The following is a 461373-nucleotide window of genomic DNA, read 5'->3' as shown; positions in this document are numbered from 1 at the left end:
AATGTGAATTTTGGGAGTGAACCATATCTTATAGAGCTTGGGAACGACGTTCGAATTACTTCTGGAGTAACCTTTGTAACTCATGATGGAGGTATGTGGGTGCTTAGAAACAACGGAATGTTAACAGATGCAGATCTTTTTGGAAAAATTAAAATTGGAAATAATGTCCATGTAGGTATAAATTCAATCATTATGCCTAATGTAAACATTGGACATAATGTTGTAATAGGTGCTGGATCTATAGTAACAAAAAATATTCCATCAAACTCTATAGCGGCTGGTGTTCCAGCTAGAGTACTTAGCTCAATTGACGAATATTATTCAAAATATAAAAGTAAAGTTGATGTGACTAAACAACTAAATTCACAAGATAAAAAAGAATATTTACTTAACAAATTTGATGGAGAGGAAAAAAAACATAGTGAAATTTAGTGTCTTAATACCAGTATATAATGCGGGGAAATATCTTGAGCATTGCATAGAATCGGTGTTGAATCAATCTTATAAAAACTTTGAAATAATATTAGTTGATGATGGATCAACAGACAATAGCTTGAATATCTGTAAAAGGTATACTGATGATTTGAAAATTAAAACTATCACTCAAAAAAATAAGGGGCAATTTTTTGCTCGCCAAAGAGCTTTAAGCGAAGCAAAAGGAGAGTACTGTATTTTTTTAGACTCGGATGACTACTGGCATAGCAATTTACTATTAAGAGTACATGAAACTATAAAGACATATGATAGTGATCTTGTGATTTTTCGATATACAAAAGTTTCAGATAATGGAGAGGTATTATTTACTTCTCCATCTACTTTTGAAAATCATACTTTATTTGATGTAAGTAATAAAGAAGAATTGTTCAAGGTGATGTCAAATAGCTTTGATTTAAATAACCTGGTTTGCAAAGCATTTAGAAGAAATATTGTTAATAAAGATTTCTTTAAATACTACAATAATATTAGGATTCGAAACGGTGAAGATTTACTACAATCGTTATCTTTGATTTCTAATGCAAATACCATTTGTTATGTAAATCAAACCCTGTATTTTTACAGATACAATACATCGAGTGTAAGTAATACTTTGAACATTAACATATTAAATGACATTACTACTGTAAGAAAGTCACTTTTAAAATATATGACAGTTCACCACTGTGATTCGGAAGAAAATAAAAGAGAATTATATACTTTTTATCTGAAAATATTGCTCAAAAATCTACACGTTGTGTATCTTTCGAATCATAAATTTTATGAAAAAAAACAAGCTTTAGAAGCAATTAAAAAAGAAGATTTTTATATTCAAGCTATCAAATATGTAAAACTAAGAAATCTGAACTCAAAAGAAATTCTACGTTTTTTATTATACAGAAGTAATTTGACTGCATTGTTTTTGCTAGAAAGTATTATGGAATCAGGTCGGAAATTCAAATGATATAAAAATAAACTTTCAGTTTAGGCATGTTAAATTTTGGAGGGGAAGAATAGTAATGCGCAGTAAAAAAGCAATAATTAATGTAGGAGTTACATTATCGCTTCGGCTTGTAGCTATTGTTGCAGGACTTATAGTTCCCCAACTAATAATAAATAATTATGGGTCTAGTACAAACGGATTAATAGTCTCGATTACTCAGTTTATGGGTTATATTGTGTTATTGGAGGCCGGAGTAGGTGGAGTTGTAAGAGCGGCTCTTTATAAACCACTGGCACAAAGAGAAATGAGAGAAGTCACTTCCATACTCAAAGAATCAGAAATCTTTTTCAGAAAAATTGCTTACATTTTTTTAGTTTACATATTAGCCTTGGGATTGATCTATCCAAGACTTGTTTCAGATGAATTTGAAGTAATTTACACAATAAGTTTACTTCTGATAATAGGAATAAGTGTTTTTTTTCAGTATTATTTTGGTATTACATATCAAATTTTACTTTATGCGGATCAGCGCCAATATGTTATCTCTTTTTTACAAATTGTAACTCTTATTATTAATACACTTATGACCATAATACTAATAAAATTAGATTTCACAATACATTTGGTACTTTTAATATCTTCGATTGGTCATGTGATACGTCCGCTTGTTTTATATTATTACGTAAAGAAAAGCTATGAATTGTCTAACTTTAAAGAGGTCTCTCCACAAAAAATCACTCAGAAATGGGATGGTATAGGCCATCATTTAGCTTTTTTGATTCATAATAATACAGATGTAGCGATACTAACGATTTTTACTGATATTAAAGAAGTCTCCGTGTACTCTATTTATTTTTTAATTATTTCTAGTGTACAGTCTATCACAATCACTTTTGCCTCTGGAGTAGAAGCTTCGTTTGGAAATATGATTGCTAAACGAGAAATTGAAGCATTAAGGAAAAATTTTAAAGTATATGAGTTTATAACTTTCACAATCACCACAATACTGTTCACTAGCTTATTTATACTTATCCTGCCGTTTGTTAATCTATATACGGAAGGAGTAGATGACGTAAATTACTATAGACCATTATTTGCGTATACTTTAATTTTTGCGGGTTTATTCTATTGTATCCGGTTACCCTATAACTCAGTTACTTTAGCTGCAGGACATTATAAAGAGACGAAGAGAGGCGCTCTTTTAGAAGCGATTATTAATGTTTCGATATCAGTAATTTTAGTAAACTATTATGGGATTGTTGGTGTAGCTGTTGGAACACTTATTGCTATGTTGTTTAGGACTTTGCAGTATGTTCATTATTCTTCAAAATTCATTTTAATTAGTAGTCCAGTCCAGTTCTATAAAAACTTATTTCTTTACTTTTTGACCGGATTAATAACAATTCTTACTATTAATATTTTTGACTATGAGGTTAACGATTATGGTGATTGGATTTTATACGCAATATTAACAGGATTAATTTCATCTATATTTACCTCTTTTACAGGGTTGTTATTTTACTTTAGTGAATTAAAGTATGTTATTTACACGTTAAAACGAGTGTTTAAAAAATAAAATTAATAATTAGAGGAAGAGGTTTTTAAAATGATGAATATTGCTGTGGCTGGAACGGGCTACGTAGGTCTTGTAGCAGGTGTTTGTTTTTCGGAAATGGGTTACCATGTAACTTGTGTTGATATTGATGAAGAAAAAGTAGCATTGATGAAATCTGGATTTTCTCCGATTTATGAAGAAGGACTTGAAGAACTAATGCAAAAAAATCATGCTAACGGAATGCTTGATTACACAACAGACTATAAAACAGCTTATAAAAAAGCTGATGCAATTTTTATCGGTGTTGGTACGCCCGAACAACCAGATGGGTCTGCAGATCTTTCTCATATTGCGACTGTTGCACGCCAAATTGCTGAAACCGTTGAAAAAGATTGTCTCGTTGTTGTTAAATCAACAGTTCCAGTGGGTACAAATGACAAGGTTGAACAGTTTATCCAAGATTTCCTTGTTCATGATGTTAAAATCGAGGTTGCTTCGAACCCTGAGTTTTTAGCACAAGGTTCAGCAGTTCATGACACATTATACGCTGATCGAATCGTTATCGGCACCGAGAGTGAATGGGCTAAAAATCTATTATTAAAAATTTATGAACCATTTAACTTGCCGATTGTTTCAGTAAATCGTCGTTCCGCTGAAATGATTAAATATGCATCAAACGATTTCTTAGCACTAAAAATCTCGTATATGAACGATATCGCGAACTTATGCGAATTAGTTGGAGCTGACGTTCAAGACGTAGCTAAAGGCATGAGCTTCGATGATCGGATTGGTAGTAAGTTCTTGAATGCAGGTATTGGGTATGGAGGGTCTTGTTTCCCTAAAGATACGAAGGCGCTTGAATACATTGCCAAACAGAATAACTATGAACTTAAAACCGTGAAAGCTGCAATTGATGTGAATACAGACCAGAAAACCTTACTTTACAAAAAAGCTAGCAAGCGTCTAATCACTTTTAATGGTCTTAAGGTTGCAGTGTTAGGATTAACATTCAAGCCCGGTACAGATGACTTGCGTGAAGCGGCTTCTTTAGAGAATGTACCGTTACTCTTAGAGCAAGGGGCTCAGGTTTTTGCCTTCGATCCTGTTGGAGCAGATAACTTTGCTCAAGTTCATCCTGAGGGTAAGCATGATAGAGGCAGCATCACGTATGTAAATAGCGTTGAAGAAGCTTTAGAAAATGCTAATGTCTGCTTCATCTTCACTGAATGGGGAGAAGTAAAAGCAATTGAACCTACTGTTTATAAAGCTTTGATGAGAACACCTTTAGTGTACGATGGTCGAAACATTTATGCTATTGAAGAGATGGAGTCGACAGATGTTGAGTACCATTCAGTAGGTAGACGTCCCGTCCTTCGCGATAATAATAAGGAGTTGAAAAACGTTGGACTCCACAACTCTTGATACAACAAAAACGTATTTAGTGACTGGGGCAGCTGGATTCGTTGGGTATTTTTTATCCAAGCACTTACTTGATAATGGCTGTACTGTCCTTGGATTAGACAACCTCAATGACTACTACGATGTCGATTTGAAGCATGAACGATTGAACCAACTGAAACCTTATTCGAAGTTCACATTCATTAAAGGTGATATCTCGGATAAAGACTTCATCCTTGAATTGTTTGAGGAGTATCGTCCCGCTTTTGTGGCGAACTTAGCGGCTCAAGCTGGAGTACGTTATTCGATTGAAAATCCGGACGCGTATATGCAGAGTAATGTCATTGGCTTTTATAACGTATTAGAAGCATGTCGTCAGTATCCGGTGGAGCACTTAGTCTATGCTTCTTCGAGTTCGGTTTATGGTTCAAATAAGAAAGTGCCGTTCGAAGAGACTGATTTCGTGGACCACCCAGTATCTCTATACGCTGCCACTAAAAAGTCTAACGAGCTAATGGCTCACACGTATAGCCACCTCTACAAAATTCCGGCAACCGGCTTACGTTTCTTCACCGTCTACGGTCCACTAGGACGTCCAGACATGGCTTACTTTGGCTTTGCGGATCGGTACTTCAACAATCAGGTGATAAAAATTTTTAATAACGGTGATTTCGAGAATGACTTGTATCGCGATTTCACTTATATCGATGACATCGTAGAGGGAATCAAGCTTTTACTTCAAACTCCTCCATCTGGAGCAGTTCAGCACGAAGTATTCAACATCGGAAACAATAATCCTGAAAAGTTGATGACGTTTATTGCTTCGCTTGAAATCGCATTAGGGAATGCTCTTGACCGTCCTGTTGAGTTTATTAAAGAATATGAACCGATTAAGCCAGGCGATGTCCCTGCTACTTACGCTTCAACAAGTGCACTTCAACAAGCTGTAGGATTTAAACCTAAAACGACAATCCAAGATGGTTTACAACAATTTGCTGATTGGTATGTGTCTTATTATGACAAGAAGTAATTTATAATCGAGAGCTATCAAGTACAACTATGACAACGAGGTAGTGCAAGGTAAATACACTTGTGCTACCTCGTTGTCTTATACATTGTTTTAGTTTGAATTACTAAGATCTAATCAATCATCTAGACCGTCAACCACATTTCGGACTTCTTTGTCCGTCACATGCAAATAGCGCTCAGTCGTCTGGATATGCTTATGACCGAGCAATTGACGGATCACCATTAGGCTGGCTCCGTTCCGGTAACATGAGGTGGCAAAACTATGACGCAACATATGAGTCGTCAAATGTACGTCGAGGTACTTCTCCGAAATGCTTTTTAAATCCTCGTTGACATAGTTGGCACGTACTTGTCGGCCACTCTTCATGAGAAACACGTAAGGTGAATTCGGGAACTTAGGCCGGTCTCTTTCGATATAGTCTTTGAGCTCTTTTGCTAGACGCGGTCTCATCGGAATGATGCGTTGCTTCTCACCTTTGCCTTTGTTGACGTACAAGACGTTGTTCTCAAAGTCGAGGTGAGAAATTTCTAAATCGAGGATTTCGCTAATCCGCAGACCAGCGTCACCCCCGGCTAAATAGATGGCATATAACGTCGCATTTTTAGCCTGATACAATACTAGATTTAACTGCTGTCGGGTGATGACGTTCGGTTTCTTTTGCACTCCGTCTTTCGTGATGATTTGTGCGAACGGATTATCCATGACCCATTTTTGTTGCACGGCAAACGTGAAGAGGGAACGTACTGACATAATATAGGCGCGCACCGTACAATTCGATAGACTTTTCTCTTGGAGCGACAGTTTGTAAGGTAACGCATGCTCGAGGTAGGTCACGTCCTGCAAAAAGAAGACGTGGCGTTCGGTAACAAAATTCTCAAATCGGCGCAACGTGTTTCGATACGTTTTAATAGTCGTCTTTGGCAATTCTCGACGAACAATCAGGTCTTGCATATACAGTTCGATCGCGTCTTGCAACAAAATGGTTTCCATGTTGATCACTCCTTCATTTGGATGGCCTCTCGAAGTTCTCGTTGGACATCTGCCTTATAGGCCCGAAGCCGGCTTGGAGAATAAGGCAGTGTCGATTCGGTCCCGTCGATGAGGTGGCAAAGGAGCTCGAAGTGGCGAGGCGATAGCAACTTCTTTTGCTCATCGAGCCAGTCGTGGAATCGACGTTCTGACTCGATGCATGTTTCTGGGATTCGTTCAGCTGCGACTTCATGCTTCAAATGACGCGCGTTCTTTTGTTGGTGGTTGAGTATGGCTCCCCGGATGCGTTGGAAGCAGTACGTCTTCGATAAGGTACAGCCGCGGTTCAAGGCTTCCCATAATGCGATCCGGGCGATTTGGGCACAGTCCTCCTGTTCATTAGGGTGGATGGATAGGTGGCGAACGACATAATGGATCATCGGCTCCCACTCCCGAATCTGTTCGTCAATCGTGTTCATCAAGTTGCTCTTTCCTGAGCGCTCGGTGTAATTCCTAGGTAAGACCGAGTATAATCGTTGTTCTTCCCGATACACCAATGGCCTTGTGCGATCGAAATAGAGGAGATTATCTCCTCGAAGACGCAATGATAAAGAGAGGAGCCTTAGAGGCAAGGGATATCAACACCGAAAAAGGTAAAGAACAACGATTATTCCCCGTTCAAGGTGAGTAAATTAGTTATAAATCATAGGAAATACATAGTTAATTTTTTATGGAGGAGGGCTATACATGAAAAAAGTATTAATCACGGGAGCGAATAGCTACGTCGGTAATGCATTCAAACAATGGGTGGAGGCACATCATACGAACTCTGTTCAAGTCGATACAGTGGGTATGCGAAACGGAGAATGGAAGAACATCACGTTCGATGGATATGATGCGATTTTACATGCTGCGGGAATTGCTCACGTCTCGACGGACAAGAGCATGGAGGACTTATACTATAAAGTGAACACAGATTTGACGGCCGAGGTTGCTGAGAAGGCGAAGCTTGAAGGTGTGAAACAGTTCATCTTCCTCAGCAGCATGATCGTGTACGGGGATGCTTCGAATGCTCAAATGATTACTCGAGATACAGTACCGAAGCCGACGAATTTCTACGGAAACAGTAAGCTTCAAGCCGAGAAGAAACTTGAAGTGCTAGCGGATCGAGATTTCCTCGTCGCGAATATCCGTCCGCCGATGATTTATGGGAAGGGGTCGAAAGGAAACTATATCAAGCTGGCTGGTCTGTCGAAGAAAATCCCGTTCTTCCCGAACTATCAAAATCAACGTAGTATGATTCACATCGACAACCTCTCCGAGTTTTTGGTTCAGGTTATTCTCCACGAAGATAGTGGCACTTTCCATCCTCAAAACAAGGAGTACGTCTGTACGTCAGAGCTCGTCTCTGTGATTGGTTCTGTACACGGTAATAAGGTCAGAGAATTAAGTTTGTTCAACGGTGTCATTCGTCAGCTGGTAGACCGTAACGTGACCATCAATAAACTATTTGGTGATTTCGCATATGACAAAAAATTGTCGACTTACGAACACGAGTACCATGTTCATGGTTTTAGAGATAGTATCGTTGCAACTGAAGTTTGTTAAAGATGGTCGTTGGGAACAATAAAATTTTCTGTTGCGTCCCGAAGTCAATTTGAATAACATCTTGGAAAATAGCTAGAATATCGAAAATCATTAATCGTATGAGAGTTACAGAAGAGATTGTAGTTGTAAAGGAGGACCCAAAAATTTCTTATTACAACGACAAAATAGTGTTCATTTAAAGGTTTTCTAATCACTACCCTTGAAACGCTCTCCGTAATGTCTCAAATCCTTCTCATTACATAGTGAGTGGAATTCAATTTTTCTGAAAAAACATATAGGAATCTATAGAAATACCCCCATAAAAATCCGGACATGAAAGTTCGAATTTTTATGGGGGTATTTCAAATTGAATTATTTTATAAATATTTAAAATATACATCTTGAAGATATCATTATTTTTACGTTTAACTATATTTAAGATATCATTTTTGAATTTTCATTTTCTGAAATCTGTCGACTAGTTGAAAAATATTTACCCATTTTAATTGAATTTACTTCAATAAACTTATAAGAAATAGTGGATATAATTAAACTGAAAATTAAACTAATTAATAATATTGTAATAAATGATAATGTTTCATTAAAGTAATAAAAACTCGCCAACATAACTGGTAAATGATAGAGATATAAACTATAGGATATATTGCCTAAAAACTCGATTGGTTTTAAAGACAGAATTTTTGATGTACCAGATGAAGTGAGAGCAAAAATAATAAATATACATGCCCCGAAGGCAACAAACCACTCTCGAACGAACAAAGAACTATTGTTGTTCAAAAAATATCCTAAACCGATTTGAAGAGTGTATGACATGAATCCAATAGTTAAAATCATTAATCGAATATTAAATGATATATTTTTGAATACTGTAGTTAATTTATTTAAATGAATAGCTAGTAATGCTCCAATAATAAACATGGCGGTGTAATGAATTGAATGAGCGTAAGAATTAAGGTATCCAGAAGATAAGCTAATTTCGTAAGTATTTAGTGCCCATCCTATAAAAGAAAGAAAGAAAGAAAGAAGTAAAGATTTTTTCCAATCAATTTTTAATATAATGTACATAATAATTGGAAATATTAAAGAGATTCTCATTTCATGAATTAATGACCAAATGACCGGGTTTAATTGATCAGAATTAAAATTGGTCACTAACAAAAAATGATTAAATATTGAGAAAGTGTCTCGAGATAATGTCCAAAAATTATTTAACCATCTAATATCTTCAATTGGCTCTTTATAAGTGATATTTATTAAAATCAAAGTAATTATTATAGCGCAAATATAAGGTATATAGATACGGAAAAATCTTTTTATTAAGAAAGTTTTGTAATTTATATTCTTTCCTTTTATAAAAGGAAGAGATAATACAAATCCACTTAAAATAAAAAACAAAATTACAGATTCGTGACCCGCCCATATGATTCTTAAAGGTGAATAAAGTAAGAAATTAGGGAGTGGTGGTATTATGTTAATTATATGAGCTAAAACCACAATTAATGCCGCGATTCCTCTTAAAGAATCTAATTCATGAATTCTTCTAGTCAATTTTTTTCCTCCTAATTTAAAAATCCTTACTAATATATCACAATAAAAACCATTTATGTTAAAGTTAATTAGTTATTCTGTTGTGATACATGGATTTTTAAGTGTCGAAGGATGTAATGAATCATCAGGATGAGTTCGACTAACTATCCTATATTTCATTTTCAGCGCAGCCGCTAAAGAATTGATTTTTCATATTTTTTCAGCCAACCCATGACCGGTTTCCCCGACATGCTATACTAAGAAAAAAGCAAAGAAATGGGTGGAACAGTTATGGGGAAGACGACACCACGGAACTCGAAATGGATGCGGACGTATAACCGCTCGCTCATCCTCCGGCTCATCCGGCTCCATCAGCCGGTGTCCCGGGTCGAGCTCGCCAAGGCGACGAGTTTGACGAAGCCGACAATCTCGAACATCGTCAATGAACTGAAAGAAGAAGGGCTGATCAACGAGCGTGAGCTCGGCGTCTCGAGCGGGGGACGACGCCCGATCATGCTCGAACTTGCGGCCAGTGACCGCTTCGTCATCGGAATCGACGCGACGCAACGGCGGCTGCACGGAGTCGTCACGAACATCCATGGGGAGATGTTAGGCGAGGCGTGGCATGACGAGCGGTTCGATACGAACGAGGAGTTCATCGAGGCCATCGTGACGCTGTACATAGAACTGGCTGGCAAAGCCCAAGGCGACGTCATCGGGCTCGGTGTGTCCGTCCACGGGATGGTCGAGGCGGGGAATGGGATCGTCTTGTTCGCGCCGCGTTTCCACTTGCATGACATCCCGCTCAAACAAGAGCTCGAACAACGCTTGAACCAGAACGTCTTCGTCGAGAACGACGTGCGGACGCTCGCCTTGGGCGAGCTCTATTTCGGCGAGGCGATCGGCATCGACGAGTTCTTCTACGTCTACGCCGGTTACGGGATCGGGGGAGCCTACGTCCATGGCGGTGAACTGATTGACGGGGAGCACCATATCGCTGGCGAGATCGGCCATATGCGGATCATGCTCGACGGGCCGATCTGCTCGTGCGGCAACCGTGGCTGCTTAGAGGCCGTCGCGGGGGAACGGGCCATCTTGAATGAGGCCCGGCAGCTCAATCACGAGCTCAATCTGAACGACCTGCGTGACGCCGTCGGCACGAACGCCGACATCCAGCAGCTGTATGAGCGGGCCGGGGAGTATATCGGCATCGCGACACTCAACATGATTCACTTGCTCAATCCGAACCGGATCCTGCTCGGGGGGCCGCTGTTCAACTACGCGCCGAACGTCGTCGCGAACATTCAGGAGCGGGTCGCCCAGACGGCGCTGACGATGGACGCGCGTCAGACGGACATCCGCGTCGTCCCATGGAACGCCAACCATGGCGCGCTCGGTGCGGCCGCCTTGATCACGAACCAACTGTTCGGCGAGATCCAATGATTCAATCGCTCTCACAACGAGGGCGATTTTTTTGTGTCGAAAAATAATTTATATGAAACCGTTTACAAGCCTAAAAAGGATATGCTATAGTCTGTTTGTAGTTAGATAATAAATTTAATTTACTAAGTAAGGGGTGACACTCTCAAACGGGAAAGTGGAGGGGTAGACATGGACATAGAGACACCATTGCTGAAAGACAAGTTTCACGATATATTCGGTCGCTACGGGGCGACCCGGCTGTTCACGCGGGACGGTTCAACGTTTCATGAATTGGAAGCGTTCTCAAAAGCGGACGGTGTCGTCGTTACCCGCTCACGGCGGGACGGCATCTTCCGGCTCTACGATGAGGAGGCCCGTGACATTCGCCTGTTCCGCGTCTCGGACTTGAACGAGGCCCGCACGAACGACTTCGACGGACTGTTCGAGATGCTTCTATGGCGGTTGAAGCAACAGGACGCGCTGCCGTTCGGGGCCGACCTATACGTCGTCGGATCGTACATAGACGACCATTGGCAGTTTGATTTGGAACTGATCGCGTACACGCTCACCCGGCTCGGGGATCAACCGATGCCAGACCACTTGATTCGGGAGCTTTGCCTCAAGCTGGTCGCATAACATCTAAAGGAGAATGAACATGAAGAAAACGACAATCGCACTCGCATCATCGGTACTCGTCTTGTCATCACTGCTCGCTGCTTGCGGCGGCAAGGAAGAGGCGGCCGCGACGACGGAAGACGGCAAGCCGGTCATCAATTGGTGGGGCTGGGCGCCACAACCAGAAGTCGGGGAAGCCATGGCCAAGGCGTTCAACGAGTCGCAAGACGACTACGTCGTCAAGTTCAAACGTCTCGAGGACTATGAACAGCAGCTCCAAGTCGCCATGCTCGGTGGAGATGGCCCAGATGTCATCGGCCTCAAGGAACCGATGATCCCGCAATACAAGGACCGCCTCGTCCCGGCGAAAGACTATATGGACAAAGCGGCCGGCGCGGGCTGGAAAGAGAAGTTGATCGAGCTCGGCGTCGAACAGACGACAGTCGACGGCGAACAGATGGCGGTACCGGTCGGATTCACGGGCCAGGCGTATCTCATGTACAACAAGACGATGCTCGACAAATACGGCGTGACGCCGCCGAAGACGTATGACGAGACGATCGCGGCAATCGACAAAATCAACGCCTCGGGCGACAAGGTCATCCCGATGCAGCTCGGCGCGAAAGACGCCTGGGTCGGCACCGACGTCTTCAACGTCTTGAGCCACCAGGTCGCACCAGGGTACATCCAAAAAGTACTCGAGGGTGAGGCGAAGTGGACGGACAAAGAGATGGTCGAGACGGCAGAATTGTGGCAGCAACTGTTCGAAGACAACGTGTTCCAAGAAGGTGCACTCGGTCTCGCGACATACATGGACGGCATGAACAACTTCTTCGACAAGAAAGCGGCGATGTGGGTCATCGGCTCATGGGAAGCCCACTCGATGACGACGGTCGAGAAGCGTGACAAGTGGAACAACTTCGAAGACGAGATCGGTTTCGTCCCGCTCCCGAACCTCGCGGGCGGCACAGAACAACCGGTCATCGCCTCGATCGACATGGCGCTCGGCGTCAACAAGGAGTCGAAACAACAAGACGGAGCGGCCGCCTTCATCGCCTACATGACGCAAGGCGAAGGCCAAGCGCTCTACATGGAGAAGTTCGAGATGGCACCAGCCGTCAAGGACATCGAAGTGGCGTACGAAGACAAGTTCACGTCTGACGTAGAACGCGAGTCGTACAAAATCTTGAACGAGACGGTGAAGAACGCCGTCGCGGGCCGCGGCATCCGTGACCCGAAAGTATACGACACGCTCGGCAAAGAACTTCAAAACATCGCCGGCGGTCAAGACGCGAAAGAAGCGCTCGCGCGCATCCAAGCCATCGCCGATCAAGGTAAATAATCGAACGAGCGCCAGTGGCCAGCCTGACTGGCGCTCGATTTTTTGATAGGAAAGTGAGGGAACCTTATGCAACACGCAACCGAGTTACCGGAAGAACAGCCGAAGCTGTCGGCGGTCCCGCCGCAACGACCGGATTCGACGAAGAAGAAAGCGCAGCTGAAGAAGAACTTGATCGGCTGGGCGTTCGTCGCCCCGACCGTCCTGTTCGTCATCGCCTTCATCTATTACGGCATCTTCTATAACGCCTATCACTCGCTGTTCTCATGGGACGGCATCTCGTTCGAGAAGACGTACATCGGCTTCGAGAACTTCGGCCGCATGTTCAGCGACCCGGAATTTTATAACGCGCTCAAGAACACGGGCATCTTCACCGTCTTGACCGTGACGATCCAAGCCGGGCTCGGGCTCGTCTTGGCGTATCTGCTCCACACGAAAGGCGTTGGCCGCACGTTCTTCAAGTCGGTGTTCTTCTTCCCGGTCGTGTTGAGCCCGGTCGTATTGGGCGCCGCGTTCTCGCAAATCTTCGACTTCCAGTTCGGCTACATCAACGAATTCCTCCGGATGGTCGGTCTCGGTGCGTTCGAACAGAACTGGCTCGGCGACCAGGACGTCGCCTTGTACGCCATCATCTTGATCAACATCTTCCAATGGACGGGCTCGTCGATGATCATGTACTACATGGCGATGCTCGCCATCGAACGTGAAGTGTTCGAGGCGGCCAACATCGACGGCGCCGGCTTCTGGCGCACGCTCTGGAGCGTCGTGTTCCCAAACTTGAAAGGGACGACGTTCACGCTGACGATCCTCGGGGTCATCGGGGGACTGAAGACGTTCGATATCGTCTGGATCTCGACGCAAGGCGGACCGGGTAACTCGACCGAGGTCATCTCGACGTACCTGTTCCGAAAATCGATGTTGCACCAAGAAGTCGGCTACGCCAGTGCCGTCGCCATCATCTTGCTCATCATCGCGCTCAGCATCACGTACTTCCAGACACGCGTACAGAAGAAAATGGACTGAGGAGGGATACCCATGGAAATCCAAACGAAAAAAGGAAGATGGCTCACCAATCTCGGCTTGTCGCTCATGGCGGTCATTTGGTTGTTCCCGATCTTCGTCATGTTCAAAGAGAGTTTACGGGTCAACGGCTTCAGTAACTATATCGCGACGTTACAGAACCCGAACTTCCCTCAGTTCGTCTTCAACAGTTTCATCGTCGCGTTCTTTATGATTCTCATCTCAATCTCGTTTCTCGCCTTCGCGGCGTTCGGCTTCTCGAAGCTCGAGTTCGCGGGGAAACGGTTACTCTTCAACCTCGTCTTGGCCGGGCTCATGTTGCCGGTCGCATCGCTCATCGTGCCGCTCTTCTTCACGTTGCGCAACCTTGACGGCTTGAACAGCTACTGGGGTTTGATCGGTGCCGAGGTGGCGTTCTTCCTCCCGTTCGGTCTGATGCTCATCAAGAGTTATTTCGACGAGCTGCCGAACGAGCTGATGGAAGCGGCCCACATCGACGGGGCTACGACGTTCCAAATCTTCTATAAGATCATGATGCCGCTCGCCAAGCCGGCACTTGCGACGGCGACGATTTATGCGTTCCTCAACTCGTGGAACGAGTATTTGATGGTCCTCACGTTCATGACGGACCCGGCCTATCAGACGGTGACGATGGCCCCGACGTTCTTCACGGAAGCGCTCGGTGGTGACCCAGGTAAACTGTACGCCTCGCTCGTGTTGATCAGCTTGCCGACGATGGTGTTCTATATCTTCTTCCAACGCTTCTTACAGAAAGGCATGACTTCGGGAGCGGTCAAATAATCGATTGAGGTGAATCAAATGTATGTAGGTGTAGATTATTACCCAGAACAGACGGACCGCGCCCTATGGGATGAGGACGTCCGCTTGATGAAAGAGCTCGGTGTCAACGTTGTCCGCATGGCGGAGTTCGCGTGGACGATGATGGAGCCGGCCGACGGCGAGTTCGACTTCTCGTTTTGGGACGAGGTCGTCGACACGTTCGGCAAGGACTTCGACGTCATCCTCGGTACGCCGACGGCGACGCCACCGGCCTGGTTGATCGAGAAGTATCCGGACATCTTGCCGGTGACGGCGGACGGGGTCCGCATCAGTTTCGGCGCCCGCCGCCACTATACGGTCAACAGCCCGGTATACCGCGAGTATTGTGAACGAATCACGCGGAAGATGGCGGAACGTTACGGGAAGCATCCGGCCGTCATCGGTTGGCAGACCGACAACGAGTACGGCCACGAGAAATCGGACCGCTCGTACGGCGACGTCGACCAAGTCGCGTTCCAAGCCTGGCTACAAGACCGCTATGAGACGCTCGACGCGTTGAACGCGGCCTGGGGGACCGTCTTCTGGAGCCATACATACTCGGCATGGAGTCAGATTCCGGTCCCTCGCACCGTGTTCCAAGAGCACAATCCGTCGCTCCTCGTCGACTTCGACCGTTTCTGCTCGGACGCGTACCGTTCGTTCAACAAGCTCCAAGTCGACACGCTCCGTCCGCTCATCCATGACGACGCGTTCATCACGCATAACCTCGTCTATAGCGACATGGCGATCAACCAGCAACAGATGGCCCAAGACCTTGATTACGTCTCGTTCGACAACTATCCGGTCTGGGGCGGGTTGCCGGAGCCGAACCGATTCGAGAAGACGGCACACGACCATGACTTGTGTCGCTCGTCGAAACAAGGCAAAGGCTTCTGGGTGATGGAGCAGCTCAGCGGCGCGCAAGGCTGGAGCCGGATCGGCTACTTGCCGCGACCGGGCCATATCCGCCTGTGGACGCATCAGGCCGTCGCTCGCGGCGCCGAAGCGATCGTCTATTTCCGTTTCCGGGCCGCCCATTTCGGGACCGAGGAATTCTGCCACGGCATCATCGACCACGATGGCAAGCCGAAACGAAAATTTGATGAAGTGCAGAGCGTCATGAAAGAGCTGACGACGCACGGCGACATGATCAATGCGGCCGAATATAAGGCCGACGTCGCCGTCTACTTCGACCAAGAGAACCTGTGGGCGTGGACGCACCAACCGCACTCGGACGCGTTCAACTTCAAACAGGAGTTCGTCCGCTTCTACGGGGCGGCCGTCCGCCAAGGTGTCAACACGGACATCGTCTTCCCGGGGGATGCGCTCGACAAGTACAAACTCGTCGTCGTGCCGCTCTATTTCCTCGGAAATGACACGTTCGATGCCTCGCTCATCGACTATATCGAGAACGGGGGCCACGTCATCTTCACGTACCGGACGGGCGTCAAAGACCCGATCAACCGCTGTCACTTTGATACGCTCCCGGGCAAGTTCGCGAAATACGCCGGCATCGAGATTGACGAGTATGAGAGCTTGCAGGCGGTCCAGTCGAACCAGGTCAGACTCGGTGACTATGTGTCCGAGGCGAACATCTGGTGCGATTTGATCACGCCGAAGGGTGCCGATGTGCTCGCGACGTATGAGCAGGCGTTCTATAGAGGGACGGCCGCCGTCACACGCCACACGTACAAGGGCGACGTGACGTATATCGGCTCATCGGTCGACGATGCGATGCTCGATGTGATTTACAACGAGGCGCTCACGCGCGCCGGCATCGAGGCGAACCGTCTCCCGGACGACGTCGAGAAAGTCGACCGCCATGGCGATGGGTACGTCATCCGCTTCTACATGAACCATTCGACGGACGTGACGTCTACGGTCGACGTGTTAGGCGACTGGAAGACACTCGGTGGGGATGCAGTGTCGGGCACGCTCGAGCTCAAGCCGCTCGATGTCGTCATCTTGAAGCAGGAGGTGGGGGCATGATTTACCGCTTCGAAAACCGCTTCGTGATTGAAGGAACGAACCTCGCCTACGTGTTCGATGTCGATGCACGCGGACGACTCGTCCATCAATACCTCGGTGGCCGGCTCCTTGAGTCGGATTATGCCGAGTTGCCGGACGCACACATTTTGCATTCGTCATTCGAGACACCAGAAGGCGTCGCCGCGTACGAATTCGCCTCGTTCGGTGACCTCGTCTATACGGAACCGACGTTGAAGAGCCATACGGAGCGTGAACGGCTGCACGCCTTCACGTTCCAGGATGCCCGCATCGATGGCGACACGCTCGAGATCGACTTGGTCGATTCGATTCAACAGTTGACGGTGACGCTCCACTTCACGGTATATGCGGCGTATGACATGATCGAACGCAAGATGACGATTCAGACAGGTGAGACGGTGACGCTCGAGAGCGCTCAGTCGTTCAGCCTCGGCTTGACGGAACGCAAGCTTCGCCTCAGTCATTTCTCAGGGGCGTGGACGAGCGAGTTTCAGCTCCAGCAAGGCGAGTTGCTCCCAGGCAAGAAGACGATCGAGAGCCGCCGCGGTTTGACGAGCCACCAAAGCAATCCGTGGTTCGCCCTCGACCAGTCGGCGACGGAAGAAAACGGTGAGGTCATTTACGGCTTCCTCGGTCACTCCGGTAACTGGGCGCTCCACTTCGAGCGCGACCAGTTCGGTTTCACGCAAGTGACGGGAGGGCTCAACTCGTTCGACTTCGCGAAGAGACTTGAAGCGGGTGAATCGTTCACGACACCGACTGGCTATATCGGTTACACGCAACAGGGTTTTGGCGGCATGAGCCGGAACGCGCACGATTTCGAGCGCGACGTCATCATGCCGGAACGGACGCGCGAGACGCTCCGCCCTGTCTTGTATAACTCGTGGGAGGCGACGTATTTCGACGTCAGCGAGGACGGGCAGAAACGGCTCGTCGATGAGGCAGCCGCGATTGGCTGCGAGCTATTCGTCGTGGACGACGGCTGGTTCGGCGAACGGAACTCGGACGCGGCCGGTCTCGGGGATTGGCACGTCAACACGACGAAGTTCCCGAACGGGCTCGAGCCGCTCATCCGTTACGTCGAGGACAATGGCCTCCAGTTCGGCCTCTGGGTCGAACCGGAGATGGTTAACCCGGATTCGGATTTGTACCGGGCGCATCCCGATTGGATTTACCAGACGGGCGGACGCCCATCGACGACGTCGCGCAACCAGTTCGTGTTGAACTTGGCGCTCTCGGAAGTCGAGGCGCACGTGACCGGTCTATTGGACGAGCTGCTGTCGAAGCATGCGATTCGCTATATCAAGTGGGACATGAACCGCGCCTTCTCAGAGCCGGACAGCCCGCAATTACGCGACGCGAAAGAGCTGTGGCTCCGCCACACGGAAGCCGTCTATCGCATTCTCGATACGCTCCGGGCAAAACATCCGGACGTCGCCTTCGAGTCATGTGCCGGCGGCGGGGGACGGATCGACCTCGGTGTGCTCACACGCGTCGAACAAGTCTGGACGAGCGACAATACCGATGCGCTCGACCGGCTCGAGATTCAGGAAGGTTTCTCGTACGCCTATAACGCCAAGATGATGAGCTGCTGGGTGACGGACGCGCCGAACTGGTTGAACGGACGCTCGCTCCCGCTCAGGTTTAGGTTCGTCAGCGCGATGCAGGGTACGCTCGGCATCGGCGGTAACTTGCTCGAATGGAGCCAGGACGACCTTGCTGAGTCAGCACAATGGATCAAGACCTACAAGTCGATCCGCCCGCTCGTCCAGCACGGCACGAGCTATCGCCTCGCCTCGCTCAAGACGGACGGGGTACATGCGATGGGTTATACGGACGGGGAGGATTACGTCGTCCTCGTCAACGCCGACCGCCGTCATTACGGCAAGAACCGATTGCGCGTCAAACTCGCCGGGCTCGACCCGGAGCGTGTCTACGTTTACGACGACCGACGCGTGAGCGGACGCTATTTGATGGAACAAGGCCTCACACTCACACAACAACAGGACTATGACGCGTATTGCCTGGTCATCCGCCCGGCATGAGCAAAGAAAGGGATGGAGTCGTATGCTTTCAATTGATTCAGCACACCTGAACGAACAGTTCGAGACCGTGTTCTCGGCAAGCCCCGAGCGAAGTTTCTTCGCACCGGGCCGCATCAACTTGATCGGCGAACACACCGATTACAATGGAGGCCACGTTTTCCCATGTGCCATCACGTTCGGCACGTACGGGCTCGTCCGGAAGCGTGAGGATGAATTAATCCGTGTCTATTCGCTCAACTTCGAGGACGTCGGCATTGTCTCGTTCCCGGTGACGGACGGAACGTATGACGCGAACCACGACTGGGCGAACTACGTCAAAGGCGTCGTCGCGCTCCTGCGCGCGGACGGGCACGCGGTCGGAGGATTCGATTTCCTTCTCGCCGGCAATATTCCGAACGGCGCCGGCTTGTCGTCATCGGCCTCGCTCGAACTCGTGACGGCGCTTATGATCAATGAGGTGTACGGACTCGGTCTCGAACGGATTGACCTCGTCCATCTCGGACAGCGCGTCGAGAACGACTTCATCGGCGTCAACAGTGGCATCATGGACCAGTTCGCCATCGGGATGGGAAAAGCGGATCACGCCATCCTGCTCGACTGCGACACGCTCCATCACGACTACGCACCGATCAAGCTCGACGGCTATGACATTTTGATCATGAACACGAACAAGCGTCGTGAACTGGCCGACTCGAAATATAACGAGCGCCGCACCGAGTGCGATACGGCACTCGGCCTCCTGCAACAGCATTTCGACGTCGCCTCGCTCGGCCAACTGTCGGTCGAGACGTTCGAGACGGTGGCGGACGAGCTCCCGGAGACACTCCGCAAGCGGGCACGTCACGCCATCTCGGAGAACGAGCGGACGAAGCTCGCCTTCACCGCGCTAGAGGCGGGTCAGCTTGACGCGTTCGGTCAACTGATGAACGAGTCGCACGCGTCACTGAAAGATGACTACGAAGTGACGGGCCACGAACTCGACACGCTCGTCGCCGCGACGCAAAGTTGCGACGGTGTCATCGGCAGCCGGATGACCGGTGCCGGCTTTGGCGGCTGCGCCATCGCCATCGTCGACAAGACGGCGACGGAGGCGGTCATGCAGACCGTGTCGACCGTGTATGAAGTAGAGATCGGCTACGCGCCGACATTTTATATCGCGTCCGTCGGGGACGGCGCGCGTGAACTCGTAGAGGAGGAAGTGAAATGAGTGTACTCGTCGTCGGAGGGGCCGGTTACATCGGCTCCCATGCAGTCCGCGCCTTGCTCGCGCGCGGGGAAGACGTCATCGTGATCGACAACCTTCAGACCGGCCATATCGAGTCGGTGCCGAAACAAGTCCGTTTCTATGACGGGGATATCCGCGACCGTGCTTTCATGGATCGGACGTTCGCGAACGAATCGATCACCGAGGTGCTCCATTTCGCCGCCAACTCGCTCGTCGGTGAGTCGATGGATGAGCCTTTGAAGTATTACGACAACAACGTCTTCGGGACACAAGTGTTACTCGAGACGATGCGCAAACACGGCGTGACGCGAATCGTTTTCTCCTCGACGGCCGCAACATATGGCGACCAAGACGAGATGCCAATCCGCGAGACGGCCGCGACGAACCCGACGAACACGTACGGGGCGACGAAGCTCGCGATGGAGACGATGATGAAATGGTGCGACCGCGCCTTCGGTATCCGTTTCGTCGCGCTCCGTTACTTCAACGTCGCCGGTGCCGACCCGACCGGTGAAATCGGTGAGGACCATATGCCGGAGACGCACCTGATCCCGCTCGTGCTCGAAGTGGCAAACGGGAAACGGGACGCGATCACCGTGTTCGGCGACGATTACCAGACGCCGGACGGGACATGTATCCGCGATTACATTCACGTGCAAGACCTCGTCGACGCCCACGTACGCGCGCTCGATTATTTGAAACAAGGCGGCGCGAGCGACGTGTTCAATCTCGGAACGGAGACAGGACTGTCAGTGCTCGAAATCATCGAGGCGGCCCGTCGCGTGACGGGACATGCCATCCCGGTGCAGATGGGCTTGCGCCGTGCCGGTGATCCGGCGATGCTGATCGCGTCACCGGACAAGGCGAAACAAGTGCTCGGCTGGGCGCCGGAACGGTCGACGGTCGATGTCATTCTCGCCGACGCCTGGAACTGGCACAAGCATCATCCGGAAGGCTATAAACATGTCGAAGGGGTGAGACGATGATCGAATCTACGATTGAAGCGCTCGTCGAGGCGGCGATTCTGGAGGAACTGATTACGGAACAGGATCGCGTCTATGCGCGGAACCGTATCCTCGCCCGAATCAATCAGCTCGACTTCACGAAACCGACGTTCGTCCCGCACGACTCGATTCCGAACTTGCTCGAGACGTTGACGGAGTATGCGGTCGAACGCGGGCTCGTCGACGACTTGCTCGAAGAGAAGGACCGGTTCATGGCCGAGGTCATGGACGTGTTCGTCTCGAAACCGTCCGAGGTGACGCGCACGTTCAACGCGCTTCGGGCGACAAATGTCGAGGCGGCGACGGATTTCTTCTATAAGATGAGTCAGGCGTCGAACTATATCCAGACGAAAAGGATTGCCAACAACATCACGTACAAGTCACCGACGCGCTACGGCACGCTCGATATCACGATCAACTTGTCGAAGCCGGAGAAGGACCCGCGCGAAATCGCGCGGGCCCGCCTACAACCGACGCCGGAGACGAACTATCCGAAAGGGTTGCTCGCGATTGAGAACGAAGGCTACGGCGGTCACTTGAAACATCCGGCCCGGGCCAATCACCGCATCATCCCGCTCACACTCGGCGGACAGGCATGGTCGTTCCAATACTCGCCGTACTTGTATTACAACGAGCACTCGATTTTGTTGTCGAACGACGTGCGCGACATGGTCATCGACCGGGGCGCGTTCGAGCGTCTGCTCGATTTCGTGTCGCAGTTCCCGCATTACTTCGCCGGGTCGAACGCGGACTTGCCGATCGTCGGTGGATCGATTTTGACGCACGACCATTATCAGGCCGGCCGCTACCGGTTTGCGATGGACGATGCCAAGGTCGTCTCGACGTATCGCTCGGACCGTTACGATCAAGTCGAAATCGAGACGCTTTATTGGCCACTCTCGGTCGTCCGGCTCCGCTCACGTCAGAAAGAGCAGCTCGTCATGTTGGCGAATCAACTGCTCGGTCACTGGCGCGAGTATGCCGAAGGTGACATCGTCCCGTATTCGGGTGAGACCCGTCACAACACGGTGACACCAATCGCGCGCCGCCGCGACGGACGCTATGAATTAGACCTCGTCCTTCGCAATAACCGGACGAGCGACGAGCATCCGGACGGCATCTTCCATCCGCACGCCGACGTCCACCACATCAAGCGCGAGAATATCGGCTTGATCGAAGTGATGGGACTCGCCGTATTGCCGGCCCGATTAAAGACCGAACTCGAACAAGTCGTCCGCTATGTGGCCGGAGAAGACGTCGAAGTGGCGTACATGCACCGCGCGTGGGCGGATGAGTTGAAGACGAAAGAAGGCGACGCGAAGACGATCGTCGACCAGGCCGTCGTCGACAAGTTCGTCAAAGGGCTCGAGGACGCGGGCGTGTTCAAACAGACGGTGGAAGGACAGGAACGTTTCACCGCATTCATGAACGCGTTTTTGAGTCACGTCGATAAAGTGGAGTACGGGGCGACGACTACGGGAATGAACAGGTAAACGAATCAAAGTAGGTGAGCCAGTTGAGAGAAGCAACGATTGAAAACAAGAACGGCATGCGCTTGTCTGCCATTTCATACGGATGTGCCATGACCGAGTTGACGGCACCGGACCGTAACGGGAATATGGACTCCGTCATTTTGAAATATGACAGTCCCGAGCAATACCTCGAGAACCCGGTTTATCTCGGTTCTGTCGTCGGACGAATCGCCGGACGGATCCGCAACGCGGAGATTGATGGCGTGGCCTTGACCCCAAGCGAGGCCCCGCATCATATCCACGGTGGAGACGACGGCATCACGGCCCGGCATTGGGACATGGACGTCGAGGGACAGGTGATTACGTTTACTTATCTAAGTCCGGACGGGGAAGAAGGGTACCCCGGCAATGTCACGTTCAAGATCGTCTATGAGTTGACGGACGACAATGAGCTCGTCGTCACGATGACGGCCCAGACGGACGAACGGACGTGGGTCAACTTGAACCATCACAACTATTTCAATCTCGGCGGACGTCCGACGATTCACGATCACGTGTTGACGCTACCGGCCAATCACGTCGCGAAGCTCGATGACGAATCGCTACCGACGGGCGAGTTGCTTGAAGTGGAGGCGACACCGTTCGATTTCCGTGATGGGAAGCGAGTCGGTGAGGCGATTTCGTCGGAGGACGAAGCGATTGTAAAAGCTGGAGGACTGGATCACCCGTTCCTCTTGAAGGACGGGGTGACCCGGCTGCATGATCCAGTGAGCGGTCGCGTCATGGACGTCGAAACGAACCAACCGGTTATGGTCGTCTATACGGCGAACTTCCTCAGTGAAGAGACGCCGGTCACGCTCGAGGGACGGCAGAAGCATAGTGCGATTTGTTTAGAAGCCCAAGCGTTCCCGGACGCACCAAACCATCCAGACATCGCCACATCGATTGAATTGAACCCCGAGGAGTTGTATCACTCAAGGACGGTTTATCGGTTTGGGGTGGAATAAAATCAAGGCCATCGAAATTGTCCTAGACAAGTTCGATGGCCTTTTGCGTTACGCTTTGACAGTATACAAGTCAGCCAATACGTCGGTCACTGTCGCGCTGAACGAGCGGAACGACGAATCGTCGATGAGTGACATCATCGCCTCTTTCACAGTCGTTGCGTTTGTCCAATCGGAGACATCGGTCGTCTCAGTATAAATGCGAGTGAACTTTTTGCCTTCTTGTTTCCCAGACTTCCAAAACGAGATATTCTTCGCTTCGAGTGCTTCTAGCAGCGGGAGACGTTCGGTATAGTCAATCGGTCCAACTTCCACATAAAGCTTGAGACGTTTGCTGCCTTTTCGTTCGAACCAGATGATCAGTCCATAGTTGAGCCAATAGCGATTCAACCGCTCCATCTGTTCTAAGTATGGTAACCAGTCGTCCATGACGAAGTTAGGCACCCGAGTATGTGCAGAGTAGGTCGTAATCGCCTGCTCGTTCACAAATTCGAAGAACGCTTGGTGAACGATGTTGCCACCAGTCTTGAAAATGTAGTCGATGGTTTGTCGCTTCCGGTTATAGATGAGCAGTAGATGCCGTCTCGTCTCCGCGTCGAACGTCTCAAGCGTTTTGACCGCTTGCCGTAGCTCGATTTGTTTATGCTTTGCTGGATTGGCGTTCGCGTAAAGTAAATGAATCGCGGAGGCATAATCTTGATAAAGCTCGAGCGCCGTGTTCATCGTGTCCTCGTCATCGACGAGGCGCTCCTCTAGTAGCGCAATGTAATACGTTAGAAAATCGTAAATATTGTCGGCGATTGTCGCACGGTTCAACTCAAGTTCTTGCGTGATCATCAGACGGACATCCTCATAGTCGAGGAACCAATAGTCGTCGTGGGACGGGGCATCACTCGAGAGCGTCAAATAGACAGGCAAGATGGTGCGGTTTGGGAATGTCTTGTGGACGTGGTCAAAGTAATGACTGAGTTGGCCGGCCGACTCGCTCGAATGAAACTTGTTTTCGATGAGTAGCATCAAGTTCAGCGATGGAATATCGATCAATAAGTCGATGGCGCCATTCCCGGTCCACCATTCGCGATGGACCGTCACGTCCGAGAGTGGGGCGTGAAGGAATGGGAGATAGTCGATGCCGACAATCTTTTCTTCATTTTCCGGCTTAGTGATTAAGTTCATCAACACTTTTCGTAAAAAAAAGCTACCAAGCCGATGGTTTTCGTTCGGATCGAACAGCCAGGCGAGGACGTTTGAGTGACGTATCTCGTACTGATCGACACGGAGGACCTTGAGCGGATTGAATTGATGGAACTGTTGGTGGAGACGATTGAATTCGGTCGAATTTTCGAGTTGTAAGATGGTGTCGAGTGAGTAGTGCATATAGGCCTCCTAAGAAGTGTTGATAAGATAAGTAAACTACAAATAAATGAAGAGGGCTGTATGAAAAATAAACGTGGTCAAAAAACATATCGGGATAGCAGAGGTGAAAACGGTAATATCGAATCGGGAGGTGTTTTGATTTACGAATGAGTATTTGTCGAAAAGATGTCGAACGATTCAAGGGCAAAAGCACATACATCCTCTACCTCTTTTATAGAAACTGACAGTATGTAAGCTATTTCTTATGTAAAATCGACCGAGAGGCATGTAAAAAGTTGTGAACATCATTTCGAACAACTATATAAAATGGAGGGTCTAGAATGGATACAACATTTGACTTTAATGGAATGGATAAAGAGGAATTTGAACAAGAGTTTGATCAAAATTATGAAGAGCAACTCAAACAAACAAATGATCAATTAGAGAATGATATCTTGATTGCGCTTGTCGGGGATGTGAACTGTGGAAAGTCATCTACGATTAACAAATTAATGGATGGTGAATTCGTATCAACCGGTGCGAAACCAGGTGAAACGGTAGAAATTAAAGAAATCCAATACACTGATAAAATTGTATTCGTCGATACTCCTGGTCTTGATGACATCAATAAAGAAAATTCACAAGTAACACTAGATTATTATAAAAAATCAGATGTCATCTTGTTCTTCACGAATGCTGCTGGTACTGTTTTATCTGAGAACGAATTGAAAAATTTAAAAGAAATCGAGAAAACGAACAAAAATATTATCATCGTCTTAAACAAAATTGATGCAGCTGAAGACATCGGCGGCCTTGTACAATACATTCAACAAGCGACAAACTATACCTATCCAGTCACTCCTATCTCATCGCGTACAGGTGAAAACATTGGTATGTTGCAAAAAGAGCTCTTAAAAATTTTAGAGGAGAAGCAAAAAGATATTTTGATGGCTCGTGAATTGAAGGATAAATCAACTACTGCCAATCGTTGGATTAATAGTGCGGGCCTCGCTTCAGCAGCAATCGGTGCCTCTCCAATTCCTGGATCGGATATTATTCCATTGACCGGGATTCAAGTAGGATTGATCATCAAATTATCCATGCTTTATAACAAGCCTGTATCGAAAGAAAGTGCGAAAGAATTGTTGCTTGCGACAATTATCGGAAATGCAGGCAAAACAGCATTTCGTCAATTAGTCAAACTAATTCCTGGTGCAGGTTGGGCAGTTGGTGCTGGTGTAGCAAGTGCTACGACCATCGCCTTAGGCTACGCTGTGAAATACTTACACGAACACAATATTGAATTGTCGGCTGAACAGTTGAAATTTGTATACAATATGTTTTTGGAGAAAGAAAAAAGCAAGTGATGATTATGCAAGAAAATGGCCACTCCGATTCATTCGGAGTGGCCATTTTATATAATCGATGAAGCAAAACGAATTAGTTAGCAGTCTTATTCGTCGCTGACATTGCCTCTTCGAACCGCGCCGTAATCTGTTGTGGCCGCGTGATGGCCCCACCGACGACGACGGCGTGGGTGCCGAGGTCCATGCATCGTTTCGCCATCTCAGGCGTCAAGATATTGCCTTCGGCGACGACCGGTTGGGTGACGTGGTCGAGCACGTCCTTCAAGAACTTGAAGTCGTCGTGGAAGAGGAGCGAGCCGTTCGTCTCGGCCGTATAGCCGTGGAGCGTCGTCGAGATGTAGTCGAAGCCGAGTCGATCCGCTTCGATACAGTCCTCAAGCGTCGCACAGTCGGCCATCAACAGTTGATTCGGATAAATCGAACGGATGGCGTGGACGAGTTCTTGGAGTGTCATGTTGCCGGGACGTAAGCGGTGCGTCGCATCAAGGGCGATGACGTCGACGCCGACTTCAATCAACTCCTCAACTTCTTTCATCGTCGCCGTGATGAACACGTCACTGCCCGCATAGTCGCGTTTGACGATCCCGATGATCGGGACGTTCACTTGCTGTTTGATTTCACGGATGTCTTTCGCCGAGTTGGCACGGATGCCTTTGGCGCCGCCTTGGACGGCCGCGATGGCCATCCGGCCCATGATGTAGTCGCTATGGAGCGGTTCATCCTCGAGTGCCTGACACGAGACGATCAATCCGGTTGGTAAATCGGTCATCATTAATCACTTCTTTCCTTTAATCGGTCGAGCGCTTTCAGTGTTTTTAGATAATGCGCTTTTAAGTCTTCATTCGTTTCCATCAACGTCTTCGTCACCGCGTCCGCAGTGAAGAGGAGCGGGAGTTGTGTGTTGATTAAGAACGCCTCGCCCGACGCACCGGCCGTCAACAGTCGATGGTCGACGATCTCGGCGAGCGGGGAGTGCTGGTAGCCGACGAAGGCGATGGTCGTGCAGCCCGATTCTTTGGCGAGCTGGACGGCTTGGACGACCTCACGGCTCTCGCCGCTGTTCGAGAAGGCGATAATCAAGTCGTCTTTCGTCGCAATCGAGGCGTCCATGACCATGCTGTGGCTATCGAACGCCGTCGTGGCGAGCAGTCCCATCCGCCGCAAGCGATATTCCATCTCTTGGGCGACGAGTCCTGCGTTCCCGAGCCCATATAGATGGACCGAACGGCAGCGTCGGATATGATCGCAGATGGCGAGTAGTTCCTCTTGGTCAATCAAGTGGGCGGTCGTCTGAATCAATTCAATATACGACCGCTGCATCGGTTCGAGGGACGTCGCCGTCTGGGGCAAGTTCGTTTCCGTCAATGTCTTTTGCATCATGAGCTTCAGTGCCGAATAGCTCCCGACCCCAATCGTTTTACAGAACCGGGTCACGGTCCCAGGTGACGTCTGGATGGCTTGCGCCAACTCGGTGATCGTCAACTCGATGGCGTCGTTCATATTCGTCATGAGGTAATCGGCAATCTTTTTCTCACTGTCCGTCATCTCTGGATAGACGTCTTTCATTTGTTCCCACACGGCTGTTCCCTCCAACACAATTCGTTATTCGCCCCGGCCTAACGCCTCTTGGACTTCATTCTTAATAATTGTAACAGAAGGACCGTAAATTACTTGAATCCCATTTCCTTTTTGCACGACCCCGTGGGCGCCCGTCGCCTTCAACAAATCCTCACGGACGTGTTGGTGGTCGTTGACGGTAACGCGGAGACGTGTCGCACAGCAGTCGACCGTGTCGATGTTGGCACCGCCACCGAGTGCGGCGATGATGGCTGTCGTGCGGTCTGATGCGTCGACGTCGGCTGCTTTCACAGCTGTCTCGTCTGAACGTCCCGGCGTCATGAAGTTGAACTTCGTGATGAGGAAGCGGAACGTCACGTAGTAGAGCAAGAACCAGAAGGCACCGATGACCGGTACGAGCATCCAGTTCGTCTTGTCATTTCCCTGTAAAACCCCGAATAAGATAAAGTCGATGAACCCACCCGAGAACGTTTGACCAATCGTAATCTCGAAGATGTGGGCCATCATGAAGGCGAGCCCGTCAAAGATGGCGTGGACCAAGTAGAGGACCGGTGCCACGAACAAGAAGGCGAACTCGAGCGGTTCCGTGATCCCCGTCAAGAACGACGTGAGCGCCGCCGAGAACAAGAGACCGAAGACAACTTTCTTTTGTTCCGGTTTCGCGCAGTGATACATGGCGAGCGCGGCACCTAGCAGACCGAACATCATCGTGATGAAGCGACCTGACATGAAGCGGGCCGTACCTTCATAGAACTGCGCCGTGCTCGGGTCGGCGAGCTGGGCGAAGAAGATTTTCTGCGTCCCTTCGATCAACGTCCCGTCGATGACCATTGAGCCCCCGAGGCCGGTCGTCCAAAACGGGATGTAGAAGATGTGGTGCAACCCGAACGGTCCGAGCATCCGGAGCACGAAGCCGTAGATGAACGTCCCGATATAGCCCGTCTTGTCGACAAGTCCACCGAGCGAGAAGATCCCGCTTTGAACTGTCGGCCAGATGAAGTAGAGCGCAATCCCGACACCGATGGCGACGAACGACGTGATGATCGGCACGAAGCGCGATCCACTGAAGAAGCCGAGGAACTGCGGAAGCACTTGCTTGTTGTAACGGTTATGCAAGAGCGCCGTCACAATCCCGATTAGAATCCCGCCGAAGACGCCTGTCTCGAGCGTTTGAATCCCGAGCGCCATTCCTTGGCCGGCACTGGCGAGATCGGTCTCCATCAACTCACCCGTGATTTGAAGCATGGCGTTGATGGTGGCGTTCATAATCAGATAGCCGAGCATGGCGGCGAGTCCGGCCGTCCCTTTGTCCGACTTGGCGAGCCCGACCGCGACCCCGATCGCGAAGAGGACAGCCAAGTTGGCGAAGACGATCGACCCGGCGGCGGCCATGATGGTGAACAGATGCTGGAGCCAGGTGATGTCAAGGAATGGATACGCCTGAACCGTGTTCGGGTTCGAGAGCGCACCTCCGATCCCGAGTAATAGTCCCGCTGCCGGTAAGACGGCGATGGGCAACATGAATGATTTCCCGAATTGTTGTGCCCGTTCGAATAGACGTGACATGAGATAAATCCTCCTTAAAATTATTTTCACCTGAATCATAATATGAAAAATATTTTTATGCAAGCGGTTACTATAAAAATCTTTTTAATAAAAAATCGAACCAGTCAACGGGACCGGTTCGATTCGCATGCTTATGTGGTTTTGACGGGAGGTGTCACTTTTTCGCCGTTCGTTGTGATAACTTGCTTGTACCAATCAAAGCTCTTCTTCTTCGAGCGGGTGAGGGACCCGTTACCTTCATTGTCTTTGTCGACGTAGATGAAGCCGTAACGTTTCTTCATCTCGCCGGTCGAGGCGCTGACCAAGTCGATCGGGCCCCAGCTCGTGTATCCGAGAATCTCGACACCATCCTTGATGGCCTCATGCATCTGTTCGATATGTTTCGCCATATAGTCGATGCGGTAATCGTCCTCGACGTAGCCGTTCGCGTCCGGCGTATCGACCGCACCGAGTCCGTTCTCGACGACGAACAGCGGTTTCTGGTAGCGGTCGTACAGTTGGTTCGCCGTGATGCGGAAGCCGGTCGGGTCGATCGTCCAACCCCATTCCGACTTCTCGAGGAACGGGTTCTCGAGCGAGCTGAAGATGTTGCCTTCGGTCGATGCGTTGATTTCCGGGTCCGTGCTCGTCGTCCGGCTCGCGTAATAGCTGAAACCGATATAGTCGACCGTGTGCTGTTTCAACAGCTCGAGGTCGCCGTCTTCCATCTCGAGCGTGATTCCGTGTTCATCGAGATAGCGTTTCGCATAACCTGGGTACTCGCCACGCGACTGCACGTCGATGAAGAAGAACGATTCACGGTCCTTGTCCATCGCGTCCAGGACGTCGTCCGGGTTGCACGAGTAGGCGTACGTCTGACCGGCTGCGAGCATGCAGCCGACTTGCATGTCGGGATTGATGGCGTGCGCCGCCTTGACCGCTTTCGCGCTCGCGACGAGCTGATGATGCGCCGCCTGGTATTTCACTTGCTGCTTGTCCTCTCCGTCCTCGAAGACGAGACCGGCGCCGATGAACGGCAAGTGCAACAACATATTGATCTCATTGAACGTCATCCAATATTTCACTTTGCCGTTATAGCGGGTGAACAGCGTCGTCGCGTACGTCTCGAAGAAGTCGACGACGCGACGGTCGCGCCAACTGCCGTAGTTTTTGATGAGGCTGACCGGCACATCGAAGTGGGCGATCGTGACGACCGGCTCGATGCCGTGCTTCAACAGTTCGTCGAAGACGTCATCATAAAACTGAAGACCGGCCTCGTTCGGCTCCGCGTCGTCACCGTTCGGGAAGATACGGGCCCATGAGATGGACAGGCGGAGCGCCTTGAAGCCCATCTCGGCGAACAGCGCGATATCTTCTTTATAACGGTGATAGAAGTCGATCGCTTCGTGTGACGGATAAAACTCACCCGGCACCGGCTCGAGAGACGGCAAGTCGCCGAACATGACGTCGAACCGCTTCTTCCCGGTCGGCAACAAGTCGACCGTCGTCAAGCCTTTCCCACCTTCTAAGTACGCACCTTCAGCTTGGTTCGCGGCGATGGCGCCGCCCCATAAAAATCCGTTTGGAAAACTCATCAAATCCATCCTTTCTAAAGTAGGGGAGGGACGGGCCCTCCCACAGTTATTCGTTGATGACGAAAATCGGTTCGCCCGTACGGACGTGTGACGCTTTGTTCGGAGAGATCACTTTCCGGTTCGTGACGATGACCGGTGTCGTAAGAGCACGGCCAGAGCGTTTGATCGCGTCGAGGTCGAACTCGATCAACAGCTGTCCTTTCTCGACAAACTCGCCTTGCGTGACGTGTGCTTTAAAGTGTTTGCCTTCCAACTGAACCGTGTCCATGCCGATATGGATGAGCACCTCGGCACCCGTCTCGGTCGTGATGCCGATGGCGTGATGCGTCGGGAAGAGGGCGGACACCGTACCAGATACCGGGGCGACAAGTTTGCCTTCCGTCGGTTCGATGGCGACGCCTTGGCCGAGTGAACCGGATGAGAAGGCGACGTCCGAGATGTCTTTCAAGTTGACGACGTTCCCGGCGAGCGGGCTGAGGATCTGTTCTTGGCCGACTTTTGTGGCCGATACTTCTTCTGCGACCGGTGTGACTTCTGGTTGTGGCGTTGCGGCGACCGCTTTATTGACGCCACCGAACAAGTACGTCAAGACGAAACCGACGACGAAGGCGACGGCCGTCCCGATGAGTGATCCGTAGAAGCCGGTCGTGAGTCCTTCCGGTGAGATGTTCGACGGGTAACCGAAGACGCCGAGTCCGCCGATCATATACACTTGTGTACCCATGATGCCCATGATTCCACCACCGACGGCACCACCGATACAGCTCATGATGAACGGTTTCTTAAGTGGAAGCGTGACCCCGTAGATGGCCGGCTCGGTGACACCGAAGATGCCTGAGATGAAGGCCGGGATACTGAGCGTTTTGATCTTTTGATTTTTAATGCGGAGGAAGACTGCGAGTACGGCACCGATTTGCGCGAATGAAGCCGCGAAGACGAGTGCGAGTACAGGGTCCGAGCCGAGTGACGTCAAGTTGTTGATGGCAACCGGGACGAGTCCCCAGTGCAAACCGAAGATGACGAACACTTGCCATAAGCCACCGAGGAAGAGACCGGCGACGAGCGGGCTCAAGTTGTAGACGGCGACCGTGGCGCTACCGAGCAACATACCGGCCCATGTCGCGATTGGTCCAATCAAGATGAACGTGAGCGGGACGATGATAAGTAATGTAAGAAGCGGGACGATGAACATTTTGACGACGTCCGGAATGACCGTCTTCAAGAAGTTCTCGAGCTTCGCTGCGAAGAACGCCGCGATGATGATCGGGATGACCGATGTCGAATACGTCATCAAGATGACCGGCACACCGAGGAACGTGATGTGGATCGGTGACTCGAACATGGTGCCGGCGAAGACGGTGTAGAGCGGGTCACCGGCCGTGAGCGTCGACAGCGTCGGATAGACGAGCGCCGCCCCAATGGCCATCCCGATAAACGGACTGCCGCCGAACTTCTTAATGGCCGTATAGCCGAGGAAGATCGGGAAGAAGTAGAACAACGAGTCGCCGATGGCGTTCAACAGCTGATACGTGCCGGATGTGGCGTCGAGCCAACCGAGGGCGACGAAGAGGGCGTTGAACCCTTTGATCATCCCGGTCGCGGCCAAGACGCCGAGGACAGGGGTGAAAATGCTAGAGATGATATCGATGAACCGACTGAACAATGATCCTTTCGGGCCGTCCTCTTCTTCAACAGGTGACTGGTTTTGGAAGCCGCCGACTTCAACGACCGCTTTATACACGTCCGGGACGTGGTTGCCGATGACGACCTGGTATTGGCCGCCACTCTTCATGACGGTGACGACACCGTCCATGTTTTTGATGGCTTCCGTGTTGGCCTTGCGTTCGTCTTTTAATTTGAAGCGCAAACGGGTGATACAGTGGACGACGCTGTTGACGTTCTCTTTGCCGCCGACGTGTTGGATAATGTCGCGTGCGAGCTGTTCATATTTCATGTCCATACCTTCCTTTTCCATTGGATTTTGGCATTTGCGTCAAATAAAAAACCTGACCCGTGTCAGATGAGATACGTGAAATCACGTCTACCATCTGACTCGAGTCAGGTTATGCCCACTAAAGGTAACATTCCTGCGCAGGAGACCATTCAGTTGTTATTTGATACTTGAAATGTAGCATGTGTCAAAACAAAATGTCAACGCTTACATTTAGGAATTTTCAGATTTCTTATTTTAGACAAAAATCTTAAAAAGATGAGATATAAGGATAGGATTAGGCGTATAGTTGCACATTGGAATAGAGCTATACACCTAAATATTGACCAAACATTGAAAAATCACATCCTCTTTATGAAACATTTTTTTATGATGGACGTATTGTACTTGAAATCATCATTACAGAAATGAAAGGAACATCATATGAAATTCTATTCATTCATATCCTCAATATTAGTCAGTATGGTTCTCCTCGCGGCCTGCCAAGATGAGAAAGTAATTGAAACAGTGAAACCATCGCTTGAGATTCCAAAAGCATCACTTCCGGCTCTACCTCCCCTAACTACAGTACAAACGACAAATCCTTCTATTGCACTCACATTTAATGGCTTAGCAGACGATCAGACGATGATGGAATTATTGGACGCGTTGAAACGTTCAAATATCACAGCGACTTTTTTCGTGCCGGGCATGCAGGCAGCAGAAAATCCGGAATTGATTGAGACGATTATTGATGCTGGTCATTCCGTTCAAAACAATACACTCAATTTAGTAGCACCCGACAAGCTATCTTACGAAGAAGCATATCGTGAAATATTTCTAGCTGACCAAGTGTTACGGGATCGGTTTTCACTTGATCCTGAATACGTCCGTTCTAAATCAGGCGATAGCACAGAATACTTTGAACTGGCCGCCTCTCAATTGAACCAACGGGTCGTTACGTCGACTATTAATCCGAAAGATCGAATGATGCAGTCTGCGGAAGAGATGCTTGCCTACATTGACCGGTTTGTTTCTCGAGGAGCAATCATTGAGTTAAATACATATTTGAATCCTGAAATTATCCCATTGATTGATTTGTTAGCAGAAAGAATGAATGACCGAAAATATGTGTTCTCCACGTTAGAAGAGCTAGAGAATATGAGCTATGTCACTGGACGTACGATTCCTTCGAATGGGCTTAAAGAACAATCGTTTGATGAAGCTACACAGCCAAAAGTGATTCGCCAATTTCAAACAGACGAACGAAAAGTTGCGTTGACATTTGATGATTGGGCGAGTGAAACGAGAACATTAGAATTGCTTGATGTATTAGACCGATATAACGTAAAAGCAACATTTTTCTTAATTACGCGGGGCGTGGAGCAGAATCCGCAACTTGCCCGGCTGATTTTAGAGCGAGGTCATGAAATCGCAAGTCACTCTTATCACCACCAAGTGGTCACAGAGATGACGACCGATGAACTACAACAAGATGTGGTGCGTTCTGATGAAATTTTGACGGAAGCGCTCCAAGAGAAACCACTGAATTATTTCCGCCCAGCTCAAGGCATCATGACGGATGAAGCGGCTCGGGTGATTACAGCTACGGGCGTCGATTATATTATGCTCTATGACATTGCCTCGTGGGATTGGAATATGGAGATTGAGCCTGAAGAAGTATATGACCGGATTATGACAGCTGTCGAACCAGGTAGCATCATCACGATGCACCTGCTTGACGAGTCACACACCTTAGACGTTTTACCGGATGTGATTGAAACCTTACATCGAGACGGTTATTCTATTCAACCGATATCAAAGATGTTAGAAAAGGAGGGAGCTGTCAACGACAGCGAATGAGATGAACGAACAAAAAGAGACTATTCTTCAGCCGCTTCAAGACAGACGAATCCTATCGAATATCCCAGACCCAGAAGGTGTACGACGGTCAATCGATCGCAGAGGATTTCTCGAGCATGGAGTCAGCGAGAATCCGAATGAGATGTATAAGAAAAAATTAGAAGGACAGCGGTACGTGGTTGACTTTCCTGTGACAATTAAATACAACAAAAAATCAGCGACGCTACGGTGTCATAATATCTCAACGACGGGAATTTTACTCGAGTTGCCGGCAGGGGAGCAAGAAACATCTTTCGATGCGGCAGTGCATTTAAAATTCACAATTCCTGATGGCGCGATGCCAGAGGGGTATGAAGCGAAAGTTAGTATATCCGCGAAGAAAGTTCGAACATTTGTTGAACTTATAGAAGGCGAAGAAATCACATTCATGGCGTTCATATTTGAAAAACCGCTCGACCTTTATTTCAAGCGACGCCGTTGGGGTTTATCGATTTTCATGGCGAGTGCTTTTCTCCTGTTCATCACGTTGCTCGTTATTTTGATGAGGGCAGAAAGTGTCATTTATTTTCGATTTAACAAGTTTTTATATTTTTACAGTTTGTTAGCGGCTACTTTCTTGCTTAGTCGTTATCTATTTGGACTCTTGTATCGGAATGTGCCGATTAACTTGGACTATGAACCGGGTGTGTCGATTATCATTCCGGTATTTAACGAGGAGGAGTGGATTGAACGAACAATCATTAGCTGCATCGACCAAGCTTATCCAATTGACAAGATTGAAGTGATTGTCGTCGATGATTGTTCAACTGATCAAACTGCTGAACGCGTAAGACGTGCTTTTGAAAAAATTGATGCCAATGGAGAGCGCTTCGATACAAAAGCAAGGATGCGTTTTCACGTTCTGAGTGAAAACGCCGGAAAACGAGAAGCACTCGTCGTTGGTGTCAAGATGGCCAAACATGACTTAGTAGTCTTCGTTGATTCTGATAGTTTCTTAGAACCGACAGCAATTCGTAACTTGGTTCAACCGTTTCAAGATCCAGAAATGGGCGGCGTAGCCGGACGCACTGAAGTGGAGAATAAATTCACGAACGCACTCACAAAACTACAGACTGTCCGATATTACGTAGCTTTCCGAATTATGAAAGCGGCCGAATCGTGGTTTGACTGTGTGACATGTCTATCAGGCCCCCTCTCATGCTACCGAAAAGATCTCGTCCTCAAAAACTCGGAAGATTGGTTAAATCAACGCTTCTTAGGTCATCCGGCAACATTTGGTGATGATCGCAGTATGACGAATTTCATCTTGAAAACCCACCGAACAAGTTATCAAGATCTTGCTGTTTGCTCGACAATTGTTCCATCTAAAACAGGCGTATTTTTACGTCAACAAATGCGTTGGAAACGTTCATGGTTGCGTGAATCACTCCGCGCTCTAGGATTTGTTTGGCGTAAGGAGCCTTTTATGGCGGCATTCTTTATCGTCGGTCTAATTGTCCCGATTGCCGCTCCAATCGTCGTTACTTACAATTTAATTTATGTGCCGGCGCGATATGGCATTTTCCCGACGACTTTCTTACTCGGGTTGTTATTGATGGCATTGATGATGAGCTTCGCGCATCTCTTCTTCCGCAAAAGTAAACTTTGGTCTTTCGGCATTGTCTTTGTTCTTTTTTATGAATTTGTCCTCCTCTGGCAGATGCCAGTTGCGTGGGTCACATTCTGGAAGTCGACATGGGGAACTCGAGACACGCCTCAAGATGTACTGGAACAGAATAAAAAGCAAGAACGACGAACGAAACGACGGCCATTTCCGTTTTTCGCAATGAAAGGGGATAGTCGAGACGATGAGCAGTAAGTCATTTAATGTCGCATCGAAAAATCGACGAAAGCGTATCAGTACGGTGATACAAGCAGTTATTCTATTATTGCTTGTCGTCACCTTAATACGCATCGTATGGATTACGGATCGGTACGATCCTTCCGATGCAAGCAAATATACGAATACGAAAGGGTTTGTGGCGCTCTCTTACTTCGGAGTGGCTAGGAATGAGTCTTCTAAATATGTTGGTCGTGACACCCTTCGACAACAGTTAACCCTTTTAAGAGAGCAAGGGTTTGAAACAATCTCTCAAGATCAAGTGACGAACTTTCTAGAAAACGGAGATGCACTTCCCGAAAAAGCATTATTTTTATCATTTGAAGATGGTCGAAATGACTCCAGTATTTTTGCGCAGCCTGTGCTTGAAGCCTTAAATTACCGAGCTACGATGTTCACATATGCGGACAAGATGGAGAGCTCTGATACTAAATTCTTGAAACCGCGTGATTTGAAGCCGATGATACGCAGTGGTTATTGGGAGCTCGGTTCAAACGGGTATCAACTGACTTACATCAATACATTCAATGATCAGGGTGAACTTTTAGGGGTGATTCCGGAGAATGATGTGCCTGATAAAACTGATATTGAATACTACAATCATTACTTAATGGACTATTTACGTGACGAGTATTTGATTTCTACAGAGTCGAAACAAGAGATGGAGAACCGGATTACAAAGGACTATGCCAATATGAAGACGATTTATGAATCGTCGTTTGGATTTGTCCCCAAAAGTTATGCGATTATGCATGCGAATTCTTTGTACAATAATATGAATGAATACGTAGAAGAAGTGAACGACAAGAACATTCGAGACACTTTCGGGATTCATTTCAACCGTGATCAGACAGCTTATAATGACAACGAGTCAGACATCTATAATTTGACGAGAGTTCAAGCAATTCCAGCATGGTCGGTCAATCATTTGTTGATGAAGCTCCAACAAGATTCTCCATATGACATTTCTTTCTTTGAAGGAGATGCTACACTGTCTGCTCGTTTCAAAACAACAAATGCTGTGTTAGAAGCTGGGAAAGAGTCCCTGATTGTCACGACCTATCCCGGAAAAGAGGGGATTGTGACGCTACAGGATGAGATTCCTACAGACTCCACACTGACAACGCGAATGACTGGGGCAGTGATGGGTGAACAGAGCATTTCACTCCAAGATTCGAGCACTGGAAAGACATACGTTCTCGCGTTAGCTAAGAATATATTGTCTCTTTATGAAGACGAATTAGGAGAGAAGAAAAAAATTAAACAAGTCATGCTTTCTCCTATTGACTGGGAGGGTAAAGACTTTTCGTTCAATAAGGCAACCCAATATACGTATGAAGATACACAAGCTGGCTCCCGTATCGTAGAGGGAGAGTATCCACGCACGTTACCGAATGATCGACAATTGAAGTTGCATCTAGATGCTGAGGAGTTGTCCGTTTGGATCGATGGAAAACAAATGTTGAGCGTGCCATCTGACATTAAAGACACGTTCTATGTGAAACTGGGTGGGCAATCGCTCCAATCAAATACCGGTTTTCAGAAAGATGAAGGAACGATTTATGATTCCACGTTTGAAGGATTGAGAATTGAGCAAAGCGATCAAGTGATTTATGATACAGCTCCGACACGGTCTGAACGAATCATCGGGCAGTTGAAAACACGTTGGGACCGGACCGTTGATTACTTTATCGAGACGTTTTAAAAGGGAGTACGCTTTATGAAAAGAGTTATTTATCCACTGGTATTCATGACGTTGTTAGGGCTGTATGGATGTGACGAGCCTGAATTCACTGAACCGACTAAGGAAGTTTCAACTGATTTATCTTGGTGGCTTGTAGATTGGGCTAGTGAAGCGAGTGTGGCTGACACAATAGCGATTGACGCTGAATTAGATCGACTATTTTTATTTACAAGTTATGTGGATGAGGCGGGTCACCTTTACCAAACGGAACAAAGTAAGGAGCTTATCGATACGGTATTCTCTAGCAAATCGATTAATGATAAACCGATTTATTTAACTCTAGTCAATGATCGGTTCGTAGGAGACACAGTCACCCAAAAAGATCCGAATGTCATCACGAGTATGCTTCAAAATCCTAATCTCGAAGAAGTATATTGGGATCAAGTGTTTGACGTGCTTGATCAGCATCCCTTTGCAGGAGTCGAGCTTGATTTCGAAAAAATTCCTGTAACAAGTTTTAACGAATATACGGCGTTTTTAGAGCGCGCTCGCGAACGACTAAAAGAAAAAGGGATGGCTTTACGGGTTGTCTTGGAACCGAGCCTATCGTTTCAAGACATCCATCTTCCTTCCGGAATCGAGTACGTGGTCATGGCGTACAATGTCCATGGTTTTCACACGCCAGACGAGCCAGGTCCAAAAGCGACCTATGCATTCTTTGATCAGTTACATGAACAACTGGGGCAACGTCACGATTGGACGATTGCTCTTGCAACGGGAGGCTTTCGTTTTAAGGAAGGAACGGTTACGTCTCTAACCGAGATGGACGCTCAATCTATGATTCCAAAAGGGACCACGGTAGTGCGTGACCCAAGTAGCAGCGTACTTCATGCCACTTTCATAGAAGATGGGGTCTCAACTTCTATTTGGTGGGCCGATGGGCAGACAATCAAGGATTGGATGGACTACTGGGAACAAACTTACGATTATCATAAGTTTTCGCTTTGGCGAGCTGGGGAGTGGTCCGCTGATTCACTCAAAGCGATATCAAGATGATGAAGGGAAAGTAGGCGCGATTATATGGAATTAAAAGAAACGATAGGCGTCATTGGATTGGGATATGTCGGATTACCGCTAGCGATTGAATTCGCTAAATTTTTTGATGTTGTCGGATATGATACGAACCACGAGAAAGTGGCTTCTTATCTAAAACAAGTTGATGTCACTCAAGAGGTAGGGGAACAGGCCTTGCTAGAGACAGCGGCTACACTTACAACTGAAGAGGAAATGCTAGCGGCGTGCACTACCTATATTGTCACAGTCCCAACACCGATTAACGCAGATAAAACCCCAAATCTTGATCCCATCATTCAAGCGACTCGAAAGATTGCCCAAGTCTTGGAGCCAGGGAATTTAGTTATTTTTGAATCTACCGTTTATCCCGGTACGACAGAGGAGATTTGTGTTCCCATTCTTGAGGCCGGAAGTGGACTTGTATTTCAAAGTGATTTTAAGGTAGGCTACTCGCCAGAACGTATTAATCCAGGTGATAAGGTTCATAAACTGACAACGATTCAAAAAATTGTATCTGGCTCTGACGAACAAGCGCTTGAACGTATAGACGCTTTATATCGGACTATCATTCAAGCAGGAACTTACCGCGCCCCGTCCATCAAAGTGGCGGAAGCAGCAAAAGTAATTGAAAATGCTCAACGTGACATCAATATAGCGTTCATGAATGAGCTCTCGATGGTATTTGATCGCATGGAAATCGACACGCAAGAAGTCTTGGCGGCTGCTCGTACAAAGTGGAACTTCTTGCCGTTCCAGCCTGGTTTAGTTGGTGGACATTGCATTGGAGTAGATCCTTACTATTTTATTTACAAAGCAGAGCAACTTGGGTATCATTCACAAATTATTTCAGGGGGACGAGCTGTCAATGATTCGATGGGAGAATTCGTTACCCAACGAGTGATCAAAAACTTGATTCGTCAAAAGCGTTTATCAGGTGCGATTCGAGTAGGTGTCTTAGGTGCCACGTTCAAAGAAAATTGCAGCGACGTACGGAATTCGAAGGTGTTTGATATTGTGTCGTCTTTGAACGATTATGGTATAGAAGTAATTATTCATGATCCGGAAGCGAACGCGTCAGATGTAGAATTGTATTATTCACAACCTTTAGTATCGCGGGAGAAACTAAGAGAACTAGACGCAATCATTATTGCAGTCGGACATGATGTATTTCGCGCTAATTACCCCCTTATCGAGTTGAGGACGATGTTAAAACCGCAGGCGAATTCCATCTACGACTTGAAAGCAATCTATTCAAAAGAAGACGGAGTAGGTTTAGGGTTGGAAATATGGAGTCTATAAATAGACTAAACAAAAAGGAATACGACTGCTTCTGATCCAATAAGTGTTGAAACCAGACAGGTTTGGTTTTCGTAATATAAAAAAAGCGAGAATCAGGGAGGTATATCATGAGACGTGAACAACATATCCGCCGCCTCGTCGACTACGCAAAACAAAGTCAGCGCTGGGCCATCATTTTAGCAGTCGCATCGTTCATCATCACCGGGACACTGATCGATAAGGTCGACCAATCTGAATATCTCTTGCTTGGTTTCGGTTTTCTTGGCGTCATTCCGCTCCTCGTCCGTGAGTGGCGGTTCGGCACGATTCGAGCCTCGTTCAACGATAATGCGACGTATCAACGGCTCGTCCGGTTGCCGTTCTGGATGACGTTGTCCGGTTTAGCGATTCTTTACTTAATCTTGGGATGGTACGATTTTGGTTTACCGGGACCATCCATTTTCCTAACACTCGCCGTTCTCGTCGTCGGGATGTACCTGCTCCAACGCTATTTCGAGCGGATTATTTTGAAACTTGAACCGGACTATATCACCGACCGTGAGCTGCATCGCGAGCTGAAATGAAAAAAACGAGGTCACCCGACGCGGGGAGACCTCGTTTTTGTGTTCACAAGTATCGTTCGTTCATGATCCGACCCCTAATCGGTTTGGCCGGGGAGCCGTAGGCGACGACGTGGTTCGGGATGTCTTTCACGACCGTGGCACCGGCACCGATGACCGTGTCGTGGCCGATATGGACGTTGTGGATGACCGTCGCACTCATGCCGATGAACGTGCGGGCGCCGACATGGACGTTGCCGCCGAGATGGGCACCCGGGGCGATTGAGGCGAACGGTTCGAGCACACAGTCGTGATCGACCGATGCCATCGTGTTGATGATGCTGTGCGGACCGATGACGGCGTTCGGATTGATGACGCTGCCGGCCATGACGGCCGTCCCTTCACCGAGCGTCACGTTCTTGCCGATGACGGCGCTCGGGTGGATGGCGCTGACGAATTCAAAGTTTGGTGTCCGTTCGCGGATGGCACGCGCGAGTGACTCGCGCTGGACGTTGTCGCCGATTCCGATGATGCCTTTCTGGGCGACGACGTTGGAATGGACGAGACCGAGCACGGGGTACCCGGCGATGAACTTCCCGATTAAGGCTGGGTTGTCGTCATAAATTCCTGCGATCCGGTAGAGTCCCATCAATTCAAGAATATCGATGATGACTTGTGCGTGACCGCCTGCACCAAATATCACAATCCATTCCATGATTGGTCACCCCTTTTTTGCCGAAAACTGTCGAAAATATGGTTCTGTACGTTACTTATTTCCGATTCCCCGCATTTGAAACAAAACAAAAAGGAAGTTGCGAACATGATTTGATGTCAAAGCATATTCGAAGGGAAGAGGTGTGACTTTCTATAAAGGGATTTGTTCAAAAATCTGTAAACTTCCCATTTACAATCCAAAAGCATTATCCGCATTTCCGTTTTGTTGTTTTTCGGACGGGCTATTTTCCTAAGGTAATCTACTGATGGGAGGAGTGCTCGCCATGCCTTTGAAACTGATGTATATCACGAACCAGCCGGATATCGCGCTGCTCGCGGAACAAAACGGGGTCGACTGGGTGTTCGTCGATTTGGAATTGAACGGGAAAGAGGAACGGCAAGGCCATCTCGATACGGTCATCTCACGCCATGCGATTCGCGACGTGAGCCGGTTGCGCGCGGTCTTGAAGCATGCGGAGCTGCTCGTCCGCGTCAATCCGATCTTCCAAGGCTCGCGCTATGAGATCAATGAAGTCATCAATCGCGGGGCCGACGTCGTCATGTTGCCATACTATAAGACGGTCGACGAAGTCGCGACGTTCATCGAGCTCGTCGATAAGCGGGCCGATGTCTGTCTGTTGTGTGAGACGAAAGAGGCCGTCGCCTGTATGCCGGACGTGCTCAAATTACCGGGTATCGACTACGTCCATATCGGATTGAACGACCTGCATCTCAGTTACGGGCAGAGTTTTCTGTTCGAGCCGCTCGCCGACGGGACGGTCGAGACGGTCACGCGTCAAATGCAGGCGGTCGGCATCCCGTATGGCTTCGGGGGCATCGCCCGCATCGGGGAAGGGAAACTTCCGGCCGAGAAGGTGCTCGGGGAGCACGTCCGACTCGGCTCGGCGCTCGCCATCTTGTCGCGCAGCTTTTGCAACATCGGGTCGACCGGAAAATTTGACGCCAGACAGGCACAAATGTTCCAAGAAGGGGTATGGAAAATTAGAGCGTACGAGCAACAGCTCGAACACGCGACACCGGAGTGGTTGGAATTGAACCGGTTGAGCCTCGTCTCGACCGTCGATGCCATCGCGACGGAAATCCAGAACCGGAAGGGGATCTTATCTTGAATTTGCTGTCGACAGGAGTGCGGTTGACTCCTGAACAACTCGCAAAACTCGAACAACTTGGCTATACAGTGACGACGCTCCGTGAAGAGGCGGATGTCACAGACATCGACGTCTCAGAAGTCGAGGGCTTGATTTGTAACAACGTGTTCCAATATTGTCACGTCGACGATTTTAAACAGCTACAGTTCGTCCAAGCCGTCAGTGCCGGACTCGACCGTCTCCCGCTCGACGAGCTCGAAGATCGAGGCATCCGTGTCTACAATGCCGGTGACACATATGCCGTGCCGATGGCCGAATGGGTCGTCTGGCAGCTGCTCGACTTTATGAAACAGGGGGCGGCGTTCCGAGAGAAACAGGCGAACCGGTATTGGGAGAAGGAACGTCGTTTACGTGAACTGACTGGGAAGACCGTCGCCTTGCTCGGCCTCGGTCACGTCGGGGAGGCGATCGCGACTCGGCTCCGTGCGTTCGATATGACAATCATCGGTGTCGGTCATCGTGAGAAACGGGTGCCGTTCGTCGACCGTTACGTGTTGATGGATGAGTTGCCCGACGTGTTGGCAGAGAGCGACGTCGTCGTCATCGCCTTACCGCTCACCGACGACACGTATCATGTGATCGATGCCGAGGCGATTGCGGCGATGAAAGAAGATGCCGTCCTATTGAATGTGGCGCGCGGGTCGATCATCGATGAAGAGGCGCTCATCGCGGCGCTCGAGGACGGCAAGTTCTTCGGGGTCGCCTTGGATGTGTTTGAGACCGAACCACTCCCGTCGGATCATGCGCTCTATAACTTCGAGTGGGTGACGCTCACCCCGCACAATTCGTACGTGTCGGACCGAGTGAAGGAGCGTTTGTTCGAGAACATCTTCCGCAACTTGCGGCAAGAACAACTTCAGTGACATGCGAAGCTGACCGAAGGGTCGGCTTTTTTCGTTTTTTATAATTCACGAAAAGATTATCCACGGCTCATTCCGTTTGTGAGTTACCAGAAAGAGCTTACGGGAACAACGAGGATAGAATCATCCCCATTTCTCACTCACATCATGAAACGACAACCTAGAAGGAGTGACCCACATGCCAAGCCTCACCCCGCTCGTCAGTCTCGTCGTCCCGGTCTACAACGCGAGCGCCTACGTCCGTCAGTGTCTCGACAGCTTGACGCAACAGACGTATCCGCACGTCGAGATCATCTGTATCAACGACGGCAGTACCGACGACAGCCACGACATCTTGATGGAATATATTCATGACCCGCGTGTCCAAGTGCTGGACCAAACGAACCGGGGCTGCGCCTTTAGCCGCACCCGGGGGCTTGGCATGGCCACGGGGGAGTACATCATGTTCATCGATAGCGATGATTGGCTCGACCTCGATGCGGTTCGTGTCCTCGTCGAGCATGCCGAACGGGAACGGGCCGATGCGGTCATGGGCACATACGTCCGGGAGTACAAGGGCCGATCGCTACCGAAGAAAATCTTTGATGCGGACTTTTTGTCGTTCGATACGGACGAGACGAAGCGCCACGTCCATCGTCGCTTGTTCGGATTGGTCGGGGAAGAGCTCGCCCACCCGGAAAACGTCGACGCCCTCAATTCGAACTGTTTCACGCTCTATCACCGTGATCTCGTCAAACACCTCACGTTCGGGTCCGGTCCGTACGGTACGTTCAACGACCTCTACTTCCAAATCGAGGCGCTCGAGAACTGTCAGCGTTTCGTCTATGTCGACTACCCGGTCTACCATTACCGGAAGACGGACGCGGGTTCGATGTCGAGTGCGTATAAACGGGATCTCGTCACATCGCGGCTACAATTCTTCCACATCTTGATGCGCTACATCGAGACGCACCACCTCGGCGAGGAGTATATGCAGGCCCTCCACAACCGCATCGCCCTAAGCATGATCGGCATCGGCTTGAATGAACTCGCGGCACCGAAGTCGCTGTTCGCTCAGGCCGAGTCGCTCAAACAAGTGCTCCGCCAGGACGAATATAAACAGGCCTATTCGCAGATGGAGCTCGAGCATTTCGATGTGAAGTGGCGGACGTTCTTCCAGCTCTGTAAGCACGAACGGACCGTCCCGCTCGTCTTGATGTTGCATGGGGTCGATTATCTTCGGAAACGTGTGTGAGGAGGAGAAAACGATGAAACGAGTGCTCATGGTCGCCTCGGTCGTCTCGATGATCGAGAGCTTCAACCGCGATAATATCCGTATGCTCCAAGAGATGGGGTATCAAGTCGATGTCGCCACGAACTTTGAATGGGGCAGCATGTATTCGCCGGAGAAGATCGCCCGCATCAAACAGGACTTAGAAGCGAACGGCGTCACACTGTTCCAAATCGATTTTGAGCGCGACATCAAGAAGATGAACGGCCACGTCCGCGCCTATCAACAGTTGAAAGCCGTCATGACGGCGAACCGCTATCACTTCATCCACTGCCACTCGCCGATCGGCGGGGTCGTCGGCCGGCTCGTCGCGCGCCAGACGCACACCCCATGCATGTACACGGCGCACGGCTTCCACTTTTTCAAAGGCAGCCCGTCGCTCAACTGGATGCTGTATTATCCGGTCGAACGGACGCTCGCCCGCATGACCGACACGATCGTCACCATCAACGAAGAGGACTTCTCGCGGGCGCAGACGTTCAAGACGTCGCACACGTTCCGCATCCCGGGAATCGGCGTCGACACGAAACGGATCGAGGCGGTCATCATCGACCGTCCCGCCAAACGTCGAACGCTCGGCATCGACAGCGACACCGACTTCGTCTTGTTGTCGGTCGGCGAGTTGAACGAGAACAAGAACCACGAGACGATCATCCGCGCCATCGCCTCGCTCAAAGAACCGACGCTCCGCTATTTGATCGCCGGGACGGGTGACAATAAGGACCATCTCGAGCGGCTCATCCGGGAACTCGGACTCGAGCGGCAAGTGACCTTGCTCGGTTTCCGGGACGACGTCATCGAAGTGATGAAGGCGTCGGACTGCTTCGTCTTTCCGTCGAAACGGGAAGGGCTCGGCATGGCCGCGCTCGAGGCGATGGCTGCCGGACTCCCGCTCATCACGTCGAACGTGCACGGCATCAATGACTATTCGATTGACGGGGTGACCGGTTATAAATGTTCGCCGGAAGACGTGGCCGGATTCGCCCGGGCCATCCGGACGATGCAACTCGATTTCGATTTGTCCCATCAGATGGGGCTCCATAACAGCGAGTCGGTCAAAGCGTTCGACGTCGACCGCTCGAAGACGGAGATGCGACGCATCTATGAGAGCTTTGATCGACCGATCGCCTGAAGAGAGGAGGGAGACGCATGAAACTCGATACCGAGGTCGGCGTCGTCAAGTACTTGGTGTTGTTCTATTATCTGCTCGCGACGACCGTCTTTTACGCGCTCGCGATTTACGCGACCGGGAACGGCGTGTCGTACCATTTGTTCGGGGAAGGGGATGACGGCGTCTTCTACTGGGAACAGGCGATGAACGTGTTTTACGACTTGTCGTGGATCCGGACGTCAATCTATCCATGGGTCATCGGTAAGCTGATGCAGTTGATTGGCACCGAGAGTGTGTTCGCTATCCGGCTGTTCAACTTCGTCGGCATGGCGCTCCTTATCCACTTCGCCTTGAAACTCGTCGCTATCCAGCTCGCGACGGCAGAGCTCGGGGAAAAGGAAGAACGCATCCGCCACTACGCCTATCTATACGCGCTGTTCAGTTTCATCGCCTATATCAGCCTGTTCATCAACATCACGACATCGATTTACCGGGACGTCTGGATTTACATGCTCTATATCGCCGCTACGTATCTCGCGATCCGTTGGCTGTTCGAGAAGAATTGGACATACTTCTTGCTCTTGATTCCGACCGTCTGGCTGCTCGGTGAGTTCCGGACATATGCGCTTCTGTCGTTCGTCATGGCGACCGTCCTTTGGCTGTCACTTCAAGCGGTGCGTAAAATCGCCGGACCGTTTGTCATCCTGACGCTCGCCCTCGTCATCTTCGGCATCATCTATACGTTCTTCATGGACGTACAAGTGCCGATCGTCGACAAGACGCTCCGCTCGGCGCTCCAGTATCGCTCCGACGGGATCGGCTTCCTCGCCGGGGGCAGTCAGATGGGCATCCGGCTCGACGCATCAAACTACTTCGGTTTCTTAGTCAATTATGTGCACAGTTACCTCGGCAACCTCGTCGGCCCGCTCCCATGGGACGTACGCGGCCTCACCATCTTGCTCGTCTTCTTCATCGAGGCGTTGCCGATGACGCTCATCCTGTTGTTCCTTTGGTCACGACGCGCCTACGTCACGAAAGTGCAACAGTTCATCTTGATGCAGGCGTTCGTCTGGAACGGCTTGATCGCCATCACGAACGATAATATCGGGACCGCGCTGCGGCTCCGCGCCATCGCCTATCTGTTGATTTTGCTCGTCTTTGTCGTCGCCTATAGCCGACACCGGGCCGAACAAGCGAAACAGCCCGTTCCGCCTGTCGTTACGACGTAGACAAATCTTTCAAAAAAATGATAGGCATCTCCTTCCTGTTTGTATTTGACGGGAAGCGGGACGGGGAAATGGTCATTATCCAACAACGCATACAACTTTGAGTCGCACCAATGAAGGAGGTTAGGTTGCCGTGAAAGACATCAACGCATCGATTCGCGATATTTGGTTCATCCTGAAAACGAAGAAATGGGTCATCCTGTTCACCATGGTCCTAGTCGGGGGCATCGCCTATTCGCTCAGCCGTTACGTCATCCCACCGACGTACGAGGCATCGACCCAGATCCTCGTCGTGCCGAAACAAACGGGGACGGAGACGCTCGACAGTACGCAGATTCAATCGTCCCAAGGGCTCGTCAATACGTATCGAATCATCATGAAGAGTCCGATCATCTTGAACGAGGTGCGCGAGAATATCGCCAGCGCCCCGGAGAAACTCGAGGACCAAATCGTCATCGAGAGCGAGGAAAACTCGCAAGTCATCACCATCCGAGCAACGGCTGACTCGGCAGCGCTCGCGTCCACGATTGCGAACGAGCTCGGACGCGTCTTCTCGAACGAGGTACCGAAATTAATGAATATCGACAATACGCAAATCTTATCGCCGGCGTTCATCCCGGCCGAACCGGTCGAACCGAATATCCCACGAAACACGGCACTCGGTGTCTTGGTCGGTTTCATCTTGAGCAGCGGCATCGTGCTCATGCGTTACTTGTTCAACAAACAGATTCGTTCCGAGGCCGAGGCCGAAGCCATCCTTGGTATCCCGGTCATCGCGTCAATCCCGTTGTTTGATCGCCAAGTCGCGAAACCTGAGAAACGGAAGCCGCAGGAACCAAAAGTCGTAAAGGAGGGTGAACCGTATGTTCCGAAAACGCAACGAAAACTATCATAACCGGATGACAAAAAACTTGATCACCATTTACGAGCCGAAGTCACCGATCTCGGAGCAATATCGGACGCTCCGGACGAACCTCGAGTTCACGTCGCTCGGCTCGAAGCTGCAGACGCTGCTCATCACCTCGACGTCGATGGGGGAAGGCAAGTCGACGACCGCGAGCAACTTGGCCGTCGTCTACTCACAACTCGGCAAGCGCGTCCTACTCGTCGACTGTGACATGCGTCGCCCGACGATCCATCAAATCTTCCATATCGACTCACGGATCGGGCTCTCGAACGTGCTTGCCAAGCGCTCGACGGCCGAGGCGGCCATCCAACCGACCCAGCTCGACAACTTATACGTCATGGTCGCGGGCGTCGTCCCGCCGAACCCGTCGGAGTTACTGGCGGCCCCGGCGTTCCGGGAAATGCTCGATCATGTGAAGGACGACTTTGATATCATCCTGCTCGACGCACCGCCAATCATGCAGGTGGCAGACAGCCGGATTATTGCCCAGGAAGTCGACGGGGCGATCCTCGTCCTCAGCTGTGAATCGGCCGACCGGGACGAGGTCGTCAAAGCACGCGACCAGCTGCTCATGACCGGGGCGAAGATTCTCGGCATCGTCTTGAACCGCCGCGAGTCGCGTCAAGGCAAGGACGCCTACTACTATACGTATCAATGAGGAGGCTCTACCATGGCGACCAAATATGCCATCGAACCGGAACAGGCGAGTTCGAATCAAATCAAATACGGCGCCTTGGTCTCGTACGGATCGATCGGGTTCAACATCATCTCGGGGCTCCTCTACACGCCGTGGATGATCAGCAAGATTGGGCAAGGGGACTATGGGTTATACGTCCTGTCGTTCTCGATTATCGCCATCTTCGCGTTCAACCTCGGGCTCGAGGTCGTCGTCGCCCGTTTCCTCAGCAACTATCGGACGCACGGTGACCGTGCTGGAGAGATTCGCTTTCTCGGCATCGCCTATAAACTGTTCTTCTTCTTGACGCTCTTATTGACGGTCGTCCTCGTTGTCCTCTACTTCCTGCTCGACGTCATTTACGGCAATTTGAGCGCGAGTGACATGGAGAAGTTGAAAGTCATGTATCCGATTGTCGGTTTCTATATTTTGATCACGCTGCTCGCCAAACCGATCGACGCTGTCTTTATCGTCAACGAGCGTTTCATCCAGCTGAACACGTTGCTCTTCCTCGAGAAAATCCTAATCGTCAGCTTCACGATCGGGGCGCTCGTTATGGGTTATGGGGTTTATGCCCTCGTTGTAGTCAACGCGGCGATGATTTTGCTGATCAACTTGTGTAAGTTGCTGTACGTCTGGAAAGGAACGGACACGGAAATCGACTTCACCGCGTCGGGAAAAGGGATGTATCGTGAGATTTTCGTCTTCGCCTCATGGCAGACGACCGTGTCGGCGACGCAAAATTTCTTGATGCACATCATGCCGACCGTGCTCGTCATCTTCGCGAGTGGTGTCGCCGTCGCTATCTTCTCGATCGGGATGGTCATTGAAGGATACGTCCTGTTGATCGCCACGGCCGTCAACTCGCTGTTTTTGCCAAAAGTGACCCGGCTCAACCACTCGGGCGGTTTGAAAGATATCGAGAACTTGATGATTCGGGTCGGTCGCATCCAACTGTACGTCATCGGGCTCATCACGATGGTGTTCATCGCGATGGGCGCGGAGTTCATCCACTTCTGGGTCGGGGACGACTTCAAAGAGTCGTATGTCGTCGCGGCCTTGTTGATCGCGATGGGGATCATTACGCTACCGCAAGAGATTGCCAACATCCATCTCGTCGCGACGAACCAGGTCCGTTACCGGGCGTACGGGATGGTGATGTCGGCGGTGATCGCCTTGATCTTCTCGGCATTCCTGAGCGGTCCGTTCGGGGCGACGGGAGCGGCGCTGTCGGTCATGATTGGATACTTGAGCGGCAATACGCTGTTCATGAACATCATCTACGCGAAAGTGTTGAAGCTCGACGTGTTCCGATTTTTCCGAGAGTGTCATGTGAAGCTCGCCCCGGGATTACTGTTCGTTCTCGGACTCGGCTTCATCGTCCAATATCTGTTTCCAGCTGACACGTTGCTCGGCTTCGTCTTCAAAGGAATGGGACTCGTCCTCGCCTACGCCATCTTTATGTGGGTGTTCACGGTCGATGCATTCGAGAAAGACTTGGTCCGGTCGATGATCCCAAGCAAGCGATTCGGAAAGGGGGAAGTGTGATGGGGGTGTATGAGACGTACGTCAAACGGCCACAAGACGTGGTGCTCGCGTCGGCCGCGCTCGTCGTATTGAGTCCCGTCCTCGTGACGGTCGCGGGTCTCATCAAGTGGAAGCTCGGGGGACCGGTGCTGTTCAAACAGAAACGTCCCGGGAAGGACGGCGTCATCTTCGAGATGGTGAAGTTTCGGACGATGACCGATGAGCGGGATGAGCACGGCGAGCTGTTGCCGGACGAGGTGCGCTTGACCCCGTTCGGTCAGACGCTCCGGTCGCTCAGTCTCGATGAACTGCCCAGTTTGCTCAACATCGTCAAGGGCGACATCGCCATCGTCGGACCGCGTCCGTTGCTCGTTGAGTATTTACCGCGTTATAACAAGGAGCAGCGTCGACGACATGACGTCCGTCCTGGACTGACGGGCCTCGCGCAAGTGAACGGACGGAACCGGTTGTCGTGGCCCGATCGCTTCGCGCTCGACGTAAAGTACGTCGACAACGTCACGTTCTTCAATGACTGGAAGATCATCTTGCAGACGGTCGGGAAAGTCGTGAAGAAGGACGGCATCTCGTCTGATACAGCGGCGACGATGGAGGCGTTTATGGGGAATGAAACTAGGAGAGAACCTCAAAAAGAATTGCACTTGAGTTAGAAAAACTCGGGTTCAATTCTTTTTGTCGTTTTTTGTCATGCTGAATTCACCTGTTCTATAAAAGTGAAAAGATAAACATTTGAAGGAGGTGATATATTTTATAAGGATTTAATTCGAATAGAAAAAGGCGGCAAGAAAATGAGAATCATGAAATCGAAAATCGCTATGCTTACATTCATTATGTGTCTAGTGATTGGAACATTTTCGTTCTATCCAATGGGCGAAAGTGTACACGGAGCAACAACGTATAACATTGATCCTTTTAGCAAGGACAGTAAAGTAATCACCGGGAAAGCAGAGCCAAACACTCAAGTTCAGTTAAACGTGGACGGTCAATTAGTGAACCTCCAAACGAATACGACGGGGCAGTTTACGTATACCCTTACTAACAAAATGACGAGTTCGGAAATCCATTTGTATCAAATCACAAAAGAAGGTTATGCAGAATGGAAGTGGACGGCTTATGCTTCACAAGATGCATCCATTGTCGTTTACCCGGCGCAATATCTTGGGATTAACACAAGTAGCAACGAAATGAAATTTTCATCACGAGAAGATCATACGATTGTCGCTGTATATGATGGACGTTCTTACAGTGGTGTTGGTACCTTATCAATTCCAGTAAAAGCAGCAAAAGAAGTTAAATTTTATACACAGTTTAATAGCAATCGTAGCACTACGATGACTGTTCCAGACGTCAATGTAAAACCAAATTATCTTTATCAATCAAATCAATTTGGATTTGAGTCAGGTTATCTTTCTGGAAAAACTGTCCCTTATCTAAAGATGAATTTAGTAATCAATCAAGAAAAAGAAGTTGAATTTTCAGCTGATGAAAACGGAGAATTTAATCACTATATTTCGTTAACAGAACATGACGTGATTTCAGGATTCGAATATAAAATTTTAGAGCCTTTGACGGGTCGTGTATTAGTAGCTTCGACCAGTGTAAAACCATTTCAAGCCTCAGGAGATCATCCATTCTATTCTTTTGAAGAATTCGGTAGCAATACTTTAGACGGATATACGTTCCCGAATGCGGATCTCACAGTTGATGGACAACTGATTACTACATCAGATGAGCAAGGTAGATTTCTAACTTACGTGGAAGGTAATGAATCGCCGCTACGTACAATTGAAGTATCTAGAGATGAGAAAACGCTTGCTACATTCACGCGTGAAATGGCATTTGATTCAAGTCGATTTAAGTTTGAACTCACGAAGAAAATCACTTCTGAGCAAAATGAATTATCAGCGAAGACATATCCAAATCAAGCATTTGTATTACAGTATCAAAATCAGAATCATGGAGAATTGAAATCAACTTCAGACAATCAAGGGGATCTAAAGTTGATGTTGCCGAAATTTAATTCGGGTTCATATAACGTATATGTAATTCAGAAGAATGGGAATTGGCAACTCGTTAAAACGATTGAAGTAGAAGATGAACGTCCGTTACCGAATCCAATTATCAAAATGATTGATAATAGTCTTTCAATTTCAAGTGATTTTTCTACAACGGAGCAACTTAATGCAGAAGTCCAAATTGAGAAAAAAAATGGAGAGATCGAAGTTTATGTTGATTCGGTATCTTTCTCAGCGTTGCAAATTAATAATCTTGAGTTAGGCGATAAATATAAAGCAAGAGTATATATAAACGACAAACGTACTTCAGATTTTGTAGAGGGAACTTTTAAGCCTATTATAAAACCGGAATTTGAGAATTTTAATGAAGGGGAAAAGATAATCAAAGGTAAGACAGAACCAAACGCAACTATCGAAATAATAGAATATCAGTCTGTTATAAATAACTATCATTTTCCGATTCAACGGATTAAGGCAGATGGGGAAGGGAACTTTACTTTCACTAGAAAGTCTGGGGATAAGTTAACAGTTGCGTTTATTGTTAAAAGAGTGAATCAACTTGATTATGCCAAATTTGAAATTATTCCGAACGACATCACACCACCGAAATTCAGTTCGGGGTATACAAACAAGATTTCAGAAGATAGTCGCGTCATTGGATTGTATACAGATGACTTGTTGGAAAGTCTTAGTGTTTCGTATTTTTCAAATGGAAAATTGATTAAGAAAAAAGATATTGATGTAACTAAGCATGAACATTACAACGAGAAGCAATATATTATCACGTTTGAAAATATAGAAGATAAAACATTTAAAGAACTAGGAATCGATAAAATTATGGTAGAAGGTGAGAATGTTGCTGGATTAGTGGCTGAACCGACCACTTTCATCGTTAAAGACATCACGCTTCCTAATTTTAATGAAACGTATCCAATTCTATATGGAGATCAAACGGTAGAGGGTAAAACTGAACCATTTGCTAAAATTCAAATAGGAAGCGGCGGATTGGCAAAAAATACTACAGCGAATTCAGAAGGATATTTTAAAGTGAAGTTGGATTATCCATTATCTATATTCTTCAGTTACGTGAAAGTAATGATAACTGATTTAGCAGGAAATAAGAGTATGGCAAACTTGTATGCAATGGACCATCGTGTCGAAGATATACGAGTTAATAAAGATGGGTCTAAAATTTGGTTCGCTAACGACAATCGGAAGTTGTCTTATAGATATTATGATATCTATATAAATGGTCAAAAATGGACAGAAAATGAATTGAAATATGGCCAATATAGTAGTCTTATCCAAATGAATAAAAAGCTTTCATTCCCATTGGACATAAAACTCGTAATGAAAAATCCAGATGGCACGACTAAGTATGAGTTCTCAAAACGTTTGACTGGCCCATCTAAAGTAATCGCTCCAAATAAACTTGAATCTTCTAATAACAGAAAGAGTCTTACAGGATATGCAGACAAGTTCATTACAATCGATGTGTATGATACAGCTGGTAAAAAAGTTGGTACAAACCGTGCGAACAAAGATGGGAAGTTTGCGGTCGTCTTGTATCGCTATCCGGTAGCAAACGAAACACTTAAGGTTGTAGCCAAAGACGCATTCGGTGGAACTAAAACTTCGACGTTGAAAGTTAAGGATCGTGTAGCGCCGACGAAACCGACTGTCTCGACGCTCACAAACAAATCGACGTATGTGTCGGGGAAAGCCGAGAAAGGCGCGACCGTTTATATTACGTATAACGGTCGCACATACACGACGAAAGCATCGAGTGGCGGTTCATATCGCTATAACGTGAAGACGACGAAGCCAGGAGCGACCGTCTCGGCGCGCGCGAAAGACGCGGCCGGGAACATGTCGAGCACAGCATCGAGAAAAGTCCTCAACACGTTCCGGACGTTCAGCGTCAACTCGGTGAAGTCGACGTCTAACGTCATCACCGGGAAAGGGAACAAAGGGGCGACCGTCAAGGCGTATGTCGGGACGAAGCTCATCAGCAAGACCGCGAAAGTCGATTCGAAAGGAAACTACAGGCTGACGTTTTCACGCCAGAAACCAGGCGTGACCGTCACCGTGAAGATGACACAGAGCGGGTACCAAGAATTGAAAAAGACGACACGCGTCGTCAAATGAAGCGAGCGGGCCATAGGGTCCGCTCGTTTTCTTATGTGTCGTTTCTTATGATGAACTTCACGATAACGTCACTCGAGTCTGCCGGGCAGACATGGTATAACTAAATATGTGAATTGATGAGCAAATGGAGGTTTATACATGAAACGATTTTATCTACTATTCGTCGGACTCATCCTGATCCTCTCTGCCTGCAGTCAAAGTGAGGCCGTCGAATCGACGAAGCTGCATACATACACGAAGTACGAGCTCCCGCTCGAGGACAAGGTCGCGCTCGGGGAAGGCAAGCACGAGATTGTATTCGTCTTCGACTACAGCTGCCCGTGGTGCAAGAAGTGGATGGAAGAAGTACTGCCGGAGATTGAGGAGCGCTGGATTGAAACGGGCGAGGCGACGTTCAAAGGACAGCCGCTCGTCCTGTTGAACGAACAGTCGCAATTGCTCGCGAACGTGGACTATAACGTGGAACGGCTCATCCCGGACCGCTACTATGAGGTGCAGCGCGCCATCGGACTCGACTCCGGGTCTGACGGGTTCGGGACGGAAGACTACGCCCGAAAACTCGCGTCCGAGTTTAATCTCAATGCGGACGAATTGCTTGAGAACCATGTCGACATTGGCATCCAAAACTCGCGCCTGTTCACGCGTGACTTCGGCGTCGCCTATGTGCCGACGGTGTATGTCGACGGCATCCAGCTCGTGGACGCGTTCAGCTTAGACGAGATGAAACACGTCATGGATGGAACCATCGAGGCCGGTGATCAAGTCGAACTCCCCGAGAACTAAAACAACCCCTCGTCCGGCGACGAGGGGTTGCATCATCAATTCTCGAAATACGGTTTGACGAAGAACTCGAACAGTTCGGTGTCGAGCAAATACCGATTCATGTAAAACGGGTCGTTGTCCGGCGTGATCGGGTTTGGGCTCAAGATGAACGCCTGCTCAAAACCGAGGTCTTGTACCGTTTCGGTGACCGCATCGTTCGTGTTGCCGAACGGATAGGCGATCGTCGTGACGCGCGTCCCGAGCTCTGACTCGATGGCGGCGACACTCGTCTCCAAATCTTGCCGCAGCTCGTCTTGCCTGTCTTCCGGCAAGAACACGGCGCCTCCGTCTTCGACGTAATGCATGTCGTGCGTATGCGTCCCGAAGTCGGCGAGTCCACTGTCCTGCATATCCTTCAGCTCGGTCCACGGGGCGAGGTCCAAGTTTTGGAACGCCTCGCCGACGTGACCGGTGATGATGAACAGCGTGAACGGGATTTGTTTGTCTCGTAAAATCGGGAACGCGTTCTCGTAGACGGTATGATCGACGTCATCGAACGAGAGCCAGACACATTTGTCTGGAATCGGTTCACCGGCAAGGTAACGTGATAGGTCAGTTTGCGTCGCGAAATGGACGCCTTCGTCTTGGAGCCACGTCATCTGCTGCTCGAACTCGTCGGCGTAGACGTTATAGCGAACCAGTTCGGAGGCACCGGTCACGGACTCGACGAGCTTGTTCCATGCGTTCGGCTGTTTGACGCGGTGGTAATTGAGACCGAGACAGACGTTGTCTTTGGGGAGGAGCGCCGCGTCGGGCACTTCTTCATGTGTCGTCGAGGACACATCATATACTTTCCAGGCGATGCCCCCAATCAATAGGAGCGCGAATATCCATTTGAAGTAGCGCATCATTTCAACTCTTTCACCGGGTTTTTCTCGAAGACGATGACTTTATCGGACTGGAGGCGATGGATGTCCTCGGGCTCCATCAAGTCGAGGGCGAGCCAATCGTCGAGCGTTGTGTCTTTCGGCATCTGACGCCGGTTGAGCGGTCCATATTTCCGTTTGTTGTACGTCCGCCAAATGAACAAAAGGAGAGCGGCGACGAACGAGGAGACGAGCCCGAAGAAGAGCAGCTCGCGGATGTCGGCGTTCGTGACGTTCAAGGCGGTCTTGAGGATGGCTATATAGCGGTCGTTCACGTTCAGGACGGCGCTCAAGAAGAACCACGTGACGATGAACGTGTACAACCAGAACACGGCCGTGAGCAACAGCTCGATCCCTTTGCGGAACACGTTCTGTTTCGTCTTGACGAGAATCTCTTGCTCATAATCGTATAACTCACTTACAGGCTGCTTCTCCGTGTCCCCCGGTCTGGTGAAGTCCATGTCGCATAACCTCCTTTCACACGGGCCTTGATTGCTTTCGGCGTCGCCGCGATGACGACGAACGTGTTGAGCATCCAGTAAATGACCGGATACCAAGCGGCCCAGACGTAATATTTGAACACTTTATCGTAACGGGCGTCGTTCCAGAGCGAGATGATCAACTGGACGTGGCTGACGAGAACGAGCGCGAACGAGTTATAGGTAAACCAAATCAATAGATCTTGCATCGTGTCGGCCGTCACGAACAGGTACACTGTGACGATGAGCCAGGCGTATGCCCAGAGGACGCTGACGACCTGCTCGATATAGACGGGCCAAATCCGGCGCTGGCGCCAGTCTTTGAAGATGTCGAAGTGACGCAAGACGACTTCCTGTCCGCCTTGCGACCAGCGTACGCGCTGTTTCCAAATGCCGGAGATCGACTCGGGGACGAGCATCCAACAGAGGGCGCGCGGCTCATAGCGGATGTCCCAGAAGTTCTTTTGGAGCTTCCACGAGACGGCGATGTCTTCCGTGATCATGTCGCGGTCCCAGAGCCCGACCGACAGCAGTGCTTTCTTGCGGAACATGACGATGACGCCGGAGACGGTCATGATTTTCCCCATGACGCGCTGTGTGCGTTTAATCGAACCGATGATCGACGAGTATTCGACGAGCTGCATCCGGCTGAGGAGCGTGTCGCGGTTACGGATGCGCGGGTTTCCGGTGACGGCCCCGACGCGTTCGCCGCGGTTCAAGAAGTGACGGACGAGGTAGTACGGGGCCTCTTCGCTCAGGAACGCGTCCGAGTCGACGCAGAGCAAATACTCGGAGCGGGCGGCGTGGGCGGCCATATGTAACGCGTTCGCCTTGCCCCGGTTCTCGTGACAGTCGATGACGCGCAAGCGCTCGTACTCATCGGCGAGCCCGACGAGGATGTCACCGGTCTTGTCACGGCTGCCATCGTTGACGGCGATGATTTCAAAATTCGGATAGGTGAGGCGGTCCAAGTACTCGATCGTCTCGGCGATCGTCTCTTCTTCGTTATAACAAGGAATCAAGATGCTGATGAGCGGCCATTCCCGCTCGTTCAAGTTGAGTTCTTCCTCTTTCTCTCGCGTCAAGCTGAACAAGAGGGCGCCCGAGATCCAAAACAGCGCCATGAAGAACGGATACCAAAACACGAACTGGGCCAGTGGTTCGATCCAAGGTGCGATGTCGAGCCCGTAAAAAGTCATAATAGTCTCCCCTTATTTTCAAAAAAACAGTGCGATGCAAGTATGATAGCATCAAAAAAATACTTTCCCATCATTCTTAAAAAAGTTATGTGGCAACTGAAAAAAGCACTCGACGTCGCTGTCAAATGCTTTGTTGCTTGTTTTGTTTCTTTTGTCTGTCTTTGCGCCACTTCCAAACGAACAAACCGATGAGCGCGAGGACCGGGGCAGCGACCCATGGACGGGCTTCGATGATCGCGACGAGCTCGAAAATCGACAGCCAACCGCTGATCATGATCAAGATAAGCAGGAAAGTCTTGAGTCCACCTCGAATAGGAAACCAGTAGAACACGAACAGCGAAATCAAAAAGAAAGCGAGCAATCCCATGCGGTTATTCCTTTCTAGCCTCATTTTGACTCATTATAGCAGAGAATATTCACAGAGTGTTAGAGCCTTCCCTTGCTCGCCGCTTTTCGTTACTGTTAGGAGAAGACTATTGAAGGAGGAACTATCGTGAAATTTGGAATCATCGGCCTTGGCTATGTCGGACTGGCCACCCTGTGCGGACTGGCGAAAGCGGGGCATGAGGTCATCGGTGTCGAGAAAGATCAACCGAGACTGCTTCGTCTCATGAGCGGGGACGTCCCGTTCCACGAGCCGGGCATGGCAGACGTGTTACGTGACTATCCCGGCTCGATCACGTTCACAGACTCGATCGCCGACACAGAAACGGTCGACTACCTCATCCTTGCGGTCGGTACGCCGAGCAAGAGCGACGGCAGCTGTGACTTGACGTTCGTCGACGCGGCCTTGTCCGAGGTGAAGTCGAAACAAAAGATCATCATCCGCAGCACCGTGCCACCGGGGACGACCGACATGCTGTCGATCATGTACCCGGCTCACACGTTCGCCGTCGTCCCCGAGTTTCTCCAAGAAGGGCGCGCGCTCGCCGACGTGTTGAAACCGCACCGTGTCGTCATCGGCAGTGACAACCTTGAGATGTGCGAGGAACTCGCGGGCATCTATGGACGCCTCGGTGTCCCGCTCGTCTGCACGTCGCCGATTGACGCGGAGTTCATCAAATACGCCTCGAACGCGTTTCTCGCCACGAAAATCAGTTTCATCAACGACTTGGCGCGTCTCGCCGATAAGGCGGGAGCGGACATCACGACAATCGCCGATGGGATGGGTCTCGACCCGCGCATCGGACGTTCGTTCTTGAACGCCGGCCTCGGCTACGGGGGCTCGTGCTTCCCGAAAGACATGCACGCGCTCTTGAACGTCGCCCACGAGAACGAGCTCGACTTGCCGGTCATCAGTGCCGCCATGCACTCGAACGACGCCCAGATGGGTTACGTCGCCTCGAAAGTCGAGCACAAGAGCGGCCTCAAGGTCGCCTTCCTCGGTCTCGCCTTCAAACCGGGTACGGACGATATGCGTGACGCACCGTCGGTCACGCTCGCTCGCCACTTGGCACTGCGTGAAATCGACATCATCGGCTATGACCCACTCGCCAAGTGGGACTATCCACAAGCGATGACGGTCGAGGCGGCGCTCAAAGGAGCGGACGTCGCCATCCTCGTCACGGAATGGGACGAGCTCGTCAACTTGAAGCCGGAAGCGTTCGACGGGATGCGGGCAAAACGGTTGATCGACGCTCGTAACGCGTGGAAATATGCACGCGACCCGGGTACTGTCCAATACGAAGGGATTGGTCGGATGCAAAACAAGGCGAATACGCCGTCATCGATGTGACGAAAGGCGAGACCCCGCGGGGCCTCGCCTTTTTTCAGGCCTTCATCTGTTCTTTCGTCGGGCCCATGACGCCAGGGACCGTGAGTCCGGCTTGACGGAGGAGTACCGTCATCTGGCCGCGGTGGTGCGTCTGATGGTCGATCATCATGCGCAAGACGGCACCGCGCGGTTGCTTCGCGCCGTGGACGTCGACTTCTTCGAGCAGGTACTCGTCCGAGAACTGTTCGGCCGCCTTCGCGATCTCATCGGCGTAACGCGCATATTGATCGGCGATCAGTGCCGCGTCGGTCGGTTGTGTCAAACTCTTCAGGGCCGACAGCCGGAAGCCGAGCAAGTTCGTGAAATAACCGAGCGCGGTCGTCACGTGCCAACCGATCCAGCCGAGTGAGTTATGACCGGGAACGATCTCCTGGCCGAGCGCCTCGTCGGTGACGGCGCGAAGCACGTCGAGCGTGCCGGTCGAGGACTTGGTCCAATCTTGTAGAAAGTCTGCTTTTGTCCGATACATCGAATTCCTCCTTGAGCGTTCTGATTCCAGTATAAGATATCGTCCAAGTCATTGGCACGCCTTATGATTTTGAAACATTTGGTCCATTTTTCTCGTACACTATAGAAGAAAGGGGGACACCTCTATGTGGGGACTCGTCATTGCAGCACTCATTTTATTCTTGCTCGGATTTGCCGTCCATCGCTTGGGCTGGCATTTCCTCATCTCGGGATATAACACGATGAAGCGTGAGGACAAGGCGCGTGTGGACATCAAGGCGGTGGCACGATTGCTCGGCTTCATGTGTTACGGCATCGCAAGCATCTTTCTCGTCATCGCCGCCATCGACATGTCTGGTCTCGACATCCCGCTCGAGCCGTTCTTCCTGCTCATCGTCTTGCTCGTCGTCGTCACGCTTTGGCGCAGCCAAAAGTATGACGGGAATATTTTTGATGAGCGCGGGAAACTTCGTCCCGGCGGCAAAAAACGGCTCATCCCGCTCGTCCTCGTCTTGACGCTCATCTTGGGCTTTGTCGGAGGTCTCTTGTTCTGGTTCAACCAACCGACCGAGGTGACGTTCACCGACTCGGCGCTCGTCATCGAAGGCAGTTACGGGGAGACGGTGCCGTACGATGAAATCGAAACCGTCACGTTGACGTATCGGCCGAGTCTCGACCGCCGGACGAACGGTGCCGCCGTCGGCTCACGCTTGACCGGTCACTTCCGGACGACAGGCGGGGAAGATGTGCTCGTCTTTCTCGACCGAGATATCGAGGCCGCCGTTCGCATCGACTGGAGCGGCAAGCCGATCTACGTGAACGTGGAGTCGAACGAAGCGACGGAGGCGTTGTATGAGGAGGTACGATTGAAATGACCCAACCCTGGTACACACGGCATATGCCGTTCTTCTTCTTGACGTTTTTGTTCGCGCCGCTGACGTTACTGCTTCTCGTCTGGCGCTGGGAGAAGTTCGAGGGCCACGAGCGGGGCGTCAAGCTGTTCTTCGCCATCGGGATGACGGTGTTCATCGTGTTCGGGCTGTTGCCGCGCGGTTCGCTGCCCGTCATCTTGCCTGTCATCGGACTGTTGATCGCGTTGAAGCTCGTCTTTAATCTCCTCAAACGAAAAACCGGCTGACATGTGTCAGCCGGTCGAACGGGGCCCTCGCTTAGGCGAGACGGCCTCTTTTTTGATTCACCCACGCCTCGAACGCAATCGTGTCGAGGGCCGGGGCGTAGTAGTAACCTTGGCCAAGCTCGACGCCTTCGGCGAGGATGCGGTCCAAGTCTTGCTTCGTCTCGATCCCTTCGGCGAGCGAGGTCAGTTCTTGTTCGCTCGCGAATCGGGAGACGGCGCGGAGGAACGACGTGCTGTCCTTCGCTTTTCCGCTGACGTACATGCGGTCGATCTTCACTTCTTGGATCGGCAAGTGCCAGATCGCTTCGAACGAGGCGTAGCCGGTACCGAAATCGTCGATCGACAGGCAATAGCCGAGGTCGGCGATATCTTCGAGCCGCTCGAGCTCGTTCGTGTGTGACATGATGTCGGCCGACTCGGTCAGCTCGATTTTCAACCGGTCCGGGAGCCATGGATACGTCTCGACCAAGTCACGCAGCTTCGTGACGATCGACGGGTCGACGGAATGGGCCGACAAGTTGTACGACAACGAGATGTCGGCGAACGGGGTATCGCGCCAGGAAACGAGCTGTTGCACGACCAAGTCAAGGATCGAGTGCGATAACCAAAGGATTTGGTCGGACCGTTCGGCGATGCGGACGAACTCGTTCGGCGGCACATAGCCGATGTCCGGGTGCTGCCAGCGCGCGAGCGCCTCGGCCCCGACGACACGGCCCGTCTTCAACTCGACTTGCGGCTGATAGGAGACCGTGATATGGCCTTGTTCGATCGCCTCCGGGAGCGCCTGTTCGATCAAGGCGGCCCATTGGAGCTGGGCGAGGATGCTCGAGTCGTACCAGACGAACGGCGTGCGCGTCTCTTTGGCGTGTTGGAGCGCCTTCGTCGCCTCGAACAGGCAGTCGTTATAGTTCGACGTCGTATGCGTCGCCCCGATTTGAAGATGCACGGTCTGGCGTTTCTGGTTGATCAACAGCTCGGTCGGGAAGAGCTCCAGCAACTCGGTCTCGTCGACGTTACGGAGCCCTTTCACATACAGCATGAGCGTATCGTCACGGTAGCGGCCGAACAAGTGGTGTGCGTACTTCTCGAGCCGATCCTCGACGTGCCGGGCGAACTCGGTCATGAGCAGGTCGGCATACGTCGGGTCGTACCAGTCGACGAGGTGATGGAAGTCGTTCAGTTTGATCAACAGGAACGTACCGTCGATGTCTTGTTTCTCCCAAGCCCGCAGGAAGCCGTACTCGTTGTAGAGCTCGGTGGCGAGGTCGAAGCGGACGAGGCGGTCGACTTTGCGCTCACGCTCGACGCGCTCGGTCTCATCTTCGAGGATGAGGTAATACGTGAGCGTCTCGCCGCGCTTGAGCGGGATGATTTTGACGTTCAAGAAGCGGACGTGCTCACCTTTCAAGTGCAAGATGAACTGCGCGCTCGTCCCGTTCTCCGTCACCCCGGCGAGCGCCTCGCGCAACAGGCGGCGTCCCGTGTCGGTGAACAGTTGGTTGATCTCATACAAGTTGCGTTCCCCAAAGAACTGGCGGAACACATCGTTTCGTTCGATGAAGTCGTACGTGTCATCGATCAAGGCGATGGCGAGTCCCGTCTCGGAGAAGAGCGACGACCAGCGCTCGTGATACCGGAGCAGGTCGTCCGATTGTGTCTCGAGCGTGTGCACCGTCGAGTGGACGCTGACGGCGATCTCGCGGAGTTCGTCCTCGATGCCGCGGAAGTCATGATTCGGCGGGAACGATTCCGCGACCGGTTCCGTGCTCGGGTCGATGGCGAGGGCACGGGCCTTCAAGTGCGCCAAGTCGTGGGCATACATCTTGCGTGTGTAGCATAGGGCGAGCAGGAGCCCGGCCGACAACAGCATCGTGATGAGAAGGGCGGCGATGGCGAGCGTCCCGTAACGGTCACGCTCGGCCATGAGCGTGTCATCTGCCGTCGACCGCACGGTTTGAAGGGCGGCGTGTGAATCCTCATAAAAGCTCGTCCCGTTGACGTAACGGGCCTCGAGCGTCGAATTGGCGGCCGTCACCCGTCCGAGTGCGAGCGCACTCTCGATCAAGTCTTCGACCGATTTGGTTTTCAGCGACGGGTCGGTCGTGACGATGTCTTCGATCAACCGTGCCTCGTTCGCGATCGTCGAGACCTCGAAGTCGAGCTGGTCTCGGTCCGGCGTCTCGGCGAGCAGATTCGTCACACCTTCGACGAACGCCATCTGCATCCGCATGACGGCGTCGGTCAATTCATAGGCGGTGTTCGCCTGGGCGGTCCGCTCGAGACCTTGGTAGAGCCAGCGCCGATTGATCGACTCGATGACGTCGAACGGTACGGCCTCGAATCGGCTCGATCCGTCTTCGTTCAACGTGTCCTCGAGCTGTTCGGAGAAACGGAGCAGGGCGTCCCGTTCACGTTCATCGACCCCGGTCTCGAAGTCGTCGAGCAATTGAAGATTGTATTGGAGCGCCCGTTCACGGTACGGGGCCGACAACAAGGAGGTCGGTTGCTCGGAGTTCGTCTCGTACAGTTTGGCCGCGTGATGCAAGACGAGGTACGACTCGACCCCGGCCAAGTCAGAGGCATGATTCAAGTCGCGCACCGTTTCATCGACGGCGACGTGTTTTTCTTTCCAGTAATAGCTCAGTCCGAGCCCGAATAACAATACGCCGATGAGACAAGCGACGGCGAGGGCCATCGTGTAAGTTCGGTACGGAATTTTAGCGAATCGATTATTTCCCATCGGACACCTCCTTCTTTCTCTTCCCATTCTATCTTTCGTGTTCGAGTCTTTCGAGGGAAATCCTGCCCCACGAAAAAAAACCCGACAAAGGTCGGGTCTTCCAATGCGCCGAAGGTCACGGTCGTTTGTAGCCGATGACGCGTGATTTCCAATATGGCTCTTTGCTGATCGTGTTGTAGCCGAGTCCGTACGTCCCGGCATGGATGAACGTGTCCGAATCGATCATGATGCCCATGTGTGACGGGCCGGCCGTGTACGTGTTCTCGAAGAAGACGAGGTCGCCTGCTTTCGGGACGAACGTCTTGCTGAGCTGTGTTCCGAAATAAGACCCGGACCAATACGTGGCGACGTTCGTGCGGGGCACGCTGTAGCCTGCCTGATTGTAGGCGTAATAGATGAGTCCAGAGCAGTCGAACCCACCGTTGGCCGGGTTCGAGGACGCCCAGATGTAAGGCGTGCCGACATATTTCTTGGCGACCGCGATGGCGGCAAGACTCTTCGCTAGTCCGTCAGACGAGCCTGACGGTGCCGTCGTAGAACCTTTCGGCACCGCTTTGACGTATGACGCCGCGACGAAACCGGTCGTGTTGCCGATATAGATTTGATGCCAGCCGTTCGACGTTTGGACGACGCGGAGCGTCTGTCCGGCCGTGACACTGCCGATGACGGCAGAGCTCGTCGAGGCCGAGGCGCGGACGTTGAGCGATGGCGTATTGACGACATAGTCGAACGATTCGTTGCCCGCACCGCCATCTCCGGCGTTCGGAGTGACCGGCGCGCTCGGTGCCGTCGTCGTCTGTTTCAAGTAACCGGTGCTAACATAACCGCTCTTGCCGTTATACGTGACGTACACCCACGTACCGCTCTGTTTCGTCGCTTTGACGGTCGTACCGTTCGGGATGTTCGTGACGAGGGCGTAACCGATCCCTGGGCCTTTACGGACGTTCAAATTCGCCGTCGTGACGTAAGACTGGTTGATGCTCTCTTCTTTGATGGCCGGTTTCGACGGTGCGACCGGTTGGCTCGGCGTCGTTGGAGTAGTCGGTTTGACGGATGAATTCGTCAAGTAACCGTTATGTACCCACCCAGTCTTCCCGGCATAGCTGACTTTCGTCCAGGCACCGCTCGTTTTGATCGGTGTGAGCGCTTGACCTTTCGGGATAGTGACGAGTACGTCGTGCCACGTCCCTGCGGCGCGGCGCAGGTTCAAGTCGGCTGTCGTCACGGTAGTGTCGCTTGATGTGACCGGTGTAGAAGGTGTGGCCGGTTTGACGGATGCGGTCGTCAAGTAGCCGTTATGTACCCACCCGGTCTTTCCGCCATAGCTGACTTTCGTCCAGGCACCGCTCGTTTTGATCGGCTTGAGCGCCTGGCCTTTCGGGATCGTGACGAGCACTTTATGCCATGTGCCTGCGGCGAGGCGCATGTTCAAGGCGTCTGTCGTCACTTGCGTCGAACTTGACGTCGCCGTTGTAGCGGCGGGTTTTAATGTGCTCGGGGCGCTCCCGCTCAATTTGAGCGTTTGGCCGATGGCGAGACGGTCAGAGCTTAAGTTGTTGCTTGCTTTCAACTGGGCGACCGACACGTTATGTGTTTGGCTGATCGACCAAAGTGTGTCACCGGCACGGACGACGTGTGTGCTGGCTGCTGCGACTTCGTCGGCCTGGGCGATGATGCTTACGGCGGCGATGGCTGCGAATGAGTACATGAGGCCGGACTTAGGGGACATGGGGTCACTTCCTTCTCTTCAATTTCAATTGACAATTATCGACAGGTAAAACGATACAAGTTTATTGTAGGGTTTACACATACGGCAAGCAATGGTGGAAATGGCTCAATCAGTGGATTCCGTTGAAAATAAGGTCAATAATTTTGGGCGTGGACGAAGAAGAAGTACTAAAGAAACAGGGTAATCGAAAATTGACTTTCTGTTGAATTTTGGAAACCTATTTATATATCTTTTCGTGCTATCATGAATGCAAAACGTTTGAACGAGAGTAGGGGACTTATGAACGAGGGGAACAATTCATCACAAACATACCGACAACATCAAGAGAAACTGTTCGAACTCGTCCGGATGCCCGACGTGACGGAGGAAGCGGTGCGACAGACCCTTCATTACATGTGCGAAGTCGTCTCCGATATGCTCAACGTCGATACGGTCTCGATTTGGCATTTTGACGAGACGTACGCATCGATCAGTTGCCAAGTCGCCTATTCGAAAGAGAGTGGCCCGAGTGAACCGGCATTGACGGTCATGCGTGGGGACGCACCGGTCTACTTCGACGCCCTGCGGACGAACCGGGTGTTGCCGTTTGAGAACGTCCGGACCCATGAGTGGGTGAAGGACTTGTACCAGCAACATTTCGTGGAAGGGCAGCGGGTCTACTCGATGCTCGACGCGCCGATCTATGCGAACAATCGGGCCAAAGGGGTCATCTGTTGCGAGACGTTTGAGCCGCGGCAATGGACGTTCATCGAGGAATTGATTGTCAGCACGCTGTCCGATTTTATCGCCATCCTTTATCTCCGGCTCGACCGTCAAGAGATTGACGACCATCTCGCCAAGCTCGCCTATACGGATGAACAGACCGGACTCATGAACTTGAACGGCTTCATCGAACGGGTGGACGCGCTCCGGGAACAGACGCCGCATCAGCTCGGGTCATTGATTTATTTGCGGGCGGACGAGTTCCGCTCCGTCGAGACGGCGATCGGTATCCAACGGGCAGACGAGATCGTCATCGAACTGTCAGAACGAATCCAGCAAGTCGTCGACGTCTCGCTCTTGGCGCGGATTTCTCAATCCGGTTTCTTGCTATGGACGCCTTACGGGGACCGAATCAAAGTCAAAGGATACGCCGATTTGATTTGCGAGACGGTGACGAACGAGCCGTTCGCGGTCGGGGAACTCGATGTCGTCTTGACGATGAGCGCCTTCATCTCGATCGAGGACAAGTCACGTTCGACGCTCGAGATGATGGATACGACTCGGATCACGGCCAATGAGCGTCACGTGCAGCGTGGAGGGATCGCTTTTTACGAAGAAGAGATGAGCGAGAAAGCGACGGCACGCCTGACGCTTGAGATGAACCTCCGTAAAGGGCTCGCCTTGAACGAGTTCACACTCTACTATCAGCCGAAGATTGAAGCGGCGACCGAAAAACTGAATGGATTTGAAGGATTGATGCGTTGGATTCATCCGAAACACGGGTTGATCCCACCGCTCGACTTCATCCCGATCGCCGAGTCGACGGGCGTCATCATCGCCCTCGAGGAATGGGCACTCGCCGAGGCTTGCCGTCAGTTGAAAACGTGGCACGCCTCGGGACGGATGTATCAACTCGCACTGAACTTGTCGGCTCGTCATTTTCTATCGGACGGGGTCGTCGAGAAGTTGGGCCAAATCGTCAAAGAGATGGACGTCTGTCCGAACTATTTGACGTTCGAGATCACCGAGAGCGTCGGGATGGAGAATCAACAGCACGTCATCGAACGCTTCATCGCCTTCCGGGAACAAGGGTTCTCGATCTCGATTGACGACTTCGGGACCGGATTCTCGGCGTTCGTCTATTTGAAGCACTATCCGATCCACGAGATCAAAATTGATCGTCAGTTCATCCAAGTGACGGATAACGACCCGACCGGCAACGTCATCGTCCAGTCAATCATCGAGCTCGCTCGCGGGCTCGAATTGAAGACGGTATGCGAAGGTATCGAGACGCCGGAACAGCTCGACACGCTCCGTTCGCTCGGCTGTGACGAGATGCAAGGGTATTACTTCTCGCGTCCGCTCCCGATCGACGAACTCGAGATGTGGATCGAGGACTATGAAACGACAAAGAAGGATTCGCTCCGTTGAGCGAATCCTTCTGAATGGACCGTAGACATATCAAATGTCTGCGGTTTTTGTTTGTCCGCCCAGACACGACTCGCTTTTCTGGGGCAATCAGGGGGCCGCACCGCGACTTTGTCGCTGCTGGGTCTCCCTTTGCTTGCTAATCCCCTAGAAGTCGATCCGTTTCCTTGGTCGGGCTAGCTGTCTGTAATTGATTGTGTCATGCTGGCAACTCGATGCGAATCGTCGTCCCAGACCCGCGTTCACTCGTCACCGTGACGGTGCCGCCGTGCGCTTTGATGATGTCCCGGGAAATGGCCATCCCGAGCCCGCTCCCGAGCGCATCGGTCGTGTTCGTGCCCCGATAGTAGCGCTCAAAGATGTACGGGAGGTCCTTCGCATCGATGCCGGTGCCATCGTCTTGAATCGTGATCGTGTCGTGCGCGACGGTGACACGGACCGCGACCGTGTCGTCGTTATGGAGCAGGGCGTTATACAAAAAGTTGAGCAGCGCCCGCTTCATGAAGTGCCGGTCGATGGCGCGCGTGGCCGCATCCGTGCTCGCGAATGAGATGTCACGCTCAGAAAACCGGGCATCGTTCAACACGTCGATGACGAGCTCACGGACGAACGGCTCGAGTCCGGTCTCAATCGTTTCGAGCGGGAAGTCGCCGTGCTGGAGCCGCATCGTCAAATTGAAGTCGTCAATCAGTTCTTTCATATACAAGGCTTGGCGTTCGATGACCTCGGCGTATTGGATTCGTTCCGCTTCCTCGAGGTCACGATCGTCGAGCAGCTCGGCGTAGCCTTGGATCGAGGCGAGCGGCGTCTTCAAGTCGTGCGAGACGTTGCTCATCCATTCTTTCCGGCGCAGCTCGAGTTCTTCCCGTTCCGACTCGTACGTCGTCAGCGTCTCGGACACGTCGTTCAAGTTGGCGAAGACGGGCCGATATATACCGGGACGTTTCGGTTCGACGGTCGAGAAATCACGCGCCTTCAACTGGGCGATCCGTTCGGTCAATCGATAGACGGGTTTCGTCAAAATCGAGCTGAAGGCGAGTCCGATCAGCGCGGCGACGGCGAGATCGACGATGAGCAAGATGAGTCCGGCCTTCGACAAGTAGGCGAGCACGGACTGGGGATCGATCATCGTGACGATGCGGCCCTCGGTCGCCTCGGGAAAGCCGACGAGATAGCTGTAGTCCTCGAACTCGCCGATGAAATAGAGGACGAGGTCGTCGTCCTTATATTTATAGATGTGAATCAATTCGATTGGCGAGTACGCGTCCGGTGCCGTCGTCGGCGCATCGATGTCACTGACGACACGGCCCGACTCGTCGAGCACTTGCAGGAAGGCGTTGTTTGCCTCGAGCGCCCGGACCCCGTCCGGACTGACGACCGGTTCGCCGTCCTCGAGCGTCATATATTGGTTGAACGTGCGTGTGAACGTCTCGCCGGAGTTGCTCTCGACGTCATCGATGCCGGTCCGTTGATTGACGAGGAGTGTCACGAGGATGACGACGTTCAAGATGACGACGATGGCGACGATGGCCAGGATCGACACCAAATAGTTGCCGGTCAGTTTCCATTTCACGTGTGAGCGCCTCCTATGCCTCGAACTTGTAGCCGAGCCCTTTGACCGTCTTGATGTAGGTCGGTTGGGACGGGTTCGGTTCGATTTTTTCTCGGAGTCGGCGCATGTGTACCATGACCGTGTTGTCGGCACCATAGAAATCTTCGCCCCACACTTGCGTGAACAGCGTCTCTTTACTGAGGATTCGGTTCGGATTGCGCATGTAGCAGGCGAGCAAGCCGACTTCTTTGGCCGTCAGCTCGAGCCGGATCCCGTCGCGATCCACTTCGGTGCCGTCCGCGTTCAAGCGGAACGGGCCGACGACCGTATCATTAGGGAGCTCGGGTGCGTCATAGAGCGAGACGCGACGGAGCTGCGCCTTGACACGGAAGGCGACTTCTTTCGGGCTGAACGGCTTCGTGATATAGTCGTCGCCGCCGATGGCGAGGCCGAGAATCTTGTCGACCTCGTCGGATTTGGCCGACAAAAATAAGATCGGGATGTTCGACGTGTTCCGGATTTGTTGGCATAGCTCGTAACCTTCGCCGTCCGGCAACATGACGTCGAGGATGGCGAGATGGGGTGCGAACGCCGTGAACGTTGCGAGTCCGTCTCGAATCGTGTGGGCCGTCCGAATCTCGCGGAAGCCTTCTTTCTCTAACGCTTTTTGGATGAGCGTACATAAGTCTCTCTCGTCATCGACGATTAAGATACGTGGTTGTTCCATGATCATCACCTCTCGTTCAAGCATAACATTTAAGCTTTTTGTAAGGTACGCGTGATTTTCAGTTAAGGTATGGCTTGTATCGTTGTATTCAGAAAGAGGTGCTGAACAATGAATCCATTACTACAAGTTGATGCCATTAAAAAAACATACGTGACCGGGGGCAACGCCTTCCATGCACTCAATGGGGTGTCGTTCACGATTGACCACGGCGAATTCGTCGGGATCATGGGGCCGTCGGGCGCCGGGAAGTCGACGCTGTTGAACGTGCTCGCGACGATCGATACGCCGACGGACGGGGACATCCTCGTCGACGGCGAGAATATCGCCAAGCTCGAAGAAGAGGCGCTCTCCGACTTCCGCCGCGACCATCTCGGTTTTATTTTCCAAGACTATAACCTGCTCGACTCGCTCACGGTCCGGGAGAACATCTTGCTCCCGCTCGCCGTCACGAAGACACCGGTCGAAGAGACGCGGTCGCGCGTCGACGCGCTCGCAAAACGATTCGGGATCCAAGCGATCCTTGATCAATACCCGTACCAAATCTCGGGCGGTCAGAAACAGCGGACGGCGGTGTGCCGCGCGCTCATCTCCAATCCGAAGTTGATCTTTGCCGACGAGCCGACGGGTGCGCTCGACTCGAAGTCGGCGACGGATCTGCTCCAGACGCTCGCCGGGCTGAACGAGGCCGAGACGACGATCATGATGGTGACGCACGATGCCTACGCCGCGAGTTTCTGTCGCCGGGTCCTCTACATCCAGGACGGACGGTTGTCGAAAGAACTGATCCGCGGCACGACGTCGCGCGACGCCTTCTATCAGACGATTCTCGACGAGCTGAAGGGCGGTGCGTCCGATGACGCTGTTTGATTTGGCGAAGAAGAACGTCGCCCGGAACTTGTCGCGCTATGCACTCTACGTCGGGACGACCATCTTTTCGATCATCATCTATTTCACGTTCGCGACGCTCAAACATAGCGACGAGATCAGCGGCATGGCCGAGACGTCGGGACAGATCCGCAGCCTGATGAGCGCCTCGACGTTCATCTTGCTCGTCTTCGTCGCCTTGTTCATCGCCTACTCGAACGCCTTCTTTTTAAAAGGACGGAAACGCGAGGTCGGGCTCTATTCGCTGCTCGGGGTGCGCAAGAAACAAATCGGGACGCTTCTTTTGTTCGAGAACCTCGTCATCGGAGCGGTGTCGCTCCTCATCGGGATCGGACTCGGTCTGCTCGGTTCGAACGCGCTGTTACAGCTGTTGCTCCGCTTGATGAACAGCGATTTGTCGATTGGCTTCACCGTCTCGACGTCGGCGCTCATCGAGACGACGCTCGTGTTCGTGGCCATTTTCTTGTTCACGTCGTTCCAAGGCTATCGGGTCATCTATCGCTTCAAATTGATCGAGCTGTTCCATGCCGACCAGAAAGGGGAGGACGTCCCGGAAGCGAGCCCGTTCATGGCGCTCCTCGGGGTGCTCGTCCTCGGTGCGGCCTATTGGCTCGCCTTGCAAGACTTGGCGACGTCACCGCTTTGGGGATACCTCACAGCAGCGATGCCGCTCCTCATCATCGGTCTCACAATCGTCGGGTCGGGCCTATTGTTCCATAGCGTCCTCATCTTCATCCTCGGCCGCTTGAAAGCGAATGAGCGTTGGGCGTGGCGTCGGCTCAACTTGTTGACGACGTCACAGCTGTTATACCGGATCCGTGGCAACGCGAAGACGCTGACGCTCATCAGCATCATCAGTGCGACGGCGATCACGGCCGGCGGTGCCATCTTCAGCGTCTATTATTACGCCGAGCAACAAGTCACGTCGTACGCCCCGTACACGTTCGCCTGGCAAGGGGAGACACGTGACATCGACGCCGACGTGCTCCATCAGACGACGGTCCTCGAGAAGACGGTTCGTGTCGCTGGAGAGATGGGAGAACGCGAATATGGCGTCATCGACGAGTCGACGTTCCGTGACGTCGCGTCCAATCTGGGCTGGGATACACCTGAAACGCTAGCCTCCGACCAGGTCTACTTGATCGATCCGTTCTATGACGAGCGGTTCTCAGAAAACGTGACCGAGATCGAGCTTGATGGCGTGACGCATGAAGTCGCCTCCCGCTATGAGGAGACACCGCTCAACGTCATGACGTTCGGTGGCTTGCTGCTCGTCACGCCGGACGACGTGTTCACGGCACTGCCGGGAGAGGCGTTGGCGTATCAGGCCGTCTCGGTTGCCGATTATAAAGAGCAGACCGCCTTATCCGAGTCGTTGTCGATTGAGGCGAACTTCTCGAGCGCGACAGCGTTGTATAGCGAGGCGATGGCCGTGCACGGCGCGCTGTTGTTCGTCGGCAGCTTCCTCGGACTCGTCTTCCTCGTCGCCACCGGCAGCATCATTTATTTCAAGACGATGACCGAGGCCGAAGAGGACCGGGCCAAATACGCGGTGTTGCGGAAAGTCGGCATCTCGAAGCGGGATGTGAAACGGACGATCCGTCAACAGATTGCCGTTGTGTTCCTGGCGCCGTTCTCACTCGGGATCGTGCACGCCTCGGTCGCCCTCGTCGCATTCTCACGATTGCTGGCGATGGATTTCACGTTGCCGGTGCTCGTCTGGATGGGTGTGTACAGTGCGATTTATGCGCTCTACTACGTGTTGACCGTACGTCGGTTCACGAAACAAGTGATATGAAGGAGAGAACATCATGAAAAAAGGAATCATCGCGAGCCTCGCGCTCATCGTCGTCATCATTGGGCTCGTCAATATCGATTGGCAACGGATTGGGAAGGATCATGTCTATGTGCAAGTCGGGGAGGTCACGGAAGTGGAAGAGACGACACTCGACTCGGGTGACGTCGTCCGCCGCTACGTCTACTCGACGGAAGCGTTGACGAAGGACGGGGACTCGCAAGCGGTCACGTTCACGGCGGCGAAAGAACTTCGGAACGGGGCGTACTTGAAGCTGTACGTCAAAAATAAAGATGAGGTTACGTCATACGACGAAGTGTCTGTCGCGGACGTCCCCGAAGCGGCACGAGAGAAGTTATAAAAAATAAAGCACGATGCATAACCCGTCTGTGGGAATTGAGGTGTCGTGCTTTTTCGCATGTGTCATGAATTGGGGCGTCCCATCGAAATCGACTTGCTCTGGGTAACAAGCGTATAATAGAATCACTAACACTTTAAGAAAGGAAGCGGGCTATATGTTTGAGCAACTGACGAATAAAAAAGAGCAACTAGATCAAAGCCGACCGCTGCCGACGTATACGCTTCAAAGTTTGAGAGCAAAACTCTTTTTAGAATGGACATACAACTCGAATGCCATTGAAGGAAATACGTTGACAATCAACGAGACCAAAGTGGTGTTGGAAGGTATAACGGTTGGCGGGAAGACGATGCGAGAACATCTAGAAGTGATCAACCACCAAGATGCCATTTCCTACGTAGAAGAAATTGTTCGACGTGAAGAGCCGCTGACGGAGTGGCAAATTAAAAATTTGCACCGTCTCGTCTTGAAAGGCATTGATGATGCGTATGCAGGCGTCTATCGGGATCAGCAAGTGTTTATTGCCGGAGCCGCTCATGTGCCGCCGCCTCCTTATCTCATTCAAGAACAGATGGAGCAGCTGATAAATTGGTATGAAACAGAGACGAATACGATGCATCCAATTGAACGGGGTGCTTTATTGCATGCTAAGTTCGTGGGGATTCATCCGTTCATTGATGGAAATGGTCGTACGTCTCGGTTATTGCTCAATTTGGAGTTGATGAAGTCCGGTTATCCGCCTGTCGTCATCAAAGTCGAAAATCGCCTGAGTTATTACAATGCGCTAAATCGGGCGCATACGACAGAAATGTACAACGACTTTATCAATCTGGTCGCTACAGAGGTCGAAACATCGCTTGATTTGTATTTGAGCGCCATCGCCCCTCGTCCATCCAAAAACAGCCCTTCCTGAATCGTCAGGAAGGGCTGTCTCATGTCCGCTCATTCATGCGGCAGTTTGGTTTTTAATTCTAACTGGAGTATGTACGCCAATTCTTTATGGGCCAACTCGGAGAAGTTCGTCTTTTTGACGTGTGTCCGGGGCCGTAGTCCGCATTCCAATGCGATGTCGACGATAGTCCGAATCTGATTTTCCGTATAGAAGCGCTTGCGTCCCATCGTGAACGGGGTCGGTGGCAAGACGCCGTCGGTTTCCCATTTGATCAGCTGTTGCTGGCTACGGGGAATCCCGGCGACGTGAAACGCACGGCTCAGTTCTTTTAGTGGATAGACGGTCAATGGGCGTTCGTTGTACAGGAACGGCTTCGCGTTTTCAGGGCGATAATCATCCCAGTCGGTCGCGTAAAACGTCAGGTCGGTATGGTCGAAGTCGAGTTGAGCGGAAGGAATAGAAGTGTTGAGTGCGAAGTCTAAGCTGTTCATCTAGAGTATCTCCTTCTTCAAGTCAAACTGGTCATTTCGAAAATGCCCTCCTCCGTATAGTACCCCATTTTCAAGTAATTAACTGTCAGTTTTTTCAAAGTGGGGAAATGAATTCGTGGGACTTTAGGCGTGTTTTCAAAATTCGGTTGACGCCTATTAAGATACCCTAATTGGTATGTAAATTCAAGGAATAAAGCCGATTCGAGACGATGAATGCGCCTTCATTCAGAATGGGTCTATAGTCGTTACAAAAAGGTAACAAGGAAATATGAGCAAACATTCACCAACTTCGGTTAATAGGGGCGAAGGAGGTGAGACATATGGCAGTGTATCGAGAATACGCAAGCGTCTTTTATCTTGACACGAAGCGGCTCGTTGACGGCAAAGAAAAGCGTCAGCTCGTCCGGTTCGGTCCACTCGGTGCGCGGATGGAGACCGAGGAGATCAAGCAGTTCGGTGATCTGTTGATCCCGCTTCTTGCGGTCGAATCCGCCGCATACGTCGTGTCGCGTGAGTTCCACGTGACGTTCTAATTGGAGGAACCCCTGATGCGTGTATTAAAGCGTTCCGCCGGAGCCTGTTCCGATGAGCAGGTGGCCGCATGAGCTGGCCCGAACTCATCTCGAATCTCGGCTTCCCGATCGTCGTCTCGCTCTATCTGCTCCACCGGATTGAGACGCGCCTTGAGCGCATGATTCAATTGCTCGAGCGTCTCGACTCGACCTATCCATCCGAATCGTAATCCATCCCTGAAAGGAGCCATCCCCCCATGGCCGTATTGACTGAAAAGAAAGCGACGCTCGTCTTGACGACGCACCATGATTTGAACAGCTTGAAACCGACGAAGAAAACGCAGCGCTTCGGTCCGATCCGGGCGGCGCTCACGGCTGATAACGCCGAGGCGTTCGGCCACCTCATGCTCGACTTGACCGAGCAAGAAGATTTCACCGTGTCGGTCGTTCGCGAATACGATCTCGTCTAATCACACCCACATCCAAGGAGGACTAACCCATGACTGAGACTAAAGTAGAAATCGCATTTTTGGATATGTTCAATAAAGTATCACGCTTCCGTTTGAATAACGTGAAACAACCGGTCGATCCGTTAAAAGTTCAAGCACTCGCCGACTTCATGGTCGCCAACGACCCGCTCGGCAAGAGCGTCGTCAAATGGACAGAAATCAAGATGATTGAAGGCACGCAAACCGTGTTGAACGTCCAATAACGAATCAAGAGATGACTGAGTTTTCAGTCATCTTTTTTTATTTTGGTCAATTTCCTTTAGATTCCTCGACGTCAAGACGATATAGGAAGAAACGTTGCACGCGAGAGGGGAAAATACATATGTCAGTGAAACAGAAGTGGAAGGCGTTGCGGAACCGTTTGAACGTCCGGCGCTTTCAATGGAAACCGAAGTGGCGAAAGTCGAGCACGCGTGAAGGGAAGCGGGTGACCGGCAAGAACCTGACCATCCGTCAAAAGCTGTGGGGACTCGTCATCCTCGCGCTCCTCATGGTCGCAGGGGTCGGCGGCTATTCGCTCTTGTCGCTCGCCGATGCGAACCGGCAAGGCGATGATATCGTCAACAACTGGAGCAAAGGGCTCGACTACGCCCATGAACTGAACACGCTCGCGGCGAACTATCGCGCGCTCGAACTCGAACACATTGTGACCGACGACGCGGCCGCGAAAGAAGAATTGATGACCGAGATGAAAGACATTCGGACGCGCATCAATGAGATCGCCCCGAAATACGAACAGACGGCGACGGGCGAGACAGACAAAGAGCTGTTCGCCAACTTCAGTCGGCAGTGGGAGATGTATCAGCGTGTATCGGACAACATGCTCATCTTCAGCACGTCCGGCAATAACGGCATGGCCCGTTCGTATTATGACGCCCAGTCACAATCGACATACGATAACTTCACGCAACGCCTGAACGAACTCGTTGCTTATAACTCGGAAGGATCAGAACGCGTCGGCGCCGACATGGAACGCGAGTTCGGGCAGTCGCTCATCGCACTACTTGCGGTAACGATCGGAGCGTTCGTCCTTCTCTTGTTCCTCGGACTGAGCTTATTGCGCTCGATCATCAAACCGATGCGGGTGCTCCAAGAGAAGTTTGACGAATTGGCCTCGCAAGGCGGCGATTTGACGATGGCCATCCCGGTCACGTCGAACGATGAGATCGCTCAAGTGAGCCGCTCGTTCAACACGTTCCTCGCCACGCTACGTGACATCATGGTCGATGTCGACAAGACGGCGAAAGTCGTCCTCGTGTCGTCGAAAGAAGTGGCGACGGAAGTGACACAATTGAGCCGTTATATGGAAGAGACGTCAGGCACGGTCGAAGAATTGACGGCCGGTATGGAAGAGACGGCCGCGTCGTCGCAAGAGATGAGCGCGTCGACGACCGAGATGGGCAGTTCCATCGATACGATCGTCGACTTGTCGAACGAGAGCGCCAAGACAGCGAGCGATGTCGAGCGTCGGGCCCATGCGCTCCGTGAGCAAGCCGTCGCCTCGAAGACGGAAGCGAACGCCATCATCGACAAGAAGCGCATCGAGCTCGACGACGCCATCAAAGGGGCGCAGTCGGTCGAACAGATCCGTGTCTTGACGAGTGCCATCTTGACCATCGCCGACCAGACGAACTTGCTCGCCTTGAACGCATCGATCGAGGCGGCCCGGGCCGGGGATGCCGGTCGCGGCTTCGCCGTCGTCGCCTCGGAGATTCGTAAGCTCGCCGAGAACTCGCGCCAGACGGTGAACGAGATTCAAGCGGTATCGCATACGGTCATCGACTCGGTCGCCCGGCTCAACACGAGCTCGGCTGATATGTTGACGTTCCTCGATACGAAAGTGCTCGCCGATTACGACCGGCTCGAGGAGTCGGCCACGCAATATGAAGCGGATGCGACCGTATTTGGGGAGACGGCACAGACGTTCGAGACGAACGCGCTCCAACTCCGCCATATGACCGACAGCATCCTCCACGTCATCCAAGAAGTCGCGACGACCGTGACGGAAGGGGCGGACGGGACGCAATCGATTTCGGAGAAAGTCCAACTGTCCGTCGAGCGGTTCAACGACGTCCAAACTCGGATGCAGGAAACCGAACAACAAGCGATCGAACTTTCGAATCGCGTGTCACAGTTTAAACTATGATGCTAGACCGTAGCCCACAGCTACGGTCTTTCTTGTGGCAAAAATGTGGAATGAAAACTAGGAAATGAGGTCAATGTTCAAATAAATGTGCGAGAAGATTGGAAAACCGGTTCCGACATCCGATAAAACCCATGTAGTTCCAAAAAAAGAGAAATAGAGGTGGGGGAGGACACGGTCCTCGAAGGATTATGAAACGATTCAATCAACTGTCATTGACTCAAAAATTATTTAGCGGCATCGGATTGATTTTGCTGTTTGTCACTGTCGGCATGGGTTATAACCTATGGACGTTGCAAAATATGACGACCCAGTATGAAGACATGATTCGTCATGACGTCATGAAGATGAAAGCTGCCGACGACTTGTCGCTCGGCATGACGCGCCAAGCCTACGGTGTACGAGGATATATTCTCGTTCAAGATGAAGAGCGGCGCGAACAAATCGAACGAGGTGGCAAAGAGAAGAAAGAGGCGCTCGAACAATTGCTCGCACTCGCGAAGACAGAAGCTGAAAAGAAAGAGTTCGAGAGCATGCTCTCCTACGCCACTGGCTATGACGATTTGGCGCAAGAAGTCATCGTCGCGGCTGATAATCAAGACCAGGACAACATCGACCGATTGACGCTCCGCCTCATGCCGGACGTGACGGCATCGATTACAGAGACAGGCGAACGGCTACAAGCAGAGACGGAAGCGACAATCGTCGAGAAACAACGAGAGCTCGAGCGGCTCGGCGGACAGGCGTTCCTTTACTCGACAGGGATTGCCCTCCTCATCTTGCTGCTCACGCTCGGGGCCGGCTATATGCTCCAGCGCATGGTGACGGTCCCGCTCCGTCAATTATCGGACGAGGTCGGCATCGTCGCCGACGGTGATTTGACACGCGCTGACCTTCAAGCGCTCACGCGCGATGAAATCGGCGAGCTCATGCTCGGTTTCAACCAGATGAAAGGCAATCTCCGCGAACTCATCGACGAAGTGAGCCGGAACGCCCAAGAAATCACGGCGCAGTCGGAAGAACTGTACGCGAGCACGGAAGAGATGTCGTCGCAGACAGAGGAGACGACGCGGATGATTGAACAAGTCGTCGGTGAGACGGTCAACCAGGCGGCGGCTGCCTCGAAGAGCGGACAGGCGGTCGCGGCGGCCGACGAAGGCGTCGAGCGGATCGCCACGTCGATCGGGACGATCAGTCAAGACGTCCAGACGAGTCTGAAGCTCGCCGAACGCGGGGAACAGACGATTCAACAAGCGAAGCAAGAAGTGCTCGCGCTCGAATCGGAGACGGTCGTGACCGGCCAGTCGATCACGGCGTTGAAACAACAGTCAGACGAGATCGCCCTCATCACCGAGGTCATCCAGTCGATCACCGACCAGACGAACCTGCTCGCCTTGAACGCGGCCATCGAAGCGGCCCGGGCCGGGGAACAAGGGAAAGGCTTCGCCGTCGTCGCCGAAGAAGTGCGGAAACTCGCGGAACAGTCGAAACAATCGGCGTCCCAAATCGCCGGCTTGATCGAATCGATTCAAACGCAATCGAATGCGGTGCTCGAACGTCACGCCATCAGTGCCCGCCGCGTCGAGACGAACACGGCGTTGCTTGAAGAAGCGACGGCGTCGTTCCAACAAATCGTCGGACAATTGCACGCCTCGGTCGAGAACACGGAACAGATTCGGGTCGCCTCGAGCGAGATCGCGACGACGACGAAACAAGTCGCGACAGCGGCAATCCATATGGCGAGTGATAGTGAAGGCACGGCCGAGACGATGCGTAGCGTCGGTGAGACGGCCGACGCCCAGCTCGCGATGATTCAAGAGTTGAACGGTGTCGCCGAGTCGCTCGGCAATATGACCGGAGACTTGCAGACGCTCATCGGGCGTTTCCAAACATAAGACGGACCGTCCTTTCCCGTTCAGGGGAGGACGGTTTTTGCGTGTTCCAAGGATTGAGTGGGCAGGGTTAGGGGAATTGCGGAAAAGAGACAACATCTCGATCACAGTGAAAAGGGGACAGGATTATGAAATATACCGTCATCACCGGGGCAAGTTCAGGCATTGGCTATGAAGCGGCGAAACAATTCGCCAAACAAGGGAAGTCGCTCGTGCTCGTGGCGCGTCGTCACGATGAACTCGAGAAGCTGCGGAGTGAGATCAAATCGATTTCACCGAAGAGTGACGTCATCATCAAAGCGAAAGACTTGTCTTATAGCGAGAACGTGTACGGATTGTATGAGTCACTCGCCGATCTCGATATCGAGACGTGGGTCAATAACGCCGGGTTCGGGGACTCGAATCTCGTGAAAGACGTCGAGGTCGGAAAAATCGAGAACATGATCCGCTTGAACGTGGAGGCGTTGACGGTGCTCTCGAGCCTATACGTCCGCGACTATCACAACGTCGAAGGGGCGACGCTTGTGAACGTCGCGTCTGTCGTCGGCTATCACATCGCCAAAAAAGGCGTCACGTACAGCGCGTCGAAATTCTTCGTCAGTGCGTACACGGAAGGGCTCGCCCGAGAGCTCATGAACGACGGGGATAAGCTGCGGGCGAAAGTGCTCGCACCGGCCGCGACGGAGACCGGCTTTGCGAACCGTGCCCGTGAAGAAGAGGACTTTGATTATAGCCAAAACGTCGAGAAGTATCATACGGCCGAAGAGATGGCCGAGTTTTTGCTGCAGTTGCTCGAAAGCGACCAGGTCGTCGGCATCGTCAACCACGAGGACTACTCGTTCGAGTTGCGCGGACCGATTCATCCGTATATGGGATAAAAACAAGGGGTCCAGTCACCGACATGCGGTGGCAGGACCCCTTGTTTGTTTACGACGAACGCATCGAGTCCCCGTAACCCCCGGTCAAGCGGTGCGTGAGCCGGTGGTACCAGTAGCGAAGACGTAAGCGATATACATACAGTCTGGACGTGTTCGGCAAGACCACGTTGTCGATATAATCGGCGAACATGGCGCGGAACATATGGTCCTCACTGTCGTCATATGTCGCACTCCACATGCCGTGCTCTTCGACCTCGAGCAGCATCGCGATCGTCTCGTCATCGAGCTGATGATTGTCTTCCGGCAACCGCTTGACGAGCATCTCGACCCGATGGCTACAGATGGACGCATAGAGCGAGTGGGCGCGCGGGTTGCGCGGGTTCGCGTTCAAGTACCCGATGGCCACCTTGAGGAGCTCATCGTTCATCTCGAGCGGAATCTCATCGAACGCTTGGAAGAATTCGAGAAGCATCGGCACGGTCTCTTCGTTGAACCCGGCGAGCCGGACGTAATGCATCAAGTGGAGACCGGCCTCCCCGTAAAACTTGCGGTTGAAGTAATGGACGGCAATCGCGCGTTGGACCATCGGCACGTCCGGATAGCGTTCGACGGCGCGAAGGAAATGCTGCTCGGCCTCGAACGTGAAATTCGTATCATCGCTCAAGAGGCCATGGAGGCAGTGGATCATGTAATGGTCGCCTTTTTCGCCCGCGGCTTCGAGCACGGCGCGGGCCCGGCCGAATTCGCCTTCGCGGATGAGCGGATACGCCCGCATCGCCGGGAAGAACGGGTCCTCGGGAAAGTGCGTCTCGCCGCGGACGATGAGCGACTCGATGGACTCGGCGTTATAATCGTCAATCAGTTCTTCAAGGAGCATCATCTCGAGGAAGGTGCGTTGAAAGTCTGGATGGTGTAAATCGATGGTGTGTTTCATGAGGGTCCCTCCCAAGTTCATGAGTGTGGCTTCATTATACCGAGCAATTGGACGGACGAGTAGATTAATTTCAAAAAATGGGAAAAGAAAAGGGAAGGATTTCCGAGGAAATGGAGGAATGGAGATGGTCACATTCACAGGGTATATCGTCGAGCTCGAGCCAACGCGGATTCGAGTCGCACCGAACTTGGATGCCGAGCCGTTCGATGGGATCGTATTTCACTGGGAAGAGCCGCTTCGAGAGGACGAGACACCGCTCGCCGTCGGGCAGCGGGTGCGCGTCGAGCACGATGAGAAGATGACCCGCTCGCTGCCGCCACAGGCGACGGCGCATCGAATTGATGTGCTATGATGAGGCTGAGGTGAAACAAATGGGACAGTCGAATTTTTTGTGGATGGGCGTCGTCATCGCCATCAGTGCGCTGATTGTCTGGTTGTTGCAGGACGTGATGCCGTTTTGGATGTTGTCGATCATCCTGCTGTTGTTCGGGGCCGCGGTCGGCAACGTGCAGCGACGCTCTCGAAAAGACACATGAAAAAGCACGTCATCATTCAGATGGCGTGCTTTCTTCGTCTTCTGCCGGCTCGTCCGGGACATCCTCGGTCGCGTCAGTTGCGTCCGGTTTCTCCTCGGTGACGGGCGGTGGTACCGGTTTATCGGTCTTGTCTTGTTTCGGCTTTGTGTCGGGCTGATCTGTCTTTGGTTTTGTGTTCGGTTTGTCTTGCTTTTTGACCGGTGCCGGTGCTTCCGCTTCTTTCTCCTGAGCGGCTGGCTTCTCTGGCTCGACCGGTTCCGCCGGTTCGGTCACAGGGACGTCAGGTTCGGTCGGTTGTTCTGTGACGGGAGGCGTCTCAGGTTCTTCGGCCGGTTGTTCCGGCTCGGCTGGTGCTTCCTCTTCGACCGGAGCCGGTTCTTCTGCTGGCTCCTCGGTTTCAGTTGGAGCTTCGGGAGCAGCTTCTGGTTCCGGTGTCGGTTCGGGTTCTGGAGCCGGAGCGGGTTCTGCCGGGTCCTCTCGTTTTGGGACCGGTGTGATCGGTGCGACCGGTGCCAGTTCAGCGGCCGGCGTACTGCGTTTTTTCGTCGGGGGCGGGGCCGGCGTGTCCGACTCGAGGAACGACAACACGTCTTGTTCGAACAAGGCGACCGGGAGCGTCTTCGTCACCAAATGGATGCCGAGCACCCGGCCATTGGCCGTGACGATCGGACTGCCGACGGCGCGGTTCGGTAAATCGAATTCCCGCTTATAGCTGTCTTCTTCGAACGTGAGCGTTCCTTCGATCTGCTCGTCCGGCGCGAGCGTTAACACCGGCTCGTCCGGTCCGACAATCGCGTGGCTGAACGAGAACGGTGTCGCCTTCACTTTCTCGATGCGGATGACGGCGATGGCGTCGGTCCGCCCGACGACGGTACCGTTCACGGTCGCGTCACCTTGTTTCAATGTGACGCGAGTGATGCCGGCGACGTTATGGGCCGCCGTCAATACGTCTTGCGGGCTAATCAAAAAGCCGGAGCCCGTTCCAATCGTATATAAGCTATCTTGCAACGTCTTAAGGTCGACGGTGGTGGCCCCGTCGGCCGAGACCGTATCTTCGGTGATGTTTAAATCGACTTTGTCGGCGAGCGATTCACTCGAGCGCGGAGTGTCGGTGAGATAGGCGTTCGTTAAAAACGAGACGAACGCGATGAGTGCGATGACGATAGGGACAGCAATCCATTTTAAGCGACGCGGGCGATGGCCACACGTCGGACAAACAGTAGTTTTCGAGCGGGTCTTCGCTCCGCAGCGTGGACAAGTCACGGGATGACACCTTCCTTTATAAACATAGATGATATGCCTATTCCTCATATGAAGCGGGGGTAAACAAATATTTGTCGGGGGCACATACAAAACAGGTAGGTGGACTGAACTTGTTCAAAACGGGAAAGAACTAATGTAACGTTTCAGAAAGGGGAAACCGACATGCAGCCCTTTTGGACGACCCGTGCGTTTCGTAATGGGATTTGGGTGTTGCTCATCTTGACGATCGTGTTCATGGCCAAGCAAGTCGAGTTCTTGTTTTATCCGATTGGAATCTTTTTCGCCACTGTCCTGACCCCGTTTTTATTCGCCGGCATCTTGTTTTATTTGACGGTCGGTCTCGTCGATTGGTTGGAACTGAAGTTCAAGCGCCGGTCGCTCGCGATTTTGGCGATTCTACTCTTGTTGCTTCTATTGACCGTCGTATTCGTTCTGACGCTCGGTCCGCTCATCACGCGGCAACTGCTCGCCTTGCTCGATACGTTCCCGCGCTTCGCCGAAGAGAGTTATCGTCAATTCCTGTTATTGTACGCTCGCCTCGAAGAGTACAGTTGGTTCCGTGAGTACGCCGAACAGAACGCGACGTCCGTCGAGACGTGGGTGCGCCAATTGGCCGATGCGCTCGGAGTCGTCATCGGTTCGGTCGCCGGGTCGCTCGGCCGTCTGCTCGCCCTCATCGTCTCCGGACTGTTCACGTTGTTCATCGCCTTGTTCTTGTACGTCTTTATGTTGATTGACGGCGGTAAGCTCTCGAGCGCAATCGTCCGCTGGATTCCACCGACATATGAACAGGACGCCCGTCACATCCTGCACGACATGCACGAGACGATTAAACGCTACGTCCGGGCCCAGCTCATCGTCTGTACGTTCGTCGGTTTTTTCGCGACAATCGCTTTGTGGTTGCTCGACGTCCCATTCTTCCTGCCGCTCGGTCTGTTCATCTTCGCAACGAACATCATCCCGTATTTCGGCCCGTTCCTCGGGGCCGCACCCGCCGTCCTGATCGCGTTCATCGATGAACCGGTCAAAGCCATCTACGTCATCATCGCCATCACCATCGTCCAACAACTTGACGCCAACGTCATCTCACCGCTCGTCCAAGGCAAGTCACTTCGTGTCCATCCCATCACCATCACGCTCGTCCTGCTCGTGGCGGGGCGTCTCGCCGGTATCGTCGGTATGTTGCTCGCCGTCCCGCTCTACGCCGTCCTCAAAGTCACGTTCCTCAACATTCAAAAACTATATGCGCTCCGTAAACAGTCGAAGTACTCCGGTGATTCAACTCGTTGATGTAGGACTCAATCCTGAAAGGGGATTCCGGCATGAACTCCTTACTCGCCTTCACGATCGTCATGCTGATTTGGACGATTAGCGACTATGTCTCAAAGAAGACGAAAGCGCTCCTGTCGTCTCTGTTCGTCGCCTCGGTCATCTTTCTCATCGGGTTCAAATCGGGATTATTCCCGGAAGATTTGTTGCCTTCCTCTTCGTTACTGACGCTCGGTCAGACGGTCGTCGGTCTCGTGATTGTCCATCTTGGGACGCTCATCAGCCTCGATGAGTTCAAACGACAATGGAAGACGTTCGTCATCGGGGTGTCCGCTGTCCTCGGGATTGCTGCTTTCCTATATGGCATCGGTCAGTTTTTCCTCGACACGAACTACGTGCTCAGTGCGATCGCAGCCATCAGCGGCGGAACGATCTCCATCATCCTCGTCCAAGACGCGGCCGTCAATGCCGGGCTCGTCTCGGTCGCCGTCTTCCCAGTGTTGATTGCGGCGACGCAAGGGTTGATCGGGTTCCCGCTCACATCGATCATCCTACGGAAAGAAGCACGTCGCATCCGGACGGCGCATCGCGACGGCACGCTCGTCACACCGGAAGAGCACGCGGTCGTCCATGACGAGACAGACGATTCGATTTTACCGGCCGCGTTTCATACGACGGCGGGGACGCTGTTCGTCATGGGGGTTGTCGTCCTCCTCTCGACCGTCTTGAGTGGCTGGACGAACGGCTACTTGAACACGTTCGTCATCGCCTTGATTCTCGGGATTGTGTTGCGCCGCTTCAAGATTTTGAAAGCGAACGCGTTGAACGGGATTGATGCCTATGGTCTCATCATGATTGCGATTCTTCTCATCATCTTCGGTCCGCTCGCGACGCTGTCACCGAGTGCTTTGTTCGAGTTGATTGTCCCGATTACCATCTCGTTCGTCCTCGGGGTATCTGGATTGCTGTTGTTCGCACTCATCGTCGGACGCTTCCTTGGCTATTCGAAAGAGATGTCGATGGCAATCGGGTTGACGGCGCTGTACGGATTCCCGGGCACGCTCATCTTGAGTGAAGAGGCCGCGAAGAGTATCGGGGAGACGGAAGAGGAGGTGCATATCATCGAGGATGAGATTTTACCGAAAATGATTGTCGCCGGGTTCTCGACGGTGACCATCACATCCGTGTTCATCACGGGGATACTTGCTGCTTTCATTTATTAAGAAGGAGGAGACAACATGGCATTATCAACTGAACTAGGCAAAATCAAGCAACTTCACAATACGGAGGCGGGGGTGCTCAGTCTGTACTTGAGCACGAAACCGAGTGAGCTTGGCAAATGGGAGATCAACTTGAAAAACGAGTTGCGCCGGCTCGAGCAAGAAGTCGAGGCGAGCGGAGATGAGGCGAAACGGAAGGCGTTCAAACAGCTTCGCGAACGGGCCGAGCGAGAAATTTTAGGGAACGAACATAAGCTGTTGCGCAGCATCGTCTTATTCGCGGAAGGGAATGACGGCTTGTTCGAACTGCACTTCCTACAGCTCGATGTCGATAACGAGTTTCATTACGGGGACAAACCGAACTTGGATCAAATCGAGAAGCTCGACGCCGAGTTCCCAAACACGGGTATCTTGCTCGCCCAGCTTGACAGCATTACGGCATATGACACCAGACTCGGTGAAGTCGAGGACGTCGTCGTGTTCGATCTTGATTTAGACACTGACCAATGGAGACGCTATCAAGGGCGCGGTGCGGGCGGTAAGGCTTCATCGAGCAGCCAAGTGGATCAATTCGATAGCCGGAAAGAGAACCAAATCCATCAATTCTATCGGGACATCGCCGAAGAGATTCGTAAACTGCATAAGCATTACAAGTGGAGTGAGGTCGTCATCATCGGCCAAGATCGGAGCGCGAACTTGTTGAAAGATGAACTCGGACTCGACGTCGAGCGGGTTGTGAACCGGAACTTAGGACATGCCGAGGAAGAGGAGGTATTGCGGAGGGCGTTTGAAGCGTGAAGAAAGTGAGCGACAGGACATTGGTACTTCTGAAGTAGGCGCCCATCGTGTCACCAAAAAAACGCCTGACCTCATAGGAGGACAGGCGTTTTTGAATTAAAGTGATTTGTAGCCGAGGAAATGAGGGCGCCACTGCGGATCATGAATCGAGTTGATTTGGAGCATCTCACCACCCGCATGAATGAACGTCTCTTTGTCGAGCATGATGCCGATATGAGATGGTCCGTTGCGATACGTCCCGTGGAAAAAGATGATGTCGCCTCGTTTTCCGCTCGAAATATTCGTCCGGCGGTTCTTGAAATGGTTGCTTTGCCAATAACCGCTCACGTTCGTCCGTCCGCCGACTTTACCGGCTTGGTTGGTCGCGTAATGAATGAGTCCGGAACAGTCAAACCCGCCATTGAGCGGAGACTGCGAACCCCATGTGTACGGCGTCCCGAGATGTTTCGCAGCCGCCGCAATCATGCGCTCGGCTTGTGTGTTGCCACGTGACGCGAGTAACGGGTCCGATTTCATACGGATGTCCTGCTTCTTCACGTAAACCGGTCGCCAACTGTCTTGAATCAAATACGAATCGCCGTGAAGGGACCGCGGATAGACCCGTCGGTTCGAGTCGAGGTACCCGATCGGTTTCGTATCGTACGGATTCGCATAGAACGGTGTGCGTTTGAACGTGTGATAATGCGCTTTGACGTTCACGCTTTTCGCCGCGACCGCCTTCGGTTTCGTCTTGGCAATATACGGGTTCAAGACATATACTTTTTTACCGGATGCGAGCCGGACTTGCCAAAAGTCGTCATCGATCGAGCGAAGCCCGACGAGCTTGGCGCCGCGTGCTAACTGTCCGGCTGGACGAGTATAGGCGATATCGTTCGAGAAGTACGGTGTCCCGCTGAGTTGGGTGTAGAAGACGGTCCCGACTTTCGGTTTCGGAAGCGGCTTGTTTAGACTCAAGTACGCAGTGGCGACGAAACGATAGCTCGTCCCAATTTTGACGCGTGTGTAATGTCCGCTCGTACCGTATGTCTCAATCAACCGTCCGCGATTGAACTCGGTCACTTGTTTAGAAGACGTGGACGCGGCCTGATATACCTCGACCTCATCGAACTTGACGTAACGTTTACCTGTCGTGTCATAGAGCGGCGGCTTCTTCGTGCTCGTCAGGCTGGTTGCGACAAAGCGATATTGTCCGCCCGTGAACACGCGCGTGTACTTCCCGTATGTCCCATAAATGTTCACGAGTGCTCCGCGCTTCAACGTCCCGATTTGTTTGAACGATTCGCTGTAAAGAGTGGCGTTTTTTGTGATGTAGCGTTGACCGGTCTTCAATGGGGCAGGTTTGGTCGTGCTCGTATGACTCGTTTGAACGAATCGATACTGCCCGCCTGTGAAGACGCGCGACCGACTCCCGACTTGTCCGTAAATACTGATGCGTTGACCTCGCTTGACCGTCCCGACACGAGTGGATTGGGTCGCATCGGCGTACAAGGACGTATCTTTTGAGATGTACCGTTCCGTCGTTTTGACGGGGCGACTTGAAAGGGCACGCGCCGGTACATAGCGATAGCGGTCACCCGATTGGATGCGGAAATATCCGTTCGTTTGTCCGAACACGGTGATGGTTTGTCCGAGTGGCAATTGCCCCACGACGGGACCCGTGCGCGGCGATGCATACAAGTCAGTCTTCGATTTCACATAACGTGTTTCCCCAAGAAGTGGAGGCGCCGTATCGGCAAGCGCAGCACGTTGGACGAATCGAGCCGTCTCGCCGACGACGCGCAGGAGTGTGGTCTCGTCCCCTAAATCGTAGACGCTCACGGTCGCACCGTATGATAAAGACTCGACCGCATTCCCTGCTTCATCCAGCAGGTTCGTTTCAGCGATGACGGTTTTCGTGACCGGTTCGGCGAGGACTTCGTTCGGGACGTACCCGGTTTGTTCACCTACTGATACGAGGGCGTGGGTATCGGACCTATCGAAAACAGTGACGGCTGTGCCTTTCGGTAACACGGTCAAGCTATCACTGTCTTCCATCGATACGAGGAGTGGTGTGTCGACCTTGATTAATAGGACGGTCGCTTCTGCGGAGACGGAAGCCACCAAGAAAAAGCTGAATAAGACAAGCAAACTGAATACGCGTTTGTACATTATGTAGCACCTCAAGTCTATAGTTTCATCTGTTATTATATCGACTTAGAAAAGGAAAATGTTAGAAAATGAGGTGGGATATTGTATCTTGTCTCCGATATGGCATGCTAGAATAACAAAAAGCATCCGGAAAGGAGGGCAATCATGAAATTTGTAGTCTTATTTGGTCCACAAGCCGTCGGCAAGATGACGGTCGGGCAAGAGCTCGCACGAATCACCGACTTAAAACTGTTCCATAACCATATGACGATTGATCTCGTCAGTCCGTTCTTCAGTTACGGGACACCGGAAGGGCGTCGGCTCGTCCAGCTGTTCCGCCATGAGCTGTTCGACGCGGTCGCGAAAAGTGATTTGGACGGGATGATCTTCACGTTCGTCTGGGCGTTCGATTTAGAAGAGGACTGGGCGTATATCAAACAAGTGACCGACCTGTTCGAGTCGAACGGGGCCGACATCTATTACGTCGAGCTCGAAGCGGACATCGAAGAGCGCCTCATTCGCAACCAAACGGAGAACCGGTTGACCCATAAGCCGACGAAGCGGGACATCGCCTGGTCGGAAGGTGAGTTGAAGCAGACGGCGACGCTATACCGATTGAACTCACAAGACGGGGAACTCGACGTCGACAACTACTTGCGCATCAACAACACACAGCTCGATGCGGCGACGGTCGCCGAACGAATCAAACAACATTTCCAGCTATGACGAAAACGAGCCCCGTGAAGGAGCTCGTTTTTGTTATGCCCACCACTCGGGGCGTTGATACGATGTGAGCAGGTCTTTCTCGATGAGACGTTCTGCGAGGTACGAGGTGACACCTCGTAACGTGTCGTCCATGTCGGCCGGGTGGACCATCACCTCGATCGAGTCGCCTGGTCGAAGCGCGTCGAGCGTCTCATGTGTCACACCGTCACCGTAGAATTGGTCGCTGAACCGTTCGGTCACCCACAAATCCCGGCGTGCATCGAGTGTCGTTAAGGCCCGAAACGTCGTGCCATATTCTTCGGCGAGACGGACGATGACGTCTTGAAGCGCCGGCCAGCCGTGGACGTGGTGATGACTGTCGAGATGATGGAGCGGAAGCCCTGTCGCACGAAACGCTTCGATTTGTGCTTTCCATTCGAGGTAGACGAGTTCCGGGTCCGGCGCCGCTTCCGTCAGAAAACGGTTCGTGTAGCGGAACGTCCCGTCTTCTTTCGTGAGCGGTTGACTCGTCTCGGCAATCGGCCGGCCCCACGTCAAGGCGAGATGCACCCCGACGTGAAGACTCGGATATTGCTTCGCGAGCAACACGCCCTCTTCGACGGCGTGACCGTTCATGATCATCGTCGCCGAGTTGACGATACCGTGGACGTGGCTGTCGATGATGCCACGATTCACCCCGGTCGTCAGCCCGAAGTCATCGGCGTTGATTAAGACGAACGTCTTATGCATTTTGAACGAGACCGAGCGCTTGGTCGAGCACTTGATCGCCTTTCATGAGACCGTACGCCATGTTATCGATGACGGCGACCGGTACCGACACCGACGACTTAATTTTGCTTTCAAGATAGCGGACTTGCGGTCCGATCAAGATGACGTCGACGTTCGTTTGTTCTTTGAGACGTGACTCAGGAATCGCATCGATGGTCGCTTCTAACCCGCGGGCTGCGGCCTCAGTACGCATTTTTTCAACTAGGATTGATGTCGACATGCCTGCCGAGCAGACGAGTAAGATGTTCATTTCGTTTCCTCCAATCGATTGAGTCGAGTGATCATGTCGATCATCTCGATGGCGAGTTCTTTGACGGTCATCGCCGTCATGAGGTGGTCTTGGGCGTGGACGAGCAGAACACTCATCTCACTTGATGCGCCGCGAGCTTCTTCTTGCAACAGCTCGGTCTGCATCTTGTGTGCTTCGAGAAATGCTTCGTCCGCTTCCTTCATTTTTGCTTCGGCCGTATCGACCTCACCGCGCTTGGCGGCAGCGATCGCCTCGAACGCCGACGAACGGGCGTTGCCGGCGTGCAAGATGATCATGAATGATAGTTGTTGCATCGTTTCAGTTTTCACGAAATTTTCTCTCCTTCGTTGGTAGCAGATTGGTTCTTATTGATTTCGGCCGTCATCGCCTTGGCTCCTGCCATGACGAACGGGATGTACATCGCCGTCGCAATCGTCAAGTTGACGAGTTGGAGCAAGACGCCGCGGACGCTACCGCCGGTGACGAGGTAACCGCTGATGATCGGTGGTGTCGTCCATGGCACGATGGCAACCGTTTTCGGTACCATACCAGTCGTCAAGGCGACGTACGATACAATCGTGAGCGTGACCGGGACCAAGATGAACGGGATTAACATGACCGGGTTCAACACGATTGGAAGACCGAAGATGACCGGTTCGTTAATGTTGAACAGTCCAGCCGGGGCCGACAGTTTCGCGACTTGATGGTATGGGTGATTGCGCTGCTTGCGGACGACGATGAAGATGGCGAGCAGAAGTGCGAACGTCGTACCCGATCCGCCCATGAAGACGAACGTATCGAGGAACGGCTTCGTGACCGTGAACGGGACGTCATATGCCGACGCACCTGCTTGGAACGCGGCCAAGTTTTGTTCGATGAGCGGCAGATAGATCGGTTCGATGACCGAGCCGATGATGTTCGTGCCGTGCAACCCGAAGAACCAAAGGATATGGTTCAAGAACGCGATGACGAGACCGGCCGCGAGCGAATCGCCGAACCCTTGGAGCGGTTGTTGGATGACTTTGAAGATGACTTCGAAAATGCTGAGCTCGATTTGGAGCGTCATGAACAACTGCACCGCAGCGACGAGCGTCAAGATGAGCATCGATGGGATGAGCGCTTGGAACGAACGCGTGACCCCGCCCGGTACTCCATCCGGCATCTTGATTGTCAATTTCGTGTTGATGAGGTAACGGAATAGCTCGGTGACGACGATGGAGACGATGATGGCGACGAACAACCCTTGCGCGCCGAGCCAAGCGAAGTTGAGTCCCCAGTCCTCGGTGACCGGGACGAGCATGATATACGACGCGACCGAGAGAATCCCGGCAGCGAGTCCGTCGACCCCATACGACCGGGCCAAGTTATAGCCGATCGAGAAGGCGACTAACAGCCCTAATATGGCGAACGAGGCCGTCCAAATGTTGCCGCCGAGCCCTTGCCAATTTCCTTCACCGAACGCACCGTTCATCATACCGACGAAGTCGAGCGAGAGGCCACCTAAGTTGATGGCTGGGAAGTTGTTGATGAGGACAGCGAGCGAGCCGACGATGATGAGCGGCATGACCGATACGAAGCCGTCGCGGATGGCGACCAAGTGACGCTGGGAGCCGATGCGCCCAGCGATTTCGATAAATTTGTTCACGAATAAACCTCCTTCTTGAATTGTGGTAAGTACGCTTCATGTGCATCGAACAGCTCACGGAGGAGCGGATCGATTTTTTTCTCATCTTGGATGAGCGGGTTCATCAAGCAGGCGAGATAGGCATCGTGATACGAGCCCGAGATTGCCGCTTGAATCGCGAGTTGTTCAAATGTCTTCAAATTGGTGATGAGTCCTTTGATCGGGAGCGGAAGCGAACCGATTGCGATCGGACGCGGTCCCGACTTCGTGATGACGGCGTTCACTTCGATGACGGCGTCGTCCGGTAAATCGCGGATCGTGCCTCGGTTCAGCGTATTCACCGTCTGGATATCGCCGCGGTCGTTGTAAATTGAGTCCATCAAGTTGCAGGCGGCGTCCGAATAATAGGCGCCTCCGCGTTGTTCGAGCTCCTCGGGCTTCACGTCGAGCTCGATGTCCTTGTACTTCTCGAACAGTTGCGCCTCGACTTGTTGCACGACCTCGGCCCGCGTCCCGTTCTGTTCGTAGGCGGCGAGATCTTTCTCGAGCACATCTTTCGTCTGGAAGTAGTACTGGTGGTACGGGTTCGGCAACATGCGGAGTGACTTCAAGAACGATTCGCTCCAACCGAGCCCAACGATGTTCGCCGGCGAGTAATCGGTGCCGTCGTTCAAGGCGGCGAGCACGTCATCGGTACGGTCAATGCCATCGACCCAGACGTGGCGGCCGAAGACGAAGTGGTTGAGTCCGATGAATTCGATGCCGACGCGCTCGACCGGTGTCTGTAAAATCTCGGCGACCGAGTTGCGCATGTTGAACGGGATGTTGCAGACGCCGATGACCTTGTTGTGGGCCGAATGCTTCAACACGGCCTCGGTGACGATACCGGCTGGGTTCGTGAAGTTGACGAGCCAAGCGTCCGGGCAAATCTCGGCCATCTCGTTGGCGAGTTCGATCAAGACCGGAATCGTACGGAACGCCTTGAACAAGCCGCCGGCACCGTTCGTCTCTTGGCCGATGAAACCGTGCTTGAGCGGGATGCGCTCATCTAACGCACGTGCCGCGAGACCACCGACCCGAATCTGTGTCGAGACGAAGTCCGCCCCGTGCAGGGCCTCTTTTCGATCGAGTGTCCAACTGAGCGAGATGTCCGCTCCTGCCTTTTGAATCATCCGTTCGGCGAGACGGCCGACGATGTCTAATTTGTCTCTCCCTTCCTCGATGTCGACGAGGACGATCTCCCGGACCGGGAACGTCGCTTGCCGCTGAATGAATCCTTCAATGATTTCGGGGGTATAACTTGAACCTCCACCGATGATGACAACCTTGACTGCCATAGTGACAACTCCTCCTTTTGTGAAAGCGATTTCTTTTTGTTGTAACAAATATAACAAATGATACAACTTGCCGCAATATAAAAAGTACAAATAATACAAATTGTTTTTTGTATTTGCATTTGTATGTTTCCTGTATCAGAATAAAGGAAAGAAGGACGACAGAAGGGGTGACAGCATGTCGCAATCGACGCTTCAAACCGCAATTAAAGAAGAACTACTATCCCGCATCAAGAGCGGCCATTATACAGAAGGGGAGAAATTCCCGACCGAATATGCCTTGTGTGAGGAGTTCGACGTCAGTCGGACGACCGTACGCGGTGCGCTCAACCAATTGACGACGGAAGGATATCTCGTCCGCCAACAAGGGCGCGGCACGTTCGTCGCCGGCAAGAAGGTACGTCAGACGTTATCGCACACGCCGAACAACTACGCGGCCCAGCTCGCCGTCCAAGGCAAGCGCGGGCAAGTTTCGCTCATCGACTTGTCCGTCGTCTCGGCGACGAAACAACTCGCAGACGTGTTCACCGTCGACGAACAGGCGCCGATTCAAAAAATTGAGCGGATCCGTCATGCCGACGGGGAGCCGACGCAGTACGAGGTATCGTTCATCCCGTGGCAGATCGCACCGGGCATCACGAAAGACCAGGCCGAGCATTCGCTCTTCCAGACGCTGTCGCAAGTCCATGACGTCCATGTCGCCAAAACGACGGAGTCGCTCGAAATCGCGCTAGCCGATGAGAAAGTGAGTGGGTTGCTCGACTGTCCGCTCGGCACACCGTGTTTCTATATCGAGACGGTGACCGAGGACGCCTCGGGACGTACGATCGAATATTCACGGTCCTACTTCAGAGGGGATAAGACGAGCTTCGTCATCGAGCGGAGCTACTCATGAAAAAACACGCCGAGAAGGGCGTGTTTTTTTGTAGGGATTAAAGGGGGTTCACATCCGACAGTCATGGATGCGTCTCATTCATTGAAACCGAGGGATATGTTGCGTAAAGTTGAAAGTAGAAAGGCGGGATACAATGTTATTCAAAAAGAAAACAGCAGAAGAAGCGGCGGGAACGAAACGGTTTCACGTCAAGTTGACGGAACAACTGCCGGAACTCGGTCAAATCACCATCCTTGTCGACACGGCCACCGGCGTGAACTATATCCAGACGTGGGTCGGGACCGGTGGCGGCATCACCCCGCTACTCGACGCGAATGGTGATGTTGTGGTCGAGGAAGGGTATAGACTGTGAGTTCAGAAAACTTATACATGTATTTTTGAGACAGACAGCATGACATGATGGGAGGCGACGCCGATGCATATTATTGAATTCAAGAACGTGAGTCATGGAGACATTTTACATAATGTGACGGGATATTTCCGGCAAGGACGCATCACGACGTTCGTCGGTCCGAGCGGTGCCGGCAAGACGACGTGCCTGAAGCACATCAACGGCCTGTTATCACCGGACGCCGGTGCGATTTATTTCAAAGGGGAGAACATCGATTCGATTGACGTCATCGAACTGCGCCAACGAATCGGCATGGCGTTCCAAAGCGCGCCGATGATTGACGGGACGGTGTACGACAACATGAACCTGCCCAAAGCCATCTTCGGCGAGACGCTCGAACGGGAACGGGCGGCGGACCTGTTGCAGAAAGTCGACTTGGGCGGCATCTCGCTCGATCAACCGATCAAGACGTTGTCGGGCGGGGAACGCAGTCGCGTCGCCATCGCCCGGACGCTCGTCAACAAACCGGACGTGCTGTTATTGGATGAGATCACGGCGAGCCTCGACTATCGGACCGTGAAAGAAATCGAGCGATTGATTGTCAGGCTGCAAAAAGACTTCGGGGTCACCGTCGTCTGGATTACGCACGACCTCGATCAAGCCCGTCGTGTCAGTGATGACATGTGGTTCTTGCGAAACGGGGAACTGATTGAGTTCGGCGACGCGACGTTCATCGACGAGTCGGACAACCCGATGATCGGTCGTTTCGTGAGGGGGGAAGAACTATGACGTTCATCGAACTGATGACCTCGTTGGTTTTCGTCGCCATCCCGCTCGGTTTGGCGCTGTTCTTAAAACTCGGACTCGAACGCGACATCTTGATTGCGACGGTGCGGTCGATTGTTCAGTTGCTCATCATCGGCTATATTTTGACGTTCGTCTTCGAGAGCGACAGCCCGGTGTTCATGTTGCTCATGATCCTGCTCATGATCGGGGCGGCGACGCAGAACATCATCAAGAAAGGGGACGGCATCCCCGGCATCACATGGATGATTCTGCTCACGCTCGTCACGGTCGAGACGTTGACGATGGGTCTCATGCTCGGGCTCGGCATCATCCCGTTCGAGCCGGAGAAAGTCATCCCAATCAGCGGCATGGTCATCGGGAATTGTATGGTGTTGTCGCTCCTGTTCTTGAACAAGTTCAAAGACGAGGTCGAGCGGAGCGATGAAGTGATTGAACTCATCTTGTCGTTCGGTGGCACACCGAAAGCGGCGATCGAGCGCAGTTTGAAGAGTGCCATCCGCACGAGCATGATTCCGACCGTCGAGGCGCAGAAGACGATGGGGCTCGTCCAACTCCCGGGTATGATGAGCGGTCTCATTATCGGTGGGGCCGACCCGATGGAGGCGGTGCTCTATCAATTACTCATCTTGTTCCTCATCTTGACGACCGCATCCATCTCGGCGGTCATGGTCGGTTATCTCGCGTATCCCCGCCTGTTCAACCAAAAACTTCAGTTCGTCGGCTTGACGTATCGAAAGGGGAAAACGACATGATTCAAGGCATCCATCACGTGCAAATCACGATCCCGAAAGGCGAGGAAGTCCGTGCCCGTGCGTTTTATTGTGGCGTGCTCGGTCTTCAAGAAATCGAGAAACCGGCGTCGCTTCAAGGACGGGGCGGTTTTTGGCTCGAGGTCGGCGACCAAAGCGTCCACGTCGGCACCGAGGACGGGTTTGACCGGCTGTCGACAAAAGGACATGTCGCCTATGCCGTGACCGATTTAGCGGAATGGGGACAGAAACTTGAGGCGGAAGGCATCGAGCGGCTCACGGGCATCCCGATTCCCGGATTCGACCGGTTCGAGTTCCGCGACCCGTTCGGCAATCGAGTCGAGATGATTCAAGCCATCTAAACGGAGAGTGCCCACAGTGGGTGCTCTTTTTTTCGTTCAAGAGATGCCGAACAGTTCGATGACAGCTTTCCAATTGGAGGGATAGGCGTTGCTGCCACTATGCTGGTGCAACAGTTTGCCGTGACGGTTCACGGTGAAGTTCCATTGCGTCCCGTCCATCGTGAAGCATCCTTTCTCTTCGAACACTTCAGGCCAGCGATGGGAGACGAGCGACACGAATCGCTCATGGACGCGGAAGGCATCTGTTTCGTTGTACCAACCGGAACGGGGGATCGCCGTGCTCAAGTCGAACTCTTCGCGCCAGATGATTTCCCGTTTGACCGCGCCATCTTCAAAAAACGTGAAGGTGGACTCGTTATGGACGCCGAAGCCGCCGACCGTGAACGTGACGGTGACGGTCGGTCGTTTTTTACGGATGGCATCGAGCGGGATGGTCGGCTCGAACGTCAATTTCGCTTCACGCGACGCTTTGAGGGCCAGCTGTTCTTCTACGGAACGCCTCGGACGAACGGAGTGAAACCATTGCTTTTTTGTGTGTTGACTCATGTTCATCTTCCTTTCACCTCATCGGATGGCTTGATTATAAGCAAAATGAACATGAGAGGTATGTACAAAAATGAACCAGGTATGATGAAAGGGAGTGTCGATTGGGACACTCCCTTTTGAGGTGACGTATTTAGTGTCAAGAAGGCGGAACGATTGTCCCTTGATGGAAACGCATCTTCCACTGGCCATCGACGTTCACCCAAATCGAACTGCGCAAGGCGATGCGTCCAGTGGAGTGGTCTTCGGTCCGATACGTGGCCAGGACGACGTCGTCTTGAACGCTATCCAGTGAGAAGTCGGATAAGGTGATGTGAATCTCGCCGAGGTCCATCGTGGCGGCAGATGCCGTCCGATATAACATGCGCCCCGAACTGCCGATTTCAAAAAAATCATCCGTGAGTAGACGGTGCAAGTGCTCAGGCGATGTGCGTACTTCGGTCGTCAGCAATGCCCGTTCCTGTTGTTCGATCAAGTCAGCCAGCATGTGGTTGCTCCTCCCGTTTTCCAAAATTCATGACGATGACGCCGAGCACGATGACGATCAGGCCGATGCTGTTCAACGTCGATAGCACTTCCCCGTACACGAACACCCCGATCAGCCCGGTCGCGACCGTGCCGAGTCCGGCCCAGACGCTATAGGCAATGCTGAGTGGGATGCTCTTCAAGACGATGCCCATCAACGTGAACGAGATGGCGAAGCTGATTAAGAGAACGAGACTCGGGAACAGATTGGTGAATCCGTCCGACAGCTTCAACATCGACGTCCCGAGCACTTCGAACGCAATCGATAACAGTAAGATTCCATAGGATTTCATGATTTCCCTCCTCATAGTTTCATCAAGACGAGCCCGACGATGACAAGCCCGATGCCGACAACGGTCTGAACTCGGACTTGTTCCTTGAAGACAAGAAAACCGATCAGCGCCGTCGCGGCCGTGCCGACCCCGCTCCAAAACGCATAAGCGAAACTGAGCGGGATGGAAAGGAGGGCGAGCGACAACAAGTAAAATGCCGTCACGTAACCGAAGGCGACACCGAGAACGGGCAGGCGGCTCGTTGTCGTCGCGTTCAGCTTCAGCATGCTCGAACCGAACAGTTCAGAGACGATGGCACCGACGAGATAGACGAAGCCCATATCAACGCATTCCTTTCATTGGAGCGTCGCCTAGATTGCGAATCATACGGATGGTGGTCCGGAATAAGGAATTAATTCTTAGCATGTGCTTCCTCCTCGTTCTATTGAAAATCAATAAAGTCATTGTAGTCGAGATTTGAACGTGAACACAAACAACGCGCCCCTCTTCGTAGAGGAGCGCGCGCATGTCAGTCGGTTTGCGTTGCAGGTTGTTTTAATTGTTGGAGCAAAGCCATCAAATCTTCACGAACGAATGGGGCAAGCGTCTCATTGAACGACTTGGTCATATGGTTACTGTCGACATAACCGACGACGTTACCGACGACCGGGCGGCATACGTCTTCTTCACAGATGTAATCCGAGTAGTCGTAATAGTAGACGTTGGACGGCTTGTCGGCCAGCTGATCCCAGTCACTGACAGCCGGTAACGTCTTCTCGCGGTCAACGCTACATTCATCGGCGTTACGGCCGAACTCGGCGAGACAGGCCGGGACTCGATTGTCGAAAAACGGCGTGTCCCGAATCGCAAAGATTGGAATATCGAGCGCTTCGAGTTGTTTGAATCGTTCGACGTAACCTTCCGGCACACCGATGTTCTCCTGATGTCCGATATCGGCCATCGTGATGACAAGGTCGACGTCCGCCTCGACGATAGCATCAACGATTTTCGTGTTCCATTCGTTACATTCCGGGTAGTTACCGATGATGCCCGTGCTGAAGCGGCAAGCGCTCTTCGTCATATTGACGAGGTGAATCCGTTCGTCTTTGATAAACGTATTGAGCGCCGGATGCCAGTGGCTCGAGTGCGAACCGCCGACGAGGGCGACTTTATAGAGTGGGTCTTCCGTCTCACCGTAATCGCACGTCAACACGTTTGTCTCCGGTACGGGAGCGTGACAGCCGTCCCAGAACGGTTCTGAGCGATCGTTGACAATGTCCGCATCAAATGGGATGTACGGGAGTTCTGGTGTGTTTGCGAACGTATCCGTGAAGACGAGGCCACCCGGATAGTCCGGTGACGTGGCGAGCGAGAGCTGTTCACTCTGTTCGGCCTCGATTTTGGCCTGCCAAGCGACGTTCATCACGAGGACGGGCAACATGAACGCGATGAGCGTCCCGACGACTTTCGGATGATAGTTCGTCTTCGTCTTGAGCGTCCGGACCGGGCGCTCGATGATGGACGTCGTCACGTAGGACAACGCAAGCGAAATCAATATGATACCGACCCCGTCCGCAAGCGAGACGTCGGTCGCCCCTTTCCAGACGTAATAGAACGTCAGGAGCGGCCAATGCCATAAATAGAAGCCGTACGACAGGCTGCCGAGCTTCGCGAGCGGTTTCGAGCCGAGCAAGCGCTCGACACCGTACGCACTCCCGTTTTCACCTGCGACTAAAATCATGACCGCGGCGAACGTCGGCAAGAGGGCGACGTAACCCGGGAAGACGCCACCGACGTCCAAGAGGAGACCCGTCGAAACGAGTGTGGCCAGCCCGAGCCAACCGACAATCGTCGAGGCGAGCGGAGCGAGTCGGATTTTCGAGATGACCAAGAACAGGATACCGCCGAGTGAGAACTCCCAGACGCGAGCGAACGTGTCAAAGTAGGCCCATGGTTGATTATGACCGGTCATCCAAACCGAATACGCGAACGATGGGATGAACACGGTGATGAAGATGGCTAGTAGCTTGGGTCGAATGTCTTCTGTTTTGCTACGCTTCACCCAAAAGATGGCGAGGGTGATCAAGAAGAACCAGATCACGTAAAACTGGGCTTGAATCGACATCGCCCAAAAGTGTTGGACCGGACTCTTGTCATTTCCTGCATCCAAGTAGTCAACGGCACTGAAGGCGAGCTCCCAGTTTTGAAAATAGAGGGCCGAGGCGAACAGTTCTTGAATCGTCTGTCCCCAACGCACGCTCGGTAAGAAAAAGTAACTAGCGATGGTGACGGCGGCCAAGACGAAGAACGCCGCCGGAAACAGCCGTTTGAACAAACCAAATAAGTAATCAAAGAAGTTGACGCTCCCAAGACGACGATAACGTGACAAGAGGGAGGCCGTGATGAGGAAGCCGGAGACGACAAAGAAGACGTCGACCCCACCAGACACTCGTCCGAGCCAAATGTGATAAATCGCGACGAGAAGCGCCGCGACAGCACGAAGCCCCTCGATTTCAGGCCGAAACTTCTTCGGGCCTTTGCCCGCAGTGTCAGCAGCGACAGGTGTAGTGGTATGTGACATTGAAAAACTCCTTATCCCTATATCAAAATACGACGTGGTTATTTTGCACTATTTCCCATAGTACCATAATGGATAGAAGTGGCAACTGATTTTTAGAGCCGAATCGGTTTTGGATGATTGATTGAAAAAAGAGGGAGGGGCACGAATGGGTTCTCATCTGATGCATCTCGTCATTGCGAACGAAGTATGGCCATATTTAGAGGGTATCGATCAAACGACATTTCTGTTAGGGAATCTTGCACCCGATGCGTCAACGGCGAAGGAAATCACACATTATTATGCGGGGCGACATGAGGATTTGACACGTCGGCTCGACATCGAACAGTACTGGGTGGACAGTGCGAACGAGAATCCATCGTTCCGGCTCGGTTATTATTGCCACCTCGTCGCGGACGAGATTTGGCTACAAGGTTTCTACAAGGGATGGCTCAAGCAAGTCATCACGAATGACCCGGAAAAGCAGGCGATGTATTATGCCGATTTTGATGCGTATAATGCACGCCTGGCTCAACGACTAGGTGTCTTCGATTTCACTTCGTTGAAAAATCATGCGACGAATGAACTACGTGAACTCGTCGTGAAAGTCGAGCGGGATGCGGAGGCAACAGAGGAAGGGACGTATACGATGTTTTTGCCACACCAGCTCGATGGTTACGTCGAGACGTGCATCCTTCGTTGCCGACAGATGGTCCAACAGAAGAGTGAGGTGATTACATGATTCGACGCCACTATGCGCCGCTCTACGTAACGTTTGGACTTTCGATTCTGACAATCGTGGCGCTGTTCACCTTGAACGCTCGTTTTTTTCCGAATTTGGACTTGATGACGGCTATCTGGGTGTACATCGCTTTAGATATCGTCTTGATCGCCACATTGATTTGGGGCCTATTCTCGAAAGAGAAGATGGTACGCGTGTTCAGCCTCGTTGGGAATCTTGGGTTAATCGTGCCGCTATCGATTTGGATTTTTCTGTTGTTGCTTGCTAATGGGATTTCGGAGGCGTAATCGGACAAATGAGAATGAATCAATGAACTCTATTACCCAGAAAGTGGACGGACGGTCCGCTTTCTTTTTTTGTTTGCGTTAGATAGAAAGAATAATATTTCCATTTCCAATTTGAAAATTTGGCATTGCACAACCTTTTTTTGTTTGTTATGCTTCTCAATGAAAACGACAATGATAATCATTATCAGTGAGGAAGCATCAGTATTCCTTACATAGAGCAGAAACGTGGACTAGTCGCGGACTCACTGAGAAGGTCGTCATTCAAAAACAGATACATAGGGAGATGGAAAGAATGGGGAAATGGAAAGCAGCAGTTATGCTCACATCACTCGTCTTCACGCTAGCCGCATGCGGTAGCACGGACGAGACAAAAGACGCAGGAAGCGCGGAAGCGGAGACAGCACCGAAGACAGTTGAAATCACGGACGCACATGGAACGATCGATGTGCCGGTCAACCCGGAGAAGGTCGTCGCGCTCGATAACCGAACGTTCGAGACGCTCTCAGATTGGGAAATCGACTTGGTCGCCGCACCAATCGGATTAATTCCAGCGGACTTGCCTTATAAAAACGACAAAGACATCGTTGACGTCGGGATGCACAATGAACCGAACTTAGAAGCGATTGCCGGTGTGGATCCGGATGTCGTCATCGTCGGTCAACGATTCGCCGACTACTACGACGACATTAAAAAGTTGGTTCCGGAAGCGGCCGTTATCGATTTGGACATCGAGCTCCCAGAAGATGCGGGCACGCCAGGTGAAATCTTGGTCGAAGGCTTTGAGACAACGACGCGCTCACTCGGACAAATCTTTGAAAAAGAAACGGAAGCAGATGAGCTCATCGCCAGCTTCGAAGCGTCGATTGACAGTGTGAAAGAGGCGTACGACAGTGAAGACACGGTCATGTCAGTCATCGTCTCAGGCGGAAATATCGGCTTCTCGGCACCGAACACAGGACGTGTCTTCGGACCGATGTATGACATCTTTGACTGGACACCAGCCCTCGAAGTAGCGAAAACGACAGGGGACCATCAAGGGGATGAGGTCTCGGTCGAAGCGATTGCCGAGAGTGACCCGGACTGGTTGTTCGTCCTCGACCGTGATGCGGCCATTTCAAGCATGGAAGACGCAGTGCCTGCAGCGGACGTGATCGATAACGCACCGGCGCTCCAAAATACGAAAGCCGTGACAGACGAAAAAATCGTGTATGCGCCGAACGATACGTACATCAACGAGTCGATTCAAACTTATTCTGAACTATTCAACGATATCGCAGCCGCGCTTTCGAAATAAGGGAGTCACGTTGTGCAAAAACCAATGACAGCAAGGGTTGAGACATTGTCTCAGCCCTCCTTTTCTAACATATGGACGAAGTCCTTTATCGTAGCAATGCTCGTGGTGTTCATATTGGCGGGCCTTTCGCTCGTGACCGGCGTCTATGACATTCGTCAAGAAGGCGGATCGGACATGTTTTGGATCACCCGCGTTCCGCGCACGGTCGCCATCATGTTGACCGGTGCCGCCATGGCGATGTCGGGGCTCGTCATGCAACTGATCACACAGAACCGTCTCGTCGAACCGACGACGACAGGTACACTCGAATGGGCGGGGCTCGGCCTGCTCGCTGTGTATCTGCTCGTCCCGGCTCCGACGCTCATGATGCGGATGACGGGGGCAATCGTCTTTTCATTCATCGGAACGATGGTCTTCTTCTGGTTTCTGCGTTCGGTCAAACTCCGCTCGTCGTTGATTGTCCCGATTATCGGACTCATGCTCGGGGCGGTCGTCTCGGCCGTGTCGACGTTTCTCGGTCTATTCTTTCAAGCCAGCCAGACAATCGAAGGTTGGTTCGTCGGGTCGTTCGCATCAGTTCAGGTCGGACGGTATGAATACTTGTGGCTCATCATCCTCGTCACGTTCTTCATCTTCATCCTCGCGAATCGGTTGACGCTCGCTGGTCTCGGCGAGGACATCGCGACGAGCTTAGGCGTCAATTACAATCGTCTCATCTTGATTGCGACGGGATTGATCGCGCTCGCGGTCGGGGTCGTGGCGACGGTCATCGGTAATCTGCCGTTTCTCGGGCTGATCGTCCCGAACATCGTCTCGATGTTTCGCGGGGACGACCTCCGCAGCAACTTGCCGTGGGTATGCGTCATCGGGATGGGAACGGTCCTCGTCAGCGATTTGATTTCGCGGACGATCATCATGCCGTTCGAATTGCCGGTATCGCTCATTCTCGGCACGGTCGGGTCAATCGTATTTATCGTAATTCTCTTGAGACAACGGAAGACGGGAGGGGTACGATGAGCACACTTATTGAAAATAAGACGAAGCATCGGGAAGCATACGATGTTGATGGTCGGTCCGTGCATACAGACGATCGGTGTGCGACGGCGTTCCGTTCGAAACGAGAACAGCGCCGCTATTGGTTGTTCCTGGCCTTCTTTATCGTCGGGGGACTGCTCTGTGCGTTCGGGTTACTCGTCTACAACAATCCGGTCCCGTTCGACTCACCGTCGTTCGTCCCGGTCGTCGAGCGTCGGGTCGTCGCTGTCATCACGATGGCGATCGCCGCGCTCTGTCAAAGCTTGGCGACGGTCGCGTTTCATTCGGTGACGAACAACCGCATCATCACACCATCCTTGCTCGGGTTCGACGCGCTCTACTCGACGATTCAGACGAGTATGATCTTCTTCTTCGGTGCAGGGGCATTAATCGGTTTTTCGGGAACCGGTGCCTTTTTGACCCAAGTTGGCCTCATGGTGCTCATGAGTCTGCTCTTGTACGGCTGGCTCTTGTCCGGGAAATACGGCAACCTGCAACTGATGCTTCTCGTCGGGATTATCATCGGGACGGGATTGAATTCGGTGTCCTCGTTCATGCGACGCATGCTCGCCCCATCCGAGTTCGACGTCCTGCAGGCCCGTCTGTTCGGATCGGTCATGCATGCCGATGCCGCCTACTTCCCGATCGTCATTCCGATTGTGATTGTCGTCGGGACGTTGTTGTATAGTTTCTCGAATCGCTTGAATGTCGTCGCACTCGGGAAAGACGTGGCGACATCGTTCGGGGTGAACCATCGCCGGAGCGTCATCTTTACGCTCGTCTTGATCTCGCTTCTCATGTCGGTATCGACGGCGCTGATTGGACCGTTGACGTTCTTTGGATTCTTGGTGGCGACGCTCAGCTATCAAGTGGCAGCGACGTACGATCATAAATACGTGTTTCCGATGGCGTTCGCGCTTGGATTCTTCGTGTTGACGAGCGCGTATTTCTTTATGTATCACATTCTCAATACACCGAGTGTCGTGTCCGTCATCATCGAACTGTTCGGCGGCATCATTTTCTTGGCAGTCATTTTAAGGAGAAAATCGCTATGATTCAATTGGAACAAGTACAAAAATCGTATTCGGATGATGTCCAAATCGGACCAATCAATCTTGACATCCCTAAGGCCGGGTTCACGTCGTTGATCGGACCGAACGGGGCTGGGAAATCGACGACGCTCATGATGATCGGCCGTTTGCTCGATTTAGACGCGGGTCAAATCCAAGTCGCCGGGATGGACGTGTCGAGCACGAAATCGAAAGATTTGGCGAAAATCGTCACGATTTTACGGCAAGAGAATCATTTCGTGACGCGTCTCACCGTCCGTCAGCTCGCGGGTTTTGGACGTTTCCCGTACTCAAAAGGGCGGTTGACGCAAGAGGATGAACGGATCATCTCGAAATATATCGACTTCCTCGACTTGACGTCGCTCGAGCATCGCTATCTCGATGAATTGTCGGGCGGACAGCGCCAACGGGCGTACGTCGCGATGGTGCTCTGTCAGGAGACGGAATACGTGCTCCTCGACGAGCCGCTCAACAACCTCGATATCGCTCGCTCGGTCCAGATGATGGAATACTTGCGGCACGTCGCCGACGAGTTTGGACGGACGATTGTCACGGTGCTCCATGACATCAACTTCGCGGCGAAATATTCGGACCGCATCTGTGCGATGAAAGACGGGAACATCGCCGCCTTTGGTACGGTCGAAGAGATTATGGACGCCGACATCCTATCTGACATTTTTGAGACGAAACTGGAGATCATTCAAGGACCGTATGGACCGATCGCGGTCTATTAATAGAAGGAGGGGATCAGCATGCAGATTTATTGGACACCAATTCAACAAGTCGTGCAGGAAGCGCGAGATACATACACGTTCAAACTGGAACTGCCCGAGGGCTTCACGTGGGAAGAAGGGGCGCACACACACTTCGCGCTCGAGGGATTTAACAAGGAAGATCGACCGAACCGGACGTTGATTCGGCACATGTCGATCTCGACGTTGCCGCATGAAGGCGCGATCGGTATCACGACTCGGGTCAAACCGGAATGTTCGACGTTTAAATCAATCTTGCGTGACATGAACATCGGGGACAAGGTCGCCATCTTCAAGACGCATTCGAACGTGCCATTGAAGCGGGAAGGGAAGAACGTCTATCTGTTATCGTGCGGGGTCGGCATTGCGACGTTCCGCCCGCTCGTACTCGCGTATTTGGCGAACGGGGAAGGTGTGCCGCACCTCCACTCGTTGAACGTCGACTCGTCGAAAGAATATTTGTTTAACGATGTGTTCGCGTCAACGAATGGTTTCACGGCCGAGTTCGTCGACAATCGTCCGGACTATTACCAGCTGGTCGAGACGCTCGCCGCAGACAAAGACGGACTGTTTTACCTTGTCGGCAGCGATGACTTCTTGCATGAGACGATTGCCAAATTGCGTCAAAATGGCGTGACGCCGGACCAAATCATGCTCGACAAACATGACTTCCAAATGGAAGATTTCTTGAAGGCCTGACGCTCAGACCGAGGACGCGTTCCTCGGTCTTTTTGCATGGCACAAGTCGACGAAGCGCTTGAACACGTCACGTCCGTTTGGCGTTCCAATCGATTCGGGATGGAACTGGACACCATATGTCAGGTGCTCGGGATGTTCGAGCGCCATGATGACCTCGTCATGCGTGCGAGCGGTCACGACGAGGTCCGTCTCCAAGACGACGAGCGAATGATAGCGCATGACCTCGCTCGGGTTCCCGTCGAACAAGACGCTCGGGGTCGTCTCAATCATAGACGTCTTCCCATGTATGACCTGTTCAGCCCGTCCGACCGTACCGCCGAACGCCTCAGCGATGACTTGATGTCCGAGACAGACGCCAAGAATGGGGATGGTGCCGGAAAGAGAGCGGACGACGTCGAGCGAGACACCGGCATCCAGTGGGCCACCTGGACCCGGAGAGATGATGATGCCAGCCGGATTGAGGTCGCGGATCGCGTCGATTGTCAGTTCATCATTACGGATGACCGTCACGTCGCTGAACCGGGCGACATCTTGATACACGTTGTACGTGAACGAGTCGTAGTTATCGATGAGTAGAATCATGCGAACACCTCCAAAAGGGATTTGGCTTTATGCAACGTCTCTTCATATTCTGACACCGGGTCCGAGTCGTAGACGATACCGGCGCCCGCTTGTACGTAGGCCGTATCTCCTTGAACGACCATCGTCCGGATGGCGAGAGCGAAATCATAGCCGCCCCGGACGTCGAGATACCCGACGGCCCCGGCATATACTTCGCGTTTCACCGTCTCCAATTCGTCAATCAGCTGCATCGCTCGAATCTTTGGGGCGCCCGAGACGGTACCGGCCGGGAGACAGGCCCGCAGCGCGTCAAGCGGATTCAAGTCGTCGCGCAGTTCACCTTCGACCTCGGAGACGAGATGCATGACGTTTTTGAAGCGCTCGATTTCCATCTGTTTCGGAATCGTGACCGAGCCGACTTTGGCGACCCGGCCGATGTCGTTGCGACCGAGGTCGAGGAGCATCCGGTGCTCGGCGAGTTCTTTCTCGTCTTGAATCAGATCAGCGGCGTGACGGACATCCTCTTCGACCGTTTTGCCACGGGGGCGGGTGCCGGCGATCGGGTTCGTCGAGACACGATTGCCCTCGACGCGGACGAGACTTTCCGGGGACGCCCCGAGGATGATCGCCTCGCCGAGATCGATATAGAACAAATACGGGCTCGGGTTTTGTTTCCGAAGCGTCCGGTAAAAGTGGAACGGATCGCCGGTGAACGTCGCGTCGATGCGTTGGGACAAGACAAGTTGGAACACCTCTCCGGCGAGGATGGCTTCTTTCGCCTGCAAGACGCGTTCGACGAACTCCTCTTTGCCGGTCAACACGCGTTCACTCGTGCGGACGACGGGGGCAAGTTCGTGTGTCTTCGCTGTCTCGAGGGCTCGTTTGACGTGGTCTAGCCGATTTGTAGCATCATCATTTCCAGTGTCGATCACGATGACCTGCTCTTCGACATGATCATAGAGAACGACCGTCTCATATCGTTGGAACAAGGCGTCCGGCAAACCACGCGTCTCGCTCGGGGTATTCGGGATCGGTTCATAGACGCGCTGCATGTCATAGCCGATATAGCCGACGGCACCGCCGATGAACGGATAGGGGGCGTCCGGTGTGTCCCGCGCAACCAGTTCCGACAACAAGGCGAGCGGATCTTCCGTGTGCATCGTGCCGGATGCGTCGGTCACTTCGTTGCCGTTGGCGCGAATCGTCTCGACTGGGTTCGAAGCGATGATCGAGTAGCGGCCGTGCTTGCCTTCGGCGCGACTCTCGAGCAACACTTTCCGTTTACCTTCTAAGCGGTGGAAGATTGCCACCGGTGTCAGTTCGTCGCCGTTGATGATGAGTTGTTTCATATGATCTCCTCCTTGAAATAAAAAAAGTCCCCCGCCCGACATGTCTAAAAAGACATGAAGGACGGGGGACCCGTGGTGCCACCTTCGTTTGGGGAGCTCCCCCACTCATCGCGAACCATCATTCGCTATCCTCGGTAACGGGAGGACCCGTCAGAGCCTACGTATCGGTCTGAACGCTCAAAAGCCCATTCACGTGCAACACGTCACCGGTTCACATCGACCACCGGCTTTCTGGAGACGTATCTTCACGCTACTCTTCTTTCTCATCGCGAGTTCGTATGAATGTTATCGTTACTTTAACGGGCTGAAGTCAGAATGTCAATATCGAAACTGTCAGAATGATTAGGGCTCAGGAATGTTTTTCTATCTGGCGCTCGGTCTTCCGTTTACTGAGAAACGTATAGGCGATGAGAAACGTGGGAATCGGGAAAAGCCAATTCCAAGACGATGGAGAAGTGAGCGTCCCGTAGTACACGAGGCCCATCGTCATTTCAATTGCGAGATTGAGCACCAACGTGATGAGCGGGGCGATATAAGCCTTGTCGAATCGTAACGCGATGAGGACACCGGTCCCGATGGTGAGGATAGGGACGATGACGAGTTGTCAGATGAACGGGTCGATCAAATCCATGAGCATCGTCCTTTCTAAATGGGATAAATTGTATATTGATAAGTATACAGGGAATAGGGGATAAGAAACAGAATAGTACCGATGTGGTTACGTACAATCAAACAATTGAGACGACCATTACGAGTGGGACGACTCGAGCATACGAGTATGTTATGATGGACGCGAAAGGTAGGTACATCAATGGAAACAATCAACTTAAAACAACTTTCTGACGAACGGGCCGCGCTTCAAGTCAAGGGCGACCTGGACGCGATGCGCGGCATCATGCACGACGAGTTTCGTTACGTCGACTCGAGCGGACGTCAGTTCGATAAAGAAACATTTTTAGACCAGTTCGTCGACCCAGCGTCGGTCCAGTGGATCACGCAGGAGACCGTCACGTTCGACGAGACGGTAGCAGGCGAGATCGCCCTCGTGCAACTATTGCTTGAAGAGCGTTTCATCCTCGGAACGAACGCCTACGAAGGCCGGTTCTGGGTGCTGCATGTCTATGTGAAAGAGAACGACACGTGGCTTTGGCAAGGCGGCCAGGCGACGATGATTCATGAAGTATGAGAGGGAGGACTGCTTTGGTACATCCAAAGCAGTTTTTTTTATGAAATCATTCACCTGATGTTTAAAAAAACGAACTTTTTCTTAGAGATGTTATTACAATAAAATAGGGAAACCAACCAAAATAATGATAAACCTAGATAATGGAGGAAAGTCATGAATCATTCATCGTATTTAAAGTTGTTCTTAGCCGGTTCGCTCATCGTCTCGCCACTCTTGCCGCTTCAAGCACAAGCAGAAGGCTCGACGACAGAAGAGCCACCGGTCGTCGAGACGGTCGACGTCACGGCGCCACTTGCACCGGTCGTCTCGATACCGCTCCACACGTCGAAATCAATCGTCATCGAAGGTGAGGCCGGTACGACAGCTTTGATTGGCATCAACAGCAAAGTGTATACGCGCGTCGTCACAGAGGCAGGAACGGCTCAATTCAACATGAGCCCGCAGTCGGTCGGAAAAGTCATCTCGGTCAGTTTGCGTGACGCTGCCGGAAACGTCAGCGAGACGACACAAGTCGTCGTCGCGGTCGATCCGGCCGCACGTCCGGCGACGCCGAAAATCGGCACAGTCAACAGCACGGCCCGTCACATCGTCGTGACCGGCACACCGGGTGCAAAATTGACGCTTCAAGTCGGGAACGCGACGTACACGGCACGTTATGACGCGAAAGGCGTCTATCGCCGCACGACAGCGGTCCTTCCAATCGGCACGGTCATCCGGGCGACGACAGTCGACGCGAAGGGGGCGACGAGCCTCACGCGCTCGACGAAAGTCATCAAAGACGGTCGTGCCCCGATGCGTCCACGCGTTACGCAGAGCGTGACGACGACCGCAACGGCAATCACTGGTACGGCCGAAGCGTATGCAACTGTCTATGCGAAGATTGGGACGAAGACGTATAAAGCCCCAGTCATGTCGACCGGGAAGTTTGCCATCAAGATCCCGAAACAAAAACTCGGACAACCGATTGAGTTGTATGTAGTAGACGGAGCCGGCAATAAAGGCGGCGCCCTCAAGCTCGGCGTGCAACATGCGCTATACAACAAGTTCTATCGTTTGCCTGGCCAAATCACGCTTCATAAAGAAGTATTCGATAGCGAAGGGGACGTCCGCTACGCTGAGACGTTTGCGCCTGTCTTCTTCGGGAAGCCATCAAAAGCGAATATGGCGTTTCTCGTCGACATCGAATCAGACGAAGGTTACCTCGATATGGAGACGCTCCGCATCCAAGTCGGCAGCAAGTCATACAAAGTGAACATCGACCCGGAAGAGGTCGAGTACATGGAGTATGAGGATGGTTCGGTTGGGGAGTGGTACATCTTTGAGCCGGATGCGAAACTCATTCAGTTCATCAAAACGAACGTCCGTCCGCAAAACCGGATCATCGTCACGGTGGAAGGCAGCGAAGGTGTCGTCAAATGGCCGCTCTACGCTGGCGAGAAACGCGCCTTCATCGAATCACTCAGCTACGCTGGATATTAAAAAGCAATACTTCAGATCGCCCTTCTCAGGAAGGGCGATTTTTGTGTGTGATCATTTAGCAAAATGACAATACAAGAACCATACTCCGATTTCTCGATAACCATTTACTGGATATTTTCTGTCGTATTGAAGAAAAAACGTCTCACCGGCTATGAATCGTCCATATTCATCTGACCCAAAAGTCCTATTCGAAAAGCGTAATTCGTGTCGGACGAATCAGTAGAAGTTCTGAATTGGTAATGAATTGGTTTATTAAAAAACATTACTCACATAATTGTATGGTAATTAAAGGTAATATAGGTTTATTAAATGTAAAATCCAAAACGATAACTGGAAATTATATTTTAATCATTCATTTCATAAAAATCGAATCCGATGACAGAAGTCTGATCTTGACTAAAAACATTGATAGCGCTTACTTTGTTGATTTTATGCGATTATAATCACACTGGTAATTCTAGATTGGCGTCTTGGATATTCTAAATAAAAATACAAAAATGCATTATCATTTCCCTTTTTCGACAAAAAGTCGCTTGTTTCAATTGGAAACGTTATGTATATTATGGATGTAAGCAATCTGGGACGATGCATAGGCTAAAAGTCAATGTATGGTTTTAGATACCTGTTTTTGTATGACCCAAGTCCTATCGATGCTATACATAACTCATGGCAGTAAGGGTGCCTTGAGGCGTGATCGAGAGGACGAGGGGGAGTCGAAGACGCAGAAATCGCATTTTACCAAAGGGAGGATTTAAACAAGATGGCAAACAAAAAACAATTTGTCACGGCAGCGGCAGCGTTTGCAGTGACAGCGGCAGCGGTCGCACCAGCAATGTCGGCTTCAGCGGCAATGCCTGTCGTCAAGCTCAGCTCGGACTATGTACGTCAAGGGAACTTGGATGCAGCGCTTGACAAGACGTATCACGGATCAGAGATCCACTGGTACAAGTCTTCAGTCAACATGAACAAGCTCGGTGTCTTCCAAACGGCGGTAGGTTTCGTCAAAGGGAAGGGCATCAAAGTTGAGAAGCGCGTTCGCGTTTTGAACTACGCTCAAGAAGTGATCGGACCGAAAGAAATGCTCGTCTTCGAAAAAGGACAAGCCGTCTCAGGTATCCGCTCACAGCCGGTCAAATTTGCAGACCGCGTCTATATGAAGCCGGGTTCATGGTCTGGCATCGACACGTCGCAAGTCGGCGAGTTCACTGCGACGTTCACTTACTCGAACAAAGCGTATGGAACGGTTTCGAAATCGTTCAAGTATAAAGTCGTCGAGTCAGCACCGATGGTATCAAGCGTCGAGTTGCTCAACGCCAAAGAACTTCAAATCAACTTCTCGAAACCGGTTGATGCGAGCACGCTTCTTTATAACGGCATGCTCAAAGATGGAACGGTCGAAATCGATCACATTCCAGATGCACAACGCCTCAAAGGACTTCGCGGCACACTCTCGAAAGACGGCAAAACGCTCGTCGTTCGCGCCGAGAAGACATTCGACGGCCGTTACGCCGTGCTTGCCAGCTCGAAGATCAAAGGTCTTGACGGCAAAGATCTCGTACCGTTCAAAGGAATCTACACGCTCACAGATAACGTGCGCCCAGTCCTTAACGATCCTGAGTACCTTGAAAACAACCGCGTGAAGTTCACGTTCTCTGAGCCGGTCAACGTTGACTCAGAAGAAGCGCTTGAGAAGAAACTTGAGTTGACAGACGCTTCTGGCGCTGGCTACAAAGTTGATGTCGACAAGCTCTCGTGGGACGGTAAGTCGTTCATCCTTGACTTGTCAGACGCTCAGTTTGTCGCAGGCAAAGACTACAAGTTGACACTCGTCGGTCTCCGTGACTTCGCTGGCAACTTCATCACACCAAACCCAGTGACGAAAGTCGTTCAGAAGAAAGTCGTTGACGGTGTAGCACCTGCAGTCGTCGGCATGTCGTCTTCGAAACCGGGCTACCTCACAGTGACATTCTCTGAGGCTGTCTATGTGGATCGTTACAACCATGTTGCGAAAATCACGCTTACAAACGGTGACATCGAAGCTGACCTTGACGACAACGCATGGCTCGACGAGTCAGGCAAAGTCCTCACTGTCCGTGACAGCACGTTCATCGGTCAAATCGACGTGAAAGTTTCTGAGTTCCGCGACCTCGCTGGCAACTACGGCGCAGCGTCAACGAAACTCGTCAACTTCACAAACGATGCGACTGCACCGACCGTGACTGGAGCAGAAGTGAAAGTCATCGACGGGAAGAACCACCTTGTCCTCACGTACTCTGAAGAACTCAAGTATGGGGATTACAGCGACGGTAAGATGGTTGGTTCGTACATCACGCCGAACGGTGTCGAGAAGGACGTAAAAAATGAATGGACTGATGCTTCTTACTACTCGAAAAACCAAATCAAGACGCCGATTTCGGATCTTGAGCTGGGAAGCTACTCAGTCAAACTTCCGGCTGGTCTCGTAAAAGATGTAGTCCTTAACCCGAGCCTTGAACAGTCAATTAAGTTCTCAATCGTCTCGAGCCCAATCGAGAAAGAAAAACCTACTCTTGTTGAATACTATCTCCAAGAGGACGACAACAGTACATTCACGTTGGCGTTTAGCGAGAAGCTTGATCCATCGTCACTCAACTTAAGCAACTTCTTGATCGAAGGCAAAGCGATCGCTGGGAAAGCTGTCTTCACGAATGATAATCGTGACGTCATCAAGTTGACGCTCAATGAAGCATCAATTCCTAACTCTGGTAAGTACGCGTTCACAGTCCAAAATGTCAAGGACGTGGCAGGTAACGTCATGGATACGGTAGTTCTCGATAAGAAATTGGCTGAGAATGATCTTCCTGGATTGACGTCTGCGGTCCTCACTTCAAACAACGTCTCAGGCGACTCCGCGGTCATCACGCTCACATTTGATGAGTCGATCAGCGCTGCTTCAATTGAGGACTACGAGGAAGATTTCAAAATCTTCATCGGCGATATTGATGTGACTACGACGAAAAATGATGATACTAATGCAAAAACTAAAGTCACAGAAGTCATGGGCTCGAAATCGAATCAAATCCAACTCACAATTGATCGTGTCTTGGAGGCGGACGAAACCTCTAAAGTATTCACACTCAAACCGGGTAAACAGTTTGACGTTCGTGACCTTGAGGGCAACAAACACCCATTGTTCACTTCAGTGAACATCAGCAAGTAATCAACACCAACCTTCATTGACCCTCCCTTAGGGTTAAATAGAGCAAAGCCTACGGGCTGCGCCATCTTGAAACCGGTAGCGTTTAACGCTGCCGGTTTTACTATGTAGTAAACTGAAAAAAATACATATTAATCCCAATAAATTATGGAAATTTAAAACAAATAAGGTATTATTATATTGGTTCTATTTTCTTTAGGGATAATATATAATTTGGAGGGGTATTATGAGTCGAGCACAACGGAAACAGAGACGAAAGTTCCAATTCCTCGTCAGGACGTTCGTCTTGGTCTGTCTGATTTTATCTGGAGTCATCTATCAACAAAACCAAGAAGCCGAGGCGAAAGTGAAGCTTCATGCGTCTACCTTGGGAAACGATTTGCGATTTAGCGGGATGGCGCTACGGTTAGATGCGAAAGGCCTATACATACACTCGAACAGCAGTCATAAACCGATGGGCTTCACAGGGGCCGAAATCGACCCGAAACGTGGGACGATCATCGTCCGTCGTGATCGCGGCGATTCGGTCGTCTCTATCATTGCCGAACCGGACGAGACGCTCACGAAACGAGGCATCACGATCGGGGCTTCTGGTGGCGGGAGAGTGACCCACTTGTATTTATATCAAAACGGTGTTCAGCTCAATTTGGCTAAACCGGCTGACTATGCAAAAGCAGCGGGTTCTACCTCTAATATTTGGATGACCATCATCAGTCAATCTCGATGAGTTACCGGCACGTCCGGTGCTCATCTTTTTTCGAGTCGAGGCAAGAATTTACTATAGAATGAGGGAAAACGATGCAAGCTTATCAACGTGGATTTTTAATGACGCCGACACAGACCACACGTGACGGGTGGGATATGGTCACTTTGCCGAACGGTGACTTCTTTTACTATGACCCAATCACCCCGGTCGACTTGATTCAAAATGGAAGTCGGTGGATGCTCGCTATGGGGGATGTCGTTGACATCCGAGCGATGAAGCGTGACCGGATGAACTTGCTTGCGCGACTGAGCGCAGAAACGACGGAAGCGTTCCACGAATCACTCGACTTCATGGGCGGTCGTTATGTGCTCATTCGTGGCGACGAGGCATCCGTCCGGCTCTACCACGATGCGACAGGGATGCGCGGCGTCTACTTCACGACAGAAGCGCCGCTCCGGGCCGCCAGTCATTTAGAGCTGTTGCAAGAAGACGTCCAGTCCGCACCGCACCCGCTCTGTTCAAGCGAGTTGCGTCAACACAACCATTACCACTTGCCGGGTCACTTCACGATCTATGAGACGATCCGGATTCTCGTTCCGAACCATTTCGTCGATGGGTCATGTGTGATGACCCGTTATTATCCACGGCGTCCGCTTGAATCGCTACCAGTCGAGGCGGCGATCGAACCGCTCCGGACCTGGTTCGACAACCAGTTGCATCAGCTGTTCGAGACAGACGAACGCATCATCTTCTCCCTCACGGCCGGGATCGACAGCCGTCTGTCGCTCGCGCTCCTGAAACCGTTCCTCGCTGAGATCGAGGCGTTCACGTACCAAAACGTGGCGCACGTCGAGTCGCTCGATATCGATGCGGAAGTCGCCACGATGATGGCGCGCGACCTCGGATTCGCCCATCGTATCATCCCGGTCGACGGCCGAGCGTTCGAACAAGCGGACGAGGCAAAACCGTTTCGCGATATGATGCGCCAAAGTGTGACGTCAAATCACGGTCATGCCCACGCCTATGAATATATGAAGCTGTACAACGACCGGCCGACGCGACATCTACGGTCGAACATCCTCGAGATCGGTCGTGCCTTTTACCGGAAAAACCGTACCCTCCCGGCCGAGTTCACCGTCGAAGGCGCGATTCGTTGCTATTCATGGAAGTCGCGGGAAGATGACCGTGTCGTCGCGTTATGGACGTCTTACGTTGAAGCGGTCGGGTTGACCGAGGCGACGCTCCACGGGTATGACCCGTACGACTTGTTATATTGGGAGTACCGGATGGGCATGTGGCACCAGCAAGTGCTCGCCGAGAGCGACGTCGCTTTCGAGACGTACATTCCGTTCAACGCCCGGGCCATCCTCGAGTTGTTCCTCGCGCCTGAATATGGGGACCGTCTATACGCAAAGCTGTTCTATGAAGTGATCGGTCATGAGTGGCCGGTGCTCGCGTTCTGGGGCGTGAACAAACGCGACACGATGCGCGATTATCTGCATCCGACGCTCGACCAAGACTGGATGCCGTTGAACGGGGTGATCACGAGCGGACGGTTGGACGAGTCGACGATCCCGTTGAACGTACGTCGCTTGACGACGAACGTGTCGTATCATCTTGAAGCGAACGCGATGAAAAAAGGGGACCACATGGTCTACTCGCAAATCTTGACGACGAAACCTGGTCAGACATATCGTTTGAACTTGAACGTGCTCAACCCGTTCGAAAAGCGGTCGTCCCTTGGCCTAGGACGGATGCGCTACGAGATTTGGGTCGACGGGGTCTTGTACTTGTCCGAGGATATCGCGGCCTGGGGCGGCCCGAACCAAGTATGGGTCGAGTTCGATGCGACGGCTGAGACGACCGAGTTCATGGTCCGGACGGTCGCCCTCCGTGACTGTGGACCGAACAAATGGGGCGCGGCCTCAAAGATGCAACTTGAGGCGCTGCGTCTTCAAGAAATCGAGCACGGTCATTTGAAGGCTGGGGCATCAAGCCCATTCACACAAGTTCATGAGCTGATTGAAGCGGAGTAAGGCTTTTTGCCTAACGTGTTTCAATTTCCAAGGAATCCCTCGATGTTGCAGTCGGGGGATTTTTTGGAAAAGATACACGGAATTAACGAAAAATTAATTGTATTTACTAGTGGAATTGGATATGTTTAGAGAGGAGAGTGGTCTCTGAAACGATAGGTCTGAAGACGGAATAGGGAGCAAGGCCAATTGTACTCCGTCAGACATTGTAAGCGCTATCATTCGTTTTAGTTCTGCTTCACCACATTTGAAAGGGGAAAATCAAATGCTCACACGTAAAACGAACAAGTTGTACGCTTCACTCGCTGTGGCGGCCATCACCGCTTCATCGATCGTTCCGGCAGCGACAGCTGACGCGGCACCGAAAGCGAAGACGGTCAAACTGAAAACGGACTTCGTCCGCGGAGGGGACCTCGACGCGTCACTCGACAAGACATACAAAGGGGCCAAGATTCACTGGTACAAGTCTTCGGTCAAGATGAACAAACTCGGTACATATCAAACGGCGAAAGGAATCGTTCTCGGCAAGGGGTTGAAAGTCGAGAAGCGCGTCCGCGTTTTGAACTATCCGGTCGCCATCGAGCCGGCTGAAGCACTCTCGTTCAAACAAGGGGAAAACGTGCCGAGCGCACTTCGTCTCGATGTTCGCTTTGCGAACGGTACAGTCGAGCGTCTCGTCCGCGTCCAAGGCATCGATACGTCAAAAATCGGATCGTTCACGGCACATGCGAAGTTCACGAGCAACGGCCGCACAATCGAAGCTGAGCTTCCATATTCGGTCGGTGGGAATACAGTATCATTCATGCACACGAACGACACGCACGCTTCACTCGACTTGGCGCCGAAACGCGCGACAGCCGTTAAGCAAGTTCGTGCCGAGAAGCCGAACGCTCTCTTGATCGATGCGGGGGACGTATTCTCAGGTTCGCTCTACTTCAACAAGTTTGAAGGTATGGCTGACTTGAAACTCATGAACTACATGAAATACGATTTGATGACGCTCGGAAACCACGAGTTCGACCTCGGCGGCGACGAAGACGGCAACGCAGAGCTTGCCAAGTTCATCCGCTATGCGAACTTCCCGTTCGTCAGTTCGAACCTCGACTTCTCAGCTGATGCGAACTTGAAATCGCTCTACCGCGATGCGGTGACGGACAAGCCATACAACGGTCGTCTCTATGAAGGTGTCATCAAAGAAGTGGACGGCGTCAAAGTCGGATTCTTCGGTCTCACAACAGAAGAGACGGCTGACATCGCCAGCCCAGGCGACACGCAATTCCAAGACTACATCGCGGAAGCAAAAGCAGCCGTGGCAGCGTTCGAGGCAGCTGGCGTCAACAACATCGTCGCGGTCACGCACTTAGGCTATGATGACAACCCAGCGGTCGACAACGATCAAATCCTTGCAGAAGAAGTTGAAGGAATCGACGTCATCATCGGCGGACACTCGCACTCGTTGCTTACGAAACCGGTCGTGAAGAACGCGGATTCGGATAACCCGACCATCATCGTCCAAGCGTACCAGTACAGCCAATACCTCGGCACACTCGACGTCACGTTCGACCATGACGGTAAAGTCGTCGCACATGAAGGTTCGGTCATCGACGTGTCGAAACTTGAAGCAGACGCGAAAGCGACGCAACTCCTCGCGCCGTTCAAAGAAGATGTCGACGCCTTGAAAAACCAACCGACCGGCGCTACAGCGACGGCAGCGCTCACGAACCCGCGTACGAGCGACATCGGTAACACGACAGGTGAGAGCGTCCGTAAAAACGAGACGGCGCTTGGTAACTTGATCACAGACGGTATGCTCGCGAAAGCGAAGACGTTCAACGCGGACGTCATCGGCGCGATGCAAAACGGTGGCGGCATCCGTGCAGCCATCGATGAAGGGGAAATCACGATCGGCGAAGTGCTCACGACGCTTCCGTTCGGTAACACGCTCGCCATCGCTGACCTCACTGGGACAGAGATTTACCAAACGTTCGAGCGCAGCGTCGGACCGCTTCCGAGCGAAAACGGCGGTTTCCTTCACGTGGCTGGCTTGAAAGTGACGTACGATAGCTCGAAACCGTCAGGCGAACGCGTGACAAAAATCGAGTACTTGAAAGACGACGCATACGTCCTCGTTGCGAACGACACGACGACATATAAAGTCGCGACGAACGCCTTCACGGCCAAAGGCGGCGACGGCTTCGAAGAACTAGGCAAAGCTTATACAGAAGGACGCGTTCAAGACCTCGGTCTCTCGGACTGGGAAAACTTGCGTGACCATGTGGCCGGTCTCAAAACCGTTGAGCCGAAAGTGGAAGGTCGCATCGTCGACACAGCAGCAAACTAAGCAGTTTCACTCTCCTGATTTTTTCAGGGGAGTGTTTTTTTGTTAATGGTCGTGAAAGTCGGGTATACGACAAGAGGGACGGGTCAATGGATTGTCATCTGACTGAAATTGCTTGCCTATCTGATATTTGATACTATGACAGAGGGTGTAGGTGTGAAGCCTACGATACGACATGATGAAAGAATGAGGCGAATTTAATGGATGTAAGACGATTATTGTCCGACGTTCAAGCGCACACGAAATGGGTACGTGCCGAACGGGAACGGATTTCACAAAAAGAACCACTAGATGAAGGCGATGTCGTTCTCATCAACGACTTGCCGTCTTTGACGAAGAAAGCCCAGCTCCCGTATTGGGACGACGCCAAACTCGAAGCCTACCACACGGCTCTCGAACAAGAATGGGACACGGCGTCCGAGCGATTCCCGAGCGACGTGGCTTCATTCCCGTCGTCGAACGGAACCGCGTATTACTATAAGAAGAAACTCATCGACGTGGCGTTCGTCGGACCGGTCGAACGGGCCGAGACGTGGCGTAACGTCTGCAACATCCATACGTTCAGTACGGTCACCGAGTTTTTAGAACTCATCAATGCCGGTGTGAACATCGAGTTCCTGATGATCAGCCCGATTCTTCCAGGAGAAGCGGCGACAAGTTTTGAGCATATGGGGACACCACGTTCACATTCGCGCGAATGGCTCGAAAAACTGATCAAACAAGCGAACTATCGGGACATCCCGACCGTGTTCCACACCGAGGCCGATACGAACCATTACGCTCGTTTCGCATCACTCGCGGCAAAATGTGATGTCGTCTTTACGGCCAACGAAGAACGGGTTCAAGATTACACGGAACTGTGCAACCATGACCGTGTCTTCGTCATCAAGCCGTTCGTCAACCAACTGCTCCACAATCCGATCGGGATGACGCGCCCGCGTCTGAACGATGTGCTCGTCACGAACGACTTCCCGATGCGCAACGTGTTCATGGACGACGTCAACAAATTGATGGACGGTGTGCTAGAGACGGACCATCAACTCTTTGTGACGAAGTCGAACCGTGATCAACATACAGAAGTCGCTGAGGCGTATCGTCCATATCTCGTCGCCAGCGAGACGAACATGGGTGACTTGAAAAAATCGGTCGACTGGATTCTTCATGTCAACGAAGTGAAGAACAGTCCGACTTACTGCGCCCAAGAGATCTATGATGCACAGGCGCGCGGCAATCTCGTCTTGACGAACTATAATATCGCCGTCAACAACGATTTCCCAAACGTGTTCATCGCGACGGGGCGGTTGGACGCAAAACAAATCTTGAGCATGTTCAAGACAGAAGACGAGATGGTCCGCCAGCAACTGTCTGGTGTTCGCACGGTTATGGGCGGCCATACGCTACACGACCGGTTTGAAGAGATGTTGTTCGCGCTCGGACTCGAGACGGAGGCACTCGGGGCCCGCCCTGTCCTCGTCGTCGGCTCGGGTGACGAGTCGCGTCTCCAAGCGATGATCGACGCACAGACGTATGCAAGCATCCGTTTCCGCATGGCGGACGCCGTGACCGAGACCGATTTACAAGAAGCGGCGTTCGTCGCATTCTTTGACTCGGCCTATACGTATGAGGCGTACTACTTGGAAGACATGATTAACGCCTTCAAATACACGGACGTCTCGTTCGTGACGAAAGCGGCCTACTTCGACGGCGAAACGTTCGTCACGGGCCCGGAACATGACTATGTGACGGACGTGACCGACGTCCACCGTTCGGTGTTCGTCGCCGAACAGTTGTCGCTAAAAGAAGTCGCGACGCGTACGCTCAAAACACGCACGTTACCAGGTTATGCGATTGACCGATACGAGCTCGTCAAAGGCGAGGTCGTCGTGACGCCGAACGCACCACGTGACTATAAACTGTCTGTCGTCGTGCCGGTATATAACAACGGCCGTTACTTGTATAACAAATGCTTCTTCAGTTTGAAGCGGAGTTCGATGTTTGACGACATGGAAATCTGGCTCGTCGACGATGGTTCGACCGACAACGAGACGGCTCGTTACGTCGAGCGCTTGGCACGTGAGCATGCGAACGTCTACACGTACTCGTTCGCGGATGGCGGCAGCGGCAGTGCCTCACGCCCCCGTAATAAGGGCGTCGAGCTCGCGACGACTCCGTATATCGCGTTCCTCGACCCGGATAACGAGGCGGTCAACGACGGCTATCATGAGCTGTATCAGTTGATGACGCGCGAACCGGGACTCGACCTCGCCGTCGGCAGTATGTTGAAGCTGTCGAACCGTGAGGCGATGATTGAACTCGAAGGGCTTGAAAAAGATGGCATTCGCATGATCGAAGATCCACGCGCCTACTTGCTCGAGCACAACTTCAAAGTCCAAAGCATCCAGGCGATGGTCATCCGCCGCGACTTCATCGTCGAGAACGGATTGAAGCAAGTCATCGGTGCGGTCGGTCAAGACTCGCTCTTCTTCCAAGAGATGTTCTTGTCGGCAGAACGGGTCGCACTCGTCGATTTGACGATCCACGATTATTACGCGGCCGTGGCCGGGTCGACCGTCAACACGATCACACGCCGTTACTTCGAGAAGTGTCTCTTGCGTGAGACGGCCCGAGCGAAAGCGTTCGAACGTGAAGGTGTGCTCGACGTTTACCGCGAGACGCGCTTTGAACGGTTCTTCGAGCTATGGTATCTCCAGTTCATTCGCCGGTCGCGGGAAGAGGACTTCCTCGGCAATGCGGACCTGTTATATGCCATCTATGAGCAGTTCAAGCCGCTCGAACCGAGAAGCCCGCGCTTCAAACAGTTCATCGATCTGTACGAGAGCGGTCAAAAAAATGAATTGAAACGTCTATATTTCGACGTATTCCGTTGAGGTGACAACCATGAGTGAACAATTGAAACAAGAAAAGAACCTTCTCGAGATGCAGCTCGCTGAACAAATCGAGGAGAATAAACGACTTCAACGTGAATACCGGATCAGGGGTCAACAATACCAACGTCTCTTGCATCGTTACGCCGAACTGCTCTATACGGTAGAGTGGATCTCGAAAGAAGTCGAGAAGGCCGATAAACGCTATCACCAAATGAGTCGGAAATTCACCCAAATCAATCGTAAATATCAAAGTTTGACACAGTCTAAAGTCGGCAAAGTACTCCTTAAAGTGCGGGCCATCCGAAGCCGCGTCGGCAAAATCGTCAAACGAAAATGACCAACCGGGAGCGACATGTGATGTGTCGCTTCCTTATTAGTGAAATCGAGGGGAACATCCCCGCAGTTTGGAGGAAAGACATATGGGTTGGCAAACGAAAGCACGTCGTGCGGCACATCTTGGTTTACAGCGCTCACGTCGCGTCGGGAAACGAATCATCAATAAGACGCGCAATCGCGTGATTTCCCGTAAAGGGGGACCGATCGTCCCGAATTGGTATACCGCATCGAATGCGGTGCACTTAGAAGGAGCGGACGTCATCGTCTCACGGCCGGAAGCGGTCGCACTCGCGTACCGAGCAGATGGGAAAGAAGAGGCGCTTGACCTCAAGCAAATGTTCTCAAAATCAACTCGTCATCTGCACGTCCAGTTTCGGGCGAAGGCGACAGGAGACGTCAATCCCGTCGTCAAAGTGTCGCTCTACCAACGGAACAAGCACTCACGTGACGTGTTCATCTACAATCAGGCACCGACCGACATCGCCTTGCTCGCGAACGAGACGCGAGTCCGCTTCGCCATCGAGACGGAAGGGAAAGGCTCTTATAGCGTCATCGAGTTGAACGTCAACGGTGTCTCGCTCTGGGATGTCGAAGGTATGGCTTACCATATGCAAGACGCTGATTTCGACTATCGCATCGATTTGACACCAAAACAGCTCGAGTTGATTTCGGCGATCAACCGCGTCGTCGACTTCGAAGACGATAAACTGTTGCTTCACGGCGTTGGCAGCCAGTACGTCCATTTCGGCGTCGGCGAGTCGGCGCTCCCGCACGTGAACACGAAACGTGCCATCGATTTCCCGCTCGGGGACATGGACGATGACGTCTATCGTTTCTATTTAAAAGGAGCAGTGACCGGCACGGCGAACGCTTCCCTGTTCGTCGTCACGTACACGGCGGACGGCCAAGACCAGATGATCGAGGTCCCGCTCGGGCTAAGCGGCATTATCCGCCTGACACCGAGCCATACAACGGTCCGCTATTTCGTCCGTTTCTCAGGTCACGGTGAGCTCCATGGATTGAAGCTCGGTATGGTCCGCGAGAAGAGCGTCCGGCGCGAAGAAATCCTGTCGCTCAAACCGTCGATGTGGACGGTGCCGACGCCGGATACGATCAAACTGAAACATAAACACGACCAGCTCGTCGTCAAGTTGAAGACCGGGGAAGGCAATCGCCGTTACATCTCGTATGCCGAGACGAACAACAGCTTCAAACTGTTGCCGGTCGACTTCTTGTTCGACGTCAAATCGAACAGTCGTTACCGGGTCACGGTCGATGGGGAGATGGGCGAAGGGACGAACGTCGTCCTCTATATCATCACGTATTCGACGGAAGGCCGATTGAATATGCAGCAAGTCCAACTCGGTTCAGAGAAAATCTTTGAGTTCGAGAAAGAGGCGCGTCGCCTCCGTTTCGCGCTTCGTGTCGACGGGGACGGGGAAGCGGTCATCGACCGGATTCGTGTCACCGAGGAAATCATCAGCGACCGGACGCGCAGCCCGGAATGGCTCGACGTGCGTGAAGCCCGTCTTTTCCGTGCCGTGCCGCGTGAGTTGCACGAACTGAAAGTCGCGGCCATCTTCGATGAGTTCACGACCGCATCGTACCGTCCGGAATGTGATTTGATCACGTTCACACCGGACAACTGGACGGCCGTCCTTGCCGATGAACAGCCGGACTTCTTGATGGTCGAGTCGGCGTGGAAAGGGAACGCCGGGGCGTGGGAGAAGAAAATCGTCAAATACGGCACGAACACGTGGGAAGAACTCGACGGCCTGCTCGAATGGTGCCGTCATAACAACATCCCGACCGTGTTCTGGAACAAGGAAGACCCGATCCACTACGATCGCTTCATCGAGACGGCCAAACGGTTTGACTACGTCTACACGACTGACGAGAACCGGGTCGAGGATTATATCCGCGACTGCGGTCACGACCGCGTCGGCGCGCTCCCGTTCGCCGCACAACCGAAAGAGCACAATCCGATTCGCTTGCCGGGTACGCGTGAACCGTACGCGTCGTTCGCGGGCTCGTATTATGCGAACCGTCATGAGTCGCGTCGTCAAGATATGGACCGTCTGTTCGCCGCGGCGAACCGTTACGGCCTCGTCATCTATGACCGCAACTATGAGATGAACCAACGCGGCGAGACGGACCAGCTCCAATTCCCGGAGCAGTTCCGTGACTCGATTCGCGGCAGTTTGAAATATAACCAGATCGCGAAAGCATACAAAGGCTTCAAAGTCATGCTGAACGTCAACTCGGTCAACGATTCGCCGACGATGTTCTCGCGTCGTGTGTTCGAAGGACTCGCCTGTGCGACACCGGTCGTCAGCACGCGTTCGATTGGCGTCAAGCAGATGCTCGGCGATTACGTCTTCCTCGATGAGGGCGATGCCATGCTCGACGAGACGTTCAAGAAGCTGTTGACGGATGACGCCTTCTATGAGGACGTCGCCATGCGCGGGATGCGTCACGTGTTGACGTATCACACGTACACGCAACGACTCGCCCAAGTCGTCGGTGCGATCGGCATCCCGTATCGGGTCGATCACGCCAAAGTCGCCATGGTCGCCATCGTCCGCTCGAAAGAAGAGATGGAGCGTGTCGTGTCGATCTATCAAGCGCAAGACTATGCCCACACGCATCTCGTCGTGTTCCTCGACAAGTTCGACGGTTACATCGACGTCTATAACGAGTACAACACCGAGGAGATCTCGACGTTCATGCTCAGCTATTTGACGCAGTACAACGCCTTGTCCGAGATTTTGGACGGCTTCGAATGGATGGCGTACGTCAACCGGGAAGACTACTACGGCCCGTCGTACGTGTCCGACTATATCTTGGCGGCGCGTTATGCCGACGCCAACATCTTGACGAAAGGCGACCATTACACGTTTGACGGGACGCTCGAGAAACAAGACACAGATGCGAGCTATCGCTACGTGTTCGACGCTGTGCCGACACGTTCGCTCGTCAAACCGGCGGCACTCCGCTTCTATAGCGTGAAAGAGGCACTCGACGTGTTGACGAAAGATGCGTCACTCCAAGAACTGGCCCAGTCCGGGGAGCGCATCTTTAGCATCGACCCGTATCAATACGTCAAAGGCGGAGCTAATCTCTCCGACGCAATGGTCCAGGAGGTAACGTTATGACGAAAGCACCGCTCCGCGTCCTCGTCTATGGGGACGTGAACTTGAACTTGATCGACGGGTCGGCCATTTGGCTGACATCCGTCGTTCACATGTTGAAACAAGACCCGTCGATTCACGTCGATATCTTATTGAAACGCTCGATCGTGAAGCCGGAAGTGACGGCGTCGATTCGTGAGTTGCCGAACGTCCGTTTCCTCGACGTGTTCAGCGAGACGTCACCGAAGAAGGACGAACCTTATTACGAGAAGAAAGTGCTCGAGCCGTCTGAGGCGGCCCAGCTCATCCATGAGCTCATGATGAGCGGGTCGTACGACTTGGCGTTCATCCGCGGCTTCCAGCTCGCCTACAACTTGTCAGCATATGAAGACACGATGGCGAAGACGTGGACGTATATCACGGATTTCACGCACGACCATACGCAGGCGTCGGACGAAGAATTGGCCCGCTTGAAACAAATCGCCTCGCGCTCGGCTCGCATGCTTTGCCAGACGTCGGCGATGAAAGATTATTTTGAGACGTTCCTTCCGACAGAGCGTCCGTTCCTCATCTTGAATCCGATGATTCCGAACGTGAAAGAGGCGACGCCATCGTTCACGAAACCGAACGACCGCCTCGTCTATACCGGCAAATTCGCCCCGCTCTGGTATTCGAGCGAGATTTTGACGGCGTTCGCGAAACTGCGTGGCACACATCCGGCGGCCGAGCTTCACGTCGCCGGGGACAAGTTCAATCAAGACCCGAACAACCCGAACTTCCGCAAAGACGTGACACACCGGCTCGGTCACGACCCGGGTGTGACGTGGTTGAAAGGTATCCCGCGCCGCGACGTCGAGACGTTAATCGAGTCGAGTGCGGTCGGCGTATCTTGGCGCCATCCGGAACTCGACGCCTCGCTCGAGCTGTCGACGAAGCTGCTCGAATACGGGGCGCTCGGAAAACCGGTACTGCTCAACCGTAACCCGATGCACGAGCTCATTCTCGGGGCGGACTATCCGCTCTTCGTCAACTCGGAGACGGAGTTCATCGACAAGGCACGCCTCGCACTCACGGACGCAGGCATCTACCGTGAGGCCGCCAAGCGCTTGTACGACATGGCCCAGTACTACACGTTCACGAACACGTACGCGCGTCTGCGCGACGAGTTGTGGGCGATGAAGAAGTTGACGATCGTTTTCGCCGGTCATGACTTGAAGTTCTTGAAGCTTTTCATGAAGCAGTTCTCGGAGAACCCGCGCTTCAACGTGCTCGTCGACCAATGGGATGGCCATAAGATTCACAACGTCAACCATAGTAAGGCATGTCTTGAGCAGGCCGACATCATCTTCTGTGAGTGGGGACTCGGCAACGCCGTCTGGTACTCGGAGCATAAGCTGCCGCACCAGAAGCTGATTGTGCGGATTCACCGTCAAGAGAAAGAGACGCCATTCCCGCGCCAATACAATTTGCACAACATCGACAAAATCATCCTCGTCTCGCCGTACATGCTCGAAGAGATGTACCGTCTGTTCCGCATTCCGCGCCATAAGATGACGATGATTTATAACGCCGTCGACGGCAAGCGTTTGGCGCAGCCGAAAGTGAAACAAGATTTGACGTTCCACCTCGGCATGATCGGCGTCAACCCGAAACTGAAGCGGCTCGATTTGGCGCTCGATTTGCTCGAGCAGCTGTTACAACAAGACAGCCGCTATAAACTCTTCATTAAAGGACATCACCCGAACGAGATCTACTGGATCAACAAGCGGGAAGAGGAGCGGGCGTATTACGACAAGTTGCTCGCCCGTCTCGAAGAGCCGCAATTCCAATCGAGCGTCCAGTTCGACGGCCACGGCGACGACGTGCCGGAATGGTTGCAAAAGATCGGTTTCGTCCTCTCGATGAGCGATCTCGAGAGCTTCCATTTGGCTCCGGCCGAAGCGATGACGTCGGGGACGTATCCGCTCATCCGTCACTGGACGGGAAGCGAGACGATTTATCCGGACGACGTATTGCTCGAAAATGTGTCCGACGCCGTCGACATCATTCGCTCGTACGCCGACGATTCAGACCGTTTGCTCGAAGCCGCAAAACCGCTTCAAGCCTATGCGTTTGAGCACTTCGCGGTCGAAACACTTGCTAAAAAGCTGGAACAGCTTATACTAGAGGCGTTGTCCGAAACGGAAAAACATTGATTTGTCATTAAAATGTAATTGCTCGGCTGATTTGTTCAAGAGTATAATGAGTATTGTTTTATTGTCGAAACTGAAATAAAATGATGGACATGCTCGCACTGAGAAATCGCAGGGCACACACACACTTGGAGGTTACTACAAATGAAAGTATGTACAGTAGGTCTTGGGTATATTGGTTTGCCGACATCGGCAGTCTTCGCTAAATACGGCGTCGACGTCGTTGGGGTAGATATCTCTCAAAACGTCGTAGATAAATTGAACCGTGGTGAAATCCACATTGAAGAGCCAGGTCTCGGCGAAGTCGTAGCCGACGTCGTCGCAAAAGGTAAATTCCGTGCGTCACTCTCACCGGAGAAAGCGGACGCCTTCATCATCGCCGTCCCGACACCAAACAATGATGACGAGCACAAGTCGTGCGACCTCACTTACGTTTTGGACGCGACACGTAAAGTCCTTCCATTCGTCGAGAAAGGCAACGTCATCATCGTCGAGTCGACAATCGCGCCACGTACGATGGACGATTTCGTCAAGCCGATCGTTGAAGAAGCTGGATTCGTCGTCGGCGAAGACATCTTCCTCGTTCACTGCCCAGAGCGTGTCCTTCCAGGACAAATCTTGCATGAGCTCGTGCACAACAACCGTATCGTCGGCGGCATCACGCCTGCCTGTGCGGAAGCTGGCGCACGCGTCTACGGCACATTCGTCGAAGGCGAGATCGTCAAGACGGATGCGAAGACGGCTGAAATGTCGAAACTCATGGAGAACACGTTCCGCGACGTCAACATCGCCCTCGCGAACGAACTCGCTAAAGTGTGTAACGACCTCGACATCAACGTCCTCGACGTCATCGAGATGGCGAACAAACACCCGCGCGTCAACTTGCATAGCCCAGGTCCTGGCGTCGGTGGTCACTGCCTCGCGGTCGACCCGTACTTCATCGTCGCGAAGTCACCTGACCTTGCTCAAATCATCAACTTGTCGCGTGAGACGAACGTCTCGATGCCAGCTTACGTGGCCGACAACGTCGAGAAGCTCGTTGCGGGCATCGAAGACGCGAAAGTCGCTGTCTTCGGCGTGACGTACAAAGGAAACGTCGACGACATGCGTGAAAGCCCAGCCGTCGACATCTGTGAGCTCTTGCTCGACCGCGGCGTGAACATCTCGGTTCATGACGGTCACGTCGAGAAGTCGACATCGAGCCGCTTCGACCTCGTATCGAAAGAAGAAGCGATTCAAGATGCGGACCTCGTCCTCGTCCTCGTCGACCACAACGAATTCAAGACACTCGATTTCGCTGAACTCAGCGGAGCGATGCGTCGTCCGATGATCTTTGACACGCGTAACATCGTGAAGCCGGCTGGCGACGATGTGGCTGTCGTAAACTACGGCAACTTGTACAAATTTACAAAGGAAACGAATCTCGTACGTTGATTCAAGGTGAATTCACATGTTTAAATCCGCGAAAGCTATTCTTTCAGAACTGCAATCGAGTAAGTATCTGATCATGCGTCTCGCGACGTATGAGACGAAGAGCAACTATTCAATGCAGTACCTCGGATTTTTATGGGAATTCGTCACGCCATTGCTGCAAATCGCAGTCTATTGGTTTGTATTTGGATTTGGTATTCGAAGCGGCAGGCCGATTGATGGCGTGCCGTTTCTGCCATGGCTCGTTGCGGGGATTGTCGTCTGGTTCTTTATTGCCGCGGCAATCACTTCCACGGCTCGGTCTGTCTATTCGAAGATTGGGTTAGTTTCTAAGATGAGCTTTCCAATCTCAACGATTCCTGCGTACGTCCTGTTATCGTTGTTTTATCGCCATGCCATTTTAGTGGCGGTATCCTACGTGTTAATGTGGGCGTTCGGCTATCCGATGGGGCTGCATTCGCTTTGGTTCATTTACTTGGCGATCAGTGCTCTTGCCTTACTTTACTCGCTAGCGTTAATCACGTCCGCACTGACGACCATCGTGCGCGACTTACAAAACTTATTGCAATCGCTCATGCGAATGCTCATGTACTTGACGCCGATTTTTTGGGTTCCGACCGGCCGTCTCGCAGATATTCTTCAAGTCAACCCATTGTATTACTTGATTGAAGGCTATCGTTCGATGTTCCTCGGTACCGATTGGCTCGCGAACAACTGGGCGTATGGTCTCTACTACTGGGCGATCGTGCTCGTCCTCTTCTTTGTTGGTTCGATGATCCATATGCGCTTCCGTCGATATTTCATCGATTACATTTGAGGAGGCTATCATGTATCAAGTTAAATTTGAGAACGTGTCAAAACGTTATACGTTATACAACAAGCCGACCGACAAATTGAAGGAGATTTTCCTCAATAAAACGAACGGGAAGCAATTCTATGCGCTCCGGAACGTCACGTTTGAAGTGCCGCCGGGCGAAGTCGTCGGCATCATCGGCATCAACGGGTCAGGGAAATCGACGATGTCGAACCTGCTCGCGGATGTCATGCCGCCCACCCACGGTCAAATCCAGTTAAAAGGCAAGACGGCGCTCATCGCGATCTCGTCTGGCTTGAACGGGAACTTGAGCGGGATGGAGAATATCGAATTGAAAGGGCTCATGCTCGGGATGACGAAACAACAAATCGCCGAGCTGACGCCACAGATTGTCGAGTTCGCCGATATCGGTGACTTCATCTATCAACCCGTCAAGACATACTCGAGCGGGATGAAATCGCGTCTCGGATTTGCGATTTCGATCAATATCGACCCTGATATCCTCGTCATCGATGAGGCGCTCTCGGTCGGTGACCAAACGTTCACCGACAAGTGTCTCACGAAGATGAACGAGTTCAAGGATCAAGGCAAGACGATTTTCTTCATCAGCCACTCCGTGTCACAAGTCCGGCAGTTCTGTACGCTCGGACTTTGGCTCGAGTTCGGCGAGGTCCGCGAATACGGACCGGTCGAAGAAGTCGCACGCGAATACAACAAGTTTTTAAGATGGTTCCGTAACTTATCGAAAGACCAACAAGACGCGTTTAAGGCGGATAAGTTGAAACGCCGGACAACCGTTGTCGAATCTACAGAGCTCGGCGAGACGTATATCTTGCCGCCGCTCACAGAAGAGGAGTTAGCGAATCGATGAAAAAAGTAATGACTGTCTTCGGGACACGCCCGGAAGCGATTAAAATGGCACCACTCGTCCTCGAGTTGAAGGAACGTGAAGGGGTCGAACCGATCGTCGTCGTCACGGCGCAACATCGTCAAATGCTCGACCAAGTGCTCGAGTTGTTTGAGATCAAGCCAGACTACGACTTGGATATCATGAAAGACAAACAAACGTTGTATGACGTGACGTCACGCGTGCTCAAAGGCATGGGTGAGGTCATCGCTGAAACGAAACCGGATATCGTCCTCGTCCATGGTGACACGACGACGACGTTCGCGGCATCGCTCGCGGCGTTCTATAACCAAGTCGCGGTCGGACACGTCGAAGCGGGTCTTCGCACGTACAACAAGTACTCACCGTTCCCGGAAGAGATGAACCGTCAGCTCACAGGCGTGATGGCCGACCTTCATTTCGCACCGACGGAAACGTCGAAAGAGAACTTGCTTCGTGAAAACAAACCGGAAGACAAGATTTTCGTCACGGGCAACACGGCCATCGACGCACTCAAAACGACGGTCCGTGAAGACTACACGAACGAGTTGCTCGACTCAATCCGTGAATCAGGCCGCCGTCTCGTCTTGCTCACGGCCCACCGTCGTGAGAACCTCGGCGAGCCGATGCGCAACATGTTCCGCGCCGTCCGTCGTTTGATCGAGAAGTATGACGATATCGAAGTCGTCTATCCGGTCCATATGAACCCGGTCGTCCGTGAACTCGCTAACGAGATCTTGCACGACATCGACCGTGTTCACTTGATCGAGCCGCTCGACGTCTTCGATTTCCACAACTATGCGTCAATCTCGCACTTGATCCTCACGGATTCAGGCGGCGTGCAAGAAGAAGCACCGTCACTCGGTGTTCCGGTCCTCGTCCTTCGTGATACGACGGAACGTCCGGAAGGCGTGGCCGCTGGTACGTTGAAACTCGCTGGTGTCGAGGAAGAAGTCATCTTCGGTCTCGCTGATGAGCTTCTTTCGGATGCAACGGCTTACGAGAAGATGTCGAAAGCCTCGAACCCTTACGGTGACGGGGAAGCGTCACGACGCATCGTCGACGCCATTTTGGCAACGGATTTCTAATAACTTAATGTAAAAGAATAAGAGTTGTCTCGTACATGCGTACGGCGACTCTTTTCTTATAAACGGAGGAAACGATATGGCAGTCAAACGAATTCGCCCTGCGATTTATCATTATTATCCGCGCGGCTTTCAAAAAGACCATTTACGGATGCGTGAAGAAGGGTATAAGACAGAAGTTACGTTCATGCCGGAGAGTGAGTCCGACTCGATTTATGTGCAACTGTTCGATTTGAAATTTGAAATCCCGCCGTCACAAATGTTTTTACCCGACGCCAAGATGGACCCTTGTAAGACAATTGGCCTCGATACACAGATTCACGTGCTCAGCGATGCGACCGTGAAGCTCGAGATGTATTTCATGCAATATAAAGATAAGGAACGTGTCTCGAACAAACGCTTCAAGTTGACGCTCAACCCGGGCGTCAACCAGATCGAGGAGTCGATTCCTCAAGTCGAAGGTGCGGAGTATTTCAAACTCTCTTACAAGTATGTGATTGAGACGACGGAGCCCCGGACCATTCGACTCGACGATTTATATCTCTCGTTTGAGGAGTAATCTTGTAGGAAGGGACTAACTCAGATGCTATTTAGTTCAACCGTCTTTTTATTCTATTTCTTGCCGATCGTCATCGGTTTGTACTTCATCTCGCCGCGTCCCGTCAAAAATATGATTTTGCTTGCCGCGAGTCTATTTTTCTACGCGTGGGGCGAACCGCGATTCGTCTTGATCATGCTCGCGTCGATCGTGATGAACTACGTCTTCGGACGGCTCGTCGATCGTGACCGACAACATGAAAAGAAAATCAAGTTATGGATGACACTCATGGTGCTCGGGAACTTAGGGATGCTCGGGGTGTTCAAATATGCGAGCTTCTTCGTCGAGAACGTCAACAGCGTCCTCGGCTTCTCGCTGAACGACCCGGAAATCCCGCTCCCGCTCGGCATCTCGTTCTTCACGTTCCAAGCGATGAGTTATGTCATCGACGTGTATCGCAAAGATGGTCAAGTCCAGCGCAACATTTTCGACTTGGCACTTTACGTCTCGTTCTTCCCGCAATTGATTGCCGGACCGATCGTCCGCTATCAGACGGTCGCCGATGAAATTGTCGACCGGCGCGAGACGATTGATGACTTCGTGTCTGGGATTCAGCGCTTCGTCATCGGTCTCGGAAAGAAGATGATTTTAGCGAACAGTGCCGGCTACGTCGCCGACCAGATTTTCGGCATGCCGGCCGGCGAGATGTCGACGACACTCGCCTGGATCGGGGTCATCGCCTATTCGCTCCAAATTTACTTCGATTTCTCAGGTTATTCGGATATGGCCATCGGGCTAGGGCGCATGTTTGGGTTCCACTTCTTAGAGAACTTTAACTACCCGTATATCTCACGTTCTGTTTCGGAGTTTTGGCGCAGATGGCACATGTCCCTCGGAAGCTGGTTCCGAGACTACGTCTACATCCCGCTCGGCGGAAATCGCCAAGGCGAGTGGAAGACGTATCGTAACTTGGCCATCGTCTGGCTCTTGACCGGTGTATGGCACGGGGCGAGCTGGACGTTCATCGCCTGGGGTGTATACTATGGGGTATTCATCATGCTCGAACGTGCATTTCTTGGGAAATGGTTGAAAGCGATGCCGTCTTGGCTGTCGCTATCGTTCACGCTGTTCGTCGTCATCATCGGTTGGGTGTTCTTCCGAGCCGACGATTTCCCATATGCGATCAGTTATTTACAGGCGATGTTCGGTCTTCACGGCGGTCCGCTATTCGACCAACAAGCGCTCTACTACTTGGTTCAATACGGTGTCGTCCTCACGATCGCCATCATAGGGGCAACGCCAATCCCGCGCATCGTCGTCGGGAAACTATTGAGCCAAGAACTCGATGAGACGAAATCGATGACGACTCGTCGCATCGTCGGACTTGTCCGTGTGACGGGCGTGACCGTGCTCTTCTTCTTATCGATTTCGTATATCGTGTCGAGCACGTTCAATCCATTTATCTACTTCCGCTTCTAAAGAGAAAGGAGCAATACGATGCAGAAGCCGTTAGATTCTCGAAAGCCTGGTCCACGCCCGATCAAAGAAAAACCGAAGGGGCTTGAAAAGTCCTGGTTCGCTGATTTTCTATTGCTCGGTGTGTTTCTAGGCGTACTTTTTCTCGGTCTGGCCACGTATTGGTTCGGTCAAGATCGGGAAGTGTCCGTGTTAGAAGGGCGTGAACTCGCACAACAACCGGAAGCATCGGTCAAGGCCGTGCGCGATGGCTCCTATATGGAAGCGTTTGAAACCTATTCGAGTGACCAAGTGTTCCAACGTGACCGTTGGATGGGGCTCCAGGCCGGTTTCCAAAAGAACATTTTCCGACAACAAGTCAATAACGGGGTGCTCGCCCTCGATAATGAGGTGCTCATCAGTCCAGACGAACCGGTGCGCGGGTTTGACAACATGAAGCGCCTGTTCCCGGAATTCGGGGCGGCGATGCAAGAACAGGACGTCCCGGTCTACTTCGCCTCAGCTCCAAGTAAGCCGGCTTTCGCCTCTAAAAATGAGTTGATTCCGGATTACGTCATGAGCGGGGACTTGGAGAGCCGCGGCAATTTACATGACGCGGTCGAAGGGGCCGAGTTCGAACTCATCGACCTCGGCGAGACAATCTTCAATCAACCGATGGAAGACATCTATTTCTATAACGACCACCATTGGAACGTCCACGGGGCTTTCCTCGGGTATCAACAAATCATCGAACGGCTCCAAGAAGACTATGCGGACGTGCCGAAACTTGAGGCGTCCGATATGGAGACGTTCAAGATCGACCAACCGTACTTCGGCTCGCACGCCCGTGAAATCTCACTCCCGTACGTCGAGAGACTCGACTACTTGGAATGGTTGGAACCGAAAGATGGCTTCACGACCGAGGTCTGCCGGAACGGTGATGACTGCGGCCACTCTGTCGTCGTGCGCGAAGAAGCCGAAGAGACGGCTCGGTTCTCTGACTTCTATCGTGTATTCATGGGAGACAACTATGGACAGCTGCGCATCGAGCAGAAAGATCCGGTCAACGACTTGCACGTGCTCGTCTTGAAGGATTCGTACGCCAACCCGGTGCTCGGCTTCCTCGGTGAATCGTTCGGGACAGTGTCGGCGATTGACGTCCGCTACGCGGAAGGCAAAGTCGATATCACGGACTACGTCGAAGAGAACGATGTCGACCTCGTCTTGTTCATGCATAACGACCGCATCTCCGGGATGTCTGGGGATTACGAAGATTCGTTCTAAGCTGTATATCACACGAAATTGAGAAGGGATCAATCAAATGAGGATTCTGTTACCTGTATTTTTCCACTCGGCGATGGGTGGGCTGCACCTTCACATTTTAGCGTCGGTCCGCCATTTACGTAAACATGGACACGATATCACGGTCGTCTCGAAACCAGGTCCGTTTGCGGATGAGATTCGCTCGCTCGGCGGGACCGTCATCGAGACGGACTATACGAACGAGAATGTCAAAGACGTGATCGAGCAGTTGATTGAATTGCCGTTCGACGTCGTCTATGCCCACCCGTTCAACTCTCGCCAACTCGGTGTCGCGGTGGCGGAGGCAAAGAATATTCCGTTCGTGCTCGTCATTCATGGGATGTATCACGATGACATCGATCAGTACCATACGAGTATCTCAAAAGTCATTGCTGTGTCTGACAAAATCGCGGAGTATTTGGTGGACCATTGTCCACAGATTGCCCCGAAAGTAGAAGTCATCTTGAACGGGGTATCGGATTTGTTCCAACCGAAAAAACCAGCGCGTAAGAAAGAACGTCTCGTCGGGATGTTCTCATCCCGCATTGACCCAGATAAGCTGTTTATTTTAGACGTCTTTTTAGACGGTTTGAAAGATGAGCGCGTCCAACAAATGCCGATTGATTGGTATGTGATTGGAGACGGGACTCAGCGCGAGAAGTACGAGGCTCGGTATAAAGAGACCGTTGAAGGGACGAACCAAAAAATCGAATGGCTCGGCTGGCTCAGTCAGGAAGAGCTTCCAGAGACGATGAGCGAAGCCGACTTTATTATCGCTCCAGGTCGAGCGGCACTCGAAGCCATGGCTGTCGGAAAGCCAACGATTGCCGTCGGCAGTAAAGGCTACCACGGCTTGATCACTCCAGAGTCATGGCGTGACGCTGCCAAAATTAACTTTGGCGGTATCGGGAAAAAGTATGACGGCTATAAGAGCGGCTCGATTGGTGATGAAATCAAGCGCCTACAGGACGAGTCGTACCGGGCTGAACTCTCGACATTCTCAGCCGAGTTGGTCGACCAAGAATTCCGAGACGTGGTCCCCCAAACTCGTCTGGAGCAATTGCTCCAAGAAGTGATCGCCGATGGCGGGCCTGCTGTCGAAGTGGAGGCGGTGTATCCGTACAGCCGTTACGAACAGCTCAACTATTATCGGGCGGCCCAATTGCTAGAAGGGAAGCTCGATAAGAAAGAAGCGCTCCGTAAGCAAACGAAAGAAGAACGAGATCAAGCCCGTAAGAACACGAACCAAGTGAAACGTGACTTAATTGCGGCGAACCGTTCGAATCGTGACAAGGACAAGCAAGTGTCCACCCTTGAAACGACGGTGAAGCAACTTGAATCTGAGAAAGAAGGTTTGGCTAAAGAAATCGAGACGTTGAAGCAACAACTCGACAAAGCGAAATCACATCCGATTGGTAAGTTCTTTATGTGACTTGGCGGCTATAACGAAGGACCGGTGGAAATTCCATCGGTCCTTCGTTGTCCCTCGATTTTAAAAAGATTGCTATAATCATCCCGAGGCAGGTGAGAGAGATGGCACAAAGAAACGCTGACGGCACGTATCGCTACGTCCTCGTCCTCGGTGCAAAAGTGAACGGGATTCAACCGTCCCGTGCCTTGTTGCACCGGATTGAAGCGGCGGCTGAATACGCGAATCAATATCCGCACGTCGAACTCATCGCTTCTGGGGGACAAGGACCTGATGAAGGAATGGCGGAGGCCCGCGTCATTGCCCGGGAGTTGACGGCACGTGGCATTGATGCGGCGCGAATCCATATCGAAGCGGAGTCGACGTCGACGTACGAGAACTTTCTGTTCAGCCGTCCGATTTGGAGTGGGGAGTCTGGTCTGACCGTCGTCACGAACGATTTTCACGTCAGGCGGGCCCGGCTCGTCGGTAAGCTGTATTTTGGCCTTGCGATCGATGCGCTCTACGCAAAGACGCCCCCGGCAACGAAATTGAAGTACGTCGTCCGCGAGCAGCTGGCGTACGTGAAACTATTCATCAATTATATGCGCTGGAAATGGCGGCCATGACAAAAGGGACTTCGCAATGAAGTCCCTTTTTCGTGTTATAACGTGCCGATGATCATCCCGCCGATGACCCCGACGATGACGAGCGCCCAAGGCGGCATCTTCCAATACGCGATCATGGCGAACAAGAAAGCAGCGAAGACGAAGTCGACCGCACCGTTCACCGTGCTCGTGAAGATCGGCTGATAGAAGGCGGCAATCAAAATCCCGACGACGGCAGCGTTGACACCGATGAGCGCACCGGCGACTTTTGGGTTGCGACGGAGTGCATCCCAAAACGGCAAGGCGCCGAGGATCAACAGGAACGCCGGCAAGAAGATGGCAAGCGTGGCGAGCAGACCTCCCGGCACGCCATTGATGACCGTCCCGAGATAAGACGCGAATGTGAAGAGCGGTCCCGGTACGGCTTGGGCGGCCCCGTAACCAGCGAGGAACGCCTCTTCACTTAAGAAACCGGCCGGTACGAGTTCGCGCTCGAGGAGCGGCAAGACGACGTGGCCGCCGCCGAAGACGAGGGCCCCGGCGCGGTAGAAGCTATCGAACATGGCGACCGATTGACTCTTGATCATCTCCCGTAAGATCGGCAAGATGACGAGGAGCGCCCCGAACAGGCCGAGAAGCGTCGCCCCGAGCCGTTTCGAGAGCGGGAACGAAGCCGACTTGACGTCGAGGTTTTGCGGTTTGAACAGCAAGAATCCGGCAAGTCCGGCGAGCAAGATGACGAGCACTTGGCTATAGGTCGTCTGCCATAACAGGACTCCGGCGAGTGCGAAGAACGCGATTGTCCGTGTCTTCGCGTCCGGCGTCAATTTACCGGCCATCCCGAGAATGGCGTGGGCGACGATGGCGACGGCGACGACTTTCAATCCATAAAGCCAGCCCGCGTCTGAGACGTCGAGTCCCGATACCAATAGGGCGAATAAGATGAGGGCGATGACGGACGGGGCCGTGAACCCGATGAACGACGTGATCCCGCCGAGGATGCCGCCACGGACGATCCCGATGCCGATACCGACCTGGCTGCTCGCCGGGCCCGGCAAGAACTGACAGAGGGCGACGAGGTCGGCATAGGCGCGTTCGTCCATCCATTTGCGACGGCGGACGTACTCCTCATGGAAATAGCCGAGGTGGGCGACCGGTCCGCCGAACGAGGTCAGGCCGAGCCGGGTCGATACGAATAAAATCTCAAGTAACGTTTTGAACGTTACGCGTTGGTTGGACATGTGCTTCACTCCTTAATTTCTTTGAATAGTTCATACGCTTTTTGACGGGCTTCCGCCAAGACGACGAGGCCTTTTTCGGTCGTCGTGTAATTCTTCCGGATATGACCCTCGACGAGCTCGTTCGTCCGGACGAGCAGCCCGTCTTGTTCCATCGAGTGCAAAATCGGATAGAGCGTGCCGGCGCTAATCGAGTAGCCGTGCTCGCGGAGCTCCTCGACCATCCATGCTCCGTACACCGGGTGTTCAGAGGCGTGGTGCAAGATATGGATATGGATAAAACCGAGAAACAGTTTTCGAAGAACGCGGTCTTCCACGTGCATCATCTCCTTAAAATCGGTTTTCGATATCGGTTTTCGTAATCATACTAACAATCGAGATGGGGAGGTGCAAGCCGAGAGGTGTCATTTACAAAAACTTAATGTGCGCATATTGGCGAGAATCGATTCGGAAAATATAGGGAATTTGTAAGAAATGAGGTAAACTGAAAAGTAGAATTGAACGGAGGAGGGACCGACGTGGCAGACTTAGACCAGACCAAATTTCAATCCTTGTTGCGCCATATGCCCCAAGGCTACGTCGAGTTTAAAGTGCTCTACGATGAGGCGGGGGAGCCCGTCGATTACGAGTTTCATGAAGTGAACGAAGCGTTCGAGCGCATCATGAAAGCAAAGCGCGAACATTTTCTCGGTGGACGGATCACCGACAAGTTGAAAGATTTTGAATACAGCGAACGGGAATGGATCGTCCAAGTCGCGCGGGCCGTCGGCAGTGGCGAAGCCATCACGTTCGAACATTTCTCGCGTCGCAACAAGGCCTGGTATGAACTGTCTGTCTTTAGCGAGCGTCCGGGTTATGTGTCGACGCTGTTCCACGACATCACACCGCACGTCCAAGAGAACAATGCGCTGAAACAACTCGTCAACGTGTCGCACCGCTTCGTGACGACCGGACGAGAATTGTTGATGAACCAACATTTCCTCGACCAGATTCGAGGGTTCACCGGTGCGAAGGCCGTGACGCTCAATTTAGTCGACGATGATGGACAGACGTACTCGACCGTGGCGCTCTCGGGCATTGATGAACTGCTCGAGCGCAGTCTCGATGTGCTAGGCTTCCATCCGGTCGGCCGCAAATGGCCGATGAGCCCGAAACGGTCCAAGTTACTCGAGGCACCGAGCCCAATCGTGTTCGACGACATTTTACCGCTCGTCGACGGGGTGTTGCCGAAACGACTGATCAAAAATATTTTACGGATTTTTGACCTTGGCCAAGTCGTCTTGTTTAAAATCGAGAAGGACGGTGTCTTTTACGGGGATTTGACGATTGTCATGCAAGGAAATAAAGAGGCGAGCCGCCTTGGGCTCGTCGAATTGTATATCGTGCACATCCTCGAACAGATGACGAAAGCGGACCGGCAAATCGGGGATGCAAAAGAGTCGATGTTCGAAGGGTTCGCGACCGTCGACTTGGAGTGCATCATGTCCCTGACCAATCATGAGATTTTCCATTTGAACGTGGCGTGGGAGCGTGTGCTCGGGTTTCCGCTCGAAGAACTCGAGAACATGGACTTCACGAGCCTGATTCATCCCGATGACGTCGAGAAGACGAATGAAGCGTTCGCCTTGCTCGAAGAAGGGAAGGACATCTTCCGTTTCGTCAACCGATACCGGACGATCGATGGAGACTATCGATCAATCGAGTGGCATTCAAAAGTCCAAGGCAACTATATTTACGCCGTCGCCAAAGACGTGACGGAACGCGTCCAACTCGAGGAAGAACTCGCCGAGCGGGACCGATTGCTCACGAAGCTGTCCGATCAAGTGCCCGGTGCCATCTATCAGTTCGAGCGGCGCCCGGACGGCAGCTTCCACTTCCCATTCTTTAGCCGAGGATTCGAGGTGCTGACTGGTATTACGTTCGAGGAGATGAAACAAGACCCGGGTCTCGTGTTCTCAAAAATCCATCCCGAAGATTATCCGAACGTGATGGCGAGCATTGAGACGTCGTACGAGAACTTGACGATTTGGGATGCGGAGTTTCGTGTCCTGACGCCCGACGGCCGGACGACGTGGATTTTAGGATCGTCGCGTCCAGAGAAGCTTGATGAAGGGCACGTCCTTTGGCACGGCTATATCGGTGACGTGACCGAGAAGAAGAAATATGAGATGGAAATCGAGTATTTGAGTTATCACGACCAGTTGACCGGGGTGAAGAATCGCCGTTACTTCGATGAGGCGCTCATCACGTACGACGAGCCGGACTATTATCCGCTCGCCTTGATCGTCGTCGATGTCAATGGGTTGAAGCTGACGAACGACGCGTTCGGTCATCTCGTCGGGGATCGTTTGTTGATCGAGGCGACGATGACGCTCAAACGTGAAATTCGAGGGAAGGATACGGTCGCTCGAATCGGTGGGGATGAGTTTGTCATCATCATGCCGAATACGTCACTTGAAGAGGCGAATCGGCTGTCCGATCGCCTGAGCCAACTGTTCCTCGCCAAATCGATCGAAGGGCTGCCGATTTCGGCATCGTTTGGGGAAGCGGTGAAGGACGATGACGCGCTCTCCATCGCGGAAGTGTTCAATTTGGCCGAGGACCGGATGTATCACCATAAAGTGTCGGAGAAACAAAGCCGACGCCACCATTCGATTCAGCTCATCATGCGAACGCTCTACGAGAAAATTCCACGCGAGGAAGCGCACTCGCAACGCGTCGCCGAGCTGTCACGGCAACTCGGACGGGCGATGGGCTTCACGAGTGCCGATGTGAACGAACTCGTCACGGCAGCGACACTGCATGATATCGGCAAGGTCGCGATCAGCAATGAGATTTTAGACAAGCCGGGCACGTTGACCGAGGCCGAATGGCGTGAAATCAAACGTCATCCCGAAGTGAGCTACAACATCTTGAGTACGGTGCCGGAGTATGGTCCACTGTCGGAAATCGTGCTCGCCCACCATGAACGATGGGACGGGAACGGTTATCCGAAAGGCATCAGCGGAAAGCAGATTCCGCTCGCGTCACGCATCATCTCGATCGCGGACACGTTCGACGTCATGATGACGGGACGCCCATACCGGAAAGCGAAGACGCTCGACGAAGCGCTCGCGGTCATCGCAGAAGAAGCAGGCCGACAGTTCGACCCGGAACTCGTCGAGGTGTTTTTCAAGAAGGTCGTGCCGACGTTACAGAGGTGATTGAAGCATTATAAAAAGGAGAGCCATCGCGGCTCTCCTTTTTCATGTGAGCGGCCGTTTCTTCAACGTCCAGGCGCTGAGGAGGAAGACGGTGAGCGCCATCCCGAGCATGATGAGGACGGATTGGAGTGGGAAATGGTCCTCGTACATTTGGGCGACCCCGTAATTGAACCAGTACGTCGGCAAGAAGCGTCCGACGACCTGGAGCGTATCAGGCAGCCACGTCAGACTGATGAAGGCGCCGCCGGTGATGGCAGCGGCCATCGTGACGGACGTCTGCCAAATGTTCGCTTTCTCCCGGTTCGTCGCCAGGATGGCGATGAGCGAACCGATGGCGAGACAGACGAATAAATAGACGATAAACAACAGCGTGAGGACAGGTAGGTGCGCGAGTATGTCCTGTCGATAGAGGACAGCGCTGAAGGCGAGCAACATGAGCACGTAGAGCAGCCCGACCGCGCAAAACGACACGAACAGCGAACCGATGTAACGCCGGGGCGTGACCGGGGCCGCAAATAAGCGCGAATAAATCTTCTCGTCCCGGTCGTCGGCGACGAACAACGGAATGAACTGAAGGAACGCCGACATCATGACGAACGACAAGAGGCCGAGGAACGCCTGCGTCCGCGCCGTCGTCGCCACGCTCTGTTGGAACGGCTCGCTCGAGAGGGTATAGCCGTTTTCCGTCTCACGTTCGGCGAGCTCGGTGAACCGTTCCTCGTCAAACTCACTTGCGATCAATAGTTGTCGCTCACGGGACAAGTGTGAATTGAGCGCTTGTTCAATCAACGCGGCATCACTCCCTTCGGTCGCACTGAACGACAATCGCGGCGTCTCGCCATCCAAGAGCGCCTCGGAGAATCCGTCCGGAATCACTAAGACGATATCTTGTCCTTGTAGCAACGCCTCGTCGGTCTCATCGGTCTCAAGCGGTGTCACCTCTCCGAACCGTCCCGCTTCTTCAATCACGCGACCGGCGAGTGTTCCGCCGTCGCGGTCGAGAATGCCAATCGAGGCGTTCAAGGCGGACGTCGAACTGAGGAACGACAGGATGAGGGCGAACCCGAACACGGAGACGAACGTGAACACCCATAGCCCTTTTTTCCGAAGCATACGCTTGGCGACATGTCTAAATAGCACCACGGCGGTTCACCCCTTTCCATAGCAGCAGGCTGATCCCGGCAAAGACGAACAGATGGATGGCGAGCCAACCGAGACTTTGCCAAAACACGGACGTGTCTCCGCCGCGCAAGAGCACCTGAAGCATCCCTTCCCGCATGAAAATCGGCATGAAGACGTACTTAGCCCACGGCACGACGCTCAGCGTCACTTGGTCGAAACCAGGGACATAGCCGCCAGAGAGAATCATGATGATGGCCACGAACCCGTTGACAATCGCGTCTTTCGTCGCGCGCGAGATACGGGGTAAGCTTGAGATGAAGAAACCAAACGCCGTACCGTATAAAGCGAGGGCGAGCCAAGATAGGAACAATAGACTGAAGTGAACGTAGTCGAGCGAGAAGCTGCGATACACGAAGTGACTGAACCAAAACACGAGCACAAGTTGCAGGAAGATGAGCGTGTATCGGCTCAAACTGCGGGCCAGGCGATATTCGATTCGTTTGACGGGAGCGGCTTGGATCCGAAGATAGCTCCCCGTCATCGGTTGCTCCTCACTGAGCATGCCCGTGATGTAGAACGCACCGAACAGCGCTGTCATGATGGAAATCGTGACGGTGAAATATTCGAGTGACGTCGGGGTCCGACCCGACAAGTCGACGCTCTCACTGTCGATGAATGACTCAGGCGTAAACGGGGCGGAGACACCCGTCTCAGCGAGTGTGATTTGCTGATTGGCGACGTCCGTATATTGCCGGAGCACGGCCTCGAGCACATCGAACTCGATCGTCGACGGTTCCTCGTACAGTAAGCGCACGTCAGGACCGTCCAAGTGGAGAATGACGTCGGCATCACCGTCATTCACGCCGGTCTCGGCCGCGGCCAGACTGTCATACGGGACGAGACGGATAAACTCTTTTATGTCATCGTCGGCGAGGAACGTCTCGAGCGGTACTCGATAGTCGTCGGTCGACTGTTCGACGTAGGCGACGTCCGTGACCGGGAGCGAGAAGTTGCTGTTGAAGATGGCCGACAACATCGTGCCGAGTCCGAAGATGAGAATGATTGGGAAGATGAGCATCCAAAAGATGGTCGAGCGATCACGCAGTTGCTGTTTGACATCGTATTTGATGAACGTCCATAGTTTCATCGGACTCACTCCCTAAGTGTCTTGCCGGTCAGAGCCAGAAAGACGGTATTCAAGGACGGACGGTCGACGGTGATCGAGGTGAAACGGACCCGTTCGTCATGGAGCACGTCAAGGAGCGGGGCGAGCGGGGTGTCTTTCTCGAGCGACACTTCGAGGAACGGTTCCTCGTAATCGACTTTCTTCACTCGCTCGAGCGATTCGAGCCGTTCGAGGAGGCCTGGGGTGAGAGCGTCGACTTTGATGCGGGCCGTCTCGAGCGTCATGACTTGGTCTTTCAGTTCGTCTTGCGTCCCTTCGGCGATAATCCGCCCTTCATCGACGATGGCGACGCGGTCGCAGAGCATCTCGACTTCTTCCATGTAGTGGGACGTGTAGATGATCGTCGCCCCGCGTCGATTCAACTCGCGGATGTTCTCGAGGATGGTGTTGCGCGACTGTGGATCGATGGCGACGGTCGGTTCATCCATGAAGATGAGTTCGGGCTCGTGCACGATGCCGCAGGCGATGTTGAGACGACGAAGGAGCCCCCCGGACAGTTCCGGCGGACGTTTCTTTTGGTGCGCGGTGAGTTCGACGAAGTCGAGGGCAGCCTCGGTCTTTTGTTTCGCTTCAGACGGCTTGAAGCCATATAGCTCAGCGAAAAATTGGATGTTTTCAAAGACGGTCAGCTGATCGTACACGGAGACGTGCTGCGGCACGATGCCGACGCGCCGTTTGATTGTCAGTTCGTCCTTCGGCATCGCGTGGTCGAAGATTTTGATTGAACCGCTGTCGGCCGGATATAGGTTGAGCATGACCGAGATGGCGGTCGTCTTGCCGGCCCCGTTCGGTCCGAGCAGGCCGAACAGTTCGCCGGCCTCGACGTGAAGTGAAAAGTCGTTCAAGGCAATCGTCTCACCGAACCGTTTTGTGACGTGATCGAGGGCGATGATGGACACGTGGACGCAACTCCTTTCAACTCCAGAACGTGAAATAGCGTACAAGGTTTTGTTCCCGTTTGCAGGAACTTCCGAACCCGTTGCCGAATGAAATATAATAGTCGAATTATTCAGACAATTAATGGAAGTCGAAGTGAGGGATCGCGATGAAAAAGTGGCAGTTCAATAAAGAAGAGTCGAGTGAGAAGTTTCCGGACGAGATGGCGTTGGCGTTGTTTTGTACGGTCGAGCCGAAACGGATGGACACGACACTCCCGTTTTATTACGACGAGTCGGTGTTCCGTTTCTCGAACGGGGCAGAGTCGTTCTACTTCAAAATCTCACCAAGTTATCACGAGTTCGAGGTGAACGTGAAAGACGCGACGGGGGAGTTGCTGTATTATCAGCTCCTCCGCACGGTCGGGAAAGTCGAGGTGCTCGAAGATCGTCGCGACCACGGTGAGCTATTGATCGTCATGAACGAGGATCGTAACCGCACGGTGACGACGATCGAGCTGACCGTCCGACCGCGTTTCCGGGTGCTCGTCAAAGAGCACTATGTTTGAGTTTTTCTCACAGTGGTACATGAATTAGACATGATATCACGAGGAGGAGATTCACATGAAAGACGGACTTAACAAAAAAGTCGATGGCTTAATCGATAAGGCGGCAGGCAAAGCGAAAGAAGCGGTCGGCAAAGCGTCGGACAATCAATCGCTCAAACGTGAAGGACAAAAAGACCAAGTGAAAGGGACGGCCAAAGAGAAGACGGGCCAGGCCCAACAAAACCTTGAAAGCCTGAAAGACGAACGCCGCTAAAAAAACCGGGAAATCGCGATCAATGCGACTTCCCGGTTTTTCATTTCGTCAAAAAGACTTGGACGTGAATCGTCGACCCTTGTGCGTTCTTGGCGGCGCCGACACCAAGGTGGGTGAAGTTTCCGTTCAAGATGTTGGCGCGATGACCTGTCGAGTTCATCCAGGCACTGACGGCTTGCGTGGGGTCGCTCGACCCCATGTAGATGTTTTCACCCCAACCGCGATAGCTGACGTTATAGGCGTCGAGCGTATTCCCTGGGCTTCCGTTCTCACGGAGCTGGTGGGAGAACTGTCCCGTCCGTGCCATCTCGTCGGCCCGGACCTGGGCGACGCGGTTCGCCTCGCTCGACGCGGAGAGCGCTGACAAACCGGCCGCCTGGCGCTCTTCATTCGTCTCACCCAAGACGCCGCTCGCCGGCGCTCTAAATGTGATGTGCTTCGCTAAGATATAACCCATCTTCGTCCCGACGCGCACTTTGTACCAACGTGTCGTGCCCGTGTATCGATACGAGATTGTCTCAAGCTTCATCCCTTGGCGCAGGAAAACGACGTTCGGCGAGGTCGTGAGCGGACGTGACTTCAAGTAGACGCTCGACGGGGCGACGTACGTTGTCTTCGTGAACGCGACTTCGGCTGTCGATAGCTTGACGTATGCGGCCGGAACGTATGCGTAGCCCGTGCCCCATTGGATTTTGTACCATCGGGCCCCGTTCGTCGTGAACGATGTCCGGACCATCATCGTGCCATTGCGAACAAGTTTACCTAAACTTGTCGCTGAGCTTGATGGTGTTTTCCGGACGTTGAGTTGACTGATCCCCGTGACGGAACCTTTCGTATTGACGGCCGTCTCACGATAAGACGCCTCGACCGTCGTCGGATTGACGGTGAGCGGAGTGGTCGGCGGGGTAAATGTGAACGCGGTCGCCAAGGCGGCAGCGAGCAAGACTGAGGCAGGTTTTTTCAAAATGGGAAGCTCCTTTTTCGATTATATAACCATATAATATATTGAGTAGGGCGATGATGGGTATTACCGTTTGATTACAAAAAAAGGCAGACTCCATTGAGCCTGCCTGGTTGTCATTTGTACAACAAATACTCTTTTCGAATCGGCAAGAACGCATCGCGCTCGGCGTCGACTTTGTCCATGATCGCCTCGAGCGACTCACCGGCGAGGATCATGTCTTTCACGTAGGCGTTCCCGGTCAGCTTCGTGATGAAGTCGTTGGCGAGGAACTCGAACTCGTCCGGATACAGGTCGTGTGCCGTCTTGACCATGGCGATGCCGGTCTTGACCGCTTCAAACTTCGACGGCTCGGTGACATACACTTCGACGCCGTGCGACAGTTTGCCCGCGTTCTTCGAGAACGTCGGCGTGAACGAGGCAGCGCGGAACGTGACGCCCGGAAGCTCGAGTCCGTTCAACGTCTTGGCGTAGTCATGCGCCTTCACGTAAGGGGCACCAATCAACTGGAACGGCTTCGTCGTGCCACGTCCTTCCGACAAGTTCGTTCCTTCGAACAGACCGGTCGCTGGATAGACGTTGACCGTATCCGTCGTCGGCATATTCGGGGACGGCATGACGAACGGGAGTCCCGTATCTTCATACAGCATCGAGCGCTTCCAGCCCTTCATCTTGACGACTTCGAGGTCGGCCTGAAGCTGATATTCTTTGTTGAACAAGCGTGCCAGCTCACCGACGGTCATGCCGTGCTTGAGTGGAATCGGATAGAGGCCGATGAAGCTCGAATAGGCCGGGTCGAGCACCGGTCCTTCGACGCGGAGCCCGCCTTGCGGGTTCGGCCGGTCAAGGACGACGAACGGGATGTCATTCTCGGCCGCGGCTTCCATCGCATACGCCATCGTGTAGATGTACGTGTAGAAGCGGGTGCCGACGTCTTGAATGTCAAAGACGAGCACATCGACGTCTTTGAGCATCTCGGCCGTCGGTTTCTTCGTCGCGCCGTACAGGCTATACACCGGAAGCCCCGTCACTTCATCGATGTATGAGCTGATCGTCGATCCGGCTTGTGCATCACCGCGGACGCCGTGCTCCGGTCCGTACAGTGCCGTCAGTTCGAAATCATCGGAGTTGTGGAACAAGTCGACGATGCTCGTCATGTTGGCATCGACCCCGGTCGGATTCGTGATCAGTCCGACTCGTTTACCCGCCAAGATTTCAGGATTGTCCATCAACCGGTCGACCCCGAGCTCGACTTTCGGCTTTTTCGGGACAGACTTGGCATCGGCATCGAGCAATACGACTGATGACGTGACGAGCGTGAGGGCGGCGAGACCGCCAATCCATTTCTTCATAACAGTTCCTCCTCTAAAATGTAAGCGCTTCACTACTTACTCGAAAGTGTACCATTTTGTATTTTTAATTCAATGATATGTAACATAAATAGGAAATTATATTTCTTAATTTGATTCGTTGTACCTAAAAAGCCATCGGAATTTTCCGATGGCTTTCACATGATGCTTGCAACTCAAGATGAACGGCTGATGAACAACAACCGTCTCGAGGCGATGAACAACGTGGCGGCGATCAACAAGATGCCGCTGACAATCGGCCAAACGAGTAAGCTCTCGCCCATGAGCACTTCGGCCGATAACGAGCCGAGCCGCCATGGCATCCAATCCCATTCGAGCCAACCGAGGAGGAGCGACATGATGAAGTGGAGACCGAGCGTGATGACGAGGGCGACGAGTCCGCTCTCGAGCAACGCCGCAAGCATGAAGAAAATCGACAGCTGGACGACGAAATGGAGCATGAGCAGTCCGGTCGCGAGCAAAAAATCGGTGACATTGAACGAATCGAACAAGACGATCGTGTAGTAGGCGGCACTCAGTTGGGCAAGTCCGATCGCGATCACGGCGAGTAGCGAATAATGTCCCCATTTGCTGAGGACGATCCGCGTGGCCGGAATTTTCAGTGATTTGAGCCAGGCGAGCGTGCCGAGCGACCGTTCGTGGCTGAACGTATGCATGGCGGACAAGAGGACGACGAGCAGTCCGATTTGCCGCAACTGTTCGCTCGCCGACATGAGCACTTCTTCCGGTGACGGGGTCGGGATCTCGATGACCGCACCGTCCGGCAAGTTGCCGCCCGAGGCCAATATGTCCGGGAGGAAATAGAGCGTGAGCGGTTGCATCGCCGCAAGCAACATCAAGGCGATCGGTACCCAAATCATCCGTTTATTGCGCCATGACTCTTTCCACTCTTGTTTGAAGATGGCCAGTTTCATCAGGCGTTCACCTCCAAAAAGAGTGACTCGAGCGATGGGTGTCCGACGTGGAGCGATTGGAGTCTTAGACCGCGCTCCAGCAGCAGCTGCAGCATCGCTCGTTCCGTCACGTCTTTCGCGTCCGTCTCCAGTTCCCATGTCGTCCCGGAGCGGGTGACGTGACTGACACCGGGGAGCGTCCGCCATTCCTCTTCCGTCAAGACGTCGTTGAACAGACGGACTTGGATCGAGGACTTCGAACCGAGCAAATCGGTCACCGTCCCTTCCATGAGCAGGCGCCCTTGCCGGAGCAGGAGCACCCAGTCACTCGCTTCCTCGGCGTCAGGGAGCACGTGCGTCGAATAGAGAATCATCCGCTCCTGCTTCAAGTCGCTCAATAAGTCGAGTACTTCCCGACGGCCGCGCGGGTCGAGCGCCGACACCGGCTCATCGAGCAGTAACAACTCCGGGTCATGTACGAGTGCCTGGGCGATGCCGAGCCGTTGCCGCATCCCGCCGGACAAGTGGGCTGCTGGCCGATCGACGGGCTCGAGTCCGACCCGTTTCAGCAGATTGACCGGGTCGACACCCGTTACCCCGGTCAACTCGGCCGCATAACGGATCGTCTCGACCGGGGTGAGCGATGGATAGAGCGCTGGCCGCTGCGGCAAATAACCGATGCGAATGGCGTCGTGGCCGACGATTTGACCCGACGTCGGTGTCGTCACGCGGGCGATCATGTTGAGCAATGTCGTCTTTCCGGCCCCGTTCTCACCGAGGAGCGACGTGCAACCCGGTCGGAGCGAGAAGCTGACGTCGTCGAGCGCGGTGAACGTGCCGAATCGTTTCGTCAGTTGGGTGACGTTCATCGCTTCGTCCGTCCCCATAGGAAGTAGACGATTGGCCCGAGGATGTTGATGAACAGGATGACGAGAAGCCACACCCATTTCGGTCCGTTCGTCTCTTGTCGCTTCAGTAAATCGATCAAGGCGACGACGAGCAAGATGAGTTGTAGGATGAGGAGCGGCAATAAAATGAGCAATAAATTTGAGTCATTGGCAATGTCCAATTATGTTCCTCCTTCATAAATGAGTTCACTATCCCATTCCACACCTAGTACTTATTTCCTGTATGGAACAGAAAAAATCCCTTTCTCGGCTGAGAAAGGGTGACCATCATTTGACGATGATGACCGGGGCGAGAGCGCGTTTGGCAAGCTTATGGCTGACGCTGCCAAGCACGAACTCTTGGAACGTGTTCAGTCCGCGTGAACCGACGACGACGTACTCGTACGGCTGATGGTTCGCGTATTTGACGAGTTCGACGTCGGGTTCGCCGCGAAGTTCGATATATTCATATTCGAGCCCGGCCGCGACCACTTGGTCGAACAGGGGTTGTAACATCAATTTTCGCTTCGCTTCGAGATCGAGTTTTCCGGTCGAGTTGAGCGCGGCTTCTTTCGATTCTTTGGCGCTGACGACATGGACGATGTCGATCGATGCGTCTGATGCCTTGGCGAGCTGAATCGCTTTCTCAAGCGCCCGCTTCGAGTGGGCAGATCCGTCTGCCGCTAAAAATACCTTTCCCATAAAAACGTCCTCCTCTTTCACACAATCTACTTTTAGTATATGCGATTTTGTAGAGCCATGGATAAAAAAATGGGAGTGAACGCGAATGTCCACTCCCGTAGAGACCAAATCAATGGCCGGCGTTTGCTTCTTGTTGTTTCAAGTGAAGCGCGAGCGTATTGAGCAGTTTCTCTGAATCTTTGTTCAAGTTCAATAGTTCCGGCTCGATCCCGACTTCGCGATACTTGAAGACGACTTTATCGATGGCACCGATGGCCGAGTCGTCCCAAAGATGGGTGTTCGAGAAGTCGATAGTGACGTGTTTGACACCGGCTTCGGCGTCTTCGGTCACATCGAACTGATTGACGAACTCAGACGTCGAAGCGAAGAAGAGCTGACCGTTCACGATGTAACGGGCACGATCGGCGTCTACACTGCGATCGAGTTCGACTTTCGAGATTTTTGCGGCGAAGAGGATCGCTGCCGTCAAGATCCCGGCGAATACACCGAGTGACAAGTCGTGGGTGACAACCGTGACGAGCACCGTCACGAGCATGACGACCGTATCCGATTTTTGAGCGGTACGCATCGCTTTGAGCGAGCCCCAGTCAAACGTCGCATACGAGACGAAGAACATGACACCGACGAGAGCGCCGACCGGGATGAGCATCAATACATCACTCATCGTCATGATCATGATGAATAACGCGAGTCCGGCGACGAACGTCGACAGTCGGCCGCGAGCACCTGACGAGACGTTGATGACCGATTGGCCAATCATCGCACACCCTGGCATCCCGCCGAAGAAACCAGCGATGATGTTGGCGATCCCTTGACCGCGCGACTCGCGATTTTTGTTTGAATCTGTTCCTGTCATGTCATCGACGATTTGTGCCGTCAACAGTGACTCAATCAATCCGACGAATGCGAGGGAGATCGAGTAAGGAAGGATGATCATCAACGTGTCAAACGTCAACGGGACGTTCGGGAATAAAAATTCCGGTAGCGTTGCTGAGATCGTTCCCATATCACCGATGTTTTTCGTATCGAGACCGAGCGTGATCGCGAGCACCGTCATGACGACGATGGCGACGAGCGGGGCCGGGATCATTTTCGTGACACGCGGGAATAAGAAGATAATCGCGAGTGAACCGGCGACGAGCGCCCAGATGATCCAGCTCTCGCCTTCAAAGTTCGACAATTGCGCTTGGAAAATCAAAATAGCGAGCGCATTGACGAAGCCGACCATGACGGCGCGCGGGATGAACTTCATCAACCGGGCGATGCCGAAATAGCCGAGCGCGATTTGGAACACTCCGGCCAACATCCCGGCTGCAAGCAAGTACTCGAGTCCGTGGTCCGCGACGAGCGAGACGATGACGAGGGCCATCGCACCGGTCGCGGCCGAAATCATGGCCGGACGACCGCCGGCGAACGAGATGACCATGGCGATGATAAAGGACGCGTATAGCCCGACCATCGGGTTGACTCCCGCGATGAGTGAGAACGCAATCGCTTCAGGGATGAGTGCGAGCGCGACGACGAAGCCGGCTAGGACGTCAGCTCGGACGTTGCCGAGCCAATCTTGTTTAATCGTATTCAATTTTTCCAAAAGAACACACCTCTCTATATATTTTTGACTTTGACCTCCGAGTCTCACGAAGATCAAACGCCGCATTATATGAAAGAAGTCGTTCGACCGACACATGGTTTCACAACGTGTTTCATCATACCGAACTTTTTCTGAAATGACAATTGCCTCGATTGAAAAACTATGGTAATTTCATAACGTAAAGGTTATATAACGGATTTGTTATACAGAGAAGGAGAATGACGATGCATACGGTAGATGATTTAAGTAAAGTGCTCAAAGTGCTCGCCGACCCGACCCGCTTGACGATGCTCAAGCAAATGCAGGCAGGAGAGCAGTGCGCCTGCAGTTTTGTCGACTGTTTCGACATCTCGCAGCCGGCCATCAGCCGTCATTTGAAGATGATGCGCCAAGCGGGGCTATTGTTAGAACGCCGCGACAAGCAGTGGATTCACTATCGGTTGAATGAGACGAGCCCGTTCTATGCGATCGTCGTCGAGTTGCTCGACAACATCGAGACGGTCGATGCGAGTTGTGACTGTGACGCTGAGTGTGCGATTTAAGGAGGAGTCAACGATGAAACTTGAAGTGTTCGAACCAGCCATGTGCTGTCCGACCGGACTGTGTGGTCCGTCGATCGATCCGGAACTGACGCGGATCGCGACCATCCATTACGTATTGAAACAACGCGGCTTTGATGTGGCCCGTTATAACCTCGCCTCCGAGCCGAACCGGTTCGTCGAGAACGCCCATGTCCAAGCTGAAATCGTGAACGGGCTTGAGACGCTTCCGCTCACGGTCGTTGATGGGGACATCGTCAAACGGGGTGCCTACATGACGAACGAGGAGATTGCCGAATTGACAGGACTCCCGGTCGAGTCGTTCGCCGCGCAAGACGGCGAGAAACCGAAAGTTCGCATCACGCTCAAAAAATAAGGAGGCGCGTCAGAATGAATCGCTTTGACTTCACGACAATCGAGCCGACTCGTTACGTATTTTTGACCGGGAAAGGCGGTGTCGGCAAAACATCGACGGCGTCGAGCCTCGCCTTGACGCTCGCTGACCGCGGGAAACGTGTCTTGCTCGTCTCGACCGACCCTGCGAGCAACCTTCAAGACGTGTTCGAGATGGAACTTGACGAGACACCGCGCCTCGTCCCGGATACAGGTCTCGCTATCGCGAACTTCGACCCGGAAGAGGCGGCGCAACAATACATGGAACGTATGGTCGGCCCTTATCGCGGCGTGTTGCCGGACGTGGCCATCCAGTCGATGGAAGAGCAACTGTCCGGCGCCTGTACGGTCGAGATTGCGGCGTTCGACCAGTTCACCGAGCTGTTGACGTCCGAGTCGGCACGTGAGACGTACGATCACGTCATCTTTGACACGGCGCCGACTGGTCACACGTTACGGTTGTTGACGTTGCCGAGCGCGTGGGATGAATTTTTAAAGACGAACACGACTGGTGCGTCTTGCCTCGGTCCGCTCGCTGGTTTGGCTGACAAGCAACTGCAGTATAAACGGGCCGTCGAGACGCTCACCGATGGCGAGGAAACGACGCTGTTGCTCGTCGCCCGTCCCGAGACGTCGACGCTCGTCGAGGCGGCGCGAGCCGCGACCGAACTTCACGCGATCGGGATCGAACGGATGCAACTCGTCATCAACGGCATCGTCGCAGTCGAAGAAGGGACGGACCACTATACGAAACGGTTCATCGAGCGTCAACAACAAGCGCTCCGCGAACTTCCAGACGGCGTCGCCGGCCTCGAGACGTTCACGCTCCCATATGCCTATGAGAACCTCGTCGGTGTCCCGGCGCTCCGCCGTTTTGTGAACGGAGAGACGGTCGCCGTCCCGGACACACGTTATGACACGAACCGTTACGGATCCATCGATCGTCTCGTCGACGAAATCGAGATGGACGGACCAAACGTCATCATGACGATGGGGAAAGGCGGGGTCGGCAAGACGACGCTCGCCTCGCTCGTCGCCGTCGCGCTCAGTGAGCGCGGGCACGCCGTCCATTTGACGACGACGGACCCGGCCGCGCATGTCGCCTTTACGATCGGGTTGGACGTCCCGGATACGTTCACCGTCGATGCGATCGACCCTAAAATTGAGATTGAGAAGTACCGGATGGATGTGTTCCGGGAAGCGGGGGAAATGAACGACGAGCAGCGCATGATGCTCGAAGAGGACTTGCGCTCGCCGTGCACCGAAGAGATCGCCGTCTTCCGCGCCTTCGCCGATCAAGTGGCGAAAGCGAAAGACCGCTTCGTCGTCATCGATACGGCGCCGACGGGTCACACGCTTCTCCTCTTGGATGCGACCGAGAGCTATCACCGCGAACTCGAACGGTCGACCGGGGTCGTCCCGGAAGCGGTCCGCGAGCTGTTACCAAAACTGCGCGACCCGAAACAGACACACGTCGTCATCACGACGCTTCCTGAAGCGACCCCAGTGTATGAAGCCGAGCGGCTCGTCGCTGACTTAGAACGGGCTGAGATTCAACCGTTCGCCTGGGTCGTCAACCAATCGTTCACACCGCTCGACGTGACGAGCAAGCTGTTTACGGCGAAAGTCGCGAGCGAGGCGCCTTGGCTCGAGCGTGTGAACGCCTATCCGCGCCCGACGTTACTCGCCTGGCAAGAACAGCTGCCGGTCGGTTATCCGGCACTGTCACAACTACTCAAGGAGGAAGTTACATGAACGTTACGAATGAAGCGATCGATTTTATGAAAGATGCACTGATTGAAGAGGAAATAAGATCGGTTCGCATCTGTACGGAAGCCGGGTGCTGTGGCCCGACACTCGGTCTCGTCGTCGCGGCTCCGGAAACGACAGATGATGTGAAAGATTTTGACGGACTCACGTTCGCCGTCGCGAAAGATGCCGAAGCGATGGCGGAGAACGTTACGCTCGACGTCGAGTCGACAGGAGACGGCGTCAGCCTCGTGCTTCGCGGCTTACAACAGACGTGCTAAACAAATAGAGAATTATTGGAGGAACTCATTGTGCAGTGGATTGCTAGTTTGATTTTTTTGGTGACGCTCTTCCTCATCATCAAGCAACCGAAAGGCCTCGGCATCGGTTACTCGGCGATGGGGATGGCGGTCATCGCCTTACTCACCGGGGTCGTCAATTTGGACGACGTCGGTACCGTTTGGGGCATCATTTGGAACGCGACGTTCACATTTATCGCCATCATCATCATCTCGCTCATCTTGGACGAGATCGGATTTTTTGAATGGGCTGCCTTACATATGGCCCGCATCGCCAAAGGCGGCGGCGTGAAGCTGTTCGTCTATATCACGTTGCTCGGTGCGCTCGTCGCGGCGTTGTTCGCCAACGACGGAGCGGCGCTCATCTTGACACCAATCGTGCTCGCCATGGTGCGAGCGCTCAAGCTGCCGGACGCGGTCGTGTTGGCATACGTCATGGCGTCCGGGTTCATCGCCGATACAGCGAGTCTGCCGTTCGTCGTCTCGAACCTCGTCAACATCGTCTCGGCCGACTTCTTCGGCATCGGTTTCGCCGAATATGCGGCGCGGATGGTGTTCGTCAACGTATTCGCCGTAGCCGGAAGTTTGCTCGTCTTGTATTTGTATTTCAAAAAAGACATTCCGAAGCAATACGATTTATCGAAACTCGTCGAGCCGGCCTCGGTCATCAAAGACCATCAAATGTTCCGTTTGTCGTGGGTCGTGCTCGCACTTCTCGTCATCGGATACTTCACGAGTGACGTCATCGGCATCCCGGTCTCGCTCGTCGCAGGCGTCATCTCGTTGTTCTTCCTCATCATGGCGAACCGTTCACCGGCCGTGCCGACCCGGTCCGTCCTACGCGGTGCGCCTTGGGCGATCGTCTTCTTCTCGCTCGGGATGTACATCGTCGTCTATGGTCTGCAAAACGCGGGACTGACGCAAGTGCTCGCCAACTTCATCGACTGGTTCGCCGTGAACGCCTTCAGCGCCACGTTCGGGATGGGCTTCTTGGCCGCCATCTTGTCATCGGTCATGAACAATATGCCGACCGTCATGATTGACGCGCTCGCCATCGATTTGACGAATACGACCGGTCAGATTCGGGAAGCGCTCATCTATGCGAACGTCATCGGGTCCGACCTTGGTCCGAAGATTACACCAATCGGGTCACTCGCAACGTTGCTTTGGCTCCATGTGCTCCGTACGAAAGGGCTTAAAATCGGTTGGGGTCAATACTTTAAAGTCGGCATCATCTTGACGATCCCGACGCTCGCCATCACGTTGCTCGGACTATATATCAGCCTAATACTTTACTAAGGAGTGTTTTTTATGAAATTGGTCATCATCGGTTCAGTCGCCGCCGGTACGTCGGTCGCGGCAAAAGCACGTCGTAACAATGAAGACGCACAGATTACGATTTACGATCGCGATTACGATATCTCGTACTCAGGTTGCGGCATCCCGTATTACGTCGGCGGCGAAGTCGAGTCACGCGACGATTTGACGCCTCGTGACGCGGCGTTCTTCAAAAAACGTTATCAACTTGACGTCATGACACGACATAACGTGACGGCAATCGATGCCGACGCACAGACGATCACGGTCGAGAACCTCGAGACAGGCGAATCGTTCACGGACAGCTATGACCGCCTTGTCCTCGCGACAGGCGCCTCGAGCATCATCCCGCCGATCCCGGGTGTCGACTCGGACAACGTGTTCCCGATCCGTAACATCCAGAACGCGGAAGCGACACGCAACTTCGTCGACGCAACGAATCCGAAGCACGCGACGATCATCGGCGCCGGCTTCATCGGCCTCGAGATGGCCGAGCAGCTCAAATTGCGCGGCATCGATGTGACGATCATCGAGCGTTTCCCACAAGTGATGCCGCCGCTCGACAAAGACATGGCGTGCCGGGTCGAAGATCACCTCGAGAAGAACGGCATCGAGCTCATGCTCGGTGAGACGGTGACGGAACTCATCGGTGACGGTCACGTCGAACGCGTCGTCACAGAGAGCGGCAAGACGATCGACACCGACCTCGTCATCCTGTCGGTCGGCGTCCGTCCGAACACAGAACTCGCCAAGTCGATCGGGGTGACGATCGGGGAGACGGGTGCAATCGCCATCAACGAGCGCATGGAGACGAACGTGAAGAACGTCTATGCGGCCGGCGACGTCGCCGAAAGCTTCTCGCTCGTCACGGGTAAACCGATTTGGCGTCCGCTCGGTTCGACGGCGAACAAGATGGGGCGCGCTCTCGGTGACCTCATCACGGGCGGCGACCTCGAACACCGAGGCATCCTCGGGACGGGCATCTTCAAAGTGTTCGGCCAAGCGGTCGCGCAGACCGGTCTATCGGAACGTGAGGCACGCGAACTCGGATACGACATCGAAGTGCTCCATAACACGAAACCGGATAAGCCGGCCTATATGGGCGGGAAAGACATGACGATCAAAGCGATCGGTGACCGGGCGACACGCCAATTGCTCGGCGTTCAAATCGTCGGGTTCGAAGGTGTCGACAAACGCATCGACGTGTTCGTCACGGCGATTACGTTCAAGGCGAAAGTCGATGATTTGTTCCATCTCGATCTCGCTTATGCGCCACCGTTCTCGACGACGAAAGACCCGGTCATGTACACGGGCATGGTGCTCGCGAACAGTATGGACAAAGCGGCTCGCCTCATCACGCCGGCCGAACTGCAAAAGCGGATTGATGCGGGTGAGGACATGCAAATCATCGATACACGCAAAGCCTCGCAGTTCGAGAAGGCGTGCGTTGACTGTGCCGTCAACATCCCGCTCGGTGATTTACGTGCGGCCGCCAAAAATATGGACAAAGACAAGCCGACCGTCGTCTATTGCAACGGCGGTGTGACGGGGAACGCGGCCCAAAACGTGCTCCGCAACCTCGGGTTCACTGATGTCTATAACTTGTCAGGCGGAAACAAGAACTATCAACTCTTTAAAAAGTACGGGAATTAACACAGACGACGTCCGAATCAATCGGGCGTCGTTTTTTGTGTGCTGAGAAGTACGGGGAACAGGATATTATCGGGTGTTGCATGAGAAGGACGAAACGTTCAAGCTGAGCTATCGTTGGTCCTTAGAGGCGTTAGAAGAATGGAAGAAACTATCATGAACCCCTGATGCCGCGCATCAGGGGTTAGTTCGCTTTCTTTTCATTCCACTTGCCGAGCCGGTTGCGTCCGCTCCGTTTGGCGACATATAAGCCGACGTCGGCTTTTTTAATCAGTTGGCTCGACGTGGCGATTTTGGACTCTGACGTGCTGGCGATGCCGATGGAGACGGTGACGTCAATGAACGATCCGTCTGGCAATAAGAACGGCGTTTCGGCGATTTGCCGCAAATAGCGTTTGCCGATGACGAACCCTTGCGACAACGTGCAGTCGGCCAATAAAACCGAGAATTCTTCGCCGCCGTTGCGGCAGACCATGTCATCGGTCCGGGCGGTTTTCGTCAACCGGTTGCCTAATTCGATCAAGATGGCATCACCGGCATCATGGCCGTACGTATCGTTAATCGATTTGAAATGATCGATGTCGAGGAAGAGCAAGGCGACGTCTTGCGTTCCATTGATCACTTCTTCGTCGACGCGCTTCATCTCTTCCTCGAAGCGGCGGCGATTGCCAAGTCCGGTCAACGCGTCGGTGAAGGCCGCTTCTTTATATTTCGAGATGAGCCGTTCCGAGCGTTGGATTTTATGGATGCCCCCGTAGACGATATGGAGCAGGAATCCGGCCGAGTACCCGATGGTGATGAAGGCGAGGAGCGTCATCACATACGTTTCGATTTGATTATAATTGCTGACGTTTAACAATGAGAACAACGAGATGAATCCTAGGCTGATCGCATTGACGATTCGGATGTCCCGCGCCGGCTTGATTCGTTCACGGAACCATAGGAAAGCGACAGCAATCGACGCGGCGAGCGTGTAATCTAGAAACGCAATCAACAAAAGCGTCTCGGTCAAGATGAACGGCAAAACGAGAATGCTCGCGACATATGTGATGCGTACACCCGGCAGGCCGAAGTAGAGCGCCGACATGATGATAGGGACAAACCCGTATTGAAAGTCGGCTTGCGCGTTCCACAACACGCCGTGGAGGGTGATCACAATCGACAGCCCGGCAAGTAAGAAGGAGATGGTGACTTGACGCCGGAGCGGGAGCTTCGTCGTCACGCCAAGCTTCGTGAGGCGCGAGATGATATAGAGGCCGACCAGCAACAGACTGGCGTTGGCGATCAAGTTGTTAATGAGGTTCGTAAGTGACATATATTTAAAATTCCTCCCCTAACTTCTATATACAGTCCAATCGACCAATAATGCAATCGTTTTTCAAATGGAAAATAGAGGGGGTTTCCCAACCGATGGCGCAAAGTGGAAGGGGTTAGGTGTTTGTCTAGAAAAACATTGAATTCCGAAAAGGAAACGTTTACAATTTTTGTGTAAGCGTTTTCCTAAATTAATGCTACAAGGAGGGACCCACATGGTCAACAAGCGATGGAAACAGGTATGGGCAGTTGTGCTAACGTTTGCACTAGTGTTCTCAATGTTTCCGATGTCATCGTCCGCTCTCGATAAAGGCAAATCGACGCTCGTCGTCGTTCACTATCAAGAGGCCCCGGACAATCAAACGGATTGGAACTTATGGCTTTGGGCGAATAACCCAGATTATTTCCCGAATAAAGCCTTCGCCTTCAACGGCGAGGACGACTTCGGAAAGGTGGCGGCCTACGAATTCCCGGTCGATTCACCAGAAAAGCTCGGTCTCATCGTCCGTACGGACAACTGGGAGAAGGATAAAGGGTCTGAGAACGACCGCTTCATCACGAGCGATATGATCAAAGACGGCGTTGCCGAAGTGTGGATCAAGTCAGGCGACTCGAAGATCTATACGTCGAACCCGGACGGGGAGACGGCAGCAACGGACGTGGATATGAAAGTTCATTACTTCCGTTACGACAATACATATACCGACTGGGGTCTTTGGACATGGCCAGACGGTGGCGACGGGCAAAGCATCAACTTCGATGAGACGGACGCATACGGTGGCGTGGCGAACGTGAAGTTCGCGAACCCGGACGCGAAGAAACTCGTCGGGCTCGTCACGAAAAAAGGGGAATGGGCCGAAAAAGATGGGGAAGATCGGTTCGCGCTCAGCACAGCGAAAGAGATTTGGCTCGTCGAAGGCGATTCGACGATCTACTACTCAGAACCAGAAATCGATCGCTCACCGAAAATCGTCTCATTCGAAGCGGACACGTTCCGTCAAGCGGAGCTCACGCTCAACCGCGTCATCGATGAGACGTTCTTGAGCGAATTGACGGTCGAAGGTGCGACGGTCGAGTCGGTTGAGAAATCAGGCGACAAATCGGTCACGGTCCGCTTCAGTGCCGATATCGACTTGGCGGCGGTCATCACGGCGAAACATCCGACGTTCGGAGATAAAGTGCTCCAAGCGGGCGACGTCCTCCGTTCACCGGAGTTCGATGCGAAGTACGCCTATGACGGCAAGCTCGGCGTGACGTACAAGCACTCAAAATCACAGTTCGTCCTGTGGGCCCCGACGGCTCAAGACGTCAAGCTCGAACTATGGAACATGCCGAAAACGCGTCCTGCTTCAGATAAAGACTTGAAGAAGACGATTTCGATGAAGCGTGGCGAGCGCGGCACGTGGGTCGCTGAAGTACGCGGCGACTTGGATGGCATTGGCTACACGTACAACGTCAAGCACGCGTCAGGCAGCGTCCGCGCGGTCGACCCGTACGCGACGGCGGTCGGTGTGAACGGGGACCAAGGGGTCGTCGTCGACTTGAACGAGACGAAGCCGAAACGTTGGAACTCGATGAAACCGAAATTGGCGAAACGGACAGATGCCATCATCTATGAGACGCATGTCCGCGACTTGTCAATCTTTGACGTCACGTCAGACAAGTATGACTCAGGCATTACGAACAAAGGCAAATATCTCGGCGTCGTCGAGCCAGGGACACGTCTCCTCGTCAACGGCAAGAAGACAGCGACGAAGACAGGCCTCGACCATATGAAAGACCTCGGCGTCACGCACGTCCAGTTCATTCCGGTATACGACTACAACACGGCCTCGGTCGATGAGACGAAACCGGATGCATCGTACAACTGGGGGTATGACCCGAAAAACTATAACGCACCGGAAGGCTCATACTCGACGAACCCGTATGACGCCAAAGTCCGGATTCGCGAGATGAAACAAATGATCCAAGGCCTCCATGACAACAACTTACGCGCCGTCATGGACGTCGTCTATAACCACATGTTCGATGCGCAGGCGTCGAACTTGCACAAGATCGTCCCAGGATACTACTATCGTTACACTGAAGGCGGCGACTTCGCGAACGGAACGGGCGTCGGCAACGACACCGCGTCGGAACGCAAGATGATGCAGAAGCTCATCGTCGACTCGGTCGTCTATTGGGCAAAAGAATACCATTGGGACGGGTTCCGTTTCGACCTCATGGGCATCCATGACGTCAAGACGATGAACCAAGTCCGTTCGGCGTTGAACAAAGTGGATCCTTCCATCCTCGTCTTCGGCGAAGGGTGGGACCTCAGCACGCCACTCGACCCGGCGAAGAAAGCGAACCAGAAGAACGCATACAAGATGCCAGGCGTCGCACACTTCAACGACAACATCCGCGACGGCTTGAAAGGCAGTGTCTTCGTCGACACGGACAACGGCTTCATCAATGGTAAAGCCGGCCTTGAGAACCGCATCAAGACGGGAATCGTCGGCGAAATCGACTACAGCGCCGACATCAAAGGCTTCACGAAAGAACCGACGCAAGCGATCACATACGTCGAAGCGCACGACAACCACACGCTCTGGGACAAGCTCGAACTCACGAACCCAGAAACGTCGGAAGCGGACCGCACGAAGATGCACCGTCTCGCGTCGAACATTCTCTTGACGAGCCAAGGAACGACATTCATCCATGCCGGTCAAGAGTTCATGCGCACGAAAGAAGGCGATCACAACTCGTACAAATCGCCGGATCGCATCAACCAAATGGACTGGAAACGGGCCGCCGACCGTAAGGCGGACGTCCAGTACATGAAAGGCTTGATCGAGATGCGTAAAGACAACCCAGGTCTTCGCATGACGAAAGCGGTGGACGTGAAGAAAAACTTGAAATTCTACAAAGCCGAAGCGAACGTCATCAGCTACTCGATCGATGACAAAGCACCAGGCCAGAAGAAAGACTTGTTCATCACGCACAACGCCAACGCCAAGACGGTCAAAGTGAAATTGCCGAGCGGGCAATGGAACCTCATCGTTGATGGGAAACAAGCGGGCACGAAGACGATTAAACGCGTCTCGGGCTCGGTCGATGTACCGGCTTATGGCTCGGTCGTCGTGAAACAACGCTAAAACGGGAGACCACGGCTCAATCGAGTGCGTGGTCTTTTTTAGCGCTTAAAATAATGACATTAATTTGAAAATATGTACAAAAGAGAGATTGTTCCCCTTATTTTCAAAAACAGAAGCGTATCCGTCTGGCCTCATCTTATATAATCAAGGTAATACGATATTCGTGTGACGTTCGTCACACCGGGGAGTGGTGGAAATGGGCTTCTTCCGACAATGGAAGCATGCATTGGAATCAAACGTTGAACAATTGGAACGTGGGGAACGGATCAATATCGATCCGTTGCTGCTCGATCAGTATCCGGACGCCGTCTACGTCCTAGACTGTGACTTGAGACTCGTCGACTCAAATGAAAAACTGTCGCTTCTGTTCAACGGGGAAGAAGAGCGGTTCGTCCATCCGGCCTCGTGGCTGCCGAAGGCCGAAAGTGAACGGGTCCAAGCATTCCATCAGCGGTCGCTCCAAGGTGAGACGGTGCATTACGAACTGCAAGCGCGGAACGCGGACGGACGCTCGATTCATCTGTCGATCACGAACACCCCCCTCTATACGGGACGGGTCATCACGGGTCTTTACGGGGTCGTCAAAGATTTGACGACGCAGACGGAGTTGCGGGAACGCTACAATCGGATGAAAGTGAGTCGCTCACTGTTCGAGCGAATCCCTGGGCTCATTTTGATTGAGCTCGACCTCGAGACCGGGACGTTCTATCATTCCCCGCAGACTGGGAACCTGCTCGGTTTGACGAAGCGACAGCTCGCCGACATGAAGCGGGAGGACTTCCGAAACCTGATTCATGAGGACGACCGGGGCGCGTTCGCGGCGGCGATCGAGACGTTGCTTCACGATCACTCGCAATTCGAGTATGAGACACAACTGCGCGCCTTCAACCCGAAGATGAAACAGTATTTGGAGTTGATTGTGAAGGTCGGTGTCTCGAAAGACCGAAAAGCCGTCACCTGGGCGATGTTCGACGTGACGAACTTGGTCACAGCCGAAGAAGAACTGACGAAGGAACGATCGAAAGTGAGGCAGTTGTGTGAAATCGTCGACTCGGTCATTTTTGAGCGCTATTTCGAATCGAAGCAATTCAAGTTTTTGACGCCGGGCTTCTCGCTCATCTTTGGTTATACGGAAGATCAATTCAATGCCCATCCGGACTATTGGCAAAAAGTCGTCGTCCCGGACGACGTCCCGAAAATCAAGCAGGCGCGGGAAGTGACGCTGAGCGGCAAACCGTCGACGTTCTCGTACCGGATTTTCGCCAAAGGGAACGTCAAATGGATTGAAGAGAATCGGGAACCCATTTTTTCTGAAGGCGGCCATGTCGTCGGATTCCGGACGCTCGTCAAAGACATCACGCAGTTGAAAGAGCAGCAAGAAGAGATTTGGCGTCTCGCCTCGCTCGACCCGATCACGAACATGCCGAATCGCGAATCGATCACCGAATCGGTGTATCATTTGACCCGGAAGCGCAATCCGTTCACGTTGTTCTCGCTGTCGTTCAACCGGATCGCGGAGATCAACCATACGTTCGGTTACGAACTTGGCGACGAGTGGCGTGTCGCGACGGTGAACCAATTGATTCGTCTCTTGCCGAAAGACGCGCTCCTTGGACATCTCGATGCGGATAACGTGCTCATCGTGTTGCCACGGCGCTTGGAAGACCCGGAAGTGCTCGCGCTCGGCAAGAAGCTAGGCACACTCTCGACCCACCGTTTCCGCGTCGATGTGTACGACTTGTTCGCCCGTATCTCGATCGGGGTGAGCCGATATCCGGAGGATGGCACACAGGCGAGCGAATTGATTAAGCACGCCTGTATCGCCATGAACCGGGCCGATAAGAAGATCGGGGCCCAACTGGAACTGTACTCGTCACAAATGGACATCGAATCGTTGAAGCGGTATGAACTGCTTCGGGATATGCGCGGTGCCCTTCAAAACAAAGAATTTTATTTGATGTATCAGCCGAAAGTGAACGCATGGACGGGGCAAATCGTCGGGGCCGAGGCGCTCATGCGGTGGACGCATCCGACGTGGGGCTCGATCTCGCCGGCCGAGTTCATCCCGCTCGCCGAGGAGAGCAGCCTGCACCTCGAACTGACGAACTGGTTGATTGAAGAAGTGTGCCGGTATTTGATGACGCTTCCGAAGAAAGTGCCGATCTCGATCAACGTATCGGCCAAATACTTGTACCAAGAACATTTCGAACATGTGCTCGAAGACACGCTCTCCCGTTATCACATCCCGGCAAGCTATCTCGAGGTCGAGATCTCGGAGACGTCGCTATTAGAAGACGCCCAACAGATCACACAAGCGTTCGAACGATTGAACGACCTCGGCATCCCGATCGCCTTCGACGATTTCGGGAAAGGGTACTCGTCGCTTGCCTATTTGCAGGCGTATAGCGCTCAGACGATTAAAATCGACCGGGTGTTCGTCCATAACGTCAACCAAAGCCGAAAGGCCCAAGGCATCATTCGGAGCCTGCTCCTCATCGCCGAGGAGTTTGGGATGAACGTCGTCGTCGAAGGCGTCGAGATGATGGACGACTTGCTCCGCCTCCGCGAGTTCGGCTGCCACGTCATCCAAGGATTCATTTTCAGCCGTCCGCTCAAAGAGTCGGAGTTCGAACAGGCGCTCGAGGCGGGCACGCTGACCCCGATCGAGGAATACGTCGAGACGATCCCGTCCTCGAGTCGCTTGATCCACGCCGGTATTACGATCACACGCCTGCGCGACCAAGACGTCGCGGTCGGCACGTCACCGATCGTCATCATGCGGCGCGGCTTCAAGACGATCGCCTTTTACGCGTCGATCCGCCTGCCAGTCGACAGTGACCTGAGCCTCGTCATCTTGCTAGATGATGGGATGGCACCGCTACCGATTCAAGTGACGCGGCTGACCGAGCTCGCCAACGGGCTTTACCAATATGAGGCGTCGTATGAACAGACGGTTGAACTCGAGAAGCGATTGACCGCTTTAGAGAGCGAAAAACCGCGAGGATTCACGATTCAAAAAGCGAAAGACTTGATCGATCAGACAGACTGAAGGCGAGCCAACACCGGCTCGCTTTTTCTGTACGCTAAAACTAGAAACCCGTAGCGATTTTCTCTAAGATGAGAGGGACAGACTACATAGAGGAGATCGACAACATGGACATGCAGGCAATCCGACACTTTTTCTCACAACTAGAAGGCGATTATACAGATCGGCTCGAGGCGATCGCCGTCGAGCTGGAGCAGACCGGGACGTACACGCTCACGACAGACGAGTTGATGGAAGGTGCGAAACTCGCCTGGCGCAACTCGAACCGATGCATCGGCCGGCTGTTTTGGCAGACGCTCACTGTCCGGGACGCCCGGGGCGTGACGACGTTCGACGAGGTGTTTGAGGCGCTCGTCGGCCATCTGCGCTACGCGACGAACGACGGGAAAATCCGTTCGACGATGACCGTGCTCCCGAACGAGTTCCGTTTGCTGAACGCGCAACTCATCCGCTATGCGGCATATGAGACGGAAGATGGGATCGTTGGTGACCCGCTCTCGCTGTCCATCACGAGGCAAGCCGAACGGCTCGGCTGGATCGGGGCCGGGACCGCGTTTGACGTCCTGCCGCTTCTCATCACCGACGGACGTGAGGTCCAGCTCTATGAACTGCCGGACGATGCGGTGCTCGAAGTCGAGATTCGACACGAGGCGTATGACTTATTCGACGGACGAACGGTCAAATGGCACGCCGTCCCGGCCATCGCCGATATGGAGCTCGAAATCGGCGGCTTGCGCTTCACGTCGGTCCCGTTCAACGGCTGGTATATGGAAACCGAGATTGGGGCGCGCAACTTGGCCGATACGGACCGCTATGATTTATTGCCCCTCGTCGGTACGTCGCTCGGGCTCGATACATCGAAAGAGCGGACGCTTTGGCGCGACCGGGCCCTCGTCGAGTTGAACGTCGCCGTCCTACAGTCGTTCGAGCGGGCCGGGGTGACGATTGTCGATCACCATACGGCGGCGAAGCAGTTCAAACGGTTCGAGAAGAACGAACAGGACGCAGGTCGTGAGGTGACCGGGCAATGGGGATGGCTCATCCCGCCCATGTCACCGGCCGCGACGCACGTGTTCCATCGTCACTACAATGACGAAATTGTGACGCCGAACTTGTTCGCCCGCTCGGGTTGTCCGTTTTCTGCGTTTCAAGCGAAGTCAAAAGAGGAATCAAAAGGCTAGACCCGAAACGAGAGGATGATGAACGTGGCAGTCCCAATTTGGAAACGCGCCGTTGCCAGTCAAATCGATCAATTCATTTTTCAAACGCCGGCGAAACTCGTCGAGAAGATGATTCGGAAGAAGCTGTTTCCTGGAAAAGATGTGAAACGGTATTACTTGCCGACGCTCGTGACGATCGCCGGAGAAGTGTATTTCTTGCTCAACAAAAATGGGCAGACAATCGGCGACCAAGTCGTCGGCATCAAAGTCGTCAGCCAAGACGGACGCCCGCTCTCGCTCGAGCAAGTCGTGAAGCGGACGCTTTATAAAGACGTTGTCTATCCAGCGACGCTTGGGCTGCCGCTCTTGAAGGCGCTCCAACAGATCAAGGCAGGAAAAGAGACGGAGTTGCCGCATGACGAGTTTGCCCATACGAAGTTGATTTCGACACGATGAGTCGAAGCCGAAGACAGTGCGACGATGAGTCTCGCTGTCTTTTTTCGGCCAAATCAGTCAAAAAGGAACGAATCCGAAAAATGAGGTATAATGAATTAGGAAAAAATTGAACGACCAATGGAGGATTTTTGTTATGACCAAAATCGCATGGATTACCGACAGCATGGCCAATTTCTCGAAGGAAGAGGCGGCCCGGCTCGGTGTCGATATCGTTCCGATTCAATTGATCGTCGACGGTAGCGGCTATAGCGAAGTCGATTTGTCACTCGAAGACTTGCACCGCTATATGATCGACCAAAAGAAAGAGGCGAAGACGTCGCAACCGATTTTTGGCGACTTCATCGCGCGCTATGAGCGCTTGAAAGAGGAAGGGTACGACTGTGCCATCGCCGTCCACTGTTCGAACGGGTTGAGCTCGACGGTGAAAAACTCGAGCGCAGCGGCAGAAGCAGCCGGCTTCAAAGTATACACGGTCGACTCGCACGCGGCGCTTGAAGCGCAGCAAGAGCTCGTCCGACTCGGGCTCGCCGCCGAGGCCGAAGGCAAATCAGCCGAAGAGATCGTTGCCTTGCTCGGAGCGTGGCGCGACAAGAAGAACTTCTTCATGATTATCGGGAATATGGAAACGATGCGCCGCGGCGGTCGCGTCTCGTCCGGTGAGATGTTCCTTGCTAACATCTTGAACATCAAACCGATCATCACGCTCGATGAGACCGGAAAAGTCATCCCGTTCAAAAAAGCACGGTCGCTCAAAAAAGCGTACGCTGAGATGGTAACCGAGCTTGAACGCCGCCACGCCGCGAACGGGATTCACCACAACCGTGTCTTCGTCCAGACGGCACTCGCGCCGGAAATGCAAGACAATCTCGTCGCGCTCATCCAGGCGAAATTGCCAGACATTGAAGTCGTCAAGACGCGCTTCTGCCCATCGATCGCGGTTCACGCCGGCTTTGAGACGGTCGGGGTGCTTTGGCTCGACGCGTAATCAAAAAAGGAGGGAGTTCGATGGAAGCTGTCACCACACTTTCGGCACTACACGACCGGATCGCGAGCACAGACCAATTGCTCGTCTACGTCTCGCATCCGACCTGTAGCGTCTGCCACTCACTCAAACCGCAAGTCGAGGAGATGTTGACGGAGTTCCCCGATATCGAGGCGGTCGCCATCGATTCGGATCAGGTGCCGGAGATTGCCGGAGCCTACTCAATTTTCACCGTCCCGGTCGTCCTGTTTTTCCTCGACGGCAGAGAGACGCTCCGCCGGGCCCGGTTCGTCCCAATCGGCGAGCTGACCCATCAACTCGAGCGTCTCCAAGAGATGCGCGGTTAAATCCACAGACACTCGTCTGTGGATTTTTTTTGGTTGTTTGCGTCGAGGAAGGGGAATCAGGAGAGTAGCTGCGTCACTTGTTCGAATGAAGAAATGAGGAAACGCTGATGGAAATCATACGCCACTCCGAATGGGCGGACACGAAGCTCACGCTCCATCTCGTGTCGCAAATTCTTGGGAAAATCAAACTCGGCCTCGCCCCGCAAGAACCGCAGTGGGCCCACGTCATGTTACCGCTCACCGTGAATGGATTTTCGACAGGACCTCTCTGGAGCGGGTGGACGCTGTTCGAGATTGACATCGACGTCGCAGCCTCGGTCATCACGGTGCAGGTCGAAACCGCTACGACCGTGATTCCGCTGACGGACGGGAAGCCGATCAAGTCCTATTATGAGGCGATGGTCGACGCACTCCATGCATCCGGCATCACCGTCACCATTAACCCGAAATCGCAAGAGATGCGCGACATCTGGTGGCTCGACCGCGATGAGACCCCGCTCGCCTATGACACATCGACGGCCCTGAAAGGGGTGCGCCTGTTCCAGTACGCGGCGCGGGAACAAGCGGCGTTTCTCGCCCCGCTCCGATGCCGGAAAGTGAAGCCGGCCTTGTTTTGGGGAACGTTCGACGTGTCATCGCTCATCGTCTACGGAAAATTCGAGCCGTTCCCCGAGGACAAGGTGATCGAGAAGGCGGCGTTCGACGAGCACATGATTGAGTTCGGCTTTTGGCTCGGTGACGAGTCCGTCGACGTGCCGACGTTCTTCATCTTGCCGTATCCGTTTCAATACACCGACCTCGGCTCGGAGCGGCTTCAACCTGTGGACGCCTACTACGACGCCAAGATGAGCGAATGTTTTTTGTCGATTGAGAACGTGAGTCGGGCAGATGACATCCAAGCCTTCTTCCGGACGTCGTTCGACCTGTTGAGTGATCAACTCGGGTGGGAAGGGCGCGCACATTATTTCTTGCCGCTCGATATGCCGGCGCAACCAAAACAAGAGCCCACAGACGAAAGTCTGTGAGCTCTTGTTTAGTTTAACGTACGGTAGCGCGTCGTTCGACCGTTTCCGACACGGGTCACTTTTCGTTCGGCTATCAACTGTTCGATCAGTTTTCGGACAGTCCCTTTGCTTTTATTCAAATAGGCTTCGAGTTCTCTTGTCGTAAATTCGGACTGTTGACTAAGCCATTGTTCGAGTTCGTTTTCGTCAGAGTCTGGTGTCGTTAGCTGTTGTTTAGGCAACGTCACGACAAAGGCGTTCGGACTCGTAGTCCAGAATGGTCGTTCGAGACTTTCTTTGTAGCTTTCTTTGATTCGTTGTAACCCGGTACCATAACTTTCAATCCATTTCAGACGATACAATACATTGGCTAGTTTTGGATTACGGCTCTGAGAAATACCTAAATTGATATCCTCGATCGTTAAGCCCTTCACGAGTCCGCCGACCGAGACGATTTCGATTCGGTTTTGGAATAAATGAATCAAGATGCTACCGCTAAAACTATAATCGCGATGTGTAACGGCATTTACAAGAGCTTCTCGCAAAGCAGGACTAGGATAACTTTCGGTCTCGAGCCGTTTTAGACCGACGAAGCGTGCTGACGTGGCATTGTTCAGACTAAGGTATTCATAGACGGATTCGACTTGCGCGAGAATGGAGCCACTAAATTCTTTACGATCTTGAAATTCAAGCTTGTCGTTCCCTAAATAGCGGGCGCATTTGATTGAGTGTTCGCATTGGTCAGAAAGAAGGAGCCCTAAATTTGTGTAATAACCATCATCTGTCATCAGGCCAAGTGTACGTTGTTGCTCGACACCAAATTTGATGTTCGTTTGAGCAAAAAAGTGAGAAGCTTCCTCGAAAGTCAGTTCCTGTTTCAAACTACGCATCGTTTCAAAGTTCGTCCCATCTGATTCGATAATCATTTGGCGGATGTTTTCTTCAGAGGCATTTGTGACAGACGTACCGTACCGAATGAAAACACCCGATGATTTCATGCCTTTTCTCTTCAAATGATAAGGGCGTCTCGTTCCGCGGGCCACAGCTATCTTTATGACCTCTTTTTTGTCGAGCTCAACCACTTCTAAATATAAATGGACTAGAATAGCTGGTTGAATGTTGTCATGTAGCTTGTTTGATACTGCTTCGAGTTGTTGATGTGCGTTAGGGACACCGAGGACGGTACCATCATCTTCTATACCGATATAAAGAACACCACCTTGCGTGTTGGCGAACGCAATCACTTCGTGAACGACAGCGTCTGTAAGTTCTCGCTTGAACTCAACCGTAGGCGACTCTTTCATATGATTCACCTCTAATCTATTATTTGTATAGATTAATTATAATCGATTAATCAAAAAAAGATCGATTTGGACGGGAGTCCGAATCGATCGCCATGTTCAACCTTCAGTTGTCTGTGGCACGAGGTAAATCAAGCCGAACGGGTTATGGAGCAAGTTGTCGATGGACGTCCGCTCGTCTTCACCCATCTCGACCGTAAACGTTTTGCCGTCCTCGAACGTGAAGCTGTCCCCGTCCCCGAACATCGATCCACCCGAAATGAGGTGGAAGTTGAACGAATGGACGACGTGAATCGCGTCTTCAATTTCGAGCGTGGCCGGTACGGCGACGTCGGCGTGACCGAACGCTTTCATGCCCCACGAGACGTAGGCGTCTTCTTCTTCCGTGATGGCTGTGAGAAGCGAGTAATCGAGAGCGAGGTCTTCTTCTTTCGACTCTTGCCATTCGTCTTTCGAGTAGGCGACCCCAGCCGTCTCGACCATGACGCCGAGTCCGCCGGCGTTCAAGATCGCATTGGCCGCACGGCGGGCCGCCGCGATGTCCGTCACGTCATTGACGTCGACGATCAAATAGACGATGTGCGTGTGGCGGGTAAGCCCTTTCGCGATTTTCGGCGTGAAACCGCCCGAGCTGGCATGAATCATCGCTTCGGCGAGAGCCGGGTCGCGCTCGACGACTTCGACCGTGAACGCTTTTCCGGTCTCATCTTCTAACAGCAGTAGGCCAGCCATCGTGTAGCCTTCGCTATGTAAACTAATTTGTTCGCTGACTGCCTCGGCCGATGACCAGTTTCCTGGGATGGCGAGCAATACTTGTGTACGGTTCATAAGAATCATCCTCTTCTTCAAATAGTCAGGCCCCTCACAGGGAGAGGCCTGGTCTCTTCTCTTATTATGCCCTATTTGGCGAAAAATTATTCTTGATACGTCTTCAATACTTCTTGGAGCGGAATCTGATCGATCTTGCGACGGCTGATGAACGTGCTTGCAAAGAAGAGGAGCGTCACCGCACCGAGTGTGTAAAGCAGATAAATCCACTCGAACTCGAGCGGCAAGACGAGTCCATAATCTTCCGCGAACACGACGATGATGACCCGCAAGATGACGAGGGCGATCGGGATGCTGAGCAGGGCCGAGATGAGCGCGTAGATGAAGTAGCTATTGAGAATCATCGAGCGGACCTCGCGCCGGTCGTAGCCCATCACTTTCAAGAGCGAGATGACGTAATAATTTTTCTCGACCGTGAGTGCGGTCAAGACGAACAGGATGCTGAAGGCGATCAAGGCCGATCCGCCAATCATGACGTTCATCATCAAGTTCATGTACTCATTGATCGATTGGGACTGCTCAATCAGACCGCTTCGTGAGATGACCGTCGGATAGTCCGTCTCGTCCGGCCGTTCGGTCGCATAAATCCCGTTGAACAAATCACGTTTCGTCCCGCCCGATAATTGTTCGCTGAGCGTTGCCCGAGGCAGGTAGACGACATCGCCCGCATATTCGTCGGCGATACCTCCGATCGGGTACGACAACGTCTCGTTGTCGAGTTCGATGTCAAGCGTGTCCCCGGTCTCGAGGCCGAGCTTCAAGGCGAGTGAGGCGTTGACGATGATCTCATCCGCTTTCGGTACCAGTTCGTTCCCGTCTTCGTCTTCGAGAGGGTAGAGTGTGTTCGTCGCATCGAGCCCTTTCAACGTGACAAGGTTGTCTTGAGCGAAGGCGAACGGGTAGGTGAGGAACGGCTCTTGTCCATCTTCGAGCACGGGTTGCGTCGTCGTGTACGCCTCATATTCATAGTCGGCCTCGTTCAACTCGCCGACCGTCATCCGGTCGACCGCCCCGTTCATCATGAGGGCGAAGACGATGAGGAGCGTCGAGAACAGGATACCGAAAAAGAAGATGATGAAGCTGCCTGTGCTTTTGACGGCGTATAAATATTTGAATTTCGTCTTGCCGCGGGCGTTCCGGAGCAGACGGCTGACGATGCGGCTCAGTCGATTGAGTGAGGCGTTGTCTCGAGGCGACAGCAAAGCGAGAGCGCTCTCGCCCATGATTTTGTAGATGACGGCTCCCGCCACGAGCGCGAAGAACAGGAGCGGGGCGAAGACGGCCGTGAGAAACACGAGCGGACTTTGGGCGATGGTGATGGACGGCAACAGATAAAAGTCGAGATACAGATTTTTGAGCGGCTCGGCGAAGTAGAGCCCGAGGAAATAGCCGATGACGAGCATGAGCGTCGCGAACAACAAGATGAAGACTAGGTACGGGACCGCGATTTGGCGGCGGTTGTAGCCAATCGCTTTCAAGAGCCCGATTTGTCCGCGCTCGGCCTCGAGCATGTTCGAAATCAGGATGGCGACGATGATGACGGCAATCGAGACGATGAACAGGCTCAAGCCGAGCGCCATCGCTTTACCAGATGAGATCTCGCTATAGATGGCGCCGCTGCGCATGATGTTTTCCGTTTCCATGACCGAGATGACGAACGGGAGCTCGACGTCGGTCACGACCGTCCCGTCAGTGACACCGGCAAGGCGGAACGATTCGGTTCCAATCACCTCGTCGTAGGCGGCGTCCGTCATCAAAAGGAGTGTCTGCGTGCCGGGATCCAAATTGAAGAAGTTCTCATCAAACAGCGGGAGCGTGTAGTCCGGGAACAAGACGAATCCGCTCACCGTGAAAGGGGTACCGAGGTCGAGCGAATCACCGATTTCAATCCCGTTCTTCTCGGCGTATTTCGCATTGATGGCGATCTCATCGTTTTGCTCAGGCCGCTTGCCAGCCTCGAGATAAGACACGTTGATCGTGTCCGCTTCTTTCAAGACGAGTCCGCGGTGTTCGCTCGAGCCGAACGGGTAGGTCAATAGCTTCGAGGCGCGGAGCTCAAGCGTCGCGCCGTCCATCTCGCCCTCGACGGCGTCGATGCGTGCCGCGATCAAGTCATCGAACGCCGCCTCGTCGACACGTTGCAAGTCCGAGAGCGTGTAGCGGCCGGAGGCGATGAAGTCCGCCAACTCAGGCAAGGCCGCCTCTTCTTCCGTGACCCGGTTCAGCATCTCGACGGCAAAATCCTCTTGATTCGATGAGGCGAGATACTCCTCGGTCGGCACTTCGATGCCGCTGATGCCATAAAACATCATCGTATACGTGAGCGAGCTCATGACGATGATGACGGCGATGGCAAGGAGCTGCATCCATTTGCCGGCGAGCGTCTTCCATACGTTTTTATACAGCATCTGTCTCACCCCCAGTGGATGTCGCGAGCGGCTTTTCGGACCGGGTTGTGCGTATACTCCACGATTCGTCCCGAGTTCATTTTGATGACGTCATCGGCCATCTCACTGATGCCCGTGTTGTGCGTGATGACGACGACCGTCTTGTTGTACGTCTCGTTCAAGCGCTCGAGCAGTTCGAGCACCCGTTTTGAATTGTCCTCATCGAGCGAGCCCGTCGGTTCGTCGCAGAAGATGATGGACGGATTTTTGGCGAGACTCCGGGCGACCGAGACGCGTTGTTGCTCGCCGCCCGACAATTGGTACGGGTATTTGTCACGGGCAGCCGCTAACCCGACTTGATCTAACAACTCTTCGATTGGGAGCGGGTCGGTCGATAAATCGGCCCCGATTTGAACGTTCTCGTAGACGGTCAAGTTTTGGAGTAGATTATATTGTTGAAAGATGAAGCCGAGATGGTCGCGTCGAAACGCTGTCATCTGCTCGGACGATAAGTCCGTCAAGACGGTGTCACCGAACGTGATCGTCCCGGACGTCACCGTGTCGAGGCCGCTGATGACGTTCAACAACGTACTCTTGCCGCTCCCGCTCGGGCCGAGGATGACGACGAAGGCCCCGTCATTGATTGTCAAATCGATGTCTTTCAACGCCGCGGTCTCGACATCCCCGGTCTTATAGATTTTATTGACGTGCTGAATGTGAATCATACCGATTCCTCCTTTGTCCGATGTTATCTTTTACCCGTTTCGAGCACATCGCGGACGGGAATATGTGAAACTTCATAGGATTTCAATTTTGAAAAAATAGTGAAACCGCTTCACCTGTGATAAAATAATATTACCAGGTACTAATCTTGATTGAAGGAGAATCCTACTATGAAAATTGCTTATATTACGGACAGCACGGTCGTCCTTCCTGATTCGATTCAACACCACCCGGACATCCATATCGTTCCGCTCTACGTCGTCAAAGGCGACCAGCCGTATAAAGACGGGGTCGAGGTCGATGCCAAGACTGTGTACGAATGGATCGACGCAGGTGAACGCGTCTCGACAAGCCAACCGGCCATCGGCGACTTCGTCACTTTGTATGAGAGCATCAAAGACCAATATGATATGGGCATCGCCGTCCACTTGTCGTCGGACTTGAGCGGGACGTATTCGGCATCGGTTCAAGGCGCAGAGATTGCCGAGTTCAAACTGCTCGCCATCGACTCACGTGCCGGCATCTACACGATGGGGCTCATGCTCGAAGAGTTGATTGAACGCGTCGAGCGTGGAGATACACTCGAGGACGTCGAAGCGTATATGAAACAACGAGTCGAGGACGTCCACATCGAATTGATTTTGCAAAACTTGACGCAAATGCAAAAAGGCGGCCGGATCTCGAAGTCGAAAGCGCTCATCGGGAATATGTTGCAATTGAAGCCGGTGCTTCGCTTCGAAGACGGTCTTATCGTTCCGTATCAAACGGTTCGGACGTATAAGAAGGCGCAAGCCCAGTTGTTCGAAGCGCTCCGTCAAGTCATCGATTCGGGTGAATGCACGGACGTCTCGATTTTCCACGGGAACGTGCCAGAACTGGCCGAGTCGTGGAAACGTGAACTCGGCGACAAAGCCAAAATTCGGGTCGACACACTCGCACCGCTCCTTGGGGCCCACACGGGGTCAGGCTCAATCGGTTTTTCGTTCTTAAAAGCAAAGTGATGACAGGATCGTGACGCGAGTCGCGATCTTTTTTTATTGTCACAACTTTCAAACAACGGCTGGAATCTTCCGCCAAAACCCTTCATACTATGTAGGAATGATAAAGAAAAGGGGGGAGACGATGCGATTTCGGAAGTACCTCATCAGAAGCTGGTTCTCGTGGTCGCTCGTCTTCATGGGAATCCTCGCCTACATGTGGCTCGGCATCGATACGTTTGATTGGTCGTTATTTTGGTTCATCTTCACGCTCGGCGCCCTGTTCGTCATGAACCCGCTCAAGCGGCGGCACCTTCACTTTACGTTCCATGAGATGTTCGTCTTCATGACGTTCTTCTTGTACGGCCTGTTGCCGGCCTTGTTGATGGGACAGCTCCTCTTACTCACGTTTCAGGCCCGGACGTTCACGAACAAAGTCGGACGTCGGCGTTTTTTGCATTTCTATCCGCTCAATACGTTGATCGAGGCGATGCTCCTCGTCTTGCCGGGGCTCGTCTATTTGCGGCTCGGCGGACAGATTGGACCGAACGTTCATCTGCTCGAACAAGGTACGGCGCTGATTGGCTTCTTTGCCGTCTTGTTCCTCGTCCTCGGCTTCAGTTTCCTGCTATCGCGGTTCTTAATTGGGGAACGGATCCCGCTCCCGATCATGTGGCGTTTGCTCCGTTTTGACTGGCTCGTCATCTCGCTCGAGCTGTTGTTCACGATGGTCGCCATCGAGGCGTTCCAACTGTTCGGATACACGGGGCTGATGGCGACGTTCCTCATCCTGTCGCTCCTCAAGATGGGATTATCGAAAGCGACGGAGACCGAAGAGACGCAGTCGAAGATCGATCAAGTCGAACGGTTGAAAGAGCAACTGTACCGCGTCGACAACGAGCAACTGCTCATCGAGAAGTTTTGGAACGGGCTCCGGGAAGTCGTCGAGCTCGAGCGCGGCTGGCTCCAAGTCAATCGGGACGGGCACCGGACGTTTTATGATATCAGCGGCCGTACGTCCACCCCCGTCGCCGACGCCTACACACTCGAACGGCACCGCGACGCGGAAGAACCATACTTTGTGTATGATTCGCTTCATGAGTGGCATCCCGACCTGCAGGCACATCAAACCGAGCTCCATCATTCGGCACTCGTCATCCAACCGGTGTCGAGCACGACGAACGCGGTCAGCTGTATGATCTCGACGACGGCGAACGGGGCTTACGACGGGGCGATTGCCGTCGAGCTCCATCGCCTGTTGAAGACACTGTCCTGGTCGCTCGAACGGATCGACGAACGGAACCGTCTCCAACATGAAAGTTTGACCGATCCGATGACGGGACTCCCGAACCAGCGGGCGCTCAAGCGGTGGACGAAAGAGCGGTTGAACGATGTCGCATCGTATCCGTTGTCGGTGTTCTTGGTCGACCTCGATCATTTCAAGGCGATCAACGACACGTACGGTCACGCGTTCGGCGATGAGGTGTTGATCGAGGCTGGGACGTTGTTCACGCGTCTCATCCGAAGCGGGGATCTCGTCACGCGTTACGGCGGCGAAGAGTTCGTTTTCGTCTTCCCACGCATGGATGAGGCTGCTGCCATCGTGACGGGGGAGAAGATTCGCCAAGCGCTCCGCAACCATCCGTTCGGCTCGGAAGGGATTCGCGTCCAGGTGACGGCGAGCATCGGCATCGAGACGATCCACGAGTACGAGGATCTCGATACATTGCTCCGCCACGCCGACCGGGCCATGTACGTCGGTGCGAAATTCAATGGACGGGACCGGGTCGCCCATTACCGCGACACGTCGACGGAACGGATTCAATGATGAAGGAGAACACAGGCTCATCGGTGTTCTCCTTTTTTGTCTGATCAACATGAACGATGCTTGGGCCGATGCCCTCCGTTCCTGGGGCGATGCGGATGCCTCCGCAGCGCGTGCCGCGCTTTACGGGGTCATCCTTACATCGCTCTCCCCTAGGAGTTCGGGCACCGGCCTAGGCGCCGTTGAACGAATATTAAATCGAATTCGATTCGCTCGTCCCTCGGCGCCCCGACTCTTGCAGGACAGCAATCCGACGGAGACCCAGCAGCGTAAGCGATGCGGCTCCGGGATTGCCTGCAGAAAGCGTGGGCGCCGAAAGGACGAGCGACAACGGTACACCTACAAAATAAAGGAGGACACCGGATACCCGGCGTCCTCCTTATGAATGAAAGATTATAATTTCTGATTGAAGATTTCTGACTCGACCGCGTGAATCGCAGCCGACCACGAGCCGTAACGATGAAGGATGGCTTTCGTGGATGGTTTGTTGTTCCGTTTTGCCCATTCGCGATACGCCTCGAAGGAAAGAGAGAAGCCCATCTCGTGAATCGCTTCACGGAGTGCGTTCGAGAGCTCGGATTTGGAATAGGTCACACTCGCTTCAAGTCCGGCCTCGGCACAGGCGTCATGCCACGAGCCGAACGTCTTGACGATATGGTAATGGCTCGGTGCTTTCGGATGAAGCTTGCGCCATTCCTGATATTTTTTGAGTGTGATGATCGATCCCATGTCGCGCGAGTAGAGGGCGAGCGTCTCGATGATATCTTCGCGCGTGTACTTCGGCATTTTATCTGGGAGGTCGACGGTCGCCTCTCCATGCCATTCGTAGCCGGCGATGGCGAGCGCCTCGGCCCATGACCCGAACTGTCGGATAATCGACTCGGGAGATGGCCAGCTTTGTTCCATCGCGAAGCGACGATACACAGAGCGACGTGGACGTTCCTTCAGCAAGTCGCCGAGTAGACGGATACAGTGAATCATCCTCTGCTGCTCGGTGGACAAGTGGTGGGATTTAGTGGATAGCGTTTGACTCAATGATGGTTCCTCCTTCCATGGACTCATATCTGAACCGACAAAGATGACGAAGTTGCTTCTACAATCATACTATCGGCCAGTTTTTACAATTTATAAGTGCATTCTTCAAGTTTTTTTAAACCGATTTTATGAACCGATAGGTCTAAAGCCCTGGTTACACTTTGAAAAAATGGTAACAGTTCTATTACAAATTTAATATTAAATGGGTTCAATTGTAAACAAAAAGTTTTATGATGGCGTAAATGTCATATTCTGTACGAAAAAGTACCCAACTGGCCAATGGGGTCATCACCGTTGCACCAGTTGAGTACTCTTCTATAATAAATTTAATTTTCAGACTAATCAATGAAAGTTTTGAAAATAACGAATTTTTTTTGAAAGGCTGGTCAGTGAAACAGACGGTCTGCTAAAATAATGGAATTGATGTAAAAAAGAAAAGAGGATATTACGATATGACAATATGGTTGTTCTACTTACTGCTCGGTTTGATTCAAGGCTTCACGGAGCCGATCCCGATTTCGTCAAGCGGTCACTTGGTCATCTTCCAAGAGCTGTTCGATATCGAACTGCCGGGACTCTCGTTCGAGATATTCGTGAACTTTGCCTCGCTGCTCGCCGTCTTGACGATTTATCGGAAAGACGTCGTCCGTCTCGTCGTCAGTCTGTGGACGTTCTTATTTAAGAAAGATCGCAGCGACGAGACGATGATTGATGTTAAGTTCATCGGGCTCTTGCTCGTCGCGACCGTCCCGGCTGGTTTGCTCGGTGTCTTGTTCGGTGATTGGATCGGGGAGACGCTCGGTGGAGTCGCCACGGTCGGTTACACGCTCATCTTGACCGGGCTTGCGCTCTGGTTCATCCGCAACATGCGCGGGAACAAAGGCGACGGCGGCATCACGCTCCGCGACGCGATTTTGATTGGACTTGCTCAAGCGGTCGCACTCATTCCAGGGATCAGCCGCTCCGGCGCCACAATCGTCATGGCGATGCTCCTCGGCATCAAGCAAGAGTCGGCCCTCCGCTTCTCGTTCTTCTTATTCATCCCGGTCAGTCTCGGGACGATGATTTTAGATGGACCGGCGCTGTTCACGAATCCGGAAACGCGTGAACTGTTCGGACCGCTCATCTTGGCGTTCATCGCCTCGTATGCGCTCACGGCCATCTCGCTCAAATGGTTCCAACACATCATGGCAAAAGGCGAACTCAAATATTTCTCGTTCTATTGCTGGATCGTCGGTCTCCTCGTCGTCCTATTCTTGGCATGATTCTGAAGGCGCTGCTCAAACGAGCGGCGCCTTTTTGCGCATTTCGTTTTGCCATCGATTTATTTTTGCGCTAAAGTGGAAGCGTACAAACAAATATTCCTTCGGGGTCGGGTGAAAGTCCCAACCGGCGGTGATAGGCGCGAGCCTCAAGTCCGTGACCCGGGCGCACGTGTGCGAACGGTGGATCTAGTGCGATTCTAGAGCCGACAGTATAGTCTGGATGGGAGAAGGAAACAGAACAGGTCCACGCGACCTGTAGTTCGTCGTACGTTTTTCTGTAAAGAAAACGCTTATTTGGCTTGCCCAAATGACGACCGACACCTCCCACCGAGACCTTGAGGATCATTCCTTGAGGTCTTTTTGTTTGTGCGAAACAAGGAGGGAGATTATGAATCAGTACATGCAACAAGCCATCCAATTGGCCAAGTTCGCCTCATCGACCGGCATCAACCCGCGTGTCGGCGCCGTCGTCGTCAAGGACGGCCGGGTCGTCGGGTTCGGCGCTCACTTGAAGGCAGGGGAAGCGCACGCCGAGGTGCACGCCATCCGCATGGCCGGCGCTGCCGCGTACGGTGCGACGATTTACGTCACGCTAGAACCTTGCTCGCATCATGGCAAGACGCCGCCGTGTGCCGATCTGCTCGTCGAGTCCGGGATCAAGCGTGCCGTCATCGCGATGGAAGACCCGAATCCGCTCGTCGCAGGGCGCGGCATCGCCCGGTTGAAAGCGGCCGGGATTGACGTCGAGGTCGGGCTACTCGAGCGTGAGGCGCGGGCGCTCAATACGGCGTTCTTGCGTTCACTCGAGACGAAGCGGCCTTATGTCATCTTGAAGACGGCGACGAGCCTCGACGGCAAAGTCGCCCTCGATACTGGTGACAGCAAGTGGGTGACCGGGACAGCAGCGAGACGGGACGTCCATGAATTGCGGGCGACGGTCGACGCGATCTTGACCGGCGTCGGCACCGTCCTCGCCGACGATCCGGCACTCACCGTCCGGCTCGACCGTGAGACGACACAACCGCTCCGAATCGTGCTCGACCGTGAGTTGCGTACGCCGCTCTCGAGTCAGCTCGTCCGGACGGCGACCGACGTACCGGTGCTTCTGTACACGACTTCGGACGACCAAACAAAACGTGACGCGCTGACAGCGAATGGCGTCGAAATCGCCGACTACACATCGCTCGAAGCTGTCCTGCAAGACGTCTACGCACGCGGCATCGGCCGCCTGCTCGTCGAAGCGGGAGCGACACTCGTCACTTCACTCTTGGACGGACAGTTCGTCGACGAGTGGGTCATGTACCAGTCGCCACGCGTATTCGGCGGCAAGGGCGGTTTTTACCGTTCGCATCATGATGGGCCGCTCGATGCGGTCGAACGGTATGAGGTTCAATCGGTCGAGACGGTCGGCACCGACATCAAACTGATCATGCGAAAGGAGGAGTCCGATGTTCACGGGAATCGTTGAAGAGATTGGCAGTGTCAAGGCAGTGAAACGGAACGGTCCGTCACTTCGGCTCACGCTGAGCGGGAAGGTCGTCCTCGAGGACGTGAAGCTCGGTGACAGCATCTCCGTCAACGGCATCTGTCTCACGGTGACGACGTTCGACCGTGACAGTTTCTCGGTCGATGTCATGCCGGAGACGCTCAAAGCGTCGAGTCTCGACAGGGTCCGCCCCGGCACGAACGTCAACTTGGAGCGGGCCATGCCCGCGAACGGACGCTTCGGCGGCCATTTCGTCTCGGGTCACGTCGACGGGGTCGGGCGCATCGTGAAAAAACGGGCGCTCGCGAACGCCGTCTATGTCGACATCAGCTGTGAGCCGTCGCTCCTCCGCTATATCGTCCCAAAAGGTTCGATTTCGGTCGACGGGACGAGCTTGACGGTATTTGATGTCACCGAACGCGGGTTCACGTTGTCGCTCATCCCGCATACGTACAGTGAGACGGTACTCGGGATGAAACAGGCAGGAGACGCGGTCAATTTGGAATGTGACATGTTGGCTAAATATATGGAAAAACTCGCAAGTCAAAAACCGATGACGCTTGAATCTCTGGCGTCGCAAGGGTATGGAAAGGCGGGATGGTAATGTTCCACACGATTGAAGAAGCAGTCGAAGATTTGAAGATGGGACGACCGATTATCGTCGTCGACGATGAGGACCGTGAGAACGAAGGAGACTTCGTCGTGCTCGCGGATAAAATGACCGCAGAGACGATGAACTTCCTCATCACGGAAGGGAAAGGGCTCGTCTGCGCCTCCCTGGCCGAAGAAGTGGCCGTTCGACTCGATTTGCAGCCAATGGTCGCAAACAGCACCGATCCACACGGGACGGCGTTCACGGTCAGCGTCGATCACGTCGATTCGACGACGGGCATCTCGGCGAGCGAACGGGCCCATACGGTTCGCGAACTCGCGAACATCAACGCCCGTCCGGCTGATTTCCAACGTCCGGGACATATTTTCCCGCTCATCGCCAAAAAAGGAGGCGTCTCGGTACGACGCGGACATACAGAAGCGTCGGTCGACTTGGCGCGCCTCGCCGGAAGTGAACCGGTCGCCGTCATCTGTGAAATCATCCGCCCGGACGGCGAGATGGCCCGGGTGCCGGACCTTGAACGCGTCGCGGAAGCGCATGGTTTAAAGTTCATCACGATCGAGGCGCTCGTCCGCTATATGGAGACGGACCTCGTCAGTCGAGAGGCGGACGTCTCGCTCCCCTCGGTGAAAGGGGACTTCCGATTGATCGGGTATCGGAACGTCCTCGACCGGGAAGAACACGTCGCACTCCTAAAAGGTGAGCTCGAACACGCACCGCTCGTCCGTATCCATTCCGAGTGTCTGACCGGCGACGTGTTCGGCTCATATCGTTGCGACTGCGGGCCACAACTCGATACAGCGATGGAGAAAGTCGAAGCCGAAGGTGGTGTCATCTTGTATATGAGACAAGAAGGGCGGGGCATCGGTCTGCTCAACAAGTTGAAGGCGTATGAACTACAAGAACAAGGGCTTGATACGGTCGAGGCGAACGTCGCGCTCGGTCTGCACGCCGATTTACGCGATTACCGGGTCAGCGCGGCGATGCTTCGTGACCTCGGGATCACGAAAGTCCGGCTCATGACGAACAACCCGGAAAAAGTCGACGCCTTGGAAGCGTGCGGGATCACGGTCATCGAACGTGTCCCGATTATCGTCGGCGCCCATGCGGCGAACGAGAAGTACCGAATGACGAAACAACAAAAAATGAACCACTTTGGAGGAGAAGAATCATGATGCATACATTTGAAGGAAACTTAGTTGGAAAAGGCTTGAAAGTCGGAATCGTCGTCGGACGGTTCAATGATCTCATCACGATGCGCTTACTGGACGGCGCGAAAGACGCGCTCAAGCGCCACGGCGTCGAACAAGACGACGTCGAGATCGCGTTCGTCCCGGGCGCGTTCGAACTCCCGCTCGTCGCCAAAAAGATGGCGATGAGCAAGAAGTATGATGCCGTCATCACGCTCGGGGCGGTCATCCGCGGCGCGACGCCGCACTTCGATTACGTCTGCAGCGAAGCGGCAAAAGGTGTCGCCCAAGCGAGTTATCAGTCAGAAGTACCGGTCATCTTCGGCGTCTTGACGACCGAGACGATCGAGCAGGCCATCGAGCGCGCCGGCACGAAAGCCGGGAACAAAGGCTGGGAAGCGGCAACGGCGGCCATCGAGATGGCGAACTTGATGCGCTCGTTTTAATAGGATGGAGGAGAGCGAACCGGCTCTCCTCTTTTTTTGTCGTTAGCAACGCGTGTGTCCCGGGAAAAGAATAAGGTGAAAAGGGGGCGACGGTGATGTGGGAATGGGTGGCTCAACTGAGCCCGGCCATGCAGGCACTGCTCGGGACGATGTTCACGTGGGGGATGACCGCGCTCGGGGCGGCCATCGTCTTTATGACGAAGTCGATCAACGCGCGGTTGATGGACAGTATGCTCGGGTTTGCCGGCGGGGTCATGATCGCCGCTAGTTTTTGGTCACTCCTTGCGCCAGCCATCGAGATGGCGGAGCAAGACGCGATGCCGGCTTGGTTGCCGGCGACCGTCGGCTTTTTAGCGGGCGGTCTGTTTTTGGCGGTCGTCGACAAACTGATCCCGCACGTGCATCCCACATCTCCGATTGAGGACGCGGAAGGTATCCGCCCGCAAAAACGAAAGCGGAGCACGTTGCTCGTCTTGGCGATCACGCTGCACAACATCCCGGAAGGACTGGCCGTCGGCGTCGCCTTCGGGGCGGTCGCGGCCGATTTCCCGTCCGCTTCGCTGACGGGTGCCATCGCCTTGGCCATCGGCATCGGCATTCAAAACTTTCCGGAAGGTGCCGCCGTGTCGCTCCCGCTCAGACGAGACGGCCTCTCCCGGCGCCGAAGTTTTTTCTACGGTCAGTTATCGGGCATGGTCGAACCGGCGGCTGCCTTGGTCGGTGTCTGGGCCGTGCTCGTAATGGAGCCGCTGTTGCCGTTCGCGCTCAGCTTTGCCGCCGGGGCGATGATTTTCGTCGTCGTCGAAGAGGTCATCCCTGGGTCGCAAGAGAACGGGCATAAAGATATGGCATCGATGGCATTGATGCTCGGCTTCACGATCATGATGATTTTAGATGTAGCGCTCGGGTGAGGGCATGACAAAAGGAGCGCTGACGGTTGCGTCGGCGCTCCTTTATGTGGTGAACAGCCCGGCTCAAATGAGCCGGGCTGATGGATTAAAACGTCTCAGACGTCGTTTTTGCTTGCATGTGGAGTTGGATATAATCCGGTCCGCCTGCTTTTGAGTCTGTGCCTGACATGTTGAACCCGCCGAACGGCTGATAGCCGACGATGGCGCCTGTACAGCCACGGTTGAAATACAAGTTCCCGACGTGGAAGTTCTGACGCGCGTACTCTTGGTTCGAGCGGTCACGCGTGAGGACGGCACCCGTCAAGCCGTATTCCGTGTTGTTGGCGATGTCGATCGCTTCTTTGAAATCTTTCGCTTTCGTGAAGGCGACGATCGGTCCAAAGATCTCTTCTTGCATGAGACGTGCTTTCGGTGCGACGTCGGCGACGACCGTCGGCTCGACGAAGTAGCCTGTCGAGTCGTCAGCTTTTCCGCCGGCGACGATCTTGCCTTCTTCTTTGGCGACGTCGAAGTATGACGTGATCTTCTTGAACGCGGCCGCATCGATGACCGGTCCCATGAAGTGTTCGTTCTGCTCCGTGTTGCCGACCGAGAGTTCGTTAGTCAATTCGACGACGCGATCGAGCACCGTGTCATACACGCTGTCGACGATGACGGCACGTGAACAAGCCGAACATTTTTGACCTGAGAAACCGAATGCCGATTTGACGATCGATTGGGCCGCGAGTTCGAGGTCCGCTGATTCGTCGACGACGATCGTGTCTTTTCCGCCCATCTCAGCGATGACACGTTTGAGCCAGATTTGGCCGTCGTTCAATTTCGAGGCGCGCTCGTTGATGCGCAAGCCCACGTCACGTGAACCTGTGAAGCTGATGAAGCGTGTCTTCGGATGGTCGACGAGGTAGTCACCGACTTCAGCGCCTGGTCCCGGGATGAAGTTGAGGACACCTTTCGGCAAGCCTGCTTCTTCCATGACCTCGACGAATTTCGCAGCGACGATCGGTGTCGTCGAAGCTGGTTTCAAGAGGATCGTGTTACCGGCGACGATGGCCGCGACGGCCGTCCCTGCCATGATCGCGAACGGGAAGTTCCAAGGGCTGATGACGATCCCGACCCCGAGTGGGATGTAGTCATAGCGGTTGTATTCGCCCGGACGGCTCTCGACTTTTTTACCTGGTTTGAGTTCGAGCATTTGACGTGCGTAGTACTCCATGAAGTCGATCGCTTCCGCTGTATCCGCGTCTGCTTCGTTCCACGGCTTGCCTGCCTCTTTGACGAGGTAGGCCGAGAACTCGTGCTTGCGCTTGCGGACGATGTTCGCCGCTTTGAACAAGACGTCGGCACGGACGGCCGGGTCGACGTGACGCCATGAGTCGAACGCAGTGAGCGCTTCTTGCATCGCACGCTCCGCGAGCTCTTGGTTCGCTTTCGAGACGTGTCCGATGACTTCTTCTTTGTTAGCTGGGTTGTAAGACGTGATTTTGCTTTCCGTCGTAACTTTTTCCCCACCGATTACGAGCGGATAGTCTTTCCCGAGCTCACCGTTCACTTTCTCGATTGCCGCTTGGATGGCTGCGGCGTTCTCTTTGTTTGTAAAGTCTGTGAATGGTTCATGTTTGTATGGAATCATTCTCGTTCCCCCTTAAAAAGTGATCAAGCAGTTAAGCGCTTACGTCTGTATTGTATCGAAAATCTTGGTGAAATCCTAGTGAAACAATTTTCCAAAAAAGCTTGTCGTTTTCGCTCGAAATCGAGTCGTGGTAGGATGGGGGTACAGGACGTCTTGTGAAGGGAATGATTCGATGAAACAGTGGATATTGCCACTCGCCCTCACCGCCCTGCTTGCGGGGTGCGGCACGGGAGAAGAGGCGCCGGTCGAGGAGACGACCGAAGAGACGAAAGCGCCGCTCCCGGAAGCGGTTGAGACGGTGTATGCGTCGTATCAACAAGCACTCGAAGACGGGGATGCGGCCGCGCTTAAAGCAATCGATTATGCGGGCGAGTTGACCGCCATCCCGGCGACAGGCGCGAAGACGCGCGAGCTCACACCAGGCGATATGTACGAGAGTTGGGTGAACGAGGACGGGGACGTCGCCTTCATCGTCCACGAGATGGAAGACGCGGACGGCAATGAACTGCCGAACCGGCTCTCGAAAGTCGCCATTAAAGAAGAGGATGAGTGGAAGCTCGTCGTCACACCGGCCTTGCTCCCGGCCGACGTGATCGGAGAAGTCGGAGTCATGCTGACGGGCATCGAGGCGAACGAGTACGGGGTGAATCCGGAAGCGAACGCCCGTCTCGCCGACGTGCCGGAAGATGAGGCCGGTCCGATTTACGACCGAGTGAACGCCCAAACCGACTATATGGCGCTCGAAGCCGACAATAACGTCTTCTTGCTCATGTCTGAGACACTCACCGTACCAGAGAATCAAGACACGATGACCGACTATTTCGAGGCGTACCGGACGTGGTATACCGACAATGAGGCGGAGCTCCAAAAAGCGGCCGCGACAGAAGACCCGGTCGAGTATCTCGAAGTGCTCGAACCACTCAAACAAAAATTAGAACAAGCGATTGACGGTTATGACGAGAACCTCGTCGACCCGTCGTTCGGATAAGGAGGAAACAATATGTTAGCACCGACATTCACATTACCGAACCAAAACGGGGACATGATCTCGCTCGAGGACTATCGTGGTCAGAAAGTCGTCCTTTATTTCTACCCGAAGGACGCGACGCCGGGCTGCACGACCGAGGCGTGTGATTTCCGTGACGCGACACCAAGATTGAACGGGGCCGTCGTCCTCGGCATCTCGGCCGATAGCCAGAAGAAGCACCAAAACTTTATCGCCAAACACGAGCTTCCGTTCGATTTGCTCGTCGACGACACGCATGAGGTGTCGGAGTTATATGGCGTCTGGCAGTTGAAGAAGAACTACGGGAAAGAGTACTACGGCATCGTCCGCTCGACGTTCCTCATCAATGAGGACGGTTATATCGAACAGGAATGGCGCAGTGTGAAAGTGAATGGGCACGTCGACGAAGTCGTCGCGGCGCTCACATAATAAATGGCGACGGCTTCCTTGAGGGGAGGCCGTTTTTGTTTATAGTTTCTCATTACAAATTTATTTCAAATACTAAATTTAGAATCAAGGTCATTCAAAGCGTCAGAGAGGTATATTACAAAAATATTACACGGCAACGTCTCGGTTTCATGCCCCGTCAACTTGACGAAGTTGAGAATGTTCTGAAAAATATGAAGGAACAGTGAATTCAAGAAATACATAGGGGGCATAACTAGCATGGAGCAATTTGAAGCGGTCTTGACGAGTCTATCGAATCTCGTCTGGGGACCACATTTGTTGATTTTATTGATCGGGACCGGGATTTACTTGACGTTCCGGCTCGGATTTATCCAAGTGACACGTCTCGGTGTCGGTTTGAAAGAAGCGTTCATCCCGAAACAGCAGACGGACGCAGAGGTCGCGAAACAGAAACGGCAGCGCGGGGATATCTCACATTTCCAAGCACTCATGACGGCGCTCGCGGCCACGGTCGGGACCGGCAACATGGTCGGTGTCGCGACGGCGGTCGTCCTCGGGGGTCCGGGGGCCATCGTCTGGATGTGGCTCTCTGGTTTTATCGGGATGGCGACAAAATACGCCGAAGCGATCCTTGCCGTCAAATATCGCGTCGTCGATGAGCGGGGAGAAATCGCCGGCGGACCGATGTACTATTTGGAGCACGGGTTGAAAAAACGGTGGCTCGGAATGACGTTCGCCTTGTTCGCGTCAATCGCTGCGTTCGGGATCGGCAACGGCGTCCAGACGAACTCGATCAGTCTTGCCTTGAACACGTCGTTCGGGGTACCGATGATCGCGACGGGAATCGGCATGATGGTCTTGACGGCGTTCGTCATTCTCGGTGGCGTCAAATCGATCGGGAAAGTCGTCGGCATTTTTGTACCGGTCATGATCTTCGCATACGTCGGAGGCGGTCTCGTCATTCTCGTCACCAATTACGAGTTGATCCCATCGGCGTTCGCGACCATCTTCTCGAGCACGTTCAGTGCGGAGGCCATCGGCGGCGGGGCGCTCGGTGCGGCCATTCGTTACGGGGTTGCCCGAGGCGTGTTCTCGAACGAGGCGGGTCTCGGTTCGGCACCGATCGCAGCTGCTGCCGCGAAGACCGATTTCCCGGGACGGCAAGCGCTCGTCTCGATGACGCAAGTATTGATCGATACGCTCATCGTCTGTTCGATCACCGGATTGACGATCGTCATGAGCGGTCAATATACGGGCGGGCTCCAGGGCATCGAGTTGACGCAAGCGTCGTTCGCTTACTTCCTCGGCCCGATTGGGGAACTCATCGTCACGATCTCGCTCGTCTTCTTCGCTTTCTCGACGGTCATCGGCTGGTGTTATTACGGCGAACGGTCGGTCTATTATCTGCTCGGGGAGAAAGCGATCGTTCCGTATCGGATGATGTATATCCTCGTCGCTGGACTTGGTGCGATGACGACGAACTTGAATCTGATTTGGGCCATTTCGGACGTCTTCAACGGACTGATGGCAATCCCGAACTTGATTGGTCTCTTGTTCTTGTCGGGTGTCGTCGTCGCCGAGACGAAGCGCTTCGAATTGGAGCGGAAAAAAGAATTGAGGGAAGCAGCCGCCTAATCAAAAGGAAGCATCCTCACGCGAGGACGCTTCCTTTTTTTCATACTTTGAATTGAGCGATCAACTCGTTCAACTCATCCATTTTTTGTTGGGACATCTCGGTGGCCCGGTTCAACTCGCTGAACCGGTCGACGGACATCGTCACTTTCTCGGCGATTTCTTGTGTGCCGAGCGCCCCGTTGTTGACCGTGACGGCGACATCTTGGATGACCCCGATCATGTTCGACGTCAACTGTTCGAGTTCGACGGCGGCATCGGCGAATTCTGATGCGGTCGTCTCGAATCGGCCGGCGTCCTCACTGTAATGCTCGGCCGCTTCCTCAAGCTGATCATAGTCTTTCAACACGTTCGTATCGAGGAAACCGAGCATCTCGCTCGACGTGTCATTTAAATGGTCGACGGAGTGGAGCACGGTCGTCGAGATGGCTTGAATCCGTTCGACGGTCGTCCGGCTCGTCTCCGCCAGTTTTCGAATCTCATCGGCGACGACGGCGAACCCGCGTCCCGCTTCACCGGCCCGAGCGGCTTCGATCGAGGCGTTCAAGGACAGGAGATTCGTCTGGGCGGCGATGTCGAGGATGTCATTCGTGAGTGTCGCGATTTCCCGGACGGCTTTGGCGTCCTGCATCGCTTTCTCTAAATTGACACGTGTCGATGACAGGACACTGAGTGCGGACGCTTTCGCCTCGACGGCATGGTCACGCAGGGCGACGGCACGGGCATCGACTTGTGCGGCCTCGGCTTTTCGCTCGGCGGCCATCGTCACGATATGGTGGAGCGTCCGTTCCATGTCGGAGGCCGACGCGTTCATCTCTTGGGCACTCGCGGCCGTCTGTTGCATGCCGGCTGTCAAGTCCTCGGTCGTCGCGGCGGTCGTCGTCATATACGTATCAAGCGCTTTCAATTCGTCGTACATATGTGTGGACTGTTCGGTCACCCCGCGTGACACACCGTTCACTTGGAGAATCAGTTGACGGAGGTTGGCGAGAAATTGGTTGAAGTCGCGGGCGAGTCCCGAGAACTCGTCGCGTCGCTTCACCGGGATGGCGGTCGTCAAATCGCCTTGACTCGTGGCGAGTTCGCGCATCTTCAGTTTGAACTCGTTGAGCGGTTCGAAGATCGAACGGAAGATGAATACCATCATCAATACTGTGAACACGACAGCCGCGGCCATGATGACCATGAGTGTGAACTGGACTTGTTCGAACAGCGCCGCACCGGATTCCGTGTCAGACCGAATCGCGTCGCGGTTCAAGTTGACGAGCAGACCGAGCGTGTTCGAGAGGGCGTCGGCGGCCGGTGTCGCCGTGTCCCGGATATAGGCATCGGCTACGGCTTGACCGTCCGTGTTCGAAATGCGGACGAGCTCTTCGATATTCGTTTTAAATGTCGTCCATTGGTCCGTCGCTTGATCGAACAGCTCCTGGTCGGCTTTCGTGATGATGGTCGACTCATAACCGCTCATCTGTTGCTCGAGAATCGTGATGCCCGTGTCGAGGTTCGTTTCGACATTTTGCTTCGTCACCTCGTCTTCGACCAAGGCGTGGCGCATCATCTGTTGGCGAATCTCAAGCAACTGTTTATCGACTTGATGAATTTGGTCCATCCCCGGCACCCACGAGACGTTCATATCTTGCTGGGTGGCCTTGGACGCGTTCAGCGCATAGAATGAGTAGCCGCTCACCCCGAGCAACAACACGAGCAAGACGGTGAAGGCGACGATCAGTTTGTTACGGATTGACATAGGGATCCTCCTCGAAAAAAAGAATGCTTCTTTCTAAGCATAATGAGATTGAGGGACGGACCGAATAGGCGTTTTTGGAAACGAGTCAATATTACAGGGACATTCCCTAACTTTTCAAAAAAGACATCAAGATTGGTGAGATGGGATTTTCTTTTTTGTCTTATAAAAAAGTGGTATGATAATGGACGATGTATTGAAAACTGTTGGAGGTGGAACCTTTGGCTCGAATCACAGAAGCTGAAGTTCGGCACGTCGCCGGACTCGCCCGACTTGCGATCACAGAAGATGAAGTGACGCACTTCACGGAGCAATTGACAAAAATCCTCGAGTTCGCCGAGCAACTCGATGAACTCGATACGACGGGCGTCATCCCGACGACCCATGCCCTAGATTTGAAAAACGTACTACGCAAAGACGAGGTTCGTCCTTCACTTCCACGCGAGGAAGTCGAACGGATGGCACCTGATTGGGAGAACGGCCAAGTCCGTGTCCCAGCGGTCTTTGAATAAGGAGGCCCTTCATGAGTTTATTTGATCACGGTGTAGCCAAGCTGCATACGCTTATAAAAGAAGGCGAAGTCACGGTATCCGACCTCGTCAAAGAATCATTTGACCGCATCGAGGCGACCGACGAGAAAGTCGGTGCCTTCTTGACGCTCAACGAAGACGCGTTCGAACAAGCGAAACGGATGGACGAGCTCGCCAAGACATCGGACAACCCGCTCTTCGGTTTGCCGATTGGCGTCAAAGACAACATCGTCACGAAAGGGACACGCACGACGTGTGCCTCGAAGTTCCTCGAGAACTTTGTCCCGGCCCATGACGCGACGGTCGTCGAGCGTCTCCATGATGCCGGTGCCGTCACAATCGGGAAACTCAACATGGACGAGTTCGCGATGGGTTCATCGAACGAGAACTCGGCGTTCAAAGTCGTCCGCAACCCGTGGGACACAGACCGCGTACCAGGCGGTTCGTCAGGCGGTTCAGCGGCAACGGTCGCGGCCGGTCAAGTCTTGTTCAGCCTCGGCTCGGATACGGGTGGCTCGATTCGTCAGCCGGCGGCCTATTGTGGCGTCGTCGGGATGAAACCGACGTACGGTCTTGTTTCACGTTACGGTCTCGTCGCATTCGCCTCGTCGCTCGACCAAATCGGTCCGCTCACACGTACGGTCGAAGATAACGCCTACTTGTTGAACGCGATTGCCGGTCATTGCGACATGGACTCGACGTCAGCGACGGTCGACGTACCGGATTACACGAAATCACTTCACGGCGATATCAAAGGTATGAAGCTCGCACTTCCAAAAGAGTTCATGGCCGAAGGCGTGTCAGAAGGTGTCCGTAAACAGATTGAACAAGCGGTCGAGACGCTCAAGTCGCTCGGTGCGACGGTCGAGACGGTCTCGCTCCCGACGGTGAAATATGCGCTCCCGACGTACTACTTGCTCGCGTCATCAGAAGCATCTTCGAACCTCGCCCGGTTTGACGGCATCCGTTACGGGCGCCGCGCCGAGGCCGATGCGCTCGAAGAAGTGTTCACGTATTCGCGCGAACAAGGTTTCGGGGAAGAAGTGAAACGCCGCATCATGCTCGGGACGTACGCACTCAGCTCGGGTTATTACGATGCGTTCTATAAGAAATCGCAACAGGTCCGCACGCTCATGAAGCAAGACTTCGCGAACGTATTCGCCGACTACGATGCAATTATCGGACCGACTGCGCCGACGGTCGCGTTCAAACTCGGTGACCAGCTCGAAGATCCGCTCACGATGTATGCCAACGATATCATGACGATTCCGGTCAACTTGGCGGGCATCCCGGCCATCTCGGTACCGGCTGGCTTGTCAGAAGGCCTCCCGGTCGGTTTACAGATCATCGGGAACCATTTCAGTGAACCAACACTCTACCGCGTGGCCCATGCTTTTGAACAAGCAAACGGCGGTTTCAAGATGCCACAGCTCTAAGGAGGACGTACGATGAACTTTGAAACGATCATCGGGATCGAGGTGCACGCCGAGCTGAGCACGAAGTCGAAGATTTGGTGTGGCTGCTCGCGCACATACGGTGCCGAAACGAATACACAGACGTGTCCGATTTGTCTCGGACACCCGGGCGTCTTGCCTAAATTGAACGAAGAGGCGGTCAATCTCGCCATCAAGGCCGCGATGGCACTCAACTGCGAAATCGCGACCGATACGAAATTCGACCGGAAGAACTACTTCTATCCAGATACGCCGAAAGCGTATCAAATCTCGCAGTTCGACCAGCCGATCGGTTTCAACGGCCATGTCGACGTTGAAGTCGATGGTGAGATGAAACGGTTCCGCATCGAACGCGTCCATCTCGAGGAAGATGCCGGGAAGATGAACCACACGGGCGAGAAACACTCGGTCGTCGACTTCAACCGGACCGGGTCACCCCTCATCGAGATCGTCAGTGAGGCTGACATGCGCTCACCGAAAGACGCCGTCGCCTACCTCGAGCGCTTGAAAGAAGTGCTCTCGTTCGCGGGCGTCTCGGACGTCAAGATGGAAGAAGGGTCGCTTCGTTGCGACTGTAACATCTCGGTCCGTCCGTTCGGTCAAGAGCCGTTCGGCACGAAGACGGAGCTCAAAAACTTGAACTCGTTCTCGAACGTCTTGAAGGCGCTCGAGTATGAGGAAGAGCGTCACCGCAAACTCCTCATCACGGGCGGCGTCATGCGTCAAGAGACGCTCCGTTTTGATGAGGCGGCGAAGAAGACGATCCTCATGCGTGTCAAAGAAGGGGCGGCCGATTACCGCTACTTCCCAGAGCCGGACCTCGTCCGTCTCGAGATCGATGAGGAATGGAAAGAACGCATCCGCGCCACGCTTCCGGAACTTCCGGTCGCACGTCGCGAACGTTATATGAACAACTACGGCCTGTCGGCTTATGACGCCAAGGCGCTCACGTCGACGCGGGAGTTCTCGGACTTCTTCGAAGCGACGACTGCGGCCGGTGCCGAACCGAAAGCGGCCGCGAACTGGCTCATGGGTGAAGTGCTCGGTCACTTGAACAAATCGGACGATACGATCGAGACGATGAAATTGACGCCGAGCTCGCTTGCGGAGTTGATTCGTTTGATTGGAGAAGGTACAATTTCTTCGAAGATCGCCAAACGCGTGTTCACAGCCATGATCGAAGAAGGCGCCGAGCCGAAGGCGTACGTCGAAGCGAACGGTCTCGCCCAAATCTCGGACGAGAACTTGCTCCGCGGTTACATCCTCGACTTGTTCGAAGCGCATCCGCAGATGATTGAAGACTTTAAGAACGGGAAAGACCGTGCCAAAGGCTTTATCATCGGGCAGATCATGAAGCAGACGAAAGGGATGGCGAACCCGGCACTCCTCGATGGCTTGTTCCACGAAGAGATTGCCAAACGCTAAACAAGCGGCGAGGCACTTGTGTCTCGCTTTTCGCTCGACTTGAGCATGGGGAGAGAACATTATGCAACGAAAACGCGCACGGGTCATCTATAACCCGACATCTGGAAAAGAAGTGATCAAACGGGAACTCCCGTACATTTTGAACCGCCTCGAGGATGCGGGTTATGAGACGTCGACGTACGCGACGAAAGCGATTGGCGACGCGACGCTCGAGGCCGTTCGGGCCGCAGAGGCCGAGTTCGACTTGATTATCGCGGCCGGTGGGGACGGGACGCTGAACGAGGTCATCTCGGGACTCGCCCCGCTCGACACGCGTCCGACAATCGGACTCATCCCGGTCGGAACGACGAACGACTTCGCCCGGGCGATGCGAATCCCGCTCAACGTCGTCGGTGCCCTCGACGTCATCTGTGACGGTTTCGAGATGCCGGTCGACCTCGGTGAGATTGAAGGGGAGAAAGGCGACATCCATTACTTCATCAATATCGCTGGCGGAGGCATCATGACGGAGCTGTCGTACGAGGTCCCGTCGAAACTGAAGACGGCGCTCGGTCAGCTCGCCTATTACGTCAAAGGGATGGAGAAGCTTCCACTCATCAAGCCGACGTATATCGAGCTCGAACATGACGAGGGCACGTTCAGCGGCGAGGTCATGATCTTCCTCACGTCGAACTCGAACTCGGTCGGTGGCTTTGAGAAGATCTCACCGCACGCGTCATTGAACGACGGACTGTTCGACTTGTTCATCTTACGCAAGTGTAACTTATTCGAGTTCATCCACGTCGTCCGTTTATTGCTCCGCGGCGAACACTTGTCGAGTCCGCTCGTCGAGCACGTCAAGACGGGACGCGTTAAGATGAAGACGACGACGGAACCGATGAGTCTCAACATCGACGGTGAGTACGGCGGCGAATGCACAGGCGAGATGCGGAACTTGTTCCGTCACTTGACGGTGCTCGCGCCGAACGCGCGCATCCGTGAGATGGAAGACTTGAACGCCCAGTATGAACGCGAACAGATGATCAAACAGCTGTTCAACGTGTCAAACGAGAAAGCAGAATGAGTCGGCTCGGCGTGGCGCACACGCCGAGCTTTTCGTTCGCTTGGAACGGGTATGAACCAATACACACTATTTTTTGAATCGGGAAAGGAGAGACTCATGTTACCAGTCCAAAAAAATGACCGTCTCGACGTCCACATCCATGACCTCACACACGAAGGCGCGGGCGTGGCACGCGTCGACGGTTATACGTTGTTCGTGCCGAACGCACTTCCGGGAGAGACCGTGGAAATCGTCGTGACGAAGACGAATAAACAGTACGGGTTCGCCCGCTTGATCGATGTGAAAGAAGCGAGTGCGGACCGCGTTGAGCCACCGTGCCCGATTTTCTATCAGTGCGGGGGCTGTCAGCTCCAACACTTCAGCTACGACGGCCAGCTCCGTCAAAAACGGGACCGTGTCGTCGAGGCGCTCCAGCGACTTGGCCAATTCGATGTGCCCGTCCACGAGACGATCGGCATGCCGGAACCATGGCGTTACCGCAACAAGGCGCAAGTGCCGTTCAAAGACGAGGCCGGTCGCCTCGTCGCCGGATTCTATCGTCCACGTTCGCACGACATCGTCGAGATGAAGGAATGCCTCATCCAAGACGAGCGCAACGATGAGGCCGTCCAAGTCGTCCGTGACGTGCTCGCGGCGCACCGTGTGCCGGCGTACGATGAGAAGACCGGACGCGGCGTCATCCGCCACGTCATGGCCCGTTACGGGTATCATTCGGGTGAATTGATGATTGTCCTCATCACGAAGACGACGAAAATCAAAGGCGTCAACGAGATTGTCGCCGACATCTTGAAGCGTCTACCGGACGTGACGTCGATTATGCAAAACGTCAACCCGGACAAGACGAACGTCATCTTAGGGTCGACGAACAAATTGTTATATGGCCATGAGACGATTGAAGATAAGATTGGTGGATTGACCTTCACGATTTCCCCGCACTCGTTCTTCCAAGTCAACCCGGTCCAGACGGAGAAGCTATACGGTAAGGCGCTCGAATACGCGCAACTCACCGGGACGGAACAAGTCGTCGACGCCTATTGCGGCATCGGGACGATCAGTCTGTTCCTCGCCCGGAAAGCGGCGCACGTGTACGGCGTCGAAGTCGTGCCGGAAGCGATTGAGGACGCGAAACAGAACGCACTCGTCAATGAGATCGACAACGTGACGTACGCGTGTGGCGCCGCGGAAGATGTGTTGCCGCAGTGGAAGAAGGATGGCATCAATCCAGACGTCATCGTCGTCGACCCGCCGCGTAAAGGCTGTGCCGAGTCGTTCCTTGAGACGATGGTCGAGATGGCACCGAAGCGGATTGTCTACGTATCGTGTAATGTCGCGACGCAAGCGCGCGATATGCGTTACCTCGCCGATCGTGGCTACCGACTTGTCGAAGTCACACCGGTCGACATGTTCCCGCATACGGCGCATGTGGAGACGGTGGCGTGGATGGAGAAAATTGAAGAGTAAGTGAAGCAATCGAAGGATAGACGCTGAGTCGAGCGTCTATCCTTTTTTGTATAGGCTTCACCTATGACGAAAAAGTGCATAGGTCAATCTCGGGTTTCTTGTAGACTGTCTCTAGTGAGTGAAATCGATTTGAACGGGAGTGCGGAACATGGGCAATCAGCGATGGATGAGACGGATGTGCAGTAACGGATTGAAACTATTCAAACGAGAAGCTTTAAAAGAAAATATTCAAGTGTTCACCTTGGAAGAAACGAAGCCAGATCAAAAGTACAATCCATTACCAGCACGAGAAATAAAAACAAGAAGCTACAGGGGTATCGGTTGGAGAATATCATATGACAATCCTGAAGGAATCATCGAGGGTTTTTCCAAGCTTCATATTAAGACGGAATATAGATTGGCTGCTTATCAATATCAAGAAGTAGATAACGGAAATGGCATCGTATGGGCAATTCCAATCCATAATAGTTTACCGGAACCGGACGAATGTAGCCGGTTAAACAATCAATTTCTCTCACCTCCTAAACCAAGTTTCGCTTGTGACGAATTCATGGAGGCGATTGATGGAGACTATATTCCTTTGTCTTACTTACAGGCGGCGATTGCTTATCATAAGCTTAAAGAGTTTGGTGCGATGTGGCATGGGATTAGTTGGGGAGAGGATCGACTGTTAACGTCTTTAGACTCATCTGAATGGGATTGGGTAATAGGGGAAATAATTCCGAAATTGATACAACCACATTTTTATTATGACAAAAAGAAAAGACCGGTCATTGTATTTCATACGATGAACTCGATTGGAACTCTCACGCTTAATCGTTATGAACATACATTCGAGTCTCAAGGTTATAGATTGACGTGCAAAAAAACTGTTTTGGCGACAGATCAAGATGGAGGAGATCTGATTTTCTAGTAAATAAAAAATATAAAAAGAATCATTTTTATGGTCATATTTTATGATTTTACGAAAGTTATATTTAGTTGAAATTATTATTTTAATCGGGGGTATAAACTATGAGGAAAATACGAGGTATTCTAGTGTCAGCTGTATTGATTACTACTTTAGCAGGGTGTGGTGAGGGAGCAAATGACCATAAGGGTGAAGCGAAGACGCCTTCAGCATCAAGCGCTCAAGAGGGTAGGAACTACAAAGAAGTAGTCGATGAATTCAAGAAAAAAGGATTTACAAACGTCAAAACAGAAAAAGTCGAAGATTTGATTACAGGTTGGATTACAGAGGATGGCGAAGTCGAGGAAGTAGCTGTCGGAGGCGACGTCGAGTATGAGCCGGACACATGGATGGCTGAAGATACTGAAATTGTGATTACTTATCATACGTTCAAAGAAGAGGAGACTGAAAAAGCGACGGAAAAACCCGAAAAGACAGATACAGAAGACGAGTCTAGCAACCAAACGGATAAAGATGCAGAAGAAAAGAAAGAGCCTGAAGTATTGACTGTAGATAATAGTCCAGACTTGAAACAGGTGCTGAGTGTGAGCTTTGAATCGGATCCTTTGATTGCAGCGTTCGCTAACGAATATGAAGGGCGCACGATTGAATTCGATGCGCACACAGCCTACGTCAATAAGCACGATAACTATGATACCCGATTTGATTATTTAATTTTAGTCGGGGATGACACTCAAGATGAACCGCCCGGTCCTAATTTCCAACTGCGAGATGTAAATTATTATGATTTGAACTTAGAAGGCGACAATATTCCGGATTCGTTTGGGAGCGGCCTTCATATCCGCATTACTGCCGTAGTAGACCAGTATGAAGAAGCTTCAAATCTATTCCTCATCAATCCCGTATCTATCAAAATGAGATAAGCGTACACACGAAATAATCAAGAAGTAAACCGATGGAATCGAGAACGAATAGATTTAAAATGATTATTGCATTCAATGAATCACGTATTTCATTTTCCAATAAAAATCGATGAATTGGAGTGATTGGAATGAAGTTAGAAACTGTAACAGCCTATGGATCATTCGTGAAGCGAAATGGTCATATTTTTCGGACATCTGCTTATTTGCAATGGGGGGATTCTACGGATTCTTTAGGCGCTTGTTTATTATTAAACCCGGGTTCAGCAAGACTAATTGAGGGGTTGGATAGAGAACTTGATTCACAAGGCTTAGCAGAAGGAGAAATCAAAATGGATCCGACGATGGAAAGTCAACTCGTCAAAATTGTAGAGAGGATTCATCAGCAAAACGGACAATTATCGGGACGGTTCTATATTTATAATTTGTTCAATTTACGAGAAGGGAAAAGTGAAAAGGCAATAAACGATTTCGAAACGCTTTGTGGCTCTAATCTCTATAATATTGAGGATTCTTTAGCATCAGTCGAAGAATTGAAACAGCATCCTTGGATTCTATTAGGATGGGGAGTAAACAAGAAACAAAGATGGATTCATCTTCAGACAAGTAAAGAAAGATGGTTACATCGATTATCACAAGCTCAGATCCCTATCATTGGAAAACTAAAAGTAGAAAATGGCGAATACTATCATCCACTTCCACGGCTAGTAAAAAATCGAGCTGGATATATTGAAGATATCTTAAAGCAATATCAACAACAGAACGGATGAACTTGAGCGAAGAATCCCAGACATCTAATAAAGGAGAAAGTGAAAATGAAATCGGAATGGGAGAAAATCTTATCATTAAGCGGAGAAGGAGGTAGAATCTGTTTGGCAGGACGAAGATTGGAGACAAATGCGTGGGAGTTTGTCTTAGTGTCTGATGAGTCTACGTTGGTTGATACAATTCAAGATGAAAAGTTAGAATCGATTCGTCGCTCGCACGTCGTCAGTCATTGGTCTGAAGCTCTCCAACTGCTAGGAAGATATTGGATGCGTCTTAGTCCAAAGTATGTTCATCCTGAATTTACAGAACGATTTTTAACGGAGATAGAAAATTCAGATGCAAAGAATATGTTGCATAGATGGAAACGAGTGTGTTCAAAGTCACCGAATCAAAGGTAATGTTGAGTAACATTCAATCACACCTTTCGAAGGAGGAAACTCGGTTTGAAATCATTGAATGAGTTAATTCGAGCGTACACATCGACCATCAAACAAGGAGACGTACCGCTTGCTTATCGAAGCATTCTTGAGTTCATGGGACGGTTGAGATCTCGCTTCATGAAGAGCGGATACGAGGTGAGTGGTCTCTACCCGGGCTATATGGATATGTCGTATATCGCTGTGAACACATCATATTTAAAGGAGCACGGACTGAAAATCGCCGTCGTCTATCTACATGCGACCGGACATTTTGAAGTATGGCTGTCCGCTCGCAATCGAGTGTTAACGGAACAGTACGCGACCACGTTTCAAGCACTGTCGGGTTTTCATGATAATCAAAACCGAGATGCCATCATCGAGCGGACGTTAACGTCGGCACCGAATTTTGATGAGCCGGAACAGTTGGCTGAATTGATTGAACGGGAAGTCGAACAGTTCATTCAAGATGTGGAAGCAACACTTGAGGGAGGGCGCTGATGGATTGGATGGCCGAAGTAGAAATGAGACTGAAGCGAGGCAATCAACTTCTATTTGCGAAAGACAGTGCGCTTCTAACCGATTTGAATGCGTTGATTCAAGAGCAGAACCGGCGCACGCTGTCGTTATGGGCGTTCGAATTGGCCGATGCAACCGTTCAAACGCTATCTGAACGTTATCCGGATGAAACGAGACTGAAAACTGCGGTCCAACTGTCTAGAGAGTGGGCTGCGGGTAACGTGAAGATGCCCGTCGCAAAACAATCGATTTTGCAGGCCCATGCGGTGGCGAAAGAACTTGATTCACTTGAAGATCAGGCCTTGTGCCATGCCATCGGGCAAGCCTGTAGCGTCGTTCATACACGAGGACACGCGCTAGGGTTTCCGATCTATGAGTTGACCGCACTCGTTCGTCGTCACGGTGTACGGGTGTGTCAACCAATCGTCGAAGCACGCATGAAGCACTATATGGAGCGGATTGAATTTTGGCGCGAGCATACTAGTGAATATGAATGGGCCGCGTTCATGATGAAAGACTAAAGACTCCTCAAGAATGAACCCTTCAATCGGTAGATTGGAGGGTTCTTGCTTCGTCATGACCGGAACGCGCGTACGAAGAGACTGCGTTTTACGGCTAGTAGTGTCAAGCCGCTCCGCTTAGCGATTTCCTCGACGACCTGTTCGACTGTAAGGTGATTGGTCTCGATTTTGTCATGTGTGATGTCGTGATGAAAAGCGTGGAGGCAGCGGTCGATTTGTATCTTGCCCCACGAATTGAACCATTCGAAGCGTTTATTTAATCGTCTTACGAGTGTCCGTTTATCGGCGTGAAGAATATAATGGTCGACCCGAATCCCGTCACATTGTAAGGCTCCGATGATTTCATCGTAGTAGAGCTGGTCCACGAGCGTCATCGGGACGATGATTACGCCATCGTATGACCGGGCAATCTTCGCCAACATCTCAACATTGAATGCCCGCCATTCCGGATGATGTTGGAAATCGGCAAGTTGCATGTCTTTGGGCAGATTGTCGCGAATGAAAAAGCCGACTTGTTCCGGGTCATAGATAAACGCGTTCGGTAACCGTTGTTGCAATTGTTTGGCGGCTGTCGTTTTTCCTGATCCGAAAGCGCCGTTGATCCAAACGATCATCTTTATCCATCCTTTCAAAATACTTTCTGTATTACCATTCTGATTGGTTTGATGATTGTCCTGTAAAAAATAAAAAAGACGGACTATCACGCAGTCCGTCTGTCTCATATTTACAGCACTCTACTGGCCGCAGTTTCCTGTTCAGAAACAGTGTCTTCACGCATCGCGTTGATTTCTTTATATTCGTTCGTATCTTTCCACAATTCATCTTTCAATGGATTGAGTTTATATTTGACGATTCGCGTCACTTGCCAGACGGCGAGGACGACGTTCAGTGCCAAACTGAGCAGGGCGATTGTCCAGTTCGCTGCCGGATTGTAGGACACACTCACATTGAACGTACTACCGACAGCAAAGAAGTAAGGGAACGTCATGACCCACATCATCCAAAACGAAAGCGTCTGCGCCCGGTTTTGCATCCATGTGCCTTTTGCCCAAAGCAAGGCGGGAACCGTCGCGGCGATGTTCAAGGCGAAGCCTGAATAGAACGCGTTACCCGGTGCGCATGAATAGACGTAAGCGATGTTCCAAATGCCGTAAGCGACAATCCAAAGTTTCGTCTGGTCCGGCCAGAGCATGTCTTTTTTCTTACCAGATGTGGCAAAAATACCGACCCAGCCACAGATGAGGACCAAGTTCAAGATTCCCGCGACGGCGTTCACGTAGTTCCAACCGCCCGAGATGTAGTACATCCCATCGACCATCCCTTCAAATCCCATGATACCGACTTGGAACTCTCGAACGACGGCCTCAGCGATGTTGAGTGCCAAAATACCTGGGACGAGCATCAAGTACCATGGATGTTTCTTATGATAATCCGTGAAGCGGATGACCATGTAAATCAAACTTCCGGCTAATGCTGAATACACTTTCACCCAATGGAACCACGAGGTGATTTCAGGATCGGCGGTGAAAAACCAAATCGGGGTCAAGGCGATTGGTACGGCCATAAACATGAAGATACTCGCTTTTTTGCTAGATCGGACGATTTCATTCAACCCGATCAATAGACCGAAGACGACGAACCACATCACGACATTGTACCAAGGGATAGACTCAAAGAAGAACATACGATAACGCCCCTTTCATTTCTAAAGGATAGTGATGAAGCAACGACAAAAGATGATGTCTTCAAACATACCGAACGTTCGTTATGTTTATGTGAAAAGTGTAACAAACTAGTGAAAGCGATGTCAATACGGTTTGGTACGTCACAGGGACATGTCATAAATCAGACAAATCATTATGATATAATTAGCCATTATTACGTGAGGAGCGTCGGGCATATGATGAACGAAGGAAAACAAAAGATATTAGAAGCGGCGCGAGCGACGATTATCGAAAACGGGATTCAAGGTACGACGCTTCGAGGAATCGCAAAAAAAGCAGGCTTTAGCACGGGCGCGATCTATCATTATTACAGTTCGAAAGAGGCTATTCTGTATGACGTGATGGACGAAGGATTAGGTGAGATTCGACGAATCGCGACCATCTCGATTGAAGATAAGAAAGAGGCCCGCGAAATCATTCAAGAAATCTTTGATGGGATGCAAGACCGACTCAAAAAAGATGCGGAAAGCCGTTTGCAGTTTTATTTGGCTCATGAGGCGATGCTCGGGAATGTGGAGTTACAAAATAAGTTTAAAGAAAAATACGAGGATTGGATCAATCGCGTCGAAGCTATCTTTGTGAGAGCGTACGGCGTTGAACGCGGACCCTCGACGAGAGCGGTCGCCGCGTGGACGATGGCTGCAATCGATGGGATGGTGCTCCAAACGCTGTTGAATGTTCAAGTTGTCGAGTCTGTTCATACGAATCGTATACTGGAGTATTTGCTGCAGGACGGGTTTGCTCACTTCTTTAAACTCATCGAAAAGGAATAGCGCATAGATTCTTGAAGTATTGTCAGTTGATACATTCCCGCGTCCATAATAAGATAGATAAAGTGATTTTGTTGGATTGACTACGAAAGGGAATGATTTGACATGAAAGAAAACTTCTGGCGCGACCTTCCGCGTCCATTCTTTATACTTGCCCCGATGGAAGACGTGACCGATGTCGTCTTCCGCCACGTCGTCGCCCATGCCGGCCGACCTGACGTCTTTTTCACTGAGTTCGCGAACTCGGACAGCTACTGCCACCCGGAAGGGAAAGGTAGCCTGCGCGGACGCTTGACGTTCACCGAGGACGAACAGCCGATGGTCGCCCACATTTGGGGCGATAATCCTGACTACTTCCGCGAGATGAGCATCGGGATGGCCGAGATGGGCTATAAAGGCCTCGACATCAACATGGGTTGCCCGGTGCCGAACGTGGCGAAGCGCGGGAAAGGGAGCGGGCTCATCCTCCGTCCTGACGTCGCAGCGGAACTCATCCAAGCGGCGAAAGCGGGCGGGATCCCAGTCAGCGTCAAGACACGTCTCGGATTCGCGAAGCTCGACGAGTGGCGCGACTGGTTGACGCATCTCTTGAAGCAAGACATCGCCAACTTGTCGATTCACTTGCGCACACGCAACGAGATGAGTAAAGTCGACGCGCACTGGGAGATGATCCCGGATATCGTCAAACTGCGTGACGAGATCGCACCGGACACGCTGATCACGATCAACGGTGACATCCTCGACCGTCAGATGGGATTAGAGCTTGTCGAAAAGTATGGCGTCGACGGCGTCATGATCGGTCGCGGGATTTTCAAGAACCCGTTCGCGTTCGAGAAAGAGCCGCGTGAGCATTCGATGGAAGAGTACCTTGACTTGCTTCGTCTCCAACTCGATTTGCAGGACAAGTTCCAAGAAGAGGTGCCGCGTTCGATTTCGAACTTGCACCGCTTCTTCAAGATTTACGTGAAAGGGTTCCGTGGGGCGAGCGACCTCCGTGTGAAGCTCATGGACACGAAATCGACAGACGAAGTGCGGGCGCACCTTGATGCGTTCGTCGAGAACTATCATAAAGAAGAAGCTGCGCTTGCCGAGGCAGCATCGACAGTCGAATAATGTTTTACCGGGATTCAGTGTATACTGGGTCCCTTTTTTATATGAAAAATAGTAGATGGGCGATGAAACGTTTGGTCGGGCTGCTTCGTATGAAGTGGGTGGAAGGGGAGGGTAAACATGAACGAATGGCGTGAATCTGCGGTCGGTCTTGGCCTTGCGTTTGGAACGGCTGGCGGACTACTCATCTCTGTCTTACTCGATTTTCCGTCCATGTATGGTATTGTCATCGGTTCAATCATTGGATATTGGATTGGACTCCTCATTTCCATTCGTGCGATGAAGCGATAACGAGCAGGATATCAAAGATCAGGAGGTTTTTACATGAGTGAATTTCAATTTATAACGAGCGATCGACCACTGAAAGAAGTCGAAAATCCATATATCGAGTTCTTATCGATCAACGAGGCCATCAAAAAAGGCGTCATCTTGCCTGAGATGCTCACAGACGACGAAGACCTTGACCGTGATGAAAAGATTTTGATGAACGTCGAGTTAGAAGAGCAGCTTGATGAAATCGAAATTAAGCGAGACCTATATTATGACGTGGCGAACGTCGAGGCTTATTCTTCAAAAACGCACGTCGTGGAGTTGCGTTGGCGTTATTCCGATGTGAGAGCCGAACAGCTCATCGAGTATATAACCGACCACTTGAAGACAACGGATGAAGTCGAGATTTGGAAAGTGTGGGTCGATGAACAGACCGAGCCGAACGTTCAATCGATCACGCTCGACGAGTTGACGATTGATGCGCTACGCTTTTTAGGTGCAGACGGGTTCGAACGACCGGAGTGCCTTCGTGTGACAACATCCTAATCCAAGCGCAAACGAGACGCCTGGCCATCCCGAACGAGTCATCTCGTTCGGTTTTTTGTTTTGTCTCCTCACTTGAAAAAGACTGCTATATTATGAAGAGAAGAGTCAGGAGGGAATCAGATGCACATTTTAATCGTTGAAGACGACCGGACAATCGCCTCCGGTCTCCAATATTCGCTCGAACAAGAACAATTCACGACGACGTTGTGCCAGAACGCGACCGACGCGACACGTTTGATTGAACAACAGTTACATACGATCGATCTGTGTCTATTCGACTTGTCATTGCCGGACGGGAGCGGCTATGACTTATGTCGGCTCGTGAAGCAAAAACAGGATACGCCCGTCATCTTTTTGACGGCGTTCGATGATGAAGTGAACGTCGTCATGGGACTCGATATGGGAGCGGACGACTATATCACGAAACCGTTCCGGGTCCGTGAGCTTATCTCGCGGATTCATTCGGTGTTGCGCCGCTACCATAAACAGGTCAGCTCGCCCGTTTTGACAATCGGGTCGGTCGAAATCAACACGCAAGACGCGAAAGTCAAAAAAGATGGAAGCGAGATCCTGTTGACAGCGCTCGAGTATCGTTTACTGCTCATCTTCGGGAAACATACGGGCCAAGTGTTATCACGGACCCAGCTGCTCGACCAGATTTGGGACATGGGTGGGGACTTCGTGAATGACAATACGTTGACCGTCTACATCAAACGGTTACGCGAGAAGCTCGAGGATGACCCGCAGCGGCCGACGTTGATTAAGACGGTTCGCGGGATTGGCTATAAGGTGGAACGCTGACATGTTGCGCAATCGAGAAATCCGTATCTATTTAGTCAGTCTGTTGCTGCTGATTGGAGTGGCTTCTATCGTCGCAGCTTTGTTCCTATCGATGGAGGCCGTCATTCTCGTCCTCCTTTTGTCGGTCGTGTTCTTGATCGTGACATATCGGTTCACGGCGTGGCGCTATCGGGAGATCGATCAGCTGTCGAGTTACCTCCAAGAAATCAGCAACGGTAACTATAAACTCGATGTCCGCGACAACCGTGAAGGCGAGCTCAGTCTATTGAAGAGCCAAATCTATAAAGTGACGAAGATGCTGTCGGAACAAGGGACGCATCTCGAAGAAGACAAGCAGAAGTTGACGGATGCCATCTCCGACATCTCCCATCAGTTGAAGACCCCGCTCACCTCGATGACCGTCATGGCGGATTTACTCAGTGACCCGCGGCTGTCGGATGACAAGCGTCAAGAGTTCACGCATAACGTGCAGGTGCAGCTCGAGCGGATGGAATGGCTCGTCTCGTCACTGCTCAAGCTGTCTAAAATCGATGCCGGGACGATTCATTTCAAACGGGAACCGGTGTCCGTCCCCGTGCTCGTTCAAGCCGTGACGGAACCGATGCTCGTGCCGATCGATATTAAAATGCAAAGGCTCCAAATCGCGGGTGAGGGCGACGTCACGTTCGAAGGCGATTTAAAGTGGACGACCGAGGCGCTCATCAACATCTTAAAGAATTGCGTCGAGCATACACCGGAACAAGGCGAGCTGTTCATCGATTACAGTGAGAACACACTGTATACGGAAATCGTCATTCGCGACACGGGGAGCGGCATCGCCAAGCAAGACATCCCGTATATTTTCCAACGTTTTTATAAGGGTATGAATGCGAGTGACGACAGCGTCGGCATCGGGCTCGCCATGGCTCACAGCATCATCACGAGCCAGCAAGGTGAACTGACCGTCCGCAGTGAACGCGGAGCTGGGACTGCGTTTCAAATTCGATTCTACAAAGCAATCGTCTAATCGCTTAAGTGACGAAACAGTCACTTTCGAGTCACGGACGTGTCACACTCGCTCGGTACACTCAAAGTAGATCAAGTACTGGAGGGTGCAACCATGAATATATTAGAAGTGCAAAATTTATCAAAAGTATACGGGAAAGACGAGATGGAAGTCCGGGCGCTCGATGACGTATCGTTCACCGTGAAAAAAGGTGAGTTCGTCTGTATCGTCGGACCGTCGGGCTCGGGAAAGTCGACGTTGTTACATTTGCTCGGCGGCGTCGATGTCCCGACGAGTGGACAGGTGTTGATCGACAACACGGATATTTATAAATTGGACGAGACGCAGCTCGCCATCTTCCGCCGCCGTCAAATCGGTTTGATTTATCAGTTTTACAACTTGATCCCGATTTTGACGGTCGAGGAGAACATTACGTTGCCGATGTTGTTGGACGAGCAAAAAGTTGACGCCGCCCATTTGGAGCGCATCATCGGCATCCTCGGGCTATCGAACCGGTTGACGCATCTGCCGAACCAACTGTCTGGCGGGCAGCAACAACGCGTCTCCATCGGTCGGGCGCTCATCAGCAACCCGGCCATCATCTTGGCCGATGAGCCGACGGGGAACTTGGACAGTCAAAATAGTGAAGAAATCATGAGCCTCCTGAAACTGTTCAACAAAAAGTTCAATCAGACGCTCATCATCATCACGCATGACGAACGGATCGCCTTGCAGGCTGACCGGATCATCTCGATCGAGGATGGGAAGATTGCGAAGAACGAGGTCGTCCGCTCATGAACATCATCAATAAAATGACGCTTCGCCACTTGCGTGAAAACAAGCGGCGCTCGCTCGTCACCATCATCGGGGTCATCATCTCGGTGGCGATGATCACGGCTGTGACGACGCTGGGTTCGTCGTTCCTGGACTTGATGATCCGTCAAGACATCGCGGACAACGGGGAATGGCACGTCCAATACATCAACACGAATGAGGAGCAGGTCGAGGCAATTCGAAATGATGCATCGACGAAGGACGTCATCCTATCAAGTGACGGCTATGCGGAATTAAAGGAATCGCAGAATGCGTATAAACCTTACTTATACGTCCGGAACTATAACACGTCGGGGCTGAAAAACTTTCCCGTCAACTTGACGGACGGACGCTTGCCGAACAAAGAAGGCGAAGTCGTTATTTCTGAGGCCATCCGTCAAAATGCGCAAGTCACGTACAACATCGGGGATCAATTGACGATTGAGATCGGTGAGCGCGTGGACGAGTCGTCTGGTCGGCTGTTGACCCAAAACGATGGATTGATCCGCGACGGGGAGACAATTCTTGAACAGTTGAAGGTCGAAGATACGGTAACGTTGACCGTCGTCGGCACAATGACGCGCCCGGCCTGGGAGCCGACTTGGTCGCCGGGGTATACGGTCGTCGGATACATTGACGACAAAGCGTTGAACGGTGCGACCGTCGATACGTTCGTTGCCTTGAACGATGTCGATAACTCGATTTACTCGGATACGGAACGAGTGATGAACGAACAGAAAATTGAAGGGGTCGCCTATAACTCATCGTTGCTTCGCTATTACGGGGTGACAGACGACGGCGGATTGCGTAAGACGTTGTATGGTTTCGTCGGGATCATCATGACGGTCATCGTCATCGGCTCGATTTCGCTCATTTATAACGCGTTCGCCATCAGCGTATCTGAGCGCTCGCGTTATCTCGGGATGCTCGCGAGTGTCGGGGCGACGAAACGGCAAAAACGAAACTCGGTCTTCTTTGAAGGATTGATCATCGGAGGGATTAGCATCCCAATCGGTATCATCGCCGGGGTGACCGGGATTGGGGTCACGTTCCTATTCATCAACTCGTTCGCGGAAAAGGCGCTCAACGTGACGGAGAAGTTTGAGGTCGTCGTCACACCAATCACGCTCCTGTTGACGGTGCTCATTTCGAGCGTGACGATTTTCATCTCGTGTTATCTGCCGGCTCGCCGCGCATCAAAAATTTCTGCGATTGACGCGATTCGTCAGACCCAGGACGTGCGACTGACGTCGAAGAACGTGAAGACGTCGAAACTCGTGCGCCGCATCTTCGGTTTGGAAGCGGAAATCGGGCTGAAAAACACAAAACGCAACCGGAAACGGTATTTGGCGACGGTGTTCTCGCTCGTCATCAGTATCGTGCTGTTTTTAGTCGTCAGTTACTTCACGGATCGACTCGAACAGTCACTCGAGATGTCACAAGACACGTATGAGTTCGATATTCTCGTGAACGGATCGAATCTCAGTAAAGATGACTTACGTCGCTATGAGACGTTGGACCATGTGACGAGTGGGACGTACTTCGAGAACACGATCGTCCAGACGATGGTCGACGAAGCACGGTTACCGAGCGCGGTCATCGAGAACGAAGACTTGGCATTCAACTTCGGTGATGGGAAATTCATGTATTATGTCTCCCTTTATCAATTAGATGATGAAAGTTTCGATGCGTACTTGAAACAGATTGGGGCAGCCGCCAGCAATTTTGAAGACGGAGAAATGCCGGGTGCCGTCTTGATTGATGAAATCTCATATCAAGACGTCGAAAAGAAGAAATTTGTGAATTCGAAGACGATTGAGACCAAAATCGGCGATACGCTTGAACTCCGGGACGAGAACGCAACGGACGAGACGGCACCGCTCAAAACAATCAAAATCGGCGCCATGACCGACGTCGCCCCGACCGGTGTGATGACGAGTTCGCTTGGATGGCTTGATGTGATTGTTCGGGAAGGGACGTTTAAAGAGGATGAGATCGGTCAATTGATGAAGCAATCAAGTCCATCGATTGCCTTGAACACGAGTAATCCTGATGCGACGCAACAAGTGATTGAAGCGGAACAAAACATGGACCAATACATCTTCAACGTGTCGGAGCAGCGTGAACAACAAGAGCAAGTGTTGTTGCTGTTATCGATTTTCGTATATGGATTCATCGTCTTGATCTCGCTCATCTCGGTGGCGAACATCTTCAACACAATCTCGACGAGCGTCTCGCTCCGACGCCGCGAATTCGCGATGCTACGGTCGGTCGGGATGACACCGAAAGGGTTCAACAAGATGGTGTACTATGAGAGCATTTTCTACGGCATGAAAGCATTGGCGTATGGGGTGCCGATCAGTATTCTGATCATGTACCTGATTTACCGGGCGCAAATCAACACGTTCGAAGCAGCGTTCACGTTGCCGTGGGGCGATATCTTATTCGTCACGGTCGTAATCTTCCTGATTGTTGGTTCTTCGATGCTGTACGCGATTTCGAAAGTAAAGTCGGATAATATCATCGATCGGTTGAAGCAAGAGAATAACTAATATGCATGCAAAGGGATTCAGTGTCTACTGAGTCCCTTTTTCTGTAAAATGAGAGAGAAGAAAGAGGTGGGAGAATGGACATCCGAGAAGTATTGAGTGGTGGGGATTTGCGCTCGGTCGGCCACGTCGATGAGGTCGTCACTTTCGTCGGGAACGACCCGGACCGATTCAGCGAATTGATGACCTGTTTGACCGATGACCGTCCCGTCGTCCGGATGCGAAGCGCAGACGCGATGGAAAAAGTGACACGCCGTCATCCAAAGTTGCTGCAAGCGCATCAAGCGTCCTTGTTCCAGCAGATACATATCACCACTCAACAAGAAGTGAGGTGGCACTTGGCGCAACTCATGCCACGCCTGACGTGGACGGAAGACGAGGCGGCCGCCATCGTTCATGTGCTCACCGATTGGATTGACACGGAGACGAGCAACATCGTCATCGTCAACTCCCTACAGGCGATTTTCGACTTGAGCGCCATGCATCCACGATTCCGGGACGAACTGAAAGTCTTGCTCGAGTCGCAGCTCGAGACAGGGAGTCCGGCCGTGAAGAGCCGCTCCAAAAAACTTTTACAGAAGTTGTGACCGATGGACTTCATTTCCGGTCTATAAAGATGTAAGTACATCGAGAGGGGGATTCGATTGGACGATCAAGCGATTATCGATTTGTATTGGAGACGTTCTGAGCGGGCGATTGAGGCGACGGCGCAAAAGTACGGCGGCTATTGTCGTACGATTTCCTATAACATTTTGAACAGCCGAGAGGACGCGGACGAGTGCGTCAATGATACGTATATGAAGGCGTGGCAAGCGATTCCGCCGACACGTCCAGCACGACTCGCCGCCTATTTGGCGAAGCTTGTTCGTAACGTCTCGCTCCATAAGTATGAGAAGGCGAACGCCAAGAAGCGCGGAGCCGGGCAAGTCCCGCTCATCGTCAGTGAGCTCGAACACTGTCTCGCCTCCTCCGTCGCGACCGATTCAGAAGTCGTCGAGTTGTTGAACGATTTTTTGGACCAGTTGTCGCAAGAGACCCGGCAGATTTTCATGGGACGTTACTTTCACTTTCAATCAATCAAAGACATCGCGAAGATGCGCCAGGTGAGCGAGAGCAAGGTCAAGATGGTGCTGCTGCGGACCCGTAATGACTTGAAGCAAGCGCTCGAAGCGGAAGGGGTGGCGCTATTAATGGAGATCGACTTACACGTTTGATGGGGGACGTCGATGATCGTTTCGTCGAGGAATCGATGGAAGTCGAGGTAAAGAAACGAAGACATTGGCGTTGGATGGGCGGTCTCATCGCAGCAGCCGCTGTCACACTCTTTGTCGTGACATGGGACGGTTGTGAACTACTCACCACTTATTTGCTTCGCGAATTGAAGTGGGAGCTTCTTGGGAAGACCGTGCTTTGACCAGCCACGGTTATGGGCCAAGCTCGTCGGGCAGTCCCTGCCCTGAGGTGTTTCGGTCGGCGAGGCGCAACAGGTTGAGGCTCGCGTTGACGTCGCGGTCGTGGTGTGCGCCGCACGCGGCACACGTCCACTCGCGGATGTCCATCCCCTTCTTGCCGCCGTTCTCGCCACAGCTCGAACAGACCTGGGTCGAGGCGAACCACGGGTCGGCCTTGATCAGCGTCCGTCCGTAGAATTTACATTTATATTCGAGTTGGCGGACGAACTCGCCCCACCCGGCGTCCCCGATCGACTTCGCGAGGCGGCGGTCTTTCATCATCTCCCTCGGCTTCAGCGTCTCGACCACGACGACTTGGTTCTCGTCGACGATGCGTCGCGACAGCTTGTGGAGGAAGTCATGTCGGCGGTTCCGTACTTTTTCATGCTTTTTAGCCAAAAGGATCCGGGCCTTCTCGCGGTTCTTGCTGCCGGGCTTCTTGCGGGCGAGGGCGCGCTGCGCTTGTTTGAGCCGCGCCTCGGCCTTTCGCAGGTTGCGCGGGTTCGAAATCTTCTCCGTGATGAGATCGTCGTTCGTCATGGTGGCGAAGTGTTCCAACCCGAGGTCGATGCCGACCTTGTGCTCGGCCGGGATCCATGGCTCGTCGTCCTGCTCGACGAGGAGCGACACGAAGAACTTGCCCGCCCTCGTCATCGATACGGTCGCCGAGCGGATTTCCCCGTCGAAGCCGCGATGCTGTGTGAACCGGATGAACCCGACCTTCGGGAGCCGTATGCGGTCCTCCTCGATGCGGACCGTGCCGTGCTGGTTGTTCGTCGTGTAGGACGCGTGCGCCTTCCGTCTCGACTTGAACACCGGGAAGCCGGCCGTCCCGGCGAAGAACTTCGCGAACGCCGCGTCGAGGTGCAGCTTCGCGTTCGCGAGCGCGAGGCTGTCCGCCTCGCACAGGAACGGGAACAGCGGCTTGTAGGAGGCCGGTGTCGGTGGTTTCCGCCTCGGCCCGCCGCTCGCCATCGCCTCCTCATGGATGGCGATGCGGTCCTCGAGCAGCTTGTTGTAGATGAAGCGGGTGCAGCCGATTGTCTTGATCAGGAACTCGGCCTGTGAAGCCGTCGGGTGGAGCCGGTATTTGTAGCCCTTCAGCATGTCCGTCCCTCCTTTGCCCGGTGCCAGGATGAAGCTCGTCCCATTCCGATACCCGCGGAGGGGGCGAGGAAATCTGACGGAATCGCGAACTTTTGTTCGTCGTTCTGTCACAGCGGTGGCCGAGGGCGTCGGGGACGGTCGATTCATCTCCCACCTACGCTGGGATGTGCCCCGAGACACTTAGAGGTGGGAGAATTCTCGCCTAAATCAGTTAAAGAATTGATTCCGCTGTCGGACAGCTCGAGCAATATGTCGGTCGCTTATATCGATGAAGAGGACATCGATGTCGGGATGTCGTCGGCAAACCTTGTCGAGATGAGTGAAGACGAGCTGTTCTCGAAATGGGAACCTGCCGTGGTACGGGGCGTCGTGCAACAGATTGACCACATCGAGCTCGACTTCAACGGACAAGCGGAATATCAGTCGATCGTGACGATTGGCGTGACAGACGTCTATCGGGGAGACATCGAGCCGGGCAGCACGATTCAAGTCCTCACCGTTGCCGGTGCCGGTTCTGAAGTGCTTCAGTCGGATGCGGACGTCATCTCTGAACTTCGCCTCGGTATGGAAGGGGTTTTTATGCCGAGACGGCATGATGCTTCCCACATCTGGTCACAAAACGGGGCCACGCTTCAAGTGATGGATGTGAGTGATTACGGATTTCCGGACGGTGAGCGGTACATGTTCTTGAACACGGACGAAGGACTCGTCTTCAGTCGAGATGCCTATCCGTCGCTACGTGGCGCTGAAACACTTGATGATATAGAGGCGTTCATGATGACTAAATTTAAATAAGTCACATTTCATGTCTATTTGATTTTTAAAAGCTGATATATTATTAAGTCAATATTATAATAAATATGACTTAAAGGATGAGTGTCATGGCGATACAAGGATTAACCAAATTACCTGTCAAAATAGAAATCACACAAGCCATCAAATTACTTGAACGTCTGGCGCATGTGAATACGCTACTTGGAAAACTCGATGTTGAATTGACGCATTCGAAAGCAAGTAAGCAATTAATGCAACTCTTATCGCTTCAAGAATCCGTTGAATCAACGAAAATCGAAGGATCACAAGTGACGTTCACGGATATGATGGAGTCTTCGCTGAAGAAAAGTGACGATTCCGATATTATCGAAATTCAGAACTATATGAGGGCCTTGCAGTTTGGGTATGAATCTGTCGAAAATGGTTATCCGGTGACGACGCGATTGATCAAGCAGTTACATGAGATTTTGATGAAAGGAAGTCGAGGCGAAGTCAGTTCAGCCGGTGAGTTCCGTAAAATTCAAAATTTTATCGGGCCGACGAATCGATTAGAAGATGCTTCTTATATTCCGGTAGAGGCTCATTTAATTACCGAATACATGGAGAACTTAGAAAAATTTATCAATACTGATTCTTACGGACGATTGCTACCGCAGAACCACTTAAAGTCAGACGGATATGTCATTAATGAACAAGCGGCTCCACTTCTTAAAACAGGAATTATGCATGCTCAATTTGAATCCATCCATCCATTTTTGGACGGGAACGGGCGTTTAGGGCGGATTCTAATGGTGCTTTACCTCCTGCAGCAAAAAGTGATTACGCACCCAATCTTTTTTGTGAGTGAAGAACTTGAGAAAGAAAAAGCCCGCTACTACGATTTGCTCAACGGTGTTCGTGGAGACCAGTCGGATTGGGGGAAGTGGTTACTGTTTTTCGTTGATGCTTCAGAACGAATGGCGACAAAGTTGTTGGATCAATTGAATAAAGCCAATCGCTTGCTGTCAGAAGGTGAACAGCTAATTGAAAACGAAGCGGAACGTAAACTATGGATTACGAGCTTTGAACAACCAATCTTGACGGTGGCGAAAGGTGTCGAAATGACAGGCTATTCACCGAACACGGTTCGAAAAGCACTTCATCAACTTGTGGAGAAAGAACTTTTATACGCTTCGAACACAGAGCGGAGAAATCGTAAATATCGAAATTATGCGTTATTGCGCATTTTCGTGAACTAAAAGCAGTGTGCCGTTTTTGAATCGCCAACAATGAAGGAGGAAATCATATGGACCGCACCATCACTGTTAAAGGCACAGGGAAAGTATCGGCCAAGCCTGATTTGATTGTTGTGAGAATGGATTTGACGTCAAGAGCCGTCCGCTATGAGGAGACGATGAACGGGGCGGCACTCGCCGTCACGCGGCTGCAAAAAGCGATTGAGCAGGCTGGTTTCGCGAAAACGGATTTAAAGACGACCGACTTCTCGATTGACACCGACTATGAGAGCTACCGCGACAAACAAGGTAACTACAAGTCTCGGTTCCGGGGTTACGTCTGTCAGCAGAAGACGAAACTCGAATTTCCGCTCGATACGAAACAACTGTCAGCGGTCATCGAACATGTCAGCAACTCGCTAGCCGAGCCGAAGCTGTCCATCTCGTTCACAATCAAAGATGCGGATACGATTCAAGACGAACTGCTCGCGAGTGCGGCGGCGAACGCGCGCCATCGGGCCGAACTGTTGGCGAAAGGGGCCGGGGCGACGCTCGGTGACTTGCTTCAAATCGATTACACGTGGGGCGAGCTTCATCTTTATTCGCCGACGCGTCTCACGCTCCATGACGAGGTTCTCTTCTCGGAGGCGGCAATGCCAGAACTCGAGCCGGATGAGATCGACTTGAGTGACTCGGCGACGTTCGTGTGGGCGATTCGATGAGGCGTATCATCGGATTGGTGCTGCTGTTCCTATCGGTTTCAATGTCAGCCCAAGCCTTATCTTGGGCGTATGCGTTCGTCGTGTTGGATGGACGGGTGTATGAAGTGATGGACGTCGCGGTATTGGATGCTGACTTGGGAGAAGTCGTCGGCGAGGTCAAGACGATGGCCGACGATATGGATGGCAGCTATTATGGGGACGCCTCGAACATGTATCCGGTCGGGACGACCTATCGAAAAGTGAACGGGGAAGCGACGGAGGACGTGCTCGCGGTCGAGGATGGGTCTGGGTGGAAGCGGGCCGAATATCGGCATGACGCCCCGTTCAGCATGCGTGACCATTTGGATAAGATAGCATACGCTGCCGTAGGGATTGGGGCCGCATTGTTCATTTTCATTAGAGTGAGGAAACGACAATGAATTTATATGATTTTGTAGACCATATACCAAATCGCATATTGGATCGTGGCTATGAATATTGGCTCGATGGTCGGGTCGTCGTGGAGTCAGAACGAGAATCGACATATCATCTTACAGCGGAAGGGTCGGAAACATACGAACTCCTCATCACGTTATCAGGTATTGATATTGTCGATTCGTCTTGCGATTGTCCATATACGAAAGGGCACTGTAAACACGAGGTCGCCGCCTACTTTTTGTTGCGGGAAAAGGTGGCAGTACCTTCGAACCGTAATGTGCGACAGCAGCTCCAAAAGTTAACGAAACAACAACTTGTCAATCTCCTTGTGGGATTGGCAAATGATCCGGAACTGTATCCACGAATCGCGCGTTCGTTTGATACAAATCATAAGTCGTTCACTCAAGTCATCAAGGAAATGCGACGTCGATTCAGTGATAGATTCCCCATGTTCGAACTTGATTATAGCTCGTTGTCGAGCTTCCAGTCGTTCGTTGATGCACGAGTTAGTGATGTGCTTATTGTTCAAGATCATGAGATAAGGTTGAAACAAGGCATCGCATTGATGCTCGGAATGTCAGACTATGACTTTGAAGAGTTAAGCGAAATGAGTCTGGAGACGGCAAATGAACTCGATCCGGCTATCTGTTCTGCTATTAACATGTTATCGAATGATGTGGTGTATCTCGAACTATTAGATCTCTTGAAATCGGTAGATACATGGAACTGGGCAGATTTACATCTAGAAATTCTGAAATCACTCACGTTTGAGATGAAGGACGGGTTGGATGTGTTGCGCACATATATCGAGACGTACCGTGAGACCGAGGCGGATGACCATGAAGTCGAGGAGTTAGAGGTGCTTTTGAGGATTATTGAGAAAAGAAGTGATTCATGATGAACGCTTCACCATTAAGGGAATAGTTCTGTGTAGATAACAGAGGCCGTTCATTTATGGGAGGGGAAATCGCATGAAAATTCTCATCATCTTTGACTCGATGTACGGGTGTACCGAAAAAGTCGCATATGCCATCAAGGACGGGTTCGGCGACTTACACCGCGTCGACATCATGCAGATCAGCCACGTCGGATACGGCGACCTCGCCAACCTTGATTTGTTCATCGTTGGTTCGCCGACGCATGGCGGGCGCGAGACCGAGGACGTGAAAACCTTTTTAGACGGCCTGTCGGATCATGCGCTCCGAGGCATCCGGGCTGCGGCGTTTGATACGAGCATGGCTGAAGAAGACCAAGGCTTTTTCGTCGGGAAAATCGTCAAATGGTTCGGTCACGCCTCGACCCGCATGGAGCAGTTACTGCTCGAAAAAGGAGCGGAACCGGTCCTGAAAGAATCGTTCATCGTCCTTGATAAAGAAGGACCACTTAAAGACGGAGAGCTCGAGCGGGCGACCGAATGGGCCCGTCACTTGATGGACAAATAATCTGACGTGTTCCTTACGGGACGCGTCTTTTTGACGCAGAATTGTCCGAAGCGTTCGCAAAACGGGTAAATATAAGGGTAGCTCTTTTGTGTGGAACGGAGGGAGAACGATGAAAAAATGGGAACGTGACGTCCTCATGGGTTGGATTGTCGTCTTATTGGTGCTCGTTGCGCATTATGTGATCACGGTATCACTCGGCAACACGTATTTTGCCGAGTCCACGATGAACCGAATGCTTTGGCTCAGTAGCTTCCCGGCCTTTTTGATCGCCTTTCTCGCGGCCCTCTTCCAAAAAACGAACACGCTCACGCTCGCTGTTCGTCGTAGTGTCATTTGGACGGCCGAACTCGTCGTCGGCTTCTCGCTCGTCGCCTGGTTTTTCCGGGCGTTCGAGATGTTGTTTGTGAGCCCGGGCGCATATTGGGTGTTCGGCGCCGTTCTGCTCGCTCCGCTCGTCTACTTGTTCGAGTTCCGGCGTCAAAACCGTGGGACGAAAGCCGGGGCCCACTAAATTTAGAAAACGTCTCCGTCAGGGAGGCGTTTTTAGTCTGGTCTGGAATGGGAATGGGATACAGAAGATTAGAATGGAGGGAGTCACTATGAGTCAGTATTTTTCATCATCATACGAAGAGTCGCGCGAGAAGTTTCTCGCCTTACTCGACAACGTTAAAACCTATTATCCGACGGCCCGCGTGATGTCCCACTCGATCGGCGAGGACACGATCGACTTGATCATCGGTGAGCCGGCGGGGTCACGCGAGGCGGTGCTCCTCATGACAATCGGCGAGCACGGCATCGAAGGGTATGCCGGTGCCGCTGTGACGCATCAGTTCGTCGAGACGCAACTCGAAAACCTTCGGCACGAGTCGACAGGAATTTGTCTCATCCATGCGGTCAATCCGTGGGGGATGAAGCACTTCCGCCGCGTCAATGAACATAACGTTGACTTGAACCGCAACTACGTCATCGACCGGGAATCACTCCCGCGTAACGTCAATAAAGAGTATGAAGTTATGCGGCACTTGTTCGTCCCGGACGGCGTCATCGATGACTACCATGAATCGCGCGAACATATTTACTCGTTCCTCGGTTCTGGTATCAAGCTCGACGGCTTCGAGGCGATGACCGAGGCGAAAGGGATGGGACAATATCAGTTCCCGAAAGGCGTCTATTATGGCGGTGAGTCGGATGAGCCGTCCGCCATCTTTTTGAAGGAGATTCAACATGACCTGCTTGATCGCTATGACCGCGTCGTCCACATGGATTGGCATACGGCGCTCGGTCCGACGAACGAAGTGACGATGGTCATCAGTGAGCGCGACGGGCGTGACGTCGACGAGTTGAAGCGGACTTACGGGTTGAAGAACATCCAGACGTATGACCCGACCGATGTCCTCGGGGACTCGACGAACCACTTCTACTATGTGCGCGACACGCATCACCCGGACAAACGGCTCGTCTCGGCGTTGTTCGAGTTCGGGACGTTCGGGACATCGACGAAAGCGACGATTCGCGAGTTTTTGACGATCATCCTCGAGAACCGGCTCTACTTTGAAGGGACGAAAGATCCCGAAGCACGGAATGGGATTCGAAAAGAGTTCATGGCGATGTTTTATCCGGAAGACGAGTCGTGGCGGACGTCCGTATTACGCGAAGGAGCGGCGGCGATTGAGCATGTCTTGAAAGGCGAATCGCTCTGGCGCGACAGTTGATAGGTTTCCACTTCGGTCAAACGGGAAAAGTTGGGTTGTGGGCAAACAAGCATGCCGCTCAACAATCCAACTGGGGGTTTTGACCAATGGGGAATTATATTACCGCACATGACGGAACGAGTATTTACGTGGAAGACGTCGGGACAGGCGATGCCGTCGTCTTCTTGCACGGCTGGCCGGCGAACAACAACATGTTCGAGTATCAAAAGAATGCGTTGCTCGAAGCAGGCTATCGCTACGTCGGGATCGACTATCGTGGCTACGGCAAGTCGGATGCACCGGCGACAGGTTATGACTATGCGACGATGGCGTCGGACGTGCACATGGTCGTTGACGGGCTTGGCATCAAAGATTTCACGCTCGTCGGCTTCTCGATGGGCGGGGCCATCGCCATCCGCTATGCCGTCGATTTCCCGGATGACGGGTTGAAGAAACTCGTCCTCTCAGGCGCGGCGGCACCAGTGTTCACGCAACGTCCGGACTATCCGTACGGGATGACGCAAGCTGAGGTCGACGCGTTGATCGAGGATACGCTGAAAGATCGTCCGAAGATGCTCGAAGGGTTCGGCGAGATTTTCTTCGAGAAAGAACATTCGAAACCGATGCAAAACTGGTTCCATCATCTGTCGCTCGTCGCGTCGAGCCACGGGACGATTGCTTCGGCGAAAGCGCTCCGTGATGAGGATTTGCGCGAGGACTTGCCGAAAGTCAATGTCGAGACGCTCATCATCCATGGCGTCCATGACAAGATTTGTCCGTTCGAGTTCGCGCTCGAGATGGAAAAAGGCATCCCGAACTCTCGTATCGAGCGGTTCGAGGAGAGCGGTCACGGTACCGTCCTCGACGAGATGGACAAGTTCAACAAGACGTTGCTCGGATTTATTTGACTGTGTGCCAAGCCTAGGAAGATTCCTAGGCTTTTTTTGATGGTCATCTGTAGCATGTTTGTTACGGATTTTGAGGCTAGAACGACTTGTACACGGGTATAGCTAAAATGAAGCACTTTGTTCGAGTTGAGATTGAACAAGTTTGCTGTATGTCGAGGTTTTGACATAGAGTCGTTGGTGTTCGTCACACGGTCAAGGATGGCTATGGAAAAGCCGCTCGGGACCGTGCCTGTTTTTGTGTTCTCACATAATTCGAATAGCTCGTCTGGAAACGCTTCACAAGAAAAAAGAAATAAGCCTCCTTTTGCTAGAACGGATGACATTTAGATGGTCAATTTGTGCTGACTAGACCTTAATACATGGTACAATGGAGAGGTGGATTTTTAGATTGAGGAGAGATTGTACATGAATATCGCTTTCTTTTTATATCCGAAAGAAGACGTCAAATATTTAGACCCGGAATCGACGGTGCGTCAAGCGCTCGAGAAGATGAAACATCATCGCTTCACCTCGGTGCCGCTCGTATCCGAGAACGGTTTTTACGCCGGGACGATGACGGAAGGGGATTTGCTCTGGGCACTCGCCGAACAGCTTCGCGGGGAAGAAGACTACGAAAAAGTGCTCCGGACACGCCTGAAAGACATCAAGCAACGCGTACGGTATAAACCGGTCGCCATCACGGCTCAAATCGAGGAGCTCGTCGATGCGATCACGGATCAAAACTTCGTGCCGGTCGTCGATGACGGGAAGTATTTCATCGGTATCATCCGGCGCCGCGACATCATCGAATATTACTCGACGAAGTTGCAACAGCTCGAGAATAAAGTGAACTGAACGAATGGACCAACCTGTGAAAGCGGGTTGGTTTTTGTATGTGTGAGTACAAGCAACGGGGAGGCGAGCTATAGATGGAAGCACAAGTCATTGAATCGATTGAGCTATGGTTTCAAGAGGCAGGGTCTGAGGAAGCGGTGAACTTCATCGACTTTATGTTGTTTTTGAATGAATCCGCCTATTCTTTGCTTCACCGAGACACGTTACATGGCATCTTCACCTATCAGGTCCGCTACCAAGATGGGACTTCTCAGTCCGTCTTGTACGATAAAGACGAGTGGGTCGCCCATGAACGGAATGAATGGCAAACCGGTATGAGCGGCGGTGAGTGGGTATGGTGGCTCATCGAACGATGGCGTTTTGTCGTGGAGTGGCGCAGTGGTCGAGACTTCCGGACAGGTGACGAGATAGAAGAGAACTTCTATGGGATCATCCCTTACGGTGAAGTTCAACCACTTGACGTTCTGTTGTATTCAATTATTGAAAATGATGCCCACAACACAGAAGCGTTAATCAAAGAGGGATATTACCATGACCCGCTGCTGCAGAAATGGATTGTCATTCCCGATTCGACGGACAGCCTACGACCGCTCGTGTTGGCCGTCTGTTACAACGAAGGAATCATCGAGACACCCCGAACTATCGAGCGGATTGAAGTGACGTTCACCGATTTGACGACAGGAGCGGTCCAATCGCTTGCGAGTGCACTCGAAGCGTATGAGAAACCGGCAGACCTCGATTTAGATGACATCGAGTATCGCGATGACATGTTTTATCGCGACGAGTCCATTCAAGGGACGATTCGTTACGAGGTGACGTATCAAGGCGGAAGGGTCCAATATGTCGAACATGACAAATCAGAGATGTTTATGGATTGGGACATGGCGATCATCAAGTGGTTTTTCGAGCATTGGCTTAAGCTGTACGAAGCGTATGCCGAAAAGTCGTTTCCGTCCGGTCAACCATTGCAACGCTTTGAATCGGGCTATGATTATTGGAAAGCCAGACTGTCACCGGAAGCGTGGGACGAGCTCATTCATTCGACAGACCCTTTCGACCAACAACTTTTAACGGATAAGGAACCCCATGACGAGATTCGAGACGCAAAAGAGCAGTTCGAAATGATGTTCGATCAAGCAGCGGAACTCTATCTCGAAGATTTGCGTCACGGATTTTATGTTGATCAACTGTTGGAACAACGAATCGACGTCGAAAGCTCGTTCGATGCCGTGATTGCTCTTTACAAAGAAATATCCGAGGCAGAGCAGAAAAGGCGAACGAGGGAGCAACTGCTTTATGGGGAAAAGGATGAAGGTCACGCTAATTGATTGAATAAAGGCTATGGAAAAAATAGGGACATTCTTTATACTTGTACGTATAGAGTCAAGACATACAAGGAAGGAGTGACAATGAATGGCGATGCCGGATTTACTTATGCTGCGGGAATCGCTCAAACCGGGTTGTGCGAATTGTTTCGGTCTCTGTTGTGTGGCGTTCCACTACTTGAAATCTGAGGATTTCCCCATGGATAAACCCGCAGGACAGCCGTGTGTCCATTTGGCAGATTCGTATGCCTGCAACATCCATTCCGAACTGCGTGAGCGGGGCTTCAAAGGATGTACGGTGTACGACTGTCTCGGGGCCGGGCAATTCGTGTCGCAAGTGACGTTTCACGGACGAAGCTGGCGGGAGGCGGATGTCGACGATACGCGCATGTTCGAAACGGTACCAATCATGAGCCAAGTCCATGAGCTGTTGCTCTACATAAGCGACATCCTGAGCCGAGTAATCCCAAAGCGCGATGCACGAGTACTCGAGACATTATTGGAAGACCTACTGGCTTTCCGTGAGTTACCGCCTAAACAGTTGAGCGGTACGGCACTGATGGCATTCCGACAACGGGCCCGCCCATTGTTTGTCCGACTCAGTCGGCACATTCGAGCGGAAGGGTTGAAACATAACGGCCTGACGTTGACGTCACGCCACAAGCAAGACCGGGCCGATTTGATTGGTCGAAACGTGAGTCAGCATGACGTGAGAGGGACGTGTTATCGAGGCGCCTTGTTGATTGGTGCTAACTTACGTGGGCAAGACCTGTCCTATGTCGATTTCATGGGGGCCGACGTACGAGATTTGGATGTGCGAGGAGCAACGTTGACCGACAGTCTGTTTTTGACACAGATGCAAGTGAACGCGATGAACGGGGACCGGAATACGAGACTGGCGCCCGTTTACACGCGACCGAGCCATTGGCTGTAACGCAAGAGACGACTTCCACAATGGAAAGTCGTCTTTTTGATGTGCTTGTGTTACGAGAGCGGTGGGAAATGGGGGAGCACATATTCCCCGAGCTCCTCGATGACCTCGTCGGCCGGACGTTGCCCGTCGAACAAGGCGAAGAACAGATGATTGACGCCGATGGCCCGATACGCCTCGAGCAATTTGATCAACTGGTTGCGGCCGACACGGAAGCCGAGCCGGATCGGAGTCGGAAGCTCGTCCGCGTCATGCGCCAAATCGAGATGCATCGGCATCGAGAACGGGCGGAACCCTTTTCCATGCGTCTGACCTGATTCGCGCCAATCGTTCAGCACTTGCTGTTGGGCGAATGGGGCCTGCGGATAATACATCCACCCGTCCCCGTGTTGCCCGAGCCAGTCCATGTCCTGCTGCGCGAACCCGGTGATCATCGTCGGGATGCGTTTTTTCGGACGGGGCACGAGCGTCGCCTCATGGACCTCGCCGTACGACGAATCGATGGTCGGATAGTTGTGGTAGAGCGCCTGTTCCATGACACGGAGCGATTCTTTGAACTGCTCGCCCCGTGTCGCATGGTCGACCCCGAGTCCTTTGAAGTCGGCCCGACGGTCGCCGGACGAGATGCCGAGAATCAAACGTTCCGGGAACAACGCTTCAATCGTCGCGACTTCTTTCGCCGAACGGAGCGGGTGCCGGAGCGGCAAGACGAGGGCGGACGTGCCGAGGGCGATGCGCTTCGTCTGACCGAGCAAGTGTGTCCCATAGATGAGCATGTCGTAAATCTGTCCGACGGCCGGGTCCAAGAAGTTCGGGTCTTTCAGCAAGACGTCTCGGAGCCAGAGCGCCGTGAAGCCATAGTCGTCCGCTCGTTTGGCGAGCTCGACTTGACGTTCGAGCGTCGGGGTGCGCATCTTGAAATTTTCTAACGGGATGTGGAGGCCGAGCGTGAGCTCGCCCTCCCGATACATCCGATTGTAGCTGACATGATTGTTGAACATGGTGTCCTCCTTAGCTCGCTTCCAAACGACGTGAGACGGCGGTCAAGATGACAGCGATGATGACCATGATGCCACCGACCCAAGGCGTATGCACGAGACCGATCGAGTCCGCGACAATCCCACCGATGGTCGCACCGAGCGCGATACCGATATTGAAGGCGGCGATGTTGAGCGCCGACGCGACATCGACCGCGGCCGGTACATACTTCTCTGCCAACTGCACGATATATAGTTGAAGGCCAGGTACGTTCATGAAGGCGAGCAGTCCCATCAAGACGATGGCGATGAGTCCCGCGACTTTGAACGGAATCATGAACGACATGACGATCATGACAGCGGCGTGGACGATGAACATATAGAACAACGCCTTGGCCGGGTCTTCATTGGCAAATTTTCCGCCTGCCCAGTTGCCGATGGCGACGGCGATCCCGTAGACGAGTAGGACGATACTAATCAAGCTCGGACTGATGTTCGTCACGTCCTGCATGATTGGCGTCAAGTACGTGAAGGCGACGAACGTTCCGCCGTAACCGAGTGCGGTGATCAAGAAGCCGAGCATGATTCGGCCGTTCGTGAGCAATTTCTTCATATCGGAGAACTTCGCTGGTGGCGACTGTTTCAAATCTTTCGGAATCAAGAAGAAGCTGGCGATGATCGATACGATCCCAAGTGCGGCGACGGCGAAGAACGTGGCGCGCCATCCGAACGCTTGACCGATGAACGTGCCGAGCGGGACGCCGGTCACGGTCGCGACCGTCAAGCCAGTGAACATGAGTGCGATGGCACTCGCTTTTTTATGCGGTGGCACGAGCTGTACGGCAATCGTCGCCCCGATGGAGAAGAAGACACCGTGTGCGAACGCGGTGATAAATCGGGCGGCAATCAACAGTTCGAAACTGGTTGATAAGGCGGATACCAAGTTCCCGCCGATAAAGACGACCATGAGTGCCATGAGTAACGTCTTGCGATTCATCCGGTTCGTGAGTGCCGTCAAGATCGGCGCACCGACGGCGACGCCGATGGCATAACCGGAGATGATAAGACCGGCGAGCGTGATGCCAATATTCAAGTCGCTGGCGATTGAGGCGAGCAGGCCGACCGGGACGAACTCGGTCGTCCCGATGCCGAAGGCGCTAATGGCGAGGGCGAGCAGTGCCAGCCCTCCGTTTTTCGGTGCCTGTTCGTCGACGGGCTGGGTGTACGGTTGATTCATGAGTAATTCCTCCTAAGAATGTTTGTTGAGATGAGGGCCCTTCATCTCGAGGCAGCTCGAGCATCTCCCATCTTCTCTATTGTCCAGTACGGTCGAAAAAGATCCTTACTGTCTCAAGAAGCGGTTACTGGTGAGATGAACTTGTATAACTGAGCTACAGTTGCTATCATAAGTCCATCGAATTTAATTGGGAAGTACGCACTTTCAAGTACGATAGGCACCGAAAAGTACCTATCCCGGTCTATAAGGAGGAACCATCATGCCATACAACATCCCGGTCGAGGCGACGCTCGACGTCATCGGCGGCAAGTGGAAAGTCGTCATCATGTGTCATTTGATTAAAGGGGAACGGCGGACGAGTGAATTGAAAAAGCTCATGCCGAACATCACGCAAAAAATGCTCACGCAACAGTTGCGCGAGCTCGAGGCGGACAGTGTCATCATCCGCACGGTGTATGAGCAAGTCCCACCGAAAGTCGTCTATTCCCTGTCCGACTACGGCTGGTCGCTCCAACCGATTTTGGATGCGATGTGTGCCTGGGGAGAAGGGCATATTGAACAGACCGGGGAAGACGTCATCTCCTAAATCAGAAAAGACAGCGGCTCTTCAATGAGAGAACCGCTGTCTTTTTATCGTTATGAGGCGGATGCGTCTTTTGAGACAGCTTGTTTGCTGCTCCATAACGTCTCCATCTCTTCGAGCGTTTTGCCTTTCGTCTCCGGTACGAGCTTCCAGACGAACAAGGCGGACAATACGCTCATCACCCCGTAAAATCCGTATGTCATCGTACCACTAAATTCCATCATCATCGGATAGGTCGATGAAATGAAGTAGTTGGCGGTCCATTGAGCGGCGACGGCGATTGCGACCGCTTGCCCTCGAATTTTATTTGGGAAGATTTCCGAAATGAGTACCCAACAAATCGGTCCCCATGACATCATGAATGAGGCTGTGTAGATGATGATGAAGATGAGTGTACCGATTCCGATTGCATTCGTGTAGGCCATCGAAGCGACACCGAACATCCCGATTGCCATGCCGACCGAACCGATGATGAGCAGTGGTTTTCGACCGACTTTATCGACAAACAAGATGGCGACGATGGTGAAGACGACGTTGACGAGCCCCATGACGACGGTCTGCATCATGGAAGCATCTTTAGCGGCACCCATACTTTCAAAGATTCGTGGGGCATAGTACAATGCGACGTTGATGCCGACAAATTGTTGGAACACCGATAAGAGAATCCCGATGGTGATGACCAGTTTTCCGTAAGTGAACAGCTTGGCTGAAGAATGACTGACAGACGATTTGATGTCTTGCATGATTGCTTCGGCACGTTCTTTGCCATTGATTCGACTGAGGATGTGGAGAGCCTTTTCTTCCTCGCCTTGGAGCGCCAAATACCGTGGTGTTTCCGGAACAATCAATAAGAGCGAACCGAAAAGGAGGGCCGGGATGGCTTCAGAGGCAAACATATACCGCCAACCGATGTCATCGATCCAGGCGACCGTTTGCCCACTTGTGACCGACCAGTTGACGAAGTAGACGACGAGCATCCCGAGGATGATGGCAAATTGGTTTAGCGACACGAGCCGTCCTCGAATCGCAGCTGGCGCGACCTCACTGATATACATTGGCGTGATGGCCGAGGCAAGTCCGACGCCGATTCCGCCGATGATGCGATACAAGTTGAACGTAAGTAGAAGGGCAATCGTCGGTTCGCCTCTCGTAAAGAAGAGGACTTCGGGATAAGCCGATCCCAGTGCGGACAAGAAGAAAAGAGTGGCCGCGAAAATCAATGATTTTTTACGACCAAATCGGCTTGCGAATATACCGGAGATGATCCCCCCGATGATACAACCGATCAATGCCGAGGAAGTGGTCGCCCCGTGTACGAGCGAACTTAAATTCAGCCCGTCAATAAAATACTTCTCCAATGATTTCTCTGCGCCTGAGATGACAGCAGTATCATAACCGAACAACAGGCCACCTAATGTCGCGACGAGTGTGATGGTCATGAGGTATAGCGTGTTCTGATTTTGTTTCATCACGTTTTGCCCTCCTTGGAATTGGTAACGCTTACAATATCGAGTGAAAAAATAAGTTAGTTTGTTTGACGGATAAACTAACTATCCTTATCATACAAAATGAGGCTCGAATTCTCAACTATATTTTTGGAGTTTTTGTATAATGAATTTGAGAGTAAAACGGAATGGGACGAAAGTTAAACGATGGATGAGACATCACTTCGTATAAAGGGGAGACAAAGTCATTGGCAAAATTAGATGTGACCGCTGATCAACAGCTTGTGAAAAAAATGAATAAAACCGTATTGTTGAATGAAATCATTCGTAGTTACCCAATTTCACGCGCAAAACTGTCAGAAGTGACGGGATTGAACAAATCGACGGTATCTGCGCAAATTGGCGCTCTATTGAATGAAGAACTCATCTTTGAAATCGGACAAGGCGATTCGAGCGGGGGGCGTCGCCCGGTCATGCTCGTGTTCAACCAGCAGGCAGGATTCACGATCGGAGTCGATTTAGGCGTGAAAGCGATCAATGCGGTATTGACCGATTTAAAAGGCAACGTTGTGGAGTCGTTGACGACCGAGTGGGCCGAGGCGGACCAGGAGGCAGAACCGAAAGTAAGAGCTGCCATCGATGTGTTGCTTGGTAAGATGCCGTCCTCTCCATATGGGCTCATTGGAATCGGTGTCTCGGTGCCTGGACTCATCAATCGCGAGCAACAAGTCATTTTTGTCCCGAACCTCCGTCCTGACGTGACGAGTTTGAAGCAAGATTTAGAGAATCGTTATGATGTACCCGTCAATTTAGAGAACGAGGCCAATGCGGGGGCTTACGGAGAACGACGGTTCGGGGCCGGGAAAGACCATGAGGAGATGGTCTTCGTCAGTCTCGGGACCGGTGTCGGTACGGGCATCATCTTGCATGGGGAACTGTATCGAGGCGAGGACGGGTTCGCTGGCGAGTTCGGGCATATGTCGATTGAATACAATGGACCGAAATGTACGTGTGGCAACCGAGGGTGTTGGGAGTTGTATGCCTCGGAAAAAGTGCTATGGGACAAGTATTTGCCGGGGCACACGGTCGAGACGCTCCAACGAAGTTTACAGGCCAATGAGGCATCGGTGTTGAATGAACTACAAAAATGGTGCTTTTACGTCGGGGTCGGGTTGAACACGGTACTGAACGTCTATAATCCGAAAGTGATCGTCATTCAAAGTCGGGTCATCGAGTCACATCCGATGGTTCTCAACATGATTCGTACGGCGATCTCATCGCGGGTGTATGCGCAAGCCGATCATTCGTTCGAGCTCATCCCGTCGAAATTGAGCGACCACGCTTCAGCGATCGGGATGGCCTCGCTTGCCATCGAGCAGTTTTTACAGCGTCGAATGATGCAATGACGAATAGCCCGTCACCTTCAGGTGGCGGGCTATTGTTATGGGGCAAACGTCCACGTCGTCTCGGAGACGTATGTCTCGGCGGGACGTAACACACTACGAGGGTCCAGCAGGTTCGGTGCTTGTTGCGTCTCTAAACAAAGGCCGGTCCGTCTCAGCTCGTTCGGAAGCATATTACCCGAATAGAAGACGACACACGGCTCGGTCGTATGGACGGAAAGCCTGCGGCCGGAAGCATGACGAAGATTGATTTGAGGACGTTCCGTTTGGGACAGGCAAAACGGGTGGTCGAAGCCTCCGGCGAGGTCAAGTTGCGCATCTGTATCATTTAGACCATCTTCGATTCGTTTCGCCTCTCTAAAATCGAATGCCCGAGAGGTCATGACAGATTTCACGCGGCGCGGAATAAGGGTCTCGTCTAGTTCATAGAACGAGTCACTCATAAGCTGAAGCGTATGGTCAGAAATCGGCAGGGACGTCCCTGATAAATTGAAGTATGTGTGATTCGTCATGTTCATGACGGTCGGCGCGTCGGTCTTCGCCTCATAGCGAATCGCCACGGCGTGGGGAATAATCGTGTATTCGACCAAGACGTCAATATTCCCAGGATATCCGTGATGGCCATGCGGAAACGACCGTTCAAATCGAATGGTCACGCCATCATCCGTCCGTTCGATGGATGGAGTCCAGACCACCTTATGGAAGTGATCACCGTGAAGGTGGTTGGGACCGTCGTTCAAAGGCAGGTGAACGGTCTGGTCGTCGAGTGTGAACTGACCGTTCTGTATCCTTCCGGCCACCCGTCCGACCACGCAACCTAGATAATAATCGTGACGGACGTAATCCTCAAGCGAATCAAGCGCTAATACGACGTTCTCGATGTTCCCCAGTTGATCGGGGACGGCAATTTCCGTGATGGTACACCCATAATCGATACAAGAAAAGCTGAACGAGTCTGTCGATACGCGGTGACGCGAGACGGGGATACCGTCCACGGTCCCGTAATGGTCGGATGTATAGTTCATCGTCGTCTCACTTTCTCCGAAATGCGGACAGGCCATGAGAGAGCTGTTTCGTGGCCGGATAGACTTGTTGGTAGAGTGCGAACAAGGCGTGGTAGCGTGTGACGTTTTCTGGAATCGGTTCGTATCGCTTCGCCTCCTGAATGAACGCCTCACTGCAGGCCTCGAGACTATCAAACCACCCACAGCCGTAAGCAGCCAACATGGCGGCACCGAGCGCACAGCCTTGCTCGTTGGAAAGCTTGATGATGGTGGCGTCGAAGATGTCTGCCTGCATTTGCAGCCACGCCTCGTTTTTGGCGCCCCCTCCTATCGAAACGATCGACGTGATCACTTTCCCTTCCGCACGGAACAGCTCGAGTGACTCTTTTAAGGAGAACGTGATCCCTTCTAGCACGGCCCGTGAAAAATCGGCGAGGCGATGGGTGGAGTCCATCCCGATAAAGCTTCCTCGCACCATGGCATCCGCATGAGGGGTCCGTTCTCCGACGAGATAAGGGGTGAACAAGAGGCCGTTCGCCCCGATCGGTACGTCTTTCACTTCGGCGAGCAGCGTCTCGAATGATTGGTCCGGTGCGAACGTATCCTTGAACCAGGATAAGCTATGTCCTGCTGCCAAGGTGACACCCATCGTATAATAGGCACCTGGCTTAGCATGATTGAAATAATGGACTTTCCCTTTAAAATCGAGCAGGGCGGTTGGTTCATAGGCCAAGACGACACCCGACGTGCCGATGCTGCACATCGTTTGTTGATCGTTCAAAATACCGGCCCCGATGGCACCACAGGCATTGTCCGCACCTCCGGCGAACACGCTGACGCTCGAAGATAGGCCGGTGCGCGTCGCGTAGTAAGAGCTGAGCGTCCCGATTTGATCAGACGACTCGACGAGTGGGGGACAGAGGGATTTCGGCACACCGACCCGTTCACAGATTTCATCGCTCCATTCCTTTTTAGCGATATCGAGGAGAAGCGTTCCGGCCGCATCGGAATAATCCATGTGCAGTTGACCTGTCAACGCATAGCGGACGTAGTCTTTCGGGAGCAGGAAGACGGCCGCTTGACGGAACAAGTCAGGCTCATGCCGTTTCACCCATAGTAGTTTCGGGAGCGTGAAGCCCTCGAGCGCAGGGTTTTTAGTGAGGTCGAGGAGTAGCGGTCCGAGTCGATCTTTGATCTCCTCACATTCAGCCGTCGTCCGCGTATCGTTCCAAAGAATCGCATTGCGAAGCAACTGATGTTGCGCATCGAGTAAGACGAGCCCATGCATTTGTCCCGAGAAGCTGATGCCTTCGATGTCTTCAGGACGTCCTTCGAACTGTTGAACGAGCTCGGCCAAGGCGTTGACCGTCTGTTCGACCCAGGCCGACGGATCTTGTTCGCTGTAGCCTTCTCGTTCTTGGATGAGGGGGTAGGCGCGACTCGCTTCCCCGCAGAGTTGCCCGTTTTTGTCGACGAGGATGGCTTTGACCGCACTCGTCCCTAAATCGATTCCGATGACGTATTTCATTAGGTTCATCCTTTCCGGTTTGATTTAAAAGCCCAGACCCCATCATGGAGTCTGGGCTTCGCGATTAAGGGCGTTGTACATCCAACAAGTATTGGTTGAGGATGTGACGGAGCTGTTCTTGACGTCCCGATTTATTTTGGATGTCGGTAAGCGTGAACGCATGGGCCTCAAGTTTGTGGAAGTCGGTTTGACCGGAGACGATGTCTTTTCCGATTCCCTCATTGTAGCTTGCGTAGCGATCTTGGATGACGTTCTCGAACACACGGTCATCAATCAAGCGTTGAGCGACTTTCGCACCGACGGCGAAGCTGTCCATGCCTGCGATGTGGGCATAGAACAAGTCCTCAGGTTCGAATGAACCGCGGCGGACTTTCGCATCGAAGTTGAGCCCACCGCTTCCGAGCCCACCATTCAACAAGATCTCATACATGGCGAGCGTCGTTGAATAGAGGTCGGTCGGGAATTCATCCGTATCCCAGCCGAGGAGCGGGTCACCTTGGTTCGCGTCGACGGACCCGAGCATCCCATTCACGCGGGCGACGCGGAGCTCATGTTCGAACGTGTGTCCGGCGAGCGTCGCATGGTTGGCTTCGATGTTGAATTTGAAGCGGTCCGCCAAGTCATATTTTTGCAAGAAGGCGAGACCCGTCGCCACGTCAAAGTCGTATTGGTGTTTCGTCGGCTCTTTTGGTTTCGGTTCGATCAAGAACTGGGCATCAAAGCCGATCTCTTTGGCATAGCTATCGGCCATGTGGAAGAAGCGGGCCAAGTTATCAAGCTCAAGTCCCATGTCGGTGTTGAGCAACGTTTCATACCCTTCACGACCTCCCCAGAACACATAGTTCTCGGCCCCGAGCTCTTTCCCGACCTCTAATCCTTTTTTCACTTTCGCTGCTGCGTAGGCGTACACATCTGCGTTCGGTGCCGTGGCGGCTCCGTGAATCCAGCGCGGATGCGAGAACATGTTCGCTGTGTTCCAAAGTAATTTCGTCTTACTCGTTTTCATATATTCTTTCATCATCGAGACGATGATATCGATATTTCGGTTCGTCTCAGCGAGGGTGCTTCCTTCAGGGGCGATATCGAAATCATGGAAGCAGAAGTAAGGCACGTTCAACTTGTCAAAGAACTCGAACGCCGCTTCGACACGGGCTTTGGCGAGGTCCATTCCTGAAAGGCGGTCATACGGTCGGATCATCGTGGCTTTGCCGAACGGATCGGTTCCATCGGCTGTGAACGTATGCCAATATGAGACGGCGAAACGGAGCAGCTCTTCCATCGACTTCCCACCAATTTGTTCCTCTGGGTTGTAGTGTTTGAAGGCGAATGGGTTTGTAGAAGAAGTACCTTCAAATTTGATTTGTCCGACACCTTGATAGTATTCCTTTTTCGTTTGAGTTTGTGACATGCGATTCATCCTCCTCATTTCTGTAATCGTTTTCAGGAATAGAATACATCAAACTTTTTAGTTTGTCCATCGAACAAACTAAGTTTTTTGAATTATCTTTTTGAACTTTTTCACCGTGAGTTGGCTCACAGGTTAATCGGGCGTCAACTCGGGTACAAAGACAGAGACAAGGAGGGAACAATATGGATGTGTTGACATATCGATTTGAAGATGACGGCTCGATTCCGAACAATCCGGATTTCCCGGTGTTGTTGTATCGCGGCGTGTTCGATGAGACGGACGGGATGCAGGCGACGTTCGAACATAACGGTTGGGGCAACAGTTGGGTCAACGGGGTGTTCGATTATCACCATTACCATAGCAACACGCATGAAGTGCTCGGCGTGAAGTCGGGCCGGGCGACCGTCCAACTTGGCGGTGCGACCGGCGACCTCGTCTCGCTTCAAGCAGGGGACGTCTTGATCTTGCCGGCCGGGACGGGACATCGCCGTCTCGAGGCGAGTGAAGACTTCGCCATCGTCGGTGCCTATCCGGAAAGACGCGATTATGACACGTTGACAGGGAAACCGGAAGAACGACCGGACAGTGTGCTACGAATCGAACGAGTCGACAAACCGGCGACCGATCCCGTCTTTGGGACGACCGGGCCGTTACATGAACAATGGACGAAGGAGGAGATGGCATGAACCGCATTCCACATACATTAATTTTGGCGACACTGAAACAACACGTGGCTGAACTGCCAGACGGGCGTGAAATGAGGGCCCTCGGGCAAGGCACATGGCGCATGGGAGAAGACGAATCGAAACGGGATGCCGAGATCGAGGCACTCCGGACGGGACTCGACTGCGGGTTGCACGTCATCGATACGGCGGAGATGTACGGAGAAGGGAAATCGGAGTCGCTCGTTGGTGAAGCGATCCAAGACCGGCGGGAAGACGTGTTCCTCGTCTCGAAAGTGTATCCGCATAACGCCGGGGGCGACAAACTCGTCCAAGCTTGTGACGCCACGCTCGAACGGCTCGGCACCGATTACCTCGACTTGTATCTCTTGCATTGGCGCGGGAACATCCCGCTCGAGGAGACGGTCGACGGGCTCGAACAGTTGAAGGCGGACGGCAAGATCCGAGCGTGGGGCGTCTCGAACTTTGATGTCGATGACATGAAAGAACTGCTCGCCTTGCCGAAGGGGAAACATTGCGCCGTCAACCAAGTGCTCTATCACCTCGGCAGCCGCGGCGTCGAATACGACTTGTTGCCATTTTTACAGGAGCAAGGAATCCCGATGATGGCTTACGCCCCACTCGCCGAAGGCAGCGACGTGAAAGAGAAAGTCTTCAACGACGAGACGGTGAACCGGATCGCCAAGGCGTACAGCGCGACACCGGCCCAAATTTTGCTCGCGTGGACGGTGCGGAGCGGAAACGTCATCGCCATCCCGAAAGCAGGGCAGAAAGCGCACGTCGAAGAGAACGGCGCGGCGTTGCTCCTCAACTTGACCGAGGATGACTTTAATGCGCTTGACGAGGCGTTCCCGCCACCGAGCCAAAAAGAACCATTAGATGTGATTTGAAGACACAGGTGGGCTCACGGGCTCACCTGTTTTTGCGTCTCGATGTGGAAGTACACTTAAATCTAGAACGAGAAAACCCACTCACGCTGACGTGAGTGGGTTCGTTTTAGTTCGCGAGCGGATGCTTCAATAGATAGTCTTCAATCTGTCCGACCGTCTGTTTCAATACGCCGTCCTCGAACGGTGACTTGAGACCGGCCAATTCGACGAGCTCGAGGAACGAGCGGCTGCCGCCGGCTTGGCAGAGCGTGAGATAATCGCTCCACGCCGCCTCACGGTCCTCATGCATGCGCACCCAGAACTGGAAGGCGCACACTTGCGCGAGCGTGTAGTCGATATAGTAGAACGGGCTCTGGAAGATGTGTCCTTGTTGGTGCCACCAAGCGCCTGACTCGAGGTAGTCGTTTGTCTCATAGTCACGGTGTGGCAAGTACACCTTCTCAAGGTCACGCCATGCCTGGCGACGCTCAGCGACCGTCATGTCAGGGTTGCGGTAAACGACGTGCTGGAACTCGTCGACGAGGACGCCGTACGGGAGGAACGTGATGCTTCCTGCCAAGTGATTGAACTTGTATTTGTCGACTTGATTGCCGAAGAACAGTTCCATCCATGGCCAGCAGAAGAACTCCATCGACATCGAGTGGATCTCACACGCCTCGTAGGTCGGGAACGCGTATTCCGGCGTCGTCAAATGACGGCTCTCGTACACTTGGAAGGCGTGACCGACCTCGTGCGTGAGCACGTCGATATCGCCGGCTGTCCCGTTGAAGTTCGAGAAGATGAACGGGAGACCTTCCGACGGGAGGTACGTGCAGTAACCGCCGCCGGCCTTGCCCGGTTTCGCCGTCAAGTCGAGGGCGCCGCGCTGTTGCATGAATTGGAAGAACTCGTCCGTCTCTTTTGAGAGTTCACGATACATCGTGTTCCCGCCTTCGATGATGAACGCCTCGTCGCCCTGTGGCGTCGCGTTGCCGTCTGGGAAGACGAACGATTCGTCGTAGTACGTGAGCGAATCGACATCGATCCGTTTCGCTTGCTTCTCTTTTAACGTCGTTGCGAGCGGGACGATGACGTCGCGCACTTGTTTGCGGAAGTTGTTGACGTTCGACTCGTCATAGCCGACGCGTTGCATCCGGGCGTACCCGAGCTCGACGAACGACGGGAAGCCGAGCGCGTGCGCGATGTCGGTCCGGACGCGGACGAGTTCGCCGTAGATGCGGTCGAGTTCGTCTCCGTTGTCGGCCAGATATGTATAACGGGCCTCGGATGCCGCTTTTCGTACCGAACGGTCAGGGGACTGAAGATACGGGCCGAACTGGGACAAGTTGAGCGTCTTGCCGTCGAATTCGATTTGGGCCGCTGACATGACTTTCTGATAGGCGGTCGCCAATCGGTTCTCTTCCTGCAGTTTCGGGATGAGCGACTCCTCGAACGTTTTGAGTGCACGCTCGGCGAGTTCGAACAATTGGCTGCCCCATTCCTGTTCAAGTTGGCTCCGCAGGTCGTGCTCGGTCAAGACGCGATAATACGCTTGAACCTCTTTCTCGTAAACCGGTAACGCATCGTCAAAGAATGTCTGCTCGGCCTCGTAGAACGCATCACGCGTATCGATCGAGTGGCGGATTGCGACGAGTTGACTTTGCGTCTCGAACGCGTTCCGTTCCTGGTTGATTTGGCGAATCAATTCGTTCGCTTCTTCGAGTGTGCTCGCTTGCTGCAATTCGACTGAATAGTCCGACAATCGGCTGTTCAAAGCGTCCAAGTCGGGCCGTTCATATGACAATTTTGTGAAAGTCGTCATTGTAAGCGCCTCCATCATGTGAAATTTTTATAAAGTGTAAAAAGGGCTTGCAAAAGCGATTGCACACTCGTATTCTTACGATGTGTAAACGAATTCGCACTACCTTATTACAACTATACCGTTTATAGGGTAGGGATTGAAGAGGAAGCTTTTCGGGTATAAAAGCTAAGACTTTGATTAACAGAACATGTTGGAGGGATTAAGCTATGGGATTCTTTAAAAAACTATTTGGTGGTAAAGAAGAACAACTTAACGCGGTTTCACCGCTTACAGGGAAGGTCATTGACATCACGAACGTTCCTGACCAAGTGTTCTCGCAAAAAATGATGGGTGACGGCATCGCCGTCGAACCGACAGACGGCAAAGTCGTCTCGCCGGTCAACGGTACAATTGCGACTGTCTTCCCGACAAAACACGCGATTGGGATCAACGCTGACAACGGTGCGGAGTACTTGATTCACATCGGTCTTGACACGGTCAATCTTAAAGGTGAAGGCTTCGAAACGCACGTGACAGAAGGTCAGGCCGTCAAAGCTGGCGACACGCTCGTCACGTTCGACCTCGACTTCATCAAAGCGAACGCGCCGTCGACGATCACACCGGTGATCATCACGAACCACGACAGCTTCGGCGTGAACAAACTCGTTGCTGAAGGCGACACGGTCACAGCCGGTTCTACAGAAGTCGTCGAATTGACGAAAAAATAAGTTGAACATTTTACTCGGAGGCGTATGCTTCCGAGTATTTTTTTATGGATTCGGGAACTATACTAAAAAGAGAGGGGGAGAGAGACATGGATGGAAAAAACGCACCGTACCGGGGTTATGGGGATCGGATTCGAATATTACGTGAGCGGGCCGGCATCTCGGTCGAGGCACTCGCCGACCGCATCGGCGTCGCCCCGTACTTTATTCGCCGGACCGAACTGAGTGAGGTCTACCCGACGATGCCTTACATAGAGGCGCTCGCCGAGGCGCTCAAGATCGACGCGAACTATTTGGCCCGCCATATTTGGACGGGCGAGTCGCTCAAAGTGCTCATGAAAGGGACAGTCCCAGAACTTGAGCAAATGAAGCTCGCCTACGATGAGGCGATGCACGGCAAGTCGACCGAGGACATGCAGCGGCAGCTCGAGGCACGCATGCGCATCTTCGACCTCATGCATGAGGAAGAACTCCGCCGCATCTTCGCCGAGGACGAGGAACCGACGACACATCATGCGCTCGAGGCGCTCGTCGATGCCGTGCTCGACCTGGGTCGCTCGCACGAACCGACGCATCGGATCGTCCCGTTCGCTCGCTATATCGAGCAGCTCGTACCGGACCAGTTCGTCGACAACTCGTTCCAATATACAGAGTTCGGGGTCGTCGCTAAATCGTATAAATTGCAGTGAAGGCCGTGGGGGACCACGGTTTTTCATTATGGATGAAAGGAACAATGTGATGATTGCTGTTCAAGTACTGAAACGACGGTTGGTGAACAACCGGCTCGATGTCCAGTTAGAAGAAGGATACGTGAATCAACTGACATTTTCCTTCAACGGTCCAGCTACTGCGACGGAGTTAGAGCGGTTGCCGAAAGAAACACCGGTAGCGGTCCGTGCATGCTTAACCGAACAGAACGGTGCCAAACTGTTCGAAGACCCGGAATACGGCGGAGCAATCGAATTGTTCTCGATCGAGGACATCCTTGAGCACCAACAATTATGGGAGTGTCCAGCACGTTTTTTGCCGGTCGGGGCAGGGCGTGACGGAGAATGGATGGTTTGTGAATACATAAGTGAGACGGACAATCGGATGTGGATCGGGGAGTTTTTGAGCTTTGACGAAGAGGACGCTAAATTGAACCGCTTGCCGTTCAACTTTTCACAATGGTTGGACTATGTGATTGTGGCACAAGGTGCTTCATTTTGGGATTGGTATCGAGCATAAAAAAGAACGGCCGCCCATTTGGGTGGCCGTTCTGTCGTTCAGCGCACAGAACGTGCGTCATATCTTACTTTCGGTCGTGTCCCGGCAAGTAGGAAGCCGAGCACGATGTTGAGAATCGTGAGCACCCAACCGACGTAACCGAACGTGTAGGCGAGGCTCGCGAGCATCGTCTGCCAGTCGAGTAAGGACGCGGCGTCACCACGAACGGTGAAGCGAATCGCGGTGAATCCGATGAGCGTCGTCGTCGTGATCAAGATGCCGATCCACGCGCCGCCGAAGCGCGACGTCTCTGGACGCCGGCTGACCGGATACCAAAAAGCGAGCGTCCCGAGGAACGTGCTTCCCGCGTATGCGAGCAAGATTTGCCACAGCGCATCGGCGTCCAAGAAGACGGTATAACAGATGAACGTCGTGAGCGTCGTCATGAAAGTAAAGATTAAAGCTGCGAGTAATCGTGATCGCATTGTTCGTTTCCTCCTCATTTTGCACATTCTTTAGAGTATACGAAAACGAAAATGCTGTAAACGTTATTGTCGATTCTGTAATATTTGTCGCCATTGTTTAATCGCGTTGTTGCCGTAGAATAGGACGCCGCCGCGATAAAATTTCGAGCCGACCCACAAAATCACACCGATCGTGGCAATCATGATGCCGATCGACAAGGCGACTTCCCATACCGGCACATCGACGAGCATGACACGAAGGAACATGAGCATCGGCGTGAAGAACGGTACGTACGACAAAATCGTGACGATCGGTGCTTCCGGGTTGTTCAAGCCGAACATGGCGGCGAGGAACCCGGCGACAAGCAGCATGATGACCGGCATCGTCATCTGTTGCGATTCTTCGACCCGGCTGACGAGTGAGCCGAGTACGGCGAACATGGCCGCATAGAGCAAGTAGCCGAGCGTGAAGAACGTCAACAGGTAGACGACGGCCCGGACGTTGCCGGCGTTATCGATGACCGACTGGGCCATCTCGTTGCTGCGGGCGCTGAAGTACCCGAAGCCGAGGAAAATCGCGATTTGAAGCAACGCGAGCGTCCCGATGGCCGAGATTTTGGCGAGCATGTGCGTCACCGGATGCGTCGTCGAGATGATCAGCTCCATGACGCGTGACGACTTCTCGGTCGTGACCTCGGTTGAAATCATCGAGCCGTACGTGATGATTGAGACGTAGAGCAACATGAGCATGACGTAGACGAACGCGAACGATGAGAACAGTTCGTCCGAGTTCTCTCCGCCGCGGCCGAGATACGACTCTTCGACCGTGACAGGTTCATTCAACGCCGCGAGGACGGCCGGGTCGATGTTCGACGTCTCGATCAGTTCGGCGTTCCGGATTTCGCGGAGCGCCGTCTGGAGGACCGTCGTGAAGTCCGGTTCTGGCCGTTCCGATAGAACGCGGGCCGAATCGCCCTCGATGAAGGCGACAATCTCATAATCCCCATTGTCGAGGCCAGCACGCGCCTCGGACTCGGAGATCGCGGCCGATTCGATATCTTCATAGCCGAGCGACTGCATGAGCGTCGTCAGGTCGTTGTTTTCAGTGACGAGGATGGCTTGGGCCTGGTCGGTATCCTCAAAGTTCGCGAGCAGACGGTCGATGTTCGTGAAGCCGAGGATGAACAAGATCGTTAAAATCGTCGAGATGAGGAACGCCTTTGAGCGCAGCTTCGAGCGTAACGTGAACGAGTAAAGTGGTCCGAAGTTATGAAACATGTTGACCGACCTCCTTGATGAAGATGTCATTTAATGAGACGGGTTGGCGCATGAACGTCTTGACGGCGGCACCGTTCGAGACGAGGGCGCCGAGCACCGCATCACTGTCTTCAAATGAGTCGAGTCGGACGAAATGGCCGTCTTTATGCGGCTCGATCGCCCGGACGACCGGGAGGGCTTGGAGCACGTCAGGTCGGTCCGTCTCGATAAAGAGCACCGGTTCAGCGTAACGTTCCTTGATCGTCGGAACGTCGCCGCTGACGACCGCGCGGCCGCCTTTCAAGATGCCGATGTGTTGGCACAGCTCCTCGACGTGCTCCATCCGGTGGCTCGAGAAGACGATCGTCGTCCCGGCGTCGCGGAGGGCGAGCACTTCACGTTTCAAGATCTCGACGTTGACCGGGTCGAGCCCGCTGAACGGTTCATCGAGGATGAGCAGCTCCGGGTTGTGGAGCAGGGCGGCCACGAGTTGAATCTTCTGCTGGTTCCCTTTGGACAGTTGTTCGACGCGCATCGTCTCATACTGCGGGATTTCGAGCCGTTCGAGCCATGACTTGACCGACCGTTTCGCCTCGGCTTGGCGCATTCCTTTCAAGCTTGCTAAAAAGACGAGCTGGTCCCGGACGGGTGACTTCGGATAGAGGCCCCGTTCTTCCGGCAGATAGCCGACGATGCGGTGGTCGACTTTTCGGCCGTCCCAGAGGATCGTCCCGTCACTCGGTTTTAGGATGTCGAGAATCATACGGAACGTCGTCGTCTTCCCAGCCCCGTTCGCCCCGAGCAGGCCAAACATCTCGCCTTTCGGGACGTGGAAGCTCAAGTCGTCGACAGCGGTGAAGTCACCGAACTGTTTTGACACACGATCGATTTGTAACGTCATATATGTACCTCCTTATAGGTGTCTACTATTAGCGTACGCCATATTGAGCAAAAAGTTTCACATTTCTTCGAAAATGATTTATCTTGAAATCAAGATAATAAAAGGAGGACATGAGATGACGAAGCAATCAGCGGGTATCCATCACATCTCGGCGATGGTGAAAGACCCACAACGCACATTAGACTTTTACGGGAATGTCCTCGGACTCCGGTTCGTCAAACAGACGGTCAACTTCGATGACCCGGGCACGTACCATTTCTACTTTGGGGACGAGCAAGGGTCACCGGGGACGGTCATCACGTTCTTCCCGATTCCAGGGGTCGGCAAAGGCAGCGTCGGCAGCGGACAAGTCGGGGTCACGGCTTATCTCGTCCCGGAAGGCAGTCTCTTATTTTGGGAGAAACGATTGAACGACCATGGCGTCGGCACGGTCGCGACCGAACGGTTCGGCGAGCCGTCGCTCTTGTTTGAAGACCCGGACGGACTCGTCGTCGAGCTCGTCGCCCGGGCGAGTTCGAAACAGACGAGTTGGGTCGTGCCGGGTGTGACATCAGCTGAAGCGATCACTGGTTTTGCCGGGGCGACGCTGTTGTCGAAAGACCCTGAGGCGACGGTCCGCTTGTTGACGGGACTGTTTGGCTTTGAGACGGTAGGGGAAGATTCAGAATGGATTCGCCTACAAGCCTCGGCCGACTACGGCAACGTCATCGACGTGAAAAAGACCATCCTGCCGAACGGGGTGCCCGGTTCGGGGACGGTCCATCATATCGCCTGGCGCGTCAATGACGGGGAAGACTACACGACGTGGCAAGACGCCATCTTCGAGCTCGGGCTCCGTCCGACCGAAGTGAAAGAGCGCCATTACTTCCGCTCGGTCTACTTCCATGACGCCGGCCGAATTCTACATGAACTGGCGACCGATGCGCCCGGCTTTTTGATCGATGAGAGTTTGGAGGGCCTCGGCTCGACGCTCCAGCTCCCGGCATGGTTCGAACAAGACCGTGACGCGATCACCCGTACGTTACCGACAATTACAATCCCGAGAGGAGACATGACATGATACATCAATTCATTCAAGGCACGACCGAGACGACACTCGTTTTATTGCACGGCACAGGAGGGACGGAGCAGGACTTGATCCCGCTCGCACGAAGACTCGCTCCCGAGGCGAACATTTTGACGCTCCGAGGGGACGTGCTTGAGAACGGCATGTCTCGCTTCTTCCGCCGTCACGCGGAAGGCGTCCTCGACCTCGAGGACTTGAAGAAACAGACGGAACGGTTCTTGACGTTCTTGGATGATGCGGCGGCGGAATATGGCATCGACCGCGACAAGATGATCCCGCTCGGCTATTCGAACGGCGCCAACTTGATCGGATCGGCGCTTTACCGGCAGAATGCGTTCCACGCATCACTTTTGTTCCACCCGATGGTGCCCGACCGTTCACTCACGTTGCCAGACCTTACGGGGGCGAACGTGTTCATCTCGGCCGGGGAGCGTGACCCGATTTGCCCGAAAACAGAAACAGAAGAGCTCACATCGACGCTCCGAAGTGCCGGAGCGGACGTTGAACTCTTCTATCACGAAGGCGGGCACGAGCTACGTATGGAAGAAGTTGAGGCAGCGCAGACCTGGCTGGCGCCGTATCTCGGTTAAGCCATCTTCTTCGGTTTCGATGGTCTCGAGTAGACGACGAGCACACCACGATCAATCAAATAGGCGGCGAACAGACGCTTCGCCTCTTCAGAACGGACAGTTCGGTCGATTTGGATATACAATCGTCCGAGCTTTTTTTGTGACGTGCGGGTCAATAACCAGATGGAGTCGAGCGTGTACTGCCAGCTACGGAGTGTGTCGGCCCCGATGTACATGTATCGGTTCGATGTGCGTTCGAGCAGGTAGTTGAGCCACCAGACGTCACGCGCGAGTTTCATGGCGACACCGATGAAGAACGAAAGGAACACAAAGGACAGCACGGACAGAATCGGATGGATGGCGGTGAATCGTTCCCGGATTGGTTCGAAGGCGACGATGAGCAGTCCGACGGAAAAGGCGCCGGTGAACCACCAAAATCCGAAGTTAGAGAATGAACGTTTCGGGTCATGTACCATGTGGTGACGGTTACGAATGACGGAAGCCATTCTCCACACCTCCTTTTATTAGAATATTCTGATTATTTGGTAAGACTACTATACTATACTGTACCCACTCTCGTCTATTTGAATACGCTTGAAACATGCTGTCGGATGAAGATTTCTTGACGTTTCGGCTTGCGAAGGGCAAATCCGGGGAATGATGACAGTGACGTCATCATTTTTTTGTGGAAACGTAATTTCACCAGTTCAAAAAATCGGCTATGATGAATGAGGCAAAAAATGAAGCGAGGGAATTGGATGAAGAAGATGAAGGTGGGCGAGTTGCGGGCCGAGCTCAAGCAATTCGACCAAAACGAGTTGATTGAGCTCATCGTCGGTCTGTATAAACAGCACGCAGACGTGAAGACGACGTTGAACCGTTATTTCAGCGAAGGCTTCGAAGCTGAAGAGATGCTTCGGCTCATCAAAGAGATTGTCCGACTAGGGGACAAGGGAACGAATCGTTTTTTGATGAACTTTAACATGTTGCGTGAAGGGGCGGCCATCGTCAAAGAAGCAGAACGTTTCACGGATCCGGTGCTCACGGAACGGGTGCGCATCTTCTATCTCACTTATTTTGGCGGATATGTCGCGGAAGCTGGACAGCTGCTCGAAACGCAGGCTCCTCGCGAACTCGAGGTGTTCTTTACGCAGTTTGAAAAGATTATGCGGTGCGCTCAGGAAAACCCCGGATTGCTGTTGCCACTCGAAGACGAAGTGGGGGAGATGCTCGAGGAGTTTCCAATTGAACGGAAGAAAGAAACGATTGCTTTTTGGAATCGTCAAAAAGAATTGGCTAAACAACAATATTGATTTATAGAACTTGAGGGAATATCATGCGAAATCATTGGTACGATAATATTAAAGGCGTGCTCGTCTTACTCGTCGTGTTCGGTCACTTGTTGACCGATGTGCGCGGTGCTTATGACGACATCTTGCCGAAATGGGTCTATTTATTCTTATACACGTTCCATATGCCGTTATTCATTATGCTGAGCGGTTACTTCTTCCGGGAGAACCGCTATTTGCGCGTCATCCAGTTGTTCGTCGTCTACGTCATCTGGCAAGTGATCCTCGGCTCATGGTTTGCCTTCACCGAGGGCATCCCGCTCTTGTCGCTCGAGAACCCGGGACTGATTCTATTGAAGCCGTATTGGGCGCTCTGGTACTTGATGGCGATCATCATCTGGTACGTCATCACCCCGTATGTGACCCAGTTGAAAGGATACGTGCTGTACGCGCTCCTATTCGCGCTCTTGTTCGGCTTCCAAGCTGAATCGACCGGGTTCTTCGCCCTGCGGAAAGTCATCATGTTCTATCCGTTCTTCTTGATCGGGAACTGGATGAGCGCGCGGAACACGATGAACTTCTTCGAACTGCCGAAGCGGGCCGAGCAACGGAACCGGTATCGGATCGGCGGATTTGCCGTCTTCACGACGCTCACGCTCGGGCTGCTCGCCTCGATGAGTCTTCAGAACGAGAGCGCGTTCTATCATATCGGCAACTTGTTCAAGTTCCGGTTCGCCTATGAGACGGCGGTGCCGGAGGCGATCTGGAGCGGGCCGTTCGCCTTCTTGATCGTCTATACGGTATCGATCCTCATGGCGATCAGTTTCGCACTCATCATCCCGGGGCGCGAGCTACCGGTCATCACTCGGGCCGGAAAGTACAGTCTCTACATTTATCTGGTGCACGTCTTCCTCGTCGTCGCCTGGAAGGCGTTCGTGCCGGCCGGGTTCATGCCGACGTCATGGCTCCAATTGCTCGTCTTGTTCGGTGTCGCCTTCTTGATCGTCCTATTGATCATCAGCCCGCCGGTCGTCAAGCTATTGAAGCCGCTCGTCGAGATCGACGTCCGCCGTGCCCAAGATGTGAAAGATGCAAAACCGTAAACCCTTTTCTAAACGGACGTTTTCCGCTACACTTTATAAAGGGAAGCGAAACTAGAGTTAAGGAAGTGACACCATGCCATACGAAAATGGAATGCATAGCACAGAAGGAGACGTCAACGTCTCACGTCACGTCGTCGAAATGATCGCCGCAGTCGCGGTCAAAGAGACGAAACACGTGTCGTTCACGCAAGAAGATACGAAACTGTCGGAGCGCGCGCTCATGAAGCACGTCAAAGTCGACGAATCGTCAGAAGGCGTCACGATCAACTTGTCGCTCTACATCGCTTACGGTCAATCGATCGTCAAGACGGTGACAGCCGTACAAGAACGCATCACGCAAGACATGGATACGATGCTCGCGATGACACCGCTATCGGTCAACGTGAAAGTCGTCGGCATCCAGTTGTAAGCAGTGGGAGAGGCGAATGCTTCTCCTGCTTTTTTATTTTTTTGCGAAAGCGGTTGCATGATGATGGCTTTTTCATTTATAATAGAAATCGAACAAGTGCAACCGTTTGCATCAATGACCAATCGTGCAACGGGTACTTGTCAAGTTCCCTTAATGTAGTCTGACGACAGAAACATTAGAAGGAAAGGCGGAAAGCATGTATGTCGACGATTGAAGCAGTCATTTTTGATTTGGACGGTGTCATCACTGACACCGCGGAGTACCATTACCTCGCTTGGAAACAACTCGGAGAAGAGCTCGATATTCCGTTTGACCGCGAGTTCAATGAGACGCTAAAAGGCGTGAGTCGGACGGACTCGCTCGAGCGCATCCTCGCGCTTGGTGGGAGACAGGACGATTTCACACCGGATGAAAAAGCGGAACTCGCACAGAAGAAGAACGAGCATTACGTTGAACTCATTCAACACATCTCTTCAGACGATTTGTTGCCGGGCATCATTTCATTCCTCGATGAAATCAAAGAGGCTGGTCTCAAAATCGGAATGGCCTCGGCTTCTAAAAACGCATTCGCGGTCGTAGACGCACTTGGTGTCCGTCATTACTTCGATCACATTGTCGATGCAGCAACTGTCGCCGAATCGAAACCACATCCCGAAGTGTTTTTGAAGGCTGCCTCTGCCCTTGGCGTGAAACCCGAACATGCCATCGGTGTTGAAGACGCAGCCGCAGGCGTGACTGCAATCAAAGCGGCAAACATGTTTGCTGTCGCCGTCGGGGAAGAATCGATGCTTGGTCATGCAGACCTCATCGTCGCTTCGACCGACGAACTCTCGCTCGCACGCATCCTCGAACGCGTCGGCGCGTAAAGACTACGATCATCTTCCGTGAGATGACGACTGCCCCGAACAGTCGTCATCTTTTTGTGTTGGGTCAAAAGGCCTAAATAGATAAAAGTGCCTAAAAACAGATGACAAGCACATTACAAAACCGTTACACTTTTAATTGGGAATAAGTAATAACTGGCAATAATTGATGAAATTGGGTAATGGGGAACATCAATTAAGTGTAGAGGAGGACTTGTGCATGGAATCTACGGACGTCAATGAGAATATCTATCGGGAACTGATGGAGATCGAAGAGTCATATCGTCAGTTGCAACGCCGGGCGGAATACTTGATTTCAGAGTTGAACCGAAACAAGCGCGAAGAGGAATCACTCCTCGATCCGGCGAAACGACTGCGCCCGCGTCGCGTCAATCAACGTTATCCGCTCGAGGTCTACGTCCATCAGGTAACAGACCTGTTGAAAGAACGGAAGACGATGAGCGTGCGGGACATCCAAATGGAGCTCGAATTGCGCTATCGGCATCACATTAGCAATATTTACCAATTGATGGTGAAAATCGAATCGGTCAATCCTGACATCAAAAAGATTGGCCGCGGCTTGTATACATACGAGGCCACGGATGAAGTGACGACGCATCCGGCCCACGCCTGAACGTGACCCGACGAGACGACCTCGTCGGGATTTTTTCGTTGTAACATTTCTGATACGTCTCGCCTCAAGGGAAATATGCTATAATTCGCCAGAGTCTATTTTTTTATGAGAGAGGAACGTTGGCCCATGCTATGGATTGCCATGTTGGTCAGTTTTGTGATGGCCATCTTGATCACGCCGCTCGTTCGCCGGTTTGCTTTTCTGATCGGAGCGGTCGATCACCCGAACGCCCGAAAAGTACATTTACGGACGATGCCACGGATCGGCGGCCTCGCCATCTTCATCGCTTTTTTCATCGGCTATGCCTTGTTGCTGCCGACGAGTCGATATAACGATGCCATCTTGATCGGGGCGGTCGTCATCATCTTGACCGGCTTCATCGATGACCGGTTCCAGTTGACGGCCCGCGTCAAGCTGATGGGGCAGATGATCGCGACGGTCATCGTCTTGAACGCCGGTATGCGCATCGAATTGATTAACCTCCCGTTCGACCAGCAGCTCTATCTCGGTTCATGGAGCATCCCGGTGACGGTGCTCTGGCTGATTGGGATCACGAACGCGATCAACTTGATCGATGGGCTCGACGGGCTCGCCGCAGGCGTGTCAAGCATCGCCCTCGGGACGATTTCCCTGCTCGCCATCATCCAAGGCAACGTCTATTTGACGATGATGGCCTTGTTGCTCCTGGCGAGCACGCTCGGTTTTCTCGTCCATAACTTCTATCCGGCGAAGATATTCATGGGAGACACCGGGGCGCTCTTCCTCGGTTATATGCTCGCCGTGTTCTCGCTCATCGGGTTCAAGAACGTGACGTTGTTCTCGCTCGTCGTGCCGGTGCTCTTGCTCGGTCTGCCAATCTCGGACACGATCTTCGCGATCGTCCGCCGGCTCGTGCAAGGCCGTCCGCCGATGTCGCCCGATAAGTCGCACATGCATCACCAGTTGATCGACATGGGCTTCACGACACGGCAGGCCGTTCTGCTCATGTACGGGATGACATTCTTCTTCGGCATCGCCTCGATTCTGTTCGCCAAGACGACGATGCTCGGGGCGGTCATCACGTTCGTCATCGTGCTCATCGTCATCGAGCTGATCGTCGAATCGACCGAGTTGATCCATCCGAACTATAAGCCGATCATCCAGACGTCACGACGCCTGCTCGGCCGGCCGAAGGCCTGATGTGACCATATGAAAACGACCGGGGACACGCGTCCCCGGTCGTTTTTTGGTATCAGTACGTCGTCGTCTCGCTGAGACCGTCTTCCGTTTCATTCAAGCCGTCGCCGGTTCCGTTGTCACTGTCTTCCGCAGTCACCGGCAGGCCGAGCTCGCTCTTCAAGAGTGTGCGTTTCTCGCTCAAGTCGGCCGGGTCGAGTTCGTAGTAATACACACCGCCGAGCGTCAAGTCACCGCCTGCGAGCGTCTCTTGGTTGAACGACCGGAGCGACTTCGTGTACGGCTGCAGCTGTGACGCCTCGGACAAGGACATATTCGTTCGGATGTTATCGCCGACCGCATTCATGATCCGGTTGAGCTTCGTGAACGAATTGATCGTCGTCGCCTCGTTGATGATGGCCTCGAGCACCTGCTGTTGACGTTTCGCCCGTCCGACGTCACCCTCGGGGTCGTCCTTGCGCATGCGCGCGTAGGCGAGTGCTTCTTTTCCATCTAACATTTGGACGCCGGGTTCGAGCTCGACGTTACCGGTCGCCCGGCCCGAGATTGGGACGAGCACATCGACCTCGACGCCGCCGACCGCATCGACGAGATCCTCGATGCCGTCAAAGTTGATCGTCGCGTAGTAGTCGATCGGAATGTCGAACAGCTTCTCGACCGTCGCGATCGTCGTGTCGATGCCGCCGTAGGCGTAGGCGTGGTTGATCTTGTCTTTGAACTCGCCGTCCGTCGTCACGATGTCGACGTATGAGTCGCGCGGGATGCTGACGAGCGTCACTTGGCGCGATTCCTTGTTGAACGTCGCCACCATGAGCGAGTCGGTCCGTCCTTCCTCGAGCGAGGCACCGCCATCGACGCCGGCGAGTAGGACGGAGAAGTGATCTTTCGTCAGGTCGACCGTCTCTTCCCGACGGTCCGACTTGTCACCTCGTGTCAGCTCGCTGTTCGTGTTCTCCGCCGTCTCGTTCGCCTTAAAGACGAAGTAGCCGAAGGCCGACCCGCCAATCAACAGGACGAGGCCGAGCACGAGCAGGACGATCTTCCACACGGGGCGTTTCTTGCGGGAGTCTTGTTCCATGTCGTCTCCTCATTTCATTCGTTTCCTTTAGTATACGTGACCTACCGCACAAAATCACGTTCGATGATGCGCTGGTCCTGGGTCTCGAGTCCCCCTTGTCCGTTCGTCAAATCGACGAGCCATGCCATTGCGGCCTCGGTCTCTTCGACCGGAACCGAGATGTGGAACGTGACGGTGTCCGCGTAGACGATGTCGTCGAGGAGGTACGACGATTGCCGCAGTTCGTTCTCGACCTTGCCGATCCAACCGTAATCGACCGTGAGCGTCAAGCGTTGCATCGGGATGCGCTCGACGATGCCGACCGCGTCGAGACCTTCGCTCACCGTGCCGCCGTATGCGCGAATCAGTCCGCCACCGCCGAGCTTGATGCCGCCGAAGTAGCGGGTGACGACGACGACCGTGTCTTTCAACTCGCGTTTCCGGAGCACCTCGAGCATCGGCAGTCCGGCCGTCCCGCTCGGCTCGCCGTCATCGTTCGCTTTTTGGAACTCGTTCCGCTCGCCGATGATGTAGGCCGAACAGTTGTGATTGGCGCTCCAATGCGCTTTCTTGATGGCTTGGATGAACGCCTGTGCCTCTGCTTCAGAGGTGACCCGTTTGAAGTGGGCGATAAATTTTGACTTTTGAATGACGACCTCGTATTCTCCGTCTTGTTTTATAGTATAATTTTGTTCAGTAGACATTTCTGAAAATTCTCCTTTCTATTTTTGAATATTTTTTTTAAAATTCAAGTAGGCGTCAACGCCTGGTGCGGCGAATGGGAAGGAGAGCCTCCATTTTTTACTGTAAACGAACGTTCCGCAGTCGATAATAGGAATAGATGAAGACTTACTACCGAATTATTAGGGGATGGCATCGTGAATCATATTACCGATCGTACAGCTTTAGAACATATCATAACAAATATGATTGATACGGTGACGGAAAGTAAAGAGGAGATCGTCCGGATTACCGAGAGTTCGGCCAACGAGTATTCGTTGATTCAAAACGAACTGAAAGAGTTGACGCAAAAGATCGAGTTTTATATCGAGGAGTCGGAACGGCTCGACCTGCTCGTGAAAGCGGCGAAGAACAAACTCGTCCAAGTGAGCAAGAAGTTTCATATACATAGCGAGCAAGAGATTCGAGAGGCGTACGAACGCGCCAATCAAATGCAGCTCGAACGCTTTCTCATCCAAAAAGAAGAGATGGCCGGCCAACAGCGTCGCAACGACCTCGAACGCCGCCTGCTCGTCCTCGAGGACACGATCGAACGGGCCGACAAACTAGTCAGCCGCGTCTCCGTCGTGCTGAACTTCCTTCGGGACGATCTGCAGCAAGAGTATTCGGACATGATGAAGAAGCAGGAGATGGCGATCAGCGTCTTCGAGGCGGCCGAACGGGAACGGCGCCACCTCGCCCGTGAGATGCACGACGGACCGGCGCAATCGCTTGCTCATATTTTGATTCGAGCCGATTTGATCGAGAAGACGTTCGACAAGCGCGGGAAAGACGAGGCGTTCGCCGAACTGCACGAGCTGAAACGCCTCATCCGCGGCGCGCTCGTCGACGTCCGGCGGCTCATCTATGACCTTCGTCCGATGTCACTTGACGACCTCGGCTTCTTGCCGACGCTCGAACGATACCTCCATCAGACCGAGGAATATACGACCATCAAGACACGGCTCAACTACCGGGGGTCTCGGGCCAGATTGCCTGAGAAACTGGAGATCAACGTGTTCCGGCTCGTCCAAGAGGCCGTCCAAAACGCGATCAAACACTCGAAGACGGCGGAGATCATCGTCAACGTCGAGCAAGCGCACGACGCGATACATATTCATGTACGGGACCATGGGGTCGGATTCGTGCCGAGCACGATTGGCGAGGAGTCGTTCGGGATCGTTGGGATGCGGGAACGGATCGAGCTGGTGAACGGAAGCATGACCATTGATTCGGAAGTCGGCAAAGGGACGGTCGTCCGCATGTCGATTCCAATCACGTAAGACAAGAACAAGGGGGAGTATCCAGATGGAACAATTACAAACACGCATCGCGATCGTGGATGACCATGAGCTATTTCGAGAAGGCTTGAAACGGATCTTTGATTTAGAGGATGAATTCACGGTCGTCGCCGAAGGGCGGACCGGCACCGAGGCGATTCGCATCGCCGCCGACCACAAGCCAGAGATCTTGATTCTCGATATCAACATGCCTGAACTGAACGGGATTGAGGCGACGAAACAGTTGTCGGTGCTGTCACCGGACACGCGTGTCCTCATCCTGTCGATCCACGACGACGAGTCGTACATCACGCACGCGCTCGAAGCGGGCGCATCGGGTTTCCTGCTCAAAGAAGTGGCCTCGACCGAGCTCATCTCGGCGGTCCGTTCGGTCGCGAAAGACGGGGCGTACCTGCACCCGAAAGTGACGACGAACGTCTTGAAGGAATACCGTCGCTTGCTCCAATTCAAAGGGGAGCAGGCCGGCCGTAACGTCGAGAACCGCACGGACGATCCGGTCTACCAATTGTTGTCGCGCCGTGAAGTCGAAGTGTTGCACTTGCTCGCCGAGGGCCGCTCGAACCGCGACATCAGCGACATGTTGTTCATCAGTGAGAAGACGGTCAAGAACCACGTCTCGTCGGTGCTTCGTAAGATGGAAGTGAACGACCGGACGCAAGCCGTCGTCGATGCCATCCGCCGCGGATGGGTTGAGATTTGACCTCTACCGATGCAATACATCGTTTTTATGCTACAATATGGAATGGAATCCACATTCAATTGGAAAACGAAACGATGTAAAGTGAGGATATAGCATGGGAAACATAGCCATTTTGACCGACAGTACTGCCTATTTGCCGGCCGAATTTTGTGAGCGGCACGACATCCACGTCGCCCCGCTCAGCGTGATCTTTGACGGGGAGTCATTCCGCGAAGCCGTCGACATCACGACCGAGGCGTTTTATGACCGGATCGAGGCAGGGAACTTGCCGACGACTTCCCAACCGAGCATCGGGGAAACGATCGAATTGATTGAACGTTTGCCGGACGAGGTGACGGATGTGATCGCGATCACCCTCTCGAGCGGGATCAGCGGCACGTACCAGTCGATGATCGCCTTGAACGGTATGGTCGACGTCAACGTCCACGCGTTCGATTCGGAGATCTCATGTATGCCTCAAGCGTTCCTCGTCGAAGAAGCGATTCATCTGCGTGACGCAGGCGCGTCGGCACAGGAGATCATGGCTCACCTTGAAAAGATGCGCGAGTTGATTCGCGCGTACTTTGTCGTCGATGACCTCGACCACCTCCAACGAGGCGGACGACTCAGCGCGGCACAGGCGCTCGTCGGATCGTTCCTTCAAATCAAGCCGGTGTTGCATTTCCAAGACCGGTTGATCGTCCCGTTCGAAAAGATTCGGACGTACAAGAAGGCGGTCCGCCGTATCGAAGAGATGATGGAACAATCGATCGAGGGCGACGGTGCAGGCTACTGTATCGGCATCATCCACGCCAATTGCCCGGACCGTCAGGCCGAGGAGATCGCATCGATGAAACAGAAGTTTCCACAGGCCCATGTCACGGGCGGTCATTTCGGACCGGTCATCGGGACACACCTTGGACCTGGTGCGATCGGCATCACGTGGTATCGCCGCGAGTGGTAAACAAAAGACGGCCATCCGGTCGTCTTTTTCGATAGAGAGGAGTGAGCCTGTGGCCAAATATCGTCAAATCTATGAGCGCCTCGCCGAGCGGATGAAGACCGGGGAATATGCGGCGGAGTCGAAGCTGCCATCCGAGACCGAGCTCATGCATGAGTATGAGGCGAGCCGAGGCACGGTCCGGAAAGCGCTCGACCTGCTCCAAGAGCACGGGTACGTCCGGAAGCATCACGGGAAAGGCGTCTTCGTGCTCCGGCGCGACCAAATCGAATTCCAATTCAACGGCATCGTCAGCTTCTCGGAAGTGTACGCTTCCTTGCTCGGCCGCTCGATCCAGACGTCGGTCGCCTCGTTCGAGGACATCGAGGCGCCGACTTGGCTCGCCGACCGGATGAACCTGGAGCCGGGGACGCGGATGTACCGGATCGAACGGGTCCGAAACTTCGACGGGGAGGACGTCATCCTAGACGTGAACTATTTCGTCAAAGACCTCGTGCCGGGACTGACGGAAGAAATCGCCGCCCGCTCGATCTATGAGTACGTCGAGCATGAGCTCGGGCTCCAGATCAGTTACGCCAAGCGGAAGATCGCGGCCGAGGATGTGACCGAGCTCGACCGGATGCGGCTCGACCTCCACGATTACGAGTACGTCATCGTCATCACGAACGACACGTTCCTCTATGAGGGCAGACAGTTCGAGTATACCGAGTCCCGCCACCGGCTCGACAAGTTTCAGTTCAGTGACGTGGCGCGCCGCTAGTGCCCCTTCTTTCGAAGGGGTCTTTTTTTTTCGTTTTGAATCGAGGGGAGAGGGAACAAAAATAGTGAACGCCTGTCACGAATTTGTCACGCATAACTTATATAGATAAGTTGTTGACAGAACTCGTCTATATAAGTTAAACTTTGTTTGTACTCATAAGTAACCGTTTTCAACAAACGCTTTCAAACAAAGGAGGCCAACAAATATGAAGGCAGATTATCGTCAAATCGCCGCGGATATCCTTGAAGCCATCGGGGGCAAGGATAACGTCGACAAAGCGGCACACTGTGTCACGCGGCTCCGTCTTTCGTTGAAAGACCAGTCGCTCGTCAATGAAGCAAAAGTGAAAGAAGCTGATCTCGTCAAAGGGGCATTCGAAAACTCGGGTGTCTATCAAGTCGTCATCGGGGCCGGTGACGTCGAACGCGTCTACGCCGAATTCATCAAACTCGCCGGGCTCGAAGCAGCGACGGTCGCCGAGGTCAAATCGGCCGGCGGCAAGAAGATGAACCCGCTCCAAAAACTCGTCAAAGTGTTCTCGGACGTGTTCATGCCAATCATCCCGGCCATCATCGTCGCCGGTCTATTGATGGGGATCAACAACTTGCTCGCGTCGGAAGGGCTGTTCGTCGATGATGCGACGCTGATCGAGGCGTACCCGAACCTGCAAGGACTCTGGGACCTCATCAACATGATGGCGAACACGGCATTCGTCTTCCTCCCGGCGCTCGTCGGTTGGTCGGCGACGAAACGGTTCGGCGGCAGCGAAGTGCTCGGGATCGTCATGGGTCTCTTGCTCGTCCACCCGGACCTCTTGAACGCCTGGGGTTATGGGCAGGCGGCGCTTGAAGGCGACATCCCGACGTTCAACATCCTCGGCTTGTTCGAAATCGAGAAAGTCGGCTATCAAGGTCAGATCCTTCCGATTTTGGCCGCGGCCTTCATCTTGAGCCATATTGAGATGTTTTTGAAAAAACACGTCCCGAACGCGATTCAATTGCTCGTCGTACCGATCACGACCATCGTCGTCACCGGTTTCCTCGCGCTCGCGATCGTCGGACCGGTCACACGTGGAATCGGGAACGTCATCGCGACGAGCCTCGTCAACGTGTTCGAAGTCGTACCGGTCGTCGGTGCGCTCTTGTTCGGATTGTTCTACGCACCGCTCGTCGTCACGGGGATGCACCACTTGTTCATCGCGATCGACCTTCAGCTCATCGCGGAAACAGGCGGTACGTTCATCTGGCCGATGCTCGCCTTGTCGAACATCGCCCAAGGCTCGGCTGCACTTGCCATGTTCTTCGTCTATAAGCACAACGCGAAACAAAAGAGTATGGCGTCGACATCAGCCATCTCGGCTTACTTCGGGATCACCGAGCCGGCCATGTTCGGGGTGAACTTGCCGAACAAGTTCCCGTTCTACTCGGCAATGATCGGGTCGGCGATTGCCGCCGTCTTCATCACCTTGAACGACGTTCAAGCGATTGGGATCGGGGTCGGGGGTCTACCTGGCTTCCTCTCCATCTTCACCGATAAGATCTTGCTCTTCATCGTCGGGATGATCATCGCGATCGTCGTGCCGTTCGCGCTCACATTCGTCTTGTCGAAGCGCTATATGAAGAAAGGTGAAATCGAAGAAAATAAAGTTGCATAAGAAGATGACTGACAAGGGGAGGGACGGAGGTTCTTCCCCTTTTCCTGTACAAATGAAAACTCTTACAAAAGGAGACTACACCTATGACACCATCAAACTGGCGCAAATCTGTCGTCTATCAAATCTACCCGAAAAGCTTCTATAGCCCGGAAGGCAATGCCACCGGCTCCATCAAAGGCGTGACGGCCAAGCTCGACTATTTGGCCGAGCTCGGTATCGAATACATCTGGATGACGCCGGTGTACAAGTCACCACAAAACGACAACGGCTATGACGTCAGCGACTATTATGCGATCGACCCCTCGTACGGGACGATGGATGACCTTGACGAGCTCGTCCGTGAGGCCGAGGCGCGCGGCATCGGGCTCATGATGGACATCGTCGTCAACCACTCGTCGACCGAGCATGAGTGGTTCCAGAAGTCGCTCGCCGGCGACGAGCGCTACCGCGACTATTACATCTGGCGCGACGAGCCGACGAACTGGGAGTCGAAGTTCGGCGGCAACGCCTGGAAGTATGACGAGAAGAGCGGCCAATATTATCTCCACTTGTTCGACGTGACCCAGGCCGACTTGAACTGGGAGAACGAACAGATGCGCGAGGACGTCTATGAGATGATGCGCTTCTGGCGTGACAAGGGCATCAAAGGGTTCCGCCTCGACGTCATCAACTTGATCTCGAAGCAGCAGGACTTTCCGGAAGACGACTCGGACGGCCGCAAGTTCTACACGGACGGGCCGCGCATCCATGAATATTTGAAAGAGATGAACCGCGAGGTGTTCGACGGACATGATGTCATCACGGTCGGCGAGATGTCATCGACGACGCTCGACCACTGCGTCCGCTACTCGAGCCCGGACGAGCGTGAGCTCAGCATGACGTTCAGCTTCCACCACTTGAAAGTCGACTATCCGAACGGCGAAAAGTTTGTCGCCGCGCCGTTCGACTTCATCCAACTGAAAGACATCATGTCGACGTGGCAGGAAGGGATGCACGGCAAGGGCTGGAACGCCATTTTTTGGTGCAACCATGACCAGCCGCGCGTCGTCAGCCGCTTCGGCAACGACACCGACCACCGCGTCGAGAGCGCGAAGATGCTCGCGACGGTGCTCCACGGCCTGCAAGGGACGCCGTACATCTATCAAGGCGAGGAGATCGGGATGACGAATCCGGGCTTCGACTCGCTCGACGAGTATCGCGACATCGAGACGCTCAACGTCTACAAATTGAAGCGCGAACAAGGCGTGTCACATGAGGACATGATGGCCGCCATCAAACAGAAGTCGCGTGACAACTCGCGGACGCCGATGCAGTGGGACGCGACACCGCACGCCGGTTTCACGAACGGGACGCCGTGGATCAACGTGGCGCCGAACTATACGGACGTCAACGTCGAGACGGCGCTCGACGACCCGAACTCGGTATTCTACCACTACAAGAACTTGATCTCGCTCCGCAAAGAGTTCGACGTGTTGACGGACGGGGACTATACGCTCCTCACACCGGACGCGCTCGATGTCTGGGCGTACACGCGGAAGACGGCAGACGAGGAAGTGCTCGTCGTCGCGAACTTCTACGGGCCCGAGACGACGTATGAGATCCCGGCAGGTTTCACGCAGGCCGAGGTCGTCAGCCACAACTATGACGTGCCCCAGCTCGACGGGACGACGTTGTCGCTCCGGGCGTATGAGGCGATCATGTTCTACAAGCGTAAATGATAGGCATGATGAAGCGGATGGTGCGGTCTTTCGAGACCGTGCCGTCTTTTTTTATCAGAACAATCACTCCTGTGAACAACAAGCCGGTTTGAGCGAGGGCGAGGTCGATGGTAGCTTCAGAGTAAAAACGGAGGAATCGTTATGGGACAACTCATCATCCGCGACACCGGCACGCCCGCCATCCGCTTCGGAATCTGTCAACGCTGTCTGAGTACGGACACCCGTTCGTTCACGTGCCACCACGGCGCGTGTCGCTATTGCCGGAATTGTCTCCATCTCGGCCGTGTCTGTCAGTGCGACCGTCTCGGCGAAGAAGACATCACGACACCGGTCGAACCGACGGAACTCGTCATGCCGTTCGAACTGTCGGCCGACCAGCAACACATCAGCCGGCAGTTGCTCACCTGGTGGGAATCTCGGACGAGCGGGCTCGTCCATGCCGTCTGCGGGGCCGGGAAGACGGAGATGACGTTCCCGGTCATCGCGCGCGTCGTCAATGAAGGGAAACGTGTCCTCGTCGTCTCGCCGCGCCGTGACGTCGCCATCGAATGGGTCGACCGGCTCGAGGCCGCCTTCTCCGTCCCAATCACCCGGCGTTACGGGGGCGGGGACAAGGACACGATTGGGATGATCACTGTCGCGACGGCGCCGCTGCTCGTGAACTTACGATATGTGTTCGATTACGTCCTCGTCGATGAGTCTGATGCCTTTCCGTTCGCCTTCGATCTGGCACTTTGGTGGACGCTCCGCCGAGCCGGAAAAGGTCTATTTTTGTTCGTGACGGCGACGCCGACCGTCTGGCAGCGCCAGTTCCCGACCGTGCATCTATCGCGTCGCTATCACGGCCACGACTTGCCGGTGCCGCGACTCGTGCGTGAGACGGGGCAGGCCATCCTCGACTTCTGTCAGCGTCATGAGTCGACGCCGCGCCTGTTGTTCGTCCCGACGAAGCCGGACCTTGCCCGATACAGGGAGCTGCTTGAGACAAACGGCTTCCCCTGCAAAGCCGTCTCGGCCGATACGGACGAGCGGACGGATACGCTCGAATGGCTCGAAGCGACGAACGGGATCGTGCTCGCGACATCGATTTGGGAGCGGGGCATGACCGTGACCGGGGTTCACGTCGCTGTCCTCGACAGCAGCCACGCCTTGTTCTCGTCCCGCGCCCTCGTCCAGATGGCAGGGCGGGCCGGTCGGAAACCGACCGCGCCGACCGGGGATGTCGTCTTCTTCTACCACGAGCGCACGTTCCGGCAAGACCGGGCCATCCGCGAGATCGAGGAGGCGAACCGGAGATGAACTGTCTCGTCTGCCGAAAACCGTTCGCTATTCCGTGGAGCCCGGCGACGCTCTTGAAACGGGACTGGGTCTGCCCGGACTGCGAGGGGAGACTGACCCCGATCATCTCGGGCTGCCCGCGCTGCGGCCATCCGACCGGGGACGGGGCGACATGCGACGATTGCGTCCGGTGGCTTGCCCTCGGTCTCGATTTGACCGTGCGCTCGCTCTACCTATATGACGAGGCGGGCGTGAACTGGCTCCACCGCTACAAGTTCGGCGGTGACGTCGTCCTGGCCAATCAGATGCGCCCGGTACTAAGGCAGCTGCGAGAGCCGGACGTCGTCTACGTGCCGATCCCGCTCAGCGAGGAGCGGTTACGGACGCGGCGTTTCAATCAGGCCGAGGTGCTCGCCCGATTGATCGGACCGATGGAACGGACGCTCGTGAAAGCCGAGGTTTCAAGTCAGCGCGAACTTGGGAAAGAAGAAAGGCGGCACCGTGCGAACCCGTTCACTGTACAGCGGTTACCGCGCTGTGGCAAAATTGTCCTCGTCGATGACGTCTACACGACCGGGACGACGTTGCATCAAGCGGCGCTCACCTTGCGCCGGGCCGGGGCGGAACAAGTTTCTGCCGTTTGCCTGTTCCGGACGCTAAACAAATCAAAAATGCGTCCGATATAAAGGGCAGAGGTGAATGACTGTGGAAGCAACAACTTGTCAAACATGCGGACGGCTGTTCATGAAACAAAGCCGCTCGCCTTACTGCCCATCCTGCGCGGAAGTCGATTTCCAAAACTTCTTGAAAGTCCGGGACTTCATCCGCGAACCCGCCAACAAACAGACGACGATCGGGGCCCTTGTCGAAGCGACAGGCGTCTCCGAACTTGATATCACGCGATATATCCATGAAGGACGCTTGATCATCAAGGACAACCCGTCTCTGAACATCGCCTGCGTGCGCTGCGGCAATCCGACGAACCAAGGAAAGGTATGCGCGGACTGTCAGACCGACATGCAGCAAGAACTGAAAGGGCTACAAGCCACCGTCACGAAACAAAGCGTTCGCGCTTATCGTTTGGACTAACAACTGAGAAGAGGGGGGACACGTATGCGCATCGATTCTGCAAAGTGGGTACACTTACCGAACACTTATGAGAAGAAAACGCAACCTGAGACGAAGCCCGAGCTGACACGCCAAACGGACCAACTATCGATATCGGCCGAAGCCCGCGCCCGGTTTGAAGAACCGGTGAAACATCCGGAGCGCCTGGAGAAGATTAACGCCTTGAAGGCGGAAATCAACGCCGGGACGTATTCACGGGACGCGCGCGAGATCGCCAAACGCTTTCTACAAGGATGAATGAAAGCGAGGTCCGAGGGAGACCTTCGCATAAATATGATGGCACGGAAGCTGACTAAACAAGGGACACCCTTTCTTTAGTCGGCTCTTTTTTTGGACAAAGGAGAGACTTATGCTCACATTACATACACGGTTACTCGAAATCGCTTATGAAAAAGAACGACTGCTCGTCAACGGGGATATGCCCGCGTTCAGCGCGCTCGTCAAGGAAGAGGCGACGCTCGTCCGACAAATCAAACAAAAAGAGGCGGAACGACTTCAAGGAACGTACATTTTGGACGATGAAGAGAAAGAAGCGTTACGACCGGTCGTCCTCGAGCTGAAACGGCAAAATGAATTAAACGCCGTCTTGCTCGAACAGTCGCTCCGGTATATCGAATGGCATTTGGATATGCTCCTGCCAGAGGCAGATGATTTCACGTACGGTCAACAGGCGCTCGAGACGCGCTCGTTCAGCCGGGATGTATAAGGAGGAAGTTTAATGGGCTCAACATTTATGGGATTAGAGACGGCGCGCCGCAGTTTGACGACGCACCAGTGGGCGCTCCAGGCGACGGGGAACAACGTCGCCAACGCCTCGAACCCGGGTTACTCACGCCAGCGCCTATCGCTCGGCATGACCGAACAGCTCAGCGTCAACTTCGGCGGAACGAAGGCCGGGCAGTTCGGAACGGGTGTCCGCGGGGAGACGCTCGCTCGGATTCGTGACTTGATGATCGACCAGCAATATCGTGACGAATCGGTCAAGAACGCCTACTACGCCACGAAAGAGGCGGCGTTCGGCCGGATGGAGGACATCGTCAATGAACCGTCCGAGACGGGCCTCGCCAAATCGCTCGACTTGTTCTGGGCCTCGCTCCAAGACTTGTCGGTCAACCCGGACGACGCAGGCGCACGGAGCGTCGTGCGGCAACGGGCGATGACGCTCGCGGAGACGTTCAACTACATGTCGTCCTCGCTCCAAAAAGTGCAGGCCGACTTGGCGTCCGAGGCGGACGTCGTCGTCAAGAAAGTGAACGACTTGATGACGAAGATCAGTGAGGTCAACCGTCAAATCGGTGACGCGGAGCCGCTCGGCGTGCTTCCGAACGAACTGTATGACGAGCGTGACCGCTACATGGACGAGCTTGCCCAATATATGGACTTTAAACGCGTCCCGGTCGACTATACGAACGGGGAATCGCGCGGGAACTCTCAGAAAGTCGCGGAAGGACGGATCGACATCGTCGTCACGGTCGGTGGCGTCGACCATAAGCTCGTCGATGGGATCAACGGCACGGTCGGCTCGTTCGACGGTCTCGACATGACCGATGCGAGCGGAGCGGACGTGGCCCTCACGCATGCATCAATGCCAAACGGTAAATGGAAAGCGCTCGTCGAGATGTACGGTACGGACACGCCCGAATCAGGCAGCGTGAACGGCGCGTACGCGACGATGTTGAAAGACTTGGACGAGATGGCCAGCCAGTTCGCCTCGGCCTTCAATACGGCCCACAGCAACAACATGGACGCCAAAGGCAACGCCGGCACGGCGAACTTCTTCGAAGGGACGGCGAGCGCCGCGACGATCAAAGTGAGCGACGCCGTCATGAACAACCTCGATTTGATCGCCGCGTCTCAAGATGGAAACATCGGGGACGGCAGCGGGGCACTTGCCTTGGCGAACTTGAAGTCGGCCACGCTCAGCTTCGACGGATCGGTCCAGACAGAGACGTCGATTGGGAAGTACTATCAAAACGTCATCGGGAACATGGCTGTCGCCGCCGACCAGAGCGGACGACTCGCGACCAGCACGTTCGCCCTCATGGCGAGCTCGGACCAGCGACGCCAGGCAGTGAGCGCCGTCTCGCTCGACGAAGAGATGACGATGATGATTCAATATCAACACGCTTATAACGCGGCGGCCCGAAACATCACGGCCGTCGATGAGATGCTCGACAAAATCATCAACGGCATGGGTGTCGTAGGGAGGTAATGCTTGATGCGAGTCACACAGACGATGCTCACACAGACGAACTTGAAACACTTATCGAGCAGCTATAACAAGCTCGCCCAAGTGCAAGAACAGCTCATCAGCGGGAAACGGATTCAACGGGCCTCGGAAGACCCGGTCGTCGCCATGCAAGGCATGCGCTACCGGACCGAGGTGCGCGAGGTCGATCAGTTCCGCCGCAACGTCAGCGAGGCGACGAGCTGGATGGACTTGACCGACTCGACGTTGAACGAAGTGACGGAAGCCGTCAAACGGATTCGCGAACTGACGACGCAGGCGGCGAACGACACGTACGAGTCGTCGCAACGTCAAATCATCCAAAGTGAGGTCAATCAGTTGATCGAACATATCGGCTCACTCGCGAACGCGAAGTCGGGTGAGAAATATATTTACAACGGCACGAAGACGGACAAACCGCTCGTCGACATGGACGCCTTGAAGGCGTTCCTTGCCGACCCGAACGGGGACGTCAACAGCATTTACCCGGACGGGGCACCGGCAGCGAGCGGGAAAGTCGCCTTTGAAGTGTCGAAAGGCATCACCGTCCAAGTGAACATGCAGCCGGAGACGGTGTTCGGCAGCGACGTGTTCGCCGGACTCCACGACCTCGTCTCGAAACTGGCCGACCCGAACACGACCGGTGAGGTTCTTTCGAACGAGCTCGCCGACCTCGACGTCATCGCCCAAAACTTGATCACGGAACGGGCCGAGCTCGGGGCGCGCGCTAATCGGCTAGAACTCGTCGACAACCGCCTGCAAGAACATGAGATCATCGCCAAGACGATTATGTCCGATAACGAAGACATCGACATCGAAAAAGTCATCATGGAGCTCAAGTCTCACGAGACGGTGCACCGGGCCGCGCTATCGGCCGGCGCCCGGATCATTCAACCGACGCTCCTCGACTTCCTCCGGTAAGCGATGAACATCGCCCGGCTTGAGATGCGGCAGACGCAGGCCGCCATCCAAATCACGTCGAACCGGCCCCACCTCGAGATGAGGCAAGGTCGGGCCGATGTGTCGATGACGCAAGGCAAGGTCGAGATGACCCAACAGACGACAGGCGGCACGCTCGAGGTCGACTCGTCGGTCGCGCGCAGTGAGAGCAACTTGAAGGCGGCGCTCGAGCTCGGGCGCCACTTCGGTCAGCTCGGGGAACAGGCGGCCCGGGAAGCGACATCGACCACGGCCCGGGACGGGGACCGGCTCATGCGCATCGAGAACGGCAACCCGATCGCCGCGATGGCCGCTGAGAAGACGAGCGCCCCGTACCCGGTCGTCGACATGGACTTCATGCCGAAGTCGCTCGACCGCGTGAAGTTGACGTATACGCCGGCGGATGTCAAAATCGAGTGGAACCTGACGCCGGCACAGATTGATGTATCACTCACCCCGGCCGACATCTCGTTCACGCCATGGACGACGGACATCTCGCTCCGTCAGCAGGCGTCGCTCGAGATGTGGCCGGTCGGTGGCATGTATGATGAGACGCGTTGAAAGTGAGGACAACCCATGTTCATTGAGACAGACTATTTTGGCAAAATCGAAGTAAATGAAGAAGAGACGATCTCGTTCGTCAGCGAGATTCCCGGATTCCCGGACTCGAAGACGTTCACCCTCATCCCGTACGGCGACGAGCTCCCGTTTTGGTCGCTCCAGTCGCTCGAGGACCCGGCCTGCGCCTTCGTCGTGACGAACCCGTTCTGGCACAAGCCGGACTATGCGTTCGAATTGACCGACGGCGCGAAAGAACAGCTCGGCATCGACGAGGCGGAGCACGTCTCGGTATATGCCATCGTGACGCTCCGTGAGCCGTTCGACGCCTCGACGCTCAACTTGAAGGCACCGATCGTCATCGAGACGAAAGAGCGCCGCGGGAAGCAAGTCATCTTGGATGACGTCTACCCGGCCCGGTTCCCGCTCGGCGGTCAGAAAGAAGAGGTGCGCTGATGCTCGTATTGAAACGAAAACAAGGCGAGGCGATCCATATCGGGGACGATGTGACGCTCACCGTGCTCGCCATCGAAGGCGACCAGGTCAAGCTCGGCATCGACGCCCCGCGCCATATCGATATCCATCGCCATGAGGTGTACGTCCAGATGCAAGCCGAGAACGAATCGGCTCGGGACAGCGCCAACTTGATGAAACAGATGATGCAAAACAAGTCGGAGGCGTGAGCTTCCGGCTTTTTAGCTGTCCTAAAATTTGGATAGGGTGACATGCGTCACTTTTGTACGATAGGATAGGGGGAAAGAAACGGCGGGAAAGGACGAGGTAGTTTGGGTCAAGTCATCAATATCTTTTTTATCAATATCAGTATCATCTATCTCGTCTTGTCGCTGACGTTGTACCTCATGCGCCAATTGTTGCCGATCCAGACGGGTTCTCCTTACGCGGTCCGCATCTGGTTCGGTCTCGCCATGGGGCTCGCGGCCGTGCTGTTGACGGTCAACTCGTTCCAAGTCGGGGAAGCACGAGTCGATTTACGAATCATCCCGCTCGCGCTTTCAGCGGCCTATGCCGGACCGATCGGTGTCACTGTCACGACGGGCTTGACGCTCCTCGGTCGCTTCGCCCTCGATGGCATGACGGAGCAGTTCGTCAGCTCGTTCGGTACGCTCGGCCTGTTTCTTGTCTTGTCGCTCGTGTTGAATCGATTGGTGCTGCGGCGCGGCCACTTATACTCGGCCTATCTCGTCTTCGGGACGGTGCTCGTCTTGTTCCGCATCGCCGGCAACGTCCCGATGCATGCGTTCACGACCGTGTTCTTGCCGTATTTTGCAATCACGTTCCTTGGCGGCTGGATGTGCTACTGGGTCGCGAAACAGATCGAGACGCACTTACGCATGTTCCGGCTCCATACGCAGCGGGCGACGATCGACGAGCTGACCGGGCTTCCGAACCGATACATGACGCTCGAGCGGTTGAACGAGGTCGAGATGTCGGGTCTCCCTTGGGCGCTGTTCGTCATCGACGTCGATCGCTTCAAGCAGTTGAACGATACATATGGACATCGGGCCGGTGACGCGGCGCTTCACCACATCGCCCAAACGTTACAGGCGAACTGTCCGGAGGGCTGCTTCGTCGGCCGTTACGGCGGGGAAGAGTTCTTGATGGTGCTCGAGGATGTCGGAGACGTGAGGTCGATCGCCGACGACATCGTCACCGTCGTCCGGGATACACCGTTCTCATTTGAAGGGACAATGATTTCGATGACGGTATCGCTCGGGGCCTCGCTCGCCGGGGCCGAACCGGGCACCCTCGTGTTCGAACGGGCCGACGCCGCCCTTTATCACGCCAAGACGAGCGGGCGTGATCAAGCTAAAATCGGGTAAATAAAAAATCGGTCCCAAGGGCCGATTTTTTTAGTGGATATTTTTCTTTTTGAACTGGCCGCCCCGGACGTCATGAATATTGCCGATGGCGAGGAACGCCTTCTCGTCATAGTCGTCGAGGATGTCCTTCAGTTTCGTCTCTTCGAGTCGGCTGATGACGGTGAAGACGACTTTCTTGCCGTCGCCCGTATAGGCCCCTTCCCCGTGCAAGTACGTCACACCCCGGCCGAGCCGGTCCATGATGGCCTGACCGATGTCGTCCGGCGCCGTCGTGATGATCCACGCCGCCTTCGACTGGTCGAGTCCCTCGAGCACGATATCGATCGTCTTGAAGGCGACGAAGTACGTGATGAGCGAGTACATGGCCCGGTCCCAGCTGAAGACGAAACCGGCCGTCCCGAGGATGAAGATGTTGAAGAACATGACGATCTCGCCGACGGAGAACGGTAAGCGGTCCGTGAACGACACGGCCAAAATCTCGGTCCCGTCGAGCGACCCGCCGGCCCGGATGACGAGACCGATGCCGGCCCCGAGCAGGAAGCCGCCGAAGACGGTCGACAACAGCAGGTCATCGGTGAACGGCTCGATCGTATGGAGCAAAATCGTGAAGCCGGACATGAGCATGATGGCGATCAACGTGACGACGGCGAACGTCTTCCCGATCTGACGATAGCCGAAGTAGATGAACGGCAAGTTGAACAGGACGAGCCAGATGGCGAGCTTCGTCTCCGTCAAATACGACGTGATGATCGAGACGCCGACGATGCCGCCGTCGATGATTTGGTTCGGGACGAGGAACGCCTCGAGCCCGATGGCGAAGATGAAGGCACCGATCAACAGGAGCAGCCCCTTGGCGAGGAGTTCGGTCGGTTTGATCGGATTGTGGACACGTTTCAAACGGAGCACTTCCTCCGGGGTCGGGGAAGGCATCGGTGGACGCTGCATCGGGGTTCACTCCCTTTTTTCTTTTTAGTATAGCAAACCTCACACGGAATTTAGTGGTTGAGGCAGGAAATCTGACACAAGTTATGGAACACATGGGGATTCGGAAAGGAGAGTACATATGCGTCCGCTTCTGTTAGGTGTGCTCGCCGCCTTGTTTTTTGCGAGCACGTTCGTGTTGAACGAATCGATGCAAGTCGGAGGTGGTCACTGGGCGTACAGTGCCTCGCTCCGCTTCCTGTTCATGATCCCGCTCCTCGTTTTCGTCGTCTACGTCCGGGGCGGGATGACCCGGGTGCGCCAGGCGCTCGTCGAACAGCCGTGGCCGTGGCTCGTCTGGGGAACGGTCGGGTTTGGTCTGTTTTACGTCCCGATTTGTCTCGCCGCCGAAGTGGCCCCGCCTTGGCTCATCGCGGGTACTTGGCAAGTGACGATTATCGCCGGGGCACTGTTGTCACCGCTCTTCCGTCGTGGTGACGGGACGCGGGAACAGATTCCGTGGACGGCGCTCCGCTTCTCTGGACTCATCCTGTTCGGCGTCGTCTTGATGCAAGTCGAGTTCCTCGCCGACTTCGAGCCACGTTTCTTGGCGGTGGGTGTGCTCCCGGTACTGATTGCCGCGTTCGCCTATCCGCTCGGAAACCGGAAGATGATGGCCCACACCGACCTCGACGTGTTCGAGCGCATCCTCGGTATGTGTATCGGTTCGCTCCCGGTCTGGCTCTTGTTGTTCGGTTACGGGTTGACGACCGGGGCGCCATCGAGCTCGCAACTGACGCAGACGCTACTCGTCGCGCTCTTGTCGGGCATCGTCGCGACGGTGCTCTTTTTCAAGGCGACCGACCTCGTCAAACACGACATGGGGAAACTGGCGACGGTCGAGGCGACGCAGGCACTCGAGGTGTTGTTCGCGCTCATCGGCGAGCTGATTTTCCTTCAGGCGCATCTGCCGTCCGGGCTGTCGCTCGTCGGCATCTCGCTCGTCATGATTGGGGTCGTCTTCCACAGCCGTAGCCAGTTCCGTGTAAAGGAGAAGACGAGGCCGGCGGCGAATCGATACGACAAGGAGGGATGAAGATGAAACCGTATGGATTGCTCGGCAAATTGACGGCCGTTCCGGGCGAGCGTGAGATGCTGCTCGCCATCTTGCTCGAGGCGGCCGAGGCGATGGAACGAGAGGCGACGTGTTGCGTGTATCAAGTCGCGGCGTCGCTCGACGACGAGTCGATCGTCGTGTATGAGGTATGGGAGAGTGTCGAGGCGCATCAACAGTCGCTGTCGCTTGAGACGACGCAGACGTTGATCGGGCGGGCGAAGCCGATTTTGGCCAACATCGAACGCTTGGCCGTGTTCGAGCCGAGAAGCAAAAATTAAAAAATCCACGTCCGAGGACGTGGATGGCGGGTCAAGCTTTCGTCAAGCTGCCTTTGACTTTCTCATAAAACTCGTCCATCATCCCGGTACGGCTACCGAGCTGGCAGATGAGTTCGAGTGTCTCTTTATAGAACTTTTTGACGAGTCCTTTGTTTTTGATTCCGTCCATCGACGCGAGCGTCTTGTCGAGGTTTTGGAGGATCTCTTCGATTTGGTCGTCCGAGTCCGGCTTCACGACCGTCATGTTGTCCGGGATTTTGACGACTTTGTCTTGTTCCTGGTGACGGAACGAGGCGCCGAAGCCGAGGTTCTCGATGAACAAGTGCGGCATCACTTTTTGGCCGAAGAACTGTTTATGCCACTCCGTCGCTTTCATCGTGTCCATGTCCTGCTTGAACGTGGACGCCGTCGAGACGTACTTTTTAAATAGGTCGGTCATGAACTTCTCGATGACCGGGATTTGAAGGGCGAAGACGTTTTTCAAGAGCGCGTCGAGCTGTGCGCGTGTCAATTGTTGTTCGTTTGACATGTCGGTTCCTCTTTTCTATAATGCGATACTTTTATCGTATGGGATTGCGGAACGTGCGTCAACGCATCGCTAAACATTTTTTCAGAATATTTAATGATTTAAGGGCATTTTGTGCGATAATCGTCTCATGGCAAGACTAAAGAGGAGTGAATCCACATGAACAAAACAATGAAATGGGCCGTCGCGCTCGGCGTGACGGGTGCCCTCGTCGCAACGGTCGGTGTCGTCTCGTCCCGGGGACGGACTGACGATACGACGCAGACGATTCGTGACCGTGAGCTCGGTTATGAGATCATTCTCCCGTCGAAAATCGTCGAGGCGATTGAGCGTGGGGACGTCTATATCGAGAAGGCGCAAGACGTCGTCGATATCGGCGATCAGAACAGCTACGGCACGTTCGACCTCTACTATAACGTCGAGGACGGCGACGACCAGTTGTTGTTCCATTTGGACTTGATTGACCGTGAACTATCGGAAGCGGCGTTCGCAGAGGAAGTCGGCTACGGCAACTACCTCGGAGCGAGCGACAAGACGTTCTTCTGGGTCGAACCGACCGAGGCCGTCCCGGGTGCCGAGGCGCACACGGATGAGATCGCGGAGCTGCTTGAGACGCTTCCGGAGCTCGAGTTCCGTACGTTATGAGCCTGCCCGCTACGGCGGGCTTTTTCGATTATGCTACAATATGACGTGAGGTGATCACATGAATTGGACAGTAGAAGAAGTGAGACAAGCAGAACAGGTGGCGGCGCTTGAGGCAGCGGTCAATGACTTTGACAAGATTGACGTGAAACTCGGACACGTGGCGGTCGGTCAGAACGACTACGCCGTCTATGACAATGATACGCTCATCGGGTATATGGTACTTTTCCCATATCTCCCGAACGAGTACGAAGTGAACGCGCTCGTGCATCCGGACTATCGGAAGCAAGGAGTCTTCACGGCACTCTTTGAAACGGCGAAACAGGATGCGAAAGAGAACGGCTGTGAGGCGTTCACGTTCGTCATCGACCGCAAATCGAAGGACGGCAAGGCGGTCATCGATCGTCTTGGCGCGGCGTATCAGTTCTCGGAATACAACTTGGTACTGAAAAAAGCCGAGCTGTTCTTGAAGCCGGACGAGGTGTCGCTCCGCGAGGCGACCGATGCCGACCGTCCGCTTATCATCGAGACGCTCTCTGAAGCGTTCGGCGATCCGGTCGACGTGACGGAGAACATCTATCAACAGATCGACACACCGGACCGCGTGACGTACATCGGTGAAGTCGACGGTCGTCCGGTCGGAATCATCCGTGCGCTCCTTTCGGGTGAAGATGCCGGCAGCATCCACGCGTTCGGCGTCAAGGCGGACGAGCAAGGCAAGGGATACGGCACGAAGATGTTGAAACAGATGGTCCAGCAACTGTTCCGCATGGGCCGGACGAAACTCGAACTCGACGTCGAGACGGAAAACAAGGCCGCGCTCGAGATTTACAAGCGGGCCGGGTTCGCTGAAAATGGCGGCTATGAGTTTTATTTGTTAGAACTGTGAGGTGAGACAAATGGTTCGAAATTTGAAATGGATGGGTGCCGCCTTTGAGGCGCTGCTCGGCATCCCGGCGCTCGGTGGGCTGTTCATCATCAGCATGGGCTACACACCGCTCGGGTTCATGCTCGTGTTCCACATCGTCGTGCTCGTCTTGTCGATCACGCGGCTGAAGCGGATTTCGGTTGGACCGATTGTCGGCATCACGGCGTCGGTGCTCGGGTTCATCCCGTTCCTCGGCATGATGTTGCACTGGGCGGCCGAGATCGCACTCGCAATCGACGCGCTTTTGACACCGCGCGAACAGGTGCATATGACAAAAGAAGACGACCGATTTTGAAATGAACGCTCTCGGAGACGGGGGCGTTTTTTCATTGACCAAAACTTCAACTGAAAACGCTATACAAAACCTGGCAATCGGACGATATAGTAGGTGATGAATTACACAGAGGAGGAACTCATAGTGAAGCTATTCAAAAACTTTACGACCCAACTGCTCGCTTGGATTTTGGTCACATCCTTTATTACGGGCGGAGCGGTCGGCTGGATCACGCTCTTGCTGCTCACCGAGCTTGAGATGGCGAAAGGACAGGTCATGCTCGTCGGGACGGCCGTGGCGTTGCTCATTTCAGGTTTAGGTGGAGCTGTCATCTACTTGATCGCCCGTCGCCCGCTCAAGGCGATCGAATCGGCGTCAGATAAGGCGGTCGAGGTCGGCAATGGCGATTTGACGGTCGTGTTCGCGAGCGAGACGACGACAGACCGTTCGGAGATGGGACGTCTGCTTCTCTCGATGGACAACATGGTCGGACACCTTCGTGAACAAGGGACGAACATGCGTTACACGGCGGACCAGCTCACCGGTTCGGCGCAAGAGATTGCGGCAGCGGTCCAAGAAGGCAATGTCGCCGGCGAGAACATCCGCCAAGCGATGGACGCTTTGAACAAGATGCTTGAAGACAACGTCAACGCGACGTACAGCTCGATGGACCTACTCGGTGCCGTCGCCCGGACGATGGAGAACATTCGTCAAGAGATGGGCTCGGCGCTTGAATCAGCGAGTGAGATGCAACAAGAGGCCGAGAGCGGCAAAGGCCTCGCCTCGTCGTCGGTCGATGCGATGCATGCGATTGCCGGCAAAGTCGAGCAGTCATCGACGCTCAACAGCAAGTTGACTGAGATGACAGGTGAAATCTCGCGTATCACGGACGTCATCAGCGACATCTCGGCGCAGACGAACTTGCTCGCCTTGAACGCCTCGATTGAAGCGGCCCGGGCCGGCGAACATGGACGCGGCTTCGCGGTCGTCGCGGCCGAGGTCAAAAAGCTCGCCGAACAGACGGCGAACTCGACGCAAGAGATCACGGATTTGATCGTCGACGTCAAACGTTTGGTTGGCGACACGTCGTCATCGATGGCGAACGTGAAAGCGGAAGTGGAGACGGGCGTTGGTCTCGTCGAGAAGGCGGGCGGTGCGTTCGCGTCGATTCACAACTCGGCGAACGAAGTGTACAGCCACGTCCATTCGGTCGATGCGCTCTTGGATGAGTCGCGTGGACAGATCGACTCGGTCGTCACGAACTCGGCTGGCATCGTCGGCATGGTCGAAGAGGCGTCACGCTATGCGACAGAAGTCACGTCAGCGGCGAGCCAACAAGCGGCAAGTCTCGGGGAAGTGAACGGTGCGATGACGGAGCTCGTCCGTGTCGCGGAGAGCTTGCAGAATGAGACGGAGCAAGTGAAGGTAGAAGCGTAAGGAGGAGCGACCCAGCGATGGGTCGTTTTTCTATTCAAAACTAAGAAACTACGGAAAATGAGTAGAAAGTTGATAAAAACACTAAACAGATTCGAGTTGGCTCCGATATAGAGTATGGAAACGATAAAACGTTCCAACTAATACAAGGTGAGGGGCCGGCCTAAGCCTTGTATGCTCGGACAAATGGATTTGGAAGAGCGGAAAAAACTCAAACCTATGGAGGGAAATTACAATGATTATTAACCACAACCTTAACTCAATGAACGCACACCGCAACATGTCATTCAACACAGCACAAACTGGTAAAGCGATGGAGAAATTATCTTCAGGTCTTCGTATCAACCGTGCTGGTGACGATGCAGCTGGTCTTGCAATCTCTGAAAAAATGCGCGGACAGATTCGTGGTCTCGATCAAGCTTCACGTAATGCTCAAGATGGCATTTCATTGATTCAAACTGCTGAAGGTGCATTGAACGAGACTCATTCAATTCTTCAACGGATGCGTGAGTTAGGCGTTCAAGCATCAAACGATACTAACCAACCTGAAGATAGAACAGCAATTAAAGAGGAAGTTTCACAGCTCGAAGCTGAAATTACTCGTATTGCGGATACAACGCAATTTAATGGAAAGAACCTTCTAAAAGGGACATTTGGCGTTTCAGTTGATGGAGCAACTACCACTGCGATTGCTAGCAACGGGATTGTTGGAGTTGACGTTTCTGGAGCAAAAGCTAATGAAACTTTCACTTTAACAGGTGCTGCTACTGAACTTACATTAACAGACAGTGAAGGAAACGCCCAAGTATTAACTGGATTGACTGATGACTTCAACGGCACTCTCAATTTCGATAAGCTCGGAGTTAAGTTGGAAGTGAACAACTTCCAAGGAGCAACAGGTGTTACCTTTACTGCTGGCGTTGGTAGTGATGATACAATCACTACAGGAGCAAACTCTGGGGCGACGTTCCAAATTGGTGCAAACGAAGGCCAAAAAATTCAGCTCAACATTGCTGATATGACTTCATCTGGATTAGGCGTTAACAATGTAAACTCACAAATGAGTTCGCATGCAGACGCAACAGCTGCAATTACTACTATTGATACTGCTATCAAAACTGTTTCTGAGCAACGCTCAAAATTAGGAGCAGTACAAAACCGTTTGGAACATACAATCAACAACTTGAATGTTGGAGCTGAAAACCTTCAAGCTTCTGAATCACGTATCCGTGACGTAGATATGGCTAAAGAGATGATGAACTTCACGAAGAACAACATCCTTAACCAAGCTGCACAAGCTATGATGGCGCAATCGAATCAACAGCCGCAGGCAGTTCTTCAATTGCTCCGTTAATTGGCTCTATAACAAGATTTATAACTCCCACGACTCCTCAAGAGCCGTGGGAGTTTTTTAACTTACATACACAGCCTCGACTTCTCTTAATCTGTTTTTCTTAATGTCTTGCCATTTGTACACGACAGACCAATATGTTCTACCTAACACATCTGCGATTTCTTGATCCGTCTGTCCACGTAACTTCGAAGTGACGATATACTCGATGTCTTCCTCCGTATAATCATTTTTAGGCTTAGAGGTAATCACTACTTTATCAGGATTTTCGTCTTTCTCTTGTGACAAACGATAGTCCCAATCCAACTTCCAAGCCATAGACGGGATTTCAGTGGCATATGATTTTGTGAACTCGAGAAAATTGAGAGCTTCTTGGGTCTTCTGTATTCGGAGGATATAGTTATGTCCGTCATTCCGTCGGCTTAACACAAATTGGTGTCCAAACGTATCGTGAATAAATTGGCTTAAATAGTTTAACTCAGATGGATGGAAAGCTTGGAGGTATAAAGCGATGTGTGGGGTCAAAATGATTTGATTTTTATTGGAGCGACTCGACCTTGTTAAACAAAGACTGCCGTCATCAAGATAGAGTGCTAACAAAAAGACTGGATCGGTACACTCTCGTAGTAGATGAAGCGGGACGCTTTTTTTACCGGCAATATACAGTTGGTCACGGAGCCAAGTGAATAATTCATCGTATTTAGAAGTTAGCGATGCACTTGTCCCATTATTATTCTTGATGATACTTGAGAAAATACGAGGTGTCTGTTTCAATTTCCATTCGCGATATTCCAATTGTTTGATGGAAAAGTGTTCACCATACCGCAAATTCGCATTCGGATATTTTTTCTTATGAATGCTGATATGGCCGTCTCCTAGCAAAGTCCCCAACAATAAACTTTTCTCATAAGTTGTTAACTCGTCCCACTTCAAAATTAACCCCTCCTAATAAGAATGTACGTTCGTATATTATATACCCAGCTAGTTTCACAGTATTCTTTAGTTTCTACTTAAGATTAGACGAATTAGTGAACTCGATAACATTGAAGATTATGAATCTGATGCCGATATACATAATGAAGAAATCATAATGAGGTGTGATAGCTTATGAATCCAATTATCTCTGAAGTCCGGCTTCACCTACCTTCTTCTGTCTTGCCGTATGAACAAACGAAAAACGTGTTCGTCGAAGCCAATCAACAAGCTCTCGCCGACGAAGGCATCGTCATTCTCCCGACGCCTCAACACGTGACGAAGTTAGAGGCAGCCGTCGAGAAGGCGAACTTGGTACTCGAACAACAACGTACCGGTTTAAAGTTTATGAAACATGAAAAATTGAACGACTACTATATTCAAATTGTGGACACGAACAACGAAGTCATCCGTGAAATCCCAAGCAAGAAGTCGCTCGACTTTTTCGCTGCTTTTATGGAATTCAATCAGCTCTTCGATAAACGTGTATAAAGGAGGTACATCATGACAACACCTATCCGTTTTGGCGGACTCGCCAGTGGGATTGATACTGATACAATCATCAAACAATTGATGCAAGTGGAAAGAGTACCGGTCGACAAACTTGAACAAAAGAAACAAACGACTGAATGGAAACGAGATGCCTACCGTGAAATCAACCGCTCACTCATGACACTGCGGAACAGTGCGGTCGATCTCATGTTTAGCCGAAACTTTCAGGCTAAAACCGCATCGTCATCTGACACGTCCCGTATACAAGTCACCTCTTCACCATCGAGTGGGAATGCCGCACTCGAGATTCGAAGTGTAGAGAGTTTGGCAACTTCTGCGAGTCATATCGTTCAACTGAGAGATAAGAATAACAATTTGGTAACACGGGAGACTGCTGCTAAGGATTTGGACTTAGACATCAATACAAAAATACAAACGTTTACGGGTTCCCCGACTGAAGTTACTTTAGATTCAAAGATGAATGACGGCGGTAAACTGTTTATTAATAATGTAGAATTGTTGCCGACAGAATATACCTATGATTCAGCCACAGGCAAAGTGATATTCAATTCACCGATTGCCGAAGGAGCCGAATTAAAGTACGAATCCGGCTTTAAAATTGAATATATTAACAAGGACGGCGGGACTCCAGCTCAGCTGACGATTGGAGCAGATGCAAAATTTAGTGATGTTATCACTCAATTGGGTTCAAAAGATACGAACTTCTCTGCTTTTTTCAACGAAGCGTCAGGTGAAATGGCATTGACCCAACGTAATACCGGTAGCAACTCTACTATTGCATTCGCTGGTAAAGCTGAGACACTCTTTAATGCTAGTATTGCGGATGGAATTAAGGGCGAAGATGCAGTCTTCAATGTAAACGGAATTGAGTTGACACGTAGCTCAAATACGGTAACGATCGATAATATGACTATCACACTCAAATCTGAGTTCAAAGCTGTCGATAATCCTGCGCCTGTTACTTTATCTGCCGCAACTGACACTCAAAAAGTATTTGATAACATTAAAGGATTTGTCGATAAATATAACGAAACGATTGATTTGATGAACAAGAAAATCAAAGAAGATCGTTTCCGTTCATTTACACCACTCACGCAAGCACAGCGTGATGAACTGTCTGAAGACGAAATCAAGAAGTGGGAAGATAAAGCGATGAGCGGGATGCTTCGTGGTGATACGATTGTCCGAAGTGCGATGGATACAATGCGTGGTAAGTGGTCAAGTACATCGTCTTCAACAAACGATGATACGATGCAACAGCTATTCCAAATTGGTCTTGCGACCGGTTCAGATTTCACAAACGGTGGGAAAATCGAGCTGAACGAAGAGAAACTTAAAGCTGCCATCGAAAAAGATCCGGAACAAGTGTATCAATTGTTCACGAACGCAGAGAGTGGATTACTTCCACAAATTCGTGATGCTGCGACTAACTCACGTGCTTCTATTACTCGAATCGCTGGTACCGAGGGGTCAGGTGCTCCGACATACTCGATGGGACGTGAAATGACAGATATAGACGACAGGATCAAGAGATTAAATGACTTGTTAATCGATAAAGAAAACGCCTACTACCGTCGCTTTACAGCGATGGAAACGGCGATGAACCAGGCGAACTCGCAAGCCGCCTCACTGCAACAGTTTCTAGGCGGAAGCATGTAAGAGGAGGAATTTAAATGGTAGCCAACCCATATGCAGCATATCAAAACAACGCGGTCACGACCGCAAACCCACAGGAACTGACGCTCATGCTTTACGATGGGGCGCTCAAGTTCATGCGCCTCGCCAAACTCGCCATCGAGCAAGGAAATCCAGACTTGAAGAATACGAACATTCAAAAGACACAAGCCATCTTTCAAGAGATGCGCTTGACGTTGAATAAGGATGTCGCGATTTCGGCAAACTTAGATTCGCTCTATGAGTACATGTGGCGTCGCCTCGTCGATGCGAACGTCAAGAACGACACGACCATCATCGATGAAGTACTCGACTTCACGACTGAGCTCCGCGACACGTGGAAGGAAGCGATGAAACTCGCGAAGCAAGCATGAGACCCATCGATGAAATCATCTTCAAGACACAACGACTAAAGGATTTGTTGGCGAAAGTGCCAGAAGAACCGACGTATGATACATGGATGGACCAAATCCATGAGCTCCTTGACGACCGTGAGCAATTGCTCGCAGCGCACGGACCGGACTTGAAGGACGCCGACCAGACCGTGATCCGTCAGCTCGTCGATGACAGTCAACAAATTGCGCGGTTGATTGAGGCCGAGCATCAACGGCTTGGGATGACCCTCGGGACGGCGCGACAAGAACGGAAGACAGTCAAGTCGTACGTTGATCCCTACGAAAACGTCGATTCGAATTTCTCAGGGTTATTCGATCAACAAACATGAAACAGCTCGAAGGCGTGCCTTCGAGCTATTTTCGTTCATAAAATTTTAGCTTGTCGTCGTGCCTTTTGTATTACATAGGACGTGCTAAATAGAATCAGTCCACTCACATTGAACTTCAAGTAAGCCAATAGGGCATCATGTACCGAAATCACCGGCATAAAGCCGCTGAATATGACGAGCGGAAGGATTGTCACATGCATCGTGATCCAATGGATCAAAATTTGTTTCGGGAACGACCACCGTCTCACTTCATAGATGACACTCGTCAGACCGAGGAAGAACGCCATCCCGCCATAGACGAGCATACTATGTACTCCTTCCATATTTCCATTCCACCACTGATACGTAGCAAGTAATCCGAATAGCGCGAACCACTTCACGCCACGAACGAATCCTGTTTTCAATAAACTCATCTATCTCGTCTCCTCATTCACGTATTGTCTTTGTATAGTATACGATTCGATTTGGAAAAAGTTTCAATATGGATGTAAGGATGCAAAGACGCCTGTTTTCGTATAAAATCGGGTAAATACCACTGTAACCGTTGCTTCTGTTCTGGAAAGGGGAGGGAAACGAGATGAGTGAGAAAAAGGTAAAGCCTAAGTCATCGAAAGATCGTCGTTACTTCGTCTACGGTCCAGAAGGGGCGTATGATGAATATGTGGAACGTGACCCTAAACTTGAAGCGTACATCGAAGACGATGCGCCAATCGAGGACGGTCCCGATCCATATGAAGAAGAAGAGCTCAAATCACGAGGATAAGTCAGTTGAAGTCAAGGTCCAATCGCGGCCTTGACTTTTATTTGTTCAGGGTGACGACCCTATACGTTTTCTTGCACCGGTCAGACTAGACAATCCAGTATGCTCATCTTATCAACCACCATTCATACGAAAAAGGAGAGAACTAAGATGAACATGAAACGATATGGCTTGATCCTCGCTTTACCTTTAACACTACTTGTAGGCTGCGGGGAAGCCGATGAACTGAAGACGACGGCGACCGATACGGAGGAAATCGCAGAAGCCGAAACGACGGAAGAAGCAGTGGCAGACACAACAGAAGAAGTAGAAGTGCAGGAGAGCGAACTTGGGTCGAACCAGATTTACATGAAGAACAAAGCGCTCGACATCAAAGAGACGATTGGCTCCGTCAACTTTGCCATCGATAAAGTACAGACGTCCCGACTCACTGTCAACGAGGCGTACCGCGACTCGTTTGACGGACAAGAAGAAGTGACAGTCGTCGCGATGAATGTCATCGTCGAGAATACGATTGACGACACCATCAGTTTCCATCCCAACCAGGCGACGCTCGTGACGAACACGGGCGAACAAGTGTCGGCTGACTTGTGGTTCTCAGATGATGTCGGCGGCGAGTTCCTCGGGAAAGTGAAGAAGGAAGGGAACGTCCTCTTCTTCGTCAAAGCGATGCCGGAAGAGTTAGCGGACGTGAAAGTCGTCATCGATGGACCGTCGGACGCGAACTATGAGTCGATTGGAGAATCTCGTTACGAATATACAATCAACGTCGAGAAATAAATAATGGCCGCGCCAGGGAACTGGTGCGGCCGTTCCTTATCTTCATTTACAGCAGAAATAATTGATGATTATCTTGAATGTGCTTCAAAAAATGGGGAATAAGATTTATATAAGTTGGAAAAGTCTTGAGGTAAAGGAGAGGATTGGATTGAAGTCGTACGGATTCATCTTAACCATTCCCTTGCTCGTGTTAGTCGGATGTGGAGACACGGAGTCATCATCGACTACTACCGAACCTACCAGTCAAAGTGAAAGCGTTCCGTCGACAGACAGCCAAAAAGAGACGACAGAAGCAGAAACGGTACAAGATGAAGAGTTTGAAGTACAGGAAGATGAGATTGGTCGCAGTCAAATTTACATGAAGAATCGAAATCTTGGGATTGAAGAAACTATTGGGCCAATCATCTTTCAAATCGATAAGGTGCAAACGCTGCGTCTAGAAGTCGCTTCTGATTATCGTTTCTTCTTTGATAATCAAAAAGAAGTGACCATCGTTTCGTTCAATGTCATCGTCGAAAACACGAGTGATGAGACGGTCAGCTTTCATCCAAACCAAGCCAGGCTCGTCACAAACACAGGCGAACAGGTTGATGCTGACATCGTCATCTCCGAGGATGTAGGCGGGGAGTTTTTAGGGAAGGTGAAGAAAGAAGGCGGCGTACTGTTCCATGTCGAGTCGATGCCTGAAGAATTGACCGAAGTCCGCTTTGTTGTGGAAGGGCCTTATAATGATCAGTTCCGTAAAATTGCCGAGGAGCGCTATGAATACACGATCGATGTCACCAAATAAAGAGAACGCGCATCGCCGCGATGCGCGTTCTTGTTATTGTCGTTGATGCGGCAACGGAATCGTCAACACGTTCCAGTTCTCGCCGGCGAATACTTTCGCGAGATAGACGATTTGCCCGACGTGATAGCTGTAGTGCGACACTTGCTTCTCAATCGCCCAGATGACGGTCTTTTCTTCACCGCGGATGAAAACGGTCTTGCCGAGGTCTTCCGGCGTAAGACTCGAGAGCACGTCGTCCAACAGTTGCCAACGTTCGTCCCACGTCGCCATCAATTCGGCGCGAGACTGTTGTTGGTCCTCGAACTCGGCGTCGCGGTTCCGGTCCGGCTTCTCGCCGTCCGTCGTCAAAAAGTCGGTCCAGCGCGACTTCATGTTGTTCGAGATGTGCTGCACGATGACAGTGAGCGAGAGCGTGTCTTTCGCGAGCACGCGATGCATGTCCTCGTCGTTCACTTGCTTCAACGCGTCTTCGGCGAGCTGTTTCTGTTCCTTGAAAATCGAGCGTACCGTTTCGATATAGCGGGCTTCAAACATGGAATGACCTCCTTTGGATTCCTATTAAGCATACCCCAATCTGAATGTGATAAAAATAATAGTAAAATAGTGAAAACCAAATTATAATGATAATGAACCGTGCAAGACGCCACCGCGCGATCGGTTCTTGGGTGCCCTGTTTAGGTTTTGACATGAGTCATGTCGTGTCTATCTCCTTTCGGTTTGGGGGTTCATCCGTCAAGAGAACCGACCGCGTTTGTCCGTGAGTGGATGAGCGCGGTTTTTTTTGTATGCGAAAAGGGAGAGCCGCGGCCCTCCCTTTTAGGCGTTTTCGATTCTAAAGTCTTCCCAATGTGACCGCGCCTGGGTACGGATCCGCTCCGATACTTCCTTACTGCCGAGCAAGATGCCGTACCAACGCCTTGCATCCTCATATAGACCGAGCGCGGCCGACAAGTCGGCGATCCGCAGCATGAGCTGGTCGTACGGGAGGCCGGTCCGGATTTGATCCGTGTACGCCTCCTGCACCTCGTTGTACTTGTCGAGCGTCCGTTTCATCCATTCCTTCTCAGACGCCTCATTCCCCGTCAGGCGATACATCCAGACGAGCCGCATGCCGAGCATGGCGACGACGGACGGTTTCTGGCCGCTCAATTGGGCCGTCACGACGGCGAACTTGTAGAGCCGGATGACGTGCTCGGCCGAGCGGTCGCCCGTGAGCGCCTCGGCGTTGACACGGTCGAAGTAGCCCGACTCGAGCGCCTCGCGATTCGTCTTCCGCACCTTGTCGAATGAGTCGTGAAAGACGAGGTGACAATGACTACAGACGGTCGGCTCATAAAAGTACGGGTTGGCACCGTCGTACGTCGTGTATCCGTCCTTCGCGACTTCCTGTGGCCGGATGTGGCGCGACAAGACACGTGGCGTCTCACTCTGTTTCAAGCAATACGGGCATTTCACTTTTTTCGAAAAGATATGTTCTGCCATCATCTCACCTCACACGTATACGTTGACGAGCAGGCCGCGAATCTCACCGACTTGGTCAAGGAGCGACAAACGTGACGCTTCGCCCGAGATGACTTGATCGGTCAAGGCAAGTAGCTTCTGGTCGACTTGTTCGACAATCTTATAAATCTTGGCGCGACCACGGCGGTTGAAGCCGCGTTTGTCCTCGAGGCGGAGTGCCGCGTCAACGGCGTCTTTCATAAAGTCTTTAATGAGTTGCTTATATTCGGCGAGCGACTCGACCGTCTGGCTCTCGGCGAGGAGCTCGCCTTTCTCGTGGATGGCCGCGATTTGGCGCTGGAAGCGCTCGTGCTCGCGGTCCTCCCGTTTTTGGCCGATGACGTTCTGGAACGAGACGCCAGGCTCAGCCTCGGGGCGTTTCGCCTTCCCGGCGCCGTGAAGCGACTGCGTCTCCATGATGCGACGAATGTCCATAGGATCCGTCCTTCCTTAAGTTAGTTCAACAATTGTAGCACGCCTTGCGGCAATGCGTTCGATTGGGCGATCATCGCCATGCCGGATTGGTTCAAGATGTTGAGGCGGGCGAAGTCCATCATCTCGCGCGCCATGTCGGCGTCGCGGATGCGTGACTCGGAAGCCGTCAAGTTCTCAGACCCAATCGTGACGACGCTCACGTTCGCCTCGAGCCGGTTCTGGATGGCACCGAGTTTCGAGCGTTCGAGCGAGACCGTTTGGATGGCGGCGTCAAACTTGGCGATGGCGTCATTGGCGCCATCTTGCGTCGTCACATCCAGTCCGTCGATCCCGAGCGCGGCGGCACGCATGTCGTCGACGTTCAAGACGACGCCTTCGCCGCTGCCGGCCCCGAGTTGGAAGAAGAGCGTCTCATTGCCGGCGATAAAGTCACCGTTCATGATCTTTTTCGAGTTGAACTCGGTCGTCTCGGCGATCCGGGTCACTTCAGCAGTGAGCGCCGTGATCTCGTCTTGGATCGCTTTGGCGTCATCACCACTGAGCGTCCCGTTCGAAGCTTGGACCGACAGCTCGCGCATCCGTTGCAGGAGGGAATGCGTCTCGCTCATCCCGCCTTCAAGCGTCTGTGTGAGCGAGATGCCGTCGAGCGTGTTGCGTTCGGCCATCGACAGCGAGTCGAGGCGGATACGCATCTTCTCGGAGATGGCGAGCCCGGCCGCGTCGTCGGACGCCTTGTTGATGCGGACGCCGCTCGAGAGGCGGTCCATCGTCTTCTTCATCGTCGCCTGGTTGAGCGTGAGCGACGAGTACGCTTTGAGCGCTTGCACGTTATTGGTAATTTTCATAACGGTTTCCTCCTGAAGGTACGGGTTGAAGTCGAGCATTCTCGATCGCCTCGCCCCATGTCTTGTCGAGCTCACTTGCGAGGCCGTGGAGCTCCTCGATTTTGTCCATGTCTTGTTCGATCAACGCCTCGAGGCTCGATTTCGCCATATACAAGTAAAGCTCGTCGAGTTGGGCCGAGATGATGCCGCCGCCGTCGTGAAGTCCTTGGTGGAGCTTCGCGAGCAGTTCGCGTGCTTGACGCAAGTGGCGGTTGCGTTCGGCGATCGTCGCCGTCCCGGCTTGTTCATAGTGGTAGACGAGCGCGTGGAGCATCGCTTGGGTCAGCTCTTGCGGGCTCATTTCGTATAGTCGGTTCGGGTTCATGATGGGTCTCCTTTGATGGTATCGAGTTCTTCGATCAGTAATAGCACTTCGGCCATGACGTCATACAGTTGTGGGGGGATCGCATCCCCGAGGTCAAGGTCGAGCAGGTGGCCAAGGAGCGAGTGGTCGTGCTCGATGGCGACGCCGCGCGATCTTGCCTCATCTAAAATTTTATCGGCGACGGCGCCTGTCCCGCGGGCGACGATGACCGGGGCCCGGTCAATCGTCTCATCATAGCGGACGACGGCGGCCGTCTTGCGTTTCGTCAAATCCATACGTTGATACATAACAGCCTCCTAGATGCGGAAATCATAGCCGGTCGTCTCGAGCGTCGGACGCTCGATCTCCGGTCGGTCCGTCTTCGTCAGTGGGCGGAACTGGGTCGTCACGCTCCGGTAACCGATCGCCTCGAGCGTCGTCTCGATTTTGCCGAGAAGCGGCTTGGCGAGCGTCTCAACGACCGGGTCATCGTGTTCGAGCGTGAGCCGAAGATTCCGGTCAATCGCCTCGAGTTTGACACCGATCTCTCCGAGACGTGGTGTCTCGAGCCGGATATAGAGCACGCTGTTCTCCCAGTCGACGACGTCCCCGGCCTCACGGTTTTGGATATGGACGTGGATACCGGTGTCGATCTCTTGGACTTTCGCCGGCAAGGCGAGGATGAGCTGCTGGAGCTGCCCGCCGTCGAGCCGGTTCAGCGTCTGTTGGACTTGGAAGAACGAGGCGAGCCGCTGCGCTTCAGGTGTCGCCGCGTCAGCTTTCAATGACAATGTTGACGCCTGGACGCGCTGCGCCGTCTCTTGGATGACGCGACCGGATAAGTTCGGATCGACCTTGAACGGCGTGACGCGCGGCAGTTCGCCGGCGCGGGTCGCCTGGTGCGGGATGTATTCGAGCCGGACATGGTTCGGCACGTAGCGGAACTCGTTCAAGCTGGCGCGCACTTCTTTAATGAGCGCAGCGCTCTCGGCAGGTTTCGTCGACAGCAGCCCGAGGGCGACGTCGAGCTTCGCCGTCATCGCGACGAGCGCCTTCTCTTGGGTCGCGCTCGTATGTAGCAAGGCGTCCGTCTTCTGGATGAGTTGCGTCAGCCGGGTCGACACCGTCTCGAGCGCGGGTCGCGCCTGATGCGGGTTCGTCTCGACGAGGGCGGCGACTTGGCCGAGCTGTTTCGTGACCGTCACTTGCTCGTTTCGGAACGTATTCGTCACGGTCGCGAGATGTGTCGTCACTTCTTTGACGAGCACCGGTCGTCCAAGGACGGGCGGTAACGCCTCGCGCGGCTCGATTCGCGTCGGGCGCGGCTCCGGCAATTCATTGATGAGTCGGTCGACCGTCTCCGGTGTCGGCGTCAAACGTTCGCTGACGGGACGCGACAAGTTGACGTGCTCGATGAAGCGTTCTTTCTGCGGGTACGGGGCGTCGGGCGCCGGACGAGTCACCAGTTGTCTCGCTTCATCTAATGACGCGACGGCGATGTTGCGGGCGACGTCACGCGGGAGCGTCGGTGCCTCGATCGTCTTTAGCCAAAGGACCGCATCGCGCAGGTCGCCTTTAAAGACGGTTTCGAGCAGTCGCACCGTGTCCTCGTTCATCGGTAACCGTCCTGATTGGAGCAAACGGCTGACGGCGCTCCGCACCTCGGGCGGTAGCGACGCGAGCAACGTCTGGATTTTTGTATCGAGTTTCACCGGTTGGCCGCTTGGCATTTCTGTCGTCTCCGGCTCAGGCTTGACGACGATCGTCCCGATCAGCTGGCCGTCTTGTTCGGCGAGCGTCAATTGGAACGGGTTCGTCTTCGGGAGCCCGCCCTCGAACGTGACCTCGACGTGCTCGCCGTTGATTTTAACGATGCCGGAGTCGGGTCCGGTCTGTTTGACGAGTTCGGCCTTATAGACCCGGTTCGTTTGGATACCGGCCGTGACCGCGACGGCCGCGGTCAAAGGGGCTTGGATTTGCATAGTTGTCACCTCGAACAATATATCGACCTCTTTTTCAAAAAGTGAAGCGAAACCGACAGAAAAAAACCTCCCGTCGGACGACGGAAGGGTCAGGATTCGAGCAAGGCGTTCTGGTTCAATTGTTGAAACCGGGCGACGAGTTCGCCCGTCGCTTTCAGCTGGTTGCGGAGGACGTACGCGGTCGCGTTCGTTTGGATCCGGTGACCGTCCTGAGTGACGACCGAGCCGTTCGGCTCTAGCGGGTCACTCGAGATGTCACGGATGTGGGACCAGGCGTACCATTCGCAATCAGGGCGCTTCGGGGACTTCGTCGGGAAGAAGACGAGCCCGGACGTCGGTTCGATGACGACAGGCACTTTGCCTTTGACACCGGCGACGCGCTTGGCAACGAAGATGCGTTCCTCGATCGAACTGCTGTACTGGCGGCACGAGAGCTGCAACAGCTGGTAGGGCCGGAGCGGCGTCATGATCTCAGATCCGTCCTCGAGAATGATCCGCGATTGCATCGTCATGTCTCGACATGGCAAAATCGCCACCGTCCGTTTCGTGATCCGGTATTTCTCCTCGGAATGGTAGGGGCGCATACAGCTGCACCGTCCTTTTCGTATTGGATTTTCAGGCTCGGCCATAACAGATGGAACACAAACCTAAATCATCCCTTCCATGATATATCACAAAATATGTAAATTCAATAAGACGATATGAAAAGTAGGGAAATATAATTCCAATGTAAGCCAAACGCGAATTCGTTTGCAAAAATTTGAGAAAGTGTTTGTCACGCCTGCAAGAAGGTGGTAAGATTACCGATAGAGGGAAAGCCTCTGTATTCTTCAATGGTGAAAGGAATGGATTTACACATGGTAGGTAAAGTAAAATGGTTTAACTCAGAAAAAGGTTTTGGATTCATCGAAGTAGAAGGCGGGAAAGACGTATTCGTACACTTCTCAGCAATCCAAACTGACGGCTACAAATCACTTGACGAAGGTCAAGAGGTAGAGTTTGAAATCGTTGATGGCGAGCGTGGCCCACAAGCGGCTAACGTTACAAAATTATAATTTCGAACCACGAGTCGGCTCCTAACGGGGCCGACTTTTTTGTTTTTCTCACATAATGTCCTTACCAATCAAAATCGCGTTTAAGAACGGGTAGAACGGGTAGTTTGTTTCTATACCACCGATTCACGTGGAAGACGGACCTGTCGGAACAAAATTGTCATTATTTTCTGATGATAACGTTTTCAAACGATTCGGATTCGGGGTATACTATATATGAGCCACCTGGTTCCACTTTCTTTTCAGAAATGAAGCAGGAGATTCGGTCCAATCTGACGAATCATTGGGTCAAGCGGTTATTTTAAGGAGGAGTTCAGATGATTTATAACATTCGCGGCGAAAACATTGAAGTCACACCAGCCATCCAAGACTATGTCGAGAAAAAGCTGGACAAATTGACTCGGTATTTCACAACTCCTACGGATGCACAGACGGCTTACGTCAACTTGAAAGTGTACAATGAGAAACAAAAAGTGGAAGTGACGATCCCGATGCCGAACTTGTTGCTCCGTGCTGAGGAGACCAACCTCGACATGTACGCGGCAATCGACCTCGTCGTCGACAAATTGGAACGTCAAATCCGTAAACACAAAACGAAACTCAACCGTAAATCGCGTGCCAAAGATGGCGGTATCGGCGAGTACTTCAAATCACTCGAAGGTCCCGAAGACGTGGTCGTCTATGACGAGGACGAGGCAGAACTCGAACTCGTGCGGACGAAGCGCTTCACGCTCAAACCGATGGACACGGAAGAAGCGATTCTTCAGATGGACATGCTCGGTCACAGCTTCTTCGTCTTCTCAGACGCAGAGACGGGCAACACGAACGTCGTCTACCGTCGTAAAGACGGCAAATACGGCTTGATTGAACCTGAATAATTCAACCTTGAAACCACACGGCCCTCCGACTCGGAGGGCCGTTTCCTTTTGCCTTTCCTTGAAAGCAAGGGTCACTTCGGTTAAACTGTACATTAGGGAAAAAACATGCATTTTTTCAGTGAATGCAGAGGAGATAAAGCGTATGGCGAACTTTTTGAAAGATTTATTTGCTCCACAGAAACGAGTATTGAAAAAAGCAGAAAAAGCGGCCGACCTCGTCGAGTCGTTCGCCGAACCGATCAAGGCATTGTCTGATGAAGCACTTCAGGCGAAGTCGATTGAGTTCCGGGAGCGTTTGGACAAGGGCGAGACGCTTGACGATATTTTGCCAGAAGCGTTCGCGGTCTGCCGCGAGGCGTCCGAGCGCGTGCTCGGCATGCGCCACTACCGTGTCCAGCTCATCGGGGGCTACGTGCTCCATAACGGCGACATCGCCGAGATGAAGACCGGGGAAGGGAAGACGCTCGTCGCGACCCTCCCGGTGTACTTGAACGCGCTCACGGGCCGCGGCGTCCACGTCGTGACGGTCAACGAATACTTGGCCCGCCGTGACAAAGAACTCATGGAACCGCTCTACTTCGCGCTCGGTCTCTCGGTCGGCCTCAACGTGTCGAACATGGACCGCGTCGAGAAGCAGGCGGCATACAACTGTGACATCACGTACTCGACGAACAACGAGCTCGGTTTCGATTATTTGCGTGACAACATGGTCCTTTATAAAGAAGACCGTGTCCAACGCGAACTCTACTTCACAATCGTCGATGAAGTCGACTCGATTCTCGTCGATGAGGCGCGGACCCCGCTCATCATCTCGGGATCGGCTCAAAAATCGACAGAACTCTATACACGGGCCGACGCATTTGTGCGGACGCTCAAGATCGAGGACGACTACACGGTCGACGTGAAGACGAAATCGGTCCTCTTGACGGACAAAGGGGTCGACCTCGCCGAGAAGTTCTTCGGCATCGACAACTTGTTCGCGATCGAGCACGTCTCGGTCAACCACCACGTCGGACTCGCCCTTCGTGCCAACGCCGTCATGCATCATGACGTCGACTATATGGTCCGCGACGGCCAAGTCATGATCATCGACCAGTTCACGGGTCGGGTCATGGACGGACGCCGCTACTCGGAAGGGTTGCACCAGGCGATCGAGGCGAAAGAAGGCGTCGAGATTCAACGCGAATCGATGACGCTCGCGACGATCACGTACCAGAACTACTTCCGTATGTATGAGAAGCTGGCCGGGATGACCGGGACGGCGAAGACGGAGGAAGAAGAGTTCCGTAACATCTACAATATGCAGGTCGTGACGATCCCGACGAACAAACCGATCCTTCGGGAAGACCGTTCGGACCTCATCTTCAAATCGATGGAAGGCAAGTTCAAAGCCGTCGTCGACGAAATCATGGCAGCCCACGCGACGGGACAACCGGTCCTCGTCGGGACGGTCGCCGTCGAGACGTCGGAGTATTTGAGCAAGCTCCTCTCGAAGAAGAAGGTCAAACACGAAGTGTTGAACGCGAAGAACCACGCCCGTGAGGCCGAAATCGTCGAGAACGCCGGACAAAAAGGTTCGGTCACGATCGCGACGAATATGGCCGGACGCGGTACCGACATCAAGCTCGGCGAAGGCGTCATCGAGCTCGGCGGATTATACATCGTCGGGACCGAGCGCCACGAATCGCGCCGGATCGACAACCAGCTCCGTGGACGGGCCGGACGACAAGGGGACCCGGGTAAATCCCAGTTCTACTTGTCACTCGAAGACGAGCTTATGCGCCGCTTCGGTACCGACAGCCTCCAGAGCATGATGGAGCGCCTCGGCATGGACGACACGCAACCGATCGAGAGCCGCATGGTCTCGAAAGCGGTCGAGTCGGCTCAAAAACGTGTGGAAGGCAACAACTATGACGCACGGAAGCAGCTCCTCGGCTACGATAACGTCATGGCCGACCAACGGAAAGTCATGTACAAAGACCGGGCCAGCATCCTCGAGAACGAATCGGTCACGGACATCGTCCGTTCGATGATTCAAGAGACGGTCGAGACGGGCGTGGCGCAATATACGCCGCTCGAACTCGTGCCGGAAGAGTGGAACATCGAGGAACTCGCGCACTGGGCCAACCAGACGCTCGCCCTCGAGCAACCGGTCGAAGGCAAGGACTTCTTCGGCAAAGAGCGCGAAGAGATCATCGAGCTGTTGAGCGAACGCACGAACGCGCAGTATGAGGCGAAACGCCAACTCGCGCCGCCTGAACGCTTCAACGAGTTCGAGAAGATCATCGTTCTCCGGGCCGTCGATTCGCACTGGATGGCGCACATCGACCATATGGACCAGCTTCGTCAAGGGATTCACTTGCGCGCTTACGGGCAGAACGACCCGCTCCGTGAGTATCAGGCGGAAGGGATCAACATGTTCGATGCGATGAACGTGGCCATCTCCGAAGAAGTGACCGGCTTCGTGCTCCGTGCCGAAGTCGGCGACAACCTCCGACGCGAGAAAGTCGTCGAGGAGGAAGTGGCGGTGTCTGGCAAGGACGACACGCCGGTGAAGAAAAAGCCGGTCCGTCGCTCTGAAGACCAACGGCTCGGGCGCAACGACCCGTGCTGGTGTGGTTCAGGCAAGAAGTTCAAAAACTGCCACGGCAAACAACAGGCTTAATTTTGAAAGAGGCGAGCCCGCTCGCCTCTTTCCTACGGAAAGGTGACCTACACTATGGAAATTTCAGATATTCGCAACGAACTCGAGGCGATGGCGAAACGCCTCGAGAATTATCGCCAATCGCTCAACCTGACAGAGAAGCAGGCCCGCATCGCCGAGCTTGAGAACGAGATGACGTACCCAGACTTCTGGGACAGCCAAGAGAAGGCGCAAAAAGTCATCGACGAGTCGAACGCGCTCAAAGCGATGGTCGACAAGTATCAACAGCTTGCGGACGGCCATGAGGACGGCGAAGTCACGCTCGAACTCATCAAAGAAGAGCCGGACGCCGAGATGCAAGAAGAACTCGCGGAAATGGTGACGGCGCTCAAGGCCGACTTCGACGCGTTCGAACTCGAGATCCTCTTGAACGGACCGTATGACGCCAACAACGCCATCCTCGAGTTGCACCCGGGGGCGGGCGGTACCGAGTCGCAAGACTGGGCATCGATGCTGCTGCGCATGTATCAACGTTTCGCTGACAAGCAAGGGTGGAAAGTCGAGACGGTCGACTACCTTGCGGGCGAAGAGGCCGGCGTCAAGTCGGTCACGCTCCGTATCGTCGGGCATAACGCCTACGGCTATTTGAAAGCGGAGAAAGGGATTCACCGATTGGTCCGCATCTCGCCGTTCGACTCGTCGGGCCGCCGTCATACGTCGTTCGTCTCGTGCGATGTCATGCCGGAGTTCAATGACGACATTGAGATCGAAGTGAAGACGGAAGACCTCCGCATCGACACGTACCGCGCGTCGGGTGCCGGCGGTCAGCACATCAACACGACCGATTCGGCCGTCCGGATCACGCACGTGCCGACGGGTGTCGTCGTCTCGTGTCAGGCTGAGCGTTCGCAAATCAAGAACCGCGAAGCGGCGATGAAGATGCTCAAAGCGAAACTGTATCAACGCGAACTCGACGAGCAGCAACGCAAGCTCGATGAGATCCGCGGCGAGAAAACAGACATCGGCTGGGGCAGCCAAATCCGCTCGTACGTCTTCCACCCGTACGCGATGGTCAAAGATCACCGCACGAGCTATGAGGTCGGGAACACGGGCGGCGTCATGGATGGGGACATCATGGGCTTCGTCGACGCTTACCTCCGCAAGACAAATATGTGATGCAAGTGGCTCAAGGACTGACGTCTTTGGGCCACGTTGTATGTAGAGGAGAAAACCTTTAATGAAGCAAATCGTCAAAGACTACATTTATTTACTGACCGGGTCCGTCTTCGTCGCCTCGGCGTTCAGCTTGTTCCTATTGCCGAACAACCTCGCCTCGGGCGGCGTCAGCGGGATCTCGATCATCACGTACGAGCTGTTCAACATCTCGCCAGGGGCGTTCCAGCTCGTGTCGAACGTGTTGCTCCTCCTCGTCGGCTGGATGATTCTCGGGCTCGGCTTCGGCGTCAAGTCGCTCGTCGGGTCAATCTTCTTGCCGGGCGTGATCTTGTTTTATGAAGCGATCGACGCGGGAGCGGCCGTCAATGACACGCTGCTCGCAGCCATCTTCGGCGGGGCCGGCGTCGGAATCGGTCTCGGGCTCATCTTCCGGGGACGGGCCTCGACCGGGGGAATGGATTTGCTCGCGCAGATCCTACATAAGTTCACCCACATCCCGCTCTATCTCTGTATCGCCATCCTCGACGGGGCGGTCGTCCTCGTCGCTGCGGTCACGTTCTCGTTCACGACGGGACTGTACGCACTGATCGCGCTGTTCATCACGATCAAGATGATCGACTTCGTCCAGCTCGGCTTCACGCAGGACAAGATGGCATACGTCATCTCGGAGAAGCGGGACGTCATCACGCGCGCCGTCTTCGACGAGCTCGACCGGGGCGCGACGGAGATCCAGGCGATCGGGGCGTACTCGCGTCTCGAGCGGCCAATGCTCCTCGTCGTCGTCCGCCAAAACGAAGTGAGTCGTCTGAAAGAGATCATCCGTCGCATCGATCCCGACGCGTTCCTCATCTTCAGCGAGGCGCACGAGGTGATGGGGCAAGGATTCACCTCCGACAAACGTTATATCAACGTGCCGTGAGTTGTGGAATCTTTGTGTATTTTTCATGAGATTAGGTTAGAAAGCGGTTCATAACGGCTATAATGGTAAAAGTAGGTTATTTCTACAACTTAGGAGGGGAACCTGATTATGAAGAAATGGATGATGGCGATTGGACTTGGCGCCATGCTCACGCTCGGTGCGTGTGGCGGTGGCGATGAAGAAGAGTCGACGAGCAACGGGGACGGCGCGAACACGGCGTCGGTCGACGCGGAAGCGGTCTACGCCCAAAACTGTGCGGCGTGCCACGGCGCGAACTTAGAAGGTATGAGCGGTCCGAAACTTTCGGACGTCGGTTCACGTCTGTCGGCTAGTGAAATCGAAGAAATTATCAAAAACGGGAAAGGTGCTATGCCTGCGAACGTGATCGAGGAAGACGAAGAAATCACAGCGGTCGCGGCTTGGCTCGCTGAGAAGAAATAATGATGGGGACCACGAGGCGACTCGTGGTTTTTTTGTTTCGTCCAGCCCATTTGTTGGTAAGGGATAGAAAGAACAAGTGAATGGAGTGAACGATGTGAAGACAAAACTGATCGACTGGCCGACGTTCATCGGGGCGTTCGTGTTGCTCATGACGGTGACGCTGCCGCTCATCTTTTTCCCGGAGACGGGCAAGGCATGGGTCGGGGCGGCAAATACGTTCATGACGACGAACTTCGGGATGTTGTACTTGGCGATGGGGCTTGGCGCGTTCGGCTTTTTGATCTTTGTCGCCTTCAGCCGGAACGGGCATGTCAAGCTCGGCGGCGAGGACGAGGAGCCTGAGTTCAGCACGTTCTCGTGGGCGGCGATGTTGTTTGCGGCCGGGATCGGCTCGAGCATCCTCTATTGGTCCGTCATCGAATGGGTGTATTACTATCAAGGCCCGCCGTTCGGGATCACGCCGGAATCGACCGAGGCGATCCAGTGGGCGACGGCGTACGGGATGTTCCACTGGGGTCCGATCGCCTGGGCGATCTATACGCTGCCGGCCTTGCCGATCGCTTACTTCTATTATGTCCGTCGTAAATCGGTCTTGAAAGTGAGCGAGGCGGTCCGTCCCGTCATCGGCAAGTGGGCGGACGGTCCGCTCGGGAAAGTCATCGACATCCTGTTCATCTTCGGACTGCTCGGCGGGGCCGGGACGACGCTCGCCCTCGGCACGCCGATGATCGCTGAAGGGGTGAACGAGATCACGGGCATCCCGGTCACGCTCGGCATGCAGGCGGTCATCATGCTCGTCTGTACAGTCATCTTCGCCATCAGTTCATACGTCGGTCTGAAGCGGGGGATCAAACTCTTGAGCGACTTGAACATCTGGCTCGCCCTTGCCATCCTCGGCTTCACGTTCGTCTTCGGACCGACCCGCTTTATTTTGGAGACGACGTTCAACGGGGTCGGGCTCATGCTCGACAACTTCTTCCGGATGGCGACATGGATGGAGCCGTTCGGTAACCGGGGCGGATTCGTCGAAACGGGCTTCCCGGAGGCGTGGACAGTGTTCTACTGGGCGTGGTGGCTCGTCTATGCCCCGTTCGTCGGCCTGTTCGTCGCCCGCATCTCACGGGGACGGACGATCCGGGGCATGATTATCGGGACGATGGTATACGGGACGTTCGGTTGTATCTTGTTCTTCGGCATCCTTGGGAACTTTGGACTTTATCTTCATTTAACCGGCGCGTTCGATGTCATAACGTATATGGAACAATTCGGTCCACCGGCGACAATCATCGCTATCATCGGGCAGTTGCCGTTCGGGAAAGTCGTCGTCGCCGTCTTCACGGTGCTCGCCATCATCTTCCTCGCGACGACGTTCGACTCGTCCTCTTACATCTTGGCGTCGGTCACACAAAAATATGTCGAAGAGGAGCCGCTCGCTTGGAACCGTTTGTTCTGGGCGTTCGCGTTGTCGATCATGCCGCTGACGCTCATGTTCCTCGGCGGGCTTGACACGCTCCAGACGGCAAGCATCGTCGGCGGATTCCCGCTCATCTTCATCATGATCCTCCTCGCCTGGTCGTTCATGCGCGTCTCGAGCAAGGACATCCGAGCCTCGGACGAGTATGAGTCCCCGACGATTCATATCAAGTACCGCAAAAAGAAACGGTCACCGTTCGATGCGCTCAAAGAGCGTCCGGTGGACAAACGAGACGATTGACGGCAGGCACTCGCGGACGCGGGTGCCTGTTTGAATGTGCGTTTCACCGTCTGTGTCGATCTCGTGAAGCCCATCTTCATTTCGACAATTTCCCACCGAACTCAATCCAACTGAAACAATCCTGTAATGGTTATTTAAAAGTTCGATTGTTATAATTGTAGGCGCTTGAACTATCGCCTCAGCGATGAATTGGATAGGGTTGACTGATATATGGTCGCTTGACAGGTTGTCTGATTATCGTGTAGAACAGAGGCTAGGCGAAAATATTCACTTAACGAATCAATTCGATGAAACCAATTCAGAATTCGTCATAGATGCATGGAAAATATATAAAAAGGGTAGGGAATACGTTATGATATCGATGCAAAAAGTCAGCAAAGTATATCCAAACGGTGTCGTCGCAGTCGACGACCTCGATTTGAAGATCGAAGACGGCGAATTTCTATACGTCGTCGGACCATCCGGCGCCGGGAAATCGACGTTCATGAAAATGATTTATCGGGAGGAAAAACCGTCGAGCGGTCAGCTCATGATTGACGGGATCGACGTCGGCAAACTGAAAAACCGCCACGTCCCAAAACTGCGCCGTCAACTCGGCGTCATCTTCCAAGACTACAAGTTGTTGCCGTCTTTGACGGTATATGAGAACGTCGCGTTCGCACTCGAGGTCGTTCAAGCCGACACGGGCACGATGCGCAAACAGGTCATGGACGTGTTGAACCTCGTCGGCCTGAAGCACAAGGCGCGCAACTATCCGGACGAACTGTCGGGTGGGGAGCAGCAACGTGTGTCAATCGCCCGTGCCATCGTCAATAAGCCTAAGCTCATCATCGCCGACGAGCCGACCGGTAACTTAGACCCGGACACGGCTTGGGGCATCATGGAAGTATTTGAAGAGATTCACCGTCGCGGGGCCACGATCGTCATGGCGACGCACAACCGTGATATCGTCGACAGAATCCGTCATCGCGTCATCGCGATCGAGAACGGGAAAGTCGTCCGCGATGAAGAGAAAGGAGCATATGGCTATGATATTTAAAAGTGGAATCCGTCATCTGCGCGAAGGGTTCAAGGGAACACTTCGCAACGGATGGATGACGTTTGCGGCTGTCAGTGCCGTCACCATCACCTTGTTACTCGTCGGGGTGTTCGCCCTCGTCATGTTCAACGTCAATGAGATCTCGGAGAACGTCGAGAACGACGTCGAGATCCAAGTCTTCGTCACCCGGACCGCGGAGGAAGCGAAAGTCGAGAAGCTAGGGGAGAACTTAGAACAGATCCCTGGCGTCGCGTCGGTCACGTTCAGCTCGAAAGAAGATGAACTTGAAAACTTCCGTAACCAGCTCGGGGAAGACGCCAACGCCTATGGAACGGTCGAGAAAGACAACCCGCTCCATGACCGCTATATCGTCAAGGCATCAGACCCGCTCAATACGGAGACGGTCGCCGACGCAGTGCAATCACTCGACAACGTCGATAAGGTCACATATGGACAGGACTATATCGACAAGATGTTCGCTTTCTTCAACGGGATTCGCATCGGTGGACTCGTGTTGATCGTCGGTCTCACACTCATGGCGATGTTCCTCATCTCGAACACGATCAAGATGACGATCTTCTCACGCCGTCGCGAGATTGAGATTATGCGCCTCGTCGGGGCGAAAAACAGCTTCATCCGCTGGCCGTTCTTCATCGAAGGACTTCTCCTCGGTGTGCTCGGCGCGCTCATCCCGATCGCCGTCATCTACTTCGGTTATGACGTCGCATATAGTGCTTTACAACCATCGCTAGATCAACTGAATAGTGATATATTTAAATTGATTGATCCATCGGTACTGACGACACAAGTGTCGCTCGTCCTCTTGGCGCTCGGTGCTTTCATCGGGATCTGGGGCTCGACGACATCACTCGGTCGGTTCTTGAAAGTTTAATCTAATTTAAATATGAGGAGGAGTTGGCGGATGAAACGTTCGCTTGCGCTTGGATTAAGTTTGACGCTACTTGCCTCGCCGGTCATGGCGACGGAGAAAGACACGCTGAAAGCACGACAAGATCGTCTATCCAATCAATTGGAGGAGTCCAAGAAAGCGCAAGACGAGACGGACGCCGAGCTCGACATCACCGAGGCGGAACGCGACGCGGTATCGACAGAGATTCGCGCCGTCAATGAACGTCTCGAGGGATTAAGTGAACAGATCGCCGTCCAGCAGGAAGAAGCGGACGCGGCGCGCACTGAGCTCGAGGAAACCCGTGATCAACTCGCTGCCCAAGGGCAGTACCTCGAAAGCCAGAAGGCGCTCCTTAGTGAGCGTCTTCGTGTGCTTCAAGTACACGAGGACCGGTCCTATCTCCAAGTCGTCTTTGAGTCCCGCTCGTTCGGAGACTTCGTGACGCGGCTGTTGACCGCGCAGACGATCGCGGAGCAGGACCGGGACCTCATACATACCTACATGAATGAAGTCGAGCGGCTCGAAACGCTCGAGGCACGGCAACGGACGCAGCTGTCATTCTTGAAACAAAAAGAACGCGAGCTCGTCGTGACGAAACAAGCGCTCGACGTCGCCGCCGAACAGAAGCGCGACTTGTTGTCGGAGCTGAACGAACAGGTCGAACTGCTCGAACTTGAAAAAATGAGCCGTGCCGAAGAGCAGGCGCTCATGAACGAACAGAGCCGCATCATCGCCGGACAGCTCGAAGCGATCGCCACGGCGGAACGAGAAGCGGCCGAAGCGCAGGCCCGAGCCGAAGCGGGAGCACGGGCGAAGGCGGAAGCCGAGGCGAAAGCACAGGCCGAGGCCAAAGCCGCAGCTGCAGCGGAAGCGAAAGGACAGTCGGACGAGAAGGCCACGGCCTCACCAGCACCGACGCCCCCACCGCCTGCGGAAGCCCCGACGAACGTGTCGGGGCCGGCGACCTCGTTCGTCCGTCCGGTGTCCGGTTACGTGTCGAGCCCGTTCGGTCCTCGCCAAAACCCATTGACAGGCGTGGCGGAGTCGCATCGCGGCATCGATCTCGTCAATGCGACCGGGACCCCGATCGTCGCGGCGGCACCAGGCATCGTCATCAAGGCGGCGCCGGCGACCGGATACGGCAACGTCGTCTTCGTCTCCCACATCGTCGGTGGGGCCGTCTGGACGACCGTCTATGCCCATCTCGACTCGATCACGGTCTCGTCTGGGCAAACGGTGTCCGCTGGCCAGACCGTCGGTACGCTCGGCAACACAGGCTGGTCGACGGGACCGCATCTCCACTTCGAATTACATCGCGGACAATGGGCGCCAGGGCAACCGAATGCGGTCGACCCGGGTCCTTATATCGGTTACTGATGAGACGGACGTGTTCCAAATTTGTGGAACGCGTCCGTTTTTCTGAACTTTTTGCTATACTGAATGAAAGACTGACAAAGAGAAAAGAGGGAATCACCCGTGAAAAATACAACCGCAGGATTACTAGCCGGCGCCACGTTCGTCGCCGGAGCCGGTGCAGGGCTCGCGACGATGGCGTTTACGGATACGGCGCTGCCGATTCAACCGAAGGCAGAAGGCTGGGACAAGGTCGACCAAGTCCGGCAATTGATCGAGACGCATTCGCTCAAGGACATCTCGGAAGAAGACTTGTTGACGGGAGCGCTCGACGGTATGACCGGGGCGCTTGACGACCCGTACTCGGACTTCCTCGACGCCGAAGAGACGTCACAGTTCACCGACTCAATCGAGTCGAGTTTTGAAGGAATCGGCGCGACTTTGGAGAAGAAAGGAGAAGACATCTTAATCGTCGCTCCAATCAAAGGCGCACCGGCCGAAGAGGCGGGACTCCGGGCCGGCGACGTCATCACGGCGGTCGACGGCGAGTCGATCGAAGGGATGGCCGTCGAAGAGGCGGTTCAGCTCATCCGGGGCGAGAAAGGGACCGTCGTCACGCTCACGATCCGCCGCGGCGGACAAGAGGCCGACTACGAGATCACACGTGACACGATTCCAATCGAGACCGTCTACTCGGAAGTGAAAGAACAGGATGGGAAAAAGGTTGGTTATATCGAGGTGACCCAATTCTCCGAGCCGACGGCGGACGAATTTTTAGAGCAGCTCGAGGCGCTCGAATCGGAAGGAATCGATAGCCTGATCATCGACGTACGAGGCAACCCGGGTGGATTGCTCCCTGCCGTCATCGAGATGACCGAAGGATTCGTCCCGACGAACAAACCGGTCGTCCAAATCGAGAATGCGGATGGGGAGCGCGAGTCGCAGAGCGGCCGTGCCCGAGAAGCGAAGCCGTACGACTTGTTCGTCTTGACGGACGAAGGGTCGGCATCGGCGTCTGAAATTTTGGCCGGGGCCCTCAAAGAAGGTGCCGGGGCCACGATCATCGGCAACAAGACGTTCGGGAAAGGCGTCGTGCAGACGGCGTTCGATTTAGAGGACGGCAGCAACTTGAAGCTGACGACGAGCAAATGGCTCACACCGGACGGAAACTGGATCAACGAGAAAGGCATCGAACCGGACGTCGAGGTCGATCAACCGGACTATTTCAATGTCACCCGCATCCTCGCCGACGCGGATACGCTCAAAGTCGGGGACTATGGGGAAGCGGTCTCGAACTTGCATACCGTGTTGACGGGCATCGGCTATGAACCGGGCGGACAGCCGGGCTATTTCGGTGATACGATGGGCCGTGCCGTCAGTGCCTTCCAAGCCGACAACAACTTGCCGGAAGACGGGATCGTCAATGAAGCGACGGCGTCGGCGCTCGAGTCACGCTTGCTCGAGGAGATTCAAGATGAGGCGAACGATGCCCAATTGAATCGCGCGCTCGAAGAAGCTGCAAAATAAGGATTAGGGAAAGGATTGGACAAGTGTGGACGTTCTACGAATGAGTTTTACTGCTTTGTTGACCTTGATCGGTAGTCCGCTACTCTGGGCGACGCTCGTCGCCCTCGCTTACATATCCATGACGCGCATCAAACGGGAGCGGGGCATGTTCCGCTCGCGTCGGCGTTCGCCGAAATCGGACTGGCGCCATTTTCTATGGCCGAGCCTGCTCCTTGCGGTCATCGGTTCGGCGGCGCTGATTCTGCTCGAGACGACCGTCAACTGGGAATGGGTCGTGACGTTCAGCATGCTGTATGCGCTCATCGTCTTGACGATGCACCCGCGTTTCAGTAGCCCAGCGTTCCCGTTTTTGATCATGCTGACGGCAGTCGCGCTTCGTGACGTCATCGAGTATGGCGGACTGACAGGGTGGATGGATCGATTGGCCGAGGTCGACTGGCCGGTGTATGCGCTCGTGTTCGGTGTCGTGACGCTCGCGGAAGCGATCCTCTTACGGTGGAACGGTCCGGTCGAGACGTCACCGACGCTCATCTTGTCCAAACGGGGCCAATTCATCGGCGGCCACGTCGTCAAACGGCTCTGGTTCTTCCCGCTTGTCGTCTTCCTACCCCCGTCCTTCGGTCTCGACGGCCCAGTGCCGATCATCTTGCCGATCCCAATCGGGGTGAGCCTGCTGTCGACGGGAGCACTCCCAGGGACGCTCCTCGGCCGCTTGAGCCTGTATCGAGGCCTGCTCGCGCTCATCGCCATCGGTTTGGTCGGGGCTTCCTACGCCATCGACGTCCCGTACGCGGCCTACATCTTGCTCGGTCTGTTCGTGTTGTATGAGTTGGCGCTACAACTCATCAAGCGAGAGAATCGAGGGACGACGCCGGTGTTCATCAACGGCAACCGAGGAGCGGTCATCATCGACACGCTCCCGGGCTCACCGGGCGAGGCGATGCAGCTCATCCCGGGCGAATCGATCTACAAAGTGAACGGAACCGTCATCACTGGCGGGAGCAGCTTCTATGAGGCGCTCCAGTTGCATAAACCGTACATCAAGCTCGAGGTGCTCAACTTGAACGGGGACATCCGTTTCGTGCAACGGGCGATGTATGAGACCGACCCGCACGAGCTCGGCATCTTGTTCGTCGCCGAACCGGCGAGCCCACGTTTGCGGTTACGGAAACTATAAAAGGGAGCATCCTTGGCGGATGCTCCCTTTCGTGCGTTCAATTAAAGTTCAAGTTTTGATGGTTTGAAGCCCATTGTCGCTTCGACTGCGTGTTGCCAGCCTTTATACAGATTTTCGCGGTGTGCATCGTCCATCTTCGGTTCGAACTGATGGTCGAGTTTCCACTGTTGTTTGATCTCTGCTTGGTCTTTCCAGAACCCGACGGCGAGACCGGCGAGATAGGCGGCACCAAGAGCCGTCGTCTCGCTCACTTCAGGCCGTTCGACCGGGACGTCCAAGATGTCCGCTTGGAACTGCATGAGGAAGTTGTTGTTGACCGCACCGCCGTCGACGCGGAGCGTCTTCAACTCGATGCCAGAATCTTGTTCCATCGCCGTCAAGACATCGCGTGTCTGATAGGCGAGTGACTCGAGCGTCGCCCGGACGAAATGTTCTTTCTCCGTCCCGCGCGTGAGGCCGAAGATGGCACCACGGACGTCCGAGTTCCAATACGGGGCACCAAGTCCGACGAAGGCTGGGACGACGTAGACGCCGTCTGTCGTCTCGACGCGGTTGGCGTACTGTTCCGTGTCTTTCGCCGACTTGAGCATACGGAGTCCGTCACGGAGCCATTGGATGGCCGAACCGGCGACGAAGATTGAACCTTCGAGCGCATATTCGACTTTACCGTTGTATCCCCATGCGATCGTCGTGAGCAGACCATGGTCCGACTTGACGGCTTCTTCGCCCGTGTTCATGAGCATGAAGCAACCTGTACCGTACGTGTTCTTACCTTCTCCTGACTCGAAGCAGGCTTGACCGAAGAGGGCTGCCTGTTGGTCACCGGCCGCGCCGGCGATCGGAACTTCGAAGCCGAAGAAGTGGTACGGGATCGTGTTGGCGTACACTTCACTCGACGGTTTGACTTCCGGGAGCATCGACTTCGGTACCGTCAAGATCTCCAGCAACTCATCGTCCCACTTCTGCTCATAGATGTTGTACATGAGCGTCCGTGACGCGTTCGAGTAGTCCGTGACGTGGGCGTGGCCGCCTGACAGTTTCCAGATGAGCCAAGTGTCGATCGTTCCGAAGAGGAGGTCACCGGCTTCGGCTTTCTCACGGGCGCCTTCGACGTTGTCGAGGATCCATTTGACTTTCGTGCCTGAGAAGTAGGCGTCAATCAAGAGGCCTGTCTTATCGCGGAACAAGTCGGCATGACCGGCTTCCTTCAACTCATCACAAATACCGGCTGTTTGACGCGATTGCCAGACGACGGCGTTATAAACCGGACGTCCTGTCGACTTCTCCCAGACGACGGCTGTTTCCCGTTGGTTCGTGATCCCGATAGCTGCGATCTCTTTTGGATCGATGTCGGCCGAACCGAACGCCTCGGCCATGACGGCGAGGACAGAACCCCAAATCTCATTGGCGTTATGCTCGACCCAGCCTGGCTTAGGGAAGTATTGTTTGAACTCGCGCTGAGCGGTCGTGACGATTTTTCCGTCGTGGTCGAAGATGATCGCCCGTGAGCTTGTCGTTCCTTGGTCAAGTGCTAAGATGTAGCGTTTTTCTTTCTCCATATGAGAGAGCCTCCTTAGAAATTAGAAAGATTATGGTACGAGAATACCGTACAGCAATGCGGCGATGACCGCCCCGATGATCGGTCCGACGACCGGGATCCATGAGTAGCCCCAGTCCGACGTGCCTTTGCCTTTGATAGGAAGGATCGCATGTGCAATCCGCGGTCCGAGGTCACGCGCCGGGTTGATGGCATATCCCGTTGTACCACCAAGCGAGAGACCGATCGAGACGACGAGGAAACCGACGATAAGCGGATTCAAACCGTCCGTGAACGTGTTGGCCCCGAAAGATAAAATTCCGAAGACGAGGACGAACGTACCGATGATTTCTCCGATCACGTTGAACGGTGTGCTACGAATCCCAGGTGCGGTCGAGAATGTCGCCAATTTGGCGCCCGGGTCGTCGGTCGCATCATAGTGCGGCTTGTAATGGACATACACGAGGACGGCCCCGATGAACGCCCCGATGAATTGTGCCAAAATATACGCTGGCACATCAGCCCAAGGGAATGAGCCTGCTGTCGCGAGACCGACCGTCACGGCAGGGTTCAAGTGAGCCCCTCCATAGATTCCGGCTGCGTATACCCCGATCATAACGGCGAAGCCCCAACCGAACGTGATGACGACCCAACCTGCGTTCTCCGCTTTCGAATGACGGAGGACGACGCCGGCGACGACACCGTTACCGAGCAAGATGAGTAGCATTGTACCAATAATTTCGCTGACGAATGCTGACATGTGATACTCCCTTCCTTCCATATTAAATTTGGCTTACCACTTCATTATATGCCCCAAATGAAAGCGTTTCAAAACCGAATATGCAAAAAAAGCCACTTTTCTTATGAAAAGTGGTTTTGATTGGTAATCCGGCGTCTGAAGTCGAGGCCGATCCCGACGAGAAAGATGAGCAGGACCATCAAACTCACGTACGCGAGCGGGGGAAAGCTCGTGGCTCCAAGGTCGAGGAGGATCGAAGCGATGACGGCGAGGTAGAGCCAAGCGAGGCGTCGCGAAATCTCTTTATCGTCGTAACGGTCCGTGAGGGATGCCCCGATCGGCGCGCCGATGAACGCCCCGAGGACGAGGGCAAGCGGCGTCACATAATCGAGCGATAGCGACGGCAGATAGCCGACGAGTCCGCCGAGCGAGATGAACAGGACGGCAGCAAGGCTCGTCCCGACCCCGCGATGCGTCGTGAAGCCGAGCCAACTGACGAGGAGCGGGACGATGATGAACCCGCCGCCGATGCCGAGGAGGGCGGACAACAGTCCGGCCATCGCTCCGATCATCATCCCCGCGAAAACGGTCGATTTTTTCGGCTTCTGCGGTTTCGATGTTTTCTTTAATAGCGTAACGGCAAAATAAGATAGGATAGCCAGATAAAATAAGTTCAGTAACCAATCATACGTGCCCGAGATCGAGAGGACGAGGCGGCTCGACAGCTGTGCCGTGACGGCGCCGGTCAGTCCGACCGTGATGCCGGTCGACCAAGATACGTTGCCGAGCGACGTATGTTTCTTCGCGCCGGACAGGCTCGTCCCGACGACGAACAAGAGCGACGTGGCGACGGCCTCTGCTGCCGAATAACCACTAAAGAGCAGCACCGGGACGATGATGACCCCGCCGCCGATACCGAAGAATCCGGACAAGGCGCCGACGATGGCACCGAGCGGGATGAAGAGAAGTGACCACATGACGACCAACTCGTTTCTACTTAGATTCACTCTCCATGATAACGAAAAGCGGAGCGATTTGGGAAGCGTGTCAGAAGCGAATATTTGTTCGTGTATGTGCTATAATCAAGTCAATATGCAAGGAACAGAAAGCGAGGAATATATATGGATAAGATTAGCGTTCCGTTCGACTTACAATCAGAATATAAGCCGGCCGGCGACCAACCGGAGGCGATTCGACAGCTCGTCGAGGGCGTCAATCGCGGCGACCGGTACCAGACGTTGCTCGGGGCGACCGGCACCGGGAAGACGTTCACCGTATCGAACGTCATCCAAGAAGTGAAGAAGCCGACGCTCGTCTTGGCCCACAACAAGACGCTCGCCGGACAGCTCTACTCGGAGTTCAAGGAATTCTTCCCGAACAACGCCGTCGAATATTTCGTCAGCTATTACGACTACTATCAGCCAGAGGCGTACGTCCCATCGACGGACACGTTCATCGAGAAAGACGCCTCGATCAACGACGAGATCGATAAGCTTCGTCACTCGGCGACGTCGGCCTTGTTTGAACGCGATGACGTCATCATCGTCGCCTCCGTGTCGTGTATTTACGGTCTCGGTAACCCGGAAGAATATAACAGCCTCGTCTTGAGTCTCCGTGTCGGGAAAGAGTTGGGCCGTGATCAGATGCTCCGCAAGTTGATCGACATCCAATATGAGCGGAACGATATCGACTTCCAACGCGGGCGGTTCCGTGTCCGAGGTGACGTCGTCGAGATCTTCCCGGCGTCACGCGACGAGCAGTGTTTGCGCGTCGAGTTTTTCGGAGACGAGATCGACCGGATCCGCGAGATGGACCCGCTCACCGGCGAAATCATCGCCGATCGCGAGCATGTCTCGATCTTCCCGGCATCCCACTTCGTCACCCGCGACGAGAAGCTGCAAAAAGCGATCGTCAACATCGAGGCCGAGCTCGAACAACAGCTCGAGAAGTTCCGCGAGGAAGGGAAGCTGCTCGAGGCGCAACGGCTTGAACAGCGGACGAACTATGACCTCGAGATGATGCGTGAGATGGGCTACTGTTCAGGCATCGAGAACTATTCGCGCCATTTGAACTTGACCGAGGCAGGGGCGACGCCGTACACGCTCATCGACTACTTCCCGAAAGACTTCCTACTCGTCGCCGATGAGTCGCACGTGACACTCCCGCAAGTACGCGGGATGTACAACGGTGACCAGGCCCGGAAACAAGTGCTCGTCGATCACGGCTTCCGCCTCCCGTCGGCGAAGGACAACCGGCCGCTCAAGTTTGAAGAGTTTGAGAAGAAGTTGTCACAGGCGATCTTCATCTCGGCGACACCGGGTCCGTATGAGCTTGAACATACACCGGACATGATCGAACAAATCATCCGGCCGACAGGTCTCTTAGACCCGACGATCGAGATCCATCCGATCAAAGGACAAATCGATTACTTGATGGACCAGATCCGCGAACGCATCAAACAGGACGAACGCGTCCTCGTGACGACGCTCACGAAGAAGATGGCCGAGGACTTATCGGACTATCTGCGTGAAGCGGGCATCAAGGTCAACTATATGCACTCAGAAATCAAAACGCTCGAGCGGATCGAGATCATCCGTGACCTCCGTCTCGGAAAATACGATGTCCTTGTCGGGATCAACTTGCTGCGGGAAGGTCTAGACATCCCGGAAGTGAGTCTCGTCACCATTCTCGACGCCGACAAGGAAGGATTCCTTCGTTCGGACCGGTCGCTCATCCAGACGATCGGACGGGCGGCACGGAACTCGAACGGGCACGTCATCTTGTTCGCTGATAAGATGACCGACTCGATGACACGGGCGATTGAAGAGACCGACCGTCGTCGCTCGATTCAACAAGCCTATAATGAAGAACACGGCATCACCCCGCAGACAATCCGTAAAGAAGTGCGCGGCGTCATCCGGGCAACGGTCGATGCCGAGGAAGAAGTGCTCGAGTCGCTCAGTTCGATGAAACCGGCCGAGCGCGAAGTGGCGATTGCCAAATTAGAAGAAGAAATGAAACAAGCGGCCCGCGACCTCCAGTTCGAACGGGCGGCCGAATTGCGTGACTTAATCTTGGAGTTGAAGGTAGGGAATTAAATGGCTGAAAAGAAAAATGCGATCGTCATTAAAGGGGCGCGCGTCAACAACTTGAAAAACATTGATATCGATATCCCGCGTGACCAGCTCGTCGTCTTGACGGGCTTGTCCGGTTCCGGGAAATCGTCACTCGCGTTCGATACGATTTACGCCGAAGGACAGCGTCGCTACGTCGAGAGCTTATCGGCCTATGCCCGACAGTTCCTCGGACAGATGGACAAGCCGGACGTCGATACGATCGAGGGTCTCAGCCCGGCCATCTCGATCGACCAGAAGACGACGAGCCGCAACCCGCGCTCGACCGTCGGGACGGTGACGGAAATTTATGACTACTTACGTCTGTTGTTCGCCCGCATCGGGAAACCGGTCTGTCCACGTCACGGCATCGAAATCTCGAGCCAGACGATCTCGCAGATGGTCGACCAAGTGATGGAACTGCCGGAGAAGACGCGCCTGCAAATCTTGGCGCCAATCGTCTCAGGCCGTAAAGGGACGCACGTCAAAGTGTTCGACTCGCTCAAAAAGGAAGGGTTCGTTCGTGTTCGTGTCAACGGCGAGACGATCGAACTGACCGATGAGATCGACCTCGATAAGAACAAGAAACATTCCATCGAGGTCGTCGTCGATCGCCTCGTCGTCCGCCCTGACGTCGAAGGCCGTCTTGCTGATTCACTTGAGACGGCGCTTCGCCTCGCTGACGGCCGAGCCATCATCGACAAGATGGACGGCACCGAGCTCCTGTTCAGCGAACATCACGCTTGTCCGATTTGCGGATTCTCGATCGGCGAACTCGAGCCGCGTATGTTCTCGTTCAACTCGCCGTTCGGCGCCTGTCCGACGTGTGACGGGCTCGGTACGAAGCTTGATGTCGACCCGGAACTCGTTATCCCGGACCCGTCGAAGACGCTGAAGGAAGGCGCCGTCGTCGCCTGGCAGCCGACAAGCTCGCAATATTATCCGCAACTGCTCGCCTCGATGTGCAAACACTTTGACATCGACATGGACGTGCCGTTCGAACGTCTGTCGAAGCGTGACCAAGACCTCGTCTTGCACGGGACGGACGAAGAGTCGTTCTTGTTCCGTTACGAGAACGATTTCGGACAAGTCCGGACGAACACGATTTTCTTCGAAGGGGTGCTCCGCAACATCGAGCGCCGCTACAAAGAGACGACGTCCGATTACATCCGTGAACAAATGGAGACGTACATGGCGACACACGCCTGTCCGACATGTAGCGGCTACCGGTTGAAAGAAGAGACGCTCGCCGTCAAAATCACGGGCCACCATATCGGGCAAGTGACCTCTCTGTCCGTCGTCAACGCCATCAAGTTGTTCGACTCGATCATGACAGAGTTGAGCGAGAAAGATATCGCCATCGCCCGTCTCATCTTGCAAGAGATTTGTGAGCGGCTCAGCTTCTTGAACAACGTCGGGCTCGACTATTTGACGCTCTCTCGCGCCGCCGGGACGCTCTCGGGCGGGGAAGCGCAACGGATTCGTCTCGCCACTCAAATCGGTTCGCGGCTCACGGGCGTCCTATACGTCCTCGATGAACCGTCAATCGGGTTGCACCAACGCGACAACGACCGCTTGATTGCGACGCTCAAACAGATGCGCGATATCGGCAACACGCTCATCGTCGTCGAGCACGACGAGGATACGATGATGGCAGCCGATTATTTGATCGACATCGGACCGGGCGCCGGCGAACACGGCGGAGAAGTCATCGCCGCCGGGACGCCGAAGCAACTCATGAAGAACCGAAAGTCGCTCACGGGCCAATATTTGTCCGGTAAGAAGTTCATCCCGCTCCCGGCCGAACGGAAAGTACCGGACGAGCGTTTCTTGAAAATCTTGAAGGCGGAAGAGAACAACTTGAAAGGGGTCGACGTCTCGATCCCGCTCGGAATGTTCATCGCTGTCACTGGTGTCTCCGGTTCCGGGAAGTCGACGCTCATCAACGAGATTCTGTATAAATCGCTCGCCCACCACATCAACCGGGCCAAGGCGAAGCCAGGCAAACATAAGAAGATCGAAGGGCTCGACCATATCGACAAAGTCATCGATATCGACCAGTCGCCGATTGGACGGACGCCACGGTCGAACCCGGCCACATACACCGGCGTGTTCGATGATATCCGTGACGTGTTCGCCTCGACGAACGAGGCGAAGATGCGCGGCTATAAGAAAGGGCGCTTCAGTTTCAACGTCAAGGGCGGACGCTGTGAGGCGTGCCGCGGGGACGGGATCATCAAGATCGAGATGCACTTCTTGCCAGACGTTTACGTCCCGTGTGAAGTATGTCACGGGAAACGCTATAACCGTGAGACGCTCGAAGTGAAGTACAAAGGTAAGACAATCGCCGACGTGCTCGATATGACGATCGAGGAAGGGCTCGACTTCTTTGACAAAATTCCGAAAATCAAGCGCAAGATTCAGACGATTTATGACGTCGGTCTCGGTTATATGAAACTCGGGCAACCGGCGACGGAACTGTCCGGCGGGGAAGCGCAGCGCGTCAAGCTCGCCTCCGAGCTCCATAAACGTTCGACCGGGAAAACGATTTACATCTTGGATGAGCCGACGACGGGTCTTCACGTCGACGACATCGCTCGCCTGTTGAAAGTGCTGCAACGCCTCGTCGAGAACGGGGACACGGTGCTCGTCATCGAGCATAACCTCGACGTCATCAAATCGGCCGACTACTTGATCGACCTCGGACCTGAGGGCGGTGACGGCGGCGGTACGATCGTCGCGACCGGGACGCCGGAAGAAGTCGCCGAAGTGGCCGCGTCGTACACCGGTAAGTATTTGAAGCCGGTGTTAGAACGGGATTCGGCCCGAGCGAAACCGAAAGCAGGAAAACGGAAGTAAGGTATAGAAATGATGAGAAACGGGAACATGATTGACGTGTGACCAAATCGAAGGGGGAAACGAACAGTGAAACAAGAAATGCGTGAACTGATTCTCCAGCAAGTGAAAGACGGGAAGTTGACGATTGAAGAAGGCATGACCCAGCTCGAACGGCTCGAGAAGTTGGAGCCGGAACGTGTCCAAGCGCTCGAGGAACGTCAAGAGACGGAGAAAGTCGATGCCTACTCGGTCGAGTCGCTCACGACGAAACTGACGTCGGCGGTCGAAGGGCTCGTGACGAAACTTCGTGACAGCGACTTCACGTTCAGCTCGAACTTCGGGCCGGAAGTGACGTATTCGAAATCGTTCCCGTTCACCGGGAAAGATATCTCGCTCGACTTGTTCAACGCCTCGGCGACGATCGTCTCGTCGGACAACGACGAGTGTGAACTGATCGTCACCGGACGTCCGCTCCGTCAGCAGGACGCGGACAAGGCGCTCGAACAGCTCCAGTCAGCGGTCAAGCATTCGGTCATCGGTGACCGTCTCGTCGTGTCACTCCGCGACAAGCTCGTCCGGGCGCACGTCGAACTGTACGTCCCGCATCATCATTTCGATCACCTACACGTACAGACGCTCAACGGTGAGGTCCGTGCCGACGGCCTCGACGTCGAGAGCGTTCGTATCCAGACGGCGAACGGCCGGGTCGTACTTCATGAAGTACATGCCTCGGAGCTGCTCCTCAACACGGGGAACGGAACGGTCGAAGTCGAAGCGGTCGAATCTGAACTCGTCCACGTCCGGACCGGTAACGGAGCCGTCATCGTGAACGGCAAATACGACAAGGCGTCGCTCAAGACCGGCAACGGGAACATCCGCGCCGAACTCGCGACGGCACGTCCGGCCAAGTTCGAGCTCGCCTCGCTCGCCGGAAACGTCCGTCTCGTCTTGCCGCACGGCGTCGAGGTCGAAGGAGAACTCGAGACGAACTTCGGTGGTCTCCACTGTAATTTAGACGAGCTCGAGATCATCCGCGACCGGAAAGACGTCGCCCAACGCCGACTCGAATTCTTGTCGGGCCGTGGCCAGACACCGCGGATCGAAGTCGAGGCGGGGACACGTACCGGCACGATCGACCTCGAACACGGTTCGCTCCACACACCGTCGACGTTCCTCGAAGAGGACAAACACGAGCCGGTGGAACCAATCGATCCAGTCGACCCGGTCAATCCGGCTGACTTGAACAACCCGTTCCATCAGCAATGACCGACAACCCGAAGGCCTCTCGCCTTCGGGTTTCTTTTAACTTCAGAGACGAGGAGGAACGGGATGAAGCGATTTTTGTCAGCGTACGGATGGATGATGATTGCGGTGCTGGTGCTTGGCGGATGTGACGACGAACAGCGCATCGTCAATGAGAACGAGCCGGCTGGCGACGAAGCGATTGCTGTCGCCTGGGCGTATGTGACCGCGCGAAACTGGCAGGAGCCCGCAATCGATGCGGGAGCGAGTACCGAGGTACATCGTGTCACGGTCGATGATGGCTATGAACTGTTGGACGATGCGTATACGGGGACCGAGGCGCTCGCCGTCTCGTTCGAAGCGGACCCGAACAGTAGCGTCGGCGTCCCGACGATCTTGGTCGCACCGGAGTCGAACACCGTGGTCGGCTATTTGTCGGGCGAATGAGACATCCATGACAAAAACCCGAAGGCGGCAGCCTCCGGGTTTTTGTCATGTCATAGATTCATTTGATACTCCATCTGTTCCCAATCCATCATTTGACCGTCATACAACGTGAATGAGCCGATGATGAACAGGATGAACAGGACTGGGCCGGCAATAAGCAAGAAAATCCCGAGGTAGCGCATCGATTTCGACCGGTTCCAATAGAAGATGATGGCGACGATCATCGACAAGAGCGACCCGGACAAGAACAAGCCGACGATGTTCAAGATGAACAACAGCAACACCGTCTCGTTTTTCGTCGCGGCATATTCGCGCCACATGTCAAACAGTGATTTGACCAAGTAGACGAGCGCCGCGATCCCGACGATAAAAATAAAGACAATGGCAATCCAAAATAGTGAATTCATTTCATTTCACCTCCCTAATCCTCTATACCCGTTCTACGGAAGCGCCACGAATTAGTTTCAACTCTTTTTTTCGACACGTTTCGGCTCACTTTCGTTGACGCTTCTCAAGAAGAGCTATGATACAATAATGAGCGTGAAAGGGGCAGATTACTCATGCAAAATATCGTACGCACGGCTCAACTCGTTGAGCGCTTCAAACTTCAAGTCATCGCCGGGGAAGAGGGACTTCACCGTCCTGTCGCCACACCGGACCTCAGTCGACCGGGACTCGTCCTTGCCGGCTACTATACCCACTATGCGAAAAATCGGCTGCAAGTGCTCGGCAAGACGGAGCTCACGTTTTATGCGAGCTTGTCGGAAGAGAGCCGCCGCGAGCGGGCGAAGATTTTATGCACGGAATTAACACCGGGCATCCTCATCACGCGCGGCTTCGACATCCCGAAAGAGATCGAAGAAGAAGCCGAGGCGGCGAACGTCCCGCTCATGCGGACGAACGCGGTGACGACGTCGATCGAGTCACAAATCACGAACTTCCTCGAGATGGAACTCGCGCCGATGACGGCGATGCACGGCGTACTCGTCGACATCTATGGCGTCGGGGTGCTCATCAAAGGACAGAGCGGCGTCGGGAAATCCGAGACCGCACTCGAACTTGTCAAACGGGGCCATCGCCTCGTCGCCGATGACTCGGTCGAGATTCGTCAGACCGGGGACCAGCTTCTCGTCGGTTCGGCTCCGAAGCTGATTCGTCACTTGCTCGAGATTCGCGGGATCGGCATCATCGACGTCATGACGTTGTTTGGCGCTGGCGCCGTCCGCTCGCACAAGAAGATCAGCTTGATCATCAACCTCGAGAACTGGGATGCGGGCAAAGTATACGACCGTGTCGGGCTCGACCACAACACGATGAAAATCATCGATAGCGAAGTGCCGTTACTCACGATCCCGGTCCGTCCGGGACGAAACTTGGCCGTCATCGTCGAAGTCGCGGCGATGAACTACCGCCTCCAGAACATGGGCATCAACACGGCCGAAGAGTTCGCGGAACGTCTCGCGAACGCCATCCATGACAACGAAGGGGACATGGAATAATGGTAGAGCCAACGTTTGATCGCGTCGCGTTTGAAATCGGGTCGCTCCCGATCTATTGGTACGGCATGATCATCGCCTTCGGTGCGATGCTCGGCCTCGTTCTCGCCTTGTTCGAGGCGAAGCGTCTCAATTATGATTCAGAACGGGTCGTCGATGTCATCATCTGGTCGATTCCGATCAGTATCGTCTTCGCCCGGATTTACTACGTCATCTTCCAATGGGACTACTACAGTGAGAACCTTGGACAGATCATCGACATCCGCCAGGGCGGGATCGCAATCCACGGCGCCATCTTCGGAGCGCTGCTCGTCGTCATCATCTATTGCATGCGCAAGTCGATGTCGTTCTGGAAGATCACCGATATCCTCGCTCCGTCGCTCCTGCTCGGGCAAGCGGTCGGACGTTGGGGGAACTTCATGAACCAAGAGGCGCACGGTGCCGAGACGACGAGCCGTTTCTTGAAAGAGACGCTCTTCCTCCCGGATTGGATCGTCAATCAGATGTATATCGACGGCGCTTATTACTTGCCGACATTCTTGTTCGAGAGCGTCTGGAACATCCTCGGCGTCATCTTGCTCGTCGTCTGGCGTATGGTCGGTAACCCGCCGCGCGGCTACATCTTCTTATCGTACCTCGTCTGGTATTCGATCGGACGCTTCTATATCGAAGGGCTCCGCACGGATAGCCTCATGGCCGGCGATCTCCGGACGGCACAACTCGTTTCGATCGCGATGATTGTATTCGGTGTCGTCATGATGATCGTCCGCCGCAAAGCGAAACGATACGATGACCCTTCAGAGAAAGGACTGTTTGATTGATGGATACACTTCTATTCGATTTGGATGGCACGTTGCTCGATACGAACCCGCTCATCATCGCGAGTTTCCGTCACACGCTCGGGTACTACTTCCCGGACGAGACGTATCGCGATGAGGACATCTTCCCGTTCATCGGACCGACGCTCGAGAAGTCGTTCAAGGCGCTCAATGAGCCGGAATGGAAAGAGATGCAGGCGTTCTATCGCAGCTTCAATATCGCGATGCACGACCAGCTCGTCGCCGAATATCCGGGTGTGATCGAGGGGCTGTATCGCCTCCACGCCAAAGGCTACAAGATGGGCGTCGTCACCTCGAAAGGCCGTCCCGTCGTCGAGCAAGGCTTGCGTCTGTTCAAGATCGACCATCTGTTCGATGTGGTCGTCACGGCCGACGATGTGGAATATGAGAAACCGCACGCCGAACCGGTCGAACGGGCGCTCTGTGCGCTCGGGTCGACGGCGGACCGCGCTGTCATGGTCGGGGACAACGACACGGACATCTTCAGCGGCAAGAACGCCGGGACGAAGACGGTCGCTGTCGGCTGGGCCATCAAAGGCCGTGCGTTCCTCGAAGCGCTCGAACCGGACGTCATCATCGACTCGATGGAACATTTCGAGGCGTGGCTCGACGAGGTCACGGTTCATGCGTAAGACGGAACGGTTTCGTCTCGACGGGCCGAATCCGCTCTGGCAAATGTATCGGACGATTCGTTTCCTGCGTGTCTTCAAAAACACGACTGTCGTCTTGATCGGCCGGTACTTTCCGTCCGTCAAGGCGAAGCGCTGGCTATACCGGACGTTCCTCGGTATGGAAATCGGGGAGTATAGCGCGCTCGCCCTCATGGTGACGCCGGACGTCATGTTCCCGGAGCGGATTTCGATTGGCCGTAACACGGTCATCGGGTTCAACTCGACGATCCTCTGTCACGAGTATCTCGTCGACGAGTATCGGATCGGCGACGTCCACATCGGGGACGAGGTGTTGATCGGGGCGAACGTGACGATTTTACCTGGCGTGACGATTGGCGACCGGGCCGTCATCGGTGCCGGGGCCGTCGTCCATCGTGACGTCGCGCCCGGAGAGCGCGTCGTTGGGGCAAAGCTCCATACCATCGACACAAAATAGACACAATTTAGCGCGAAATCATTTTGAGGTCAAGACATGTAGGGCCTCATAAAATTACTAGGGCGGTATCACTTTTTTTAAAGGCGATACCGCTTTTTTGTGTCTATGGGCGCTGACATGAAACCTCCATATTTTTGTCGAAAAGCATTTGAACGACCTAGCAAAATATATTCATTATAGAAGGAATATAGTCCCGATTTTTTTTAAGTTTTTCAGTTGCCCTCGTTGTTTGAGTGCGGTATTCTTAACCCTGCAACTAAAAATAGATTTAGAGATGATGTGGAGGATTTAGAATATGGAAGCGAACTATGAAGCAGTAATGACGCTACCCGAACCAGAATCTCCGCTCGCCGCGGAGCTCCACTACTATAGAGGTCGTCGTGCGTTACGTGAAGGTCGCCTAGATGAAGCGACTTTTTTCATGGCTGAAGCCACTGCCGCTGCAGCGCACCGCGTCGACTATCACAAACAGTACGCTGAACTGTTATTTGAAGTAGGGGAGATCTATCACGCCAATGACGTGTGGAAACGGGTGCTAGAACTCGATGAGACGTCAACCGAGGCCTTGTATCACCTTGCGAGCAATTGCGCTTATATCTCTTTATATGAAGAAGCAGCGATGTATGCGAAACGTTACCTCGAAGTCGAGGCACACGGGCGCTATGCGGACTCGGTCCAATCGTTATTAGAACTGATCGAACTCGAGCAAGAACTCGAGGACGAAGATGAAGACGAGTTGATCACGTGGCACACCGAGGCCCAGCAGCATATCGACAAAGGCCGCTTGTTCGCCGCCAAGTCGACGCTCGAACGATTGATCGACCGTTATCCGCGCTTTTGGCCGGCGTTCAACAACTTGGCCATCGTCAATTTTTATCTCGGCAACGATGAAGCGGCGTTCGAGACGCTCGAGTATGTGCTCGATGAAAACCCGGGCAACTTGCATGCGATTTTGAACACGATTTTGTTGTTGCATGAGGCCGGACAATCAGAAGCGGCGCTCCAACTGTCGGTCCCGCTGACACGGGTCCGCCCGCTCCAGTTCGACTTGCGCTACAAACTCGCCACGACACTCGCGCTCGTCGGTCAATACGACCGCGCGTACGAAGAACTCCGCCTCTTGAAAGACCGCGGATTCCGTGGGGATTCACTGTTCGGGCATTGGCTCAGCGTGTCCGCCTACAAGACCGGGCGTCTTGAAGAAGCGGCCACCTATTTGAACAGTGACGAGTTGAAACAATTTGAAGAAGCGAGCCCGTATGACATCCGCGACAACCTCGAGTTCCGTTCGGCACTCGTCCAAGGGTTGCGCCAAGAAGAAGACGCGGCTCGCATCGAAATCATCCGAATCATCTCGAAACTTGCCGACGACGAAGCGTTTGAAGCACTCGCGTTGACAAACGGAATCACCGACAACGAGACGGTGCTCGCCTTCGCCGAGAAATGTCGTGCTGAGATTTGCGGGGCACCGTTCACCGGTGACGCCCGGATCGCTCGGGCGTATGAGGCCCTCGTGCTCGCCGAGACGGAAGTGACGGAAGCGGAACAGATGAGCCTCGACGGCGACTTCTATGAACGGTTCTCACTCCTGCTCCTTGCCGGGGCATCGTTCGAGGACGTCACGGCATCGGCCGCGGCCCTCGTCTGGATGTTCTATGCGAAACGGGATGCCCTCATCCTCGACGACTGCGCCGACACGTTCGGAATCGACGTCGCGACGCTCACGGGGACGATCCGTTCGTTCAAACAGACACTCGAACAAGCATAAAGATAGACGATACCTCCCTAGGTTTCTTATACTGAAGTCAATCAATTTCATGCAGAGGTGGAATCATTATGACAGAAGAAAAAATCTATGACGTCATTATCATCGGGGCCGGCCCAGCCGGAATGACGGCGGCACTTTACGCGTCGCGTGCCAACTTATCGACACTTATGATCGAACGCGGTATCCCAGGTGGACAGATGGCGAACACGGAAGATATCGAAAACTATCCGGGCTATGACAGCATCCTCGGCCCAGACTTGTCTCAAAAAATGTTCGACCACTCGAAAGCATTCGGGGCGGAGTACGCTTATGGCGACGTCCAGAGCATCTCGGACGAAACGGAATATAAAGTCGTCCACGCGCACAACCGTGACTATAAAGCACGGGCGATCATCCTCGCTTCTGGCGCACAGTATAAGAAAATCGGTGTCCCGGGCGAAGAAGAGCTCGGCGGCCGCGGTGTATCGTATTGTGCGGTCTGTGACGGGGCGTTCTTCAAAGGGAAGAACTTGTTCGTCATCGGCGGCGGCGACTCAGCTGTCGAGGAAGGCGTGTTCTTGACACGTTTTGCTGACAAGGTGACAATCGTTCACCGTCGCGATGAGCTTCGTGCGCAGAAGATTCTTCAAAAACGGGCGTTCGACAACCCGAAAATCGACTTCATCTGGAACCACACGCTCAAAGAAATCGTGGAAGCCGATGGTAAAGTCGGTGGGGCACGTCTCGTCAGCACGGTCGATGGGACCGAGTCGGACCACGAAATCGACGGTGTGTTCATCTATATTGGCATGAACCCGATCACTGGTTTCGTCAAAGACCTCGGCATCACGAACGAGCAAGGCTATATCGTCACGAACGAAGCGATGGAGACGAAGATCCCAGGGATTTTCGCAGCCGGCGACGTACGCGACAAGACGCTCCGTCAAGTCGTCACCGCGACGAACGACGGATCGATTGCCGCTCAAAACGCGCAACACTATATCGAGGGGCTCCTCGAGGCGTTGCACGAACAAAACGCGTGACATGAGGCAGAAGGGATTGCGGGCGACCGCAATCCCTTCTCTTTTTTTCGGACGTTCGTTATACTAAGGACAGAAGAGAGCTGCACACACGGCTCGGTTGTCAATTTTAAGGGGGCGTCAGTGACATGGAAGACTTTAAAGGATTAGAAGAATTGATCATCATCAGCGGGATGAGCGGGGCCGGGAAATCGGTCGCAATGAATAGCTTTGAGGATCTTGGCTATTTTTGCGTCGATAACTTGCCGCCGGTGCTATTGCCGCAATTGATCGATGTCATCAGCTCGGTCCGGCCGAAGATCGCCGTCGCGATCGACACACGGACGCGCGACTTCATCGACAGCCTGTTCATCGTCATCGACGACTTGGAACAGAAGAACGTGCACCCGCACTTGTTGTATCTCGACACACGGGACGAAGTGCTCGTGCGCCGCTACAAGGAGACGCGCCGATCGCATCCGCTCGCCCCGGAAGACGCACCGCTCGTCGGCATCGGGATGGAGCGCTCGTTGCTCGAAGGGTTCCGTGACCGGGCCCATACGCTCTACGATACGAGCGACTTGAAGCCGCAGATGCTCAAAGACCGCATCTTGCTCCAGTTCAACGAAGAACGGATCCCGTTCACGGTCAACTTCATGTCGTTCGGGTTCAAACACGGCGTCCCGCTCGACATCGACCTGTTGTTCGACGTCCGCTTCATTACGAACCCATTCTATATCCCGGAACTCCGTCCGCTCACCGGGCAGACGGAAGAAGTCCAGAACTACGTCATGTCGCACCCCGAGGCGCGGGCGTTCTATAAAAAACTGATCGACATGCTCGAATTCCTGTTGCCGCAGTACAAGCGTGAAGGGAAGACGCAAGTCGTCGTCGCCTTCGGCTGTACGGGCGGGAAGCACCGTTCGATCACGTTCGCCGAGAAAGTGTCGGCTCATTTCGCCGAGCGCTATAACGTCAAAACCGTCCATCGCGATCTCGCGCATGCGACGAAGGAGAAATAAGATGAGACGCGATAGAAAAGTGGTGGCCATCGGTGGAGGGACGGGCCTCTCGACGCTCGTCCGGGGCTTGAAGCATTATCCGCTCGACATCACGGCCATCGTCACGGTCGGGGACGACGGGGGCAGCTCGGGGCGCCTCCGTGACGAGTTCCACATGTTACCGCCGGGCGACATCCGGAACGTCATCCTCGCCTTGTCCGAGGTCGAGCCACTCATGGACAAGATTTTGCAATATCGGTTCGACAGCGGTTACGGGCTCGAAGGGCACTCGCTCGGCAACCTCATGTTGACGGCGGCGACGCATATCTGCGAAGGCTCGTTCGTCAAGGCGGTCGACGTCTTATCGCAGCTGTTGAACGCCCAAGGCAAGGTGCTCCCGGTGACGGAGACACTCATGACGCTCGCCGCCGAGTTCGAGGACGGGACGATCGTCAAAGGTGAATCAAAGATCCCGCTCGTCGAGAAACAAATCAAGCGCCTGTTCTTGCTCGAGGAAGGTATCAAGCCGGCAGCTGGTGTCGTCGAGGCGATCGAGGACGCCGATTTGATCGTGCTCGGTCCAGGGAGCCTCTATACGAGCATCATCCCGAACCTCTTGATTCCAGAAGTGCGTGACGCCATCGTCCGCTCCAAGAAACCGGTCGTTTACATCTGCAACGTCATGACGCAGCCCGGTGAGACGAAAGGGTACGACGCGATGAAACATTTGAAATCGATCGAGGCGTATCTCGGCAAGTCGACGGTCGACACGATCGTCGTCAACAACGAGCCGATCGAGGACATCTATTTAGAGCGTTACCTCGAGGACGGCTCGGAAGAAGTCCGCTTCGATCGGAAGAAGCTTCGAAATTACGGCACGAACGTGCTCGCGGGGGACATCGTCGACTATAACCGTGACTATATCCGCCATGACTCGGACGCCATCGCCGGACTCGTCATGCAACGCGTCCTGCGCATCAAGAAACCACGCTCGTTCCAAGAACTTGAGCTGAAATAAGTTGTGATTGAACAGAAAGGAGGGGACCGGCATGAGCTTTGCCTCTGACGTCAAAAAAGAATTGACGCAACTCGTCGTGACCGATGCCGAGGCGAAAGCGGAATTATCCGCGCTCGTTCGGATGAACGGGGTCATTTCGCTCGCTTTAGGGCGAGGGATGACGCTCGACGTCTCGACCGAGAACGCCGCCATCGCACGTCGAATCTATTCCCTCATGAAACGGCTGTACGACCATCATCTTGATTTGTTCGTACGGAAAAAAATGCGGTTGAAGAAGAACAACGTCTATATCGTCCGGGTCGCCCAGCGTGCCGAGACGATGCTTCGAGACCTTGAAATCCTCGGGGAGAACTACGAGATGATCCGCACGCTCAACTCGGACATGACACGTGACGAGAACCTCGCCCGTGCCTATTTACGCGGGTCGTTCCTCGCCGGTGGGTCGATCAACCATCCGAAGACGTCGTCGTATCACCTCGAGGTGTACAGCCTGTACGAGAACCATAACCAGGCGCTCCGTGACCTCGCTAACCGCTTCGGCTTGAACGCGAAGACGCTCGAACGGAAGAAAGGGCACATCCTCTATATCAAAGAGAGTGAAAAGATCTCGGACTTCCTGAAACTCATCGGGGCGACGCGCGGCATGCTCGACTTCGAGGACGCGCGCATCATCAAAGACATGCGCAACTCGGTCAACCGGCTCGTCAACTGTGAGACGGCGAACTTGAATAAGACCGTCGGGGCGGCGCTCCGCCAAGTCGAGAACATCAAGTTCCTCGAGCGCACGGTCGGGCTTGAAATCTTACCGGTCAAACTCCGGGAGATTGCCGAGCTCCGGGTCACCCATCAAGACGTCTCGCTCCAAGAACTCGGCGAGATGCTCGAGACGGGACCGATCTCGAAGTCGGGGATCAACCATCGGCTCCGCAAAATCGATCAAATCGCGGACAAGGTGCGAAACGGTGAAGAAATCAGCTCGTCGTGACCCTGGTTGCACCAAAACCATTCTTCCTATATAATTAGCAATTGTGTATAGGACTTAGAAATGTAACTTAAAGGAGCTTCATGATTATGTCGAATGCAAAGAAAAGAATCTCGCTCACGATCGACGCTGATTTAGACCAGGTCATCACGGAGCGTGCGAAACAAATCGGGATCCCGAAAAGCGCCCTCGTCACGTTCGCGACAAGCCTCTTCCTCAACCAATTGCGCGCGGAAGAAGTATTGTCAGGTGACACGAACGCCATCTATCAGGTCATCCGCAAAGATTATGAACTGCTCACGAGCGTGGATAACTTAGACAAATAATTGCGAAAGGCTGACTGCGGTCAGCCTTTTTTGGTTGCATCCGGCCTTAAAATTTGGAATAGTGGTTATATTGAATTCGAATGGAGGTCGATCCTATGGGGCAAATCTTGCTCATCCTAGTATTACAACTCGTCTACGTACCGGTGCTGACGCTTCGGACCATCATGCTCGTCAAAGGAAAAACGATGATTGCGGGGCTGTTCGGGACGCTTGAGACGCTAATCTATATCTTCGCGCTCGGGATCGTGTTCCAAGATTTGACGACGCTCGGCATGATCGTCTATGCGGTCGGATTCGGGCTCGGGATTCTCGTCGGCGGTTACGTCGAGCGGAAGCTTGCCATCGGCTACAACATGATCCAAGTCCACACGCAAGAGTTCCCGGCCGAGCTCATCCAAAAGATGCGCGACAGCGGTTATGGCGTGACGCATTACCAAGGACAGGGACGTGACGGCATCCGATATCGTCTCGACGTCTTGGCGGCACGGACGCGGATGAAAGATTTGCGGCAAATGGTCGAGGAGTATGAGCCTAAGGCGTTCCTCGTCGCATTCGATCCGATCGACTTTAAAGGCGGCTATATGATGAAAGGGCTTCGACGCCCGAAATGAACGGGACGACTCACGGAAGTGGGTCGTTTTTTCGTGGAACGGGGAATACAAGAACAAAGGAGATGAGCGAGTTGAGACGAAAAGGGTTATGGATCGTCGTGGTTGGGTTGATTCTCGTCGGCGGCGCGTTGTTGGCCACCTCGTTTTGGAAGTCGGAGTCCTCGATCAAACCGCCGCTCCCGACAGTCCGGGTCGGATCGGTGACGGCCGAAGTGAAACAGTCGACGTTCTGCTGGTCCAATGGGGGCGAGGCGGTATGTGAAGACCACGGGTTGCCGGAAGCGGACGACTTGCAGCTCGTGCCGGTCGAGCCGGGTGCCGAGATTGATGTCGAGTTCCATGCCGAGCCGTCGAACGTCTCATTCCATCAAATCATCGATGGGGAGCTCGTACGGTCTGATCCCGTCGTCCCAGACGAACCGGGTGTCTATTTGTTCGAGACGGGCGGGGAGTGGCCGCGTGGGGACAGCCGCTATGTGTTCGGGGTCGAGGTCAAGGAATAAAAGAGTTGACCTGTCCGCTACGGGCGGCTTTATGATCAACGAGAAGGGGGGACGCCAATGATTCAAATCGGAAAAGTGGTCCATCTAACGGGGTTGTCCACTAAAGCAATCAAATGGTATGAAGCGAAAGGACTCGTCCGACCGACTCGTTTAGATAATCAGTATCGGTTATACGGGATGGAAGAAATAAGACGCCTGAACGAAATCAAGTTACTACGCCAAATGGGTATCTCGCTCGAACAAATTCAGACGGCAGAAAGTGTGAGCGAGTTACTCGACAGCAGACTTGATGAGGTCCAACGCGAAATCGAGGCGTTGCGACAAGTCGAGCAACAAATCAAATGGATGCAAACAGGGGGAGATTCAATGAAAGTACGTTATGAGATGTGGGACCGACCGAAAATCGTGAACGGCTATGTATCCGAACTCACCACAATCCCGTTTGTTTGGGAAAAATTGCAACCAGAGCTGACGACAGACGAATCATATGGCGTCTGTTTAGCGAAAGAAGCGCCTTTCCCGGAGTTGGGAAAGGCGCTTTTGGATTAACGCGTCATGACCTTGTCGATGAGACCGTAGTCTTTCGCTTGTTCAGCTGACATGAAGTAGTCGCGCTCTGTGTCGCGCTCGATGACTTCAAGCGGCTGGCCTGTGTTGTCGGCCATGATTTGGTTCAATTTCTCGCGCATCTTGATGATGCGTTCAGCATGGATCTTGATGTCCGATGCTTGACCTTGCGTACCGCCGAGCGGTTGGTGAATCATGATCTCCGCGTTTGGAAGCGCGAAGCGTTTGCCTTTTTCACCGGCTTGGAGCAAGAAGGCACCCATCGATGCGGCCATTCCGATACAAATCGTCGACACGTTCGGTTTGATGAAGTTCATCGTGTCATAAATCGCCATTCCGGAAGTGATCGAACCACCCGGGCTGTTGATGTAAAGTGAGATGTCCTTATCTGGGTCCTCGGCTGCAAGGAAGAGGAGCTGGGCAACGATCGAGTTGGCGACGTTGTCGTCGATCGCACTTCCGAGCAAGATGATGCGGTCCTTGAGCAAGCGTGAGTAAATATCGTACGCGCGTTCCCCGCGACCTGTTTGTTCGATAACTGTTGGAATTAACATTGAATCTGCCTCCTTTATGTAGGTTGTAAACATATCATACCGCTATAGTCAATGTTGGTCAAACGATAGTCATCGTTTTTGACCTATTCCACGGTTTGACGATTCTAAAACGACAAAAGAGGCCAGGCATCTGCCTGACCTCTTTCTTTGATACACCCGGAGAGATTCGAACTCCCGACACCTGGCACCGGAAACCAGTGCTCTATCCCCTGAGCTACGGGTGCATGTTCTCTGACACGATTTATTATACATTTGTTTTTTTAAAAAAGCAATCCTGTTCGTCTCACTTTTTTTTGAGCGCGTTTTCCCGCCTTTCGCTACAATAGGAAACGAGAGGGGTGTGACCGATGCAACGCCAAGAACAACAGCAACTTCAAAAGCAACAACTGACCCAGGACATGGTCAGGCGTCTGCCGGTTCTCGAAGCAGACCGGACCGCGATCGCTTTTCAGCTTGGCCGCTTGTCAAAGCGGAACCCGAACATCGCCATCGGCAGCGGCGCGGTCGAATGGGTGGAGGACACGGCGAGCGGATTCGAGTCCCGTCTGTTCGAACAGATTGAGGAAGGAAGTGGGAACGAGGTCCAACGTATGCTTCAAAAGCGGCTCGTCCTCGCGCTAGACCACCGCGGCCTCTTACCTGATAGTGACTTCGTGCTCGCCCATCGCTTCGAGGTCGATGTGGCGGACGTTGAGGCGGCACGCCAGGCGCTCTTGTTTTTAGAACCGACGGGGATCGGCGCGAAGAATGAGCGGGACTGCCAATACCGGCATGCGATTGAACATGACGACCCGCTCGTCTTGGACGTGTTCGAGGCGCTCGACGCGAACGTTGATGACATCCCGGGCCGACTCGACATCTCGGTGGCCGAGTTCGACCGGGTGACCCGTATCGTGGCGACGTTACCGAAAACACCAATATTATATGAAGGAACCGAGCATATCGTACCGGAACTCGAAGTCGCCCGGCGTGACGATGGGCTTGTGACGACATGGTTCAGCCCAACGCTCGATGCGGCTCGGATCGGGGACGACCGCGAGGCGAAGTGGTGGCACGAGACGCTCGAGATGCGGAACGCGACGCTACATTCGGTATGGACGGTCATCGCGGAACGTCAGGCGGACTGGCTCGACGGCAAGCTCGTCTTGCATCCGTTGACGCGGAAAGAAGTCGCCGAACGGATCGGCAAGCACGAGTCGACCGTCGGACGGGCCATCCAAGGAAAGTATGTGGCGACCGAGGGCGGGGTCATGGCGTGGCGCCACTTTTTCGTCAGGTCCACGGATCATGGGCAATCGCCGTTCATGGTGAAAAAGGCGCTCGCCGAACTGATTCAACAAGAGACGTCACCTTTGAGTGACGCCGCACTCATGCGAGAGTTGGCCCGGATCGGCTATACGGTGACACGACGGACCGTGGCGAACTATCGGGAAGCGCTCGGTTTTGGAAACTCGCGGGAGCGGGAACGACAACTATGGAAAGGAGGGGACTGACATGGTGCTGACATTATACCGGCGTGCCAACTGTTCGCTCTGCGAGGAGGCACTCGTCATGCTCGAATGGCTCATGGAAGACTATCCGTTCGAACTCGAGCAGGTCGACATCACGGGCAACGAAGAACTCGAGGCGAAGTACTTGTTCGAGATCCCCGTCGTCTTACACGAGGGGCGCGTCATTAGTCAAGGGCGATACGATGACAGTAAAGTTGAAGATTTTGTTAAGTATACGCTTACATCGAAAAAAAACGTTTGAAGGGGTTGCAAGACGGAAAGGTCATTGATAAGATGAAGTCGTAGCGGTGGGACGCAAATATAAAAGTGGGACAAAAATTGTCCATGCTTTAAGTCGAGGGGGAATGAGTATGATCCAGCAGCTGATTCAAGTTCAGAAGCAAATCGTTCCCGACATGCTCGATACGCTCCGACATCGTTACGACATCTTACATTATGTCCGGTTGATGCAGCCAATCGGCCGCCGGACACTCGCCACAAGCCTCGGGCTGACGGAACGAATCCTAAGACGAGAAGTCGACTTTTTGAAAGACCAAGGTCTATTGATGGTCGCTACTCAAGGTATTTCCCTTACGGAATCGGGCCGAAACGTTCTCAGAGACTTGCACGAGGTCATGGGAGAGATCCTAGGCATCTCGGAAGTCGCACGAGAACTCGAGCGAAAACTAGGCGTTCGCCAAGTCGTCATCGTACCGGGTGATTCCGACGAGACGTTCTGGGTCCAGCGAGATATCGGTCGGGCCGCCGTCACGCAGCTGAAAGCGCGACTGGCACCTGACGACAATATCATCGCGGTCACAGGCGGGACGACGATGGCATCGGTTGCGGCCATGATGTCGCCCGATAAAAAAGAACGGCCGATGCATTTCGTGCCGGCACGCGGAGGACTCGGAGAGACGCTTGAGTTACAGGCGAACACCGTCTGTTCTCGAATGGCCGACCGGGCCCATGCCGACTATCATTTACTCCACATTCCGGACGAGGTTTCGCAAGAGACGTTCGAGCGGATGGTGGAGGAACCTAGCATAAAAAATGTCCTGGAAATGATTAGAGCGGCGCGAATTGTGGTACATGGAATTGGTGAGGCGGAAACGATGGCGAAACGCCGTCACGCGTCACCAGAGCATTTGCGGATGATCGAACGGCATGATGCCGTCGCCGAGGCGTTCGGATATTACTTCAACGCCGAAGGTGAAATCGTTCATCGGGTCAAGACGGTCGGGATCCAATTAGAGGAGCTCGACGACATGGACACCGTCATCGCGGTCGCCGGAGGGAAATCGAAGGCACAAGCGATTGCCGCATATGCGAAACACACGCCGAACATCATCCTCGTCACAGACGAAGGTGCGGCGACAGAATTATTAAATCGTTATTAAAGAGTTGACCCCCGTTGGCTCTTCAATAAATAGCTTCTACCCTAAGGAGGAAATTAACTATGGCAGTAAAAGTTGGTATTAACGGATTTGGACGTATTGGTCGTTTGGCATTCCGCGAGATCATCAAAAACGAAGGAGTCGAAGTTGTTGCAATCAACGACTTGACTGACACGAAGATGCTCGCTCACCTTCTCAAGTATGACACGACACAAGGTCGTTTCGACGGAGAAGTAGAAGTACACGACGGTCACTTCCTCGTAAACGGCGAGAAAGTCGTTACACTTGCTAACCGCAACCCAGAAGAACTTCCATGGGGCGAGCTCGGTGTTGACATCGTTCTCGAATGTACTGGTTTCTTCACAGCAAAAGAAAAAGCGGAGCTTCACTTGAAAGCTGGCGCGAAAAAAGTTGTGATCTCGGCTCCGGCTACAGGTGACATGAAGACTGTTGTTTACAACACAAACCACGACATCCTTGATGGTACTGAGACAGTAATCTCTGGTGCTTCTTGTACGACAAACTGCTTGGCGCCAATGGCGAAAGTTCTCCAAGACCAGTTCGGAATCGTTGAAGGTCTCATGACAACAATCCACGCTTACACAGGCGACCAAAACACGCTTGACGCTCCACACCCGAAAGGCGACTTCCGTCGTGCACGTGCGGCAGCAGCAAACATCGTACCGAACACAACTGGTGCGGCTAAAGCGATCGGCCTCGTTATCCCAGAACTTCAAGGTAAACTTGACGGTGCGGCACAACGTGTACCAGTTGCTACAGGTTCACTCACAGAGCTCGTAACAGTTCTTGAGAAAACTGTATCTGTTGACGAAATCAACGCAGCAATGAAAAAAGCAGCGAACGAGTCATTCGGTTACACTGAAGACGAAATCGTATCTTCTGACATCGTCGGAATCACTTACGGTTCACTCTTCGATGCGACACAAACTAAAGTAATGACAGTTGGCGACAAGCAACTCGTTAAGACAGTTTCTTGGTACGACAACGAAATGTCTTACACTGCACAATTGGTTCGCACACTCAAGCACTTCGCTGAAATCGCGAAGTAAGTTCGTGAACTAAATAGAATCAAATAGGAGCGGAAACAAGAGATTGTTCTCCGCTCTATTTATGAAATTGACACGCACGACATATGGAGGCGAAGGTTATGAACAAACAGTCTATTCGTGACATCGATGTAAAAGGGAAACGCGTCTTTTGCCGCGTTGACTTCAACGTTCCACTCAAAGATCGCGTCATTCAAGATGAAACGCGGATCCAAGCGGCTCTTCCGACGATCAAACACTTGATCGACGGCGGCGCGAAAGTCATTTTGGCGAGCCACCTCGGCCGTCCAAAAGGCGAGAAGAACCTCGAGTACTCACTCGCACCGGTCGCTAAACGTCTCGCTGAACTTCTCGGCAAAGATGTACCCCTCGTTGAAGAGGCGTACGGTCCAGTCGCAGAAGAAGCCGTTTCAAAACTTGGTGAAGGTGACGTCGTCGTTCTCGAGAACGTCCGTTTCTACCCTGGTGAAACGAAAAACGATCCAGAACTCGCGAAAGGTTTCGCGGCACTCGCTGATATCTTCGTCAACGACGCGTTCGGTGCGGCTCACCGTGCCCACGCTTCAACAGAAGGTATCGCGCAAAACGTGGACCACGCGGTGGCTGGTCTCTTGATGGAGAAAGAACTTGAAGTCCTCGGGAAGGCACTCTCGAATCCAGACCGTCCGTTCACGGCGATTATCGGCGGATCGAAAGTTGCTGACAAGATTGGGGTCATCGACCACCTTCTTGACATCGTTGACACACTCATCATCGGTGGCGGTCTCTCGTACACGTTCTCGAAAGCACTCGGGCACGAAGTCGGAACGTCACTCCTTGAAGAAGACAAGCTCGACCTCGCTCGTCAGTTCATGAAAAAAGCAGAAGACAAAGGCGTGAAGTTCTTGATGCCGGTCGACTGTGTCATTGCGAAAGAATTCGGCGAAGAGACATACGTCGGACCAGTCGATATCGACTCGATCCCTGCGGATCACATGGGTCTTGATATCGGACCGAAGACAGTCGAAATTTACGCGGAAGCGATTCGCGAATCGAAACTTGTCGTTTGGAACGGACCGATGGGCGTATTCGAACTCGATAAGTACGCTAACGGAACGAAAGGTGTCGCTCAAGCACTCGCAGACAGCGACGCATACTCAATCATCGGTGGTGGTGACTCAGCCGCGGCAGCAGCCAAGTTCGGCCTTGCTGACCAAATGAGCCACATCTCGACTGGTGGCGGCGCTTCACTCGAATTCATGGAAGGCAAGAAACTTCCAGGCGTCGAAGCGTTGAACGACAAGTAAAATAGAGGAGGGTTATCGATGCGTAAACCGATTATTGCAGGTAACTGGAAAATGAACAAAACACTCTCGGAAGCTGTCGCTTTCGTAGAGGAAGTTAAAAATAACATCCCGTCAACGGACAAAGTTGACGCGGCGATTGGTGCACCAGCACTTTTCCTCGCACCGATGGTAGAAGCAGCGAAGGGGTCAAACCTTAAGCTCGGTGCTCAAAACATGTACGACAAAGACAGCGGGGCATACACAGGCGAAATCAGCCCGGCCATGGTCGCTGACCTCGGCGTGACATACGTCATCCTTGGACACTCAGAGCGTCGCGAATACTTCGGCGAATCTGATGAGTTCATCAACAGCAAAACGAAAAAAGCGTTCGAACACGGTCTTACGCCAATCGTTTGTGTCGGTGAGACATTAGAAGAGCGCGAAGGCGACAAGTTCGAAGAAGTCATCAAGACGCAAGTCGAAGGTGGCCTCGCGGACCTCTCAGCTGACCAAGTCAAACAACTCGTCATCGCGTACGAGCCAGTTTGGGCAATCGGCACTGGTAAATCAGCGGACGAAGCAGATGCGCAAAGCTCATGCAAATATGTTCGTGACGTGGTAAAAGGTCTTTACGGTGAAGACGTGGCGGCTGCGGTTCGCATCCAATACGGCGGTTCTGTAAAACCTGAGAACATCAAGGAGTATATGGCGCAAGAAGACATCGACGGCGCACTCGTCGGCGGTGCTTCACTTGAAGCTGCTTCGTTCCTCAAGTTGTTGGAGGCGATTTAAATGGCAAGACCAGTCGCCCTCATCATCTTGGATGGTTTTGGAATGCGGAACGAAACGTTCGGTAATGCGGTCGCTGCGGCGAACAAACCGAACTTCGACCGCTACTGGGAGCAGTATCCACATACGCTCCTCAACGCGAAAGGCGAGTACGTCGGCCTTCCGGAAGGTCAGATGGGGAACTCGGAAGTCGGTCACTTGAACATCGGTGCCGGCCGGGTCGTCTATCAGTCACTTTCACGCGTCAACAACGCCATCAAAGACCGTTCACTCTTTGATCGCCAAGCGATGAATCACTTGGCCGGACATGTGAAAAAGTATGATTCGAGCCTCCACATCATGGGCCTCGTCTCAGACGGTGGGATTCACTCTCACATCAACCACATGTACGCCATCGTCGAATTCGCAAAACTTCATGGCATCGAAAAAGTATACATTCACGCTTTCACGGACGGCCGTGACTGTGATCCGAAATCAGGCGCTGGCTTCCTCGAACAGACGGAAGCGAAGCTCGCTGAACTCGGACTCGGTCAAGTCGCTAGCGTGTCTGGACGCTACTATGCCATGGACCGCGATAACCGTTGGGAACGCGTCGAGAAAGTATACGACGTGCTCGTCAACGCGAAAGGCGAAGTCGGTACGAATGCGGTCGACGTGCTTAAACAGTCGTACGCAGACGGCTTGACGGATGAATTCGTTCTTCCGACGGTCATCGAGAAAGACGGACAACCGATTGCGACGATCAAAGATAACGACGCGATCATGTTCTTCAACTTCCGTCCGGACCGGGCCATCGAGCTCGCGAAAGTGTTCAAAGAGAAGACCGGCTTCAAAGGCTTCGAACTTTCGAACACACATCCAGAGAACATCTTGCTCGTCTCGATGACGAAGTTCTCGGATGAAATCGACACGGACATCGTCTTCCCACCGGAAGATTTGAAAAACACGCTCGGTGAGACTCTCGCCGCGCAAGGGTACAAACAGCTCCGCGCCGCGGAAACTGAGAAATACCCGCACGTCACGTTCTTCTTGAACGGACAACAAGAAACACCATTCGAAGGTGAAGATCGTTTCCTCGTGCCGTCACCGAAAGTGGCGACGTACGACTTGCAGCCTGAAATGAGCGCGTATGAGCTCACAGAAGGACTCTTGGAGCGAATCGAATCTGACGAATATGACGCGTATATCATCAACTACGCGAACCCGGACATGGTCGGCCATTCCGGTATGCTCGAACCGACGAAGAAAGCTGTCGAAGTCGTCGACGAATGCCTCGGTAAAGTAGTGGACGCACTCATTGCCAAAGGCGGCGCGGCGATCATCACGGCGGACCACGGGAACGCTGACCTCGTCACGAACCCGGACGGCTCACCGATGACGGCCCACACGACGGAACCTGTACCATGTATCGTCACGAAAGAAGGGGTGGAACTGAAACCAGTTCTCCAAGGCGCGTTATGCGACCTCGCTCCGACGCTCCTTCACCTTCTCGGTGGAGAGCAACCGGCAGAAATGACCGGCACATCAATCGTCACGAAGTAACTCAAAAAACTTTCCAAACAAAAAGGAGCGAATTTTCATGTCAATGATTACAGAAATTTACGCACGCGAAATTTTGGATTCACGCGGTAACCCAACAATCGAAGTAGAAGTCTTCACAGAAGACGGCGGTTTCGGCCGTGCCCTCGTCCCATCAGGCGCATCAACTGGTGAGCACGAAGCAGTCGAACTCCGCGATGGCGACAAGTCACGTTACCTTGGTAAAGGCGTACTCAAAGCCGTTGCTAACGTAAACGACACAATCGCACCAGAACTCATCGGTTACGATGTATTCGACCAAAACGCACTCGACAAGAAAATGATCGAGCTCGACGGTACGAAAAACAAAGGTAAACTCGGCGCAAACGCGATCCTTGGTGTCTCTATGGCAGCAGCACACGCAGCAGCAGACGAGCTCGGCCTTCCACTTTACACGTACCTCGGTGGATTCAACGCGAAGACGCTTCCAACTCCAATGATGAACATCATCAACGGTGGTTCGCACGCTGACAACAATGTTGACTTCCAAGAGTTCATGATCATGCCTGTTGGCGCGCCAACGTTCCGTGAAGCGCTCCGCATGGGTGCAGAAGTATTCCACGCCCTCAAATCAGTACTTTCTGGTATGGGTCTTAACACAGCTGTCGGTGACGAAGGTGGTTTCGCACCAAACCTTAAGTCTAACGAAGAAGCGATCACAGTTATCCTTGAAGCAATCGAAAAAGCTGGTTACAAAGCTGGCGAAGACATCTACCTCGCAATGGACGTTGCGTCTTCTGAGTTCTACGACAAGTCGACTGGCAAGTACGAACTCGCTGGCGAAGGCAAGTCAATGACAACTGCTGAGCTCGTAGACTTCTACGCTGAGCTCGTAAGCAAATACCCAATCATCTCAATCGAAGACGGTTGCGACGAAAACGACTGGGACGGCTTCAAATTGCTCACTGACAAAATCGGTGACAAAGTTCAGCTCGTTGGGGATGACCTCTTCGTAACGAACACTGAGAAATTGGCTGAAGGTATCGAAAAAGGAATCTCGAACTCGATCCTCATCAAAGTTAACCAAATCGGTACGCTCACAGAAACATTCGACGCGATCGAAATGGCTAAAAAAGCTGGCTACACAGCTGTTATCTCACACCGTTCTGGTGAAACAGAAGATGCGACAATCGCGGACATCGCTGTTGCGACAAACGCTGGTCAAATCAAAACTGGTTCGCTCTCGCGTACAGACCGTATCGCGAAGTACAACCAACTTCTCCGCATCGAAGACATGCTCGGCGATGTAGCGAAATACGACGGTATCAAGTCGTTCTACAACCTCAAAAAATAATTGATGTTTTCAGGCTCGCCTCATGGCGGGCCTGTTTTTTTGTGGTTTTGATTATCTTCATCAGACGGCGGGCCGCTTTCCTGGGGTGATGCGGATGCCTCCGCAGCGCATGCGCGCTTTACGGGGTCATCCTTGCATCACTCTCCCCAAGGAGTCGCCCACCGTCTGATTCAGTCCAAGCGGCTCCGTGGATTGCCTGCAGAAAGCATTGGTGCCGCCAGGACGGATAGTATATTCTGGTCCGTTTCCGGGAATAGAAGAGTGTAGGTAAAAGGAGGCGTTCGTCATGATGATCAGCGGTTTTCTCCTTCTTCTCATTGTGCTCGGTGTCGGCGGTTGGTTCCTGTACAAGTATATGGACGACCGGAAATGGTCGTGACGTGCGTCACGGCCGTTTTTTTGTGTGCGTGAACGATGGGAAATTGGGTATAATCATCAGATACAGTATAAAAAAGGAGAGACGTCCATGACACGCGTACGGAAAGCCATCATCCCGGCCGCCGGGCTCGGTACCCGCTTCTTGCCGGCGACGAAGGCGATGCCAAAAGAGATGCTCCCGATCGTCAACAAACCGACGATCCAATTCATCGTGGAAGAAGCCGTCGCTTCCGGCATCGAGGACATCATTATCGTGACCGGGAAGAACAAGCGCGCCATCGAGGACCATTTCGACCGGGCTATCGAGCTCGAACAGAACCTCGAGTCAAAAGGCAAGACCGAGCTCCTCGAGTCGGTGCGCCACTCGTCGAACCTCGCCAACATCCATTACATACGGCAACAGGAACCAAAAGGGCTCGGCCACGCGATTTGGTGTGCCCGGAAGTTCATCGGCGACGAACCGTTCGCCGTCCTGCTCGGGGACGATATCATCGAGGCGGACGTGCCGGCGACGAAGCAATTGATCGACCAGTACGAGCAGTATGAGCGCTCGATCATCGGGGTGCAACGCGTCCCGTATGAAATGACGAATCGATATGGTATAATTGACCCGCTTGCCGTCGAAGGAAAGCTCATCCCGGTCCGGACGTTCGTTGAGAAACCGGCCGTCGGTGAAGCCCCATCGAACCTCGCCATCCTCGGCCGTTACATTTTGACACCGGACGTCTTCGAGGCGTTGTCGGCGCAAGAAGTCGGGACAGGAGGCGAGATCCAATTGACGGACGCCATCGCCCGCTTGAACGAGGTGGAGACCGTCTTCGCCTATGAATTTGACGGGCGTCGCTATGACGTCGGGGAACCGATCGGCTTCATCGAAGCGACGATCGCCCACGCGCTCTGCGACCCAGATTTAAAAGCAAACGTCCACACGCTCTTGAAGCGCTTCGTGGACGAACTCGAACAACAGTAAGGTGTGTTATTTTTGAAAACAATGTTAATGGTCTGTCAAAACTATTATCCGGAGATCGGCAGTGCCGGCAACCGGATGCAAAATATCACGCATCTCATGAAGGAACGCGGATACGAAGTGGAGGTCATCACGGCCGCCCCATCGTATCCGAACTTCAACTTGTATAAAGACAATCGCTTCTGGAACGACAAGGCGCTCAACAACCAGCCGTTCATCAAGCGGCTCATCACGAAGAAGCGCAAACATACGTCGAACATGGTGAGCCGGCTCGCTTTGTTTTTGGAACAGATGATCAAAGGCGTCGCCGCCGTCCAAAAGCTCGACTCGAAACCGGATGTCGTCTTTGCGACGACCCCGTCTTTTTTTATGGCGTTCGTCGGCGTGTATGCGAAACGCAAGTACGGCGTCCCGTTCATCTTGGACGTGCGTGACCTTTGGCCGGAGTCGGTGAAAGGCGTCGGCGTGTTCAAACACGACTGGATGCTCGCCCCGGCGTTCTGGTTCGAGAAGCGGCTCTACAAATCGGCCGATGAAATCATCATCAACTCGGAAGGGTTCCGCAGCTATCTGCGCCAACGTGGTGTCGACAACGAGATGATTCATTACATGCCGAACTCGATTCGCCAGAGCGAGCGCAACCTCGAGCGGACCGTCCCCGAGGACGACCGGATGGAGATTCTGTACGCCGGGAACATGGGCCTCGCCCAAGACGTGTCGCTCTTGCTTGAACTTGCGGAGCGGTTCCGTGACGAGCCGCGCGTCCATTTCAAATTGATCGGTTATGGGTACCGGAAAAACGAGTTGAAAGAGACGATCAAGGCCCGTGGTTTCAAGAACTTCCTCTTCCTCGAGGCGATGCCACGGACGGAGGCGTTCCAAGCCATCAAGAACGCGGACGTCGCGTTCGTCAGCCTGATCGAGCAAGAAGTGTTCGATACGGTCATCCCGGGCAAGCTGATCGACTACATGGCGGTCGGTAAACCAATCGTCGCGGCGGTGTCAGGCCATGCGGCGAATGTCATCGAAGCGGCCGAGGTCGGTTACGTGTCACGGAAGCGTGACATCAATGAAATCGAACACATGCTCCGTAAATTGCTCGAACGTCCCGAGTTACGTGAGAAATATGGCGTGAACGGGATCCGTTATGTGAAAGAGAACCTGTGCTGGGAAAACAATATACACGTCCTCGAAGACGTGATCGAAAAAGTAACGATGGAGGAAACACGATGAAGTCAGTATGTATGTTTGTATGGAACCATTTTACGAATGATGCGCGCGTCTTGCGCGAATGCTCGGCGCTCGCCGAAGCGGGCTATGAAGTCGATTTGATCGCGCTCCAAGACCCGAAAAATCCGTCGCTCCCGAAAGAAGAGATGCGTCCGGAAGGGTTCCGCGTCATTCGCGTCAAACGTCAGCCGTCGATTCTCGCCAACGGGATGAAGGCGCTCAAATCGATTCGGACATGGGTGTCTGAGAAGAAGACACGCCAGCTCGGGGCTGGACTCGTCGGCGCGGGATTGTTTATCCTCGCCCCATTGACGATGCTCGGACTCGGTGCGGCAGCGGGTGCGATTTTATTCCCGCCGGTGCGTAAAAACATCGTCAATGCGAGCGCGATGCTTGAGATGGTGTTCACTTCGACGAAGAAGTCGTACGATTTCTATCACGCCAACGACTTGAACACGCTCCCGCAGGCGCTCATCGCCGGGAAAATCGTCAACAAAGGCAAAATCGTCTACGACTCACATGAAGTCCAGACGGACCGGACCGGTTACGGCTATATCCAAAGTAACCTTGAAGGCTGGCTCTTGCCGTACGTCGACTCGATGATGGTCGAGAACCACACGCGCGCGGCGCACAACGAAGAGCTCTACGGCTTCTATCCGTACGTGCTCCACAACTATCCGTTCTATCGTCCGCTCGACTTCTCGCTCCGCAAAGACTTGCATGCGCTCCTCGACTTGCCGAAAGATGAGAAGATCCTCTTGTACCAAGGCGGCATTCAAGCCGGCCGCGGACTCGAGCAGCTCATCCTCGCCGTCAAGGACTTCAAAGAAGGCACGCTCGTCATGATCGGGGACGGAAAACTCAAGCCGGTCATCAAACGGATGATCGAGGACGAAGGCGTCAGCGACCGCGTCAAGATGATTGACAAAGTACCGGTCGAGGCGTTACCGTACTATACGATGAACGCATATCTCGGTTTCCAAGTGTTGAACAACGTCTGCTTCAACCACTACTCGGCGTCATCGAACAAGCTGTTCGAATATTTGATGGCCGAAGTACCGGTCGTCTCATGTGACTTCCCGGAAATCGAACGTGTCGTCGCCGGGAACGACGTCGGTGTCGTCGTCGACTCGCACGACCCACAATCGATCGCCGAAGGCGTCAACCGCCTGCTCGACGATCAAGCACTCTACGCCCGTGTCAAAGAGAATACGAAGACGGCGCGTGAGCAATATAACTGGGATTTGGAAAAAGAGGCACTCTTGAACGTCTACACGAACGTCGTGGACCGCAAGTTGCCGATTATGAAAGACGGTGCGCCAAAGCCAGCTCAACAGTAAGACGAAGACTGTGGCTTTGTGCCGCGGTCTTTTTTTATGGAAGGGGGAAAATTGATGAAACGTCAGCAACAACATCTACTGCGTCAACAAGTCTGGAAGAAGCTCCAATCGATCTCCTTGAAGGATATCGCCTGGATCATCGCCGGCTCATTCATTCTCTCGTTCGGGGTCAACTACTTCACCGTCCCGAACGACTTCTCGGAAGGCGGCCTGCTCGGGGTCACGATCATCCTGTACTACTTGTTCGGCTGGGACCTCGGTGTCACGTCGATCATCGGGAACGGTCTGTTGTTCATCGTCGGCTATAAGCTGCTCGACCGCCGGACGATGGTCTATTCGGTCGTCGCCGTCATCGCGACATCGTTCTTCCTCAGCTTGACCCATAGTTGGGGCAGCCCGGCCGAGGACAAACTGCTCGCGGCCGTCTACGCCGGGATCATGATCGGGGTCGGCATCGGCATGGTGCTCCGCGTCGGTGGGACGACCGGGGGCGGGGTCATCATCGCCCGCCTCATGGAGCGGTACTTGCACATGAGCGTCGCCGTGTCGATGTTCATCATCGATGCGATCGTCGTCGGGGCGTCGGGCTTCATCCTCGGGGAACAAGTCGTGCTCTATACGCTAATCGCCATCATCATCGGCTCGTGGGTCATCGACCTCGTCGCCGAAGGGCTCAACATCCGCAAGGCCGTCACGATCATCAGCGACAAGCAAGAAGAACTTGCCGTCGTGTTGACGGAGACGCTCGGCCGCTCGGCAACGATTATCCATGGCCACGGCTACTACACGAAGCAGGACAAAAACATGTTGTATATGATCGTCGACAAGCGTCAAATCGGTCCGCTCAAGCGAATCGTCGAAGTGACCGACCCGCGTGCCTTCGTCGTCATCCACCAAGTGAAAGAGGTTATCGGGGAAGGGTTCAGCTACCCATCCCGATAATTTGAACGCTGGCGTTTTGACGCCAACTTCTATATAATAAGAAGCGTGTAAAAAGAAGGAGGAACTGACTACTATGCAAACGATCGCTACAATCAGCCTGCTCGTCGTGGCTGTTTTATTGATTGTCGTCGTACTGCTCATGTCAGGTCGGTCGCAAGGTCTTGGGGCGATTGCAGGTGGCGCGGAGCAGTTGTTCGGCCGCCAGAAAGCGCGCGGCTTCGACGCTGTTTTGAACCGAACTGCAGCTGTACTAGGCACATTGTTTTTCATTTTAGGATTACTAGTCGCATCATTATGATGAAAGGCTGATCGTTCTCGATTTTTACGTGAGGCGGTCGGCTTTTGTTTTTTTCAATTATTTTTTGGGAATAATGGATTGTATGAGGAGATGACGTTAGCAATGAAGATTACAGCACCGAAACCGTTCTTCTTTGAAGGCGGACCACGTGCCGTGTTGATGTTACATGGCTTTACCGGATCGAGCGCGGATGTCCGCATGCTCGGTCGTTTCCTGCAAAAAGAAGGCTATACGTGTATGGGTCCCCAGTACCGGGGCCATGCCGTCCCGCCGGAAGAATTGCTTCAGTACGGACCGGCGGACTGGTGGGAAGACGTTTTGAACGCCTACCAGTCGTTGAAAGAGAAAGGTTATGAGGAGATTGCCGTCTGTGGCCTCTCGCTCGGCGGCGTCATGTCGCTTCGCCTTGCTTCGGAGGAAAACGTCAAAGGCGTCATCCCAATGTGCGCCCCGACCGGAATCGATGCCGAAGATCGGTTATACAAAGGAGTCAAAGCCTACGCTCGAGAATATAAATCTCGAGAAGACAAATCACCTGAACAGATCGAACAGGAGATGGCGGACTTCAAACCGATGCCGACGCTCAAAGACCTCCGTGCCTTCGTCCGTGACACGACGACAAAACTCGAAGATATTTTCGTCCCGGCGCTCGTCGTCCAAGGGGCGAAAGATCAAATGGTCGATCCTGAATCTGCACACGAAATTTACGAGGCAATCAACGCGTTCCAAAAAGAACTGCTCATGTATGAGGAGTCGGGACACGTGATCACACTCGATAAAGAAAAAGAGAAACTGCACCAGGACGTGCTCGATTTTCTCGAAACGTTAGACTGGTCAGTTTGAAAAAGGAGGTGTCACGTTGAATTTACGTGACCAACTACTAGAAATCATCCAAGCCAGTGACAAAGCACTGACGGTGGACCAATTGACCGAGCGTCTCGCGCTCGAGTCGACGGATGCCTTTAAAGAGCTCATCCGCACCTTGAACACCCTCGAAGAAGAGGGCTTAATCGGCCGTACACGGACGAACCGTTACGGGACGCTCGCCGTGCTCGGCCAAGCAGCGGGAATCATCTCGATTCACCAACGCGGCTTCGGCTTTTTATCGGTCGAAGGCGAGACGGAGGACGTGTTCCTTCCGCCCGACCAATTAAAAGACGTCTACCACGGCGACACGATCCTCGTCAAAAAACGCGAGGACAACCGCGGCAAGACCGAGGGCGTGCTCCTCAAAGTATTGAAGCGTGGCTTGTCGGAGTTCGTCGGGACGTATACGCTCCCGAGCGGACGCCTCGACCAGTTCGCCTTCATCGAGCCGGATGACAAGCGCATCAACTTCTGGCCGGTCGTCAACCCGGACAAATCGCTCGGTGCCGTCGATGGCCATAAAGTCGTCGTCCGCATCACGAAATATCCGGACGGACGTTTCGCCGGAGCGTGTGACGTCGTCCGCATCATCGGACACAAGAACGACCCAGGCGTCGACATCTTGTCGATCGTCTATAAGCACGGCATCCCGACGGAATTCCCGGAAGATGTCATCGACCAGGCGAACGCCGTGCCGGACGAGGCCGACGAGAAAGACTTCATGGGCCGCGTCGACCTTCGTAACGAGACGATCTTCACGATTGACGGCGAAGACGCGAAAGACTTGGACGATGCCGTCCACGTCAAGAAACTCGACAACGGCAACTATGAGCTCGGCGTCCATATCGCCGACGTGTCACACTACGTGACGGAAGGGTCACCGCTCGACGTCGAGGCGTTCGAACGGGGGACGAGTGTGTATCTCGTCGACCGCGTCATCCCGATGTTGCCGCACCGTCTCTCGAACGGGATCTGTTCGCTCAACCCGCACGTCAACCGATTGACGCTCAGCTGCGTCATGGAGATCTCCCCGCAAAACGGGAAGGTCGTCAGCCATGAGCTGTTCCCGAGTGTCATCAAGACGACGGAGCGGATGACGTATACGAACGTCCGTGAGATCATCGAACGTGACGACGAAGCGACGCTCGAACGCTACGAGCCGTATATCCCGTTGTTCGACCTGATGGCCGAGCTCGCGGAAGTGCTGCGCAAGCGCCGTAACTCGCGCGGTGCCATCAACTTCGATTTTGCCGAGGCGAAAGTCGTCGTCGACGAGGAAGGCAAACCGGCCGATATCGTCTTGCGTCCGCGCTCGGTCGCCGAGAAGTTGATCGAGGAGTTCATGCTCGCGGCCAACGAGACGGTCGCCGAACACTTCCACAAGATGGACGTGCCGTTCATCTATCGTGTGCACGATAACCCGAAATCGGATAAACTCGATTTCTTCTTCGACTTCGTCGCGAACTTCGGCGTGCATATCGAGCGGTTCAAAGGCCAGAAGGTCGAACCGAAGACGCTTCAGAAGATTTTGAAGGCGATCTCGGGTGAACCGGAAGAGCCGGTCATCAGCACGATCATGCTTCGTTCGATGCAACAGGCGAAGTACGACGATGTCTCGCTCGGTCACTTTGGCCTCGCGACCGACTTCTATACGCACTTCACGTCACCAATCCGCCGCTATCCGGACTTGATCGTCCACCGTCTCATGCGCACGTATGCTTTCAACGGCGACGTGTCAGAGAAGACGATTGCCAAGTACGAGGACCGTCTCGGTTCGATCGCCGAACAGGCGTCGAAACGCGAGCGTCGTTCGGTTGATGCCGAACGTGAGACGCAAGCCTTGAAGAAAGCCGAGTACATGGAATCACGTCTCGGTGAAGAGTTCGACGGCGTCGTCAGCGGTGTCACGAACTTCGGGATGTTCATCGAGCTTCCGAACACGATCGAAGGACTCGTTCGTCTCCAGTCGATGGATGACTACTACCACTTCGACGAGTCGCAGCTCATGTTGCTCGGCGAGCGGACGAAACGTCAGTTCCGCATCGGTGACGCGGTGCGCGTCAAGGTCGACGCCGTCAACTTGGACGAGCGCACGATTGACTTTACCGTCGTCGGCATGCCGAAACGGGAACAGTCGCGCCGTCGCCAACCGACGACAATCAAAGCGACGGAAGGCCGTCCGAAGAAGGACGACAAAAAAGGCCGCGGCCGTGACGACAAACGTCCGAAGCGCGGCAAGCCGGGTAAACCAGGGAAACCGGGTCAAGCCGGCAAACCGTCCAAACCAGGCGAGAAGCCGAAGACGTCGCAAGGACGTTCGGCACTCGACTTGAAAAAGAAAGACGGTCAAAAACGAACAGGCGACGCCAAACGCGGAGCGAAGAAGCGTCGCTGACGGGAGGGGGCGACCCCTCCTCCATATTGAAGTAAAGGACTGAATGTCTATGGCCAAGAAGAAAGATTCGAACGCGCTCGCGCAAAACCGAAAAGCGTCCTTCGATTATGCGATCGAAGATACGATTGAAGCCGGCATGGTGTTGACGGGGACCGAGATTAAATCGGTGCGCCAGTCGAAGATCAACATCGCCGACGCCTATGTCCGCTTTGACGGTGGCGAGGCGACGCTTCATAACTGTCATATCAGCCCGTTCGAGCAAGGGAACCGGTTTAACCATGAGCCGCTTCGTGTCCGAAAGCTATTGTTGCATAAGAAGCAAATCAATCAGCTCATCGGCGCGCAAGGGCGTGACGGGTATACGATCATCCCGCTCAAAGTGTATCTCAAGAACGGCTTCGCCAAATGTCTCCTCGGCATCGGGCGCGGGAAGAAGAAGTATGACAAGCGCGACGACTTGAAGAAGAAAGACGCGAAGCGTGACGTCGACCGGGCACTCCGGGACCGGCAAAAATACTGACAGCGAGACCTGATTGTGGTATAGTTGTTGTAGTACCAATTACCACCTCGGGGACGTTATGGATTCGACGGGGGTAGGTCGGTCGTATGTGGCGTGTCGAGGGGTCGGCCTCGTTAAAACGCAAACGCCTATAACTGGCAAAACTAACACACAACTCGCAGCAGCCTAAGTGCCCTGCGGATCCTGACATCCATCGCTTGTGTGGATGATTATCAGGGTCTCAAACTAAGCAAGCTACGCTTCAACCTCGCCGTCTGAGGGCGCGAAGAAGAGATGAATCAGACTGGATGCGACAACGCCTGTTTATCGGCAGTGTCACATTGAGATTCAATAGATAAACTACACACGTAGAAGCATGCGTTACGATGCCTTCGGACGCGGGTTCGACTCCCGCCGTCTCCATTTTTAAGCAGTTTGCCATGACTGCAATCAATGATTTTTAATGAAGACCTTCTAATTTCATTGAGATTAGAAGGTCTTTTGATGTTTATGGTGCAACTCAATCACAATGAAATGAAAGCAGGTGAACCGAATGGGGAAATATCAATTAGATACGAAAAGTAAAGTGGCTGCCGCCAAGTATCAAGACGGCAAAAAACCAGCTGTGTCGAATAAAAAAGACAAGATCAATCAGATTCGAGAAGCATATTTGCAGAAGAAAAATGAGAAGAAACAAGCTGGGGAATAATCAAGGATTTAGCTGAGTTTAATTAAGATAAAAAAATAAAATGTTATTATCTCCTGAAAACTCAAATGATAGGCATCCAAAAATGCATCGTTTGGGTTTTTTTAAGTATATTTTTATTTTTAAAGTAAGTTTATTTATTCGGATAGAAGAAAAAACTTTGAATTAAAATTTAAACACAATCGTCAATACTAATGAATTTTAGAATGCCTCTAAAAATGTACCTTATCAGATTGTATTCTAATAGCGTTTGCTCCAAAAGGTTAAATATCAAAATTGGTCTCTACTATTTTGGTTTTCCGAACTTAAATCTTAAGCTCACAAAGAAAGTTTTTAGTATTTTCAAATTCAGACTTTTTATATATTAATGAATTTACATAAAAATAAAACTTTATTTTTTATTTTTATATATTATTTTTACTTATTGAATATTTTCCATCCTTTTGAGATTATATAGACAATAGATTTTGTTTATATTTTACTAAAATGTAAACGCTAAAAACTTTTTGGATTTTTAATACCTTTTTTGTATAGTAAATCGATATTAATTTTATAATGAGGTGATTTTATGAATTATGAGAATGGTTCATATTGGAGAAAATGGGATTTACATATACACACTAAATCTTCTTACGATTATGAGATTAAAGAAGATGAGTATTCAGATGAACAATTAGTTCGGAAATGGGTTGAATTAGAGTTTGCAGTGGTTGCAGTAACAGATCATTTTACGATAGATAAAGAACGTATTAAAAAACTACAAAGTTTATGTAGACCTCATGGAATAACACTTTTCCCGGGTGTTGAACTCAGAACGAACCAAGGAGCAAACAATGTTCATATAATTGGAATTTTTCCAGAGGATATAAATATCGATGAATTATGTGGTGTTTTTGAGTACGATTTTCTAAAAAAAGCGCACAATAAAGATAATAATGAAACAATATATTGGGGTATTGATACTATCAAAGAATTTGTTGGAAATAATAAGGGTATTATTACGGTTCATGCTGGTAATAAAGCCAGCGGAATTGATAAGACAATGGATAACGAGGCATTTTATAGAGGTATTAAAGAAGAATATGCCTCAATCATAGATGTTTTTGAAGTAAATAATGAGAATAGTTATAAGAAGTACAAAACAACTGTAATTAAACATTTAGAAGAAAAATTTCTTAAAACCTTTCCTGTTATTATTAGTTCAGATAATCATAATTATGAAAACTACGAATTGTCATCTTATCTTTGGATTAAGGCAGATCCAAATTTTAATGGATTAAGACAAGCGCTATTACACCCTGAAGAACGCATTTTCGTAGGAAATAAACCACCAAAATTGATATCATTAGAAAACAATCCCAAAGTAATTATTAGTTCTATTGAAATTAATAAAAAAGATGAAACAAGCGATGTTCCAAATTGGTTCAACCAAAAGATAACCCTTAACCCATCTCTAGTGGCTGTTATTGGTAACAAAGGGAGCGGCAAAAGCGCTATGACGGATGTGATGGGGATGCTTACTAATTCTGTACAATCTGAGAGTCTATCTTTTTTAACTAAGGACAGGTTCAACAAATCTCCACACCAATATGGTAAAAATTTTAAAGCTACAATAGAATGGTTAGATGGAAAAGAAGATGGTGTAGAATCATTACTGCTAAATGATTATGAGTTCAGTGGTCATTTGTCAAATGCCCAATATTTGCCTCAAACATATATCGAAAAAACTTGTAGTGATTTAGAAAATAAATTTTTTCAAAGTGAAATTAATAAAGTTATTTTTTCTTATATCCCAACTGAGGAAAGATTAGGTTCACAATCATTTGATGAATTTATGTCGAAAAAAACAAAGCCTATACAACTAGAAATAGAAAAACTCATTTCCGATTTGAATGATTTAAATTTAAAAATTATAAATCTTGAGATGAAAAAAACAAATAGTTATAAACAAGAAGTTATAGAAAAGTTATCTCAAAAGATTTCAGATTATGATAGGCAAATCAAATTAAAGCCTATAGAAATTCAAAAACCAACAGATGAAGAAAGTTTAATTTATGATCAAGAGATAGAAGCATTAAGAAACAAATTGACAGAATTAAATAATTCAATTGCTAATTATAAGCAACAGCTAAATGACAAGTCCGTTTATCATCAGAACGTATTAAATACGCAAAGTAAAATATATAAAATTGCAAAAGATATTCATCAAATAAATCAAGAAGTAATTGAGACTCTGAATGTAAAAGACGAGGCGGCATTGATTAAATATAGTATTCCTGCAGAATTCTACTTAGAGTTAATAACTAATATTGTCGATGAGATAAATGAAATATCGTCTCATATAGAAAATTTCCAAATTGAAATTAATAATACTAACAGTAATATTGCGGCTTTAACGGGGAAAACTTCCTTAAAAAATAAAGCATATCAAGAATACTTAGATCAAATGAATAATTGGAATTCTGTTTTAGAGAATATTGTAGGAAAACCTGAAGTAATTAATTCTTTGGAGTACTTAAAAATTGAGAAGAATTATTTAGATAATGAATTAGATTTTGATTATGAAAGTTTAATTCAAAGTAGAAAAGAAATACTAAAAGCAATTTTTATAAAAAAAGAAGAAATCTCTTTAATGTACAATAACATCTACAATCCAATTGATGAGAAATTGACAACTCTATTAGGGGAAATTAAAAACGATATTAAATTTAAAACAAATTTTATCCCAGATTCAAAAATGTTAGTAAATTCTCTTCAACATATTAACAAAAGACCTCAAAGTCTATTCCAAGGTGTGATGGAATCTGAAAATTCTCTATTAAGAATGATAGAACAAACTCAATGGGACGATTTTGAAAGTGTGTATAATTCAATATCTAAAATTGTGAATTGTGGAATTGAAGAAGATTTTGATAAGTTGGAAAAAATTGTCAATGATAAAAAGGGATTTTATAAAAATATATTAGATATGGAGTATCTTAATATAGATTTTCAATTGACTTATGAAAATAATAATTTAACTGAATTGTCACCTGGTGAACGTGGGTTAGTGCTTTTAACATTTTATTTAGCATTGAGTAAAGATAATGCTCCTATTATTATTGATCAACCTGAAGATAATTTGGATAATCAATCTGTGTATAGTAAATTAGTGCCTTGCATATTAAAGGCAAAACAAAATAGACAAGTTATTATAGTTACACACAACCCCAATATCGCGATAGCATGTGATGCAGAACAAATAATAGTTGCGAATATGAATAAAACGCTTAAAGAAATTAGGTATTCTTCAGGTAGTATAGAAAATACGTTTATTAATGCTAAATTAGTAGAAATTCTTGAGGGAACCCGCCCCGCCTTTAGTTTGAGAGAATCTAAATATCTTACAACAGTTTAATAATTTTATTAATAAACGTTGCAAAAATGAAGCTAATGATTTTCATTGCTACATTTAATTCTTTGAATTCACATTATTTGTTTAGATAAATATGAGGTTATGTCTATAAGTTGAAAAGGAGTCGAACCGATGCGTTCGACTCCTTTTCAACTCACCATAAATTCAATAAATCCGCCACAATCGCATCACTGCCGTCTTGGAACATGAACAAGCCGAGTGCAATCAACAACCCTCCGATGACGAGAGTGCCGAACCGCATGAGTCCGCTCGTGTTCTTTTTGAATAGACCGCGAATCACGAGCCCTCCACCAATCAATAGCATCAAGAAATACCAAAACCCCATAGCCATTCCTCCTCCGCCTGTAGTTGAATCTAGTTTACATAAATTTTCCAATACATACTGTAGGGCGCGGGACTGATTTAATCTCAGCCCAAGACGGGTACAGTACCTCTATGTGTAAACAAAGGGGAGAGTGACCACTATGCGGAAAACCATCGTCATCGCGGGGGCGAGCGGCTATATCGGCTCGAACGTGATGGACCATTTAAAAGAAGAATATGACATCATCGCCTTGTCCCGCTCGACGAAAAACAAGGAAGACGAGGACCACATCACGTGGCGGTCGTGCGATTTGTTCTCGTATGAACAGACGCGTGAGGCGTGCGAGGGGGCGGACTACGCCATGTTCCTCGTCCACTCGATGATTCCGGACGGCGGGCTGACGCAGGCAACGTTCGAAGACATGGACGCGCTCATCGCCGATAACTTCGCCCGGGCGACAAAAGCGAACGACATCGAACAAATCGTCTACTTGAGCGGGATCATTCCGAAAGAGTCGAAGACGTTGTCACGTCACTTGAAGAGCCGGCTCGAGGTCGAACGGATTCTTGGTGGACAAGGGGTGCCGGTGACGACGATTCGGGCCGGGCTCATCATCGGTCCAGAAGGCTCGTCGTTCCCGATTCTCGCGAAACTCGTCAAACGGTTGCCGGTCATGATTCTCCCGAACTGGACGAAGACGGAGACGCATCCAATCGATTTGCGTGAAGCCGTCCAGGCCCTCATCTCCGTCGTCGGCGCCGAGGCGCTGTACGACCATCATATCGATATCGGGGGTCCGGAAGTGATGACGTATCGGAAGATGATTGAAGATACGGCTGACGTCATGGGTAAACGTCGCGTCATGATCGACTTCCCGTTCCCGACGATCAAACTGTCCCGATTGTGGGTCATGGCCGTGACGGGTGAGCCGAAAGATACCGTCTATCCGCTCGTCGAGAGCATGGGCCACGCCATGGTCGCGAAAGACACGACCGGCGTCAAGCAAGGTGAGATCCCGTTCAAGGAAGCGGTCGAGCACGCGCTCGAGGAAGAAGAGAAACAGAAGTCAGGTGGCGGCAAGAAGAAAAAAGCGCCGCAACAGTATACTGTCCGCTCGATTCAACGGTTCGGCCTGCCTGAGAACAAGTCGGCGCTTTGGATGGCCGACACGTATTTTGAGTGGCTCGGCCGGCTCGCGTATCCGCTCATCCAGACGACAAAAGAAGACGATGACTGGGAGATTTCGTTGCTTCGTCCATCACTCGTCGCGCTCCACCTGTCGCTCGAGGACGAGGCGACGGACGACATGGCGTCCTATTCAATCGACGGCGGCTTGTTCGCGAAGTTGAGTGAGGATGACAAGACCGGCCGGCTCGAGTTCAGACGGCTCCCGGAGTCGGAAGAAGGGCTCGTCGCCATCCATGAGTTCGTGCCGGCGCTGCCGTGGTGGTTCTATACGAAGACGCAGGCGAAAGCCCACCTCGTCGTCATGTGGCTGTTCGGCCGTCACGTCCGTCTGCTCGGGGAAGATGCGGACGAGGGCGACCAAGTCGTTGAGGCACCAGCGAACTAACGAAGACGCATCCATCGCGATGCGTCTTTGTTTTGTCGATTATGTTAACGTTTTGCCGGAGTCGTTTACAAAGGGCAGGGACAGGCGTACACTGAACTCGTTTTCGACATAATGGAAAGAAGGAATGCAAGAATGGACAACTTCATGACATCACGCCAAGGATGGCAGAAAGACATCTCGGCCGGGATCACTGTCGGGGTCGTCGCCGTGCCGCTCGCGATGGCGTTTGCGATCGCCTCAGGTGTCGGACCGGTGTACGGCCTGTACACGGCCATCATCGCTGGGATTCTCGTCAGCCTGTTCGGGGGCTCGACGTTCCAAATCGCCGGACCGACCGGCGCCTTCATTCCGATCGTCTCGGGCGTCATGCTCGCGCACGGCTATGAAGGATTGCTCGTGACCACGTTCCTCGCTGGGATTCTGTTGTTCCTCATGAGCGTGCTCCGCGTCGGACGGCTCATTCGCTTCATGCCGCGCGCTGTCACGATCGGGTTCACGGCCGGGATCGCCGTCGTCATCTTCGTCGACCAGCTCGACGAACTGTTCGGCATCTCGTTTCAGAAGGCGCCGCACTTCCACGAGAATTTACTGAAGCTCGTGACGTCGTTGAATGAAGCGAGCTTATGGCCTGTCTTCATTGCCGCCATCGGTTTCATGACGCTCTGGCTCGTACCGAAACTGCCCGTGAAATTGCCGCTGTTATTGATGGCGATGCTCGTGCCGACGTTCGTCAGTCTCGTCGTCCCAGGGGAAGTCGCGACGATCGGAAGTGCCTATGGCGGCATCCCGAGCGGACTGCCTGAGTTTAACTGGCTCGCGATTGACCTCGATTTGATTGCGACGCTGTTGCCATCGGCGTTCGCGATCGCCTTCCTCGGGGCGCTCGAGTCGTTGTTGTCGGGTGCGGTCGCGGACGGTATGGCCGGAACGAAGATGAACCCGGACAAGGAACTGTTCGGGCAAGGGCTCGCCAACGTCGTCGTCCCGTTCTTCGGCGGGATCCCGGCGACCGGCGCCATCGCCCGGACGGCGACGAACATTCAAGCCGGGGCCGTCAGCCGCCGTTCCGGCGTCATCCACGGGTTGACGGTGCTCCTCGCCGTGCTCGTGTTGGCACCGCTCGCGAGCTATGTCCCGCTGGCCGCACTCGCCCCAATCTTGATGCGCGTCGCTTGGAACATGTCGGAGCGGCATCACGTCTTCGAGATGATCAAGCATCGGTCGGCCGAATCGCTCGTCCTGCTGATCACGCTCGGGCTGACCGTGTTCGTCGATCTCGTCGTCGCCGTCGAGGTCGGGGTCATCTGTGCGCTCGCCTTGTTCGCGAAACGGATGGCCGATACGATCGACGTCCGCGAACAGACGGAACGGTACGTGACGCGCGACGGCCAAGTCGTCTTCAGCGTCGAGGGACCGCTCTTCTTCGGGGCGATCGAGATGTTCGAGCACGTGTTGCATCATATCCATGACGAGCCTGACGTGTTCATCTTCAACTTCCACCGCTGTCCGGTCATCGATGTGACGGCCGTCGAAGAGATTCGCCGCGTCGTCCGCGAGTTGAAAGCGGCCGACCGTCGTGTCGTCTTCGCGCACTTGTCGACACCGGTGCGCCAGACGCTCGCACATTACGGCGTCCTCGACCACGTCGACACGTTCGAGACGACGCAGGAAGCGATTGACGCGTCTTAACGGACGGACAGAATCTGACCGAACGGGATGCGGCGCACGTCCGTGTCGAACAACTCGACTTCACGCTCGGCGTAATAGATGGCGTGGACGTAACCGCGCATGACGTGGGTCATACCGTTGTCGAACAGCGTCAGCTCGACGGCATCACCTTCCCGGATGGCGCGTTCGAGCTCGGTCTGCCACAAGTAGAGCAACTGCTCATCCAAGTCGGGCAGCTCGATCTTTTGGACGTGGGCATAATATTTCTTTAGCAGCGCCACGTGCTCGGGCATGAGGAACGGGATCCATTTTAATTCACCGCGGTCTTTGTAGCGGGTTTGGCTCATGACGATTCACCTCCTTGTTTATGTCCGCCGATGAGGCGTTGCCGCGTCCGGAGCGGACTGTCTTTCAGTAAACTCGATGCTGGGCGGATCGTGCCGCGGCCGAAGCGGACGTTCAAGCGATCGACGAGGTCGAGGAAGTCGAAGCGGCGCGCCCGGGCCCACTCGTCCTCGAAGAACGACAGCTGAACGTGGTCACTCCGAGGCTCGAGCTTGCCGAGGGCGACCGAGACGTAACGGACCGCCTCCGTCTCATCCCACGCGTCGAGGAAGAGCGTCAACAACACCGGCAAGAACTCGCGCTCGTCCGCTGTGAAGCGGGCGAGTTTTTTTTGTTTGCTGAACCCGCGCCGCTCGCTCGTCCGGGTGTAGCGGACGCCGAGATGGACGCTCCCGCCGACGAGTCCGGCCTGTCGCGTCCGCATCCCGACCTCGACCGCAATCGCCTGCAGGACGAGCCGGATGGCTGCGTACGTCGCATAGTCCTTCATGAGCGTGATGCCGTGGCCGATCGTCCGGGGCCGCTGCCGCTTCGCCCCGAACAGGGAGCTCGGCGGGAGGATCGTCGGCGACTCGTCGATGCCCCAGGCGTGATGCCACAGCTCGGCGCCGATGACGCCGAACTTCTCATGGAGCGTCTCGAGCGGATAGCGGGCGAGGTCACCGATCGTCTCGATGCCGAGCCGCCGGAGATGGACTTCCATCTTCGCCCCGACGCCCCACATCTTGCCGATCGGGGCCGGGTGGATCAACTTCTCGACGTCGTGGAGGAAATAGCTGGCGACACCTGTCTTCTTCCCATGCAGGTCGAGGACGAGCTTGGCGAGGACGTTGTTCGGTCCGATGCCGATTGTGACCGGGATGCCGGTGTAGCGGAACACGGTCGATCGGATGAGGCGGGCGACGTGCGCATCGTTCCCGAACAGCCGCTCCGTCCCGGTCAAGTCGACGAGCGTCTCGTCGACCGAGTAGACGCGGATCGCCTCGGGGGGTGCGAACTGGTGCAAGATGTGGACGATTTGGACGGACACGTTCAAATAGTGGCTCATCCGGGCCTCGGCGTAGATGACGTGCCGTCGTTCGTGCCACGGCAACCGGTCGATGTGGAACCGTCTAGAGCCGGTCTTGATGCCGAGCTGCTTCATCGGCGGCGTCGCGGCGAGGACGAGGGCGCCGTAGTCCTGCAGGTTCGATAAGACGACGAGCTTTGTCTTGTACGGGTTCAACTTGCGGGCGGCGCACTCGCAACTGGCATAGAACGAGACGCTGTCGATACAAAAAATCCGACGTCGCATAGCCACCTCTCCTTTTTTACGAACAAGCGTTCTGTTTTTCTCATCGTATCACGGTCTCACGCCGTCTCAAATAGAAAAATGAAAACAAATTTTGAAAAGAGTTAAAAAAAGGATAGATGGTGAATGAAATTCCATCTTTTTGGAATTTACCGAAATAATAAAGCGAGGCGGAAACAAAATCCGGTATAATGGGAGGGTAGCTAGACAAATATGGTTTCGGACGATGGAGGCTATCCTGTGATTGATTTTGTGAAGCAATTGACCAATGATCAGGCACGACGATTGAAAACCTATAAGAAACAAGTCGAACGCATCAACGCGTACGAAGAAACGATGCGCGCCTTAGACGATGAGGCGCTTCGCCAGTACGCGCTCGAACTGAAACAGCGGCTCACGGACGGTGCGGACGTCCGCGCCATCACGGAGGAAGGGTTCGCCCTCGTCCGCGAGGCATCCGTCCGGACGATCGGGCTCCGTCACTATGACGTCCAGCTCATCGGCGGTCTTGCGCTGCTCGAAGGAAATATCGCCGAGATGCCGACCGGGGAAGGGAAGACGCTCGTCGCGGCTCTCCCGGCGTTCGTCAAGGCGCTCGAAGGGAAAGGCGTCCATGTCATCACGGTAAACGACTATTTGGCGATGCGTGACGCCGAACAGATCGGCAAGATTCATACGTTTCTCGGGCTCACGGTTGGACTGAACGTCCCGGAGATGGAGCTCGCTGACAAACAGGCGGCGTATGCGGCCGACATTACATACGGGGTCGGGACCGAGTTCGGGTTCGACTATCTTCGGGACCACTTGGTCGGCTCGCCGGAAGAACGGGTCCAGCGTCCGTTCCATTTCGCGCTGCTCGATGAAGTCGACAGCGTCTTGATCGACGAGGCGAAGACGCCGCTCATCATTGCCCAGAAGGACGAGTCGCACGTCCGCTTGAAACGTCTCGCCCAAACCGTGTTCGGCCAATTGACGGAAGACGACTATACGGTCGACCTCGAGGCGCGCGCCGTCATGTTCTCGGACAAAGGTATCGAGAAAATCGAGGCGTTGTTCTCGGTCGACAACTTGTTTTCCGCCGAGCACCACGTCTTGTATCACTACATGATGCAGGCGCTCCGGGCGAACGTGTTGTTCGAGCGGGACGTCGACTATATCGTCCAAGAAGGCAAAATCGAGTTGATCGACTTGTTCACGGGTCGGGTCATGGAAGGCAGGAGCTTGTCGGAAGGCCTCCATCAGGCGCTCGAGGCGAAAGAACAGATCGACATCACCGAAGAGAACAAGACGACGGCCGAGATCACGATTCAACACTACTTCCGGATGTACCCGCTCCTCGGCGGCATGACCGGGACGGCGCAGACGTCACGTGAAGAGTTCATGAAGACGTATCAGATGGACGTCGTCCAAGTGCCGACGAACCGGCCGAAGAAGCGCCAGGACCTGCCGGACCGCGTCTTTGATACGATTGCCCATAAATATGCGGCGGTCGGTCAAGAGGTCGCGGCCATCCACGCGACGGGACAACCGATTTTGATCGGGACGACGTCGATCGCCCAGTCGGAGGCCGTCAGCGAGCAGCTTCAAAAACAAGGCATCGCGCATGAACTGTTGAACGCGAAGACGGTCGCCCAAGAAGCCGAGATTATCGCTGAGGCGGGACGGCTCGGTCACGTGACGATCGCGACGAACATGGCCGGACGCGGGACCGACATCGTCTTAGACGAGACGGCACGCGAACAGGGCGGCTTGTATGTCATCGGGACGGAACGGCACGAATCGCTCCGCGTCGACAATCAGCTCCGCGGACGGTCGGGACGTCAAGGCGACCCGGGCATGTCACGTTTCTTCGTCTCGCTCGAGGACGACCTCGTCAAACGGTACGCCGCCGAACGGTTGAAACGTGTCGAGCACAAACTGACGCCGGACGAACACGGAGAAGTCCGCCATAAAGAAGCGGGCGACATCATCGAATACGCCCAGACGACGATCGAAGGTGTCGGCGTGTCGGTCCGTGACTACATGTTCAAGCTCGACGATGTCTTGAACGAGCAGCGCCGCATCATCTATACGATTCGCGATGAGGCGGTCGACGCCAATGCGACGGCCATCTTGAACAACGTGCTCGCGATGATGCGCCTCGCGCTCAACGAGACGCTCGACCGTCATATCGCGGCCGACCTCGTCCCGGAAGAGTGGGCGACGGACGCGCTCATCGAGGACTATCTCTATTTGACGCAACAGGCGCCGACGTGGGATGACACGGTCGGGGACAAAGAAGAGTTGAAACAAGCGGTCGCCCCATGGATCGACGGCATCGTCGCGACGGCAGAACAGCGGATCGAGGGTTACCCGGAAGTCATCGCCTTCGCGCGGCAACAACTGCTCAACCATCTCGATATCCGCTGGACGAACCATTTGACGACGATGAACGCCTTGAAAGAAGGCATCGGGCTCCGCAGCTATGGCCAGGAAGACCCGAGCCGTCAGTTCGGCAAGGAAGGACTCGAGATCTTCCAAGAGACGTATCTCGATATCGCCCGCGACGTGACGATTCAACTGTGCCAGCTAGATCTATACTTTGCGCAACGGGAAGAGGAGGGGCTGTGACATGTTCGGACTATTGAAACGAAAGAAAATCGAGACGATCATCCGCCAAGACGACGAGCGGGCGCTCCGCCTCGTGTTCGATGAAGGGATGGACATCTCGAAAGAAGATGAGTACGTGTTCCGCTATCATGCGACGACGTTGCCGCCGCTCGCGGACAACCAGTTGTCGATCGAGCTGCTCAGTGCGACGAAGAACCCGGGCGGCCTGTCCGTGGTCGCCTTGTTCCGCAACACGGTCGCGACCGAGTTCTCGCTCGACGAGATCCCGGTGCTCTTGTTGAACGAGCGCCGCGAACCGCTCGGCCAAAAGATGCTGAGCCGGATGGATTTGCCGTCGTTCGAGGCGATGACGAGTAAGCCCGTCTATCTCGACTTCTTCGAGGAGGAACTGTTCACCGATGTCGACGCTCTCGACACCGAGTCGCTCCAACTCGCCTTCCAAATGAATCCTACGGCACCGCTCCAAGACATCTCCGACGGCGAACGGGACGCGTTCCCTGACGTGGCGTGGTATCGCCTGAAGCGGATGAACGTCCTCAGCCGTCCGGTCGCCGAAGGCCAGTTTGATCTGTTGCTCGTCCATCTCGACGTGACCGACACGGAAATCGGTGCCTCGCTCCTCGTCCGGAACGGGTACCTCGAGCAGGCTCTCCAAATCCCGCGCCTCCCGCTCGAGTTGATGCAGCGGGACGAGGTCGTCGGCCGGGCCGACGCAACGCTCAACGAGCCGATTTTACCGAAACATGATTATCCGCTCCACGTCCGCTTCAAGCGGCCGGAAGGAGACAGCGACGGACCGATCTCGATTCGCATCCGTTCGTGACGATATGACCATCCCTGACACGCGTCGGGGATGGTTTTTTAGGTCTAATGGACTGCTTGTGCGAAGTCTAGCCACTAAACAAGTCGGGCTAAAAAACCGCTTGAAGCGAAGTCGTCTGTTCCGGTAAATCATACCGTTTCATACCTTTTCCATGTTCTCGGAAAGTCGTCTACAACCAGACCTTTCTTTACCAAATTTTTAAGGAAATAGGACATAGGATTCATTAAAATGAGAGTCCGGCTATGGTATATTTAGTCCGCAATGCACACCACATGAATGGGGAGAAAAATCATGTCTAAATTTACGAAGATGGCCATTGCTACGTCGCTCATCGTCCCAACGCTCATCCCGCTCCAACACGCATCAGCTGCCGACGAGGATGTCGTCAAACTGCGCTTCTTGGAGACGACCGACTTACATACGAATATCACTAACTACGACTACTTCCAGGACAAGATCGACAACACGATCGGCTTGACGAAAGTGGCGACGTTGATTCAGCAACATCGCATGGAAGCCGGCAAACCGAACACGTTCCTATTCGATAACGGGGATACGATTCAAGGGACGCCGTTCGGGGATTACGTCCGTGAACAGCATCAACAAACACCGGGTACGTTTGAACATCCGATGTACAAAGCGATGTCGGCGCTCGAGTTCGATGCGGTCACACTCGGGAACCACGAGTTCAACTTCGGACTCCAGTTCTTGTATGACGCGATGCAAGGCTCAAAAGGCAAGCTCCGCTTCGTCAACTCGAACGTGAAAGACTTGTCGGGTGAGCCGATCGTCTCGAAATATAACGAGGATGGACAAGAAGTCCAAATCATCGAACGCCAAGTCGTCGACGCGGACGGCGAGACGCACACGATCAAAGTCGGTGTCTTCGGGGTCGTCCCGCCGAAAATCATGTCGTGGGACTCAGGCAACCTCCAAGGCAAGGTGACAGCGGATGATATCATCCCGTCGGCACGTGAGTCGGTCGCGAAATTGAAAGAGCAAGGAGCCGACGTCGTTGTCGCGCTCGCGCACTCAGGTATCGGGGAAAGTGCGACGCTCGCCGATCAACAAGAAGACGGGGAAGAGAACGTCGGCTACGCGCTCACGAAAATCGAAGGGCTCGACATGGTCATGACCGGTCACCAACATGGCCGTTTCCCGGACGCGAAAGGCATGTTTGCCACGTTCCCGAACGTGAACATGGATAAAGGGACGATCAACGGCAAGCCGGTCGTCATGGCGAACAACCAAGGGAAAGACCTCGGGGTCATCGACCTTGACCTCGAGCTCGTCGATGGCAACTGGCAAGTACTCGATGCGAACGCGAAACTCGATACGGTCACGGCCGAAACACCGGTCGATGCGACGATTCAGGCGCTCATCGATACGGAGCATAAGGCGACGATCGAATACATCAACCGTTCAGTCGGGGAGATTCAAGACGATATCCAAAGCTACTTCGCGCTCGTCCGTGACGATTCGTCGGTCCAGTTCGTGACGAACGCGCAGAAATGGTACGTCGAGAAAGAACTCGCGACAAACCCGGAACTCGCGGCGTATAAAGAACTCCCGCTTCTCTCGGCCGGAGCACCGTTCAAAGCCGGTAACCGTCAATTGACGGACGCCAGCTATTACACGAACATCCCGAAAGGCTCGATCGCATTGAAAAACGTGGCCGACTTGTACGTCTATCCGAACACGCTCGAAGTCGTCAAAGTGACGGGCGCGGACGTGATGGACTGGCTCGAGATGTCCGCCGGGGCGTACAAACAAGTCTCAGACGAGAACGACGAGCTGCTCAACTTGGAGTTCCGCAGCTATAACTTCGATATCCTTGACGGCCTCACGTATGAGATCGATGTCACGGGTCCAGCCAAGTTCGATGCGGGCGGGAAGTTGATCAACGACAAGGCGAACCGCGTCAAGAACGTCGAGTATAACGGCAAACCGATCACGCTCGACCAGGAGTTCCTCGTCGCGACGAACAACTATCGGGCCGGCTCGACGTCGTTCCCTGGGCTCGGTGGCGGGAAGAACATCGTCTACCGTTCGGCTTACGAGACACGGAACGTGATCTCGGACTATATCGTCAACAGCGCAGGCAGCGTCGACTACAAAGCGGACGACAACTGGAAGATCGTCGCCGATGCGAAACGAATCGCAAAATTCGAGACGGCCGACGCCGGCAAACAGTACGTCGACTTGTATGAAGGCATCGAAGCGACCGAGACGACACGTCCGGACGCGGCGAACCGCTTATTCCGCACGTACACGATCGAGCTCGATCAAGCGGCAGTTGAAATCGCTCTAACGGTGAACACGATCAAACCGGGTGCGAAAGCAGTGACCGGTACGACGACACCGAACGCGACGGTCACGTTGAAAGACGGTGACAAAGTGCTTGCGACAGCGAAAGCGGACAAAGACGGCGCGTATACGCTCGTGACGAAACCGCTCAAACTTCGTCAGTCACTTACCATCGTCTCTGAACTCGATGGGGCGACCGTGACGGAAACGAAAGTCGTCGGAGCTGGCTTCGTCGGCACACCGGCCCTCGCATCGAAGTTGACGTACGCCAACACGAACGTCATTTCTGGGAAAGTGACGCCGGAGACGAAGTTGACGCTCAAGCGTGACGGCAAGACGATCGCCTACGCGACGTCGGACAAAAACGGATCGTTCGAATTCACGAAACGCGCCGGCTTCATCTACGGGGACTATGAAGTCATCGCTAAAGATGTGACCGGAAAAGTCGTCAAAGCGAAGGCGTTCACGTTCAAGAAAGCGGCCATCGCGACACCGAAGAACACGAAAGGCGTGAAGGTCGGAACGAAAGCGCTCATCGGGAAAACGACACCGGGTGCCGTCGTCGTATTGAAAGACGCGAAAGGCAAACAAGTCGCCAAAGTGAAAGCGAGCTGGGCCGGAACGTATACGTTCACATTCAAAAAAGGTCTTGCTAAAGGAAGCTACGCGGTCATCGCGAGCGACTACACAGGCGCAAGTGCGAAACAAGCGAAGTTCGCATTGAAATAAGCGATTCAACCGAGACGGCGTCCCAACAGGGCGCCGTTTTTGCGCGCTCGAAAAAGTGTCAAAAAAGTGAACGAAACCTCTTACGAAAAAAGGGGAACTGCTGTATAATCAATCACGTAAGCGTTTACATTATATGTGTAAAACAACGGGATTCATTTTTTTCGGGGCCGGTGGGGACCGGCTACATACGTTCAAAAGGGGACAGCACACATGATTACATTCTTTATCGCCTTGGCGATTCTATTCGTCGGGTACAAAGTGTACGGCAGCTACGTCGAGAAGACGTTCGGCATCAAGGAAGAGCGGACGACACCTGCCTACGCGTCACAGGACGGCATCGACTACGTGCCGATGGGGAAAAAACGGAACTCGATGATTCAACTGTTGAACATCGCCGGAGTCGGCCCGATTTTTGGCCCAATCATGGGGGCGCTCTACGGACCGGTCGCGTTCCTGTGGATCGTCTTCGGATCGATTTTCGCTGGAGCGGTACACGACTATTTGACGGGCATGATCTCACTTCGGAACAACGGGGCGCACTTGCCGCAGCTCGCCGAGAAGTTCCTCGGCCGCTCGCTCCGCCACGTCGTCAACGGGTTCGCCCTGCTTCTCTTGCTCTTGGTCGGGACGGTGTTCGTCACGTCGCCGAGTAACATGATCAACAACTTGTTCGACGGCAATGCGACGACACTCACGATCGTCATCTTCGCCGTGTTCGCGTACTACATCTTGGCGACGCTCCTTCCGGTCGATAAGATCATCGGACGCATCTACCCGTTCTTTGGGGCGCTCCTCATGATCAGCGCCGTCGGGATTGCCGTCAGTCTGTTCGCACAGGGCTACCAGATTCCAGAGATGACACTCACGAACATGCATCCGGACGGCTTGCCGATTTGGCCACTCCTCTTCTTCACGATCTCGTGTGGAGCGTTGTCTGGTTTCCACGCCACGCAGTCGCCGATCATCTCGCGGACGACGATGAAAGAGAGCAACGGCCGTGAAATCTTCTACGGCATGATGATTGTCGAAGCGGTCATCGCCATGATTTGGGCCGGGGCCGCCATGGCCATCTTCGAGCCAGGCGAATTGCTCGGATTGATTCAAACCGGTACGCCGGCACTTGTCGTCCAAGAAGTGGCGACGCTCATGCTCGGCAGCATCGGCGGCACGCTCGCCATCCTCGGTGTCATCGTCTTGCCGATCACATCGGGCGACACGGCGTTCCGTAGCGCTCGGATGATCATCGCCGACTATATGAAAGTCGCGCAGAAGAAGTTCTCGTCACGCCTGTGGATCGCGCTCCCGCTCTTCGCGATCTCATACGTGCTCACGAACATGGACTTCCAGATGCTCTGGCAATACTTCAACTGGGCCAACCAGACGACGGCGGTCATCGCCTTGTTCGTCGGGGCGATGTACCTCTACATCAAAGGGCGCAACCACTATATCGCGCTCATTCCGGGCACGTTCATGTTGTACGCCGTTTGGTTCTACATTTTGACGGCACCGATCGGCTTCAAGATGGATGGGGTCATCCCGTACGTCATCGCCACGATCGGGACGATCACGTTGCTCGTCTTGTTCCACATGCGCGCCAAAGCGATGCGGGCACAAAACATGGAATGTGACGTCCCGGTGAAGGATGTCGCATAATTCACAGACATGGGTCGTTTCGACCCATGTTTTTGTTTGCAACAAAATCGGGAAATGACCATACTAGAGGAATAGATTTGAAAGGTGGGACCTGAATGGATCAAGAGAAGCTAAAAGACATGCTCCATGCCGACACGCTCGGGGAAGAGATTGCGAGCGCCATCACCCATGGCCTCGGGGTCATCTTCAGCATCGTCGCGCTCGTCTTGCTCGTGAACACGGCGACCGAGACGGGGAGCACGTGGAACGTCATCGCCGTGAGCGTGTTCGGGGTATCGATGATTTTGCTGTACCTGTTCTCGACACTCATGCATGCGATTCCACATCCACGGGCGAAACGCGTGCTCCAAGTGTTCGACCATGCCGGGATTTACTTCTTGATTGCGGGTAGCTATACGCCGTTCGCGCTCGTGTCACTCCACGGGAAGCTCGGCTGGATGTTGTTCGGAATCGTCTGGGGCGTCGCGATTCTCGGTATCATTTGGAAGCTGTTCTCGACCGGGAAGTACATGTGGGTATCGAACGTGACGTATCTCGCGCTCGGCTGGATTTGTATCATCGTCGTGCGCCCGCTGTATGAATCCATCGGACATAACGGGTTCATGTTGCTCCTCGCCGGAGGGATCGCCTATTCGGTCGGGATCGTCTTTTACATGTGGCAGAAACTGCCGTTCAACCATGCGATTTGGCATATGTTCGTCCTCGCTGGAAGTGTGCTCGTTTTCCTCAGTATTTTGCTCTATGTGGCACCGAATACGAGCCTGTAAAATAGACGTCCCACGGGGCGTCTGTTTTTTTCTAAATCTAAGGAAATGAATCGGTGAAAACGATTACAAAATTACAGACGAATGGACGTTTGTATGTCATAATAATTTCAGACATCGTCATAGAGATAGATGGGTGTAAACGTAAGGGGGAAAATCAGATGGAAAAAGTGTTGCGCGATGGATTTATCTACATGTCTCAAAACAAAACACTCAACAGTTTGGCTAAAAAATACGGGCTTCGGTTCGGGGCTTCGCGCTTTGTGGCGGGGGAAGATTTCAAGACGTCGGTGCCGACGATTCGTGAGTTGAACGCGAAAGGATTATCGGTCACGGTCGACCACTTAGGGGAATTCATCACGACGGTCGCAGAAGCGAACCAAAATCGGGATGAAATCATTCGTGCCATCGAAATCATGGCGGAAGAGAAGCTTGACGCGTACATGTCGCTCAAGCTGACGTCGCTCGGATTCGATATCTTGGACGAGTTGATCGAAGACAACATGCGTCAAATCTTGACGACGGCGAAAGAAGTCGGTGTGTTCGTCGCCATCGATATGGAAGATGAGGCACGTTGCGAGAAGACGCTCGACTTGTTCAAGAAATTGAAAACGGACTTTGAGGGCCTGGGGACGGTCATCCAGTCATACTTGTACCGCTCGGAAGATGACATCAATCATCTCGCGCCGCTCAAACCGAACCTTCGTATCGTCAAAGGGGCTTACAAGGAACCGGCGACGGTCGCTTTCCCGGAGAAAGAAGACGTCGACCACAACTACTTGAAGCTCGTCAAACTCCATCTGGCGAACGGGAACTACGCCTCTATCGCAACACATGACGACCATATGATCGATGCGGTCATCGAACATGTGAAACTGAACAACATCCCACTCGACCAGTTCGAGTTCCAAATGCTGTACGGCATCCGGGTCGAGCGTCAACTTGAGCTCGTCCGTCAAGGCTATAAAGTCCGTGTCTACGTGCCATACGGCCGTGATTGGTACGGCTACTTCATGCGCCGCCTCGCAGAACGTCCGGCGAACGTCGCGTTCGTCTTAAAAGGGATGGTCAAGAAATGAAACAAGCACACGAGTTCAACGTGAACTCGTGTGCTTTTCTGTGTTCATATGTTTGTCGAGGATTCGCTCGATTTCACTTTGTTCGACTTCCGTGACTCCGTCTTTCACCTTCGGGATGATTAACGCCTCATCCTCTTCGTAATAGAGGAAGCGATGCGTCTCGTTCTCGTTCACTTTGAGAATGGATGTCCATGGGACTTGCGTCGTTCGGTGGACGTTGCCACGAACGGCATGCATCTCGACGGTCGTGTCAGAAAGCTGGAGCGTGACGTCTTTTGGCCAAGTGTCCTGTTTGTTGAGGGCACGACGGGTTTGCCAAAGGGCGAGCGGGGCATGCAAGTCCTTTAGCAGCGGTCTAAGTAATAGCGCGAACAATAGCCCGATTCCGACTGTGATGAGTAAAGATAAGCCGATCGAATCGGGGTGCGGTACGAGGAAGAATGCAGCCGCATACCCGAGAGCGAATAGCGGGAGATTCATATATTTCAACCATACGCCGCGAGCTCGTTTATATTGATTGGAATGGTGAATCATGTCGTTTTGGAAAGCTAAAAAATCGTCAAGCGTCAGTTGATAGGTGGTGACCATTGCATCCACTCCTTTGAGATTCGTCATAAATACGTGCTGATTGAAGAAGAACTTTGTCGCTTAGAGTGTGATGCCTAAGTGTTTTTGTAGCAGATCATTCATTCGAATTCGCTCCGTCTCGTTGAGCATCTGGTTTTGTTTCGGGACGATAATCGCTTCCGCCGCTTCAATAAATATATAGTGATGGGTCTCGTCCTCGTTCACTCGTTCAATCGCTTCCCACGCGACTTGAACCCGTTTGTTGACGGCATTGTGGAGCGAATTGACTTCAATCCCGTTCTCATGGATTGACAAAGTGACATCACGTGGCCATTTCGAGTCCTGTCGAAGTATGGATCGCAACTGTCTCAACCTCATCGTGAAATACACTTTCTTGAAGAGCGGGAATAAGAGCAGCGCCGGGACCACAGCGGCACTGGCGGCGAGTGCGAGGATGACAGGGGCGGAGAGCGTTTGCGGTAACAAGACAATCGCGAGGGCAAATCCGTAAAAGGCGGTCAGTAACATGAGTATGAGCGTGACAAGTATAGATTTTCGTTTATCGGGAACCGAGTTTTTGATGAAGTTCTTTTGTAACGTGAAAAAATCATCTTGTGTCAATCGATAATGAATCATCCATCATTGGCTCCTTTCTTTCGTCTAAATGACAGGTTGACGCATGCAATAACGCTAACATAGGATGGATTATTTTCCCAACAAAAAGACCCAGTGACTGAACACTGGGCCATCTTACAAAATCATCCGTTGATGACCGTCCCACCGTTGACGTGCATGACCTGTCCGCTGACGTACGTCGAGTCGTCACTTGCGAGATAGACGTAAGCCGGGGCGAGTTCCGCTGGTTGGCCCGGACGTTTCATCTCAGCCGAGTCACCGAACGAGGCGACTTTTTCCGCTGAGAACGTCGCTGGGATGAGCGGTGTCCAAATCGGACCTGGTGCGACGCCGTTGACGCGAATCTTCTTCTCGGCCAAGTTCTTGGCGAGCGAACGCGTGAAGGCCGTGATCGCACCTTTCGTCGATGCGTAGTCGATCAATTGATCGTTACCTTCGTACGCTGTGATCGACGTCGTGTTGATGATGCTTGCGCCTTCGTTCAAGTACGGGAGGGCGGCTTTCGTCAAATAGAACATGCTGAAGATGTTCGTCCGGAACGTCTGCTCGAGCTGGTCGTCCGAGATATCGAGGAGCGACTCCTGCGGATGCTGCTCGGCGGCGTTATTGACGAGGATGTCCAAATGGCCGAACGTCTCGAGCGTCTGTTTGACGACGTCTTGGCAGAAAGCCGAGTCGCCGAGGTCACCTTGCAGCAATAGACAAGCTTGACCGAGTTCTTCGATGCGTTCTTTCGTCGCCTCGGCGTCCTCGAGCTCGTTTTGGTCTTTATAGACGATGACCGTATTCGCGCCTTCGTGGGCGAAGAAGATGGCGACCGATTTCCCGATGCCGGAGTCACCGCCCGTGATGATGGCGACTTTATCTTTCAGTTTATCGCTTCCTTTATATCCTTTACGTTCATAGATCGGGTACGGCTCCATCTTCGAATCGATTCCCGGTTGATGGGCTTGTTCTTGGCCGTCTTTCTTGAACGATTCAAAATCCTGTCGGTTCCCCATTGTGTTTAAACGATTATCACTCATGAATACATTCCCCTTTCTAAAATTGACTCTTTGTGTCTATACCACAGTCACCGAAAAATAAATCGTCCTCGGTGAAATTGGAACGAATTTGAAAAATGAACGCTTGCGAATGAATTGTCATTCATTTATGATAGAAGAGTAAACACGATGGTGATTGCGATTTTTTTTACGCTTGAAATGAATCACTATTCATTCTCATTGAGGGGGGAACAATATGACGAGTCACATCGAACAATCAGCCGACCTCCGTTTGACGAGCAACATTCGTTTTGCGGTCGTCATCGGTTCAGGAGTAATGGGGGCGGGGATTGCGGCTCACTTGGCGAACGCGGGGATTCGTTCGCTCATGCTCGACATCGTACCACGTGAATTGACGGCGAAAGAAGAAGCGAAAGGGCTCACGCTCGAGTCGCCACAAGTACGGAACCGCATCGCTTCTGAGAACCGTCAAAAGCTATTGAAACAAAACCCGGCACCGCTCGCGACAGCGGAGCACTTGAACTTCATCGACGTGGGGAACTTAGAAGATGATCTCGAGCGCTTGAAGGAAGCGGACTGGGTCATCGAAGTCGTCGTCGAACGGCTCGATGTGAAGCAGCAACTGTTCGAAAAAATCGCACCTTACATCCGTGAAGACGCGATTCTCAGCTCGAACACGTCGGGTATCTCGATCGAGGCGATGGCGAGCGTATTGCCGGAAGGCTTGAAGGCACGTTTCCTCGGAACACACTTCTTCAACCCACCGCGCTATTTGAAATTGCTCGAACTCATCCCGACGGAGAAGACGGCACGCCCGGTCATCGATTTCATGGCCCGCTTTGCTGAGGACCGTCTCGGGAAAGGCGTCGTCGAAGCGAAAGACACACCGAACTTCATCGGGAACCGCATCGGCACGTACGGACTCCTCGTCACGTTCGAAGAGATGCTCAAGCAGAACGCCTCGATCGGCGAGATGGACTCGATCACCGGACCGCTCATCGGCCGGCCAAAATCGGCGACATTCCGCACGCTCGACGTCGTCGGCATCGACACGTTCGTCCACGTCGCCGGAAATGTCTATGAGACGCTCGACGCCGGTGAAGAGAAGGATACGTTCAACGTCCCTGCTGAAATGAAGACGCTCGTCGAGAAGGGATGGATCGGTCAAAAGGCCGGACAAGGCTTCTACAAGAAAGACGGAAAAGTCATCCAGGAACTGAATCTCGAGACGTTCGAATACGAACAATTGAAAGCGATTACAGGACCGGAGCTCGACCAAATCAAATCGCTCCCAGGTTCGAAAGCGAAGCTGAAAGGCGCCATCTTGAACAAAGGACGCATCGGACAACTGCTCTGGCCGGTCACGGCGAAGACGCTCGTCTACTCGGCTCGTCTCACAGGCGAGATCAGTGATTCGATCGTCGCCATCGATGACGCGATGAAGTGGGGCTTCGGCTGGAAGTTCGGACCGTTCGAGACATGGGACGCACTCGGTGTCGAGAAGTCGGTCGCCCGCATGAAAGCGGAAGGCTATGACGTCCCGGCGTGGATCGATGAGATGCTCGCTGCCGGACACACATCGTTCTATAAGGGAGACCAGTATTACGACCAAGCGTCACAGACGTACGTTGAGAAGACCGTCAACCCGAAAGAAGTGAAACTCGCCCCGCTCGCCAAGTCGAACGGGATCGTGCTCGAGAACGGTGGGGCCCGCCTCATCGATATCGGAGACGACGTCGTCGCCCTCGAGTTCACGTCACCGAACAATGCGATCGGTGTCGACATCATGCAGATGATTGAACAGTCGATCGACCTCGTCGAGACCGACTTCAAAGGACTCGTCCTCGCCAACGATGGTAAGAACTTCTGTGTCGGTGCCAACCTCGCGATGATGCTCATGGAAGCGGAAGACGAGAACTGGTACGAGCTCGATTGGATCATCAACAAGTTCCAACAAGTCGTCCAGAAGATTCGCTACGCGGGTCGCCCGGTCGTCGTCGCACCTTACGGCATGACGCTCGGCGGCGGAACCGAAATCAGCTTGCCGGCCGCACGCATGCAGGCGGCGCTCGAGACGTATATGGGTCTCGTCGAAGTCGGCGTCGGCCTCATCCCAGGTGGGGGCGGAAACCTCAACACGTATCGTCGCCTCCTCGAGCAGACACCGAAGTCGATGCAAAACATCGAGAAAGCGGCGCAACAGACGTTCGAGAATATCGCCATGGCGAAAGTATCGAAGTCGGCCTATGACGCGAAAGCGCTCGGCTATCACCGTCCGGTCGACGGCATCTCGATGAACCGCGACCACTTGACGTTCGACGCGAAACAGACGGTGCTCGGTCTCGCTGACGGCTACACGGCACCGGTTCGTGAGAAGTTGCCGGTCGTCGGTCAAACGGGGAAAGCGACACTCGAACTCGCGGCGTACGAGATGTTCTACGGTGGCTATATCTCTGAACACGATTTGAAGATCGCGAAAAAACTTGCCCACGTCATCAGCGGCGGCGATTTGGCATACGGCACGATGGTCGACGAGCAGTACTTCCTCGACATCGAGCGCGAGGCGTTCCTAAGCCTCATCGGGGAACCGAAATCGCAGCAACGGATGCAACATATGCTCGTCAAAGGCAAACCACTTCGGAACTGACAAAAGGGGGACTTAACAGATGAGAGAAGCAGTCATCGTGGCCGGCGCACGGACGCCGGTCGGAAAAGCAAAACGCGGTTCGTTCCGAAACGTTCGCTCGGACGAACTCGCGGGTCACGCGATTAAAGCGACGCTCGAGCGGTCTGGCTACACGGGACCGATCGACGACGTCATCATGGGGTGCGCCATGCCGGAAGCGGAACAAGGGATGAACATCGCCCGTTACGCGGCCGTACGAGGTGGCTTGTCGCACGAAGTACCGGCCATCACGATCAACCGATATTGCTCGTCCGGCCTTCAAGCGATCGCCGACGCGGCAGCGAAAATCATGATCGGTCAAGCGACGGCGGTCATCGCCGGAGGTATGGAATCGATGAGCCTTGTCCCAATGGGCGGCCACGTCATCCGTCCGAACCCGACGATCATGGAGACGGCTCCGGAATACTATATGAGCATGGGCCACACGGCAGAACGTGTCGCGGCCGAATATAACATCTCGCGCGAAGACCAAGACCTGTTCGCCATCGACAGCCACCAAAAAGCGGCGGCAGCGATCGCTGGCGGCAAGTTCGAAGAAGAGATCGTCCCGGTCACGGTCGTCGAGCACGTGCTCGGCGAAGACGGGAAAGTCGCGGAACGTGAACTCGTCGTCAAACATGACGAAGGCGTCCGTGCCGACTCGACGCTCGAGGCGCTCGGTAAACTGCGCCCGGCATTCAAGATCAAAGGCTCGGTGACGGCGGGGAACGCGTCACAAGTGTCCGATGGCGCGGCAGCCGTGCTCGTCATGGAGCGCGAAGAAGCCGAACGTCAAGGCTTGAAACCGATGGCAAAATTCCTTTCGTTCGCGGTCGGCGGTGTCCGTCCGGAAGTGATGGGGATCGGCCCGGTCGTCGCCATCCCGAAAGCACTCGAGATGGCCGGCGTGAAGTTGGAAGAAGTCGGATTGTTTGAACTGAACGAGGCGTTCGCGAGCCAATCGCTCGGCGTCATCCGTGAACTCGGGATCGATCCGTCGAAAGTGAACGTCAACGGCGGCGCGATCGCTCTCGGGCATCCGCTCGGTTGCACGGGCGCGAAACTCGCGGTCTCGATCTTGCATGAGATGAAACGACGCAATGAAAAGTATGGGGTTGTGACGATGTGCATCGGTGGCGGTATGGGTGCTGCTGGCGTCTTCGAATTACTATAAGGGGGAATTGACAATGGAACGTACAGAACACGAATTGATTAAAGGCGGTAGCTTCGTCATCGACGCACTCGACGCGGATCGTTTGTTCACACCGGAAGACTTCTCAGATGAGCACAAGATGATTGGCGACACGACGGCGAGCTTCGTCGACGACCGTGTCATGCCAGTCCTTGGACGCATCGAGAAACATGAGTTCGATCTCTCGGTCGAATTGTTGAAAGAAGCGGGCGAGCTCGGTCTCCTCGGCGCGGACGTGCCAGAAGAGTACGGCGGTTATCAGCTTGATAAGATCTCGTCATCGATCATCACGGAGCGGTTCGCCAAGGCACGTTCATTCGCCCTCAGCTACGGCGCCCACGTTGGGATTGGGACACTCCCGATCGTCTTCTTCGGGACGGAAGAGCAAAAGCATAAGTACTTGCCGAAACTCGCGACCGGAGAATGGATCGCGGCGTACGCCCTCACAGAGCCAGGCTCAGGCTCGGACGCGCTCGGTGCGAAAGCGACGGCCGTCTTGAACGAGGCTGGCACGCACTACGTGTTGAACGGGGAGAAGCAATGGATCACGAACGCCGGTTTCGCGAACGTGTTCGTCGTCTACGCGAAAATCGACGGCGACAAGTTCAGCGCCTTCATCGTCGAGCGTGACTTCAACGGGGTCTCGACAGGGGCCGAAGAACAGAAGATGGGCATCAAAGGCTCATCGACACGGACGCTCATCTTAGAAGACGTCGAAGTCCCAGTCGACAACCTCCTCGGAGAAATCGGCAAAGGGCACGTCATCGCCTTCAACATCTTGAACGTCGGTCGTTACAAACTCGCGGTCGGTGCGGTCGGTTCGTCGAAACGTGCGTTCGATCTCTCGGTCCAGTACGCGAACGAACGTAAACAGTTCAAGACGCCGATCAGCCAGTTCCCGCTCATCCAAGAGAAACTCGCGACGATGGCCGCGAACATCTATGCGATGGAGAGTTCGGTCTACCGGACGGGCGGTCTGTTCCAAGACAGCCTCGACGCCCTCGGCGACGACAACATGCGTGACGGCTCGAAAGTCGCCCAAGCGATCGCTGAGTATGCGATTGAATGTTCATTGAACAAGGTGTTCGCCTCGGAGACGTTCGACTACGTCGTCGACGAAGCGGTCCAAATCCACGGCGGCTACGGCTTCATGACCGAATATGAAGTCGAGAACTTGTACCGTGACTCACGCATCAACCGGATCTTCGAAGGGACGAACGAGATCAACCGCTTGATCGTGCCGGGCACGCTCCTCAAGAAAGCGATGAAAGGCGACTTGCCACTCCTCGCCGAAGCACAGAAACTCCAAAAAGAGCTCATGAGCTACATGCCGCAAGAGCTCGACGGCTCACCGCTCGCACGCGAGAAGATGCTTCTGTCGAACATGAAGAAAATCAACTTGATGATCGCCGGAACGGCCGTCCAGAAATATCAGCAAGACCTTCAGAATGAGCAAGAGATTCTCGCGAAGATCGCCGACATCATCAGCGCCATCTATGCGCTTGAAGCGGCCATCGCGCGGACGGATAAAGCCATCGCCCGCACAGGCGTTGAGAAGAACGGACAGAAAGTCCGCTATACCGAAATCTTCGCCGAGCAAGTGTTCAAGCAAGTCGAACTCATGGCGAAAGAAGTGTTGTACGCGGCCGCATCGGGCGACGAGCAGCGCATGCTCTTGTCGGCGATGAAGAAGTTCAGCCGTTATCAGCCAATCAACGTCATCGGCACGAAACGCGAAGTCGCAGCGAGCCTCATCAAAGCGAACAAGTTTATCGTGTAAGCAAGCGAGAGAAAGGGTGGACCGGACGCGGTCGGCCCTTTCTTTTTGCCTTGCCGACACCGTACAATGGACGGAAGGAGGCGAAGTAGATGAGACGTAAGGCATTGTTAGAACGGATGGATGCGATTGGCCGCTCAGTCGCAGAGCATGATGGGACGCTCATGCTCCTCGCGCTCGGTTCGATCGGGCTCGAGACGAACCGGCTCGACGACTATTCGGACCTCGATTTCTTTTTGATCGTCGAGGACGGACATAAGGCCCGCTTTATCGACAATTTGGATTGGCTCGCCGTCGAGCCGCTGGCGTATCAGTTCCAAAACACGAAAGACGGACATAAGGTCATGTATGAGGACGGCATTTACGCCGAGTTCGCCGTGTTTGAAGTCGTTGAGATGCCTGGCATCGCCTACACGCCAGGCCGTGTCGTCTGGGAGCGGGACGAAGCGCTCCACGCCTTCGCGACGCCTAACGTCGTCACAGACGTCCCTGACGCCACGTATTGCTATGAAGAGGCGCTGACGAACCTATACGTCGGCTTGCTCCGGGAGCGACGTGGCGAGCGACTTGCGGGCTTTGAACTCATTCAAGTCGCGGCTGTCAACAACGTGTTAATTGCGTACGGGGAGACGAGCGACCCGTTTAACCCGACGCGACGGGTCGAAGGGACACATCCGGAGCTCGTCGCACGTCTACAGGAGTGGTTACCCGGTTACGGAAAATCGGTCGAGGCGGCCGCAGCCATCCTCCGCCACATCGAAGCGCACCACTCGGTCAATCCGGCGCTCAAGCAAGAGATTGTGCGCTTGCTTGAAACGTGAACCGACGAATCGGAATATGCTACAGTAACAGGAGAGGTGATGAACATGGTGACACTATATGGCTATCCGCCATGCAGTACGTGTAAAAAAGCAGAGAAGTGGTTGAAAGAGAACGGCATCGACTATACATATATCCATATCGTCGAGGCGACGCCGTCGAAAGACGAGTTGACTGAGCTATGGAAACAGTCGGGTCTCCCGCTCAAAAAATTCTTCAATACGAGCGGCCAAGTATATCGAAATGAAGGCATCAAAGATCAACTGCCAAATCTATCAGAAGACGAACAACTCGAGCTTCTCGCGAGCAATGGTATGCTTTTAAAGCGTCCAATCGTGACAGATGGTCAAAAATCAACTGTCGGATTTTCAGAAAAGTCGTTTACAGACGTTTGGGGCGAAGTGCTATAATACTCGTGTGAGTCTAATTCATTTGAGGGGGAAGTTAAGATGAGCAAAGTACCTGCCAATCTACGTTATTCAAAAGAGCACGAATGGGTTGAAGTGAACGGAAGCGTGGCCCGCATCGGGATCACGGATTTCGCACAAAGCGAACTAGGGGATATCGTCTTTGTCGAACTTCCTGAAGTCGGCGGCACGATTTTACTTGATGAGCCGTTCGGTTCGGTCGAGTCGGTCAAAACCGTGTCAGAGTTGTACGCTCCAATCTCTGGGAAAATCACAGCGGTGAACGAATCACTCGCCGATTCACCAGAACTCGTCAACGAAGCACCGTTCGAAGGCGCTTGGATGATCGAAGTCGAGTTGAACGACGCGTCAGACGTCGACAAACTCATGTCAGCCGAAGAATACGAAGCGATGATTCAAGGCTAAACAAAACCCGGTTTCTCTTCACGAGAAGCCGGGCTTTTTTGTTCATTCGAAATCGAGGCGGTAATGATCAGGCTGGATGAGCGACGTCCGGTTGAACAGGCGGTAGAAGATGATTCCGAGCGTCACCGGGATGAGTCCGAACAAGACGATGACGAGCATGACGTTCCAGAGCGCGAAGCCCCCCGGCATCAAATGCAAGGCGTTGATTGGCCCGATGAGGCCGGAGACGCCGAAACCGGCACTGATCGGCGTCCCTTCGATACGAAGGATGCCTGCGAGCGCTCCGAGGATGGCCGCATTGGCGAGCACGGGCAACATCATGATTGGACGACGGACGAAGTTCGCCATTTGAATCTTCGGTGACCCGAGGAAGTGGGCGATCGACGTTCCGGTCGCGTTCATCTGCCAGCCGGCGATGGCGAGACCGAAACCGGCGGCGACGACCCCTAAGTTGGCGGCCCCGGCCGCGACACCAGACAGACTGATCGCTGTGGCGATGCCGACCGTCGAGATCGGCGAGACGATGATGAGCGAGAACGCCATCGCGATCAACATACCCATCACGATGGGCTGCAGTTCCGTCATCGTCATAATGATCGTCCCGACGTATGTGGTGATTTGTGAGATGTAAGTGAGCAGGAACGCCCCGATCCCTCCGGCGACGACGATGACCGTCATCGGTAAGACGAGTACCGTGTATGTCTTCAAGCGTGGCGACAACTGCATGACGAGGAACGTCGCGAGAGCGGCCGTCACACCGGCCGTGATGACGTCACCGATTCCAGCCATGATGAACGCCCCTTCTTCGATGCGGATGGCGCCGCTCCCGACTTGGGTCGCGATGCCGATCGTGCCGGCCTCGAGTGCCGAGCGTCCGAACTGCATGGCGACGGCGACACCGATGATGACCGGTAAGAGACGCATCGCGATTGTCGTTGCATCTAAGATGAACTGCAGTGACGGAACATAAGGTAAGATGGCTTTCGTTAATTCACCGAGCAAGGCGCTCGGGATGAGGGCGATGAGGATGGCAAGACTGAGGCCGTTCAAGACGTTCATCAAAAACTGTTTTCTGGTAAGCTTCTCTTCCGTCATTGGGGATTCACCTGTCCTTTTCTACTGGTATGCTGTTATGTACAAAAGCAATAAAGTTAATGACCATACTATGCCTCTTTCTAGCAAGCGTCAATATAAAATGTTGAAATGTTCAGAATTTTCCATTTGAGCACAACTTTTGAACCGACCGGTCCGGATTCATATACTTAGAGGAGAGGTGAGAACAATGATTACTGACGGATTCTTATATATATACGCCCCGATGTGCGGTACATGCGCCGTGGCCGAGCGGATGCTCTCGGTCGTCGAGGCCGTCGACCCCGAACTCCAGATTGAAAAGCGCGATGCCAACTTTATCCCGAACGAGCTCGAGGCGTATCAAGTCATGAGCGTCCCGGCGCTATTGAAGCTGGAAAATGGCCAAGTTCGCGATCGTTTGTATGCGTTTCAAAACGTCCAGCACGTCCTATCTTTCGTCAAATGAGATAGGATGATTAGAATAATCTGAAAATTTTAAATAATCAGTTGACACAGAAAGTTCACGAATGATATATTCATTACAACATCTTACTTGAACACAACATAGGTCGAGATTTTCCCGTCAGCAAGACGTTTTCGAACAACCGTTGCATGAGCTTACGCGATTTCAGGTGGACCTTCCCTTCGATTGTCCCCCAAAAAAATCAAGCGTCGGGGCACCGGTCGCGTAATTGCATGGTCCGTTCGAAGACCGAGTGATGATCGGGTAAAAATCCCCCATATAAGGATGAATGCTCTGATCGGGCAAAAGAGGTTCATCTATGGGTTGTCCTTCAGTGACTCAAGGTGCTACGTTCTGTGTCATCCTCGGATGGCACCTTTTTTTAATTTGTCTGAAAAAAATAGTTTGACATGAAAATAATGTGTCGCTATGATAAAGCTAATCAAATACGCAACCACTCTTATCAAGAGAGGCTGAGGGACTGGCCCTATGACGCCCAGCAACCGCGGAGCAATCCGAAATGGTGCTAATTCCAGCAAGGTGTAAACCTTGGAAGATGAGAGCAATCGTTGTCCGTACCGATAAAGTACGCACGTTTGCTCAAACGTGCGTACTTTTTTTGTTGTCAGGAGGGAAATGGATTGATTCAACTACGCAATGTGGCCAAATGGTTCGATACGAAAAACGGTCGGGTCCAGGCGGTCGATGATGTGTCGCTTACCATCGAAAGCGGCGAAATTTTTGGAATAATCGGATATTCAGGGGCGGGGAAGTCGACGCTCATCCGCTTGCTCAACCGACTCGAGGCACCGTCTAGCGGTGAAATCGTGGTCGCCGGCAGCGAGCTGACGAAGCTCACGCCTAAGGAACTACGCGGGGTACGTAAAAACGTCTCGATGGTGTTCCAACACTTCAACCTATTATGGTCGCGCACGGTCGCTGAGAACATCAGCTTCCCGCTCGAGCTCATCGGGGTACCGGCCAGCGAACGCAAACGCCGCGTCCAAGAACTTGTCGAACTCGTCGGCTTAGGCGGACGGGAAGACAGCTATCCGTCGCAACTATCGGGCGGTCAAAAGCAGCGAGTCGGGATAGCCCGTGCGCTCGCTACGAATCCAGAAGTGCTCCTCTGCGATGAAGCGACGAGCGCACTCGACCCGAAGACGACCGATTCGATTCTCGAACTGCTCGTCAGCATCAATAAAAAGCTCGGATTGACGATCGTCCTCATCACCCATGAGATGCACGTCATCCAAAAGATTTGCCACCGCGTCGCCGTCATGGAGGCCGGGAAGGTCGTCGAGACCGGACAAGTCGCCGAGGTGTTCCAACATCCGGAACAGCCGATCACGAAAGAGTTCGTCAAACAGATCGGCGCGGTCGAAGACATGTCGCTCACGTTCGAGCACTTGAAAGCGCGTTATCCGAGCGGTCAAATCGTCAAGCTCAAATTCTTGAACGAGACGGCCGAGCAACCGATTCTGTCAGAAGTGTTGAAGCAACATGACATCGGCTTCAACATCATTGGCGGGAACGTGACGCAGTCACAAGTCGGTGCCCTCGGGACATTATTCATCCAATTGATTGGAGAGCCGGCTGAAGTCGAGCGGGCCATCGCCTCAATCCGATCACAGGCAGTGGAAGTGGAGGTAGAAAGCGATGTTTCCTAATGTAGATTGGCAAGTCATGTTAGAACAGACGTGGGAGACGCTCTATATGACGCTCGTCGCCGGAGCCGCGACGTTCGTCATCGGTCTCGCCCTCGGGATGCTCTTATACGTCACGAACGAACCGCTCATGATGAAAAACCGTCCGATTTACACGGTCATCAGCGCAATCGTCAACGTGTTCCGGTCGATCCCGTTCATCATTTTGATCATCTTGCTCATCCCGTTCACGTTACTCGTCGTCGGGACGATGCTCGGATCGACGGCAGCGTTGCCGGCGCTCATCATCGGTGCGGCTCCGTTCTATGCGCGGATGGTCGAGCTCGCCCTTCGCGAAGTCGACCGCGGCGTCATCGAGGCGGCTGAATCGATGGGTGCGACAAAATGGCAAATCGTCTATAAAGTGTTGTTCCCAGAAGCATTGCCGGCCATCGTGTCAGGCATCACGGTCACGATCGTCGCCATCGTCGGTTATACGGCGATGGCAGGGGTCGTCGGGGGCGGGGGACTCGGGAACTTGGCGTTCCTCGAAGGGTTCCAGCGCTCACAGAGTGACGTCACGTTCGTCGCGACCGTCTTAATCTTGGTTATCGTCTTCGTCATCCAGTTCATCGGCGATCGACTCGTATCAGTAATTGACAAGCGTTCCGCTTGATCTAAATAGAAAATTTGGAGGGGTTTTATAATGAAATCATGGAAAACAGTACTCGGATTGACAGCAGCTTCAGCACTCACGATTCTCGCAGCTTGCGGCGGAGATTCAGAATCAGGTTCGGGCGATGACAAGACGCTCGTCGTCGGTGCGTCAAACGTCCCGCACGCTGAGATTTTAGAGCACATTCAAGACGACTACGAAGAGAAGGGCTATACGCTCGAAATCAAGAAGTTCCAAGACTACGTCCTCCCGAACAAAACGCTCGCGGACGGCGAACTCGACGCAAACTACTTCCAACACGAGCCGTACCTCGAGTCGCAAATGGCTGAGAATAAAGACTACAAATTCGCATCAGCCGGCGGCGTCCACATCGAGCCGATTGGTGTCTACTCACAAGACTACAAATCACTCGATGAGCTGCCAGAAGGCGCTGAAATCATCATGAGTTCGTCAGTCGCTGACCACGGACGAATCCTCACGATGCTCCAATCAGAAGGCTTACTCACGCTCGCAGAAGGCAAGACGACGGACGCGACGGTTTCAGACATCGTCGACAATCCGAAAAATTTGGAGTTCAAGACGGACGTTGAAGCGGCACTTCTCCCGCAAGCGTTCAACAACGGTGAAGGGGACGCGGTCCTCATCAACACGAACTACGCGATCGATGCCGGCCTCAACCCGCTCGAAGACGCGATCGCCCTCGAAGGCGAAGACTCACCTTACGTCAACTTGATCGTCACACGTGAAGGCGACGAAGACGACGAGCGCGTCAAGGCACTCCTTGAAGTCCTCACATCAGAAGAGACACAACAGTGGATCTTGGACGAATACAAAGGTGCAGTCGTACCGGTCAAACAATAATTGTCGTCAAGGCTCGGGACATCCCGGGCCTTTTTTGTTTGGAGTAGTTTTGACGCACCAATAGAAGTACACTACATATATGTAGAAAAAGGGGGGATCCGGATGAACATACGACACATTCATCCGCTGACGCTGGGTGTCTTATTTGGTACATTTTTTGCCCGGCTGTCGACATTTTTTGTTATGCCGTTTTTTGCGATTTATCTTGCGACGCTTGGCTTCTCGGCGAGTGTCATCGGGACGGTGTTCGCCATCTCGGCGTTATCGGGGTTATTCATGAGCTTTTTTGGGGGCACGCTGTCTGACCGCTATGGGCGCAAACAGTTGATGCTCATCGGGATCGCCTTGAATGCGATCACGTTCAGCGGGTTCGCGCTCGTGACGGAATTATTTTGGTTTTACATGTTCTCGGTACTTATGGGCGTGTCACGGTCGTTCCTCGAACCGGCGTCCCGCGCGCTCATCAGCGACACGACGCAACCGGACCAGCGCGTCATCGTCTACAATGTCCGCTACTTTTTAATCAATATCGCGGCGGCGATTGGTCCATTGCTCGCGGTCGTGTTGTCGCTCACCGGGGCGAAGAGCGCCTTCTTCGTCGTCACGGGCGTCTATGTGTTATACGGTCTTGTCATTTCGACGTTGTTCCGGAAATATCCGTTCGAGGAAGGGGACGGCGTCAAAGTCCGGCCGCGCTTGACGGAGACGTTCCGTGTGTTACAACAAGATAAGACGTTCCGCTACGTCATCATCGGGATGATTTTCGCCATCATCGGCTATAGTCAGTTCAATGCGACGTTGCCGCAGTTCATCGCGTTCCATGACGGCTTCAGCGATGGCTCACGTTTGTTCGCCTATCTATTGACGGTCAATGCGATCACCGTCCTCATCGTCCAATATCCGATCATGCGCTTCGGGATTCGCGTGTCGCCGATCAAGTCACTCTTTTTCGGCGTCGGAACGTTGTCTACGGGGCTCCTGCTCATCGGTTTTGCGACCGAGACGTGGGTGTTGTTCATCGCGATGGTCATCTTCACAATCGGTGAGGTGCTCATGTTCACGATGACGGACGTATTGACGGACGAATTGGCACCGGCTCACCTGCGCGGGACGTATTTCGGGGCGATGGGGTTGACGGCGCTCGGTCAGACGATCGGCCCTGTCATCGGCGGGGTGTTGCTCGATGGGTTTGATAACGCCGCGTTGCCAGTGTTTGGAAGCTTGGCCGTGTTGACGGCTTGCGGCGCCTTCTTCTTCGCCGGCGCCTTGAAAGAACGGAAAACAAGTTTGGCCTTAATCGAGGAAAAAGTTGGATAAAGTCTTGATTTCCCGATATTCTCATTCTCAACATTTAAGTTTTATTGAGAATGAATAATAAGGTGAGTCGCTTGAAATAAAAAATTGCCTAGATTAAGATTAGAATATATCTAATCTACGCCAAAAATGGCGAGAAAACGGAAGGGGTATCCGAATGTCTAACGTACCACACATGAAAATTGATGACCTCCGCGTCTCAATCGAAGGAAAAGAGATCGTCAAAGGTCTTAATCTTGAAATTAAAGGTGGCGAAATTCACGCCATCATGGGTCCTAACGGGACGGGTAAATCTACACTCGCATCGGCACTTATGGGACATCCATTGTATGAAGTAACAGGCGGAAGCGTCGATTTGAACGGCGAAGACGTACTCGACATGGAAGTTGACGAGCGCGCGCAAGCCGGAATGTTCCTCGCGATGCAGTATCCTGCTGAAATCAGTGGTGTCACGAATGCCGATTTCTTGCGTTCAGCAATCAACTCACGCCGCGAAGAAGGACAAGAAATCTCACTCATGAAGTTCATCCGTGAACTCGATGCGAAGATGGACGTCCTCGAAATCCCTTCAGAAATGGCACACCGCTATTTGAACGAAGGCTTCTCAGGCGGAGAGAAAAAACGTAACGAGATTCTTCAAATGATGATGATTAAACCGAACATCGCCATCCTCGATGAAATTGACTCAGGTCTCGACATCGATGCGCTCAAAGTCGTCGCCAAAGGCGTCAACGAAATGCGCTCAGAAGAGTTCGGCTGCTTGATCATCACGCACTATCAACGTCTCCTCAACTACATCGAGCCAGACTTTGTTCACATCATGATGGACGGTAAAATCGTCATGTCAGGTGGCAAAGAGCTTGCACAACGACTCGAAGCAGAAGGTTACGACTGGGTGAAGCAAGATCTTGGAATGACAGTAGACACAGAAGCGTAAGGAGGCTGTACGATGACCGTACAATTTGAATTGGATGCACAAGCAGTAGCGGCACGTGCAGAGGCGCTCGGTGGACCGGCATTTATGGTCAACCGTCGCAAAGAAGCAGCAGAACTTGCGCCGACTCTCGCCTTGCCAAAAGTTGAAAAGATCAAGATTGATAAATGGGACTTCGTCTCTGGAGACGTCGAGCTCACGAAGCACGACGGCTTGACGCCTGAAATCGAAGCACTTCTTGGAGACCACCGTACAAACGTGCTCGTTGAACGCAACGGTCATGTCGTCTACAACGAACTCGCGACGCCAGAAGGTGTCCTCTTCATGGGCATCAACGAAGCGATGGAACAACATCCGGACCTCGTCGAGAAGTACTTCATGACGGAAGGTGTCCGCGTGGACGAAGAACGTTTGTCTGCGTTGAACGCTGCCCTCATGAACGGTGGTGCGTTCCTATACGTACCGAAGAACGTCCAGTTGAAAGACCCGCTCCAAGCCATCTTCACGATGGAACAAGCGAACGGCGCGCTCTATCACCACACGATCATCGTCGCGGACGAAGGCAGTGAAGTGACGTATGTCGAGAGCTTCCTCTCGAACACGAACGAGCCGCACACGGTCAACGCCGTGACAGAAGTGTTCGCAGCCGCGAACGCGAAAGTCGTCTTCGGTGGCGTCGATCAGCTTGCTGAGTCGGCCCTCTCGTTCATGAACCGCCGTGGTGTCGTCTATGAGAACGCACGCCTTGAATGGGCGCTCGGTCACATGAATGACGGCAACTCGCTCGTCGAGACGAAGACACACCTCGTCGGAGACAACACGTTCTCAGACACGAAAGCCGTCACGGTCGGTCGTGGCGCACAGAAACAAAACTTCAACATCCGGACGGACCATTTCGGGAAGTCGTCAGAAGGGTTCATCTTGATTCACGGTGTCCAAAAAGACTCGGCTACGGCCATCTTCAGCGGGACATCGATGATTCACCATGGCGCTTCGAAATCGAACGGCGTTCAAACGGAACGTGTCCTCATGTTGTCTGAAAAGGCACGTGGCGACGCGAACCCGATTCTCCTCATCGATGAGGACGACGTCATGGCCGGTCACGCCGCTTCGGTCGGACGCGTCGACGACGTGCAGCTCTACTACTTGATGAGCCGCGGTCTGTCGCGTAAAGAAGCCGAACGGTTGATCATTCACGGATTCTTGAACCCGGTCGTCGAGCAACTTGCGATCGAGTCGGTCAAAGACCGTCTCCGTGAAGTCATCGAAGGGAAAGTACGTTAAGATGATCGATGCCTCGATTCGTAAACAGTTCCCGATTTTAGATCAGGAAATCAACGGTCATCCGCTCGTCTATCTCGACAGCGCGGCGAGCTCCCAAAAACCGCTTGCTGTCATCGAGGCGATCGAGGATTACTATCGCCGCATCCACTCGAACGTGCACCGGGGCGTCCATACGCTCGGGACGCACGCGACGGATGCGTATGAAGGGGCGCGGGAGCGCGTCCGTTCATTCATCAACGCCGCCGTCCCGGAAGAGATCATCTTCACACGCGGGACGACGACGGCGATTAACCTCGTCGCGTCAAGCTACGGGGATGCCAACGTCGGCGCGGGGGACGAGATCGTCCTCACGCCGATGGAGCATCACGCCAACTTGATTCCGTGGCAACAGCTCGCCAAGCGTAAAGGGGCCAAACTCCGTTACGTCGAATTGACGCCGGACGGTCGGGTCACGCTCGACGCGGTCCGTGCCGTCTTGTCGGACCGGACGAAAATCGTTGCCATGAGTCACGTCTCGAACGTGCTCGGTACGATCAACCCGATCGCCGACGTGGCGAAGCTCGCCCACGAGAAAGGCGCGGTCATGGTCGTCGATGCGGCGCAAAGCGCACCGCACCGTAAACTTGACGTGCAAGCACTCGACTGCGACTTCCTCGCCTTCTCAGGCCATAAGATGCTCGGTCCGACCGGGATCGGGGTCTTATACGGGAAGAAACAGTTGCTTAAAAACATGGAGCCGGTCGAATTCGGTGGCGAGATGATCGATTACGTCGACTTGTATGAGTCGACATGGAAAGACATCCCGTACCGGTTCGAAGCAGGGACGCCGATCATCGCCGGCGCCGTTGGTTTGGCAGCGGCCATCGACTTTTTAGAAGACCTCGGTCTCGAGAACGTCGAAGCCCACGAACGGGCGCTCGCGACGTACGCCATCGAACAGATGCGGACGATCGAAGGTATCCAAATCTTCGGGCCAGAGGAACGGGTCGGACTCGTCACATTCAATTTAGGTGAGGTGCACGCCCACGACTTAGCGACCGTCTTGGATATGCAAGGCATCGCGGTCCGGGCCGGCCACCACTGTGCCCAGCCGCTCATGCGTCTCCTGAAGCAATCATCGACAGCCCGAGCGAGCTTCTACTTGTACAATACGAAAGAAGAAGTCGACCGCTTCATCGAAGGGCTACGTCAAACGAAGGAGTATTTCAATTATGAGTTTTAACAATCTCGACATGTTGTACCGACAGGTCATCATGGATCATTATAAAAACCCAAGAAACCGTGGCGTCATCGAAGATGGCGTGACGATCGACTTGAACAACCCGACATGCGGGGATTCACTCCGACTCCAACTCCAAGTCGAGGATGGAATCGTGAAAGATGCCAAGTTTGAAGGGGAAGGCTGTTCGATCAGTCTCGCCTCGGCATCGATGATGACTCAAATCGTGAAGGGCAAGTCTGTTGACGAGGCACTCCAATTGGCCAACATCTTCTCGGAGATGGTCCAAGGGAAAGACTACGATACAGACACGTTCGACCTAGGCGACATCGAAGCGTTGTCTGGCGTCTCAAAGTTTCCGGCTCGCATCAAGTGCGCCACGCTCGCGTGGAAAGCGCTTGAAAAGGGAGTCGACGAGGAAGCGTAAGTAGAAGGAGGAGACCGATATGGCGAAAAACATGCCTGACATTGGCGATTATAAATATGGCTTCCATGACCGAGACATCTCGATTTTCCGTTCAGGCCGCGGCTTGACGAATGAAATCGTAGAGACGATCTCGCGCATGAAAGAAGAACCGGCATGGATGCTCGAGTTCCGCTTGAAATCACTCGAACAGTTCCGCAAAATGCCGATGCCGACATGGGGCGGCGATCTCACGGCACTCGATTTCGATGAGATCACGTATTATGTCAAACCGTCTGAAAAGACAGAGCACTCGTGGGACGAGGTTCCTGAAGAAATCAAACGTACGTTTGACAAGCTCGGAATCCCGGAAGCGGAGCAAAAATACTTGGCAGGCGTTTCGGCTCAGTATGAGTCTGAAGTCGTCTATCACAGCATGCAAGAAGACTTCGAAGCGAAAGGTGTCGTCTTCAAAGATACAGACACGGCGCTTAAAGAAAATGAAGACCTCTTCCGTGAGTATTTCGGAAAATTGATTCCGCCGACGGACAACAAGTTCTCGGCACTCAACTCGGCTGTTTGGTCAGGTGGCTCGTTCATCTACGTACCAAAAGGCGTGAAGCTCGAGCAACCGCTCCAAGCTTACTTCCGCATCAACTCGGAGAACATGGGTCAGTTCGAGCGGACGCTCATCATCGTCGACGAGGGCGCATCTGTCCATTACGTCGAAGGATGTACAGCACCGGTCTACACGACGAACTCACTTCACTCAGCGGTCGTTGAGATTTTCGTCAACAAAGACGCGTACTGCCGTTATACGACGATCCAAAACTGGGCGAACAACGTCTATAACTTGGTCACGAAGCGTGCCGTCTGTGAAGCGGGTGGATCGATGGAGTGGATCGATGGCAACATCGGTTCGAAACTCACGATGAAATACCCGGCTGTCATCTTAAAAGGTGAAGGCTCACGTGGTATGACGCTCTCAATCGCCCTCGGCGGTAAAGGGCAGCACCAAGACGCCGGCGCGAAAATGATTCACCTCGCACCGAACACGTCATCGTCAATCGTTTCGAAGTCGATCTCGAAACAAGGCGGAAAAGTCTCGTATCGCGGTATCGTCCACTTCGGCCGTAAAGCGAAAGGCGCACGTTCGAACATCGAATGTGACACGCTCATCATGGACAACGAGTCGACGTCGGACACGATCCCGTACAACGAGATCTTGAACGACCAAGTCTCACTCGAGCACGAAGCGAAAGTCTCTAAAGTGTCAGAAGAGCAACTCTTCTACCTCATGAGCCGTGGAATCTCGGAAGAAGAAGCGACGGAAATGATCGTCATGGGCTTCATCGAGCCGTTCACGAAAGAATTGCCAATGGAATATGCCGTCGAAATGAACCGTCTCATCAAGTTCGAGATGGAAGGATCGATCGGATAATCTTTAATTAGCGAACTCACCGCAAGGGAGTTCGCTTTTTTTGTCGTGAAACGAAGGCGAGTCGGGTATGCTAAGAGAGAGACTGCTTTTAGGGAGGAATGATTGAATGGAAACGATTGATCCAAAAGACATCACCCGCATCGCCGTCGTCGGCGCCGGCTGGGTCGGTATCAGTTTCGCCTATCAACTGTCGATGGCGGCGCTCTGTGAAGAGCTCGTCTTGATCGACTCGAACCACGCCAAGGCCGAAGGGGAGGCGATGGACCTCAACCACGGCATCTCGTTCGCGCCGAGCCCGGTCCGGATTTGGGCAGGGGACTACTCGGACTGCCGTGACGCCGATATCGTCGTCATCACGGCCGGTGCCGCTCAAAAGCTCGGTCAGACCCAGATGGACCTGGCCGAACAAAACGCGGTCGTCGTCCGTGACGTCACGAAACAAATCATAGCGAGCGGGTTCGATGGCATCATCGTCGTCGCCACGAACCCGGTCAACGTCATGGCGCACGTCGCCTTTGAGGCGTCAGGCTTGCCGAAACACCGCGTCATCGGTTCAGGTACGGTGCTTGACACGGCCCGTCTTCGTTATAAGGTCGGCGAGTACTTTGACTTGTCATCACGGAACTGCCACGTCTATTACATGGGCGAGCATGGCGCCGGGGGATTTGTCGCCTGGGACAATGCCCGCATTTATGGGAAGTCAATGAAGCAGTTACTTGAGGAGAATGAATCGTACCGCCAAGAAGATTTGGACGCCATCTATCAAGGGGTCCGTGATGCGGCGAATCAAATTATCGAATATAAGAGCGCGGCGTACTACGCGATTGGGCTCGGGCTCCTTCGGATCGTCCGCGCCATCGTCCGCAACGAGAACTCCGTCGTGACGATTGGTGCTCATCTCGACGGAGAATACGGTGCCTCTGGGCTCCATATCGGCGTACCGGCCTTGATCGATCGGACCGGTATCCGCCAAATCGTCGAAATCGAACTGACGGACGAGGAACAACAACAGTTCGACGCCTCGGTCGGACGGATTCGTCAAGCGATCGACAAGATTGAATCGAGTTCATAAAAAAGGCCCGGCTGCGATTGCAGCCGGGTTTGTCGTTACGAAGCCTTCTTCTCGGCGACGTCTTTCTTATAATATTTCTCGGACGTGAAGAACTCGGTCGTCAAGCGCTTCACTTCACCGCTCAACATCAAGACGGCAATCATGTTCGGGATGAGGATCATCGCGAGCATGAAGTCGAGGAAGTTCCAAATCATTTGGGCGCCGCCGATCGCACCGATGACGATCGAGGCGATATAGACGACTTTCATCAAGAATCCAGCCTTCAACCCGAACAAGTACTCGGCTTGGCGCGACCCGTAAAAGATGATGACGATGATCGTCGACAAGACGAAGAAGATGAGCGAGATCGTGACGAGCAGGCTACCCGTGTAACCGAAGTACTGTTGGAATGCGATCGTCGTCAGAGCGGCCGGGTCGTTCATGGCGCCGGCCTCTGTCCATACACCGGAAGACAAGACGACGAACGCCGTCGTGCTACAGATGATGAGCGTATCGATGACAATCCCGATCACGGCCCAGAAGCCTTGACGGACCGGATGATCCGTTTGGGCGGCCGCGTGGGCGATCGGTGCCGTCCCGAGTCCAGCCTCGTTCGAATACAGACCGCGGGCGAAGCCCCAACGAATCGTCTCGGCAATCGCGGCACCGGCGAAACCGCCAAGGGCAGCCATCGGTTGGAATGCGTACGAGAAGATGAGCCCGAGTACTTCCGGGATTTGCGAGAAGTTCATCAAGACAATGATGAACCCGGCACCGACATAGACGAGTGCCATCGCCGGGACGATGACCTCCGTCACTTTGGCGATCCGCTTCACTCCGCCGAAGACGACGAGCGCGACGAGGCCCGCGACGATGAGTCCGGTCACGAGCGTATTGCCGTCGAACGTCTCGCGGACGGCCGAACTGACGGCGTTCCCTTGGACCATGATACTCGGGATGAGTTCAATCATGAGGGCGAAGGCGAACCAAGAAGCGAGCCATTTCAACTTCAAGCCTTTGGCCATATAGTAGACGGGACCGCCGACAAATTCCCCGGCCTCGTTTTTCTCGCGGTAACGGACAGCGAGGACGCTCTCCGAGAACTTGATGGCCATCCCGACGACGGCGATGACCCACATCCAGAAGATGGCACCGGGACCACCGAACATGATGGCAGCCGGTACCCCGATGATATTGGCGGCACCGATCGTCGACGACAAGGCCGACGTGAGTGCTTGGCGAGGACTGATGTCGCCTTCGCCTTTTGGTTTTTTAAAGACACTGCCTAACGTTTGTTGCAATATGTATAGCGGGTATCGGAATTGGAAGAACCCTAAACGAATCGTCAAATAAAGTCCAGACAAGACAAGTAATGAGATGATTGGCACTCCCCATAGCCAATCCGAAAACGTCGTCACCATATTCACAAGTTGTTCCACATCACCACTCCTATCCATTATTTTACTTAAATATTATTTCCTAACTATAGCGTCATTAAACCTGTTATTTCACATACAAGGAGGAATACATGCATGAAACAAGCACAACATCTCATCGTATCGGGTCGTGTCCAAGGGGTCGGTTTCCGCTACTTCGCTCAAGCGACAGCGCTTGAATACGGCATCACGGGTTGGGTTCGGAACTTGAATGACGGGACGGTCGAACTTCAAATCGAAGGAGACGCGGAGAGACTCGAATCTTATAAACGTGCTTTATATGACGGCAATCGTTTTGTCGGGGTCGAACGCATCGAAGCCGAAGAGGCGACAATCGAATCCTTCCGGAAATTCGATATCCGTTATTGACCATTTCTCTCATAAAGAGCAATCCTTCCTCATTTGCTCGCCGATAATTTGTAAAATGAGGGAACGGTTCCATATGAAAAATCCACATTTCAAAAAAATAAACATCATTTTTAAGGATAGGGTGGTCAAAAAAATGAAAGTGTGTATAATGAAATAGACCAAGCGCTTTATTGTCAGAAAATTTAGTCATTTGATTCATTGGGTAACACGGAAGGTATTACATGTATGTGGAGGTAGTTGTATGAAAAAATCGACATTATTCCCGTTAGCGTTCACGATTTTCGCATTATTCTTCGGGGCCGGGAACTTGCTGTTCCCACCGATGCTAGGTGCGATGGCAGGACAGAACCTCGTCCCAGCCCTAGTCGGCTTCGTCATTACCGGCGTCGGGCTACCATTACTCGCGCTCTTCGCAGTCGCGCGGGTCGGCGGTGGGTCTGACCAAATCGCTCGGTATATTCCGAAGCGTCTTGCTCTCGTCTTGACGGGATTAATGTACGTGGCAATCGGGCCGTTCTTCGGGATTCCTCGGACGGCAGCCGTCACGTATGAGATGGGAGTCGTACCGTTCCTCGGTGCGCCATCTACGCTCACGCTCGCAATCAGTTCAACTGTCTTCTTCGGATTAACGTTCTTCTTGACGTTACGCGCTCAAAAATTGATTGAAATCATCGGACGCATCATCACACCAATCCTCTTGCTCTTGCTTGCGGCAATCGGAATCACGAACCTCGTGGCTCCACTCGGGAAGCCGGTCGCACCAGCAGAAGGATATGAGACATGGATCGGTGCGCTCGGGGAAGGTTTCAAACAAGGTTACTTGACGATGGACGTCTTCGGCGCACTCGTCTTCGGGGCCATCGTGCTCGTCACGCTCAAAGCGAACGGTATGACAGACCAAAAAGAAGCGTCTTCGCTTCTCCGCTCGTCAGGCTTACTTGCCGTCACATGTTTGATGCTCGTCTATATCTCGCTCGGATCGATCGGAGCGAATATGACGGGTCAAACGGGGACGACAGATGGCGCAAGCTTGCTTCAAGCGTTCGCCGGTTCTTCATTCGGACAAGTCGGAATGCTCGCACTTGGGGCAGCAGTCTTCCTCGCTTGTTTGACGACAGCGGTCGGGCTCATCACTGAGTTCTCACGCTTCATCAGCAACACGTTCGAATCACTCAAGTATTATCAGGTCGTTATCGCGACGACGTTGTTCGGCTATCTCATCTCACTCGTCGGACTCGGTACGTTGATTCAAATCGCGGTACCGCTTCTCACGCTCTTGTATCCGGTCATGATCGCACTCGTTCTCGTGTCGATCACGGAACGGATTCAACGCAACCCTCACGTCGCCATGAAGGCGACAGTGTATACGGCCCTCGTGCTCTCGCTCTTTGAGACGACACACGGTTTGGCGCCGTCTGCTGCAACCGAATGGATCACGAACTTGCCGATGGCCGAGATCGGGCTCGCCTGGGCGGTTCCAACGTTGATCGTGTATGTGATCACGCTTTTCTTACCGAAACAACGTTCCAATCAATCACTCGCTCAATCACGCATCTCATAAGCAAGTGAACGAACACCCATCCTCTGGTCAAGGATGGGTGTTTTGCTGTCTTATCGTTTGCTCATTCCATTCATCAACAAGTAAAATGAAAGGATGAAAAGGAAGTGACATACATTGACGACTAAACAAAAGAAACAATTGGCGATTCTCATGTTGAACATGTTCATCGCTGTAGCAGGATTCGGGATCATCATTCCGATCATTCCTGATTATTTGAAGATGATCGGAGAAGGCGGCACTGCTGCCGGTCTCATGATCTCAGTCTTCGCAGGGGCCCAGTTGCTCATGTCGCCGATCGCCGGGAAATGGGCGGATGTTTACGGACGCCGTCTAATGATTATTTTAGGTCTGATCGGCTTTACCGTCTCGATGGGCGTCTTTTACTTATCTGACAACCTGACCGTCCTCTTGATTTCACGGGCAATCGGCGGCGTCGGGGCCGCGCTATTGATTCCGGCGATTTTCGCCTACGTGGCCGACATCACCACGCTCAAGCAACGGGCGAAAGGGAACAGTTATATTTCCGCGGCAATGTCGCTCGGGATCGTTATTGGACCGGGGATCGGTGGCTTCTTCGCTGAGTTCGGTTTGAAGGCGCCGCTTCTCTTGTCAGCGATTGTCTCGTTCGTCGCCGTCATCTCGTCGATCATTCTATTGAAGGAACCCGATCGAGAACCATACGTTCAAACGAGCGAGAGCGAGTCGTTGCCGCGCCAACTCGTGTCGTCGACACGGAAGCCGTATTTCTTCGTGCTCGTCATCAACTTGGTCATGGCGTTCGGTTTGATGGCGTATGAATCTGTCCTCGGCTTGTTCGTCAGTGAGACGTTCAGCGCGACACCGCAACAAATCGCGGTCATGATCACCGGGACAGGCATCGTCAGCGTCATCGTGCAGCTGTTCGCCGTCGACCGTCTCGTTTCATTGCTCGGTGAGATCAAAGTCGTGCTCATCTTCATCATGCTCGCCGCGCTCGGTTTCTTGTTCTCGCTGTTCGCCGGGTCTTACACGATTTTCTTCGCCGTCACGTTGATTATCTTCTTGTCGACGTCGATTTTACGACCGGTGTTGAATACGCTCGTGTCGAAAATGGCCGATAAGGAACAAGGGTTTGCGATGGGGATGAACAACGCCTACATGAGCATCGGCAATATCGTCGGGCCGACGCTCGCCGGGATCGCGTTTGATATCGATATGCGCTATCCGTTCGTGATGGGACTCGTCCTGTTGCTCGTGACGTTCGCCGGAACGTTGAACTGGTCGAAGCGGAAAGCGACGGCCACGTTCGAACAATGATGTAAGGAGGGAACATGATGATTTATGTCGGTGTGACGGGATGGGGCGACCACGATTTGCTGTATACGAACCCGGAAGAACGTAAACATAAACTGTCGACCTACGCGGGGCATTTTCCGACCGTCGAGATCGATTCCTCGTTTTATGCGATTCAACCTGTGAAGAACTATGAGAAGTGGAATCAGGAGACACCGGAAACGTTCCAGTTCGTCGTCAAAGTTTCCAGGGAAATGAGCGGACATGACCGCGAACCGAAATTACCGCTCGCCGAACTGTTCGAACGGTACCGGACCTCGGTCGAACCGTTGAAGCAGGCCGGAAAACTCCGGGCCGTGCTCGTCCAGTTGCCGCCGTGGTTTGACGTCTCAAAGCCGCATCTCGATTATTTGCGGACGATTCGCGACGAGTTGAAGGACTATGACATCGCGATCGAGTTCCGCAACCCGACTTGGTTCTCCGAGGCGTTCCGGGAGCGGACGCTCGCTTTCTTGACGGAACTTCGGTTCATCAACACGATCTGTGATGAGCCGCAGACGAAAGAGAGCAGCATCCCGTTCGTGCCGGTCGTGACCAATCCGGAAGTGGCCGTCGTTCGCTTACACGGGCGCAACACGGCTGGCTGGCTTAGAAAACCAGGAATGACGAGCCAAGAGTGGCGTCATGTGCGTTGTCTGTATCGCTATAGTGAAGACGAACTGCAAGAGCTCGCGGCGGCGCTTAAACAAGTCGACGCAGCGGCGAAGTCGGTGTACGTCTACTTCAACAACAACTCGGCCGGAGACGCGGTACCGAACGCCAAACGGTTGATCGAGATCCTCGGTGCCGAATATGAGCTCGCCCCGAGCCAAATCAGCCTGTTCTAGGAAGGGGAATCGTCTTGAGAACGATCACGATGTATCATTATAATGACTTACATTCGAAATTTCATAACTGGCCGCGTCTCGTCTCGTTTTTGAACGAGCACCGGACAGAAGAGACGCTCGTCTTCGATCTCGGCGACCATGCCGACCGGACCCATCCGGCGACGGAAGTGACGCGAGGACAAGTGAACGTCCGCCTGCTCAATCGCGTCCAACCGACGGCGGTCACGATTGGGAACAACGAAGGCATCACGTTCCCACATGACTGGCTCGCCCATCTATACGAAGAAGCGGAGTTTCCGGTGTTGCTCGCGAACGTCTATCAGGCGGATGGCACGAGACCCGATTGGGCGACGGAGACGCTCGTCGTCGAACGAGACGGACTCCGCATCGGGCTGTTCGGCGTGACGGCACCGTATGAAGAACTTTATCCGGAACTCGGTTGGGCCATCGAAGCGCCGCACGCGGCAACGAAACGTGCGCTTGAAACACTCCGAGACTGTGATATCGTCATCGCCCTCAGCCACCTCGGTTTTTACGCCGATGAGCGGCTCGCCGAAGCGTTTCCGGAAATCGATGTCATCCTCGGGGCCCATACCCATCACGTGCTCGATGACGGGGTCGTCACGAACGGCGTCCTGATCGCCCAGGCCGGCAAATACGGGCAATACGTCGGGGAAGTGGAACTCACCCTCGACGGGAACCGAATCATCGAGAAGCGGGCCAGTTTGCATGACTTGACGGAACGAGAGACAGATGAAGCGACGGTTTCAACCTTACAAGAAGAATACAGCCAAGCCGAGCGGCTGCTCGACGTGACCATCGCTGACACGCCGGGTTATCCGAGCGACTGGTTCGGCCCATCTGCCCTCGGTGAACTGTTGGCAGGCGGGCTGGCGGACTGGTGTGACGCTGAAGTGAGCGTGATCCCGGCAGGCGTCCTATTGGAAGGGTTATTGCCGGGGCACGTCACGCTCAATATGCTTCACCGCATCTGTCCGCATCCGATCAACCCTTGTCTGCTCTCGCTGGACGGAGCCACGCTGATCCGTTTTTTAAACGATGTCCAAGAAGAAGCGTTCACGACGATGCATGTCCGCGGCCTCGGGTTTCGCGGAACGGTGCTTGGCGCCCCGATTGTCCACGGACTCGAGTTGAGGCATGGTCGCTATTACGTCCACGGTCAGGAAGTCGAGCTCGATGAGACGTATCGCGTCGCCACGGTCGACATGTTCACGTTCGGTCCGCTCCTTCCTTACTTGGCCGACCAGACGAAGCGTTACTTCATGCCAGAACTGCTCCGTGATGTGTTGCGGGAAACGATTGTGACACGCCATAATGCCATCCGAAAAGGATAGGGGCGGGGCCGGTCGGCATGATATGATAGGAGAGTGGAGGTGTGAAACATGATTAGAGTGAATCGCCACGGCTATACCGTCATCGAAGAAAAACGGGACGGTTTTGACGAGGAGGCATTCATCGCACGCTATAGCGACGTGCTCGATAAGTATGATTATATCGTCGGGGACTGGGGTCACGGACAACTTCGGTTGAAAGGATTTTATGAGACAAAATCCAAGTTCGCGACATATGACAACCGGATCGACCATGTGATGGATTACGTGTACGAATACTGTAACTTTGGGTGCCCGTTCTTCGTGCTCAAGAAAGAGACGGAAATCGATGAGGCGGAAGACGGTCCGGTCTTCGGCGGCACGAAACAACCGCTCAAACTGAAACGCAAATTCAATAAGTCGGAAGAAGCTGAACCTTCGACCGGCACATGACGCGCTGATGACATCAGCGCTTTTTTTGTTACATTTATTTTCCAAATGTTTCTTTTAGGTGAAAAGACGGTGTGACAGGTTTAGGGGTGGGAAAATTGTGATAACTTATATTTATAGCAATTGTTTCTGTTCGGGTTTTGGAAGTGAGGTGGAAGTATGCAACACGTACAAACGGCGACCGTCGGTGACCGCGATGACGTCCACAACCGAATTCATAACTTCGGTCTGGGCTTACTTGCGATGTTGTTCTTCGGGTTAGGGAGTATCATGACGTTTTACTTCACGGCCGCAGTCCTTCTCTATGAGGTTGTCCACGTATTGCTGATCCGCCGCTTTGAATATCGTCAGGCGTTTCTGAGAAGCCGTCTATTTAAAATCATTTCGTTGGCGGCAGTGGCCACAGGTGTGCTCTTATTTATTTTATCGATGTCACAGTTTTTCATGGGCAATGTGATGTATTGAGGGGGAGGGAAAAAACCTTTTCCCTTTTTTCGTGGTTTTTTGAAACTTTTCTAGAGGCGATGACGTACACTTAGGAAAGACCTCACAAAAAGGATGATGAAAAATGACTGCACAGTTAAAACAACATGCACAAAAAATGTTAACCGGAAAGCGTTGGCTGATGGCCGGGCTATTAATTTTATTCGTCGTCTTGAACGGGATTCCACAATCGTTCGCGCCGCCTGTCCCTGTAGACCCAGAGGCGATACCGACGGCGGCTGACACGGGACTTACGTTCTTGTCGCTTCTTCTCACTTTGTTGATTGCACCGCTCACAATCGGATGGGCGTGGCTCGTCCTTTCCGTTTCACGCGGCGAGCGGCCAGGCGTCTCAAAGTTGTTCGAGCCATTTAAAACGGGCTACGTCAAGCACGTGCTCGCCCCGTTCTTCATGGGATTGTTCATTTTCTTATGGACGTTGCTCCTCGTGATCCCGGGAATCATCAAAGGGTTCTCGTACTCACTGACGTATTACATTTTACGGGACCAACCGGAACTATCGGCCCTTGAGGCGATCACGGAATCACGTCGCATGATGGATGGGCATAAGATGGACGCGTTCAAACTCGTCCTCTCATTCATCGGTTGGTTCTTCGTCGGGGTGTTCACGCTCGGAATCGGTTTCTTGTACGTCTACCCGTACTTCACGACGACGTACGCGACGTTCTACGACTCGATTCGTCAAGCGGAACGACCACAGACAAACCATGCCGGAACGGATTTCGAACAAGGATTCTAAACGAAAACCTCCGCTCATCGAGAGCGGAGGTTTTATCATGCGTTGATTTCTTGTTTTTGGAGGTATGGCTTGAGTGACAACGTGTGCTCGGCGACGACTTTACGAATCGTCTTCGTTTTCGAGCGCATGACGAGCGACGTCGTTTCGACGATATCGTCCGTCAAGAATTTGACGCCGTCGAGCAGTTCGCCTGACGTGACGCCTGTCGCCGCAAAGATGCAGTCATCGCTCTTGACGAGGTCGTTGATTGTGAGCAATTGGAGCGGGTCTTCGATGCCCATCGAGATGACTCGCACCGTCTCTTCTTCGTTCATCGGGTGAAGGCGTGCCTGCATGTCGCCACCGAGCGCTTTGACGGCCGCTGCCGTGATGACGCCTTCCGGGGCGCCGCCCGTGCTGATAAAGATGTCAATCGGATTTGATTTGACGGCTGCCGCGATTCCCGCCGAGACGTCTCCGTCTTCGAACAGCTTGACGCGAGCGCCCATGTTCATCGCCGCTTGACGCAAGTGCTCATGGCGATCACGGTCTTGCATGATGACCGTGACTTCTTCGATACGCTTGCCGTTATAGAGGGCTGCCTTCTCGATGATCGATTCGAGCGGTTCGTCGAGCGAGACTTTCCCTTTCAAATTCGGCCCGACGACGAGTTTATCCATATACATATCCGGTGCGTGGAGGAGGGCGCCCTTATCGGCGACCGCGATGACGACCATGGCATCGCCGAGCCCTTTGGCGACGATTGACGTCCCTTCGAGCGGGTCGACCGCGATGTCGACTTCCGGCCCAAACGTCGTGCCGAGACGTTCACCGATATAGAGCATCGGTGCCTCATCGAGCTCGCCTTCACCAATCACGACGGTGGCGTCCATATTGACCGTCCCGAGGACTTCACGCATTGCTGACGTGGCTGCGTCGTCTGCTTCGTTCTTTTGACCACGACCGATCCATTTTGACGAAGCAAGTGCTGCTGCCTCAGTTGCTCGTACGATCTCTAGCGCTAATTCTCGTTCCATAGTGTTGTACCCTCCACGTGATGTCTATTTAATGTGTCATACTATTTAATGTGTCAATCCGTGGATTAGTGTATCACAATCAGATAAATGATGTAAATAGGTGAGATTCTTTTCTCGAACGAGAAAAAGGATTACTATAGGAGGCAGGGGGGATTCCGATGTATTTTGTGAACAGAGAAAAGATTAGCGAGACGTTGGCCCATATGGAGACGATGCTCGGTCGACTTGATCAACTAGAGGGGAACGCCTTCACGGTCGAACTGGCGAAACAGCGGTTGGCCGTCCATTTGATGGAAGGCGTGATTGATGTCGGCAATTCGATGATTGATGGCTTCATCATGCGCGACCCGGGCAGTTATGAGGACATCGTCGATATTTTGCTCGATGAACGCGTGCTCGATGCCGAGACGGCAGTAGCCGCAAAAGCGCTCGTGGCGCTGCGGGCTCATTACGTCCGGGAGTTCGTCACGGCAGACTCGGACCGATTCGACGCTTGGGTCGAGCGCTATAGAGCGACGTTCGAGGCATTCCCAGAGCAGGTCCGGCATTATATCGAAGTGGAACTTGGACCTGTATCAGCATTTCTACCAGAAAGCGAGTGATTGGATGGATTCGATTAAAGGATACTTATTTGACTTAGACGGCACGATTTATGCGGGGACAGCCCCGATTCAAGCAGCGGTCGATTTCGTGAATCGACTCGAAGCAACGGGCTTCCCGTACTTGTTCGTCACGAACAACGCGTCGATGACGCCGAAACAAGTGGCAGATAAGCTCGTCTCGATGGGTGTACATGTCACACCGGAGCACGTATTGACGAGCGCGATGGCGACGGCCCGTTACATCGAGAAGATGACGCCGGGCGCGACGGTTTACATGATTGGGGAAGACGGCTTGCGTTTAGCGCTTGAAGAACGCGGCTTCCACGTGACGGAAGAGGCGAAGGCGGACTATGTCGTCATCGGGCTCGACCGCCATATCACTTACGAGAAGTTGGCGAAAGGCGCACTCGCGATTCGTTCCGGTGCCCGCTTCATCTCGACGAACGGCGATATCGCCATCCCGACCGAACGTGGCTTTTTGCCTGGGAACGGGGCGCTCACATCCGTCTTGGCTGTGACGACAGAAAAAGACCCATTCTTCATCGGGAAACCGGAACCGGTCATGGTCGATATCGCCCTTGAGATGATCGGTCTCACAAAAGAAGAGGTCGTCATGGTCGGGGATAACTATCATACCGACATCTTGTTCGGAATCAACGGTGGACTCCGGACGCTTCATGTCAATTCGGGCGTACACGGTCCGGCCTTTATCCAAGAACAAGAAAAGCTCCCGACCTATATGGTCGAAAGCTTAGATGAATGGACGCATGCATGAAAAAAAGGGATGACTCACGTCTCCCTTTTTGTTTAGAATACTTGTTCGACTTCAACGATGCCAGGTACTTCTTCGATGAGCGCACGCTCAATCCCGGCTTTCAAAGTGATGGTTGAAGATGGGCAGCTGCCGCATGCACCCATCAAACGAAGTTTGACGATGCCTTCTTCCACGTCTACGAGTTCGACGTCACCGCCGTCGCGAAGCAAGAACGGGCGTAATTTATCGAGTACTTCTTGGACTTGATCAAACATTTCCATGGTATCTACCCCTTTCTGGTTCCCTTTCATTCTAGCAAGTTTGAGATTGTTTCTCAATCATTAACGCTGAGCGTTTTGTGACGATGTCACTTCTTGAATTTTGTATAATAGGAGAGAACAGGGGGAATGGACATGAAAATCACGGTATATGGGGCTGAGGTGCAGTGTGCGAGCTGCGTCGGGGCACCTAGCTCGATCGAGACATATGAATGGTTGCAAAGTGCGCTTGCCCGGAAATATCCGGATCAGGCGTTCGAGTTCGAGTACATCGATTTCGAGACGGCGGACGACGACATCGCTGAGGCGATCAAGCAAGACGAGTGGTTTTATCCGCTTGTCCTCTTGAATGGGGAAGTCGTGGACGAAGGGGTCGTCCAGTTACGAAAAGTCTACTCGGCCATCGAGCAGACGACAGCATGAAAAGAGTCGAGCGACGATTGTCGTTCGACTCTTGTTCGTTACAGAAGGCGGAACGATGACGTCGCCGAACCAGCCGTGTAGCCAGTGAGCGTCGCATCAGCCTTCACTTGGTACGTGCCGCGCTGTGACGAAGAACTTGTCGAGAGCGTGAACGTGATGGCGCCTGTCGAACTTGTCTTGCCTGTCCCTGTGAGCGTTGTGCCGTAAGGTTGTGTGACCGTCACACGGACGTCGGCGTTTGCGACCGGTTGGCCGTTCGCGTCCCGCACCGTCGATGAGATCGATACTTGCTCACCCGCGTAATAAGTCGACTTCGATGTCGATACTGTCGTCGCGAGTGCTTGAACAGGTTGTGACGTCCCACCAGACGTTGGAGCTTGGACGAGTCCGTTTCCGAACCAGGCGTCGCGTCCAACCGCGCCAAGGTCGATCGAGTCTTGTGACAGTTTTGAGCGGAGTTGTGCGCTCGACAACGTCGGGAACGCTTGCTTCATGAGAGCGAGGTTACCAGCGACGTACGGAGTCGCCATCGATGTCCCGCTCATCTGGCCGTATCCGCCAGTTGCGAGTGTCGAGTTAATGCTCACGCCTGGTGCCGCGACTTCGACCGTGCTGCCTGTAGCCGAGAATGAGGCGCGATTGTTGTTGATGTCCGTCGCTGCGACAGCGATGGCCGAGCTGTATCGGGCCGGGTAGTTGACGAGGTCGCCCGATCCGTCGGTGCGTCCGTTGTTACCGGCTGCCGCGACGACGAGGATGCCAGCATTATTGGCACGGTCGACGACTTGTTGGAGCGTTGAGGATGGACTCGTCGTCCCGAGACTCAAGTTGATGACGTCCATATCGTTCGTGATCGACCAATCGATCCCGGCGATAATACTCGATAGGCTACCGCTACCGTTCGCCTCGAGTGCCTTGACGGCGTAAATGCTCGCCTCGTGGGCAATCCCGACGGTCCCAATGCTGTTGTTACGGGCCCCGATGATACCAGCGACGTGCGTCCCGTGACCGTTGTCATCGGCGTACGAGCTCGTGACCGTGCTGAATGAGGCACCGCCCGAAATCGTCAAATCAGGATGCGGCGAGATCCCCGTATCGACGACCGATACTTTCACGCCTTTCCCGGTGTATCCGCTCTGCCAAGCCGATGGGGCTTTCAATTTCGGGATGCCCCAGTCCTGGGTCTGGTTCTCGATTTGTACCGTTTGATCGACTTCCACGTGGGCGACGTGCGGGTTGTTCTTCAGTCCGTTCAGTGCGGCTTTCGGTACTTCAAGCGCTGCGGCTGGAATGTTTTTGTACTGTTGGCGAACTTCCATGCCTTCGATTGAGAGCGGGATATTCTTCGCTGACTCTTTGAAGACGACGATGACGCGTTCTTTCGATTTGTTGGGAGCAGCTTCCGCGGCTTCCGGGACGGTTGACAAGACGAGCAATGAGGCGAGGACGGTGCTACAGATTTTTTTCAACTTGTTTCCTCCTTCGGATTATGTAGGCGAGGTGACACGAAGTCGTTCGGCCGTGACCCTAGAGTAACAAGTTTTGCCAACGGGTAGAATATGTCAATCGAATCAATAATCTGAATATTTAGATAAGGATACAGGGGATTCAGATACAAGACTTTTGGCTCAACACGATGGTGGCTGAACGACAAATGGATTGCTTTACATTAAAAAGGATCGACCGAGATGGTCGACCCAGGCATGTTATTTAATGACTTTATGTTTCCAAAGAATTCCGGACTTGAGCAATCGCGCGACTTTTCCGGTGAGCGACTGCTTGCCCATGAAGACGCCGAATCCGGCCTTCTTCCCAAGCGATCCTAACGTGCCTCGGAGTTTGATATCCGGCAAATCCGGATACCCGACACCTTTCCATTTACAGAGTAGCACTTGGACGATCTGTTCGGCCTGCGCTTCTGCGAGCTGACCCGAAGGTGCATACGGCAGGCTGGCGTTGTCCCCGACGACGAAGATATCGGGCTGTTCCGGGACGTAGTGGTGTGGTGTCAATTTGACACGTCCACCCCCATCGAGTTCCCAACCTTGGTTGCGGACGACGGCGACCGGTTGAATCCCGGCGGTCCACACCGTCAAATCGGAAGCGAAGTGCTGTTCATGGTTCCATAACCCATCGGCGTCGACCCGGACGATGTTCGAGTTATTGATGACTTCGACACCATGTTCCTCGAACCAAGACTGGACATACATCGAGACACGGTTTGATAGGAACGATAGGACGGACGGGCCGCGGTCGAACAAACGAACCGTCAAGTCGGGACGACTCTCGCGCAGCTCGCTGGCGAGCTCGACACCGGACAGGCCGGCACCGACGATCGAGACGACCGATCCCGGAGATAGGCCGTTGATTGCTTGCTGGGTCTTTCGTGATTCTTCTAACGTTTGGATGCTGTACGTGAACTCGGCGGCACCGGGTACGTTATGGTACTTGTCCTCGCAACCGAGGCCGATGACGAGGTCGTCGTACGGCACTTTTTCCCCGCTCGCGAGCAGGACCATTTTGTCCCCCGTATCGATATCGGTGACTTGGCCGTATATGTAGTCGACCTCTTCTGGAAAATCGATGCGGATGTCACGATCCGACACGGTCCCCGCCGCAAGTGCATAATACTCTGTTTTTAATCCATGGTAAGGTAGACGGTCGATGAGTGTGATCGATACGTCCTTCAGCTGATGGCCGAGGACACGTTCGATTACACGCATACCCCCGTAACCGCCTCCCAAGACGACTAATTTGCGCATAAAAATCCCCCTTTGTTACACTTCAACTGTATCATGTTATAATACGCCGTAGAAGAACCATTTTCCTGCTTTGAAGGAAAGGGGAAGGGTGAATGACATGATGAATCCGATCATTGAGTTCTGTGCCTCCAATTTAGCGATGGGTTCACAAATCGCCCGCGCCAAATTAGAGTCCGATCCAGACTTAGACGTCGTCGAATATGGCTGTACGGGCTACTGCGGCGTCTGTTCGCTTGACTTGTTTTGTCTCGTCGATGGTGAGGTCGTGACCGGGGATACACCGGAACAACTCGTGACGAATGTATATGAAAAAATTGAAGAAATGGCATGGTGAAAAAGTTTGAAGGACCTTCAAACTTTTTTTATTTTGACCGTTTTGACCCGTTGCATTTTTAAAAAGGGTCTGTTATATTCAAAGAGGTTCGAATGTAGGTTGTCTGACGTTTAACAACAGAAAAAGAAAGCGTTTCAAACGGTAGGACACATCTCGATTCGGGTATATCACATTATCAGGTTTCCCCAATATGAAAGGAGCACAACACCAATGAATATCATGAGCGTGGTTGGTATTTTGGCACTAATTGGAATCGCTTACATCTTCTCGACCAACCGTAAAGCCATCAAATGGCGCACCGTGCTTGCCGCTTTCGCGGTACAGTTTACGTTCGCCTTCCTCGTCCTCTTCACTACAGTAGGACGTAACGCGTTAGAATGGATCTCAGGAGGCGTCCAGAACGTCTTGAACACGGCGAACGCCGGGATTAGTTTCGTCTTCGGTACAGCTGTCGGCGGAGACAACTTCGTCTTCGCGTTCCAAGTGTTGACGATTATCGTCTTCATGTCGTCACTCATCGCACTTCTCTACTATGTAGGTGTCATGCAGTGGGTGATTCGTATCCTCGGTACGGCTCTCGCCAAAGCACTTGGCACGTCACGTAAAGAGTCGCTCTCAGCGACAGCGAACATCTTCGTCGGTCAGACGGAAGCGCCGCTCGTCATCAAACCTTACCTTCCAACGATGACACAATCGGAACTCTTCGCTGTCATGGTCGGTGGTCTCGCCTCGGTTGCCGGTTCAGTTCTTGCTGGATACGCTGCTCTTGGTGTACCGCTCGAGTACTTGCTCGCAGCGAGCTTCATGGCTGCTCCTGCGGGTCTCATGTTCGCGAAAATCATCGTCCCGGAAACAGACGTACCGGATGACGATATCGAAATCGCTGAAGATGAGGAGAACAAGGCAGCGAACTTCGTCGATGCAGCCGCTCGCGGTGCCTCTGACGGTCTCTTCCTTGCTTTGAACGTCGGTGCGATGCTTCTCGCCTTCGTTTCATTGATCGCGCTCGTTAACTTGATTCTCGGTGGAATCGGTGGCTTGTTCGGTTTCGACGGCCTCACGCTTCAATTGATTCTTGGTTATGTGTTCGCGCCGCTCGCATTCGTGATCGGTGTGCCATGGGCAGATGCTGTTCAATTCGGTAGCTTCCTCGGACAAAAACTCGTGTTGAACGAATTCGTCGCTTTCTCTGAATTCGCACCAATCATCGGTTCTGGTGACCTCTCGGCACGTACGGAAGCTATGATCGCGTTCGCACTCTGTGGATTCGCCAACATCTCATCACTCGCCATCCTTCTCGGTGGTCTTGGTGGAATGGCGCCGAACCGTCGGAACGACATCGCGCGCATGGGTGTCCTCGCGATTCTCGCAGGTACGCTTGCCAACTTGATGTCAGCGACACTTGCTGGTCTTCTTCTCTAATCAAACACGGTATACTCAGAGTGATCACTTCGGTGGTCACTCTTTTTTGGGGAGGAATGACATATGTATGGAATGATAGCGCTTTTTGATGAACAAACGGAGAAACGAATTCAAGAGGTATGGGAAGGCTTGAAACAAGAAGGAATTACTTCTTATGCATATGAAGTCTCGAATCGACAACCTCATATAACATTAGCTAGTTACAGTAGTTTGAATGTTGAGGCGTATATCGAACTGATGGACAGCTACTATCAATCGAAGGAGATTATAAATCTAACATTTAGTACGTTGGGTACGTTCATTCAATCGAGTGCACTTTTTCTTTCACCTACAATCTCATCCGGATTGAGGAGCCTCCACTTAGAGCATCATCGTATATTTGGGGAGTTTAATGATAACGCTGAGTCCTTATATTTGCCGGACTCATGGATTCCGCACTGTACACTGGCAAACAGATTGTCTAAAGAAAAGATGAAAGATGCTTTTGAATATTGTACTGATATTGTAAAACCTATAGCTGGAAAAATTGTAGAGGTGGCATTAATTGAATTAGTAACACCGATTCACGTTCGAGTATTACATAGAGTAAAATTATCCGCACAAAAGTAACAAAGCTAAGTTACTTAGGTGCATTCTTCTGTCAGGTTTGTCATATGTGACTAGGACCGATAGAAGGGATTGACCAGGAAACGGTGGGGGTTTATCGTTCCTGACGAGGTATATCCACTTCTTGGAGTCTCGGCCAAGTGGCTTGCCAATTCTTTTTACTGATCCGGGCTCGATAAATATGATGGTGTGAAGAGTCGTTCGCAAAGGCCGGGGTCGGTCGTAACTGTAGTTTGACTATGTCGTCGATACCGTAAGGGGCGGCCAGCTTCAAGCGTCCGCTCGCATCAAGGCTGACACCGATGGCCGTGACCGTCTCAGGGAAATGGGCCAAGGCGTCGACCGCAGATTGATACGGTGGCAATTGATTGACCAGATGCATGCGGGCCTGGTTTTTGACCGACCAAGGGACGTTCGGTAACAGGTCGTGCAGTTGTGCCTCATACTGTTTTTCAATCGCCTCGTCGATGTGAGATCGGTCAAAGTAGATGACATCGACGTCCTCGGTCGGCGTCGGTACTTCGTAGCCGTGCGCGTCATCCCATATTTTTGCCCGCACGTATCCGGCACAAATCCACCAATCGGGTAAACCGAGCGAAGCGACGATTGTCAACAGACGCATCAGTTCCACATCAGTCTCTAAAAAATGGGTCACATCTTCAGTCGTGTTCAATCCATCTCCTCCTATTCTCTCATTAGCATAGCGTACCTATACAAAAAGCACCTAGACCGGGGTCTAGGTGCTTGTCAGTTACGCTTGAAGTTGCATGCGCTGGCGTTCGATCCACGGCTTCAATTTGAGGAAGAGTGGGACGAACAAGGCGCTGATCAACAAGGCCTTAATGAAGTTGAACGGCAAGATACCGTATAGGACGAGGTCCGTTTTGACTGCCGGTTGCGCCATCTCGGTCATGCCGAAGAAGAACGCGTAGGCTGGTAAGATGAGCAAATAGTTCAAGATCGCCAAGCTGAGTGCCATCGTGATCGTACCGGCCACGAGGCCTGAAGCGAGCGCTTTATTCGTTTTACGTTTATGGTAGAACCATGCGACCGGATACATGAAGGCGACACCTGCAAAGAAGTTCGCGACTTCACCGACCGGAACGCCGCCACCATTGAAGACATAGTAGAGGACGTTTTTTAGAGCGACAACCACGACGCCTGCGAGTGGGGAGAACACGATCCCGGCGACGAGCGCGGGAATGTCACTGAAATCCACTTTTAGGAACGGTGGTAGGAAAGGCAGCGGGAAGTTAAAGAGCATGAGGACAAAAGAAATGGCCCCGAGCATCGATAGCGTCACCAGTGTTGTCAATCGTTTGTTGCGCGTTGTTTTCATCAAAATCTCTCCTTTTGTCGCTCCTTGATGAATGGCACCCGTCGCATAGAAAAACCCGATTGTATCAAACAATCGGGAGAGTTTACGCGCATACGAAATAGATGTTCTCATCGGTGTTTAGACCACGCCGAAGAAAACATCCGGATATCGGTCGGATGCCGCCATCTTCTCCCATCCAGACTTTACTGTCGGCTTTCGAATCTCACGAAATCAGCAAGCAACGCCTTGCTCGCTCACGGGCTGAGAAGAACTTGTCTTCAATACCGCCGGTCGGGAATTTCACCCTGCCCCGAAGATGGAACGATTTAATTTTTTTTGTTACAGTTTAGTTATACAAGATATTTCACAAAATCTCAAGTCAGTTGACTTGAAGTTAAGATAACGAAGGAGGAGTTCAGATGATTCATTTGACAGAATCAGCCGCATTACAAGTCATCGATATGATGAAACAGACCGAACGCCCCGACGACCAGTACTTGCGGATCAAAGTGCAAGGGGGCGGGTGTACCGGCCTGTCTTACGGGATGGGGTTTGATGAGGATAAGACAGACAAGGACGTTCAGTTTGACCACCACGGCGTCCGTGTCATCGTCGCCGAAGCCGATCACGGGGTCGTCGACGGTCTCGAGATCGACTATAAGCAGTCGATGCTCGGAGGCGGCTTCACGATTAAAAACCCGAACGCCATCGCCACGTGCGGTTGCGGCTCGAGTTTCCGGACGGCGTCGAACGCCGGGACACCTGGGGATTGCTAAACGAAAGGCCAATCATGTTCATGATTGGCCTTTTTTGTATTCAGTCTGTCTCTTCAATCAGAATTAATCGAATGAGTTTCGAAGCCGCGTCTAACTCGATTTGATGTTGCCAAGGACGAAACGCTGTGATTTTACACGTGTCGTTCGTGATGCGGAACGAACAGACGCTCTCTTCCTCTTGGTCAAGGACCGAGTAACGGCTGAAGTCCGATAAGCTTTGGTAAATGGCATATTGTGTCGGTAATTCACACGACCATCCTTTTTCTAATGTGATCTGATGCATGCGTCTCGCCTCTTTCTTGTCTATATATATAAGAATAACAAAAATATTCAAGGATGTGGAAGATTAGTCGAGAGGATGCAAGGGAAAATGAAAAGAGATGTCATTTCATGTAGGAGGGGCAGGGACGATGAGAAAAGTATTGATTTTCGGTGGCTCACGCTATTTTGGAAAGCGGTTGGCGCTTCGGTTGGCGGAGGCCGGTGACGATGTGACGATTGTGACGCGTGGACAACTGCAAGTACCCGAGGCGGAGGGCATCCGGTCGATCAAAGGGGACCGGCAGTCGGTGGCGACGATGAAAGATTTGTCACGCGACCATTACGACCTCGTCTATGACAATATTTGCTTTAACCCGTACCAGGCAAAGATCGCCTCGGACGCTTTCATGGACCAGGTCGGTAAATATGTGCTCACGTCGACGATGTCGGTTTATGCGCCAGACGCCGAGTTGAAAGAAAGTGATTTCAATCCGCTCCATCATGACTATCATCTCGAATCCGAACATGATTACGGGCAAGGGAAGCGAGAGGCTGAGTCTTATTTCTTCCATCGCGCCTCGTTCCCGGTCGCGACGGTCCGCTTGCCAATCGTGCTCGGACCCGACGACTATACAGACCGTCTCAAGTTTTATATCGACGCCGTCCGACGGGAAGAGCCGATCGTACTGCATCACCCGGAAGCGAAGATGGGATTCATCTCAAGCTTTGAGGCGGCCGCCTTTCTAGAATGGGTCGGTCGGGCGAACGTGACCGGACCGTTCAACGCGGCGAGTGAAGGGGTCATCTCGCTCGGGGCACTCATGGAACGGATCGGCCATCACTTAAATAAACCGGTCCAGATCATCAAAGATGGCGAGTCGTCGCCGTACGATACGGACGTCGACTATTATATGTCGATTGCCGAGGCGAAAAAGGCCGGTTTCGTCTTCACTCAACTCGACGACTGGCTTGACCGGGTCATTGTGCAAACAATCCGCAAATGAAAAATGGCCCTCATCGTGAAGATGGGGGCCACATCATTATTTCCCGGCAAATACCGAAGTCGAATGTTGCGGGTGACGCGCTGTCGGGTCGACGAGCTGCTTCACCTGGTTGATGGCGATCGGGGCTTCACCGAAGCCTGTCGCAATCAATTTCACTTTTCCTTCATAAGTCGCGATGTCACCACAGGCGAAGATGCCGGCGACCGTCGTCTCCATGCGTGAGTCGACGCGGATTGTGTTCTTCTCGAACTCCATGCCCCAGTTTTTGATTGGGCCGAGCGATGAGACGAAACCGTAGTTACAGATGAGGTCGTCGATTTCGACGAATTTCGATTCGCCGTCTTTGTCCGTCAATTCGACCGACTCGATGTGTGTCTCACCTGAAAGTGACTCAATGTTATATGGTGTCCAGACGTTGATCGTTGAGGCCTTCATCTGTTCGACCGTATGCTCGTGGGCACGGAAGCGGTCACGGCGGTGAACGATATGGACTTCCTTGGCGATGCCTTCGAGCATGAGCGCCCAGTCGACAGCCGAGTCGCCGCCGCCAGCAATCATGACGCGGCGGTCGCGGAACTTCTCCATGTTGTCGACGAAGTAATGAAGGTTGGCATAGTCTTCACAACCATCGAGACCGAGTGGTCGTGCGGCGAATGCCCCGTTCCCGGCCGTGATGATGATGGCTTTCGTATGGTACTCATCCTTGTTCGTCGTAATCTGGAACGTGCCGTCTTCAAGACGTTCGACCGTCTCGACCGTCTCCCCGAGGCGATAGTCCTGCTCGAACTGATCGGCTTGGGCTTTTAATTGGTCAATCAAATCTTGGGCTTTCACTTTCGGGAAGCCGGCGATGTCGTAAATATATTTTTCTGGATACAGTGTCGATAATTGTCCGCCGAGCTGCGGCAAACTTTCAATCAACGCCGTATCGAGTTGGCGCATACCTGCATAAAATGCGGTGAACAGTCCGACCGGGCCGCCACCGATGATGATCACATCTTTCGTCGATTTCATCGAATTCCTCCTCAAAACGTATACATCCATTATAGTGACAATCGTGAATTAAATCCATTCTGTACAAACATCCTATACATTCAAAAAAAATTCAAGAAGATAAGCTTTTCCATTGAGAAAACGAAATAAACAGCGTACAATGAACAAGAAGCAATTGTGAACATTGGTTGAACAAGGTTTAGGCTTTATTGTGAACATTCATGTGAAAAAACACACAACATGATTGTTCAAGAAAACAAAACTATCAAAACAAGGTGGAAATGAACATGAAACGACCTAACATTGTTATTCTTGGCGCAGGTTTCGGTGGACTCATCACAGCGGTGAACCTCCAGAAGACGCTCTCAGCTGGCGACGCGAACATCACGCTCATCAACAAGCATGATTACCATTACCAGACGACGTGGCTCCATGAACCAGCGGCCGGAACGATGAAACCGGAGCAAGCTCGTATCTACATCAACGACGTTGTGAACCCGTCACGCGTGAAATTTGTCAAAGGGATCGTCGATCGCGTCGATACTACGGCTAAACAAGTACTCCTCGCAGACGGCTCGACTGTTGAATATGATTATGTCGTGTTCGCACTCGGCGGCATTCCAGAAACATTCGGAATCCCAGGCCTCAAAGAGAACGCGATGACAATCAGTTCATTGAACAGCGTCCGTAAAATCAAAGAACATATCGAATACTCATTCGCACAATACAAGACGAACGGGTCGGCTGACCGCTCGTACGTGACAATCGTCGTCGGCGGTGCAGGTTTCACAGGTATCGAGTTCCTCGGTGAGCTCGTCAACCGTGTCCCTGAGCTTTGCAAGCAGTATGACGTGCCACGTGAAGCGGTTCGTATCGTGAACATCGAGGCGGCTCCGACCGTCCTTCCTGGTTTCGACCCAGAACTTACGACGTATGCACAGAAATGGCTCGAGCGTAACGGTGTCGAGATGAAACTCGGCAACGGCATCAAAGGCGTTGAGCCTGGCGTCGTCACGTTCGGTCCGCTTCAAGGCGACACGACGGAGACGATCGCAGCGAACACGATCCTTTGGACAGGTGGCGTGAGCGGTAGCCCGATCATCGAGAAATCTGGTTTTGAAGCGGTCCGTAACCGTGTCATGGTCGAGGCGGACAACCGTGCCCCTGGTCACGACAACGTCTTCATCATCGGTGACTGCTCGGCTGTCATGGATCCGGTCTCAAACCGTCCATACCCGCCGACTGCTCAAATCGCGACGCAACAAGCGCACAACGTAGCGAAAAACATCGCGGCGCTCATCAACGGAAAATCGACTTCGAAATTCACGTATGAGAGCAAAGGGACAGTCGCTTCACTTGGCCATAACGACGGTATCGGCATCGTCATGGGCAAAAAGATCTTCGGTCGCAACGCTTCATTCATGAAGAAAGTGATCGACAACAAACACTTCATCGAATTGAAGAAGTACGGTCTCGTCCTCAAAAAAGGTAAATTCTAAGCAATATGACCAAGTAGCCCGCTCATCCGAACGGGCTACTTTTTTTGATGACGCCTCATGGTTCACCTTTGACCTAAGAGAGGGCGATTCGGTATAATAGACAACGGGAAAAGGGGGCAATCGCATGCATATCATCCAGGCTGTCATTGGGGCGATTCTTTATTTGGTCATCTTCTTCAGCATCGGCTTCATTTTGAACATGCTACTTAAAAAAACATGGACGCTCGTGTTCATCTATCCGATTTTCGTCATTATGATGATTGATAACGTCAAGCTCTCGAGTTACATCACGGAGACATCGACCGCGCTCGCCAACGTTTACGAACGGGTGCTCGGACTTCAGTTTTTGGATGTGTTCATGCTCGGTTTCGGACTGCTCGGTGCGATTTTGGCCGGCGTCACGATCCGCTACTTGCGTAAGAGTGGTTACTCAATGTTTTAAAGACGGCAGAAATGTTCGTCTTTTTTGTTTTCTGCCTACTTTTTTAGAAGGCGAACCGATATACTAGATAAGATAACGATTTAATTAGTAAGGGATGCGATGAGAATGACATTACCGATGTATACGATCAAGAAAGTGTTGAATAATAGCGTTGTCATTTGCCAACATGATCCGGAACCGGAAGTCATTCTACTCGGGAAAGGGATTGGCTTCGGCAAGAAAGCGGGCGATCTCGTCGACCCGGCCAGTGTCCCGGAGAAAGTGTATCAACTGACAGATAAAGAAGAACAATCTCAATACCGTGAGCTCGTCAAACACGTCGATGAAGACTTTATTGCCTTCATGCAAGAAATCGTCGGCTTTATCGAGAACAACACAGGTAAAAAAGTCGATCAACATATCCATATCGGTTTGACCGACCACTTGTTCTTCACGATGAAGCGGATCGAACAAGGGATGGAAGTGACAAATCCGTTCTTGCTCGAGACCGAATCGCTCTATCCGAATGAGTACGCCTTGGCTGAACGAATCGTCGATATGATTCACGAGCGGCTCGACGTGCTGTTGCCGGACGCGGAGATCGGATTTATCGCGCTCCATATCCATTCGGCGACGACGTTTAAAAACGTCCTCGAGGTCAACCGGCACAACCAAATCATCGGGCAAATCGTTCAGACGATTGAGAGTCGTTTGAACGTCAAAATGGACCGGAGTTCACTCGATTATAAGCGCTTACTTCGGCACTTAAGGTACGCCGTTGAGCGGGTTGCGACGGGTGAGATGGTGGAGGCCCCACAAAAAATTGAAAAGGTATTGCGCGAAGAATATCCGCTATGCTATAGTACTGCTTGGGAGCTGATGGGCATCATGGAACGCGAATTAAAGCGTCCTGTCCCGCGAGGTGAAGCGACATATTTGACGATGCATCTCCAGCGCCTAACAAGTAGATAACTGATACCACGTATCTTACGTGTTACTGATTCGATCAGGCATGAGTAAGGAGTGGAACGCAACGATGTCTCCATTAGGAGAGGTCTACGTTCTATACCTTATTCATGCCTGTTTCTGTTTTTATAAACGTTTATTATGAAAACGTTTAGATACGTCGGTTGTCTGACATCTACAGTCGTCTTTCCGCACGAAACAATCACAAAAGGAGGATTTATCATGTTTAAGCAGATCTTTGGTGTTCTTCAAAAAGTCGGTAAAGCACTTATGCTTCCTGTAGCGATCTTGCCGGCAGCCGGTCTTCTTCTTGCATTCGGTAACGCGATGCAAAACCCGGCCCTCACATCACGCGCTGGTTGGTTAACGAACGCAGGCGTTGTGAAATTCGCTCAGCTCATGGAGCAAGCGGGTGGCATTATCTTCTCGAACTTAGCACTCTTATTCGCAGTCGGTGTCGCGATCGGTTTAGCAGGGGACGGCGTTGCCGGACTTGCAGCCATCGTCGGATTCCTCATCATGAACAAAGTAATGGGTGTTTGGCTCGAACTCACACCTGAAATCATCGCACAAGGTGACCCGGCTTACGCATCAGTACTTGGGATTCCAACACTCCAAACAGGGGTATTCGGAGGGATCATCGTCGGTCTGATTGCCGCATGGGCATACAATAAGTACTTCAACATCGAATTGCCGCAATTCCTTGGCTTCTTCGCTGGTAAGCGTTTCGTCCCAATCGTTACTGCAGTATTGGCAGTTGTCGCTGGTTTCGTTATGCTTCTCATCTGGCCACCAGTTCAACACGGCTTGAACACGTTCTCAAACTTCATGTTGACTGAAAACCGCACGTTCGCGGCATTCATCTTCGGTTTGATCGAACGTTCATTGATTCCATTTGGTCTTCACCACATCTTCTACTCACCATTCTGGTTCGAGTTCGGCTCGTACACGGATGCAGCGGGTAACATCGTTCGTGGTGACCAAGCGATCTTCTTCGCACAAATTCGTGATGGTGCCGAGCTCACAGCTGGTACGTTCATGACTGGTAAGTACCCGTTCATGATGTTCGGTCTTCCAGCAGCAGCACTCGCTATGTACCATGAAGCACGTCCTGAGCGTAAAGCGGTCGTCGGTGGTCTCTTGGCTTCGGCAGCACTTACATCGTTCTTGACTGGTATCACTGAGCCGATCGAGTTCTCATTCTTGTTCGTTGCTCCACTCTTGTTCGCAGTACACGCAGTCTTTGCTGGCCTTTCGTTCATGGTCATGCACATCTTGAACGTCAAAATCGGGATGACGTTCTCGGGCGGTTTGATCGACTACCTTCTCTTCGGTGTACTTCCTAACCGTACAGACTGGTGGCTCGTCATTCCAGTCGGTCTCGTGTTCGCAGTCGTTTACTACTTCGGATTCCGTTTCGTTATCCGTAAGTTCAACCTTAAAACACCGGGCCGTGAAGATGAAGTCGTTGAGCAATCAACTGCTACAGGTTCGGAACTTGCACAAGATATCCTCGTTGGTTTCGGTGGTTCACAAAACATCAAACACTTAGACGCATGTATCACACGTCTTCGCGTTGAAGTTAAAGATAAGAGCCAAGTCAACAAAGAAGAATTGAAACGCCTCGGGGCAGCTGGTGTCCTTGAAGTCGGTAACAACATTCAAGCCATCTTCGGACCACGTTCGGATGCATTGAAATCAGAAATGCAAGCGGTCATCGCTTCAGGTAACGAAAAGAAAGCAAACTGAATGAAGCTATAAGCCAATCCATTATGGATTGGCTTTTTTTGTATGGGTGAAACGGTTTCAGCCTACTGGCAGATGGGGAAAAGTAAGTATTCTGACAAAAGGAGGGAACCATGATGTGGAAGAAAGTGTTTGGTGTTTTGCAGCGAATCGGGAAGGCACTCATGCTTCCGGTTGCGATTTTACCGGCAGCCGGTCTATTACTCGCATTTGGTACCGCGTTCCAAAACCCTGATCTCGTTTCGCTCTTGCCTTTCTTGGCAAACGATTCACTCGTCCTCGTCTGGCAAGTTATGACAGATGCCGGGGATATCGTGTTTGCCAATCTAGGTCTATTGTTCGCCGTCGGTGTCGCCATCGGGCTAGCCAACGGGGACGGTGTTGCCGGGTTAGCAGCTATCGTTGGTTATTTGATTATGAACAAGGTTATCAGCACGTGGAACGGTATTACCGCGGAAATCGCCCAGGGAGACCCGGCCTATGCCACGGTACTCGGGATTCCGACGCTCCAAATGGGGGTATTCGGAGGTATTATCGCAGGTCTCATTGCCGCATTCGCGTACAACAAGTACTTCAACATCAAGTTGCCGGATTTCTTAGGGTTCTTTGCAGGGAAACGGTTCGTGCCAATCGCGACCGCAGCGTTCAGCTTGGTGATTGGGATTGCGCTCGCCTATATTTGGCCGCCAATCGGAACGGCCATCAATACGTTCTCGAGCACGATCATTGAAGCGAACGTCGCGGTCTCCGCCTTCGTCTTCGGTTTGGTCGAACGTTCTTTGATTCCGTTCGGTCTGCATCACATCTGGTACTCTCCGTTTTGGTTCCAGTTCGGGGAATATACGAACCAGGCGGGGGATCTCGTCCAAGGGGACCAACGGATCTTCTTCGCCCAGCTTCGTGATGGGGTCGAATTTACAGCCGGTACGTATATGACCGGGAAATTCCCGTTCATGATGTTCGGATTACCTGCCGCTTGTCTCGCTATGTTCCACACGGTCCCGAAAGAACGTCGCAAAGACGTCGAAGGACTTTACTTCTCAGCAGCCCTCACTTCATTCTTGACGGGAATCACCGAGCCGGTCGAATTCTCGTTCGTCTTCGTTGCACCTCTACTCTTTGGTATTCACGCCGTCTTTGCTGGACTATCCTTTATGACCATGCACTTGCTTAACGTAAAAATCGGGATGACGTTCTCAGGCGGACTCATCGACTATCTATTGTTCGGAGTATTGCCGAACCGGACAGCTTGGTGGCTCGTCATTCCAGTCGGCCTCGTCTTCGCGGTCATTTATTACTTCGGGTTCCGCTTCGCCATTACGAAGTTCGACTTAAAAGTGCCGGGACGTGAAACCGTCGCTGAAGGAAAAGGAGCCCGAGCCGTAGTCGGAGACGATTTACCGTACGAAGTGCTCGTCGGTCTCGGCGGACCTGAAAACATCAAACACCTCGACGCCTGTATCACGCGTCTTCGCGTCACCGTGAACGATGTCAAACAAGTCGACAAAGACTTGCTCAAAGATTTGGGAGCGGCCGGAGTACTCGAAGTCGGAGATAACATTCAAGCCATCTTCGGACCGAAATCAGATACGCTCAAATCACAAATCGCGGCCATCATCGAGGGCGGCGAATACAAGCCGAAAGAAAAAGCCGTCATCACACCGGAAGCGGCCGAACATGCCGATCATCGCTTCCTCGCCCCGATGTCAGGTGTCATCTTGTCACTTGATGACGTTCCGGACCAAGTCTTCTCGGGCCGCATGATGGGTGAAGGATTTGCCATCGAACCAAGTTCAGGACAAGTCGTTGCGCCGGTCACGGGACAAATCACGACGTTCTTCCCGACGAAACATGCGATCGGTCTACTTGCGGACGATGGACGCGAGATTCTTATCCATGTCGGACTCGATACGGTCAATCTGAAAGGCGAAGGTTTCGTCGCCAAAGTGAAAGAAGGCGACCGCGTCGAAGCGGGGGATGTCTTGCTAGACGTTGACCTCAATTTGATTCGCGACAAAGTCCCATCGCTCATCACGCCGATCATTTGGACGAACGGAGACGGCAAAATCGTCGTCGTCCCATTCGGAGAGACGGTCGTCGCCGGTGAAGCGCTCGACTTCAGAACGGACGATAAAGGCGCCGAGTAAACAAAAAAGAAGCTCTCGCAGCTGCGAGAACTTCTTTTTTTGTTACTTCTTAATATCGAATTTTTCACTGAGGAAGTTCACGACTTCTTCAGCTGTATCCATGTTGAGGACGTCGTTAACGATCGCTTCTGTTTCTGACTTCGTCAAACGCTTCACGAGGCTACGTGCGCGAAGGACGCTTGAAGCTGACATCGAGAACTCGTCAAGGCCAAGTCCGAGAAGGATTGGAATCGCGAGCTCTTCTCCAGCCATCTCGCCACACATGCCGACCCATTTGCCAGCTTTATGTGCTTCTGTGATGACGTTGTGGAGAAGGTTCAAGATGGCCGGGTTGAACGGTTGGTACAAGTACGAGACTTTCTCGTTCATGCGGTCCGCTGCCATCGTGTATTGAATCAAGTCGTTCGTGCCGACTGAGAAGAAGTCGACTTCTTTCGCGAATTGCTTCGCCATGACGGCTGTCGATGGAATCTCGACCATCATCCCTGTCTCGTAGTTACCGACAGCGATGCCTTCTGCTTTCAACTTCGCTTCTTCTTCGAGAAGGAGCGCTTTCGCCGCGCGGAACTCTTCAAGTGTCGCGATCATTGGGAACATGATGGCGAGGTCACCGTGCGCTGAGGCACGGAGAAGGGCGCGAAGTTGTGTGCGGAACAAGTCTGTCTCTTCGAGGCAAAGGCGAATTGCGCGATAGCCGAGGAACGGGTTCATTTCTTTTGGAAGGTCGAGGTAAGACAATTCTTTATCTCCACCGATATCGAGCGTACGGATGACGACTTGTTTGCCGTCCATACCTTCGAGTACTGCTTTATAGGCTGTATATTGCTCTTCTTCCGTCGGGAACGTTTCTGAGTCCATGTAGAGGAACTCGGTCCGGTAAAGACCGATGGCGTCAGCGCCGTTTTTCAACACGCCTTCGAGGTCGTTCGGTGTACCGATGTTTGCCGCAAGTTTGACTTTATGGCCGTCGGCTGTGACCGACTCTTCGTTGACGAGCTGTTTCAACTCTTCTTTGTAAGCTTCGAATGAAGCACGTTTTTCAACGTATTCATTGACGAGTTCTTCAGACGGGTTGACGAAGACGTCGCCTTCTGTCCCGTCGATGACGACGAGGTCGCCGTTCTTGATTTCTTCGAGCGCTATTTTTGTTCCGACGACAGCAGGGATCTCGAGTGAGCGAGACATGATCGCTGAGTGAGACGTACGTCCACCAATGTTTGTCGCGAAACCTTTGACGTATTTACGGTTGAGTTGCGCCGTGTCAGACGGTGTCAAATCTTCAGCGATGATGATGACTTCTTCAGAAATCGACGCAGGCGTCATGAATGTGACACCGAGAATATGCGCCATGACGCGTTTTGTGACGTCACGAACGTCGGCAGCGCGTTCACGCATGTACTCGTTATCCATCGATTCAAAGATCATGACCATCATTTGAGCGACTTCATCGAGTGCTTTCGCAGCGTTCATGTGTTCGCTTTCAATTTTGTCGTTCACTTGTGAGACGATCTCAGGATCTTCGACGATGAGCAAGTGTGCCGAGAAAATCTCTGCCTTGTCTTCACCGAGTTCACGAAGTGTGATCTCGCGAATTTCTTCGAGTTCTGTCTTCGACTGAGCGATCGCCGCTTGGAAACGGGCTTTCTCAGCTGCTACGTCCTCGATTTTGTTTGTCGGGATGTCAAATGAAGGTGTCTCCATGACGAATGCTTTCGCAACTGCGATTCCTGCAGATGCGCCAATACCTTTAATGTGTGACATAAGCGTAGTCCCTCTCTTCAAAGAAATAGTGGTTTCCAACGTTATCTCGTTAGTTCTTACCCGAAATGAAAAAGGAACTAACGAAAACCTGGAAGATTAAAGTAGCAACGGTCTACTACTAGGGGAAGCCTCGACCGAACAAAATGGCCTCGCCTCAACAGGGAGGGATGCCTGATTGCGTACTTTCTTATCCTATCATAAAATAAATCATCGTCACAACGAGGAGTTAACGCCTGAATTCGAAGATTTATTGACTCTTGCGCATACTGTTTCATTATTTGGCAGAAGTTCGTTATGCTAACCATATATAAAGAAGGGAAGTGGCAAACATGTATCAAGTGAAAGACTTAGATTGGAACGGCTCATATGACACAATCGTCGTGGGGATCGGCGCTGCCGACACGATTGAGCAAGGACTCGATTCATTGTTTAATGGACGCGTCAAAGCATTGATTCAATCGGCAGATATTTCAACGAAAACAGGTGAAGTCTCCATCGTCCCGACGTTTGAGGGAACGGTTAAACGGATCCTATTCGTCGGTCTCGGACAACGGAACGAAAATACGGTTGAAAATGTGCGCAATTGGTTCGGGAAAGTCGCCAAACACATCAAAGCCCGGGCCTTCACGGACGTCGCAGTCGCCCTCGACACGTTCGGACCGAATACGGCGAAACTGTTTGCTGAAGCGTATGAGATGGCGACGTATGAGCATCCTACATACAAATCAGAGCCGAAACCGACGAAACCGGACGTAACGATCACGTTGCTCGGAGCTGATGCAGAGGAAGAGGCGCTAGCAGGTGCAGCTTACGGACGTGGTGTGAATGTGGCGCGGTCGCTCACTATGATGCCAGCCAATATTTTGACGTCGGAAACGCTCGCGGACTATGCGGTCGAGTTGGCCGAACGTCACGGCTTTGAACATCGCATCATTGAAAAAGAAGAGATGGAAGGGCTCGGAATGGGCGCGCTTCTCGCCGTCAACCAAGGGTCGACGATCCCGCCGAAGTTGATCGTGCTCGAATATCGCGGAGCTGGAGACGAGGCGCCTGTCGCTGTCGTCGGAAAAGGCATCACGTTTGATACGGGCGGTTACTCGATCAAGCCGAAAGACGGCATCGTCGGTATGAAAGGGGATATGGGCGGCGCCGCGACGGTACTTGGTTTATTCGAGACGCTCGCGACGACGAAACCGAACGTGAACGTCATCGGTGTCATCCCATCGACGGACAACATGATCTCAGGGGACGCATTCAAGCCGGACGATGTCATCACGGCGATGAACGGGAAGACGATTGAAGTGCTTAACACGGATGCGGAAGGTCGTCTCGTCCTCGCCGACGCCGTTACCTTTGCCAAGACGTATGAACCGCAAGCCATCATCGATGTGGCCACGCTCACGGGCGGTGTGCTCGTCGCACTCGGTACGGAAGTGACTGGTTGCCTGACGAACGATGCGTCGCTCTATGGCGCCTTAGAAGCTGCGAGCCGTGACACGAACGAACTCGTCTGGCAGATGCCATACTTCGATGTCTTCATCAACCAAGTGCGTAAGTCGGAAGTCGCCGACTTGAACAACTCACCGGGCCGTTACGGTCATATGATTTTCGGCGGCGCTTTTGTCGGTGAGTTCGTCGGGGACACGCCTTGGCTCCATCTCGACATCGCTGGGACGAGCGAACGTTCGTCGGCGAGCGACCTCGGACCAAAAGGACCGACTGGCGTCATGGTGCGCACACTCGCCTCGATGCTCGAAGGATGGAAACGTTGAAAATTGGATTTGTATTGATCGGTTTGGCCGTCGTCTCCGGTTTCGGATACACGGCTTGGCCAAGCCGTTGGTTGTTAGGAGTGACCGTCTTTTGCGCGGTGCTCGGAGTGTTGTTTTTGATGCAGGAGGGACGCCGTGGTCGGAGTAGGAATTGATGGCGCGCGCGGGGGTTGGGTACGAATCACGTACGACAGCATCTCGCTCTGTTTGACCATCTCAGAGAAGTTGGAAGATTTATTGATCGAAGGGGCCGTGCATTTTGTCGATATGCCGAAAGACTTAGGGTCGATCGACAAGCCGGGCCGAACGTGTGACGCGTGGATGCGGTCGCAACTAAAAGAGCGGAAGTCATCGATCTTCACACCACCGATTCAAGAAGTGGTAACAGAAGCATCGTATGAGACGGCCAACGCGAGAAGTCGCGAACTAGTCGGAAAAGGAATCAGCAAACAAGCGTGGAACCTTGTGCCGCGGATTCGAGAGTTTCAAACGATCGCTGAAACGGACGTCTATGAGTCACACCCGGAAGTGTGCTTCGCTGTCATGACCGGGAACGAGGCGCGTTTCAGCAAGAAGACCGAGGCGGGAGAGCTCGAACGGATCGAGTTGTTGCGCCGCTATTCAAAAAGCTCGCCCTGGAAGTGGAAGATGTCGAACGTACAAGTCGATGATATTATCGACGCCTGTATTTTGGCCGTGGCCGCCTATGAGGCGGGAACGACTGGGATGGTGACGCATCCTGACCAAACTGAAGGAGCGCCGTTCGTGGCGGTACCGAAGACAAAAGAGCGATGACGCGTCATCGCTCTTTTGGTGTCGTCGGCCCGAGGACGAATCTCCACATATAGTGAAACACTTGGGCGTTATAGAGCGCCTTGAGCAGAACGGCCAAGACCGGTCCTAAAATGAAGCCGAGCACCCCGAACAGTTGCAAACCGACAAAAATCGAGATGAGGGCGGCGAGCGGGTCAAGTCCAATGTGAGAACCAACGATTTTCGGTTCAGCCAAGTTACGTTGGACGATGACGACGATATACAAGATGACGAGGCCGATGGCGAGGAACCAGTCGCCGCTCACGGCGGCATAGGCGGCCCATGGCAATAACAGCGTCCCGACGCCGAGGTACGGCAACAAGTCGAAGATGGCCGCTAAAAGTGCGAAAGAGAATGGATTGTCGACCCGCAGGATGAACATGCCGACAAGGACGATCCCGAACGTAATGGAGATAAGCGTCAATTGGGCCCGGACGTAACCGAACAGGGCCGAGCGCAAATTGGTCATGACCAGTTCAAATTCCTTGAAGCCTTTCCGCTCATTCAAGCGCGCGATGGACCGCATGTAGACGTTCCAGTCTTTCGTGATGAAGAACCAGGCGAGCACGATGACGATGAACAAGAGCAAGACAAGCGGTAAGGCGCTGAGGATATCTTGCAACAAACCGGCGACCCCTCGTGACAAGACGCCGATCGCGGCTCCGAGCTGGACCCCGATCTCGGTGATCCCGCCTTCGAGCGAGTTCGTCTGTCCCGGATTGAGCCGCTGGACGCTGTCATACGCATCATTGACGAACGGGGCAATCTTTTCGTTGAACATGCGTTGTATGTATTCGGTGAACGTTTCAATCTGGTCGGGAAGTTTCTCGGCGGCGATCGTCAAGTAACGGATGAGTTGAGTCACCACGATGGCAATCACACCGCTGACGACACTCATGACGATCAACAAGGAAGCGAGCGTCCCAAGAGCCCGGGGCAATTTGGTCTCGCGCTCGAACCAATTGACGAGCGGGACGGTCAACAAGGATAACAAGAAGGCGAACACGAAAGGATACGTGTACGTAAAGAGGACGCTCAGTCCCCAGATGACGAAGACGAGCCCGATAATGACGAGCAGGAAACGAAGTAACTGCCAAAGCCTGGCTGGCGACACGACACATGGCCCCTTTCCTAACGATTGGATTGAGCATAGTATACCACGCAACCGGTAAATATAGAGGATGGATAGGTGATTAAACATGAAGGAATTACAACGACGGATCGATCGGATGATTATTCATTTAGGCGGCTACTGGCGGCCGCTGTCGGGGTTGGCCCGGCTGTTAGAAGAAGTGGGCGAAGTTGGTGGCGCGCTCTATGCCGACGACCGAGTCGCCCTGCGAGAAGAGCTGATGGACGTCTTCGTTATTTCGACGTGTCTGGCGAATCAATATGCCATCACCCTCACGAATAAAACGACAGACCGTGACGAGACGAAAGAAGAACGTAGCTACTACCGCCTCGTGCGCGAGGCGGGGGAAGTTGGCCGCATATTAAATGCCTACGAAGGCGATAAAAAATTGAAGGCGTCCGCGACGCCGGGATCGTTGCAACGACACATCGAGGCCGTTCAACAGGCGGTCATGGAACTTGCCGACATGAATGGATTTGACCTATTCGCGGAGATCGCCTCGTTGATCGAAGACAAGTCGTCCCGAGACTTCGGACGCTTCGACCATACCCCCGACCCGATTACGGAAGATTCGGTCCGCACGTATCGTTCTTATGTGGAAGGACGGTACTGGGGCGGGGTGAAGGCTAAACCTTTCGAAGAAGTGAGCCGATATAGAGAGCGGGAAGGGCACTTGGCGCGGTTTTTAAAGATCGCCGAAGTCGAGGGACTCGATGGGTTTGTCATTCGACAACCTGAGCCGCCTTTCCAAATCGATCGCTCCATCGAGACTGATTTGCAACTAGCGGCCCCTTTCGCCGTCGAGATCGAGCGACATGGCACTGACACGTTTTGGATTGTGCGAAAACAAGGGTAAAAACATTCACCTTTTTTGTAAAAAGTATTCATCATTTTTTCAAATATTTACTTTTTTAATAAAAGCAATGTGCTACTATGAAGGTGTTGTCAGTCGCGATGTGCGTATGAAGAAAGGAATATTTTGGATGAATATGAAGCTTTTTAAACTTGCCCTCATCATGACCATTGTCTTGTTTTCAATCCAAATACCCGCGGTGGAAGCCGCTACTTTGGACGGAGAGACGACAGTCAACTTGAACGTTCGCTCTGCACCAAGTACGAGCGGGAAATTGATAAAAACGCTAAAAAAGGGAACAAAAGTAAAATATGTAATTTATAACAAATCGTGGAGTAAGATATATTTAAACAATCGAACGTACTATGCTTCCGCCCAGTACATCAAGCGAATCCCGTCCCAATCCACGACGGTCACGAAGCAAGCTGCCACTTCGACGGGTGTGACGACCGTCAACTTGAACATCCGTGTGTCGGCCCATAGCAAGGCGACCGTGTACCGGACGCTTAAAAAAGGCACGACCGTTCAATATGCCGTGCATAACTCGTCTTGGGCGAAAGTGTACTTGAACGGGAAGACGTATTATGCGGCCAAGGCATATATTGCCCCGAAAGCCGTCGCATCGACACCAGCCCGTGAAACAGGCTATACGAATCGTGATTTGAAGTTGTTCGGCGAACGGAATCAGCGTTCGGCGGTGTTGAAGGTATTGCCGGCTAAGTCAGCGGTCGTCTCGAGCAAATATAACTCGAGCTGGTCGGTTGTCTACGTTGGCAGTAGCACATATTATACGCCGACGGCATGGATCACGCCGGGAACTTTGAAACCGAACGCGGCAAAAGTAAACGGTCATGCCAACCGTGAGTTGAAGTTGTTCGGCGAGCGCAATCAGCGTTCGAAAGTGTTGAAAGTATTGCCGGTCACGACGGAAGTCGTCTCGAGCAAATATAACTCAAGCTGGTCGGTCGTCTATGTCGGAAGCGAAACGTATTATGCGCCGACGGCTTGGATTACGCCTGGGGCACCGACGATGCCTCCGCCGACGACGAAACCGCCAGTCGTAAAAGTCGATGGTCATGCCAACCGCGAGTTGAAACTGTTCGGCGCGCGCAACCAACGTTCGACGGTGTTGAAAGTGTTGCCGGCCAAGTCGGCGGTCGTCTCGAGCAAATATAACTCGAGTTGGTCGATCGTCTACATCGGCAGCAAAACATATTACACGCCGACGGCATGGATCACACCAGGAGCGCCGCCGATAACGAAACCGCCGGTCATTCAAAAAGTAACAGGATATGCGAACCGAAATGCCAACCTGTTCAAGAAGACGCTTCAATCATCACCGGTCGCTCGTGTGTTGCCGAAGTATACGCCGGTGACGTACAGCAAACATAACTCGAGCTGGTCGGTCGTCTATATCGGGTCGGACACGTTCTATACCCCGACAGCTTGGTTGTCGGCCGGGAAGGCCCCGGCCGCCCCTGCGGCGACGCCTAAAGGGAAAGTGTATACGAACACACCAGGGGACGTCTTGAACGTCCGGGCGAGCGCCTCGGCGAGCTCGACGATTCTCGGCCGACTCGCCCATGGCACTCAAGTCGACCATTACGGCTCGACGAACGGCTTTTATAAAATCAAGTACAATGGTCGCGACGGCTACATCTCGACGGCTTACGCGATGACGCTCAAACCGAGCGCGACGAGCAATGCCGTCATCGTCCTCGATGCGGGCCATGGAGGCGGTGACCCGGGAGCGGTGAATGGATCGCTCTATGAGAAGACGATCGTTCTCGATGTGACGAAACGAGTCGAGGCGTATCTTCGTTCGAAGTATGACTACCAAGTCCGGTTGACGCGCTCGACAGATGTCTACTTGACGCTCGACCAACGCGTTCAGACGGCAAAAACGCTTCGCGGTAACTTGTTCGTCAGCTTGCACACGAATGCTGCGACGACTCAGTATGCTAAAGGTGTCGAGACGTTCTATTCGTCTTATTCAGCCCACAGTTCGAAGAGCCGTGTGCTCGCGACGAACATTCAATCCAATTTGATGGGCAAGATGTCCGGGATGACGAACCGCGGTGTGAAGACGGCGAACTATTATGTGATTCGTTATAATACGATGCCATCGGCCCTCGTCGAACTCGGTTTCATCTCTTCGCCGCAAGACGTCACCCACTTACGGAGCAACGCCTCACGCCAACGGATGGCGGAAGGTGTCGCTGAAGGGATCGCTCAGTACGTACGCGCTTATCATTAAAATTCATCCATTAAAAACGCCCCGACTCATCGTGAGTCGGGGCGTTTTGTGCTTATAGGTCGTCGAAGCCGTTGGCGTCGGTGACTTTTGCGTACGAGCGTGACTTCTGTTCGAAGAAGTCGGATTTCGTGGCATTCAATGAATCGTCTGAGTACGCACGAATCCACGGCATGACGTCTTCGTTGAACCCTTCATACAGATCGTTCAAGCCGATGACGCGGAGGCGCTTGTTGGCGAGGTATTTGACGTAATCGCGCATCTCGCTGACGTCGAGCCCGTCGAGGTCGCGAAGGACGTATTCGCACCATTCGACCTCGAGGTCGACGGCTTCCGCCATCGTGTCATAGACGAACTGGCTGAAGCTGCCGTCGGCGTCGATCTCCGGGTTTTCCGTCAAGACGGCCCGGAGCAACTGGCTGACGAAATACGAGTGTTGCATCTCGTCACGCTGGATGTAGCTGATCATCGTCGACGTGCCGACCATCTTCTGGTGACGGGCCAAGTTGTAGAAGTAGGCGAAACCGGAATAGAAGTTGATGCCTTCGAGAATGATTGAGGCGACGAGCGACTTGGCGAACGTCTCGGCCGTCTGGTCGGCCCGGAAGTCCTCGTATAAGTCCAAGATGAACTGATTCCGTTTCATGACCATCTCGTCGTCCTTGGCGATATCGAAGATGCGATTTTGCTCGCTGAGCGGGACGAGGCTCGAGAGGACGTAGCTATATGATTGGTTATGGACGACTTCTTGTTGGGCGATGACGGCGAGCACGGCGTGCACCGACGAATCTGATGAGAACATCGATGACTCGAGGATATAGCGTGTTTGTACCGAGTCGAGGATCGACAACAACCCGATGATGCGTTTGAAGGCGTCTTGTTCACGCTCGCTCAACTGCGGCCATTGCTGCATGTCTTTCGACATCGAGATCTCATCCGGGATCCAAAAGTTTGAGAGCAATTGTTTATAGATGGTGTAAAACTGCGGATAGGCGATGTCATTCCAATTGACGATGGAACTCGTCTCGCCCCCAATAATGGCAGTCGCCCGGTTAGGATGTTTGGGCGACAGTAGTTTGATCTTTTGAATGGTCATGGACATATACTCCTTCTTCGGTGTTTCTAGCCAACCGTTCGGCCCAATGACGGACGTTGTACGGTTGATTGCGCGGTGACTGCTCGATTTTCAATGTCTCACCGGCGAGGGGAATTCCGTATTTCGAAAGGTGGTAGGCCATCTCGTCGACCGCCCGACAGAAGTGGACGAACATCTTGTCACCTGTCCCAAACACGGCGGCTTGGCGGAGCGGCACATTAAGTTCTTTCAAGACGAGACGGAACGTGTCTTTCATCTCGTCCGGCAAGACGCCGTCCGCCCACGTATACGACCCGAAGTAAACGAGGTCGTACGTGGCGAGTGATTGGGCTTCGCGATGGCCGATGCGGTCCGCTTCATACAGGGCGACGCGGTCGCCCCGATGGACGTGAGTCGCCTGAATCAGTTCGGCGACCTCTTCTGTATTCCCGCTCATCGAACTATAGACGATTGCGACGTTCATGGTTGGTCCCACCTTTCTGTTACGTGACGTTACGAAGCACACGATTCACATTCGTCGACTTCAACAGTCGTCGAACGCGTGTAGTAGATTGATTTCATTCCGAGTGACCACGCCTCAAGGTGCATCGCCAACATTTCGGTCGCCTTCACGTCGTTTTTGACGTATAGGTTGAAGCTGATCGCTTGGTCGATGTGACGCTGACGGGCCGCGTTTTGACGGATGCTCCAGAGCTGGTCGACTTCGAACGCTGATTTATAGAACCAGTTCGTCTCCGGGTTGAGGTCAGGGACCGTCACCGGGATCTTATAGTTTTTCTTCTCTTCCGAGTAGACCTTCTTATAGATTGGATCAATCGAGGCGGTGCTGCCGGCGATAATGGCCGTCGACGAGTTCGGTGCGACCGCCATCATGTAGGCGTTGCGGACACCGTTTTGATGAACCGCTTCCGCGAGGCCGTCCCAATCGAGTTCATCGTGTGAGCGGTAGTTACGGCGTTTGAAGTACTCACCCGTATGCCACTCCGATCCTTCGAAGACACCGAATGCGCCTTTTTCTTTAGCTAATTCCATTGACGCTTGAATCGTGAGGTAAGCAATCTTCTCATATAGCTTTTCCGCGTACTGAACGGCGTCGACCGATTCCCAACGGATGCCTTCGAGGGCGAGCAGGTGATGCCAACCGAACGTTCCGAGTCCGACGGCGCGGTATTTTTGGTTTGTGATCATCGCTTGCGGTACTTCGATTGTATTCAAGTCGATGACGTTGTCGAGCATCCGCATTTGAATCGGGATCAGTCGTTCGAGCACATCTGACTTCACGGCCCGGGCGAGGGCGATCGAGCTCAAGTTACAGACGACGAAGTCACCAGGTGTTTTCGTGATGACGATTTTTCCGTCCGCTGTGTACTCTTCGTCGATCGTCGTCGGTGACATGTTTTGCGCGATCTCTGAACAGAGGTTCGAGCTGTAGATCATGCCGGCGTGTTTGTTCGGGTTAGCGCGGTTCACGGCGTCACGGAAGAACATGTATGGGGTTCCTGTCTCGAGCTGTGAACGCATGTAGCGTTTGACGAGGTCGATGGCCGGTACCGTTACGCGCGAAAGCTCCGGCGTATTGACACACGCCATGTATTTCTCAGTGAACGAACCACCATTTTCCGTCTCATCGTAGAAGTCTTCAAGGCTGAAGCCCATGACCGTACGAATTTCGTGCGGGTCGAACAAGTGCCAGTCGCCACGTGCTTCGACCGTACGCATGAACAAGTCGGGCAAGCAGACGCCTGTGAACAAGTCATGAGTCCGAAGGCGCTCGTCCCCGTTGTTCAATTTCGCATCGAGGAACTCAAAGATGTCCTTATGCCAAATGTCGAGGTAGACGGCGATCGAGCCTTGGCGCATGCCGAGCTGGTCGACCGAGACGGCCGTGTTGTTCAGTTGCTTCATCCAAGGGAGCGCGCCGCTCGAGACGCCTTTGAAGCCTTTGATGTCGCTGCCGCGTGAGCGGATCTTGCCGAGATAGACGCCGATTCCGCCGCCGCCTTTCGAGAGCGTGGCCACATCTGTGTTCGAGTCGTAGATGCCGCGGAGCGAGTCGTCGACCGTGTCGATGAAACATGAGCTGAGCTGCCCGTACGATTTCCCGGCGTTCGAGAGCGTCGGTGTAGCAACCGTCATATAGAGGTTCGATAGTGCCCAATACGCTTCTTCGACGAGTTTCACGCGTTGGTCAGCGTTCTCTTTTTGCATGAGCGTCATGGCGATGACCATGAACCGCTCTTGCGGCAACTCGTACAAGTTTTTGACGTGGTCGCGGCCGAGGTAACGGTCTGCTAACGTCCGGAGACCGATGTATGTGAACATGCGGTCACGTGACGGGTCAATCAACGTCTCCAAGTAGGCGATGTCTTCTTTCGAGTACGTATCGAGTAGTGCCGAGGTGAAGATGCCTTTTGTCGTGAGCGTCTCAATCATTGGATAGAGAGCGCCGTAACGCATCGAGGCGTCATAACCGCGGTTACGGGCCGCTTCTAAATAGAGGCGGTTTAAGTACATTTCTGTGGCGACGAACGTCCAGTCCGGCTCTTCAGCCTTCAACATATCGAGGGCGTGCATCGTCAAGAGTTCATATACTACATCTTGTGTCAGTGTCTTTCCTTCGAGCGCCCGGACGGCTCGTTCTTCGTATCGTTCGACACTAAGCTGTGGGTAGCGTTGTTTTAATGATTGGATCAATGTCGAGACGTCAGTAAGTGTTGGCGCAGCAGCCAACATCGTCTCGTGATGGATAGGGGATGTCAAAACGATCACTCCTTCTTCGGATGTAGATATTATAAAGGTATAGCGGAACTTGTCCGATTCGACGTCAATGATGGATGAACGTGATAAATATCCGTTAACTATATATTGACGTTTTCTTGTCTTTTTAATCATAAATCACCTATATTTAGTTTTGCAATCTTGACATTCGGCAAACTGTCGACGCCTAGATTACTTTTACTCAAAAACGGCGCTATCATCCGATTTGAGATGAGATATGAGATAGAAAAAAATTAAATTGACGTTTGCGTGAGAACGCGTGCAATTTTATGTAAGCGGTCAATCATGAACCGGATGTCCAAATAAACGATAAATTCATTGGATTTCGTCCTATCTTCTATTCATTTTATGATTTGAGCGATTACTATATATAGTGACGACTGTTTTTTCAAAACGAGGGAAATTCGAACGCTCACTAGCATCGAATTGAAAAGTGAGGTAGATTGAGGGAGTACGATTTGAAATCAAGGTAAAAAGAAGGGTTTAACAAATGAGAGCAGAAGACTTATTATTAGCATGGGACCCACTCGGTTACGGGCTTGGGTCGTATGGACCAGAGTTTGACGATATCGCCTTGGCGCTCATTCACGTCGATTCGATCGATCAATTGGATGACGTGATTCGACAGATCTTGACAGACGCTTTTGGCGACTGTCCAAGTGAACCGGAAACACGGGCCATGGCGGCACGACTACTCGCGTCTTCAGAATCTTGTCAACTATAAGGGGGAACCACGATGTTACGTATCGATCCAACACCGAATCCAAATGCAATGAAAATTACACTTCCTGAGAACGTCTTCGGCGCGAAAAGCCAAAGCGTGAAAGCCGGTGAAGAGACGGACCAACCGCTCCTCGCGAAACTCGTCGCCATCGAAGGCGTCGAGAGCGTATTCGCCTATGGCGATTTCGTCACGGTATCGAAAGAAAACGGCGTCAGCTGGGAAGCCATCTTGCCGCACGTCGAAACTGCTTACCGCGGATGAACCCGCTCGTTTCCATCGTCATCCCGGTCCATTCGCGGGAGACGGAACTGACGGAACTGCTCGAATGTCTGGTCGTCCAGACGTTCGGGGAGTTCGAAGTACTTGTGATCAATAATGACGGGCCGCCAAAGCAGCATCTTTTGGCGCCTTTTTTGAATCGATTATCGATTCGATATATCGATCTTGGCGAGAATCATCACGTCAAAGCCCGCAATCGCGGCGTACAGGAAGCGAGCGGCGACTATATCCTGTTGCTCGACGATGATGATTTACTCATGCCGACCCATATCGAACAAGCGCTCGAGGACATCCGTTCGGCCGACCTCGTCTTCACGGACGCGGAACTGTTCCGCTTTACGTGGGAAGATGGGCGCCGTCGCGTCACCGACTGGGAGGCATTCGCCTACGCCCTCGATTTGGAGCGACTTCGCCAAGACTCGACGTTTATCCCGTCCGGTACGCTCTATCGAAAACAGCTCCACGAGACGATTGGATCGTTCGACGAGGACGTCTATAACTACTGGGATTGGGATTTCATTCTACGTGTCAGTGAGGTCGGGACGATTCGTCATCCGGCCCGCGCGACGGTGCTCTATGCGTTCAATGGCACCGACAACTTGTCGGCCAAACAAGACGAGACGCGCCGTCGTTACTTTGATCGGTTCTGTCACAAGCACGGTTTGGTCAATATGGAAATGAAGAACTTCCATATCGTCCAAGCCGAACGACGGGACTATGTGAGACAGACAGAGAGAACGTTCACAGGGGCGTTCCCCGGTAGAACGGAAGGAGAATAACTATGTATACATCGAAAGAACTAGAACTGCTCGAGCTGCTCGAAGAGAAAGGCTACCTCGAGACGAAACTGTTGGCGAACTTGCTCGCGACCGACGAGGCGACTGTCGAGGCGATGCTCGAGAAGTTCAAGGCGGACGGCATCTTGCTCGGCTTCCGGGCGATGGTCAACTGGCAAAAAATCAATCGCCACGATGTCACGGCGTTCATCGACGTCAAAGTCACTCCGAAACGGGGTCGTGGTTTCGATGAGGTCGCGGAACGCATTTATCGCTTCCCGGAAGTGACGGCGCTCTATTTGATGTCAGGGGCTTACGACCTGCAAGTCGTCATTCGGGCGAACTCGCTTCAAGACGTCGCGTCGTTCGTTTCGGACAAATTGTCACCGCTTGACTCGGTCGTCTCGACGACGACGCACTTCAAATTGAAGACGTATAAGCATGATGGCATTTTATTCACCCCACAAGTCGAAGACAAACGGTTGAATATTACGCCATGAAGTCACTATCCCAACAAGTCGTCTCAATGAAGCCGTCCGGCATTCGCCGATTCTTCGATTTGGCGCAAACGATGGAAAACGTCGTCTCTCTCGGGGTGGGAGAGCCGGATTTCATCACGCCGTGGAACGTGCGCGAGGCGAGCTATGCGGCGCTCGAGCAAGGCTACACGGCCTATAGCGCGAACGCCGGTCTCCTCGAGTTACGTCAAGAAATCGCTGGTTACATGGCGGACCGGTTCGGGGCGACATATGACCCGGCCACGGAACTGATCGTCACGACGGGCGCGTCGCAGGCGCTCGATATCGCCTTCCGGGCTCTCCTCAACCCAGGTGACGAGGTCATCGTCGTTGAACCGGCTTTCGTCTCGTACGGGCCGCTCATCGAGCTCGCCGGCGGGACGGTCGTCCCGGTCGCCTGTCGTCCGGAGAACGGGTTCCGTCTGAACCGGGAAGACGTCGAAGCGGCGATCACGGAGCGCACGAAAGCGATGCTCCTCTGCTTCCCGTCAAACCCGACCGGAGCGACGATGACGGGTGAAGAACTCACCGAGATTGCGGAACTCGCGACGAAACATGACCTTTGGGTCGTCAGTGATGAAATTTACGCCGAACTGTCATATGACGAGCCGTTCACAAGCTTTGCGACGCTTCATGACATGCGCGAGCGGACAATCGTCGTCAACGGGTTCTCGAAGGCGTTCGCGATGACAGGCTGGCGGCTCGGGTTCACATGTGCGCCGGAAGTCGTAACACGGGAGATGCTCAAAGTTCATCAGTACGGCATGATGTGTGCCCCGACGCTCGTTCAGTTCGGCGGTCTCGAGGCACTGAAGAGCCGCGACCAGCATGTACCGAAGATGGTGAAGAGCTATCGGCAGCGCCGTAACTACTTCATCCAGGCCCTCAATGACGCCGGGTTACCGACGCACGTACCGGGTGGGGCGTTCTACGCCTTCCCATCGATTCGCCATACCGGATTGACGAGCGAAGAGTTCGCCGAGCGTCTCTTGCTCGAGGAACGGGTCGCGGTCGTGCCGGGCAACGCCTTCGGCGCGAGCGGTGAAGGCTTCGTCCGGGCTAGTTACGCAACGTCGGTCGAACAATTACAAGAAGCGATTCGTCGCATTGATCGGTTCATGAAACAGTTCGAAGTGACGACGACAGTGACAGACTCTCAGCGATGAGGGTCTGTTTTACGTTTTAGTGGTATAATAGATGGGAAAAGACGAGCGAGGTGAGGTCATTGGAACGAGTGGATTTTGTAGCAATCGGATGTGGCCCGTACAATCTCGGCTTGATGGCGCTCAGCGAATCGACCAAATTGACGGGGATATGTTTTGAAGAGCGGACCGACTTCAAGTGGCATGAAGGAATGTTGCTCGAAGCGGCGACGATGCAGACGCATTATTTATATGACCTTGTGACGCTCGCCGACCCGACGAGCCGGCACAGTTATTTGAACTACTTGAAGCAGGCGGGCCGACTGCAGACGTTCATCGTCCAAGAGAGCCCGACGATTCCCCGGACAGAGTTCAATCGCTATTTGCAGGCGATCGCTGCCTCGCTCGACACAATCAAGTTCTCGCACCGGGTCGTCGACGTCCGTCCGGCACAGGAAGGCTTCCTCGTCACGGTCGCGACGCCTAAAGGCGAAGAGACGCTATCGTCGCGACACGTCGTCATCGGGACCGGGGCCGAACCGCTCATCCCAGAGGCGTTCCAAGACGTCATCCATACGAGCTCGTATCGAATGGAGCGGGAACGATTGCTTGAAAAGGACCGCATCGTCGTCATCGGCAGCGGGCAGAGCGCGGCGGAGGTGTATCTCGATTTATTGAGTCGATCCGATAAAACGCGGCAACAAATCGATTGGGTGACGCGCTCGGACGTGTTCGAGTCGCTCGAGAGCGGCAAACTCGGGGAAGAAATCTTCAGCTTGTCGTATGTCGAGTATTTCAATCGATTACCGTACGCGGAACGTGAGCAACTTGGGAAGTCGTTCGAACGATTCCGCAATGGCGTCAACCCAGAGACGCTCCGTGCCATCTATGGGGCGTTATATCATCGGACGGCGGACGGGACGGACCAAGCGACGAACTTGTGTACCCAAATCGAAATCGAGCGCGTATCGCACTCATCGAGCTATATGGTCGAAGGGACTCAGCAGCATAGCGGTGAATCGTTCACGAACGAATATGATGCGGTCGTGGCGGCGACCGGGTATCGACCGCGGATTCCGGAGTGGGTCGAACGATTTGACATCGAATGGGAAGCGGAACGACTATGGCGCGTCAACAACCGCTATCAAATCGCGACGGAGACTCGGTTAACCGGCAGTCTGTTCACCCATACGAACTTGGAACATTCGCACGGGCCGGCGGCAACGAATTTAGGGATGGCCGTATATCGGAACGCGATTATGTTGAATGAAATGGTAGGGGAGACGGTGTTTGAGGTGGCCGCACAGCGACCGTTTACAAGCTTTTGAACAAAAAAAGGGCTAGGCGTTAGCCTAGCGGAATCAGGGGGGAATACTTGAAGTCTTGCTTGATTTGTATTTACCCGACCCGTCGACTTTGAAACACGAAAATAATCCCAAATAATCTTTTTTACTAATTTGTACACTTTATCGAAAAAAGTATGTTATAGTAAGTTGATGAATTTAGCATAGGAGTGTTTGTAATGGCAAAATACGAAAAAGATCAAGTTTTAAAAGGTAAAGTAACAGGAATCCAACCTTTCGGTGCGTTCGTCGCACTCGACGACGAGACTCAAGGTCTTGTCCACATCTCTGAAATCTCACACGACTACGTGAAAGACGTGAACGAGTACGTTCAAGTCGGTCAAGAAGTTGAAGTGAAAATTCTTGATGTTGATGAAGCATCTAAGAAAATCAAGCTTTCAATGAAAGCGACACAAGAAGCTCCAAAACGCGAGAAGTCGGCTAAGCCAGCTCGTCGTGGCGCACCACGCCGCAACGAAGCTTCAAACTTCAAGCAAGAAGAAGCTCCAGGATTCACTGTCCTCAAGGACAAGCTCGAAGACTGGATCAAAAACACGAACTTCAAGAAGTAAGTGATTGAGACGACCTGCCATGTGCAGGTCGTCTTTTTTTTGTACAGGAAATGTCCCGCTCGTTCACGAACAGTACAGAAAAGGAGTGAGGACCATGAGAATCGGAATCATCGGTACGGGTGGAATTGCCAAGACTGCCCATATCCCGCAATACATCGCGGCAGGGGCCGACGTCGTCGCCGTCATGAATCGGACGCGAGAGCGCGGGGAAGCGGTGGCTGAACAGTTTGGAATCAAACGGGTGTATGAGACGGTCGAAGAGATGCTCGTCACAGAACAACTCGATGCGGTCAGTGTATGTACGCCGAACGCGCTCCACAAAGCGCAAGTCATCGCCGCACTCGAGGCAGGATGTCACGTCCTCTGTGAGAAGCCACCGGCCATCTCGGCCCGTGAGGCGAACGAGATGCTAGAAGCGGCCCGGAAGGCAGAGCGGACGCTGCATTACGGATTCCATTACCGGCACCGGTCGGACACACAACTATTGAAACGGATGATCGATGCCGGGGAACTCGGTCATGTCTATGCGGCGACGGCCCTTGCCCTGCGGCGTCGTGGTATCCCGGGATGGGGCGTGTTCACGGATAAGGAACTGCAAGGAGGCGGTGCACTGCTTGATATCGGGGTACATATGCTCGACCTCGCCTTGTATTTGATGGATTATCCGAAGCCGGTCGATGTCATCGGTCACGTCGGTCAATACCTCGGCACACGGCCTGGTGTCGGGCTGATGGGTGATTGGGACGCGGAGGCGTTCTCGGTCGAAGACACGGCCCGGGCGATGGTCACGTTCGACAACGGAGCATCTTTGTTTTTAGACGCGAGTTTCATGGCCAATGTCGAGGCGGCGGACACGATGCGGGTCGAACTACGGGGCACGACGGGCGGGGCGTCGCTCTTTCCTCTCCAACTCCATACGGAAGAGCATGGCGCCTTATTCGATAAATCACCGGCCCATCTGACGCTCCAAGATCCGTACGCCAGTCAGATTCGCACGTTCCTCGAGGCTTGTCGGCACGAGCCATCGTACCTGCAAGCGGAACAGGCGGTGACGCTCCATACGATCATCGACCGCATCTACGCTCAGGCCTGATTGCTTTTCAATCATAAAAAACAGGGTATATAGTGTAGGTGTTACATATTTTCGAAGGAGGATGAAACATGCACAACTTTGAATACAAGAACCCGACGAAACTTATTTTCGGGACACATCAGATTGAAAAACTCGCGAGCGAGTTGAAGGCGCTTGACGCCAAGAAAGTGATGCTCGTCTATGGAGGCGGGAGCATCAAAAAGAACGGCACGTACGATGAAGTCGTGGCGGAACTGAACAACGCCTCGATCGATTTCGTCGACTTCTCAGGCGTCGAGCCGAACCCGCGCATCGAGACGGTACGTCGTGCCGTCAAACAAGCGCGTGAAGAAAACATCGACGCATTGCTCGCAGTCGGCGGCGGTTCGGTCATCGATTGCACGAAACTCATCTCGGCGGCCATCCCGTATGAAGGCGACGCTTGGGACATCGTGCTCCGTGACCACATCCCGACGGAAGCGGTCCCGTTCGGTACGGTGCTCACGCTCGCGGCGACCGGTTCTGAGATGAACTCAGGTTCGGTCATCACGAACTGGGAGACACAAGAGAAGTACGGCTGGGGTCACCCGCTCGTCTATCCGACGTTCTCGATCCTCGACCCACGTTACACGGTATCAGTGCCAAAAGACCAAACGATTTACGGCATCGTCGACATGATGAGCCACTGTTTCGAGCAGTACTTCCACCCGAACCATGCGCCGGTTCAAGAGCGGATGACGGAAGGCGTATTGAAAGCGGTCGTCGAATCGGCAACGAAACTCATCGCCGATTTAGAAAATGTCGACTTGCGCGCCATCATCTTGTTCTCAGGTACGATCGCCTTGAACGGTGTGCTCCAAATGGGTGCCTCGGGCGACTGGGCATCGCACAACATCGAACATGCGGTCTCGGCTGTCCATGACATCCCGCATGCAGGCGGACTCGCGATCCTGTTCCCGCGCTGGATGGAACATGTACTCGATGAAGACAATGCAGCACGTTTCGCACGCTTAGGCACAGAAGTGTTCAACGTCGAACCGGCTGACACAGATTTGGAAACGGCGAAGCGTACGATTGCAGCCGTTCGTGCCTTCTTCGATGAGCTCGGCGCGCCAAGCTCGCTCCGTGACTATGACATCGACGAGTCGACGTTCGACGCCATCTTGGATTCGGCGATGAAACGCGGGGCGTTCGGTCGCTTCCGCACACTCGAACGTGAAGACGTGGCAGCGATTCTTGAGTTGAGCAAATAAGGCGATTTGATGCCTATTTTGCAATAATGATTGAACGAATCCGACGTTTCCGTTTATGATGGGTCATGTATGGCTCTTCAAGGAGCGATTTAAAGGAGGAAATGACATGTCAACTGTACGTTTCGATTATTCAAACGCCCTGTCTTTCGTCGGGGAACATGAAGTCGATCAATTGCAAGAAACCGTGAAAGCAATGCATTCGGTCATCCATGACCGCAGCGGGGCAGGTAGCGATTTCCTTGGGTGGGTCGACCTCCCAACAAACTACGATACGGATGAGTTTGCCCGCATCAAAGCGGCCGCGGAACGAATCCGTGAGAACTCGGACGTCCTCGTCGTCGTCGGGATCGGTGGATCATACCTCGGCGCACGCGCGGCCATCGAGATGCTTCAACATTCATTCTTCAACGTATTGTCAAAAGAAGAGCGCAACGCGCCACAAGTCTTCTTCGCAGGTCACAACATCTCGTCTACTTATTTGACGGAGTTGCTCCAGGTGCTCGAAGGCAAAGACGTCTCGGTCAACGTCATCTCGAAATCGGGAACGACGACAGAGCCGGCGATCGCGTTCCGTGTCTTGAAACAATTCATGGAAGACAAGTATGGTCAAGACGGTGCTCGTGAGCGCATCTATGCGACGACAGACCGTGCCCGTGGCGCCTTGAAGACGCTTGCGGATGCGGAAGGCTACGAGACGTTCGTCATCCCGGATGACGTCGGAGGCCGCTTCTCGGTCCTCACACCGGTCGGACTCCTTCCGATCGCTGCGGCAGGCATCGACATCGATGCCCTCATGGAAGGTGCACGCGACGCACAAAACGCCTATTCGTCACCAGAGCTCTCTGAGAACGAGGCGTACCAATATGCGGTCGTCCGTAACGCCTTGTATGCGAAAGGCAAGTCGATCGAGTTGCTCGTCAACTACGAACCGGCCTTGCACTACGTGTCGGAGTGGTGGAAACAGCTTTACGGCGAATCAGAAGGAAAAGACAACAAAGGGATCTTCCCGGCGGCTGTCGACTTCTCAACTGACCTCCACTCGATGGGACAATACATCCAAGAAGGTCGTCGTGACTTGTTCGAGACGGTCATCCGTGTCACGAACGTCCGTCACGCGATGAACGTGCCAGAAGACGCGCAAGATCTCGACGGCTTGAACTTCCTCGCCGGCGAAACGATCCAATTCGTGAACGACAAAGCGGCTGAAGGAACACTCCTTGCCCACACGGACGGAGAGGTACCGAACCTCGTTGTCGAATTGCCAGAGATGACGCCGTACCACCTCGGTTACTTGTTCTACTTCTTCGAGAAGGCATGCGCGATGAGCGGATACATTCTCGGGGTGAACCCGTTCAACCAACCGGGCGTCGAAGCGTATAAAGCGAACATGTTCGCGTTGCTTGGAAAACCAGGTTACGAAGAACAAAAAGCTGAGCTTGAAAAGCGCTTGAACCAATAATTTCGAGTAGGTCCGCTCCGGCGGGCCTATTTTTTTGTTTGAAACTAGTGGAAGACAAGGTAAAGTGAGAGTAGACAGGGGAAAGAAAGGGATGGACTATGTTGACATTCACGGACTACTATCACAATAAAGTCGAGTTGAGCTTCGCGCACTATCCATTTTCGGATACGCCGCTCCACGTCTGGGTCGTCGCCCGCTATGAGAATCAATGGGTGCTGACGAAGCATAAGCAACGCGGACTCGAGTTCCCGGGTGGAAAAGTTGAGCCCGGCGAACATGAGGATGATGCCGCGATTCGGGAAGTGTATGAAGAGACGGGCGGTGTCGTGAAGACGCTGCACTATCTCGGACAATACCGCGTGCTCGGGCGCGGGGACACGGTCATCAAAAATATTTACTTTGCCGAGATCGAGCGCTTCGATGACCATCCGGCCGTCGATGAGACCGACGGCGCCGTGCTCATGAAAGAACTGCCAACGAATCTGCTCCGGAACAACCGGTACAGTTTCATGATGAAAGACCGGGTGCTCCCGGAAACGATGAAGGTGCTACATGAAAAACGAATGGTTTGACCGGATCGAGGTCCTCCCTCCATATGCCGGTTATGCGGTCCACCGTGGCTGGTACGCGACGCGCGATGGTGAGGATGTCGTCGCCTATACGATCACGCCGACGCGACCGAACGGGCACGTCCTGTTTTATTTGCGCGGCGGAACAGGACGCATCGGGGACGTGCGCTTGCCCCGGTTGATGCAGTTCGCGGCCAAAGGCTTCCACGTCGTGGCGCCTGTTTACCGTGGTAACCATGGGGGGAGCGGGAAAGAAGACTTCGGCGGGGCCGATTTAGAGGATGTCTTGTCTCTTTATGATCGCGTCCATCGAACGGACACGCTCATTCATGCCCTTGGCTTCTCGCGCGGAGGCATGATGGCGTTGTCGCTCGCCGCGGAGCGGCCGCTCACGTCCGTGACGTCATGGGCGGGTGTCACCAATTTGGAATGGACGTACGAAGAGCAACGCTCGATGCGGAAAATGCTCCGCCGTATGATCGGGGGTGACCCGGAAGCGGCTCGTGAGGCGTATGTGGAGCGTTCACCCCTCTACAAGGACTGGGAGGCCCCGACGTTATTGATTCACGGGACAGACGACGAGCAAGTGCGGCTCCGTCATGCGACAGCCGTGGCCGAACGGATGGGGGAGCGGGCCGAACTTTGGATCGTCCCGTTCGCTCATCAACTCCCGTTTTGGGAAAAGTGGAAGACGACCGATGAGGCGATGGACTGGATGTTAGCCGTCGCACCAAAAAAATGACTAGCGCCTAAACCAGGCGCTAGTCATTTTTTATTACACGATGATTGGGCCGGCTGCGACGACCGCCTCACTCGCTTTCGTGAATCGTTTGAAGTTGTCTTGGAACTTACAGGCGAGCGCTGCCGCCTCGGCGTCGTAGCGGGCCCCGTCTTTCCATGTGCCCCGTGGGTTGAGCACGTCGTCTGGCACCCCGTCGATGTGGCGTGGAATCTCGACGTTGAAGATGTCATGGCGCGTCGTCTCGACGTCACGCAATTTCCCGTTGACGGCCGCGTTCACCATCGCCCGTGTATAGGCGAGCTTCATCCGCGATCCTTCGCCGTATGCGCCGCCGGTCCAACCGGTATTGACGAGATAGACGTCGACGTCATGTTTCTCGATCAACGTGCCGAGCATGTCGGCGTAGCGTTCAGGTGCGAGCGGCAAGAACGGTGACCCGAAACATGTCGAGAAGGTCGCCTGAGGCTCCGTCACGCCGCGCTCCGTGCCGGCTAGCTTCGACGTATAGCCTGACAAGAAGTGATACATCGCCTGCTCCTTCGTCAATTTGCTGATTGGAGGCAGGACGCCGTATGCGTCGGCCGTCAAGAAGACGATCGTGTTCGGATGACCGGCTCGTGACGGAAGCATCGCGTTATCGATAAATTGAATCGGGTAGGCGGCCCGTGTGTTCTCAGTGAGTGAGATGTTCTTGTAGTCTGGTGCCCGTTCCTCGTCCAAGACGACGTTCTCAATCAACGAGCCAAATCGAATGGCATCGTAGATTTGAGGTTCGTTCTCACGCGACAAGTTGATCGTCTTCGCGTAGCAACCGCCTTCAATGTTGAAGACGCCGTCAGGAGACCAACCATGCTCGTCGTCCCCGATTAAATGACGTTCTGTGTCGGCCGATAGCGTCGTCTTTCCGGTACCCGATAGCCCGAAGAAGAGAGCCGTCTCGCCGGCGTCCGATACGTTCGCCGAGCAATGCATCGACAAGACATGCTGTTCCGGTAACAGGAAGTTCATGACTGAAAAAATCGATTTTTTAATTTCGCCGCCGTATTCTGTTCCCCCGATCAGAATGGTCCGTTTGGCGAATGAGACGAGAATGAACGTTTCGGAGTTCGTCCCGTCGACTTCCGGATCGGCCTTATAGCTCGGTGCATAGATGACCGTGAACGGATCAAAGGCACCTTGTGTCGGCCATTCGCGCAAGAACAACTGTTTCGCGAACAAGTTGTGCCACGCGTATTCTGTGATGGCCCGCACTGGAAGCGTATAATGCTCGTCAGCCCCGGCAGACGCCTCGAGATAATAGAGCTTGTCTTTCGTCTCGAGATGCGTGAGCACTTTATCGAGCAGTGCCGTGAACTTCTCTTCTGCGATCGGTTGGTTGACCGGACCCCAGTCTACTAAATGATTGCTGACTTCATCTTGCACGACGAATTTGTCTTTCGGTGACCGTCCTGTGAATTTACCTGTACTGACCGATAAAGCCCCGTCTTTCGTCAGTACGCCTTCCCCGTTGCGAATGGCTTCTTCCACCAATTCTGGAACCGTTAAGTTCCGCATCATGTCGGCACCTTTAATTAATTCTTCGATTTTCAGGAGCGTTGTCGCCATCCTGAATCCCACCTTTCCCCTAAATAGATGTGGATGAAATCCGCATACTTCCGCGTTTGATTAGTATGACGTTTTTATTATATGTGACATACTAATCAAAAACAAGCCTTTTTTACCCTTTAAAGTAAGCGCTTTCTTACACTGTCATTCTAACATATTCTGTACCAGGTCATAGTACAAAATCGAAAACCGACAAAAAAATGTTTGATATTTCACAAACATAACTATTGCGAGTTCGTGAAAAGTTTTACGAATTCAGTCGATACGCTTGACAGAACGGGGTGTCATTTATATGATGGTCTTCGTAACGGATACTCTTATTCTGAGCGGTGGAGGGAACAAGGCCCTACGAAGCCCAGCAACCGTCCGATTTGTCATTGTTATTCGGAAAAGGTGCTATCCTGAAGCGAAGCGCAAGCTTCGAACGATAAGAGGGTAAGGAAGAACGATTCAACCTTTCCCATTGAACATGGCGAAAGGTTTTTTTCATTACCGTCCCAAAGCAACGCGTAAGGGGAACGAGTACCGTCCACACATCACCCTTATTATAGGAGGTTTTTCGAAATGGCAAACTTGAACCGTCGACTTTTCACTTCGGAGTCCGTCACGGAAGGACATCCGGATAAAATTTGTGACCAAATCTCAGATGCGATTTTGGATGCGATTTTAGCTGAAGATCCAAACGCCCGCGTTGCGGCTGAGACATCTGTCACGACAGGTCTCGTGCTCGTAGCAGGTGAGATCACAACATCAACTTACGTGGATATCCCGAAAGTTGTTCGTGAAACAGTTCGTGAGATCGGCTACACACGTGCAAAATATGGTTTTGATGCAGAGACTTGTGCTGTCCTCACATCGATTGATGAGCAATCGGTAGACATCGCCCAAGGTGTCGACCAAGCGCTTGAAGCTCGTGAAGGACAAATGACTGAAGAAGAAATCGATGCGATCGGCGCTGGTGACCAAGGTCTCATGTTCGGTTACGCAACAAAAGAGACACCAGAACTCATGCCGCTCCCGATTTCACTCGCGCACAAATTGTCACGTCGTTTGGCAGAAGTTCGTAAGAACGGCACGCTCGCTTACCTTCGTCCTGATGGTAAGACACAAGTGACGGTCGAATACGACGAAGCGAACAACCCGGTTCGCATCGACACAATCGTCATCTCGACGCAACACGCCGAAGACATCACACTCGAACAAATCCAAGCTGATTTGAAAGAGCACGTCATCGACGCGGTCATCCCGTCTGAACTTATCGACGCGGATACAAAATACTTCATCAACCCGACTGGCCGTTTCGTCATCGGTGGACCACAAGGGGATGCAGGCCTTACAGGACGTAAAATCATCGTCGATACGTACGGTGGTTACGCTCGCCACGGCGGCGGCGCGTTCTCAGGTAAAGATCCAACCAAAGTTGACCGTTCAGCGGCGTACGCGGCTCGTTACGTAGCGAAAAACCTCGTTGCAGCGGGACTTGCTGACAAAGCAGAAGTTCAACTTGCTTACGCGATCGGCGTTGCCCACCCGGTATCGATCGCAGTCGACACGTTCGGCACAGGCAAATTGAGCGAGACTGAGCTCGTCGAACTCGTTCGCGAGAACTTCGACCTCCGTCCGGCCGGCATCATCAAGATGCTCGACCTTCGCCGTCCAATCTACAAGCAGACAGCAGCTTACGGCCACTTCGGTCGTACAGACGTTGAACTCCCATGGGAGCAAACGGATAAAGCGGCAGTGCTTGAAGAAGGCGCGAAACGCTTCGCATAAGACAGTAAAAACGACCTTTCTCAGCGAAAGGTCGTTTTTTTGTTAGGCTTGTGTTTTGTTGTCATTCGATGATTCGTTATTGCTTGATGACGTGTCGGATGAAGTTTCTTGCCCGAGCGCCGTATCTTTCGCATCGACGACTTTCTCGCCGATCGATTGAAGATCTGACTTCGCTTCTTGCGCCGTGCCGACGACTTTGTTCACGTCTTCTTTGACCGTGTCGACTTCACCAGCGACTTTCTCGTATACGTTTTGAACGTCAGTGGCAACTTCTTGGATGATTCCAGAAGCTGATTTCACTTGGTCGATGACTTGTGAGGCCTTTCCGGCTGGGTCTTGTTTGACTGTATCGACGAGACCGCCGACCGACGATTTCGCGCTCGAGAACGATTGTTTCGTGTTCTCACGGTTCGACGTGCTAAGTAAGGCGAGCAGACCGCCGACGAGGGCGCCGAGGAGCATCCCGGTCACGACGGTGATTTTAGGGCCACCTGCATTTGCTTGGTCAAACTGACGATTTGGATTGTTGGCTTGCTCTAGTTTTGGATCATGTTGTAGTTTCGGTTCCATAGTAACACTCCTTTTTGTAAGTTGGCATTGATACTCTTATACCCGAGTCAAAATGGAAAATAACGTCTTCCTTCATTTCGACATCAAAAAGTAATGAGCGGGCAGGATATTTTTTTGCTGATGGGGAATGATACTACTAGATTGGCCAAAAGGGGGATGCCGTTATGAAGATCAGGGAAGCCGTACCAGAAGATGCCGCCACCATCCGCGATATTGCGCTCGCAACGGTCAGTGAACAAGACGAGGTTCGTTCAAAAGTAATGGAACGGGCTTATCAGCAAGAAGAGATCGTCCGCGCCATCAGTTCAAGCGAGGAAGCGAAAGAGCAGTTGTTCATTGTCGGTGAAGCCGAAGGCGACGTCATCGGGTTCTATCATGCGATCGACCGCGGGGATACGTGGGAAGTGCTCCGGCTCTATCTTCATCCGACCCATCACCGACAAGGTCTCGGAACGGCCTTATTGTCTCATCTGCGCGAACGTAAAGTTCAACCAATCGAACTGTACGTCGAGAGTTCGAACGAGCAGGCGATCGCCTTTTTGAACCATGAGGCGTTCATCGAATTGAATCGGATTCAAGAGGAAGTGTACGACCAACCGATGGAACTGATTCATTTGCGCTATGACCCGAGCTAAGACCCTAGACGGATTTTCTGACAAACATCAGTCTCGGCTGATGTTTTTTGTTAGTATAAAAACATGGACATAATAAAATGAGGTGACAGTATGACATACGAAGAAGAATCACGAAAAGGGGTCATCGTGATCGTCTATCCGCTCCAGTTCACGTCACGCTTGAGCGAGGCGTTTTTAGGACGGTTACGTGACGAATATGAAGTTCTCGTCGTGACCGGACAGACGGTCGGCTTGACGGCGGAAGACCATAAGCTGTTAATCAAGAACACGCTACGCGAGGCGAGCCAGTACAAACTGCCGATTCACGTCATCGCCTTCAGTCTCGGGGCGTTGTTAACGAACCGATTGCTCCAGGAATACGATGTGCCGCTCGGCAGTTTGACGTATATCTCACCCTTGTTCGATTGGCATCCGTCCCGCCAAATCGGCGGATTGAAACAAGTCGTCGCGAGTGCGGTCGACCGTTTCCGTCCGGATTTGCCGCTCGGCATGATGACGTTCATGGGTGCAGGCGAAGAGTCCTCCCGCTTCGGTGAGATCACCTACGGGCAATACCGGGAAATCGAGGAAGAGATCGTCGAGCACCAAGAAGAGAAGAAACATTTGCCGCGCCTCCCACTCGCTTGCTTCTATGCGCCGGACGACCGCTTCGCCGATGTGAAGCTGACGCTCAACGTCTGTCGAAAAATCGGCGGCGATCAAGTGTACATCCGCCGGCTCGAAGGCTTCCCGCATTTCGGCTATGAACGACTGAACACGAAGTTCGCGGAGACGCTCATCACGTTTTATGAATTGATTCGAGAATGACAAAACAGGCGACTCGCTCGAGTCGCCTGTTTTCATGCACGTTTTTCAATCGCCACGATGAACGGGGGATGATTGATTTGATTGATGAAGCCGTAACGGAGGACGCCGGCCCGCTTTTGGTCGAGTGCCTCGACGTAGGCGAGTACCTCGTCGCGCTCGATTTTGCCGCTATCATGGCCATGATAGATGACGACGACGATGACACCACCGACGGCCATGACGTCGAGCAGTTGCTCGAGGGCGTCGATGGTCGTATTGCCCGTCGTCGTGACCGACTTGTCGCTTCCCGGTAAATAACCGAGGTTGAACACGGCGGCTGTGATCGGGCGTGTCTCGTCCGCTACAATTTCTCGGACGGTGTCGTGGCTGTCGTGGATGACAGTGACGCGGTCCGTCAATGCTGCTTCCTCGATGCGAATGCGTGTCGCCTCGACCGCCGCTGCTTGGACATCAAACGCGTAGACGTGTCCCGTCGCCTCGACGAGTTCGGCTAAAAACAATGTATCGTGCCCGTTGCCGGCCGTCATATCGATGGCGACGGCACCAGGTGTGACGTGTTCACGGAGTAGGTACTTCGCGAACGGTAAGACTCTCATTAATCCCATGGCTCTCATCCTTCTTTTTTCCTTGGAAGGAATCACGACGCACCAGTTCGGCATCGATGGCGTTCAAGACGGCCATCTTGTGCCGGCTCCACGTCGGACCGATCAACAGATCCGGTGGCCCGTCACCGGTCAACCGATGGATGACGATCTCGGGTGGTAACGTCTCAAGCTGGTCGCAGACGAGGGAGACGTAAGTCGTCTCGTCCATGAGCTCGAGCAATCCTTTTTCGTACTGACGGGCGAGTGGCGTGTGCTTCAAGACGTGGAGCAAATGGATCTTGATTCCTTGTATGTCCATTTTAGCAACTTCTCGCGCCGTGTCGAGCATCATCTCTGTCGTCTCGCCAGGGAGACCGTTAATGATATGGACAACCACGTTTATATTGCGTCGGCGGAGCTTGGCGAGACCTTCGAGGAACGTCTTGTAGTCATGGCCACGATTGATTTTTTTCGCTGTCACATCGTGAATCGTCTGTAGGCCGAGTTCGATCGTGAGGGACGTCCGCTCATTCAACTCGGCGAGATAGTCGACGACGTCGTCCGGCAGACAGTCCGGCCGGGTCGCAATCGATAGACCGACGACACCTTCCTCTTTAAGGGCAGGCTCGAACAATTCCCGGAGCCGGGCGACGGGGGCATACGTGTTGCTGAACGCTTGGAAGTAAGCGATGTAGCGGGCTTCTTTCCACTTTCGATGCAACCGAGCTTTCACTTCGGCAAATTGGACCGGGATCGGATCGCAGGCGTTGCCGGCAAAATCACCGCTGCCGTCGTCCGAACAGAACGTACAGCCGCCCTTCGAGACGAGCCCGTCCCGGTTCGGACAAGTGAAAGCGCCGTCGAGCGGTACCTTGAACACTTTCCCGCCGAACTCACGGCGATATGCTTCATTTAATTTGTGGTATCTGGCGTCACCAAATGGATGTTGCATGAATATCCTCTCCTTCTTTGCTCATGCTATCACAAGCTTTCCTCGTGTTTACTTCATAATAAGTAATTTTTCTTGACAGTTATGGGGCGTTCCGTTAGCTTGGAGAAGGACTTATTCTTGATTCGGCCGTCGTGCCGAATTTTTATCGTTAAACGGGAATGAAAGGAGTAACTGGTATGAACAATAAAATGCCGATTTCGGTATGGATTTTGGTCATTGCGATGGCGCTCAATACAACGGCGGCGTCTTTTTTATGGCCATTTAACACACTCTATATAAATGGATATTTAGGCGAATCGATGACGCTCGCAGGGATTGCCCTCCTCGTCAACTCGGCGCTCGCCATCGCTGGGAACTATATCGGGGGCACGCTGTTTGACCGGATTGGCGGGAAGCGGACGCTCATCCTCGCGGTCGGGCTGTTGCTCGCGAGCTCGCTCGGCTTCTTGTTGTTTCATGCCACATTCCTCGGTTACTTGGGCTGGCTTGGATTGATTGGGTTTTCGGGTGGCCTCGTCTTCCCGACCGTGTACGCGTTCGCCGGCTTGATTTGGCCGGAAGGCGGACGCCGTTCGTTCAACGCGATCTATGTTGCTCAAAACGTCGGGGTCGCCCTCGGGACGGCGATGAGCGGGCAAATCGCGCGCATCGACATCGAGTGGATCTTTTACGCGAACTTCTTCTTATCGGTCTTGTTCGTCGTCGTCCTCTTATTCGGGCTCCGTTATTTGAAAGACCCGGCCCGTCCGGTCGTCCAATCGCAGCTTGAGGCTGCGGCGACGACGTTGTCCGGCGCGACGATGAAATCGATGTGGTTCGTCGCCATCGGTTACGCGGCCCTTTGGTTCGTTTACGTGCAGTGGCAAGGCACGATCGCTGTCCATTCGAAAGACCTCGGCGTGACAATCAGCCAGTATTCGCTCCTTTGGACGGTGAACGGCGCCTTGATCGTGTTCGCTCAACCGCTCCTCAACCGGGCCCTTCGTTACTTTGAAGACGATTTGAAGAAACAACTCATCGTTGGCGCCGTTATTTTCCTCGCCGCCTTCGCGGTCGTTCCGTTCGCGGGGGGCTTTACGATGTTCATGGTCGCGATGGTCGTCATGACGATCGGGGAGATGTTCATTTGGCCGGCCGTTCCGACGATTGCCGCGAAACTCGCACCGCCGGGGAAAGCAGGACAGTTCCAAGGACTCGTCAATATCGCGGCCTCGGTCGGTCGGATGATCGGCCCGACCTTATCGGGCCTCGTCTATGACGTATTCGGCATCGGTGCCGTCTTCACAATGCTATTCTTGCTCACGGCCATCGCGCTCGCGTTCTTCATTTTCATGAAAGACATCCGAGTGCCTGAAAAATCAAGTTGACGCTCTAAAACAGATTGGGCTAAAATGAACGAGTGAGATCATACACATGCGTAGAAGAGGAATAGTATCGTGACGTCTGTATTTGTAGAGAGCCGGTGGGTGGTGTGAACCGGTATATGGACTGCGAGAACTCGCCTTGGAGCAGTTCGCCTGAACAAACAGTAGGGTGAACCGGAGTTACGCCTCGTTACCGGCGTCTCAAGTGGCAGAAATGCAACATGGGTGGTACCGCGGAGAGCTTTCAAGCCTTTCGTCCCATTACCGGGGCGGAAGGCTTTTTATTATGCAGAGGAGGATGAATTTTGGATTATTTTAAACATCAAGACATCGAGCCGAAATGGCAAAAACGTTGGGACGAGAAAGATGCATTCCGGACGACAGAAGACCCGGACAAGGAGTGTTTCTACGTCCTTGACATGTTCCCATATCCATCAGGAGCCGGCCTTCACGTTGGTCACCCGGAAGGTTACACGGCGACGGACATCATCGCCCGCATGAAACGGATGCAAGGCTTCAATGTTCTCCATCCAATGGGTTGGGACGCGTTCGGTCTTCCGGCCGAGCAATATGCCCTCGACACAGGGAATGACCCGCGCGAGTTCACAGAGCGCAACATCGGCACATTCCGCCGCCAGTTGAAAGAGCTCGGTTTCTCATACGATTGGGATCGTGAAATCAGCACGACCGACCCGAAATACTACAAGTGGACGCAATGGATTTTCACACAGCTCCATGACCGCGGACTCGCCTACGTCGATGAAGTCGCCGTCAACTGGTGCCCGGCCCTCGGGACGGTACTCGCCAACGAAGAAGTCATCGACGGCTTGTCAGAGCGCGGCAGCCATCCGGTTTACCGTGTCCCGATGAAGCAATGGGTGCTCCGCATCACGGAATACGCAGAGCGTTTGCTCGATGATTTAGAAGGGCTTGACTGGCCAGACAGCGTCAAAGAGATGCAACGCAACTGGATCGGCAAGTCGGTCGGGGCCGAAGTCGATTTCAAAGTCGACGGTCACGAAAAAGTCGTCACGGTGTTCACGACACGTCCGGACACACTTTACGGCGCGACATACGTCACGCTCGCACCGGAGCACCCGTTCGTGAAAGCCATCGCGACACCGGAACAAACCGTCGCCATCGAGGCGTACGTCGAAGAAGTCTCGAAAAAAACGGATCTCGAGCGGACCGATCTTGCCAAAGAGAAAACAGGCGTGTTTACTGGCGCTTACGCGATCAACCCGGTCAATGGTGAGAAGCTTCCAATCTGGATTGCTGACTACGTGTTGTCAACGTATGGTACAGGTGCGGTCATGGCCGTTCCTGGACATGATGAGCGCGACTATGAGTTCGCGAAGACGTTTGACCTTCCAATCCGTGAAGTCGTCACCGGCGGCAACTTGGATGAGGCGGCTTACGTCGAGGATGGCGTCCACGTCAACTCAGGTAGCTTGGACGGTCTCAATAAAGCCGACGCGATCGCCAAGATCATCGAAGAGCTTGAACTTGCCGGCACTGGCCGTGCGAAGACGACGTATCGTCTCCGCGACTGGTTGTTCAGCCGTCAGCGCTATTGGGGCGAGCCGATTCCAATCGTTCATATGGAAGATGGCACGCTCAAGACGGTCCCGGTCGAAGACCTCCCGCTCGAACTCCCGATTATCGATGAAATCAAACCGTCGGGTACGGGTGAATCGCCGCTTGCGAACGCAGACGAGTGGTTGACGTACACGGATCCAGTGACGGGTGAGAAGGGTCGTCGCGAGACAAACACGATGCCACAATGGGCCGGCAGCTGCTGGTACTACATTCGCTTCATCGATCCGCACAATGAAGACATGATCGCGGACCCAGAGAAGTTGAAGCGTTGGCTTCCGGTCGATTTGTATATCGGTGGTACGGAGCACGCGGTCCTACACTTGCTCTACGCTCGTTTCTGGCACAAAGTGCTCTACGATATCGGCATCGTCCCGACAAAAGAGCCGTTCCAAAAACTCTATAACCAAGGGATGATCCTTGGTGAGAACAACGAGAAGATGTCGAAATCGAAAGGGAACGTCGTCAACCCGGATGACATCATCAAGTCGCACGGAGCCGACACGCTTCGTCTTTACGAGATGTTCATGGGACCACTCGATGCGGCCATCGCTTGGTCGACGAACGGTCTCGACGGCGCTCGTCGCTTCCTTGACCGTGTCTGGCGTTTGTTCGATCAGACAGAGCTTCAAGACGTCGCGCCGACTGCCGACTTCGAACGGACGTACCATCAGACGGTGAAGAAAGTGACAGAAGATTATGAGGCGCTCCGTTTCAACACGGCGATCTCGCAACTCATGGTCTTCATCAACGAAGCGTATAAACAAGACACGCTTCCGAAACAAGAAATGGTCAACTTCGTTAAGATGCTCGCCCCGGTCGCGCCACACTTGGCCGAAGAGTTGTGGGAGCGTCTCGGCATGACGGAAGACTTGACGTATGCGGCATGGCCGAAGTTTGATGAGTCGAAACTCGTCAGCGACACGATTGAAGTCGTCATCCAAGTGAACGGCAAGCTTCGTGCGAAGATGCACGTGGCCCGCGACGCTTCGAAAGAAGCGCTCGAGGCCGATGCGCTCGCGAACGAACGCGTTCAAGAGTTCACGGAAGGGAAGACGGTCCGCAAAGTGATCGTCGTTCCAGGTAAGCTCGTCAATATCGTCGTTGGATAAGCAAAGGAATGTGTGACATTGTCACACGTTCCTTTCTTTTGTATGATGTCGTTTTCTTTTCGGGGCGGGTTTGTTACACTAAAGGGCGATACTGCATGTAAAGGGGACGAAACGTCCATGAAACGTTCTTACGTACTATATACGACGCTGTTTGCCGTCGTCGTCGGTGTGATTTTGTGCTATGTGTTCGTCTTTTCGGACGAGGATATTCAAAGCCAAATCGCCTCGACGTTTGAAAAAATAGAGATTCAAACGAGTCACCAAGCGACATCTGTACCTCCCGTCGAAGCCTCGCCGGACGAGGAGGATATCGATACGACCGATGCCCTCGAACAGATTCAACAGCTCGACGAAGTGTACTATAGTGACACGATTGGGTCATATCTCGTCTTGACGAAAAATAAAGAATTTTTCGAAGTGAGCGGGAACGCCAATCGCGTGAACGCGTCACTCATCCTCAGCAACGAAGGACAGCCCTACCGGTTCGGCGAGTTCATCGGTATGCGCATGATTTCCGAGGACAAGATTTATGCCGTCACGGCGAATGGGGTTCTCGTGACAATCGAGCGTGAAGAAGGCCGGTGGACGGAACAACGACGCAAATTGATTAAAGGAATCGCCTCGACAGACCGATTGTTCGGCCTCGGTTATGACGAGGAAACGAAACGACTGATCATCATGAGCCGTTTGGCGGACACGCCGGACGTGGAACTGTTATACGTCCAAGAACGGACGCTCGAGGATGAGACGGCCACCGACGCTGAAGCGAAGCCAGAGACAGAAGAAACAGCCGATGCGACCGAGACGGATGCGACGACCGAAGTGGATTCAGACGCCGATACGGCGACCACGGCTGATGAGGCAGACGCCGAAGAAGCGCCAGCGCCTGAGACGGAGTGGGCCATTGAGTCGAGAAAACCGCTCACGACCGAAGGAATGAGCGCCTCGATTCAACAGAAGTTCGAGAACTTCCGCGGTGTCGGCCTCGTCGAACGCCAGGGACGCATTTACGTCCTCGATTCAGAAGAACTCGTCCTCTACACGATCAACCCGGATGAAGGGACGATGAACGGACAGATGGTCACTCCTCGTGTGTACGGGTCGACCGGTATGTTTTTACAAGACAATGAAATTTTCGCCATCGTGCGACCAGATGTGTTCGACCTTGACGATTTCGTCTCGGTCGACTGATAGGAGAGGATCATATGAGCAAACGCTATTTCTATGAAGAAGTTCGCCAATTCCATGAGACGTTCGGGCACCCGGAAGCGAGTGCGCCACAGCCGCTCGAGTTAGACCGGGCCGTCAAACGTTCGGTCTGGACGGCAGAAGAGGCCGTCGTCGAATTTTTACATCAATCGGCATGGAACGAGGAAGAGTTCCTGCAAGCCGTCGCCACGTTCCAACAAGGATTCGAACAGGCTGTTCAGAAATCGCTCCAGGACGCCCCACCGACAAATGACGTCGAGCGACTCGTCGGACAAGGTGATGCGCTCACGGACGCCCTCTATTTCGTGATGGGCAGTTTCGTCGAGCTCGGGCTCGACCCGGTGCCGTTGTTCGAGATCGTGCAGCGCGCCAATATGGCGAAGCTCGGTCCGGATGGTAAGCCGATCCTGCGCGCGTCAGACAATAAGGTCATGAAGCCGGAAGGCTGGTTGCCACCCGAGCCAGAGCTCGAGGCGGAAGTGCGACGCCAACTTGAAGCGAAACAGTGACACCAAAAAGAGAGCCTATCGCGCGCGATAGGCTCTCTTTTATACGGTTGTACGTACAGCAAATTCTGCGGCGTGCGACCCGGCACAATGCCCGGTCGTGAAGGCGGCCGTGATGTTATAACCACCTGTATAGCCGTGAATGTCGAGCACCTCGCCGGCGAAGAACAGGCCGTCCGCTTTCTTCGACATCATCGTCTGCGGGGCGATCTCTTTGACAGAGACGCCGCCGCCGGTGACGAACGCTTTGTCGAAATCGAGCGTCCCGGTCGCATGTAGCTCAAACGTCTTCAGTCGTGTCGCAAAATCGATGACCGATTGTTTCTTCAACTGACTCGCGTCTTCTTCACCGAAAGCGAGGTCGGCCAACAACAGGTCGAGCATCCGTTCCGGGATAAACCCTTTCCAGACGTTCTTGACGGCCCGTTTCGGTTGTTCTTGGACTTGGTTCCACAGCTCTTGATACAGCTCGTCACGTACCATGTCCGGGAACAAGTCGAGCGAGAGGGCGACGACGCGCTCTTTGCTGCGTTTGCGCTCTTTGATCGTATATTGACTGCACCGGAGGGCGATCGGACCCGAAATGCCGAAGTGCGTGAAAATCATGTCGCCGCGGTGTGTCTTGATCGGTTTGCCTTTTTTGCCGTGAACGGTGAGGGCGACGTCACGGAGCGACAGCCCTTGCAGCTGTTTCGTGCCGATAAACGCATCGTTCAACAAAATCGGCACCTCGGTCGGGAACAGTTCCGTGATCGTGTGCCCGGCTTTCTCGGCCCACGGATATCCATCGCCGGTCGAGCCGGTGTGGGGGACAGATTGTCCGCCGACAGCGATGACACAGGCGCCTGCCTCGATGCGTTCGCCGTCCTCCAGTTCGACCGCTTCAAACTCGTTTGCTTCATTAAAATGGAGCGTCTTCACTTTCGCGTTTTTGCGAATCTCGACACCGAGTGCGTCGATGGCGCCGAGGAGCGTGTTGACGACATCTTGCGCTTTGTCCGTCACTGGGAACATCCGGCCGTTGTCTTCTTCTTTTAATGGGATGCCGAACCCGGTGAATAAGTCGATAATCGACTGGTTGTCGAACTGGGCGAGGGCGCTATATAAGAAGCGTCCGTTCCCCGGAATGAACTGAATCAGTTCGTCGACGGGCTTGCGGTTCGTGACGTTACAGCGCCCGCCGCCAGAAATGGCGAGCTTGCGTCCGAGCTTCGATCCTTTATCAATCAGGAGCGTGTTCGCTCCGGCTTTGGCGGCGGCGTAGGTCGCCATCAGGCCGCTTGGGCCTCCTCCGATGACGATGACATCTTTCATCATGGTATCCCTCGTTTCTCTTCTCAATCTAAACTTTAACGGTTCGTAACTTTATTATCTGCAACAGTAAGAGTATAATGAGAAACGGTTGTTTTGTAAAACTAGGTACATTAGTTGTGAAAGAATAGATGGAGGTATCTCATGTCATCAAGCGTCAAACAAGATTCAGGACGGGAGTCCTTCGTCAAAGGCACGCTGCTCTTATCAGCCGGAAATTTGATCTCGCGTGCGCTCGGACTGCTCTATACGTTTCCCTTCCAAGCGATGGTCGGGATTGCCGGCGTCACGCTCTATCAGGCGGCCTACACCTATTATGCGCTCATGATCGCCATTTCGACGGCGGGGATTCCTGTCGCCGTCTCAAAATTTATCGCCAAGTATAACGCGCTCGGTGAATATGGCACGAGTCAGCGCTTGTTCCGTCAAGGGATGAAGCTGATGCTCGTGACCGGCGTCGTCGCTTTTTTATTACTGTTTTTCTCAGCACCGTGGTTATCAGAACTCATGGTCCGCAACTCGGAGAACAATCAGCAATATATCGACTCGTTGACGCTCGTCACGCGTAGCGTCAGTTTCGCCCTCCTGCTCATCCCGGCGATGAGCATGGTGCGCGGCTATTTCCAAGGACATCAGGATATGGCCCCGACGGCCATCTCGCAAGTCATTGAGCAAATCGTTCGCATCATGTTCCTGCTCAGCGGAACGATGCTCGTCTTGTTCGTTTTCTCGGACTCGGCACTCATTCGTCCGCTCGCTGACTCGCTCGGTGGGACCGCTGCCGTGGCGACGACCGAGTTGAACGGGTTGAAAGTGCTCGCCGTGACGATTGCGACGTTCAGCGCCTTTATCGGGGCGATCGGAAGTATCGTCGTGCTCGCCATGTATTGGCGCAAACGGAAAGACATCCATCGTCAGACGGATAATCCGGCGGGTACGCCGGTCCGTTCGATGAAATCGCTCTTGCTCGAGTTGCTCAGTTACTCGATCCCGATCGTCATGGTCGGCTTGTCGACGCCGCTCTATCAGTTCGTCGACCAGTTGACGATGGTCAACACGTTGCTCAACTCGGGCAAGTCGGTCGCTGAAGCGACGTCCGCGTTCGGGTTCTTGACCGGGAACGCCCATAAGATCGTCTTGATTCCGGTCTCGATCGCGGCAAGTGTGTCGATGGCGACGATCCCGCTCGTCACGAAATCGTTCACGCACGGCGACATGAATAAAGTCCGTAATCAAGTGAACCACATCTTCCAAGTGTCGTTCTTTGTCACCATCCCGGCCGTCATCGGGTTGGTCGCCCTCTCCGAGCCGTTGTTCGGGACACTGTTCCCGGGTGACCGGGAAGGGTGGGTCTACTTGCTCCACTATGCGCCGAGTGCGTTCTTCCTGGCCTATTACTCGGTGGCAGCGGCCATCCTGCAAGGGATCAATCGTCAGTACTTCACCATCTTCGCGACGGCGATGGGACTATTGACGAAAGCTGCACTCAACGTACCGTTCGTCTATGCGCTCGGCGGCATCGGCGCCGGTTACGCGACGATCGCCGGCTATATTGTCGCGATCATCCTCATGGTGTGGAAAATTCAACGGACGCTCCAGTTCCCGTATAAGCAATTGTTGCGTCGGACGATGCTCATGTTTGCCATGGGTGGGGCGATGTTTATCGCGGTATACGGCTCGTTGTTCGTCACGCTCCGAGATGAGCCGAGCTGGGGGAACGATATATTGGCTACGGTCGTCGGTTTCGGAATCGGCCTCGTCGTATACGGCTATCTCGGTTGGAGAAGTCACTTGGCCGGAAAACTACTAGGGAAACGATTCCAATATCGGAGGAAAGCATAATGCGAATTGATAAATTATTGGCGAACATGGGATATGGTTCGCGTAAAGACGTCAAGATTTTATTGAAACAAGGGGCCGTCCGGATTGATGACCAGCCCGTCAAAGATGCGAAACGACAAATCAACTTAGAGGCGGAACGTGTCACCGTGCACGGGGAAGTCGTCGAGTACAAACCGTTCGTCTATTTGATGATGAACAAGCCGGCTGGTGTCATCAGTGCGACCGAGGACAAAGTCGAGTCGACGGTCGTCGATTTAATCGACCCGGCCTATGCCCATTACGATTTGTTCCCGGTCGGACGCCTCGACAAAGATACGACCGGCCTGTTGCTATTGACGAACGATGGGGCGTTCAATCACGCGCTCATGTCGCCTCGTAAACACGTCGACAAAGTATATATCGCCGAAGTCGATGGGGAGATGACGGCAGATGATGTCCGTCGCTTCGCCGAAGGCGTCGAACTCGAGGACGGCTACACGACGAAGCCGGCACGACTTGAACTGCTCAGCAAGTCCGGTCGCCGCTCGACGATTCGCTTGACGCTCTCGGAAGGGAAGTATCATCAAGTGAAACGGATGGTCGCCGCGGTCGGAAAACATGTGGAGCGGCTCGAGCGCGTCCAAATCGGTGGCCTCGAACTCGATCCGACGCTTGAACCTGGTGCATACCGTGAGTTGACAGAAACGGAAGTCGACTTGTTCCTCATATGATTCGGAAGTACGTGTCAATCGGCACGTACTTTTTTGTGCAAAAAAAGGGACCCGCGTGCGGAATCCCTTGTAACTTGTTATTCAATTTGCCGTCTTGAGTGAACGTTTTGATGACGTCCACGTGCCCCGACTCGGACTTTCAACCAGATTGTTGTATTCAAGAACGTTCAAATCACGTTGTACGGTGCGTGACGTGATCCCAAACTCCTCTACTAGTTCTGAAGTGGTGACGCATTCCCTTTCGTTAATGAACAAATAAATGGACTTGATGCGGGTTAGCATACGATCTGTTGAACCTTTCATTGGATGACCTCCCAATGCGTAGAATGATGAAAGACAAAACCTACGGACGACAAATGAAATATGAAATTGTTATTTTCTAAAATTACACCTTTAGTATACCGCTCTCAAATAGAATTGCAAGTGAAAAGAACGAACAATCGAAATGTAAAGAACATGTTATGAACGTAAATATCGAATGAACATCGTGTAAATGGATAATAAAACTTCTAAAAGACGAACGAAAAAATATTTTCGAAATGAATGTTCGTCTTTCTAACATTTGGATATACTAATAAGGGAGAGAACATTCGCAAAGGGGAGATTGAGATGAATTGGAGACAAGAAGTCGACGCACGAACAGACGCGTTTTTAGAAGATTTAAAAGGGTTGTTACAAATCCCGAGCGTCCTCGATGAAGACAAGTCCGGACCGAACGAGCCGTTTGGCCCTGAAGTCCGTCGCGCCCTCGATTATATGTTTGCGTTAGGAGAGCGTGACGGATTCGTGACGAAAGATGTCGGCGGTTACGCTGGCCATTTGGAGTACGGGTCAGGCGAAGAAATCGTTGGGATCCTCTGCCACTTAGACGTGGTGCCGGCCGGAGACGGATGGACGTATGGGGCGTTCAATCCGACGGTCGCGGACGGGAAACTGTACGCCCGCGGCAGCAATGACGATAAGGGTCCGACGATGGCTGCTTATTACGGGTTGCGCATCGTGAAAGAGCTCGGGTTGCCGCTATCGAAACGTGTCCGCCTCATCGCCGGTTGTGACGAGGAGAGCGAATGGCGCTGTGTCCGTGAATATTTTAAGCAGGAAGCGATGCCGACATACGGTTTCGCACCGGATGCTGATTTCCCGATTATTAACGCGGAAAAAGGTTTGTATGACGGTGTCTTGAAGCAACTCCCAATTCAGCGCGTACCCGGCTCGAAACATCACTTGGTCTCGTTCGTGAGTGGAGAACGTCCGAACATGGTCCCGGATTTCGCGACCGCGGTACTTGAGACAGAAGATGTGCTCGAAGAAAAATTTGAGGCCTACCTTGCGAAATATGAGGCCGACGGGACGTGCACATGGGAAGCGGGGACGTATACGTTCACGATGAAAGGTGTCGCCGCCCATGCGATGGAGCCGGATAATGGTGTGAACGCGGCCTACGTACTTGCCGGGTTCCTACTGACGCTTCCACTCGATATTCAAGGGGAGCGCTACATCGAGTTCATCCGCCACGTCTTTGCTGATTCACGCGGGATTTCGCTCGGCATCGAAGCGACCGACGAGACCGGTGACTTGACGATTAACGGTGGCGTGTTCCGCTATCAGGGCGAAGAGCGGACGGCGACGGTCAATATCCGTTATCCGTATACCGCGAAGTTTGAAGAACGATTGCAAAACTTGAAAGAGATCGCCTTGTCGTTCGGGTTCGAGCTGTCGACGCGTCACCATATGCCGCCGCACCACGTGGCCGAAGACCATCCGCTCGTGAAAACGTTGGCGGATGTGTATGAGCGTCAAACCGGCGAATCGGCACACTTGATGGCCATCGGCGGAGGAACGTATGCCCGTTCGCTCGAGGCTGGTGTTGCCTTCGGCGCATTGTTCCCAGGAGCGAAAGATGTCGCACACCAAGTCGATGAATACATGGAAATTGAAGATTTACTTCGCGCCGCCGCCATCTATGCGGAAGCGATTTATGAGCTCGCTAAATAATAATCCGTGAGAGCTGACTGATTCGGTCGGCTCTCTGTCTGTTAGGAAGGAAGTTTACAGTGAACCAACAAAAACTATCGTTTCAATCAATGTATGTCGCTATCTTTTTCGCACAAGGGGCCCTCATTCCTTACATGGCACTTTTCTTCTCGCAGGCACGCTTTGATTTGTCTCCGGGTCAGGTCGGGACGATTGTCGCCATCATGCCGATCCTCTCGATTGGTGTCCAGCCGTTATGGGGCATGCTGGCCGATCGGACGGGCCGTGTCCGGGCGTGGCTCGGTATCGCCATGATCGGGGCGGCCGCCCTTTCCATCACGTTCTTGTTCGCGACCGATTACGTTTGGATCGTGCTCTTGATGGTCGCCTGGTCGGTGTTCCAATGCGCGCACATCCCGCTTATCGATATGATGACGCTCGATTATACGGCCCGTGTCAAAATTGATTATGGAGCCATCCGTCTATTCGGATCGGCCGGTTTCGCTATCGCCGTTTTCATGATGGGACGAATCGCGGATACGACGTGGGGTCTTGCGAGCACATTTTTGCTCAGCGCCATCGTACTCGTGGCCGGCAGCATCGTGTTAAGGACGATTGCCGAACCGGTTGCAACGCGCGCGACGACGGTCGCCCCGTTCGCTTGGTCGGCCGTCTGGAACGCCCCGTTCATCGCCTTTTTGATTGGGGGCATGCTCGTCTTCGGTCCAATCTATGCGAACAACTATTACTTCGGGATATACGTGACGAGTATCGGCGGCTCGACGACGCTCGTCGGGACGTTGTTTTTAGTGGCCGTGCTTTGTGAGATCCCGTTCATGAAAGTGGCGTATCAAATCGTCGAACGTCTTGGGACGGTCAACGTACTTGCGGGAGCGGCGTTAGTTTCAGCGCTCCGCAACGGTTGGCTCGCACTCGAACCAGAACTGTGGATCGTCTGGCTGCTCGCCATCGTCCAAGGGCTCGTCGTCGGCCTGCTCATTCCGGTCGCGCTTCAGTTTGTGCGAAGCCTTGTCAGCCGAAACGTCACCTCGACGGCGATTGGCGTCTATATGGCAGTTACTTCAGGTTTGGCGACGGCCGCGTTCAATCAGTTGAGCGGAATCATCATTGAAGTGAACAGCATTATCGGTGTATTTTGGATGTACACAGTCGTCAGTGTGATTGGCGCGATTTTATTCTTAGGGTTGAGACGGTTTCGTGAGAAAGGATGATTCCGATGTCGACACATTACTTTATAGCGCTACCGATGGAGGAGGCGGAGTTCGAACGCGTTCAACGGGCCATCTTGCCGTTTTATTCGTATCGCCGGACGTATCGGCCGGAAGAATTCCATTTGACGCTTCAGTTTCTTGGCGCATTGGACGATGATGAAGTCGAGGCGGTCAAAGAGATCACGCGTGACGTGACGGAAGTGACGGCTCCGTTTTCACTGATGTTCCAACAAATTGATCACTTCGGGAGACCAGATCGTCCTCGAGTATTGACGATCGTCCCGGATTCGTCTGCAGAATTGACGGCGCTCACCGGGACGCTTCGGCGCAAGCTGTCTGAAGAGATCGCGTCACTCGACCGGAAACCGTTCGTCCCGCACGTCACGCTCGCCAAAAAGTGGGACACCGGAACGATCATTCCACACATCCCCCCGACGTTCAAGATCGAAGAGTCGATTGAAGCCGTCATCCTTTATCGAATCAATCCGAACCACACCCCTGCCTATGAGGCAGTTGAAGTATTTCCGTTACAGCGGTCAGAGGAGGACACATGGCGATCCCGATTAAAATTTTTGACGTGACATCTAAATATGAACGAAATATGCTCGATCAGTTCAATCGTTTCCAAGAATACGTCGAGTCCGATGTCGCCCGTATGCGCCGCCTGCATGAGTCCAATCGGTTGAACCCACCCGAGATCATGGAGTTCGAGAACCCGTGGTGGAAATTTTGGCGTCGAACGGAACGTATCGAGCTCGAACCGACCCCGCTCTCGGAGACGCAGTTCCAGGCGCTCCTCGCGAACCGTCGCCACATCCAGAAGTTGCAGTTCGCGTGTGAAGGGGCGACCGAAGCAGACATGCCGTTCTTGCCGTTCCTTCGTGAATACGGTTATCGTAAGATGGTGACCGAATGGAACGACCAACACTTCTTCATGTATCGTCCAGTTGTCGAATGGAACGGGGCAACTGTCGAATTGAGCCATCTTATCATCGGACCGTCACATCTGTATTTGGTCGAATGGCTTGACGGCGATCGGAGCATCTATCACATCTCAAAGCAGAAGACATGGATTCATCAACCGCTCAAAGGGGAAAATAAACGTGTAGTCAATCCGCTCATTGCATTGACGCGCACTGAAGAAATCATTCGACAGTTTCTTCCGTCCTATGACGGGGTCATCCAAAAAGTCACGGTGGCCCCAGAAGGCTATTTCGATCACGTGCCCGAGACAAGGTCGACTCAGTTCATTTCACGCTCTGATTATGAGTCGTGGCTGAAACAAGTGAACACGAGGGCACCGATCGTCAAAGCCCAACAAATTCGAGATGTGGCGAAACTACTAGATGCGACAGCCCAGATGCCGTTTCGACAATTTTTGGACCAGTAGGTTGGAGAGGATGGAACGCGTATGCATCACACACCAGAGCAGCAAACGACGTCACATGTGACGATTGAACGGGCATCTTTGCTCTCGTTCGAGACGATTCGACTGGAAGTCATCGCCGAATATGAATCCGTTCCAGTACAGATTGAACAGAACGGTCGACCGGTCGACTATGTGGTGCTCAATGAATGGACGACAGAGGCCGGTACGATTGAGCGAGATATCCGATTGGCGCGACCGGTCACGCTTGAAGCGGTCTATACTGTATTTCACCCCGGACATAAAACGATTGTCGTCGTGCCACGTGAAATCGTGCATACGGACGAGTTCGAACGCCGTTATGCCTATGACGGACCGCTCGGCCTCACTTTTTCCGAACACTCGATCGAGGCATACGTTTGGTCTCCCGTCGCGTTCTCGATTTGGCTCGTCATCCACGACTCGACGACACATCGTGAAATCGAGCGGTTTCGTATGTCTAAAGAGAGCCGTGGTGTCTGGCATGCTGACGTGCCTCGGTTTTATGAAGGTCACTATTATCGACTGTACGTCAAGACGCCGGTCGAAACGAACGAGGTCGTCGATCCTTACGCGAAAGCCGTCAGCCTGAATGGCGAATTTGGCGTATTGATCGATGTCGAGGCGCACGTCGCCGCCCATGTCACGCCGACGGAACGGCCGCCACTGCGGAAAGCGACCGATGCGGTCATCTATGAACTGAACATCCGGGACTTCACGAGCCATCCGTCCTCGATGAGTCAGATGCGAGGTTTGTATGGCAGCATCGTCGAGACCGGAGTGAGAACGAGAGGCGAGAACAGTGCCGGCTTCGATTATTTGAAAGAACTCGGGGTCACCCATCTGCAACTGTTGCCTGTCCATGACTTCGGCAGCGTCGATGAGTCGACCCGGATGCCATACAATTGGGGATACGACCCGATTCATTGGTTCGGGTTAGAGGGGAGTTACGCCTCAGACCCAGCCGAGCCGTTATCGAGAATTCTAGAATATGCTCATATGGTCGAGGAACTGCATCGTCACGGGATGCGGGTCGTCGTCGATGTCGTCATGAACCATGTCTTTATCCGTGAACAATCCTCGCTCGAAGCGCTCGTCCCTTACTACTATTTCCGTTATGAACATGACGGGACGGTCGCGAACGGGACTGGGGTTGGGAATGACACGGCCTCGGAACGATACATGATGCGGCGGATGATTGTCGATTGTGTGACTTTCTTTGCCGAGGCGTATCACGTTGACGGCTTCCGGTTCGACTTGATGGGGATCCATGATGTCGAGACGATGAATCAAGTCCGGGCTTCGCTTGATAAGATTGATCGTTCAATCTTGATTTACGGGGAAGGATGGGATTTGGCGACACCGCTCAGCCCATCGTTAAAAGCCTCGTCCCATAACGCCGCCTTTATGCCTCGAATCGGGCACTTCAATGACATGATGCGGGACGCGTTAAAGGGGTCGACGTTCAATGACCGCGAACGCGGTTTTGTCTCTGGTAACGAATGGCGGGAATGGGAGCTTCGAGAGTGCATCACGGGAGCGGTTCAAATCCCGAACGTCACCGTCGGACGATTCCCGAGCCCGCAATATACAATCAATTACGTCGAGGCGCATGACAATTATACGACCTACGATAAATTGCTCTTATCGTGTGAGGATATGGACGAGGCGGTGCGATTACGTATGCAACGATTCGCCACGGCCATCGTCATCACGTCGCAAGGCGTCCCGTTCCTCCATGCAGGCCAGGAGTTCGGTCGGACGAAACAAGGGGTCGAAAATAGTTACAACGCACCGGACCGAATCAATCACTTCGATTGGGATTTGCGGGACGAGCGTCAGAGTGAGGTCGAATTCGTGAAGACGCTGCTGAAATTGCGGCGCCGTCATACGTGTTTCCGTTACGATAGTCGGCAGAAAGTCGTGGAGCAATTCAAGTTCCTTCCGTCGCCTCCAGGCGTGATCGCCTACGAGTTGACGGCGAGCCATTCCTACGATGCGTGGCAACGCGTCCGTGTCTATTTGAACGGAACGTTCGGTGACGTGACGTTTCATGCCGACGGAGACTGGAACGTTTATGTGCAAGGGGAAACGGCGAGCCTCGTCCCGATTGCACGAAATCCGCGTGAGATTCAAGTCGAGTCGTTGTCAATGACGATTATCGCGTGTTAATATGGTGATTGTATCTTTGTAATTCTTAATGAGATTTGAGCGTGATGAATATGTATTCAGATATAATCGGTGCGCTCGGTGAAGAGTGGACGGTGGCTTCCGCAGGCGGGATTACAGGCGAAGCGTACGTAGCGACGACGCGCCAACAAAAAATCTTTGTCAAACGGAACTCGTCCCCGTTTTTAGCCATTCTTTCCGCCGAAGGCATCGTCCCCAAATTGCTGTGGACGAAGCGGATGTTCAACGGCGACGTCCTCAGTGCCCAACAGTTCATCGAAGGTCGTGAGCTATCGCCAACCGATATGAAACGGTCTGATGTGGCGGCACAGCTTGGGAAGATTCATCATTCGAAAGAGCTATTATTCATGCTGCAGCAATTGAATCATACACCGGTCACGTCGACGCTATTGCTTCGGCAATGTGCCGCCTATGAGCAAGACGAGGCGGATGTGACGATTGATGAAGCGGTCCGTTGGCTCACTATGCATCAACCGATTGATGACGAACGTGAACTTGTCGTCTGCCATTCGGACCTTAACCATAATAACTGGATCGAGGACGAGACGGGTCTATTGTATTTGACCGACTGGGATGACGCCATCATCGCCGACCGTGCCTTTGACTTGGCGATGGTCGTTTACAGTTATGTCGATGAGGCGGAGTGGGAGACGTGGTTTAGCCATTACGGCATCCGTTACACGTCAGAGCTCCATTACCGGATGCACTGGTATGCGATTGCCCAGACGGTTCTCACGTTGTATGGGGAACAGAACGGTATCGCCCGGGCAGAAGGATTGACCGTGCTCCGTGAACTGCTCGATGAGGCAGATGAACGGACACAATGAAAAAAGGGATGGATCACGAGCGTGAGCCATCCCTTTCCATATGCATTAGACATCATCAGGTTTCATGAAATACGCCCAAACGAACGTGGCGATGACGGCGCCGAAAAACGTCAGCGGGGCCGCGTAAAAGATTAAAAATTGATCCAACGTGCTCATCGATATAACCTCCTTGTGAAGGATGATTCATGTTCATTAAACAATGATTTCGTGTATAATCGCAAGGGGACTGCTCGCACGAAGCGGCTAGTCAGCATAAACTTGAACATTTCTTGAACGAAAGGTTGGAAAAACATGCGTTTACGTCACAAACCTTGGGCCAAAGAATATATGGAAGCTCAAGAACACGTCTTTATCACTCATCCCGAAACGTTAAAAGGGAACTGGAAAGCAGAATTTAAGAACGACAATCCGCTCTTCATCGAGGTCGGTTCGGGGAAAGGGCAATTCATTTTAGGGATGGCCCAACAGTTCCCGGACGTCAACTTCATCGCCATCGAGTTATTCGAGAGCGTCGCCGTATCGATTGTGCAAAAGCTCGTCGAGACACCGATGCCAAACGTCCGCGTGTTGACTGTTGATGCCAAGCAACTCGTCGACTACTTCGAAGCCGGTGAAGTCGATCGCGTCTATTTGAACTTCTCCGATCCATGGCCGAAGACACGCCATGCGAAACGTCGTTTGACGTATAAAACGTTCCTCGCCACGTACGAGGCTGTGTTGCCACGCGGAGGCGAGATTCATTTCAAGACGGATAACCGGGGGTTATTCGAATATTCGCTCGAAAGCATGAGCCAATACGGCATGTACTTCACAGATATTTCACTTGATTTACATGTGAACGAACCGGCGGATAACGTGCGCACCGAGTACGAAGAGCGCTTCAGCGCCATGGGACAACCGATTTATCGGATGGAGGCAGCTTTCCGTCCGAAAATTTGACACGCTTTTTTCTTATTTTAATAGCATTTTCTTCACACTTTTTTCTTTCTTCTTGGTACAATAGGAATGACGCTAAACTGGAATTAGAGAAGGGGGAACATGGGGATGTTGAAAAAAGCATGGGCAAGCCTGCTTGCACTAATCTTCATTCTAACAATCGCACCACTTAATACCTCGGCAAACGAGGCGTTCTTGGACGCCCTTGAAGAGGATCTGAAAGCCACGCATTATGACTACAAAGAAGGAACGGCTGAAATCGTAAAAGAAGAGACGCTCCGTCATTCGAATGGCAATGAAGTCATCGCGGCGGTCGTTGAAATTGATACGATCCGTGACGGCATCTTCATCACACGTAAGACCGAGTTCCATTACTATGATGCGACGGACAACAAAATCCTCGCAACAGCTGACCTCGCAGAAGTCGAAGGCGCGACTGAATTTGCGGATGCGAACATCGACATGCTCGGACAACAAATTGTCTATTGGTTGCCTGTGTTGATCTTGCTACTCTTAATCGCGATCCCGGTAGTCATCTTGTTCGTGGTTGTTCCACGTTTCTACTCGACGACCGAGTTCATGAACCCGATTTATGAGAAAAACGATAACCCACGTTAAAAAAAGAGCCGCGAGGCTCTTTTTTTATGCCATTTTCAATTGTTCGACGATTTGAGCGACATCCATGCCGTTACCGGATGAGACGGAAGCGACGAAGGCACTCTCGACGATCGGACCGTCATAGAACTGAATCGTTTTATCGCCTTCATACATATCGACAGCGAGTTCTGCGTTCATCGTGGCCGAACCGATATCGGATAAGATGAGCGCTTCTTTGTCGACGGCCTCGATTGCCTCGAGGATACGGGTCACATCTGTCCCGATGCTGCCGTCCTCAAGCCCGCTCGCTAAATGAATCGGAACGGCGGGGGCCATCTCTTTCATCAAGTCTTGAATCCCTTCAGCGATTTTAGCGCTATGGGATACGATGATGAGCTCTACGATGTCACTCAACCTCCTTCATAATCGCTTTCAACACGATGGAACTCGAGAGTGCGCCAGGGTCGACCGTACCGCGTGAGTTTTCACCGAAATAAGATGCCCGTCCTTTCGTGGCGATCATATCTTCGGTCTCACCGACGAGGCGGTCGAGTTTGGCATCAAAATCGTCAGCCTCGCTCAAGTCAGACAAGAACGGTTCCCACACATCGACCATTGTCTTCTGGCCAACTTCTGACTTCCCGCGCGCCTTAATCGCTGTCGACGCTTCAAGAAGCGCTTCTTTAACGAGCTTGAAATCGGCCTCCGTCGCGTCACCAAACTTAGGTGCAGCCTTGACGAATGCCGACCCGTATAGCGGACCGGCTGCGCCGCCGACTTTCGACATGAGCGTCATCCCGACTTTCTTGCTCAAGTCGCCAAGGCTGGCATAGTCGTCATCGAGTACGGCGACGACCGCTTCAAAGCCGCGCGACATATTGATGCCGTGGTCTCCGTCGCCGATGGCGCGGTCGAGGTCGGTCAGTGTATCCTTGTTTGCCTCAATCTCGGATTGGGCGTGTCGTAATGCTTGCTTGAACCCATCAATCGTCAACATTGCATAAACACCTCATTCATTGGATTAGAGTTTGAAACCGAGTGCCGCCGACGGTGCATCGAGATAACCCGTCATTTCTTCGTCGAGCGGCAAGAGCGTGATCGAGAACCCGTGCATCTCGAGGGATGTCATATAGTTGCCGACGTATTTCCGTTTCAACGTGTAGCCGGCATCTTCTAATTTTTTCGCGACGAAATGATACGTCACGTACAATTCAGACAATGGCGTACCGCCCATACCGTTGACCATAACGGCAACTTCGCCAGGACTCACTTCTTTTTTCAAGTGGTCGAGCAGGTCATCCACGATGGCATCGACGTTCGTCGTCGGCTTCCGTTCGACGCCGCGCTCCCCGTGAATCCCGATGCCGATTTCCATCTCTTCTTCATTCAAATCAAAACCTGGCTTGCCGCTCACCGGCATGTAACAAGGTTCGACAGCCATACCCATCGAGCGAACGTTTGCCGCGACCTTCTCTGCAAGCGCTTTCACTTCGGCGAGTGATTTCCCGCTCGCTGCAGCCGCACCGGCAATCTTATGCACGAACACGGTCCCGGCAACACCGCGACGATCTTCCTTGTTCGAGATGGCGACATCGTCTGCGACGACGACGTGGTCGACTTTAATTCCTTCGGCATCCGCAAGTTCGGCGGCGAGCTCGAAGTTCATGACGTCACCTGCATAGTTTTTGACGACGAGTAATACCCCGTTTCCTCCATCGGCCGCTTTGATGCCTTCGAGCACCATGTCCGGGGTCGGGGACGTGAACACTTCACCGCATACAGCGGCATCGAGCATCCCGTCACCTACATAACCGGCGTGGGCCGGTTCATGACCGCTGCCTCCACCCGAGACGAGTCCGACTTTTCCGGACTTGGCCCCGTCAGCACGACAGATGACGTTGAATCCTTCCACACGACCGTACAGTTCAGGATGGGCATGGACCATTCCTTCGACCATTTGTGACACGAGCTCGTTTGCTTCACCGATCAGTTTCTTCACGTGGGATCACTCCTTTTTGAGTTTGAAAAGTACCATATTCAATTTTCCACTCTTTCGCCCAGATTAAACAAAAAAAGTCGGCGAATGTCATCGCCGACCCCACATCATGCATATTCAAGTAAAGCGCCAGTCTCTGAATCGACTGTAAATTGGTACGTCTTCTCTTCGTCGTTCTCGAGAACCGAGATGCCGCCTTTAAAGACGTCATACTCACGTCCGTCATACGTGTAAATCTCAGGTGATGCCGAGATCCATGCGCCTTGAACGTGACCTTTGGCTGAGAATGCCCGTTTCGTGTACTCGAGCGCGTCCTCGGCCGATAAGCTTCGTTCATCTAACACTTTTTTCGTCATAAGTGCGGCCGCGATGGCAACCCCGATCCCAACTAACCAATACCTTTTCTTCATATGACTACCTCCCCTTGAACTATGGCTATCATGTACATCGTACCAAAACCTGTACCCCATTGGAACGAAAACCATTCGCATCTGCCGAAAAGTTCTGTATATAATGAAACAAGAACGGTTGAAGGGATGGATGGAAATGGAACAAAAAACGAGAGACTTATTCAAGACGTTGACAGAACTTCCGGGCGCACCTGGATTCGAATCAGAGGTTCGTCAGTTTGTTCGTGACCGAATCACACCGCATGTCGATGAAGTCATGACGGATGGCATCGGCTCAATCTTTGGGAAACGGGTCGGGGACGAGGCGGGACCACGCATCATGGTCGCTGGACATATGGACGAAGTCGCGTTCATGGTCACCCGGATCACAGAAAACGGGATGCTATACATACAGCCGCTCGGTGGATGGTGGAGCCAAGTGCTCATGGCGCAACGATTTGATATCGTGACGAACGATGGATTGATTCCGGGCGTCGTCGCATCGACACCTCCGCACCTGCTCGGACCGGACGCAATGAGTAAACCGATGGACATGAAACAGATGTTTATCGACATCGGTGCCGATACGAAAGAAGAAGCCGAATCATGGGGCGTCCGTCCGGGTCTACCGGCTGTGCCGACAAGCGACTTCACGCCGCTCAAACATCCGAAAAAGATTATGGCCAAAGCATGGGATAACCGTTATGGGGTTGGTCTGGCGGTCGAGTTGCTCGAAGAGACGACAAAAGCCGATCATCCGAACATCTTGTTCTCGGGTGCGACTGTCCAAGAAGAAGTCGGACTCCGTGGAGCGCAAACGGCAGCCGAAATGATTCGTCCGGACGTCGCGCTCGTCCTCGACGCGTCACCGGCCAACGATGCGTCTGGCAATAAGACGGAGTTCGGCCAACTCGGGGAAGGGGCGCTTATCCGAATCCTTGACCGGGTCATGGTCATGTCTCCAGAGATGCGTGACTTCCTGCTCGACACGGCGTCTGATGAAAACATCAAAACGCAGTACTTCGTCTCGCCAGGTGGAACGGACGCAGGCCGCATCCATATGAGCGGGGAAGGGGTCCCAACGGCCGTGATCGGTGTCGCGGCGCGTTACATCCATACACACGCCTCGATTCTGCATACGGACGACTATGATGCGGCGAAAGCGCTACTCAAGGCGCTCGTCAAACGCCTCGATCGTTCGACGATGGAGACGCTTCGAGCTTCACGCTAAAGGTAGGGAGAACGTCACTCGTGTAGTGGCGTTTTTTATATTGAAATTTCCCGAGAAACGCTTATACTGATAAAAGTGTGAAGACAGAAACTTTACGACTGACAAGACAGGAAAGAGGGATTTCCATGTTTAAGAAAAAAGGGATCACGCTCAGTCCGTCGCTTTATTTTGTGACGGCACTCAGTTATATGGCACTCGGCTTATTCAGTACGCTCATCATCGGCTTGATTATGAAGACGGCGGGTGGGCAATTGCTCGAAACGAGTCTGTCCGGTTTCGGGTCGACGCTCATCGAGATTGGTGATGTGGCCATCGGCTTGACCGGTCCGGCCATCGGGATTGCAATCGCCTATGCGCTTCAAGCACCGCCGCTCATCTTGTTCTCGGCGCTCGTCGTCGGGGCGTTTGGTTACGAGTTCGGGCCAGCCGGCAGTTATGTGGCGACGTTGCTCGCCGTCGAAGTCGCCAAGCTCGTCTCGAAGTCGACGAAACTCGATATTTTGGTCACGCCGTTCACGACGATCGGCATCGGTTATTTAAGTGCGACCTATATCGGTAAATACGTCGGGTTGTTCATGACACAGCTCGGCACATGGATCGAATGGGGAACGGAACAGCAGCCACTGTTCATGGGCGTCGTCGTCGCGACGTTGATGGGGCTCGCGCTCACGGCTCCGATCTCGAGCGCGGCCATCGCCCTCATGCTCGGTTTGAGCGAGATTGCCGCCGGCGCGGCGACGGTCGGGTGTGCTGCCCAAATGGTCGGGTTTGCCATCACGAGCTATCGGGACAATGGCATCGGAGGCGCCATCGCCCAAGGCATTGGTACATCTATGCTCCAAGTCGGCAATGTTGTCAAAAACCCATGGATTTTGTTGCCGCCGACCGTGGCCGGCGCCGTGCTCGCGCCGATTGCGATTCTGTTGTTTGAACTCGAGAGCGTCGCGGCAGGCGCTGGCATGGGAACAAGTGGACTCGTCGGACCGATCGTCATGCTCGAAACGATGGGCTTCAGTTGGTATACGTTCATCGTCGTCTTCGGCTTTTTAATCGTCGGGCCAGCGGTGCTCAGCTACGCCGTCTATCAAGTGTTGGTCCGGATGAACCGGATTCGACCGAACGACATGAAAATCGAATATTGAACATACGAAAGAGAGCGTCCCGGCAAATAAGCGGGACGCTCTCTTTCGTTCACCACCCGAAAAAATTCCGGACGATTTCGACCGTTTCCCGCGGGACGCGGAAGCTCGCGAGGAATAGTACGAGCAGGACGGCATAAACGGGGAGTAAAAAACGTTTTCGAATGATGGGCAGCCTGCGCACAAGACGCTTGCCGACGCGTTCAAGTATGTAAATCACGGCGAATCCGACGACGAGCCAAATGAAAATCTCGCCTCGTGATTTGTCCGTATCGATGAACAAATAACCGTAGCGTAGAATCGCCAACATGCCGATGACGCCGACGAGTTGTTCAAGTGGATGCTTCATTTCTGGATTCAACTGTTCGCGTGTCCATTTTGTCATGACTTCACCTTTTTCACGTAGTCTTCACTCCCGACTATCATAAAACACGAGAGCGGAATGTGACAACGGACTTATGCTATCATGAATGAGGAAAAAAGAACAGGAGTGGTGAAGATGAAACAACTGACAACGATGAACGAATATACAGCAGCGAAACAAGGGAAGAGCGTCCTCATGTTTTCAGCAACATGGTGCGGCGATTGCCGTTTCCTCGACCCATTCATGCCGGACATTGAAGCGAAGTTCTCAGACTGGTCATTTTATTACGTCGATCGTGATGAATGGATGGAGCTTGCGCAAGAACTCGACATTTTCGGAATTCCAAGCTTCGTCGCTTTCAACGGCGGACAAGAAGTCGACCGCTATGTCGGACGCGAACGGAAGACGCCGGAGCAAGTCGAAGCCTTCCTTCATGGGTTAGGGTGATTTAAATGGAGCGGAATGAATTACGTCGTCATCTCGAAAGTAAGTTCACTGACGGATACCGGACCTCGTACGACCGCGAGAATGAGGTGTTGCGCATCGAACGGGCGACCGATCGTTTCGGCGTCAACATCCGTCTCGCCC

At 53.0% G+C, this 461373-nt stretch carries 442 protein-coding genes, 1 tRNA gene, 1 other RNA gene, 3 pseudogenes, 4 riboswitches and 2 other annotated features (2 of these 453 only partly in view); of the genes and pseudogenes, 325 read left to right on the top strand and 122 right to left on the bottom strand.

Annotation, left to right across the window (positions count from 1 at the left end):
• The 5 genes in view from AC13H5_RS12250 to AC13H5_RS12230 are tightly spaced (at most 55 nt apart) and all read left to right on the top strand, a layout consistent with a single transcriptional unit that may run on beyond the window.
• On the top strand, window positions 1–432 hold the 3' portion of the coding sequence (locus tag AC13H5_RS12250; protein ID WP_483545874.1) for an acyltransferase. 129 nt of this gene lie to the left of the window's left edge; the window shows 432 of its 561 coding nt (coding positions 130–561); its start codon lies off the left edge, out of view; it ends in the stop codon at window positions 430–432.
• Window positions 422–1438 (top strand): glycosyltransferase family 2 protein, encoded by a 1017-nt coding sequence (locus tag AC13H5_RS12245; RefSeq protein ID WP_483545873.1) that lies wholly within the window; start codon window positions 422–424, stop codon window positions 1436–1438. The genes AC13H5_RS12250 and AC13H5_RS12245 overlap by 11 nt, the downstream gene beginning before the upstream one ends.
• Before the next feature lie 55 nt (window positions 1439–1493).
• Window positions 1494–2993, top strand: a complete 1500-nt coding sequence (locus tag AC13H5_RS12240; protein ID WP_483545872.1) for a lipopolysaccharide biosynthesis protein — start codon at window positions 1494–1496, stop codon at window positions 2991–2993.
• A gap of 30 nt (window positions 2994–3023) precedes the next feature.
• Window positions 3024–4394, top strand: coding sequence for a UDP-glucose dehydrogenase family protein (locus AC13H5_RS12235; RefSeq protein ID WP_483545871.1), 1371 nt, complete (start codon window positions 3024–3026; stop codon window positions 4392–4394).
• Window positions 4375–5400: a GDP-mannose 4,6-dehydratase gene (locus AC13H5_RS12230; RefSeq protein ID WP_483545870.1), complete on the top strand. Its 1026-nt coding sequence runs from the start codon at window positions 4375–4377 to the stop codon at window positions 5398–5400. Before AC13H5_RS12235 ends, AC13H5_RS12230 begins: the two co-directional genes overlap by 20 nt.
• Window positions 5401–5514: 114 nt before the next feature.
• On the opposite strand, the gene AC13H5_RS12225 is transcribed toward AC13H5_RS12230, so the two are convergent.
• Together AC13H5_RS12225 and AC13H5_RS12220 are read right to left on the bottom strand one after the other, a co-directional pair.
• Window positions 5515–6390: a tyrosine-type recombinase/integrase gene (locus AC13H5_RS12225; protein WP_483545869.1), complete on the bottom strand. Its 876-nt coding sequence runs from the start codon at window positions 6388–6390 to the stop codon at window positions 5515–5517.
• A 5-nt stretch (window positions 6391–6395) separates the two neighbouring features.
• Window positions 6396–6848 carry a sigma factor gene (locus tag AC13H5_RS12220; protein ID WP_214796801.1) on the bottom strand — a complete coding sequence of 151 codons (453 nt, stop codon included), beginning with the start codon at window positions 6846–6848 and terminating at the stop codon, window positions 6396–6398.
• A gap of 268 nt (window positions 6849–7116) precedes the next feature.
• Between AC13H5_RS12220 and AC13H5_RS12215 the strand changes: the two genes are divergently transcribed.
• On the top strand, window positions 7117–7977 hold the full coding sequence (locus tag AC13H5_RS12215; RefSeq protein ID WP_483545868.1) for an NAD-dependent epimerase/dehydratase family protein: 861 nt from the start codon (window positions 7117–7119) through the stop codon (window positions 7975–7977).
• 414 nt (window positions 7978–8391) lie between these two features.
• On the opposite strand, the gene AC13H5_RS12210 is transcribed toward AC13H5_RS12215, so the two are convergent.
• Window positions 8392–9525 carry an acyltransferase family protein gene (locus tag AC13H5_RS12210; protein WP_483545867.1) on the bottom strand — a complete coding sequence of 378 codons (1134 nt, stop codon included), beginning with the start codon at window positions 9523–9525 and terminating at the stop codon, window positions 8392–8394.
• A gap of 270 nt (window positions 9526–9795) precedes the next feature.
• Between AC13H5_RS12210 and AC13H5_RS12205 the strand changes: the two genes are divergently transcribed.
• The 11 genes from AC13H5_RS12205 (at window position 9796) to AC13H5_RS12155 (ending at window position 23479) form a co-directional block, all read left to right on the top strand.
• On the top strand, window positions 9796–10947 hold the full coding sequence (locus AC13H5_RS12205; RefSeq protein WP_483545866.1) for an ROK family transcriptional regulator: 1152 nt from the start codon (window positions 9796–9798) through the stop codon (window positions 10945–10947).
• Between the two features lie 168 nt (window positions 10948–11115).
• On the top strand, window positions 11116–11562 hold the full coding sequence (locus tag AC13H5_RS12200; RefSeq protein WP_483545865.1) for a hypothetical protein: 447 nt from the start codon (window positions 11116–11118) through the stop codon (window positions 11560–11562).
• A 19-nt stretch (window positions 11563–11581) separates the two neighbouring features.
• On the top strand, window positions 11582–12883 hold the full coding sequence (locus AC13H5_RS12195) for an ABC transporter substrate-binding protein (protein WP_286038249.1): 1302 nt from the start codon (window positions 11582–11584) through the stop codon (window positions 12881–12883).
• A gap of 66 nt (window positions 12884–12949) precedes the next feature.
• Complete coding sequence (locus tag AC13H5_RS12190; protein WP_214828741.1) at window positions 12950–13903, top strand: carbohydrate ABC transporter permease; 954 nt, start codon at window positions 12950–12952, stop codon at window positions 13901–13903.
• A gap of 12 nt (window positions 13904–13915) precedes the next feature.
• Window positions 13916–14701, top strand: coding sequence for a carbohydrate ABC transporter permease (locus tag AC13H5_RS12185; protein WP_021066292.1), 786 nt, complete (start codon window positions 13916–13918; stop codon window positions 14699–14701).
• Between the two features lie 18 nt (window positions 14702–14719).
• Window positions 14720–16708: a beta-galactosidase gene (locus AC13H5_RS12180; protein WP_483545864.1), complete on the top strand. Its 1989-nt coding sequence runs from the start codon at window positions 14720–14722 to the stop codon at window positions 16706–16708.
• Entirely contained in the window at window positions 16705–18771 is a 2067-nt protein-coding gene (locus AC13H5_RS12175; RefSeq protein ID WP_483545863.1) for an alpha-galactosidase, read from the top strand. Before AC13H5_RS12180 ends, AC13H5_RS12175 begins: the two co-directional genes overlap by 4 nt.
• Window positions 18772–18802: 31 nt before the next feature.
• Window positions 18803–19978: a galactokinase gene (locus AC13H5_RS12170; protein ID WP_483546559.1), complete on the top strand. Its 1176-nt coding sequence runs from the start codon at window positions 18803–18805 to the stop codon at window positions 19976–19978.
• Complete coding sequence (galE, locus tag AC13H5_RS12165; RefSeq protein ID WP_483545862.1) at window positions 19975–20982, top strand: UDP-glucose 4-epimerase GalE; 1008 nt, start codon at window positions 19975–19977, stop codon at window positions 20980–20982. Before AC13H5_RS12170 ends, galE begins: the two co-directional genes overlap by 4 nt.
• Complete coding sequence (locus AC13H5_RS12160) at window positions 20979–22493, top strand: UDP-glucose--hexose-1-phosphate uridylyltransferase (RefSeq protein ID WP_483545861.1); 1515 nt, start codon at window positions 20979–20981, stop codon at window positions 22491–22493. The genes galE and AC13H5_RS12160 overlap by 4 nt, the downstream gene beginning before the upstream one ends.
• 23 nt (window positions 22494–22516) lie before the next feature.
• Window positions 22517–23479: an aldose epimerase family protein gene (locus AC13H5_RS12155; protein ID WP_483545860.1), complete on the top strand. Its 963-nt coding sequence runs from the start codon at window positions 22517–22519 to the stop codon at window positions 23477–23479.
• Window positions 23480–23527: 48 nt separating this feature from the next.
• On the opposite strand, the gene AC13H5_RS12150 is transcribed toward AC13H5_RS12155, so the two are convergent.
• Window positions 23528–24853: a PDDEXK-like family protein gene (locus AC13H5_RS12150; RefSeq protein ID WP_483545859.1), complete on the bottom strand. Its 1326-nt coding sequence runs from the start codon at window positions 24851–24853 to the stop codon at window positions 23528–23530.
• Between the two features lie 320 nt (window positions 24854–25173).
• On the opposite strand from AC13H5_RS12150, the gene AC13H5_RS12145 reads away from it, so the two are divergent.
• Window positions 25174–26199 (top strand): GTPase, encoded by a 1026-nt coding sequence (locus AC13H5_RS12145; protein WP_483545858.1) that lies wholly within the window; start codon window positions 25174–25176, stop codon window positions 26197–26199.
• A 73-nt stretch (window positions 26200–26272) separates the two neighbouring features.
• Here the strand turns inward: AC13H5_RS12145 and AC13H5_RS12140 are convergent, their stop codons facing one another.
• The 5 genes from AC13H5_RS12140 to AC13H5_RS12120 form a co-directional block, all read right to left on the bottom strand.
• A complete protein-coding gene (locus AC13H5_RS12140; protein WP_483545857.1) occupies window positions 26273–26968 on the bottom strand; it encodes an N-acetylmannosamine-6-phosphate 2-epimerase in 696 nt (231 codons plus the stop codon).
• Between the two features lie 2 nt (window positions 26969–26970).
• On the bottom strand, window positions 26971–27777 hold the full coding sequence (locus AC13H5_RS12135; RefSeq protein WP_483545856.1) for a MurR/RpiR family transcriptional regulator: 807 nt from the start codon (window positions 27775–27777) through the stop codon (window positions 26971–26973).
• Between the two features lie 24 nt (window positions 27778–27801).
• On the bottom strand, window positions 27802–29343 hold the full coding sequence (locus tag AC13H5_RS12130; protein WP_483545855.1) for a maltose/glucose-specific PTS transporter subunit IIC: 1542 nt from the start codon (window positions 29341–29343) through the stop codon (window positions 27802–27804).
• A gap of 131 nt (window positions 29344–29474) precedes the next feature.
• Window positions 29475–30926 carry a 6-phospho-beta-glucosidase gene (locus AC13H5_RS12125; protein ID WP_483545854.1) on the bottom strand — a complete coding sequence of 484 codons (1452 nt, stop codon included), beginning with the start codon at window positions 30924–30926 and terminating at the stop codon, window positions 29475–29477.
• A 37-nt stretch (window positions 30927–30963) separates the two neighbouring features.
• Window positions 30964–32871 (bottom strand): beta-glucoside-specific PTS transporter subunit IIABC, encoded by a 1908-nt coding sequence (locus AC13H5_RS12120; protein WP_483545853.1) that lies wholly within the window; start codon window positions 32869–32871, stop codon window positions 30964–30966.
• A 420-nt stretch (window positions 32872–33291) separates the two neighbouring features.
• Between AC13H5_RS12120 and AC13H5_RS12115 the strand changes: the two genes are divergently transcribed.
• The 6 genes from AC13H5_RS12115 to AC13H5_RS12090 all read left to right on the top strand — a co-directional run bounded on the left by AC13H5_RS12115 (window position 33292) and on the right by AC13H5_RS12090 (window position 41209).
• Window positions 33292–34710 (top strand): polysaccharide deacetylase family protein, encoded by a 1419-nt coding sequence (locus AC13H5_RS12115; RefSeq protein ID WP_483545852.1) that lies wholly within the window; start codon window positions 33292–33294, stop codon window positions 34708–34710.
• A gap of 1 nt (window position 34711) precedes the next feature.
• Window positions 34712–36568 carry a glycosyltransferase family 2 protein gene (locus AC13H5_RS12110; RefSeq protein ID WP_483545851.1) on the top strand — a complete coding sequence of 619 codons (1857 nt, stop codon included), beginning with the start codon at window positions 34712–34714 and terminating at the stop codon, window positions 36566–36568.
• Window positions 36558–38294, top strand: coding sequence for a polysaccharide deacetylase family protein (locus tag AC13H5_RS12105; RefSeq protein ID WP_483545850.1), 1737 nt, complete (start codon window positions 36558–36560; stop codon window positions 38292–38294). The genes AC13H5_RS12110 and AC13H5_RS12105 overlap by 11 nt, the downstream gene beginning before the upstream one ends.
• A 15-nt stretch (window positions 38295–38309) precedes the next feature.
• On the top strand, window positions 38310–39329 hold the full coding sequence (locus AC13H5_RS12100; RefSeq protein WP_483545849.1) for a glycoside hydrolase family 18 protein: 1020 nt from the start codon (window positions 38310–38312) through the stop codon (window positions 39327–39329).
• Between the two features lie 24 nt (window positions 39330–39353).
• Window positions 39354–40646, top strand: coding sequence for a nucleotide sugar dehydrogenase (locus AC13H5_RS12095; protein ID WP_483545848.1), 1293 nt, complete (start codon window positions 39354–39356; stop codon window positions 40644–40646).
• 107 nt (window positions 40647–40753) lie between these two features.
• On the top strand, window positions 40754–41209 hold the full coding sequence (locus AC13H5_RS12090) for a hypothetical protein (RefSeq protein ID WP_214796825.1): 456 nt from the start codon (window positions 40754–40756) through the stop codon (window positions 41207–41209).
• A 43-nt stretch (window positions 41210–41252) separates the two neighbouring features.
• Here AC13H5_RS12090 and AC13H5_RS12085 read toward each other — a convergent pair whose 3' ends face one another.
• Complete coding sequence (locus AC13H5_RS12085; RefSeq protein ID WP_214796826.1) at window positions 41253–41900, bottom strand: acetyltransferase; 648 nt, start codon at window positions 41898–41900, stop codon at window positions 41253–41255.
• 283 nt (window positions 41901–42183) lie between these two features.
• Here AC13H5_RS12085 and AC13H5_RS12080 point away from each other — a divergent pair, with 283 nt between their 5' ends.
• The 11 genes from AC13H5_RS12080 (at window position 42184) to AC13H5_RS12030 (ending at window position 55609) form a co-directional block, all read left to right on the top strand.
• Window positions 42184–43029, top strand: a complete 846-nt coding sequence (locus tag AC13H5_RS12080) for an aldolase/citrate lyase family protein (RefSeq protein ID WP_483545847.1) — start codon at window positions 42184–42186, stop codon at window positions 43027–43029.
• A complete protein-coding gene (locus AC13H5_RS12075; protein ID WP_483545846.1) occupies window positions 43026–43931 on the top strand; it encodes an NAD(P)-dependent oxidoreductase in 906 nt (301 codons plus the stop codon). The genes AC13H5_RS12080 and AC13H5_RS12075 overlap by 4 nt, the downstream gene beginning before the upstream one ends.
• A 175-nt stretch (window positions 43932–44106) precedes the next feature.
• Window positions 44107–45162: a glycosyltransferase family 2 protein gene (locus tag AC13H5_RS12070; RefSeq protein WP_483545845.1), complete on the top strand. Its 1056-nt coding sequence runs from the start codon at window positions 44107–44109 to the stop codon at window positions 45160–45162.
• A 13-nt stretch (window positions 45163–45175) separates the two neighbouring features.
• A complete protein-coding gene (locus tag AC13H5_RS12065; RefSeq protein ID WP_483545844.1) occupies window positions 45176–46330 on the top strand; it encodes a glycosyltransferase family 4 protein in 1155 nt (384 codons plus the stop codon).
• A gap of 17 nt (window positions 46331–46347) precedes the next feature.
• Window positions 46348–47538, top strand: a complete 1191-nt coding sequence (locus AC13H5_RS12060; RefSeq protein WP_483545843.1) for a hypothetical protein — start codon at window positions 46348–46350, stop codon at window positions 47536–47538.
• Window positions 47539–47668: 130 nt separating this feature from the next.
• Entirely contained in the window at window positions 47669–48430 is a 762-nt protein-coding gene (locus tag AC13H5_RS12055) for a YveK family protein (RefSeq protein ID WP_058764481.1), read from the top strand.
• A complete protein-coding gene (locus tag AC13H5_RS12050; RefSeq protein ID WP_214796831.1) occupies window positions 48399–49100 on the top strand; it encodes a CpsD/CapB family tyrosine-protein kinase in 702 nt (233 codons plus the stop codon). Before AC13H5_RS12055 ends, AC13H5_RS12050 begins: the two co-directional genes overlap by 32 nt.
• Window positions 49101–49112: 12 nt before the next feature.
• Window positions 49113–50666 carry a lipopolysaccharide biosynthesis protein gene (locus AC13H5_RS12045; RefSeq protein ID WP_483545842.1) on the top strand — a complete coding sequence of 518 codons (1554 nt, stop codon included), beginning with the start codon at window positions 49113–49115 and terminating at the stop codon, window positions 50664–50666.
• Entirely contained in the window at window positions 50666–51313 is a 648-nt protein-coding gene (locus AC13H5_RS12040) for a sugar transferase (protein ID WP_483545841.1), read from the top strand. The genes AC13H5_RS12045 and AC13H5_RS12040 overlap by 1 nt, the downstream gene beginning before the upstream one ends.
• Window positions 51314–51451: 138 nt before the next feature.
• Window positions 51452–54826: an Ig-like domain-containing protein gene (locus tag AC13H5_RS12035; RefSeq protein WP_483545840.1), complete on the top strand. Its 3375-nt coding sequence runs from the start codon at window positions 51452–51454 to the stop codon at window positions 54824–54826.
• Between the two features lie 138 nt (window positions 54827–54964).
• On the top strand, window positions 54965–55609 hold the full coding sequence (locus AC13H5_RS12030; RefSeq protein ID WP_483545839.1) for a thioredoxin domain-containing protein: 645 nt from the start codon (window positions 54965–54967) through the stop codon (window positions 55607–55609).
• Between the two features lie 35 nt (window positions 55610–55644).
• On the opposite strand, the gene AC13H5_RS12025 is transcribed toward AC13H5_RS12030, so the two are convergent.
• From AC13H5_RS12025 to AC13H5_RS12010, 4 genes are all read right to left on the bottom strand, one after another.
• A complete protein-coding gene (locus AC13H5_RS12025; protein WP_483545838.1) occupies window positions 55645–56496 on the bottom strand; it encodes a polysaccharide deacetylase family protein in 852 nt (283 codons plus the stop codon).
• On the bottom strand, window positions 56496–56975 hold the full coding sequence (gene pgaD / locus AC13H5_RS12020; protein ID WP_483545837.1) for a poly-beta-1,6-N-acetyl-D-glucosamine biosynthesis protein PgaD: 480 nt from the start codon (window positions 56973–56975) through the stop codon (window positions 56496–56498). Before pgaD ends, AC13H5_RS12025 begins: the two co-directional genes overlap by 1 nt.
• Complete coding sequence (gene pgaC, locus AC13H5_RS12015) at window positions 56933–58192, bottom strand: poly-beta-1,6-N-acetyl-D-glucosamine synthase (protein ID WP_483545836.1); 1260 nt, start codon at window positions 58190–58192, stop codon at window positions 56933–56935. The genes pgaD and pgaC overlap by 43 nt, the downstream gene beginning before the upstream one ends.
• Window positions 58193–58313: 121 nt before the next feature.
• The gene (locus AC13H5_RS12010; protein WP_034778963.1) at window positions 58314–58559 is read right to left on the bottom strand and encodes a hypothetical protein; all 246 of its coding nucleotides are present in this window, start codon (window positions 58557–58559) and stop codon (window positions 58314–58316) included.
• Between the two features lie 126 nt (window positions 58560–58685).
• Between AC13H5_RS12010 and AC13H5_RS12005 the strand changes: the two genes are divergently transcribed.
• Window positions 58686–59927 carry a UDP-glucose dehydrogenase family protein gene (locus tag AC13H5_RS12005; protein ID WP_214754142.1) on the top strand — a complete coding sequence of 414 codons (1242 nt, stop codon included), beginning with the start codon at window positions 58686–58688 and terminating at the stop codon, window positions 59925–59927.
• 34 nt (window positions 59928–59961) lie between these two features.
• Here the strand turns inward: AC13H5_RS12005 and AC13H5_RS12000 are convergent, their stop codons facing one another.
• Window positions 59962–60435 (bottom strand): DinB family protein, encoded by a 474-nt coding sequence (locus tag AC13H5_RS12000; protein ID WP_058764471.1) that lies wholly within the window; start codon window positions 60433–60435, stop codon window positions 59962–59964.
• 124 nt (window positions 60436–60559) lie between these two features.
• On the opposite strand from AC13H5_RS12000, the gene AC13H5_RS11995 reads away from it, so the two are divergent.
• The gene (locus tag AC13H5_RS11995) at window positions 60560–61288 is read left to right on the top strand and encodes a DUF3784 domain-containing protein (protein WP_034778957.1); all 729 of its coding nucleotides are present in this window, start codon (window positions 60560–60562) and stop codon (window positions 61286–61288) included.
• Window positions 61285–61551, top strand: coding sequence for a hypothetical protein (locus AC13H5_RS11990; RefSeq protein WP_058764467.1), 267 nt, complete (start codon window positions 61285–61287; stop codon window positions 61549–61551). Before AC13H5_RS11995 ends, AC13H5_RS11990 begins: the two co-directional genes overlap by 4 nt.
• Window positions 61552–61582: 31 nt before the next feature.
• Here AC13H5_RS11990 and AC13H5_RS11985 read toward each other — a convergent pair whose 3' ends face one another.
• Together AC13H5_RS11985 and AC13H5_RS11980 are read right to left on the bottom strand one after the other, a co-directional pair.
• Window positions 61583–64291, bottom strand: coding sequence for an EAL domain-containing protein (locus AC13H5_RS11985; protein ID WP_483545835.1), 2709 nt, complete (start codon window positions 64289–64291; stop codon window positions 61583–61585).
• A gap of 115 nt (window positions 64292–64406) precedes the next feature.
• Window positions 64407–66020: a C40 family peptidase gene (locus AC13H5_RS11980; RefSeq protein ID WP_483545834.1), complete on the bottom strand. Its 1614-nt coding sequence runs from the start codon at window positions 66018–66020 to the stop codon at window positions 64407–64409.
• Between the two features lie 279 nt (window positions 66021–66299).
• Between AC13H5_RS11980 and AC13H5_RS11975 the strand changes: the two genes are divergently transcribed.
• Window positions 66300–68153: a sensor domain-containing phosphodiesterase gene (locus AC13H5_RS11975; protein ID WP_483545833.1), complete on the top strand. Its 1854-nt coding sequence runs from the start codon at window positions 66300–66302 to the stop codon at window positions 68151–68153.
• 196 nt (window positions 68154–68349) lie between these two features.
• On the opposite strand, the gene AC13H5_RS11970 is transcribed toward AC13H5_RS11975, so the two are convergent.
• Window positions 68350–69723, bottom strand: coding sequence for a sensor histidine kinase (locus AC13H5_RS11970; protein WP_483545832.1), 1374 nt, complete (start codon window positions 69721–69723; stop codon window positions 68350–68352).
• A 13-nt stretch (window positions 69724–69736) separates the two neighbouring features.
• Entirely contained in the window at window positions 69737–70429 is a 693-nt protein-coding gene (locus AC13H5_RS11965; protein ID WP_483545831.1) for a response regulator transcription factor, read from the bottom strand.
• A 108-nt stretch (window positions 70430–70537) separates the two neighbouring features.
• Here AC13H5_RS11965 and AC13H5_RS11960 point away from each other — a divergent pair, with 108 nt between their 5' ends.
• From AC13H5_RS11960 to AC13H5_RS11945, 4 genes are all read left to right on the top strand, one after another.
• Complete coding sequence (locus AC13H5_RS11960) at window positions 70538–71296, top strand: ABC transporter ATP-binding protein (RefSeq protein WP_483545830.1); 759 nt, start codon at window positions 70538–70540, stop codon at window positions 71294–71296.
• On the top strand, window positions 71283–73112 hold the full coding sequence (locus tag AC13H5_RS11955) for an ABC transporter permease (RefSeq protein WP_483545829.1): 1830 nt from the start codon (window positions 71283–71285) through the stop codon (window positions 73110–73112). The genes AC13H5_RS11960 and AC13H5_RS11955 overlap by 14 nt, the downstream gene beginning before the upstream one ends.
• A gap of 13 nt (window positions 73113–73125) precedes the next feature.
• Entirely contained in the window at window positions 73126–73470 is a 345-nt protein-coding gene (locus tag AC13H5_RS11950; RefSeq protein WP_214754127.1) for a YxeA family protein, read from the top strand.
• Between the two features lie 154 nt (window positions 73471–73624).
• Window positions 73625–74380, top strand: a complete 756-nt coding sequence (locus tag AC13H5_RS11945; protein ID WP_483545828.1) for a Fic family protein — start codon at window positions 73625–73627, stop codon at window positions 74378–74380.
• Window positions 74381–74409: 29 nt separating this feature from the next.
• Here the strand turns inward: AC13H5_RS11945 and AC13H5_RS11940 are convergent, their stop codons facing one another.
• Window positions 74410–74850, bottom strand: coding sequence for a MerR family transcriptional regulator (locus tag AC13H5_RS11940; RefSeq protein WP_034778934.1), 441 nt, complete (start codon window positions 74848–74850; stop codon window positions 74410–74412).
• Between the two features lie 320 nt (window positions 74851–75170).
• On the opposite strand from AC13H5_RS11940, the gene AC13H5_RS11935 reads away from it, so the two are divergent.
• The 7 genes from AC13H5_RS11935 (at window position 75171) to AC13H5_RS11905 (ending at window position 80784) form a co-directional block, all read left to right on the top strand.
• Window positions 75171–75383, top strand: coding sequence for a hypothetical protein (locus tag AC13H5_RS11935; protein ID WP_029594867.1), 213 nt, complete (start codon window positions 75171–75173; stop codon window positions 75381–75383).
• Between the two features lie 68 nt (window positions 75384–75451).
• Complete coding sequence (locus AC13H5_RS11930; protein ID WP_016510821.1) at window positions 75452–75592, top strand: YvrJ family protein; 141 nt, start codon at window positions 75452–75454, stop codon at window positions 75590–75592.
• Between the two features lie 27 nt (window positions 75593–75619).
• On the top strand, window positions 75620–75832 hold the full coding sequence (locus tag AC13H5_RS11925) for a hypothetical protein (RefSeq protein WP_058764453.1): 213 nt from the start codon (window positions 75620–75622) through the stop codon (window positions 75830–75832).
• A gap of 29 nt (window positions 75833–75861) precedes the next feature.
• Entirely contained in the window at window positions 75862–76074 is a 213-nt protein-coding gene (locus tag AC13H5_RS11920) for a DUF2922 domain-containing protein (RefSeq protein WP_034778930.1), read from the top strand.
• A 119-nt stretch (window positions 76075–76193) separates the two neighbouring features.
• Window positions 76194–78017 (top strand): methyl-accepting chemotaxis protein, encoded by a 1824-nt coding sequence (locus tag AC13H5_RS11915; protein WP_483545827.1) that lies wholly within the window; start codon window positions 76194–76196, stop codon window positions 78015–78017.
• A 188-nt stretch (window positions 78018–78205) separates the two neighbouring features.
• Window positions 78206–79909 (top strand): methyl-accepting chemotaxis protein, encoded by a 1704-nt coding sequence (locus tag AC13H5_RS11910; protein ID WP_483545826.1) that lies wholly within the window; start codon window positions 78206–78208, stop codon window positions 79907–79909.
• A gap of 125 nt (window positions 79910–80034) precedes the next feature.
• Entirely contained in the window at window positions 80035–80784 is a 750-nt protein-coding gene (locus tag AC13H5_RS11905; RefSeq protein WP_214754121.1) for an SDR family NAD(P)-dependent oxidoreductase, read from the top strand.
• A gap of 49 nt (window positions 80785–80833) precedes the next feature.
• On the opposite strand, the gene AC13H5_RS11900 is transcribed toward AC13H5_RS11905, so the two are convergent.
• On the bottom strand, window positions 80834–81718 hold the full coding sequence (locus AC13H5_RS11900) for a tetratricopeptide repeat protein (protein ID WP_235420215.1): 885 nt from the start codon (window positions 81716–81718) through the stop codon (window positions 80834–80836).
• Window positions 81719–81842: 124 nt separating this feature from the next.
• On the opposite strand from AC13H5_RS11900, the gene AC13H5_RS11895 reads away from it, so the two are divergent.
• Both AC13H5_RS11895 and AC13H5_RS11890 read left to right on the top strand, forming a co-directional pair.
• Entirely contained in the window at window positions 81843–82070 is a 228-nt protein-coding gene (locus AC13H5_RS11895) for a DUF3221 domain-containing protein (protein ID WP_483545825.1), read from the top strand.
• A gap of 19 nt (window positions 82071–82089) precedes the next feature.
• The gene (locus AC13H5_RS11890) at window positions 82090–82254 is read left to right on the top strand and encodes a hypothetical protein (RefSeq protein WP_034778922.1); all 165 of its coding nucleotides are present in this window, start codon (window positions 82090–82092) and stop codon (window positions 82252–82254) included.
• A gap of 12 nt (window positions 82255–82266) precedes the next feature.
• On the opposite strand, the gene AC13H5_RS11885 is transcribed toward AC13H5_RS11890, so the two are convergent.
• Entirely contained in the window at window positions 82267–83517 is a 1251-nt protein-coding gene (locus AC13H5_RS11885) for a hypothetical protein (RefSeq protein WP_483545824.1), read from the bottom strand.
• Between the two features lie 162 nt (window positions 83518–83679).
• On the opposite strand from AC13H5_RS11885, the gene AC13H5_RS11880 reads away from it, so the two are divergent.
• Genes AC13H5_RS11880 through AC13H5_RS11870 form a run of 3 tightly spaced genes read left to right on the top strand, consistent with a single transcriptional unit; the run spans window position 83680 to window position 86804 of the window.
• Complete coding sequence (locus AC13H5_RS11880) at window positions 83680–84807, top strand: AI-2E family transporter (protein WP_034778919.1); 1128 nt, start codon at window positions 83680–83682, stop codon at window positions 84805–84807.
• A 32-nt stretch (window positions 84808–84839) separates the two neighbouring features.
• The gene (locus AC13H5_RS11875) at window positions 84840–86009 is read left to right on the top strand and encodes a hypothetical protein (protein ID WP_214754115.1); all 1170 of its coding nucleotides are present in this window, start codon (window positions 84840–84842) and stop codon (window positions 86007–86009) included.
• A gap of 15 nt (window positions 86010–86024) precedes the next feature.
• On the top strand, window positions 86025–86804 hold the full coding sequence (locus AC13H5_RS11870; protein WP_483545823.1) for a VLRF1 family aeRF1-type release factor: 780 nt from the start codon (window positions 86025–86027) through the stop codon (window positions 86802–86804).
• A 96-nt stretch (window positions 86805–86900) separates the two neighbouring features.
• Here the strand turns inward: AC13H5_RS11870 and AC13H5_RS11865 are convergent, their stop codons facing one another.
• Window positions 86901–88952 carry an NlpC/P60 family protein gene (locus tag AC13H5_RS11865; RefSeq protein WP_483545822.1) on the bottom strand — a complete coding sequence of 684 codons (2052 nt, stop codon included), beginning with the start codon at window positions 88950–88952 and terminating at the stop codon, window positions 86901–86903.
• Window positions 88953–89096: 144 nt separating this feature from the next.
• Here AC13H5_RS11865 and AC13H5_RS11860 point away from each other — a divergent pair, with 144 nt between their 5' ends.
• On the top strand, window positions 89097–89657 hold the full coding sequence (locus AC13H5_RS11860) for an AAA family ATPase (RefSeq protein ID WP_483545821.1): 561 nt from the start codon (window positions 89097–89099) through the stop codon (window positions 89655–89657).
• Between the two features lie 33 nt (window positions 89658–89690).
• On the opposite strand, the gene AC13H5_RS11855 is transcribed toward AC13H5_RS11860, so the two are convergent.
• Genes AC13H5_RS11855 through AC13H5_RS11835 form a run of 5 tightly spaced genes read right to left on the bottom strand, consistent with a single transcriptional unit; the run spans window position 89691 to window position 93636 of the window.
• Complete coding sequence (locus tag AC13H5_RS11855; protein ID WP_483545820.1) at window positions 89691–90386, bottom strand: ChbG/HpnK family deacetylase; 696 nt, start codon at window positions 90384–90386, stop codon at window positions 89691–89693.
• On the bottom strand, window positions 90379–90675 hold the full coding sequence (locus AC13H5_RS11850; protein ID WP_483545819.1) for a PTS sugar transporter subunit IIB: 297 nt from the start codon (window positions 90673–90675) through the stop codon (window positions 90379–90381). Before AC13H5_RS11850 ends, AC13H5_RS11855 begins: the two co-directional genes overlap by 8 nt.
• Window positions 90672–91004 carry a PTS lactose/cellobiose transporter subunit IIA gene (locus AC13H5_RS11845; RefSeq protein ID WP_353048629.1) on the bottom strand — a complete coding sequence of 111 codons (333 nt, stop codon included), beginning with the start codon at window positions 91002–91004 and terminating at the stop codon, window positions 90672–90674. Before AC13H5_RS11845 ends, AC13H5_RS11850 begins: the two co-directional genes overlap by 4 nt.
• Entirely contained in the window at window positions 91001–92320 is a 1320-nt protein-coding gene (gene celB, locus AC13H5_RS11840; protein WP_483545818.1) for a PTS cellobiose transporter subunit IIC, read from the bottom strand. The genes AC13H5_RS11845 and celB overlap by 4 nt, the downstream gene beginning before the upstream one ends.
• Entirely contained in the window at window positions 92317–93636 is a 1320-nt protein-coding gene (locus AC13H5_RS11835) for a 6-phospho-beta-glucosidase (RefSeq protein WP_483545817.1), read from the bottom strand. Before AC13H5_RS11835 ends, celB begins: the two co-directional genes overlap by 4 nt.
• A gap of 175 nt (window positions 93637–93811) precedes the next feature.
• On the opposite strand from AC13H5_RS11835, the gene AC13H5_RS11830 reads away from it, so the two are divergent.
• From AC13H5_RS11830 to AC13H5_RS11810, 5 genes are all read left to right on the top strand, one after another.
• The gene (locus AC13H5_RS11830) at window positions 93812–94528 is read left to right on the top strand and encodes a GntR family transcriptional regulator (RefSeq protein WP_214796856.1); all 717 of its coding nucleotides are present in this window, start codon (window positions 93812–93814) and stop codon (window positions 94526–94528) included.
• Window positions 94529–94661: 133 nt separating this feature from the next.
• The gene (locus tag AC13H5_RS11825; RefSeq protein WP_214796857.1) at window positions 94662–94880 is read left to right on the top strand and encodes a DUF6440 family protein; all 219 of its coding nucleotides are present in this window, start codon (window positions 94662–94664) and stop codon (window positions 94878–94880) included.
• Between the two features lie 63 nt (window positions 94881–94943).
• The gene (locus AC13H5_RS11820) at window positions 94944–95648 is read left to right on the top strand and encodes an ABC transporter ATP-binding protein (RefSeq protein ID WP_483545816.1); all 705 of its coding nucleotides are present in this window, start codon (window positions 94944–94946) and stop codon (window positions 95646–95648) included.
• The gene (locus tag AC13H5_RS11815; protein WP_034778899.1) at window positions 95645–96418 is read left to right on the top strand and encodes an ABC transporter permease; all 774 of its coding nucleotides are present in this window, start codon (window positions 95645–95647) and stop codon (window positions 96416–96418) included. Before AC13H5_RS11820 ends, AC13H5_RS11815 begins: the two co-directional genes overlap by 4 nt.
• Complete coding sequence (locus tag AC13H5_RS11810; RefSeq protein WP_483545815.1) at window positions 96415–96777, top strand: VOC family protein; 363 nt, start codon at window positions 96415–96417, stop codon at window positions 96775–96777. Before AC13H5_RS11815 ends, AC13H5_RS11810 begins: the two co-directional genes overlap by 4 nt.
• A 36-nt stretch (window positions 96778–96813) precedes the next feature.
• Here the strand turns inward: AC13H5_RS11810 and AC13H5_RS11805 are convergent, their stop codons facing one another.
• From AC13H5_RS11805 to AC13H5_RS11785, 5 genes are all read right to left on the bottom strand, one after another.
• Window positions 96814–97323, bottom strand: a complete 510-nt coding sequence (locus tag AC13H5_RS11805) for a hypothetical protein (protein WP_152567753.1) — start codon at window positions 97321–97323, stop codon at window positions 96814–96816.
• A 136-nt stretch (window positions 97324–97459) separates the two neighbouring features.
• On the bottom strand, window positions 97460–97807 hold the full coding sequence (locus AC13H5_RS11800) for a nuclear transport factor 2 family protein (RefSeq protein WP_214754104.1): 348 nt from the start codon (window positions 97805–97807) through the stop codon (window positions 97460–97462).
• Window positions 97797–98138 (bottom strand): DMT family transporter, encoded by a 342-nt coding sequence (locus AC13H5_RS11795; protein WP_214796860.1) that lies wholly within the window; start codon window positions 98136–98138, stop codon window positions 97797–97799. The genes AC13H5_RS11800 and AC13H5_RS11795 overlap by 11 nt, the downstream gene beginning before the upstream one ends.
• A gap of 11 nt (window positions 98139–98149) precedes the next feature.
• Entirely contained in the window at window positions 98150–98458 is a 309-nt protein-coding gene (locus tag AC13H5_RS11790) for a DMT family transporter (protein ID WP_034778888.1), read from the bottom strand.
• 188 nt (window positions 98459–98646) lie between these two features.
• Window positions 98647–100698 (bottom strand): acyltransferase family protein, encoded by a 2052-nt coding sequence (locus AC13H5_RS11785; RefSeq protein WP_483545814.1) that lies wholly within the window; start codon window positions 100696–100698, stop codon window positions 98647–98649.
• 145 nt (window positions 100699–100843) lie between these two features.
• On the opposite strand from AC13H5_RS11785, the gene AC13H5_RS11780 reads away from it, so the two are divergent.
• The 7 genes from AC13H5_RS11780 to AC13H5_RS11750 all read left to right on the top strand — a co-directional run bounded on the left by AC13H5_RS11780 (window position 100844) and on the right by AC13H5_RS11750 (window position 106553).
• Window positions 100844–101416, top strand: a complete 573-nt coding sequence (locus tag AC13H5_RS11780; protein WP_483545813.1) for a zinc dependent phospholipase C family protein — start codon at window positions 100844–100846, stop codon at window positions 101414–101416.
• Complete coding sequence (locus AC13H5_RS11775) at window positions 101413–101703, top strand: hypothetical protein (protein WP_483545812.1); 291 nt, start codon at window positions 101413–101415, stop codon at window positions 101701–101703. Before AC13H5_RS11780 ends, AC13H5_RS11775 begins: the two co-directional genes overlap by 4 nt.
• A gap of 292 nt (window positions 101704–101995) precedes the next feature.
• The gene (locus AC13H5_RS11770) at window positions 101996–102997 is read left to right on the top strand and encodes a siderophore ABC transporter substrate-binding protein (RefSeq protein WP_483545811.1); all 1002 of its coding nucleotides are present in this window, start codon (window positions 101996–101998) and stop codon (window positions 102995–102997) included.
• 24 nt (window positions 102998–103021) lie between these two features.
• Window positions 103022–104014 (top strand): ABC transporter permease, encoded by a 993-nt coding sequence (locus AC13H5_RS11765; RefSeq protein WP_251128268.1) that lies wholly within the window; start codon window positions 103022–103024, stop codon window positions 104012–104014.
• Entirely contained in the window at window positions 104011–105087 is a 1077-nt protein-coding gene (locus tag AC13H5_RS11760) for an iron chelate uptake ABC transporter family permease subunit (RefSeq protein WP_034778878.1), read from the top strand. Before AC13H5_RS11765 ends, AC13H5_RS11760 begins: the two co-directional genes overlap by 4 nt.
• Window positions 105084–105836, top strand: a complete 753-nt coding sequence (locus AC13H5_RS11755; RefSeq protein ID WP_214754096.1) for an iron ABC transporter ATP-binding protein — start codon at window positions 105084–105086, stop codon at window positions 105834–105836. The genes AC13H5_RS11760 and AC13H5_RS11755 overlap by 4 nt, the downstream gene beginning before the upstream one ends.
• A gap of 18 nt (window positions 105837–105854) precedes the next feature.
• On the top strand, window positions 105855–106553 hold the full coding sequence (locus AC13H5_RS11750; protein ID WP_034778874.1) for a ferredoxin--NADP reductase: 699 nt from the start codon (window positions 105855–105857) through the stop codon (window positions 106551–106553).
• Window positions 106554–106556: 3 nt separating this feature from the next.
• Here AC13H5_RS11750 and AC13H5_RS11745 read toward each other — a convergent pair whose 3' ends face one another.
• Both AC13H5_RS11745 and trpE read right to left on the bottom strand, forming a co-directional pair.
• A complete protein-coding gene (locus tag AC13H5_RS11745) occupies window positions 106557–107135 on the bottom strand; it encodes an anthranilate synthase component II (RefSeq protein ID WP_483545810.1) in 579 nt (192 codons plus the stop codon).
• Complete coding sequence (trpE, locus tag AC13H5_RS11740; RefSeq protein WP_483545809.1) at window positions 107132–108463, bottom strand: anthranilate synthase component I; 1332 nt, start codon at window positions 108461–108463, stop codon at window positions 107132–107134. The genes AC13H5_RS11745 and trpE overlap by 4 nt, the downstream gene beginning before the upstream one ends.
• Before the next feature lie 54 nt (window positions 108464–108517).
• Window positions 108518–108739 (bottom strand) — a binding site (T-box leader).
• Between the two features lie 535 nt (window positions 108740–109274).
• On the opposite strand from trpE, the gene AC13H5_RS11735 reads away from it, so the two are divergent.
• The 19 genes and pseudogenes from AC13H5_RS11735 to AC13H5_RS11645 all read left to right on the top strand — a co-directional run bounded on the left by AC13H5_RS11735 (window position 109275) and on the right by AC13H5_RS11645 (window position 137496).
• Window positions 109275–109649: a nuclear transport factor 2 family protein gene (locus tag AC13H5_RS11735; protein ID WP_034778866.1), complete on the top strand. Its 375-nt coding sequence runs from the start codon at window positions 109275–109277 to the stop codon at window positions 109647–109649.
• A 153-nt stretch (window positions 109650–109802) separates the two neighbouring features.
• Window positions 109803–111128: an Ig-like domain-containing protein gene (locus tag AC13H5_RS11730; RefSeq protein WP_483545808.1), complete on the top strand. Its 1326-nt coding sequence runs from the start codon at window positions 109803–109805 to the stop codon at window positions 111126–111128.
• A gap of 760 nt (window positions 111129–111888) precedes the next feature.
• Window positions 111889–114327, top strand: coding sequence for an Ig-like domain-containing domain (locus tag AC13H5_RS11725; protein WP_483545807.1), 2439 nt, complete (start codon window positions 111889–111891; stop codon window positions 114325–114327).
• A gap of 223 nt (window positions 114328–114550) precedes the next feature.
• Window positions 114551–115051, top strand: coding sequence for a hypothetical protein (locus AC13H5_RS11720; RefSeq protein WP_214754084.1), 501 nt, complete (start codon window positions 114551–114553; stop codon window positions 115049–115051).
• 71 nt (window positions 115052–115122) lie between these two features.
• Entirely contained in the window at window positions 115123–117066 is a 1944-nt protein-coding gene (locus AC13H5_RS11715) for a hypothetical protein (RefSeq protein ID WP_483545806.1), read from the top strand.
• A 262-nt stretch (window positions 117067–117328) separates the two neighbouring features.
• Window positions 117329–119404, top strand: a complete 2076-nt coding sequence (locus AC13H5_RS11710) for a bifunctional metallophosphatase/5'-nucleotidase (RefSeq protein WP_483545805.1) — start codon at window positions 117329–117331, stop codon at window positions 119402–119404.
• 197 nt (window positions 119405–119601) lie between these two features.
• Window positions 119602–122289: a glycosyltransferase gene (locus AC13H5_RS11705; RefSeq protein ID WP_483545804.1), complete on the top strand. Its 2688-nt coding sequence runs from the start codon at window positions 119602–119604 to the stop codon at window positions 122287–122289.
• A gap of 10 nt (window positions 122290–122299) precedes the next feature.
• A complete protein-coding gene (locus AC13H5_RS11700) occupies window positions 122300–122626 on the top strand; it encodes a hypothetical protein (RefSeq protein ID WP_034778855.1) in 327 nt (108 codons plus the stop codon).
• Window positions 122627–122708: 82 nt separating this feature from the next.
• Window positions 122709–125780, top strand: a complete 3072-nt coding sequence (locus AC13H5_RS11695; protein ID WP_483545803.1) for a CgeB family protein — start codon at window positions 122709–122711, stop codon at window positions 125778–125780.
• A complete protein-coding gene (locus tag AC13H5_RS11690) occupies window positions 125777–127951 on the top strand; it encodes a glycosyltransferase (protein ID WP_483545802.1) in 2175 nt (724 codons plus the stop codon). The genes AC13H5_RS11695 and AC13H5_RS11690 overlap by 4 nt, the downstream gene beginning before the upstream one ends.
• 141 nt (window positions 127952–128092) lie before the next feature.
• Window positions 128093–129382, top strand: a complete 1290-nt coding sequence (locus AC13H5_RS11685) for a nucleotide sugar dehydrogenase (protein ID WP_214754072.1) — start codon at window positions 128093–128095, stop codon at window positions 129380–129382.
• Window positions 129383–129398: 16 nt separating this feature from the next.
• Entirely contained in the window at window positions 129399–130196 is a 798-nt protein-coding gene (locus AC13H5_RS11680; RefSeq protein WP_034778846.1) for an ABC transporter permease, read from the top strand.
• A gap of 7 nt (window positions 130197–130203) precedes the next feature.
• A pseudogene (gene tagH / locus AC13H5_RS11675) lies at window positions 130204–130980 on the top strand (teichoic acids export ABC transporter ATP-binding subunit TagH); the annotation flags it as partial.
• Window positions 130981–131060: 80 nt separating this feature from the next.
• Window positions 131061–132167, top strand: a complete 1107-nt coding sequence (gene wecB / locus AC13H5_RS11670) for a non-hydrolyzing UDP-N-acetylglucosamine 2-epimerase (protein ID WP_483545801.1) — start codon at window positions 131061–131063, stop codon at window positions 132165–132167.
• Between the two features lie 76 nt (window positions 132168–132243).
• Window positions 132244–132723, top strand: coding sequence for a hypothetical protein (locus AC13H5_RS11665; RefSeq protein ID WP_034778840.1), 480 nt, complete (start codon window positions 132244–132246; stop codon window positions 132721–132723).
• A gap of 24 nt (window positions 132724–132747) precedes the next feature.
• Window positions 132748–134181 carry an MBOAT family O-acyltransferase gene (locus AC13H5_RS11660; RefSeq protein WP_034778837.1) on the top strand — a complete coding sequence of 478 codons (1434 nt, stop codon included), beginning with the start codon at window positions 132748–132750 and terminating at the stop codon, window positions 134179–134181.
• A gap of 18 nt (window positions 134182–134199) precedes the next feature.
• Window positions 134200–135441: a DHHW family protein gene (locus AC13H5_RS11655; RefSeq protein WP_483545800.1), complete on the top strand. Its 1242-nt coding sequence runs from the start codon at window positions 134200–134202 to the stop codon at window positions 135439–135441.
• Between the two features lie 37 nt (window positions 135442–135478).
• On the top strand, window positions 135479–136891 hold the full coding sequence (locus AC13H5_RS11650; RefSeq protein ID WP_483545799.1) for a glycosyltransferase: 1413 nt from the start codon (window positions 135479–135481) through the stop codon (window positions 136889–136891).
• Between the two features lie 101 nt (window positions 136892–136992).
• A complete protein-coding gene (locus AC13H5_RS11645) occupies window positions 136993–137496 on the top strand; it encodes a YdcF family protein (protein ID WP_483545798.1) in 504 nt (167 codons plus the stop codon).
• Window positions 137497–137531: 35 nt separating this feature from the next.
• Here the strand turns inward: AC13H5_RS11645 and chrA are convergent, their stop codons facing one another.
• Together chrA and AC13H5_RS11635 are read right to left on the bottom strand one after the other, a co-directional pair.
• Entirely contained in the window at window positions 137532–138716 is a 1185-nt protein-coding gene (chrA, locus tag AC13H5_RS11640; protein ID WP_483545797.1) for a chromate efflux transporter, read from the bottom strand.
• 5 nt (window positions 138717–138721) lie between these two features.
• Window positions 138722–139030 (bottom strand): PadR family transcriptional regulator, encoded by a 309-nt coding sequence (locus AC13H5_RS11635; RefSeq protein ID WP_058764359.1) that lies wholly within the window; start codon window positions 139028–139030, stop codon window positions 138722–138724.
• Window positions 139031–139231: 201 nt separating this feature from the next.
• Here AC13H5_RS11635 and AC13H5_RS11630 point away from each other — a divergent pair, with 201 nt between their 5' ends.
• On the top strand, window positions 139232–141916 hold the full coding sequence (locus tag AC13H5_RS11630) for an HD domain-containing phosphohydrolase (RefSeq protein ID WP_483545796.1): 2685 nt from the start codon (window positions 139232–139234) through the stop codon (window positions 141914–141916).
• Window positions 141917–141958: 42 nt separating this feature from the next.
• On the opposite strand, the gene AC13H5_RS11625 is transcribed toward AC13H5_RS11630, so the two are convergent.
• From AC13H5_RS11625 to AC13H5_RS11615, 3 genes are read right to left on the bottom strand one after another with little or no spacing between them, the layout of a single operon-like run.
• Window positions 141959–143059 (bottom strand): ABC transporter permease, encoded by a 1101-nt coding sequence (locus AC13H5_RS11625; protein WP_483545795.1) that lies wholly within the window; start codon window positions 143057–143059, stop codon window positions 141959–141961.
• Window positions 143046–144185 (bottom strand): ABC transporter permease, encoded by a 1140-nt coding sequence (locus tag AC13H5_RS11620; RefSeq protein ID WP_251130486.1) that lies wholly within the window; start codon window positions 144183–144185, stop codon window positions 143046–143048. Before AC13H5_RS11620 ends, AC13H5_RS11625 begins: the two co-directional genes overlap by 14 nt.
• A 5-nt stretch (window positions 144186–144190) precedes the next feature.
• Window positions 144191–145123, bottom strand: a complete 933-nt coding sequence (locus AC13H5_RS11615; protein ID WP_034778822.1) for an ABC transporter ATP-binding protein — start codon at window positions 145121–145123, stop codon at window positions 144191–144193.
• 146 nt (window positions 145124–145269) lie between these two features.
• Here AC13H5_RS11615 and AC13H5_RS11610 point away from each other — a divergent pair, with 146 nt between their 5' ends.
• Both AC13H5_RS11610 and AC13H5_RS11605 read left to right on the top strand, forming a co-directional pair.
• Window positions 145270–145668 carry a hypothetical protein gene (locus AC13H5_RS11610; protein WP_483545794.1) on the top strand — a complete coding sequence of 133 codons (399 nt, stop codon included), beginning with the start codon at window positions 145270–145272 and terminating at the stop codon, window positions 145666–145668.
• 55 nt (window positions 145669–145723) lie between these two features.
• Complete coding sequence (locus tag AC13H5_RS11605) at window positions 145724–145921, top strand: CsbD family protein (RefSeq protein ID WP_034778818.1); 198 nt, start codon at window positions 145724–145726, stop codon at window positions 145919–145921.
• A 40-nt stretch (window positions 145922–145961) separates the two neighbouring features.
• On the opposite strand, the gene AC13H5_RS11600 is transcribed toward AC13H5_RS11605, so the two are convergent.
• The 7 genes from AC13H5_RS11600 to AC13H5_RS11570 all read right to left on the bottom strand — a co-directional run bounded on the left by AC13H5_RS11600 (window position 145962) and on the right by AC13H5_RS11570 (window position 152325).
• Window positions 145962–146885, bottom strand: coding sequence for a CAP domain-containing protein (locus AC13H5_RS11600; protein ID WP_483545793.1), 924 nt, complete (start codon window positions 146883–146885; stop codon window positions 145962–145964).
• A 113-nt stretch (window positions 146886–146998) separates the two neighbouring features.
• Window positions 146999–148234: an exo-beta-N-acetylmuramidase NamZ family protein gene (locus tag AC13H5_RS11595; RefSeq protein WP_483545792.1), complete on the bottom strand. Its 1236-nt coding sequence runs from the start codon at window positions 148232–148234 to the stop codon at window positions 146999–147001.
• Between the two features lie 173 nt (window positions 148235–148407).
• Window positions 148408–149166 carry an ABC transporter permease gene (locus tag AC13H5_RS11590; RefSeq protein ID WP_034778811.1) on the bottom strand — a complete coding sequence of 253 codons (759 nt, stop codon included), beginning with the start codon at window positions 149164–149166 and terminating at the stop codon, window positions 148408–148410.
• Window positions 149166–150014, bottom strand: a complete 849-nt coding sequence (locus tag AC13H5_RS11585; RefSeq protein ID WP_483545791.1) for an ABC transporter ATP-binding protein — start codon at window positions 150012–150014, stop codon at window positions 149166–149168. The genes AC13H5_RS11590 and AC13H5_RS11585 overlap by 1 nt, the downstream gene beginning before the upstream one ends.
• The gene (locus tag AC13H5_RS11580; protein ID WP_082665716.1) at window positions 150011–150214 is read right to left on the bottom strand and encodes a PLD nuclease N-terminal domain-containing protein; all 204 of its coding nucleotides are present in this window, start codon (window positions 150212–150214) and stop codon (window positions 150011–150013) included. Before AC13H5_RS11580 ends, AC13H5_RS11585 begins: the two co-directional genes overlap by 4 nt.
• A gap of 106 nt (window positions 150215–150320) precedes the next feature.
• A complete protein-coding gene (locus tag AC13H5_RS11575) occupies window positions 150321–150734 on the bottom strand; it encodes a universal stress protein (protein ID WP_058764343.1) in 414 nt (137 codons plus the stop codon).
• Between the two features lie 109 nt (window positions 150735–150843).
• Window positions 150844–152325, bottom strand: coding sequence for a SulP family inorganic anion transporter (locus tag AC13H5_RS11570; RefSeq protein ID WP_483545790.1), 1482 nt, complete (start codon window positions 152323–152325; stop codon window positions 150844–150846).
• Window positions 152326–152549: 224 nt separating this feature from the next.
• Here AC13H5_RS11570 and AC13H5_RS11565 point away from each other — a divergent pair, with 224 nt between their 5' ends.
• The 6 genes from AC13H5_RS11565 to AC13H5_RS11540 are packed head-to-tail and all read left to right on the top strand — an operon-like array spanning window position 152550 to window position 158275.
• Complete coding sequence (locus tag AC13H5_RS11565; RefSeq protein ID WP_052090154.1) at window positions 152550–152867, top strand: ArsR/SmtB family transcription factor; 318 nt, start codon at window positions 152550–152552, stop codon at window positions 152865–152867.
• A gap of 13 nt (window positions 152868–152880) precedes the next feature.
• The gene (arsD, locus tag AC13H5_RS11560; protein WP_483545789.1) at window positions 152881–153240 is read left to right on the top strand and encodes an arsenite efflux transporter metallochaperone ArsD; all 360 of its coding nucleotides are present in this window, start codon (window positions 152881–152883) and stop codon (window positions 153238–153240) included.
• A 14-nt stretch (window positions 153241–153254) separates the two neighbouring features.
• Entirely contained in the window at window positions 153255–155012 is a 1758-nt protein-coding gene (arsA, locus tag AC13H5_RS11555; RefSeq protein WP_483545788.1) for an arsenical pump-driving ATPase, read from the top strand.
• Window positions 155009–155287: a Fe-S cluster assembly protein HesB gene (locus AC13H5_RS11550; protein WP_215192142.1), complete on the top strand. Its 279-nt coding sequence runs from the start codon at window positions 155009–155011 to the stop codon at window positions 155285–155287. Before arsA ends, AC13H5_RS11550 begins: the two co-directional genes overlap by 4 nt.
• Window positions 155288–155317: 30 nt before the next feature.
• The gene (locus AC13H5_RS11545) at window positions 155318–156604 is read left to right on the top strand and encodes an arsenic transporter (protein WP_483545787.1); all 1287 of its coding nucleotides are present in this window, start codon (window positions 155318–155320) and stop codon (window positions 156602–156604) included.
• Between the two features lie 12 nt (window positions 156605–156616).
• Entirely contained in the window at window positions 156617–158275 is a 1659-nt protein-coding gene (locus tag AC13H5_RS11540) for an FAD-dependent oxidoreductase (protein WP_483545786.1), read from the top strand.
• A gap of 181 nt (window positions 158276–158456) precedes the next feature.
• On the opposite strand, the gene AC13H5_RS11535 is transcribed toward AC13H5_RS11540, so the two are convergent.
• Window positions 158457–159587, bottom strand: coding sequence for a GGDEF domain-containing protein (locus AC13H5_RS11535; RefSeq protein ID WP_483545785.1), 1131 nt, complete (start codon window positions 159585–159587; stop codon window positions 158457–158459).
• A gap of 214 nt (window positions 159588–159801) precedes the next feature.
• Between AC13H5_RS11535 and pulA (AC13H5_RS11530) the strand changes: the two genes are divergently transcribed.
• From pulA (AC13H5_RS11530) to AC13H5_RS11500, 7 genes are all read left to right on the top strand, one after another.
• Window positions 159802–162723, top strand: a complete 2922-nt coding sequence (gene pulA, locus AC13H5_RS11530; protein WP_483545784.1) for a type I pullulanase — start codon at window positions 159802–159804, stop codon at window positions 162721–162723.
• 226 nt (window positions 162724–162949) lie between these two features.
• On the top strand, window positions 162950–165772 hold the full coding sequence (locus AC13H5_RS11525) for an EAL domain-containing protein (RefSeq protein WP_483545783.1): 2823 nt from the start codon (window positions 162950–162952) through the stop codon (window positions 165770–165772).
• Between the two features lie 104 nt (window positions 165773–165876).
• On the top strand, window positions 165877–166950 hold the full coding sequence (locus AC13H5_RS11520; protein WP_483545782.1) for a nitric oxide synthase oxygenase: 1074 nt from the start codon (window positions 165877–165879) through the stop codon (window positions 166948–166950).
• Between the two features lie 18 nt (window positions 166951–166968).
• Window positions 166969–167385, top strand: coding sequence for an RDD family protein (locus tag AC13H5_RS11515; protein ID WP_233004560.1), 417 nt, complete (start codon window positions 166969–166971; stop codon window positions 167383–167385).
• A gap of 133 nt (window positions 167386–167518) precedes the next feature.
• Window positions 167519–168370 (top strand): DegV family protein, encoded by an 852-nt coding sequence (locus tag AC13H5_RS11510; RefSeq protein WP_034778790.1) that lies wholly within the window; start codon window positions 167519–167521, stop codon window positions 168368–168370.
• A 20-nt stretch (window positions 168371–168390) separates the two neighbouring features.
• Window positions 168391–168714, top strand: a complete 324-nt coding sequence (locus AC13H5_RS11505; protein ID WP_034778789.1) for a thioredoxin family protein — start codon at window positions 168391–168393, stop codon at window positions 168712–168714.
• 107 nt (window positions 168715–168821) lie between these two features.
• Window positions 168822–169739: a DUF5996 family protein gene (locus tag AC13H5_RS11500; protein ID WP_483545781.1), complete on the top strand. Its 918-nt coding sequence runs from the start codon at window positions 168822–168824 to the stop codon at window positions 169737–169739.
• Window positions 169740–169747: 8 nt separating this feature from the next.
• Here the strand turns inward: AC13H5_RS11500 and AC13H5_RS11495 are convergent, their stop codons facing one another.
• The 4 genes from AC13H5_RS11495 to AC13H5_RS11480 all read right to left on the bottom strand — a co-directional run bounded on the left by AC13H5_RS11495 (window position 169748) and on the right by AC13H5_RS11480 (window position 174959).
• Complete coding sequence (locus AC13H5_RS11495; RefSeq protein WP_483545780.1) at window positions 169748–171022, bottom strand: RNA-binding domain-containing protein; 1275 nt, start codon at window positions 171020–171022, stop codon at window positions 169748–169750.
• 96 nt (window positions 171023–171118) lie between these two features.
• Complete coding sequence (locus AC13H5_RS11490) at window positions 171119–171847, bottom strand: DUF4261 domain-containing protein (RefSeq protein WP_034778786.1); 729 nt, start codon at window positions 171845–171847, stop codon at window positions 171119–171121.
• Window positions 171848–171933: 86 nt separating this feature from the next.
• Entirely contained in the window at window positions 171934–174255 is a 2322-nt protein-coding gene (locus tag AC13H5_RS11485) for an ABC transporter permease (protein ID WP_483545779.1), read from the bottom strand.
• Window positions 174256–174260: 5 nt separating this feature from the next.
• Entirely contained in the window at window positions 174261–174959 is a 699-nt protein-coding gene (locus tag AC13H5_RS11480; protein ID WP_214796898.1) for an ABC transporter ATP-binding protein, read from the bottom strand.
• Window positions 174960–175127: 168 nt separating this feature from the next.
• Between AC13H5_RS11480 and AC13H5_RS11475 the strand changes: the two genes are divergently transcribed.
• Complete coding sequence (locus tag AC13H5_RS11475; RefSeq protein ID WP_214754012.1) at window positions 175128–175958, top strand: DegV family protein; 831 nt, start codon at window positions 175128–175130, stop codon at window positions 175956–175958.
• 121 nt (window positions 175959–176079) lie between these two features.
• Window positions 176080–177762 (top strand): GGDEF domain-containing protein, encoded by a 1683-nt coding sequence (locus AC13H5_RS11470; protein WP_483545778.1) that lies wholly within the window; start codon window positions 176080–176082, stop codon window positions 177760–177762.
• 390 nt (window positions 177763–178152) lie between these two features.
• On the opposite strand, the gene AC13H5_RS11465 is transcribed toward AC13H5_RS11470, so the two are convergent.
• The gene (locus AC13H5_RS11465; RefSeq protein ID WP_233004553.1) at window positions 178153–178794 is read right to left on the bottom strand and encodes a homing endonuclease associated repeat-containing protein; all 642 of its coding nucleotides are present in this window, start codon (window positions 178792–178794) and stop codon (window positions 178153–178155) included.
• A gap of 452 nt (window positions 178795–179246) precedes the next feature.
• Here AC13H5_RS11465 and AC13H5_RS11460 point away from each other — a divergent pair, with 452 nt between their 5' ends.
• From AC13H5_RS11460 to AC13H5_RS11435, 6 genes are all read left to right on the top strand, one after another.
• A complete protein-coding gene (locus tag AC13H5_RS11460; protein WP_034778775.1) occupies window positions 179247–180059 on the top strand; it encodes an undecaprenyl-diphosphate phosphatase in 813 nt (270 codons plus the stop codon).
• Window positions 180060–180152: 93 nt separating this feature from the next.
• Window positions 180153–180295: riboswitch (FMN riboswitch) on the top strand.
• Between the two features lie 152 nt (window positions 180296–180447).
• A complete protein-coding gene (gene ribD / locus AC13H5_RS11455) occupies window positions 180448–181527 on the top strand; it encodes a bifunctional diaminohydroxyphosphoribosylaminopyrimidine deaminase/5-amino-6-(5-phosphoribosylamino)uracil reductase RibD (protein WP_483545777.1) in 1080 nt (359 codons plus the stop codon).
• The gene (gene ribE, locus AC13H5_RS11450; protein ID WP_483545776.1) at window positions 181508–182149 is read left to right on the top strand and encodes a riboflavin synthase; all 642 of its coding nucleotides are present in this window, start codon (window positions 181508–181510) and stop codon (window positions 182147–182149) included. The genes ribD and ribE overlap by 20 nt, the downstream gene beginning before the upstream one ends.
• Window positions 182149–183333 (top strand): 3,4-dihydroxy-2-butanone-4-phosphate synthase, encoded by a 1185-nt coding sequence (ribB, locus tag AC13H5_RS11445; protein WP_483545775.1) that lies wholly within the window; start codon window positions 182149–182151, stop codon window positions 183331–183333. Before ribE ends, ribB begins: the two co-directional genes overlap by 1 nt.
• A complete protein-coding gene (gene ribH / locus AC13H5_RS11440; protein ID WP_483545774.1) occupies window positions 183330–183794 on the top strand; it encodes a 6,7-dimethyl-8-ribityllumazine synthase in 465 nt (154 codons plus the stop codon). Before ribB ends, ribH begins: the two co-directional genes overlap by 4 nt.
• Before the next feature lie 95 nt (window positions 183795–183889).
• Entirely contained in the window at window positions 183890–184705 is an 816-nt protein-coding gene (locus tag AC13H5_RS11435; protein ID WP_214754002.1) for a ZIP family metal transporter, read from the top strand.
• An 85-nt stretch (window positions 184706–184790) separates the two neighbouring features.
• Here the strand turns inward: AC13H5_RS11435 and pruA are convergent, their stop codons facing one another.
• A complete protein-coding gene (gene pruA / locus AC13H5_RS11430; RefSeq protein ID WP_034778762.1) occupies window positions 184791–186335 on the bottom strand; it encodes an L-glutamate gamma-semialdehyde dehydrogenase in 1545 nt (514 codons plus the stop codon).
• Between the two features lie 172 nt (window positions 186336–186507).
• Between pruA and AC13H5_RS11425 the strand changes: the two genes are divergently transcribed.
• The 3 genes from AC13H5_RS11425 to AC13H5_RS11415 all read left to right on the top strand — a co-directional run bounded on the left by AC13H5_RS11425 (window position 186508) and on the right by AC13H5_RS11415 (window position 189384).
• Window positions 186508–187323, top strand: a complete 816-nt coding sequence (locus AC13H5_RS11425) for a nuclear transport factor 2 family protein (RefSeq protein WP_214754001.1) — start codon at window positions 186508–186510, stop codon at window positions 187321–187323.
• A 12-nt stretch (window positions 187324–187335) separates the two neighbouring features.
• Window positions 187336–187770, top strand: a complete 435-nt coding sequence (gene bcp, locus AC13H5_RS11420; RefSeq protein ID WP_483545773.1) for a thioredoxin-dependent thiol peroxidase — start codon at window positions 187336–187338, stop codon at window positions 187768–187770.
• Window positions 187771–188007: 237 nt separating this feature from the next.
• Complete coding sequence (locus AC13H5_RS11415; RefSeq protein ID WP_214796903.1) at window positions 188008–189384, top strand: alanine/glycine:cation symporter family protein; 1377 nt, start codon at window positions 188008–188010, stop codon at window positions 189382–189384.
• A 40-nt stretch (window positions 189385–189424) separates the two neighbouring features.
• On the opposite strand, the gene AC13H5_RS11410 is transcribed toward AC13H5_RS11415, so the two are convergent.
• On the bottom strand, window positions 189425–191128 hold the full coding sequence (locus tag AC13H5_RS11410) for a methyl-accepting chemotaxis protein (protein ID WP_483545772.1): 1704 nt from the start codon (window positions 191126–191128) through the stop codon (window positions 189425–189427).
• Between the two features lie 218 nt (window positions 191129–191346).
• On the opposite strand from AC13H5_RS11410, the gene gatC reads away from it, so the two are divergent.
• The 11 genes from gatC (at window position 191347) to AC13H5_RS11355 (ending at window position 201112) form a co-directional block, all read left to right on the top strand.
• Window positions 191347–191637 (top strand): Asp-tRNA(Asn)/Glu-tRNA(Gln) amidotransferase subunit GatC, encoded by a 291-nt coding sequence (gene gatC / locus AC13H5_RS11405; protein ID WP_021066487.1) that lies wholly within the window; start codon window positions 191347–191349, stop codon window positions 191635–191637.
• Window positions 191638–191648: 11 nt separating this feature from the next.
• Window positions 191649–193091, top strand: coding sequence for an Asp-tRNA(Asn)/Glu-tRNA(Gln) amidotransferase subunit GatA (gene gatA / locus AC13H5_RS11400; protein WP_483545771.1), 1443 nt, complete (start codon window positions 191649–191651; stop codon window positions 193089–193091).
• A 12-nt stretch (window positions 193092–193103) separates the two neighbouring features.
• Window positions 193104–194534: an Asp-tRNA(Asn)/Glu-tRNA(Gln) amidotransferase subunit GatB gene (gatB, locus tag AC13H5_RS11395; RefSeq protein ID WP_214707020.1), complete on the top strand. Its 1431-nt coding sequence runs from the start codon at window positions 193104–193106 to the stop codon at window positions 194532–194534.
• Window positions 194535–194595: 61 nt separating this feature from the next.
• A complete protein-coding gene (locus AC13H5_RS11390; protein WP_214753993.1) occupies window positions 194596–195597 on the top strand; it encodes a diacylglycerol kinase in 1002 nt (333 codons plus the stop codon).
• A 96-nt stretch (window positions 195598–195693) separates the two neighbouring features.
• A complete protein-coding gene (rlmD, locus tag AC13H5_RS11385; RefSeq protein ID WP_483545770.1) occupies window positions 195694–197058 on the top strand; it encodes a 23S rRNA (uracil(1939)-C(5))-methyltransferase RlmD in 1365 nt (454 codons plus the stop codon).
• Window positions 197059–197206: 148 nt separating this feature from the next.
• Complete coding sequence (locus AC13H5_RS11380) at window positions 197207–197971, top strand: hypothetical protein (RefSeq protein ID WP_483545769.1); 765 nt, start codon at window positions 197207–197209, stop codon at window positions 197969–197971.
• A gap of 125 nt (window positions 197972–198096) precedes the next feature.
• Complete coding sequence (locus AC13H5_RS11375) at window positions 198097–198891, top strand: DUF4839 domain-containing protein (protein WP_483545768.1); 795 nt, start codon at window positions 198097–198099, stop codon at window positions 198889–198891.
• A gap of 128 nt (window positions 198892–199019) precedes the next feature.
• The gene (locus tag AC13H5_RS11370; protein WP_114166954.1) at window positions 199020–199658 is read left to right on the top strand and encodes a DUF1643 domain-containing protein; all 639 of its coding nucleotides are present in this window, start codon (window positions 199020–199022) and stop codon (window positions 199656–199658) included.
• A 45-nt stretch (window positions 199659–199703) separates the two neighbouring features.
• A complete protein-coding gene (locus AC13H5_RS11365) occupies window positions 199704–200054 on the top strand; it encodes a hypothetical protein (protein ID WP_114166955.1) in 351 nt (116 codons plus the stop codon).
• A gap of 45 nt (window positions 200055–200099) precedes the next feature.
• Complete coding sequence (locus tag AC13H5_RS11360; RefSeq protein WP_483545767.1) at window positions 200100–200573, top strand: DUF7000 family protein; 474 nt, start codon at window positions 200100–200102, stop codon at window positions 200571–200573.
• A complete protein-coding gene (locus AC13H5_RS11355; protein WP_483545766.1) occupies window positions 200573–201112 on the top strand; it encodes a putative immunity protein in 540 nt (179 codons plus the stop codon). Before AC13H5_RS11360 ends, AC13H5_RS11355 begins: the two co-directional genes overlap by 1 nt.
• A 53-nt stretch (window positions 201113–201165) precedes the next feature.
• Here AC13H5_RS11355 and AC13H5_RS11350 read toward each other — a convergent pair whose 3' ends face one another.
• Window positions 201166–201726 (bottom strand): AAA family ATPase, encoded by a 561-nt coding sequence (locus tag AC13H5_RS11350; protein ID WP_483545765.1) that lies wholly within the window; start codon window positions 201724–201726, stop codon window positions 201166–201168.
• 110 nt (window positions 201727–201836) lie between these two features.
• Window positions 201837–202796: a DUF5692 family protein gene (locus AC13H5_RS11345; RefSeq protein ID WP_483545764.1), complete on the bottom strand. Its 960-nt coding sequence runs from the start codon at window positions 202794–202796 to the stop codon at window positions 201837–201839.
• Window positions 202797–203012: 216 nt separating this feature from the next.
• Here AC13H5_RS11345 and AC13H5_RS11340 point away from each other — a divergent pair, with 216 nt between their 5' ends.
• The 11 genes from AC13H5_RS11340 (at window position 203013) to AC13H5_RS11290 (ending at window position 212094) form a co-directional block, all read left to right on the top strand.
• Window positions 203013–203609 carry a TetR/AcrR family transcriptional regulator gene (locus AC13H5_RS11340; RefSeq protein ID WP_483545763.1) on the top strand — a complete coding sequence of 199 codons (597 nt, stop codon included), beginning with the start codon at window positions 203013–203015 and terminating at the stop codon, window positions 203607–203609.
• Between the two features lie 102 nt (window positions 203610–203711).
• Entirely contained in the window at window positions 203712–204719 is a 1008-nt protein-coding gene (locus AC13H5_RS11335; RefSeq protein WP_021066497.1) for a tRNA dihydrouridine synthase, read from the top strand.
• Window positions 204720–204836: 117 nt separating this feature from the next.
• Entirely contained in the window at window positions 204837–205007 is a 171-nt protein-coding gene (locus AC13H5_RS11330; protein WP_214753973.1) for a hypothetical protein, read from the top strand.
• A gap of 33 nt (window positions 205008–205040) precedes the next feature.
• Window positions 205041–205532, top strand: coding sequence for a hypothetical protein (locus AC13H5_RS11325; protein WP_483545762.1), 492 nt, complete (start codon window positions 205041–205043; stop codon window positions 205530–205532).
• Window positions 205533–205652: 120 nt separating this feature from the next.
• Entirely contained in the window at window positions 205653–206333 is a 681-nt protein-coding gene (locus tag AC13H5_RS11320) for a response regulator transcription factor (RefSeq protein WP_214717975.1), read from the top strand.
• Window position 206334: 1 nt separating this feature from the next.
• The gene (locus tag AC13H5_RS11315; RefSeq protein WP_233004530.1) at window positions 206335–207339 is read left to right on the top strand and encodes a sensor histidine kinase; all 1005 of its coding nucleotides are present in this window, start codon (window positions 206335–206337) and stop codon (window positions 207337–207339) included.
• A 93-nt stretch (window positions 207340–207432) separates the two neighbouring features.
• Window positions 207433–208116 (top strand): ABC transporter ATP-binding protein, encoded by a 684-nt coding sequence (locus AC13H5_RS11310; protein ID WP_029594966.1) that lies wholly within the window; start codon window positions 207433–207435, stop codon window positions 208114–208116.
• The gene (locus AC13H5_RS11305) at window positions 208113–210683 is read left to right on the top strand and encodes an ABC transporter permease (RefSeq protein ID WP_483545761.1); all 2571 of its coding nucleotides are present in this window, start codon (window positions 208113–208115) and stop codon (window positions 210681–210683) included. Before AC13H5_RS11310 ends, AC13H5_RS11305 begins: the two co-directional genes overlap by 4 nt.
• 74 nt (window positions 210684–210757) lie before the next feature.
• Window positions 210758–211267 carry a hypothetical protein gene (locus AC13H5_RS11300; protein WP_483545760.1) on the top strand — a complete coding sequence of 170 codons (510 nt, stop codon included), beginning with the start codon at window positions 210758–210760 and terminating at the stop codon, window positions 211265–211267.
• A gap of 57 nt (window positions 211268–211324) precedes the next feature.
• The gene (locus AC13H5_RS11295; protein WP_483545759.1) at window positions 211325–211894 is read left to right on the top strand and encodes an RNA polymerase sigma factor; all 570 of its coding nucleotides are present in this window, start codon (window positions 211325–211327) and stop codon (window positions 211892–211894) included.
• Window positions 211891–212094: a hypothetical protein gene (locus AC13H5_RS11290; RefSeq protein ID WP_215189831.1), complete on the top strand. Its 204-nt coding sequence runs from the start codon at window positions 211891–211893 to the stop codon at window positions 212092–212094. Before AC13H5_RS11295 ends, AC13H5_RS11290 begins: the two co-directional genes overlap by 4 nt.
• A 10-nt stretch (window positions 212095–212104) precedes the next feature.
• Here the strand turns inward: AC13H5_RS11290 and AC13H5_RS11285 are convergent, their stop codons facing one another.
• On the bottom strand, window positions 212105–213238 hold the full coding sequence (locus AC13H5_RS11285; RefSeq protein WP_483545758.1) for an RNA-guided endonuclease TnpB family protein: 1134 nt from the start codon (window positions 213236–213238) through the stop codon (window positions 212105–212107).
• 186 nt (window positions 213239–213424) lie between these two features.
• Here AC13H5_RS11285 and AC13H5_RS11280 point away from each other — a divergent pair, with 186 nt between their 5' ends.
• From AC13H5_RS11280 to AC13H5_RS11225, 12 genes are all read left to right on the top strand, one after another.
• Entirely contained in the window at window positions 213425–214033 is a 609-nt protein-coding gene (locus AC13H5_RS11280) for a hypothetical protein (RefSeq protein WP_483545757.1), read from the top strand.
• An 86-nt stretch (window positions 214034–214119) separates the two neighbouring features.
• The gene (locus tag AC13H5_RS11275; protein WP_483545756.1) at window positions 214120–215250 is read left to right on the top strand and encodes a Fic family protein; all 1131 of its coding nucleotides are present in this window, start codon (window positions 214120–214122) and stop codon (window positions 215248–215250) included.
• 47 nt (window positions 215251–215297) lie between these two features.
• On the top strand, window positions 215298–215948 hold the full coding sequence (locus tag AC13H5_RS11270; protein WP_214707069.1) for an SIMPL domain-containing protein: 651 nt from the start codon (window positions 215298–215300) through the stop codon (window positions 215946–215948).
• Window positions 215945–216367, top strand: a complete 423-nt coding sequence (locus AC13H5_RS11265) for a hypothetical protein (RefSeq protein WP_483545755.1) — start codon at window positions 215945–215947, stop codon at window positions 216365–216367. The genes AC13H5_RS11270 and AC13H5_RS11265 overlap by 4 nt, the downstream gene beginning before the upstream one ends.
• Complete coding sequence (locus tag AC13H5_RS11260; RefSeq protein ID WP_215189836.1) at window positions 216364–217263, top strand: SWIM zinc finger family protein; 900 nt, start codon at window positions 216364–216366, stop codon at window positions 217261–217263. Before AC13H5_RS11265 ends, AC13H5_RS11260 begins: the two co-directional genes overlap by 4 nt.
• 73 nt (window positions 217264–217336) lie before the next feature.
• A complete protein-coding gene (locus tag AC13H5_RS11255; protein ID WP_233004525.1) occupies window positions 217337–217807 on the top strand; it encodes a flavodoxin family protein in 471 nt (156 codons plus the stop codon).
• Window positions 217808–217916: 109 nt separating this feature from the next.
• On the top strand, window positions 217917–218318 hold the full coding sequence (locus tag AC13H5_RS11250; RefSeq protein WP_214753945.1) for a hypothetical protein: 402 nt from the start codon (window positions 217917–217919) through the stop codon (window positions 218316–218318).
• A gap of 88 nt (window positions 218319–218406) precedes the next feature.
• Entirely contained in the window at window positions 218407–219519 is a 1113-nt protein-coding gene (locus AC13H5_RS11245; RefSeq protein ID WP_131472911.1) for a M14 family metallopeptidase, read from the top strand.
• Window positions 219520–219605: 86 nt separating this feature from the next.
• Window positions 219606–220406, top strand: coding sequence for an alpha/beta fold hydrolase (locus tag AC13H5_RS11240; RefSeq protein ID WP_214824939.1), 801 nt, complete (start codon window positions 219606–219608; stop codon window positions 220404–220406).
• 405 nt (window positions 220407–220811) lie between these two features.
• Window positions 220812–221240, top strand: coding sequence for a CBS domain-containing protein (locus AC13H5_RS11235; RefSeq protein ID WP_021066516.1), 429 nt, complete (start codon window positions 220812–220814; stop codon window positions 221238–221240).
• A 74-nt stretch (window positions 221241–221314) separates the two neighbouring features.
• Window positions 221315–222568 carry a hypothetical protein gene (locus tag AC13H5_RS11230; RefSeq protein ID WP_483545754.1) on the top strand — a complete coding sequence of 418 codons (1254 nt, stop codon included), beginning with the start codon at window positions 221315–221317 and terminating at the stop codon, window positions 222566–222568.
• A 196-nt stretch (window positions 222569–222764) separates the two neighbouring features.
• Window positions 222765–223499 carry a pentapeptide repeat-containing protein gene (locus AC13H5_RS11225; RefSeq protein WP_483545753.1) on the top strand — a complete coding sequence of 245 codons (735 nt, stop codon included), beginning with the start codon at window positions 222765–222767 and terminating at the stop codon, window positions 223497–223499.
• Window positions 223500–223549: 50 nt separating this feature from the next.
• On the opposite strand, the gene AC13H5_RS11220 is transcribed toward AC13H5_RS11225, so the two are convergent.
• Both AC13H5_RS11220 and AC13H5_RS11215 read right to left on the bottom strand, forming a co-directional pair.
• A complete protein-coding gene (locus AC13H5_RS11220) occupies window positions 223550–224497 on the bottom strand; it encodes an LLM class oxidoreductase (protein WP_483545752.1) in 948 nt (315 codons plus the stop codon).
• A 10-nt stretch (window positions 224498–224507) separates the two neighbouring features.
• The gene (locus tag AC13H5_RS11215; protein WP_214824959.1) at window positions 224508–225710 is read right to left on the bottom strand and encodes an MFS transporter; all 1203 of its coding nucleotides are present in this window, start codon (window positions 225708–225710) and stop codon (window positions 224508–224510) included.
• Between the two features lie 256 nt (window positions 225711–225966).
• Between AC13H5_RS11215 and AC13H5_RS11210 the strand changes: the two genes are divergently transcribed.
• Window positions 225967–226296, top strand: coding sequence for a winged helix-turn-helix transcriptional regulator (locus tag AC13H5_RS11210; protein ID WP_233004958.1), 330 nt, complete (start codon window positions 225967–225969; stop codon window positions 226294–226296).
• 50 nt (window positions 226297–226346) lie between these two features.
• Here the strand turns inward: AC13H5_RS11210 and xylE are convergent, their stop codons facing one another.
• Window positions 226347–227762: a D-xylose transporter XylE gene (gene xylE / locus AC13H5_RS11205; RefSeq protein WP_483545751.1), complete on the bottom strand. Its 1416-nt coding sequence runs from the start codon at window positions 227760–227762 to the stop codon at window positions 226347–226349.
• A 269-nt stretch (window positions 227763–228031) separates the two neighbouring features.
• Here xylE and AC13H5_RS11200 point away from each other — a divergent pair, with 269 nt between their 5' ends.
• Complete coding sequence (locus tag AC13H5_RS11200) at window positions 228032–229144, top strand: ROK family protein (RefSeq protein ID WP_483546558.1); 1113 nt, start codon at window positions 228032–228034, stop codon at window positions 229142–229144.
• A 35-nt stretch (window positions 229145–229179) separates the two neighbouring features.
• Here AC13H5_RS11200 and AC13H5_RS11195 read toward each other — a convergent pair whose 3' ends face one another.
• The 3 genes from AC13H5_RS11195 to xylA all read right to left on the bottom strand — a co-directional run bounded on the left by AC13H5_RS11195 (window position 229180) and on the right by xylA (window position 233081).
• Entirely contained in the window at window positions 229180–230166 is a 987-nt protein-coding gene (locus AC13H5_RS11195) for an aldose epimerase family protein (protein ID WP_483545750.1), read from the bottom strand.
• A gap of 7 nt (window positions 230167–230173) precedes the next feature.
• The gene (gene xylB, locus AC13H5_RS11190) at window positions 230174–231673 is read right to left on the bottom strand and encodes a xylulokinase (RefSeq protein ID WP_483545749.1); all 1500 of its coding nucleotides are present in this window, start codon (window positions 231671–231673) and stop codon (window positions 230174–230176) included.
• A gap of 64 nt (window positions 231674–231737) precedes the next feature.
• Entirely contained in the window at window positions 231738–233081 is a 1344-nt protein-coding gene (gene xylA / locus AC13H5_RS11185; RefSeq protein ID WP_483545748.1) for a xylose isomerase, read from the bottom strand.
• Window positions 233082–233263: 182 nt separating this feature from the next.
• On the opposite strand from xylA, the gene AC13H5_RS11180 reads away from it, so the two are divergent.
• Entirely contained in the window at window positions 233264–233767 is a 504-nt protein-coding gene (locus AC13H5_RS11180; protein WP_483545747.1) for a cupin domain-containing protein, read from the top strand.
• Window positions 233764–234654 carry an aldo/keto reductase gene (locus AC13H5_RS11175; protein ID WP_483545746.1) on the top strand — a complete coding sequence of 297 codons (891 nt, stop codon included), beginning with the start codon at window positions 233764–233766 and terminating at the stop codon, window positions 234652–234654. Before AC13H5_RS11180 ends, AC13H5_RS11175 begins: the two co-directional genes overlap by 4 nt.
• Before the next feature lie 106 nt (window positions 234655–234760).
• Here the strand turns inward: AC13H5_RS11175 and AC13H5_RS11170 are convergent, their stop codons facing one another.
• Window positions 234761–236455: a M3 family oligoendopeptidase gene (locus AC13H5_RS11170; protein ID WP_483545745.1), complete on the bottom strand. Its 1695-nt coding sequence runs from the start codon at window positions 236453–236455 to the stop codon at window positions 234761–234763.
• Window positions 236456–236661: 206 nt separating this feature from the next.
• Here AC13H5_RS11170 and AC13H5_RS11165 point away from each other — a divergent pair, with 206 nt between their 5' ends.
• From AC13H5_RS11165 to AC13H5_RS11155, 3 genes are all read left to right on the top strand, one after another.
• On the top strand, window positions 236662–237162 hold the full coding sequence (locus tag AC13H5_RS11165; protein WP_021066526.1) for a PTS sugar transporter subunit IIA: 501 nt from the start codon (window positions 236662–236664) through the stop codon (window positions 237160–237162).
• Between the two features lie 86 nt (window positions 237163–237248).
• Entirely contained in the window at window positions 237249–237848 is a 600-nt protein-coding gene (locus AC13H5_RS11160) for a helix-turn-helix domain-containing protein (protein WP_214711666.1), read from the top strand.
• A 49-nt stretch (window positions 237849–237897) separates the two neighbouring features.
• Entirely contained in the window at window positions 237898–238386 is a 489-nt protein-coding gene (locus tag AC13H5_RS11155) for an SMI1/KNR4 family protein (protein ID WP_052090150.1), read from the top strand.
• A 38-nt stretch (window positions 238387–238424) separates the two neighbouring features.
• Here the strand turns inward: AC13H5_RS11155 and AC13H5_RS11150 are convergent, their stop codons facing one another.
• The 3 genes from AC13H5_RS11150 to AC13H5_RS11140 form a co-directional block, all read right to left on the bottom strand.
• Entirely contained in the window at window positions 238425–238850 is a 426-nt protein-coding gene (locus AC13H5_RS11150; RefSeq protein WP_034778678.1) for a hypothetical protein, read from the bottom strand.
• A gap of 63 nt (window positions 238851–238913) precedes the next feature.
• Window positions 238914–240107: an ABC transporter permease gene (locus tag AC13H5_RS11145; protein WP_214796913.1), complete on the bottom strand. Its 1194-nt coding sequence runs from the start codon at window positions 240105–240107 to the stop codon at window positions 238914–238916.
• Window positions 240097–240987, bottom strand: coding sequence for an ABC transporter ATP-binding protein (locus tag AC13H5_RS11140; RefSeq protein WP_483545744.1), 891 nt, complete (start codon window positions 240985–240987; stop codon window positions 240097–240099). Before AC13H5_RS11140 ends, AC13H5_RS11145 begins: the two co-directional genes overlap by 11 nt.
• Window positions 240988–241102: 115 nt before the next feature.
• On the opposite strand from AC13H5_RS11140, the gene AC13H5_RS11135 reads away from it, so the two are divergent.
• The gene (locus AC13H5_RS11135) at window positions 241103–242047 is read left to right on the top strand and encodes a VOC family protein (RefSeq protein WP_404582485.1); all 945 of its coding nucleotides are present in this window, start codon (window positions 241103–241105) and stop codon (window positions 242045–242047) included.
• Window positions 242044–242643 (top strand): alpha/beta hydrolase, encoded by a 600-nt coding sequence (locus tag AC13H5_RS11130; protein WP_034778669.1) that lies wholly within the window; start codon window positions 242044–242046, stop codon window positions 242641–242643. Before AC13H5_RS11135 ends, AC13H5_RS11130 begins: the two co-directional genes overlap by 4 nt.
• Here the strand turns inward: AC13H5_RS11130 and AC13H5_RS11125 are convergent.
• Window positions 242640–243128 (bottom strand): hypothetical protein, encoded by a 489-nt coding sequence (locus AC13H5_RS11125; RefSeq protein ID WP_034778666.1) that lies wholly within the window; start codon window positions 243126–243128, stop codon window positions 242640–242642. The genes AC13H5_RS11130 and AC13H5_RS11125 overlap by 4 nt on opposite strands.
• A gap of 252 nt (window positions 243129–243380) precedes the next feature.
• Here AC13H5_RS11125 and AC13H5_RS11120 point away from each other — a divergent pair, with 252 nt between their 5' ends.
• From AC13H5_RS11120 to AC13H5_RS11095, 6 genes are all read left to right on the top strand, one after another.
• The gene (locus tag AC13H5_RS11120) at window positions 243381–243935 is read left to right on the top strand and encodes a hypothetical protein (protein ID WP_214753921.1); all 555 of its coding nucleotides are present in this window, start codon (window positions 243381–243383) and stop codon (window positions 243933–243935) included.
• Between the two features lie 23 nt (window positions 243936–243958).
• Complete coding sequence (locus AC13H5_RS11115; RefSeq protein WP_084592844.1) at window positions 243959–245014, top strand: acyltransferase family protein; 1056 nt, start codon at window positions 243959–243961, stop codon at window positions 245012–245014.
• 73 nt (window positions 245015–245087) lie between these two features.
• On the top strand, window positions 245088–245423 hold the full coding sequence (locus tag AC13H5_RS11110) for an Asp23/Gls24 family envelope stress response protein (RefSeq protein ID WP_034778659.1): 336 nt from the start codon (window positions 245088–245090) through the stop codon (window positions 245421–245423).
• Window positions 245424–245623: 200 nt separating this feature from the next.
• Window positions 245624–246289: a beta-phosphoglucomutase gene (gene pgmB / locus AC13H5_RS11105; protein WP_138859026.1), complete on the top strand. Its 666-nt coding sequence runs from the start codon at window positions 245624–245626 to the stop codon at window positions 246287–246289.
• A gap of 217 nt (window positions 246290–246506) precedes the next feature.
• Window positions 246507–246920: a Rok-like winged helix domain-containing protein gene (locus AC13H5_RS11100; protein ID WP_034778654.1), complete on the top strand. Its 414-nt coding sequence runs from the start codon at window positions 246507–246509 to the stop codon at window positions 246918–246920.
• A gap of 126 nt (window positions 246921–247046) precedes the next feature.
• Window positions 247047–248099, top strand: a complete 1053-nt coding sequence (locus AC13H5_RS11095) for a glycosyltransferase family 4 protein (RefSeq protein WP_034778651.1) — start codon at window positions 247047–247049, stop codon at window positions 248097–248099.
• Between the two features lie 52 nt (window positions 248100–248151).
• Here AC13H5_RS11095 and AC13H5_RS11090 read toward each other — a convergent pair whose 3' ends face one another.
• Together AC13H5_RS11090 and AC13H5_RS11085 are read right to left on the bottom strand one after the other, a co-directional pair.
• On the bottom strand, window positions 248152–249174 hold the full coding sequence (locus AC13H5_RS11090; RefSeq protein WP_483545743.1) for an LCP family protein: 1023 nt from the start codon (window positions 249172–249174) through the stop codon (window positions 248152–248154).
• Window positions 249175–249215: 41 nt separating this feature from the next.
• The gene (locus tag AC13H5_RS11085; protein ID WP_034778649.1) at window positions 249216–249857 is read right to left on the bottom strand and encodes a YigZ family protein; all 642 of its coding nucleotides are present in this window, start codon (window positions 249855–249857) and stop codon (window positions 249216–249218) included.
• Between the two features lie 174 nt (window positions 249858–250031).
• On the opposite strand from AC13H5_RS11085, the gene AC13H5_RS11080 reads away from it, so the two are divergent.
• The 17 genes from AC13H5_RS11080 (at window position 250032) to AC13H5_RS11000 (ending at window position 264917) form a co-directional block, all read left to right on the top strand.
• Entirely contained in the window at window positions 250032–251156 is a 1125-nt protein-coding gene (locus tag AC13H5_RS11080) for a sensor histidine kinase (protein ID WP_200881489.1), read from the top strand.
• A gap of 25 nt (window positions 251157–251181) precedes the next feature.
• A complete protein-coding gene (locus AC13H5_RS11075; protein ID WP_214763402.1) occupies window positions 251182–251874 on the top strand; it encodes a response regulator transcription factor in 693 nt (230 codons plus the stop codon).
• Window positions 251875–251968: 94 nt separating this feature from the next.
• A complete protein-coding gene (locus tag AC13H5_RS11070) occupies window positions 251969–252817 on the top strand; it encodes a DegV family protein (RefSeq protein WP_034778644.1) in 849 nt (282 codons plus the stop codon).
• A 91-nt stretch (window positions 252818–252908) separates the two neighbouring features.
• Window positions 252909–253574, top strand: coding sequence for a trehalose operon repressor (gene treR / locus AC13H5_RS11065; RefSeq protein ID WP_052090231.1), 666 nt, complete (start codon window positions 252909–252911; stop codon window positions 253572–253574).
• A gap of 205 nt (window positions 253575–253779) precedes the next feature.
• Complete coding sequence (treP, locus tag AC13H5_RS11060) at window positions 253780–255228, top strand: PTS system trehalose-specific EIIBC component (protein ID WP_483545742.1); 1449 nt, start codon at window positions 253780–253782, stop codon at window positions 255226–255228.
• An 83-nt stretch (window positions 255229–255311) separates the two neighbouring features.
• Window positions 255312–256946 carry an alpha,alpha-phosphotrehalase gene (gene treC, locus AC13H5_RS11055; RefSeq protein WP_483545741.1) on the top strand — a complete coding sequence of 545 codons (1635 nt, stop codon included), beginning with the start codon at window positions 255312–255314 and terminating at the stop codon, window positions 256944–256946.
• 141 nt (window positions 256947–257087) lie between these two features.
• The gene (locus AC13H5_RS11050; RefSeq protein ID WP_483545740.1) at window positions 257088–258245 is read left to right on the top strand and encodes a helicase-related protein; all 1158 of its coding nucleotides are present in this window, start codon (window positions 257088–257090) and stop codon (window positions 258243–258245) included.
• A complete protein-coding gene (locus AC13H5_RS11045; protein WP_483545739.1) occupies window positions 258242–258910 on the top strand; it encodes a phosphoribosyltransferase family protein in 669 nt (222 codons plus the stop codon). Before AC13H5_RS11050 ends, AC13H5_RS11045 begins: the two co-directional genes overlap by 4 nt.
• Window positions 258911–258929: 19 nt before the next feature.
• Window positions 258930–259313, top strand: coding sequence for a flagellar protein (locus tag AC13H5_RS11040; protein ID WP_034778630.1), 384 nt, complete (start codon window positions 258930–258932; stop codon window positions 259311–259313).
• A 24-nt stretch (window positions 259314–259337) separates the two neighbouring features.
• Complete coding sequence (locus tag AC13H5_RS11035) at window positions 259338–259589, top strand: flagellar biosynthesis anti-sigma factor FlgM (RefSeq protein WP_034778628.1); 252 nt, start codon at window positions 259338–259340, stop codon at window positions 259587–259589.
• 112 nt (window positions 259590–259701) lie between these two features.
• Complete coding sequence (gene flgN / locus AC13H5_RS11030) at window positions 259702–260058, top strand: flagellar export chaperone FlgN (protein ID WP_483545738.1); 357 nt, start codon at window positions 259702–259704, stop codon at window positions 260056–260058.
• Window positions 260059–260070: 12 nt separating this feature from the next.
• Window positions 260071–261564 carry a flagellar hook-associated protein FlgK gene (gene flgK / locus AC13H5_RS11025; protein WP_483545737.1) on the top strand — a complete coding sequence of 498 codons (1494 nt, stop codon included), beginning with the start codon at window positions 260071–260073 and terminating at the stop codon, window positions 261562–261564.
• Between the two features lie 6 nt (window positions 261565–261570).
• On the top strand, window positions 261571–262500 hold the full coding sequence (gene flgL / locus AC13H5_RS11020) for a flagellar hook-associated protein FlgL (protein ID WP_483545736.1): 930 nt from the start codon (window positions 261571–261573) through the stop codon (window positions 262498–262500).
• Between the two features lie 3 nt (window positions 262501–262503).
• Complete coding sequence (locus AC13H5_RS11015) at window positions 262504–263079, top strand: DUF6470 family protein (RefSeq protein WP_131472892.1); 576 nt, start codon at window positions 262504–262506, stop codon at window positions 263077–263079.
• A gap of 15 nt (window positions 263080–263094) precedes the next feature.
• Window positions 263095–263532 (top strand): flagellar assembly protein FliW, encoded by a 438-nt coding sequence (gene fliW, locus AC13H5_RS11010; protein WP_138859041.1) that lies wholly within the window; start codon window positions 263095–263097, stop codon window positions 263530–263532.
• Entirely contained in the window at window positions 263532–263759 is a 228-nt protein-coding gene (gene csrA / locus AC13H5_RS11005) for a carbon storage regulator CsrA (protein WP_021066562.1), read from the top strand. Before fliW ends, csrA begins: the two co-directional genes overlap by 1 nt.
• Before the next feature lie 102 nt (window positions 263760–263861).
• Complete coding sequence (locus AC13H5_RS11000; protein WP_483545735.1) at window positions 263862–264917, top strand: diguanylate cyclase domain-containing protein; 1056 nt, start codon at window positions 263862–263864, stop codon at window positions 264915–264917.
• Between the two features lie 30 nt (window positions 264918–264947).
• Here AC13H5_RS11000 and AC13H5_RS10995 read toward each other — a convergent pair whose 3' ends face one another.
• On the bottom strand, window positions 264948–265862 hold the full coding sequence (locus tag AC13H5_RS10995; protein ID WP_214825039.1) for a YitT family protein: 915 nt from the start codon (window positions 265860–265862) through the stop codon (window positions 264948–264950).
• 118 nt (window positions 265863–265980) lie between these two features.
• Here AC13H5_RS10995 and AC13H5_RS10990 point away from each other — a divergent pair, with 118 nt between their 5' ends.
• Together AC13H5_RS10990 and AC13H5_RS10985 are read left to right on the top strand one after the other, a co-directional pair.
• The gene (locus AC13H5_RS10990; protein WP_483545734.1) at window positions 265981–266934 is read left to right on the top strand and encodes a DMT family transporter; all 954 of its coding nucleotides are present in this window, start codon (window positions 265981–265983) and stop codon (window positions 266932–266934) included.
• 2 nt (window positions 266935–266936) lie between these two features.
• Complete coding sequence (locus tag AC13H5_RS10985) at window positions 266937–267233, top strand: putative quinol monooxygenase (RefSeq protein ID WP_483545733.1); 297 nt, start codon at window positions 266937–266939, stop codon at window positions 267231–267233.
• Window positions 267234–267264: 31 nt separating this feature from the next.
• On the opposite strand, the gene AC13H5_RS10980 is transcribed toward AC13H5_RS10985, so the two are convergent.
• Complete coding sequence (locus AC13H5_RS10980; protein ID WP_483545732.1) at window positions 267265–267762, bottom strand: hypothetical protein; 498 nt, start codon at window positions 267760–267762, stop codon at window positions 267265–267267.
• Window positions 267763–267918: 156 nt separating this feature from the next.
• On the opposite strand from AC13H5_RS10980, the gene AC13H5_RS10975 reads away from it, so the two are divergent.
• The 5 genes from AC13H5_RS10975 to AC13H5_RS10955 all read left to right on the top strand — a co-directional run bounded on the left by AC13H5_RS10975 (window position 267919) and on the right by AC13H5_RS10955 (window position 272391).
• On the top strand, window positions 267919–268404 hold the full coding sequence (locus AC13H5_RS10975; protein WP_483545731.1) for a hypothetical protein: 486 nt from the start codon (window positions 267919–267921) through the stop codon (window positions 268402–268404).
• Window positions 268405–268462: 58 nt separating this feature from the next.
• Window positions 268463–269290, top strand: a complete 828-nt coding sequence (locus tag AC13H5_RS10970; protein WP_483545730.1) for a GNAT family N-acetyltransferase — start codon at window positions 268463–268465, stop codon at window positions 269288–269290.
• A 10-nt stretch (window positions 269291–269300) separates the two neighbouring features.
• Window positions 269301–269624 (top strand): hypothetical protein, encoded by a 324-nt coding sequence (locus tag AC13H5_RS10965; protein WP_483545729.1) that lies wholly within the window; start codon window positions 269301–269303, stop codon window positions 269622–269624.
• Window positions 269625–269747: 123 nt separating this feature from the next.
• Window positions 269748–271040, top strand: a complete 1293-nt coding sequence (locus AC13H5_RS10960) for a methyl-accepting chemotaxis protein (RefSeq protein ID WP_483545728.1) — start codon at window positions 269748–269750, stop codon at window positions 271038–271040.
• Window positions 271041–271272: 232 nt separating this feature from the next.
• Window positions 271273–272391: a flagellin N-terminal helical domain-containing protein gene (locus AC13H5_RS10955; protein ID WP_483545727.1), complete on the top strand. Its 1119-nt coding sequence runs from the start codon at window positions 271273–271275 to the stop codon at window positions 272389–272391.
• Between the two features lie 57 nt (window positions 272392–272448).
• Here the strand turns inward: AC13H5_RS10955 and AC13H5_RS10950 are convergent, their stop codons facing one another.
• Window positions 272449–273321, bottom strand: coding sequence for a DNA endonuclease (locus tag AC13H5_RS10950; protein ID WP_483545726.1), 873 nt, complete (start codon window positions 273319–273321; stop codon window positions 272449–272451).
• 174 nt (window positions 273322–273495) lie between these two features.
• On the opposite strand from AC13H5_RS10950, the gene AC13H5_RS10945 reads away from it, so the two are divergent.
• From AC13H5_RS10945 to AC13H5_RS10930, 4 genes are read left to right on the top strand one after another with little or no spacing between them, the layout of a single operon-like run.
• Window positions 273496–273852, top strand: coding sequence for a flagellar protein FlaG (locus AC13H5_RS10945; protein ID WP_483545725.1), 357 nt, complete (start codon window positions 273496–273498; stop codon window positions 273850–273852).
• A 12-nt stretch (window positions 273853–273864) separates the two neighbouring features.
• On the top strand, window positions 273865–275532 hold the full coding sequence (gene fliD / locus AC13H5_RS10940; protein ID WP_483545724.1) for a flagellar filament capping protein FliD: 1668 nt from the start codon (window positions 273865–273867) through the stop codon (window positions 275530–275532).
• A gap of 14 nt (window positions 275533–275546) precedes the next feature.
• Window positions 275547–275921 (top strand): flagellar export chaperone FliS, encoded by a 375-nt coding sequence (fliS, locus tag AC13H5_RS10935; RefSeq protein ID WP_483545723.1) that lies wholly within the window; start codon window positions 275547–275549, stop codon window positions 275919–275921.
• Entirely contained in the window at window positions 275918–276271 is a 354-nt protein-coding gene (locus AC13H5_RS10930; protein ID WP_483545722.1) for a flagellar protein FliT, read from the top strand. Before fliS ends, AC13H5_RS10930 begins: the two co-directional genes overlap by 4 nt.
• Before the next feature lie 35 nt (window positions 276272–276306).
• Here the strand turns inward: AC13H5_RS10930 and AC13H5_RS10925 are convergent, their stop codons facing one another.
• Complete coding sequence (locus AC13H5_RS10925) at window positions 276307–276684, bottom strand: DUF3021 family protein (protein ID WP_483545721.1); 378 nt, start codon at window positions 276682–276684, stop codon at window positions 276307–276309.
• A gap of 164 nt (window positions 276685–276848) precedes the next feature.
• On the opposite strand from AC13H5_RS10925, the gene AC13H5_RS10920 reads away from it, so the two are divergent.
• The 3 genes from AC13H5_RS10920 to AC13H5_RS10910 all read left to right on the top strand — a co-directional run bounded on the left by AC13H5_RS10920 (window position 276849) and on the right by AC13H5_RS10910 (window position 278601).
• A complete protein-coding gene (locus AC13H5_RS10920) occupies window positions 276849–277034 on the top strand; it encodes a hypothetical protein (protein WP_029595024.1) in 186 nt (61 codons plus the stop codon).
• 147 nt (window positions 277035–277181) lie between these two features.
• Window positions 277182–277811 carry a hypothetical protein gene (locus tag AC13H5_RS10915; protein ID WP_483545720.1) on the top strand — a complete coding sequence of 210 codons (630 nt, stop codon included), beginning with the start codon at window positions 277182–277184 and terminating at the stop codon, window positions 277809–277811.
• A gap of 64 nt (window positions 277812–277875) precedes the next feature.
• Entirely contained in the window at window positions 277876–278601 is a 726-nt protein-coding gene (locus AC13H5_RS10910) for a DUF4352 domain-containing protein (RefSeq protein WP_483545719.1), read from the top strand.
• Window positions 278602–278634: 33 nt separating this feature from the next.
• Here AC13H5_RS10910 and AC13H5_RS10905 read toward each other — a convergent pair whose 3' ends face one another.
• The 8 genes from AC13H5_RS10905 to AC13H5_RS10870 form a co-directional block, all read right to left on the bottom strand.
• The gene (locus tag AC13H5_RS10905) at window positions 278635–279135 is read right to left on the bottom strand and encodes a DUF1572 family protein (protein WP_404582439.1); all 501 of its coding nucleotides are present in this window, start codon (window positions 279133–279135) and stop codon (window positions 278635–278637) included.
• Window positions 279136–279417: 282 nt separating this feature from the next.
• Window positions 279418–280083 carry a DUF2225 domain-containing protein gene (locus tag AC13H5_RS10900; protein ID WP_483545718.1) on the bottom strand — a complete coding sequence of 222 codons (666 nt, stop codon included), beginning with the start codon at window positions 280081–280083 and terminating at the stop codon, window positions 279418–279420.
• Window positions 280084–280092: 9 nt separating this feature from the next.
• Complete coding sequence (locus AC13H5_RS10895) at window positions 280093–280536, bottom strand: YaaR family protein (RefSeq protein WP_029595028.1); 444 nt, start codon at window positions 280534–280536, stop codon at window positions 280093–280095.
• A gap of 20 nt (window positions 280537–280556) precedes the next feature.
• Window positions 280557–281381 (bottom strand): flagellin N-terminal helical domain-containing protein, encoded by an 825-nt coding sequence (locus AC13H5_RS10890; RefSeq protein WP_483545717.1) that lies wholly within the window; start codon window positions 281379–281381, stop codon window positions 280557–280559.
• Window positions 281365–281745 (bottom strand): flagellar export chaperone FliS, encoded by a 381-nt coding sequence (locus AC13H5_RS10885; protein WP_483545716.1) that lies wholly within the window; start codon window positions 281743–281745, stop codon window positions 281365–281367. The genes AC13H5_RS10890 and AC13H5_RS10885 overlap by 17 nt, the downstream gene beginning before the upstream one ends.
• The gene (locus AC13H5_RS10880) at window positions 281742–282032 is read right to left on the bottom strand and encodes an EscU/YscU/HrcU family type III secretion system export apparatus switch protein (protein ID WP_029595031.1); all 291 of its coding nucleotides are present in this window, start codon (window positions 282030–282032) and stop codon (window positions 281742–281744) included. The genes AC13H5_RS10885 and AC13H5_RS10880 overlap by 4 nt, the downstream gene beginning before the upstream one ends.
• Before the next feature lie 9 nt (window positions 282033–282041).
• Window positions 282042–283706: a hypothetical protein gene (locus AC13H5_RS10875; protein ID WP_483545715.1), complete on the bottom strand. Its 1665-nt coding sequence runs from the start codon at window positions 283704–283706 to the stop codon at window positions 282042–282044.
• Window positions 283707–283795: 89 nt separating this feature from the next.
• Entirely contained in the window at window positions 283796–284290 is a 495-nt protein-coding gene (locus tag AC13H5_RS10870) for a competence protein ComK (RefSeq protein WP_214707226.1), read from the bottom strand.
• A gap of 273 nt (window positions 284291–284563) precedes the next feature.
• Here AC13H5_RS10870 and cspD point away from each other — a divergent pair, with 273 nt between their 5' ends.
• From cspD to AC13H5_RS10810, 12 genes are all read left to right on the top strand, one after another.
• Complete coding sequence (cspD, locus tag AC13H5_RS10865; protein WP_021065411.1) at window positions 284564–284761, top strand: cold-shock protein CspD; 198 nt, start codon at window positions 284564–284566, stop codon at window positions 284759–284761.
• Window positions 284762–285075: 314 nt separating this feature from the next.
• On the top strand, window positions 285076–285636 hold the full coding sequence (gene hpf / locus AC13H5_RS10860) for a ribosome hibernation-promoting factor, HPF/YfiA family (protein ID WP_021065412.1): 561 nt from the start codon (window positions 285076–285078) through the stop codon (window positions 285634–285636).
• 142 nt (window positions 285637–285778) lie between these two features.
• Window positions 285779–288301: a preprotein translocase subunit SecA gene (gene secA / locus AC13H5_RS10855; RefSeq protein WP_483545714.1), complete on the top strand. Its 2523-nt coding sequence runs from the start codon at window positions 285779–285781 to the stop codon at window positions 288299–288301.
• 54 nt (window positions 288302–288355) lie between these two features.
• Window positions 288356–289456 carry a peptide chain release factor 2 gene (gene prfB, locus AC13H5_RS10850; RefSeq protein WP_214753859.1) on the top strand — a complete coding sequence of 367 codons (1101 nt, stop codon included), beginning with the start codon at window positions 288356–288358 and terminating at the stop codon, window positions 289454–289456.
• Between the two features lie 61 nt (window positions 289457–289517).
• A complete protein-coding gene (locus AC13H5_RS10845) occupies window positions 289518–290375 on the top strand; it encodes a YitT family protein (RefSeq protein WP_021065415.1) in 858 nt (285 codons plus the stop codon).
• Between the two features lie 108 nt (window positions 290376–290483).
• Window positions 290484–290816, top strand: coding sequence for a cytochrome c551 (gene cccB / locus AC13H5_RS10840; RefSeq protein ID WP_233004478.1), 333 nt, complete (start codon window positions 290484–290486; stop codon window positions 290814–290816).
• Between the two features lie 94 nt (window positions 290817–290910).
• Window positions 290911–292530 (top strand): BCCT family transporter, encoded by a 1620-nt coding sequence (locus AC13H5_RS10835; protein ID WP_034778556.1) that lies wholly within the window; start codon window positions 290911–290913, stop codon window positions 292528–292530.
• A 352-nt stretch (window positions 292531–292882) separates the two neighbouring features.
• Window positions 292883–293569 (top strand): cell division ATP-binding protein FtsE, encoded by a 687-nt coding sequence (gene ftsE / locus AC13H5_RS10830; protein WP_034778554.1) that lies wholly within the window; start codon window positions 292883–292885, stop codon window positions 293567–293569.
• Window positions 293559–294461: a permease-like cell division protein FtsX gene (gene ftsX / locus AC13H5_RS10825; protein ID WP_034778552.1), complete on the top strand. Its 903-nt coding sequence runs from the start codon at window positions 293559–293561 to the stop codon at window positions 294459–294461. Before ftsE ends, ftsX begins: the two co-directional genes overlap by 11 nt.
• A gap of 30 nt (window positions 294462–294491) precedes the next feature.
• Entirely contained in the window at window positions 294492–295856 is a 1365-nt protein-coding gene (locus AC13H5_RS10820; protein WP_483545713.1) for a murein hydrolase activator EnvC family protein, read from the top strand.
• A gap of 99 nt (window positions 295857–295955) precedes the next feature.
• Entirely contained in the window at window positions 295956–297359 is a 1404-nt protein-coding gene (locus tag AC13H5_RS10815; RefSeq protein WP_233004476.1) for a S41 family peptidase, read from the top strand.
• A gap of 40 nt (window positions 297360–297399) precedes the next feature.
• Window positions 297400–298536, top strand: a complete 1137-nt coding sequence (locus AC13H5_RS10810) for a PDZ domain-containing protein (protein WP_483545712.1) — start codon at window positions 297400–297402, stop codon at window positions 298534–298536.
• 41 nt (window positions 298537–298577) lie between these two features.
• Here AC13H5_RS10810 and glpK read toward each other — a convergent pair whose 3' ends face one another.
• The 3 genes from glpK to AC13H5_RS10795 all read right to left on the bottom strand — a co-directional run bounded on the left by glpK (window position 298578) and on the right by AC13H5_RS10795 (window position 301789).
• Window positions 298578–300095, bottom strand: a complete 1518-nt coding sequence (gene glpK / locus AC13H5_RS10805; protein WP_214823210.1) for a glycerol kinase GlpK — start codon at window positions 300093–300095, stop codon at window positions 298578–298580.
• 30 nt (window positions 300096–300125) lie between these two features.
• Window positions 300126–300833, bottom strand: coding sequence for an MIP/aquaporin family protein (locus AC13H5_RS10800; protein WP_034778546.1), 708 nt, complete (start codon window positions 300831–300833; stop codon window positions 300126–300128).
• Window positions 300834–300934: 101 nt separating this feature from the next.
• Window positions 300935–301789, bottom strand: a complete 855-nt coding sequence (locus AC13H5_RS10795; protein ID WP_214823209.1) for a sulfite exporter TauE/SafE family protein — start codon at window positions 301787–301789, stop codon at window positions 300935–300937.
• A 144-nt stretch (window positions 301790–301933) separates the two neighbouring features.
• Here AC13H5_RS10795 and uvrB point away from each other — a divergent pair, with 144 nt between their 5' ends.
• The 4 genes from uvrB to AC13H5_RS10775 all read left to right on the top strand — a co-directional run bounded on the left by uvrB (window position 301934) and on the right by AC13H5_RS10775 (window position 308452).
• Window positions 301934–303910, top strand: a complete 1977-nt coding sequence (uvrB, locus tag AC13H5_RS10790; RefSeq protein ID WP_034778544.1) for an excinuclease ABC subunit UvrB — start codon at window positions 301934–301936, stop codon at window positions 303908–303910.
• A complete protein-coding gene (gene uvrA / locus AC13H5_RS10785; RefSeq protein ID WP_483545711.1) occupies window positions 303911–306784 on the top strand; it encodes an excinuclease ABC subunit UvrA in 2874 nt (957 codons plus the stop codon). It abuts the gene before it with no gap.
• A gap of 66 nt (window positions 306785–306850) precedes the next feature.
• Complete coding sequence (locus AC13H5_RS10780; RefSeq protein ID WP_029595044.1) at window positions 306851–308029, top strand: DUF4097 family beta strand repeat-containing protein; 1179 nt, start codon at window positions 306851–306853, stop codon at window positions 308027–308029.
• A gap of 63 nt (window positions 308030–308092) precedes the next feature.
• Window positions 308093–308452 carry a hypothetical protein gene (locus AC13H5_RS10775; RefSeq protein ID WP_483545710.1) on the top strand — a complete coding sequence of 120 codons (360 nt, stop codon included), beginning with the start codon at window positions 308093–308095 and terminating at the stop codon, window positions 308450–308452.
• Between the two features lie 50 nt (window positions 308453–308502).
• Here the strand turns inward: AC13H5_RS10775 and AC13H5_RS10770 are convergent, their stop codons facing one another.
• Window positions 308503–308859: a hypothetical protein gene (locus AC13H5_RS10770; RefSeq protein WP_233004470.1), complete on the bottom strand. Its 357-nt coding sequence runs from the start codon at window positions 308857–308859 to the stop codon at window positions 308503–308505.
• A 153-nt stretch (window positions 308860–309012) separates the two neighbouring features.
• On the opposite strand from AC13H5_RS10770, the gene hprK reads away from it, so the two are divergent.
• The 13 genes from hprK (at window position 309013) to AC13H5_RS10705 (ending at window position 319650) form a co-directional block, all read left to right on the top strand.
• Window positions 309013–309951 (top strand): HPr(Ser) kinase/phosphatase, encoded by a 939-nt coding sequence (hprK, locus tag AC13H5_RS10765; protein WP_483545709.1) that lies wholly within the window; start codon window positions 309013–309015, stop codon window positions 309949–309951.
• Window positions 309951–310769 (top strand): prolipoprotein diacylglyceryl transferase, encoded by an 819-nt coding sequence (gene lgt / locus AC13H5_RS10760; RefSeq protein ID WP_029595048.1) that lies wholly within the window; start codon window positions 309951–309953, stop codon window positions 310767–310769. Before hprK ends, lgt begins: the two co-directional genes overlap by 1 nt.
• On the top strand, window positions 310769–311419 hold the full coding sequence (gene ppaX, locus AC13H5_RS10755) for a pyrophosphatase PpaX (RefSeq protein ID WP_483545708.1): 651 nt from the start codon (window positions 310769–310771) through the stop codon (window positions 311417–311419). Before lgt ends, ppaX begins: the two co-directional genes overlap by 1 nt.
• Window positions 311412–311894, top strand: coding sequence for an acyltransferase (locus tag AC13H5_RS10750; protein ID WP_034778539.1), 483 nt, complete (start codon window positions 311412–311414; stop codon window positions 311892–311894). Before ppaX ends, AC13H5_RS10750 begins: the two co-directional genes overlap by 8 nt.
• A 295-nt stretch (window positions 311895–312189) precedes the next feature.
• Window positions 312190–313662 carry a tetratricopeptide repeat protein gene (locus AC13H5_RS10745; RefSeq protein ID WP_034778538.1) on the top strand — a complete coding sequence of 491 codons (1473 nt, stop codon included), beginning with the start codon at window positions 312190–312192 and terminating at the stop codon, window positions 313660–313662.
• Between the two features lie 68 nt (window positions 313663–313730).
• Window positions 313731–314684, top strand: a complete 954-nt coding sequence (trxB, locus tag AC13H5_RS10740; protein WP_029595052.1) for a thioredoxin-disulfide reductase — start codon at window positions 313731–313733, stop codon at window positions 314682–314684.
• 125 nt (window positions 314685–314809) lie between these two features.
• Window positions 314810–315682 (top strand): RNase adapter RapZ, encoded by an 873-nt coding sequence (gene rapZ / locus AC13H5_RS10735; protein ID WP_029595053.1) that lies wholly within the window; start codon window positions 314810–314812, stop codon window positions 315680–315682.
• A 1-nt stretch (window position 315683) separates the two neighbouring features.
• A complete protein-coding gene (locus AC13H5_RS10730) occupies window positions 315684–316679 on the top strand; it encodes a gluconeogenesis factor YvcK family protein (protein WP_034778537.1) in 996 nt (331 codons plus the stop codon).
• Window positions 316680–316710: 31 nt separating this feature from the next.
• On the top strand, window positions 316711–317664 hold the full coding sequence (gene whiA, locus AC13H5_RS10725) for a DNA-binding protein WhiA (protein ID WP_034778536.1): 954 nt from the start codon (window positions 316711–316713) through the stop codon (window positions 317662–317664).
• Window positions 317665–317750: 86 nt separating this feature from the next.
• On the top strand, window positions 317751–317987 hold the full coding sequence (locus AC13H5_RS10720) for a hypothetical protein (protein ID WP_021065439.1): 237 nt from the start codon (window positions 317751–317753) through the stop codon (window positions 317985–317987).
• 95 nt (window positions 317988–318082) lie between these two features.
• On the top strand, window positions 318083–318598 hold the full coding sequence (locus tag AC13H5_RS10715) for a DUF2179 domain-containing protein (RefSeq protein ID WP_021065440.1): 516 nt from the start codon (window positions 318083–318085) through the stop codon (window positions 318596–318598).
• Window positions 318599–318660: 62 nt separating this feature from the next.
• Window positions 318661–319101, top strand: a complete 441-nt coding sequence (locus AC13H5_RS10710) for a hypothetical protein (RefSeq protein WP_483545707.1) — start codon at window positions 318661–318663, stop codon at window positions 319099–319101.
• A 57-nt stretch (window positions 319102–319158) separates the two neighbouring features.
• Window positions 319159–319650 (top strand): MerR family transcriptional regulator, encoded by a 492-nt coding sequence (locus AC13H5_RS10705; protein WP_483545706.1) that lies wholly within the window; start codon window positions 319159–319161, stop codon window positions 319648–319650.
• Here the strand turns inward: AC13H5_RS10705 and clpP are convergent.
• Both clpP and AC13H5_RS10695 read right to left on the bottom strand, forming a co-directional pair.
• On the bottom strand, window positions 319647–320222 hold the full coding sequence (gene clpP / locus AC13H5_RS10700; protein WP_138859072.1) for an ATP-dependent Clp endopeptidase proteolytic subunit ClpP: 576 nt from the start codon (window positions 320220–320222) through the stop codon (window positions 319647–319649). The genes AC13H5_RS10705 and clpP overlap by 4 nt on opposite strands.
• Before the next feature lie 151 nt (window positions 320223–320373).
• A tRNA-Arg gene (locus tag AC13H5_RS10695) sits at window positions 320374–320446 on the bottom strand.
• 123 nt (window positions 320447–320569) lie between these two features.
• Between AC13H5_RS10695 and AC13H5_RS10690 the strand changes: the two genes are divergently transcribed.
• The 19 genes from AC13H5_RS10690 to AC13H5_RS10600 all read left to right on the top strand — a co-directional run bounded on the left by AC13H5_RS10690 (window position 320570) and on the right by AC13H5_RS10600 (window position 342121).
• The gene (locus AC13H5_RS10690; protein ID WP_483545705.1) at window positions 320570–321715 is read left to right on the top strand and encodes an RNA polymerase factor sigma-54; all 1146 of its coding nucleotides are present in this window, start codon (window positions 320570–320572) and stop codon (window positions 321713–321715) included.
• 1 nt (window position 321716) lies between these two features.
• Window positions 321717–321974, top strand: a complete 258-nt coding sequence (locus AC13H5_RS10685; protein ID WP_034778531.1) for a glutaredoxin family protein — start codon at window positions 321717–321719, stop codon at window positions 321972–321974.
• 112 nt (window positions 321975–322086) lie between these two features.
• Window positions 322087–323112, top strand: coding sequence for a sugar-binding transcriptional regulator (locus tag AC13H5_RS10680; protein ID WP_034780023.1), 1026 nt, complete (start codon window positions 322087–322089; stop codon window positions 323110–323112).
• 59 nt (window positions 323113–323171) lie between these two features.
• Window positions 323172–324179 (top strand): type I glyceraldehyde-3-phosphate dehydrogenase, encoded by a 1008-nt coding sequence (gene gap, locus AC13H5_RS10675; RefSeq protein ID WP_034778529.1) that lies wholly within the window; start codon window positions 323172–323174, stop codon window positions 324177–324179.
• 98 nt (window positions 324180–324277) lie between these two features.
• Window positions 324278–325462: a phosphoglycerate kinase gene (locus tag AC13H5_RS10670; RefSeq protein ID WP_131437839.1), complete on the top strand. Its 1185-nt coding sequence runs from the start codon at window positions 324278–324280 to the stop codon at window positions 325460–325462.
• A gap of 18 nt (window positions 325463–325480) precedes the next feature.
• Window positions 325481–326233, top strand: a complete 753-nt coding sequence (tpiA, locus tag AC13H5_RS10665; RefSeq protein ID WP_483545704.1) for a triose-phosphate isomerase — start codon at window positions 325481–325483, stop codon at window positions 326231–326233.
• Window positions 326234–327772 carry a 2,3-bisphosphoglycerate-independent phosphoglycerate mutase gene (gene gpmI / locus AC13H5_RS10660; protein WP_483545703.1) on the top strand — a complete coding sequence of 513 codons (1539 nt, stop codon included), beginning with the start codon at window positions 326234–326236 and terminating at the stop codon, window positions 327770–327772. It abuts the gene before it with no gap.
• A gap of 37 nt (window positions 327773–327809) precedes the next feature.
• A complete protein-coding gene (gene eno, locus AC13H5_RS10655; protein ID WP_021065450.1) occupies window positions 327810–329102 on the top strand; it encodes a phosphopyruvate hydratase in 1293 nt (430 codons plus the stop codon).
• A 466-nt stretch (window positions 329103–329568) separates the two neighbouring features.
• On the top strand, window positions 329569–330450 hold the full coding sequence (gene galU, locus AC13H5_RS10650; RefSeq protein WP_214823202.1) for a UTP--glucose-1-phosphate uridylyltransferase GalU: 882 nt from the start codon (window positions 329569–329571) through the stop codon (window positions 330448–330450).
• A 21-nt stretch (window positions 330451–330471) separates the two neighbouring features.
• Window positions 330472–331680 carry a glycosyltransferase family 4 protein gene (locus tag AC13H5_RS10645; RefSeq protein ID WP_483546557.1) on the top strand — a complete coding sequence of 403 codons (1209 nt, stop codon included), beginning with the start codon at window positions 330472–330474 and terminating at the stop codon, window positions 331678–331680.
• A complete protein-coding gene (locus AC13H5_RS10640; protein ID WP_233004463.1) occupies window positions 331677–333017 on the top strand; it encodes a glycosyltransferase in 1341 nt (446 codons plus the stop codon). Before AC13H5_RS10645 ends, AC13H5_RS10640 begins: the two co-directional genes overlap by 4 nt.
• Window positions 333018–333071: 54 nt before the next feature.
• Window positions 333072–333959 (top strand): YitT family protein, encoded by an 888-nt coding sequence (locus AC13H5_RS10635; RefSeq protein WP_052090147.1) that lies wholly within the window; start codon window positions 333072–333074, stop codon window positions 333957–333959.
• A gap of 73 nt (window positions 333960–334032) precedes the next feature.
• Window positions 334033–334257 carry a preprotein translocase subunit SecG gene (gene secG / locus AC13H5_RS10630; RefSeq protein ID WP_012726902.1) on the top strand — a complete coding sequence of 75 codons (225 nt, stop codon included), beginning with the start codon at window positions 334033–334035 and terminating at the stop codon, window positions 334255–334257.
• A 102-nt stretch (window positions 334258–334359) separates the two neighbouring features.
• Window positions 334360–335100, top strand: a complete 741-nt coding sequence (locus tag AC13H5_RS10625; RefSeq protein ID WP_214707285.1) for an alpha/beta hydrolase — start codon at window positions 334360–334362, stop codon at window positions 335098–335100.
• A 16-nt stretch (window positions 335101–335116) separates the two neighbouring features.
• On the top strand, window positions 335117–337519 hold the full coding sequence (rnr, locus tag AC13H5_RS10620; RefSeq protein WP_483545702.1) for a ribonuclease R: 2403 nt from the start codon (window positions 335117–335119) through the stop codon (window positions 337517–337519).
• A gap of 49 nt (window positions 337520–337568) precedes the next feature.
• Window positions 337569–338039: an SsrA-binding protein SmpB gene (gene smpB / locus AC13H5_RS10615; protein ID WP_029595066.1), complete on the top strand. Its 471-nt coding sequence runs from the start codon at window positions 337569–337571 to the stop codon at window positions 338037–338039.
• A gap of 49 nt (window positions 338040–338088) precedes the next feature.
• Window positions 338089–338444, top strand: a transfer-messenger RNA (tmRNA) gene (gene ssrA, locus AC13H5_RS10610).
• Between the two features lie 127 nt (window positions 338445–338571).
• Window positions 338572–338727, top strand: a complete 156-nt coding sequence (locus tag AC13H5_RS10605; protein WP_021065460.1) for a hypothetical protein — start codon at window positions 338572–338574, stop codon at window positions 338725–338727.
• Between the two features lie 565 nt (window positions 338728–339292).
• Window positions 339293–342121 carry a TrlF family AAA-like ATPase gene (locus tag AC13H5_RS10600; protein ID WP_483545701.1) on the top strand — a complete coding sequence of 943 codons (2829 nt, stop codon included), beginning with the start codon at window positions 339293–339295 and terminating at the stop codon, window positions 342119–342121.
• Window positions 342122–342272: 151 nt separating this feature from the next.
• Here the strand turns inward: AC13H5_RS10600 and AC13H5_RS10595 are convergent, their stop codons facing one another.
• Entirely contained in the window at window positions 342273–342464 is a 192-nt protein-coding gene (locus AC13H5_RS10595; protein WP_483545700.1) for a hypothetical protein, read from the bottom strand.
• Window positions 342465–342603: 139 nt separating this feature from the next.
• Between AC13H5_RS10595 and AC13H5_RS10590 the strand changes: the two genes are divergently transcribed.
• The gene (locus AC13H5_RS10590) at window positions 342604–344016 is read left to right on the top strand and encodes an NAD-dependent epimerase/dehydratase family protein (protein WP_483545699.1); all 1413 of its coding nucleotides are present in this window, start codon (window positions 342604–342606) and stop codon (window positions 344014–344016) included.
• A 132-nt stretch (window positions 344017–344148) separates the two neighbouring features.
• The gene (locus AC13H5_RS10585) at window positions 344149–345705 is read left to right on the top strand and encodes a SulP family inorganic anion transporter (RefSeq protein ID WP_483545698.1); all 1557 of its coding nucleotides are present in this window, start codon (window positions 344149–344151) and stop codon (window positions 345703–345705) included.
• Here the strand turns inward: AC13H5_RS10585 and AC13H5_RS10580 are convergent.
• Window positions 345702–346031 carry a YolD-like family protein gene (locus AC13H5_RS10580; RefSeq protein ID WP_215189911.1) on the bottom strand — a complete coding sequence of 110 codons (330 nt, stop codon included), beginning with the start codon at window positions 346029–346031 and terminating at the stop codon, window positions 345702–345704. The genes AC13H5_RS10585 and AC13H5_RS10580 overlap by 4 nt on opposite strands.
• Complete coding sequence (locus AC13H5_RS10575) at window positions 346028–347323, bottom strand: Y-family DNA polymerase (protein WP_483545697.1); 1296 nt, start codon at window positions 347321–347323, stop codon at window positions 346028–346030. Before AC13H5_RS10575 ends, AC13H5_RS10580 begins: the two co-directional genes overlap by 4 nt.
• A gap of 237 nt (window positions 347324–347560) precedes the next feature.
• Between AC13H5_RS10575 and secA2 the strand changes: the two genes are divergently transcribed.
• The 6 genes from secA2 to AC13H5_RS10545 all read left to right on the top strand — a co-directional run bounded on the left by secA2 (window position 347561) and on the right by AC13H5_RS10545 (window position 357285).
• Entirely contained in the window at window positions 347561–349930 is a 2370-nt protein-coding gene (secA2, locus tag AC13H5_RS10570) for an accessory Sec system translocase SecA2 (RefSeq protein ID WP_483545696.1), read from the top strand.
• 1 nt (window position 349931) lies between these two features.
• Window positions 349932–350753: an SLAP domain-containing protein gene (locus AC13H5_RS10565; RefSeq protein ID WP_483545695.1), complete on the top strand. Its 822-nt coding sequence runs from the start codon at window positions 349932–349934 to the stop codon at window positions 350751–350753.
• Between the two features lie 291 nt (window positions 350754–351044).
• Complete coding sequence (locus AC13H5_RS10560; RefSeq protein ID WP_483545694.1) at window positions 351045–353789, top strand: bifunctional 2',3'-cyclic-nucleotide 2'-phosphodiesterase/3'-nucleotidase; 2745 nt, start codon at window positions 351045–351047, stop codon at window positions 353787–353789.
• A 210-nt stretch (window positions 353790–353999) separates the two neighbouring features.
• A complete protein-coding gene (locus tag AC13H5_RS10555) occupies window positions 354000–355442 on the top strand; it encodes a carbon starvation CstA family protein (protein WP_483545693.1) in 1443 nt (480 codons plus the stop codon).
• 95 nt (window positions 355443–355537) lie between these two features.
• Window positions 355538–356209, top strand: coding sequence for a PAQR family membrane homeostasis protein TrhA (trhA, locus tag AC13H5_RS10550; RefSeq protein WP_034778486.1), 672 nt, complete (start codon window positions 355538–355540; stop codon window positions 356207–356209).
• Window positions 356210–356367: 158 nt separating this feature from the next.
• Entirely contained in the window at window positions 356368–357285 is a 918-nt protein-coding gene (locus tag AC13H5_RS10545; RefSeq protein ID WP_483545692.1) for a proline dehydrogenase family protein, read from the top strand.
• A 15-nt stretch (window positions 357286–357300) separates the two neighbouring features.
• Here AC13H5_RS10545 and AC13H5_RS10540 read toward each other — a convergent pair whose 3' ends face one another.
• The 3 genes from AC13H5_RS10540 to AC13H5_RS10530 form a co-directional block, all read right to left on the bottom strand.
• Window positions 357301–357873 carry a YcxB family protein gene (locus AC13H5_RS10540; protein ID WP_215189916.1) on the bottom strand — a complete coding sequence of 191 codons (573 nt, stop codon included), beginning with the start codon at window positions 357871–357873 and terminating at the stop codon, window positions 357301–357303.
• A gap of 60 nt (window positions 357874–357933) precedes the next feature.
• The gene (locus AC13H5_RS10535) at window positions 357934–358488 is read right to left on the bottom strand and encodes a YcxB family protein (RefSeq protein WP_215189917.1); all 555 of its coding nucleotides are present in this window, start codon (window positions 358486–358488) and stop codon (window positions 357934–357936) included.
• Window positions 358489–358610: 122 nt separating this feature from the next.
• The gene (locus tag AC13H5_RS10530; protein ID WP_371743398.1) at window positions 358611–359513 is read right to left on the bottom strand and encodes an SDR family oxidoreductase; all 903 of its coding nucleotides are present in this window, start codon (window positions 359511–359513) and stop codon (window positions 358611–358613) included.
• 214 nt (window positions 359514–359727) lie between these two features.
• Between AC13H5_RS10530 and AC13H5_RS10525 the strand changes: the two genes are divergently transcribed.
• The 6 genes from AC13H5_RS10525 to gcvH all read left to right on the top strand — a co-directional run bounded on the left by AC13H5_RS10525 (window position 359728) and on the right by gcvH (window position 366778).
• The gene (locus AC13H5_RS10525; protein WP_214823184.1) at window positions 359728–362139 is read left to right on the top strand and encodes a 3-hydroxyacyl-CoA dehydrogenase/enoyl-CoA hydratase family protein; all 2412 of its coding nucleotides are present in this window, start codon (window positions 359728–359730) and stop codon (window positions 362137–362139) included.
• A gap of 19 nt (window positions 362140–362158) precedes the next feature.
• Window positions 362159–363331, top strand: a complete 1173-nt coding sequence (locus AC13H5_RS10520; protein ID WP_131485041.1) for an acetyl-CoA C-acetyltransferase — start codon at window positions 362159–362161, stop codon at window positions 363329–363331.
• Between the two features lie 13 nt (window positions 363332–363344).
• Window positions 363345–365129 (top strand): acyl-CoA dehydrogenase family protein, encoded by a 1785-nt coding sequence (locus tag AC13H5_RS10515; RefSeq protein WP_138859099.1) that lies wholly within the window; start codon window positions 363345–363347, stop codon window positions 365127–365129.
• An 89-nt stretch (window positions 365130–365218) separates the two neighbouring features.
• The gene (locus AC13H5_RS10510; protein WP_483545691.1) at window positions 365219–365947 is read left to right on the top strand and encodes a hypothetical protein; all 729 of its coding nucleotides are present in this window, start codon (window positions 365219–365221) and stop codon (window positions 365945–365947) included.
• A gap of 45 nt (window positions 365948–365992) precedes the next feature.
• Window positions 365993–366355, top strand: coding sequence for an arsenate reductase family protein (locus AC13H5_RS10505; protein ID WP_483545690.1), 363 nt, complete (start codon window positions 365993–365995; stop codon window positions 366353–366355).
• A 39-nt stretch (window positions 366356–366394) separates the two neighbouring features.
• Window positions 366395–366778: a glycine cleavage system protein GcvH gene (gcvH, locus tag AC13H5_RS10500; protein ID WP_021065488.1), complete on the top strand. Its 384-nt coding sequence runs from the start codon at window positions 366395–366397 to the stop codon at window positions 366776–366778.
• A gap of 42 nt (window positions 366779–366820) precedes the next feature.
• Here gcvH and AC13H5_RS10495 read toward each other — a convergent pair whose 3' ends face one another.
• Window positions 366821–367873: a PTS sugar transporter subunit IIC gene (locus AC13H5_RS10495; RefSeq protein ID WP_483545689.1), complete on the bottom strand. Its 1053-nt coding sequence runs from the start codon at window positions 367871–367873 to the stop codon at window positions 366821–366823.
• A gap of 187 nt (window positions 367874–368060) precedes the next feature.
• On the opposite strand from AC13H5_RS10495, the gene AC13H5_RS10490 reads away from it, so the two are divergent.
• The 11 genes from AC13H5_RS10490 (at window position 368061) to AC13H5_RS10440 (ending at window position 379165) form a co-directional block, all read left to right on the top strand.
• Complete coding sequence (locus AC13H5_RS10490) at window positions 368061–368318, top strand: thioredoxin family protein (RefSeq protein WP_138859103.1); 258 nt, start codon at window positions 368061–368063, stop codon at window positions 368316–368318.
• 454 nt (window positions 368319–368772) lie between these two features.
• A riboswitch (SAM riboswitch) is annotated at window positions 368773–368878 on the top strand.
• 78 nt (window positions 368879–368956) lie between these two features.
• Entirely contained in the window at window positions 368957–369985 is a 1029-nt protein-coding gene (locus tag AC13H5_RS10485) for a methionine ABC transporter ATP-binding protein (RefSeq protein WP_034778457.1), read from the top strand.
• Window positions 369975–370637, top strand: a complete 663-nt coding sequence (locus tag AC13H5_RS10480) for a methionine ABC transporter permease (RefSeq protein WP_034778455.1) — start codon at window positions 369975–369977, stop codon at window positions 370635–370637. Before AC13H5_RS10485 ends, AC13H5_RS10480 begins: the two co-directional genes overlap by 11 nt.
• Window positions 370638–370667: 30 nt before the next feature.
• Entirely contained in the window at window positions 370668–371498 is an 831-nt protein-coding gene (locus tag AC13H5_RS10475) for a MetQ/NlpA family ABC transporter substrate-binding protein (protein WP_214752980.1), read from the top strand.
• A gap of 102 nt (window positions 371499–371600) precedes the next feature.
• Window positions 371601–372815, top strand: coding sequence for an MDR family MFS transporter (locus AC13H5_RS10470; protein ID WP_214752982.1), 1215 nt, complete (start codon window positions 371601–371603; stop codon window positions 372813–372815).
• A gap of 172 nt (window positions 372816–372987) precedes the next feature.
• On the top strand, window positions 372988–373749 hold the full coding sequence (gene sufC / locus AC13H5_RS10465; protein WP_114166887.1) for a Fe-S cluster assembly ATPase SufC: 762 nt from the start codon (window positions 372988–372990) through the stop codon (window positions 373747–373749).
• 12 nt (window positions 373750–373761) lie between these two features.
• Window positions 373762–375030 (top strand): Fe-S cluster assembly protein SufD, encoded by a 1269-nt coding sequence (gene sufD / locus AC13H5_RS10460; RefSeq protein WP_034778444.1) that lies wholly within the window; start codon window positions 373762–373764, stop codon window positions 375028–375030.
• 1 nt (window position 375031) lies between these two features.
• Window positions 375032–376252, top strand: a complete 1221-nt coding sequence (locus AC13H5_RS10455) for a cysteine desulfurase (RefSeq protein WP_483546556.1) — start codon at window positions 375032–375034, stop codon at window positions 376250–376252.
• Window positions 376242–376676, top strand: a complete 435-nt coding sequence (sufU, locus tag AC13H5_RS10450; protein WP_034778441.1) for a Fe-S cluster assembly sulfur transfer protein SufU — start codon at window positions 376242–376244, stop codon at window positions 376674–376676. Before AC13H5_RS10455 ends, sufU begins: the two co-directional genes overlap by 11 nt.
• 19 nt (window positions 376677–376695) lie before the next feature.
• On the top strand, window positions 376696–378093 hold the full coding sequence (sufB, locus tag AC13H5_RS10445; protein ID WP_034778439.1) for a Fe-S cluster assembly protein SufB: 1398 nt from the start codon (window positions 376696–376698) through the stop codon (window positions 378091–378093).
• A gap of 106 nt (window positions 378094–378199) precedes the next feature.
• Window positions 378200–379165: an L-lactate dehydrogenase gene (locus AC13H5_RS10440; protein WP_483545688.1), complete on the top strand. Its 966-nt coding sequence runs from the start codon at window positions 378200–378202 to the stop codon at window positions 379163–379165.
• A gap of 35 nt (window positions 379166–379200) precedes the next feature.
• Here the strand turns inward: AC13H5_RS10440 and AC13H5_RS10435 are convergent, their stop codons facing one another.
• Window positions 379201–380601, bottom strand: a complete 1401-nt coding sequence (locus AC13H5_RS10435; protein ID WP_251128404.1) for an alanine/glycine:cation symporter family protein — start codon at window positions 380599–380601, stop codon at window positions 379201–379203.
• Between the two features lie 75 nt (window positions 380602–380676).
• On the opposite strand from AC13H5_RS10435, the gene AC13H5_RS10430 reads away from it, so the two are divergent.
• From AC13H5_RS10430 to AC13H5_RS10395, 8 genes are all read left to right on the top strand, one after another.
• The gene (locus tag AC13H5_RS10430; protein ID WP_034778432.1) at window positions 380677–380949 is read left to right on the top strand and encodes an acylphosphatase; all 273 of its coding nucleotides are present in this window, start codon (window positions 380677–380679) and stop codon (window positions 380947–380949) included.
• A 241-nt stretch (window positions 380950–381190) separates the two neighbouring features.
• Complete coding sequence (gene brnQ, locus AC13H5_RS10425; protein WP_034778429.1) at window positions 381191–382510, top strand: branched-chain amino acid transport system II carrier protein; 1320 nt, start codon at window positions 381191–381193, stop codon at window positions 382508–382510.
• Between the two features lie 114 nt (window positions 382511–382624).
• The gene (locus AC13H5_RS10420; protein ID WP_034778427.1) at window positions 382625–383806 is read left to right on the top strand and encodes an MFS transporter; all 1182 of its coding nucleotides are present in this window, start codon (window positions 382625–382627) and stop codon (window positions 383804–383806) included.
• Window positions 383807–383823: 17 nt separating this feature from the next.
• Window positions 383824–384669: a DUF72 domain-containing protein gene (locus AC13H5_RS10415; protein WP_215191241.1), complete on the top strand. Its 846-nt coding sequence runs from the start codon at window positions 383824–383826 to the stop codon at window positions 384667–384669.
• A gap of 14 nt (window positions 384670–384683) precedes the next feature.
• Window positions 384684–386024: a bifunctional metallophosphatase/5'-nucleotidase gene (locus AC13H5_RS10410; protein ID WP_483545687.1), complete on the top strand. Its 1341-nt coding sequence runs from the start codon at window positions 384684–384686 to the stop codon at window positions 386022–386024.
• A gap of 48 nt (window positions 386025–386072) precedes the next feature.
• Window positions 386073–386453, top strand: coding sequence for a YutD family protein (locus AC13H5_RS10405; RefSeq protein ID WP_021065508.1), 381 nt, complete (start codon window positions 386073–386075; stop codon window positions 386451–386453).
• Between the two features lie 156 nt (window positions 386454–386609).
• A complete protein-coding gene (locus AC13H5_RS10400) occupies window positions 386610–386915 on the top strand; it encodes a hypothetical protein (protein ID WP_034778423.1) in 306 nt (101 codons plus the stop codon).
• 103 nt (window positions 386916–387018) lie between these two features.
• Entirely contained in the window at window positions 387019–387693 is a 675-nt protein-coding gene (locus AC13H5_RS10395) for a DUF975 family protein (protein ID WP_034778418.1), read from the top strand.
• A 35-nt stretch (window positions 387694–387728) separates the two neighbouring features.
• Here AC13H5_RS10395 and glpX read toward each other — a convergent pair whose 3' ends face one another.
• Window positions 387729–388709, bottom strand: a complete 981-nt coding sequence (gene glpX / locus AC13H5_RS10390; protein WP_483545686.1) for a class II fructose-bisphosphatase — start codon at window positions 388707–388709, stop codon at window positions 387729–387731.
• Window positions 388710–388867: 158 nt separating this feature from the next.
• Between glpX and AC13H5_RS10385 the strand changes: the two genes are divergently transcribed.
• Window positions 388868–389311: a DUF86 domain-containing protein gene (locus tag AC13H5_RS10385; RefSeq protein ID WP_483545685.1), complete on the top strand. Its 444-nt coding sequence runs from the start codon at window positions 388868–388870 to the stop codon at window positions 389309–389311.
• Window positions 389312–389315: 4 nt separating this feature from the next.
• Window positions 389316–390086 (top strand): TIGR01457 family HAD-type hydrolase, encoded by a 771-nt coding sequence (locus AC13H5_RS10380; protein WP_214706604.1) that lies wholly within the window; start codon window positions 389316–389318, stop codon window positions 390084–390086.
• 32 nt (window positions 390087–390118) lie between these two features.
• On the opposite strand, the gene AC13H5_RS10375 is transcribed toward AC13H5_RS10380, so the two are convergent.
• On the bottom strand, window positions 390119–390376 hold the full coding sequence (locus AC13H5_RS10375; RefSeq protein ID WP_232819607.1) for a NifU family protein: 258 nt from the start codon (window positions 390374–390376) through the stop codon (window positions 390119–390121).
• A 96-nt stretch (window positions 390377–390472) separates the two neighbouring features.
• Here AC13H5_RS10375 and AC13H5_RS10370 point away from each other — a divergent pair, with 96 nt between their 5' ends.
• Window positions 390473–390766, top strand: a complete 294-nt coding sequence (locus tag AC13H5_RS10370) for a DUF1462 family protein (protein WP_138859124.1) — start codon at window positions 390473–390475, stop codon at window positions 390764–390766.
• A 38-nt stretch (window positions 390767–390804) separates the two neighbouring features.
• Here AC13H5_RS10370 and AC13H5_RS10365 read toward each other — a convergent pair whose 3' ends face one another.
• Together AC13H5_RS10365 and AC13H5_RS10360 are read right to left on the bottom strand one after the other, a co-directional pair.
• Complete coding sequence (locus AC13H5_RS10365; RefSeq protein ID WP_404582325.1) at window positions 390805–392235, bottom strand: S8 family serine peptidase; 1431 nt, start codon at window positions 392233–392235, stop codon at window positions 390805–390807.
• A 237-nt stretch (window positions 392236–392472) separates the two neighbouring features.
• Window positions 392473–393528 (bottom strand): NAD(P)/FAD-dependent oxidoreductase, encoded by a 1056-nt coding sequence (locus AC13H5_RS10360; RefSeq protein ID WP_034778394.1) that lies wholly within the window; start codon window positions 393526–393528, stop codon window positions 392473–392475.
• Between the two features lie 97 nt (window positions 393529–393625).
• Here AC13H5_RS10360 and AC13H5_RS10355 point away from each other — a divergent pair, with 97 nt between their 5' ends.
• The 3 genes from AC13H5_RS10355 (at window position 393626) to AC13H5_RS10345 (ending at window position 395893) form a co-directional block, all read left to right on the top strand.
• Window positions 393626–393862: a YuzB family protein gene (locus tag AC13H5_RS10355; RefSeq protein ID WP_021065517.1), complete on the top strand. Its 237-nt coding sequence runs from the start codon at window positions 393626–393628 to the stop codon at window positions 393860–393862.
• Between the two features lie 210 nt (window positions 393863–394072).
• Window positions 394073–395284, top strand: coding sequence for a NupC/NupG family nucleoside CNT transporter (locus AC13H5_RS10350; RefSeq protein ID WP_029595115.1), 1212 nt, complete (start codon window positions 394073–394075; stop codon window positions 395282–395284).
• Window positions 395285–395347: 63 nt separating this feature from the next.
• Window positions 395348–395893, top strand: a complete 546-nt coding sequence (locus AC13H5_RS10345; protein WP_483545684.1) for a 2'-5' RNA ligase family protein — start codon at window positions 395348–395350, stop codon at window positions 395891–395893.
• 91 nt (window positions 395894–395984) lie between these two features.
• On the opposite strand, the gene AC13H5_RS10340 is transcribed toward AC13H5_RS10345, so the two are convergent.
• Together AC13H5_RS10340 and AC13H5_RS10335 are read right to left on the bottom strand one after the other, a co-directional pair.
• Window positions 395985–396512, bottom strand: coding sequence for a nucleotidyltransferase family protein (locus AC13H5_RS10340; RefSeq protein WP_483546555.1), 528 nt, complete (start codon window positions 396510–396512; stop codon window positions 395985–395987).
• A gap of 129 nt (window positions 396513–396641) precedes the next feature.
• The gene (locus AC13H5_RS10335) at window positions 396642–397229 is read right to left on the bottom strand and encodes an ECF transporter S component (RefSeq protein WP_029595118.1); all 588 of its coding nucleotides are present in this window, start codon (window positions 397227–397229) and stop codon (window positions 396642–396644) included.
• Between the two features lie 159 nt (window positions 397230–397388).
• Window positions 397389–397530, bottom strand: a riboswitch (FMN riboswitch).
• Between the two features lie 97 nt (window positions 397531–397627).
• Here AC13H5_RS10335 and AC13H5_RS10330 point away from each other — a divergent pair.
• Window positions 397628–397984, top strand: a complete 357-nt coding sequence (locus tag AC13H5_RS10330) for a HesB/IscA family protein (protein ID WP_138859128.1) — start codon at window positions 397628–397630, stop codon at window positions 397982–397984.
• A gap of 40 nt (window positions 397985–398024) precedes the next feature.
• On the opposite strand, the gene AC13H5_RS10325 is transcribed toward AC13H5_RS10330, so the two are convergent.
• Window positions 398025–398267, bottom strand: coding sequence for a hypothetical protein (locus AC13H5_RS10325; RefSeq protein WP_029595120.1), 243 nt, complete (start codon window positions 398265–398267; stop codon window positions 398025–398027).
• A gap of 127 nt (window positions 398268–398394) precedes the next feature.
• Here AC13H5_RS10325 and AC13H5_RS10320 point away from each other — a divergent pair, with 127 nt between their 5' ends.
• Complete coding sequence (locus tag AC13H5_RS10320; protein WP_215189926.1) at window positions 398395–399249, top strand: NAD-dependent epimerase/dehydratase family protein; 855 nt, start codon at window positions 398395–398397, stop codon at window positions 399247–399249.
• 36 nt (window positions 399250–399285) lie between these two features.
• On the opposite strand, the gene AC13H5_RS10315 is transcribed toward AC13H5_RS10320, so the two are convergent.
• A complete protein-coding gene (locus AC13H5_RS10315; RefSeq protein WP_034778371.1) occupies window positions 399286–400263 on the bottom strand; it encodes an NAD(P)/FAD-dependent oxidoreductase in 978 nt (325 codons plus the stop codon).
• Between the two features lie 266 nt (window positions 400264–400529).
• Between AC13H5_RS10315 and AC13H5_RS10310 the strand changes: the two genes are divergently transcribed.
• From AC13H5_RS10310 to ptsG (AC13H5_RS10290), 5 genes and pseudogenes are all read left to right on the top strand, one after another.
• Window positions 400530–401741, top strand: a complete 1212-nt coding sequence (locus AC13H5_RS10310) for an NAD(P)/FAD-dependent oxidoreductase (RefSeq protein WP_214706576.1) — start codon at window positions 400530–400532, stop codon at window positions 401739–401741.
• A gap of 124 nt (window positions 401742–401865) precedes the next feature.
• The gene (locus AC13H5_RS10305) at window positions 401866–402183 is read left to right on the top strand and encodes a YuiB family protein (RefSeq protein ID WP_021065526.1); all 318 of its coding nucleotides are present in this window, start codon (window positions 401866–401868) and stop codon (window positions 402181–402183) included.
• Window positions 402184–402288: 105 nt separating this feature from the next.
• Window positions 402289–403134, top strand: a complete 846-nt coding sequence (gene glcT, locus AC13H5_RS10300) for a glucose PTS transporter transcription antiterminator GlcT (RefSeq protein ID WP_021065527.1) — start codon at window positions 402289–402291, stop codon at window positions 403132–403134.
• Window positions 403135–403350: 216 nt separating this feature from the next.
• Window positions 403351–404850 (top strand): annotated as a pseudogene (ptsG, locus tag AC13H5_RS10295) (glucose-specific PTS transporter subunit IIBC); the annotation flags it as partial.
• 140 nt (window positions 404851–404990) lie between these two features.
• Window positions 404991–406928: pseudogene (gene ptsG, locus AC13H5_RS10290) on the top strand (glucose-specific PTS transporter subunit IIBC); the annotation flags it as partial.
• Between the two features lie 135 nt (window positions 406929–407063).
• On the opposite strand, the gene ptsP reads toward ptsG (AC13H5_RS10290), so the two are convergent.
• The gene (gene ptsP, locus AC13H5_RS10285) at window positions 407064–408782 is read right to left on the bottom strand and encodes a phosphoenolpyruvate--protein phosphotransferase (RefSeq protein ID WP_214753008.1); all 1719 of its coding nucleotides are present in this window, start codon (window positions 408780–408782) and stop codon (window positions 407064–407066) included.
• A gap of 329 nt (window positions 408783–409111) precedes the next feature.
• On the opposite strand from ptsP, the gene AC13H5_RS10280 reads away from it, so the two are divergent.
• Together AC13H5_RS10280 and AC13H5_RS10275 are read left to right on the top strand one after the other, a co-directional pair.
• Window positions 409112–410554, top strand: coding sequence for a leucyl aminopeptidase (locus AC13H5_RS10280; protein WP_214753010.1), 1443 nt, complete (start codon window positions 409112–409114; stop codon window positions 410552–410554).
• Window positions 410555–410689: 135 nt separating this feature from the next.
• Window positions 410690–411349, top strand: a complete 660-nt coding sequence (locus AC13H5_RS10275) for a DUF429 domain-containing protein (RefSeq protein ID WP_214753012.1) — start codon at window positions 410690–410692, stop codon at window positions 411347–411349.
• A gap of 4 nt (window positions 411350–411353) precedes the next feature.
• Here the strand turns inward: AC13H5_RS10275 and ytvI are convergent, their stop codons facing one another.
• Window positions 411354–412481: a sporulation integral membrane protein YtvI gene (gene ytvI / locus AC13H5_RS10270; protein ID WP_034778354.1), complete on the bottom strand. Its 1128-nt coding sequence runs from the start codon at window positions 412479–412481 to the stop codon at window positions 411354–411356.
• Window positions 412482–412566: 85 nt separating this feature from the next.
• Here ytvI and AC13H5_RS10265 point away from each other — a divergent pair, with 85 nt between their 5' ends.
• Together AC13H5_RS10265 and AC13H5_RS10260 are read left to right on the top strand one after the other, a co-directional pair.
• Window positions 412567–413355 carry a MazG nucleotide pyrophosphohydrolase domain-containing protein gene (locus tag AC13H5_RS10265; RefSeq protein WP_483545683.1) on the top strand — a complete coding sequence of 263 codons (789 nt, stop codon included), beginning with the start codon at window positions 412567–412569 and terminating at the stop codon, window positions 413353–413355.
• A 127-nt stretch (window positions 413356–413482) separates the two neighbouring features.
• Window positions 413483–415609: an N-acetylmuramoyl-L-alanine amidase gene (locus AC13H5_RS10260; protein ID WP_483545682.1), complete on the top strand. Its 2127-nt coding sequence runs from the start codon at window positions 413483–413485 to the stop codon at window positions 415607–415609.
• Window positions 415610–415661: 52 nt separating this feature from the next.
• On the opposite strand, the gene AC13H5_RS10255 is transcribed toward AC13H5_RS10260, so the two are convergent.
• Genes AC13H5_RS10255 through AC13H5_RS10245 form a run of 3 tightly spaced genes read right to left on the bottom strand, consistent with a single transcriptional unit; the run spans window position 415662 to window position 419462 of the window.
• Complete coding sequence (locus tag AC13H5_RS10255) at window positions 415662–416702, bottom strand: ribonucleotide-diphosphate reductase subunit beta (RefSeq protein ID WP_034778351.1); 1041 nt, start codon at window positions 416700–416702, stop codon at window positions 415662–415664.
• Window positions 416659–417165 carry a flavodoxin domain-containing protein gene (locus tag AC13H5_RS10250; protein WP_138859138.1) on the bottom strand — a complete coding sequence of 169 codons (507 nt, stop codon included), beginning with the start codon at window positions 417163–417165 and terminating at the stop codon, window positions 416659–416661. The genes AC13H5_RS10255 and AC13H5_RS10250 overlap by 44 nt, the downstream gene beginning before the upstream one ends.
• Before the next feature lie 29 nt (window positions 417166–417194).
• The gene (locus AC13H5_RS10245; RefSeq protein ID WP_034778347.1) at window positions 417195–419462 is read right to left on the bottom strand and encodes a ribonucleoside-diphosphate reductase subunit alpha; all 2268 of its coding nucleotides are present in this window, start codon (window positions 419460–419462) and stop codon (window positions 417195–417197) included.
• Window positions 419463–419970: 508 nt separating this feature from the next.
• Between AC13H5_RS10245 and AC13H5_RS10240 the strand changes: the two genes are divergently transcribed.
• From AC13H5_RS10240 to AC13H5_RS10185, 12 genes are all read left to right on the top strand, one after another.
• A complete protein-coding gene (locus AC13H5_RS10240; protein ID WP_034778345.1) occupies window positions 419971–420204 on the top strand; it encodes a DUF1871 family protein in 234 nt (77 codons plus the stop codon).
• 12 nt (window positions 420205–420216) lie between these two features.
• On the top strand, window positions 420217–420465 hold the full coding sequence (locus AC13H5_RS10235) for a NifU N-terminal domain-containing protein (RefSeq protein WP_034778343.1): 249 nt from the start codon (window positions 420217–420219) through the stop codon (window positions 420463–420465).
• Window positions 420462–421262 carry a glycosyltransferase family 2 protein gene (locus tag AC13H5_RS10230; RefSeq protein ID WP_214753014.1) on the top strand — a complete coding sequence of 267 codons (801 nt, stop codon included), beginning with the start codon at window positions 420462–420464 and terminating at the stop codon, window positions 421260–421262. Before AC13H5_RS10235 ends, AC13H5_RS10230 begins: the two co-directional genes overlap by 4 nt.
• Before the next feature lie 2 nt (window positions 421263–421264).
• Window positions 421265–421759: an Lrp/AsnC family transcriptional regulator gene (locus tag AC13H5_RS10225; protein WP_021065542.1), complete on the top strand. Its 495-nt coding sequence runs from the start codon at window positions 421265–421267 to the stop codon at window positions 421757–421759.
• Window positions 421756–422943 carry an aminotransferase gene (locus tag AC13H5_RS10220; RefSeq protein WP_138859141.1) on the top strand — a complete coding sequence of 396 codons (1188 nt, stop codon included), beginning with the start codon at window positions 421756–421758 and terminating at the stop codon, window positions 422941–422943. Before AC13H5_RS10225 ends, AC13H5_RS10220 begins: the two co-directional genes overlap by 4 nt.
• Window positions 422944–423011: 68 nt before the next feature.
• The gene (locus tag AC13H5_RS10215; RefSeq protein WP_483546554.1) at window positions 423012–424247 is read left to right on the top strand and encodes a lysine N(6)-hydroxylase/L-ornithine N(5)-oxygenase family protein; all 1236 of its coding nucleotides are present in this window, start codon (window positions 423012–423014) and stop codon (window positions 424245–424247) included.
• Between the two features lie 194 nt (window positions 424248–424441).
• Window positions 424442–424834, top strand: coding sequence for a S1 domain-containing post-transcriptional regulator GSP13 (gene yugI, locus AC13H5_RS10210; protein ID WP_016509788.1), 393 nt, complete (start codon window positions 424442–424444; stop codon window positions 424832–424834).
• Window positions 424835–424928: 94 nt separating this feature from the next.
• Complete coding sequence (locus AC13H5_RS10205) at window positions 424929–425927, top strand: Gfo/Idh/MocA family protein (RefSeq protein WP_483545681.1); 999 nt, start codon at window positions 424929–424931, stop codon at window positions 425925–425927.
• 68 nt (window positions 425928–425995) lie between these two features.
• Window positions 425996–427159 carry an iron-containing alcohol dehydrogenase gene (locus AC13H5_RS10200; RefSeq protein ID WP_483545680.1) on the top strand — a complete coding sequence of 388 codons (1164 nt, stop codon included), beginning with the start codon at window positions 425996–425998 and terminating at the stop codon, window positions 427157–427159.
• A 106-nt stretch (window positions 427160–427265) separates the two neighbouring features.
• Complete coding sequence (locus AC13H5_RS10195; protein WP_034778329.1) at window positions 427266–428618, top strand: glucose-6-phosphate isomerase; 1353 nt, start codon at window positions 427266–427268, stop codon at window positions 428616–428618.
• A gap of 98 nt (window positions 428619–428716) precedes the next feature.
• A complete protein-coding gene (gene ytkD, locus AC13H5_RS10190) occupies window positions 428717–429190 on the top strand; it encodes an RNA deprotection pyrophosphohydrolase (RefSeq protein WP_034778327.1) in 474 nt (157 codons plus the stop codon).
• On the top strand, window positions 429171–429929 hold the full coding sequence (locus AC13H5_RS10185; RefSeq protein ID WP_483545679.1) for an alpha/beta hydrolase family protein: 759 nt from the start codon (window positions 429171–429173) through the stop codon (window positions 429927–429929). Before ytkD ends, AC13H5_RS10185 begins: the two co-directional genes overlap by 20 nt.
• A gap of 33 nt (window positions 429930–429962) precedes the next feature.
• On the opposite strand, the gene pckA is transcribed toward AC13H5_RS10185, so the two are convergent.
• Window positions 429963–431534, bottom strand: a complete 1572-nt coding sequence (gene pckA / locus AC13H5_RS10180) for a phosphoenolpyruvate carboxykinase (ATP) (RefSeq protein WP_483545678.1) — start codon at window positions 431532–431534, stop codon at window positions 429963–429965.
• 314 nt (window positions 431535–431848) lie between these two features.
• Window positions 431849–431968: riboswitch (SAM riboswitch) on the top strand.
• 130 nt (window positions 431969–432098) lie between these two features.
• On the opposite strand from pckA, the gene metK reads away from it, so the two are divergent.
• The gene (metK, locus tag AC13H5_RS10175; RefSeq protein ID WP_138859148.1) at window positions 432099–433307 is read left to right on the top strand and encodes a methionine adenosyltransferase; all 1209 of its coding nucleotides are present in this window, start codon (window positions 432099–432101) and stop codon (window positions 433305–433307) included.
• 42 nt (window positions 433308–433349) lie between these two features.
• Here metK and AC13H5_RS10170 read toward each other — a convergent pair whose 3' ends face one another.
• A complete protein-coding gene (locus AC13H5_RS10170) occupies window positions 433350–433877 on the bottom strand; it encodes a hypothetical protein (protein WP_138859149.1) in 528 nt (175 codons plus the stop codon).
• A 164-nt stretch (window positions 433878–434041) separates the two neighbouring features.
• On the opposite strand from AC13H5_RS10170, the gene AC13H5_RS10165 reads away from it, so the two are divergent.
• Together AC13H5_RS10165 and AC13H5_RS10160 are read left to right on the top strand one after the other, a co-directional pair.
• Entirely contained in the window at window positions 434042–434512 is a 471-nt protein-coding gene (locus tag AC13H5_RS10165) for a GNAT family N-acetyltransferase (RefSeq protein WP_034778317.1), read from the top strand.
• 90 nt (window positions 434513–434602) lie between these two features.
• On the top strand, window positions 434603–435319 hold the full coding sequence (locus AC13H5_RS10160; protein WP_034778316.1) for an alpha/beta fold hydrolase: 717 nt from the start codon (window positions 434603–434605) through the stop codon (window positions 435317–435319).
• Between the two features lie 32 nt (window positions 435320–435351).
• Here AC13H5_RS10160 and mnmM read toward each other — a convergent pair whose 3' ends face one another.
• Both mnmM and mnmL read right to left on the bottom strand, forming a co-directional pair.
• The gene (gene mnmM, locus AC13H5_RS10155; RefSeq protein WP_034778311.1) at window positions 435352–435924 is read right to left on the bottom strand and encodes a tRNA 5-(aminomethyl)-2-thiouridylate-methyltransferase MnmM; all 573 of its coding nucleotides are present in this window, start codon (window positions 435922–435924) and stop codon (window positions 435352–435354) included.
• Window positions 435878–436855, bottom strand: coding sequence for a tRNA modification radical SAM protein MnmL/YtqA (gene mnmL, locus AC13H5_RS10150; protein ID WP_483545677.1), 978 nt, complete (start codon window positions 436853–436855; stop codon window positions 435878–435880). The genes mnmM and mnmL overlap by 47 nt, the downstream gene beginning before the upstream one ends.
• Window positions 436856–437031: 176 nt before the next feature.
• On the opposite strand from mnmL, the gene AC13H5_RS10145 reads away from it, so the two are divergent.
• The 4 genes from AC13H5_RS10145 (at window position 437032) to AC13H5_RS10130 (ending at window position 442645) form a co-directional block, all read left to right on the top strand.
• The gene (locus AC13H5_RS10145; protein WP_214797304.1) at window positions 437032–438222 is read left to right on the top strand and encodes an MDR family MFS transporter; all 1191 of its coding nucleotides are present in this window, start codon (window positions 437032–437034) and stop codon (window positions 438220–438222) included.
• Between the two features lie 42 nt (window positions 438223–438264).
• Window positions 438265–438483 (top strand) — a binding site (T-box leader).
• Between the two features lie 41 nt (window positions 438484–438524).
• On the top strand, window positions 438525–440927 hold the full coding sequence (gene leuS, locus AC13H5_RS10140; protein ID WP_214797303.1) for a leucine--tRNA ligase: 2403 nt from the start codon (window positions 438525–438527) through the stop codon (window positions 440925–440927).
• 117 nt (window positions 440928–441044) lie between these two features.
• Window positions 441045–442118: a hypothetical protein gene (locus AC13H5_RS10135; protein WP_483545676.1), complete on the top strand. Its 1074-nt coding sequence runs from the start codon at window positions 441045–441047 to the stop codon at window positions 442116–442118.
• Window positions 442119–442132: 14 nt separating this feature from the next.
• Window positions 442133–442645 carry a pyrophosphohydrolase domain-containing protein gene (locus tag AC13H5_RS10130; RefSeq protein ID WP_214797301.1) on the top strand — a complete coding sequence of 171 codons (513 nt, stop codon included), beginning with the start codon at window positions 442133–442135 and terminating at the stop codon, window positions 442643–442645.
• A 39-nt stretch (window positions 442646–442684) separates the two neighbouring features.
• On the opposite strand, the gene AC13H5_RS10125 is transcribed toward AC13H5_RS10130, so the two are convergent.
• The gene (locus AC13H5_RS10125) at window positions 442685–443959 is read right to left on the bottom strand and encodes a BaiN/RdsA family NAD(P)/FAD-dependent oxidoreductase (RefSeq protein WP_483545675.1); all 1275 of its coding nucleotides are present in this window, start codon (window positions 443957–443959) and stop codon (window positions 442685–442687) included.
• A 138-nt stretch (window positions 443960–444097) separates the two neighbouring features.
• Here AC13H5_RS10125 and AC13H5_RS10120 point away from each other — a divergent pair, with 138 nt between their 5' ends.
• Together AC13H5_RS10120 and AC13H5_RS10115 are read left to right on the top strand one after the other, a co-directional pair.
• Window positions 444098–445795 (top strand): putative polysaccharide biosynthesis protein, encoded by a 1698-nt coding sequence (locus AC13H5_RS10120; RefSeq protein ID WP_214763271.1) that lies wholly within the window; start codon window positions 444098–444100, stop codon window positions 445793–445795.
• Window positions 445795–446505 carry a pseudouridine synthase gene (locus tag AC13H5_RS10115; protein ID WP_034778298.1) on the top strand — a complete coding sequence of 237 codons (711 nt, stop codon included), beginning with the start codon at window positions 445795–445797 and terminating at the stop codon, window positions 446503–446505. The genes AC13H5_RS10120 and AC13H5_RS10115 overlap by 1 nt, the downstream gene beginning before the upstream one ends.
• Before the next feature lie 81 nt (window positions 446506–446586).
• On the opposite strand, the gene AC13H5_RS10110 is transcribed toward AC13H5_RS10115, so the two are convergent.
• On the bottom strand, window positions 446587–446808 hold the full coding sequence (locus AC13H5_RS10110; RefSeq protein ID WP_081637897.1) for a DeoR family transcriptional regulator: 222 nt from the start codon (window positions 446806–446808) through the stop codon (window positions 446587–446589).
• A gap of 306 nt (window positions 446809–447114) precedes the next feature.
• Here AC13H5_RS10110 and pepV point away from each other — a divergent pair, with 306 nt between their 5' ends.
• From pepV to AC13H5_RS10080, 6 genes are read left to right on the top strand one after another with little or no spacing between them, the layout of a single operon-like run.
• Window positions 447115–448500 carry a dipeptidase PepV gene (pepV, locus tag AC13H5_RS10105; protein ID WP_483545674.1) on the top strand — a complete coding sequence of 462 codons (1386 nt, stop codon included), beginning with the start codon at window positions 447115–447117 and terminating at the stop codon, window positions 448498–448500.
• A 59-nt stretch (window positions 448501–448559) separates the two neighbouring features.
• Window positions 448560–449711 carry an MFS transporter gene (locus AC13H5_RS10100; protein ID WP_483545673.1) on the top strand — a complete coding sequence of 384 codons (1152 nt, stop codon included), beginning with the start codon at window positions 448560–448562 and terminating at the stop codon, window positions 449709–449711.
• Between the two features lie 5 nt (window positions 449712–449716).
• On the top strand, window positions 449717–450292 hold the full coding sequence (gene thpR / locus AC13H5_RS10095; protein ID WP_034778294.1) for an RNA 2',3'-cyclic phosphodiesterase: 576 nt from the start codon (window positions 449717–449719) through the stop codon (window positions 450290–450292).
• A complete protein-coding gene (locus tag AC13H5_RS10090; RefSeq protein ID WP_034778292.1) occupies window positions 450262–451101 on the top strand; it encodes an NERD domain-containing protein in 840 nt (279 codons plus the stop codon). The genes thpR and AC13H5_RS10090 overlap by 31 nt, the downstream gene beginning before the upstream one ends.
• Before the next feature lie 21 nt (window positions 451102–451122).
• Window positions 451123–453288: a type I pullulanase gene (gene pulA / locus AC13H5_RS10085; RefSeq protein WP_483545672.1), complete on the top strand. Its 2166-nt coding sequence runs from the start codon at window positions 451123–451125 to the stop codon at window positions 453286–453288.
• A 50-nt stretch (window positions 453289–453338) separates the two neighbouring features.
• Window positions 453339–454133: a phosphotransferase family protein gene (locus AC13H5_RS10080; protein WP_034779996.1), complete on the top strand. Its 795-nt coding sequence runs from the start codon at window positions 453339–453341 to the stop codon at window positions 454131–454133.
• A gap of 45 nt (window positions 454134–454178) precedes the next feature.
• On the opposite strand, the gene cydS is transcribed toward AC13H5_RS10080, so the two are convergent.
• Window positions 454179–454289, bottom strand: a complete 111-nt coding sequence (gene cydS, locus AC13H5_RS10075) for a cytochrome bd oxidase small subunit CydS family protein (RefSeq protein WP_021065570.1) — start codon at window positions 454287–454289, stop codon at window positions 454179–454181.
• A gap of 135 nt (window positions 454290–454424) precedes the next feature.
• Between cydS and trmB the strand changes: the two genes are divergently transcribed.
• Entirely contained in the window at window positions 454425–455072 is a 648-nt protein-coding gene (gene trmB / locus AC13H5_RS10070) for a tRNA (guanosine(46)-N7)-methyltransferase TrmB (RefSeq protein WP_034778289.1), read from the top strand.
• A gap of 105 nt (window positions 455073–455177) precedes the next feature.
• On the top strand, window positions 455178–455687 hold the full coding sequence (locus AC13H5_RS10065) for a hypothetical protein (protein ID WP_235420207.1): 510 nt from the start codon (window positions 455178–455180) through the stop codon (window positions 455685–455687).
• 24 nt (window positions 455688–455711) lie between these two features.
• Here AC13H5_RS10065 and dhaM read toward each other — a convergent pair whose 3' ends face one another.
• From dhaM to AC13H5_RS10045, 4 genes are all read right to left on the bottom strand, one after another.
• A complete protein-coding gene (dhaM, locus tag AC13H5_RS10060) occupies window positions 455712–456080 on the bottom strand; it encodes a dihydroxyacetone kinase phosphoryl donor subunit DhaM (protein ID WP_256440833.1) in 369 nt (122 codons plus the stop codon).
• Entirely contained in the window at window positions 456073–456663 is a 591-nt protein-coding gene (gene dhaL, locus AC13H5_RS10055) for a dihydroxyacetone kinase subunit DhaL (protein WP_214823166.1), read from the bottom strand. Before dhaL ends, dhaM begins: the two co-directional genes overlap by 8 nt.
• A gap of 24 nt (window positions 456664–456687) precedes the next feature.
• Window positions 456688–457665: a dihydroxyacetone kinase subunit DhaK gene (gene dhaK / locus AC13H5_RS10050; protein WP_214797298.1), complete on the bottom strand. Its 978-nt coding sequence runs from the start codon at window positions 457663–457665 to the stop codon at window positions 456688–456690.
• Window positions 457666–457769: 104 nt separating this feature from the next.
• The gene (locus tag AC13H5_RS10045; RefSeq protein WP_021065576.1) at window positions 457770–458072 is read right to left on the bottom strand and encodes a PepSY domain-containing protein; all 303 of its coding nucleotides are present in this window, start codon (window positions 458070–458072) and stop codon (window positions 457770–457772) included.
• 136 nt (window positions 458073–458208) lie between these two features.
• On the opposite strand from AC13H5_RS10045, the gene AC13H5_RS10040 reads away from it, so the two are divergent.
• Together AC13H5_RS10040 and AC13H5_RS10035 are read left to right on the top strand one after the other, a co-directional pair.
• Window positions 458209–459282 (top strand): M42 family metallopeptidase, encoded by a 1074-nt coding sequence (locus tag AC13H5_RS10040; RefSeq protein WP_034778279.1) that lies wholly within the window; start codon window positions 458209–458211, stop codon window positions 459280–459282.
• 125 nt (window positions 459283–459407) lie between these two features.
• The gene (locus tag AC13H5_RS10035; RefSeq protein ID WP_483545671.1) at window positions 459408–460424 is read left to right on the top strand and encodes a PTS sugar transporter subunit IIC; all 1017 of its coding nucleotides are present in this window, start codon (window positions 459408–459410) and stop codon (window positions 460422–460424) included.
• A 49-nt stretch (window positions 460425–460473) separates the two neighbouring features.
• Here AC13H5_RS10035 and AC13H5_RS10030 read toward each other — a convergent pair whose 3' ends face one another.
• Entirely contained in the window at window positions 460474–460806 is a 333-nt protein-coding gene (locus tag AC13H5_RS10030) for a hypothetical protein (protein WP_021065579.1), read from the bottom strand.
• 114 nt (window positions 460807–460920) lie between these two features.
• Between AC13H5_RS10030 and AC13H5_RS10025 the strand changes: the two genes are divergently transcribed.
• Entirely contained in the window at window positions 460921–461232 is a 312-nt protein-coding gene (locus AC13H5_RS10025; protein WP_021065580.1) for a thioredoxin family protein, read from the top strand.
• 5 nt (window positions 461233–461237) lie between these two features.
• Window positions 461238–461373: the 5' portion of a DUF1444 family protein gene (locus tag AC13H5_RS10020; protein ID WP_483545670.1), read on the top strand. The gene runs 656 nt beyond the window's last position; the window shows 136 of its 792 coding nt (coding positions 1–136); its start codon is at window positions 461238–461240; its stop codon lies beyond the right edge, outside the window.

This window comes from Exiguobacterium sp. FD-YE-25-4, assembly GCF_057004685.1.
Note: the sequence above shows the minus strand (reverse complement) of the source record. Positions and strands in the feature narration are given on the sequence as shown.

Bases quoted from the DNA above. Each gene is read 5' to 3' on its own strand.
- AC13H5_RS12240 (WP_483545872.1), top strand. From the start codon at position 1,494: ATGCGCAGTAAAAAAGCAATAATTAATGTAGGAGTTACATTATCGCTT.
- AC13H5_RS12235 (WP_483545871.1), top strand. From the start codon at position 3,024: ATGATGAATATTGCTGTGGCTGGAACGGGCTACGTAGGTCTTGTAGCA.
- AC13H5_RS12225 (WP_483545869.1), bottom strand. From the start codon at position 6,390: ATGGAAACCATTTTGTTGCAAGACGCGATCGAACTGTATATGCAAGAC.
- AC13H5_RS12220 (WP_214796801.1), bottom strand. From the start codon at position 6,848: ATGAACACGATTGACGAACAGATTCGGGAGTGGGAGCCGATGATCCAT.
- AC13H5_RS12215 (WP_483545868.1), top strand. From the start codon at position 7,117: ATGAAAAAAGTATTAATCACGGGAGCGAATAGCTACGTCGGTAATGCA.
- AC13H5_RS12205 (WP_483545866.1), top strand. From the start codon at position 9,796: ATGGGGAAGACGACACCACGGAACTCGAAATGGATGCGGACGTATAAC.
- AC13H5_RS12200 (WP_483545865.1), top strand. From the start codon at position 11,116: ATGGACATAGAGACACCATTGCTGAAAGACAAGTTTCACGATATATTC.
- AC13H5_RS12195 (WP_286038249.1), top strand. From the start codon at position 11,582: ATGAAGAAAACGACAATCGCACTCGCATCATCGGTACTCGTCTTGTCA.
- AC13H5_RS12190 (WP_214828741.1), top strand. From the start codon at position 12,950: ATGCAACACGCAACCGAGTTACCGGAAGAACAGCCGAAGCTGTCGGCG.
- AC13H5_RS12185 (WP_021066292.1), top strand. From the start codon at position 13,916: ATGGAAATCCAAACGAAAAAAGGAAGATGGCTCACCAATCTCGGCTTG.
- AC13H5_RS12180 (WP_483545864.1), top strand. From the start codon at position 14,720: ATGTATGTAGGTGTAGATTATTACCCAGAACAGACGGACCGCGCCCTA.
- AC13H5_RS12175 (WP_483545863.1), top strand. From the start codon at position 16,705: ATGATTTACCGCTTCGAAAACCGCTTCGTGATTGAAGGAACGAACCTC.
- galE (WP_483545862.1), top strand. From the start codon at position 19,975: ATGAGTGTACTCGTCGTCGGAGGGGCCGGTTACATCGGCTCCCATGCA.
- AC13H5_RS12160 (WP_483545861.1), top strand. From the start codon at position 20,979: ATGATCGAATCTACGATTGAAGCGCTCGTCGAGGCGGCGATTCTGGAG.
- AC13H5_RS12150 (WP_483545859.1), bottom strand. From the start codon at position 24,853: ATGCACTACTCACTCGACACCATCTTACAACTCGAAAATTCGACCGAA.
- AC13H5_RS12145 (WP_483545858.1), top strand. From the start codon at position 25,174: ATGGATACAACATTTGACTTTAATGGAATGGATAAAGAGGAATTTGAA.
- AC13H5_RS12140 (WP_483545857.1), bottom strand. From the start codon at position 26,968: ATGACCGATTTACCAACCGGATTGATCGTCTCGTGTCAGGCACTCGAG.
- AC13H5_RS12130 (WP_483545855.1), bottom strand. From the start codon at position 29,343: ATGTCACGTCTATTCGAACGGGCACAACAATTCGGGAAATCATTCATG.
- AC13H5_RS12125 (WP_483545854.1), bottom strand. From the start codon at position 30,926: ATGGATTTGATGAGTTTTCCAAACGGATTTTTATGGGGCGGCGCCATC.
- AC13H5_RS12120 (WP_483545853.1), bottom strand. From the start codon at position 32,871: ATGAAATATGAACAGCTCGCACGCGACATTATCCAACACGTCGGCGGC.
- AC13H5_RS12115 (WP_483545852.1), top strand. From the start codon at position 33,292: ATGAAATTCTATTCATTCATATCCTCAATATTAGTCAGTATGGTTCTC.
- AC13H5_RS12110 (WP_483545851.1), top strand. From the start codon at position 34,712: ATGAACGAACAAAAAGAGACTATTCTTCAGCCGCTTCAAGACAGACGA.
- AC13H5_RS12105 (WP_483545850.1), top strand. From the start codon at position 36,558: ATGAGCAGTAAGTCATTTAATGTCGCATCGAAAAATCGACGAAAGCGT.
- AC13H5_RS12100 (WP_483545849.1), top strand. From the start codon at position 38,310: ATGAAAAGAGTTATTTATCCACTGGTATTCATGACGTTGTTAGGGCTG.
- AC13H5_RS12095 (WP_483545848.1), top strand. From the start codon at position 39,354: ATGGAATTAAAAGAAACGATAGGCGTCATTGGATTGGGATATGTCGGA.
- AC13H5_RS12090 (WP_214796825.1), top strand. From the start codon at position 40,754: ATGAGACGTGAACAACATATCCGCCGCCTCGTCGACTACGCAAAACAA.
- AC13H5_RS12085 (WP_214796826.1), bottom strand. From the start codon at position 41,900: ATGGAATGGATTGTGATATTTGGTGCAGGCGGTCACGCACAAGTCATC.
- AC13H5_RS12080 (WP_483545847.1), top strand. From the start codon at position 42,184: ATGCCTTTGAAACTGATGTATATCACGAACCAGCCGGATATCGCGCTG.
- AC13H5_RS12070 (WP_483545845.1), top strand. From the start codon at position 44,107: ATGCCAAGCCTCACCCCGCTCGTCAGTCTCGTCGTCCCGGTCTACAAC.
- AC13H5_RS12065 (WP_483545844.1), top strand. From the start codon at position 45,176: ATGAAACGAGTGCTCATGGTCGCCTCGGTCGTCTCGATGATCGAGAGC.
- AC13H5_RS12060 (WP_483545843.1), top strand. From the start codon at position 46,348: ATGAAACTCGATACCGAGGTCGGCGTCGTCAAGTACTTGGTGTTGTTC.
- AC13H5_RS12050 (WP_214796831.1), top strand. From the start codon at position 48,399: ATGTTCCGAAAACGCAACGAAAACTATCATAACCGGATGACAAAAAAC.
- AC13H5_RS12045 (WP_483545842.1), top strand. From the start codon at position 49,113: ATGGCGACCAAATATGCCATCGAACCGGAACAGGCGAGTTCGAATCAA.
- AC13H5_RS12040 (WP_483545841.1), top strand. From the start codon at position 50,666: ATGGGGGTGTATGAGACGTACGTCAAACGGCCACAAGACGTGGTGCTC.
- AC13H5_RS12035 (WP_483545840.1), top strand. From the start codon at position 51,452: ATGAGAATCATGAAATCGAAAATCGCTATGCTTACATTCATTATGTGT.
- AC13H5_RS12030 (WP_483545839.1), top strand. From the start codon at position 54,965: ATGAAACGATTTTATCTACTATTCGTCGGACTCATCCTGATCCTCTCT.
- AC13H5_RS12025 (WP_483545838.1), bottom strand. From the start codon at position 56,496: ATGCGCTACTTCAAATGGATATTCGCGCTCCTATTGATTGGGGGCATC.
- pgaD (WP_483545837.1), bottom strand. From the start codon at position 56,975: ATGGACTTCACCAGACCGGGGGACACGGAGAAGCAGCCTGTAAGTGAG.
- pgaC (WP_483545836.1), bottom strand. From the start codon at position 58,192: ATGACTTTTTACGGGCTCGACATCGCACCTTGGATCGAACCACTGGCC.
- AC13H5_RS12010 (WP_034778963.1), bottom strand. From the start codon at position 58,559: ATGGGATTGCTCGCTTTCTTTTTGATTTCGCTGTTCGTGTTCTACTGG.
- AC13H5_RS12000 (WP_058764471.1), bottom strand. From the start codon at position 60,435: ATGTATCGGACAAAAGCAGACTTTCTACAAGATTGGACCAAGTCCTCG.
- AC13H5_RS11995 (WP_034778957.1), top strand. From the start codon at position 60,560: ATGTGGGGACTCGTCATTGCAGCACTCATTTTATTCTTGCTCGGATTT.
- AC13H5_RS11990 (WP_058764467.1), top strand. From the start codon at position 61,285: ATGACCCAACCCTGGTACACACGGCATATGCCGTTCTTCTTCTTGACG.
- AC13H5_RS11985 (WP_483545835.1), bottom strand. From the start codon at position 64,291: ATGGGAAATAATCGATTCGCTAAAATTCCGTACCGAACTTACACGATG.
- AC13H5_RS11980 (WP_483545834.1), bottom strand. From the start codon at position 66,020: ATGTCCCCTAAGTCCGGCCTCATGTACTCATTCGCAGCCATCGCCGCC.
- AC13H5_RS11975 (WP_483545833.1), top strand. From the start codon at position 66,300: ATGAACGAGGGGAACAATTCATCACAAACATACCGACAACATCAAGAG.
- AC13H5_RS11965 (WP_483545831.1), bottom strand. From the start codon at position 70,429: ATGGAACAACCACGTATCTTAATCGTCGATGACGAGAGAGACTTATGT.
- AC13H5_RS11960 (WP_483545830.1), top strand. From the start codon at position 70,538: ATGAATCCATTACTACAAGTTGATGCCATTAAAAAAACATACGTGACC.
- AC13H5_RS11955 (WP_483545829.1), top strand. From the start codon at position 71,283: ATGACGCTGTTTGATTTGGCGAAGAAGAACGTCGCCCGGAACTTGTCG.
- AC13H5_RS11950 (WP_214754127.1), top strand. From the start codon at position 73,126: ATGAAAAAAGGAATCATCGCGAGCCTCGCGCTCATCGTCGTCATCATT.
- AC13H5_RS11945 (WP_483545828.1), top strand. From the start codon at position 73,625: ATGTTTGAGCAACTGACGAATAAAAAAGAGCAACTAGATCAAAGCCGA.
- AC13H5_RS11940 (WP_034778934.1), bottom strand. From the start codon at position 74,850: ATGAACAGCTTAGACTTCGCACTCAACACTTCTATTCCTTCCGCTCAA.
- AC13H5_RS11935 (WP_029594867.1), top strand. From the start codon at position 75,171: ATGGCAGTGTATCGAGAATACGCAAGCGTCTTTTATCTTGACACGAAG.
- AC13H5_RS11930 (WP_016510821.1), top strand. From the start codon at position 75,452: ATGAGCTGGCCCGAACTCATCTCGAATCTCGGCTTCCCGATCGTCGTC.
- AC13H5_RS11925 (WP_058764453.1), top strand. From the start codon at position 75,620: ATGGCCGTATTGACTGAAAAGAAAGCGACGCTCGTCTTGACGACGCAC.
- AC13H5_RS11920 (WP_034778930.1), top strand. From the start codon at position 75,862: ATGACTGAGACTAAAGTAGAAATCGCATTTTTGGATATGTTCAATAAA.
- AC13H5_RS11915 (WP_483545827.1), top strand. From the start codon at position 76,194: ATGTCAGTGAAACAGAAGTGGAAGGCGTTGCGGAACCGTTTGAACGTC.
- AC13H5_RS11910 (WP_483545826.1), top strand. From the start codon at position 78,206: ATGAAACGATTCAATCAACTGTCATTGACTCAAAAATTATTTAGCGGC.
- AC13H5_RS11905 (WP_214754121.1), top strand. From the start codon at position 80,035: ATGAAATATACCGTCATCACCGGGGCAAGTTCAGGCATTGGCTATGAA.
- AC13H5_RS11900 (WP_235420215.1), bottom strand. From the start codon at position 81,718: ATGAAACACACCATCGATTTACACCATCCAGACTTTCAACGCACCTTC.
- AC13H5_RS11895 (WP_483545825.1), top strand. From the start codon at position 81,843: ATGGTCACATTCACAGGGTATATCGTCGAGCTCGAGCCAACGCGGATT.
- AC13H5_RS11890 (WP_034778922.1), top strand. From the start codon at position 82,090: ATGGGACAGTCGAATTTTTTGTGGATGGGCGTCGTCATCGCCATCAGT.
- AC13H5_RS11880 (WP_034778919.1), top strand. From the start codon at position 83,680: ATGCAGCCCTTTTGGACGACCCGTGCGTTTCGTAATGGGATTTGGGTG.
- AC13H5_RS11875 (WP_214754115.1), top strand. From the start codon at position 84,840: ATGAACTCCTTACTCGCCTTCACGATCGTCATGCTGATTTGGACGATT.
- AC13H5_RS11870 (WP_483545823.1), top strand. From the start codon at position 86,025: ATGGCATTATCAACTGAACTAGGCAAAATCAAGCAACTTCACAATACG.
- AC13H5_RS11865 (WP_483545822.1), bottom strand. From the start codon at position 88,952: ATGTACAAACGCGTATTCAGTTTGCTTGTCTTATTCAGCTTTTTCTTG.
- AC13H5_RS11860 (WP_483545821.1), top strand. From the start codon at position 89,097: ATGAAATTTGTAGTCTTATTTGGTCCACAAGCCGTCGGCAAGATGACG.
- AC13H5_RS11855 (WP_483545820.1), bottom strand. From the start codon at position 90,386: ATGCATAAGACGTTCGTCTTAATCAACGCCGATGACTTCGGGCTGACG.
- AC13H5_RS11850 (WP_483545819.1), bottom strand. From the start codon at position 90,675: ATGAACATCTTACTCGTCTGCTCGGCAGGCATGTCGACATCAATCCTA.
- AC13H5_RS11835 (WP_483545817.1), bottom strand. From the start codon at position 93,636: ATGGCAGTCAAGGTTGTCATCATCGGTGGAGGTTCAAGTTATACCCCC.
- AC13H5_RS11830 (WP_214796856.1), top strand. From the start codon at position 93,812: ATGTCGCAATCGACGCTTCAAACCGCAATTAAAGAAGAACTACTATCC.
- AC13H5_RS11825 (WP_214796857.1), top strand. From the start codon at position 94,662: ATGTTATTCAAAAAGAAAACAGCAGAAGAAGCGGCGGGAACGAAACGG.
- AC13H5_RS11820 (WP_483545816.1), top strand. From the start codon at position 94,944: ATGCATATTATTGAATTCAAGAACGTGAGTCATGGAGACATTTTACAT.
- AC13H5_RS11815 (WP_034778899.1), top strand. From the start codon at position 95,645: ATGACGTTCATCGAACTGATGACCTCGTTGGTTTTCGTCGCCATCCCG.
- AC13H5_RS11810 (WP_483545815.1), top strand. From the start codon at position 96,415: ATGATTCAAGGCATCCATCACGTGCAAATCACGATCCCGAAAGGCGAG.
- AC13H5_RS11805 (WP_152567753.1), bottom strand. From the start codon at position 97,323: ATGAGTCAACACACAAAAAAGCAATGGTTTCACTCCGTTCGTCCGAGG.
- AC13H5_RS11800 (WP_214754104.1), bottom strand. From the start codon at position 97,807: ATGCTGGCTGACTTGATCGAACAACAGGAACGGGCATTGCTGACGACC.
- AC13H5_RS11795 (WP_214796860.1), bottom strand. From the start codon at position 98,138: ATGAAATCCTATGGAATCTTACTGTTATCGATTGCGTTCGAAGTGCTC.
- AC13H5_RS11790 (WP_034778888.1), bottom strand. From the start codon at position 98,458: ATGGGCTTCGTCTATCTCGTCGGTGCCATCGTCTCTGAACTGTTCGGT.
- AC13H5_RS11785 (WP_483545814.1), bottom strand. From the start codon at position 100,698: ATGTCACATACCACTACACCTGTCGCTGCTGACACTGCGGGCAAAGGC.
- AC13H5_RS11780 (WP_483545813.1), top strand. From the start codon at position 100,844: ATGGGTTCTCATCTGATGCATCTCGTCATTGCGAACGAAGTATGGCCA.
- AC13H5_RS11775 (WP_483545812.1), top strand. From the start codon at position 101,413: ATGATTCGACGCCACTATGCGCCGCTCTACGTAACGTTTGGACTTTCG.
- AC13H5_RS11770 (WP_483545811.1), top strand. From the start codon at position 101,996: ATGGGGAAATGGAAAGCAGCAGTTATGCTCACATCACTCGTCTTCACG.
- AC13H5_RS11765 (WP_251128268.1), top strand. From the start codon at position 103,022: ATGACAGCAAGGGTTGAGACATTGTCTCAGCCCTCCTTTTCTAACATA.
- AC13H5_RS11760 (WP_034778878.1), top strand. From the start codon at position 104,011: ATGAGCACACTTATTGAAAATAAGACGAAGCATCGGGAAGCATACGAT.
- AC13H5_RS11755 (WP_214754096.1), top strand. From the start codon at position 105,084: ATGATTCAATTGGAACAAGTACAAAAATCGTATTCGGATGATGTCCAA.
- AC13H5_RS11750 (WP_034778874.1), top strand. From the start codon at position 105,855: ATGCAGATTTATTGGACACCAATTCAACAAGTCGTGCAGGAAGCGCGA.
- AC13H5_RS11745 (WP_483545810.1), bottom strand. From the start codon at position 107,135: ATGATTCTACTCATCGATAACTACGACTCGTTCACGTACAACGTGTAT.
- trpE (WP_483545809.1), bottom strand. From the start codon at position 108,463: ATGAAACAACTCATCATCAACGGCGACGAACTGACACCGGTGGCAATC.
- AC13H5_RS11735 (WP_034778866.1), top strand. From the start codon at position 109,275: ATGGAAACAATCAACTTAAAACAACTTTCTGACGAACGGGCCGCGCTT.
- AC13H5_RS11730 (WP_483545808.1), top strand. From the start codon at position 109,803: ATGAATCATTCATCGTATTTAAAGTTGTTCTTAGCCGGTTCGCTCATC.
- AC13H5_RS11725 (WP_483545807.1), top strand. From the start codon at position 111,889: ATGGCAAACAAAAAACAATTTGTCACGGCAGCGGCAGCGTTTGCAGTG.
- AC13H5_RS11720 (WP_214754084.1), top strand. From the start codon at position 114,551: ATGAGTCGAGCACAACGGAAACAGAGACGAAAGTTCCAATTCCTCGTC.
- AC13H5_RS11715 (WP_483545806.1), top strand. From the start codon at position 115,123: ATGCAAGCTTATCAACGTGGATTTTTAATGACGCCGACACAGACCACA.
- AC13H5_RS11710 (WP_483545805.1), top strand. From the start codon at position 117,329: ATGCTCACACGTAAAACGAACAAGTTGTACGCTTCACTCGCTGTGGCG.
- AC13H5_RS11705 (WP_483545804.1), top strand. From the start codon at position 119,602: ATGGATGTAAGACGATTATTGTCCGACGTTCAAGCGCACACGAAATGG.
- AC13H5_RS11700 (WP_034778855.1), top strand. From the start codon at position 122,300: ATGAGTGAACAATTGAAACAAGAAAAGAACCTTCTCGAGATGCAGCTC.
- AC13H5_RS11695 (WP_483545803.1), top strand. From the start codon at position 122,709: ATGGGTTGGCAAACGAAAGCACGTCGTGCGGCACATCTTGGTTTACAG.
- AC13H5_RS11690 (WP_483545802.1), top strand. From the start codon at position 125,777: ATGACGAAAGCACCGCTCCGCGTCCTCGTCTATGGGGACGTGAACTTG.
- AC13H5_RS11685 (WP_214754072.1), top strand. From the start codon at position 128,093: ATGAAAGTATGTACAGTAGGTCTTGGGTATATTGGTTTGCCGACATCG.
- AC13H5_RS11680 (WP_034778846.1), top strand. From the start codon at position 129,399: ATGTTTAAATCCGCGAAAGCTATTCTTTCAGAACTGCAATCGAGTAAG.
- wecB (WP_483545801.1), top strand. From the start codon at position 131,061: ATGAAAAAAGTAATGACTGTCTTCGGGACACGCCCGGAAGCGATTAAA.
- AC13H5_RS11665 (WP_034778840.1), top strand. From the start codon at position 132,244: ATGGCAGTCAAACGAATTCGCCCTGCGATTTATCATTATTATCCGCGC.
- AC13H5_RS11660 (WP_034778837.1), top strand. From the start codon at position 132,748: ATGCTATTTAGTTCAACCGTCTTTTTATTCTATTTCTTGCCGATCGTC.
- AC13H5_RS11655 (WP_483545800.1), top strand. From the start codon at position 134,200: ATGCAGAAGCCGTTAGATTCTCGAAAGCCTGGTCCACGCCCGATCAAA.
- AC13H5_RS11650 (WP_483545799.1), top strand. From the start codon at position 135,479: ATGAGGATTCTGTTACCTGTATTTTTCCACTCGGCGATGGGTGGGCTG.
- AC13H5_RS11645 (WP_483545798.1), top strand. From the start codon at position 136,993: ATGGCACAAAGAAACGCTGACGGCACGTATCGCTACGTCCTCGTCCTC.
- chrA (WP_483545797.1), bottom strand. From the start codon at position 138,716: ATGTCCAACCAACGCGTAACGTTCAAAACGTTACTTGAGATTTTATTC.
- AC13H5_RS11620 (WP_251130486.1), bottom strand. From the start codon at position 144,185: ATGAAACTATGGACGTTCATCAAATACGATGTCAAACAGCAACTGCGT.
- AC13H5_RS11610 (WP_483545794.1), top strand. From the start codon at position 145,270: ATGAAAAAGTGGCAGTTCAATAAAGAAGAGTCGAGTGAGAAGTTTCCG.
- AC13H5_RS11605 (WP_034778818.1), top strand. From the start codon at position 145,724: ATGAAAGACGGACTTAACAAAAAAGTCGATGGCTTAATCGATAAGGCG.
- AC13H5_RS11595 (WP_483545792.1), bottom strand. From the start codon at position 148,234: ATGAAGAAATGGATTGGCGGTCTCGCCGCCCTCACGCTCGTCACGTCA.
- AC13H5_RS11590 (WP_034778811.1), bottom strand. From the start codon at position 149,166: ATGAAACTGGCCATCTTCAAACAAGAGTGGAAAGAGTCATGGCGCAAT.
- AC13H5_RS11585 (WP_483545791.1), bottom strand. From the start codon at position 150,014: ATGAACGTCACCCAACTGACGAAACGATTCGGCACGTTCACCGCGCTC.
- AC13H5_RS11575 (WP_058764343.1), bottom strand. From the start codon at position 150,734: ATGGGAAAGGTATTTTTAGCGGCAGACGGATCTGCCCACTCGAAGCGG.
- AC13H5_RS11565 (WP_052090154.1), top strand. From the start codon at position 152,550: ATGCATACGGTAGATGATTTAAGTAAAGTGCTCAAAGTGCTCGCCGAC.
- arsD (WP_483545789.1), top strand. From the start codon at position 152,881: ATGAAACTTGAAGTGTTCGAACCAGCCATGTGCTGTCCGACCGGACTG.
- arsA (WP_483545788.1), top strand. From the start codon at position 153,255: ATGAATCGCTTTGACTTCACGACAATCGAGCCGACTCGTTACGTATTT.
- AC13H5_RS11550 (WP_215192142.1), top strand. From the start codon at position 155,009: ATGAACGTTACGAATGAAGCGATCGATTTTATGAAAGATGCACTGATT.
- AC13H5_RS11540 (WP_483545786.1), top strand. From the start codon at position 156,617: ATGAAATTGGTCATCATCGGTTCAGTCGCCGCCGGTACGTCGGTCGCG.
- AC13H5_RS11535 (WP_483545785.1), bottom strand. From the start codon at position 159,587: ATGTCACTTACGAACCTCATTAACAACTTGATCGCCAACGCCAGTCTG.
- pulA (WP_483545784.1), top strand. From the start codon at position 159,802: ATGGTCAACAAGCGATGGAAACAGGTATGGGCAGTTGTGCTAACGTTT.
- AC13H5_RS11520 (WP_483545782.1), top strand. From the start codon at position 165,877: ATGGACATGCAGGCAATCCGACACTTTTTCTCACAACTAGAAGGCGAT.
- AC13H5_RS11515 (WP_233004560.1), top strand. From the start codon at position 166,969: ATGAACGTGGCAGTCCCAATTTGGAAACGCGCCGTTGCCAGTCAAATC.
- AC13H5_RS11510 (WP_034778790.1), top strand. From the start codon at position 167,519: ATGACCAAAATCGCATGGATTACCGACAGCATGGCCAATTTCTCGAAG.
- AC13H5_RS11505 (WP_034778789.1), top strand. From the start codon at position 168,391: ATGGAAGCTGTCACCACACTTTCGGCACTACACGACCGGATCGCGAGC.
- AC13H5_RS11500 (WP_483545781.1), top strand. From the start codon at position 168,822: ATGGAAATCATACGCCACTCCGAATGGGCGGACACGAAGCTCACGCTC.
- AC13H5_RS11495 (WP_483545780.1), bottom strand. From the start codon at position 171,022: ATGAAAGAGTCGCCTACGGTTGAGTTCAAGCGAGAACTTACAGACGCT.
- AC13H5_RS11490 (WP_034778786.1), bottom strand. From the start codon at position 171,847: ATGAACCGTACACAAGTATTGCTCGCCATCCCAGGAAACTGGTCATCG.
- AC13H5_RS11485 (WP_483545779.1), bottom strand. From the start codon at position 174,255: ATGCTGTATAAAAACGTATGGAAGACGCTCGCCGGCAAATGGATGCAG.
- AC13H5_RS11480 (WP_214796898.1), bottom strand. From the start codon at position 174,959: ATGATTCACATTCAGCACGTCAATAAAATCTATAAGACCGGGGATGTC.
- AC13H5_RS11475 (WP_214754012.1), top strand. From the start codon at position 175,128: ATGAAAATTGCTTATATTACGGACAGCACGGTCGTCCTTCCTGATTCG.
- AC13H5_RS11470 (WP_483545778.1), top strand. From the start codon at position 176,080: ATGCGATTTCGGAAGTACCTCATCAGAAGCTGGTTCTCGTGGTCGCTC.
- AC13H5_RS11460 (WP_034778775.1), top strand. From the start codon at position 179,247: ATGACAATATGGTTGTTCTACTTACTGCTCGGTTTGATTCAAGGCTTC.
- ribD (WP_483545777.1), top strand. From the start codon at position 180,448: ATGAATCAGTACATGCAACAAGCCATCCAATTGGCCAAGTTCGCCTCA.
- ribE (WP_483545776.1), top strand. From the start codon at position 181,508: ATGTTCACGGGAATCGTTGAAGAGATTGGCAGTGTCAAGGCAGTGAAA.
- ribB (WP_483545775.1), top strand. From the start codon at position 182,149: ATGTTCCACACGATTGAAGAAGCAGTCGAAGATTTGAAGATGGGACGA.
- ribH (WP_483545774.1), top strand. From the start codon at position 183,330: ATGATGCATACATTTGAAGGAAACTTAGTTGGAAAAGGCTTGAAAGTC.
- AC13H5_RS11435 (WP_214754002.1), top strand. From the start codon at position 183,890: ATGTGGGAATGGGTGGCTCAACTGAGCCCGGCCATGCAGGCACTGCTC.
- pruA (WP_034778762.1), bottom strand. From the start codon at position 186,335: ATGATTCCATACAAACATGAACCATTCACAGACTTTACAAACAAAGAG.
- AC13H5_RS11425 (WP_214754001.1), top strand. From the start codon at position 186,508: ATGAAACAGTGGATATTGCCACTCGCCCTCACCGCCCTGCTTGCGGGG.
- bcp (WP_483545773.1), top strand. From the start codon at position 187,336: ATGTTAGCACCGACATTCACATTACCGAACCAAAACGGGGACATGATC.
- AC13H5_RS11415 (WP_214796903.1), top strand. From the start codon at position 188,008: ATGGAGCAATTTGAAGCGGTCTTGACGAGTCTATCGAATCTCGTCTGG.
- AC13H5_RS11410 (WP_483545772.1), bottom strand. From the start codon at position 191,128: ATGTCAATCCGTAACAAACTGATCGTCGCCTTCACCGTCTTGCTCGTG.
- gatA (WP_483545771.1), top strand. From the start codon at position 191,649: ATGAGTTTATTTGATCACGGTGTAGCCAAGCTGCATACGCTTATAAAA.
- gatB (WP_214707020.1), top strand. From the start codon at position 193,104: ATGAACTTTGAAACGATCATCGGGATCGAGGTGCACGCCGAGCTGAGC.
- AC13H5_RS11390 (WP_214753993.1), top strand. From the start codon at position 194,596: ATGCAACGAAAACGCGCACGGGTCATCTATAACCCGACATCTGGAAAA.
- rlmD (WP_483545770.1), top strand. From the start codon at position 195,694: ATGTTACCAGTCCAAAAAAATGACCGTCTCGACGTCCACATCCATGAC.
- AC13H5_RS11380 (WP_483545769.1), top strand. From the start codon at position 197,207: ATGGGCAATCAGCGATGGATGAGACGGATGTGCAGTAACGGATTGAAA.
- AC13H5_RS11370 (WP_114166954.1), top strand. From the start codon at position 199,020: ATGAAGTTAGAAACTGTAACAGCCTATGGATCATTCGTGAAGCGAAAT.
- AC13H5_RS11365 (WP_114166955.1), top strand. From the start codon at position 199,704: ATGAAATCGGAATGGGAGAAAATCTTATCATTAAGCGGAGAAGGAGGT.
- AC13H5_RS11355 (WP_483545766.1), top strand. From the start codon at position 200,573: ATGGATTGGATGGCCGAAGTAGAAATGAGACTGAAGCGAGGCAATCAA.
- AC13H5_RS11350 (WP_483545765.1), bottom strand. From the start codon at position 201,726: ATGATCGTTTGGATCAACGGCGCTTTCGGATCAGGAAAAACGACAGCC.
- AC13H5_RS11345 (WP_483545764.1), bottom strand. From the start codon at position 202,796: ATGTTCTTCTTTGAGTCTATCCCTTGGTACAATGTCGTGATGTGGTTC.
- AC13H5_RS11340 (WP_483545763.1), top strand. From the start codon at position 203,013: ATGATGAACGAAGGAAAACAAAAGATATTAGAAGCGGCGCGAGCGACG.
- AC13H5_RS11335 (WP_021066497.1), top strand. From the start codon at position 203,712: ATGAAAGAAAACTTCTGGCGCGACCTTCCGCGTCCATTCTTTATACTT.
- AC13H5_RS11330 (WP_214753973.1), top strand. From the start codon at position 204,837: ATGAACGAATGGCGTGAATCTGCGGTCGGTCTTGGCCTTGCGTTTGGA.
- AC13H5_RS11325 (WP_483545762.1), top strand. From the start codon at position 205,041: ATGAGTGAATTTCAATTTATAACGAGCGATCGACCACTGAAAGAAGTC.
- AC13H5_RS11320 (WP_214717975.1), top strand. From the start codon at position 205,653: ATGCACATTTTAATCGTTGAAGACGACCGGACAATCGCCTCCGGTCTC.
- AC13H5_RS11315 (WP_233004530.1), top strand. From the start codon at position 206,335: ATGTTGCGCAATCGAGAAATCCGTATCTATTTAGTCAGTCTGTTGCTG.
- AC13H5_RS11310 (WP_029594966.1), top strand. From the start codon at position 207,433: ATGAATATATTAGAAGTGCAAAATTTATCAAAAGTATACGGGAAAGAC.
- AC13H5_RS11305 (WP_483545761.1), top strand. From the start codon at position 208,113: ATGAACATCATCAATAAAATGACGCTTCGCCACTTGCGTGAAAACAAG.
- AC13H5_RS11300 (WP_483545760.1), top strand. From the start codon at position 210,758: ATGGACATCCGAGAAGTATTGAGTGGTGGGGATTTGCGCTCGGTCGGC.
- AC13H5_RS11285 (WP_483545758.1), bottom strand. From the start codon at position 213,238: ATGCTGAAGGGCTACAAATACCGGCTCCACCCGACGGCTTCACAGGCC.
- AC13H5_RS11275 (WP_483545756.1), top strand. From the start codon at position 214,120: ATGGCGATACAAGGATTAACCAAATTACCTGTCAAAATAGAAATCACA.
- AC13H5_RS11270 (WP_214707069.1), top strand. From the start codon at position 215,298: ATGGACCGCACCATCACTGTTAAAGGCACAGGGAAAGTATCGGCCAAG.
- AC13H5_RS11265 (WP_483545755.1), top strand. From the start codon at position 215,945: ATGAGGCGTATCATCGGATTGGTGCTGCTGTTCCTATCGGTTTCAATG.
- AC13H5_RS11260 (WP_215189836.1), top strand. From the start codon at position 216,364: ATGAATTTATATGATTTTGTAGACCATATACCAAATCGCATATTGGAT.
- AC13H5_RS11255 (WP_233004525.1), top strand. From the start codon at position 217,337: ATGAAAATTCTCATCATCTTTGACTCGATGTACGGGTGTACCGAAAAA.
- AC13H5_RS11250 (WP_214753945.1), top strand. From the start codon at position 217,917: ATGAAAAAATGGGAACGTGACGTCCTCATGGGTTGGATTGTCGTCTTA.
- AC13H5_RS11245 (WP_131472911.1), top strand. From the start codon at position 218,407: ATGAGTCAGTATTTTTCATCATCATACGAAGAGTCGCGCGAGAAGTTT.
- AC13H5_RS11240 (WP_214824939.1), top strand. From the start codon at position 219,606: ATGGGGAATTATATTACCGCACATGACGGAACGAGTATTTACGTGGAA.
- AC13H5_RS11235 (WP_021066516.1), top strand. From the start codon at position 220,812: ATGAATATCGCTTTCTTTTTATATCCGAAAGAAGACGTCAAATATTTA.
- AC13H5_RS11230 (WP_483545754.1), top strand. From the start codon at position 221,315: ATGGAAGCACAAGTCATTGAATCGATTGAGCTATGGTTTCAAGAGGCA.
- AC13H5_RS11225 (WP_483545753.1), top strand. From the start codon at position 222,765: ATGGATAAACCCGCAGGACAGCCGTGTGTCCATTTGGCAGATTCGTAT.
- AC13H5_RS11220 (WP_483545752.1), bottom strand. From the start codon at position 224,497: ATGTTCAACAATCATGTCAGCTACAATCGGATGTATCGGGAGGGCGAG.
- AC13H5_RS11215 (WP_214824959.1), bottom strand. From the start codon at position 225,710: ATGAATCAACCGTACACCCAGCCCGTCGACGAACAGGCACCGAAAAAC.
- xylE (WP_483545751.1), bottom strand. From the start codon at position 227,762: ATGAAACAAAATCAGAACACGCTATACCTCATGACCATCACACTCGTC.
- AC13H5_RS11200 (WP_483546558.1), top strand. From the start codon at position 228,032: ATGAATAAAACCGTATTGTTGAATGAAATCATTCGTAGTTACCCAATT.
- AC13H5_RS11195 (WP_483545750.1), bottom strand. From the start codon at position 230,166: ATGAACTATACATCCGACCATTACGGGACCGTGGACGGTATCCCCGTC.
- xylB (WP_483545749.1), bottom strand. From the start codon at position 231,673: ATGAAATACGTCATCGGAATCGATTTAGGGACGAGTGCGGTCAAAGCC.
- xylA (WP_483545748.1), bottom strand. From the start codon at position 233,081: ATGTCACAAACTCAAACGAAAAAGGAATACTATCAAGGTGTCGGACAA.
- AC13H5_RS11180 (WP_483545747.1), top strand. From the start codon at position 233,264: ATGGATGTGTTGACATATCGATTTGAAGATGACGGCTCGATTCCGAAC.
- AC13H5_RS11175 (WP_483545746.1), top strand. From the start codon at position 233,764: ATGAACCGCATTCCACATACATTAATTTTGGCGACACTGAAACAACAC.
- AC13H5_RS11170 (WP_483545745.1), bottom strand. From the start codon at position 236,455: ATGACGACTTTCACAAAATTGTCATATGAACGGCCCGACTTGGACGCT.
- AC13H5_RS11165 (WP_021066526.1), top strand. From the start codon at position 236,662: ATGGGATTCTTTAAAAAACTATTTGGTGGTAAAGAAGAACAACTTAAC.
- AC13H5_RS11160 (WP_214711666.1), top strand. From the start codon at position 237,249: ATGGATGGAAAAAACGCACCGTACCGGGGTTATGGGGATCGGATTCGA.
- AC13H5_RS11155 (WP_052090150.1), top strand. From the start codon at position 237,898: ATGATTGCTGTTCAAGTACTGAAACGACGGTTGGTGAACAACCGGCTC.
- AC13H5_RS11150 (WP_034778678.1), bottom strand. From the start codon at position 238,850: ATGCGATCACGATTACTCGCAGCTTTAATCTTTACTTTCATGACGACG.
- AC13H5_RS11145 (WP_214796913.1), bottom strand. From the start codon at position 240,107: ATGTTTCATAACTTCGGACCACTTTACTCGTTCACGTTACGCTCGAAG.
- AC13H5_RS11140 (WP_483545744.1), bottom strand. From the start codon at position 240,987: ATGACGTTACAAATCGATCGTGTGTCAAAACAGTTCGGTGACTTCACC.
- AC13H5_RS11135 (WP_404582485.1), top strand. From the start codon at position 241,103: ATGACGAAGCAATCAGCGGGTATCCATCACATCTCGGCGATGGTGAAA.
- AC13H5_RS11130 (WP_034778669.1), top strand. From the start codon at position 242,044: ATGATACATCAATTCATTCAAGGCACGACCGAGACGACACTCGTTTTA.
- AC13H5_RS11125 (WP_034778666.1), bottom strand. From the start codon at position 243,128: ATGGCTTCCGTCATTCGTAACCGTCACCACATGGTACATGACCCGAAA.
- AC13H5_RS11120 (WP_214753921.1), top strand. From the start codon at position 243,381: ATGAAGAAGATGAAGGTGGGCGAGTTGCGGGCCGAGCTCAAGCAATTC.
- AC13H5_RS11115 (WP_084592844.1), top strand. From the start codon at position 243,959: ATGCGAAATCATTGGTACGATAATATTAAAGGCGTGCTCGTCTTACTC.
- AC13H5_RS11110 (WP_034778659.1), top strand. From the start codon at position 245,088: ATGCCATACGAAAATGGAATGCATAGCACAGAAGGAGACGTCAACGTC.
- pgmB (WP_138859026.1), top strand. From the start codon at position 245,624: ATGTCGACGATTGAAGCAGTCATTTTTGATTTGGACGGTGTCATCACT.
- AC13H5_RS11100 (WP_034778654.1), top strand. From the start codon at position 246,507: ATGGAATCTACGGACGTCAATGAGAATATCTATCGGGAACTGATGGAG.
- AC13H5_RS11095 (WP_034778651.1), top strand. From the start codon at position 247,047: ATGCTATGGATTGCCATGTTGGTCAGTTTTGTGATGGCCATCTTGATC.
- AC13H5_RS11090 (WP_483545743.1), bottom strand. From the start codon at position 249,174: ATGGAACAAGACTCCCGCAAGAAACGCCCCGTGTGGAAGATCGTCCTG.
- AC13H5_RS11085 (WP_034778649.1), bottom strand. From the start codon at position 249,857: ATGTCTACTGAACAAAATTATACTATAAAACAAGACGGAGAATACGAG.
- AC13H5_RS11075 (WP_214763402.1), top strand. From the start codon at position 251,182: ATGGAACAATTACAAACACGCATCGCGATCGTGGATGACCATGAGCTA.
- AC13H5_RS11070 (WP_034778644.1), top strand. From the start codon at position 251,969: ATGGGAAACATAGCCATTTTGACCGACAGTACTGCCTATTTGCCGGCC.
- treR (WP_052090231.1), top strand. From the start codon at position 252,909: ATGAAGACCGGGGAATATGCGGCGGAGTCGAAGCTGCCATCCGAGACC.
- treP (WP_483545742.1), top strand. From the start codon at position 253,780: ATGAAGGCAGATTATCGTCAAATCGCCGCGGATATCCTTGAAGCCATC.
- treC (WP_483545741.1), top strand. From the start codon at position 255,312: ATGACACCATCAAACTGGCGCAAATCTGTCGTCTATCAAATCTACCCG.
- AC13H5_RS11050 (WP_483545740.1), top strand. From the start codon at position 257,088: ATGGGACAACTCATCATCCGCGACACCGGCACGCCCGCCATCCGCTTC.
- AC13H5_RS11045 (WP_483545739.1), top strand. From the start codon at position 258,242: ATGAACTGTCTCGTCTGCCGAAAACCGTTCGCTATTCCGTGGAGCCCG.
- AC13H5_RS11035 (WP_034778628.1), top strand. From the start codon at position 259,338: ATGCGCATCGATTCTGCAAAGTGGGTACACTTACCGAACACTTATGAG.
- flgN (WP_483545738.1), top strand. From the start codon at position 259,702: ATGCTCACATTACATACACGGTTACTCGAAATCGCTTATGAAAAAGAA.
- flgK (WP_483545737.1), top strand. From the start codon at position 260,071: ATGGGCTCAACATTTATGGGATTAGAGACGGCGCGCCGCAGTTTGACG.
- flgL (WP_483545736.1), top strand. From the start codon at position 261,571: ATGCGAGTCACACAGACGATGCTCACACAGACGAACTTGAAACACTTA.
- AC13H5_RS11015 (WP_131472892.1), top strand. From the start codon at position 262,504: ATGAACATCGCCCGGCTTGAGATGCGGCAGACGCAGGCCGCCATCCAA.
- fliW (WP_138859041.1), top strand. From the start codon at position 263,095: ATGTTCATTGAGACAGACTATTTTGGCAAAATCGAAGTAAATGAAGAA.
- csrA (WP_021066562.1), top strand. From the start codon at position 263,532: ATGCTCGTATTGAAACGAAAACAAGGCGAGGCGATCCATATCGGGGAC.
- AC13H5_RS10995 (WP_214825039.1), bottom strand. From the start codon at position 265,862: ATGCAGCGTCCACCGATGCCTTCCCCGACCCCGGAGGAAGTGCTCCGT.
- AC13H5_RS10990 (WP_483545734.1), top strand. From the start codon at position 265,981: ATGCGTCCGCTTCTGTTAGGTGTGCTCGCCGCCTTGTTTTTTGCGAGC.
- AC13H5_RS10985 (WP_483545733.1), top strand. From the start codon at position 266,937: ATGAAACCGTATGGATTGCTCGGCAAATTGACGGCCGTTCCGGGCGAG.
- AC13H5_RS10980 (WP_483545732.1), bottom strand. From the start codon at position 267,762: ATGTCAAACGAACAACAATTGACACGCGCACAGCTCGACGCGCTCTTG.
- AC13H5_RS10975 (WP_483545731.1), top strand. From the start codon at position 267,919: ATGAACAAAACAATGAAATGGGCCGTCGCGCTCGGCGTGACGGGTGCC.
- AC13H5_RS10970 (WP_483545730.1), top strand. From the start codon at position 268,463: ATGAATTGGACAGTAGAAGAAGTGAGACAAGCAGAACAGGTGGCGGCG.
- AC13H5_RS10965 (WP_483545729.1), top strand. From the start codon at position 269,301: ATGGTTCGAAATTTGAAATGGATGGGTGCCGCCTTTGAGGCGCTGCTC.
- AC13H5_RS10955 (WP_483545727.1), top strand. From the start codon at position 271,273: ATGATTATTAACCACAACCTTAACTCAATGAACGCACACCGCAACATG.
- AC13H5_RS10945 (WP_483545725.1), top strand. From the start codon at position 273,496: ATGAATCCAATTATCTCTGAAGTCCGGCTTCACCTACCTTCTTCTGTC.
- fliD (WP_483545724.1), top strand. From the start codon at position 273,865: ATGACAACACCTATCCGTTTTGGCGGACTCGCCAGTGGGATTGATACT.
- fliS (WP_483545723.1), top strand. From the start codon at position 275,547: ATGGTAGCCAACCCATATGCAGCATATCAAAACAACGCGGTCACGACC.
- AC13H5_RS10930 (WP_483545722.1), top strand. From the start codon at position 275,918: ATGAGACCCATCGATGAAATCATCTTCAAGACACAACGACTAAAGGAT.
- AC13H5_RS10925 (WP_483545721.1), bottom strand. From the start codon at position 276,684: ATGAGTTTATTGAAAACAGGATTCGTTCGTGGCGTGAAGTGGTTCGCG.
- AC13H5_RS10920 (WP_029595024.1), top strand. From the start codon at position 276,849: ATGAGTGAGAAAAAGGTAAAGCCTAAGTCATCGAAAGATCGTCGTTAC.
- AC13H5_RS10915 (WP_483545720.1), top strand. From the start codon at position 277,182: ATGAACATGAAACGATATGGCTTGATCCTCGCTTTACCTTTAACACTA.
- AC13H5_RS10910 (WP_483545719.1), top strand. From the start codon at position 277,876: ATGATTATCTTGAATGTGCTTCAAAAAATGGGGAATAAGATTTATATA.
- AC13H5_RS10905 (WP_404582439.1), bottom strand. From the start codon at position 279,135: ATGTTTGAAGCCCGCTATATCGAAACGGTACGCTCGATTTTCAAGGAA.
- AC13H5_RS10900 (WP_483545718.1), bottom strand. From the start codon at position 280,083: ATGGCAGAACATATCTTTTCGAAAAAAGTGAAATGCCCGTATTGCTTG.
- AC13H5_RS10895 (WP_029595028.1), bottom strand. From the start codon at position 280,536: ATGGACATTCGTCGCATCATGGAGACGCAGTCGCTTCACGGCGCCGGG.
- AC13H5_RS10890 (WP_483545717.1), bottom strand. From the start codon at position 281,381: ATGAAAATTACCAATAACGTGCAAGCGCTCAAAGCGTACTCGTCGCTC.
- AC13H5_RS10885 (WP_483545716.1), bottom strand. From the start codon at position 281,745: ATGAACCCGAACCGACTATACGAAATGAGCCCGCAAGAGCTGACCCAA.
- AC13H5_RS10880 (WP_029595031.1), bottom strand. From the start codon at position 282,032: ATGTATCAACGTATGGATTTGACGAAACGCAAGACGGCCGCCGTCGTC.
- AC13H5_RS10875 (WP_483545715.1), bottom strand. From the start codon at position 283,706: ATGCAAATCCAAGCCCCTTTGACCGCGGCCGTCGCGGTCACGGCCGGT.
- AC13H5_RS10870 (WP_214707226.1), bottom strand. From the start codon at position 284,290: ATGCGCCCCTACCATTCCGAGGAGAAATACCGGATCACGAAACGGACG.
- cspD (WP_021065411.1), top strand. From the start codon at position 284,564: ATGGTAGGTAAAGTAAAATGGTTTAACTCAGAAAAAGGTTTTGGATTC.
- hpf (WP_021065412.1), top strand. From the start codon at position 285,076: ATGATTTATAACATTCGCGGCGAAAACATTGAAGTCACACCAGCCATC.
- secA (WP_483545714.1), top strand. From the start codon at position 285,779: ATGGCGAACTTTTTGAAAGATTTATTTGCTCCACAGAAACGAGTATTG.
- prfB (WP_214753859.1), top strand. From the start codon at position 288,356: ATGGAAATTTCAGATATTCGCAACGAACTCGAGGCGATGGCGAAACGC.
- AC13H5_RS10845 (WP_021065415.1), top strand. From the start codon at position 289,518: ATGAAGCAAATCGTCAAAGACTACATTTATTTACTGACCGGGTCCGTC.
- cccB (WP_233004478.1), top strand. From the start codon at position 290,484: ATGAAGAAATGGATGATGGCGATTGGACTTGGCGCCATGCTCACGCTC.
- ftsE (WP_034778554.1), top strand. From the start codon at position 292,883: ATGATATCGATGCAAAAAGTCAGCAAAGTATATCCAAACGGTGTCGTC.
- ftsX (WP_034778552.1), top strand. From the start codon at position 293,559: ATGATATTTAAAAGTGGAATCCGTCATCTGCGCGAAGGGTTCAAGGGA.
- AC13H5_RS10820 (WP_483545713.1), top strand. From the start codon at position 294,492: ATGAAACGTTCGCTTGCGCTTGGATTAAGTTTGACGCTACTTGCCTCG.
- AC13H5_RS10810 (WP_483545712.1), top strand. From the start codon at position 297,400: ATGAGTTTTACTGCTTTGTTGACCTTGATCGGTAGTCCGCTACTCTGG.
- glpK (WP_214823210.1), bottom strand. From the start codon at position 300,095: ATGGAGAAAGAAAAACGCTACATCTTAGCACTTGACCAAGGAACGACA.
- AC13H5_RS10800 (WP_034778546.1), bottom strand. From the start codon at position 300,833: ATGTCAGCATTCGTCAGCGAAATTATTGGTACAATGCTACTCATCTTG.
- AC13H5_RS10795 (WP_214823209.1), bottom strand. From the start codon at position 301,789: ATGTGGTCACTTCTCTTCATCCCGCTCGGTGCCATCGTCGGCGCCTTG.
- uvrB (WP_034778544.1), top strand. From the start codon at position 301,934: ATGGATAAGATTAGCGTTCCGTTCGACTTACAATCAGAATATAAGCCG.
- uvrA (WP_483545711.1), top strand. From the start codon at position 303,911: ATGGCTGAAAAGAAAAATGCGATCGTCATTAAAGGGGCGCGCGTCAAC.
- AC13H5_RS10775 (WP_483545710.1), top strand. From the start codon at position 308,093: ATGAAGCGATTTTTGTCAGCGTACGGATGGATGATGATTGCGGTGCTG.
- AC13H5_RS10770 (WP_233004470.1), bottom strand. From the start codon at position 308,859: ATGAATTCACTATTTTGGATTGCCATTGTCTTTATTTTTATCGTCGGG.
- hprK (WP_483545709.1), top strand. From the start codon at position 309,013: ATGCAAAATATCGTACGCACGGCTCAACTCGTTGAGCGCTTCAAACTT.
- lgt (WP_029595048.1), top strand. From the start codon at position 309,951: ATGGTAGAGCCAACGTTTGATCGCGTCGCGTTTGAAATCGGGTCGCTC.
- ppaX (WP_483545708.1), top strand. From the start codon at position 310,769: ATGGATACACTTCTATTCGATTTGGATGGCACGTTGCTCGATACGAAC.
- AC13H5_RS10750 (WP_034778539.1), top strand. From the start codon at position 311,412: ATGCGTAAGACGGAACGGTTTCGTCTCGACGGGCCGAATCCGCTCTGG.
- AC13H5_RS10745 (WP_034778538.1), top strand. From the start codon at position 312,190: ATGGAAGCGAACTATGAAGCAGTAATGACGCTACCCGAACCAGAATCT.
- trxB (WP_029595052.1), top strand. From the start codon at position 313,731: ATGACAGAAGAAAAAATCTATGACGTCATTATCATCGGGGCCGGCCCA.
- rapZ (WP_029595053.1), top strand. From the start codon at position 314,810: ATGGAAGACTTTAAAGGATTAGAAGAATTGATCATCATCAGCGGGATG.
- AC13H5_RS10730 (WP_034778537.1), top strand. From the start codon at position 315,684: ATGAGACGCGATAGAAAAGTGGTGGCCATCGGTGGAGGGACGGGCCTC.
- whiA (WP_034778536.1), top strand. From the start codon at position 316,711: ATGAGCTTTGCCTCTGACGTCAAAAAAGAATTGACGCAACTCGTCGTG.
- AC13H5_RS10720 (WP_021065439.1), top strand. From the start codon at position 317,751: ATGTCGAATGCAAAGAAAAGAATCTCGCTCACGATCGACGCTGATTTA.
- AC13H5_RS10715 (WP_021065440.1), top strand. From the start codon at position 318,083: ATGGGGCAAATCTTGCTCATCCTAGTATTACAACTCGTCTACGTACCG.
- AC13H5_RS10710 (WP_483545707.1), top strand. From the start codon at position 318,661: ATGAGCGAGTTGAGACGAAAAGGGTTATGGATCGTCGTGGTTGGGTTG.
- AC13H5_RS10705 (WP_483545706.1), top strand. From the start codon at position 319,159: ATGATTCAAATCGGAAAAGTGGTCCATCTAACGGGGTTGTCCACTAAA.
- clpP (WP_138859072.1), bottom strand. From the start codon at position 320,222: ATGTTAATTCCAACAGTTATCGAACAAACAGGTCGCGGGGAACGCGCG.
- AC13H5_RS10690 (WP_483545705.1), top strand. From the start codon at position 320,570: ATGCAACGCCAAGAACAACAGCAACTTCAAAAGCAACAACTGACCCAG.
- AC13H5_RS10685 (WP_034778531.1), top strand. From the start codon at position 321,717: ATGGTGCTGACATTATACCGGCGTGCCAACTGTTCGCTCTGCGAGGAG.
- gap (WP_034778529.1), top strand. From the start codon at position 323,172: ATGGCAGTAAAAGTTGGTATTAACGGATTTGGACGTATTGGTCGTTTG.
- AC13H5_RS10670 (WP_131437839.1), top strand. From the start codon at position 324,278: ATGAACAAACAGTCTATTCGTGACATCGATGTAAAAGGGAAACGCGTC.
- tpiA (WP_483545704.1), top strand. From the start codon at position 325,481: ATGCGTAAACCGATTATTGCAGGTAACTGGAAAATGAACAAAACACTC.
- gpmI (WP_483545703.1), top strand. From the start codon at position 326,234: ATGGCAAGACCAGTCGCCCTCATCATCTTGGATGGTTTTGGAATGCGG.
- eno (WP_021065450.1), top strand. From the start codon at position 327,810: ATGTCAATGATTACAGAAATTTACGCACGCGAAATTTTGGATTCACGC.
- galU (WP_214823202.1), top strand. From the start codon at position 329,569: ATGACACGCGTACGGAAAGCCATCATCCCGGCCGCCGGGCTCGGTACC.
- AC13H5_RS10645 (WP_483546557.1), top strand. From the start codon at position 330,472: ATGTTAATGGTCTGTCAAAACTATTATCCGGAGATCGGCAGTGCCGGC.
- AC13H5_RS10640 (WP_233004463.1), top strand. From the start codon at position 331,677: ATGAAGTCAGTATGTATGTTTGTATGGAACCATTTTACGAATGATGCG.
- AC13H5_RS10635 (WP_052090147.1), top strand. From the start codon at position 333,072: ATGAAACGTCAGCAACAACATCTACTGCGTCAACAAGTCTGGAAGAAG.
- secG (WP_012726902.1), top strand. From the start codon at position 334,033: ATGCAAACGATCGCTACAATCAGCCTGCTCGTCGTGGCTGTTTTATTG.
- AC13H5_RS10625 (WP_214707285.1), top strand. From the start codon at position 334,360: ATGAAGATTACAGCACCGAAACCGTTCTTCTTTGAAGGCGGACCACGT.
- smpB (WP_029595066.1), top strand. From the start codon at position 337,569: ATGGCCAAGAAGAAAGATTCGAACGCGCTCGCGCAAAACCGAAAAGCG.
- AC13H5_RS10605 (WP_021065460.1), top strand. From the start codon at position 338,572: ATGGGGAAATATCAATTAGATACGAAAAGTAAAGTGGCTGCCGCCAAG.
- AC13H5_RS10600 (WP_483545701.1), top strand. From the start codon at position 339,293: ATGAATTATGAGAATGGTTCATATTGGAGAAAATGGGATTTACATATA.
- AC13H5_RS10595 (WP_483545700.1), bottom strand. From the start codon at position 342,464: ATGGGGTTTTGGTATTTCTTGATGCTATTGATTGGTGGAGGGCTCGTG.
- AC13H5_RS10590 (WP_483545699.1), top strand. From the start codon at position 342,604: ATGCGGAAAACCATCGTCATCGCGGGGGCGAGCGGCTATATCGGCTCG.
- AC13H5_RS10585 (WP_483545698.1), top strand. From the start codon at position 344,149: ATGGACAACTTCATGACATCACGCCAAGGATGGCAGAAAGACATCTCG.
- AC13H5_RS10580 (WP_215189911.1), bottom strand. From the start codon at position 346,031: ATGAGCCAAACCCGCTACAAAGACCGCGGTGAATTAAAATGGATCCCG.
- AC13H5_RS10575 (WP_483545697.1), bottom strand. From the start codon at position 347,323: ATGCGACGTCGGATTTTTTGTATCGACAGCGTCTCGTTCTATGCCAGT.
- AC13H5_RS10565 (WP_483545695.1), top strand. From the start codon at position 349,932: ATGTTCGGACTATTGAAACGAAAGAAAATCGAGACGATCATCCGCCAA.
- AC13H5_RS10560 (WP_483545694.1), top strand. From the start codon at position 351,045: ATGTCTAAATTTACGAAGATGGCCATTGCTACGTCGCTCATCGTCCCA.
- AC13H5_RS10555 (WP_483545693.1), top strand. From the start codon at position 354,000: ATGATTACATTCTTTATCGCCTTGGCGATTCTATTCGTCGGGTACAAA.
- trhA (WP_034778486.1), top strand. From the start codon at position 355,538: ATGGATCAAGAGAAGCTAAAAGACATGCTCCATGCCGACACGCTCGGG.
- AC13H5_RS10545 (WP_483545692.1), top strand. From the start codon at position 356,368: ATGGAAAAAGTGTTGCGCGATGGATTTATCTACATGTCTCAAAACAAA.
- AC13H5_RS10540 (WP_215189916.1), bottom strand. From the start codon at position 357,873: ATGGTCACCACCTATCAACTGACGCTTGACGATTTTTTAGCTTTCCAA.
- AC13H5_RS10535 (WP_215189917.1), bottom strand. From the start codon at position 358,488: ATGATTCATTATCGATTGACACAAGATGATTTTTTCACGTTACAAAAG.
- AC13H5_RS10530 (WP_371743398.1), bottom strand. From the start codon at position 359,513: ATGAGTGATAATCGTTTAAACACAATGGGGAACCGACAGGATTTTGAA.
- AC13H5_RS10525 (WP_214823184.1), top strand. From the start codon at position 359,728: ATGACGAGTCACATCGAACAATCAGCCGACCTCCGTTTGACGAGCAAC.
- AC13H5_RS10520 (WP_131485041.1), top strand. From the start codon at position 362,159: ATGAGAGAAGCAGTCATCGTGGCCGGCGCACGGACGCCGGTCGGAAAA.
- AC13H5_RS10515 (WP_138859099.1), top strand. From the start codon at position 363,345: ATGGAACGTACAGAACACGAATTGATTAAAGGCGGTAGCTTCGTCATC.
- AC13H5_RS10510 (WP_483545691.1), top strand. From the start codon at position 365,219: ATGAGACGTAAGGCATTGTTAGAACGGATGGATGCGATTGGCCGCTCA.
- AC13H5_RS10505 (WP_483545690.1), top strand. From the start codon at position 365,993: ATGGTGACACTATATGGCTATCCGCCATGCAGTACGTGTAAAAAAGCA.
- gcvH (WP_021065488.1), top strand. From the start codon at position 366,395: ATGAGCAAAGTACCTGCCAATCTACGTTATTCAAAAGAGCACGAATGG.
- AC13H5_RS10495 (WP_483545689.1), bottom strand. From the start codon at position 367,873: ATGACGGAAGAGAAGCTTACCAGAAAACAGTTTTTGATGAACGTCTTG.
- AC13H5_RS10490 (WP_138859103.1), top strand. From the start codon at position 368,061: ATGATTACTGACGGATTCTTATATATATACGCCCCGATGTGCGGTACA.
- AC13H5_RS10480 (WP_034778455.1), top strand. From the start codon at position 369,975: ATGTTTCCTAATGTAGATTGGCAAGTCATGTTAGAACAGACGTGGGAG.
- AC13H5_RS10475 (WP_214752980.1), top strand. From the start codon at position 370,668: ATGAAATCATGGAAAACAGTACTCGGATTGACAGCAGCTTCAGCACTC.
- AC13H5_RS10470 (WP_214752982.1), top strand. From the start codon at position 371,601: ATGAACATACGACACATTCATCCGCTGACGCTGGGTGTCTTATTTGGT.
- sufC (WP_114166887.1), top strand. From the start codon at position 372,988: ATGAAAATTGATGACCTCCGCGTCTCAATCGAAGGAAAAGAGATCGTC.
- sufD (WP_034778444.1), top strand. From the start codon at position 373,762: ATGACCGTACAATTTGAATTGGATGCACAAGCAGTAGCGGCACGTGCA.
- AC13H5_RS10455 (WP_483546556.1), top strand. From the start codon at position 375,032: ATGATCGATGCCTCGATTCGTAAACAGTTCCCGATTTTAGATCAGGAA.
- sufU (WP_034778441.1), top strand. From the start codon at position 376,242: ATGAGTTTTAACAATCTCGACATGTTGTACCGACAGGTCATCATGGAT.
- sufB (WP_034778439.1), top strand. From the start codon at position 376,696: ATGGCGAAAAACATGCCTGACATTGGCGATTATAAATATGGCTTCCAT.
- AC13H5_RS10440 (WP_483545688.1), top strand. From the start codon at position 378,200: ATGGAAACGATTGATCCAAAAGACATCACCCGCATCGCCGTCGTCGGC.
- AC13H5_RS10435 (WP_251128404.1), bottom strand. From the start codon at position 380,601: ATGGATAGGAGTGGTGATGTGGAACAACTTGTGAATATGGTGACGACG.
- AC13H5_RS10430 (WP_034778432.1), top strand. From the start codon at position 380,677: ATGAAACAAGCACAACATCTCATCGTATCGGGTCGTGTCCAAGGGGTC.
- brnQ (WP_034778429.1), top strand. From the start codon at position 381,191: ATGAAAAAATCGACATTATTCCCGTTAGCGTTCACGATTTTCGCATTA.
- AC13H5_RS10415 (WP_215191241.1), top strand. From the start codon at position 383,824: ATGATTTATGTCGGTGTGACGGGATGGGGCGACCACGATTTGCTGTAT.
- AC13H5_RS10405 (WP_021065508.1), top strand. From the start codon at position 386,073: ATGATTAGAGTGAATCGCCACGGCTATACCGTCATCGAAGAAAAACGG.
- AC13H5_RS10400 (WP_034778423.1), top strand. From the start codon at position 386,610: ATGCAACACGTACAAACGGCGACCGTCGGTGACCGCGATGACGTCCAC.
- AC13H5_RS10395 (WP_034778418.1), top strand. From the start codon at position 387,019: ATGACTGCACAGTTAAAACAACATGCACAAAAAATGTTAACCGGAAAG.
- glpX (WP_483545686.1), bottom strand. From the start codon at position 388,709: ATGGAACGAGAATTAGCGCTAGAGATCGTACGAGCAACTGAGGCAGCA.
- AC13H5_RS10385 (WP_483545685.1), top strand. From the start codon at position 388,868: ATGTATTTTGTGAACAGAGAAAAGATTAGCGAGACGTTGGCCCATATG.
- AC13H5_RS10380 (WP_214706604.1), top strand. From the start codon at position 389,316: ATGGATTCGATTAAAGGATACTTATTTGACTTAGACGGCACGATTTAT.
- AC13H5_RS10375 (WP_232819607.1), bottom strand. From the start codon at position 390,376: ATGAAAGGGAACCAGAAAGGGGTAGATACCATGGAAATGTTTGATCAA.
- AC13H5_RS10370 (WP_138859124.1), top strand. From the start codon at position 390,473: ATGGACATGAAAATCACGGTATATGGGGCTGAGGTGCAGTGTGCGAGC.
- AC13H5_RS10360 (WP_034778394.1), bottom strand. From the start codon at position 393,528: ATGCGCAAATTAGTCGTCTTGGGAGGCGGTTACGGGGGTATGCGTGTA.
- AC13H5_RS10355 (WP_021065517.1), top strand. From the start codon at position 393,626: ATGATGAATCCGATCATTGAGTTCTGTGCCTCCAATTTAGCGATGGGT.
- AC13H5_RS10350 (WP_029595115.1), top strand. From the start codon at position 394,073: ATGAATATCATGAGCGTGGTTGGTATTTTGGCACTAATTGGAATCGCT.
- AC13H5_RS10345 (WP_483545684.1), top strand. From the start codon at position 395,348: ATGTATGGAATGATAGCGCTTTTTGATGAACAAACGGAGAAACGAATT.
- AC13H5_RS10340 (WP_483546555.1), bottom strand. From the start codon at position 396,512: ATGCGTCTGTTGACAATCGTCGCTTCGCTCGGTTTACCCGATTGGTGG.
- AC13H5_RS10335 (WP_029595118.1), bottom strand. From the start codon at position 397,229: ATGAAAACAACGCGCAACAAACGATTGACAACACTGGTGACGCTATCG.
- AC13H5_RS10330 (WP_138859128.1), top strand. From the start codon at position 397,628: ATGATTCATTTGACAGAATCAGCCGCATTACAAGTCATCGATATGATG.
- AC13H5_RS10325 (WP_029595120.1), bottom strand. From the start codon at position 398,267: ATGCATCAGATCACATTAGAAAAAGGATGGTCGTGTGAATTACCGACA.
- AC13H5_RS10320 (WP_215189926.1), top strand. From the start codon at position 398,395: ATGAGAAAAGTATTGATTTTCGGTGGCTCACGCTATTTTGGAAAGCGG.
- AC13H5_RS10315 (WP_034778371.1), bottom strand. From the start codon at position 400,263: ATGAAATCGACGAAAGATGTGATCATCATCGGTGGCGGCCCGGTCGGA.
- AC13H5_RS10310 (WP_214706576.1), top strand. From the start codon at position 400,530: ATGAAACGACCTAACATTGTTATTCTTGGCGCAGGTTTCGGTGGACTC.
- AC13H5_RS10305 (WP_021065526.1), top strand. From the start codon at position 401,866: ATGCATATCATCCAGGCTGTCATTGGGGCGATTCTTTATTTGGTCATC.
- glcT (WP_021065527.1), top strand. From the start codon at position 402,289: ATGACATTACCGATGTATACGATCAAGAAAGTGTTGAATAATAGCGTT.
- ptsP (WP_214753008.1), bottom strand. From the start codon at position 408,782: ATGTCACACATTAAAGGTATTGGCGCATCTGCAGGAATCGCAGTTGCG.
- AC13H5_RS10280 (WP_214753010.1), top strand. From the start codon at position 409,112: ATGTATCAAGTGAAAGACTTAGATTGGAACGGCTCATATGACACAATC.
- AC13H5_RS10265 (WP_483545683.1), top strand. From the start codon at position 412,567: ATGAAGGAATTACAACGACGGATCGATCGGATGATTATTCATTTAGGC.
- AC13H5_RS10260 (WP_483545682.1), top strand. From the start codon at position 413,483: ATGAATATGAAGCTTTTTAAACTTGCCCTCATCATGACCATTGTCTTG.
- AC13H5_RS10255 (WP_034778351.1), bottom strand. From the start codon at position 416,702: ATGACCATTCAAAAGATCAAACTACTGTCGCCCAAACATCCTAACCGG.
- AC13H5_RS10250 (WP_138859138.1), bottom strand. From the start codon at position 417,165: ATGAACGTCGCAATCGTCTATAGTTCGATGAGCGGGAATACAGAAGAG.
- AC13H5_RS10240 (WP_034778345.1), top strand. From the start codon at position 419,971: ATGAGAGCAGAAGACTTATTATTAGCATGGGACCCACTCGGTTACGGG.
- AC13H5_RS10235 (WP_034778343.1), top strand. From the start codon at position 420,217: ATGTTACGTATCGATCCAACACCGAATCCAAATGCAATGAAAATTACA.
- AC13H5_RS10230 (WP_214753014.1), top strand. From the start codon at position 420,462: ATGAACCCGCTCGTTTCCATCGTCATCCCGGTCCATTCGCGGGAGACG.
- AC13H5_RS10225 (WP_021065542.1), top strand. From the start codon at position 421,265: ATGTATACATCGAAAGAACTAGAACTGCTCGAGCTGCTCGAAGAGAAA.
- AC13H5_RS10220 (WP_138859141.1), top strand. From the start codon at position 421,756: ATGAAGTCACTATCCCAACAAGTCGTCTCAATGAAGCCGTCCGGCATT.
- yugI (WP_016509788.1), top strand. From the start codon at position 424,442: ATGGCAAAATACGAAAAAGATCAAGTTTTAAAAGGTAAAGTAACAGGA.
- AC13H5_RS10205 (WP_483545681.1), top strand. From the start codon at position 424,929: ATGAGAATCGGAATCATCGGTACGGGTGGAATTGCCAAGACTGCCCAT.
- AC13H5_RS10200 (WP_483545680.1), top strand. From the start codon at position 425,996: ATGCACAACTTTGAATACAAGAACCCGACGAAACTTATTTTCGGGACA.
- AC13H5_RS10195 (WP_034778329.1), top strand. From the start codon at position 427,266: ATGTCAACTGTACGTTTCGATTATTCAAACGCCCTGTCTTTCGTCGGG.
- ytkD (WP_034778327.1), top strand. From the start codon at position 428,717: ATGTTGACATTCACGGACTACTATCACAATAAAGTCGAGTTGAGCTTC.
- AC13H5_RS10185 (WP_483545679.1), top strand. From the start codon at position 429,171: ATGAAAAACGAATGGTTTGACCGGATCGAGGTCCTCCCTCCATATGCC.
- pckA (WP_483545678.1), bottom strand. From the start codon at position 431,534: ATGGCGACAACGCTCCTGAAAATCGAAGAATTAATTAAAGGTGCCGAC.
- metK (WP_138859148.1), top strand. From the start codon at position 432,099: ATGGCAAACTTGAACCGTCGACTTTTCACTTCGGAGTCCGTCACGGAA.
- AC13H5_RS10170 (WP_138859149.1), bottom strand. From the start codon at position 433,877: ATGGAACCGAAACTACAACATGATCCAAAACTAGAGCAAGCCAACAAT.
- AC13H5_RS10165 (WP_034778317.1), top strand. From the start codon at position 434,042: ATGAAGATCAGGGAAGCCGTACCAGAAGATGCCGCCACCATCCGCGAT.
- AC13H5_RS10160 (WP_034778316.1), top strand. From the start codon at position 434,603: ATGACATACGAAGAAGAATCACGAAAAGGGGTCATCGTGATCGTCTAT.
- mnmM (WP_034778311.1), bottom strand. From the start codon at position 435,924: ATGGGATTAATGAGAGTCTTACCGTTCGCGAAGTACCTACTCCGTGAA.
- mnmL (WP_483545677.1), bottom strand. From the start codon at position 436,855: ATGCAACATCCATTTGGTGACGCCAGATACCACAAATTAAATGAAGCA.
- AC13H5_RS10145 (WP_214797304.1), top strand. From the start codon at position 437,032: ATGAACAATAAAATGCCGATTTCGGTATGGATTTTGGTCATTGCGATG.
- AC13H5_RS10135 (WP_483545676.1), top strand. From the start codon at position 441,045: ATGAAACGTTCTTACGTACTATATACGACGCTGTTTGCCGTCGTCGTC.
- AC13H5_RS10130 (WP_214797301.1), top strand. From the start codon at position 442,133: ATGAGCAAACGCTATTTCTATGAAGAAGTTCGCCAATTCCATGAGACG.
- AC13H5_RS10125 (WP_483545675.1), bottom strand. From the start codon at position 443,959: ATGATGAAAGATGTCATCGTCATCGGAGGAGGCCCAAGCGGCCTGATG.
- AC13H5_RS10120 (WP_214763271.1), top strand. From the start codon at position 444,098: ATGTCATCAAGCGTCAAACAAGATTCAGGACGGGAGTCCTTCGTCAAA.
- AC13H5_RS10115 (WP_034778298.1), top strand. From the start codon at position 445,795: ATGCGAATTGATAAATTATTGGCGAACATGGGATATGGTTCGCGTAAA.
- AC13H5_RS10110 (WP_081637897.1), bottom strand. From the start codon at position 446,808: ATGAAAGGTTCAACAGATCGTATGCTAACCCGCATCAAGTCCATTTAT.
- pepV (WP_483545674.1), top strand. From the start codon at position 447,115: ATGAATTGGAGACAAGAAGTCGACGCACGAACAGACGCGTTTTTAGAA.
- thpR (WP_034778294.1), top strand. From the start codon at position 449,717: ATGTCGACACATTACTTTATAGCGCTACCGATGGAGGAGGCGGAGTTC.
- AC13H5_RS10090 (WP_034778292.1), top strand. From the start codon at position 450,262: ATGGCGATCCCGATTAAAATTTTTGACGTGACATCTAAATATGAACGA.
- pulA (WP_483545672.1), top strand. From the start codon at position 451,123: ATGCATCACACACCAGAGCAGCAAACGACGTCACATGTGACGATTGAA.
- AC13H5_RS10080 (WP_034779996.1), top strand. From the start codon at position 453,339: ATGTATTCAGATATAATCGGTGCGCTCGGTGAAGAGTGGACGGTGGCT.
- cydS (WP_021065570.1), bottom strand. From the start codon at position 454,289: ATGAGCACGTTGGATCAATTTTTAATCTTTTACGCGGCCCCGCTGACG.
- trmB (WP_034778289.1), top strand. From the start codon at position 454,425: ATGCGTTTACGTCACAAACCTTGGGCCAAAGAATATATGGAAGCTCAA.
- AC13H5_RS10065 (WP_235420207.1), top strand. From the start codon at position 455,178: ATGTTGAAAAAAGCATGGGCAAGCCTGCTTGCACTAATCTTCATTCTA.
- dhaL (WP_214823166.1), bottom strand. From the start codon at position 456,663: ATGTTGACGATTGATGGGTTCAAGCAAGCATTACGACACGCCCAATCC.
- AC13H5_RS10045 (WP_021065576.1), bottom strand. From the start codon at position 458,072: ATGAAGAAAAGGTATTGGTTAGTTGGGATCGGGGTTGCCATCGCGGCC.
- AC13H5_RS10040 (WP_034778279.1), top strand. From the start codon at position 458,209: ATGGAACAAAAAACGAGAGACTTATTCAAGACGTTGACAGAACTTCCG.
- AC13H5_RS10035 (WP_483545671.1), top strand. From the start codon at position 459,408: ATGTTTAAGAAAAAAGGGATCACGCTCAGTCCGTCGCTTTATTTTGTG.
- AC13H5_RS10030 (WP_021065579.1), bottom strand. From the start codon at position 460,806: ATGACAAAATGGACACGCGAACAGTTGAATCCAGAAATGAAGCATCCA.
- AC13H5_RS10025 (WP_021065580.1), top strand. From the start codon at position 460,921: ATGAAACAACTGACAACGATGAACGAATATACAGCAGCGAAACAAGGG.